The 448,240-nt window shown below is 66.2% G+C and carries 431 protein-coding genes, 5 tRNA genes, 1 other RNA gene, 2 pseudogenes and 1 riboswitch (2 of these 440 only partly in view); of the genes and pseudogenes, 271 read left to right on the top strand and 168 right to left on the bottom strand.

Annotation, left to right across the window (positions count from 1 at the left end):
- Both ABNQ39_RS07490 and ABNQ39_RS07485 read right to left on the bottom strand, forming a co-directional pair.
- Window positions 1–381 carry the start of a LysR family transcriptional regulator gene (locus ABNQ39_RS07490; protein WP_376959730.1) on the bottom strand. 525 nt of this gene lie to the left of the window's left edge, so the window shows 381 of its 906 coding nt (coding positions 1–381); it begins with the start codon at window positions 379–381; its stop codon lies beyond the left edge, outside the window.
- Window positions 382–428: 47 nt separating this feature from the next.
- Window positions 429–1,043: an NUDIX domain-containing protein gene (locus ABNQ39_RS07485; protein WP_376959729.1), complete on the bottom strand. Its 615-nt coding sequence runs from the start codon at window positions 1,041–1,043 to the stop codon at window positions 429–431.
- Window positions 1,044–1,437: 394 nt separating this feature from the next.
- On the opposite strand from ABNQ39_RS07485, the gene ABNQ39_RS07480 reads away from it, so the two are divergent.
- Complete coding sequence (locus tag ABNQ39_RS07480) at window positions 1,438–3,987, top strand: HWE histidine kinase domain-containing protein (protein WP_376959728.1); 2,550 nt, start codon at window positions 1,438–1,440, stop codon at window positions 3,985–3,987.
- Between the two features lie 13 nt (window positions 3,988–4,000).
- Here the strand turns inward: ABNQ39_RS07480 and ABNQ39_RS07475 are convergent, their stop codons facing one another.
- Genes ABNQ39_RS07475 through mltA form a run of 3 tightly spaced genes read right to left on the bottom strand, consistent with a single transcriptional unit; the run spans window position 4,001 to window position 6,504 of the window.
- Window positions 4,001–4,765: a TrmH family RNA methyltransferase gene (locus tag ABNQ39_RS07475; RefSeq protein ID WP_376959727.1), complete on the bottom strand. Its 765-nt coding sequence runs from the start codon at window positions 4,763–4,765 to the stop codon at window positions 4,001–4,003.
- A 57-nt stretch (window positions 4,766–4,822) separates the two neighbouring features.
- On the bottom strand, window positions 4,823–5,365 hold the full coding sequence (locus ABNQ39_RS07470; protein ID WP_376959726.1) for a GNAT family N-acetyltransferase: 543 nt from the start codon (window positions 5,363–5,365) through the stop codon (window positions 4,823–4,825).
- A complete protein-coding gene (gene mltA, locus ABNQ39_RS07465) occupies window positions 5,362–6,504 on the bottom strand; it encodes a murein transglycosylase A (protein WP_376959725.1) in 1,143 nt (380 codons plus the stop codon). The genes ABNQ39_RS07470 and mltA overlap by 4 nt, the downstream gene beginning before the upstream one ends.
- A 415-nt stretch (window positions 6,505–6,919) precedes the next feature.
- Here mltA and ABNQ39_RS07460 point away from each other — a divergent pair, with 415 nt between their 5' ends.
- The 4 genes from ABNQ39_RS07460 (at window position 6,920) to ABNQ39_RS07445 (ending at window position 11,739) form a co-directional block, all read left to right on the top strand.
- Entirely contained in the window at window positions 6,920–8,320 is a 1,401-nt protein-coding gene (locus tag ABNQ39_RS07460; protein ID WP_376959724.1) for an RsmB/NOP family class I SAM-dependent RNA methyltransferase, read from the top strand.
- A 129-nt stretch (window positions 8,321–8,449) separates the two neighbouring features.
- Window positions 8,450–9,958: a leucyl aminopeptidase gene (locus tag ABNQ39_RS07455; protein WP_376959723.1), complete on the top strand. Its 1,509-nt coding sequence runs from the start codon at window positions 8,450–8,452 to the stop codon at window positions 9,956–9,958.
- Window positions 9,959–9,978: 20 nt separating this feature from the next.
- Window positions 9,979–10,428, top strand: a complete 450-nt coding sequence (locus tag ABNQ39_RS07450; RefSeq protein ID WP_376959722.1) for a DNA polymerase III subunit chi — start codon at window positions 9,979–9,981, stop codon at window positions 10,426–10,428.
- Window positions 10,429–10,527: 99 nt separating this feature from the next.
- Window positions 10,528–11,739, top strand: a complete 1,212-nt coding sequence (locus tag ABNQ39_RS07445) for an ATP-binding response regulator (protein WP_376959721.1) — start codon at window positions 10,528–10,530, stop codon at window positions 11,737–11,739.
- A gap of 45 nt (window positions 11,740–11,784) precedes the next feature.
- On the opposite strand, the gene ABNQ39_RS07440 is transcribed toward ABNQ39_RS07445, so the two are convergent.
- Window positions 11,785–12,552, bottom strand: a complete 768-nt coding sequence (locus ABNQ39_RS07440; RefSeq protein WP_098739501.1) for a class II glutamine amidotransferase — start codon at window positions 12,550–12,552, stop codon at window positions 11,785–11,787.
- Window positions 12,553–12,700: 148 nt separating this feature from the next.
- Complete coding sequence (locus ABNQ39_RS07435; RefSeq protein WP_376959720.1) at window positions 12,701–13,765, bottom strand: DUF2125 domain-containing protein; 1,065 nt, start codon at window positions 13,763–13,765, stop codon at window positions 12,701–12,703.
- A gap of 120 nt (window positions 13,766–13,885) precedes the next feature.
- On the opposite strand from ABNQ39_RS07435, the gene ABNQ39_RS07430 reads away from it, so the two are divergent.
- Both ABNQ39_RS07430 and ABNQ39_RS07425 read left to right on the top strand, forming a co-directional pair.
- Complete coding sequence (locus ABNQ39_RS07430; RefSeq protein WP_376959719.1) at window positions 13,886–14,491, top strand: gamma-glutamylcyclotransferase; 606 nt, start codon at window positions 13,886–13,888, stop codon at window positions 14,489–14,491.
- Window positions 14,492–14,543: 52 nt separating this feature from the next.
- The gene (locus tag ABNQ39_RS07425) at window positions 14,544–16,556 is read left to right on the top strand and encodes a M1 family metallopeptidase (RefSeq protein ID WP_376959718.1); all 2,013 of its coding nucleotides are present in this window, start codon (window positions 14,544–14,546) and stop codon (window positions 16,554–16,556) included.
- 52 nt (window positions 16,557–16,608) lie between these two features.
- Here ABNQ39_RS07425 and ABNQ39_RS07420 read toward each other — a convergent pair whose 3' ends face one another.
- The 4 genes from ABNQ39_RS07420 to pdeM all read right to left on the bottom strand — a co-directional run bounded on the left by ABNQ39_RS07420 (window position 16,609) and on the right by pdeM (window position 20,819).
- Window positions 16,609–17,814, bottom strand: coding sequence for a CobW family GTP-binding protein (locus ABNQ39_RS07420; protein ID WP_376959717.1), 1,206 nt, complete (start codon window positions 17,812–17,814; stop codon window positions 16,609–16,611).
- Complete coding sequence (locus ABNQ39_RS07415) at window positions 17,784–18,254, bottom strand: Fur family transcriptional regulator (RefSeq protein WP_098739505.1); 471 nt, start codon at window positions 18,252–18,254, stop codon at window positions 17,784–17,786. The genes ABNQ39_RS07420 and ABNQ39_RS07415 overlap by 31 nt, the downstream gene beginning before the upstream one ends.
- Before the next feature lie 277 nt (window positions 18,255–18,531).
- Window positions 18,532–20,004 carry a cryptochrome/photolyase family protein gene (locus ABNQ39_RS07410; protein WP_376959716.1) on the bottom strand — a complete coding sequence of 491 codons (1,473 nt, stop codon included), beginning with the start codon at window positions 20,002–20,004 and terminating at the stop codon, window positions 18,532–18,534.
- A 77-nt stretch (window positions 20,005–20,081) separates the two neighbouring features.
- On the bottom strand, window positions 20,082–20,819 hold the full coding sequence (gene pdeM, locus ABNQ39_RS07405; protein WP_376959715.1) for a ligase-associated DNA damage response endonuclease PdeM: 738 nt from the start codon (window positions 20,817–20,819) through the stop codon (window positions 20,082–20,084).
- A 124-nt stretch (window positions 20,820–20,943) separates the two neighbouring features.
- On the opposite strand from pdeM, the gene ABNQ39_RS07400 reads away from it, so the two are divergent.
- Entirely contained in the window at window positions 20,944–21,327 is a 384-nt protein-coding gene (locus ABNQ39_RS07400; RefSeq protein WP_085089807.1) for a 2Fe-2S iron-sulfur cluster-binding protein, read from the top strand.
- 23 nt (window positions 21,328–21,350) lie between these two features.
- On the opposite strand, the gene ABNQ39_RS07395 is transcribed toward ABNQ39_RS07400, so the two are convergent.
- The 3 genes from ABNQ39_RS07395 to rpsU form a co-directional block, all read right to left on the bottom strand.
- Entirely contained in the window at window positions 21,351–23,867 is a 2,517-nt protein-coding gene (locus ABNQ39_RS07395; RefSeq protein WP_376959714.1) for a ligase-associated DNA damage response DEXH box helicase, read from the bottom strand.
- A gap of 55 nt (window positions 23,868–23,922) precedes the next feature.
- A complete protein-coding gene (gene panB, locus ABNQ39_RS07390) occupies window positions 23,923–24,756 on the bottom strand; it encodes a 3-methyl-2-oxobutanoate hydroxymethyltransferase (protein ID WP_376959713.1) in 834 nt (277 codons plus the stop codon).
- A 220-nt stretch (window positions 24,757–24,976) separates the two neighbouring features.
- On the bottom strand, window positions 24,977–25,180 hold the full coding sequence (rpsU, locus tag ABNQ39_RS07385; protein ID WP_012974546.1) for a 30S ribosomal protein S21: 204 nt from the start codon (window positions 25,178–25,180) through the stop codon (window positions 24,977–24,979).
- 216 nt (window positions 25,181–25,396) lie between these two features.
- Here rpsU and def point away from each other — a divergent pair, with 216 nt between their 5' ends.
- Together def and ABNQ39_RS07375 are read left to right on the top strand one after the other, a co-directional pair.
- Window positions 25,397–25,957, top strand: coding sequence for a peptide deformylase (gene def, locus ABNQ39_RS07380; protein ID WP_376959712.1), 561 nt, complete (start codon window positions 25,397–25,399; stop codon window positions 25,955–25,957).
- Between the two features lie 24 nt (window positions 25,958–25,981).
- Window positions 25,982–26,677 carry a COQ9 family protein gene (locus ABNQ39_RS07375; protein ID WP_376959711.1) on the top strand — a complete coding sequence of 232 codons (696 nt, stop codon included), beginning with the start codon at window positions 25,982–25,984 and terminating at the stop codon, window positions 26,675–26,677.
- 37 nt (window positions 26,678–26,714) lie between these two features.
- On the opposite strand, the gene ABNQ39_RS07370 is transcribed toward ABNQ39_RS07375, so the two are convergent.
- From ABNQ39_RS07370 to ssrA, 3 genes are all read right to left on the bottom strand, one after another.
- Window positions 26,715–27,077 carry a TfoX/Sxy family protein gene (locus ABNQ39_RS07370; protein WP_376959710.1) on the bottom strand — a complete coding sequence of 121 codons (363 nt, stop codon included), beginning with the start codon at window positions 27,075–27,077 and terminating at the stop codon, window positions 26,715–26,717.
- A 12-nt stretch (window positions 27,078–27,089) separates the two neighbouring features.
- Window positions 27,090–27,587 (bottom strand): SspB family protein, encoded by a 498-nt coding sequence (locus ABNQ39_RS07365; RefSeq protein WP_109050291.1) that lies wholly within the window; start codon window positions 27,585–27,587, stop codon window positions 27,090–27,092.
- Between the two features lie 77 nt (window positions 27,588–27,664).
- Window positions 27,665–28,025, bottom strand: a transfer-messenger RNA (tmRNA) gene (gene ssrA / locus ABNQ39_RS07360).
- A 134-nt stretch (window positions 28,026–28,159) separates the two neighbouring features.
- Here ssrA and thyX point away from each other — a divergent pair.
- Both thyX and ABNQ39_RS07350 read left to right on the top strand, forming a co-directional pair.
- A complete protein-coding gene (gene thyX / locus ABNQ39_RS07355) occupies window positions 28,160–29,101 on the top strand; it encodes an FAD-dependent thymidylate synthase (RefSeq protein WP_376959709.1) in 942 nt (313 codons plus the stop codon).
- A gap of 16 nt (window positions 29,102–29,117) precedes the next feature.
- A complete protein-coding gene (locus tag ABNQ39_RS07350) occupies window positions 29,118–29,552 on the top strand; it encodes a hypothetical protein (protein WP_376959708.1) in 435 nt (144 codons plus the stop codon).
- 23 nt (window positions 29,553–29,575) lie between these two features.
- Here the strand turns inward: ABNQ39_RS07350 and ruvX are convergent, their stop codons facing one another.
- Entirely contained in the window at window positions 29,576–30,115 is a 540-nt protein-coding gene (gene ruvX / locus ABNQ39_RS07345; RefSeq protein ID WP_376959707.1) for a Holliday junction resolvase RuvX, read from the bottom strand.
- Between the two features lie 76 nt (window positions 30,116–30,191).
- Here ruvX and ABNQ39_RS07340 point away from each other — a divergent pair, with 76 nt between their 5' ends.
- The 4 genes from ABNQ39_RS07340 to gatA all read left to right on the top strand — a co-directional run bounded on the left by ABNQ39_RS07340 (window position 30,192) and on the right by gatA (window position 33,030).
- The gene (locus ABNQ39_RS07340) at window positions 30,192–30,734 is read left to right on the top strand and encodes a GNAT family N-acetyltransferase (protein ID WP_376959706.1); all 543 of its coding nucleotides are present in this window, start codon (window positions 30,192–30,194) and stop codon (window positions 30,732–30,734) included.
- Window positions 30,735–30,855: 121 nt separating this feature from the next.
- Window positions 30,856–31,173, top strand: a complete 318-nt coding sequence (locus ABNQ39_RS07335) for a hypothetical protein (protein WP_376959705.1) — start codon at window positions 30,856–30,858, stop codon at window positions 31,171–31,173.
- Window positions 31,174–31,261: 88 nt separating this feature from the next.
- The gene (gene gatC / locus ABNQ39_RS07330; protein WP_042691134.1) at window positions 31,262–31,549 is read left to right on the top strand and encodes an Asp-tRNA(Asn)/Glu-tRNA(Gln) amidotransferase subunit GatC; all 288 of its coding nucleotides are present in this window, start codon (window positions 31,262–31,264) and stop codon (window positions 31,547–31,549) included.
- Entirely contained in the window at window positions 31,549–33,030 is a 1,482-nt protein-coding gene (gene gatA, locus ABNQ39_RS07325) for an Asp-tRNA(Asn)/Glu-tRNA(Gln) amidotransferase subunit GatA (protein ID WP_376959704.1), read from the top strand. Before gatC ends, gatA begins: the two co-directional genes overlap by 1 nt.
- Window positions 33,031–33,104: 74 nt before the next feature.
- Here gatA and ABNQ39_RS07320 read toward each other — a convergent pair whose 3' ends face one another.
- Entirely contained in the window at window positions 33,105–33,305 is a 201-nt protein-coding gene (locus ABNQ39_RS07320; RefSeq protein WP_376959703.1) for a hypothetical protein, read from the bottom strand.
- Between the two features lie 75 nt (window positions 33,306–33,380).
- Entirely contained in the window at window positions 33,381–33,575 is a 195-nt protein-coding gene (locus tag ABNQ39_RS07315) for a hypothetical protein (RefSeq protein ID WP_376959702.1), read from the bottom strand.
- A gap of 175 nt (window positions 33,576–33,750) precedes the next feature.
- Between ABNQ39_RS07315 and ABNQ39_RS07310 the strand changes: the two genes are divergently transcribed.
- Window positions 33,751–34,044: a hypothetical protein gene (locus ABNQ39_RS07310; protein WP_376959701.1), complete on the top strand. Its 294-nt coding sequence runs from the start codon at window positions 33,751–33,753 to the stop codon at window positions 34,042–34,044.
- A gap of 46 nt (window positions 34,045–34,090) precedes the next feature.
- On the opposite strand, the gene glnA is transcribed toward ABNQ39_RS07310, so the two are convergent.
- Together glnA and ABNQ39_RS07300 are read right to left on the bottom strand one after the other, a co-directional pair.
- Window positions 34,091–35,500: a type I glutamate--ammonia ligase gene (gene glnA / locus ABNQ39_RS07305; protein WP_376959700.1), complete on the bottom strand. Its 1,410-nt coding sequence runs from the start codon at window positions 35,498–35,500 to the stop codon at window positions 34,091–34,093.
- Between the two features lie 294 nt (window positions 35,501–35,794).
- A complete protein-coding gene (locus ABNQ39_RS07300) occupies window positions 35,795–36,133 on the bottom strand; it encodes a P-II family nitrogen regulator (RefSeq protein WP_012974531.1) in 339 nt (112 codons plus the stop codon).
- Window positions 36,134–36,501: 368 nt separating this feature from the next.
- Between ABNQ39_RS07300 and ABNQ39_RS07295 the strand changes: the two genes are divergently transcribed.
- The 11 genes from ABNQ39_RS07295 (at window position 36,502) to ABNQ39_RS07245 (ending at window position 49,470) form a co-directional block, all read left to right on the top strand.
- Window positions 36,502–36,577: transfer RNA gene (locus ABNQ39_RS07295), tRNA-His, on the top strand.
- 200 nt (window positions 36,578–36,777) lie between these two features.
- Entirely contained in the window at window positions 36,778–38,241 is a 1,464-nt protein-coding gene (locus tag ABNQ39_RS07290) for an NAD(P)H-hydrate dehydratase (RefSeq protein ID WP_376959699.1), read from the top strand.
- A 113-nt stretch (window positions 38,242–38,354) separates the two neighbouring features.
- The gene (locus ABNQ39_RS07285; RefSeq protein WP_376959698.1) at window positions 38,355–39,908 is read left to right on the top strand and encodes a malonyl-CoA decarboxylase; all 1,554 of its coding nucleotides are present in this window, start codon (window positions 38,355–38,357) and stop codon (window positions 39,906–39,908) included.
- Between the two features lie 137 nt (window positions 39,909–40,045).
- Window positions 40,046–40,130 (top strand) — tRNA-Leu (locus ABNQ39_RS07280).
- 91 nt (window positions 40,131–40,221) lie between these two features.
- Window positions 40,222–41,553: a trigger factor gene (tig, locus tag ABNQ39_RS07275; protein ID WP_376959697.1), complete on the top strand. Its 1,332-nt coding sequence runs from the start codon at window positions 40,222–40,224 to the stop codon at window positions 41,551–41,553.
- A 112-nt stretch (window positions 41,554–41,665) separates the two neighbouring features.
- Window positions 41,666–42,292 carry an ATP-dependent Clp endopeptidase proteolytic subunit ClpP gene (gene clpP, locus ABNQ39_RS07270; protein WP_098739527.1) on the top strand — a complete coding sequence of 209 codons (627 nt, stop codon included), beginning with the start codon at window positions 41,666–41,668 and terminating at the stop codon, window positions 42,290–42,292.
- A 286-nt stretch (window positions 42,293–42,578) separates the two neighbouring features.
- Window positions 42,579–43,841 (top strand): ATP-dependent Clp protease ATP-binding subunit ClpX, encoded by a 1,263-nt coding sequence (gene clpX, locus ABNQ39_RS07265; RefSeq protein ID WP_012974526.1) that lies wholly within the window; start codon window positions 42,579–42,581, stop codon window positions 43,839–43,841.
- A 330-nt stretch (window positions 43,842–44,171) separates the two neighbouring features.
- Entirely contained in the window at window positions 44,172–46,199 is a 2,028-nt protein-coding gene (locus ABNQ39_RS07260) for a methyl-accepting chemotaxis protein (RefSeq protein ID WP_376959696.1), read from the top strand.
- 206 nt (window positions 46,200–46,405) lie between these two features.
- Entirely contained in the window at window positions 46,406–48,820 is a 2,415-nt protein-coding gene (lon, locus tag ABNQ39_RS07255; RefSeq protein WP_098739529.1) for an endopeptidase La, read from the top strand.
- A 198-nt stretch (window positions 48,821–49,018) separates the two neighbouring features.
- Window positions 49,019–49,291, top strand: a complete 273-nt coding sequence (locus ABNQ39_RS07250) for an HU family DNA-binding protein (protein ID WP_012974523.1) — start codon at window positions 49,019–49,021, stop codon at window positions 49,289–49,291.
- Between the two features lie 104 nt (window positions 49,292–49,395).
- Window positions 49,396–49,470: transfer RNA gene (locus ABNQ39_RS07245), tRNA-Val, on the top strand.
- Between the two features lie 68 nt (window positions 49,471–49,538).
- Here the strand turns inward: ABNQ39_RS07245 and ABNQ39_RS07240 are convergent.
- Complete coding sequence (locus ABNQ39_RS07240) at window positions 49,539–50,009, bottom strand: hypothetical protein (RefSeq protein ID WP_376959695.1); 471 nt, start codon at window positions 50,007–50,009, stop codon at window positions 49,539–49,541.
- A 200-nt stretch (window positions 50,010–50,209) separates the two neighbouring features.
- Between ABNQ39_RS07240 and ABNQ39_RS07235 the strand changes: the two genes are divergently transcribed.
- From ABNQ39_RS07235 to ABNQ39_RS07065, 35 genes are all read left to right on the top strand, one after another.
- Entirely contained in the window at window positions 50,210–50,533 is a 324-nt protein-coding gene (locus ABNQ39_RS07235; protein ID WP_376959694.1) for a helix-turn-helix transcriptional regulator, read from the top strand.
- 78 nt (window positions 50,534–50,611) lie between these two features.
- Entirely contained in the window at window positions 50,612–50,860 is a 249-nt protein-coding gene (locus ABNQ39_RS07230) for an acyl carrier protein (protein ID WP_376959693.1), read from the top strand.
- 4 nt (window positions 50,861–50,864) lie between these two features.
- Window positions 50,865–51,104 carry a hypothetical protein gene (locus ABNQ39_RS07225; RefSeq protein ID WP_376959692.1) on the top strand — a complete coding sequence of 80 codons (240 nt, stop codon included), beginning with the start codon at window positions 50,865–50,867 and terminating at the stop codon, window positions 51,102–51,104.
- Window positions 51,105–51,460: 356 nt separating this feature from the next.
- On the top strand, window positions 51,461–51,694 hold the full coding sequence (locus tag ABNQ39_RS07220; RefSeq protein ID WP_376959691.1) for a hypothetical protein: 234 nt from the start codon (window positions 51,461–51,463) through the stop codon (window positions 51,692–51,694).
- On the top strand, window positions 51,691–52,302 hold the full coding sequence (locus ABNQ39_RS07215; protein ID WP_376959690.1) for a hypothetical protein: 612 nt from the start codon (window positions 51,691–51,693) through the stop codon (window positions 52,300–52,302). The genes ABNQ39_RS07220 and ABNQ39_RS07215 overlap by 4 nt, the downstream gene beginning before the upstream one ends.
- 7 nt (window positions 52,303–52,309) lie before the next feature.
- Complete coding sequence (locus ABNQ39_RS07210; RefSeq protein ID WP_376959689.1) at window positions 52,310–52,849, top strand: hypothetical protein; 540 nt, start codon at window positions 52,310–52,312, stop codon at window positions 52,847–52,849.
- Window positions 52,849–53,274: a hypothetical protein gene (locus ABNQ39_RS07205; RefSeq protein ID WP_376959688.1), complete on the top strand. Its 426-nt coding sequence runs from the start codon at window positions 52,849–52,851 to the stop codon at window positions 53,272–53,274. Before ABNQ39_RS07210 ends, ABNQ39_RS07205 begins: the two co-directional genes overlap by 1 nt.
- A 3-nt stretch (window positions 53,275–53,277) precedes the next feature.
- Window positions 53,278–55,125, top strand: coding sequence for a DNA polymerase III subunit beta (locus ABNQ39_RS07200; protein WP_376959687.1), 1,848 nt, complete (start codon window positions 53,278–53,280; stop codon window positions 55,123–55,125).
- 4 nt (window positions 55,126–55,129) lie between these two features.
- On the top strand, window positions 55,130–56,668 hold the full coding sequence (locus ABNQ39_RS07195) for a DNA cytosine methyltransferase (protein WP_376959686.1): 1,539 nt from the start codon (window positions 55,130–55,132) through the stop codon (window positions 56,666–56,668).
- On the top strand, window positions 56,668–56,937 hold the full coding sequence (locus tag ABNQ39_RS07190; protein WP_376959685.1) for a hypothetical protein: 270 nt from the start codon (window positions 56,668–56,670) through the stop codon (window positions 56,935–56,937). The genes ABNQ39_RS07195 and ABNQ39_RS07190 overlap by 1 nt, the downstream gene beginning before the upstream one ends.
- Window positions 56,934–58,358 (top strand): hypothetical protein, encoded by a 1,425-nt coding sequence (locus tag ABNQ39_RS07185; RefSeq protein ID WP_376959684.1) that lies wholly within the window; start codon window positions 56,934–56,936, stop codon window positions 58,356–58,358. The genes ABNQ39_RS07190 and ABNQ39_RS07185 overlap by 4 nt, the downstream gene beginning before the upstream one ends.
- 20 nt (window positions 58,359–58,378) lie before the next feature.
- A complete protein-coding gene (locus ABNQ39_RS07180) occupies window positions 58,379–59,080 on the top strand; it encodes a hypothetical protein (protein ID WP_376959683.1) in 702 nt (233 codons plus the stop codon).
- 1 nt (window position 59,081) lies between these two features.
- On the top strand, window positions 59,082–59,384 hold the full coding sequence (locus ABNQ39_RS07175) for a hypothetical protein (RefSeq protein ID WP_376959682.1): 303 nt from the start codon (window positions 59,082–59,084) through the stop codon (window positions 59,382–59,384).
- A complete protein-coding gene (locus ABNQ39_RS07170) occupies window positions 59,377–59,961 on the top strand; it encodes a DUF1643 domain-containing protein (protein WP_376959681.1) in 585 nt (194 codons plus the stop codon). Before ABNQ39_RS07175 ends, ABNQ39_RS07170 begins: the two co-directional genes overlap by 8 nt.
- Complete coding sequence (locus ABNQ39_RS07165; protein ID WP_376959680.1) at window positions 59,951–61,243, top strand: DNA-methyltransferase; 1,293 nt, start codon at window positions 59,951–59,953, stop codon at window positions 61,241–61,243. The genes ABNQ39_RS07170 and ABNQ39_RS07165 overlap by 11 nt, the downstream gene beginning before the upstream one ends.
- Entirely contained in the window at window positions 61,237–61,515 is a 279-nt protein-coding gene (locus tag ABNQ39_RS07160; RefSeq protein ID WP_376959679.1) for a hypothetical protein, read from the top strand. The genes ABNQ39_RS07165 and ABNQ39_RS07160 overlap by 7 nt, the downstream gene beginning before the upstream one ends.
- Before the next feature lie 11 nt (window positions 61,516–61,526).
- Window positions 61,527–62,534 carry a hypothetical protein gene (locus ABNQ39_RS07155; RefSeq protein WP_376959678.1) on the top strand — a complete coding sequence of 336 codons (1,008 nt, stop codon included), beginning with the start codon at window positions 61,527–61,529 and terminating at the stop codon, window positions 62,532–62,534.
- The gene (locus tag ABNQ39_RS07150; RefSeq protein WP_376959677.1) at window positions 62,527–63,057 is read left to right on the top strand and encodes a hypothetical protein; all 531 of its coding nucleotides are present in this window, start codon (window positions 62,527–62,529) and stop codon (window positions 63,055–63,057) included. Before ABNQ39_RS07155 ends, ABNQ39_RS07150 begins: the two co-directional genes overlap by 8 nt.
- 3 nt (window positions 63,058–63,060) lie before the next feature.
- Window positions 63,061–63,564 carry a hypothetical protein gene (locus ABNQ39_RS07145; RefSeq protein WP_376959676.1) on the top strand — a complete coding sequence of 168 codons (504 nt, stop codon included), beginning with the start codon at window positions 63,061–63,063 and terminating at the stop codon, window positions 63,562–63,564.
- On the top strand, window positions 63,561–63,842 hold the full coding sequence (locus ABNQ39_RS07140; RefSeq protein ID WP_376959675.1) for a DUF2312 domain-containing protein: 282 nt from the start codon (window positions 63,561–63,563) through the stop codon (window positions 63,840–63,842). Before ABNQ39_RS07145 ends, ABNQ39_RS07140 begins: the two co-directional genes overlap by 4 nt.
- On the top strand, window positions 63,842–64,132 hold the full coding sequence (locus ABNQ39_RS07135; RefSeq protein ID WP_376959674.1) for a helix-turn-helix domain-containing protein: 291 nt from the start codon (window positions 63,842–63,844) through the stop codon (window positions 64,130–64,132). Before ABNQ39_RS07140 ends, ABNQ39_RS07135 begins: the two co-directional genes overlap by 1 nt.
- Entirely contained in the window at window positions 64,132–65,442 is a 1,311-nt protein-coding gene (locus ABNQ39_RS07130) for a hypothetical protein (protein ID WP_376959673.1), read from the top strand. Before ABNQ39_RS07135 ends, ABNQ39_RS07130 begins: the two co-directional genes overlap by 1 nt.
- Entirely contained in the window at window positions 65,439–66,152 is a 714-nt protein-coding gene (locus ABNQ39_RS07125) for a hypothetical protein (protein WP_376959672.1), read from the top strand. Before ABNQ39_RS07130 ends, ABNQ39_RS07125 begins: the two co-directional genes overlap by 4 nt.
- Before the next feature lie 143 nt (window positions 66,153–66,295).
- Window positions 66,296–66,595, top strand: coding sequence for a hypothetical protein (locus tag ABNQ39_RS07120; RefSeq protein ID WP_376959671.1), 300 nt, complete (start codon window positions 66,296–66,298; stop codon window positions 66,593–66,595).
- 2 nt (window positions 66,596–66,597) lie between these two features.
- Window positions 66,598–66,783: a hypothetical protein gene (locus ABNQ39_RS07115; protein WP_376959670.1), complete on the top strand. Its 186-nt coding sequence runs from the start codon at window positions 66,598–66,600 to the stop codon at window positions 66,781–66,783.
- A 2-nt stretch (window positions 66,784–66,785) separates the two neighbouring features.
- Window positions 66,786–67,160: an HNH endonuclease gene (locus ABNQ39_RS07110; RefSeq protein WP_376959669.1), complete on the top strand. Its 375-nt coding sequence runs from the start codon at window positions 66,786–66,788 to the stop codon at window positions 67,158–67,160.
- A gap of 133 nt (window positions 67,161–67,293) precedes the next feature.
- Window positions 67,294–67,890, top strand: a complete 597-nt coding sequence (locus ABNQ39_RS07105) for a terminase (RefSeq protein WP_376959668.1) — start codon at window positions 67,294–67,296, stop codon at window positions 67,888–67,890.
- Complete coding sequence (locus ABNQ39_RS07100) at window positions 67,887–69,611, top strand: terminase large subunit (protein WP_376959667.1); 1,725 nt, start codon at window positions 67,887–67,889, stop codon at window positions 69,609–69,611. The genes ABNQ39_RS07105 and ABNQ39_RS07100 overlap by 4 nt, the downstream gene beginning before the upstream one ends.
- Before the next feature lie 9 nt (window positions 69,612–69,620).
- The gene (locus tag ABNQ39_RS07095; RefSeq protein ID WP_376959666.1) at window positions 69,621–71,036 is read left to right on the top strand and encodes a phage portal protein; all 1,416 of its coding nucleotides are present in this window, start codon (window positions 69,621–69,623) and stop codon (window positions 71,034–71,036) included.
- Between the two features lie 2 nt (window positions 71,037–71,038).
- A complete protein-coding gene (locus ABNQ39_RS07090; protein ID WP_376959665.1) occupies window positions 71,039–71,965 on the top strand; it encodes a head maturation protease, ClpP-related in 927 nt (308 codons plus the stop codon).
- Window positions 71,966–71,976: 11 nt separating this feature from the next.
- On the top strand, window positions 71,977–73,203 hold the full coding sequence (locus ABNQ39_RS07085) for a phage major capsid protein (protein ID WP_376959664.1): 1,227 nt from the start codon (window positions 71,977–71,979) through the stop codon (window positions 73,201–73,203).
- Window positions 73,204–73,283: 80 nt separating this feature from the next.
- The gene (locus ABNQ39_RS07080) at window positions 73,284–73,688 is read left to right on the top strand and encodes a hypothetical protein (protein WP_376959663.1); all 405 of its coding nucleotides are present in this window, start codon (window positions 73,284–73,286) and stop codon (window positions 73,686–73,688) included.
- A gap of 53 nt (window positions 73,689–73,741) precedes the next feature.
- Window positions 73,742–73,930, top strand: coding sequence for a hypothetical protein (locus tag ABNQ39_RS07075; RefSeq protein WP_376959662.1), 189 nt, complete (start codon window positions 73,742–73,744; stop codon window positions 73,928–73,930).
- Window positions 73,931–73,932: 2 nt separating this feature from the next.
- Window positions 73,933–74,172: a hypothetical protein gene (locus ABNQ39_RS07070; protein WP_376959661.1), complete on the top strand. Its 240-nt coding sequence runs from the start codon at window positions 73,933–73,935 to the stop codon at window positions 74,170–74,172.
- Window positions 74,109–74,768: a hypothetical protein gene (locus ABNQ39_RS07065; RefSeq protein WP_376959660.1), complete on the top strand. Its 660-nt coding sequence runs from the start codon at window positions 74,109–74,111 to the stop codon at window positions 74,766–74,768. The genes ABNQ39_RS07070 and ABNQ39_RS07065 overlap by 64 nt, the downstream gene beginning before the upstream one ends.
- Window positions 74,769–74,777: 9 nt before the next feature.
- Here the strand turns inward: ABNQ39_RS07065 and ABNQ39_RS07060 are convergent, their stop codons facing one another.
- Window positions 74,778–75,077, bottom strand: a complete 300-nt coding sequence (locus ABNQ39_RS07060; protein ID WP_376959659.1) for a hypothetical protein — start codon at window positions 75,075–75,077, stop codon at window positions 74,778–74,780.
- Between the two features lie 87 nt (window positions 75,078–75,164).
- Between ABNQ39_RS07060 and ABNQ39_RS07055 the strand changes: the two genes are divergently transcribed.
- The 8 genes from ABNQ39_RS07055 (at window position 75,165) to ABNQ39_RS07020 (ending at window position 79,787) form a co-directional block, all read left to right on the top strand.
- Window positions 75,165–75,482, top strand: a complete 318-nt coding sequence (locus ABNQ39_RS07055; RefSeq protein ID WP_376959658.1) for a hypothetical protein — start codon at window positions 75,165–75,167, stop codon at window positions 75,480–75,482.
- Window positions 75,483–75,486: 4 nt separating this feature from the next.
- On the top strand, window positions 75,487–75,942 hold the full coding sequence (locus ABNQ39_RS07050; RefSeq protein WP_376959657.1) for a hypothetical protein: 456 nt from the start codon (window positions 75,487–75,489) through the stop codon (window positions 75,940–75,942).
- A 5-nt stretch (window positions 75,943–75,947) separates the two neighbouring features.
- Window positions 75,948–76,178 carry a hypothetical protein gene (locus ABNQ39_RS07045; protein WP_376959656.1) on the top strand — a complete coding sequence of 77 codons (231 nt, stop codon included), beginning with the start codon at window positions 75,948–75,950 and terminating at the stop codon, window positions 76,176–76,178.
- An 87-nt stretch (window positions 76,179–76,265) separates the two neighbouring features.
- Complete coding sequence (locus ABNQ39_RS07040) at window positions 76,266–77,687, top strand: phage tail tube protein (protein ID WP_376959655.1); 1,422 nt, start codon at window positions 76,266–76,268, stop codon at window positions 77,685–77,687.
- 185 nt (window positions 77,688–77,872) lie between these two features.
- Window positions 77,873–78,088 (top strand): hypothetical protein, encoded by a 216-nt coding sequence (locus ABNQ39_RS07035; RefSeq protein ID WP_376959654.1) that lies wholly within the window; start codon window positions 77,873–77,875, stop codon window positions 78,086–78,088.
- On the top strand, window positions 78,081–78,416 hold the full coding sequence (locus tag ABNQ39_RS07030) for a hypothetical protein (protein WP_376959653.1): 336 nt from the start codon (window positions 78,081–78,083) through the stop codon (window positions 78,414–78,416). The genes ABNQ39_RS07035 and ABNQ39_RS07030 overlap by 8 nt, the downstream gene beginning before the upstream one ends.
- Window positions 78,413–79,366 carry a helix-turn-helix domain-containing protein gene (locus tag ABNQ39_RS07025; protein ID WP_376959652.1) on the top strand — a complete coding sequence of 318 codons (954 nt, stop codon included), beginning with the start codon at window positions 78,413–78,415 and terminating at the stop codon, window positions 79,364–79,366. Before ABNQ39_RS07030 ends, ABNQ39_RS07025 begins: the two co-directional genes overlap by 4 nt.
- A 67-nt stretch (window positions 79,367–79,433) precedes the next feature.
- Window positions 79,434–79,787: a hypothetical protein gene (locus ABNQ39_RS07020; RefSeq protein ID WP_376959651.1), complete on the top strand. Its 354-nt coding sequence runs from the start codon at window positions 79,434–79,436 to the stop codon at window positions 79,785–79,787.
- Here ABNQ39_RS07020 and ABNQ39_RS07015 read toward each other — a convergent pair.
- Window positions 79,784–80,404, bottom strand: coding sequence for a hypothetical protein (locus tag ABNQ39_RS07015; RefSeq protein WP_376959650.1), 621 nt, complete (start codon window positions 80,402–80,404; stop codon window positions 79,784–79,786). The genes ABNQ39_RS07020 and ABNQ39_RS07015 overlap by 4 nt on opposite strands.
- A 504-nt stretch (window positions 80,405–80,908) precedes the next feature.
- On the opposite strand from ABNQ39_RS07015, the gene ABNQ39_RS07010 reads away from it, so the two are divergent.
- The 10 genes from ABNQ39_RS07010 (at window position 80,909) to ABNQ39_RS06965 (ending at window position 89,594) form a co-directional block, all read left to right on the top strand.
- Window positions 80,909–81,358, top strand: a complete 450-nt coding sequence (locus ABNQ39_RS07010) for a hypothetical protein (protein ID WP_376959649.1) — start codon at window positions 80,909–80,911, stop codon at window positions 81,356–81,358.
- A 109-nt stretch (window positions 81,359–81,467) separates the two neighbouring features.
- Window positions 81,468–82,694, top strand: coding sequence for a phage portal protein (locus ABNQ39_RS07005; RefSeq protein ID WP_376959648.1), 1,227 nt, complete (start codon window positions 81,468–81,470; stop codon window positions 82,692–82,694).
- A complete protein-coding gene (locus tag ABNQ39_RS07000; RefSeq protein ID WP_376959647.1) occupies window positions 82,687–84,267 on the top strand; it encodes a phage major capsid protein in 1,581 nt (526 codons plus the stop codon). The genes ABNQ39_RS07005 and ABNQ39_RS07000 overlap by 8 nt, the downstream gene beginning before the upstream one ends.
- 13 nt (window positions 84,268–84,280) lie before the next feature.
- Window positions 84,281–84,706, top strand: a complete 426-nt coding sequence (locus ABNQ39_RS06995; protein ID WP_376959646.1) for a hypothetical protein — start codon at window positions 84,281–84,283, stop codon at window positions 84,704–84,706.
- A gap of 15 nt (window positions 84,707–84,721) precedes the next feature.
- The gene (locus ABNQ39_RS06990; protein WP_376959645.1) at window positions 84,722–85,042 is read left to right on the top strand and encodes an HNH endonuclease signature motif containing protein; all 321 of its coding nucleotides are present in this window, start codon (window positions 84,722–84,724) and stop codon (window positions 85,040–85,042) included.
- 112 nt (window positions 85,043–85,154) lie between these two features.
- Complete coding sequence (locus ABNQ39_RS06985) at window positions 85,155–85,556, top strand: phage terminase small subunit P27 family (RefSeq protein WP_376959644.1); 402 nt, start codon at window positions 85,155–85,157, stop codon at window positions 85,554–85,556.
- On the top strand, window positions 85,528–87,120 hold the full coding sequence (locus ABNQ39_RS06980) for a terminase large subunit (protein ID WP_376959643.1): 1,593 nt from the start codon (window positions 85,528–85,530) through the stop codon (window positions 87,118–87,120). Before ABNQ39_RS06985 ends, ABNQ39_RS06980 begins: the two co-directional genes overlap by 29 nt.
- Window positions 87,121–87,471: 351 nt before the next feature.
- Complete coding sequence (locus tag ABNQ39_RS06975) at window positions 87,472–88,539, top strand: hypothetical protein (protein WP_376959642.1); 1,068 nt, start codon at window positions 87,472–87,474, stop codon at window positions 88,537–88,539.
- Window positions 88,540–88,543: 4 nt separating this feature from the next.
- On the top strand, window positions 88,544–88,981 hold the full coding sequence (locus tag ABNQ39_RS06970; protein WP_376959641.1) for a hypothetical protein: 438 nt from the start codon (window positions 88,544–88,546) through the stop codon (window positions 88,979–88,981).
- Window positions 88,974–89,594 (top strand): hypothetical protein, encoded by a 621-nt coding sequence (locus ABNQ39_RS06965; protein WP_376959640.1) that lies wholly within the window; start codon window positions 88,974–88,976, stop codon window positions 89,592–89,594. Before ABNQ39_RS06970 ends, ABNQ39_RS06965 begins: the two co-directional genes overlap by 8 nt.
- 355 nt (window positions 89,595–89,949) lie before the next feature.
- Here the strand turns inward: ABNQ39_RS06965 and ABNQ39_RS06960 are convergent, their stop codons facing one another.
- Window positions 89,950–90,213, bottom strand: coding sequence for a hypothetical protein (locus ABNQ39_RS06960; RefSeq protein ID WP_376959639.1), 264 nt, complete (start codon window positions 90,211–90,213; stop codon window positions 89,950–89,952).
- 538 nt (window positions 90,214–90,751) lie between these two features.
- On the opposite strand from ABNQ39_RS06960, the gene ABNQ39_RS06955 reads away from it, so the two are divergent.
- The 6 genes from ABNQ39_RS06955 to ABNQ39_RS06930 all read left to right on the top strand — a co-directional run bounded on the left by ABNQ39_RS06955 (window position 90,752) and on the right by ABNQ39_RS06930 (window position 94,876).
- Window positions 90,752–91,033 carry a hypothetical protein gene (locus ABNQ39_RS06955; protein WP_376959638.1) on the top strand — a complete coding sequence of 94 codons (282 nt, stop codon included), beginning with the start codon at window positions 90,752–90,754 and terminating at the stop codon, window positions 91,031–91,033.
- On the top strand, window positions 91,026–91,439 hold the full coding sequence (locus ABNQ39_RS06950) for a hypothetical protein (RefSeq protein WP_376959637.1): 414 nt from the start codon (window positions 91,026–91,028) through the stop codon (window positions 91,437–91,439). Before ABNQ39_RS06955 ends, ABNQ39_RS06950 begins: the two co-directional genes overlap by 8 nt.
- Complete coding sequence (locus ABNQ39_RS06945) at window positions 91,436–92,542, top strand: hypothetical protein (protein WP_376959636.1); 1,107 nt, start codon at window positions 91,436–91,438, stop codon at window positions 92,540–92,542. The genes ABNQ39_RS06950 and ABNQ39_RS06945 overlap by 4 nt, the downstream gene beginning before the upstream one ends.
- Before the next feature lie 74 nt (window positions 92,543–92,616).
- Entirely contained in the window at window positions 92,617–93,777 is a 1,161-nt protein-coding gene (locus tag ABNQ39_RS06940) for a site-specific integrase (RefSeq protein ID WP_376959635.1), read from the top strand.
- Window positions 93,778–94,094: 317 nt separating this feature from the next.
- The gene (locus ABNQ39_RS06935) at window positions 94,095–94,499 is read left to right on the top strand and encodes a hypothetical protein (RefSeq protein ID WP_376959634.1); all 405 of its coding nucleotides are present in this window, start codon (window positions 94,095–94,097) and stop codon (window positions 94,497–94,499) included.
- A gap of 89 nt (window positions 94,500–94,588) precedes the next feature.
- On the top strand, window positions 94,589–94,876 hold the full coding sequence (locus ABNQ39_RS06930; protein WP_376959633.1) for a hypothetical protein: 288 nt from the start codon (window positions 94,589–94,591) through the stop codon (window positions 94,874–94,876).
- A gap of 34 nt (window positions 94,877–94,910) precedes the next feature.
- Here the strand turns inward: ABNQ39_RS06930 and ABNQ39_RS06925 are convergent, their stop codons facing one another.
- The gene (locus tag ABNQ39_RS06925; RefSeq protein WP_376959632.1) at window positions 94,911–95,387 is read right to left on the bottom strand and encodes a hypothetical protein; all 477 of its coding nucleotides are present in this window, start codon (window positions 95,385–95,387) and stop codon (window positions 94,911–94,913) included.
- A gap of 121 nt (window positions 95,388–95,508) precedes the next feature.
- Here ABNQ39_RS06925 and ABNQ39_RS06920 point away from each other — a divergent pair, with 121 nt between their 5' ends.
- The 8 genes from ABNQ39_RS06920 (at window position 95,509) to ABNQ39_RS06885 (ending at window position 111,429) form a co-directional block, all read left to right on the top strand.
- On the top strand, window positions 95,509–96,264 hold the full coding sequence (locus ABNQ39_RS06920) for a hypothetical protein (protein WP_376959631.1): 756 nt from the start codon (window positions 95,509–95,511) through the stop codon (window positions 96,262–96,264).
- A gap of 19 nt (window positions 96,265–96,283) precedes the next feature.
- Window positions 96,284–105,244, top strand: a complete 8,961-nt coding sequence (locus ABNQ39_RS06915; RefSeq protein ID WP_376959630.1) for a transglycosylase SLT domain-containing protein — start codon at window positions 96,284–96,286, stop codon at window positions 105,242–105,244.
- A gap of 11 nt (window positions 105,245–105,255) precedes the next feature.
- Complete coding sequence (locus ABNQ39_RS06910) at window positions 105,256–106,839, top strand: hypothetical protein (RefSeq protein WP_376959629.1); 1,584 nt, start codon at window positions 105,256–105,258, stop codon at window positions 106,837–106,839.
- Window positions 106,840–106,841: 2 nt separating this feature from the next.
- Window positions 106,842–107,804, top strand: coding sequence for a hypothetical protein (locus ABNQ39_RS06905; protein ID WP_376959628.1), 963 nt, complete (start codon window positions 106,842–106,844; stop codon window positions 107,802–107,804).
- Window positions 107,801–109,906, top strand: a complete 2,106-nt coding sequence (locus ABNQ39_RS06900) for a hypothetical protein (protein ID WP_376959627.1) — start codon at window positions 107,801–107,803, stop codon at window positions 109,904–109,906. Before ABNQ39_RS06905 ends, ABNQ39_RS06900 begins: the two co-directional genes overlap by 4 nt.
- Before the next feature lie 12 nt (window positions 109,907–109,918).
- Window positions 109,919–110,470, top strand: a complete 552-nt coding sequence (locus ABNQ39_RS06895) for a hypothetical protein (RefSeq protein WP_376959626.1) — start codon at window positions 109,919–109,921, stop codon at window positions 110,468–110,470.
- Between the two features lie 73 nt (window positions 110,471–110,543).
- Entirely contained in the window at window positions 110,544–110,708 is a 165-nt protein-coding gene (locus tag ABNQ39_RS06890; protein WP_376959625.1) for a hypothetical protein, read from the top strand.
- 52 nt (window positions 110,709–110,760) lie between these two features.
- On the top strand, window positions 110,761–111,429 hold the full coding sequence (locus ABNQ39_RS06885; protein ID WP_376959624.1) for a hypothetical protein: 669 nt from the start codon (window positions 110,761–110,763) through the stop codon (window positions 111,427–111,429).
- Between the two features lie 9 nt (window positions 111,430–111,438).
- On the opposite strand, the gene ABNQ39_RS06880 is transcribed toward ABNQ39_RS06885, so the two are convergent.
- Complete coding sequence (locus ABNQ39_RS06880; RefSeq protein WP_376959623.1) at window positions 111,439–111,681, bottom strand: hypothetical protein; 243 nt, start codon at window positions 111,679–111,681, stop codon at window positions 111,439–111,441.
- A gap of 113 nt (window positions 111,682–111,794) precedes the next feature.
- On the opposite strand from ABNQ39_RS06880, the gene ABNQ39_RS06875 reads away from it, so the two are divergent.
- Complete coding sequence (locus ABNQ39_RS06875) at window positions 111,795–112,202, top strand: 3TM-type holin (RefSeq protein ID WP_376959622.1); 408 nt, start codon at window positions 111,795–111,797, stop codon at window positions 112,200–112,202.
- A 126-nt stretch (window positions 112,203–112,328) separates the two neighbouring features.
- Here the strand turns inward: ABNQ39_RS06875 and ABNQ39_RS06870 are convergent, their stop codons facing one another.
- From ABNQ39_RS06870 to ABNQ39_RS06860, 3 genes are all read right to left on the bottom strand, one after another.
- Window positions 112,329–113,834 (bottom strand): hypothetical protein, encoded by a 1,506-nt coding sequence (locus ABNQ39_RS06870; protein ID WP_376959621.1) that lies wholly within the window; start codon window positions 113,832–113,834, stop codon window positions 112,329–112,331.
- Entirely contained in the window at window positions 113,831–114,574 is a 744-nt protein-coding gene (locus tag ABNQ39_RS06865) for a hypothetical protein (RefSeq protein WP_376959620.1), read from the bottom strand. The genes ABNQ39_RS06870 and ABNQ39_RS06865 overlap by 4 nt, the downstream gene beginning before the upstream one ends.
- A 71-nt stretch (window positions 114,575–114,645) precedes the next feature.
- Window positions 114,646–115,815, bottom strand: a complete 1,170-nt coding sequence (locus ABNQ39_RS06860; protein WP_376959619.1) for an SOS response-associated peptidase — start codon at window positions 115,813–115,815, stop codon at window positions 114,646–114,648.
- 152 nt (window positions 115,816–115,967) lie between these two features.
- On the opposite strand from ABNQ39_RS06860, the pseudogene ABNQ39_RS06855 reads away from it, so the two are divergent.
- A pseudogene (locus tag ABNQ39_RS06855) lies at window positions 115,968–116,123 on the top strand (ribbon-helix-helix domain-containing protein); the annotation flags it as partial.
- 54 nt (window positions 116,124–116,177) lie between these two features.
- On the opposite strand, the gene ABNQ39_RS06850 reads toward ABNQ39_RS06855, so the two are convergent.
- Window positions 116,178–117,071 (bottom strand): DMT family transporter, encoded by an 894-nt coding sequence (locus ABNQ39_RS06850; RefSeq protein ID WP_376959618.1) that lies wholly within the window; start codon window positions 117,069–117,071, stop codon window positions 116,178–116,180.
- Between the two features lie 479 nt (window positions 117,072–117,550).
- Between ABNQ39_RS06850 and ABNQ39_RS06845 the strand changes: the two genes are divergently transcribed.
- The 4 genes from ABNQ39_RS06845 (at window position 117,551) to ABNQ39_RS06830 (ending at window position 120,265) form a co-directional block, all read left to right on the top strand.
- Entirely contained in the window at window positions 117,551–118,630 is a 1,080-nt protein-coding gene (locus tag ABNQ39_RS06845) for a helix-turn-helix transcriptional regulator (protein ID WP_376959617.1), read from the top strand.
- Window positions 118,627–119,070, top strand: coding sequence for a hypothetical protein (locus ABNQ39_RS06840; RefSeq protein ID WP_376959616.1), 444 nt, complete (start codon window positions 118,627–118,629; stop codon window positions 119,068–119,070). Before ABNQ39_RS06845 ends, ABNQ39_RS06840 begins: the two co-directional genes overlap by 4 nt.
- Window positions 119,071–119,166: 96 nt before the next feature.
- Window positions 119,167–119,805: a response regulator transcription factor gene (locus ABNQ39_RS06835; protein ID WP_376959615.1), complete on the top strand. Its 639-nt coding sequence runs from the start codon at window positions 119,167–119,169 to the stop codon at window positions 119,803–119,805.
- 118 nt (window positions 119,806–119,923) lie between these two features.
- Window positions 119,924–120,265 (top strand): hypothetical protein, encoded by a 342-nt coding sequence (locus ABNQ39_RS06830; protein WP_376959614.1) that lies wholly within the window; start codon window positions 119,924–119,926, stop codon window positions 120,263–120,265.
- 60 nt (window positions 120,266–120,325) lie between these two features.
- Here the strand turns inward: ABNQ39_RS06830 and ABNQ39_RS06825 are convergent, their stop codons facing one another.
- From ABNQ39_RS06825 to ABNQ39_RS06815, 3 genes and pseudogenes are all read right to left on the bottom strand, one after another.
- Complete coding sequence (locus ABNQ39_RS06825; protein ID WP_376959613.1) at window positions 120,326–120,727, bottom strand: hypothetical protein; 402 nt, start codon at window positions 120,725–120,727, stop codon at window positions 120,326–120,328.
- Window positions 120,717–121,496, bottom strand: coding sequence for a hypothetical protein (locus ABNQ39_RS06820; RefSeq protein ID WP_376959612.1), 780 nt, complete (start codon window positions 121,494–121,496; stop codon window positions 120,717–120,719). Before ABNQ39_RS06820 ends, ABNQ39_RS06825 begins: the two co-directional genes overlap by 11 nt.
- Window positions 121,497–121,637: 141 nt before the next feature.
- Window positions 121,638–122,444, bottom strand: a pseudogene (locus ABNQ39_RS06815) (IS5 family transposase).
- Between the two features lie 410 nt (window positions 122,445–122,854).
- Between ABNQ39_RS06815 and ABNQ39_RS06810 the strand changes: the two are divergent.
- Complete coding sequence (locus tag ABNQ39_RS06810) at window positions 122,855–123,700, top strand: hypothetical protein (protein ID WP_376959611.1); 846 nt, start codon at window positions 122,855–122,857, stop codon at window positions 123,698–123,700.
- Window positions 123,701–123,818: 118 nt separating this feature from the next.
- On the opposite strand, the gene ABNQ39_RS06805 is transcribed toward ABNQ39_RS06810, so the two are convergent.
- Window positions 123,819–124,031, bottom strand: coding sequence for a helix-turn-helix domain-containing protein (locus ABNQ39_RS06805; protein WP_376959765.1), 213 nt, complete (start codon window positions 124,029–124,031; stop codon window positions 123,819–123,821).
- 173 nt (window positions 124,032–124,204) lie between these two features.
- On the opposite strand from ABNQ39_RS06805, the gene ABNQ39_RS06800 reads away from it, so the two are divergent.
- Together ABNQ39_RS06800 and ABNQ39_RS06795 are read left to right on the top strand one after the other, a co-directional pair.
- Complete coding sequence (locus ABNQ39_RS06800; protein ID WP_376959610.1) at window positions 124,205–125,269, top strand: BRO family protein; 1,065 nt, start codon at window positions 124,205–124,207, stop codon at window positions 125,267–125,269.
- Window positions 125,266–125,589, top strand: coding sequence for a hypothetical protein (locus ABNQ39_RS06795; protein WP_376959609.1), 324 nt, complete (start codon window positions 125,266–125,268; stop codon window positions 125,587–125,589). Before ABNQ39_RS06800 ends, ABNQ39_RS06795 begins: the two co-directional genes overlap by 4 nt.
- On the opposite strand, the gene ABNQ39_RS06790 is transcribed toward ABNQ39_RS06795, so the two are convergent.
- A complete protein-coding gene (locus tag ABNQ39_RS06790) occupies window positions 125,528–126,982 on the bottom strand; it encodes a tyrosine-type recombinase/integrase (RefSeq protein ID WP_376959608.1) in 1,455 nt (484 codons plus the stop codon). The two genes, ABNQ39_RS06795 and ABNQ39_RS06790, sit on opposite strands and share 62 nt — an antisense overlap.
- A gap of 189 nt (window positions 126,983–127,171) precedes the next feature.
- Window positions 127,172–128,074 carry a DMT family transporter gene (locus ABNQ39_RS06785; RefSeq protein ID WP_376959607.1) on the bottom strand — a complete coding sequence of 301 codons (903 nt, stop codon included), beginning with the start codon at window positions 128,072–128,074 and terminating at the stop codon, window positions 127,172–127,174.
- A 215-nt stretch (window positions 128,075–128,289) separates the two neighbouring features.
- On the opposite strand from ABNQ39_RS06785, the gene ABNQ39_RS06780 reads away from it, so the two are divergent.
- The 4 genes from ABNQ39_RS06780 to ABNQ39_RS06765 all read left to right on the top strand — a co-directional run bounded on the left by ABNQ39_RS06780 (window position 128,290) and on the right by ABNQ39_RS06765 (window position 130,732).
- Window positions 128,290–129,303 carry a helix-turn-helix transcriptional regulator gene (locus tag ABNQ39_RS06780; protein WP_376959606.1) on the top strand — a complete coding sequence of 338 codons (1,014 nt, stop codon included), beginning with the start codon at window positions 128,290–128,292 and terminating at the stop codon, window positions 129,301–129,303.
- Between the two features lie 10 nt (window positions 129,304–129,313).
- Window positions 129,314–129,784: a glycine-rich domain-containing protein gene (locus ABNQ39_RS06775; RefSeq protein WP_376959605.1), complete on the top strand. Its 471-nt coding sequence runs from the start codon at window positions 129,314–129,316 to the stop codon at window positions 129,782–129,784.
- Window positions 129,785–129,881: 97 nt separating this feature from the next.
- Window positions 129,882–130,412: a hypothetical protein gene (locus tag ABNQ39_RS06770; protein ID WP_376959604.1), complete on the top strand. Its 531-nt coding sequence runs from the start codon at window positions 129,882–129,884 to the stop codon at window positions 130,410–130,412.
- Window positions 130,412–130,732: a response regulator transcription factor gene (locus ABNQ39_RS06765; RefSeq protein WP_376959603.1), complete on the top strand. Its 321-nt coding sequence runs from the start codon at window positions 130,412–130,414 to the stop codon at window positions 130,730–130,732. The genes ABNQ39_RS06770 and ABNQ39_RS06765 overlap by 1 nt, the downstream gene beginning before the upstream one ends.
- A 43-nt stretch (window positions 130,733–130,775) precedes the next feature.
- Here the strand turns inward: ABNQ39_RS06765 and ABNQ39_RS06760 are convergent, their stop codons facing one another.
- Together ABNQ39_RS06760 and ABNQ39_RS06755 are read right to left on the bottom strand one after the other, a co-directional pair.
- Window positions 130,776–131,921, bottom strand: a complete 1,146-nt coding sequence (locus ABNQ39_RS06760; protein WP_376959602.1) for a hypothetical protein — start codon at window positions 131,919–131,921, stop codon at window positions 130,776–130,778.
- A 175-nt stretch (window positions 131,922–132,096) separates the two neighbouring features.
- Window positions 132,097–134,361 carry a DNA topoisomerase gene (locus ABNQ39_RS06755; protein ID WP_376959601.1) on the bottom strand — a complete coding sequence of 755 codons (2,265 nt, stop codon included), beginning with the start codon at window positions 134,359–134,361 and terminating at the stop codon, window positions 132,097–132,099.
- Window positions 134,362–134,379: 18 nt separating this feature from the next.
- On the opposite strand from ABNQ39_RS06755, the gene ABNQ39_RS06750 reads away from it, so the two are divergent.
- From ABNQ39_RS06750 to ABNQ39_RS06710, 9 genes are all read left to right on the top strand, one after another.
- Window positions 134,380–135,213, top strand: coding sequence for a trypsin-like serine peptidase (locus ABNQ39_RS06750; RefSeq protein WP_376959600.1), 834 nt, complete (start codon window positions 134,380–134,382; stop codon window positions 135,211–135,213).
- A 95-nt stretch (window positions 135,214–135,308) separates the two neighbouring features.
- Complete coding sequence (locus ABNQ39_RS06745) at window positions 135,309–135,656, top strand: RidA family protein (RefSeq protein ID WP_376959599.1); 348 nt, start codon at window positions 135,309–135,311, stop codon at window positions 135,654–135,656.
- 229 nt (window positions 135,657–135,885) lie between these two features.
- Complete coding sequence (gene fusA, locus ABNQ39_RS06740; protein ID WP_098739534.1) at window positions 135,886–138,027, top strand: elongation factor G; 2,142 nt, start codon at window positions 135,886–135,888, stop codon at window positions 138,025–138,027.
- A gap of 358 nt (window positions 138,028–138,385) precedes the next feature.
- Window positions 138,386–138,862 carry a tetratricopeptide repeat protein gene (locus ABNQ39_RS06735; protein ID WP_376959598.1) on the top strand — a complete coding sequence of 159 codons (477 nt, stop codon included), beginning with the start codon at window positions 138,386–138,388 and terminating at the stop codon, window positions 138,860–138,862.
- 251 nt (window positions 138,863–139,113) lie between these two features.
- Window positions 139,114–139,482 (top strand): 30S ribosomal protein S13, encoded by a 369-nt coding sequence (gene rpsM, locus ABNQ39_RS06730; protein WP_012974491.1) that lies wholly within the window; start codon window positions 139,114–139,116, stop codon window positions 139,480–139,482.
- A 15-nt stretch (window positions 139,483–139,497) separates the two neighbouring features.
- Window positions 139,498–139,896 (top strand): 30S ribosomal protein S11, encoded by a 399-nt coding sequence (rpsK, locus tag ABNQ39_RS06725; protein WP_012974490.1) that lies wholly within the window; start codon window positions 139,498–139,500, stop codon window positions 139,894–139,896.
- 135 nt (window positions 139,897–140,031) lie between these two features.
- Window positions 140,032–141,048 (top strand): DNA-directed RNA polymerase subunit alpha, encoded by a 1,017-nt coding sequence (locus ABNQ39_RS06720; protein WP_098739536.1) that lies wholly within the window; start codon window positions 140,032–140,034, stop codon window positions 141,046–141,048.
- A 161-nt stretch (window positions 141,049–141,209) separates the two neighbouring features.
- Window positions 141,210–141,638, top strand: coding sequence for a 50S ribosomal protein L17 (gene rplQ, locus ABNQ39_RS06715; protein WP_098739537.1), 429 nt, complete (start codon window positions 141,210–141,212; stop codon window positions 141,636–141,638).
- Between the two features lie 151 nt (window positions 141,639–141,789).
- Window positions 141,790–142,368, top strand: coding sequence for a YqaA family protein (locus ABNQ39_RS06710; protein WP_098739538.1), 579 nt, complete (start codon window positions 141,790–141,792; stop codon window positions 142,366–142,368).
- Window positions 142,369–142,396: 28 nt separating this feature from the next.
- Here the strand turns inward: ABNQ39_RS06710 and ABNQ39_RS06705 are convergent, their stop codons facing one another.
- Window positions 142,397–142,669 carry a hypothetical protein gene (locus ABNQ39_RS06705; protein WP_098739539.1) on the bottom strand — a complete coding sequence of 91 codons (273 nt, stop codon included), beginning with the start codon at window positions 142,667–142,669 and terminating at the stop codon, window positions 142,397–142,399.
- Between the two features lie 124 nt (window positions 142,670–142,793).
- Between ABNQ39_RS06705 and ABNQ39_RS06700 the strand changes: the two genes are divergently transcribed.
- Both ABNQ39_RS06700 and ABNQ39_RS06695 read left to right on the top strand, forming a co-directional pair.
- The gene (locus ABNQ39_RS06700; RefSeq protein WP_146255487.1) at window positions 142,794–143,159 is read left to right on the top strand and encodes a hypothetical protein; all 366 of its coding nucleotides are present in this window, start codon (window positions 142,794–142,796) and stop codon (window positions 143,157–143,159) included.
- A 10-nt stretch (window positions 143,160–143,169) separates the two neighbouring features.
- Window positions 143,170–144,489: a replication-associated recombination protein A gene (locus ABNQ39_RS06695; protein WP_376959597.1), complete on the top strand. Its 1,320-nt coding sequence runs from the start codon at window positions 143,170–143,172 to the stop codon at window positions 144,487–144,489.
- 86 nt (window positions 144,490–144,575) lie between these two features.
- Here the strand turns inward: ABNQ39_RS06695 and ABNQ39_RS06690 are convergent, their stop codons facing one another.
- Together ABNQ39_RS06690 and ABNQ39_RS06685 are read right to left on the bottom strand one after the other, a co-directional pair.
- Window positions 144,576–144,803, bottom strand: coding sequence for a hypothetical protein (locus tag ABNQ39_RS06690; protein WP_098739542.1), 228 nt, complete (start codon window positions 144,801–144,803; stop codon window positions 144,576–144,578).
- A gap of 163 nt (window positions 144,804–144,966) precedes the next feature.
- Window positions 144,967–145,824: a cell envelope integrity EipB family protein gene (locus ABNQ39_RS06685; protein WP_376959596.1), complete on the bottom strand. Its 858-nt coding sequence runs from the start codon at window positions 145,822–145,824 to the stop codon at window positions 144,967–144,969.
- Between the two features lie 108 nt (window positions 145,825–145,932).
- Between ABNQ39_RS06685 and ABNQ39_RS06680 the strand changes: the two genes are divergently transcribed.
- From ABNQ39_RS06680 to ABNQ39_RS06640, 9 genes are all read left to right on the top strand, one after another.
- Window positions 145,933–146,961, top strand: a complete 1,029-nt coding sequence (locus tag ABNQ39_RS06680; protein ID WP_376959595.1) for a 2-hydroxyacid dehydrogenase — start codon at window positions 145,933–145,935, stop codon at window positions 146,959–146,961.
- A 255-nt stretch (window positions 146,962–147,216) separates the two neighbouring features.
- Window positions 147,217–147,933, top strand: coding sequence for a GGDEF domain-containing protein (locus ABNQ39_RS06675; protein ID WP_376959594.1), 717 nt, complete (start codon window positions 147,217–147,219; stop codon window positions 147,931–147,933).
- 297 nt (window positions 147,934–148,230) lie between these two features.
- Complete coding sequence (locus ABNQ39_RS06670; protein ID WP_098739544.1) at window positions 148,231–148,638, top strand: response regulator; 408 nt, start codon at window positions 148,231–148,233, stop codon at window positions 148,636–148,638.
- A 41-nt stretch (window positions 148,639–148,679) separates the two neighbouring features.
- Window positions 148,680–150,074, top strand: a complete 1,395-nt coding sequence (locus ABNQ39_RS06665) for a PleD family two-component system response regulator (RefSeq protein WP_376959593.1) — start codon at window positions 148,680–148,682, stop codon at window positions 150,072–150,074.
- Between the two features lie 105 nt (window positions 150,075–150,179).
- The gene (locus ABNQ39_RS06660; RefSeq protein WP_376959592.1) at window positions 150,180–150,845 is read left to right on the top strand and encodes a phosphatase PAP2 family protein; all 666 of its coding nucleotides are present in this window, start codon (window positions 150,180–150,182) and stop codon (window positions 150,843–150,845) included.
- A 204-nt stretch (window positions 150,846–151,049) separates the two neighbouring features.
- Entirely contained in the window at window positions 151,050–154,550 is a 3,501-nt protein-coding gene (locus tag ABNQ39_RS06655; RefSeq protein WP_376959591.1) for a DEAD/DEAH box helicase, read from the top strand.
- A 234-nt stretch (window positions 154,551–154,784) separates the two neighbouring features.
- On the top strand, window positions 154,785–155,591 hold the full coding sequence (locus tag ABNQ39_RS06650) for an enoyl-CoA hydratase (protein WP_376959590.1): 807 nt from the start codon (window positions 154,785–154,787) through the stop codon (window positions 155,589–155,591).
- On the top strand, window positions 155,588–156,124 hold the full coding sequence (locus ABNQ39_RS06645) for a CoA-binding protein (protein ID WP_376959589.1): 537 nt from the start codon (window positions 155,588–155,590) through the stop codon (window positions 156,122–156,124). The genes ABNQ39_RS06650 and ABNQ39_RS06645 overlap by 4 nt, the downstream gene beginning before the upstream one ends.
- Before the next feature lie 21 nt (window positions 156,125–156,145).
- Window positions 156,146–157,441, top strand: a complete 1,296-nt coding sequence (locus ABNQ39_RS06640) for an O-acetylhomoserine aminocarboxypropyltransferase (protein WP_376959588.1) — start codon at window positions 156,146–156,148, stop codon at window positions 157,439–157,441.
- A 22-nt stretch (window positions 157,442–157,463) separates the two neighbouring features.
- Here ABNQ39_RS06640 and ABNQ39_RS06635 read toward each other — a convergent pair whose 3' ends face one another.
- The 6 genes from ABNQ39_RS06635 to ABNQ39_RS06610 all read right to left on the bottom strand — a co-directional run bounded on the left by ABNQ39_RS06635 (window position 157,464) and on the right by ABNQ39_RS06610 (window position 162,147).
- A complete protein-coding gene (locus tag ABNQ39_RS06635) occupies window positions 157,464–158,705 on the bottom strand; it encodes an MFS transporter (RefSeq protein WP_376959587.1) in 1,242 nt (413 codons plus the stop codon).
- A gap of 132 nt (window positions 158,706–158,837) precedes the next feature.
- A complete protein-coding gene (arfB, locus tag ABNQ39_RS06630; RefSeq protein WP_376959586.1) occupies window positions 158,838–159,257 on the bottom strand; it encodes an alternative ribosome rescue aminoacyl-tRNA hydrolase ArfB in 420 nt (139 codons plus the stop codon).
- Window positions 159,254–160,150 carry a 16S rRNA (adenine(1518)-N(6)/adenine(1519)-N(6))-dimethyltransferase RsmA gene (rsmA, locus tag ABNQ39_RS06625; RefSeq protein WP_376959585.1) on the bottom strand — a complete coding sequence of 299 codons (897 nt, stop codon included), beginning with the start codon at window positions 160,148–160,150 and terminating at the stop codon, window positions 159,254–159,256. Before rsmA ends, arfB begins: the two co-directional genes overlap by 4 nt.
- Before the next feature lie 69 nt (window positions 160,151–160,219).
- Window positions 160,220–160,528, bottom strand: coding sequence for an AzlD family protein (locus ABNQ39_RS06620; protein WP_376959584.1), 309 nt, complete (start codon window positions 160,526–160,528; stop codon window positions 160,220–160,222).
- Window positions 160,521–161,243, bottom strand: coding sequence for an AzlC family ABC transporter permease (locus ABNQ39_RS06615; protein ID WP_376959583.1), 723 nt, complete (start codon window positions 161,241–161,243; stop codon window positions 160,521–160,523). Before ABNQ39_RS06615 ends, ABNQ39_RS06620 begins: the two co-directional genes overlap by 8 nt.
- 22 nt (window positions 161,244–161,265) lie before the next feature.
- Complete coding sequence (locus tag ABNQ39_RS06610) at window positions 161,266–162,147, bottom strand: AraC family transcriptional regulator (protein ID WP_376959582.1); 882 nt, start codon at window positions 162,145–162,147, stop codon at window positions 161,266–161,268.
- 178 nt (window positions 162,148–162,325) lie between these two features.
- Between ABNQ39_RS06610 and ABNQ39_RS06605 the strand changes: the two genes are divergently transcribed.
- Complete coding sequence (locus ABNQ39_RS06605) at window positions 162,326–162,880, top strand: DUF4405 domain-containing protein (protein WP_376959581.1); 555 nt, start codon at window positions 162,326–162,328, stop codon at window positions 162,878–162,880.
- 64 nt (window positions 162,881–162,944) lie between these two features.
- On the opposite strand, the gene topA is transcribed toward ABNQ39_RS06605, so the two are convergent.
- Together topA and dprA are read right to left on the bottom strand one after the other, a co-directional pair.
- Window positions 162,945–165,749 (bottom strand): type I DNA topoisomerase, encoded by a 2,805-nt coding sequence (topA, locus tag ABNQ39_RS06600; RefSeq protein ID WP_376959580.1) that lies wholly within the window; start codon window positions 165,747–165,749, stop codon window positions 162,945–162,947.
- Between the two features lie 46 nt (window positions 165,750–165,795).
- On the bottom strand, window positions 165,796–166,932 hold the full coding sequence (gene dprA, locus ABNQ39_RS06595) for a DNA-processing protein DprA (protein ID WP_376959579.1): 1,137 nt from the start codon (window positions 166,930–166,932) through the stop codon (window positions 165,796–165,798).
- A gap of 383 nt (window positions 166,933–167,315) precedes the next feature.
- Between dprA and ABNQ39_RS06590 the strand changes: the two genes are divergently transcribed.
- Window positions 167,316–168,794, top strand: a complete 1,479-nt coding sequence (locus ABNQ39_RS06590; protein ID WP_376959578.1) for a methyl-accepting chemotaxis protein — start codon at window positions 167,316–167,318, stop codon at window positions 168,792–168,794.
- A 68-nt stretch (window positions 168,795–168,862) separates the two neighbouring features.
- Here ABNQ39_RS06590 and ABNQ39_RS06585 read toward each other — a convergent pair whose 3' ends face one another.
- Window positions 168,863–169,660 (bottom strand): oxepin-CoA hydrolase, alternative type, encoded by a 798-nt coding sequence (locus ABNQ39_RS06585; RefSeq protein ID WP_376959577.1) that lies wholly within the window; start codon window positions 169,658–169,660, stop codon window positions 168,863–168,865.
- 292 nt (window positions 169,661–169,952) lie between these two features.
- On the opposite strand from ABNQ39_RS06585, the gene ABNQ39_RS06580 reads away from it, so the two are divergent.
- Together ABNQ39_RS06580 and ABNQ39_RS06575 are read left to right on the top strand one after the other, a co-directional pair.
- Window positions 169,953–170,555 (top strand): rhomboid family intramembrane serine protease, encoded by a 603-nt coding sequence (locus tag ABNQ39_RS06580; protein ID WP_376959576.1) that lies wholly within the window; start codon window positions 169,953–169,955, stop codon window positions 170,553–170,555.
- Window positions 170,556–170,654: 99 nt separating this feature from the next.
- Window positions 170,655–171,542 carry an S-methyl-5'-thioadenosine phosphorylase gene (locus ABNQ39_RS06575; protein ID WP_376959575.1) on the top strand — a complete coding sequence of 296 codons (888 nt, stop codon included), beginning with the start codon at window positions 170,655–170,657 and terminating at the stop codon, window positions 171,540–171,542.
- Window positions 171,543–171,620: 78 nt separating this feature from the next.
- Here the strand turns inward: ABNQ39_RS06575 and ABNQ39_RS06570 are convergent, their stop codons facing one another.
- On the bottom strand, window positions 171,621–171,758 hold the full coding sequence (locus ABNQ39_RS06570; protein WP_376959574.1) for a hypothetical protein: 138 nt from the start codon (window positions 171,756–171,758) through the stop codon (window positions 171,621–171,623).
- A gap of 516 nt (window positions 171,759–172,274) precedes the next feature.
- Here ABNQ39_RS06570 and ABNQ39_RS06565 point away from each other — a divergent pair.
- On the top strand, window positions 172,275–173,363 hold the full coding sequence (locus tag ABNQ39_RS06565; RefSeq protein ID WP_376959573.1) for a TRAP transporter substrate-binding protein: 1,089 nt from the start codon (window positions 172,275–172,277) through the stop codon (window positions 173,361–173,363).
- A 72-nt stretch (window positions 173,364–173,435) separates the two neighbouring features.
- Here ABNQ39_RS06565 and ABNQ39_RS06560 read toward each other — a convergent pair whose 3' ends face one another.
- A complete protein-coding gene (locus tag ABNQ39_RS06560) occupies window positions 173,436–173,879 on the bottom strand; it encodes a MaoC family dehydratase (RefSeq protein ID WP_376959572.1) in 444 nt (147 codons plus the stop codon).
- Between the two features lie 121 nt (window positions 173,880–174,000).
- On the opposite strand from ABNQ39_RS06560, the gene ABNQ39_RS06555 reads away from it, so the two are divergent.
- Window positions 174,001–174,588 (top strand): TetR/AcrR family transcriptional regulator, encoded by a 588-nt coding sequence (locus ABNQ39_RS06555; protein ID WP_376959571.1) that lies wholly within the window; start codon window positions 174,001–174,003, stop codon window positions 174,586–174,588.
- Window positions 174,589–174,684: 96 nt separating this feature from the next.
- Here ABNQ39_RS06555 and ABNQ39_RS06550 read toward each other — a convergent pair whose 3' ends face one another.
- The 6 genes from ABNQ39_RS06550 to ABNQ39_RS06525 form a co-directional block, all read right to left on the bottom strand.
- Window positions 174,685–175,011, bottom strand: a complete 327-nt coding sequence (locus tag ABNQ39_RS06550) for a CtrA inhibitor SciP (protein ID WP_109096876.1) — start codon at window positions 175,009–175,011, stop codon at window positions 174,685–174,687.
- A 189-nt stretch (window positions 175,012–175,200) separates the two neighbouring features.
- Window positions 175,201–175,953 (bottom strand): flagellar hook assembly protein FlgD, encoded by a 753-nt coding sequence (locus tag ABNQ39_RS06545; protein ID WP_376959570.1) that lies wholly within the window; start codon window positions 175,951–175,953, stop codon window positions 175,201–175,203.
- Window positions 175,954–176,030: 77 nt separating this feature from the next.
- A complete protein-coding gene (locus ABNQ39_RS06540; protein ID WP_376959569.1) occupies window positions 176,031–177,935 on the bottom strand; it encodes a flagellar hook-length control protein FliK in 1,905 nt (634 codons plus the stop codon).
- Between the two features lie 271 nt (window positions 177,936–178,206).
- A complete protein-coding gene (locus ABNQ39_RS06535) occupies window positions 178,207–178,716 on the bottom strand; it encodes a flagellar basal-body protein (RefSeq protein ID WP_376959568.1) in 510 nt (169 codons plus the stop codon).
- Window positions 178,709–179,098, bottom strand: a complete 390-nt coding sequence (locus tag ABNQ39_RS06530) for a rod-binding protein (RefSeq protein WP_376959567.1) — start codon at window positions 179,096–179,098, stop codon at window positions 178,709–178,711. Before ABNQ39_RS06530 ends, ABNQ39_RS06535 begins: the two co-directional genes overlap by 8 nt.
- On the bottom strand, window positions 179,098–180,240 hold the full coding sequence (locus ABNQ39_RS06525; protein ID WP_376959566.1) for a flagellar basal body P-ring protein FlgI: 1,143 nt from the start codon (window positions 180,238–180,240) through the stop codon (window positions 179,098–179,100). Before ABNQ39_RS06525 ends, ABNQ39_RS06530 begins: the two co-directional genes overlap by 1 nt.
- 230 nt (window positions 180,241–180,470) lie before the next feature.
- Between ABNQ39_RS06525 and ABNQ39_RS06520 the strand changes: the two genes are divergently transcribed.
- The 3 genes from ABNQ39_RS06520 (at window position 180,471) to ABNQ39_RS06510 (ending at window position 182,065) form a co-directional block, all read left to right on the top strand.
- A complete protein-coding gene (locus ABNQ39_RS06520) occupies window positions 180,471–180,896 on the top strand; it encodes a flagellar assembly protein FliX (protein WP_376959565.1) in 426 nt (141 codons plus the stop codon).
- Window positions 180,897–181,169: 273 nt separating this feature from the next.
- A complete protein-coding gene (gene dksA / locus ABNQ39_RS06515; protein WP_012974451.1) occupies window positions 181,170–181,589 on the top strand; it encodes an RNA polymerase-binding protein DksA in 420 nt (139 codons plus the stop codon).
- Between the two features lie 257 nt (window positions 181,590–181,846).
- A complete protein-coding gene (locus tag ABNQ39_RS06510; protein WP_376959564.1) occupies window positions 181,847–182,065 on the top strand; it encodes a DUF6494 family protein in 219 nt (72 codons plus the stop codon).
- Here the strand turns inward: ABNQ39_RS06510 and ABNQ39_RS06505 are convergent.
- On the bottom strand, window positions 182,028–183,191 hold the full coding sequence (locus ABNQ39_RS06505; RefSeq protein ID WP_376959563.1) for an ATP-grasp domain-containing protein: 1,164 nt from the start codon (window positions 183,189–183,191) through the stop codon (window positions 182,028–182,030). The two genes, ABNQ39_RS06510 and ABNQ39_RS06505, sit on opposite strands and share 38 nt — an antisense overlap.
- Window positions 183,192–183,411: 220 nt before the next feature.
- On the opposite strand from ABNQ39_RS06505, the gene ABNQ39_RS06500 reads away from it, so the two are divergent.
- The 3 genes from ABNQ39_RS06500 to ABNQ39_RS06490 all read left to right on the top strand — a co-directional run bounded on the left by ABNQ39_RS06500 (window position 183,412) and on the right by ABNQ39_RS06490 (window position 184,254).
- Window positions 183,412–183,558 (top strand): DUF1289 domain-containing protein, encoded by a 147-nt coding sequence (locus ABNQ39_RS06500; protein ID WP_376959562.1) that lies wholly within the window; start codon window positions 183,412–183,414, stop codon window positions 183,556–183,558.
- Window positions 183,559–183,643: 85 nt separating this feature from the next.
- Window positions 183,644–183,808 (top strand): hypothetical protein, encoded by a 165-nt coding sequence (locus tag ABNQ39_RS06495; RefSeq protein WP_376959561.1) that lies wholly within the window; start codon window positions 183,644–183,646, stop codon window positions 183,806–183,808.
- A 254-nt stretch (window positions 183,809–184,062) separates the two neighbouring features.
- Window positions 184,063–184,254 (top strand): hypothetical protein, encoded by a 192-nt coding sequence (locus ABNQ39_RS06490; RefSeq protein ID WP_376959560.1) that lies wholly within the window; start codon window positions 184,063–184,065, stop codon window positions 184,252–184,254.
- A 256-nt stretch (window positions 184,255–184,510) separates the two neighbouring features.
- Here the strand turns inward: ABNQ39_RS06490 and ABNQ39_RS06485 are convergent, their stop codons facing one another.
- The 5 genes from ABNQ39_RS06485 to flgF all read right to left on the bottom strand — a co-directional run bounded on the left by ABNQ39_RS06485 (window position 184,511) and on the right by flgF (window position 189,007).
- Entirely contained in the window at window positions 184,511–185,449 is a 939-nt protein-coding gene (locus ABNQ39_RS06485; protein ID WP_376959559.1) for a hypothetical protein, read from the bottom strand.
- 394 nt (window positions 185,450–185,843) lie between these two features.
- Complete coding sequence (gene flgH, locus ABNQ39_RS06480; protein ID WP_376959558.1) at window positions 185,844–186,608, bottom strand: flagellar basal body L-ring protein FlgH; 765 nt, start codon at window positions 186,606–186,608, stop codon at window positions 185,844–185,846.
- A 13-nt stretch (window positions 186,609–186,621) separates the two neighbouring features.
- Entirely contained in the window at window positions 186,622–187,413 is a 792-nt protein-coding gene (gene flgA / locus ABNQ39_RS06475) for a flagellar basal body P-ring formation chaperone FlgA (RefSeq protein ID WP_376959557.1), read from the bottom strand.
- Between the two features lie 54 nt (window positions 187,414–187,467).
- Window positions 187,468–188,253 (bottom strand): flagellar basal-body rod protein FlgG, encoded by a 786-nt coding sequence (gene flgG, locus ABNQ39_RS06470; RefSeq protein ID WP_042700394.1) that lies wholly within the window; start codon window positions 188,251–188,253, stop codon window positions 187,468–187,470.
- A gap of 31 nt (window positions 188,254–188,284) precedes the next feature.
- A complete protein-coding gene (flgF, locus tag ABNQ39_RS06465; protein ID WP_098739578.1) occupies window positions 188,285–189,007 on the bottom strand; it encodes a flagellar basal-body rod protein FlgF in 723 nt (240 codons plus the stop codon).
- Window positions 189,008–189,546: 539 nt separating this feature from the next.
- On the opposite strand from flgF, the gene ABNQ39_RS06460 reads away from it, so the two are divergent.
- From ABNQ39_RS06460 to ABNQ39_RS06445, 4 genes are read left to right on the top strand one after another with little or no spacing between them, the layout of a single operon-like run.
- Window positions 189,547–190,101, top strand: a complete 555-nt coding sequence (locus tag ABNQ39_RS06460; RefSeq protein ID WP_098739579.1) for a flagellar basal body-associated FliL family protein — start codon at window positions 189,547–189,549, stop codon at window positions 190,099–190,101.
- A 28-nt stretch (window positions 190,102–190,129) separates the two neighbouring features.
- Complete coding sequence (gene fliM / locus ABNQ39_RS06455; RefSeq protein WP_085089732.1) at window positions 190,130–191,203, top strand: flagellar motor switch protein FliM; 1,074 nt, start codon at window positions 190,130–190,132, stop codon at window positions 191,201–191,203.
- Window positions 191,200–191,856, top strand: coding sequence for a DUF6468 domain-containing protein (locus tag ABNQ39_RS06450; RefSeq protein WP_376959556.1), 657 nt, complete (start codon window positions 191,200–191,202; stop codon window positions 191,854–191,856). The genes fliM and ABNQ39_RS06450 overlap by 4 nt, the downstream gene beginning before the upstream one ends.
- Window positions 191,853–192,836 carry a MotE family protein gene (locus tag ABNQ39_RS06445; RefSeq protein WP_376959555.1) on the top strand — a complete coding sequence of 328 codons (984 nt, stop codon included), beginning with the start codon at window positions 191,853–191,855 and terminating at the stop codon, window positions 192,834–192,836. The genes ABNQ39_RS06450 and ABNQ39_RS06445 overlap by 4 nt, the downstream gene beginning before the upstream one ends.
- Before the next feature lie 57 nt (window positions 192,837–192,893).
- On the opposite strand, the gene parC is transcribed toward ABNQ39_RS06445, so the two are convergent.
- Window positions 192,894–195,119, bottom strand: a complete 2,226-nt coding sequence (parC, locus tag ABNQ39_RS06440) for a DNA topoisomerase IV subunit A (protein ID WP_376959554.1) — start codon at window positions 195,117–195,119, stop codon at window positions 192,894–192,896.
- A 20-nt stretch (window positions 195,120–195,139) separates the two neighbouring features.
- Window positions 195,140–195,862, bottom strand: a complete 723-nt coding sequence (recO, locus tag ABNQ39_RS06435; RefSeq protein ID WP_376959553.1) for a DNA repair protein RecO — start codon at window positions 195,860–195,862, stop codon at window positions 195,140–195,142.
- Between the two features lie 193 nt (window positions 195,863–196,055).
- Between recO and ABNQ39_RS06430 the strand changes: the two genes are divergently transcribed.
- Complete coding sequence (locus ABNQ39_RS06430) at window positions 196,056–198,596, top strand: sensor domain-containing protein (protein WP_376959552.1); 2,541 nt, start codon at window positions 196,056–196,058, stop codon at window positions 198,594–198,596.
- Window positions 198,597–198,632: 36 nt separating this feature from the next.
- Window positions 198,633–199,016, top strand: coding sequence for a hypothetical protein (locus ABNQ39_RS06425; RefSeq protein WP_109096859.1), 384 nt, complete (start codon window positions 198,633–198,635; stop codon window positions 199,014–199,016).
- Between the two features lie 39 nt (window positions 199,017–199,055).
- Here the strand turns inward: ABNQ39_RS06425 and ABNQ39_RS06420 are convergent, their stop codons facing one another.
- The 3 genes from ABNQ39_RS06420 to ABNQ39_RS06410 are packed head-to-tail and all read right to left on the bottom strand — an operon-like array spanning window position 199,056 to window position 201,848.
- On the bottom strand, window positions 199,056–199,853 hold the full coding sequence (locus tag ABNQ39_RS06420) for an SGNH/GDSL hydrolase family protein (protein WP_376959551.1): 798 nt from the start codon (window positions 199,851–199,853) through the stop codon (window positions 199,056–199,058).
- Window positions 199,850–200,668: a hypothetical protein gene (locus ABNQ39_RS06415; protein WP_376959550.1), complete on the bottom strand. Its 819-nt coding sequence runs from the start codon at window positions 200,666–200,668 to the stop codon at window positions 199,850–199,852. The genes ABNQ39_RS06420 and ABNQ39_RS06415 overlap by 4 nt, the downstream gene beginning before the upstream one ends.
- A 7-nt stretch (window positions 200,669–200,675) precedes the next feature.
- Window positions 200,676–201,848 (bottom strand): OpgC family protein, encoded by a 1,173-nt coding sequence (locus tag ABNQ39_RS06410; protein ID WP_376959549.1) that lies wholly within the window; start codon window positions 201,846–201,848, stop codon window positions 200,676–200,678.
- 607 nt (window positions 201,849–202,455) lie between these two features.
- Here ABNQ39_RS06410 and ABNQ39_RS06405 point away from each other — a divergent pair.
- Window positions 202,456–203,553, top strand: a complete 1,098-nt coding sequence (locus ABNQ39_RS06405; protein ID WP_376959548.1) for a TRAP transporter substrate-binding protein — start codon at window positions 202,456–202,458, stop codon at window positions 203,551–203,553.
- Window positions 203,554–203,597: 44 nt separating this feature from the next.
- Here ABNQ39_RS06405 and ABNQ39_RS06400 read toward each other — a convergent pair whose 3' ends face one another.
- The 12 genes from ABNQ39_RS06400 to ABNQ39_RS06345 form a co-directional block, all read right to left on the bottom strand.
- Window positions 203,598–204,407 carry an MBL fold metallo-hydrolase gene (locus ABNQ39_RS06400; RefSeq protein ID WP_376959547.1) on the bottom strand — a complete coding sequence of 270 codons (810 nt, stop codon included), beginning with the start codon at window positions 204,405–204,407 and terminating at the stop codon, window positions 203,598–203,600.
- Complete coding sequence (locus ABNQ39_RS06395; protein ID WP_376959546.1) at window positions 204,404–205,198, bottom strand: TatD family hydrolase; 795 nt, start codon at window positions 205,196–205,198, stop codon at window positions 204,404–204,406. Before ABNQ39_RS06395 ends, ABNQ39_RS06400 begins: the two co-directional genes overlap by 4 nt.
- 24 nt (window positions 205,199–205,222) lie before the next feature.
- Window positions 205,223–206,758 (bottom strand): methionine--tRNA ligase, encoded by a 1,536-nt coding sequence (metG, locus tag ABNQ39_RS06390; RefSeq protein ID WP_376959545.1) that lies wholly within the window; start codon window positions 206,756–206,758, stop codon window positions 205,223–205,225.
- A 51-nt stretch (window positions 206,759–206,809) separates the two neighbouring features.
- Window positions 206,810–207,928, bottom strand: coding sequence for a DNA polymerase III subunit delta' (locus ABNQ39_RS06385; protein WP_376959544.1), 1,119 nt, complete (start codon window positions 207,926–207,928; stop codon window positions 206,810–206,812).
- The gene (gene tmk / locus ABNQ39_RS06380; protein WP_376959764.1) at window positions 207,925–208,596 is read right to left on the bottom strand and encodes a dTMP kinase; all 672 of its coding nucleotides are present in this window, start codon (window positions 208,594–208,596) and stop codon (window positions 207,925–207,927) included. The genes ABNQ39_RS06385 and tmk overlap by 4 nt, the downstream gene beginning before the upstream one ends.
- A gap of 11 nt (window positions 208,597–208,607) precedes the next feature.
- Complete coding sequence (locus tag ABNQ39_RS06375) at window positions 208,608–209,798, bottom strand: D-alanyl-D-alanine carboxypeptidase family protein (RefSeq protein WP_376959543.1); 1,191 nt, start codon at window positions 209,796–209,798, stop codon at window positions 208,608–208,610.
- An 87-nt stretch (window positions 209,799–209,885) separates the two neighbouring features.
- Window positions 209,886–210,869 (bottom strand): septal ring lytic transglycosylase RlpA family protein, encoded by a 984-nt coding sequence (locus tag ABNQ39_RS06370; RefSeq protein ID WP_376959542.1) that lies wholly within the window; start codon window positions 210,867–210,869, stop codon window positions 209,886–209,888.
- Between the two features lie 154 nt (window positions 210,870–211,023).
- Entirely contained in the window at window positions 211,024–211,830 is an 807-nt protein-coding gene (locus ABNQ39_RS06365; RefSeq protein ID WP_376959541.1) for a YdcF family protein, read from the bottom strand.
- A 70-nt stretch (window positions 211,831–211,900) separates the two neighbouring features.
- Window positions 211,901–212,293, bottom strand: coding sequence for a VOC family protein (locus ABNQ39_RS06360; RefSeq protein ID WP_376959540.1), 393 nt, complete (start codon window positions 212,291–212,293; stop codon window positions 211,901–211,903).
- A 43-nt stretch (window positions 212,294–212,336) separates the two neighbouring features.
- Window positions 212,337–212,924, bottom strand: a complete 588-nt coding sequence (locus tag ABNQ39_RS06355; RefSeq protein WP_376959539.1) for a class I SAM-dependent methyltransferase — start codon at window positions 212,922–212,924, stop codon at window positions 212,337–212,339.
- Between the two features lie 52 nt (window positions 212,925–212,976).
- Complete coding sequence (locus tag ABNQ39_RS06350) at window positions 212,977–213,711, bottom strand: exopolysaccharide biosynthesis protein (protein WP_376959538.1); 735 nt, start codon at window positions 213,709–213,711, stop codon at window positions 212,977–212,979.
- Window positions 213,708–215,603 carry an ABC-F family ATP-binding cassette domain-containing protein gene (locus ABNQ39_RS06345; RefSeq protein ID WP_376959537.1) on the bottom strand — a complete coding sequence of 632 codons (1,896 nt, stop codon included), beginning with the start codon at window positions 215,601–215,603 and terminating at the stop codon, window positions 213,708–213,710. The genes ABNQ39_RS06350 and ABNQ39_RS06345 overlap by 4 nt, the downstream gene beginning before the upstream one ends.
- A 280-nt stretch (window positions 215,604–215,883) precedes the next feature.
- Between ABNQ39_RS06345 and betB the strand changes: the two genes are divergently transcribed.
- From betB to ABNQ39_RS06320, 5 genes are all read left to right on the top strand, one after another.
- Entirely contained in the window at window positions 215,884–217,353 is a 1,470-nt protein-coding gene (gene betB / locus ABNQ39_RS06340; protein WP_376959536.1) for a betaine-aldehyde dehydrogenase, read from the top strand.
- Between the two features lie 45 nt (window positions 217,354–217,398).
- Window positions 217,399–219,174, top strand: a complete 1,776-nt coding sequence (gene betA, locus ABNQ39_RS06335; RefSeq protein ID WP_428846397.1) for a choline dehydrogenase — start codon at window positions 217,399–217,401, stop codon at window positions 219,172–219,174.
- A 46-nt stretch (window positions 219,175–219,220) separates the two neighbouring features.
- Entirely contained in the window at window positions 219,221–220,192 is a 972-nt protein-coding gene (locus ABNQ39_RS06330; RefSeq protein WP_376959535.1) for a choline ABC transporter substrate-binding protein, read from the top strand.
- Window positions 220,193–220,411: 219 nt separating this feature from the next.
- On the top strand, window positions 220,412–220,834 hold the full coding sequence (ndk, locus tag ABNQ39_RS06325) for a nucleoside-diphosphate kinase (RefSeq protein ID WP_012974418.1): 423 nt from the start codon (window positions 220,412–220,414) through the stop codon (window positions 220,832–220,834).
- Window positions 220,835–220,990: 156 nt separating this feature from the next.
- The gene (locus tag ABNQ39_RS06320; RefSeq protein WP_109048496.1) at window positions 220,991–221,503 is read left to right on the top strand and encodes a hypothetical protein; all 513 of its coding nucleotides are present in this window, start codon (window positions 220,991–220,993) and stop codon (window positions 221,501–221,503) included.
- Window positions 221,504–221,505: 2 nt separating this feature from the next.
- Here ABNQ39_RS06320 and ABNQ39_RS06315 read toward each other — a convergent pair whose 3' ends face one another.
- Window positions 221,506–221,847 carry a cupin domain-containing protein gene (locus ABNQ39_RS06315; protein ID WP_376959534.1) on the bottom strand — a complete coding sequence of 114 codons (342 nt, stop codon included), beginning with the start codon at window positions 221,845–221,847 and terminating at the stop codon, window positions 221,506–221,508.
- A gap of 232 nt (window positions 221,848–222,079) precedes the next feature.
- Here ABNQ39_RS06315 and ABNQ39_RS06310 point away from each other — a divergent pair, with 232 nt between their 5' ends.
- Window positions 222,080–224,659: a response regulator gene (locus tag ABNQ39_RS06310; RefSeq protein ID WP_376959533.1), complete on the top strand. Its 2,580-nt coding sequence runs from the start codon at window positions 222,080–222,082 to the stop codon at window positions 224,657–224,659.
- A gap of 8 nt (window positions 224,660–224,667) precedes the next feature.
- Window positions 224,668–226,554: a response regulator gene (locus ABNQ39_RS06305; protein WP_376959532.1), complete on the top strand. Its 1,887-nt coding sequence runs from the start codon at window positions 224,668–224,670 to the stop codon at window positions 226,552–226,554.
- A gap of 15 nt (window positions 226,555–226,569) precedes the next feature.
- Here ABNQ39_RS06305 and ABNQ39_RS06300 read toward each other — a convergent pair whose 3' ends face one another.
- Entirely contained in the window at window positions 226,570–226,977 is a 408-nt protein-coding gene (locus ABNQ39_RS06300) for an RcnB family protein (RefSeq protein ID WP_376959531.1), read from the bottom strand.
- Window positions 226,978–227,161: 184 nt separating this feature from the next.
- Between ABNQ39_RS06300 and ABNQ39_RS06295 the strand changes: the two genes are divergently transcribed.
- Complete coding sequence (locus ABNQ39_RS06295) at window positions 227,162–227,359, top strand: hypothetical protein (protein ID WP_376959530.1); 198 nt, start codon at window positions 227,162–227,164, stop codon at window positions 227,357–227,359.
- 60 nt (window positions 227,360–227,419) lie between these two features.
- Here the strand turns inward: ABNQ39_RS06295 and ABNQ39_RS06290 are convergent, their stop codons facing one another.
- Together ABNQ39_RS06290 and ABNQ39_RS06285 are read right to left on the bottom strand one after the other, a co-directional pair.
- Window positions 227,420–227,605 (bottom strand): hypothetical protein, encoded by a 186-nt coding sequence (locus ABNQ39_RS06290; RefSeq protein ID WP_146255415.1) that lies wholly within the window; start codon window positions 227,603–227,605, stop codon window positions 227,420–227,422.
- A 379-nt stretch (window positions 227,606–227,984) separates the two neighbouring features.
- Window positions 227,985–228,416: an ATP-binding protein gene (locus ABNQ39_RS06285; protein WP_376959529.1), complete on the bottom strand. Its 432-nt coding sequence runs from the start codon at window positions 228,414–228,416 to the stop codon at window positions 227,985–227,987.
- Between the two features lie 259 nt (window positions 228,417–228,675).
- Here ABNQ39_RS06285 and ABNQ39_RS06280 point away from each other — a divergent pair, with 259 nt between their 5' ends.
- From ABNQ39_RS06280 to ABNQ39_RS06245, 8 genes are all read left to right on the top strand, one after another.
- Entirely contained in the window at window positions 228,676–229,461 is a 786-nt protein-coding gene (locus ABNQ39_RS06280; protein WP_376959528.1) for a tetratricopeptide repeat protein, read from the top strand.
- Window positions 229,462–229,715: 254 nt separating this feature from the next.
- Complete coding sequence (locus ABNQ39_RS06275; protein WP_376959527.1) at window positions 229,716–230,756, top strand: ABC transporter substrate-binding protein; 1,041 nt, start codon at window positions 229,716–229,718, stop codon at window positions 230,754–230,756.
- Window positions 230,757–231,019: 263 nt separating this feature from the next.
- Window positions 231,020–231,358, top strand: a complete 339-nt coding sequence (locus tag ABNQ39_RS06270) for an STAS domain-containing protein (protein ID WP_376959526.1) — start codon at window positions 231,020–231,022, stop codon at window positions 231,356–231,358.
- Between the two features lie 71 nt (window positions 231,359–231,429).
- Window positions 231,430–231,831, top strand: a complete 402-nt coding sequence (locus ABNQ39_RS06265; protein WP_098739611.1) for a response regulator — start codon at window positions 231,430–231,432, stop codon at window positions 231,829–231,831.
- Window positions 231,832–232,097: 266 nt separating this feature from the next.
- Window positions 232,098–233,579: a BON domain-containing protein gene (locus ABNQ39_RS06260; protein ID WP_376959525.1), complete on the top strand. Its 1,482-nt coding sequence runs from the start codon at window positions 232,098–232,100 to the stop codon at window positions 233,577–233,579.
- A gap of 241 nt (window positions 233,580–233,820) precedes the next feature.
- On the top strand, window positions 233,821–234,429 hold the full coding sequence (locus ABNQ39_RS06255) for a TetR/AcrR family transcriptional regulator (protein WP_098739613.1): 609 nt from the start codon (window positions 233,821–233,823) through the stop codon (window positions 234,427–234,429).
- A gap of 42 nt (window positions 234,430–234,471) precedes the next feature.
- Window positions 234,472–235,785 carry an efflux RND transporter periplasmic adaptor subunit gene (locus ABNQ39_RS06250; RefSeq protein WP_376959524.1) on the top strand — a complete coding sequence of 438 codons (1,314 nt, stop codon included), beginning with the start codon at window positions 234,472–234,474 and terminating at the stop codon, window positions 235,783–235,785.
- Window positions 235,782–238,901, top strand: a complete 3,120-nt coding sequence (locus ABNQ39_RS06245) for an efflux RND transporter permease subunit (RefSeq protein WP_376959523.1) — start codon at window positions 235,782–235,784, stop codon at window positions 238,899–238,901. Before ABNQ39_RS06250 ends, ABNQ39_RS06245 begins: the two co-directional genes overlap by 4 nt.
- Window positions 238,902–238,956: 55 nt before the next feature.
- Here the strand turns inward: ABNQ39_RS06245 and ABNQ39_RS06240 are convergent, their stop codons facing one another.
- The gene (locus tag ABNQ39_RS06240; protein WP_376959522.1) at window positions 238,957–239,349 is read right to left on the bottom strand and encodes a hypothetical protein; all 393 of its coding nucleotides are present in this window, start codon (window positions 239,347–239,349) and stop codon (window positions 238,957–238,959) included.
- A gap of 405 nt (window positions 239,350–239,754) precedes the next feature.
- Between ABNQ39_RS06240 and ABNQ39_RS06235 the strand changes: the two genes are divergently transcribed.
- Both ABNQ39_RS06235 and ABNQ39_RS06230 read left to right on the top strand, forming a co-directional pair.
- Window positions 239,755–241,665 (top strand): PAS-domain containing protein, encoded by a 1,911-nt coding sequence (locus ABNQ39_RS06235; protein ID WP_376959521.1) that lies wholly within the window; start codon window positions 239,755–239,757, stop codon window positions 241,663–241,665.
- Window positions 241,666–242,014: 349 nt separating this feature from the next.
- Window positions 242,015–243,592 (top strand): sensor domain-containing diguanylate cyclase, encoded by a 1,578-nt coding sequence (locus ABNQ39_RS06230; protein ID WP_376959520.1) that lies wholly within the window; start codon window positions 242,015–242,017, stop codon window positions 243,590–243,592.
- Window positions 243,593–243,738: 146 nt separating this feature from the next.
- Here the strand turns inward: ABNQ39_RS06230 and ABNQ39_RS06225 are convergent, their stop codons facing one another.
- The 4 genes from ABNQ39_RS06225 to ABNQ39_RS06210 form a co-directional block, all read right to left on the bottom strand.
- Window positions 243,739–245,787 carry an ATP-binding protein gene (locus ABNQ39_RS06225; protein WP_376959519.1) on the bottom strand — a complete coding sequence of 683 codons (2,049 nt, stop codon included), beginning with the start codon at window positions 245,785–245,787 and terminating at the stop codon, window positions 243,739–243,741.
- 364 nt (window positions 245,788–246,151) lie between these two features.
- On the bottom strand, window positions 246,152–247,843 hold the full coding sequence (locus ABNQ39_RS06220) for a methyl-accepting chemotaxis protein (protein ID WP_376959518.1): 1,692 nt from the start codon (window positions 247,841–247,843) through the stop codon (window positions 246,152–246,154).
- Window positions 247,844–248,277: 434 nt separating this feature from the next.
- Window positions 248,278–251,781: an indolepyruvate ferredoxin oxidoreductase family protein gene (locus ABNQ39_RS06215; RefSeq protein ID WP_376959517.1), complete on the bottom strand. Its 3,504-nt coding sequence runs from the start codon at window positions 251,779–251,781 to the stop codon at window positions 248,278–248,280.
- A gap of 260 nt (window positions 251,782–252,041) precedes the next feature.
- Window positions 252,042–253,121: a response regulator gene (locus tag ABNQ39_RS06210; RefSeq protein ID WP_376959516.1), complete on the bottom strand. Its 1,080-nt coding sequence runs from the start codon at window positions 253,119–253,121 to the stop codon at window positions 252,042–252,044.
- 376 nt (window positions 253,122–253,497) lie between these two features.
- Between ABNQ39_RS06210 and ABNQ39_RS06205 the strand changes: the two genes are divergently transcribed.
- Window positions 253,498–254,052, top strand: a complete 555-nt coding sequence (locus tag ABNQ39_RS06205; protein ID WP_376959515.1) for a hypothetical protein — start codon at window positions 253,498–253,500, stop codon at window positions 254,050–254,052.
- Between the two features lie 30 nt (window positions 254,053–254,082).
- Here ABNQ39_RS06205 and ABNQ39_RS06200 read toward each other — a convergent pair whose 3' ends face one another.
- Window positions 254,083–255,357: a lytic murein transglycosylase gene (locus ABNQ39_RS06200; protein ID WP_376959514.1), complete on the bottom strand. Its 1,275-nt coding sequence runs from the start codon at window positions 255,355–255,357 to the stop codon at window positions 254,083–254,085.
- Between the two features lie 359 nt (window positions 255,358–255,716).
- On the opposite strand from ABNQ39_RS06200, the gene ABNQ39_RS06195 reads away from it, so the two are divergent.
- On the top strand, window positions 255,717–256,799 hold the full coding sequence (locus ABNQ39_RS06195; RefSeq protein WP_376959513.1) for a glycosyltransferase family protein: 1,083 nt from the start codon (window positions 255,717–255,719) through the stop codon (window positions 256,797–256,799).
- A 112-nt stretch (window positions 256,800–256,911) separates the two neighbouring features.
- Window positions 256,912–257,409 (top strand): GNAT family N-acetyltransferase, encoded by a 498-nt coding sequence (locus ABNQ39_RS06190; RefSeq protein WP_376959512.1) that lies wholly within the window; start codon window positions 256,912–256,914, stop codon window positions 257,407–257,409.
- A 10-nt stretch (window positions 257,410–257,419) separates the two neighbouring features.
- Here the strand turns inward: ABNQ39_RS06190 and ABNQ39_RS06185 are convergent, their stop codons facing one another.
- Window positions 257,420–257,635 (bottom strand): hypothetical protein, encoded by a 216-nt coding sequence (locus tag ABNQ39_RS06185; RefSeq protein WP_376959511.1) that lies wholly within the window; start codon window positions 257,633–257,635, stop codon window positions 257,420–257,422.
- 365 nt (window positions 257,636–258,000) lie between these two features.
- Complete coding sequence (locus tag ABNQ39_RS06180) at window positions 258,001–258,249, bottom strand: hypothetical protein (RefSeq protein WP_376959510.1); 249 nt, start codon at window positions 258,247–258,249, stop codon at window positions 258,001–258,003.
- Between the two features lie 283 nt (window positions 258,250–258,532).
- Here ABNQ39_RS06180 and fumC point away from each other — a divergent pair, with 283 nt between their 5' ends.
- The 4 genes from fumC (at window position 258,533) to ABNQ39_RS06160 (ending at window position 261,387) form a co-directional block, all read left to right on the top strand.
- Window positions 258,533–259,924 carry a class II fumarate hydratase gene (fumC, locus tag ABNQ39_RS06175; RefSeq protein ID WP_376959509.1) on the top strand — a complete coding sequence of 464 codons (1,392 nt, stop codon included), beginning with the start codon at window positions 258,533–258,535 and terminating at the stop codon, window positions 259,922–259,924.
- A gap of 88 nt (window positions 259,925–260,012) precedes the next feature.
- A complete protein-coding gene (locus ABNQ39_RS06170; protein WP_376959508.1) occupies window positions 260,013–260,219 on the top strand; it encodes a ribbon-helix-helix domain-containing protein in 207 nt (68 codons plus the stop codon).
- A gap of 53 nt (window positions 260,220–260,272) precedes the next feature.
- Window positions 260,273–261,034 (top strand): DUF599 domain-containing protein, encoded by a 762-nt coding sequence (locus tag ABNQ39_RS06165; protein WP_376959507.1) that lies wholly within the window; start codon window positions 260,273–260,275, stop codon window positions 261,032–261,034.
- Between the two features lie 137 nt (window positions 261,035–261,171).
- Window positions 261,172–261,387 (top strand): hypothetical protein, encoded by a 216-nt coding sequence (locus ABNQ39_RS06160; RefSeq protein ID WP_146255407.1) that lies wholly within the window; start codon window positions 261,172–261,174, stop codon window positions 261,385–261,387.
- Between the two features lie 32 nt (window positions 261,388–261,419).
- On the opposite strand, the gene ABNQ39_RS06155 is transcribed toward ABNQ39_RS06160, so the two are convergent.
- From ABNQ39_RS06155 to purE, 4 genes are all read right to left on the bottom strand, one after another.
- The gene (locus ABNQ39_RS06155; protein ID WP_376959762.1) at window positions 261,420–263,171 is read right to left on the bottom strand and encodes an EAL domain-containing protein; all 1,752 of its coding nucleotides are present in this window, start codon (window positions 263,169–263,171) and stop codon (window positions 261,420–261,422) included.
- Window positions 263,172–263,505: 334 nt separating this feature from the next.
- Window positions 263,506–264,693, bottom strand: a complete 1,188-nt coding sequence (locus tag ABNQ39_RS06150; RefSeq protein ID WP_376959506.1) for an acyltransferase family protein — start codon at window positions 264,691–264,693, stop codon at window positions 263,506–263,508.
- 551 nt (window positions 264,694–265,244) lie between these two features.
- Complete coding sequence (locus ABNQ39_RS06145) at window positions 265,245–266,369, bottom strand: 5-(carboxyamino)imidazole ribonucleotide synthase (RefSeq protein ID WP_376959505.1); 1,125 nt, start codon at window positions 266,367–266,369, stop codon at window positions 265,245–265,247.
- Window positions 266,370–266,415: 46 nt separating this feature from the next.
- Window positions 266,416–266,952: a 5-(carboxyamino)imidazole ribonucleotide mutase gene (gene purE, locus ABNQ39_RS06140; RefSeq protein WP_376959504.1), complete on the bottom strand. Its 537-nt coding sequence runs from the start codon at window positions 266,950–266,952 to the stop codon at window positions 266,416–266,418.
- A 215-nt stretch (window positions 266,953–267,167) separates the two neighbouring features.
- Between purE and ABNQ39_RS06135 the strand changes: the two genes are divergently transcribed.
- Entirely contained in the window at window positions 267,168–267,632 is a 465-nt protein-coding gene (locus ABNQ39_RS06135) for a group III truncated hemoglobin (protein ID WP_376959503.1), read from the top strand.
- Between the two features lie 126 nt (window positions 267,633–267,758).
- Here the strand turns inward: ABNQ39_RS06135 and ABNQ39_RS06130 are convergent, their stop codons facing one another.
- Window positions 267,759–267,959: a YdcH family protein gene (locus ABNQ39_RS06130; RefSeq protein ID WP_085089646.1), complete on the bottom strand. Its 201-nt coding sequence runs from the start codon at window positions 267,957–267,959 to the stop codon at window positions 267,759–267,761.
- 272 nt (window positions 267,960–268,231) lie between these two features.
- Here ABNQ39_RS06130 and ABNQ39_RS06125 point away from each other — a divergent pair, with 272 nt between their 5' ends.
- Together ABNQ39_RS06125 and ABNQ39_RS06120 are read left to right on the top strand one after the other, a co-directional pair.
- Window positions 268,232–269,326 carry an ATP-dependent 6-phosphofructokinase gene (locus ABNQ39_RS06125; RefSeq protein ID WP_098739637.1) on the top strand — a complete coding sequence of 365 codons (1,095 nt, stop codon included), beginning with the start codon at window positions 268,232–268,234 and terminating at the stop codon, window positions 269,324–269,326.
- A 20-nt stretch (window positions 269,327–269,346) separates the two neighbouring features.
- Window positions 269,347–269,805: a TIGR02444 family protein gene (locus ABNQ39_RS06120; RefSeq protein WP_376959502.1), complete on the top strand. Its 459-nt coding sequence runs from the start codon at window positions 269,347–269,349 to the stop codon at window positions 269,803–269,805.
- Window position 269,806: 1 nt separating this feature from the next.
- Here ABNQ39_RS06120 and ABNQ39_RS06115 read toward each other — a convergent pair whose 3' ends face one another.
- Window positions 269,807–270,223, bottom strand: a complete 417-nt coding sequence (locus ABNQ39_RS06115) for a hypothetical protein (protein ID WP_376959501.1) — start codon at window positions 270,221–270,223, stop codon at window positions 269,807–269,809.
- Between the two features lie 195 nt (window positions 270,224–270,418).
- Here ABNQ39_RS06115 and ABNQ39_RS06110 point away from each other — a divergent pair, with 195 nt between their 5' ends.
- A complete protein-coding gene (locus ABNQ39_RS06110) occupies window positions 270,419–272,194 on the top strand; it encodes a hypothetical protein (protein WP_376959500.1) in 1,776 nt (591 codons plus the stop codon).
- On the opposite strand, the gene ABNQ39_RS06105 is transcribed toward ABNQ39_RS06110, so the two are convergent.
- From ABNQ39_RS06105 to ABNQ39_RS06085, 5 genes are all read right to left on the bottom strand, one after another.
- On the bottom strand, window positions 272,170–272,430 hold the full coding sequence (locus ABNQ39_RS06105) for a hypothetical protein (protein ID WP_098739639.1): 261 nt from the start codon (window positions 272,428–272,430) through the stop codon (window positions 272,170–272,172). The two genes, ABNQ39_RS06110 and ABNQ39_RS06105, sit on opposite strands and share 25 nt — an antisense overlap.
- A gap of 131 nt (window positions 272,431–272,561) precedes the next feature.
- Window positions 272,562–273,242, bottom strand: coding sequence for a carbonic anhydrase (locus ABNQ39_RS06100; protein WP_376959499.1), 681 nt, complete (start codon window positions 273,240–273,242; stop codon window positions 272,562–272,564).
- A gap of 123 nt (window positions 273,243–273,365) precedes the next feature.
- The gene (locus ABNQ39_RS06095; protein WP_376959498.1) at window positions 273,366–273,959 is read right to left on the bottom strand and encodes a UbiX family flavin prenyltransferase; all 594 of its coding nucleotides are present in this window, start codon (window positions 273,957–273,959) and stop codon (window positions 273,366–273,368) included.
- Between the two features lie 64 nt (window positions 273,960–274,023).
- Window positions 274,024–274,638, bottom strand: a complete 615-nt coding sequence (locus ABNQ39_RS06090) for a DUF1013 domain-containing protein (RefSeq protein ID WP_109452530.1) — start codon at window positions 274,636–274,638, stop codon at window positions 274,024–274,026.
- 285 nt (window positions 274,639–274,923) lie between these two features.
- Window positions 274,924–275,940, bottom strand: coding sequence for an NAD(P)H-quinone oxidoreductase (locus ABNQ39_RS06085; RefSeq protein WP_376959497.1), 1,017 nt, complete (start codon window positions 275,938–275,940; stop codon window positions 274,924–274,926).
- Between the two features lie 120 nt (window positions 275,941–276,060).
- Here ABNQ39_RS06085 and ABNQ39_RS06080 point away from each other — a divergent pair, with 120 nt between their 5' ends.
- Entirely contained in the window at window positions 276,061–276,258 is a 198-nt protein-coding gene (locus ABNQ39_RS06080; protein WP_174471935.1) for a DUF1192 family protein, read from the top strand.
- A gap of 62 nt (window positions 276,259–276,320) precedes the next feature.
- Here ABNQ39_RS06080 and ABNQ39_RS06075 read toward each other — a convergent pair whose 3' ends face one another.
- Window positions 276,321–277,133, bottom strand: coding sequence for a DUF2189 domain-containing protein (locus ABNQ39_RS06075; protein ID WP_376959496.1), 813 nt, complete (start codon window positions 277,131–277,133; stop codon window positions 276,321–276,323).
- 177 nt (window positions 277,134–277,310) lie between these two features.
- Window positions 277,311–277,493 carry a DUF4169 family protein gene (locus ABNQ39_RS06070; protein WP_376959495.1) on the bottom strand — a complete coding sequence of 61 codons (183 nt, stop codon included), beginning with the start codon at window positions 277,491–277,493 and terminating at the stop codon, window positions 277,311–277,313.
- A gap of 276 nt (window positions 277,494–277,769) precedes the next feature.
- Between ABNQ39_RS06070 and ABNQ39_RS06065 the strand changes: the two genes are divergently transcribed.
- From ABNQ39_RS06065 to ABNQ39_RS06015, 11 genes are all read left to right on the top strand, one after another.
- On the top strand, window positions 277,770–281,048 hold the full coding sequence (locus tag ABNQ39_RS06065; RefSeq protein WP_376959494.1) for an AsmA family protein: 3,279 nt from the start codon (window positions 277,770–277,772) through the stop codon (window positions 281,046–281,048).
- A gap of 115 nt (window positions 281,049–281,163) precedes the next feature.
- Window positions 281,164–281,541 (top strand): accessory factor UbiK family protein, encoded by a 378-nt coding sequence (locus ABNQ39_RS06060; RefSeq protein ID WP_376959493.1) that lies wholly within the window; start codon window positions 281,164–281,166, stop codon window positions 281,539–281,541.
- Between the two features lie 224 nt (window positions 281,542–281,765).
- Window positions 281,766–282,269, top strand: a complete 504-nt coding sequence (locus ABNQ39_RS06055) for a YbjN domain-containing protein (RefSeq protein ID WP_109048371.1) — start codon at window positions 281,766–281,768, stop codon at window positions 282,267–282,269.
- 72 nt (window positions 282,270–282,341) lie between these two features.
- Window positions 282,342–283,166 (top strand): pyrroline-5-carboxylate reductase, encoded by an 825-nt coding sequence (gene proC, locus ABNQ39_RS06050; protein WP_376959492.1) that lies wholly within the window; start codon window positions 282,342–282,344, stop codon window positions 283,164–283,166.
- Between the two features lie 172 nt (window positions 283,167–283,338).
- Window positions 283,339–284,199 (top strand): hypothetical protein, encoded by an 861-nt coding sequence (locus tag ABNQ39_RS06045; protein ID WP_376959491.1) that lies wholly within the window; start codon window positions 283,339–283,341, stop codon window positions 284,197–284,199.
- A gap of 104 nt (window positions 284,200–284,303) precedes the next feature.
- A complete protein-coding gene (locus tag ABNQ39_RS06040) occupies window positions 284,304–284,990 on the top strand; it encodes a calcium-binding protein (RefSeq protein ID WP_376959490.1) in 687 nt (228 codons plus the stop codon).
- Window positions 284,991–285,023: 33 nt separating this feature from the next.
- Entirely contained in the window at window positions 285,024–285,506 is a 483-nt protein-coding gene (locus tag ABNQ39_RS06035) for a YbaK/EbsC family protein (protein WP_376959489.1), read from the top strand.
- Between the two features lie 78 nt (window positions 285,507–285,584).
- Entirely contained in the window at window positions 285,585–286,283 is a 699-nt protein-coding gene (locus ABNQ39_RS06030; RefSeq protein ID WP_376959488.1) for a TetR/AcrR family transcriptional regulator, read from the top strand.
- 173 nt (window positions 286,284–286,456) lie between these two features.
- Entirely contained in the window at window positions 286,457–286,891 is a 435-nt protein-coding gene (locus tag ABNQ39_RS06025; RefSeq protein ID WP_376959487.1) for a phasin family protein, read from the top strand.
- A gap of 185 nt (window positions 286,892–287,076) precedes the next feature.
- Window positions 287,077–287,412 carry a tRNA-binding protein gene (locus tag ABNQ39_RS06020; RefSeq protein WP_376959486.1) on the top strand — a complete coding sequence of 112 codons (336 nt, stop codon included), beginning with the start codon at window positions 287,077–287,079 and terminating at the stop codon, window positions 287,410–287,412.
- A gap of 263 nt (window positions 287,413–287,675) precedes the next feature.
- Window positions 287,676–289,622 (top strand): methyl-accepting chemotaxis protein, encoded by a 1,947-nt coding sequence (locus ABNQ39_RS06015; protein WP_376959485.1) that lies wholly within the window; start codon window positions 287,676–287,678, stop codon window positions 289,620–289,622.
- Between the two features lie 97 nt (window positions 289,623–289,719).
- Here the strand turns inward: ABNQ39_RS06015 and ABNQ39_RS06010 are convergent, their stop codons facing one another.
- Window positions 289,720–290,457 carry a response regulator transcription factor gene (locus ABNQ39_RS06010; protein ID WP_246193703.1) on the bottom strand — a complete coding sequence of 246 codons (738 nt, stop codon included), beginning with the start codon at window positions 290,455–290,457 and terminating at the stop codon, window positions 289,720–289,722.
- Between the two features lie 950 nt (window positions 290,458–291,407).
- Between ABNQ39_RS06010 and ABNQ39_RS06005 the strand changes: the two genes are divergently transcribed.
- The 6 genes from ABNQ39_RS06005 to ABNQ39_RS05980 all read left to right on the top strand — a co-directional run bounded on the left by ABNQ39_RS06005 (window position 291,408) and on the right by ABNQ39_RS05980 (window position 298,391).
- Window positions 291,408–292,049 carry a response regulator transcription factor gene (locus ABNQ39_RS06005; protein WP_376959484.1) on the top strand — a complete coding sequence of 214 codons (642 nt, stop codon included), beginning with the start codon at window positions 291,408–291,410 and terminating at the stop codon, window positions 292,047–292,049.
- Between the two features lie 309 nt (window positions 292,050–292,358).
- Window positions 292,359–293,003, top strand: a complete 645-nt coding sequence (locus ABNQ39_RS06000; protein WP_376959483.1) for a tetratricopeptide repeat protein — start codon at window positions 292,359–292,361, stop codon at window positions 293,001–293,003.
- An 8-nt stretch (window positions 293,004–293,011) separates the two neighbouring features.
- Window positions 293,012–294,379, top strand: coding sequence for an outer membrane protein assembly factor BamB family protein (locus ABNQ39_RS05995; protein WP_376959482.1), 1,368 nt, complete (start codon window positions 293,012–293,014; stop codon window positions 294,377–294,379).
- Between the two features lie 41 nt (window positions 294,380–294,420).
- The gene (gene der, locus ABNQ39_RS05990) at window positions 294,421–295,815 is read left to right on the top strand and encodes a ribosome biogenesis GTPase Der (RefSeq protein WP_376959481.1); all 1,395 of its coding nucleotides are present in this window, start codon (window positions 294,421–294,423) and stop codon (window positions 295,813–295,815) included.
- Window positions 295,816–296,284: 469 nt separating this feature from the next.
- Entirely contained in the window at window positions 296,285–297,307 is a 1,023-nt protein-coding gene (locus tag ABNQ39_RS05985; protein ID WP_376959480.1) for a Fe(3+) ABC transporter substrate-binding protein, read from the top strand.
- Between the two features lies 1 nt (window position 297,308).
- Entirely contained in the window at window positions 297,309–298,391 is a 1,083-nt protein-coding gene (locus ABNQ39_RS05980) for an ABC transporter ATP-binding protein (RefSeq protein ID WP_376959479.1), read from the top strand.
- 20 nt (window positions 298,392–298,411) lie between these two features.
- Here ABNQ39_RS05980 and ABNQ39_RS05975 read toward each other — a convergent pair whose 3' ends face one another.
- Window positions 298,412–300,199: an ABC transporter ATP-binding protein gene (locus ABNQ39_RS05975; RefSeq protein WP_376959478.1), complete on the bottom strand. Its 1,788-nt coding sequence runs from the start codon at window positions 300,197–300,199 to the stop codon at window positions 298,412–298,414.
- Between the two features lie 177 nt (window positions 300,200–300,376).
- Between ABNQ39_RS05975 and ABNQ39_RS05970 the strand changes: the two genes are divergently transcribed.
- Complete coding sequence (locus tag ABNQ39_RS05970; RefSeq protein WP_376959477.1) at window positions 300,377–301,402, top strand: patatin-like phospholipase family protein; 1,026 nt, start codon at window positions 300,377–300,379, stop codon at window positions 301,400–301,402.
- A 19-nt stretch (window positions 301,403–301,421) separates the two neighbouring features.
- Here the strand turns inward: ABNQ39_RS05970 and ABNQ39_RS05965 are convergent, their stop codons facing one another.
- Window positions 301,422–301,604 (bottom strand): hypothetical protein, encoded by a 183-nt coding sequence (locus ABNQ39_RS05965; RefSeq protein ID WP_376959476.1) that lies wholly within the window; start codon window positions 301,602–301,604, stop codon window positions 301,422–301,424.
- 170 nt (window positions 301,605–301,774) lie between these two features.
- Between ABNQ39_RS05965 and ABNQ39_RS05960 the strand changes: the two genes are divergently transcribed.
- Together ABNQ39_RS05960 and ABNQ39_RS05955 are read left to right on the top strand one after the other, a co-directional pair.
- A complete protein-coding gene (locus tag ABNQ39_RS05960; protein ID WP_376959475.1) occupies window positions 301,775–302,272 on the top strand; it encodes an RT0821/Lpp0805 family surface protein in 498 nt (165 codons plus the stop codon).
- 119 nt (window positions 302,273–302,391) lie between these two features.
- On the top strand, window positions 302,392–304,281 hold the full coding sequence (locus tag ABNQ39_RS05955) for a potassium/proton antiporter (protein ID WP_376959474.1): 1,890 nt from the start codon (window positions 302,392–302,394) through the stop codon (window positions 304,279–304,281).
- Between the two features lie 3 nt (window positions 304,282–304,284).
- Here the strand turns inward: ABNQ39_RS05955 and ABNQ39_RS05950 are convergent, their stop codons facing one another.
- Complete coding sequence (locus ABNQ39_RS05950; RefSeq protein WP_376959473.1) at window positions 304,285–305,958, bottom strand: ABC transporter permease; 1,674 nt, start codon at window positions 305,956–305,958, stop codon at window positions 304,285–304,287.
- 126 nt (window positions 305,959–306,084) lie between these two features.
- The gene (gene typA, locus ABNQ39_RS05945; protein ID WP_376959472.1) at window positions 306,085–307,911 is read right to left on the bottom strand and encodes a translational GTPase TypA; all 1,827 of its coding nucleotides are present in this window, start codon (window positions 307,909–307,911) and stop codon (window positions 306,085–306,087) included.
- Between the two features lie 193 nt (window positions 307,912–308,104).
- On the opposite strand from typA, the gene ABNQ39_RS05940 reads away from it, so the two are divergent.
- Together ABNQ39_RS05940 and ABNQ39_RS05935 are read left to right on the top strand one after the other, a co-directional pair.
- Window positions 308,105–310,156 (top strand): autotransporter assembly complex protein TamA, encoded by a 2,052-nt coding sequence (locus ABNQ39_RS05940; RefSeq protein ID WP_376959471.1) that lies wholly within the window; start codon window positions 308,105–308,107, stop codon window positions 310,154–310,156.
- Window positions 310,157–310,215: 59 nt separating this feature from the next.
- Window positions 310,216–314,580, top strand: a complete 4,365-nt coding sequence (locus tag ABNQ39_RS05935; protein WP_376959470.1) for a translocation/assembly module TamB domain-containing protein — start codon at window positions 310,216–310,218, stop codon at window positions 314,578–314,580.
- Window positions 314,581–314,595: 15 nt separating this feature from the next.
- Here the strand turns inward: ABNQ39_RS05935 and ABNQ39_RS05930 are convergent, their stop codons facing one another.
- From ABNQ39_RS05930 to ABNQ39_RS05915, 4 genes are all read right to left on the bottom strand, one after another.
- Window positions 314,596–315,477, bottom strand: coding sequence for a class I SAM-dependent methyltransferase (locus ABNQ39_RS05930; protein ID WP_376959469.1), 882 nt, complete (start codon window positions 315,475–315,477; stop codon window positions 314,596–314,598).
- The gene (locus ABNQ39_RS05925) at window positions 315,474–315,785 is read right to left on the bottom strand and encodes a hypothetical protein (RefSeq protein WP_376959468.1); all 312 of its coding nucleotides are present in this window, start codon (window positions 315,783–315,785) and stop codon (window positions 315,474–315,476) included. The genes ABNQ39_RS05930 and ABNQ39_RS05925 overlap by 4 nt, the downstream gene beginning before the upstream one ends.
- A gap of 129 nt (window positions 315,786–315,914) precedes the next feature.
- Window positions 315,915–316,250, bottom strand: a complete 336-nt coding sequence (locus ABNQ39_RS05920) for a hypothetical protein (protein ID WP_376959467.1) — start codon at window positions 316,248–316,250, stop codon at window positions 315,915–315,917.
- Window positions 316,251–316,451: 201 nt separating this feature from the next.
- Window positions 316,452–317,717 carry a lytic transglycosylase domain-containing protein gene (locus tag ABNQ39_RS05915; protein WP_376959466.1) on the bottom strand — a complete coding sequence of 422 codons (1,266 nt, stop codon included), beginning with the start codon at window positions 317,715–317,717 and terminating at the stop codon, window positions 316,452–316,454.
- A gap of 327 nt (window positions 317,718–318,044) precedes the next feature.
- On the opposite strand from ABNQ39_RS05915, the gene ABNQ39_RS05910 reads away from it, so the two are divergent.
- Window positions 318,045–318,860 carry an RNA polymerase sigma factor gene (locus ABNQ39_RS05910; RefSeq protein WP_376959465.1) on the top strand — a complete coding sequence of 272 codons (816 nt, stop codon included), beginning with the start codon at window positions 318,045–318,047 and terminating at the stop codon, window positions 318,858–318,860.
- A gap of 327 nt (window positions 318,861–319,187) precedes the next feature.
- Here ABNQ39_RS05910 and ABNQ39_RS05905 read toward each other — a convergent pair whose 3' ends face one another.
- A complete protein-coding gene (locus ABNQ39_RS05905) occupies window positions 319,188–319,352 on the bottom strand; it encodes a DUF1328 domain-containing protein (RefSeq protein ID WP_042689062.1) in 165 nt (54 codons plus the stop codon).
- 344 nt (window positions 319,353–319,696) lie between these two features.
- Between ABNQ39_RS05905 and ABNQ39_RS05900 the strand changes: the two genes are divergently transcribed.
- Window positions 319,697–320,128, top strand: a complete 432-nt coding sequence (locus ABNQ39_RS05900) for a hypothetical protein (RefSeq protein WP_376959464.1) — start codon at window positions 319,697–319,699, stop codon at window positions 320,126–320,128.
- Between the two features lie 62 nt (window positions 320,129–320,190).
- On the opposite strand, the gene ABNQ39_RS05895 is transcribed toward ABNQ39_RS05900, so the two are convergent.
- On the bottom strand, window positions 320,191–322,230 hold the full coding sequence (locus tag ABNQ39_RS05895) for a YjbH domain-containing protein (protein WP_376959463.1): 2,040 nt from the start codon (window positions 322,228–322,230) through the stop codon (window positions 320,191–320,193).
- A 120-nt stretch (window positions 322,231–322,350) separates the two neighbouring features.
- Complete coding sequence (locus tag ABNQ39_RS05890; RefSeq protein ID WP_376959462.1) at window positions 322,351–322,770, bottom strand: OsmC family protein; 420 nt, start codon at window positions 322,768–322,770, stop codon at window positions 322,351–322,353.
- 142 nt (window positions 322,771–322,912) lie between these two features.
- On the opposite strand from ABNQ39_RS05890, the gene ABNQ39_RS05885 reads away from it, so the two are divergent.
- Window positions 322,913–323,935 (top strand): cation diffusion facilitator family transporter, encoded by a 1,023-nt coding sequence (locus ABNQ39_RS05885; protein WP_428846396.1) that lies wholly within the window; start codon window positions 322,913–322,915, stop codon window positions 323,933–323,935.
- A gap of 4 nt (window positions 323,936–323,939) precedes the next feature.
- Here ABNQ39_RS05885 and ABNQ39_RS05880 read toward each other — a convergent pair whose 3' ends face one another.
- Together ABNQ39_RS05880 and metZ are read right to left on the bottom strand one after the other, a co-directional pair.
- Window positions 323,940–324,455, bottom strand: a complete 516-nt coding sequence (locus ABNQ39_RS05880; RefSeq protein ID WP_109048286.1) for a phasin family protein — start codon at window positions 324,453–324,455, stop codon at window positions 323,940–323,942.
- 84 nt (window positions 324,456–324,539) lie between these two features.
- Window positions 324,540–325,748, bottom strand: coding sequence for an O-succinylhomoserine sulfhydrylase (metZ, locus tag ABNQ39_RS05875; protein ID WP_376959461.1), 1,209 nt, complete (start codon window positions 325,746–325,748; stop codon window positions 324,540–324,542).
- 80 nt (window positions 325,749–325,828) lie between these two features.
- Window positions 325,829–325,908, bottom strand: a riboswitch (SAM riboswitch).
- A 175-nt stretch (window positions 325,909–326,083) separates the two neighbouring features.
- On the opposite strand from metZ, the gene ABNQ39_RS05870 reads away from it, so the two are divergent.
- Window positions 326,084–326,941: an AraC family transcriptional regulator gene (locus ABNQ39_RS05870; protein WP_376959460.1), complete on the top strand. Its 858-nt coding sequence runs from the start codon at window positions 326,084–326,086 to the stop codon at window positions 326,939–326,941.
- A gap of 62 nt (window positions 326,942–327,003) precedes the next feature.
- Here the strand turns inward: ABNQ39_RS05870 and murJ are convergent, their stop codons facing one another.
- Window positions 327,004–328,578, bottom strand: coding sequence for a murein biosynthesis integral membrane protein MurJ (gene murJ, locus ABNQ39_RS05865; protein ID WP_376959459.1), 1,575 nt, complete (start codon window positions 328,576–328,578; stop codon window positions 327,004–327,006).
- Between the two features lie 347 nt (window positions 328,579–328,925).
- Here murJ and ABNQ39_RS05860 point away from each other — a divergent pair, with 347 nt between their 5' ends.
- Window positions 328,926–331,367 carry a hybrid sensor histidine kinase/response regulator gene (locus ABNQ39_RS05860; protein ID WP_376959458.1) on the top strand — a complete coding sequence of 814 codons (2,442 nt, stop codon included), beginning with the start codon at window positions 328,926–328,928 and terminating at the stop codon, window positions 331,365–331,367.
- A 26-nt stretch (window positions 331,368–331,393) separates the two neighbouring features.
- Here ABNQ39_RS05860 and ABNQ39_RS05855 read toward each other — a convergent pair whose 3' ends face one another.
- From ABNQ39_RS05855 to ABNQ39_RS05825, 7 genes are all read right to left on the bottom strand, one after another.
- On the bottom strand, window positions 331,394–333,349 hold the full coding sequence (locus ABNQ39_RS05855) for a PAS domain-containing sensor histidine kinase (RefSeq protein WP_376959457.1): 1,956 nt from the start codon (window positions 333,347–333,349) through the stop codon (window positions 331,394–331,396).
- Between the two features lie 107 nt (window positions 333,350–333,456).
- Complete coding sequence (locus tag ABNQ39_RS05850) at window positions 333,457–334,347, bottom strand: VOC family protein (RefSeq protein WP_376959456.1); 891 nt, start codon at window positions 334,345–334,347, stop codon at window positions 333,457–333,459.
- Window positions 334,348–334,454: 107 nt separating this feature from the next.
- Window positions 334,455–335,393: an electron transfer flavoprotein subunit alpha/FixB family protein gene (locus ABNQ39_RS05845; protein ID WP_376959455.1), complete on the bottom strand. Its 939-nt coding sequence runs from the start codon at window positions 335,391–335,393 to the stop codon at window positions 334,455–334,457.
- 16 nt (window positions 335,394–335,409) lie between these two features.
- The gene (locus tag ABNQ39_RS05840; protein ID WP_376959454.1) at window positions 335,410–336,159 is read right to left on the bottom strand and encodes an electron transfer flavoprotein subunit beta/FixA family protein; all 750 of its coding nucleotides are present in this window, start codon (window positions 336,157–336,159) and stop codon (window positions 335,410–335,412) included.
- Between the two features lie 39 nt (window positions 336,160–336,198).
- Complete coding sequence (locus tag ABNQ39_RS05835; RefSeq protein ID WP_376959453.1) at window positions 336,199–336,729, bottom strand: thioesterase family protein; 531 nt, start codon at window positions 336,727–336,729, stop codon at window positions 336,199–336,201.
- 122 nt (window positions 336,730–336,851) lie between these two features.
- The gene (locus ABNQ39_RS05830) at window positions 336,852–337,244 is read right to left on the bottom strand and encodes a MerR family transcriptional regulator (RefSeq protein WP_376959452.1); all 393 of its coding nucleotides are present in this window, start codon (window positions 337,242–337,244) and stop codon (window positions 336,852–336,854) included.
- 114 nt (window positions 337,245–337,358) lie between these two features.
- Window positions 337,359–339,104, bottom strand: coding sequence for a long-chain-fatty-acid--CoA ligase (locus ABNQ39_RS05825; RefSeq protein WP_376959451.1), 1,746 nt, complete (start codon window positions 339,102–339,104; stop codon window positions 337,359–337,361).
- 170 nt (window positions 339,105–339,274) lie between these two features.
- Here ABNQ39_RS05825 and ABNQ39_RS05820 point away from each other — a divergent pair, with 170 nt between their 5' ends.
- The 3 genes from ABNQ39_RS05820 to ABNQ39_RS05810 are packed head-to-tail and all read left to right on the top strand — an operon-like array spanning window position 339,275 to window position 340,586.
- The gene (locus ABNQ39_RS05820) at window positions 339,275–339,577 is read left to right on the top strand and encodes an SCP2 sterol-binding domain-containing protein (RefSeq protein WP_376959450.1); all 303 of its coding nucleotides are present in this window, start codon (window positions 339,275–339,277) and stop codon (window positions 339,575–339,577) included.
- Between the two features lie 46 nt (window positions 339,578–339,623).
- Complete coding sequence (locus ABNQ39_RS05815; RefSeq protein ID WP_376959449.1) at window positions 339,624–340,280, top strand: DUF6134 family protein; 657 nt, start codon at window positions 339,624–339,626, stop codon at window positions 340,278–340,280.
- A gap of 21 nt (window positions 340,281–340,301) precedes the next feature.
- Window positions 340,302–340,586, top strand: a complete 285-nt coding sequence (locus ABNQ39_RS05810; RefSeq protein ID WP_098739682.1) for a DUF1488 domain-containing protein — start codon at window positions 340,302–340,304, stop codon at window positions 340,584–340,586.
- Window positions 340,587–340,608: 22 nt separating this feature from the next.
- Here the strand turns inward: ABNQ39_RS05810 and ABNQ39_RS05805 are convergent, their stop codons facing one another.
- Window positions 340,609–341,100 (bottom strand): flavin reductase family protein, encoded by a 492-nt coding sequence (locus ABNQ39_RS05805; protein WP_109445343.1) that lies wholly within the window; start codon window positions 341,098–341,100, stop codon window positions 340,609–340,611.
- A 350-nt stretch (window positions 341,101–341,450) separates the two neighbouring features.
- Between ABNQ39_RS05805 and ABNQ39_RS05800 the strand changes: the two genes are divergently transcribed.
- The 4 genes from ABNQ39_RS05800 to ABNQ39_RS05785 all read left to right on the top strand — a co-directional run bounded on the left by ABNQ39_RS05800 (window position 341,451) and on the right by ABNQ39_RS05785 (window position 346,052).
- Window positions 341,451–342,587 (top strand): flagellar motor protein MotB, encoded by a 1,137-nt coding sequence (locus ABNQ39_RS05800; RefSeq protein ID WP_109445342.1) that lies wholly within the window; start codon window positions 341,451–341,453, stop codon window positions 342,585–342,587.
- A gap of 288 nt (window positions 342,588–342,875) precedes the next feature.
- On the top strand, window positions 342,876–344,258 hold the full coding sequence (locus ABNQ39_RS05795; protein ID WP_428846399.1) for a circularly permuted type 2 ATP-grasp protein: 1,383 nt from the start codon (window positions 342,876–342,878) through the stop codon (window positions 344,256–344,258).
- Complete coding sequence (locus ABNQ39_RS05790) at window positions 344,255–345,232, top strand: alpha-E domain-containing protein (RefSeq protein ID WP_376959447.1); 978 nt, start codon at window positions 344,255–344,257, stop codon at window positions 345,230–345,232. The genes ABNQ39_RS05795 and ABNQ39_RS05790 overlap by 4 nt, the downstream gene beginning before the upstream one ends.
- 70 nt (window positions 345,233–345,302) lie before the next feature.
- Window positions 345,303–346,052 carry an arginyltransferase gene (locus tag ABNQ39_RS05785; RefSeq protein WP_376959446.1) on the top strand — a complete coding sequence of 250 codons (750 nt, stop codon included), beginning with the start codon at window positions 345,303–345,305 and terminating at the stop codon, window positions 346,050–346,052.
- 49 nt (window positions 346,053–346,101) lie between these two features.
- Here the strand turns inward: ABNQ39_RS05785 and ABNQ39_RS05780 are convergent, their stop codons facing one another.
- Entirely contained in the window at window positions 346,102–347,793 is a 1,692-nt protein-coding gene (locus tag ABNQ39_RS05780) for a methyl-accepting chemotaxis protein (RefSeq protein WP_376959760.1), read from the bottom strand.
- A 511-nt stretch (window positions 347,794–348,304) separates the two neighbouring features.
- On the opposite strand from ABNQ39_RS05780, the gene ABNQ39_RS05775 reads away from it, so the two are divergent.
- Both ABNQ39_RS05775 and ABNQ39_RS05770 read left to right on the top strand, forming a co-directional pair.
- Complete coding sequence (locus ABNQ39_RS05775) at window positions 348,305–348,844, top strand: TRAP transporter small permease subunit (protein ID WP_098739774.1); 540 nt, start codon at window positions 348,305–348,307, stop codon at window positions 348,842–348,844.
- Between the two features lie 18 nt (window positions 348,845–348,862).
- Window positions 348,863–350,374, top strand: coding sequence for a TRAP transporter large permease (locus ABNQ39_RS05770; protein ID WP_376959445.1), 1,512 nt, complete (start codon window positions 348,863–348,865; stop codon window positions 350,372–350,374).
- Window positions 350,375–350,476: 102 nt separating this feature from the next.
- Here ABNQ39_RS05770 and ABNQ39_RS05765 read toward each other — a convergent pair whose 3' ends face one another.
- From ABNQ39_RS05765 to metC, 4 genes are all read right to left on the bottom strand, one after another.
- Entirely contained in the window at window positions 350,477–350,962 is a 486-nt protein-coding gene (locus tag ABNQ39_RS05765; protein WP_376959444.1) for a PRC-barrel domain-containing protein, read from the bottom strand.
- Window positions 350,963–351,111: 149 nt separating this feature from the next.
- The gene (locus ABNQ39_RS05760) at window positions 351,112–351,795 is read right to left on the bottom strand and encodes a calcium-binding protein (RefSeq protein ID WP_376959443.1); all 684 of its coding nucleotides are present in this window, start codon (window positions 351,793–351,795) and stop codon (window positions 351,112–351,114) included.
- A 575-nt stretch (window positions 351,796–352,370) separates the two neighbouring features.
- A complete protein-coding gene (hisI, locus tag ABNQ39_RS05755; protein WP_376959442.1) occupies window positions 352,371–352,805 on the bottom strand; it encodes a phosphoribosyl-AMP cyclohydrolase in 435 nt (144 codons plus the stop codon).
- A 30-nt stretch (window positions 352,806–352,835) separates the two neighbouring features.
- Entirely contained in the window at window positions 352,836–354,014 is a 1,179-nt protein-coding gene (metC, locus tag ABNQ39_RS05750) for a cystathionine beta-lyase (RefSeq protein WP_376959441.1), read from the bottom strand.
- Between the two features lie 403 nt (window positions 354,015–354,417).
- On the opposite strand from metC, the gene ABNQ39_RS05745 reads away from it, so the two are divergent.
- The 5 genes from ABNQ39_RS05745 (at window position 354,418) to ABNQ39_RS05725 (ending at window position 360,090) form a co-directional block, all read left to right on the top strand.
- Complete coding sequence (locus ABNQ39_RS05745) at window positions 354,418–355,437, top strand: amino acid ABC transporter substrate-binding protein (protein WP_376959440.1); 1,020 nt, start codon at window positions 354,418–354,420, stop codon at window positions 355,435–355,437.
- 215 nt (window positions 355,438–355,652) lie between these two features.
- Window positions 355,653–356,852 carry an amino acid ABC transporter permease gene (locus ABNQ39_RS05740; protein ID WP_376959439.1) on the top strand — a complete coding sequence of 400 codons (1,200 nt, stop codon included), beginning with the start codon at window positions 355,653–355,655 and terminating at the stop codon, window positions 356,850–356,852.
- Between the two features lie 5 nt (window positions 356,853–356,857).
- Window positions 356,858–357,964, top strand: coding sequence for an amino acid ABC transporter permease (locus ABNQ39_RS05735; protein WP_098739766.1), 1,107 nt, complete (start codon window positions 356,858–356,860; stop codon window positions 357,962–357,964).
- Between the two features lie 92 nt (window positions 357,965–358,056).
- Window positions 358,057–358,842, top strand: coding sequence for an amino acid ABC transporter ATP-binding protein (locus ABNQ39_RS05730; RefSeq protein WP_098739765.1), 786 nt, complete (start codon window positions 358,057–358,059; stop codon window positions 358,840–358,842).
- A 162-nt stretch (window positions 358,843–359,004) separates the two neighbouring features.
- Entirely contained in the window at window positions 359,005–360,090 is a 1,086-nt protein-coding gene (locus ABNQ39_RS05725; RefSeq protein ID WP_376959438.1) for a pyridoxal phosphate-dependent aminotransferase, read from the top strand.
- Window positions 360,091–360,411: 321 nt separating this feature from the next.
- Here ABNQ39_RS05725 and ABNQ39_RS05720 read toward each other — a convergent pair whose 3' ends face one another.
- From ABNQ39_RS05720 to ABNQ39_RS05685, 8 genes are all read right to left on the bottom strand, one after another.
- Complete coding sequence (locus tag ABNQ39_RS05720; RefSeq protein ID WP_376959437.1) at window positions 360,412–360,654, bottom strand: hypothetical protein; 243 nt, start codon at window positions 360,652–360,654, stop codon at window positions 360,412–360,414.
- 146 nt (window positions 360,655–360,800) lie between these two features.
- On the bottom strand, window positions 360,801–361,418 hold the full coding sequence (locus tag ABNQ39_RS05715) for a GNAT family N-acetyltransferase (protein ID WP_376959436.1): 618 nt from the start codon (window positions 361,416–361,418) through the stop codon (window positions 360,801–360,803).
- Window positions 361,394–361,828 carry a GNAT family acetyltransferase gene (locus ABNQ39_RS05710; RefSeq protein WP_376959435.1) on the bottom strand — a complete coding sequence of 145 codons (435 nt, stop codon included), beginning with the start codon at window positions 361,826–361,828 and terminating at the stop codon, window positions 361,394–361,396. Before ABNQ39_RS05710 ends, ABNQ39_RS05715 begins: the two co-directional genes overlap by 25 nt.
- A complete protein-coding gene (locus ABNQ39_RS05705) occupies window positions 361,825–362,712 on the bottom strand; it encodes a sulfurtransferase (RefSeq protein WP_376959434.1) in 888 nt (295 codons plus the stop codon). Before ABNQ39_RS05705 ends, ABNQ39_RS05710 begins: the two co-directional genes overlap by 4 nt.
- Before the next feature lie 54 nt (window positions 362,713–362,766).
- A complete protein-coding gene (locus ABNQ39_RS05700) occupies window positions 362,767–363,474 on the bottom strand; it encodes an alanyl-tRNA editing protein (protein WP_376959433.1) in 708 nt (235 codons plus the stop codon).
- A gap of 17 nt (window positions 363,475–363,491) precedes the next feature.
- On the bottom strand, window positions 363,492–364,493 hold the full coding sequence (locus ABNQ39_RS05695) for a cysteine synthase A (protein WP_376959432.1): 1,002 nt from the start codon (window positions 364,491–364,493) through the stop codon (window positions 363,492–363,494).
- Window positions 364,494–364,644: 151 nt separating this feature from the next.
- On the bottom strand, window positions 364,645–365,256 hold the full coding sequence (locus ABNQ39_RS05690) for an NUDIX domain-containing protein (protein ID WP_376959431.1): 612 nt from the start codon (window positions 365,254–365,256) through the stop codon (window positions 364,645–364,647).
- 98 nt (window positions 365,257–365,354) lie between these two features.
- The gene (locus tag ABNQ39_RS05685) at window positions 365,355–366,383 is read right to left on the bottom strand and encodes a S1C family serine protease (protein WP_376959430.1); all 1,029 of its coding nucleotides are present in this window, start codon (window positions 366,381–366,383) and stop codon (window positions 365,355–365,357) included.
- A gap of 228 nt (window positions 366,384–366,611) precedes the next feature.
- Between ABNQ39_RS05685 and ABNQ39_RS05680 the strand changes: the two genes are divergently transcribed.
- Both ABNQ39_RS05680 and ABNQ39_RS05675 read left to right on the top strand, forming a co-directional pair.
- Window positions 366,612–366,791: a hypothetical protein gene (locus tag ABNQ39_RS05680; RefSeq protein ID WP_376959429.1), complete on the top strand. Its 180-nt coding sequence runs from the start codon at window positions 366,612–366,614 to the stop codon at window positions 366,789–366,791.
- Window positions 366,792–366,860: 69 nt separating this feature from the next.
- Window positions 366,861–367,103, top strand: coding sequence for a hypothetical protein (locus ABNQ39_RS05675; protein ID WP_109048993.1), 243 nt, complete (start codon window positions 366,861–366,863; stop codon window positions 367,101–367,103).
- Between the two features lie 55 nt (window positions 367,104–367,158).
- Here ABNQ39_RS05675 and ABNQ39_RS05670 read toward each other — a convergent pair whose 3' ends face one another.
- Together ABNQ39_RS05670 and ABNQ39_RS05665 are read right to left on the bottom strand one after the other, a co-directional pair.
- On the bottom strand, window positions 367,159–367,410 hold the full coding sequence (locus ABNQ39_RS05670) for a hypothetical protein (RefSeq protein WP_376959428.1): 252 nt from the start codon (window positions 367,408–367,410) through the stop codon (window positions 367,159–367,161).
- A gap of 264 nt (window positions 367,411–367,674) precedes the next feature.
- Window positions 367,675–367,750 (bottom strand) — tRNA-Asn (locus ABNQ39_RS05665).
- Between the two features lie 365 nt (window positions 367,751–368,115).
- Between ABNQ39_RS05665 and ABNQ39_RS05660 the strand changes: the two genes are divergently transcribed.
- From ABNQ39_RS05660 to ABNQ39_RS05635, 6 genes are all read left to right on the top strand, one after another.
- Window positions 368,116–369,279, top strand: coding sequence for a tyrosine-type recombinase/integrase (locus ABNQ39_RS05660; RefSeq protein ID WP_376959427.1), 1,164 nt, complete (start codon window positions 368,116–368,118; stop codon window positions 369,277–369,279).
- 292 nt (window positions 369,280–369,571) lie between these two features.
- Entirely contained in the window at window positions 369,572–370,525 is a 954-nt protein-coding gene (locus ABNQ39_RS05655) for a S1 family peptidase (protein ID WP_376959426.1), read from the top strand.
- 720 nt (window positions 370,526–371,245) lie between these two features.
- Complete coding sequence (locus tag ABNQ39_RS05650) at window positions 371,246–371,407, top strand: hypothetical protein (protein ID WP_376959425.1); 162 nt, start codon at window positions 371,246–371,248, stop codon at window positions 371,405–371,407.
- 110 nt (window positions 371,408–371,517) lie between these two features.
- Entirely contained in the window at window positions 371,518–371,916 is a 399-nt protein-coding gene (locus ABNQ39_RS05645; RefSeq protein WP_376959424.1) for a hypothetical protein, read from the top strand.
- 687 nt (window positions 371,917–372,603) lie between these two features.
- Complete coding sequence (locus ABNQ39_RS05640) at window positions 372,604–373,965, top strand: hypothetical protein (RefSeq protein ID WP_376959423.1); 1,362 nt, start codon at window positions 372,604–372,606, stop codon at window positions 373,963–373,965.
- Between the two features lie 545 nt (window positions 373,966–374,510).
- The gene (locus tag ABNQ39_RS05635) at window positions 374,511–374,888 is read left to right on the top strand and encodes a hypothetical protein (RefSeq protein ID WP_376959422.1); all 378 of its coding nucleotides are present in this window, start codon (window positions 374,511–374,513) and stop codon (window positions 374,886–374,888) included.
- A 60-nt stretch (window positions 374,889–374,948) separates the two neighbouring features.
- On the opposite strand, the gene ABNQ39_RS05630 is transcribed toward ABNQ39_RS05635, so the two are convergent.
- Entirely contained in the window at window positions 374,949–375,386 is a 438-nt protein-coding gene (locus ABNQ39_RS05630) for a hypothetical protein (RefSeq protein WP_376959421.1), read from the bottom strand.
- A gap of 264 nt (window positions 375,387–375,650) precedes the next feature.
- Between ABNQ39_RS05630 and ABNQ39_RS05625 the strand changes: the two genes are divergently transcribed.
- A complete protein-coding gene (locus ABNQ39_RS05625) occupies window positions 375,651–376,199 on the top strand; it encodes a recombinase family protein (RefSeq protein WP_376959420.1) in 549 nt (182 codons plus the stop codon).
- A gap of 322 nt (window positions 376,200–376,521) precedes the next feature.
- On the top strand, window positions 376,522–377,175 hold the full coding sequence (locus ABNQ39_RS05620; protein WP_376959419.1) for a hypothetical protein: 654 nt from the start codon (window positions 376,522–376,524) through the stop codon (window positions 377,173–377,175).
- Window positions 377,176–377,481: 306 nt separating this feature from the next.
- On the opposite strand, the gene ABNQ39_RS05615 is transcribed toward ABNQ39_RS05620, so the two are convergent.
- Window positions 377,482–377,555, bottom strand: a tRNA-Cys gene (locus tag ABNQ39_RS05615).
- Between the two features lie 87 nt (window positions 377,556–377,642).
- Between ABNQ39_RS05615 and ABNQ39_RS05610 the strand changes: the two genes are divergently transcribed.
- From ABNQ39_RS05610 to ABNQ39_RS05585, 6 genes are all read left to right on the top strand, one after another.
- Window positions 377,643–377,864, top strand: coding sequence for a hypothetical protein (locus ABNQ39_RS05610; protein WP_376959418.1), 222 nt, complete (start codon window positions 377,643–377,645; stop codon window positions 377,862–377,864).
- Window positions 377,861–378,517, top strand: coding sequence for a protein-L-isoaspartate O-methyltransferase family protein (locus ABNQ39_RS05605; protein WP_376959417.1), 657 nt, complete (start codon window positions 377,861–377,863; stop codon window positions 378,515–378,517). Before ABNQ39_RS05610 ends, ABNQ39_RS05605 begins: the two co-directional genes overlap by 4 nt.
- A 102-nt stretch (window positions 378,518–378,619) precedes the next feature.
- Window positions 378,620–378,946 carry a rhodanese-like domain-containing protein gene (locus ABNQ39_RS05600; RefSeq protein ID WP_098739752.1) on the top strand — a complete coding sequence of 109 codons (327 nt, stop codon included), beginning with the start codon at window positions 378,620–378,622 and terminating at the stop codon, window positions 378,944–378,946.
- A gap of 2 nt (window positions 378,947–378,948) precedes the next feature.
- Entirely contained in the window at window positions 378,949–380,352 is a 1,404-nt protein-coding gene (locus ABNQ39_RS05595) for a TolC family outer membrane protein (protein ID WP_098739751.1), read from the top strand.
- Between the two features lie 255 nt (window positions 380,353–380,607).
- The gene (locus tag ABNQ39_RS05590; RefSeq protein WP_376959416.1) at window positions 380,608–381,135 is read left to right on the top strand and encodes a DUF2497 domain-containing protein; all 528 of its coding nucleotides are present in this window, start codon (window positions 380,608–380,610) and stop codon (window positions 381,133–381,135) included.
- A 66-nt stretch (window positions 381,136–381,201) separates the two neighbouring features.
- Entirely contained in the window at window positions 381,202–383,850 is a 2,649-nt protein-coding gene (locus ABNQ39_RS05585) for a valine--tRNA ligase (RefSeq protein ID WP_376959415.1), read from the top strand.
- A 49-nt stretch (window positions 383,851–383,899) separates the two neighbouring features.
- Here the strand turns inward: ABNQ39_RS05585 and ABNQ39_RS05580 are convergent, their stop codons facing one another.
- From ABNQ39_RS05580 to purM, 3 genes are all read right to left on the bottom strand, one after another.
- Entirely contained in the window at window positions 383,900–384,043 is a 144-nt protein-coding gene (locus tag ABNQ39_RS05580) for an aa3-type cytochrome c oxidase subunit IV (protein WP_109051686.1), read from the bottom strand.
- A gap of 125 nt (window positions 384,044–384,168) precedes the next feature.
- Window positions 384,169–384,834, bottom strand: a complete 666-nt coding sequence (gene purN, locus ABNQ39_RS05575) for a phosphoribosylglycinamide formyltransferase (RefSeq protein ID WP_376959414.1) — start codon at window positions 384,832–384,834, stop codon at window positions 384,169–384,171.
- Window positions 384,835–384,855: 21 nt separating this feature from the next.
- A complete protein-coding gene (gene purM / locus ABNQ39_RS05570) occupies window positions 384,856–385,917 on the bottom strand; it encodes a phosphoribosylformylglycinamidine cyclo-ligase (RefSeq protein ID WP_376959413.1) in 1,062 nt (353 codons plus the stop codon).
- Window positions 385,918–386,014: 97 nt separating this feature from the next.
- On the opposite strand from purM, the gene ABNQ39_RS05565 reads away from it, so the two are divergent.
- From ABNQ39_RS05565 to ABNQ39_RS05535, 7 genes are all read left to right on the top strand, one after another.
- A complete protein-coding gene (locus ABNQ39_RS05565) occupies window positions 386,015–387,397 on the top strand; it encodes a DUF2066 domain-containing protein (RefSeq protein WP_376959412.1) in 1,383 nt (460 codons plus the stop codon).
- Window positions 387,394–387,954: a CDP-alcohol phosphatidyltransferase family protein gene (locus ABNQ39_RS05560; protein ID WP_376959411.1), complete on the top strand. Its 561-nt coding sequence runs from the start codon at window positions 387,394–387,396 to the stop codon at window positions 387,952–387,954. Before ABNQ39_RS05565 ends, ABNQ39_RS05560 begins: the two co-directional genes overlap by 4 nt.
- Complete coding sequence (locus tag ABNQ39_RS05555) at window positions 387,951–389,018, top strand: AI-2E family transporter (RefSeq protein WP_376959410.1); 1,068 nt, start codon at window positions 387,951–387,953, stop codon at window positions 389,016–389,018. The genes ABNQ39_RS05560 and ABNQ39_RS05555 overlap by 4 nt, the downstream gene beginning before the upstream one ends.
- 13 nt (window positions 389,019–389,031) lie before the next feature.
- Window positions 389,032–389,754, top strand: coding sequence for an HdaA/DnaA family protein (locus ABNQ39_RS05550; RefSeq protein ID WP_376959409.1), 723 nt, complete (start codon window positions 389,032–389,034; stop codon window positions 389,752–389,754).
- A 23-nt stretch (window positions 389,755–389,777) separates the two neighbouring features.
- On the top strand, window positions 389,778–390,557 hold the full coding sequence (locus tag ABNQ39_RS05545; protein WP_174474253.1) for an SDR family oxidoreductase: 780 nt from the start codon (window positions 389,778–389,780) through the stop codon (window positions 390,555–390,557).
- A gap of 223 nt (window positions 390,558–390,780) precedes the next feature.
- The gene (locus ABNQ39_RS05540; protein ID WP_376959408.1) at window positions 390,781–391,263 is read left to right on the top strand and encodes a MarR family winged helix-turn-helix transcriptional regulator; all 483 of its coding nucleotides are present in this window, start codon (window positions 390,781–390,783) and stop codon (window positions 391,261–391,263) included.
- Window positions 391,264–391,745: 482 nt separating this feature from the next.
- Complete coding sequence (locus ABNQ39_RS05535; RefSeq protein WP_376959407.1) at window positions 391,746–393,416, top strand: ATP-binding protein; 1,671 nt, start codon at window positions 391,746–391,748, stop codon at window positions 393,414–393,416.
- Window positions 393,417–393,524: 108 nt separating this feature from the next.
- Here the strand turns inward: ABNQ39_RS05535 and hutG are convergent, their stop codons facing one another.
- Complete coding sequence (gene hutG, locus ABNQ39_RS05530) at window positions 393,525–394,349, bottom strand: N-formylglutamate deformylase (protein WP_376959406.1); 825 nt, start codon at window positions 394,347–394,349, stop codon at window positions 393,525–393,527.
- A gap of 380 nt (window positions 394,350–394,729) precedes the next feature.
- Between hutG and ABNQ39_RS05525 the strand changes: the two genes are divergently transcribed.
- From ABNQ39_RS05525 to ABNQ39_RS05505, 5 genes are read left to right on the top strand one after another with little or no spacing between them, the layout of a single operon-like run.
- On the top strand, window positions 394,730–395,233 hold the full coding sequence (locus tag ABNQ39_RS05525) for a hypothetical protein (protein ID WP_376959405.1): 504 nt from the start codon (window positions 394,730–394,732) through the stop codon (window positions 395,231–395,233).
- Between the two features lie 31 nt (window positions 395,234–395,264).
- Window positions 395,265–396,482: a hypothetical protein gene (locus tag ABNQ39_RS05520; protein WP_376959404.1), complete on the top strand. Its 1,218-nt coding sequence runs from the start codon at window positions 395,265–395,267 to the stop codon at window positions 396,480–396,482.
- 43 nt (window positions 396,483–396,525) lie between these two features.
- On the top strand, window positions 396,526–397,782 hold the full coding sequence (locus ABNQ39_RS05515; RefSeq protein ID WP_376959403.1) for a glycosyltransferase family 4 protein: 1,257 nt from the start codon (window positions 396,526–396,528) through the stop codon (window positions 397,780–397,782).
- Window positions 397,775–398,779, top strand: coding sequence for a hypothetical protein (locus ABNQ39_RS05510; protein ID WP_376959402.1), 1,005 nt, complete (start codon window positions 397,775–397,777; stop codon window positions 398,777–398,779). The genes ABNQ39_RS05515 and ABNQ39_RS05510 overlap by 8 nt, the downstream gene beginning before the upstream one ends.
- A gap of 11 nt (window positions 398,780–398,790) precedes the next feature.
- A complete protein-coding gene (locus ABNQ39_RS05505) occupies window positions 398,791–399,840 on the top strand; it encodes a glycosyltransferase family 2 protein (protein ID WP_376959401.1) in 1,050 nt (349 codons plus the stop codon).
- On the opposite strand, the gene ABNQ39_RS05500 is transcribed toward ABNQ39_RS05505, so the two are convergent.
- The 3 genes from ABNQ39_RS05500 to ABNQ39_RS05490 all read right to left on the bottom strand — a co-directional run bounded on the left by ABNQ39_RS05500 (window position 399,750) and on the right by ABNQ39_RS05490 (window position 403,950).
- Entirely contained in the window at window positions 399,750–400,217 is a 468-nt protein-coding gene (locus tag ABNQ39_RS05500; protein ID WP_098739736.1) for a helix-turn-helix domain-containing protein, read from the bottom strand. The genes ABNQ39_RS05505 and ABNQ39_RS05500 overlap by 91 nt on opposite strands.
- Before the next feature lie 134 nt (window positions 400,218–400,351).
- On the bottom strand, window positions 400,352–401,146 hold the full coding sequence (locus ABNQ39_RS05495) for a colanic acid biosynthesis glycosyl transferase (protein ID WP_376959400.1): 795 nt from the start codon (window positions 401,144–401,146) through the stop codon (window positions 400,352–400,354).
- Complete coding sequence (locus tag ABNQ39_RS05490; RefSeq protein WP_376959399.1) at window positions 401,143–403,950, bottom strand: SLBB domain-containing protein; 2,808 nt, start codon at window positions 403,948–403,950, stop codon at window positions 401,143–401,145. The genes ABNQ39_RS05495 and ABNQ39_RS05490 overlap by 4 nt, the downstream gene beginning before the upstream one ends.
- Before the next feature lie 334 nt (window positions 403,951–404,284).
- Between ABNQ39_RS05490 and ABNQ39_RS05485 the strand changes: the two genes are divergently transcribed.
- Together ABNQ39_RS05485 and ABNQ39_RS05480 are read left to right on the top strand one after the other, a co-directional pair.
- Window positions 404,285–405,319 carry a histone deacetylase family protein gene (locus tag ABNQ39_RS05485; RefSeq protein ID WP_376959398.1) on the top strand — a complete coding sequence of 345 codons (1,035 nt, stop codon included), beginning with the start codon at window positions 404,285–404,287 and terminating at the stop codon, window positions 405,317–405,319.
- A gap of 90 nt (window positions 405,320–405,409) precedes the next feature.
- Window positions 405,410–406,006: a putative metalloprotease CJM1_0395 family protein gene (locus tag ABNQ39_RS05480; RefSeq protein WP_376959397.1), complete on the top strand. Its 597-nt coding sequence runs from the start codon at window positions 405,410–405,412 to the stop codon at window positions 406,004–406,006.
- 48 nt (window positions 406,007–406,054) lie between these two features.
- On the opposite strand, the gene aguB is transcribed toward ABNQ39_RS05480, so the two are convergent.
- Window positions 406,055–406,963 (bottom strand): N-carbamoylputrescine amidase, encoded by a 909-nt coding sequence (gene aguB / locus ABNQ39_RS05475; RefSeq protein WP_376959396.1) that lies wholly within the window; start codon window positions 406,961–406,963, stop codon window positions 406,055–406,057.
- 535 nt (window positions 406,964–407,498) lie between these two features.
- On the opposite strand from aguB, the gene ABNQ39_RS05470 reads away from it, so the two are divergent.
- Window positions 407,499–408,032 (top strand): MarR family winged helix-turn-helix transcriptional regulator, encoded by a 534-nt coding sequence (locus ABNQ39_RS05470; RefSeq protein ID WP_109051703.1) that lies wholly within the window; start codon window positions 407,499–407,501, stop codon window positions 408,030–408,032.
- Window positions 408,033–408,130: 98 nt separating this feature from the next.
- On the opposite strand, the gene ABNQ39_RS05465 is transcribed toward ABNQ39_RS05470, so the two are convergent.
- On the bottom strand, window positions 408,131–409,444 hold the full coding sequence (locus ABNQ39_RS05465) for a pentapeptide repeat-containing protein (protein ID WP_376959395.1): 1,314 nt from the start codon (window positions 409,442–409,444) through the stop codon (window positions 408,131–408,133).
- 188 nt (window positions 409,445–409,632) lie between these two features.
- Between ABNQ39_RS05465 and phoU the strand changes: the two genes are divergently transcribed.
- Entirely contained in the window at window positions 409,633–410,352 is a 720-nt protein-coding gene (phoU, locus tag ABNQ39_RS05460) for a phosphate signaling complex protein PhoU (protein ID WP_174474263.1), read from the top strand.
- A gap of 288 nt (window positions 410,353–410,640) precedes the next feature.
- Window positions 410,641–412,893: an anthranilate synthase gene (locus ABNQ39_RS05455; protein ID WP_376959394.1), complete on the top strand. Its 2,253-nt coding sequence runs from the start codon at window positions 410,641–410,643 to the stop codon at window positions 412,891–412,893.
- 53 nt (window positions 412,894–412,946) lie between these two features.
- Here the strand turns inward: ABNQ39_RS05455 and ABNQ39_RS05450 are convergent, their stop codons facing one another.
- Entirely contained in the window at window positions 412,947–413,195 is a 249-nt protein-coding gene (locus tag ABNQ39_RS05450) for a DUF2312 domain-containing protein (RefSeq protein ID WP_012973951.1), read from the bottom strand.
- A 384-nt stretch (window positions 413,196–413,579) separates the two neighbouring features.
- Between ABNQ39_RS05450 and ABNQ39_RS05445 the strand changes: the two genes are divergently transcribed.
- From ABNQ39_RS05445 to ABNQ39_RS05410, 8 genes are all read left to right on the top strand, one after another.
- Window positions 413,580–414,728, top strand: a complete 1,149-nt coding sequence (locus tag ABNQ39_RS05445; protein ID WP_376959393.1) for a Re/Si-specific NAD(P)(+) transhydrogenase subunit alpha — start codon at window positions 413,580–413,582, stop codon at window positions 414,726–414,728.
- Window positions 414,729–414,754: 26 nt separating this feature from the next.
- Window positions 414,755–415,174, top strand: a complete 420-nt coding sequence (locus tag ABNQ39_RS05440) for an NAD(P) transhydrogenase subunit alpha (RefSeq protein ID WP_376959392.1) — start codon at window positions 414,755–414,757, stop codon at window positions 415,172–415,174.
- A gap of 4 nt (window positions 415,175–415,178) precedes the next feature.
- The gene (locus ABNQ39_RS05435; RefSeq protein ID WP_376959391.1) at window positions 415,179–416,573 is read left to right on the top strand and encodes an NAD(P)(+) transhydrogenase (Re/Si-specific) subunit beta; all 1,395 of its coding nucleotides are present in this window, start codon (window positions 415,179–415,181) and stop codon (window positions 416,571–416,573) included.
- 99 nt (window positions 416,574–416,672) lie between these two features.
- Window positions 416,673–416,960: a DUF1330 domain-containing protein gene (locus tag ABNQ39_RS05430; protein WP_376959390.1), complete on the top strand. Its 288-nt coding sequence runs from the start codon at window positions 416,673–416,675 to the stop codon at window positions 416,958–416,960.
- A 157-nt stretch (window positions 416,961–417,117) separates the two neighbouring features.
- Window positions 417,118–417,246, top strand: a complete 129-nt coding sequence (locus tag ABNQ39_RS05425) for a hypothetical protein (protein ID WP_376959389.1) — start codon at window positions 417,118–417,120, stop codon at window positions 417,244–417,246.
- Window positions 417,247–417,429: 183 nt separating this feature from the next.
- Complete coding sequence (locus ABNQ39_RS05420; protein WP_376959388.1) at window positions 417,430–418,470, top strand: ABC transporter substrate-binding protein; 1,041 nt, start codon at window positions 417,430–417,432, stop codon at window positions 418,468–418,470.
- 30 nt (window positions 418,471–418,500) lie between these two features.
- The gene (locus ABNQ39_RS05415) at window positions 418,501–419,253 is read left to right on the top strand and encodes an ABC transporter permease (protein WP_098739726.1); all 753 of its coding nucleotides are present in this window, start codon (window positions 418,501–418,503) and stop codon (window positions 419,251–419,253) included.
- On the top strand, window positions 419,241–420,008 hold the full coding sequence (locus ABNQ39_RS05410; protein ID WP_376959387.1) for an ABC transporter ATP-binding protein: 768 nt from the start codon (window positions 419,241–419,243) through the stop codon (window positions 420,006–420,008). Before ABNQ39_RS05415 ends, ABNQ39_RS05410 begins: the two co-directional genes overlap by 13 nt.
- Window positions 420,009–420,020: 12 nt before the next feature.
- Here the strand turns inward: ABNQ39_RS05410 and ABNQ39_RS05405 are convergent, their stop codons facing one another.
- The 3 genes from ABNQ39_RS05405 to ABNQ39_RS05395 form a co-directional block, all read right to left on the bottom strand.
- Window positions 420,021–421,235 (bottom strand): threonine ammonia-lyase, encoded by a 1,215-nt coding sequence (locus ABNQ39_RS05405; protein ID WP_376959386.1) that lies wholly within the window; start codon window positions 421,233–421,235, stop codon window positions 420,021–420,023.
- A complete protein-coding gene (locus tag ABNQ39_RS05400) occupies window positions 421,232–424,036 on the bottom strand; it encodes a penicillin acylase family protein (RefSeq protein ID WP_376959385.1) in 2,805 nt (934 codons plus the stop codon). Before ABNQ39_RS05400 ends, ABNQ39_RS05405 begins: the two co-directional genes overlap by 4 nt.
- A gap of 166 nt (window positions 424,037–424,202) precedes the next feature.
- Window positions 424,203–426,530 (bottom strand): hybrid sensor histidine kinase/response regulator, encoded by a 2,328-nt coding sequence (locus ABNQ39_RS05395; protein ID WP_376959384.1) that lies wholly within the window; start codon window positions 426,528–426,530, stop codon window positions 424,203–424,205.
- A 199-nt stretch (window positions 426,531–426,729) separates the two neighbouring features.
- Between ABNQ39_RS05395 and ABNQ39_RS05390 the strand changes: the two genes are divergently transcribed.
- Window positions 426,730–427,323, top strand: a complete 594-nt coding sequence (locus tag ABNQ39_RS05390) for a hypothetical protein (RefSeq protein WP_376959383.1) — start codon at window positions 426,730–426,732, stop codon at window positions 427,321–427,323.
- A gap of 4 nt (window positions 427,324–427,327) precedes the next feature.
- Here ABNQ39_RS05390 and cbiB read toward each other — a convergent pair whose 3' ends face one another.
- The gene (cbiB, locus tag ABNQ39_RS05385; protein ID WP_376959382.1) at window positions 427,328–428,290 is read right to left on the bottom strand and encodes an adenosylcobinamide-phosphate synthase CbiB; all 963 of its coding nucleotides are present in this window, start codon (window positions 428,288–428,290) and stop codon (window positions 427,328–427,330) included.
- A gap of 65 nt (window positions 428,291–428,355) precedes the next feature.
- On the opposite strand from cbiB, the gene cobD reads away from it, so the two are divergent.
- The 4 genes from cobD (at window position 428,356) to ABNQ39_RS05365 (ending at window position 432,645) form a co-directional block, all read left to right on the top strand.
- A complete protein-coding gene (gene cobD, locus ABNQ39_RS05380; protein WP_376959381.1) occupies window positions 428,356–429,459 on the top strand; it encodes a threonine-phosphate decarboxylase CobD in 1,104 nt (367 codons plus the stop codon).
- A gap of 136 nt (window positions 429,460–429,595) precedes the next feature.
- On the top strand, window positions 429,596–431,038 hold the full coding sequence (locus ABNQ39_RS05375) for a sensor domain-containing diguanylate cyclase (protein WP_376959380.1): 1,443 nt from the start codon (window positions 429,596–429,598) through the stop codon (window positions 431,036–431,038).
- Between the two features lie 56 nt (window positions 431,039–431,094).
- Window positions 431,095–431,445 (top strand): STAS domain-containing protein, encoded by a 351-nt coding sequence (locus ABNQ39_RS05370; RefSeq protein WP_376959379.1) that lies wholly within the window; start codon window positions 431,095–431,097, stop codon window positions 431,443–431,445.
- A 3-nt stretch (window positions 431,446–431,448) separates the two neighbouring features.
- Complete coding sequence (locus ABNQ39_RS05365) at window positions 431,449–432,645, top strand: PP2C family protein-serine/threonine phosphatase (protein ID WP_376959378.1); 1,197 nt, start codon at window positions 431,449–431,451, stop codon at window positions 432,643–432,645.
- Here ABNQ39_RS05365 and ABNQ39_RS05360 read toward each other — a convergent pair.
- Together ABNQ39_RS05360 and ABNQ39_RS05355 are read right to left on the bottom strand one after the other, a co-directional pair.
- Window positions 432,608–433,528, bottom strand: coding sequence for a response regulator (locus tag ABNQ39_RS05360; RefSeq protein ID WP_376959377.1), 921 nt, complete (start codon window positions 433,526–433,528; stop codon window positions 432,608–432,610). The two genes, ABNQ39_RS05365 and ABNQ39_RS05360, sit on opposite strands and share 38 nt — an antisense overlap.
- Before the next feature lie 120 nt (window positions 433,529–433,648).
- Window positions 433,649–436,978 carry a response regulator gene (locus tag ABNQ39_RS05355; RefSeq protein ID WP_376959376.1) on the bottom strand — a complete coding sequence of 1,110 codons (3,330 nt, stop codon included), beginning with the start codon at window positions 436,976–436,978 and terminating at the stop codon, window positions 433,649–433,651.
- 489 nt (window positions 436,979–437,467) lie between these two features.
- Here ABNQ39_RS05355 and ABNQ39_RS05350 point away from each other — a divergent pair, with 489 nt between their 5' ends.
- The gene (locus tag ABNQ39_RS05350; RefSeq protein WP_376959375.1) at window positions 437,468–438,277 is read left to right on the top strand and encodes a substrate-binding periplasmic protein; all 810 of its coding nucleotides are present in this window, start codon (window positions 437,468–437,470) and stop codon (window positions 438,275–438,277) included.
- 94 nt (window positions 438,278–438,371) lie between these two features.
- Complete coding sequence (locus ABNQ39_RS05345; RefSeq protein WP_376959374.1) at window positions 438,372–438,998, top strand: glutathione S-transferase family protein; 627 nt, start codon at window positions 438,372–438,374, stop codon at window positions 438,996–438,998.
- Between the two features lie 61 nt (window positions 438,999–439,059).
- Here the strand turns inward: ABNQ39_RS05345 and ABNQ39_RS05340 are convergent, their stop codons facing one another.
- The 3 genes from ABNQ39_RS05340 to ABNQ39_RS05330 are packed head-to-tail and all read right to left on the bottom strand — an operon-like array spanning window position 439,060 to window position 440,947.
- Window positions 439,060–439,386 (bottom strand): DUF1244 domain-containing protein, encoded by a 327-nt coding sequence (locus tag ABNQ39_RS05340; RefSeq protein ID WP_376959373.1) that lies wholly within the window; start codon window positions 439,384–439,386, stop codon window positions 439,060–439,062.
- A 28-nt stretch (window positions 439,387–439,414) separates the two neighbouring features.
- Complete coding sequence (locus ABNQ39_RS05335) at window positions 439,415–440,656, bottom strand: DUF2478 domain-containing protein (protein ID WP_376959372.1); 1,242 nt, start codon at window positions 440,654–440,656, stop codon at window positions 439,415–439,417.
- Window positions 440,657–440,704: 48 nt separating this feature from the next.
- Window positions 440,705–440,947, bottom strand: a complete 243-nt coding sequence (locus ABNQ39_RS05330; RefSeq protein WP_376959371.1) for a sulfurtransferase TusA family protein — start codon at window positions 440,945–440,947, stop codon at window positions 440,705–440,707.
- A 206-nt stretch (window positions 440,948–441,153) separates the two neighbouring features.
- On the opposite strand from ABNQ39_RS05330, the gene ABNQ39_RS05325 reads away from it, so the two are divergent.
- Together ABNQ39_RS05325 and ABNQ39_RS05320 are read left to right on the top strand one after the other, a co-directional pair.
- The gene (locus tag ABNQ39_RS05325; protein WP_376959370.1) at window positions 441,154–442,194 is read left to right on the top strand and encodes an SDR family oxidoreductase; all 1,041 of its coding nucleotides are present in this window, start codon (window positions 441,154–441,156) and stop codon (window positions 442,192–442,194) included.
- 107 nt (window positions 442,195–442,301) lie between these two features.
- Complete coding sequence (locus tag ABNQ39_RS05320) at window positions 442,302–443,552, top strand: Hsp70 family protein (RefSeq protein ID WP_376959369.1); 1,251 nt, start codon at window positions 442,302–442,304, stop codon at window positions 443,550–443,552.
- Between the two features lie 39 nt (window positions 443,553–443,591).
- On the opposite strand, the gene apbC is transcribed toward ABNQ39_RS05320, so the two are convergent.
- Window positions 443,592–444,764 (bottom strand): iron-sulfur cluster carrier protein ApbC, encoded by a 1,173-nt coding sequence (apbC, locus tag ABNQ39_RS05315; RefSeq protein ID WP_376959368.1) that lies wholly within the window; start codon window positions 444,762–444,764, stop codon window positions 443,592–443,594.
- Window positions 444,765–444,937: 173 nt separating this feature from the next.
- Here apbC and hflK point away from each other — a divergent pair, with 173 nt between their 5' ends.
- The 3 genes from hflK to ABNQ39_RS05300 form a co-directional block, all read left to right on the top strand.
- The gene (gene hflK, locus ABNQ39_RS05310; RefSeq protein WP_376959367.1) at window positions 444,938–446,191 is read left to right on the top strand and encodes an FtsH protease activity modulator HflK; all 1,254 of its coding nucleotides are present in this window, start codon (window positions 444,938–444,940) and stop codon (window positions 446,189–446,191) included.
- Window positions 446,192–446,204: 13 nt separating this feature from the next.
- The gene (gene hflC / locus ABNQ39_RS05305) at window positions 446,205–447,134 is read left to right on the top strand and encodes a protease modulator HflC (protein ID WP_376959366.1); all 930 of its coding nucleotides are present in this window, start codon (window positions 446,205–446,207) and stop codon (window positions 447,132–447,134) included.
- Between the two features lie 200 nt (window positions 447,135–447,334).
- Window positions 447,335–448,240, top strand: partial view of a DegQ family serine endoprotease gene (locus ABNQ39_RS05300; RefSeq protein WP_376959365.1) — the 5' portion only. Its footprint extends 744 nt past the window's final position; 906 of the gene's 1,650 nt are visible here — the first part of the coding sequence; the start codon lies at window positions 447,335–447,337; its stop codon lies off the right edge, out of view.

The following is a 448,240-nucleotide window of genomic DNA, read 5'->3' as shown; positions in this document are numbered from 1 at the left end:
GCCGGTCTCCGCCAGCAGCTCGGCCAGATGCAGGGTGAGGAAGGCGGAGACGGAGGTCGTCGCCGTCACCCGCACCGGCTGTGCCGTCGCGGCCAGACGGTCGGCGTTGCGGGCGAAGGCCGCGGCGGCATCGCCCATCGCCGCGGCGCTGTCCAGCACGGAGCGGCCGAGCGCCGTCAACTCCAGCCGGTTGGGCAGCCGGTCGAACAGCGGACCGCCCAATGCGTCCTCCAGCCGTTTCAACCGGCGGCCCAGGGTCGGCGGGCTCAATCTCAGCCTCTGGGCCGCGCCGGTCAGGCTGCCGCACCGTGCCGTGGCCAGGAAGGCGCGGATGTCCTCCCAGTCGAGATCCCCGCTGCCCAGACCTCCGTCGTCGATCATCCAATCCCCGTCCGAATCGCCCGGTCCGGCGGGGCGGGCGGAGGCCATCACCGCGGCAGCAGGCCGTGAAGGGCGGCATACTGCAACAGCATGATGGTCTTGCCGTCCAGGATCGCCCCGCTGCCGACCATGGCAAGGGCATCGGCGAAGGTCAACTCGACCACCTCGATGTCCTCGCCCTCCTCGGCAAGCCCGCCCCCCTCGCTGCGGTCGGCGGCGCGGTATTCGGCGACGAAGAAGGCCAGCCGTTCCGTCACCGAGCCGGGGCTCATGAAGGCGTCGAACACCCGGCGCGGCGCCTGGACGATCACGCCCAGTTCTTCGGCGGCCTCGTCGCGGATCGCCTCCTCCGGGCTGCGGTCGTCGAGCAGGCCGGCGCAGACCTCCAGCAGCGGTTCCGCATGGCCGTTGACGTAAGCCGGGAAGCGGAACTGCCGGGTCAGCAGCACGGTGCCGCGGGTCGGATCGTAGAGCAGCAGGGCCGCCCCATTGCCACGGTCATACGTCTCCCGGCTTAGGGTCTGCCAGCTGCCGTCACTCCGCCGATAGTCGAAGGTGGTTTTCTTCAGCACATACCAGTCGTCGGACAGCAGCGTGACCTCGCGGATGCGGATGCGCTCGTCCGAGGCAATGGAATCGTCGGCAGGGAAAAGGATTGTCATGGCGCATCCCGATAATCATTGAACGACCGTTACCCTGCGTCATGAGCGGCTTGCGGGCAGCCCACCGAAGATGAAAGGGCGCCTTGCGGAAATTTGTGGCTGCCGCTGACCTTCGGCAACAATGCTTATTTTCAGTTGAAGAAAAGTTGCGACGAAGCGAAAGCGCTGCCGGTGTAGCCAAAGGCCGATAGTCATTATCATACGCAAGCACGTTCCAAATCTTATCCTATGTTAAGTTAACGGCCCTTAATTAGAACGTAGGAATAGCCATTTTGGAGCGTTGCGGCGTTCCAGACTCCTGCCTAAATTGTTGATGAATTCCCTTGGCTGCGCGTGACAAACGACGCCGGTCCAGCTTCCGCTAGAGGTCGCGTTTGTCTGAAGTCTTCGTTCGATGAGTGGCCCGGTTCCTACGGGGTCTGTCGACCTCACCGATTGCGACCGGGAGCCCATCCACCAGCTGGGCCTGATCCAACCGACCGGTTTCCTGATCGCCGTCACGGCCGATTGGATCGTCGTCCATGTCTCGGCCAACATCGGACGCTGGCTGGGGGTCGAACCCGACGATCTGCTCGGGCATCCGCTGGCCGCCTTCATTTCAGGCGAGGCGTTGCACACCATCCGCGGCCGGTTGCAGGTCGCCCACATCAACGGCAGCGTCGAGCGTGCCTTCAGCGTCCATCTGTCGGACATCGCCCCGGTCTGCGACGTGGCGGTCCATCTGTCCGGCTCCACCATCGTCATCGAGGCGGAGCCGAGCGAGGGCGAGGGGCCGCAGGATTCGGGGTCGCTGCTGCGCTCGATGATTGCGCGGGTCCAGAACACCCGCGGCTTCGACGCCTTCTGCCGCGAGGCAGCGCGCCAGATGCGGGCGCTGACCGGATTCGACCGGGTGATGGTCTACCGCTTCGCCGACGACGGGGCGGGGGAGGTGATCGCGGAATCGGCGGTGCACGGCATCGGCAGCTTCCTCGGCCAGCGCTATCCGGCTTCCGACATCCCGCAGCAGGCCCGGCGCCTGTATGAACGAAGCTGGCTGCGTTGCATTTCCGACGTGAATGCGCCGCCGGTGCCGATCGTGCCGACGGTCGATCCGATGGGCCAGCCGCTGGACTTGTCGCTCAGCCTGCTGCGCAGCGTCTCGCTGATCCATGTCGAGTATCTGCGCAATATGGGGGTGAACGCCTCGCTGTCGGTGTCGATCCTGCGGCATGGCAAGCTGTGGGGCCTGTTCGCCTGCCACCACCGCCATGCCCGCTCGCTCTCCTTCGAGCGCCGGACCACCGCCGAGCTGTTCGGCCAGATGGTCTCGCTGCTGCTGGAGGGGCGGGAGCGCGAGCAGGAAAGCCAGCAGGAGGCCCAGGCCCGCCGCGCCCATGTCCGCATCATGTCGATGCTGGCCGACAGCGAATCGCCGCTGGACAGTCTGGTCACCTTCGCGACGGAGCTGCGGGCTCTGATCGACTGCGACGGCTTCGCCTGCTGCATCGATGGCCAGCTGCATATGGAAGGCGAGACGCCGACGCGGGAGGAGACGCTTGGCGTCATGCGGTTCCTGCACCGGACGCCGCCAAGCAAGATTTATCTGACCGACCAGCTTGGGGCGGTGCATCCGCCGGCCCGCGATTTCACCGAGCGGGCCTGCGGCCTGCTGGCGATTCCGGTGTCGCGGATGCCGCGCGATTATCTGGTCTTCTTCCGCAAGGAGCTGGTCCGCACCGTCACCTGGGGCGGCGACCCGACCAAGCCGGCGCAGTACGGCCCTAATGGTCCGCGCCTGACCCCGCGCAAGAGCTTCGAAGCCTGGAAGGAGACGGTGCATGGCCGCTCCAAGCCCTGGACCGAGCTGGACGAGCGCAACGCCGAATCCCTGCGGGTGACCCTGCTGGAGGTGGTGCTGCGGCTGGCCGACGTCGCCGGCCGCACCCGCAAGGAGGCGACCGAACGGCAGGAGCTGCTGATCGCCGAATTGAACCACCGTGTCCGCAACATCCTCAGCCTCGTCCGCGCCCTGGTGCGGCAGAGCGAGTCCGGGGCGGAGACGGTGCAGCAGTTCGCCGCCATCGTCGCCGGCCGCATCGAGGCGCTGGCCCGCGCCCATGACCAGATCACCGCCGACAATTGGGGGCCTGCCTCGCTGCGGGCCCTAATCGTGGCGGAGATCGGCGCCTATCTGTCGGCCAGGAGCGAGCGGGTGCGGCTGAGCGGGCCGGAGGTGCTGCTGGCGCCGCAGGCCTTCTCCGTCTTCGCGCTGGTGGTGCATGAGCTGACCACCAATTCGGCCAAATACGGCGCGCTCAGCGACAGCAGCGGCTGGGTCGAGGCCGACTGGTCCATCGATGCGGGCGGGCGGCTGCTGATCGACTGGCAGGAGAATGGCGGCCCGCCGGTGCGGGCGCCGTCGCGCACCGGCTTCGGCACCACGGTGATCGAGCGCTCGGTTCCCCACGACCTGCAAGGCGAGGCGGAGGTGACCTATGCCCTGTCCGGCCTGCGCGCCCGCTTCATGATCCCGGCGCGGTTCGTCACCATCGCCGACAGCCTGCCCAGCGGGAACCGGCAAAGCCTTTCGGTGCCGGCGGCCGATTTCTCCATCGGCGGCCCGGTGCTGCTTCTGGAAGACAACATGATCATCGCCATGGCGACGGAGGACGTGCTGCTCAGCTTCAACGCCAGCCGCGTCAACACCGCCGCCGGCGTCCGCCACGCCCTGCGCCTGATCGACGAGGATCCGCCGGTGGTCGGCGTGCTGGACATCAATCTGGGCAACGAGACGTCGGTGGCGGTGGCCGAACGGCTGCGGGAGCTGGGCATCCCCTTCGTGTTCGCGACGGGCTATGGCGAAAGCGTCGCGGTGCCGGAGCGGTTCGCCGACGTCCCGGTGCTGAAGAAGCCCTACGGGTCGGATCAGGTGGTGCAGGTGCTGGCGTCGGTGATGGGGTAGGACGCCCGTCGCCTTACCCTTTGACCGCCGCATAGCGTGCGAACAGGGCCACGCTGACCGCCACGGTGGCGTTCAGCGATTCCACCGCACCCGTGGTCGGCACCGACAGCCGCGTTGCCGGGCAGTCGACCGGCACGCCTTGGCCTTCCTCGCCTAGGATCAGCCGCATGTCCGCCGGCCAGTCGAAACGGGTCAGATCCTCGCCGCCGCCGTCCAGGGCGTAGAGCGGCCCCGCCGCCTCGTTGACCGCCGTCCAGCGCGGTCCACGCAGCAGGGTCAGCGTGAACTGGGCGTTCGACGCCGCGCGCAGGCATTTGGGGTGGAAGGGATGCGCCGCCCCCTCCAACAGGACGATCCGCGACACGCCGAAGGCGGCGGCACTGCGCAGCAGGGCGCCGAGGTTGCTGGGATCTCCCAGCGCACACAGCAGTTCCAGCCCCTGCGGCGGCTGCGACAGGTCGATGGTCGGCATCTTCGGCACGGCGCCGACCAGCAGCGGAAAGCCGGTGCCCGACACGTCCAGCATCCGGAACAGCGCCGGGGCCAGCTGCACCGGCTCTACCCCCGGCGGCAGGCGCCAGCCGGCGATTTGCGCCGGGTCGGTGAACAGCACGCGCTCGAACCGCTCCTGATGCTGGCGCAGCGCCTCCGGAACGGTCTTCAGGCCGGCCAGCAGGAACTTGCCGTTCTTCTTCAGCCCACGGCTTTCCAGCGCCGATTCCCACAGCTTGAACTGCGGGTTCTGCGGGCTTTCGATCAGCAGGGGCGGACGGGTCATGGCGGCAGGCTTTCCGGCAGAGAGATGCCCCTGCCTAGCACAGCAGCGCCGCGGAAGTCAGGTGTTGAGGCGGCGGCCGAGGAACAGCAGGGGGCCGCGCTGGCAGGCGTCGGTGAAGCCGGCGCGCTGGTAGAACTCGACATTGCGGGCGAAGACGGCGGTGACCAGATGCACGCCGGGCAGGCCGTCCTCCCGGCAATCCTCGGCGAAGCGGTCGACCAGCCGCCGCCCCAGCCCATGCTCCCGCCAACCCGGCCGGACATTGACGTGGAAATGGGCGGGGTAGGCGGCGAAATGATCGGCGAAGACTTCGTATTTCGGGACGCACCGGGCCAGTTCGACCGAGCCGGCGCTGTCCTTGCAGCCGGTGAGGTAGCCGACGACCGGTCCGTCGGCCGCCACCGCCACCCAGATGTCCCGTGGTGCCTCGTCCACGAACCAGCCGGTCCAGGTGGCGAGGAAGGCGGCGCGCTCGGCAGCGGAGGCGAACTCCGTCCGGGTGGTGGAGGCGAAGAAGATCTCCTCCAATGCCGCCAGCGCCGCCCCACGGTCGGGCAGGGCGGTCAGCCGTTCCAGCCGGATGCGGTCCCCGGCGGTCATTTCCGTTGGGCGGTCTCGACCGACAGGGTGCGCGGCGCCAGCATGGTGTAGTGACCGCGCGCCTTCATCACGCCGGCCCCTTCCTCCGCCTGTGGGCCATGGCCCCAGAACAGGTCGCCGCGCACGGGGCCCTTGATGGCACCGCCGGTGTCCTGCGCCATCACCAGCCGGTTGATGGCACCGCCCGGCACCGGGGCGTCGCGCACCTCCAGCCACAGCGGGACGCCCAGCGGGATATGCTCGGCGTCCACCGCAAGGCTGCGGCCGGGGGTCAGCTCCATGTTGCGGGCGCCGCGGGCGCCGACCTCAGGCTTCACCTTGAAGAAGACGTAGGAGGGGTTGAGGTTCATCACCCGCTGGGCCTCGGCCGGATGGTCCTTCAGCCAGCGCCGGATCGTCTGCAAGGACATCTGTTCCGGCGTGGCGTCGCCGATGTCGATGATATGGCGGCCGATCGGGTAATAGCTGTGACCGTTCTGGCCGGCGTAATGGATGCCGACCACCGAGCCGTCGGCCATGATCGCCCGGCCGGAACCCTGGATTTCCAGGAAGAAGGCGTCGACCGGGTCGTCCACCCACATCAGCTCCAGGCCCTTGCCCTTCAAGGCGCCGTTTTCGATGCGGGCGCGGCTGGGCAGGCCGTTCCTGCCGCGGGGCGGCGTACGGTAAAGCGGAACGTTGTAGCGCTCGGTCCGGGTCCAGCTGCCGTGCAGTTCGATCTCATAATAGCCGGTGAAGAGGCCGTTCTCGCCGTTGCTGACGTCGCGCGGGGTGAAGAAGGTCTCGAAGAAGCGGCGGGCCGCCTCGCTGTCGCCGGGGGGCAGGTCGCGGGCGGCGGCGCAGATGGCGCGCCAGTCGTCGGTGGTGCCGGCGGCGCGCAGTTGCCCCAGCGACTTGCCCGGCGGCTGGTTCTTCACCCAGCCGCAGGTCCGCTGCACCGCCGGGACCGCCTGGGCGTGGTCGTCGTCGATCCAGCCGGCGAGATGGCGGAAATCGGGCGAGACCTGATCCCAGGTCGGGCGCTGGGCGGTCCGCCGCTGCCCGTCCACCGTCGGGGCGGTGCCGGCGCAGGCCGCCAGCGTCGCCAGCAGCCCGCCGATCAGCGCCATCCGCAGGCTATGGCCTGCGGCTTTCTTCACGTCACGCGCACACGCCACTCCAGCCGCAGCCGCCATCGCGCACTCCGCCACCAGCATCCGATATGTCCGTCGAAGACCCCCGACCGTTTTCCCGCCCTTGGCGGTCCGGTCACGGCAAGGTCACATCACCCGATTGTTTGTGCCGGTGGTTACCCCGAGTCGTCAATCCCCAACCTGCACTTTCGGATAGGTCGCGTCCGCTTGTCACGGGGGGTGGAGGTGGGGAGGCGAACCAAGGGGCGAGCGGGGCAGACGCGCGGCGGCAAGGCGTGACAGGAGGCGACAAACGCGGTATCGACAGCCCATACGCGAAGGACCGTTCGAAAACGCATCTCGCCCCCCGGATCATACGGGGGGGACGATGCGGGCGGCCGGTCCTGTTCGTCGCCGTGAGACTCCCGAGGGAAAAGACGCCATGACACCCGCCGCCCGCCTCCAGGCGGTCATCGATCTGCTGACCGAGATCGACGAGACCCCTCGCCCCGCCGACGCGGTGATGAGCGCCTATTTCCGCAACCGCCGCTACATCGGCTCGAAGGACCGCACCGCCGTCGCCCAGATGGCCTACGCGATCCTGCGCCGCCATGCCCGGCTCGGCTGGTGGATCGAGCGCGGCGGCTATGAGCGCGCCACTCCGCGCGCCCGCGTCCTGGCCTATCTGCTGCTGGAGGAGAACCGCAACGCCGGCGTGGTGCTGGAGATGTTCAGCGGCGGCAAGTTCGCCCCGGCCCGCCTGACCGACGACGAGCTGGCGATGGTCGGCAAGCTGGAAAGCCACACGATGGAGCATCCCGACATGCCGGAAACGGTGCGGGTGGAATGTCCGGACTGGGCGGAAGCGGCGATGCGCGCCTCGTTGGGCGACCGTTTCGGGGTCGAGATGGAGAAGCTGCTGGAGGCGGCTCCGCTCGACCTGCGCATCAACCCGCTGAAGGCCAACCAGCAGAGCGCGATCAAGGCGCTGGCCAAGGCGCAGATCACGGCGGAGACCACGCAATGGTCGCCGCTGGGCCTGCGGGTGAAGGGCCGTCCGCCGCTCGGCAGCGTCGACGCCTTCAAGGACGGTCTGGTCGAGATCCAGGACGAGGGCTCGCAGCTGGTCGCGCTGGCGGTGGCGCCGAAGCCCGGCCATCAGGTGGTGGATTTCTGCGCCGGTGCCGGCGGCAAGACGCTGGCCGTGGCGGCGCTGATGAAGAACAAGGGCCGTGTCGTCGCCTGCGACGTGCTGGACAAGCGGCTGAAGCGCGCCGCAGAGCGGTTCCGCCGCGCCGGCCTGCACAACATCGAGGCGCATCCGCTGACCAGCGAGCGCGATCCCTGGGTGAAGCGCCACAAGCGCAAGTTCGACCGCGTGCTGGTCGATGCGCCGTGCTCCGGCACCGGCACCTGGCGCCGCAACCCCGACGCCCGCTGGCGCCAGCTCGGTCCGGGGCTAGAGCAGCTGCTGCCGCTTCAGGCCAACATCCTCGACAGCGCGGCGCGCTTGGTGAAGCCGGGCGGGCGGCTGGTCTATGCGACCTGCTCCATGCTGCATGACGAGAACGAGGCGCAGGTCGAGGCCTTCCTGCAGACCCATCACGACTTCATCGTCAAGCCGGTCGCCGAGGTCTGGGCGGAGGAGGAGGCCGGCGCGCCGCCGCCGGTCGACGGTCCGTACCTGCGCCTGACGCCCGCCAAGCACGACACCGACGGCTTCTTTGCCGCCGTGCTGGAACGCCGCGCCGAGGAGACGGTGCCGGAGGAGAGCGTTTCCGACGTCGGCATCGAGCAGGGCGAGGTCGATCCCGTCGAGCTGGGCAAGGCGATCGATGCGTGAGCGAGGGGGAGGGGGCCTCTCCCTCTCCCCACCCTTGACAGCTGGGGTGGCGCGCTCCTTATCGGTGGGGTAGGCTTTCCGCCGTCGAGACCATCCGGGCGCGTTCGCCCAACCCCTCAAGAGGACCAGATGAAGTTCTCCTTCGCCAAGCTGTCCCTGCCGGCCTCCGGCGTGCTCGCCGTGACCGTCGCCGCCGACCGCAGCCTCGGCCCGATCGGGCGCGAGCTGGATCAGAAGACCGGCGGGGCGCTGGCCCGCGCCATGGCCGCCGCCCGCTTCAATGGCAAGAAGGACGAGACGCTGACGCTGCTCGCCCCGGCCGGGACCGAGCTTGACCGCATCCTGCTGGTCGGCATCGGCAAGGGCGCCGACCTGACCGATCTGGTTCTCCAGTCTGCCGGCGGCGCCATCGCCGTGCAGCTGGACAAGGCCGCCGACGAGGCGGCGCTGCTGGTCGAACTGCCGGAGGGGACCACCCTGTCGCCGGCATCCGCCGCGGCCGAGATCGCCTTCGGCGCGCAGCTGCGCTCCTACAAGTTCGACAAGTACCGCACCAACGACCGCAAGTCCGACAAGAAGGAGCCGAAGCCCAGCCTGCGCAAGCTCACGCTGCTGGTCGAGGACGACGGCGCGGCCAAGTCGGCCTTCAAGAAGCTGGACACGCTGGCCGACGCCATCCGCTTCACCCGCGATCTGGTGTCGGAGCCTGCCAACGTCATCTATCCGGAAAGCCTCGCCGAGAAGACGAAGGAGCTGGAGCAGTTCGGCGTCGAGGTCGAGATCCTCGACCAGAAGAAGCTGCGCAAGCTCGGAATGGGCGCCCTGCTGGGCGTCGCCCAGGGCAGCGCCTGCGAACCGCGCGTCGTCGTCATGCGCTGGAACGGCAACCCGGAGGCCGACGACAAGCGTCCGGTGGCCTTCATCGGCAAGGGCGTGACCTTCGACAGCGGCGGCATCTCGATCAAGGGTGCGGCCGGCATGGAAGACATGAAGTGGGACATGGGCGGCTCGGCCACCGTGATCGGCACCATGTACGCGCTGGCCGCCCGTAAGGCGAAGGTCAATGCCGTCGGCATCGTCGGGCTGGTGGAGAACATGCCGTCCGGCACCGCGCAGCGTCCGGGCGACATCGTCACCTCGGCGTCGGGCCAGACCATCGAGGTCATCAACACCGACGCCGAAGGCCGCCTGGTGCTGGCCGACTGCCTGTGGTACGCGCAGGACGCCTACAAGCCCAAGCTGATGGTCGACCTCGCCACCCTGACCGGCGCTATCATCGTGGCGCTGGGCCACGAGCATGCCGGCCTGTTCTGCAACAACGACGATCTCGCCATGAACCTGACGGCCGCCGGCCTGAAGGTGGGCCAGCCGGTGTGGCGCATGCCGATGGGCGACGCCTATGACAAGGAGATCGAGTCGCCGGCCGCCGACATGAAGAACACCGGCTCGGGCGGCGGCGCCGGCAGCATCGTCGGCGCGCAGTTCCTGAAGCGCTTCGTCAACGACACGCCTTGGGCGCACATCGACATCGCCGGCGTGGCCTGGGCGAAGAAGGACGGCGCCACGGTTCCGAAGGGGGCGTCCGCCTTCGGCGTGCGGCTGCTCGACCGCTTCGTGGCCGACTTCCACGAAGCCTGATCGCGTTGCGTGAAGGGGCCATGACCGAAGTCCGCTTCTACCACCTGCAACGGCGCACGATGGAACAGGCGCTGCCCAAGATCCTGGAGAAGGTTCTTGAGCGGAACTGGCGTGCCGTCGTGCTGGCCGGCTCGGCCGAGCGGGTGGACATGCTGAACCAGCATCTGTGGACCTACGATCCCGGCTCCTTCCTGCCGCACGGGGCTGCGCGCGACGGCTTCGCCGAGCGCCAGCCGGTGTGGCTGACCGACACCGACGAGAATCCGAACAGCGCCACCGTGCTGGTCACGGTGGATGGCTGCGTCAGCGACCGGATGGATGGCTACGACCTCGTCTGCGACCTGTTCGACGGCAACGACGAGGAGGCGGTGCTGGCCGCCCGCCAGCGCTGGAAGGCCTGCAAGACAGCCGGCCACAGCCTGACCTATTGGCAGCAGACCGACCGCGGCGGTTGGGAAAAGCGCGCCTGAGCGGCGGCCTTTGACGGTGTCCGTTCATTTCCATTGCATTCGATCCGTTCAGAGGCAAAATTGATTGCCTACGCGGACGGTTCAAAGGTGCATGCTCCAATGAACAGGAGCCAGATCGACCCGGCGCTCGCCCAGCAGGTCAAGGATGCAAGCATCCTGATCGTGGACGACAATCCGTCCAATGTAGAACTCCTGCGGGAAATCCTCAGCCATGACGGGTACAGCCGGGTCCGCGGCGAGACCGACCCGCGCAAGGTGCCCGAGCTCTGTGCGGCGGAACCGTTCGACCTGCTGCTGATCGACATCCGAATGCCGCATATGAGCGGCTTCGACCTGATGGAGCGGCTGAAGCCGGTCTTCGGCGACGATTACGTGCCGATCCTGGTGTTGACCGCCCAGACCGATCAGGAAACCCGGCGCAAGTCTCTGGAGCTGGGTGCCAACGATTTCCTGACCAAGCCCTTCATCGCCTGGGAACTGCTGCACCGTGTCCGCAACATGGTGGAGATCCGCAAGCTCTACCGCCGCGCCGCCGAGCAGAACCGCGAGCTTGAACACCGGGTTACGGAACGCACCGCCGAACTGTCCGACGCGTTGGAGGCGGCGCGCAAGGCAGACCGCGCCAAGCTAGACTTCCTGGCGGTGATGAGCCACGAGCTGCGCACCCCGCTGAACTCTATTATCGGCTTTGCCGACGTGCTGGCGGCCGAGGGGATGGGCAAGCTGGGCCATCCCGATTACCTGGAATATGTGAAGCTGATCGAGGAAAGCGGCCGGTCGCTGCTGACCATGGTCAACAACATCCTCGACTACACGCGCGGCTCCACCGGTTCCATCGAGATCCAGGAAAGCGACGTCAACATCCCGCAACTGCTGGCCGGCTGCGCCGACATGCTGGCGCCGAAGGCTGTGGGCAAGCAGCTGTCGCTGACCGTCCAGCCCTGTCCGTCCTTCCGCATGCGCATCGACCGCCGGCGGCTGCGCGAGATGGTGCTGAACCTGCTGGACAATGCGGTGAAGTTCACCCAGTCCGGCGGCCATGTCGCGGTGACGGTGGAGGATCGCGGCGAGTTCGTCGGGCTGACCGTGCGCGACGACGGGCCGGGCATCCCGACCGAACTGATGGGCCGCATCTTCAACCCCTTCACCCAGGCCGAACGCTCGCTGGTGCGCCAGCATGAGGGGGTCGGGCTGGGATTGCCCATCGTGCGGCGCTTTGCCGAACTGCATGGCGGCGGGGTGGAACTGGATAGCGTGTCGGGCCGCGGGACGGCGGTGACGATCCTGCTGCCGAAGGACCGGCTGCTGTAAGGGAAGGGGAGGGCGGCTGACGCTTCCCTTCCCGATCTCCCCGGCTCAATGAAAAGTGAACATCTCCGGGGCGGCGCCGACGCGCGCCACCAGCCCGCCGCTGGGCGGCACCGGACGCCACTGATCGCGCTGGGAATCGACCGGTTCCGACACCACGACCAAGCCATTCTCGCCGCGGCGCCAATAGAGGCTCGGCGGCTTGTCGTCGGAGGCCCAGCGCACTGCCCACACCCGGTCGCCGTCGGTCCAGGTGGCGGTGAAGCGCAGGGGAGCGGTGATGTCCAGCGCCCGCATCTCATCGCGGATGGCGTGCAGCACGCGCTGGAAGGCGCCGACCGAATCCCGCTCCAGCCCCTCGCCCAGCGCGGCGAGGAAGATCGCCTCGCTGTCGGTGGTGCCGGTGCGGGTGCTGTACAGCTCGTCCGGGATCATCGCCTCGACCCGGCGGCGCAGCCGCGGCCAGTCGCCAACCTGCCCGTTGTGCATGAACAGGAAGCGCCCGGCCTTGAAGGGGTGGCAGTTGGCCCGGCTGACCGCGGTGCCGGTAGCCGCCCGCACATGGGCGAAGAACAGGTGGGAGCGGACATGGCTGCAGATCGATTGCAGATTCTCGTCCGACCAGGCCGGGCGGATCTCGCAATAGCGGCCGGGCTCGGTCCGCTCGCTGTACCAGCCGACGCCGAAGCCGTCGCCGTTGGTCTCGGTCTTCGCCTCCGCGGCGTGCATCGACTGCTCGATCAGGGAATGACAGGGCGTGCAGACCAGCGTTTCCAGGAACACAGGCTCGCCGCAATAGGCAAGAAACCGACACATCGACCGACGCACCATGGCAGCCGCGACAAGGACTGCGTCAATTTGACCCGATGCGCCGTGTGAAACAAGATGCGCCGGTCACGGAACCGTCATGCGCTGCGGCGGGTGTTGCATTTCCGCCGTTCGGACAGGGTCTGCCCCGTTTTTGTCACCAGACGAGCTTGGGCAGGGCGGCGACACGCAGCGGTCCGACGAACAGGGACCGGTCCTGCACGGTGACCGGGGCGGTGACCACCGGTTCGCCGTTGGGGCCGGTCGGACGGGCCAGCATGGCCAGCACGGTCCTGGCGATGGCCGCTTCGTTCGGGCGCATCATCGGCTTGACCGCATCGAGAACCGCGGGGGCGCCACGGATTTCCGCGGTCAGCGCCGCCTGCGGCTGCAACTGGGCGTCCAGCGCCAGCGTGCCTGACAGCACCGCCCCCAGCGGCCCCCAGTCCAGCGCCAGCCGGTCGACCTCGACCGTGCCGCCGTCGCGGCTCCAGGCCGACAGGCTGGCCGGCTCCGGCCGCGGCGGGTTTCCCATGACGCGCAGGGTCAGCTCGGTCCGCTTCACCTCGCGGCCCAGGTTCGCCGGCATGCCGTCGGGCAGGGTCAGCCCGTCGGCGGTCAGAGTCAGAGTCAGGCCGGCGGTCCCGCGTTCGGCCGGCTGCTGCTCCGGCTGGGCGGCGCCGATGTCCAGCGCGGCGACCGGTACCGTCTGACCCGCGACCTGTGCGGTCAGGCCGGTGAAGCGCAGGGCGAGCCGTTCCAGCGTGCCCGACATCCGCATGGTCAGGTCGCCGTTTCCGCCGTTCGGGGCCAGGATGTCGACCGGCGGTTGGCCGGGCTGCACGACGGACAGGCGATGCTCGCCGGGAAAGGTCAGCGCGATGCGGGTGGGGTTCCAGGGTGCGGCCTCCGCCACCAGACGCGCGCCCTGCCATTCGGCGCCGCGCGTGGCCAGATGGGGCTTGTCCAGTTCCGCCCGCAGGGTGAGGGGGAAGCCGTGGACGGTCAGTCCGCCATGCTCCACCACCGCGCCGTTGGCGCGCTGGTCGGCGACCCAGCTCTCCAGCCCGTCGCGCACGGTGCGGGCCGCCTGCCACCACCACAGCGAATAGGCGACGGCCGGCAGCAGCACCATCATCAGGACGAGGATGGTCGCAATCCGGCGGCCGGTCAGCAGGCGGCGGGGAGTGGGAGAAAGGGCGTTGGGTTGCATCGGTGGCATGTCCGTTCCATCTCCGTACCGTTATAGCGACCCCGGAACCCGCATGCTAGGCTCGGGGGCTGCCGATTCGGTTCCGTTTTCCCCTGCGAATTTTCCAGCGATCTTCCTCAGCGATCCTCAATGGCCCCCGACTCACCGCTTCCGCATCCCGCCTGGACGCACGACATCGCCGTCGAACCCGGCGCCGACCTGTGGGTCTTCGGCTATGGCTCGCTGATGTGGAACCCCGGTTTCCCTTTTGTGGAGCGGCACGCGGCGACCTTGCCGGGATACCACCGCAGCTTCTGCGTCGCCTCCCACCGCTACCGTGGGACGCCGGAACGGCCGGGGCTGGTGCTGGGGCTGGACCGCGGCGGGTCCTGTCGCGGCATCGTCTTCCGGGTGATGGCGGCGGACGTGCCGGCCACGCTGGATTACCTGTGGGAGCGGGAGATGGACAACCGCGTCTATCTGCCGAGGATGCTGCGGGTGTGCCTGCGTGATGGCGGGGCTGCTGAAAGGGGGGAGTCCGTCAGCGCCTGCTGCTTCATCGTCGACCGCAGCCATCCGCAATATTGCCGCGGTCTGGACGAGGCGTCGGTCGTCTGCCGCATCGCCGACTGCTGCGGCCAGCGCGGCCCCAACATCGATTACCTCGCCAACACGGTCGAGCATTTGAAGGAGCTTGGCATCTGCGACGCCCGGCTGTCGAAGCTCTATGACCGGGTGCGTGGCGTTCCGGGGTGATCCGGCGGTCGTTCAGGGAGGCGGACGGCATCCTGGATGGCATCGACGCGGCGTGACGCCGCGCTGGCGCTCCGTTGTCGGGGCGACCATCTTCATGGGCATGACGATCCTGCGCATCCCGGCTCTGGCCTTGGCGGGAGCGGTGCTGTCCCTGGGCGTGGTCGCCCCGGCCGGCGCCGCACCGCTGCATCACGACATCGACCTGACGCTCGATCCCGCCGCCGGACGGATGGAGGCGGTGGACCGGCTGACCCTGCCGGCCGGGGCGCAGTCCCTGCGGCTGGACCCGGCGCTGACGGTGCAGGAGGTGCGGGCCGGCGACAGGCCTGTTCCGATGGACCGGCGCGGCGACCGTCTGCGGCTGGTGGTGCCGGAAGGGGCGGGGGCGGTGACCATCCGCTATGGCGGACGGCTGCCGGGATTCGCCGCCAGCACCGGTCTGGCGCTGGATGGCGAAGGTGCGTTCCTGCCAGGGCTAGGCGGCTGGCTGCCCGATCCGGCCTCCGCCGCCGACGAGCCGCCGAGCTGGCGCCTGTCGGTGCGGGTGCCGGCCCCCTATGTCGCGGTCGCCACCGGCCGGCTGGTGGAGGAGGGGAATGAGGCCGGCGGCTACCGTGCGGTGTTCGCGGAGGATCGCAGCGTCGAGGAACCCTCCGTTTTCGCCGGGGCCTGGACGGTGGAGGAACGGCCGGCCGGACCCTTGCGCCTGCGGCTCTACCGCCATCCGGAGCAGACCGGGCTGGCCGACGGCTATCTCGGCCTGTCGGAGGAGGCGATTACGGCGGGGGCCGCGCGCATCGGTGCCTATCCCTTCGACGGCTTCAGCATCGTCTCGGTTCCGCCGCCGGTCGGTCTGGGCTTTCCCGGCCTGACCGCCATCGGCCGGGCGGTGCTGCCGCTGCCCTTCATCCGCAGCCAGTCGCTGACCCACGAGATCATGCACAACTGGTGGGGCAACGGCGTTCGGGTGGGCGAGGGCGGCAATTGGCCCGGCAATTGGGCGGAAGGGCTGACCACCTACATGGCCGACTATGCGGCGGCCCAGGCGCGCGGCGGCGACGCGGCGCGGGCGATGCGGCTGGACTGGCTGCGCGACTATGCCGCCCTGCCGGCCGAGCGCGACCGGCCGCTGACCGATTTCCTGTCCAAGACGCACGATGCCTCGCAGATCGTCGGCTATGGCAAGGCGGCAATGCTGTTCCACATGCTGGAGGCGGAGATCGGCCGCGACGCCTTCGACGCCGGCATCCGGAATTTCTGGAGTGGCTTCGCCTTCCGCACTGCCGGCTGGTCCAACCTGCGCCGCTCCTTCGAGGCGGCGTCCGGCCGCGACCTCGGCGGGCTGTTCGGCCAATGGGTGGAGCGCCGGGGCGCGCCGATGCTGACCCTGGCCGATGTCCGCGCCGATGGGGAGGGCGTGCTGCTGACCCTGCGGCAGGAGGCCGACGCACCCTATGCCCTGGCGGTGCCAGTGCGGCTGGAGACGGCGGCCGGGGTGGAGGACCGCATCGTCCGCCTCGACGGCCGGCAGGCGACGCTTCGGCTGTCCGCCGGGGCGGCGGTGCGGGCGGTGTCGGTCGATCCCGATTTCGACCTGTTCCGCCGTCTGGCGCCGGGGGAGGCGCCGCCGATTCTGCGCGACGTCACCCTGCGGCCGGGTGCCGAGCGGGTGATCGCTGCGGATGGTGACGCGGCGGACGCGGCCCGGACTTTGGCCGGGCGTTTGATGGACGGTGCCGGGAAGGAGAACGGCGACAAGGCGGCGCCGGTGCTGCTGGTGGGAACCGACGCAGCGGTGGCACGGGAGTTGGCGCGGCGGGGGCTGTCCCCGGTTCCGGCGGAACTCGCTGGGCGTGGCAGTGCCAGGGTGTGGGTGTCGCGCGCGGCGGACGGCCGGACGGCGCTGGTGGTGTCGGGCGCCGATGCCGAGGCGCTGCGCGCGCTGCTCCGGCCGCTGCCGCATTACGGACGGCAAAGCTGGCTGGTGTTCGAAGGAGCGAAGGCGGTGGATCGCGGCGTATGGGCCGTCGGCGACAGCCCGCTGCGCCGGGTGGTGGACCGGTAAAGGAGAAAGCGAGCACCACACATGCGGCGGGTGTGGCACCCCGCCTCCGACCTTATCCCTCTTTCCCCTCGCCCCAGACCAGCCCATTGAACAGCGGCTCGATCACCGGCTGGCCGACGTCGCGGGTGATGAAGACCAGCTTGGTGCGGTGGTCGTCGCTGGGCCAATCCTCCAGCCGGACCGGCGGGTGGAACATGTGCTGGACGCCGTGGACGACCACGGGCAGTTCGCTTTCCTGGACGTTCAGCAGCCCCTTCACCCGCAGCAGGTTCTCGCCGGCCTGGGCGATCAGCGCCTCCATGAAGTCGACGAAGCCGTTCCAGGGAATCGGCCGGTCGATCACCATGCAGAAAGCGCGGATGTGGTCGTCATGGCGGTTGGCGTCGTGGTGGTGATGCTCATGGCCGCAGTCGGGACCGCAATGGTCGCCATGGTCGTGATCGTGGTGATGCTCGTGATCATGCCCGTGGTGGTCATGGTCGTGATGCCCGTGCTCATGATGCCCGTCCTCATGATGCTCACGCGCCTTGGCCTGTTCGTCGCGATAGGCCTCCTCGCGCAGCCAGCGGGCGACGTCGGGGCTCTTGGTCTCTGGATTGTAGAGGCCGGCGTCGAATAGCTTGGCCGGATCGATATCGCCATGGGCGGCGGGAATGACTGGGGCGGCCGGGTTGATGGCTGCGAGGCGCTGCATCAGGGCGACGGTCGCCGCCGGGGTGGCGACGTCGGTCTTGGTCAGCACGATGCGGTCGGCGACGGCGGCCTGCTTGACGCTTTCCGGCTGGCGGTCGAGCTGGAGCGAGCCGTGCGCCGCATCGACCGTGGCGATGACGCCGTCCAGGCGGAAGCGGGCGGCCAGCAACGGATCCGACATCAGGGTGTGGATGATCGGGGCCGGATCGGCGAGGCCGGTCGTTTCCACCACCACCCGGTCGAAATCGGGGATCTCGCCCTTCACCCGCTTCAGGAACAGGTCGCGCAGCGTGTCGACCAGATCGCCGCGGATGGTGCAGCACAGGCAGCCGCTGTCCATCAGCACCATGTTCTCCGACGCCTTGGCGACCAGCAGATGGTCGAGCCCGACCTCGCCGAACTCGTTGATGACGATGGCGGTGCGGGCCATGGCCGGGTTGCGCAGCAACGCCTGGAGCAGCGTGGTCTTGCCGCTGCCGAGGAAGCCGGTCAGCACCGAGACGGGAAGACGGGCGGGAGGGGCGGCGGGAGCGCTCAACGGGGATTCTCCTGACAGGATTTGCACAGGCCGCGCACCTCGACGGTGGGGCGCTGGACACGGAAGCCGCGCCCGGCCGCCGCGGCGTCGATGGCGGCGCCGACACCCGGATCGTCGATCTCGGCGGCGTCACCGCAGGCCTCGCACACCAGGAACTGCCCGGAATGGACATCCCCTGGTGCTGCACAGCCGACATAGGCGTTCAGCGATTCGATGCGGTGGACCAGCCCCTGTTCGACCAGGAACTCCAGCGCGCGGTAGACGGTCAGCGGCGCCGCCGCCTTGCCCTCCTGCTGGCTGAGATCCTCCAGGATCGCATAGGCGCCACGCGGGCGGTGGCTGGACCACACCAGCTCCAGCACGCGGCGGCGCAGCGCGGTCAGCCGTGCCCCCCGCTCCGCGCACAGCGCGTCGGCACGGGTCAGGGCATCGGCGATGCAGTGGGTGTGGTCGTGAAGCGCGGACATGGGTGTTACTTTATAACACTCTGTCGGCCGTTGCAACCCGGCCAAGGGAAAAGGCGGCCCCGGGGGAGGGACCGCCTTGCCGAGTGGCGATTGTTTTTCTTGGGGCCGTCTTTTTCAAGAGCCGGGACGTGGCACGACCGCGGGGCAGGGGTCGCCGTCCTTCTCGCTGGCCCATTTGGAACGGGCAGGGCGGCCGCACCGGGCCGCTGTTGTCACGATAGCGGGGCGGCATGACCGTTTGCGGGCTTGGCGGTGACGGTTCGATGAAGATTGCCCGTCAGTCGGCCGTCTCCGCCTTGCCCTTGCGCTCGTTGTAGAGAGCCAGCGCCCGGTCGCGGGCCACGGCATGGTCGAGGATCGGGCGCGGGTAATCGTCGCCCAGCTTGACTCCGGCCTGCCGCAGGACTTCGGTGGGTGCCGCCCAGGGCTGATGGATCCAGCGCGGCGGCAGCCGGTCCAGTTCGGGCACGTAGTGGCGGACGTAATCGCCCTGGGGGTCGAACTTCTCGCCCTGCAGGACGGGATTGAAGACGCGGAAGAAGGGTGAGGCGTCGGCGCCGCAGCCGGCCACCCACTGCCAGTTGCCGGCATTCTGGGCGAGATCGCCGTCGACCAGCGTGTCCCAGAACCAGCGCTCCCCCTCCTGCCAAGGCAGAAGCAGGTCCTTGATCAGGAAGGAGGCGACGATCATCCGCACCCGGTTGTGCATCCAGCCGGTTTCCCAAAGCTGGCGCATGCCGGCATCGACGATGGGATAGCCGGTGCGCCCGCGCTGCCAAGCCCGCAGGCCGGCCGCGTCCTGGCGCCAGGGGAAGTCGGCGAAGCGGCGGTCGAGCGGGCTGTCGGGAAGCTCCGGAGCATGGTGCAGCAGGTGATGCTGGAACTCGCGCCAGCCGATTTCGCGCAGGAAGACCTCGACTCCGGGCGCCAGTTCCGGCCGGGCGTCGGCGGCATGGCGGGCGGCGTGCCAGACCTGCCGCGGCCCGATCTCTCCGAAGGCCAGATAGGGCGACAGGGCGGACGTGCCGGGATGGTCCGGCCGGTCGCGCTCCGTCCCATAGACCCCGACCGGCCCGTCGAGGAAATCGGCGAGGCGCGAGCGTGCGGCCGTCTCCCCCGGCACCCAGCGCTTGCGCAGGCCCGCGGCCCAGTCGGGCTTGGTCGGCAGCAGGCCCCAGCTTTCGAGCGCGTCGCTGGCCGGGGCGGATTTCGGCGCCGTCAGCGCGGCGGGGGCGCGGGTCGGCAGCGGCGGGTCGAGTGTGGCCGACAGATGCCGCCAGAAGGGGGTGAAGACCTTGAACGGGCCGCCGCTCTTGTTCTTGATGGTCCAGGGCTCGGCCAGCAGGCCGGCATTGAAGCTGCGGGCATCGACACCGCGTGCCTTCAGCCGTTCCTTGATCGCCGCGTCGCGGGCGGTCTGGGCGGGGGCGTAGCGGCGGTTCCACAGCACGCACTCCGCCCCGGTTTCCGCGATCAGCGTTTCCAGCACCGCCCCCGGCTCGCCCCGGCGCAGCAGCAATGGCGAGCCATGGCGGGCGCAGCAGGTGGCGAGCCGCTCCAGGCTGCCATGCAGCCACCAGCGCTGCGCCCCGCCCAAGGGCCAGGGATCGCCGGTCTCCTCTTCCAGGATATAGAGCGGGATGACCGGTGCGCCGCGTTCGGCGGAGGCCTGGGCGGCGGCGGTCAGTGCCGGGTTGTCGGCAAGGCGCAGGTCGTTGCGGAACCAGACGATGATGGGAGAGGCGGACATGCACAGCGCTCGGTTGGATGTCTCCGGACCACCCGATATAGGCTGCGCTCACGCTTCGGCCAGAGCGTTCGGCAGAGTCAGCGTGCGCGGTCCGGCGACAAACGGGCGCAGGGGAAGCGGTAGACCCGGCCGCGTGCCGTCATCAGCACCTCGAACCCCTGTGCCAGCAGCCCGTCGAAAGCGGCGTCCAGCACATTCAGCCCGCCGGTGAAGCTGCCGAAGGCCGGCAGGATCAGTTTGGCCCCGTCATGGGCGAAGCAGCGCTCGCGCACCCGCCGCCCGGCGAGCGCCACCGCGGCGGCCGGATGCAGATGGCCCGACAGCTCGCCGACGGCCCCCGGTTCGGCCTCGTGCCGGAAGGTCAGCGGGCCGATGGACAGCTCTTCCACCACCCGGCCGCCGAAGCCCTGCGGCGGTTCGGGGTCGTGGTTGCCGGTGATCCACACCCAGTCGGCGACGGCGTCGGTCAGGGCGCGCAGCCGCCCGACATCCGCTGGGTCCATCCGCTCCGCGGCCCGGCGGTCGTGGAAGCTGTCGCCCAGGCACAGCACGCGCGCCGGCCGCTCGCGTGCGATCAGCCCGGCCAGACGGTCCAGCGTCGCCCGTGTGTCGTAAGGCGGCAGCATCCGTCCGCGCGCGGCGAAGGCTGACCCCTTCTCCAGATGCAGGTCGGCGACGGCGAGGATGCTCTCCGCCGGCCACAGCAGCGCGCCCGATGGATCGGCCAGCAGGTCGGCGCCGCGGAAGGTCAGTGCGGCGCGGCTGTCATCGCCATGACAGCCAGAGCCGTGAGCTTGGGAGGAAGCTGACAACATTCGTTTACCGACGATCATCGGAAGTGGCCAATATCCATGAAATCTTTATGGGCATGATGTTTGCAGCCGGATGGGCCGCCGCCGTGGAGGCATGGCGGATCACAACCATACCCGGAGGATACCCATGGCCACAGTGACGTTCACCGGCCTGAACATGCCCAAGGACATGACCGTCTACGCGGTCGCCGGCGATACCGGCACTCTGCTGGCGCTGGCGAAGAAGCACGACATCCCGATCCCGTTCCAGTGCCAGGACGGCGAGTGCGGATCCTGCCTCGTCAAGGTGACCTATCTGGACGGGAAGACCCCGATGGCCATCGATCTGACCGAAAAGGAGAAGGTCACCCTGTCCGTCAACGGCAAGCTGAACCGGGACCTGTTGGAAGCGGCGGAGAACGCCCACCGTCCGCCGCCCTACCGTCTGGCTTGCCAGTTCATCGTCCGTGACGAGACCATTCTGGTCGAGTTCAGCGGCGAACCGGGCGTGGAGCCGGAACTGCGCAAGTAACCTGCGATCGGCATGGGGCGGTGTCACAACGACAGCCGTCCCTGCTGGGAGCGTCCCTGCTGCGGGCGCCCCGTTTTCGTTTTCGCGGGCGGCGGCGGAGCCAGTTCCGGCATCGCCTCGGCCAGCAGTTCGGCCTCGGCGGCGGCGAGCAGTTCGTCGGTGGCGCTGCCGTCCACCCGCTCGCGGCCGATCTCCAGGATCACCGGCACCGCCAGCGGCGAGATGCGGTCAAGATCCTTGTGGGTGATGCGCCCGCGCACCCGCGCCAGGAAATCGGACAGGCGGCGGATGTCGGTCAGCCCGCCGGCCGCATCGGCCCGCGTCGCCCGCAGCAGCACATGGCCGGGGTCGTGCTTGCGCAGCACGTCATAGATCAGGTCGGAGGAGAAGGTGACCTGCCGTCCGGTCTTCTCCTGTCCCGGATGGCGGCGGTCGATCACCCCGGCGATCAGCGCCACATTGCGGAAGGTCCGCCGCAGCATCGACGATTCGTCCATCCAGGCTTCCAGATCGTCGCCCAGCATGTCCTGGTCGAACAGCGCGTCCATGTCCGTCGGCGAGCGCAGCGACCACACCGCCAGCACGTAATCGGTGGCGACGAAGCCGAGCGGCCCCAGACCAAAGCGCTCCATCCGCCGGGTCAGCAGCATGCCCAGCGTCTGATGGGCATTGCGTCCCTCGAAGGCGTAGGCGACGAGGAACCACTTGCCGGCCTTGGGGAAGGTTTCGACCAGCAGCCCGTCGCGGTTGGGCAGGACCGAGCGGTGGCGCTGAAGCCGCAGCCATTCCTGCACATCCTCCGGCAAGCCGTCCCACTGGCGCGGATCGGCCAGCATGGCGCGCACGCGCTCGGCCAGATGGGTGGACAGCGGCAGGCGCCCGCCGGCATAGGCGGGAACCTTCGGATCGCCGGTGCCGCCCTTGGCGACCTGCGCCTCCATCTCGCGCACGCCGAGGAATCTCAACAGCTGGCCGGCGAACAGGAAGGTGTCGCCGGGCGTCAGGCCCTGGATGAAATACTCCTCCACCTCGCCCAGCACCGGGCCGCGGTTCAGGCGGACGCGCAGCAGTGCCTCCTGGGTGATGGTGCCGACATTCATCCGGTACTGGCGCGCCACCGCCGGGCCGGCCACCGCCATCCGGCCGTCCTCGCGCAGCTTCAACCGCTGGAACCGGTCATAGGCGCCGAGCGCGTAGCCGCCGGTGGTGACGAAATCCAGCACATCGTCAAATTCGTCGCGCGTCATCGCGGCATAGGGAGCGGCGGAGACCACCTCCTCATACAGCTCGTCGGGCAGGAAGGGGGCGGCGCAGGCCATGCCGAGCAGATGCTGGGACAGCACGTCGAGCCCGCCCGGCCGCGGCGCCTCGCCGTCCAGCGTGTGGTCGTGCACCGCCTCCAGCGCGGCGCGGCACTCCAGCACCTCGAAGCGGTTGGCGGGGACCAGCAGGGCGCGGCTCGGCTCGTCCAGCCGATGGTTGGCGCGGCCAATGCGTTGGACCAGCCGGCTCGACCCCTTGGGCGCGCCGATCTGCACCACCAGATCGACCGCCGCCCAGTCGATGCCGAGATCGAGTGAGGAGGTCGCGACCACCGCCCGCAGCTCGCCGCGCGCCATGGCGCCCTCGACCTTGCGGCGCTGCTCCACCGCCAGCGAGCCGTGATGCAGCGCGATGGGCAAATTGTCGTCGTTGACCCGCCACAGCGCCTGGAACACCAGCTCGGCCTGGGCGCGGGTGTTGACGAACAGCAGGGTGGTGCGCTGGCGGCGGACACGCTCGTAGATTTCCTTCATGGCGTGCATCGCCATGTGGCCGGCCCACGGCACCCGTTCCTGCGAGGTCAGGATTTCGACCTCCGCCTGGGCGCCGCTGCGGCCCAGCACGAGGCGCACGTCGTCGGAGTCGCTTCCGTCATGCCGGCCGCGGCGCGACAGCCAGGCCAGCAGCCGCTCCGGTTCCGCCACCGTGGCGGACAGACCGACGCGGCGGGCGGCGGGGGCGAGCCGCGACAGCCGGGCCAGCCCGAGCGCCAGCAGGTCGCCGCGCTTGGTGCCGGCCAGGGCATGCAGTTCGTCAATGATGACGCAGCGGAGAGTGCGGAACAGCTTGTCGGCGTCGGTGTAGGACAGCAGCAGCGCCAGGCTTTCCGGCGTCGTCATCAGCATGTGCGGCGGATGGGTGCGCTGGCGGCGGCGCTTGGCCTCCGGCGTGTCGCCGGTGCGGTTCTCCGCCCGGATCGGCAGCCGCATCTCGGCGATCGGCTGTTCCAGATTGCGTTGGATGTCGACCGCCAGAGCCTTCAGCGGCGAGATATAGAGGGTATGCAGCCCCTCGCGCGGTCGTTCCGCCAGCTCGATCAGCGAGGGCAGGAAGCCGGCCAGCGTCTTGCCGCCGCCGGTCGGCGCGATTAGCAGCGCGCTTTCGCCCCGTTCGGCTGCCTCCACCATCGCGACCTGATGCGGGTGGGGTGCCCAGCCGCGCGACCGGAACCACGCGGCGACGTTGGGCGGGATCAAGGCAGGGGGGGATGCATCCATGGCGGCCGGACTGTACCGGAACGCCTGGAACGTAGAAAGAACGAAGTAGGGGTGGTTAGACCGCCGCCGCCTTCCTTATGCCGAAGCAATGCTCCGGTCCCGGGAAGGCGCGGGCCCGCACTTCGGCGGCGTAGGTCGCGGCGGCCTCGCTGACCGTCTCGCCGAGATTGGCGTAGCGCTTGACGAATTTCGGCTGGAAGGCGCCGAACAGCCCCAGCATGTCGTCGGTGACCAGGACCTGACCGTCGCAGGCCGGCGAGCCGCCGATGCCGATGGTGGGGGTCGCCACCTCCTCGGTGATACGGCGGGCCAGCGCCTCCATCGTGCCTTCGATCACCAGGGTGAAGGCGCCGGCCTCGGAAATGGCGCGGGCGTCGGCGACGATCCGCTCCGCCGCCTCGGCGTCGCGGCCGACAGCCTTGTAGCCGCCCAGTGTGTTCACGGATTGCGGCGTCAGCCCGACATGCCCCATCACCGGGATTCCGCGGGCGGTCAGGAAGGCGACCGTCTCGGCCATCTCGATGCCGCCTTCCAGCTTGACCGCCTGGGCGCCGGTCTCCGCCATCACGCGGGCAGAGGCGCGGAAAGCCGCCTCCTTGCTCTCCTGATAGCTGCCGAAGGGAAGGTCGACCACCACACAGGCACGTTCCGACGCGCGCACCACGGCGGCGCCGTGGGCGATCATCATGCCGAGCGTCACCGGAAGCGTGCTGTCCAGCCCATAGACCACCATGCCCAGCGAATCGCCGACCAGCAGGATGTCGACATGCGGGTCGAGCAGCCGGGCCACCGGTGCGGTGTAGGCAGTCAGGCAGACAATGGGCTCGCCCCCCTTGCGGGCGCGAAGCGCCGGGACCGAATGGCGGGCGGTGAGGTTGGAAGCGCTCATGATCGGGCCTTTCCAAGGCTGGATGCAGCGGGCCGAAGGGGGGCGGTCCAGCTCGCTGACCATTCAATACGCTTGGCCGACGCACAGTCGAACCAAGAAAATTGGCGCAGATACACCAAAACCGCCCTCGCGAGGTTCGCGGGACGGTCGGGTGCAAGACACAAGGGGTCTTGGGCGCGCATCACACGCGCCCTTCGCAGTCGCTAAGCGCGACCGACGATTAGTAGCCCTCGCGTTCCATCCGCTTACGGAGCAGCTTACGGGTGCGACGCACCGCTTCAGCCTTCTCACGCGCACGCTTCTCCGAGGGCTTCTCGTAGTTACGGCGGAGCTTCATTTCACGGAAAATGCCCTCGCGCTGCATCTTCTTCTTGAGCGCGCGGAGGGCCTGATCGACGTTGTTATCTCGGACCAGAACTTGCACGTTAACCGTCACCCTTCCAAGTGAAGCATGTTGCGCCAAGGCAACAAATAGGCATGCGCGGCGGGCGCACCCCTTGTGTGGGCGCAGTGTGTAGCACGCTCCACCGCCTTTGTGAAGGGGAGTCTTCGGTTCACCAGCCTAAGCCCGGCCATAAGCCCCGTTGGGAACCACAGGAAACGGTTGCCCCGGCCGTGTCCACACTCCAGATATAGAGACATGCCAGTGCTTCCAATCGCCCGGATGGGCAATCCCGTACTCCGCAAGATCGCGGAGCCCATCGCCGACCCGACCGATCCGGCAGTCGCCCGGCTGGCGGCCGACATGATCGCCACCATGCTGGACGCGCCCGGAGTCGGCCTTGCCGCTCCGCAGATCTCCGAGCCGCGCCGGATCGTCGTCTTCCGCGTCCCCGCCGACCGCGGCGAGGGGGAGGAGGTGGCCAACACCGTCCTGGTCAATCCGGTGATCGAACCGCTGACCGACGAAAAGGTTCTGGGCTGGGAAGGCTGCCTGTCGATTCCGGGCCTGCGCGGGCTGGTGCCGCGCTACAAGCACATCCGCTACCGCGGCTATGGCCTCGACGGCGCCCGGATCGAGCGGGAGGCTTCGGGTTTCCATGCCCGCGTGGTCCAGCACGAGGTCGACCACCTGGACGGCGTGCTCTATCTTGATCGCATGGACGATCTGCAGCTCCTGGTCTGCACCGAGGAGATGCATCACCTCAACGCCGCGCTGGCCGCGGCGACTCGTGACACCGACGCGCCGTCCCGGACCTGAGGGCCGGCGCAGGGAGAGTTGGCTATGAGCATCGACACGCTTCGCGACGAGATCCTGGTGGCGAGCCTGCCCAACGTCGTTTTCGACGGCTGGAGCCTGCAGTCCCTGCGCGACGGCACCCAGATGGCGGGGCATGAGCCGTCGGCGCTGCTGCGCGCCTTCCCCGGCGGCGTCACCGATGCGGTGGAGCATTTCGCCGACTGGGCCGACCGCCAGATGCTCGACCGGCTGGAGGCCCAGCCGCTGGCCGAGATGAAGGTGCGCGAGCGCATCTCGCTCGCCGTCCGCACCTATTTCGAGGTGCTGGAGCCGTACCGCGAAGCCAAGCGCCGACAGCTGTCCTATCTGGCCATGCCGCAGAATGTGGCGCTCGGTCTGCGGCTGCTCTACCGCACGGTCGATGCCATGTGGTTCGCCGCCGGCGACAGTTCGACCGACTACAACCACTACACCAAGCGGGCGTTGCTGGCGGCGGTGGTCAGCTCCTCCACCTTCTATTGGCTGGACGACAAGTCGGACGACCATGTCGAGACGCGCGCCTTCATCGACCGCCGTCTGGCCGATGTGATGGCGGTGGGCAAGGCGACCTCGTCGGTCGGCAAGCTCGGCTCGATGCTGAACCTCATCCCCAACCCGCTGCGGTTCGCCCGCCAGATGCGCCAGCGCACCACCGGCGCCCAGGCGAGCAACGCGACGGTCCATATGGCAGAGAATATCTGAGTAGCGTGCGCCCTCTCCCGAGGCGGGGGAGGGCGTTCTATGTCCGCTTGGCCTTTGCGGCCTTCTTCGCCGCGGCCCGCAGCGCCGCCTCGAACCCCGACCGGGCCCAGGGCAACAGTTCGTCGCGCTCATCGAACGCCGAATCGGGAGGCGGGTAGTAGGACAGGGTGGTGGGTTTGTCCGGCATCGGCCGGAAGGGCTCCAGGCCCAGCTCCGCGAAGGACGCACGGTTCACGTCATCCGCCTTGAAATAGAGAATTTCGTCGGCGATCAGCGCGAAGGTCAGCCCGTCGATGGACAGGCCGTAGCCGCCGAACATGCGGCGGACACGCACATCGCCCAGCGGCGCCAGCATCTCGCAGAGTGTCGCGACATACTCGCTGGGCGGCTGGGCGGGCATCTGTTCGGAAGGTTATTTCTTGCGGAAGGCGTCCAGGGCCACGACCTCGCCACGCTTCGGCTCTTCGGCCGGGGCGCTTTCCTCTGCCTTCTCCTCGGCACGCTCGGCGGCGGCACGGGGCGGCATGGTCGCGACCTCCGCCGATTCGGCGGCGGCCAGCGGCTGGAACTGGAGGGCGAAGTTCACCGATGGGTCGGCGAAGGTGGTGATGGCGGCGAATGGAATCACCAGCCGCTCATGCACGTTGTTGAAGCTCAGCGTGACCTCGAAATGATCGTCCGTCACGTCCAGCCCATAATATTGGAACTGGAGGACGATGGTCATCTCGTTCGGATACTGCGAGGACAGGTAATCCGGGATCTCGACACCGGGGAAGCCGGTGCGGAAGGTCAGGTAGAAATGGTGATTGCCCGGCAAGCCGCGCTCGGCAACCTCGGTCAGCGCGTCGCGGACAACGCCGCGCAACGCGGTCTCGACCATCCGGTCATAGCGGAGCTGCTCTTTCGGCATGCTTGGGCGGGTCCCTGGTAACGCGATCGGTCTTGCGTCCCGTCTTGGCCAAGGGCCGGCACGAAACGCTGGGAAGAGGTGTGGGCCTTCTGTTGCTAGGCGGCCCACGGCCCCACCCTTAGGCGCTAACCCTCGGGGATTAGGTTTAGGCTACCAGCCGCCGTTAGGCAGCGAGGCGAGCCTGAGCAACGTTGTCGTTGGCAACTATTGCAACGGCCCGATAACGGCGGAACCATGCCGAGCGAAAACCATGCCTTTACTACGCGTGTCGATCCTGTTTCGCCCCCAACGACCCCGGTCAACGAGTCCGGTGTATGGTTGGTGGAGGCGCCGGGTACCGCCCCCGGGTCCACAACGCTTATTCCACAAGGCGTTTATCGCCATAGTCGGCGAACCGACGTCGCGAATATAGGCACTCCCGCCCGGCAAGGGAAGGGCTTGTGTGACGTGATCGCCAAATGCGCAGGTATCGGTCACCTCCGCAGGGCTTCCGCCGCATGAGGACGGATTGTCCCGTTCCCGTGCCGCGCGCCGTCTGGTAAGACTGCCGGCTTCGTAACCCCGGAGTCACCATGCCGATCACGCCCGAGCAGCGCGACGAAATCGATCGCCTGCGCGCCGTCACCGCCACCACCCGCCGCGCCACCGTCCCGGCCCTGGAGGATATCCTCTATCAGCCGCTGGAGGTGCTGGACCACGGCTTCGTCCGCGTCATCGACTATATGGGCGACGATGCTGCGGTCGTGCAGGCGGCGCGCGTGTCCTATGGCAAGGGCACCAAGAAGGTCAGCGAGGATTCCGGCCTCATCAAGTATCTGATGCGCCACCGCCACTCGACCCCGTTCGAGATGTGCGAGATCAAGTTCCATGTGAAGCTGCCGATCTTCGTCGCCCGCCAGTGGATTCGCCACCGTACCGCGAACGTGAACGAATATTCGGCGCGCTATTCCATCCTCGACCGCGAATTCTACGTGCCGGCGCCGGAACAGCTGGGCGCCCAGGCCGTGGTCAACCGCCAGGGCCGCGGCGACGTGCTGGAGGGCGAGGAGGCCGCGAACGTCATGCGGCTGCTGCGCGAGGATTCCGAACGCGCCTACGGCCACTATGAAGAGATGCTGAACCACCGCGAGGACGGTTCGGTCATCGATCCCAATCGCCAGGGGCTGGCGCGCGAACTGGCGCGGATGAACCTGTCGCTGAACTACTACACTCAGTGGTACTGGAAGGTCGATCTCCACAACCTTCTGCATTTCCTGTCGCTGCGTGCCGATGCCCATGCCCAGTATGAGATCCGTGTCTATGCCGACGCGATGCTGGACGTGGTGAAGCGTTGGGTCCCGGCGGTCTTCGAGTCCTTCACCGAATACCGCATGGGCGGCGCCCACCTGTCGCGCACCGGCCTGGACGTGGTGAAGCGCCTGCTGGCCGGCGAGCCGGTGACCCAGGAAGCCAGCGGCCTGTCCAAGCGCGAGTGGCGCGAGCTGATGGACCAGCTCGGCCGCAGCGAGTCGTAAGAGGGGAACCAGGACGATGACGCCGGATCAGGCCGAAAGCATCTATCGCCAAGGCCTGATCGCCGCGCAGGCCGGCCGCTGGGCCGAGGCGCAGGAGGCGATTGCCCAAGCCATCACCGCCCGTCCCGGTGTCGCCGTCTGGTGGGCCACCTATGGGCTGGTGATGGAAAGCCAGGGCGATCTACCGGGTGCAGTGCAGGCCTTCGCCGGGGCGCTGAACCTCGACGGCGATCTTGCCATGGCGATGGACGGCCTGCTGGCGGCGGCGGAGACGCTGGCCGCTGCCGGCCACGCCGATCTGGCGGAGGGCTGTTACTGTCGCGCGCTGGCGCTGACCCCCGGCACGCCAGCCGCGCTCGTCAAGGCAAGTGCCCTGATGTTGGTGCAGGGGGTGGACCCGTCCAAGCTGCTGCGCCGTGCCGCACTGCTTCAGCCCGAACGCCCGACCTGACCGAACTGCCGCCGGGGCCGCTGTCAGTCGCGGTCGTCGTAATCCTCGTCCCGCTCGTCCTCGTCCGCTTCGGCGGCGAGGCGGCGCTGGTTGGCCAGCATGTCGAGCGCGCCCTGGAGGATGTAGGCGGCGGCCATCTTGTCGACCACCTCGTCCCGGCGCTTGCGGGTCATGTCGGCCTCGCCGATCATGAAGCGCTCGACGGCGGAGGTCGACAGCCGCTCGTCCCAGAAGGCGATCTCTGCGTCCCAGCCCAGCAGGTCGGAGCGCTCCAGCAGATTGTTGGCGAAGGCGCGCACCGACTCGGCGCGCGGCCCCTCCGTCCCGTCCATGTTCAACGGCAATCCAACCACCAGCCCGCCGATGCCGTAATCGCGGATGGTCTTGCCCAGTTCACGCGCATCCTGGGTGAACTTGGTGCGCTTCAGCGTGCCGATGGGGGATGCGACGATCAGTCCGGGATCGGCCACCGCCAGCCCGACGGTCTTGGTGCCGACGTCAAGGCCAAGCAATCGTTGGTTTTTGCCCAGCCGGGCCGCGAGTTCGGAGAGGGTGTGAATCATCGCCCGACCATAGGGCCGCAGCCTTGTCACCGCAAGATCGCTTGAGTTGATCCCAAAGATACTTACTCTTCTAAGTATGAGCAGTCCTCTCTCCCATGCCCTCCTGTCGCACCGGCCGCTCGCCGACGCCGACATCCCCACGATCTGCGGCTTTCCCCGCACGGCCGAGGAACTGTATTTCCTGTTCCCGCGGGCGGTCTGGCCGCTGACCCCGGATCAGGTTCGGGCGACGTTGGGCATCCGCCGCGACCCCACCGTCGTCACCCTGGCGGAGAATGGGCGGGAGCGTGTGGTCGGCTATGCCAACTACGCCACCTTCGAGGATGGCCGCACCGCCAGCATCGGCAATGTCAGTGTCGATCCGGCCCTGCGCCGACGCGGCATCGCCGAATATCTGGTGCGGACCATGATCGACCGCGCCTTCGACCATCACCGCCTGCCCGAACTGACGCTCTACTGCTTCAACACCAACACGCCGGCCCTGCTGCTCTATGCCAAGCTGGGCATGGCGCCCATCGCGCTGGAGACGCGGGTGACGCCCTGGGGCCAGCCGGTCGCGCTGTTCAAGCTGAGCGTGAACCATGCGAGCTGGTGTTCGGTCGCTCCCATCGCTGCCTGACCTTCCGAATATTTAATGATCGGGCCCGCTGGCGGGGCGGGGCACGAGGCGTATAGTCGGTCGCCTGTGGACGCGGTTGCCTCATCGGACGCGCGGCCCGAACCACCGACGGAGCGGACGGATGAGCAAATTGGGCGTGGATGCGAACCGGCGTGCGGTGCTGGCCGGACTTGTCGCCGGCGGTGCCGGGCTGTTTGCCGCCGGTGGGGCAAAGGCGATCACCGCGCAGTCCAGTTCGGATTACGGCGCCATGCTGGATGCCGCCTGCGGCGCCAGCGCCGACCACAAGCGCCAGATCGCCGCGGTGGAGACGACTCTGGGCGCTCTTCTCCCCGACGCGCGGGTGGTGGAGGCGTTGCAGCGCACCCAATGCCCGTCCTGCGGATGCCCGCTGGCGCTGGCCGCCGGGCTTGCGAAAGGCGATGCTGGCGCCTTCTGAGCGGTGGAATGGCCGCAATCGTTGCGGATGAAGCCGGCGGGTGCTAGCTTCGCGGCCGATTTCCAATGTTTTGGAAGAGAGTAGAGGCATGTCGCTCGACAAGGCCACGGTGGCCAAGATCGCGCATCTGGCCCGCATCAAGGTGCCGGACGAGGAACTGGAATCCCTGGCTGGGGAACTGAGCCAGATTCTGACCTTCGTGGAACAGCTCAACGAGGTCGACACGAAGGACGTGCCACCGATGACCAGCGTCGCCGCGCAGAAGCTGCGCCGCCGCAAGGACGAGGTCACCGACGGCGGCTACGCCGCGCAGGTCCTGTCGAACGGTCCGGAAACGGCCGAAGGCTTCTTTGTCGTGCCCAAGGTGGTCGAGTGATGACGGCGCTCACGCATCTGACGATGGCCGAGGCCCTGGACGGCCTCGCCAAGAAGGAGTTCACCGCGGTCGAACTGACCGAGGCGCATGTGCGCGCGGTCGAGGCCGTGCGCCCCTTCAACATCTTCATCACCGAGACCCCCGACGCCGCCCTCTCGATGGCGAAGGCCAGCGACGAGCGCCGCGCGCAGGGCACCGCCGGTCCGATGGACGGCCTGCCCATCGCGGTGAAGGATCTCTTCTGCACCCAGGGCGTCGCCACCACCGCCGGCAGCCACATCCTGGACGGCTTCAAGCCGGAATATGAGTCCACGGTGACCTCCCAGCTGTGGCGCGACGGCGCCGTCATGCTGGGCAAGGTGAACCTGGACGAGTTCGCCATGGGTTCGGCCACCATCACCGCCCACCAGGGCGAGACGGTCAGCCCGTGGAGCCCCGGCGCGCCGGGCGCTTGGGAGAAGAAGATCGTCGCCGGCGGCTCGTCGGGCGGGTCCGCCGCGGTGATCGCCGCGCGCGCCGCGCTGGGCGCCACCGGCACCGACACCGGCGGCTCTATCCGCCAGCCGGCCGGCTACACCGGCACCGTCGGCATCAAGCCGACCTACGGCCGCTGCTCGCGCTGGGGCATCGTCGCCTACGCCTCTTCGCTGGACCAGGCCGGGCCGATGACCCGCACGGTCGAAGATGCGGCGATCATGCTGCGCTCCATGTGCGGCTTCGACCCGAAGGACTCCACCTCGGTCGATATGCCGGTTCCGGACTTCCGCGCCGCCCTGACCGGCGACATCCGCGGCCTGCGCGTCGGCATTCCCAAGGAATACCGCGTCGAGGGCCTGTCGGCCGAGATCGCCGCGCTGTGGGAGCAGGGCATCGCCTGGCTGAAGGAGGCCGGTGCCGAGCCGGTCGAGGTCAGCCTGCCGCACACCAAATACGCGCTGGCCGCCTACTACATCATCGCGCCGGCCGAGGCGTCGTCCAACCTCGCGCGCTATGACGGCGTGCGCTACGGCCTGCGGGTCGAGGGCGGCAACCTCAAGGAGATGTACGAGAACACCCGTGGCGCCGGCTTCGGCAAGGAAGTACAGCGCCGCATCCTGATCGGCACCTATGTGTTGTCGGCCGGCTATTACGACGCCTACTACAACAAGGCCCGTCAGGTGCGCACGCGCATCAAGTGGGACTTCGACGAGGCGTTCAAGAGCTGCGACGTCATCCTGACGCCGACCGCTCCCAGCACTCCCTTCGCCATCGGCGAGAAGATGGACGATCCGGTGCAGATGTACCTGAACGACGTCTTCACCGTTCCGATCAACCTCGCCGGCCTGCCGGCGATGTCGGTCCCCGCCGGTCTCGGTGCCGACGGCCTGCCGCTCGGCCTCCAGCTGATCGGCCGCCCGTTCGACGAGGAGACGTTGCTGCGCGTCGGTCAGGTCGTCGAGAAGGCCGCCAACTTCACCGCGGTTCCGCCCTTCGTGGCGTGAGGCGGGTGCTTTGACAGCGAAAGGGCCGGCTCCCGCGAGCCGGCCCTTTTCGTTTGGAATGGGGCTGGCGGCCCTTACGCCCCGCCGATGCCCTGCACATAGGTCTCGCCGGTCTTCGGATCGATGTTCTCGCCCGTCCCCGGCGTGCCCGGCGGCGCTTCGTCCTTGTCGCTCATCGGTTCGACCGCAGGCGTCACCGGGATCGGCTTGCCCGCCGGACGGTCGCTCCCGGACCGGTCAGTCTGCGGCATATCGGACGTCTTCTCGTCGGCCATGGCGGCTTGCTCCCTTCGTTGGCTTGGTTCATCCCCACCAACAGGCCATCGGCAGCATCGTCACCCCCGGACCCCCTATTCCGCGGCCTCCAGCGCCACCCGCGCCAGCTCCAGCAGCGTCTTGTCCACCTCCTCCTCGTCATAGCCGGGGTTGTCGGCCAGGGAGTCGCGCAGGCGCATGGTGATGAGTTCGCCGGTGTGATGCTTTTCGTAAAGGCGGACGTCGCCCAGCGCCTTGGCAACGCGGCGCAGCTTATCGCGATCCATCATGCTCTCCCGTCTTGGTCACCCAACTTGATCACTGCTGTGGCAACAGCCAGGCCGGTGCATCATTCCCCGTCTTCACATTCGCCCATGCGCCGTACTGCGCTTGGATGGCGGAACAGGAGGGGGCTTTCCGGCGTCCCTGTAGATGTCGGCAATCATGGCGATTGGGGGCGTAAGCATGGATCCGGGACACGATCAACGGCGCGAACTGCTCACCCGCGTCCGCCATGTCGTGGAGCATTACGAGCGCTACAGCACCGCCGGCCCGGCCATCATGCGCGGTGTGCGCTATGACCTTGCGGTGCGGGCAACCGACCTGAACGGCGATGGCTGCCTCTTCCCCGCGTGTAGCTGCGCGAAGGCGGATTGCGCGGAGCGCAGGGGATGCGCGCCACCGGATGTCGGCGTCTGGATCGAGCAGGCCAAAAAAGAAAACCGCCCCCGGCGCGAACCGGGAGCGGCTTTCGAATGATGCGTGACCAATCGCGGCGCCCGTTGCCGGACACCGCGAGGCAACATCAGACCGAGTAGTACATTTTGTACTCGATCGGGTGCGGCATGGTCTCGAAGGCCATCATCTCTTCCGTGCGGAGGTCGATGTAGCCGTCGATCATGTCGGCCGAGAAGACATCGCCCTTGCGCAGGTACTCGTTGTCCTCGCGCAGCGCGGTGAGCGCCTCGCGCAGCGAGCCGCAAACCGTCGGAACCTTGGCCAGCTCGTCCGGCGGCAGGTCGTACAGGTTCTTGTCCATCGCGTCGCCGGGGTGGATCTTGTTCTGGATGCCGTCCAGGCCGGCCATCAGCATGGCGGCGAAGGCCAAGTACGGGTTGGCCGACGGATCCGGGAAGCGCACCTCGACGCGCTTGCCCTTCGGCGAAGCGACGTACGGGATGCGGCAGGAGGCCGAACGGTTGCGGGCCGAGTAGGCCAGCAGGACCGGGGCCTCATAGCCCGGGACCAGGCGCTTGTAGCTGTTGGTCGACGGGTTGGTGAAGGCGTTCAGCGACTTGGCGTGCTTGATGATGCCGCCGATGTAGTACAGAGCCAGCTCCGACAGGTCGGCATACTGGTTGCCGGCGAACAGCGGCTGGCCGTCCTTCCAGATCGACTGGTGGCAGTGCATGCCCGAACCGTTGTCGCCGAACACCGGCTTCGGCATGAAGGTGGCCGACTTGCCGTAGGCGTGGGCGACGTTGTGCACCACGTACTTGTAGTACTGCATGTTGTCGCCGGTGCGGACCAGCGTGTCGAACTTGATGCCCAGCTCGTGCTGGGCGGCGGCCACCTCGTGGTGGTGCTTCTCGACCGGAACGCCCATCTCGGCCAGGACGCTCAGCATCTCGGCGCGCAGGTCGTTGCAGCTGTCGACCGGAGCGACCGGGAAGTAGCCGCCCTTGGTGCCCGGGCGGTGGCCCAGGTTGCCGTCCTCATAGTCCTTGCCCGACGAGTAGGAACCCTCGTCCGAGGCGAACTCGTACGACACCTTGTTCATGTCGACGGAGTACTTCACGTCGTCGAACACGAAGAATTCGGCTTCCGGACCGAAGAAGACGGTGTCGCCGATGCCGGCCGAAGCGGTGTAGCGCTCGGCGGCCTTGGCGATGCCGCGCGGGCAGCGGTCATAGGCGCCGCCGCTGGCCGGATCATAGACGTCGCAGAGGATGTTCAGCGTCGGCTGGGCGGCGAACGGATCCATCACGGCCGTCGTCGGGTCCAGCTTAAGGATCATGTCCGACTCTTCGATGCCCTTCCAGCCGGCGATCGAGGAACCGTCGAACATGATGCCGTCTTCGAACACGTCCTCGTCGATGGTGGAGACGTGCTGAGCGGTGTGGTGCAGCTTGCCGCGCGGGTCGGTGAAGCGCAGGTCCACGTACTTGACGTCGTGTTCCTTGATCAGGTCGAAGACCTTGCTGATGTCGGACATGTCTCTTTTTCCACGCTTTAAGAGGGTTGGATCCCGCTGCGTCAAGCCGCTGTCGAAGCCCCTACGGGGCTTTGGCGGCGGAGGGCGGCGCTCGCGGCGGACGTTATCTCACGCCTTTCTTCCCCACACAACGCGCCAACCCAAAAAGTCGCACGTTCGCCATAGGCGGCCTTCGGCCGTTCGGCGAGGTCTGCGGCCGGGGCCGGCATGAGGGGGAGGGGAAATCGGCGCATGTTGGCGGATGCTGGTCGGAGGGAGGTCGGTCGGAACGGTCGAGACGAGGACGTCGCGCGATCAGATCGCGTCGGCGCCCTTCTCACCGGTGCGGATGCGGACAACTTCCTCCACGGGCGTGACGAAGATCTTGCCGTCGCCGATGCGGCCGGTATGCGCGGCCTGCTGGATCGCCTCGATCGCCCGTTCCACCAGGGAGTCTTCCATCACCACCTCGATCTTCACCTTCGGCAGGAAGTCCACGACGTATTCCGCGCCGCGGTAAAGCTCCGTGTGGCCCTTCTGGCGGCCGAAGCCCTTGGCTTCGGTGACGGTGATCCCCTTGATCCCGACTTCGTGAAGGGCTTCCTTCACCTCGTCGAGTTTGAACGGCTTGATGATGGCTTCGATCTTCTTCATGGGTCTCTCGTGTACGAGGTGCCAACGCCGGCAGGCACCGTCCACGGCACTGCCGACAGCGACGACGGTAAGCATGGAGCGTGCCACATTCGGCCGATCCGGTCCGGCGGCATCGACGCTGGTCATAAGACGGTCGGATGCCGTCCGATGGGGCAGGGTGCTGCCGAAGGATTCAGCGGAGTGAACAATATTTGTGCAACTGGCGCAAGCGCTCCGCGTCAACCGGGGCTCGAAGGCCCTGTCGGACGGGAGAAAGGGGTGCCGGTCCGCTCCGAAAGAAGTTTTTTCGCTTTTCGTGAAAAAGCCGCTTGACCGGCCAGCCGCGGTGGAGCATAACGCGGCTCCCGACGGCGGAAACGCTGACGGCGGCGGTGGTAGCTCAGTTGGTAGAGCTCTCGGTTGTGGTCCGAGCGGTCGTGGGTTCGAGTCCCATCCATCGCCCCATCTTCTTCTTCGCGTCTTGGAAAAATTCTGTTCTATAAACGTCCGCACGGCTTAACCGCCGTCGCGGGCGTTTTTCGCATGTCGGCATGGAATTTCCCGGGTGAAGACATCGCCTACGGGTAGAGCGGGCGTGCGTATCTTCGCCCGCCCAGGAAACGGCAAGGCAAGCCAGGGTTGGCCAGGGGTGGGGAGAGTGGGGGATGGATGAGCTTCTGTCCGTCGCGGAGATGTACCGGGCCGACCAGCTGACGATTGCCGCCGGAGTGCCCGGTCCGGCCCTGATGGAGGCCGCCGGCGCCGCCGTGGTCCGGGCGGTGTGCGAGCGCTGGGCGCCGCATCCGACCGCCGTGCTCTGCGGCCCCGGCAACAATGGCGGCGACGGCTTCGTCATCGCCCGGCTGCTGCTGGAGGCCGGCTGGCCGGTGCGGCTGGCGCTGCTCGGCACCCGCTCGGCCCTGACCGGCGATGCCGCGGTGGCGGCAGAGCGCTGGCCCGGCCCGATCGAGGCGGCCGATCCCTACATCCTGAAGGGCAACCCCCTCGTCATCGACGCGCTGTTCGGTGCCGGCCTGACCCGGCCGCTCGACGGCCTTGCCCGCGCCATCGTCGAGGCGATGGAGGGCCGCACCGTCGTCGCCGTCGATGTGCCGAGCGGCCTGCATGGCGACAGCGGGCGGGTGCTCGGTGCCGCACCGCAGGCGGCGCTGACCGTCACCTTCTTCCGCCGCAAGCCCGGCCATGTGTTGCTGCCCGGACGCACCCTGTGCGGCGAGGTGGTGGTCGCCGACATCGGCATTCCGGACCGGGTGCTGGACGGCATCGCACCGCAGACCGCGGTCAACGAGCCGTCGCTGTGGAGCCACCGCTTCCCCTGGCCGGCGCTGGACGGCCACAAATATGCGCGCGGCCATGCGGTGGTGCTGGGCGGAGCGCGGATGACGGGGGCGGCACGGCTGGCCTCGGTCGCCGCTCTCCGCGCCGGGGCTGGGCTGGTCACCATCGCCTGCCCGCCGGAGGCTTTTCCGGTCTATGCCGCCGGCTGCGCCAGCGTGATCGTCGATCCGCTGGAGGATGCCGGCGCCTTCGCCCGGCTGTTGCAGGATCCGCGCAGGAATGCGGTGCTGGTCGGGCCGGGTGCGGGGAGGGGCGCGCAGACCCGCGCCGCGGTGATGGCCGCGCTGGACGCCCGGCGCGCCTGCGTGCTGGATGCCGATGCGCTGACCAGCTTCGCCGAGTCGGCCGACGAGTTGCTCGACCGGCTCGACCAGCGCTGTGTCCTCACCCCGCATGAGGGGGAATTCGCCCGGCTGTTCGGCGATTCGGTGGGCATGGACGGCGACAAGCTGTCGCGGGTGCGCGCCGCCGCCGCGCGCTCCGGTGCTGTCGTCGTGTTGAAGGGCGCCGACACCGTGATCGCCGCCCCGGACGGCCGTGCCGTGGTCAACGTCAATGCGCCGCCCGATCTCGCCACCGCCGGGACCGGCGACGTGCTGGCCGGCATCGTGCTGGGGCTGCTGGCGCAGGGGATGGACGGGTTCGAGGCCGCCTGCACCGCGGTCTGGCTGCATGGCGAGGCCGGGCGCGCGCTCGGTCCCGGCCTGATTTCCGACGATCTGGCAGGCGCGCTGCCCGGCGTGCTGAAGGCGTTGAAAACGCAGGGATAAGTTCTGCCAAGGACAGGTTGGAGGCGGTCCGGAGACGACGTTGGCGGTACCCCTGACGGCGGCGTCCGCCGGCCCCCTTGCGGTAGAGCGCCGGCAGGGCCAGAGTCTGGGGTATGAGCGACGCACCCGACACCACCATCCTGGAGCCTGTGCCGCCATCCCAGGCCGCGCAGCCCAACTTCCTCGACCGCGCGCTGGACAACCTGCGCACCCGCTGGCGCGAGATCGCGGCCTCGGCCCGCGGCGCCGTCGGCGCACCGCCGCGCACCCATCTGCCCAAGGAGGACGCCGAGCGTCTGAAGGAGCAGATCGAGGCCTGCCTGGAATCGCGGGGCGGCGAGGTTTCCGCCCGTGCCCGCGCCGCCCAACTCGGCCGCACCTATCTGGCCCTCGATCCGCAGGGGCGGCGCAATTTCCTTCTAATGCTCGCGCGCGACTTCGACGTCGACCGCGACGCGGTGATGGAGGCGATGGCGACCTTCCAGGCGGCGGCCGACCCGGTGGCCCGCGGCCATGCCGAACGGGCCTTGCGCCGCGCGCTGGAACCGCCGCGCCTGCGGCTGCTGACCCAGTTCAACGCCCTGCCGGAAGGGGTGAAGTTCCTGGTCGACCTCCGCGCCGAGCTGATGGAGATGGCGCTTGGCGAACCGCTGTTGCAGGCGCTGGAAGACGATCTGAAGAACCTTCTGCGCGCCTGGTTCGACGTCGGCTTCCTGGAGATGCACCGCATCACCTGGGACAGCCCGGCCTCGCTGCTGGAAAAGCTGATCAAGTACGAGGCGGTCCACGAGATCAGCGGCTGGCAGGATCTGAAGGACCGGCTCGATTCGGACCGGCGCTGCTTCGCCTTCTTCCACCCGCGCATGCCGCACGAGCCGCTGATCTTCGTCGAGGTCGCCCTGGTGCAGGGCATGTCGGACAATGTGCAGGCGCTGCTCGACCCGACCGCCCCGGTCTGCGATCCGAAGAGCGCCGACAGCGCCATCTTCTATTCGATCTCCAACGCCCAGGTCGGGCTGGCCGGGATCAGCTTCGGCAATTTCCTGATCAAGCGGGTGGTCGACGGGCTGGCGACCGAGTTCCCCAACATCAAGTGCTACGCCACCCTGTCGCCCATTCCGGGATTCCGGCGCTGGTTCGACCGCGCCCTGGACCGCGACGGCGACGCCCTGCTGACCAACACGGAAGCCGAGCGCATTGCCGAGCGGCTGGCCGAGCTTGATCGGGCGGCCGATGCGGACGCCTCCACCGAAGGCGGTGTCGGGGCCGACGAATCGCCGCTGCTCGCCCGCGCGCTCGCCAGTCCCGGCTGGGCGGAGGACGAGGAGTTGCAGAAGCGCCTGCGCGGTCCGCTGATGCGGATGGGCGTGCATTACCTGACCACGGTGCAGGAGGCGAAGGGCCATGGCCGCGCCCGCGCGCTGGACCCGGTGGCGCATTTCCACCTGACCAACGGTGCACGAATGGAGCGGCTGAACTGGCTGGCCGACAGGTCGGCCAAAGGGCTGAAACAGTCGCTGGGGATGATGATCAACTACCGCTACCGGCTGGGCGAGATCGACGCCAACCACGAGGCCTACACCGGCGAGGGGCGCATCATCACATCGTCCGCCGTACGGTCGCTGGACAGGGCAGGGAGCAAGGCGGGGGGCAAGGCCGGCGGCTGACGCGAAAAGACCGGGCCTCACTCTCTCGGACGGGTCCAATTTGCCTGTTTGCTTCCGCCGCGCTGTGCTATAGACCGGACTTCGCCGGCGGTCCGGCGGGTGTTTGCGCACCCGTCGCGGCTGCCTTTGCCATGAACGCGGGCGTGGCGGAATTGGTAGACGCGCTGGATTTAGGTTCCAGTGACTTCGGTCGTATGGGTTCAAGTCCCTTCGCCCGCACCATGGCAACACCTTGGACCGCATGGACAACACGGATTCGGGCCGCCCGGACGGGCGCCGCCGGGCCGGACCAACGAGATAGGCTTTCGTTCCGATGAACATCACCGAGACCAGCACCGACGGCCTCAAGCGCGAATTTCAGGTCGTCATTTCCGCCAAGGACATCGAAGAGAAGGTGAACGGCAAGCTGGAAGAGCTGCGCCGTACGGTCCAGCTGCCGGGCTTCCGTCCGGGCAAGGTGCCGGTCACCGTGATCAAGCAGCGCTATTTCGGCGGCGTGCTGTCCGAGGTGCTGGAAGACGCCATCTCCGACAGCTCGCGCCAGGCGTTGAGCGAGCGCGGCCTGCGCGTCGCCCTGCAGCCGAAGATCGAGGTCGAGAAGTACGAGGACGGCGGCGACCTCACCTACAAGATGGCGGTCGAGCTGCTGCCGGACGTCGAGCCGGGTGAATTCACCGGCCTGGAGCTGGAGAAGCCGGTCGCCGAGGTGAGCGAAGAGGCGGTCAACGAGGCGGTCACCCGTCTGGCCTCCGCCCATTCGACCCAGGCCCCGGTCACCGAGGACCGCGCTGCCGAGACCGGCGACATTGCCGTGATCGACTTCGCCGGTACGGTCGACGGCGAGGCGCTGGAAGGCATGGACGGCAAGGACTACCCGCTGGAGCTGGGTGCCGGCCGCTTCGTTCCGGGCTTCGAGGAGCAACTGGTCGGCGTCAAGGCCGGCGAGCACCGCACCGTCAACGTCACCTTCCCGGAAGACTATCCGCACGAACGCCTGAAGGGTGCTGCGACCGTCTTCGAGGTCGACGTGAAGGAGCTGCGCAAGAACGTCCCGGCCGAAGTCAATGACGAACTCGCCAAGGAGTTCGGCATGGAGAGCCTGGAGAAGATGCGCGAAGCGATCCGCGACCGCATCAAGGGCGAGTATGACGGCCTGTCGCGCCTGCGCGTGAAGCGCCAGCTGCTCGACAAGCTGGCCGAGGCCCATTCCTTCGAGGTGCCGGCCGGCATGGTCGACATCGAGTTCGAGGGCATCTGGGCCCGCCTGCAGGAAGAGCTGAAGAACGGCACGGCCGGCGAGGACGCCAACAAGTCCGAGGACGAGCTGAAGGCCGAGTACCGCTCGATCGCCGAGCGCCGCGTCCGTCTGGGTCTGCTGCTGTCGGAAGTCGGCCGCCGCAACAACATCCAGGTCACCCAGGACGAGGTCAACCGCGCCCTGATCAACGAAGCCCGTCGCTTCCCCGGTCAGGAGCGTCAGGTGTTCGAGTTCTTCAAGCAGAACCAGCAGGCGCTCGAGAACCTCCGCGCCCCGATCTTCGAGGACAAGGTCGTCGACCACATCCTGGATCAGGCCAAGGTCACCGAGAAGACCGTCAGCGTCGAAGAGCTGACGAAGGACGAGGACGAGGCTGAGGCCGCCTAACTCCCCAAAAGGAGTGGGGGCGGACTACCATCCGCCCCCAAAGGTTCCTATATGTGGTTCCGTGCCGGCAACGATCACCGGTTCAGCCAACTGCGGGGGCAGGGAAGAACACATGTACGACTTCGAGCCGAAGATGAATGCTCTGGTCCCGATGGTCATCGAACAGACCAACCGGGGCGAGCGCGCGTACGACATCTATTCGCGCCTGCTGAAGGAGCGGATCATCTTCCTGATCGGCGGAGTGAACGACGCCGTCGCCAGCCTGATCTGCTCGCAGCTGCTGTTCCTTGAGTCGGAGAACCCGAACAAGGACATCGCGATCTACATCAATTCGCCGGGCGGCTACGTCTCGGCCGGCCTCGCCATCTACGACACCATGCAGTACATCCGTCCGCAGGTGTCGACGGTGTGCATGGGGCAGGCCGCCTCGATGGGCTCGCTTCTGCTGGCCGCCGGCGCGCCGGGCAAGCGTTTCTCGCTGCCCAACAGCCGCATCATGATCCACCAGCCGTCGGGCGGCGCCCAGGGTCAGGCCTCGGACATCGAAATCCAGGCCCAGGAAATCCTGAAGCTGCGCTCGCGTCTGAACGACATCTACGTCAAGCACACCGGGCAGGATCTCGACACCATCGAGACCGCCATGGAGCGCGACAAGTTCATGTCGCCGGAAGAGGCGAAGGCCTTCGGTCTGATCGACGAGGTGGTGGAGAAGCGCCCGGGCGTCGACCATCATTCGTGAGCAGCGGGTCCTCGGCCCTCCCAACAAAGGGTTGATCGGGTCGTGACGCTGTTGTTGAATGGCAGTGACACGATCCGGTCATCGACCGGTTCCGACAAGGAATCGGTCCCGAATGGGGAGAGTCTCGCAAGGGACCCGGCTATGCGGATCGTGATGCGTCGCCAAAACGGCGCATGACCTTGTCGCGGACGCCGTCCGCGATAACCTGAGTAGGACCGGCGTCGGGGGGCGCCGCGAACGGGCATGGCCCTAGGGGCCACGCCTCCCGCGAGATGACGGAGTACCGATGAGCAAGTCCAGCAGCGGCGATTCGAAGAATACGCTCTACTGCTCCTTCTGCGGCAAGAGCCAGCACGAGGTCCGCAAGCTGATTGCCGGTCCGACGGTGTTCATCTGCGATGAATGCGTCGAACTGTGCATGGACATCATTCGCGAGGAGAACAAGACGACCCTCGTGAAGTCCCGCGACGGAGTTCCGACTCCGCGCGACATTCATGCGGTGCTCGACGATTACGTCATCGGACAGTCCTACGCCAAGCGCGTGCTGTCGGTGGCGGTCCACAACCACTACAAGCGCCTCGCCCACGGGACGAAGCACAACGACGTCGAACTGGCGAAGTCGAACATCCTGCTGATCGGCCCGACCGGCTGCGGCAAGACGCTGCTGGCCCAGACCCTGGCCCGCATCATCGACGTTCCCTTCACCATGGCCGATGCGACGACGCTGACCGAAGCCGGTTACGTCGGCGAGGACGTCGAGAACATCATCCTCAAGCTGCTCCAGGCCGCCGACTACAATGTCGAGCGGGCGCAGCGCGGCATCGTCTACATCGACGAGGTCGACAAGATCAGCCGCAAGTCCGACAACCCGTCGATCACCCGTGACGTGTCGGGTGAGGGCGTGCAGCAGGCCCTGCTGAAGATCATGGAAGGCACCGTCGCCTCCGTGCCGCCGCAGGGCGGGCGCAAGCATCCGCAGCAGGAATTCCTGCAGGTCGACACCAGCAACATCCTGTTCATCTGCGGCGGCGCCTTCGCCGGTCTGGACAAGATCATCGCCCAGCGCGGCAAGGGCACCAGCATCGGCTTCGGCGCCGATGTGCGGTCGGCCGACGAGCGCGCCACAGGCGAGATCCTGCATGAGGTCGAGCCCGAGGATCTGCTGAAATTCGGCCTGATCCCCGAGTTCATCGGCCGTCTTCCGGTTCTGGCCACCCTGTCCGATCTGGACGAGGCGGCGCTGGTAGAGATCCTCAGCAAGCCGAAGAACGCCCTGGTCAAGCAGTACCAGCGCCTGTTCGAGATGGAGGACGTCCATCTGGAGTTCTCCGAGGACGCCATGCGCGCCATCGCCCACAAGGCGATTGCCCGCAAGACCGGCGCCCGCGGCCTGCGGTCGATCATGGAGGCCATCCTGCTCGACCCGATGTTCGACCTGCCGGGCCTGACCGGCATCGAGAGCATCCTGGTCAACAAGGAAGTGGTCGAAGGGCGTGCAAAGCCTCTCTACGTTCATGCGGAACGGCGCAGCGAAGCGCCGGGTGCATAACCGTCTGGGTTTTCCCGGTGCGGATATCAAAAAAGGGACGCTTCGGCGTCCCTTTTTCTTTTTCCGATTGCTGCCGCATATCCCAATAAAACCATTCTCTGCACTGAGCCCCCTTGATGTAAACCGCCGAAATAGCGAATCAATTCAACAAATTTAACGAATATAAAAAGATAAAGCCTTAATCTCGGTGCAGAGACATCGGGTAGGGTGGGTGAATTGCCTTCATTCCAGGCTTGGCATCTCCGCTATCCATTGTTTGCGTACAAATATTGCGGTGGGCGGGAAATGAAAATACGCAGTTTCCTTTACGTTTGCTTGGCGTGCGGCGGAGTGGTCGCGTCGGTCCCGGCCACTTGGCTTGCGGTGCAGGAAATCAACTCGGCCGGCCGGGCGTCAGCCGCCAGGGATGTGGTTGACGTCCTCGGCGCCGCCACCGCCGTTAACGAGGCGATGGCTCTCGAGCGCGGCGTCGTCAACCTGCCGCTGACGGCTGGGGCGGCGATCGACGACGCCGGCCGGGACTCGCTCAAGAAGGCACGCGCCCAGTCCGATGCTGTGCTCGCCCGCTACGTTGCCGCCGCCAAGGCGCTGGGCGACCCGAAGTCCGCCGACGAGACCGCCGCCCTGGGCAACAGTCTGGCGACCGTCCGCACCCAGGTCGACGGCTGGCTGGTGAAGGACCGGTCCGGCCGCCCGGCCGATGCCTCGGCGCAGTTCTTCGCCGGCATGGTCAAGGTCACGAGCCAGGTCGGGGTGACGATGAACCGCCTCGGTCATCGTTTGAACGATCTCGATGCGACCGTCGGCGACCGGGCGGATATCGCGGTTCGCGCGGCCCACTTGCGGGAGATGGCCGGCCAGCAGTCGGTCCTTTATTTGCGCGCACTCGGAACCGGCAAGCCGATGACCTCGGAAGCCGAAGCGGAGGCGATGACGCTGGAGGGGCGGATCGCGGCCAATTGGGAGTCGGTCGAGGACGATATCGTCACCGGCGAGATGGAGCCGGCCCTGCGCACGGCGTTGGAGACTGCCCGGAAAGGCTACATTCAGGGTTTCGGCAACTTCAAGACCCGCGTTCTGACCGCATCGCGGGCGGGCAGGCCCTATGATTTGGACGGTGCGGAATGGCGCCGCTCGGCCTCGCCCCTGCTGCAGGACCTCCTGGTGATCCGCGACGCGGGCTTCACCGTCGGGCGGGAACTGGCCGACGGCCATCATGCCTCGGCTCTGCGTCATCTGATGCTGGCTGCCGGAATCATCGTCGCTGGGCTTGGCGCATTGCTGGGTGTGGCGATTGCGATCACGCGCCGGGCCTCGCGCCCCATCGTCGAACTGGCCCGGATCGTCGGTGCGATAGCCGGCGGACGGCGTGACCTCGACGTCCTCCACCGGAACCGCTCCGATGAAATCGGCGAGATGGCCGCGGCAATCGACGTGCTGCAAACCAGCGCCCGCGAGGCCGACTCCGCCGAAACCCGCCGACGGACGGAACTGGAGCAGCGCGAGGAGAACCGGCGCGCCATGGAACGGGCGACGCAGGATTTCGTGGCGCAGCTCGAATCGGTGGTCGGACATCTGTCCGCCACGGCGGACTCCGTGCGCGGCAACTCCGAACGTTTGTCGTCCGCCGCAGAATGCGCCTCCTCCCTCTCGTCCTCCGTGGCATCCGCGTCGGAACTGGCCAACGGCAACATCCAGACGGTCGCGGCCGCCGCGGAGCAGCTGCAATCCTCCATCGGCGAAATCAGCCGCCGGATCGACGATGCGTCCCGGATCGCTCAGGACGCGGTGCGCGAGGCCGGCAGCACGGCCGGAATCGTCGCGACCTTGGCCGACCGTGCCGCCGACATCGGCTCGGTGGTCGATATGATCAGTTCCATCGCGTCCCAGACCAATCTCCTGGCGCTGAACGCCACCATCGAGGCCGCCCGTGCCGGCGAAGCGGGCAAGGGATTCGCCGTGGTCGCCAGCGAAGTGAAGAATCTGGCCGGTCAGACCGCGAAGGCCACCGACGACATCCAACTTCGCGTCGGAGAGATTCGTGACGTCAGCGGCAGTGCCGTGACCGCCATCGACGCCATCAGCCGCACCGTCGCCGCGATCAGCGAAGCGGCGTCGGCCGTCGCCGCCGCGGTGGAGCAGCAGAATGCCGCCACCCGCGAGATCGCCCGCAACATCCAGGCTGCCGCCCAGGGCACTGTGGAGGTGTCCGGCAGCATCGGACAGGTCGCTTCCACCGCCGAAAGCACGCGCGTCGCGTCCGGAGAGCTGCTGACCGCGTCGCGCGGCCTGTCGCATGAGGCCGGAACCCTGCGTACGACCGTCGATGGCTATGTGAACCGCCTCAAAACTGCCTGATCTGGCAAAAACGGGGAGGGAAGCGGCGGTTTCCTGCCAGGTTGCGGCTTGGAAACCGCCCTTGGGGGTTGTCAGCCCCTTGAAGGCCGCAGGGCCGTGTGCCACGTTAGTCGGGTGCCGTAGGCGATCCCCGCGCTCAACCCGAGGCGGGGGCTGTGTCAGGCCCAGTCCGGGCTGGCGGCGATCCATTCATTGAGGCCCTGCCCATGATCGAACTCTCCCGTGGTGCCCTCTACCCGGTCCTGCCGCTGCGCGACATCGTGGTTTTCCCCCACATGATCGTGCCGCTGTTCGTCGGGCGCGAGAAGTCCGTGCGCGCGTTGGAAGACGTGATGAAGGATGACAAGCAGATCCTGCTCGTCACCCAGAAGAACGCCGCGCAGGACGATCCGACTCCGGCCGACATCTACAGCGTCGGCACCGTCGGCACCGTGTTGCAGCTGCTCAAGCTGCCGGACGGGACCGTCAAGGTGCTGGTGGAAGGCGGCCAGCGGGCCGCCATCACCAAGTTCGCCGACAATGAGGAGTTCTTCCAGGCCCAGGCCGAGCTGGTCGAGGAAAAGACCGGCGAGAACCAGGAGCTGGAGGCGCTGAGCCGCGCCGTCGTCTCCCAGTTCGAGCAGTACATCAAGCTGAACAAGAAGATCCCGCCGGAAGTGCTGGTCTCGATCAACCAGATCGAGGAAGCCGGCAAGCTGGCCGACACCGTCGCGTCGCATCTGGCGCTGAAGATTCCGGAAAAGCAGCAGCTGCTGGAATGCGCCACCGTGTCGGAGCGTCTCGAGCGGGTCTATGCCTTCATGGAAGGCGAGATCGGCGTGCTGCAGGTCGAAAAGCGCATCCGCAACCGCGTCAAGCGGCAGATGGAGAAGACCCAGCGCGAGTATTATCTGAACGAGCAGCTGAAGGCGATTCAGAAGGAACTCGGCGAGACCGAGGACGGCCGCGACGAGTCGGCGGAGCTGGAAGAGAAGATCAACAAAACCCGCTTCTCCAAGGAAGCCCGCGAAAAGGCGCTTGCCGAGCTGAAGAAGCTGCGGTCGATGAGCCCGATGTCGGCAGAGGCCACCGTGGTCCGCAACTACCTGGATTGGATGCTGTCCATTCCGTGGAAGAAGCGCACCAAGGTGAAGCGCGACCTGAAGCTGGCCCAGAAGGTGCTGGACGACGATCATTACGGTCTGGAGAAGGTCAAGGAGCGCATCCTTGAGTACCTCGCCGTCCAGAACCGCATGAACAAGGTCAAGGGTCCCATCCTCTGCCTCGTCGGACCGCCCGGCGTCGGCAAGACCTCGCTCGGCAAGTCGATCGGCAAGGCCACCGGCCGCAACTTCGTCCGCATGTCGCTGGGCGGCGTCCGTGACGAGGCCGAGGTCCGAGGCCACCGCCGCACCTACATCGGCTCGATGCCCGGCAAGGTCATCCAGGGCATGAAGAAGGCCAAGTCCTCCAACCCGCTCTTCCTGCTGGACGAGATCGACAAGCTCGGCGCCGACTGGCGCGGCGACCCGTCGTCGGCCCTGCTGGAGGTGCTGGATCCGGAGCAGAACGGCACCTTCAACGACCATTACCTGGAGGTCGATTACGACCTGTCCGACGTAATGTTCGTCTGCACCGCCAACACGATGCGCATGCCGCAGCCGCTGCTGGACCGCATGGAGATCATCCGCGTCGCCGGTTACACCGAGGACGAGAAGGTCGAAATCTCTAAGCGCCACCTGATCGAGAAGCAGATCGAGGCGAACGGCCTGAAGAAGGGCGAGTTCACCATCTCCGACGATGCGCTGCGCGATCTGGTCCGCTACTACACGCGGGAAGCCGGTGTCCGTTCGCTGGAACGCGAGATCGCCAACCTCTGCCGCAAGGCGGTGAAGGAGATCCTGCTGAAGTCGGGCGGCAACGCCAAGGTCGCGGTCACCCGTCGCAACCTCGACAAGTATGCCGGCGTCCGCCGCTTCCATTACGGCGAGGCGGAGCTGGAGGATCTGGTGGGCGTCACCACCGGTCTGGCCTGGACCGAGGTCGGCGGCGAGCTGCTGTCGATCGAGGCCGTCGGCCTGCCCGGCAAGGGCCGCGTCACCACCACCGGCAAGCTGGGCGACGTGATGAAGGAATCGGTCCAGGCGGCCGAGAGCTACGTCAAGTCGCGCGCTATCGCCTTCGGCATCAAGCCGACGCTGTTCGAGAAGAAGGACATCCACGTTCACGTTCCCGAAGGCGCCACGCCGAAGGACGGCCCGTCGGCCGGTGTCGCCATGGCCACTTCCATCGTCTCGGTGCTGACCGGCATTCCGGTGCGCAAGGACGTGGCGATGACCGGCGAGATCACGCTGCGTGGCCGGGTGCTGCCGATCGGTGGCCTGAAGGAGAAGCTGCTGGCCGCCCTGCGCGGCGGTATCAAGCATGTGCTGATCCCGAAGGACAATGAGAAGGATCTTGCCGACATCCCGGACAACGTGAAGCGCGGGCTGGAGATCATGCCCGTCGGCACGGTGGACGAGGTGCTGCGCAACGCGCTCGTCCGTCCGCTGGAGCCCATCGAGTGGACCGAGCCGGAGGTCGATGCGGCCGCGGCGAAGGCCCAGGAGAAGGGTGCCGACGGCGACGCGCTGCGTCACTGATGTGGGACCGGCGGTCGCGATCCGATCGTGACCGCCACCCGTTGGCGTGACTTTTGGGACAAGAGCCGCTTTGCCGCCCGTCGGGAATTGACGGACGGCAAGCGCTGTGCTTATCCTTTGCTTCCAAAAAGTCGTGGACGAAAAGTCCTGGGGCGGCTTTTGTCTTTCAGTATTTGCTGAATTTCGAAGGGGGATTGCGTGAACAAGAACGATCTCGTGGCGCATGTTGCCGAAGCGTCCGGTTTGTCCAAGACCGACGCCACGAAGGCCGTCGATGCCGTGTTTGACAGCATTGCCGAATCCTTGAAGAACGGTGATGAGGTCCGTCTGGTCGGCTTCGGCACTTTCGCGGTCGCTGAGCGTCCCGCGACCGAAGGCCGCAATCCGCGCACCGGCGAGAAGATCGACATCCCGGCGTCCAAGCAGCCGAAGTTCAAGGCTGGCAAGACCCTGAAGGACGCCTTGAACTAAGCGCTTATCAGCGCTTGAAGTTTTTGGCCCGCTCAGGGCATAGTGCGGCCGGCCGGGCATCCACCCGGCCGGCTTGCCTTTGAGTGCGAAGGCTTGTCCAGTTCGGGCGATTAGCTCAGCGGTAGAGCGTCTCGTTTACACCGAGAATGTCGGGGGTTCGATCCCCTCATCGCCCACCAATCTTTTCAATGGCTTAGCGATAATTCCAAGGCCCCTTCGAGGGGCCTTTGCCGTATCTAGGTGACAACTAGGTGACAGCCGGTGCGGCCTTGCGCCACAGAGCCGCTGTCCGTTCTAAGACCTCCTGTCCGAATTCTACGCGAAACGCGACCTTTGTGGGGGTGGGGGCGGCGCCAAAGCGCTGTGCACCGTCCGGTGTGACCACACACACAGCAGGGTCCGATATTTCTATCTGGATGGCATTGGCTGTGCCGGAGGTCAGCGCGGTTGCAATCGCATCTCCAGCGCGGCGGGAATCTTCGTCTGAAAGATCATAATAGTACTGAGCGGATGCAACGGGTTTTAATCCCGGAACCTCCACGTAACATGCCAAAATCAGAAGTGCAAACTGCGCCTCTGATATGTGTTTCACATCCCGACCGGAACTAACGGGGAAAAGATCGAGCTGCTGGAACTTATACGATATTGCGCGTATTTGTTTCTCAGTTAAGTGAGATATTTCAGAGATAATGCTAATTGCCTGCGTAAGGGTGGCCATATCGTTTGCCAGTACTTGGTTGTTGCGAAACGTTGCCAAACAAAGATTAATCAGGAAATTTGGATTTGGCTATAAAAATCCAATTTCAAGCTTGACACCGTTTGGATTTGGATATGAGATTTCAAAACCAACTCATGTGATGCCAGACGACGATAGATGATCTGCGTGGATCATCCGTCATCGAAAGGCGAGGGGATGCAATGAGCCAAAACGAAAATTCAGAGCCCGCCCGTATTCTGCGTTATCCGGAAGTTTTCAAGCGCACCGGATACCATCGCACTTCTTTGTTCAAGATGGAGCGCGCTGGCAAATTCCCGAAGCGTATCCCTTTGGGACCGAAATCGGTGGGCTGGCTTGAGTCGGAAATTAATGCTTGGATCGCTGACCGGTTGAAAGCGCGTGACGCCGTTCCTGCCACGCCGGTCCAATCAGCTTCCTCCGTCAATGCCGCCAATCAGCCGGCACTGACCAAGCGCGGCCGGGGCCGTCCTCCGGTGAACCCGCCTCAACACCCGGCTTATTAAGCCTCACCTCTACCGTCACACAAATCGATCCCTATCCACGCGCCGTCTGATCTGGCGCGAACGCCAGAGGCTTGCCCAATGTCCACCTTGGAACGCACACAGAAGCTCCTCGCCGAAATCCTTGGCAACGGCATCGACCCCACGCCCATCGAGCCGCACGCCTATTTCGGCGACGATCTCGGGGCCGACAGCCTGGACGCTATCCAGATCCAGATCGCGGTCGAAGAAGAGTTCGGCGTCGAGATCGACGACGAGGAGTTCGGCCGCATCATTACCGTCGACGATCTGGTGAAGCGCATCGACAGCGCCGTGCCGGCGGAGGTCTGAAAAGATGGGCGACCACATCCTCCGCCCCATGGGCGCCGCAACCCTCAAGATCGCCACGGACACCCAGCCCGGCCGATTGACCGTCGCCGTCGAATGCGACGCCGGCCACTGCCATGGCATCGACAGCGTGACGGAGGATGTCGCCGGCACGCTCGCCCTCGAAGCCTCCAATCAGCATTTCAAGAACCCGGTCACCGCCTGGGTATGGGCGGCTGGGCGGATAGGTGACCTGACCCCAGCCTGACCAGTTTCGCGGCTCGCCCGCGTCCGAGGCCCGCACCCTCCATCCATCCGGGTGCGCGGCGTTTCCTCCCAGACTTATGGCCGGCAACCCGGCGGCTGCCGGCCACCTTTCCAGCCCCTTACCCATGCCTGGGTGGGGCCACAGGCCGTTGCGGACCCCCAGCGCAAACGGGGTAGCCCGCCGGCAAGCCGCCTACCCGATAGAGCGCGGCACCTCCACCTGAGACCGCCGTCATGGCTCTCCCCGCACGCAGAAAGCGCGATACTGCCGGCACCGCCCGGGAAAAGCGCGCTCGCTGCCCCTCCCATCTGAAGTTTGTTCGGTCGCATCAGTGCTCGGTCCCCGGCTGTAAGGGCGTGCCGATTGAGGCGGCGCATGTCCGCACCGGCACGGATGGCGGCGTCGGCATGAAGCCGTCTGACAAATGGTCCATCAGCCTGTGCAAGGACCATCACGCCGAACAGCACAACATCGGTGAACCGGCCTTCGAGCGGCGCCACGCCATCGACATGAAGGCTTTGGCCCGCGAGTTCGCCGCGGCTTCACCGGCCTGGAAGCGCCACCTCCAGAAGATGGAGGCGCAGCGGTGACCGACGCAGCGCCGGCCGGCCCCATCAACAGCAAGTCCGTCGGCTCCCGGCTGGGCATCTCCGCCGCCTCCAAGGTCATCACCCTGGATGGCGTCGAGATCGGCACCCTGACCCGCGCCTCCGACGAGGGACGCATGGTCTGGGTCGCCCACCTGACGGACGTCCAGGGACACCGCGGCGGCCTCCACCAGAACGGCTCCCTACAGGAGGTCATCAAGCTGGTCACCATCAAGGTGACGGACATCCTCCGCCGGTACACGCCGAACGCGGATTGGGGTCCCCTGTCGCTGGACGCATCGCCCGGCGAGATGAGGGAGATCGGCGAAGGGGCGCGCACCGTGCTGCGCTATCCCTTCGGCCCCCGCTACAGCAAGCGGGCCTGTTACGCGGGCCGCAAGGTGTTGGCTCTCGTCTTCGGCGCCGCCAAGCACGGCCGGACGGTCCACGAAGGCTCCCTGGTTTCGGTCCGCAAGATCACGCGCGCTGAAGCCCTGGCGGCGGATCGCCTCCTCGAATTTCGCCACCCCCGCGCAAAGCACTTCGCGGAGGTGGCCTTCACCCTCTCGACGCCCGCCACGGCGCCAACCCCTCCCACCGAAAACCCGTGAGGACCCGATGAACGCCCTCGCCACCAATCCGTCCGGCCTCCGGCAGGAGACCCAAGCCTCCATCATGGAGTGGAAGCTCGCGACCTTCGGCGTTTCCTCGCCGATCCGGCAGATGGCCCGCGCCACCGAGGAGCTGGGTGAACTGTTCCGCGCCGTCACCTCCGACTCGGCCCCGGAGAAGATCGTCATCGAGGCGGCGGACGTCGCGCTGATCTTGACGGACATCGGTGTCCTGCTCGGGACGGCCGACTGGCTGTTCGGCGCCCGCCGGCCCCACATCAACCGTCCGGTGCGGTTGGTGACCTACACGGTCACGCAGCTCGGACTGCTTGCCCACGAAGTGGAGATGATCTCCTCCGGAGACGCGGGCCGCAGTCAGTCTATGGCGCTGGCTTCGCTGCGCGCCGTCATCGGCGCCCTTCAGGAGCTGGTCGACTGCTACGGCCACGACCTCAAGCTGGCGATCAACGCCAAGATGGCGGTCAACCGGACCCGCAAGTGGAACCTGGACGGGACCGGCCACGGCTACCATCGGGGTGCCGTCTGATGGCGGGCGCATTCTTCCGGAAGGCCGCCGCGCGCTTTGCCGCCGCGGTCTCCACAATTCCCCCGGCCGAGGCTGCCCGAAACCGCCTGAAGGCCTGCCTCCATGCCGACGGCCGGACCAGCTATCCGGAGGTGGTGCAGTACCGGCTGAAGGACTTCGACCCGGTCAACCTCACCTACGAACCCACCGGCCCGCTGGTGAACCTGCCGCCCACGGCGGAGAGCCACCCAGACACCCACGCCGCCGATCTGGCCGGCCGGTCCGGGAAGGGCGCCCTCCCGGTGTCGCTCCCCTACATCGCCGTGGTCCACGACCTGCCGGCCTACGACGCGCTGAAGGCCCGCGGCCTGCTGGAGATCGGACATCGCATCCGCCTGGAAGACATCGGCGCCTCGGTCGACCGGCGTCCTGCACCGGGAGCATGAGCCATGCGCATCCCCGATACATGCATCAAGGACGCGGGCCGGTACGAGCAGATGCTATCCGCCGGCGGTCTCAATGCGAAAGGCGAGGTCGAGTTTCGTCGCGGTGGCAAACGGGTTCTGGATGAGGTCCGTCTTGTCGATCTGCCGCACGGCGCATTCGGGCGGCTCGTCCGAGACAAGATCGATCCCCTGTGGGGCGCTCGTGATGGCGATCCCGACGGCTATCAGCTCCTGCTGGAGCAGGTGACGGAGCTGCGGGAGCAGAGCGAATTCACTGAAGCCGAGGAACTGCTCGTCAATCGCTTCGACCCTCGCTCGGTGGCGAATTGCGTTGCGCGAGCCGTCTACGACAGGAACGCGGAGCAGTACCCGAACCAACCGCTCTGCGGGACGCTCGGCGACCTGAGCGAGATGGTCGAGAGCAACCCCGGCTTTGAAGACCTTGCTGACGAGGACGACGAGGACGACGAAGCGGGCACTCCGCCGGCAAGCGCCGCCGATCTCGCGGCCATCGTTGAGGCGGTGAGACAAGCCCCTCCTGCGCCTGAGCCCGCCACCCCGATCCGCCCGACCCAGGCGTCCCCCGCCCCGGCGCAGCCCGCTCCCACCACCCCCGTGCCGGCCGCCATCTCCCAGCCCAAGGGCAACGCCCCCATGCAGTTCACCGTCGATAAGGGGCCGCTCCTGGCCGCCCTGAAACGCGCCGTGTCAGTAGCCGGCAAGAAGACCACAATGCCGATCATCGAATGCGTCCTGCTCGATGTCGCCGGCTCCATCCTGACCCTGTCCGCCACCGACCTCGCTGTGGACATGCAGATCAAGGTCCCAGTCGCCATGGACGCACGGCCCGGCCGGCTGGCTGTTCCCGGCGCCGCCCTGGTCACGGCTATCGATGCGCTCCCGGATGGCTCCCAGGCCACCCTGGAGAAGACCGACGACGCCCGCCTGCGCATCATGGCCGGCCGCACCCGCTTCCACGTCCCGACCATGCACCCGGACGACTTTCCGGCCTTCGCCATGGTCGATGGCTCGGAAATTCGCGTCCAGGCACAGGAGCTTAAGCGGGCCATCGACCGGGTGGCGTTCGGCATCTCCACCGACGATGTCGCGCGCCCCCAACTGGCCGGCATGTTCCTCCACGCCCGTCCGGATGGCCTGCGGGTGGTGGGAGCCAATGGGCAAATCCTCTCCCGCTCGGACTTGGCGACCACCGCCCCGGCTACCGAGTTCGTCCAGGCATTCTCGGAACCCGGCCGGCCGCAAGGCGTGATGATCCCGCGTGATTCGGTTACGGCCCTCCGCCGGCTTCTGGATGCGGTCGACGGCGAAGCCGAGGTGACCACCACCATCGGCCGCAAGCGGGCCATCTTCGAGATGTTCCCGCTGCGCTTCGGCACCACCCTCTCCGCGGCGGAGTACATCGCCTACGAGGCGGTGCTGTCCCAGACCCTGGCAACGGCTAAGCGGAACTGGACCGTGCCGCGGGCCGGCCTGCTGGCTACCGTTCGCCGGGTGCGCGCCCTCGCGGGAGACAAGGGCCGCACCGTCGCCCTGACGGTCACCGGGGACGGGGTGCGTGCGGAGACGACCGTTCGCGAAAGCGCCACGGATGCCGTCGATATCCTTGAGGCTCCCACCGGCCTTTGCGATGCACCGATCGATATCGGATTCGCCGCCGGCCACTTGGCTGCCGCGCTCGATTCCCTGAACGCCGGCACCGTCACCTGCACCATGACGGACCACCTCCTGCCCACCTTCTGGCGGGCCGAACAGGAGGGGGACATTCTCGCGGCTGAACACCTCGTTGTGGTCATGCCGTTCCGCCTCGATCCCAAGAAGGCGGAGGCCTAATCCCATGGACCCGATCACCTACGGGACCGTGTGTTCCGGCATCGAGGCGCCGTCGGTCGCCTGGGAGGGTCTAGGTTGGCGCCCGACCTTCTTCAGCGAGATCGAGGCCTTCCCCCGGCAGGTCCTGTATCAGCGGCAAAAGGCGGTCGACGCCGCCCGGACCAACGCGGCGAAGCTGGGCGTCCCGCTCTGGGGCGACTTCACCGCCATGCGCATGCGCTTCTTCCGCCGCCTGGGCATCCGCCTTCCGGACGTCCTGTGTGGCGGCACCCCCTGCCAAGCCTTCAGCCTGGCAGGCCTGCGTCAGTCCCTGGACGACGCCCGCGGCAATCTGACCTTGGAATATGTGAGGCTCGCCAATGCCATCGACAACGAGCGCCGCCGTCTCGGACGGGGGGGTATCGTCATCGTCTGGGAGAACGTTCCCGGCGTCCTCTCCACCAGGGACAATGCGTTCGGCTGTTTCCTCGCGGGGCTTGTGGGCGCAGATGCCCCTCTCGTTCCGCCACGAGGACAACGCTGGACTGACGCGGGTCTGGTTGCTGGACCCCGTCGCGTTGCGGCGTGGCGCATCCTGGATTCCCAATATTTCGGCTTGGCCCAACGACGCCGCCGTGTGTTCGTTGTCGGCTGTCCTCTGGAGGGGCCCGATCCCGCGGAAATACTTCCTGAGCGCGACGGCGTGCGCCGGGATCATCCGCCGAGCCGCGAAACGGGGGCGCTCGCTACCCAAGCTCTTACAAGGAGCCTTGGAGCAGGCGGCGCGGACGACAATCGAGCCCAAGGTGGCTTCTATGTGCCCTTCGGACAGTCCGGAGAACGCGACGTCGGATCCTGCCTGACCAACCACCAGGGCCGGTACGACCTCGATACCGAGACCTTCATCGCGCACACCCTGCGGGGTGAAGGCTTCGACGCCAGCGAGGATGGCACCGGCCGTGGCACGCCCCTGGTGCCGATGCTGTCCACGACCCTCCGTGCCCGCCCGGGCGCCAAGGGCGTCGACAGCGACGCCACGGATACGCTGATCCCGACCGCTTACCGTACGGCCGGCGACGGAAGCGTCTACGAAGAGGGCGACGTGACCGCCCCGCTGACCACTGGGACCGACTCGTCAGCATCCATCGTGGCATTCGACACGACGCAGATCACCAGTGCTGCGAATTACAGCAACCCGAAGGTCGGCGACGCATGCCACCCCCTTGCCGCCGGAGCGCATGCCCCAGCGGTTGCCTTTCAGGCGAGCCAGTCTGGGATGCGGTTGGGTGGTGCAGTCCACCCGACGTTGGACAGCAACAACGGGAGCAGGCGCCACCACGGAGCGCTTACCGAGGCAGGCGTCCGCCGTCTGATGCCCGTCGAATGCGAGCGCCTTCAGGGCATTCCTGATGGCTACACCGCCATCGAGATCAAGGGCGAAGTCGTCGCCGACTCGCCCCGCTACAAGTCGCTGGGCAACACGATGTCCGGCCCTGTCGTGGAGTGGATCGGCCGGCGCATCGACCGCGCCATCCGCGCCCATCGGATGGGGAGTGCGGCTTGATGCGCTACACCCACCCCAATCCCCTCCGCAACGAGCCGGAGGCCCAGGAGCGCCGCGGCGCACAGGACCTCTCCGCCCTCGTTGCCCAGGCGCTGGCGAAGGGCGAGGCCTCCGTCAAGCCGGTGACCGGCCAGGACGTTCGGGAGAACGCCGAGCGCAACAGGAAGGCCCAGGCGAAGAAGCTCCGCCCTCGGTCGATCCGCGGCGCCGAGGTGCGTGCCGCCCAGCTCCGCGAAGCCGCCCGTCGGAAGGAGGCCGCCCAGTCATGACCGCCGCCCCGTCATATGCCGACGTCCTTGCCCGCAAGCTGGTCTCCGCCCCGATGAGGGGCTTGGACAGCATCCCGACTCTGTCCGCCCGGCACTTCCCCTATCAGCGCGACGTGCTGGAGTTCCTCCTCCAGGTCGGGTGTGGCGCGGGCTTCCTTGATACCGGCCTCGGAAAGACCGGCATCGAGCTGGATTGGTCCCGCGTCATTGCGGAGCACACCGGCAAACCCGCGCTGCTCTTCGCCCCGCTCGCCGTCGGTCCCCAGCACGTCGCCGAGGCGGCCAAGATGGGAATGGACGAGGTCCGAGTGGTCCGGTGTCAGGACGACGTCCGGCCGGGCATCAACATCGCCAACTACGAGCGCCTCCACCTCTTCCGACCTGAGGCCTTCGGCGCCCTGGCGTTGGACGAATCGTCGATCCTCAAGAGCTTCAGCGGCGTCACCACCCGCAAACTGATGGCCTTCGGGTCGGCCATCCCCTACCGGGCCTGCTTCTCCGCCACCCCGGCCCCGAACGACCACACCGAGCTGGGGCAGCACTGCCAGTTTCTGGGGGTGATGGACTCGGTGGAGATGCTGACCCGCTGGTTCATCAACGACCAGAAGCATATGGGCCGGTATCGGCTGAAGCGCTTTGCGGTTGAGGATTACTGGTCCTGGGTCGGCACCTGGGCGCGGTGCATCTCCAAGCCCTCAGATCTGGGATACAGCGACGCCGGTTTCGAGATGCCGGAGCTGCTGACCTTCAACCACACTGTCCGGGCCGACCTGACCCAGGGTGCCGGTGAAGACCGGGACGGCCAGCTTCAGCTTCTCCGCATGCCCGGCACCTCGGCGACCGAGTTGCACAAGGAGAAGCGCCACACGGTCGAAGCCCGAGCCCGGCTGATCGCGGACGTCGTCCTGGGCGAGCCGCATGAGCCGTGGGTGATCTGGTGCGACACCGATTACGAGGAGGAGGCTCTCACGGCCCTCATCCCCGGCGCGGTCGCCGTCCGAGGCTCCATGAAGCCGGATCTGAAGGAGGAGCGCCTCCTCCAGTTCGGGGCCGGACAAATCCTCCGCCTCGTCACCAAGCCCAGCATCGCCGGCTATGGCCTCAACTGGCAGCACTGCGCCCGCACTGCCTTCGTCGGCCGCAGCTACAGCTACGAGGACTATTACCAAGCCATCCGCCGTTTCTGGCGGTTCGGCCAAAAGCGCCCGGTCCATGTCCACACGGCCGAGGCTGATACCGAGTCCCATGCCGCTGCGGCAATCGCCCGCAAGGAAGCTGACCACATCGCCATGAAGCGCGAGATGGCCTCCGCCATGTCCCGCGTCGGCGAGCGCCGCGGCGTGAAGCTCAACTACGCCCCCACCATTCCGCCCGCCCTGCCGTCCTGGCTGGCCGGCTCCAACCCCGCCGCGGCGCGCTGAGCGCCAGGAGACCATCCCCTATGACCACCATCGACCTGACCAAGCTCGCCACCGATGCCGTCGCCAAGATCGCGGAGGGCGACGCCATCCAGAACGCCATCGAAGCCAACATCCGGAAGACGCTGGAGTCCGTGATCCGCGACGCGACCAGCGAATACAGCCCTTTCGGCAAGCAGCTGAAAGAGGTGGTCGCCTCCACCCTCAAGATCGACGCGGGCGGTCTGGGGCTGCCTGGCTACAACGCCGCCGTGTTGGCCGTGGTGAAGGCCAAGCTGGACAGCATCGTGGACGAGCAGCTGCGCGAGCAGATGTCCAAGCACTTGGACGCGCTGCTGGTGAATGCTCCGAAGGAAATCACCCTCACCAAGCTGGTGCGGGACTTCAAAGTTTGGCTGCGCAAGGAGCGGCTCCACACGGGCGACCGCTGCAACGCCAGTATCGAAAAAACCGAATATGGCTCCTATTGGGTCCATCTCGACCCGAAGAGCCGCCAGTCGACCTATTCCTGCCAGTTCACCATCGGCATCAGCGGTGATGGCGGCCGAGTCTTCAGCTTCTCGGACAGCGGCGTCGATATGCAGAAGGCCGTTCTGTCCAAGACGATCCGCGGCTTCCCGCGCGACGTTTTCCAGATGCTGGCCGCGGGCACGAAGATCGTCATCGACACCATGGACATCGACGACTCCATGGAGTCCTACGACGACGAAGAGGAGGGCATCTGAGATGGCCGCCTTCCTCGCTCAAGCCACCCAGCTTGCCTCTTTCCAGGCTCGCGTCGCCGTCATCGAATCCTTGTTCACCGCCGGCCGGATCGGCCCCGCCCAACGGCGGGAGCTGCTGATCCACGCCCGCGACCTGACCGAGATCCCCAAGCTGGCCTCCCTCATTCGGGAGAAGCCCCCCGGCTCCACCAAGCTGGCCCGCCTGACGGAAGAGGAGCACCGGGAGCATCGCCTCGCTGTCCGCCGGAAATGGCGGGAAAAGCGCGCGGCCGGCCAGGGCCAGGAGGGCGCCGTCCATGGCTAACCCCCACGCCATCACCGCATGGAACCCGGAGGACGCCGCGGCGATCTCCCCCAGCGGCCTCTATCGCTACTGGCTCCGCCGGGATTTGGGGATGCTCAACCTGGGCAACCCGCCCGTGGTCTTCTGCATGCTCAACCCGTCGACCGCCGATGCGACGGAAGACGATCCCACCATCCGCCGGTGCTGGGACTATGCCGACCGCTGGGGCGCGCCCTGGTTCGGCGTCGTCAACCTGTTCGCCTTCCGCTCCACGGATCCGGACGTCCTGTTCGATTACGCCGCCTGCCAGGACCCCATTGGACCCAGCAACCGGCCGGTGATCCATTACGTCGCTAAGGCGCTGGCTGCTGAGGGCGGCCGGATCGTGTGCGGTTGGGGCTCGACCGGCCAGAACAAGACCATCAGCCGCAAGTACATCTCTCAGGTTGTGGATGAGGTGGTCACGATCATCCGTGCCGCCGGGCTGGAGCCCCAAGCCCTCCGCCAGTCGGAGAAAACGAGCCAGCCCTGGCACCCCCTCTACCTGCCGGCAACCCTGGTTCCCCAGCCGTGGAAGGGAGCGCCCCATGCCCGCTGATCTGAAGCCCCGGCACCAGAAGGTGCTGGATACCTTGCCTGCCGGCGATCCAGCCGAGGTCGGCCTGAAGTCCGCCGAGATTGGCGCGCAACTTGGCCTGCGATCCGGGAATGTCGGCCGCGCCCTCTATGACCTCTTGGAAGTGGGCCTCGTGGTCTACGCCGGGACCGACGGGAATCGCCGCTACGCCAAGGCTCCCGCCGCTCCGGCGCTGGCCCCCACCACCGCCGAGCCCCAGGTTCGCGTCCCGGCCGCCCCTGAAATCCCTCCGCTTGTCCTCGATCAGGCCGCCGGCAACAGCTGGAGCCTCTACAACGCGGATTGCGTCTCCTTCGCCCGCAACCTGCCGGACAACAGCGTCGATCTGGCCGTCTACAGTCCGCCGTTCAGCAACCTCTACGTTTACTCCGAATCGGTCGCCGATCACGGCAACTGCGCCACCGACGCCGAGTTCTTCGACCATTACCGGCACCTCGTTCGCGAGAAGCGCCGCGTCCTCCGCCCCGGCCGGCTGACGGCGATCCACGTCAAGGATTTGGTCTACTACCAGAACAGCAGCGAGGACGGCTCCGCCGGTCTCCGCGCCTTCTCCGACGGCTGCACCAAGGTCCACCTGGAGGAGGGTTTTACCTTCCACTGCCGGATCACGATCTACCGCGACCCGGTGCTGGAGCGGGCCAAGACGAACGCCCACGGCCTGCTGTGGAAGACCTTCCAGGGCGACTCCAGCTTCTGCCGCGTCGGGATGCCCGAATACCTGATGGTCTACCGGAAATGGGCCAAGCCGGGGGAGGAGGATCTCGTCCGCCCGGTCACCCATCCGAAGGCTGTTGTCCCGCTCGCCCGCTGGCAGGATCTGGCCTCTCCGGTCTGGCGGACCAACGACATCGACCTGTGGCTGCCCTACGGCGATCCCCGTGTCTCCCCGCACTCCCAGGTCTGGAACCTTCAGGAGCCCGGCCGCGGTGATGGCGACCTGTCGTCCACCGATGTCCTCAACGTTGCGATCGCCAAGGACGACCGGGCCGAGCGGCACCTCTGCCCCATGCCCCTGAACATCACCAAGCGCGCCCTGGAGCTGTACACGAACAAGGGGGATGTCGTGTGGTCCCCCTACGCTGGCATCGGATCGGAGGGCGTCTCCGCCCTGTCCATGGGCCGCAAGTTCATCGGCACCGAGCTGAACCCGACCTACTTCCGGCAGGCCGCCAAGTTCCTGGCCGACGAGGAGAAGCTCAGCGCCTACGGGTCGCTGTTCGATCTGGTGGAGGCGTCATGGTGACCGCTCCCACCACCCCCGTGCCGGAAGACTTCCTGCCCATCCACACCGCCCCGCGCGACGGGACGCTGGTGAAGCTGGCCGCCTTCGACGCCAAGGGGCAACTGGACGCCTCTGTCGAGATGCGCTGGCAGGCTGACGCCAAGAACGCGCTGTTCCCCGGTATCACCGGCTTCTGGGTCACGCCCGACTTCCCCGGCCCGCACTCCTTCACCTGGAACGAATCTGATCCCGACGCCGCGCCCACGCACTGGCGCCCCGTCCGGACGAACTGAGGTATCCCGATATGACGAACACCCAACAGCCCCAGGCGCTGGCTCCCGCCTATCGCGTCGGCTTCATCATCCCGGAGGGCCTCCACCCCCGCACCGCCACCCTGGTCCGCGACTTCGCCGAGGCAATGGCGAAGAAGCTCCGCGCCTCCGAGGTCAAGCACGGCTGGACGGCCAACTGGATGCGCAAGGACTGGCAGGGCGAACTGGCGGCCGAGCTGCTCCGCCACGTCCACAAGGGCGATCCCATCGACGTGGCCGCCTATGCCGCCTTCGCGTGGTTCCATGGGTGGAGTGTCGCCCCCACCAGCCCGACCGCCCGCATCACTGAAGAGTTCTGCCAGGTCATCCGCGAGATGGTCGGCGTGGCGACCGGCGAAGATGCGGATCCGGAGTTCGACCATGAGGCGATGACGCTGGTGGACAGCTGGCAGCGCCGCCTGCGCGATGCCTGCGCTCCCTATGACCCGTATCGAGGCATCACCCTCAACGTGTCCGCCACTTCTGGCGGGCAGGTCGCAACCATCATCCCCTACACCGACGAGGACGGCAAACCGGACATGGCCGACTGGCGAATGATCGCCATCGGACGCCCCGGCGACACCCCGGACCACGTCCTTGACCGCATTCCGGCGAAGGCCGCCCCCATCCTGTGCGAGGCGATCAACGCCCGCCCTGCGCCCGCCTACGACCCCCTCCGCCGCATCGACTATCCCGAGGGTAGGTTCGGCCCGGCCATGCTGGACGGCGACGACGAGATGTCCGGCAAGGAGCTGAAGCTGATCGCCAAGAGCCACGGCTTCGACCTCCGCCTGAAGGTGGAGGAGTGGGACGACGAACTCCGCGACATGATCATCGACGACACCTTCGGCGCGGCCCTGGAGGCTGCGTGCCCGCCCCAGGTCGACAAGGACGGCTACCAGCTCGTCGGTGCCTGGGATGACGAGGAAGGCGAACTCGTGCTGGCCTACGTCCGCCCGCTGACGAAGGACGCCAAGCCGGAGGGCTCCGCCAATGGCTGAGACTGCGAAGCCTGCCGTCCCAGCCACTCTCGCCGAGCGGTTGAAGACCCTGACCGCACCAGATCGGGAGGTCGATGCGCTGATCCAAATCGCGGTCCACCCGGAGTTTGGAGCCCGCTACGACAAGCTGACCGGGCCTCAGCCGGAATACGTGCTGTTCTCCGACGTATGGCGGCGCAACCGGGCCGATCATCTCAACCACGCGAACAACGTCGCTGACTGGTGGCGTGTGCCTCTCTACACCAGCAGCATCGACGCCGCCATGGCGCTCATGCCGGTTGGGGTTGAACTCCTAGACCTGACCCTCTCTTACGACACGCTTGAGCAGCCATGCCACCCGGCGGTCGCCATCCGCTGGTACCCGCCGAACAAGAAAGGGGGCGACTGGTATGGACAGGTTTCCAGCGCCCCGACCATCCCGCTGACCATCTGCTTGGCCGCCCTCGAACTTCGCGCTGCCAGCCAGGAGGCTGCCGCCCAAGGCGCTGGCGCGGTCGGTCACACCCTGCCGAAGGAGGCATAGGGAATGAACCTCCGCATCCTGAAGAAGCTGTCCAAGCGTGCCGCCCCGCTGCTGGCCCACTTCGACATCGAACTGCACCGGCTGTTACTGGCTGAGAAGGGCGATAGCTACACAGGCCTCCTGATCAAGGACCGGACCTGTTGGGATCGCGGCCGATCCGTCCATGACGAGGTGGGGCTGCACGAGATCAAGCATCCCGCCCGAGACGGGAACGGATGGGTCTACATGCGCCCGCCATCTCACCCGCTCAAGGGCACTCCCATGGTTGGCCGGACGGTCGGCTACGAAGAACCCGAATGGGAGGAACGGACGGCCTTGGAAGAACTGATGGAGTGCATCCGCTGGTCCGACAAGCCGGCGACCATGACGGATGCCGAATGGGCACTGGCCCAGCGGATCACGGGCGTGACGCCGATCACCCAGGACGAGATCGACGGCATGCTGGACGATATGGACGACGAGACCTCGTGGGACTTCGGCCAGATGGACGAGGAGCTGTCGCTATGACTGGCATGGGACACAACTCCGGTGGCGCTGGCGCGGACGTCGGCGGCATCGCGGCGGATCGCCTGAAGTCCTTCGTCGAGCGCGTTGAGCGCCTGGAGGAGGAGAAAAAGGGCCTCCAGGAAGACATCAAGGAGGTCTACGCCGAGGCCAAGGGCACCGGCTTCGACACCAAGATCATCCGGCAGATCATTCGTCTGCGGAAGATGGACAAGGCCGACCGCCAGGAGCAGGAGGCGATCCTCGAACTCTACAAGGAAGCCCTGGGGATGGTGGACTGATGACCGCCAACCCTATGAGCGACTGGAGCCAACTGCGCAAAACGCTCTTCCGGCGCCGCGAAGCCATGGGGTTGCGGCAGTCGGACGTCGCTGACCGCGGAGGGTTTGGCCTGCGATCCCTGGAACGCTGGGAGGCCGGCAAGGCGGAGCCGCATGCCCTCAACCTGTTCCTGTGGTGCTCCGTCCTCGGCATTCGCCTCACCCCCGTTATGACCAACACCCCGGCGGCTGGGCTGCAAGAGCCCACACCGCCGGTCAGTGGGCGTGTTCTCGCGCCCGAGGAGGCCTGATGGCCCGCATCCGCTCGTGCTTTCCGGGGCAATGGACCGACGAGGACTTCGTCGAGTGCAGCCCCTTGGCCCGCCTGCTGGTGATCGGACTTCGCAATGAGGCTGATGACCAGGGCGTTTTCGAATGGAAGCCGCGCGCTCTGAAGATGCGCCTGCTGCCGGCCGACGACATCAATGTCAGCGGCCTGCTGGAGGAGTTGGCCGCCCATCGGCAGGTCATGCCCTACGAGGTCGACGGCAAGGCCTATGGCGCGATCCGCAACTTCGTGCTCTGGCAGCGCCCGAAGAAGCCCAAGGCGATCCACCCCGTTACCCCAGAGGTTCGGGAATGGGTCGGAATGAACAAGCGGTCAGCCCCGTCCGGTTACGGTCCGGTGGATGACCAAGGCGGAACCGGTGCGGAACCGGGCGGCGATGAAGATGGCGCGGCTTCGGAAGCAGTCCCGGACCAATCCGGAACCGACGCCGCGTCAACTGCGTCGAGTTCCGAACCGGTTCCCCACCAGTCCCCCACCGATACGGAACCGGTACGGATTTCGTCGTTCAGAGGTAGGAGGGAGGAGGTAGGAGGTAGGAGGGAGGAGGTAGGAGGTAGGAGGGAAGAGGATCTAGGTTCTGGAGTCGATGAATCATCGGCTGGCGGTAACGCGGGCGCGAGCGGAAGCGGTCCGACCGCCGCCACCATCGTTCAGAATTTCGGCTCTGAAGCCGTGGATGCCGTGTTCGTGCTGGTGGAGAGGGGCGTCGAGAACTGGTTCGACGTCACACGGCATGAGCGATCCCCCAGGGATGCCCGGATCATTCGCGACTGGTTGGCAGCGACCGAATCCGCTGGACTGACCGCTCCGGATGCCCTGGCGCTGATCGGCGAGGTGGTGAACTTCCAGCTCAAGCGGCTGTCCGAGAAGCCGCGTCAGTCGGCGCCGTTCTCGCTCGGCATGCTCCAGAAGGACATCGACCGCGCAATCGACAAAACCAGTCGCAAGCCGCCACAAATGGCGGATGGGCCGAAGGCGACCATCGAGGATCGCGCCCCCGCCCCCTACGACAAGCGGTTCACGATGGTGCAGTGGGCAAGCTGGATCAAGCCGTGCACCGTCACCGTGGCCGACCGCCGGGCTGTCATCGTGGCGCCCGCCGCCCTGACCGCAGACCGGCTCCGCCAGCATCACGACCACAACCTGCGGGAATGCCTTGGGGTCGATGAGATCGATTTCCAGATTGCGCCCCGCGTCAAACCCGGCAAAGGAGGCGGCGCTTCCGCTGCCATCATCCCCCATCCCGCGACTGTTGCGGAGGCCTCGAAATGAGCCGATCCAAGGCCACCAACGCCACCCTGCCGGGGCAGCGTAAGCGGGAGCGCAACGCTCCCCCCGATCCCGAAACCCTCGCCATTCGCGGCCAGCACAAGGCCATTGAGCACGCCGGCTCAGCCATCCTGCGCCCCTCCCATGATCGCAGTGTGGTCGATGCAGACGGCGGCGTGGGCAGCCCGTACCGCGTTGTGGACATCCTGCACGCCCTCGCCCGGAAGGAGGAAATCCAGGTGTGGCACGTCGAGGCCGGGGAACACTTCCAGACCAGCTTCGGCATAGCGCACCTCGATCCCCTCAAGGCTGCCGACTTGTCGCGCGGTGGGGGCGGCGCGCTTCGTGACCAGCCGGCCAAGGTCTATCGGGCGCGGGAGGATGTGGCCGCCGCGGTCCGAGCCCTCGGTGGGATGGGCAGCCCCGCCGCGAATGCGATCTGGGACATCCTGGGGCAGGGGCTGACGGTCAAGGAGCATGCCGAGCGGACCATCTTCGGTACCGGCCGCAGCCTTAATCCGACGGCGGCCAAAGGCATCCTGGTGGGTGCTTTGGGGGTGCTGGCATGGCACTACGGCTACGATCCGGAGAGTCGAAAGCACCGCATGGGGCGCGTCGGAGAGCGTCCCGAATTCAGCCTGACAGACGCGGATGTCTGGGGCGCGGTGGAGGCTCGGGCAGCAGCGAGCGGCAAGCCAACGACAGGCACTTGACCCCGGTTAAATTCTCAAGTACCACTTATGACACTCACAAAAAGTGTTTCTGCGCCCCGCCGGGTTAGCCCGCGCGGGGCGTTTTGTTTCCCCCGCCCGGCATTCCAGCCGCGGCGGGTTTCGTCATTTCGGGGATCGCCTCCATGGAAAACCTGCCCCTGCCGATCCCCGACGTTGGGGAAACGCTTACCCGCATCTCCGTCCTGTCCCCGGCTGCCCAGGTCGCCGCTGTCGTCGGCATCGCCTGCATCGCCATCGCCTGGATTTGGACGCGCCGCCCGGCGCAGGGACCGGGGATGGAGACCTTCCAGCTCGTTATCGGCGCGATGAACGAACAGGCCAAGGCCACGAACGCCCTGGCCGAACAGGTCGAGCGGGTGGTGGAGCAGAACTCCGTTATCATTGCTCGCCTGCCGGTCGGCGTGGTGGAGCGGGTGGGATAACCATGGACCGCAAGCCCCTCCCGCAGTCCATGGCTGACGTCGCGGACCTGATCGACTGCGTCGCCCAGCGTGAGGCGTACCGCCGCGCCACCGAGTTGATTGGGCCGGCCCTGGCGCGCGTCGACGGTCGCGTACAGGCTGGCGCAATGGACGGCGTTGCGACGAGCCTGCCGCCGGTGAGAGGGTGATCGTGACGAAGCTCGCATCTGCTGAGCCACGCGTGGGAAGTGGTCCGTCCCGCGTGTCGTCCGGGCCAAAGGTTGCCGATCCGGTCCTCCAATCCAGCGACTGGCGCAAGTTGGTCGCGTCGCTGATCACCAAGCGTGGGCGGCGGTGCGAGCGGTGCGGAAAGACCCACGAGAGTGATGGCTCGCCTGTTCGCCTGATCGGCGATCATGACATCGAGCGGCGTGATGGTGGTGCCGACCTCGACCCGTCGAACGTCAAGCTCCTCTGCAACCGGAAGGGCGGCAATGGCCGCCCGCATCCGGATGGCGAGATCGGCGGCTGCCACAATCGGAAGACGGCCGAGGCCAGAACCGACCGGCTTGGGCGCCGCCTCTGACCCCATCGAGAGGGGTGGAGGGGGGGTAAATCTCTGGGCCGGTCGAGGGGCTCCCTACCGGTTGGGGGTCATTCGGAGATTTTTCCTCCCAAATCAATTTGAGGTGCGCACTTTGCGGTGCGCATGACCGGCCATGGCAAAACGCGCTGACATCGACTGGACGGCAGTCGAAGCGGCTTTTCGGGCCGGAAAGCTGTCAAATCGCCAGATTGCGGAGCGTTTTGGAGCTTCGGAGGCCAACATCCGGAAACGGGCGAAGGCAGGAAACTGGGTGCGCAGTTCGCAGAAAAGTGCGCACCAAAGTGCGCACCAAGGTGCGCACTTGCCGGTCGGAGAAATCCTGCCGCCGATCAACCCTTCGGCCCGTCCGGCGCGGATGGGGGAGCCCCGCGATCACGTCGACCATATGCGTGAGATCGCCAGCCGGATGCTGGACGAGTTGGGGTCCATCACCTCGTATGTCGGCGAGTTGGAGCAGCTGATCGAGACCGAGACCGCCGACGATAAGGACGGCCGGCGCCGCGCCGCCATGCTGAAGGCCATCTCCCTGCCAGCCCGGTCCATGACGCTGAAGACCATCGGGCAGGCTTTGGCTGTTGCGAAGGAGGTCGCCGGCATCGGCGGCGGCAAGAAGGAAGAGGCCAAGGCCAAAGCCCAGGAGGCGGCTAAGCCCGGCAACAAGTACGCGCCCCCGCCGCCGCCGAAACTGGTTGTGGACAACGGCAAATGACCACGCCTCACTGGACGACCGCGTGCCCCGACTGGGAACAGCGCATCGTGGCGCGGGAGTCTCTGGTTCCCTGCTCGCCGCTGTTCTCGGCAGAGGCCGAGGCGGCATTGAAGATTTTCCGGGATCTGAGGCTTGTTGACGTTCCCGGCAGCCCGGCGATGGAGGTGGCCTGCCGGGAATGGGTGTTCGATTTCGTGGCCGCCATCTTCGGCGCCTACGATGCGAACACCGGCCGTCGGCTGATCAACGAGTTCCTGTTGTTGATCAGCAAGAAGAACAGCAAGTCGACCATCGCCGCCGGGATCATGGTCACGGCGCTGCTGCGCAACTGGCGGGACAACGCTGAGTTCATCATCATCGCGCCAACCATCAAGGTCGCGAAGAACTCCGCAGATCCGGCGATGAGCATGGTCACCGCCGATCCGGAGCTGTTCGACATCCTCAAGCCGGTCCCGCACCTCAAGACCATCGAGCACCGGACGACAGGGGCGACGCTGAAGATCCTGGCGGCCGACAGTGACGTCGTCACCGGCAACAAGGCCACCGGGGTGCTGATCGACGAGTTGCACCTCTTCGGGACCAAGGCGAATGCTGAGGCGATGCTGCGCGAGGCCCGTGGCGGCCTGACCAGTCGGCCAGAAGGCTTTGTCATCGCCCTGTCCACTCAGGGAGAGGAGCCGCCCGCCGGCGTCTTCAAACAGTGGCTGGACCGGTTTCGCGACATCCGGGATGGCAAGCTCCGGGCGCCGAAGTCGCTGGGGGTGCTCTACGAGTTCCCCAGAGCGATGCTGGAAGCCAAGGAGCACCTCCTGCCGGAGAATTTCTACGTCACCAACCCCAACATGGGGGCATCGGTCGATGAGGAGTTCCTGCTCGACGAGTACAGCAAGGCGCAGCAGTCCGGAGAGGGCTCCATAAGAGGGTTTCTGGCAAAACACCTCAACGTAGAAATCGGGCTGAACCTGCGGTCCAATCGTTGGGTCGGCGCCGATTTCTGGGAAAAGGCGACGGACGAAAAGCTGACGCTCGACGAGCTGATCCGCCGCTCGGAGGTCATCGTCGCCGGGATCGACGGCGGTGGCATGGACGACCTGCTGGGGTTGTGCGTCATAGGCCGGGAGATCGGCACCCGTCGCTGGCTGATGTGGACCCATGCTTGGTGTCACGAAAAGGTGCTGGAGAGCCGCAAGCAGATCGCCCAGTTGCTCCGCGACTTCGAGAATGATGGCGACGTGACGATCCTTCCCGACGACTGCCGCGACGACATCCAGCAGGTATGTGCTGTTCTGGAGCGCATCGCGGCGTCGGGCAAGCTGGGGGCGGAGCGATCCATCGGCGTTGATCGTGTCGGTTTACCCGACATCGTCGACGAGATGGAACGCATCGGCTTCACGGCAACGACCGACAAAGGGTTCGGTCAGATCGTGGCGGTTCGTCAGGGCTTCGAGCTGCAATCGGCCATCCTGGTGACGGAGCGGCGACTGTCCTTCGGTGATCTGGTCCACGCCAAGCAGCGGCTGATGAACTGGTGCGTGACGAACGCCAAAGTCGAGCCGCGCGGCAACGCGATCATGATCACGAAGCAGCAGGCCGGGGTGGCGAAAATCGACCCGCTGATGGCCGCTTTCGATGCGGTCTTCTGTATGTCGCTGAACCCAAAAGCAAAAAGCGGGCGCGCCGTGTGGGACACGGACGAGTTCGACGATGCGGACGAGGAATAGGGGTAGCGCATGGGCATGATGGACTGGATCACCGCGCACCTCCGCCCCCAGCCGAAGGCGGCGCCGGCCGAAGAGGTTTCCCAGCGGAACGCGGCGGCCTTCGCGGAAGAGTTCTGGAGCGACTTGGTCGGGGGTGGCCCGACGTCGGCCGGCGTCCATGTGAATTGGCAGACGGCGCTGGAGACCCCAACCTCGCTGCGCTGCGGCCTGTTGATCGCGGATGGCGTGTCCACAGTCCCCTGCAAGCTGATGCGGAAGGACCCCGTCACCGGCAATCGGGCGGAGGCGGTCGACCATCCCCTCTACGACCTGATGCAGTTCAAGCCTTGTAGTTGGATGAACACGCAGCAGTTCCGCGAGACACTGATGCTGCATGCCGCCTTCCAGGGCGGCGGCTTCGCCTTCATCAACAGGGTGGGCCGCGGTCGCATCCACGAGATGTTCTCCTTCGAGGCCGGCGAGGTGTCGGTCGAGAAGCGCTCCGATCCGTACGACCGCTCGCCGCTCTACCGGGTGAACGGCGAGGAGGTGCCGAACGACCGGATCCTGCACATCCGCGGGCCGAGTTGGGACGGGCGGAACGGCCTCAACATGGTGAAGCTGGCCCGCGAGGTGATCGGGTTGGCCGATGCTGCGCAGGACGCTCACGCCAAGCGGTTCGGCAACGGGGTTCAGACAACCGGAGTTTACAGCGTCACGGACGATCTGGACGATGCGAAGCACAAGCGGCTGACAAACTGGATCAAAGCCCATTACGCCGGCGGTAAGAACAGCGGCAAGCCGCTCGTTCTGGGCAATGGTGGCAAGTTCGTCCCGATGGGCATGACCGGCGCGGATGCGGAGCATCTGGCGACCCGGCTGTATCAAGACATGCTGATCTGTCGGCAGTGGGGTGTTCTGCCGATCATGGTCGGGATCGCCGACAAGACGGCGACCTACGCCTCGTCGGAACAGATGTTCCTGGCACACAACGTCCACACCGTCCGCCCCTGGCACCGCCGAGTCGGGACGACGCTGACGTGCGATCTGCTGACCCCCGAGGAGCGGCGGCAGGGCCTGTATTTCAAGTTCTTCGACACCGAGCTGCTGCGTGGCGCGGCGAAGGACCGGGCGGATTTCTACGCCAAGATGTTCGGGGTTGCCGGCCTGACCGCGAACCAGATCCTCGGGATGGAGGACATGGACGGGTTCAAGGGGGGCGACGCCCACTATGTGCCCAGCAACTACGCGCGGGTGCGCGACGACGGTTCGCTGGAGGCCGCCAGCAAGCCGGACGAAGGCGGCGCTGCGCCGCCACCGCCCGGTCCATCGCCCCGGCAGAACGCCGGCCGGGTCCTGTCCGGCGAGAATGAACGCCTGATCCGCGGCGCCTCCAACAACCTGAACACCGTCCTGGACAAGCTGGACGGCCAGCAAGAGGACTGACCATGCCGAAACCGCTGCTCGACACCGCCCTGCTGATGGCCGGGCGGGCGATGAACCGCGCGCCTGTGGCGCTGGGTCCGGGCCACGTCCGCGTGGCCGCCACCGAGGCCGACACCACGGCCGACGTCTACGTCTATGGAGACATCGGTGGCTGGTGGGACGGCATCCAGGCGGAGGAGTTCGCCAAGGAGATCGACGCCCTGTCGGTCGACACGATCAACGTCCGGCTGAACAGCCCCGGCGGCGTCGTCTTCGACGGGGTGGCGATCTATCAGGCGCTCGCCCGCCACAAGGCGAACATCGTGATCCACATCGATGGGATTGCGGCCAGCATAGCCTCCGTCATCGCCATGGCCGGCGACGAGATCCGCATCGCCGAAGGCGCCCACGTCATGATCCACAAGCCGTGGAGCTTCGCCATCGGCGACGCCGAGGTGATGCGCAAGGAAGCGGACATCCTGGATCAGCTGGAGTCCGGCATCGTCGACATCTATGCCGCGCGCACCGGCCAGGAGCGGAAGGCTCTGGTCGATTGGGTGGCGGCCGAGACGTGGTTCGGCGCCCAGGCCGCCAAGGATGCCGGGTTCGCCGATACGGTGGTGCCGGCCAAGGGCAAGAAGGACGCGAAGGCTGCGCACGCCCGGTCGGCGATGCTGCCCCTGTTCCAGCGCACCCCGAAAGACCTCATGCCGAACGCCGCCGAGGGCGGCCCGGCGATCCGTGAGTTCGAGCGCCTTCTCCGCGACGGAGAAGGCTTCTCGAATGCCCAGGCCAAGCGCGTTGCCGCGATGGCTCGGGCCTTCTCCGCCGGTCATCGCGACGATGACCAGCACCAGCCCCCGCCGGCCCCTCGCGATGAGGACGGACAGGCTGCCGCGGTCGCGGCGCTCACGCGTGCGGCCAACACCCTGCGAACCCTTTCTCACTGAGGATTGCCACCATGGCCGATAAGACTGTCGACAAGGTCATTGACGACCTGATGACCGCATGGAGCGAGTTCAAGAACACGAACGACGCCAACGAAAAGCGGCGCGACACCATTCTGGAAAGCAAACTGTCCGACCTGACCAAGGCGATGGACAATGCCGAGGGCCTCAACCAGAAGCTGACCCTGTCCGAGCAGACCGCCAAGGCGCAGCAGGAGCAGCTGGACCGCATCGAGGCGGCGATGAACCGTGCCAGCCTGGGCAGCCCCAAGGGCGACAAGGAGGCGGACGAGCATCGTGAGGCGTTCAACCGGGTGATGCGCACCCATGAGAACGAGCGCCGCCGCGAGGACATGGACCTGCTGAACAAGCGCCGCGCCGCCATCGTCAAGTCCGACGACACCAGCGCCGGCTATCTGCTGGCTCCGCCGGACATGCAGACCGACATCATGAAGGACGTGATCGAGCAGACGCCGCACCGCACGCTCGCCACCGTCCGCTCCATCGGCGTCGGCTCGTGGAAGCAGCCGCGCCGCACCGGCGGCGTGGGCGCCACCCGCGTGGGCGAAACGCAGAAGCGCGACAACACGGGCGATCCCGAGTACGGGATGATCGAGATCCTGGCCCCCGAGATGTTCGCGCGGGTCGAGGTGTCGCAGCAGATGCTGGAAGACAGCGATTACGACCTCCTCGCCGAGCTGCGCGAGGGCGCTGGTGAACAGTTTGCCGTGACCGAAGGGCGCGAGTTCATCATCGGCGCCGGGAAGCATCAGGCCGAGGGCTTCCTCGTCAACCCGGATGTCGGTGTCACCGTGTCGGGCAACGCGACCGCCCTCACCGGCGACGGCCTGATCGACCTGTACCACGACCTGAAGACGGCCTATGCCCGCAACGGCATCTGGACCCTGAACCGGCGCACGCTGGGCAAGGTCCGCAAGCTGAAGGATGGTGACGGCAATTACCTGTGGATGCCCGGCCTCGCCAACGGCATCCCCAACACCATTCTCGGCGCCAACTATGCCGAGTGCCCGGACATGCCCGACGTTGCGGCAGGCTCCTTCCCGGTTGCCTTCGGCGACTGGAAGCGCGGCTACATCGTCATCGACCGCATCGCCATCGGCTTCCAGGTCGACTACACGTCCGGGGCGGACAACGGCCTGGTCATTTTCCGCGGTCGCAAGCGCACCGGCGGCGGCGTCCGCCAGCCGGAAGCGATCCGCAAGCTGAAGATCGCCGCGTAACCGCCTCCAGCCTCACCGACACCGCGAGAAGGGCGCCCGCTGGGCGCCTTTCGCGCATCTGCATCTCGGAGACCATCGCCATGCGCGACCTTCACAACAACCTCGCTTTCGTGGTGGCGCTGAACACCGCCGCTATCACCTCCAACACCGCCACCATCGGCGCGATCATCGACACGCGAGGCTTCGACAGCCTGGAGTTCGCGATCAAGTCGGGCACCCTTACGGATGGCACCTATACCCCGGCGCTGACCGAGGGGGACGCGCCCGACCTGTCCGACGGCTCCCCCGTCGCTGCTGGCGATCTGCTGGGCACCGTGGCCGACGCCACCTTCGCCGCGACCGACGACAACAAGGTCAAGAAGCTCGGCTATCGCGGCAACAAGCGGTTCGTGCGGCTGTCGCTGGTCTCGGCCGGGGCCGCCACCGGCGGCACCATCGGCGCCGTCGCCGCCCTCGGCCATCCGCGCACCGTGCCGGTTGCCTGACACCAAGGGGCGGCATCAGCCGCCCCACCTCCCACCGAAGTGAGGGCACGAGCATGCACAAGGTTCTGAAGCCTTTTCCCTACTCCCACGACGGGATCAAGACCGAGCTGCTGGGGGAAGGGGCGCAGCGCGAAATCCACCCCGATCTGGTGGAGGGCCTGGAGAAGGCCGGGCTGATCGGCCCGCCCGACGCAAAGGGCGCGGCGAAGGGGGGCAAGCCGCCCGCCGGCAGCGAGGGCTGACCGTGGCGAACTCCAAAGCTCCCGGCGAGGGCTTGCCAAACCGGCTGGTGGCCTATGCGGTGCGCGAACTGCGCCGCATAGGCCACATCATGGACGAGCCGGCGGTGCGTGAGTGGCTCGCGTCGAAGCCGCCGGAGTTCGTCGCCAACGTGGCGTTGAACATGGAAGAGAGGAAGAAATGTCGATTGTCACCGTCGCGATCCCGGCTCCTGACCGCCGCCTGTGCTCCACAGCAGCCCTGAAGATCGAACTCGGCATCGGTGACGACGACACCCTGTTCGACGCATGGCTGGAGGCTGAGGTGCTGTCGGCCTCCGACCTCGTGGCCGCCGCCTGCGGGGTGCGGGGCGACGATGACGGCGACGTGCCGCCCACCTTCCGTGAAGAGGTAGCGATCATCACCTTCAGTTTCGATGAAGCCGGCGCCGCCGATGCGTTGTTCCTGCCGTGGCGCTGGCCCGCCCGGGTCACGGCGGTTTCGGTTGGGGGCGAGACTCTGGCCCCCTCCAGCTACCGCGCGATGGGCAGGGCCGGCCTGATCGAGCGGTTGAGCGCCGCCGGCTGCGTCGTCCCCTGGCGGCGAGCAGCAGCCGTTGTGACGATCTCGTCCGGTTGGGCCTTGGACAAGGTGCCCACCGAGCTACAGGACGCCGTGAAGCGGCTGGTGCGGCTGCGCTGGGAGTCCAAGGACCGGGAATTGGCGGTAAAGGCCGAAGAGACCGACGGCACCGGCCGCACCGAATATTGGGTCGGCGGCATGGGGGCCGGCGGCTCCGCGCTTCCTGCCGACGTGCTGGCGGCGCTCAAGGCCGGCGGCTTCGCCGACTGTATACGCTGACGGGCCGGTCTATTTATCGGAAGGGCCAAAAAACATAGTGAAGCCGCCCGGTTCTTGAGCGGCCCCCAATCGAAGCGCGACACCGTCAACGACCGTTTCAGGAACCAGCTTCGCCGCTTTGAACGCTTCCTCGGAACCGCGAATTTCCAGCTTGATCTGGTGACTTTGCGCAAACTGGACGAATTGGAACACCCGATAGTTCTGCTCGTCAGCAGTTCCATTGAGGACGACTGAGAGAGAAACCGGACCGTTCGTGTCCGCGACCAACTTCGGGACCGAGGTAATGGTGTCGGCGTGAACTGCAGGCATGCTTGACCTCCTTGGTTTCGATAGGCTGACGGTGCCGATTTTCCTTTTTGGAGTCGAGATGCAATGGCTCGTTCCCGCGAAGCTCGCATGATCGGTAAGCGCGGCGCCCTGGTGGTGCTGCGCCGCCCGCCCCCCACCTTCACCGAAGTGATCGTCATGGCGTTCTGGCGGGAAACCGGCAGCGACCCCCTGAATGGCGGCGCTGCTCAACGAACCTTCTCCGTCATCGTCGCCGCCGACGCCCTAGCGGAGACCTCCTTCCCAGCCGATGGGCCGCAGAAAGGCGATCAAGTCATCATCAAGCCCACCATCGCCAACGGGACCTGGACCGGCGGAGGCCAGACGCTGACGGTTTCCGAGCCGGGCGAGCGCCCTGGCGGGTGGTGGATGCAAGCGAAGGGCTGACCCCATGGCGACGATCCAAGCCTTTAACGCGATCCGCGCCTTCATCGAAGCCGGCTGGCCGGATGTCGCGCCGCAGGACTGCCCGCTGGAATGGGACAACGAGCCGATCAAGCTACCGCAGCCCTACGGCCCGGCTGTCCCTGGCGCTGACCCGCCGCCCAACGCCTGGGGGCGAGTGCTGATCGACGGCGATCTGTGGGAGCAGGCCGGCATCGGCACCGGCAGCCCGGACACCGATCGGTGGGAAGAGACCGGCTCGCTGATGCTGTTCGTCTTCGCCCCGGTGAACAGCGGCTCCCGGCTGAACCGCGAGCTGCTGACCGCCTTCGCGGAGATGTGCCGGGGCCAGGACATCGGCGGCATCGAGTTTCAGGACATCCGTTTCGACCCCATCGGCGCCAAGGACGACACCGGCAGCTGGTGGAGCATGCACATCGTCATCGACTGGAAGAGAGGATAGCTATCATGGCTGAGACCACCGCCACCCCGACCGTCGCCAAGTCCTTCACCACCTCCAGCCGCCGGTTCGCCGCCGGCCAGCTGGTCACGGAGGCCGACATCGACGGCCCGCTGACCTTCGCGGATTGGGTCCGCCTCGGCCACATCGCCATGCCCGCCGCGGAGCCGGACCCCAGCGCCGCGAAGAAGGGCGGTAAGGCGCCCGCTGGCGACGCGGCCGAGCCGCCCGCCGCCTGATCCACCGCCCTCCACCCCTGACGATCACCACGCCGCCGGCACCGCCCGAGCGGCTTTTTTCATGCCCGGCTGAAAGGAGCCGCCACCATGTCCAGTTCCAACCGTGTCCGCCTGACCGGTGTCGCCGAGACGACCTATGGCACCACCCCCACCACCCCGCGCATGCGCAAGCAGCGCGTCACGTCCATCGGCCTGTCGAACAAGGCGGTCTATGTCGACAGCGACGACATCCGCGACGACCGCATGAACTCCGACTCGGTGCTGGTCGGCCAGACCAACGACGGCCAGATCGGCATCGAATGGCATTACCCCGCGGACGGCTGCCTCCTGTCGAGCGAGATGGAGTCGGCCTTCGGCAGCCGCTGGAACAACACGCCCAGCCGCGACAATGACGGCACCGCCGGCAGTGTGATCCAGTCCGTCACCGCTTCGACTCAGGTGGTGGCGGTCGCCGCCGGGGCCGCCTTCGCGGCCGGCCATCTGGTCTACTTCAACGGGTTCGGCCTCGCCGCCAACCGCGGCAAGCTCGCCAAGGTCACGACCGGCAGCGCGACCGCCCCCGCCTTCGTCGGCGCCGGGTTGGTGGATGAAGCCAGCCCGGCCGCGGGCGCCCGCCTGAAGGTGGTGGGCTTCGAGGGGGCGGCCGACGACATCAAAGCTGTGGCCGACGGGCTGACCTCCGAGGCGGGTGGGCTGGACTTCACCACGCTTGGCCTGCGGGTCGGTCAGTGGGTGAAGCCCGGCGATATCACCGCCGGCAACCGCTTCGCCACCGCCGGCACCAACGGCTTCGCCCGCGTGGTCGGCATCGCCGCCCGCAAGCTGACCCTGGACAACCTGCCGGGCCAATGGGGCGCGGACACCGGTGCCGGGAAGTCGATCCGGGTGTTTTTCGGGGACGTGCTGCTCAACGGAGTGGAGCAGATCGGCCTGACCCTGGAGCGCGGCTTCATGGATCACACGCCGCCCTCCTACATCGCCCAGACCGGTATGCGGGTGAACACGCTGGAGTTCGGCGGGCAGGCCAAGGAGAAGGCCACCGGCTCGGTCTCCTTCACCGGGATGAAGGGGATCGTAAGCCCGACCAGCCTGGACGCTACGCCCGATGCCGAGCCGGACAGCAACCTCTATCCGGTGATGGCGTTCAGCGCCAACTGCGGCCGGATCGGTGAAGGCGGCGCGGCCCTCGGCAAGCCCAATTGGGCCAAGGGGGTGAAGTTCACCCTCAACAACAACCTGAGGACCATCGACGCGGCGGCCGACGGCGACAGCATCGCCATGGGTCCGGTCGATGTCGTGGACGGCTCCAGTGACGTTTCGGTCGATCTGGACACCCATTTCGGCAACACGGACCTGCTCGCCAAGGTGCTGGCCGGCACGCCCACCAGCCTCAACACCCGCCTTCAGAAGGGTACCCAGGCGATGGTCTGGGAGGCTCCGCGCCTGACCCCAAAGGAAGGCGACCCGAACGTCAGCGGCAAGAACACCGACGTGATGATTGCCGCATAGAGAAAAAACGGGGAAATAATCAATATTAACAGCTACTTAGGCCGCTTCGCGCGGCCTTTTTCATGGGCGCATCCCTGAAGACATGGGGGACGCCTAACGCCTTGAAAAGACACGGTTCGACACAGCGCGGCAGCTATGCCGTGACGCAACTCATGACGCAACAGTGACGCAAAGGAAACCGCATAATGCCCAATGAAACCGCCATCCCTCTGGACCCCGGCAGGCTGATCTATGGCCTGAAGGCCATCGGTAGCCGCATCGGCCTGACCGAGCGACAGGCGCGACACCTTCACGACAAGGGCGACCTGCCGACCCGGAAGAAGGGCAAGCGGGTGTGCGCTACCGAGGGGGCCTTGGTCGAATGGCTGCGCCAGCTTCAGGGGAGTGATTCCAATGACTGAAGTGACGATCACCGGCATTCGTGTTCTGCATCGCCCACGCGAAGTCGGGCACCGAGGTTCGAGCATCCTGGCCTATTTCGACTGCAACATGGGCGGGCTGACCTTGCTGGGCTGCACGCTGGTTCGCACCGGAAACCGCGGGCTGGTGGCGAACCCGCCGACGATCCCCGGCCCCGAGGCGCAGCGGCGCGCGGTGTTCATCACGGACAACGCCATGCGGCACCGGCTCATGGAAGCGGCGCGAGCGGCCTACAAGATGCTTGGCGGGCTGCATGCCGAATGGGAGCCGACCGCCGGCCGGGCCGACCAGGGGGAAGGCGATGAATGAGCATTTTTCTTATGTCAGCGGCATGGCGCGTGCGCCTCAAAAACGCGGCTGCCAAGGCCGTTCTCGTGAGGCTGTGTGACTTCGCCGACGATAACGGCGCGAACGTCTTTCCGGCAGTGCCCACGGTCGCGCGGGATTGCGACCTTGGCGAAAGAACCGTTCAGGAGGCGTTGCGTCGCCTGGAGGCGGGCGGCCTGTTGGTGATGGTCCGTGAAGCCGATTTCTCCCGGCGCCGTCCGCGTGAATATCGGATCGACGTCACCGTGCTTGGGCAGATGGCCGACCCTCACGACGAACGTCGGACAGGGTGCCGAACCGGTGCAGGAGCCGCACCGGTGCAGGACGCGCACCGGTGCGGGAGCCACACCGGCGCAGAAAGCGCACCGGTGCAGGAGCCGCACCCCACCGGTGCGGCAGCCGCACCCAACCCACCATTAGATCCACCAAGAGAGAAAACAGACTCTCCCGCGCCCTCTCCACCGAAGCGGACCCGCACCGCGCCCGACGACGAACCCGAGGGCTTCGCGGACTGGTACGCCGCCTATCCTCGCAAGCGCGATCCGGGGCAGGCCCGCAAGGCTTACCGCGCCGCCCTGCGGAAGACATCGCCCGCCGTGCTGCTGATGGCTGCCCGTGCCTATGCCGACGACTGCCGCCGTACCGGCCGCGACCCGAAGTTCATCAAGCACCCGACGACCTGGCTAAACGCCGAAGCATGGACCAACCCGCCCGAGCTGACGGAAGGAGGTTTCCACCATGACCAACACACCCGTTCCCCTGCACAAGAACCCCGCGGCGCTGCCGCAGTTGAGCAACTGCTCGCCCGCCTTGGCAAAGGTTCTGGAGACGCCCAACGTGGGGCGGATGACGGACAAGGGTTATGCCGTCCTGCCTGGGACTTGGACCTGTCCGCAACACCTGCCCCCGACGATCCGGCGGGAGGCGAATAGCCGGGCTTCTGCGCTGTCCGCGGCGCTGGCGTCGCAGCCGGCTGATTGGGTGCCGCTGGCGTGGGTGATGAAGCTGGCCGCCCTGACCGCCGGCAGCAAGAAGCTGTCGGAGATCGAGGCGCAGGCTCGCGCCTATGTGGAGATGCTGAACTATCCCGCCTTCGTCTACAGCCGCGACACGCTACGGGAGGCGGGAGGCCAGCGCTTCACGTTCTTCCCGGCGCTGGCCGAGCTGTGCGCCTTCTTCGATGAGAGGGTTGCGGCCATCCGGGAGGAAGAGCGTCGCTGCACCCTGATCACCAAGGCTGACGGGCGCACCCGCTCGGCGGACGAGTGGCATCCGCCGACTGAGGACGAGAAAGCCAGCGTGGCTCGACTGCTAAGCGAAGCGTTTGGGCCTGCGTGGCGTGGTGAGACTTAAGGGGAGGTGTTTGGGGGGCATAACTTTGCGGCTTTGGTTACCGCCCCCCAAAGATCCGGAACTGTCAATTCTAAATTAGCAAAGCGCACCGCCATAGCAGTTCCGATAAGCCAAATTACAAGCGCCAACACATGGAATAGAGTTCTGATAAAGAAGGAGCTTCTGTCTTGTGGATCAAAGTAATGCCTCTTCCAATTTCTCCTAATAAATCCTTTCTTGTATAAGACGGATAGGGATGCAATCGTGAAATTTACAATAACTCCCGAAAAATTTACCGTTATGAGAACTAAAAGTCCTAAAATATAGAAAGTAAAAAAAGAAACGATAGTATGCATCGCTCCCTTTGCCGAATACATGAATTTGCATTCAGACACGAACATATAGGGATAAACGCTAGCCATGAAGCCAGCGCATACAGCGAATGCTGAGCCATATAATTTTATTGAAAGACTGTACAGTCTGTCTCCAATATCGAACACAAAATCAGGAATGCTATCATGGGAATCCTGATTGCTTATCGACTTTATTTTCAGAATTTTTGCACGATTCAATCTTGATAGATTTTGGCGCCTTTTCCTATATTGTTCGCTATTTCTCTTAATATTCTTCGCCGTCATTTTTAGGGAACTTCCTATTCAATTGTAAATCTAGAGAATAATTCAATATCTATTTACCGTTATTCAGAATTCGCGATCCTCCTGCCTGACCTGCCCCAGCTATTCCCTTCAGTACCCCTAAAACGTAGGAGCTAACAATGTCGGACCGCAAAGCCCGAACGCCGACTCACGCCTCGACACCGGCAGCAGGAGCGCCGCCCGCGCGCCTGACCTGCCTGACCTGCCGGTTCTGGAAACATCCCGCGTGGAGCCTTGAGAGTGCCTTGGTTCCGGTGAAGATCGACTGCCGGCGCCACGCCCCGGCCGCTTGCTGGTCTGGACCCGATGGCGCGGGGGAAGGCGCCGCTTGGCCGCGTACCGGGGCTGACGACTGGTGCGGTGATGCTGAGCCGGTGGACGAGGCGCTGGAGGCTGAAAGGGCGGCGGCCCGTAAGCGGTTCGAGAACAGCCCCTTCGCGAACAACGGGGTGCAGAACCGACCCGGCCGGAAGGGGAGATAGGCGCATGGAGGCACTGACCCGATTGAAGCGGGTGGTGTCCGGAGAGGCGACGGCGGATGACCTGGGATGGTTGTCCGCCCGCCTGGGCGCTTACCTGACGAACCCCGAACGCGGCATGGAGCATGCGTTTCGCTTAAACCGATCCGCCGGAGAAATCCCATGGTGGCGGTTGGAGCGGCGCCAGCGGCGGGACGCCTTGATTTTGCGGCTGTGGAGGGAGCGGTTTCCAACTTCGACCGCTTGGGTAGCCGCCGAACAGATCCTTGCCGCTCAGCAGCGCTACGCCACCAGCACATGGCAGCACGATCTCTCACTCGCAGAGCCGCCCGACGATCCTACAGCCGCCCTACTGTGGGAGGCGATGCGATTGGAAGAAAAATTTCCGACCAGTCATCGCCGGATCTTCGAAATTCTGAACATCTCGAAAGCGACACCTTCCACTGAAATCAAATGACTATTTTCATTTCAGTAATTACGGGGCAATTTAGAGACACATCCACCTACTTCGGGCTTAATCGCCTTTCGAAGACCCGTCTCTCCTTCGCTGAACTGGTGAAAACGTGATGTTTCATTGGATCAAGAACAATCTCTTCACCGAGCGTAAGAGCGAAGACGGCTATGAGCTGCTGACCGGCGGCGCCCTGCCCACCGCCGCGGGTGTCTCCGTCTCGCCCGAGTCCGCCATGCGCTGTTCGGTCTCCTTCGCCTGCATCAAGGTGATCGCCGAGACCATCGAGCAACTGACGCCGCACCTGTACCGCCGGACGGGCGACGACCGGGAGCGCGCCACCGACCATCCCGTCTCCGCGCTGGTGACCAAGGCCGCGAACGACTGGACGCCGGCCAGCGAGTTCCGCCTAGTGCTCGGCACCCACTTCGCCACCCACGGCAACGCCTATGCCTTCGTGAACCGGGACGCCGCCGGTCGGGTGGTGGAGCTGATCCCGCTCGATCCCCGCGCCGTCTCCGTCCGGCAGGATCCGCGCACCATGGCGCCCGTCTACATGGTCGCCACCGGCAACACGGCACTGCCCGCCCGCGAGTATGACCGCTCCGAGATCCTGCACATCCGCGGTGTCGGGCTGGACGTCCACAAAGGCGCCTCGCCCGTCACGCTGGGCCGGGAGGCCATCGGCCTTGCCCTGACCCTGGAAAGCCACTGCGGCTCCCTGTTCGGCAATGGCGCCAAGCCGTCGGGCTTGCTGAAGGTCAAGGGCCGGCTGAACGAAGACCAGTTCCGCCGGGTCCGCGCCATGTTCTCCAGCTTCTATCAGGGCGTGACCGGCAAGCGGACCATGATCCTGAGCGAAGACATGGACTTCCAACAGGTCCAGTTGAACAGCGTCGATGCGCAGACCCTGGAGATGCGGCGCTTTCAGGTGGAGGAGGTGAGCCGCTTCTGGCGGGTGCCGCTGCATCTGGTCAACGAGATGGACCGTGCCACCCATGCCAACGCCGAGAGCATGGGGCAGCAGTTCCTGACCTTCTGCATGCTGCCGATCCTGCGCCTGTGGTGCGACGCCATGGCGATCACCCTCCTGACGCCTGCGGAGCGGGAAACCCACTACTTCGAGTTCCTGGTGGACGACATCGCCCGCGCCGACATCGCCGCCCGCTTCGAGGCGATGAGCAAGGCGATTTCCGCCGGCATCCTCAATCCGAACGAGGCCCGCGCCATGGAGAACCGCCCGCCCTATGCCGGCGGAGAGACCTTCATGCGGCCGGTCAACACCGCGCCCGCTCCGACAACCGGCAGCGCTGGCGGCACCACGGGGGCGACCGATGCTTGAAGTGAAGGTCTCCCCCGAGGGCGAGGTGATCGGCTACGCCAGCCTGTTCGGTGGCCCGGCCGATGCGGTCAACGACGTGGTGCAGCCGGGCGCCTATCGCGCCAGCCTCACCACCGGACTCCCGCTCATGCTCCGGGAGCACAAGGGCGCGCCCATCGGCCAGTGGATCGAAGCCGCGGAGGACGACATCGGCCTGAAGGTCCGCGGTGTCGTCACCGATCCGGCGACGCTGGCGGACCTGCGGGGCGGCCGGCTCGATGGGCTGTCCATCGGCTACGTCGCCACCAAGGCCCATCGCGACACGGCCGGCCGGCGGGTGCTGGTCGAAGTCAACTTGCAGGAAGTCAGCATCGTGCGCCGGCCCGCATCGAGCCGGGCGCGCGTGCTGAGTGTGAAGTCTACCCCGGCCGCAGGTACGGCCATCCCCAAGGAGAGCACTATGGAAGACGAGACCACCGCGCCCGATCTGGCCGCGCTGGAGACCAAGACGGCCGAGCTGGTGGCCGGGGTCGAAACCAAGATGACCGCTGCCATCACCGCGGCGCTGGCACCGATCACCGACCGGCTGGGCAAGGTGGAGACCACGCTGCGCCGGCCGGGCGCCGCTCCGGCTCCCGAGAAGAAGGGGGACGATGCGCCCGAGCGCAAGGCGTTCGAGACCTATCTGCGGGGCGGCACCGCCGGCATGGAGTTCACGGAAGTGAAGGCCCTGCGAACGGGCGACGATCCCAGCGCCGGCTACCTCGCCCCGGCCGAGTTCATCGCCGAGGTGGACAAGAACATCGTCCTGTGGTCGCCCGTACGCCAATTGGCGACGGTGCGCAACACGGCGCGCGGATCGGTGGAGCTGCCCAAGCGCATCGGCCGGCCCACCGCGACGTGGGTGGAGGAGTTGGAGGACCGGGAGGACACCGAGACCGGCAGCCGCTACGGCAAGTCGGCCTACGAGGTGAAGGAGCTGACCGCCTATGTGGACGTGTCCTTCTCCACCCTGGAGGACGCCGCGGTCGACATCTTCGGAGAACTGGCCGGCGATCTGGCCGAAGAGTTCGGGCAGGCCGAGGGCGAAGCCTTCGTCACCGGCAACGGCGTGAAGCGCCCGATGGGCTTCATGTCGGACAGCAGCATCCCGACCGTGGCGAGCGGCGACGCGGCGAAGATCACCGCCGACTCGCTGATCGACCTGTTCCATGCCCTGCCGTCGCCCTACCGGACGAATGCCGTGTGGGGGATGAACTCGACCACGCTCGGGGCGATCCGCAAGCTGAAGACGACGGGGGGCGAATACCTGCTGTCCATGTCGGGGCTGGCCGGCTCGCCCGTCACCACGATCCTGGGGCGGCCGGTGGTGGAGCTGCCCGATATGCCCGACGTAGCCGGCGACGCCGTGCCCCTGGTGTTCGGCGACTTCGCCCAAGGCTACCGGGTGTTCGACCGGGTGGGCTTCTTCCTGCTGCGCGACGACCTGACCCAGCGCACCAAGGGCAAGTGCCGCTTCCACGCCCGCAAGCGGGTGGCCGGCGGGGTCCGCAAGTCGGAAGCCCTGCGCAAGCTGCGCATCGCGGCGAACTGAGGGAGGAGCGACCATGCGCGACCTGCTGAACAACATCCATCCCGTCACCGTCATCCCGCCCGGCACGGCGCCGACCGACAACACCGCCGTCGTCTCGGCCATCGTGGATCGGCTGGGCTTCGGCTCCGTGACCTTCGTCATCCTCACCGGCACGCTGGCCGATGCGGACGCCACCTTCAGCGTGCGGATGGACCACGGCGACGCGGCCAACCTGTCCGATGCGGAGGAGGTGCCCGACGCGCTGCTGGTGGGCACCGAGGCCCTGGCCGGCTTCACCGCGGCCGACGACGGCAAGACCCGCAAGCTGGGCTATGTCGGCGGCAAGCGGTACCAGCGTCTCACCGTCACCCCGGCCAGCAACGCCAGTGCGGCGAACCTGGGGGCCGTGGCGATCCTGGGACACCCGGTCAACGCCCCCACCGCCAACCCGCCGGGCTGACGAGGCCGCTTCGGCATGCCGTACGCTCCCCCTCGTATCTGCAAATGCGGCGCCCTGGTCCCAGCCGGCCGGGCGTGCCCGCGTTGCTCGAAGGCTGCCGAGGCCGCCCGGCCCGACCGTCACCAGCGCGGCTATGACTCGGACTGGTACCGGCTGCGGCGCCGTCATCTGGAGACGCATCCCGGCTGCGTGGTCTGCGGATCGACCGAGGGCGTGGACGTGGACCACAAGCTCAGCATCCGGGAGCGGCCAGAGCTGCGGCTCGCCCCCTCGAACCTCCAGACCCTTTGCCGGCTGCATCACAACCGCAAGACCCACGGCAAAAGGCAGGGATAGCAAGGGGTTGGGGATAGGGGGTCTCCAATTTCCTACGCTGGGGCCGGGTACCGGTGGGGAGTCTCGCTCGCGAGAGAGACGAATTGAGCAAATCGGATAAGGGGATGGTGCGATGCGTGGACGGAAACCGGATCTGAAGGCAATCGACGGCGGGCTTGCCCGGCTGCCGCCCGCGCCGTCCTGGCTGCCGACCGAGGCCAAGGCGGAATGGCGCCGGGTGGTGCCCGGTCTCCGCGCCCGCAAGACCGTGACCCGCGAAGACCTGCCCATGCTGGAAGCCTACTGCTTGGCCGCCGGCACCGTGCGCCGCATGCAGGCGACCATTGCCACCGAGGGCGACACGATCAAGACGGGCAAGGGCGAGGTGCGGCGGCATCCCGCTTTCCAAACCATGTTCCAGGCCCTGACCGAAAGCCGCCGGCTGGCGGCCGAGCTGGGCTTGACCCCGGCCAGTCGCAACAAGGCCGCTCCCACGGAAAACGACGATGACGACCTTTCCGGCCTGGATCTCTGACGGCTCCGACATCCCCGACCCGCTGGGCTACGGGCAACGTGCCGTCGACTTCCTGCGCGTGCTGCGCCACCCGAAATCGACCCTGCCCAAGCGCGGTTTCCAGCTTCACGACTTCCAAGAGCGGCTTGTCCGCCGCATCTACGGCCCCCGTCACCCGGACGGCCGGCGGATCGTCCGCAACGTCGTCATGCTGCTGCCCCGCGGCGGGCGCAAGACCAGCCTGGGCGCCGGCCTGGGGCTGCTGCACACCATCGGCCCCGAGCGGGTGCCCGGCGGGTTGGCGCTGTTCGCTGCGTCGGATCGCGAACAGGCCCGCATCGGCTTTGAGGAGGCGGCCGGGATCTGCAGGGAAGACCCGCGCATCGGCGACAAGCTGCGCTTCATCGACTACCGGCACCGGATCGAGCATCCCAAGAGCGGGTGCCAGCTTCGCGCCATCTCCTGCGACGCCGCCCGCTCCCACGGCACCACTCCCACCTTCGCCCTGGTGGACGAACTGCACGCTTGGCCCAAGCGCGACCTGTGGGACGTGATCCGCACGGGCTTGGTGAAGGTGCCCGGCTCCCTGTGCGTCGTCATCAGCACGGCCGGGCGCGGCCAGCAGAACGTCGCCCACGACATCGTGGACTATGCCCGCCGAGTCGCCCGTGGCGAGATCGACGACCCCGGCACTCTGCCGGTGCTGTTCGAAACCGCGGCCGATGCGGATTGGCGGGATGAAAAGGTGTGGTACCGGGCCAACCCCGGCTTGGTCCACGGTTTCCCCGACATCGAAGGGCTGCGCCAGCTCGCCCGCGAGGCGGAGAACCGGCCGGCGGATCGGGAGGCGTTCCGGCAACTGCATCTGAATGTGTGGCTCGACCACTCGACCGATCCGTTCGTGGAGATGGCCGTCTATGACGCTGGCGCGGCGCCGCTCGACCTCGACGCCCTGGCAGGGGCGCCGTGCTGGCTCGGGGTGGACCTGTCCAGCAACTCGGATCTGACGGTGGTGGTGGCGTGCTGGCGGATTGGCACCGGCTATGCGGTGCTGCCGTACTTCTTCTGTCCGGGCGACAACCTGCGCGGCCGGCAGGACCGGGACGGGGTGCCCTATGTGCGCTGGGCCGATGACAGGCTGATCCAGCCGACGCCGGGCAACGTGGTGGACTTCCGCGCGGTGGAGGACTGCATCCGCGACCTGTGCGACCGCTTCAACGTGGTGTCGGTGGGGATCGACCCGCACCTTGCCCGCTCGACGCTGAACACGCTGACCGAGGACGGCTATCCGGCGGTGGAGGTGCGGCAGGGGTGGGTGACGATGGCGCCGGCGATCAAGGAGCTGGAGCGCGCCATCGTCGGGCGGCAGTTCCAGCACGGTGGGCATGAGGTGTTACGCTGGTGCTTCGACAACATCCAGGTGGAGACTGACCGCGCCGGCAACCGGCTGTTCAGCAAGGGCAAGGCGCGGGAGCGGATCGATGGTGCTGTGGCCTGCGCCATCGCCGTGTCGCTGGCGCAGCACGGCGAGGCTGGAGGCTCGATCTACGATCTGGACTTGCCGGACGATGAATTCTTTGTCTGAGCGAAGCCTTCGCACACCACTCTGTGCAGGACGACAAGGAGAGCGAGAAATTCAGCAGGGACCGGTCCACCGGCCTGATGGACGGAGCCACTGGTGCGGCTATGGCCCGGGGGCGCACTTTCAGCGGTGAAACCGGCCCCAGCGTGCACGAGGGCGAGGGCCGGCAGGAGGGGAAGAGAGTGGCATAGGGTGAGGCTGAAGCCGAGAACACAGCCGAAAATTCAATCCTTCCGATTTTCTTGCATCTCTCAAATGTCCTCGTCATTGTCGGATTGCATTGAAACCAGCTTCTAGCGATATCTGATGAATGCCTCTCATCCCGCCGCCTTAGACGCTTCCCAGGAAAGCCCTGTGGCTGTTGACCTCGAACGGCTCTTCCTTAGCATGATGGACAGAATGGATTGGCGCGTTGGCGGAAACGTGCTCAGGTATTCCGGACTTCGACCGAGTCACGGATGGCTAGGAACCATCGCGAAATTTCGGAATGCGGCACGCAAGCTTGCGATTGGACAAAAAGAAGGTAGGCGACTTTACTCGGTTTATAGGGAAAATCTTGCCTGCGGGGACCGGTATATAAGATTTTACGATGTATCCGAACAGCAGAGAAAAGCTCTTATTCAGTGGGCTTTAAATTTGAATATTGAAGCTAGCGTTTTTTCGCGAGCTTTCCCCTACATGCTCACTGAAGCGCAGCTTGGGTCCATCGAGCCCAACAAATCTTTAGTGTCTGCGGTTGAGGAGTACTCAACCGGATACGCAGTGTTTTTTGCAGCGAACAGAGTGCATCATGTTCGTGAACGAATCGACACTGACAAGATGACAGCAACGGTTTCAAAAGTATTTGAACAATATGACGAAGTTATTGGCGTAAAGGTAACTCGCAAGCAGGCTATGGACGTGGTTTGGCTGCCTAAAAGCCATGGCCCGATTGAGGTAAGAATAGACGTTCAAGCTTGCCCCATCGTGGAAACATCTATGTCAGCGCATGAGGATATAAGACAAATAGTGAACGCATCGTTTGGAGTGAATATACTGAAAACTCCTGTAAATCTATTTCCATCGATCAAAAAGCTATATGACTCTCCAAAAGAAGGGACCGTTGTAGAGATGGCATTCCTTACAGGGACTGCATCCATTAAGCATGAGACAATGCGAAAGACTGGCAAGTGTCTTCGTGAGGAAAAATTCCATGAAGCAGGTGTGGATGCACTTGAGGGAGACATTAGAGCGTACCTAATTAGCATTACATGGCCTCACCAATTTGGTAGCGACTACCACTCATTCCCCGAAGCAAATCTTCGAGGAACGTCCCGTCTTCTTGACGAGCTTGCGCCGAAGCTACATGATTTATCGATACGGCGAGCGTGGGGGCTGGCCGACTTTGACTTAGCCCGCAACAAAGTGCTGGCACACCTCTGAAGCCATGCAAACATTCGAAAAAATATCCTGGGAAATAGGCGAAGACCTTAGGCAGCGTCTAGGAGGCGCTGTCGAGGCCGAAATTTGCCAGAAGGCTATACTGTATCTATTGAAAACGCCGACCGAACGGTTAGAGATGCTATCCCTTAGTTCGTTGAACGACGCTCTTGATCGCCAGTATGAACGTGAGCAGCTTCTCAGAAGTTTGCAGATTTTGTCTGGATCTTGGCTAGATCTTCTGGAGGTGTTCTTCAAATACTATGACGAAGTCAGAGATGAAGAAATCGATGTGGAGCTTGAAAGCGTATCTGATGCCGAGGAGAGTGGGCAGTTTATTCATCCGGCTACTGGTATGCCTATAGACAATTATAGAAATAATCTTTTTATGTATTTTGGGGCCTCCAAAAAGCTCAGAGATATGAAGAGCCGTCTCCATGCTTGATAAGATTACTGTTAAGGAGTTCGCTGAATCAGCGTATTGCCCGGCGGGGCAAGCTGCTTACTTCAAATCAAAACTTTGTACGGATTACGCCGGCTTTGTTTCCGCTGTGCATCGTGCAATAGATAGCGCAGTGGCAAAGATGTGCGAAAATAGGAATTTTTTGCAAGATTTGAAGGAAAATCAATTAACATTACACATTACATCCGCTTTGACTCATATGGGTTTTGACGCAAAGCTAGATGCGAATAGCAACGGGCATTGCGATGTCTCAGTCAATGATCCGCGAGGTTACCAATGGCTAGGCGAAGCAAAAATTCATAAAAATGATTATGATTGGTTATATGATGGCTATCTTCAACTTACTACAAGATATGCAAGTGGTTCAAAAGATCAGGACAATGGTGGCTTGATCATATATTGCTATATGAGCAGGGCTGATTTGATGATGACACGTTGGCTGGATCATCTGACCAAAAAAGTATCTAGTATATCAGCGGCCGTGTGCCCGGTGAATAACCGTTGCTCAATCACGGAGGACATGATTTTGGCCTATGGTGTAAAATACAAAGTTCGGCACATCCCTGTTGCTCTGTTTCATGACCCTGTTGTTTAATATTAAATTAAAGAGCATGTTTGATCTTTGGCGACGCTGATTGTGCCGATCTCTGTGAAGCCTAGCCTTCACCATGGCACCTTTAATCTAGCGCCTGTGTTGGGAATATCCCAAGCTGACTATAGCCCGGTCTCCAGATTTGCCGCGGGCGGAATGCGGTTACCGCTGTGATGCTTGCTGACGCGGTCAACGATAGCGAATGTGGCGGCCCTGCGGGTTGATTATACAGGACCGGCACATTCGTTTGCATTGCTGAAAGGCTGGAAAGAAAGTCTTCGGTATACAACGCGGATTTTTACCATGTCGCATGTGCGATCAACCTCGTACCGCACCGAATACCGGCTGCGTGACGCGGTTAATCCTTTTCAACTGCGCTGATGAAATGGGGTGAGGTAACGTTGATGATCTCGCCCGTCGATGCAAGCTGAATCAAGGGGTGTTCGTATCTCGCGATGGTAGCGAATTGCACTGTTTCGCCACCATCGACAAGTGTCCTGATTTCATAGGCTTTCCCAACCTCGAACATAGCCACGCCTTCCTTCAAAAGTTCAGGACACATCCGTGAGTCCCTACTTAATGGGAGAGCCATCGCGGCGTCGCCAAACGCCGCGTTGCTCATATGCATGTTGTCGGTTGAAACAACGCCCCGTGGTGAGGCATTGTGGGAAGTGGAGCGTGGAAACTCCCGCAGCGGGGCCTTCGCAGGGCCTTGCGCTGCATCCGTGATAGGTGGATTCCGTCGCCAAACGGAAGCCGCTGAAAACTGACGTGCCCGCCGCCAAGCGGGCGCGACCGGCACTACTATGCCGGGAGTCCGTCCGCTATACAATAGCCGAAAGGCGAAGGCGGTCGGGCACGTTCTCACGGGCGTGTTTCCACCCTCCCGGCGCCAGTGCCGTTCGCTGGCCCCGGCCGTGGAAAGCCGGTTAAAACCGTGAGCAACAACATGTCCAAAACCGACTCGGTTCTGGTCGACGACGGCTCTTTGCCGCCGCTGACACCTGACCAATCTGCGCCTCTATCTAGCGCTGCGAATTTCCTCCGCTCCAAGCCGATCCATGGTTCCCCCGCACTGGCCGAGGCACTGGACGCTGTGTCCGCCTTCGGTCGACTCCCCGCCTATCGCCGTCTCCAGATCGCCCGCCGGGGGGTGAACCATGGGTAAGAAGCACGCCCCCGTGATGAAGCTACTCGAAGTCGCCGTGCCCGAGACTTCCGTGCCGCTCCTGCACCTCTCCGATGCGATCACCTCCGGAGCCTGCGCCGCAAACCTCCTGCTGCTTGTTTATGAAACCCGACTGGCTGCCATCATCGGCCCGGAAGATGATCTGACCGCACAAGTCGGATACCTGATCTACGCCTTGAGAGAGCACGCGGCGAAGGCTCGGGAAGCCTGCGACACCCTTGAGGGCATCAAGCTGGAGGTGCCCCATGCGTGACTATAGCTTCGCCCGCCAGCCGGCCAGCCCGCCAACCGAGCCGATCTTGCCCAACCGGCCTCATCCGGACTCGGAACTGCTGTTCGCGTGGGACAGCTACACCGCCGCCGCGACCGCCTTTGAAGTCGCGTCGGATGCGGATGGAAAGCTCTACGAAACAATCATGGATACGCTGGCCGACCGCATCGAGAGGATCAAGGCCCGGACCATGGACGGCGTGGAGGTTCAACTCCGCTATGTCTTCGCATGCCACATGGACACCAAGGACGCCTGGAACTCCGCCGTCCACGATGAGGACGTGTCGGAGGCGCTGGCCGCCAAGCTGGAGGGGGACTGCATCGGCCGGACGCTGTGGGCCATGATCCAAACTGCCCGGCAGGCAGGACGGGCGGGAGGTGCGGCATGAGCGCCCCGTTCGGATCAACCGTTATCCCTGCGCTGGGGATGACCTTCGCGGAAGGCGCTGCCAAGTTCCTCAACCTCTTTGGCGAACATGAGGCCGACTCCAAGGCCGTCCCCGAGAACTGGCCGGATCATCTGGTGACGGAGGCTTGCGACGTCCGGCTTGCCATGTTCTCCAATCCGCCACAAACGGCGGATGACGCGCTGGCCGTGCTGGAGCTTCTGGCGCACCCGGAACATGGACTGCCCAACGGGAGCTGGATCGAGGGGCAGGAGTCGGCCGTTGTCAACTTGCGCGACTTCATGGCGAAGCTGGGGGCAAAGGGCGTCAAGATTACAGACACCCCTCCGGGCACCCCCTCAACGACGTTCCTCCCTCAACCTCCTTACCCCCTCAACGGCGTTACCCCCTCAACGACGTTGAGGGGTTGGCAGGAAGCCGGCGCCCCCATCCTCTGGCGGGAACAGCCCGGAGCGCGGTCCCGCGCCTCCCGGTACACCGTCATGGACTGCACCATCGTCGGTCCCTTCTTCTTGGACGTGATCCTGCAGGACGAACCGGACACGCCCGAGGCCCCGTTCCTGTGGTCGCTCTGCCGGCTGCTGGGGAACGAGTTCATCATCCGGGGCGATGAGACGACGCTCGCCAAGGCCAAGGCTGCCGCAGAGGAAGCGGCAAGGGTGGCGATGGCCGCGGAGCCGTGTGAGGTGGCTCCGCCCGATCCAGGGACCGGCGCACCCGCCACAATCGGCGGAGCCGTCAAGGCGTTCGATGCCGGTCGCTGGGGAGCCTCCTTTGAAGCCTGGGCCGAGTACGCCAACGATGACCGGTTGGAGGCGGATCTTGCCATCCTCGCGGAGCGGTTCCGGCTGGCCCTGGCCGCCGCCGGCCCCATCACCAGCATGGACGATGCGCTGGCGCTGGCTGCCCTGCTGCACGAGGTGACGGAGGAAGCCTGCAACCCGGACTGTTGGCCGCTCTACGGTGCCCGCGCCTCCGTGGTGTTGGTAATCGCCGATGCGCTGGCCGAGCTGGCGCGGCGCGGCCTTCAGTCCGCCGGCATTGTCACCGGAATGCCCTCCTTACCGCCGACCGCAGCCAAGTAAGCGGCGGCTTTTGAAACCCACCTTCGCGGCGCTGGGCATCCGGCGCCGCACCCTTTCCCGATGGAGAACAGGCCATGGCAACTGTGCGCGAGCGTGAATGGACCCACAACGGCGCAACCAAGAGGGGGTGGGAGGTGCGCTATCTCGACCCCTCCACCGGGAAGCGCCCCAGCAAGACGTTTAAGCTGAAGAAGGACGCGGACGCTTTCCGCCGCAAGGTGGAGCGTGAGATAGAGGACGGTGTTCATGTTGCCCCGAAGGACAGCGCGACTGTTGAGGCCGTCTGCGACCTGTTCATGCGCGATGTGGAAATGCGCTGGCGCGACGGCAGAATTGGGCAAGGGCGTTTCCGAAACCTCCATGTCGCAATCAACCGGCACACCATTCCTTTTATCGGTCAGCACAAATTCAACGAAATCACATGGCAAATCGTTGATGATTGGTATCGAAAGTTAAGAGAGAATGGACTGTCGTCCGGAACGGCTCGACAACAACTCTTCACGCTTGGAATGCTTGAGGATTTCGCCATCAACTTGGGGGTGACGAAGCAAAAAATCATCAATGATTACCGAAAGAGCCTTAAAGGCGGGAGTGCCGTAAAGATCCGGACCTTCGAGATCGGCGACGTGGCTAAGCTCTTGGAGGCGCTGAAGGAGCGCCCGACGAGGCACCGGGAGAAGACCCACGCCATGCTTAACTGCGTCGTCAATCTCGCCTTGTTCTGCGGACTGCGATACGGCGAGATTATGGGCCTGACCGTCGAGAACGTGGACCTGAACAACGGCACCCTGAAAATCAGGCACAGCCTCACCAAGTGGGATGACTTGAAGCCGCCGAAGACGAAAGCCGGTATTCGGGACGTGCCCATGCCGGACCATCTGCGGGAGCTGATGCGGGCCTGGATGGCAACCTGGGTCAGCGAAGAGGAACGCGGCTTGGTGTTCCGCTCCGTCACCGGGGGGCCGATCACCGGGCCGAAGTTTCATCTGACCCACTGGCGCCCACTTCTGAAGCGCGCTGGCCTGGGCGATGATGAATCCGACCGACTGCATTTCCACGCTCTGAGGCATTTCGCGGCTAGCGTGCTGGTGGCGAACAACCTGCCCCTGCCGGATGTCGCCGCCATGCTGGGGCACAGCAAGTTCGACATGACGTTGCGTGTTTACGCTCACCCGCTGACCGGCATTGAGCAGCGGCGCACGGCGGTTCAGGGGATCGCCGACTCTCTGGTCTGAGGGAAATTCCAGACCTCCGTGACGCAAGGGTGACGCATCCCCTCCTAAGTCACTGAAATTCCGTAGCATGCAAAACCCCGACGTGATGCTGCCGGTGAAGCTGACCGGCTCGAAGGACAGCCTGACCGGTGCGCAGCTGATCGTGAACCGGTTCGAGTTCGTCCGCTGATCTGACGAGATCCCGCGACCAACGGGAAAGAGGCTGCCGGCCCTGCCGGCCGCATGACGGCACGCGCGGGCCGCGGGCGGGCGTTTGGTCGGCGCCAGCCCATCCATCGCACATTTCCGACCAACGACCAAATCAAGGACTTTCGACCATGGCAAACCTCGCCTCCCTGAAGCGCAGCTCCACCGCCCTCACCACCGGCGCCTGGAAGCGCCCCGATCCCGATCTCGATCTGCAGATCCTCACCCGCGGTTACACCGACGAGTATCAGGACGCCCAGGCGTCCAAGCAGCGCAAGGCGGCCAAGGGCTTCGGCGGCGATCCGGAGAAGCTGCCGGTGGCGCTGAAGCGCTCGATCAACATCGAGTGCCTGATCAAGCACTGCCTGATCGACGTCAAGATGAAGGACGACGACGGCGCCCCCGTCACCTTCGAGGAGTTCTGCGACACCATCCGCGATCCGGATTTCTCTGAACTCGCCACCGCGGCCTTCACCGCCGCCGGCATGGTCTCCGCCGACCGTGAGGCCGACGCCAAGGAAGCCGAGGGAAACTGACGGCGGCCCTCCGGGACCATCTCAACCGCAAGGCGGACAGCAACGACCTGCTGGCCGACCTTGCGGAGGATGACCCAGACGCGGCCGAGATGGTGGCTGCCCGCCTGGAGGACGAGGGCGAGGTGGTCGAACCGCTTCCGTGGTGCCGGTGGGCGTGGCGTGCCTGGCACGCGCTCTCCGACGACCGGCAGTGGCGCAGCGGCGGTATGGGGCCTTCGACCCCCTGCGGTATCCCGTGGTCAGTGGCCCGCGCCTATGCCGCCGACCACGGGCACGACCTCCGCCTCCTTCTCCGCCTGCTCCGCGCCATGGATGGCGTCTATGCCGAGTGGTGGGCGGAGAGGGTGAAGGAGGTTTCCGAGAAGAAAGAGCAGTAGAAGCAGGAACCTTAATCAAGTTTTCTGCTTCTATTCACAACCCCGATGAGTGAGGCTGAGATATTGGCAAATAGAGAACGCTGGTAAATAAACCAGGGGTTATACTTATTTGCACTAAGTTATTACTCGCTTCATCGCGCCATTTCTTGATTTTGTATTTCTGATTTACCTCAATCGGCTGCCCGTATTTTCCCATCAAGTCATCTTCGAGTTGATAGCTTTTCGATATATCTGATAAATTTAGAGAAATTCCGCCAAGCTTTTCGTCTCTGAACAGAAAAGTGCATGTAAATCTGTATGGACCGGTCTGGTATTCGGCAAGATAAAGCCCGGCCAATTGCAGAGACGCTATGCTGTGATCTTTAATTCCCTTTTGATCTAATTTGATTGCTTTTCCTCCGGAAGCGGAAAACACCGCATCAGGCGACATACCCCATTTCGTATATTGCCAATCCGCAAGTGCTGGGGTTGCCGACAGGATAAATGCAAACAGAACCACTAAAAGTCGCATAACCGTGCCTCCTAGTTGAAGAGTCCGACACTCGCTAATGGCGTGTCGCGAGTCCAGCTTCGAATTACCCCACTCTGGGTTTCTACCGATCTCGCTTTACCAATCTCGTGATGGATCTGTCATGGCGAAAGCGGCAGCCTTCAACGCCCGGCTTCGGGTCTTCGTGGATCGGGCGCTCTCTCCGGAGGCGCAGTCCCGCCGGCTGGCCGAGATCGCTATTGCCGAGCGGGACCGGCTCATCGCCGCCGGACGGGCCTCCCGGCGGTATAAGCTCTGGGTCGATGGGGTGGAGGGCGCTCCTGAGACGGCGGTGCGCCCGGCAGACGGCGGGCGGATCGTCTACCGGTTCAGCATCATGGGGGCGGTCTGCACCTTCGCCCTCAGCTTCCTCATCAACCGTTCGCCGCCCCGGTCCTCCGCTCCGCTGAACCCGGCTACGGGCAAGACGGCGCATTATCGGGATGGCTTCTATTTCGGCATCAAGGACAGCGCCTCCGCCTATGCGGGCAAGGGCGACTCGGCCGGCCGGTTCGTTCCTGCCGCACAGTTCAACCCGGCGGCGCTGTCCCCCACCATCACCGAAATCATCATCGGCAACGTGCTGCCGTATTCGCGCAAGGTCGACGTGCAGTTGATCGGCGGGCAGTCGCTGTCCTTCCCGGTGCCGCCCGGCCTGTTCGATGACGCGGTGAAGGCGATCCGCTCCCGCTTCGGCGACCTCGTCGAGGTCAAGCGGGTCTACACGATGGATTTCCCCAACCAGTACCGGCTGAAAACCCGGCAGGTCTGGACCACAGGCAAACGCAAGGGGCTCTCACGCGGGCGTCAGGGTGCGCGCGTGGAAAGCCCTGCCCTGATCATCCGCCCACGGCGCTGATACCCCCGAGGACCCGCCCATGACAGATCAAGTCGAGAGCCTCGACGTAGGCTTCCAGGATGGTGTGTCGACCAACGCCAAGAAGGCGACCGACGCCCTCACGGAACTGGGCAACGCCGCCGCTGCCACCGACGGCAAGGTCGAGCGCGCCGGCCGGGGCGCGAAGAAGGCAACCGACGAGGTCGCCGCCGGCGCAGCTGCCGCCGGGAAGGCCATCGACGCCTATGCCGAGAAGGTGGAGCGCGCCGACGAGCGGGTGAAGCGTCACGCCCAGACGGCCGATCAGCTCGCCAACAAGTTCGACCGCACCAAGCGGGAGGCGGCCGCCGTGGCGAAGGCCATAGCGCCCTACCAGCGGGCGCTGGACGACCTTGAGGCCAGCAGCGCGAGCGCGGCGCAGAAGGAGGAGCTTCGCGCCACCATCACGGCCAAGATGGAGGCTGCCACCGAGAAAGCCCGCGCCGCCGTGGCGCGCTATTTCAAGGATGTGGAGGCAGGCGCCGCTGCTGCGACCGCGGCGGCCGGCGGTATGTCGGCCGGCATGATCGCCGCCACCGCATCGGCCGGCAGTTGGGCCGGTGCGCTGGGCAAAGTCTACGAGACGGCCGGCAGCGCGACCGGCGGCTTGACCCAGGCTGCCCGCGCTCTGCGGGATCTGAACGGCGATTTCCAGTCCGGCCACGCCACCATGGCTGAATGGACCGCAGGGGCGAAGGGGCTGGAGGCCAGCCTGCGCGGGATCAGCGCGGCGCAGAAGGCGATCAACGACGCCACGGGCATTTCCCGCCAGACGGCGAACACGGCGACCATCGGCCCGACGCGCTACGCCACCACCGGCCGGGGGTCGAGCGGGACCGGCTCCATCACCTTCGGGGACGATGGCAGCGCCCAGCGGCTGGACGACATCGCCGCCGCCTTCGCCGAGGCGGACGCCAAGCTGGACGGTTACCGCGCCTCCCTCGGGCTGACCGATGTTGCCCAGCAGCGGTACGAGACCGGCCTCGCCGAGTTGCAGGCGACCATCCGCCGGGTTGGCCTGGACGAGGCCGAGGCAACCCGGCTTCTGACCGCCTATGCGGCTGCCCACGATCCGGCGATCAAAAAGGCTCAGGAGCTTGCCACCGCACAGGCGACCGCCGCGAAGGAGGCCGAGCAGGCCGAGCGCGCCGCCCTGGCGAAGATGTCGGCCGATTGGGACGCCGCCGTGCGGGAACGCGAAGCCGACGCGGCCATGATCATCGCGGCCGAGAAAGAGGTCGTCGCCGCCGTCAAAGCAGAGGAAACCGCTCTTCGTTCGCTGATCGGCACGCTGGACCGCACCTTTGGCGCCGACGAGAAGCTGGCCGCCGCGCAGCAGCAGCTCGACAAGGCCATGACCGACGGTGTCGGTGGCGTCAGGCTGTCAGCGCAGGAGCATGCCGCCCTGTCGGCGAAGCTGAAGGAGCAGCACGAACTCTCCACCCGCGCCACCAACAGCACGAAACTGGCCGCGCACGAGTCGCTGAACCTCGGCTACCAGCTTCAGGACTTCGTGGTTCAGGTGGGCAGCGGCCAAAGCGCCATCACGGCCATGCTCCAGCAGGCTCCGCAGGCCGTTGGCGCTGTCGGTGGCCTGTCGCGCGCCTGGGCGCTGCTGGTCTCCCCCGTCACCCTGGCGGCGCTGGGCATCACCGCGGTTGTGGGCGCCCTCGCCCTGGTCGGCGCGCGGGCAATCCAGATCAACAGCCAGATCCGCGATCTCACCGCCACGATGCGGGCCTATGGCACCGAGTCGCAGGCGACGGCCGGCTATCTGCGGGGAGTCGGCACGGCGCTTTACGAAGGCGGTGCCAGCCGGGACGAGTCCTTCGCCACCTCGAAGGTGCTGGCGTCCACCCGCGGCCTTTCCGCCGCCAGGGGGCGCGAACTGGCGCTCTTGGGCAGCGACATCACCGCTGGCATGGGTGGCTCGGTCGATGAGATGACCAAGCAGTTGGCCGCCATGGTGACGGACGGCTATCCGGCCATCATGAAGCTTCAGGAGGCCATCGGCTTCCTGAGCCCGGCGGAGGCGCAAGCCGTCCGCGTGATGGCGGAACATGGCCGGCAGGCCGAGGCGCTGGGCGTGGCGCTGGACGCCCTGCATCGCCGCTTCGACGGCATGCGCAAGGACGCCATGACCCCGGCTACCGAGGCGATGCACGAGCTGGGGGTGCAGTTCAACAGGATGGTGGATGCCGCCGCCACCTCCTCCCTGGTCATCAAGGTCGAGGTTGCGCTGTCCGAGACATTCAAGCTGCTGGCTGACTTCTTCGAAAAGCCGAGCAAGGACACCTTTGGTCGCTTGGCGGCCTCTGGCCTGTCGGCCATGAGCCTGACGCCGGGCAAGATCGTCTACGCCCCCCCGAAGCCGGAGGATGAGGCCGCCCTGCGGAAGCAGCTGGAGGAGGCCAAGGGTAAAGTCGCGGATCTACAGTCGCGCGGTTGGCTTGGCGGCCCGCACGGCGGCTATCGCGCCGACTTCCAGGGACCGCTGGAGGGCGCCCGCGCCGAGGTCGCGAGCCTGGAAAAGCGGATCGACGCGATCACCGGCAAGGCCAAAGCCGCCGCCGCGACCGCCGCGCCGGCCAAGGACCCGAACGGTGCCTCCGTCACCGGTGGCGCCGATGATGAGGCTGCCCGGAAAGCGCGGGACGCCAAGGCCACGGCATATGTGAAGGCGGAGGCCCATGAGGTGGACCGCCTCTCCGAGGCCCTGCGCGGGAACGCGGTTGACCGTGCCATGGCAACCGCAGCGATGCGGGCGCAGGACGAAGTGCGGGATAAGAACCTGGAAGGCACACCGAAGGAAAACCTCCTCCTGCTCCGCCAGCGGGAGGCGCGGCTCCAGCTGGAGGTCGCCGTCAACGACAACAACCGCGCCGCCGCCGCCGAGGTGGCTGGCGCCGATCTGGTGGCCCGCGCCTACGGCCAGTCCACCGCGGCGGTGCGCGAAGCCGAGATCCAGAGCAAGGCCATGGCAGAGGTGGCGCGCGGCACCATCGAGCCGTACGACGCCATCGTGACGCGGCTCCGGGCGCTGGACGATGCCCAGCGGAAGGTGCAGGCGGCCTCCTTCGACGCCACGCTGAAGCAGCAGACCGAGGACGCCAACCGGCTGGCTGCCGCCTGGGGACAGGGCGCCAACGCGGCGCGGGAGGCGGCGCTCGCCAACGAGGCCCTGGCCGAGGCCCGCAAGCGCGGGCTGGACCCGAGCAAGGACGCCGGCCAGATCCGGGACATCAGTGCCGGCATCCTGGCCCGCGACGACGCACAGCGCTCGCAGCAGTTCAGCCAGATGGCAGAGGAGCAGCGCCGGGCGGTCGAACTCGCCAACGCCAAATACGGCATGCTCGGCCAGAGCAACGCCGAACGCGCCAAGGCCGTGGCCGTGCTCCAGACCACGAACGAGTTGCGCGACAAGGGCGTCGACCTGACCGACGCCGGCACCCAAGCCTATATCCGGCAGGCGGGCGAGCTGGCGCGCGTCAACAGCCAGTTGCAGGACGCAGCCCAGCAGGCTTCCAACATCGCCCAGCCGATCACCACGGCGTTCGAGGATGTGGTGGTCGGCGCCAAGAAGGCCGGCGATGCCGGCAAGGCCCTGGCTGAAGATCTGAAGCGGGTCTTCATTCGCACGGTCATCACCAAGCCCGCCGAAACGTGGCTGACCGGCACGCTGACCAAGTTGATGTCCGGCGGCGTTACGACCGCGAACGACAATGTGCCCAAGCCCGCGAACGACCCGGGGCGGCTGGACCGCATCGTCGGCACCGTGAAAGGCGGTCTCGGCACCTCCGCAGACAACGCCATGTGGGTGCAGATGGCCGGGTCTGCCGCCGCGGTGGCCCTCGATCCCAAGGCGCTGATCGGTAGGCCCGCGCCTGTGGCGTCCGAGGGCGGCAAGGTCGCCAGCAGCATCGCCACTCTGTCCGCGACCAACGCCCAGCCTCTGCCTGTGGCGATCAAGGAGGGCGGCCAGATCACCGACTTGGTCAAGGCGCAGTCGCTGGTCCTGTCGGAAGCTCGGGCGCAGGGGGTGCCGGATGAGGTGGCGCTCGCTATCACCAAGATGGAAAGCGGCTTCCGGCAGTTCCGCCCTGACGGGAGCGTTCTGACCTCCAGTGCCGGCGCTATGGGCATGATGCAGTTGATGCCCGGAACGGCAAAGTGGCTGAACGTCGATGCGACCGATACTCAGGAGAATGTCCGGGGCGGCATGAAATTTCTGGCGATGCTCGGCCGACAATTCCATGGCGACTGGAATATGGCGGCGGCGGCTTACAATGCCGGACCGACAAGGGTGCAGCAGTACCTGACGCAGGGCCGCGCGCTGCCGGGTGAAACGGTCAAGTATGTCGAGACGTTCGGGAAGACCGTTAAGAGCGTCGGCGCCGATGTCGCGACCCTGGGCACCCGCACAGACACCGTGACCGCGGCGCAGGAGCGCGCTCTCCAGGCCCAACTCGACGCGGTGGAAGTCCAGCGCAGCGCCAACGACAACACCCAGACCCTGACCGCCACGCAGCAGTCTTGGGTGGATAGCGCGCTCGGGCTGACCAGCGTCACCAAGGACGCCACCTCCGTTATCGAGGTGAAGAGCCGGGCTGTCTCCCACATCGACGAAAACGCTATCTCCGCGGCCGACGGGCTGAAACAGGCGAGCGAAAGCGCGACCACGTTCACCACGGCGGTGGACGATGGAACGGACACCTTCCTCGGCGGCATCCAGAAGCTGCTCGGCGGTGCCGGCGATTGGATCAGCGGTCTCTTCGGCGGCGGTGCCAGCCAGCAGCAGAAGGTCATCAAGAACGCCGATGGATCCACGAGCTTTGCTCCGGCGGCGAAGGGGGCGGGCGGATCATGGCTGGACCAGCCGATTTTTGGGCAGAAGGCGGCGCCGTCCAAGGATTTTGTCGGTCCAATGCCGGCGGCGGAGGGCCTCTGGGGCTGGAACCCGTCCTACAGCCAGCTCGCCACAGGTGGCTTGGCGGTGGTTGGCGGCATTGCCGCCGCAGCACAGAAGAACGCGTCGACCGGACAGGTGATCGGCGGCGGCCTGACCGCTGCCGGCGGCGTGCTGTTGACCATGCAGAACAGCTACGCGAAGACGGCCGGTGCGGTCCTGTCGGTCGGCGGTGCTCTTCTCGCCGCGGTGTCCGGCGCGAAGGATCGGGGTGACAAATACAGCATCAGCCACATCACCCTGGGCGCCAATGGCCGCTATGCGCTCGGCGCCTCGGCCCAGGACAATGACGGCGACGCGACGAGATTTAACAGCGACGCAAACAAACTCGCGAAAGGCCTGAATGACATCATTGGCCGGCTGAACCTCACGCCAACCAACAAAGACAGCTACATCGACAGTAAGACGAAGAGCGCGGAGCAGGCCGCTCTCGAGCTGCTGAAGGGCATGCAGTCGGCGGTTCCGGCCGTTGCCTACGCCTTGGCCCACGAGACCTCCACCAGCCTGGAGGAGGCACTGGGGCACCTTGAGTTCGCCAATGGCTTCGACCGGCAGATCGCCGGCCTGCGGTCCAGCATAAGCGACCTGTTCACGCAGTTTCAGAGCGGTGTGGACGGGGCCAACACCTTCGCCAGGGGCTTGTTGGATGTGGTCGACAATGCGCAGACCGCCTTCGCGGTCAGCAAAGGCTCCAAGCTGCCGGGGTTCGCTCGCGGAACGCTGTCGGCGCCCGCCGGCTGGGCCGTCGTCGGCGAAGAAGGGCCGGAGGTTGTGCGGCTTTCCGGCGGCGAACGCATCTGGAACGCTCGCGAAAGCGGCCAGATGCTTGCCCAGATGGGGCAAGGCCGGGATGACACCCTGATCCACCTCCGTGGCGGCGACGAGCTGGCGGCGGTTCGTCGGGCGCTGGGCCATCCGGGCACCATCAACCCGGAGACCGGCCTGCTCGGGTTTGAATATGGCGGCGGCGATCACGGGTCGCCCGGTTCCGGCGGCTCTGCAGGAACCGGCGGCAGCTCGAGCGGCAACTCCTCCGGCGCCTCGGGCGGCACCTCCGGCGGTGCGGGGACGGCCAGCGAAGGGCCGTCGATCAGCCGGACGAGCAGCACGCCGATGTCTCCGGGCGACATGCAGTCGTACGGGGGCTACAGCTTCGGCTCGTTCAATGCGGATGATCGGTCGAGCACGATCGGTTTCGGCGGAGCCGCGAGCTATGCTTCTCCGACCTCCGAGCAGGTTGAGGCAACGGCTGCCGCTGTCGACAACGTGTACGGAACATCGCTGTCCGGATGGCTGCAAAATGCGGCGCTGAAATATGGGCTGAACATCAACAAGTCCATCGGCGTCGACCCAGAGACCGGGCTGAACAACACCCAACTGAGCATCAACGCTGCCGGTCTGGCCGGAGACATCGCAAGCTTGGCGACAGGCATTCCAGGCCTCGGCCTCGCGCTGGGAGCCCTGGCCGATCAGTTGGGCGTCGATCACATTTCCCTCGGATCAATCGACGCCAACGGCAAATTTTCCGGCGCCACGGGGACTGCGAGCGCCGCATCGGGCGCCATCGCACGAAATGGCGGAGACCCCGACCGCTACAGCTCCAATCTGGCCGCCGCCGAAACTCGGGCTGCCGCTGACCGGGATGCCGCAGCTGCGGCGCAGAAGGCCGCCGATGATGCGGCTGTGCAGAAGGCCGCTCAACGGGCGGCGCTCCAGACCCAATTCGATGCCGTCGGGCTGGCGCAGGACCGCGTCGACCAGTTGAACTCCATCGTCCAGTCCCTGGGCGACGGCACGTTCAGCCCAATCGGCAAGGACTTCGACGCACTGTCCGGCGACATGCAGAAGGCGGCCACCGCCTATGTCGCTGCCGGTCAGGCGGTGCCGGATGGCCTGTTCGGCGCGCTCAAGCAGATGGAGGCGCTCGGCGCCGTGCGGAAGCGGCTGCTGGACGAGGTGGCCGGCACTACCATCGAAAGCAGTCCCGAGCAGCAGAAGGTGGAGCAACTCAAAGGAAAGTGGTCGAACACAGCCACGGACCTCGTGAAGGCTTTCGCCTCTGTTGGCATCGTTGGCGATGAACTGGCTGCGAAACTCCAAGAGGGCTTCAACAACGGCCTGAAGAAGGAGCAAAAGTCCTACAGCGACGGCTTGGACACCGCCTATCGGAAGTCCAAGGGGGAGGAAGGATACGACTCGGCCGTCGGCCTGATTGACGCCTACAAGACGTCGGTGAAGGACGTGAACGCCCTGTGGCCGGAAGGTGCTGACAGGGCCTCGCAGATGGCGAAGGTCACGGGCACGCTGACCAACAACATGGGCGGGCTGGTCAAGAGCGGCTCGATCACTTCCACCAGCCTTCAGCAGATCATCGACACCTTCGCCAGCACACCGGAGGTAGTGAACGCAGCGCGGACAGCGCTCCAGGCGCTGAACGATGCAGCGGCGGAGGCGACACGGACATTCGACGCCGGGGTCAATGCCCGCATGTATGCCGCACTCGGAAACACCAGAGGGTCCGGGCTGATCACGCTGGATGAGCAGCAGCGGCAGGAGCTGCTGAAGGCGACAGAGGATGGTCGGGACACGAGCCAGTTGGTCCATGTTCAGGCGGCAGAACGCGGACAGAAGGCGTTCGAGCTGGCGCAGGCAGATGTCCTGTCCTGGTACGATCAGGAAATCACCGCCCGTCAGACCTTCATCTCCGACCTTCAGGATGGGGCGCTGAAGGTGTCGCAAGCGGCGGCTCAGTTCGCTGCCGCTCGCGATTCCCTGGCCATCAGCCAGGACGCACCGATCAGCCCGCAGGAGCGGCTGGCGGAGACCAAACGCCAGTGGGATGCGGCGCTTGCCACCGTACGATCGACAACCGCCAGCGACGCGGACAAGGACACCGCCCGGTCGAACCTGATCAGCTTGGGCCAGAGCCTGACCACCCTCGAAAAGGAGAACAGCGGCGGCACGGCCCGGTCGATCTACGACGAGGTGATGAGGGTGCTGGGCGAACTCGGCACCGTCGCACCCGACAGCGCGGCGGCGACGGCAGGCGCCCAACTGAAGACGTCGCAGGACCAGCTGAAGGAGTTGCAAAAGGCGCGAACCGAGGCGGCAGCGGTCGGGCAAAGGCAGCTCGGTTCGCTCGACACCCTGAAGGACACGATGGGGCAGAGCCTTGCCGTTTGGCAGGCGGCGCTGTCCCCGCTCCAGAGGCTGACCGGAACGACGCCCGGCACCTCTCAGCCGACCATGGTCAACACCTCTCGCTATGCCGCCTCCGCTGCGGTGCAGGCGCAATGGGACGGCCTGTCGGCCGGCGATCAGCTGGGTGTTGCCCGGCGCATTGGATGGCAAGGGGGCATTGACGAGTCCTTCAACATCTGGCTGGCGACCGCCTCTGGTAAAGCGGGCAGCTTCGAGTCTGAGGTCTCCACCGCCGACAAGCGGCGGAGGCTGCTGGCTTTCACGAATGCCGACATCGAGGCGGCTGTCGGTGGAATGCCGGACATCATGGCCGCGAGGGCGGCCGATCCGGCCTTCAACCTCGCTCAATGGTTCAAGGACTTCGGCATCGATGAGGTACTGGCGGGGACGCGGCACATCCCCGGCTTTGCCACTGGCACCCTGTCGACGCCGCCGGGCGCGGTGTGGGTTGGCGAGCGGGGGCCGGAGCTGCTGTGGCAGGGCGGCGGCGCGGCGGTCGCGTCGTCGGTCGACAGCATGCGGATCGTCGGCATGTACCAGACGGCGGCGAACGACCGCTACCCGGTCAACGTCACCCCGATCCAGCCCCCGGCCCGCCCGGAGTCGTCGGACAACCGGGAAGTCCTGGCGGTTCTGCGGGACATCGCCCGCCGGATCGAGCGGCTGGAGAAGGCAATCCACGATGCCGAGGGCGAAGCGCAGTTCCAGCGGAGCCGCATCGCCCAGGACGAACTCAAGCTGATGCGCCAGCAGCTGGACGAACTGCGCGACCAGCAGGCCAAGCGCGCCGCGTAACGGAGGTTTCCATGGACATCCATCTCTATGACCTCGTCGCCTATCACAGGGCGACGGGGCACCTTCACCGCTGGCCGCTCTGCGCCGGATCGGTGGCCTACCAGTCCCGGAGCGATGACGATCCGGCGTCCGTGACTTGGCTGCCGCTCGTGGGGCAGTGGCCGTCCGTTGCGGTCACGGCTGCCGGCGATGGAGCCAAGGCGCAGATCGACGACCTTCGGCTGATCAACGTCCGGCAGACCGACGACCTGCCGCATCTCGCCTCGGTCTTCAACATCACGACCAACACCTGGGAGCGGGTGCTGCTGGGCGTGCGGCCCCTCAACCCGCTCCTGACCGACTACATCATCCAATCGGTGACGGAACGGGTGGTCGCGGCTGGGGCGCCCCTCAGCACCGCGGTCACCGTCTGGCATGCCAAGGCCGGCAAGATCGCGCCTGATCGGACCGAGCTGAAGCTGCCGGTCTACGACAGGCAGTTGGACTTCGACACCCCGATCCAGAAGGACGACGCAAAATACGCCGGCACCGGCGGCTATGAGGGTCCGACGACCCTGAAGAACACGTTGAAGGAGCGCTGTTTCGGCCACTGCTTCATGGTGCAGCCGACCTATCTCGGGATCATCGACCAGGGCAGCGGCAACGGCGGGCTGCTGCATGTCTGGTCGGTCAACGGCGGCCAGCCCATCGAGGACGTGCCGCGCGGCTGGTCCGGCGGTGCCGCCGTCGCCAAGACGGCCGGCATCCCCGGCTCCAACCAGCTCCGCGTCGATGTTTCGACCGGCAGGATCCACACGGCTGTCCATTACGAGGACTTCCGAGTGGAGGTGAAGGGCGACAAGACGGGCGGCACTTGGCGCCGGTATATCGGCGAGGTGATCGCCTTCCTGGCCGTCCAGCACGGCGGCATCGTCACCGCGGCCGACGTCAGCGGCATGGACGCGACCCCGCGCACCGTCGGCCTGTACCTGCCGGCCGGCGACGGGCGCAGCCATCGCGACGCCTACGGCAAGCTGGTCGGGTCGGTGCCGAGGGGGAGGTGGTTCATCGACTTGGCCGACCGGCTGGTGGTGACGCGGCTGCCACGGGCCACGGCGGTCACGCCGACGCGGGCCTATAGCAAGGTCAGCGGGTCAACCGACGGCCTGAAGCCCACCGCCGGCAGCGATGTGGTGCCGACGAAGAAGGTCACGGTCCTCTTCGGCGAGAACCCGAACGCCAACACCACGGCGGTGGCCGATGCAACGGCGGCCGACGCGGCGCTCTGGACCCAGCAGTGGCGCGAGTCGGACAGCGCGACCGATCCGGTGATCGAGGCCGCTTATGGGGTCTCGGCCAAGACCGACCGCATCGAGACGGCACTGACCCTGAAGGCCGATGCCGACGCCGAGGCGCCGCTGTGGCTGGCCGAGAAGGCATGGCCGCCGCAGTCCTACAGCCTGAAGGTCCGGGACGGCGCGCCGGGCCTGTGGATCGGCGGCGGTGTGACCGTGGTGGACGATATCGCCGGCTTCGAGGATGGCGCCACGCTGGTCATCGCTGGCCGGACGAACAGGGACAGGGGCGGCGGCGCCACCCTCTACGGGGAGCGCTGATCATGGCCGGCGTGACCTATGCCTACCTCGCCGACCGGAACGAGGTGCAGAACGGCCCGCTCGATAACCCGGTCACCATCGACAGCCCGGCCGCATGGGGGCCCACCGCCCCGCTGGAGTCGATGCTGACGACGCCGGTTTCCGACCGGGCGGTGTGCCTGACCAAGGGCGATGTCGATTACGCGACCGGCGCACCGATCAACCCAGTGATCATCACCCTGACATGGCAGTACCCGATCTTTCTGACCGTCGCCTCGCTTCTCGACACCAACCTCCGCCAGGAAGCTTTTTGCCGGATGGAGGCGTTCGGCGACGCCGCGATGACGGAGCTGGTGGCGACGTCCGTGGTCGACGGGGTGGATGCCAACGTCGTCCCGCCGCTGACGGATCCGGAGACGATGCCGGCCGGCGCGCCCAACCAGATGCGCGGCGATCTCGATCCGCGGGACTTCGCCCTCCTGCCTACCAACCTGCATGTCGTGGTCCCGCAGGTGCCAGTGGTAGCGATCCGCTGGACCCTGTGGGGTGGCGCCTTCCGACCTGACGGCAGCGAGGACAGCGGCTATCGCATCGGCCTCGCCTGGGCTGGCGATGGCCTGATCTTCGCCCGACACGTCGGCAAGAGCGGCGAGGGCGTGAAGGACAACGACGAGTTGATCGCCGGCGCCGGTGGGTCGGCCTGGGTCGAGGAGGGCATCGCCAAGCGGTCGGTCGCCATCGGCCGCGAGGTGACCGACCGCACGCTCCGCGACGAGCTGTTCAAGATGGCGCTGCGCTCCGGGAAGCGGAAGCCGCTGCTCTACCTGCCCAGCATCGGCAACCCAGCCGACCCGGCCAGCACCGCCGATCCAGCCGCAAACTTCCTCTACGGCGGCCTGTACCGCCGATCCGCAGACCACAGCCAGAGCTATGTCAGCGCCCGCTACACCTCGACTTCAATCGAGTTGGAGGAGTTCAAGGAATGAGCCTATCCCAAACCGTGCTCGACGCAATCGACCGCCTGACACAGTACAATCTCGGCATTTACAACGCCGTCTCCAACAAATTTGGCCTATCTGGTGTCGGCGGCATGGCCGCCAACTGGAGCCGACACTCCAAAGACATCGCCACGGCCTGCGAGGCGGTCGGCACTCTGACCGATGCCTCCGCCGCCAGCCAGACCGCCGCCGCGGGGTCGGCAACCGCCGCGGCAGGTAGCGCCACGGCTGCCCACGCCTCCGAACTGGCCGCCGCGAGCAGTGCGTCCGTCTCCGCCGGCAGCGCCACGGCAGCCAGTGGCAGCGCGACCGCCGCCGCTGGGAGTGCTGCCGCCGCGGCTGGCAGCGCATCCGCAGCGGCCGGCAACGCCACCCTTTCCGGCCAGTATGCAGCGGCAGCCGGCGGGTCGATCCCGTCTGTCCGCATGACCTGGGACACCGCCACGGCCGACGCCGATCCCGGCAACGGCAATGTGCGCCTCAACAACGCCACGGCAACCGCGGCGACCGCGGCCTATGTCGACAACCTGGATGCTTCCGGTACGAGCATCACCACGGTGCTTGACCGGTGGACAGCCAGCACGAACACGGTCAAGGGCACGCTGCGGATCGGCCACCGCACCGATGCCACCAAATGGCTGGAGTATCAGGTCACCGGCACCGTGGTGGACGGGACCGGCTATCGCAAGATCACGCTGACCGGCGGCACCGGGCCGGGCGGCTTCGCTGCTGGCGATCCGGTAGCTATCGGCTTCAGCCGGGCCGGTGATGCGGGATCAAGCACTTTCGCGCCCGGCACTGCCGCCGCGCCAGGGTGGGCTGTGACAGGCGATCCGGATACGGGGATGGCCCAGGTCGGCGGCGCAAACACCGTCTCGCTGGTCGCTGGGGGCACCGAGAGCCTGCGGGCTGTGCTAATGGCAAGCGCCGCCAACTGCCTGACCGTTTCGGCAGCCGTGGCCGGCGACCATCCGTATCTGATCCCCATCGGAGCGGATGCCAACATCGGCATCAATCTCAAGACCAAGGGCACCGGCCCTGTTCTGTTTCGCGGCGGCGACCACTCTTTGCAGGCCGCAGTCAATCCGGTGGCTGGGGCGACCCGCTATCTCACCTTGAGCGGGAGCAACGGCGGTTCTCCTTCGATCAGCACCAGTGCCGGCGCACTGAACCTGACCTCTGCGACAGGTCAGGTGCTGATCAATGGCGCGGCTATTGGTAGCGGTGAAGATACGGCGACCTCTATTGCTGCGGCTGCCACCGTCGATATCGGCGGCACGACCGCCAAGGCGATCAAGGTCACTGCCGGCACCGGGCCGATTACCGGCTGGGGCACGGCGGCGGCCGGCGCGCATCGCGACATCACTTTTGCGACGGTCGTCACGCTGACCCACAACGCTACCAGTGCCATCCTGATCGGTGGCGGGGGCATCACGACGGTGGCCGGCGATACCTGCCGGATGGAAAGCCTCGGGTCTGGCAATTGGAAGATGCTCTCATACCAGCGGGCCAGTGGTTACCCGCTCGGCACCGCTACATCGCAATCGCTCAGTCCATCCGACAAGTCCAGCAACGCCACACTTAGCAATCTAAACACCACTGTCGTCACGGCTGACGGAAATATCGCGTCTGGACGTAGCGTTGCGGCAATGACGACTCCGGGCTATTGGGAGGTGATTGTCGGCACCATCGGCACCAACGTCGTGCCGGGCATCGCGTCTGCTGCAACCGCCTTGACCGATTACATTACAAACAGTTCGACCGGGTACGGCTACCTGCCCTCAGGCTTTAAGGCGAACAACGGCTCTGCAAACAGTTTCGGTGTCAGCTACACGACCGGCGACCGGCTGTGCCTTGCCTACAACCCAACCACCCGCAATTTCTGGATGGGCAAGGTTGTAGGAGGGGCTGCGGTGTGGGGTGGCAGCGGCGATCCCGCGGCCGGAACCAATCCGGCCTACACGACGCCGACAAGCACGCCGATGTTCCCAGCCTATTCCGTCGCCGGCAGCGGCTCGTCGCTGACCTTCGCCTTCGGTTCGGGTCAGCAGGTCGCAACCCCGCCCGCTGGCTTCGCTGCATTCGCTTAAGAGGAACTGACCATGGAAATTGAAACGCACGAATGCGTTCCGCAATTCGATGCCGCCACTCATCGGGCAATGCCGTCGGGTGCCTGGGAGCTGGAAACCTATACTGCGGCAGACGGCTCCTCCCGGCAGCGCTTGCGGCGAGATTGGGCGGTGGAGCCGATCCCGCCGGAGGAGATAGCCGCCGCGATCATTGCCGCCCGCGCCGCCGCAATCGCTGCCAACAACTCGGCCGCGGGCCGGGCTCGCGAAGCCTACCTGACCGCTGTGCCGGGTCAGGCGACCACCTACGCTGCCAAGCAGGCGGAAACGCTCCGCTGGATTGAGGCGGGACGCCCGGCCGATGCAACCGCCGCCGCCTATCCCTGGGCCAGTGACCGCGCCGACCTGCGCTCCGTCAGCGTGGCCGCGGTGCTTGCCGAATGGGAGGCCGTTACCGCCGCCTGGGAGGCGGCAGGTCGCCAGATCGAGCGGGAGCGCGAGCGCGTCAACGAGGCTATCGGGGCGGCTGGCACGCTGGAAGCGATCCTGGCAGCGCGGGACAGCGCCGCTTATCCGATACCCTGATCGCCGCGACAACACTCCAACCCCTGACCACCCCGGCCGCCGCGAGCGGCCTTTTTCATGCCTGGAGGTCCCTATGCCCGATGGCCCATCCCCGGCCGAGCAGCAGGTGCAGCAGGCGCTGGCCGACTGCGGTGGCGACAAAGACGCCGCCCTCCTGCTGCTCGCCCTCCTGCTGACCAAAGCCCGCGGCGGACTGTCCGCCGGGCTGCTGCGTCTGCCGCCGGCCGACCGGCGGTAGAAGCGTTACGGGCGCCCTGTAACGCATAATTCCCCCCAACCTGGAGAAGATCATGTCGAACACGCCCACCGGCGCGGCGATCCCGCGCGCCATCACCGTCACGCCGCTGACCCACCCCGAAGCGGTCGACCTGATCGTCTTCGCCGAGGTGACCAGTCGCCGCACCTATGAAGCCCGCTACGTCCACCCGACATGGCCGGGCGGAGACAGCGGCGTGACCATCGGCATCGGCTACGACCTTGCCCACCACGATCCCGACGACTTGGTGCTGGACTGGCCCACCATGCCGCCGGCCTCGCGCGCCCTGCTGGAGCGGGCGTGCGGCGTCTCCGGCCTGCCGGCCAAGGATGTGGCGGCCAAGCTGTCCAGCGTCGTCGTGCCCTGGGATGCGGCCTACGCCTGCTTCCGGGATCGGACTTTGCCGAAGTACGAGCGGATGACCGTCGATGCCTTCCCCGGCTCGGTCGACCTTCCGCCCCTGTGCTTTGGCGCCCTGGTCAGCCTCGTCTACAACCGAGGCGCCGGCATGGGCGAGCAGGGTAAGGCGTCCTGGGACAGCCGCCGGGAAATGCGGGCCATCCGGGACCTGATCGCCGCCGGCCGGCTGGCCGAGGTGCCGGCGCAGTTCCGGGCGATGAAGCGGCTCTGGCCGGGCGTGGGTGGGCTGCTGACCCGCCGCGATGCCGAGGCCGCCATGTGGGAGCGAGGGCTGGCCGCCTGACAGGCCACCTCAGTCGGACAGCAGCGCGGCCCGCGCATCCCGCCCGTCCTGGCTGAGTTTCCAGGCTCCGGGGCAGTGCCCCGGCGCGATAAGCCCAAGATCTTCCATCTCGATGAGCAGCCAGTCTGGCGGCCCGGCCGGGTCCGGTCCGTAGATTTCATCCTCGGCATCGGCCGTCAGCAGACAGAGGATCTGATCCCGCGACAAGGTCGCCTGCACATGGACGCGGGCGCTGTACTGCGGCTTGGGCATGCTGGCCTCCCTCGCGGTTCGTCACCAGCATGCTCTCGCTCCATCCACCTGACAATCCACCCGCCCGCGCCATCCCGGCCGCGGGCTTTTTCATGCCTGAAAGGAGGCATCTCATGGCCATTGCAATCCCTCTCATCACCGCCCTGACGCCCGTCATCGCCGACCTGATCGACAAGATCCCGGACCCAGACGCCAAGGCGAAGGCCACCGCTGCGGCGAACGCCCAGCTGGTCGCTATGCTCCAGGCCGGCGACGCCTCGCAGCTCCAGGTGAACACCGCGAAAGCTGCCAACCCCTCGCTGTTCGTCTCCGGCTGGCGGCCGGCAGTCGGCTGGGCCTGCGTCCTCGGCCTGCTGGTCCAGACCGTCGGCTATCCGCTGATGGGGTGGGCGCTGTCGATCTGGTCGCCGGGAACGCCAATGCCGCAGATCGACACCGATACCCTGATGGGGCTGCTGGTGCCGATGCTCGGGCTGGGGGCGTACCGCACCTTCGAGAAGGTGAAGGGGGTGGCGAAATAATCATAACCCTTAAGACTTAACGTATGCGCGATATCAGCCACAACACTTCAACAATAATAAAGGCCGCCCGAATAAGGCGGCCTTTTAAAAAATTATTATAGACCATTTAATTGTTGGAAAGATATCTTACATCCAAATGGCTTGTTGCATAACGTCTCGCATTCTCCGAATCGCCGCACGTCCAACCATGTCAATCTTTAGGAGGTCAGCATCAGAGGCTTCCGCCAAATGTTGTACCGTGACAATCCCGGCACCTTTTAAGCGGTAAATTTTATCCTCTGTTAGTCCATAAGGGTACGCCCTCGATTTTGCGAGGACATCAATACTTTTATTTAGAATTCCTAGGCTATCATCTCTGGAGAGCTCCGGGATAGTGATGGATGAAAACGTTGCCGCAGACTGGTGTATCTCTGCCAAGTCTGGTCTAGCTTCTATCCAGTCATTTATCATTTCGATTGTCAGACGTTTATTGGGAACTTTTTCGAGAATGCTGCAAAGATTAACGGCAAAAACAGGTCCGCGGCCGCCCGATTTCATGCCGCGAGACGCTTCTCTCTTTGCAATGAAGCCGAGATATTCGAGTATCTCGAATATTTTAGAGTATTGACTTGCATAGTGCCGGTGTATTGTCACTCTGTCTTGAGCAGTGGCTTTCACATTGCCCCGGAGGGGCTTGCAAAGATGGTCGATAATAGCTTCAAATATACTCATGGATGGAGTGATGAGTGGCTCATAAACGCCAAGCTTGGGCGCAACCTCCTCCATAAGGGGCCAGTAATAATCTTCAGCCATCGCAATTATACACGTATTGACCTCTGGTATGCTAATCCGGACCCTGTCGTCAAACCGATTGCATGCGAGGATAAAGGCTCGCATGTTTCCGACGACCGCACGACCAACAAGTTTAGCAAAAATCTCCGGCGTAAGGCGATCAGAGAATATATCACGATTGGCAAGATTGGGGTATCTAGCCTTTATTACTTCAATAAAGTAATTTCCATCGGCAAGCACATTAGATCTGCTGATATCGATCACTGTCGAGTCGTTGAACACATCAAATCTCACGCCAAATTTTGTAACACCCGGATAAATTGAAGCCTTACAAGATGTTGCGCTGCTTGAAAGCGTCCTGAATAGATCAAAAAATATCTCAAGGGGCTTTTCGCGTCCGATATGTGCGGCATCATCAAAGAGAATCACAATGCGCTTGCTTAAAGCTTGAGCAAGCTTTGCAAGGGAGATCTGGAGTGAGACTTCATTTTCGGCGATATCGAATTCTGCAGATAAGTTCTGCGCATTAAGTTCTGAGGCGATAGCTTTCGATAGCAGTGAGCAAAAATGTCCAATGTATTCATCACCATCAGATTGGAGAAGTGGTAGATAACGCAAGCTCATGTATATCGAAAACACTGTCCCGGCTGCTCTCATCCTACGATGAGATTCAATCAAAAGAGCGCTTTTGCCACTTCCGCGACCACCACGTAGTAGAACTGGACCATGAGCAGATAGTTTTCTGATGATAATTTCATCAGATTGCGAGAATGAATGGTAGCCGGCAAACTTCTCTGGCGGGCATTCTTCGGCCGCGAGGATCAGTCCAGCATCACTCTCTTCATAAAATGAATCGTTCATGCGAATGTTTCCCTAAATTCCGTATAGATCGCTAGTGCATCATCGCTACTTAAGGAGCGATAGGCGGTCGGGGCAAAGTGGGAGATAAACCCCATGTTCGAGACTTGGATGAAGCAGTCACGGATCGAATCCTTGAGTGTGACTTCATCCATTAAGGTTGAAGGAGCGAAAAAGTCCCAATGTACACCTTTTGACAATTTCGAATATAGACCAGAGCATTTTCCTTTGGTTTCTTTAATAAATTTATTTGGCTCTACCCGTTTTATTTCGTGTAAATCTGATATTCCTTTGCCGTCGAGAAATACTAGGGCGTTTTCCATCGCTGGCTTCCAGTATAGATGATCAACATACCCAGAAAAAAGAGCCCTACTTATTTTCGATATATCGTAATCTGAGTGCCAAAGCTCTCTGGTTGGGCTCTCATCTGTAAATACATCTCCAGTCCATTTGAATCCTGATTTTGCTGCCTTGGTGTAATCAAAACCGCCCTGCGTTTGAAATTCAGATAAGTAAGAAAGTCTGAATGGATCGTAGCGACCGACCAGCGCAGCACATGTATTCTCTAGAATAACTCTAGCGCAAAATGCACCAAAGCTCTGCGCATCGTCTGTAAACTCTCCATTTAGATAGACCATAGCTTTTTCTGAAAATCTATCAATAGATGAGCATAATTGATCCAATGTTGTACTGGCAACGCAAGGAGTTGCAATATTTCCACAAACCAGCTTACCTAAAACCACAATGAAAATCTCCTTTCGCTTATGTGAAGCTTACTTTGAATGTGGGTGTACACAACCTTCTATCGAAAACGTCATGCCGAATTGATGTGCGAGATCAAGTCTGCCCGGTCATTTCGCACATTGCCCACATCCCGGTGGACCGGCCATAGCCGCGTCTGGTCCGCCGGGTACGGGCGCATCAGCGCCACAAGATCGGCGGGACCCACTTCCTCCTCACCGAGCCATGCAGCCCAGGCGGCAGGAGGCAGGATCACCGGCATGCGGTCATGGACCTCGCTGGTGACCTCATTGGCCGTCGTGGTGATGATCGTGAAGGTATGGAGCCACTCGTCGGTCGCTGGGTCCTTCCAGCCTTCCCAGAGCCCAGCGAAGGCGTCCGGCTTCTCGTTGCTGGTGGTGCCGATGGCAAAAGGTTGCTTGGCCTTACCCTCGGTCTTCCACTCATAGAAATTGTCGAAAGGGATCAGGCACCGGCGCTTCTTGAATGCTGACCGGAAAGCTGGCTTGTCCGGCACCGACTCGGCGCGAGCGTTGATCATCCGGGCCGCACTGGCGGAGTCCTTGGACCAGACCGGCACCAGCCCCCAGCGGAGCAATGCGAGCGTGCGCTCCTTCGTCTCCGGATGGGTCCGGATCACAGGCAGCATCTGCAACGGCGCCGCGTTGTAGCGCGGGCCGAACTCGGGCAGTTGGCCGACCACACCGAACCGGGTGGCGATCTGGTCGGTCGGGCTGTGGATGGCAAATCGTCCGCACATGCGGCCAGGATGATCGTCCGGGTATGCCGCGTCAACCCGACCACCCGGCCTAACAACCGCCCACCCACGCCGCCGGCAGAACGGGCAGGGGAGCACGTCGCGCAGCTCGGCGAGCCGGACGTCTGGTCCCAGCCGCTGCATCGCGTCGATGACGTCCACCTCCCACCTTCGCCGGCAGGCGCCGCAGGTCGCCGAAAGCTGGCTCCGCACCGCCATCAGGTCGCCAACCCTGGCGCCAAAGCGCGACAGAGGAACGGACGATTTCCACGATGCCTCTCCGGAATGGGCGCAGCGGGCGCAGGCCATCTTATTGATGGCGTGCTTCAGGTAGGCATGTGCCCCCAGGCGCCCCATCAACTCCGCGCCGTCGATCTCCTGCTCATGGCTGCACCGGTGACACAGACGGACAGCTTCCACCGTCTGCTGGAGGAGGTCTCGGAGGCGGAGAGTGGGCAGCAGTAGGATGGGTGCGGGTGATGGCATTCGTTCTCCATACGTTCCTGTGTATGGAAAGCTGAGCTTCGCGGTTCGGTCAATCCGCCATTTGTGGCGGGTGCGACGGACAACCGCATCGAACTCCATCATTACGAGTGAAGAACTTCACAGATGCATCGCACAGATATGCCTACGACCGCATGAAACACATGCTAGGGGAAAAATCGATGCTCTGCCGAAACCTTGTCATCAATAACCGCCGCACCTCTATGCGCATGGAGGCGGAGTTTTGGATGGCCCTGGAGGACATGGCGCGGCAGCGTGGGGTGTCGGTCGCTGCCTTGGTATCTCAGGTCGATATGGACCGAGGCGAATCGCCGCTAACCCGAGTCATTCGGGTGATGTGCATTTCACACTTCCGCGAAACGCTTCACCGGCTGGCGGAGTCGGACGGCATTGCTGGCGGAAACCACCACGGCAGCCGCCACCAGCACGATCACCGCGCCGATCCCGGTCAGCATGTTCGGCACCTCGCCGAACAGCAGCCAGCCTAATCCGGCAGCGGCCGGCACAGCCAGGAAGTCCAGCGGCGCCAGGAAGCCGACGGTGGCCTTGCTGAAGGCCTTGGCCGCGGTGTACTGCGCCGCTACGCCGCACAGGCCCAGGACGGCCAGGATGGGCCAGTCAGCGGCGGGCGGCGTCACCCAATTCGGCAGGGCAGCGGGCAGGGTGCCCAGCACCGAGGCGGCTGAGTAGATCAGCACGATCATGCCGGGGGCATTGCCGGCCTCCGTCAGCCGGCGGACGGCTGTCTGGGAGCCGGCCGTGGCGACTGCCGCTACCATGGCCGCTACGACGCCCAGCACCTGCTCCGGCTCTTGCAGGGCGGGTACCAGGGGGATGGCCGCACCGATGAAGCCGATCACCACCGCCAGCCACACGACCGGACCGGACCCCTCGCCCAGCATCAGCCGGGCGGCGACCGGGAGCATCAGCGCGCGGGTGAGGAAGATGAGGAACACCAGAGCCAAGGGTGCCGCGCCCAGGGCATACATGAAGGCGTAGAGGGCCAGCACGCCCAAGCCACACCGCAGCACATAGCCGACTGGGTCCTTCGCCTTGCCCATATCGGCGACGAGCCGCCACGCTGCCACCAGCACCACGGCCCCGGCCGCTGCCCGGAAGAAAGCCAGTTCAGCAGTGGGCAGCTTGGAGCCAAGAAACTTCGCCGCAGCAGAGCTGGCGGAGAAGGTGATGGCTGAGGCGAGCGCCCAGAGGGCGGCTTGGGCGGGGGAGGGAAGCATTTCGCTCCGAGTCGGCAGGGTCTGGGGGATGCACAACCCCTACCAGTGTCGCGGCGGACCGACAACGGCGATTGTCGTCACAAATTTCCACTCTCGTTACAAGCGTGAAATTCGCCGCGCCCTCAAGTTGTATTCGTCTTTACTACCAGTATGGACGAACTAAAATAAGCTCAATGGTACACCTAAATTTTGCACTCACCCGCAGTTAAGAGGATGCGCCTTGGGAAAAACCGCGCTCTTAAAATATCGAAAGCAATCATGACATCAAGGCCGCTGCTTCAGATAAGACTGCCAATATCTTGTGATACCCGAAAAACAAGGCAGAAGAACAAAGCTTATGTATCTGATCATTCTTTCATGCATATCAGCGTATGTTTCCACGCGATACGCGCCTCATTTGGTTGATATGGAAATTTCCATATTCATGACGGAAATGTCCTGTTAGCGTACCAAGAAGTTCAACCTGTGGCGTTTGCTCTATGATGCTGCTTCCCGTGTTGCCTCCCTTGCCGCCTCACGCAATCGACCTGATCCAGTCGGCCGAAAGCGCTGGCGGGGCGGTTCTCGTGTTCGACCGGGAAGACCGGATCATCGGCGCGAACCAGGAACAGCGCCGTATCATGCCGTGCAACGCCTACAGCCCGGACGACACCTATGGCTCGCTATTCTGGAGTCTGCACCGAGCTGGATTGACAGGGAACAAAGGAGCAAAGGCCGATCCCGCGGCATGGCTTGCCAATACCATCGCCGCCCGTCATAGCAGCCCGAACTTGGACTTTGTGAACAGCTATCCGTGGGGTCGGATGCTCGTCTCGCATCTGCGTCTGGAAGATGGGACGAGCATTCAAGCGCGCCTTGACATGAAAGCGTCAGGCATCGACCGATACTTCGGTGACTATGATGCCGGCTTGGGCGTGATGTTGGCCGTGCGGGTACAGCGCGAAATGCGCGGCCTGCAATCGGCCCTGGACAATCTCGGTCTTGCCGTCGCGCTCGTGGACAGTGCCGGAACGCCCATCCATCAGAACGTCAGTTTCGGCGAGTTGTTGGAAGCGGCGGACGGGCTCACGCTGGCAAGCGATGGTTCTGTCATGGCGCTGGACGGTTGCGACGATCTCGTGTTGCGCCAGACCTTGGAGCATGTCGCCACAGGCGCTGTCCCGTCATGTCATGTGCCGTTGCGCCGTCCCGGCGGGTCGCCGCTGATTATGGCCGTGAGCGCCGGGACCCTACCGGGGACGGCGGTTCTCGCCGTGGCGCGCGATGGTGAGGACGACCGTGAGATCGCCGCGGTGCTGATGCGGGCATTCGACCTGTCGCCAGTCGAAGCCGAGGTCCTTGCCGCGCTCGGCGCTGGGCTGTCGGTCAAGGAGATCGCGCAGCGGCGGGGCGTTACCGAAGGAACAACGTACCTCCAGGTCAAAGCCGTCAAGGTGGCCTTGGAGCGCTTCGAATTTGCCGCAACGGATCTGGCTACGCTCGCCAGTCTCGTGACTCGGATTGCGGCAATCACTCGTGCACCGCGACCGCGTGCGCGCAACAACCGGAGGCTTTCATGAGCAAGGTTCTGAATTACGATTTCACCCGCTATCGCGACGCGATGGTGGAGCGCTTCGGCTTTTCGGAGACTGACCGAGACGCTGCATGGACTGACCTGACCATCATCCTCTGTGCCATGGAGGCCAATCCGACCAAGCCGTTTGCCTTGACCACGGCTGCCGACAATGCGCTGCACGGTCTTGTGCTGGACACGGCCGGTTTGATTCGTTTCAGCGAGACGGTCTTTGGCCCCGGCGCGGTGGCAGTCCATGACCCGTTCGCATACGGCACCCCGCAGTTCGACGAGGGCTGGGCGAACACCCGTGCCGCGTTCCGCGCCGCTGGCGCCCAGGAACCGCCCATCAACTACCGTGACGCCTCGAACACCCCGGTGGGACTCAGGCCGATGGCCTGCCTCGTTGAAGTTCGGCGTATGGAAGATATCCGGATTGCCGCCTGACCGTATCTAAAGGGCGCTCGCCTGCGCCAACAAGCGAGCGCCCGTCTAGGACGGTCACCCAGCCCAGACGATCACCCGTAGCCCTAGGAAGCAACGATGATCACCAAAGAGCATACCGCCGTATTGGGCGGTGGCAAGGACCCTTGCGCCTCAATTACCGAGACGTCCGGCCAGGAGCGGTGTTACGCCGCCGGGATCTCCGACAGCGTCCAAGCAGCTGCGTGCATAGCAAAACTCTCGCCGCGTGAAACGGAGGTATTGCATCGCATTGCCCGCAACCAATCGACCAAGGCGATTGCCGGAGATTTAGCCATCAGCCCTAAGACCGTTGAGTGCCACCGCGCCCAGGTTATGCGCAAGATGGGATGTCGGACACTGTTCGATCTGGGGCGGCTCTGGGGGCTTGCGTCGGCGGCATCGCCATCTCTCGAAGGCCCTGACCGCCCACAAGGCAGTATCGCGCTCCGGACTGCGTTCGCTACCGTTGACGCTTTCGGTCAGTCGTCGGATTCCAGCCACCTGCTTCAGATCGACCACCTGACGCCGCAGCAGCTCCGCGACCGCGCTCATGGCGACCGGGAGGACGCTCAGCGCGCCATTCTAAATGGCTCCGTTGCGGCGGCCGCCATGTTGTTCAATGACGCTGAGCGGTGCGAGCAGCGGGCGAAGGTGTTGGAGCGCGTGGCGGCTGTAACGCCTTTGCCGCGGCGGCCGACCAACTGTCCAGCAGCCTGATTCCCTGGCCGAAACGATGAGCGCCCAGCTGCTACGAACAGCTGGGCGCTTTGTCGGATCTGGAAACCGAAACAGAAACCTGATCGCGACGCGATCCACACGGAGCCTTGGAAAACTCATGAAGATCGACCGAGAGGATACCCCTCAAAGCGGCGATGGCAAGCGCACTCTTGCCGCCGACGTAGCGAAGTTCCAAAGCGAGTATGCATCCCTGCACGAACGCTACGTCGGATACCGATTCGATGCCGCATACCGACGCGAGATCGAGCGGCTCTATGCCGAGTTGGACATGGCGGTGCGGTCGGCTCCGGTCATCGCCTCGGCAGGGGAGGCCGCCAGCCTGATCGATCTGGAGATCATGCTGTTCCGGGAGTTCGAGGGGGAAGCCCCGGTAGGCATCCACGCAACCCGACGGGCCGGGCTGGAGGCGGTCGGCGCGTTCTTACGAGCGGCAGGATAGGGAAGAAGAGCCGGCGTTATCTGGAAGAAACAACGCCGGCCGTTTTCCTTTAAAACATGGTCAGCGAGCCAAGATGAGAATTATCATCGCTATGAATGTCAACACGGCTAGGCTTAGATAAAATGGGAAAACAGTTGTCGATTTCCAGCATGAGGTAATATGCGAAGCTTCCACTTTCGGGACTGATAATGAAAATGGCGTCCCATTAAAATTATTGTTCGCAACTTTATCGTACAGTGCTCTGTAGGCTCTTTCCTGCGCCAAGAAGTAGGAGTCGAGAAGCCAGAAAAGAAAAATGGGAATATAGGCAATGATTGAGATGTAAATATTTGTGTCTTTGGCCGCAAGAGCAAAAAGGGCGGCAACAATGGTGACCGACCATCCTTTGATCGAAAAAGAATTGGTGCCCATTCTTCCAATAATTGACTGAATAAATGTTAAATGAGCTATTTTAGCTTCCATGGATCGCTTCTTTCTTCAGGTCATACAGAATGTCGAGGTTGTGTGCTCCGAGGTACTTCGGAGATCCTTTCGCATTCAACCAGTTGCGAAGGTCCCCCTGATTTAAGCCAGTTAAGTGGTCCAGGTCGAGATCGTACATAAGTGCCAAAGTTGGCGACCCTTCTGTTATATGCCTTTTCTCCAAAGCGATAACTTCTCTAGGGTTGTGCTTACGTACTAACTTTGTCATTGAGATTTCAGAGTAAATCCAAGGAGAATGAGTTGATGGGTTGTTTATGCTGTCGTTTGCGTCAATTGAACGAGGAGTATTAAGGAAAATAATGCACTCGCTTTTGTCTATCATTTCTGAAAGTGCCGTCGAAAGCATCATATGAACATGGCTTGTGGAAAGGTTTCTTTTTTTATAAATAAAAGTCTCCGATGATGGGTTATAGCAATAGGTTCTATCTATCAAACCCAATAGTTTGTCTGCATGACCCCATACGCATGAATCAATAAACGATGTTAATTCGAAATTATGCTTAATCCAGCCGGCTAATCCTATGGCGAGGTCACGATCTGCACGTGAATGAGAAATAAAAACGTCGGCGTGATCGCATGGAAACCAGTTTGCCTTGATTTTGGTACCATCAAGTTTTCCATCGGTCCTAGAAAACGAGGAAATCGTTCGAGATATCCGATCATCAATGGCTTGAACATCATTTCTGATATGACTATCAGAGCTGCCAAAAGGATTGCCGTCTATCTTTAAATTAAACCCTCGGAACATTTATCACTCCAAACAATCTTAAAGGAGCTTTACGCTGTCGGGGATGTGGTCAAAACAGGAAACTCGGGCGCCGCATTCTACAATCTTAGACACAATGGTTGCAACCGCCTTCAGAGCGATCTCCCTAGGTCGCTTGAGCGCCTAACAGAACCATCTTTGGACGAATCGCCAGCAGATGAGACTGGCGGCTATTTTGTGGAAGGCGGTAAGATATCAGCGCGCCGCTCGTAGCGGACGACGATGCAACAGAAGCGGGCGAACCAAGCGAGCGTCCACTCGACCACCCATCAATGTCGGCCGAGGCGCTCGCTGCTCTCGATGCCGCGCCGGGCGATGCGCGGGATGATCCCCCGCCGGCGTAGCGCCTGCCGGCAGTGGGCGAAGCTGTAGCCCCTGTCGGCGTGCAACTCGGCTGGTCGGCGCCATGGCCGGCCCGCACATTGGCGGATCGACGGCACGGCATCGACCAACGCGTCCAGGAACTTGCTGCCGTGTCGGTTGGCCGGCGAGAACCTCGGGGCGAGGGGGATGCCGTTGGTATCGACGAGGATATGGCGCCTGGAGCGCAGCTTACCGCGATTCGTTGGGGGCGGGCCGGTCTCCTCGTCCCCTATTTTTTTGCTGGAACGCTGGCGCTGTCCACTGTCGCTCGATCTTGGTTGACGGCGTGGCATAGCCAAGCCGATTGAGCAGCACGGGATGCGGCCGCTTCCAGACGCCAGCTCGATACCCGTCGTGCAGCCGGCGCCATCAGGTCATGCCCGAACCGCACCCTATCTCCACCGGCAGCAGCTTCCAGGGAGTGCTCGAGCGCAACGCGAACAGAATACCGGTTAGCGCGGCGCGGTTGTCCAGCCGAGGCCGCCTGCCCTTCGGCTTGGGCGGCTCCGGTGCGGGCAACGGTTCAATCGGCGCCCAAAGGGCGTTGGATGCGAGAGGCGAAGCCATAACCCGCCCTTCAACAGCCCAAACGCCATTTTGGTAGTTACTCTAAGGACTGGGCCGGCTGGCGTGAGATGGCTCTCCTATCCGTCGGCCCTAACTGCAGGTCGAGCTTTCGATGTGTGGTGGCTAACGATATGATGGCAGAGTGCCATCTCTTGTTATCGAAGCGCTGTGTGCAGAGGGGCAAGCTAATCTCATCAGGGCAGAATTCATGCAAGCTACCACCTGGGACCTGTAAGCGCACACGTGAGGGAGATTTGAATTGCACCTGTATGGAGGTATGAAGGTTCTTTGTGGACTTCCAAAAGTTGTCCATTTGGCAGATCGCTATTCTAAACGGTAATTCCGATATAGATTGGCTTTTGTCACTCCGTTAGCATCAATGCTGAACCAATAACCTAATGGTTACGTCCATGCTAAAAAAATTGAAGGAAGAAGTTAAAAGCCCTCTCACTTTCAGCGGATGGCTCATTGGGCTTGCAGGACTTGCTTGGGGATTCTACTCATGGGCGGTCCCTAACCAATCTGCCGAGATTTCCTATCGTATTGAACAAGTTCAGATGCTAAATGCTGACAGCGGTGATCATAGTGCGAAGAATACTGGAGAAAATGGAAAACCTTTCCGTGTTTTAGGAAAAGATGGAGAAGAAATCACAAAAAATATATACGGTGCAAATATATCAGTATGGAATTCCGGTAATGTTGACCTAGGTCCTGAGAAAGTAAGAAGAACGTTGAGTATTGATGTCGGTGAGAGTGCAAAAATTATAAATGCGTCTTTGGACTATTCTACTGAAAACAACGTATCAGAGTTTTATATTGCAGGAGTCAGTAGAAATATCCCGATCAATTGGAGATTTTTTGATCCGAATTCAGGTTTTAGACTGAGGGTAATTTATTCCTCAGAAGAAAAATCAGAAATTAAGGTTGAGGGAAATATATTAGGTGCAAAAATAATTCATAAGGATGGACAAATTGTGGATGGAAATTCCACATTATCTATTATTGCGCAGGTTTCAAAATATTTGGCCTATGCAGTAAATTCCATATTTGTGTTCTTTTTAGTTTTGGGTTTATTAAGATTTTTGGTCACCAATAGGAAAAATTTGGCAAATGCGTCTTATCTGAAGGAATCACTATTTGGTTTCGTGGTGTTTTTGAATGACATTAAATACGTAGCGATTATATTCTCTATTGTTTTTATTTGTATGTACTACTTTGTAAAAAGTCAACAGCAGAATGTTTCTCCACCGTTTTGAATAATCAGGAGAGATTGTTATAATATATCTTGATGCTACCGAACTTTGGTTCCGTCATATTGCGAGATGTCGTAATGTCATCTTCGTAAAGGACATCATCCTCATCCGTTTTTGACAATTAATCGTCGACCGGTTCACGTAAGCGCACACCAGGGCCGCCGCCGTTCTGGGGGATGAACTCGACGCCAGCGGCCTCAAGGGCGGAGCGGATCGCATCAACCGTTCGCGGATACAGGCTCTCACCCCGCTCCAACCTAGCAATCGTGTCAGGCGACACCTTTGCAGCGGACGCTAAATCCCTGACACCCCAACCCAATGCGGCTCTTGCCATCCGACTCTGGACGGGAAACATCATAATCCTGTTACGAAGTTGTTGTCGGGATGTCTAACCGTCGTTATCGTAACGGAATACTGACCTTGTAACAAGGTTAGGACGGCCGAACCAAGAGCTGCGAACTCCTAGTCCGGCCTGACCATAACCCAAGCTTCGTGGGGCTGCGGATCATGGCTGATTCCGTAAATAGCACAGCTTTACCAAACGCCCCCAACAGCATTGTTCCCTTTATCTTCGAGAGCATAGAAGTCCGGTTGGCCGACAGGAACGGTGCTCCATGGTGGGTGCTCGCTGATGTCTGTCGCGTGCTGGAGATAGCCAATCCGTCGAATGTCGCGGCGCGCCTGGACGACGATGAGAAAGCTGACCTCCCTATTACGGAGGTTAGCTCCAATGGCGTCACGCAGAGCCGCACATTCACGATCATCAACGAGTCGGGTCTCTATAGCCTGATCCTGACCAGTCGCAAGCCAGCGGCGAAGCGGTTCAAGAAGTGGGTCACGTCGGAAGTCCTGCCGTCGATCCGCCGCACTGGAGCCTATGGCACCCCACCCCCGACCAAGACCTCCAGCTTCCCCGTCACCCGCGACACGACGATCATCCGCTTTCCCGAAGTCCACCGGCGCACCGGATATCACCGGACATGGCTGTTCCGACTCGAGAGGGAGGGCAAGTTCCCGAAGCGGGTGCAACTGGGCACCAAGTCGGTCGGCTGGATCGAGGAGGAGGTGATGGCCTGGATCGCCGGCCGGCAGGAGGGCAGGAGCGGGGAGGCGCTGCCCTGGCTCCTGGTTCCTCCCGGCGGGCAGGTGCCGGCGCAAGCGGCCCCGGCTCCAGCCCCTGAGCCGGTCCAGGCTCCGACGAAGCGCAAGCGGGGTCGGCCGCCACGGCAGCCGGCAGCCCCACCGCCACCCAGCCCGCGAGTCGAACGGCAGCCGGCCCCGGTGGACCGTCCGTCCCTGGCGGCCGATCTGCTGAACGGTCCGGACAAGATCGCCGCCTTCCTGGGCTTGACGGTTCAGCAGGTCCTCACGTTCGCGTCCCGCAGCCAGATCCCGGCCTTCTGGGTGGGCGCGCAGTTGCTGGCGCGCAAGAGCACGCTCACCCGCTGGGTGGCCGATGCCGAGGCCGCGGCGTTTCGGACAATGGCGGAGGTCGCCGAGCTCGAACGCCTCGCCGCCGGCACCGAGTCGCCGACCGCCCATCACCTCTCGCGCCAGGGGGACGCGCCATGACGACGAACACCGCCTTATCCGCCGCCATCGCGGACTTCCAACGCGCCTATGCCGAGCTGCACCGGCGCTATGTCGGCTACCGGTACGATGCCGCCTACCGCCGGGAGATCGAGCGGCTTCACGCCGAATTGGGCAGGGCCGTCCAGGCGGCTCCGCCGCTCACCTCGCTTCAGGATGCCGCCAGCCTGATCGGGCTGGAATGCATGCTGTTCGCGGAATATGAGGGCGAGTCGCCGGTCGGCATCCACGCCACCCGGCTTACAGCGCTGAAATCTGTGCGGGCGTTCCTTGAACGGCAGGCCGGAGGTGCGCCCGCCTGATCCTGAGGCGCGACGGCTTCCTCTCCTGGGCATCGTCCGGCTTGGGCTGGACGATGCCCATTACCCTCTTCCCCCAGTGCTCCAGGGCCTCGCGCTTTTCCTCCAGATATTCCCACTGGTCGTAGTGCCGCTGGGTGACGCCACGCGGCGCGTGGTTGAGGATGCGTTCCTTGATCGAGTCGGGGACCTGAAGCGCTGACAGGCCGGTGGTCACCGTGCGCCGCAGGTCATGGACCCGCCACTCCGGCAGCATCGGCGCGTCGGCCTGCTCCTGCGCCACGGCGATGGCTTGGTCCAAGCGCTCCTTCGCCTTGCCGAACCCGCTGACCGGCCGGACGCCGAGAGTGGTGAAGACGAAGGGGGAGGGCGGTTCTCCGGGACGGACGATCTGCCGCGGGATTGTCCGGAGGATGTCCAGCACCGGCCGCGACAGGGGCACGATGTGCGCCCGGTCCGCCTTGGTCTGCTCGGGCGATAGCGTCCACAGCCTGTCTCCGGTCAGGTCCAGATCGGCCCAGCGCATGGACGCCACCTCGCCCCGGCGCTGGCCGGTCAGCAGCAGTAGCTTGTACATCGGACCCCAGGGATAGCCTGCCTCGTCGGCGGCTCGCCAGAAGGCCTGGATATGCCGGCTGTCTAGGCGCACCGAGCGGATCCTGTTCGGAGCCGGCGCCTTCATGCGGTCGCACGGGCTGCGCATCGACTCGTCGTCCGACCGCTCCAGACGCCAGTTGAACAGCTTGCGCAGGATGTCGAACAGTCGATTCGCCGCTGCGCCCTTGCCATCGGCCATCAGGGCATCCAGCAGCGCCAGGACATCGCGCTTGCGGATATCGTCCGCGGGCCGGTTGCGCCAGGCGGGCAGGGCGTATTTTTCCAGAAACCAGCGGGTCTGGCCGGGCCGCTTCTGATGGAGTTCGGCGTGCTTGGACATGAACTCGCCCACCAGCTCGCTGAAGGTCTCGACGGGGGTGGCTGCTGCCTCCCTGGCCTCGGCGCGGGGGGCTGCTGGGTCCTGCCCATTGCCGAGCATGGCAATGGCCTCACCGGCTTTGGCGCGAGCCTCAGCCAGTGACAGCGCCGGATAGTGGCCCAGCACAAGCCGGCGGCGAACGTCGCTGCGGAAGCGATAGATGAGGAACCACGTCTTGCTGCGCGATCCGACTCGGAGGCCGAAGGCGGGCAGCGTCGCGTCGAACAGGTCGATCTGCATTCCTGGCGCTGGCACGCTGGCGTGCTCGACAACCTTGGCCGTCAGTTTGACCTTTGGCACCGGGCAACCCTCCACAGCCATGAATTCAGGTGACGAACTAGGTGACAGCGGCTTTGAACGCTCCTTCATCATAAGGAAACGGGAGGAAACATGGAAGGATGGAAAGGTGATGTGGATCAAATGATTAAGGCATCATTTGGAAACTACTGCGCCAGTATTGATTTTTGTTTACACCGAGAATGTCGGGGGTTCGATCCCCTCATCGCCCACCAATCTTTTCAATGACTTAGCTGTAATTCCAAAGCCCCTCGGAGGGGCTTTTGTCGTAATTGGGCAACACCGGGTGGATCGCCGCGAGGTGCACGAATGTCATGCTTTCGCGAACTGTTCAACCGGACGGCGGAGTCCTGTGGCTTTCGCGGGTACGATCATCACAATCAGGGCCGCCAGCAGGACGAAGATCCCGCCGACCCCCGCCAGCATGCCCGGTACCTCGCCGAATAGAAGCCAGCCCATTATGGCCCCGACCGGCACGCCAAGCAGATCCAGAGGTGCCAGGAGGCCGACGGGAGCCAGAGCGAAAGCGCGAGCGGCGAAGAGCTGCGCACCGGCGGCGCACAGCCCCAGCACGACAAGAACCGGCCAATCCGCGATAGGCGGCATCACCCATACCGGCAGAGCGACCGGCAGAGTGCCGATGACGGCGACCGCGCTGTAGATCAGGACGATCAGCGGCGCCGAGTTGGTGCGGGTGAGTCTGCGGACGGCTGTTTGCGATCCGGCGGAGGCCACGGCGGCGGCCACGGCGGCCAGAATCCCGATGCGCGATTCCGGGGCCTGCATCTCCGGCCAGGACGATAGGAGGACACCGGCGAAGCCCAGCACGACGGCGCTCCACACCAATGGTCCCGATCGTTCCCCCAGCATCCATCGGCCGGCGATGGGCATCATCAAGGTCCGGCTGATGTAGAGAACCATCGCCAATGCCAGCGGAAGGACGGTGACGGCATAGAGCAGGCCAAAGATTGCCACCACCCCCAACAGGCACCGTATGGCATGCCCCCGCAAATCCCGGGCTTTTTTGAGGTCGGCCAGAAGCCGCCATGTTCCGGCCACCATGACCGCGGCGACCAGAGACCGGATGGCCGTCATCTCTATCGCCGGCAACTTCGTTCCAAGCAATTTCGCCGCAGCACTCCCTGCACAGAATGCGACAACGGAGCCCACCGCCCAGGAAGCGGCGGCTATACTGCCATTCGTTGCGATTCGCATGCTTCAAGACCTCTTTTCACACCAAACGTGCATTTCCAGGTATGCAATTCTCTGTTGAGACATTGTGCTCCGCTTTCCGCCCGTTGCGCGAGAGCAACAGTTTTGGTGTGCAAGTCTCAAAAAACGCTATTCGATGGCAGAATTGCCATTTTGATGGTGCCACCCGTGAGTAGCGTTGGCAATGTGGATTTGCCACCCAAATACTCTGGAATCCCATGGCCACAACCGAGATCCCGACAGAGCTTTCCGACTTGATCAGAATCGCCGCCGATGTGCGGGGAGCGATCCTGATTTATGAACGGAACGTCGTCGTGTTCGCGAATTCAGAGGCTCGGGAGCTGCATCACCAGCACGACTGGTCCACAGTCATCACGTTCGACGATATTTTTCAAGTCGGTGTCGCGCGCGGCCGGATCGCCGAACCGGCCATCCTTGCCGACCCGGAAGCGCACCTCGCTTACGCAAAGATGGCGCGGGCGAGAGAGCTGAGTTTCCAATTTCGCCGCAACTACGATGGCGTTCCGTATGACCGGTATCACACCGGGCTGAACGCCGACTGGAACGCGCAGATCTGGGTGCCGGTTCGACGTTCCGTGTACGACGCCGACGATTCGTCCGTGCTCAGTCTGCAGGCGCTTTCGATGCGCAACCGGGCCCAGGCGACGATGGCGGCGTTGCTGGAGCGGATGGGGGTGGCTGCGGCGGTCGTAACCGCCGATGCCCGGCTCGTTGACAGCTCTTCGCTCATGGTGCGCCATCTGCGCATCGGCGGTGTGCTGGAGCGCGGCCTGGGGAATAAATTGACCTGCGGGGATGCGCAAAGTGCGGCGCGCCTGCATCAGGCCATCGCGGCGGTAGCGGGTGGCCGCAATGGTGAGGCCCTCGTTCCGGTCTGCGACGGTGCCGCCGTCCAACTCGTCGCGGTGATGCCGGCGCACGAGGGGCAGGCCATCGTCGTCATGCAGGACCTCGCCCGGCCGGAGCCCCTCCAGGAAATTCTGATTTCGGCTTTCGGTTTGACGAAGACTCAGGCCGAGGTCGCCGTGCGTGTCGCTGCTGGAGAAAGCGCCGAGGAGATCGCGGCGGCGCTTGATCGAAAGCTGGGCACGGTCCGTCGGCAAATCGCCACGTCGAAGGAAAAGATCGCCGTCGGAGGACAACAGGATATCGCTCGCGTCGTGACCCGGGCGGCAACACTATTCGGTGGCATTCCGCCATTGAATTCATAGAGGAAGCAATATGGCAAACCTTGAATATGTGAAGAACTATGATTTCTCGCGCGTGATTGCTCACATGGTCCGTGATGGTCTTTCGCAGGAAGAGGCGGCGCAGTCGGCCGACCATCTCCGGGCCTTCATGGTTCTGAATGCCATGCACCTCGACTCGCCTACCTGCTTGGTGGCCTGGGAAGGCATGGAACCGGCGTGGCACGCCTTCATCCTCGATACCCGCGCCTATGCATCGTTCTGCGAGCGGGCTTTCGGGCGCATGCTTCACCATTGGCCGGATGCCTATGGCACCGACGAGTTCCGCGCCGGCTGGTCGAAGACTGTCGAACTGGCCGCCAAGAATTTCGGAATCTTCCTGGATCGTGATCCGGAAGCCCGCGAAGCCAGCCGCGGCAAGCAGTGGAACATGGCTGCGCTCTGCAACCGTCCCTTGGAGCAGGGCGAAGACCCTGAGGATCCCATCATCCGACAGGTCGCCTGAGCGCGGCTGACGGGCGCCCGCTTGCGCCAACAAGCGGGCGCCCTCTCCGGGCCGGTCAGCCAGCCCAGACGATCAACCGAAGCCGTAGGAAGCAACGATGATCAACCGCCAGCATACCGCCGTAGGCGGCGGGTGCAAGAGCAAGAGTATGCCCGATGCGCAATTGCCGTATATCGATCACTTATCCATCGACCAGCTTCGACAACGAGCGGCGGATGATCGCGCGGACGCGCTGGCGTTGATCGGCGGCTCCTCGCCCGGAACCCTTTCCATGCTGTTGGAAGATGCCGAGCGATGCGAGGCGAGGGCGACCATGCTCGAGCAGCGGTGCAGCGACTCCATTCCCGGCGGCCTGGACGACCTGACGGTCGAAGTTGCCATCGTTCAGTTGATGCATGCGGCGCGTGGCCGCGTGGTCGGTGATCGCGCCGATCGCCCTGGAACTCCCATCACCGCGATAAAAGCCGACATCCTGCGCAACATGGATCGCGGCACCGCTTATGCCTTTGTCGCCCACTGTGCCGACTCCACACGACTCCGTCTGCAGTCCACCCCTCAGCCGACGCTGGAGGGTGCCTACGTCGCGGCTGTCCGCTGCCTGACATCCATGGCGGCGAGGCAATGCTGATGTCGTGCATCGAGCCTTCCGCGCGGCTGCGCACGCCGGTCGGCACGGCGTTGGAGGCGGATGTGGGGGCGTCGCAATCCCGCGGACGGGATATGATGGCGCGGCTTGGTCGGCTGACGGCGCGCGAGGTCGACGTGCTGGTGCGCCTCGTTGCCGGAAAGAGTTCCAAAGCCATCGCCTCCGATCTCGGCATCAGCTTCAAGACGGTGGAGTGCCATCGCGCCCGCGTCATGGAGAAGCTTGGATGTTCCGGTCTCTTCGAACTTGGGCGCGCGTGGGAGGCCGCTGTGTGGAGCAGCGGCCATAAAATCCCGCGATAAGGGTCGCGCTGCGAATGCGCCGGGTGGGCGCGCCTTGTTGCACTTACTGTTCGCCGCAGGAGTTCGGCTGGTCCTTCATGCCGACATAGCCTTGCCTGGCGTCGTAAAGGAACTGGTATTGCCGCAGGAAATGGCGGCCGGTGTTGATGAAGGGCGCCTTCTTGGGAGCAGGGGGTGGCGGTTCGGTGCTGGAGGGTATTACCTGCGCCGGTTCGTTCGGCGCTCCGGTACCGACGAGGAAGGCGTCGATGGCGATTGGATCGGCGGCGTTCGGAATGTTGACAGCCACCGAAGTTCCGGGAGCCAGCACCTTCACCGTCTTCGTCGGCTCGCTCAGATCGGTCTGCTCCACCGTATGGAATTGGATCGTCGGCGGCAGCGTCACGTAGCTTTGCGGGATGCCGGTGTCCACCAGGATGTTGGCCGATGTGCAGATCGGGCCGCTGGCGTCGCGGTTCACCCCCGGATTCACGGTGATGCAGCCCTGCGGCATCATCCAGTCGCCGGGATACTGCGCATAGGGGGCCAGCTTGGCGAAGCGGAAGCCTGACGTGTTGTCGGCGGTCAGTCCGACCTGTATGCCCTGCCGGCCGATGATATAGCCCGCGTTCAGCGTGCCGTCGGCGATGGGTTGACCGTTTACGCTGCGCAGATTCAACAGGACGTTCTTGTCCGGCGTGCCCTGCGGTTGGAAATCCGCCTCCTGGCCGAAGCCGACGCCCATGTACAGCACCGGCTTGGCCGGTGCCGGCAGACCGGGGCAGATCTGCTGGTCATGCTGGTAGCTGTCGCAGGTGCCGGCTTTCTCCACACCGAGAATGAAGACCTCGGAGGTCGCGACCTTGTTGTTGGCGCGGTCATACAGGGTCACCGTCGTCGGCACCCAGGTGCCGACCCACAGAACCTTGCTGCTCGACAGGAATTGGGTTCCAGGCTTGGCACCGGGCGCCGTCTTCAACGTCTCATAGTTCGGGATGTTGGTGGCCGACATGGCGACGCCGACCGATCCGGTGTCCATCGTCACCGTGTGGATGGCGCTGTCGCCGGCGATGCTGAAATTCAGCTTCGGCGGGTCGGTGAAGGACACCGGCTGGAAATTCGCAAAGGGAATGCATTGCGTCACGCCGGCGCTGCCGTAGCTCGGCAGGCCCTGGGCCAGAGCAGGGACTGCTGCAATCAGCGTCAGCACGGTGGCTGTGACAGGGCGCGAAGCCCTACGGTAAAATCTCATGGGGGGTGCTCAGAAATGATTGAGTCTCCCATGAAGGTTGCTCGAAATTGTGACGAAATCCAGCAACCAATATCGCCGAAAACGCGCGAATCCAGGCGGTAGAACAACCGTTGGCGGGGCCATTGAAGGTGGGTCAGCGGGCGTGCTGATCCAGGAAACTGCGGCATTGGTCGAAATCGCGCAGGCACGGGTCGGGCAGGGCGATGCCCTTGCGCTCGGCCAGACTGCGGGCGAAGGCGAGCATACGCTCGGTCGGCTCGCGCCGTCGCCGTGCGTCGGAGATGGGTGCATCGGCAACCGGAGTGTTTTCCGCAACGGCGGCAGCCGGCGGGGCAGTGCCATCGGCCTTTGCCTTGCGGGTGCGCCGCGGCTTCGGCGCCACAGCTTCCCCGTCGGTGGAAACCGTGGCTTTGCGCGTTCGCCGGCGCACCGGCTTGGCCGCGTCACCGGGAGCTGCTGGAGCGCTGCGGGCTGGCTTCCCCCTTGCGGCTGTGCCCCGGCGGGCGAATCGCGCCTTGGGGGCCGGCAGGCCGAGGTCGAGCGCGGTGCCGCGTTGTCCGACCAGCGCACCGATCAGCCGGTCGGCCTCGCTGGCAATGGCATCGATCACGCGGCGGAAATCGGCACGGCCGGTCACCACCTCGTCCAGCTTCATTTCCCACAGTGCGGTGGTGCCGGGATCGACCAGGGTCGGGGCGGCCGCGTGCAGGGTCTCGAACAGATGCAGGCCGGCCGGGGTCGGCACCAGCCATTTGCCGTCCGCTCCCAGCAGGTTCTGCTTGCGCAGGCCCTTGATAACCTCGGCGCGGGTGGCCGGGGTGCCGATTCCCTTGGCTTCCTTCAGCCGGTCGCGCAAGGCCGGGTCCTCGACGAACCTCCAGGCATTCTGCATGGCATCGACCAGCGTGCCTTCATTGTAGCGCGGCGGCGCCTGGGTGCGCTTGGCCTCCACCTTGGGATCGCTCAGGGTCGCCGGTTCGCCGTCGGTCAGTGGCGGCAGGGTCTGCTCGCTCTCATCCTCCGGCTTGCCATCGGAGTCAGCCGAGCCGAAGGCGGCCTTCCAGCCCAGCTTCAACGGGATGCGGCCGATGGCGCGGAAGGCGGCCGGCTTGGTCCCTCCGGGCATCGGCACCGGGACCGGCATGGTCACGCTGGTCAGGCGATACTCGTAATCCGGCATCACCGCCGCAAGGTACGACCGGCAGATCAGCGCGAACAGCCGTTTCTCGTCATCGCTCAGCCGGAAGAGCCGCGATTCCAGATCGTCCAGCACATTGACGTTGGGGATCACCGCATGGTGCGACACGCCTTCCAGCGCCTTGTCGCAGAAATGGCCGGACTTGCCCTTGCGGATCACCGGGCGCCGGACATCCATGTGGTTCTCCAGATGCGCGAAGCCGCGCAGCCGGGTCAGCGCTCCGACGATGGCTGGCGCATCGGCGATCTGGTTTTCCGACAGGTATCGCGCCTCGGCGCGCGGATAGGTGATGAGCTTCTTGCCTTCGCCGTCATACAGCTCCTGCGCCACCGCCAGCGTGCGGTCGGCGGTCCAGCCCCAGCGCTGGCCGCAGGTCTTCTGCAGCGACGGCAGGTCGTACAGCTTGGGCGGCGCCTGCCGCTTCTCCTCCACCGTCACGGTCAACGGGCCGCGGTGGTTATCGGCGGCGCGCGCGATGGCCTCGGCGGCGGCGCGGTCCTTGATGCGGTCCTTCGGCGCCGGGGCATGGCGCATCTGGAAGCTGCCCTCCGCCACGGTGGCGGTGGCCACCACCTCGAAGTAATCCTCCGGCTTGAAGTTGCGAATCTCCAGCTCGCGCAGGCAGACGATGGCCAGAGTCGGGGTCTTCACCCGGCCGATGCCGATGACGCCGCGGGTGCCGGGGGCCAGCAGGGTCTTGGTCGCCGTGCGGGTCAGCGACAGGTTGAAGATCTGGTCGGCCTGCTGGCGCGCCACAGCTGCCTCGTAGATCGGCCGCATGCTGTCGTTCGGCTTCAGCGCGGCGAAGGCGTCGCGCAGGGTTTTCGGATCCTGGGCCGTGAAAATCGCCCGTCGCACCTTGCCGCGATAGCCGACATGCTCCAGGATTTCCTGGCCGATCAGCTGGCCCTCGCGGTCGCAGTCGGTGGCGAGGATCACCTCGTCGCAGCCGCGCAGCGCGGCGGTGATCGCCTGCAGCTTCGCCGCCTTGTTGCCACCCTGGTCGGGCCGGGTCGGATAGAGACCGTCCGGTTTCAGCAGGGTCGGCGACCAGCGCTTCCAGGCGGGATCGACCTCGTCAGGCTCGGCAAGCCGCAGCAGATGGCCCTCCGCCGGCAGGATGCGGCCGTAGCGGTCGCCCAGGGCCGCGCGCAGGTCCTTCGCCTGGCTGGATTTCTCGGTGATGATCAACGTCGCCATGCGCCGGAGGATACGGGAATGAAGGAAACGGAGCAAGAACATGCGCGCGGCCGGCGTGACTTTCGGCACGGCGCCGTTGCCGCAGCCTTGGCCGGCCTGACAATGCTGGCCGGCGTGCCCGCAGCCCATGCCGAGCGGCCGTTGTTGCCCGGCGTTGGCCCCGGCGACCGCCGGGTGCCGGTCGATGCCGCCGCCGATCCCTGGCGCAGCGTGGTACGGGTGCAGACCAATCTGGCCGGACGCTGCACCGGCGCGCTGGTCGGCCGGCGCACGGTGGTGACCACCGGCCATTGCCTGTTCAACCCGCGCACCCGGCGCTTCCTCCAGGCGTCGTCGCTGCATGTCCTGTTCGGCTACGACCGTGGCGAGTTCACCCGTCATGTCACGGTGTCGCGGGTGGCGACCGACCCGGCTTACGACCCCGCGGCGGCGGCGCCCATGCTTGCCGGCGACTGGGCGGTACTGACCCTGGCGGAGCCGGCGCCGGACTCGGTGCAGCCGCTTCCCATCAGCGTGGCGCCGTTGCGGCCCGGCACGCCGCTGATGCTCGGCGGCTACAGCCAGGACCGGGCGCAGATCCTGATGGCCGACAGCGCCTGCCATCTGTTGGGGGAAAGCGGCGGTCTTCTTGTGCACGACTGCGACGCCACGCGCGGGACCAGCGGCGGGCCGCTGCTGGTGCGGACGGCGGGCGACAGCGCGCCTAAAGGCATCGGGGCGAATGGCGGGGGGTGGGCGGTCGCCGGAGTCGGTGTCGCTGCCGGAAACGCACCGGCCGTGCGCAATTTTGCGGTCCCGTCCGCACATTTCGCCGCACTTTTGGCGAAGGATACCGCTGCGGGTCAGCCCTGAGCGGCGGATGCGCATTTTTTTCTTCGCGCGCGGCCCCGAATGGCATAGACGTACCCGCATCTTTTTCAGCCCCTGGAACCCGGAGTCTTTCCGTCATGTCGATCCAGCGCTTCCACATCGGACCGCGCATGAGCCAGATGGTCGTCCACAAGGACACGGTCTATCTCGCCGGTCAGGTCGCCGACGAGCCGACGCCCGACGTCGAGCGTCAGACCATCCAGATCCTGGCCCAGATCGACGCCCTGCTGGCGGAAGCGGGCAGCGACAAGGGCAAGCTGCTGTCGGCCACCATCTATCTGGCCGACATCGCCAGCTTCGGCGCGATGAACAAGGCCTGGGACGCCTGGGTCGATCCGGCCAATCCGCCGGCCCGCGCCACGGTGGAAGCCAAGCTGGCCGCACCCCAGTATCTCGTTGAAATTCAGGTCACCGCTGCTAAATAAGGCGGCGGAAACGGGGCGACCCGGCAGCCTCGGTTGGGGTGTGCCGGCGTGGCCCGAACGCTGTGAGGGCCGCGCGCTTCAATATTCCGACAAATTGCTTGTCGGTTTACGGAATGTTAATGACGCCTTAACAGATCGCCCGTAAAACCCCGACCAACCTCTGCCGCCGAAGCGGACGACCCCTGACGGTCGCGCTTCGGTTGTCGCGTTACTGCAATGGAACCGCAACATGCCGCGCCAAACGCCACTGTCTGACATTCGGAACATCGGCATCATCGCCCACGTCGACGCGGGCAAGACGACGACCACCGAGCGTATTCTGTACTACACCGGTCGCAAGCACACGATCATCGACGTCCACGAGACGAAGGATCTGAAGACGTCGACGACGACCGACTACATGGAGCAGGAGCAGAAGCGCGGCATCACCATCCAGTCGGCCGCCGTTTCGACCTTCTGGCGCGAGAAGAAGATCAACGTCATCGACACCCCGGGCCACGTCGACTTCACCATTGAGGTGAATCGCTCGCTGCGCGTGCTCGACGGCGCGGTCGTGGTGTTCGACGGCGTCGCCGGCGTGGAGCCGCAGTCGGAGACCAACTGGCGTCTGGCCGACAACTACAACGTGCCGCGCATCTGCTACGTCAACAAGATGGATCGTTCGGGCGCGAACTTCCAGCGTTGCGTCAGCATGATCAAGGCCCGCCTGAACGCCCGCCCGGTCTGCATCCAGGTCCCGCTCGGCTCGGAAGACAACTTCCGCGGTATGGTCGATCTGGTCGAGATGAAGGCGTATGTCTGGTTCTCGGACGACAAGGACGCCAAGTGGGAGATCTGGGAGATCACCGACGATCTCGCCCAGAAGCTCAACCTGACCGTCAAGGAAGACCTGGACAACATCGCCAGCATCCCGGCGCTCCGCGCCGAGCTGGTCGACACCGCGCTCGAGCAGGACGACGCGGCGATGGAAGCCTATCTTGAGTCGGGTGAGGATCCGTCGCCGGACGTGCTGCGCGCCTGCCTGCGCAAGGGCACCATCACCAGCGCCTTCACGCCGGTGCTCTGCGGCTCGTCCTACAAGAACAAGGGCGTCTGCCAGGTTCTGGACGCGGTCGTCGATCTGCTGCCGGCCCCGACCGACGTCGAGGCGATCAAGACGGTGGACGAGGACGGCAACCCGAACGGCGAGCGTCTCAGCTCCGACGACGCGCCCTTCTCGGCGCTGGCCTTCAAGGTGCTGAACGACACCTACGGTTCGATGACCTTCGTCCGCGTCTATTCGGGCGTGCTGACCAAGGGCATGTCGATCCTGAACTCGACCCGGGGCAAGCGCGAGAAGATCGGCCGCATGGTCGAGATGTACGCGAAGGACGCCAACCCGATCGAGGAAGCCCGCGCCGGCGACATCATCGCGCTCGTCTCCCTGCAGGAGACCGAGACCGGTGACACGCTGTGCGACGCCTCCGCGCCGGTGATCCTGGAGCGCATGCGCTTCCCCGACCCCGTCATCAGCGTCTCGGTCGAGCCGAAGACCAAGGGTGAGCAGGAGAAGTTCTCCATCGCGCTCGGCAAGATGGTCCGCGCCGATCCGTCGCTCCGCCTGGAGACCGACCGTGAAACCGGCCAGACCATCCTGCGCGGCATGGGCGAGCTGCACCTGGAAGTGACGCTCGACCGCATGCGCACGGAGTTCGGCGTGGAAGGCAATATGGGCAAGCCCCAGGTCGCCTACCGCGAGACGATCACCAAGCCGGTCGAATACACCTATACCCACAAGAAACAGACCGGTGGTTCGGGCCAGTTCGCCGAGGTGAAGATCGTCTTCGCGCCGCGCGAGCGGGGCGAGGGCTTCGAGTTCCTCGACGAGACGGTCGGCGGCACGGTTCCGCGCGAATACGTTCCGTCGGTCAAGAAGGGCCTGGAGATGCAGAAGGAAGACGGCGTCCTCGCCGGCTACCCGACTGTCGACTTCAGCGCCCGCCTGGTGGACGGCAAGTACCACGACGTCGACTCGAACGCCCTGACGTTCGAAATCGCCGCCAAGGCCTGCTTCCGTGAGGCTCTGCCGAAGGCCGGTCCGATTCTGCTCGAGCCGGTCATGAAGGTCGAGATCGTCACCCCCGACGATTACCTGGGCGACGTCATCGGCGACGTGAACCGTCGTCGCGGCACCGTCCTGGGCCAGCTGGAGCGTGGTTCGAACATCGCCGTCGAGGCCAATGTCCCGCTGAACGAAATGTTCGGCTACATCGGCCAGCTGCGCGGCATGACCTCGGGCCGTGCGTCCTACACGATGGAGTTCAGCCATTACGAGCCGGTGCCGCGCAACGTCACCGACGAAATCGTGGCCGGCCGCAACAAGGCCGCCTGATCGCTTGGCTCCGAGTTTTCGGGGCCGGCAATCGGGAGACATCCGGTAAAGCAGACGGCCGGCGGAGCGATCCGCCGGCCGTTTGCCGTTTCAAGGGACGGCGCCGTTTCAAGGGACGGGGGATGGAAACAGGAGCATAAGGCGTCCGTTCCAGACCGGCCCACCGCCTGCACCGACGGCATAAGGGACATAGGTCGGCGGCCAATGACCAATTCATTATCGTTTTGCAACCAAAAAATAGTTGGCAGTTCGGCGAATCCGTGCCCAAATTTGGAGCATGACGATTCGACGCTTCTTTTCCTTGACTGTGCTTTTGACGCTGACCCTCGGGGTGCCGGCCGGGGCAGGGCAGGGGAACATGCGTCTGGACAGTCTTTTCCAGGCTTTGAACACCACCGCCGACGCGACATATGCCGAATCGGTGGAGGAGCATATCTGGGACTTCTGGCTCGATCATCCCGACCCGGTGATGGTGCGCGACATGCGCGCCGGGGTGAACAGCCTGAACGGCGACGACTACGATTCGGCCCTGCACGCCTTCGACGCCGTGGTCGCCCGCGACCCGTCCTATGCGGAAGGTTGGAACAAGCGCGCCGCCACCCATTACATGCTGGGCGACTATCGCGGCGCCATGTTGGATCTGCATCACGCGCTGTCGCTGGAGCCCCGCCACTTCGGGGCGCTGGTGGAGTTGGGGTTGGTCTATCTGGCGTTGGGCGACGAGAGGCCTGCTTTGCGCGCCTTCGATGCAGCGTTGAAGATCAATCCGCATCTGACGCGGGTTCGGGCGCAGGCCGATGCGATCCGCAATCGCCGGGCGGGAACCGATCTGTAGCGTTCAGGCCGGGTCTTTCGTTCGCTGTCCTGGCCTTGTTGCAGCCTGGCCCGGTCGTCGTTCGGGTGCCGCCGGTCATTCGGCCTTGACAAGTCCCAGGGTTTTCCTATAGTCGCACCCTCTCGCCGCCCTGCGTGGGTGGCGGGTAACATTGTGCGTTCCCGGTCCCGGTCTTGTGTCGGGCGGGATTTGCTCGGTGTGTAGGCGGCCCGACGGGCTGCCGTTGAGATATCGAGACTGAGGAGAGTAGCGTGGCGCGTATTGCTGGCGTCAACATCCCCGCGCAGAAGCGTGTGGAGATCGGGTTGACCTACATCCATGGCATCGGCCCCTTCAAGGCCAAGGAAATCTGCGCGAAGCTGGAAATCCCGGCCGAGCGTCGCGTCAACGAGCTGACGGACGACGAAGTCCTGAAGATCCGCGAGACCATCGACGCCGACTACCGCGTCGAGGGCGATCTTCGTCGTGAAGTCGCCATGAACATCAAGCGTCTGATGGACCTGGGCTGCTACCGTGGCCTGCGTCACCGCAAGGGCCTGCCGGTCCGCGGCCAGCGCACCCACACGAACGCCCGCACCCGCAAGGGTCCGGCCAAGCCGATCGCCGGCAAGAAGAAGTAAGAGGACGAACGCAAAATGGCCAAGCCCTCCGCCGCTTCTCAGCGCCTGCGTCGTCGCGAGCGCAAGAACATCACCGCCGGCGTCGCTCACGTGAACGCCTCGTTCAACAACACGATGATCACCATCACCGACGCGCAGGGCAACACCATTGCCTGGTCGTCGTCGGGCACCATGGGCTTCAAGGGTTCGCGCAAGTCGACGCCCTACGCCGCCCAGGTCGCTGCCGAGGACGCTGGCCGCAAGGCTCAGGAACACGGCATGAAGACCCTGGAAGTCGAAGTGAAGGGTCCGGGTTCGGGGCGTGAGTCCGCTCTCCGCGCCCTGCAGTCGATCGGCTTCCAGATCACGTCGATCCGCGACGTCACGCCGATCCCGCACAACGGCGTTCGCCCGCCGAAGAAGCGCCGCGTCTGATCTAGCTTTGTTTCCGCACCCGCGGGGACCAGCCATTCCGGGACAGGGGGCCGCAGCCATCGCGGTCCCCTCAGCATGGGAATGGCTCGGGCCCCGCGGGTTCGTGTTCACCCGATGGCATCTTGAGGTCGATCCGTGCTTCAGAAGAACTGGCAGGAACTGATTAAGCCGAGCAAGCTGGACATCCAGCCCGGTGACGACGCCGACCGCTTTGCGACCGTGGTCGCCGAGCCGCTGGAACGCGGCTTCGGTCTGACGCTGGGCAACGCGCTGCGCCGCATCCTGCTCTCCTCGCTGCAGGGTGCCGCCGTCACGTCGATCCACATCGACGGCGTGCTGCACGAGTTCTCGTCCATCCCCGGCGTCCGCGAGGACGTGACCGACATCGTCCTGAACATCAAGACGATGGGTCTGCGCATGGGCGGCGACGGCCCGAAGCGCATGCGTCTGCGCGCCGAAGGCCCGGGCGAGGTCAAGGCCGGCATGATCGAGACCGGTCCCGACATCCAGGTCATGGATCCGGAACTGATCATCTGCACGCTGGACAACGGCGCGCGGCTGAACATGGAACTGACGGTCGAGACCGGCAAGGGCTACGTCCCGGCCAGCCAGAACCGTCCGGAAGACGCGCCCATCGGCCTGATTCCGATCGACGCCCTGTTCTCCCCGGTCCGCAAGGTCTCCTACAAGGTCGACAATGCCCGCGTCGGGCAGGTCACCGACTATGACCGCCTGTCGATGACGGTGGAGACCAACGGTTCGGTCAAGCCGGACGACGCGGTGGCTCTCGCCGCCCGCATCCTGCAGGACCAGCTGCAGCTGTTCATCAACTTCGAGGAGCCGACGCACGCCGTCTCCGAGGAGAAGCACGAGGAGGTTCCATTCAACAAGAACCTGCTCCGCAAGGTGGACGAGCTGGAACTGTCGGTCCGTTCGGCCAACTGCCTCAAGAACGACAACATCGTCTACATCGGCGATCTGGTGCAGAAGACGGAGGCGGAAATGCTCCGCACCCCGAACTTCGGCCGCAAGTCGCTGAACGAGATCAAGGAAGTGCTGTCCCAGATGGGCCTGCACCTCGGTATGGAAATCCCGAACTGGCCGCCCGAGAACATCGAAGAGTTGGCCAAGCGTCTGGAAGAGCCGTACTAAGCATCTCAGCATTCTGCCGCGCCCCGTCCGCCTCCGGGCGGGAGGGGCGCATTCCCCAGGGCCACCACGGCCCGACCCGGCTGCCGTACCAGCATTACGACTGGGCGGCGGGGTTCACGATCGGCTCCCCGAGGGGGGCCATGCCATGAAGGAGGACCGCCATGCGTCACGGCGTTTCGGGACGTAAGTTCAGCAAGACCAGCAGCCACCGCAAGGCCATGTTCTCGAACATGGCGAACGCGGTGATCAAGCACGAGCAGATCACCACCACCCTGCCGAAGGCGAAGGACCTGCGTCCGATCGTCGACAAGCTGATCACGCTCGGCAAGAAGGGTGGCCTGGCCAACCGTCGTCTGGCTTTCGCCCAGCTGCGCGACAACGAGACGGTGACCAAGCTGTTCACCGTCCTGGCCGACCGCTACAAGGACCGTCAGGGTGGCTACAGCCGCGTCCTGAAGGCCGGCTTCCGCTACGGCGACGCCGCCGACATGGCGGTGTTCGAGCTGGTCGAGCGTGACGTTGCGGCCAAGGGTCAGAACTCCGGCCCGACGCAGGACGTCGCCGAGGCCGAAGGCGAGACCGCCGAGTAACATGACCGGCAATCGCGCCGGTCTCACGCCCTGTGCGGCATTGGGTCCCAGGGCCCCGTATCGCACAGGACGGGATCGCCGATATCGGTGATATATTAGGCCCTTCCTCCGGTTCGCCGGAGGAAGGGTTTTCTCATTTGTGGCCGGTCAAATGTTGCGTTCTCTTTACACACGCCTCCAGCGCCTGTCCGCCCGCGACGATGCCGTCTGGTGGATGTCGGCGATCTCCTTCGCCGAAAGCTCCTTCTTCCCATTGCCGCCGGACGTGATGCTGGTGCCGATGTGCCTGGAGAAGCCGAAGAGGCTGTGGTTCTACACCAACATCTGCGCCTTCGCGTCGCTGCTCGGCGGAATGCTGGGCTATGCGCTGGGATTCTATCTGTTCGAGAGCGTCGGGCGGATGATCATCGACTTCTACAATGCGCAGGAGTCGTTCCAGCATTTCCAGGAGATGTTCTCCGAGTTCGGCCCCTGGTTCCTGATCCTGAAGGGGGTGACGCCGATCCCCTACAAGCTGCTGACGATCACCGCCGGCTTCGCCCATCTCGACCTGACGGTCTTCATCCTCTGTTCCATCGTCGCGCGCTTTTCCCGCTTTTACATGATCGCCATTCTGCTGCACTTCTACGGCCCGCAGGTTCAGCACATCATTGAAAAGCGCCTGATGCTGGTGGCCACCGTCCTGCTGGTCGTGGTGGTCGGCGGCCTCCTCAGCTTCAAGTTCGTCTAACCGGGCCCTCTAGATCGGTCCAGGCCGATCAGTCCGGCATTCCCTGGTCCTGGCGGTCGCGCCGGGACGGGGGCAGGGCGTCGCGGTCGGCGCGGTCGCGGCGTACGATCAGCACGATGGCGACCGCCACGAACAGCCCGCCCAGCAGCGGCACGATCATCTCGCCCATGCCGATGTTGGGCAGCGCCAGCACGCGCGAGGCCAGCATGACGAGTCCGAGGACGAGCAGCGCAAGCAGCAGCCGCAAGGACCGGTGGCGCGCCGGGTTGCGTGTCGGTCTGCCGTCCGATTCCGGTGTCATTTCAGTCATTCCCTTCTTGCTACGGTTATCGGCATAGTGGGGACCGAATGGGGGATGGTCCAGAGGGGTGTGGCATTCCGTCATGCCAAAGGCCATTCCCACAACAAGAACAATAGGAGCCGTCGTGGCTATGTTCCGTCCGGTTCGTCTCGTTGCCCCGCTCGTGGCCGTGGCCCTGCTCGGTCTGTCGGCCTGCGCCGATCCGGCCTCGCGCCCCGCCGCCGGCCCGGCGCCCACCGTTACCGTGGTCCCGGGACCGTCCACCCCGCGCGCCGGCGCCGACGACCAGTCGCTGCGGATCGACGGGGGCACCGGTGCCGGCGCGTCCTGCCAGGCCCAGTGCGAGCGCAGCCACAATTCCTGCATGGACTCGGTCGCGGCCCGCAACCAGGGCGGCATCGACCGCACCGACTCGACTCCCTTCAGCCCGACCGACAATTGCAGCTACCAGCTGAAGCAGTGCTACCAGCGCTGCACCTCGGTGCGCTGAGGCGGCGGTCATGGCAAAGCGCGGCGAGTCGGGCGGGGATGCCGGGCTGTTCTCTGCGGCGGCTCCCCGTCCGCTCGCCGACCGGCTGCGCCCGCGCACGCTGGACGAGGTCGTCGGGCAGGACCATCTGCTTAAACCCGACGGCCCGCTGGGCCGCATGGTCGCGGCGCGGCGGCTGGCCTCTATGATCCTGTGGGGGCCGCCCGGCTGCGGCAAGACCACCATCGCCCGCCTGCTGGCCCACAGCACCGATCTGCATTTCGAACCGCTGTCGGCGGTGTTCTCCGGTGTTGCCGACCTGCGCAAGGTCTTCGACGCCGCGCGTGCCCGCCGGGTGGCGGGGCAGGGGACGCTGCTGTTCATCGACGAGATCCACCGCTTCAACCGGTCCCAGCAGGATGGCTTCCTGCCCTTCGTCGAGGACGGCACCGTCACGCTGGTCGGCGCCACCACCGAGAATCCGTCCTTCGAACTGAACGCCGCCTTGCTGTCGCGGGCGCAGGTGTTCGTGCTGAATCGGCTGGACGACACGGCGCTGGAAAAGCTGCTGTCGCGGGCCGAGGCGGAGATGGGCCGGCCGCTGCCGCTGGACGCCGATGCGCGTGCCGCGGTGAAGGCGATGGCCGATGGCGACGGCCGTTTCTGCCTGAACCTGTGCGAGGAGCTGTTCGCGCTGCCGGGCGAAACGACACTCGACACCAACGCGCTCGCCGCCACCATCCAGCGCCGCGCCCCGCTCTACGACAAGTCGCAGGAAGGGCACTACAACCTCATCAGCGCCCTGCACAAGTCGCTGCGCGGATCCGATACCGACGCTGCCCTCTATTGGTACAGCCGCATGCTGGACGGCGGCGAGGACCCGCGCTACATCGCGCGGCGTCTGACCCGATTCGCGGTGGAGGATATCGGGCTGGCCGACCCCAATGCCCTGACCCAGGCGGTTGCCGCGTGGGAGGCCTATGAACGGCTGGGCAGCCCGGAGGGCGAACTGGCCCTGGCACAGCTGGTCATCTATCTGGGGACGGCGCCGAAGTCGAACGCCGGCTATACCGCTTACAAGGCCTCTATGCGGACGGCGAAGGAGACCGGCTCGCTGATGCCGCCCAAGCATATCCTGAACGCGCCGACAAAGCTGATGAAGACAATCGGCTACGGCAAGGGATACGAATACGACCACGACGCGGCGGAGGGCTTCTCCGGCCAGAATTATTTCCCCGAGGGGATGGCGCGGCGCGAGTTCTACCAGCCGGTGGAGCGCGGTTTCGAACGCGATCTGCGCAAGCGGCTGGACTATTGGGCCAAGCTGCGCGAGCGGCGGGGAGAGGAATAAGCAAAGCGATTAGGCAAAGAGATTTCGCCCCGTCCTGCGCCGACGCGCGGGACAGGGCGAACGACTTGCCCGGAAACAAGAGGTTCTTACGCCGCCATCCCATCGGCCGGGGCCGAGGCGATCAGGCGGTAATGGCTGGTGTCGGCGAGGACCGAACAGCTCAGGGTCTTCGAGACGCCCTCGTCCTCGGTGCTGACGACGCGGGCGTGGGGGATGCCCAGCAGGTTGACCGTTGCCGTCACCCGCCAACCGCGGCCGCCGGCGCTGCCGACCGGTTGGAAAACCTGCCCGATCTGGACATGCTTCTTGCTCATGACGGAAAACCCTCGGACGGCCGGTCACCCATGGGGGAGCCGGCCTGTTGCGCAAAACTCAACCGACAGTTAAGCGCAGCAACATGTCGCGATCAACAGGGAAACCGTCGAACATCCCACAGGCCGGTAAACGCACGGTGAAATGTCACGGCCCGCCGGCGTATCAGCAGCCCGATTTCGGCAGAGCCTCGATCTTTTCCAGCACGGCGTTGACGGTGAAATCGCCATAGTCGATCTGCATGGACTCGGCGATGCCGTTTTCCAGCAGATGCAGGCTCATCTCATATTCCGGCTGGGCCGAATCGCTCTGCACCGGGAAGAAGGCCATGCGGACCGGCCAGGCCTTGCCCACCTTCAGCAGCGGATCCTTTGCCGAATCCTTCGGCGCGCCGGGCTTGCCGATGACGGTCGACACCTCGGTCGGGCCCTCCGCGTCGGACCCGTCGAAGATGGTGCGGGTGAAGAAGGGCTCCTTGCGTTCGGCATGATCCAGGATCGCCAGTGTGTGGGCGGTCGGGAACATGGTGCCGGCCGGCAACTCCATCTCCTGCGGATCGGGCTTGGTGAACTGGGCGCTGCCGGCGCCGCCTTCGCTCAGGTTCGCCTCGCCGCGCACCTCCTCGTCGACCTCGCCATTCACCAGCTTGCGGACGTTGAAGCGGTAGCGCAGGCCGTTCTTAGCCTCCCACGTCGTGTAGTTGGTGTTCATCGCCATGTCCTCGCCCTCGCTGTAGACGAAGCGCAGCTGGAAGCGCTGCTCCGTCGTCCAGCCGTCGCAGGCGTCGGCCCATTCGAACATCATGCGGCCACGGACGTCGCTGACCTTCGAGCCGTTGCGCGCCGACCCCAGCGACATGGCGTAGATTGCCCGGTGAGGCTGGATCTTGGCCGCCACCGCCGCCAGCGAGGTCGCGGCCGGCTGAGCCAGGGCAGGGGAGGCCGCGAGAAGCGCACCGGCGGAAACGGCGGCTGCGAAGACCGCACCAACGGTTGCCGGGAGGGCAGAGAGACGGTCGAGCAAGACGGGATCCACAGGTGATTGACGGCTCTTGGTGGAGTATGGGTGTTTTTGCCGCGGTCCGAAAGGCCCGCCACCCGAATGTCCTATCAATGGAAGGGAACCGCCGGAATGACAAGCCCTGCCGAGGTGCAGCCAGTGACGCAGTCGGACAGTCCCGCCGCCAACCCCTCTGCCCGGCCCGTGCTGCTGCTGACCCGCCGCCTTCCCGACGCGGTGGAGGCGCGGGCGTCGCGCGACTACCGGGCGGTGCTCAACCCGGAGGACCGCGCCTTCAGCGGACAGGAGATCGCCGCCCGCGCTGCTGAGGTCGGGGCCGATGCCGTGCTCTGCTGTGCCGGCGACCGGCTGGACGCCGCCGCCATCGCCGCCCTGCCGCAAAGCGTTCGGGTGCTGGCGACCTTCTCGGTCGGGACCGACCACATCGACCTGGAGGCGGCGCGCGCCCGCGGCCTGACCATCACCAACACGCCTGACGTGCTGACCGACGCCACTGCTGACATTGCCCTACTTCTGCTGCTGGGCGCGGCGCGGCGCGCCTCGGAGGGCGAGCGGATGATCCGGGCCAACGCCTGGACCGGCTGGACTCCGACCCAGCTGATGGGCACCCATGTCGGGGCCAAGCGGCTGGGCATCGTCGGCATGGGCCGCATCGGGCAGGCAGTGGCGGCCCGCGCCCGCGCCTTCGGCATGACCATCCATTACAGCAACCGCCGCCGCTTGGCCCCGGAGCTGGAACTGGGCGCCACCTATCACGCCGATCCCGAGGCGATGCTGCCGGTGTGCGATGTCCTGTCGCTTCATTTCCCGGCCACGGCGGAAACCCGACATTGGCTGAACGCCGACCGGATCGAGCGGCTCCCGCCCGGCGCCATCCTGATCAACACCGCGCGTGGCAGCGTCGTGGACGACGGCGCGGTGATCGACGCGCTGAAGCGGGGGCGTCTCGCGGCGGCTGGGCTCGACGTGTTCGAGAACGAGCCGAACCTGCATCCCGGCTATCGCGACCTGCCCAACGCCTTCCTGCTGCCGCATCTTGGCAGCGCCACGGTGGAGACGCGGAACGCCATGGGGTTCAAGGCGCTGGACAATGTCGACGCGGTGACGGCCGGCCGGCCGGCGCCGGACCGGGTGGTGTGATGGGCGGGTGGAGCCTTTTGCCGGCCGCCCTCCGCTGCCCACGCTTCCCGGCAGGGATTTCCTGCCCCGAACGATTGGAGTGGGCAGAAGATGCCGGTCTGGTGGGTAAGAGGCTCCACCCCTGCCGGATGATCCACCGGCGCAATCCGCCGGAAATGCATAAAATGCTTGGTATCTCCGGGGTGCTGCGGGTTGGCACGGGGGTTGCTTAGAGGAAGGCGAAGTGTTCCGACCTTCATCAGAGGAGCCGACCCCATGAACGCCATCGTCGCCGCCCTGGACCTGAAGCATCATGCCGCCGACCGTTTCGACGTGCCGGCAGGCTGGTCACCGGTCGCGCTGGCCTCGCGCGTCGGGCTTCTGCGGGGGACCGAGCGCCAGGCGCTGGACGAGACGATCGCGTTGCTTGCCGAAGCAAAGGATACGATCGCCGAGTTGCAGGAGCGTGTCGCCTACCTGGAAAGCCTGACGATGACGGACGAGCTGACCGGCCTCCTGAACCGGCGCGGCTTCTACAGCCACTTCCGGCGCGAACTGGCCTCGGCCCGGCGCAACGGCACCGCCGGCGGGCTGCTGGTCATGATCGACCTGGATGGCTTCAAGGCCATCAACGACACCCACGGCCATGTCGCCGGCGACGCCTATCTGCGGCAGGTGGCCCGGATGATCGTCGGCAATGTCCGGCAGGAGGATGTCGTCGCCCGGCTGGGCGGCGACGAGTTCGTCGTGCTGCTGACCAACACCGACACCGCCAACGGCCTCGCCCGCGCCCGCCAACTGGCCGCCATCGCCGACGCCACCCATGTGGAATGGGGTGGCCAGACCCTGCCGGTCCGCTTCTCCGTCGGCACCCAGCCCTATGGCGCCGAGGACAGCGAGGACGAGGTGATGCGCCGCGCCGACGCCATGATGTATGGCGCCAAGGGCGCCCGCCGCCGCGACGCCAAGCGCAAGGCGAAGCGGGCGGCCTGAGAAGGCCAGCCCTGCCCGCAGTTGCTGTTCAGGACAATCGAGACCGCCCGCGTCCGCCGCGGGTGGTTTTCCGTTTTCCGACAGGGCGATCGCAGTCCGATAAGGGATGCCGGCCAGCGGTTCGGTAACGACTATTTAACCGTCGCGACCTAATCAGAAAGGGGGTATACCGGATCTGCGGTCCCGCGACCGCGCCTTCGGCCTGCCGGGGGAAGCGCGTCCGCGGTGCGCAAGGTGCGGCATCGGACCGCGTGAACGGGACAGCGTGAACGCGGGGGTCACACCCAGGGAGGATGCATGCCAGCGGAGCCGTGCGGACCATTGGAGACCGGTGGTAAGCCGACCAAGACCGTCCTCATCGTCGAGGACAACGAGCTGAACATGAAGCTCTTTCATGACCTGCTCGAGGCGCACGGCTATGGCACGCTGCAGACCCGCGAAGGCATGGAGGCGATGCGTCTGGCGCGCCTGCACCGTCCCGACCTGATCCTGATGGACATCCAGCTGCCCGAAGTGTCGGGGCTGGAGGTCACCCGCTGGATCAAGGACGATCCGGAGTTGAAGAGCATCCCGGTCGTCGCCGTCACCGCCTTCGCCATGAAGGGCGACGAAGAGAAAATCCGCCAGGGCGGCTGCGAGGACTATGTTGCGAAGCCCATCTCGGTCGTGAAATTCCTTGAAACAGTCAAAAAGTTTCTCGGATAAGTCGCTTTCATCTGTGCCAATTCTGCAGGATTTCCCTTCCGATGTCCGCGCGTGTCCTAGTTGTCGATGACGTTCTGCCCAATGTGAAGCTGCTCGCGGCAAAGCTGACGCGCGAATACTTCAATGTGCTGACCGCCTTCAACGGACCCGACGCGCTGGAGATGGTGCGGAAGGAATCGCCCGACATCGTCCTGCTGGACGTCATGATGCCGGGCATGGACGGGTTCGAGGTCTGCGAGAAGATCCGTTCCGACCCCGCCACCATGCACATTCCGGTGGTGATGGTCACGGCGCTGTCCGACATCGCCGACCGCGTCCGCGGGCTGGAGGCGGGAGCCGACGATTTCCTGACCAAGCCGGTGAACGACATCGCGCTGTTCGCGCGCGTCCGCTCGCTGGTGCGGCTGAAGATGATGATGGACGAGTGGCGCCTGCGCGAAACCACGTCGGGCCAGTTCGGCGTCATCGAGCGCAGCGGCACCATGCTGAGCGAGTCCTTCGAGCGCGCCAGCGTGCTGGTGCTGGAGGATTCCGCGCTCGACCTCGAAAAGGTCACCGACACGCTGGAGCGCGACCACAACACGGTGACCTCTGCCGACACCTGCGCCAAGGCGCTGGAACGTGCGCTGGGCAGCCCGCTCGATCTGGTGGTGGTCAGCCTGACCCTGCTGAACGAGGACGGGCTGCGGCTCTGTTCGCAGCTGCGCTCGCATGAACGCACCCGGCAGGTGCCGATTCTGCTGATGGTCGATGACGGCGACCTGGGGCAGGTGGCGAAGGGGCTGGAACTCGGCGCCAACGATTACGTCATCAAGCCGGTCGACCGGAACGAACTGCTGGCCCGTGCCCGCACCCAGATCCGGCGCAAGCGCTATCAGGAACGGCTGCGCTCCAATTACGAGCAGAGCCTGTCGATGGCGCTGACCGACAGCCTGACCGGCGTCTTCAACCGCCGCTACGTCAACGCCCATCTGCCCCGGCTGCTGGAGCGCGCCATCGACAGCCACAAGCCGGTGTCGGTGCTGATGTTCGACATCGACCACTTCAAGGTGGTCAACGACACCTACGGCCACGCCATCGGCGACGAGGTGCTGCGCGAGGTCTCCGCCCGGGCCAGCCGCAACCTGCGCACCTTCGACCTCGTCGCCCGGCTGGGCGGCGAGGAATTCATCGTCATCCTGCCGGACACCGACGGCGAAGCGGCGCTGATCGTCGCCGAGCGCCTGCGCTCGCGCATCGCCGACTTCCCCTTCGCCGTCTCGGCCGACCGCGGCGAGATCAACGTGACGGTGTCGATCGGCATCTCCATCGGCGGCCGGCTGGGCGATACCGCCGAGGGTCTGGTCCGCCGTGCCGACGAGGCACTGTATGAGGCCAAGCGTTCGGGCCGCAACTGCGTGATCGCCGACGCCCGCGCCGACCAGTTGGAGGGTTGAGGGGCGGACCAGACGTCCGCACCTCTTTTTCGTCCCCTTGCTGTCCCTGCTGCGCCGCACCATGTGGCAAAGCCGTTCCTTTCCACCGGCATCATTGGGGATCAGATGCTCGCCACCGCCAGCGGCGCCATCACCCATCTGGGCAGCAGCAGCCTTCTCGTTCCACTGTCCGCCCTCTATGCGACCGCGCTGTGGCGGCACCACTCGGCGCCGCTGGCGCTGCGCTGGCTGCTGGCCCTGGCGCTCTGCCTTGGCGCGATGGTCGTGCTGAAGCTGATCGGGCATGGCTGCGGCCTGCCGGACTTTCCATTGTTCCCCTCGCTGTTCGCCGGCGACCGCTTCATCAGCCCCAGCGGCCATGCCGCCTTTTCCGCCGTCTTCTACGGGTCGGTGTCGGCGCTGGCCGCGCGCAATGCTGACTCGCGCTGGCTGCGCATCGGCTTGCCGCTGGCGGCGGTGGCGCTGGTGCTGGCCATCGGGGCCTCGCGCGTCGCCGTCTCGGCCCATTCCGGGGCGGAGGTGGTGGCCGGGCTGACCATCGGCGGGCTGTCGGCCCTGCTGTTCCTGTGGAGCAGCCGCAAGGACGGCGCCCCACGGCTGCGTCCCTCTCCCTGGCTGGCGGGTGCGATGGTGCTCGGGCTCGCCCTGCTGGTCCATGCCGGCGACCCGTCCTTCGTGGAGGGGACCATCCGCTGGGCCGCCCATCAGCTCGGCAGCGGGGCCGGCCTGTGCGAGCTGGCCGGCTGCGTCTTTCCCGGCAGCCGCGGATAAGTCACCAACCGGGGTGAAGCCGGCGGCGTCCTGTGTTATGACGGACGGCCGCGCACGGTCCCGCCAACACGGCGCCGTGCACGTCGATGCTTAAGCCAAAGGCTTGCGCTGCGCCGCGTAAGATCCTATACCGACGCCCCGTTTCCGTTCCGTTCCATTTCCGCACCCGATCCATCCAAACTGCCCTGGTCACCCCCGCACCGCATGTCGCTCTTCGATGCCTTGCCGCGTGGCCCTTCGTCGGGTGGCGCCGCCGTCCCCTTCGGTCAGGATGACCTGACGCGCGTCTTCGATGCCAAGACGCTGCAGCGCAGCCGCACGCTGATGATGACGGGTGCGGTGACGCTGGGTGCGCCCGGCAGCGACCGGATCGAGGCCGAGGTCAGCGATCTCGGCCGCCGGCTGTCGGTGACGGTCACCCCGGTGCAGGGCAAGCGCAGCGTGGTGCTCGACCGCACCTGTTCCTGTGGCCGCAACGCCTGCGCCCACATGGCGGCGGCGGCGATGCTGGCGCTGGAAAGCCGTCCGGAATGGCGCCGAGCCTCCCTGTTCGACGTTGCCGATGTGAAGGCGCCGCTCGTCCCGCCTCCTTCTCCGCCGCCGGTTCCGGTCGCATCCCCGCCGGCGGCCGCCGTACAGCCATCGGCGCCTCCTCCCGTGCCGCCGGCTGCTCCCAAACCGCCGCTCACCCTGGTCCGCCCGCCGGTTCCGCCGCCGGTCCGCAGCGTGGCGCCGCCCCCGCCACCACCTTCGGCCCCGAAACCGGAGCCGGAGCGCAGCCTGCGCTGGATTCTGGAGCCGGGGCAGGGCGATGTCGCCTGCTACATCCTGGCGGAGTTCGTGGCGGAGGGGGCGGCCGACAGCAGCCCCGCCACCCCGCGCGACGTGCTGGCCAAGGCGCCGCGCTCGCTGGACGGCGATGCCGACCGCGCCATCGCCCGGCTGCTCGGTAGCGGCGGCACCGAGCGCACCCCCGTCGCCAAGAGCCGGGGCGAAGTGGTGGACCGCCTGCTGCGCCGCCTGCTCTCCACCGGCCGCCTGCGCTGGCGCGACGGCACCCCGCTGGCCGAGGCGCCGGGCCGCACCGTCCGCACCTTCCGCGACCCGGCCACGCGCAAGCTGCGCCCGACCGGCCTGCCCGAACGCAGCGTGCTGGTGAAGGGCCAGTCCTATTGGTGCGTCGACAGCGCCACCGGCACCGTCTTCCCGGTCGATCTCCAGGTGGTGGAGGTGCCGAAGGCCAAGCCGGTCCCAGCCGCCCCGCCACCGCCGCCGGTGCCATCGAAGGCGACCCCGTCGCGCCTGTTCGGTCCGTCGCGCAGCGGTGCTCCGTCGATGCCGCGCATCGCCCCGCCGCCTTCCATCGCCACCCCCAGCTTCCGCGACAGCGGCATTCCCGGCGTGCGCAGCGGGGCGGCGGATGCCGCGGCCATCGTCGAGCGCTCCCCCCGCATCATCGCCCGCCTTGGCCGCGTGGTGACGCCGGCCGATGGGCTGGTCGACGTGCTGCGCCTGTCCTTCGACTATGGCGAACCTGGCAATGCGGTGGAGATCGAGCCCGACGACCAGCGCCAGTTCGCCCGCTACGAGGATGAGTTCAACGAGGTCACCTTCGTCCGCCGCGACAAGGCCGACGAGCAGGCGGCGCTGGACCGGCTGTCCGGCCTCGGCTTCGCCCAGGCGCGGATCGAGCCGCCCAAGGGTGCCTTGAACGCCCGCGGCTCGCGCGTCCACTGGCTGACCGGGCGGGACGTCGAGGAGCGTTGGCAGCATTTCCTGACCAACGAGGTCCCCGCCCTGACCAAGGCCGGCTGGATCATGGAGGTCGGCGCCGATTTCGGCACCAAGGTGATCGAGCCGGGCGCCGAGGTCGAGGTCGCCGTGCGCGATGCCGGCGACGGCTGGTTCGACCTGGATGTCGGTGTCGAGATCGACGGCGAGCGCCAGCCGCTGCTGCCGATCCTCGCCCGGCTGGTGGAGAAGGGCGGCCTGTCGACCACCCGGATCATCGACGGCCGCGCCCACATCGTTCTCGACGACGGCAACGTCCTGGCCTTGCCGGCCGAGCGGATCGAGCGACTGCTCAGCGTTCTGGAAGCGATGCTGGACAGCGGGCGCAGCAGCGGCGACCGGCTGAAGGTGCCGCTGGCCGAGGCCGACTCGCTGCTGGACATCGACGACCTGATCGCCCGGCGCGGCGACGAGACGGCGCAGATCGACGGCTATCTCCAGCGCCTGCGCGCCGACGAGATGCCGGGCGACATGACCCCGCCGCCGGGCTTCAAGGGCGAACTGCGCGACTACCAGCGCGGCGGCCTCGCCTGGATGCAGAGCCTGCGCGCCAACAACGTCGCCGGAATCCTGGCCGACGACATGGGGCTCGGCAAGACCGCCCAGACGCTGGCCCACATCGCCATGGAAGAGCATGAGGGCCGGCTGACCGAGCCCTGCCTGGTGGTGGTGCCGACCAGCCTCGTGCCGAACTGGGTGGCGGAATCGGAACGCTTCACCCCGCATCTGCGGGTGGTGGTTCTGCACGGCGTCGACCGCCACGGCAAGCTGTCGGAGATCGACCGCGCCCACATCGTCGTCACCACCTATGGCGTGGTGGCGCGCGACGTCGACCTGCTGAAACGCCTGACCTGGCACATGATCGTGCTGGACGAGGCGCAGGCGATCAAGAATCCCGACGGCAAGGCGACCCGCGCAGTGGCGGCGCTGCCGGCGCGGCACCGGCTCTGCCTGTCCGGCACGCCGGTGGAGAACAATCTGGGCGAGCTGTGGAGCCAGTTCGCCTTCCTGATGCCGGGCCTGCTGGGCGACCGCAAGGAGTTCGGCAAGCGCTACCGCGTGCCCATCGAGAAGCGCGGCGACAACACCCGCGCCAACCTGCTGATGCGTCGCATCCGCCCCTTCCTGCTCCGCCGCACCAAGGAGGCGGTGGCGAAGGAGCTGCCGCCGAAGACCGAGGTGGTGGTGCGCATCGACCTGGAACGCGACCAGCGCGACCTCTACGAGACCATCCGCCTGTCGGTGAACGAGACGGTGCGCGCGGCGCTGGCCGCCAGCGGCAAGGGGCTGGGCCAGAACGCCATCGCGGTGATCGACGCGCTGCTGAAGCTGCGACAGGTCTGCTGCGATCCGCGCCTGCTGAAATCCATCGCGGCGCTCGGCGGCAAGGCGCGGCCGAGCGCCAAGCTGCATGCCCTGACCGAGATGGTGAAGGAGATGGTGCCGGAGGGCCGGCGCATTCTGATCTTCTCGCAGTTCACCAGCATGCTCGACCTGATCAAGCTGGAGCTGGAGAAGGCCAGCATCCCCTACGTTGAGCTGACCGGCCGCACGCTGGACCGCGCCGAACCGGTGAACCGCTTCCAGAACCGCGAGATCCCGGTCTTCCTGATCAGCCTCAAGGCCGGTGGCCGCGGCCTGAACCTGACCGCCGCCGACACGGTGATCCACTACGATCCCTGGTGGAACCCGGCCGCCGAGGATCAGGCGACCGACCGCGCCTATCGCATCGGCCAGGACAAGCCAGTCTTCGTCTACAAGCTGATCGCTGCCAATACGGTGGAGGAGCGCATCCTCGACCTCCAGCGCCGCAAGGGCAGCCTGTCCGACGCCACCATCGAGGGCAAGGGGCTGGTCAGCGCGCTGGACGGCGGCGACATCGACTATCTGCTCGGCGACGGCGACGAGGAGTAGGGGGACGCTTGTTCGATGGAAAGGGCGGCGCCATCTTTTTGTGCAAATTCCCTATCAATTTAGAAGATTTTAGTGGCTGTCCCACAAAGGTAATTGTTGAAATCCTCTGCCGCATGTCGTCTCATCCTTCCTGCCTTGCAGGTTCCCCGTGTTGCCCGCAGGCCCGGCGCGGTAAGCTGCCCGCGGTGCGCAACCGAAATCCGGAAGCCGAAGTCGCACGGGAGGACAACAACCATGAGCGCCGCAGTCGCCACCCACGATCCCAATCAGCCGCTGGTCCTGCGCGAGGATCGCGACGGGATCGCCACGCTGACGCTGAACCGGCCGAAGGCGCGCAATGCGCTGTCGGTCGGGCTGATGGCGGCGTTGCAGGACGCGCTGGATGCCATCGACGAGGATCGCTCCGTGCGGGCCGTGGTGCTGGCCGGGGCCGGCGGGGCCTTCTGTGCCGGGCACGACCTGAAGGAGATGCGCGCCGCCCCGTCGCGTGAGCTGTACGAGGCGCTGTTCATCCAATGCTCGCGCCTGATGCTGACGATCAACCGCATCCGCCAGCCGGTGATCGCCAAGGTGCGTGGCGTGGCGACCGCCGCCGGCTGCCAGCTGGTGGCGACCTGCGATCTGGCCTATTGCGAGGAGGACGCGCGCTTCGCGACTCCGGGCGTGAACATCGGGCTGTTCTGCTCGACGCCGATGGTGGCGCTGACCCGTGCGGTCGGGCGCAAGGCGGCGATGGAGATGCTGCTGCTGGGCGACCTAATCGATGCCGAGGAAGCAGAGCGCATCGGCCTCGTCAACCGCGCGGTGCCGGCCGACCAGCTGGACGAGGTGGTGGACGGCGTCGCCGCCAAGATCGCGTCGAAGTCGCCGCTGACGCTTGCCACCGGCAAGGAGGCTTTCTATCGCCAGATCGATCTGGACGTGGAAGGCGCCTATGCCTACGCCGCCAAGGTGATGACCGAGAACATGATGGCGCAAGACGCCGCCGAGGGCATCGACGCCTTCCTCGGCAAGCGCACGCCGGTCTGGTGCGGGCAATGAGCGGCTCCGGGACGAGCGACCAGACGATCACCGAGCCGGCCGACTACACCGACGCCTTCCTGCGCGGCGTCCTGGAAAGCGCGAAGAGCATCGCCGTGGTCGGCGCCAGCGCCGATCCGGTGAAGGCCAGCTACTTCGTGATGAAGTACCTGCGCGACAAGGGCTACACCGTCATCCCGGTCAACCCGAAGATGGCAGGGCAGACCATCCTCGGCTTGGCCGTCTACGCCAGCCTGGGGGATTTGCCGGAGCCGCCGGACATGGTGGACATCTTCCGCAACTCCGCCGCCGCCGCCGGGGTGACGGACGAGGCGATTGCCGCCGGGGCCAAGGTGGTGTGGATGCAGCTTGGCGTCCGCAACGACGAGGCGGCGGCACGGGCCCGGGCTGCCGGCCTGACCGTGGTGATGGACCGCTGTCCGAAGATGGAAATCCAGCGACTTTACGGCGAGATCGGCCGGATCGGGGTCAATTCCAACGTGCTGGTGACGCGTCGCAGGGCACCGACGAAATCGTTCAAAAAACTGATCTGAAAAACTGGGGGAATCACACAGATGACTGAGCAGAAGAGCTTCGGCTTCGAGACCCGCGCCATCCATGCCGGTGCGGCACCCGATCCGGCGACCGGCGCCCGCCAAACGCCGATCTACCAGACCACCAGCTTCGTCTTCGAGAATGTCGACGATGCCGCCTCGCTGTTCAACCTTCAGAAGGTCGGCTTCATCTACTCCCGCCTGACCAACCCGACGGTGGCGGTGCTGGAAGAGCGTCTCGCCAATCTGGAAGGCGGTGCCGGCGCCACCGCGACCTCGTCGGGCCATGCCGCGCAGCTGCTGGCCCTGTTCCCGCTGATGGCGCCGGGCGACCACATCGTCGCCTCGAAGAAGCTCTATGGCGGCTCGCTGAACCAGCTCGGCATCAGCTTCCCGCGCGCCTTCGGCTGGCAGCCCAGCTTCGTCGACACCGACACTGTCGACAACGTCAAGGCGGCGCTGACCGAGAAGACCAAGGCGATCTTCGTCGAGAGCCTCGCCAACCCCGGCGGCGTCGTGACCGACATCGAGGCCATCGCCAGGATCGCCGACGAGGCCGGCATTCCGCTGATCGTCGATAACACGCTGGCGACGCCCTACCTGATCAACCCGATCCAGTGGGGTGCCACGCTGGTGGTGCATTCGACCACCAAGTTCCTGTCCGGCAACGGCACCTCGGTCGGTGGCGTGGTGGTGGACAGCGGCAAGTTCGACTGGAGCAAGTCCGGCAAGTTCCCGGCGCTGAGCGAGCCCGACCCCGGCTATCACGGCCTGCGTTTCCACGAAACCTTCGGCCATCTGGCCTTCACCATCCACGGCCATGCCGTTGGCCTGCGCGACCTGGGGCCGAGCCAAGCGCCGATGAACGCCTTCCTGACGCTGAACGGCATCGAGACCCTGCCGCTGCGCATGCAGCGCCACGCCGACAGCGCGCTGAAGGTGGCGACGTTCCTGGAAAGCCATCCGGCGGTCGGCTGGGTCAGCTATGCCGGGCTGGAGTCGTCGAAGTACAAGGATCTGGCGAAGAAGTACCTGCCGCGCGGCGCCGGCGCGGTGCTGACCTTCGGCGTCAAGGGCGGCTTCGAGGCCGGCGTGAAGGTGGTGGAGAGCGTGGAGCTGTTCAGCCACCTCGCCAACATTGGCGATGCCCGCTCGCTGATCATCCACCCGTCCTCGACCACCCACCGCCAGCTGTCGGCGGAAGCCCAGGCCTCGGCCGGCGCCGGCCCCGACGTGATCCGCCTGTCCATCGGGCTGGAGACGCCGGAGGACATCATCGCCGACCTCGATCAGGCGCTGAACAAGACGCTGGGCTAAGCTTCGGAAAACCGGCGGCGGGTCACTCCGCCGCCGGCAGCGGTTCCGCCACCGGTTCGGCCTTGCGGCGGTCGTCGGGCAGCAGCAGGGCGGCGGCGAAGGCCATGGCGGCAAGCGCCGACAGGGTCAGATAGAGCAGGGTGAAGTCGCCGGTGCGCTCATAGACCCAGGCGACCAGCTGCACCGCCAGCGGACCGGCGCCGAAGGACAGGATGTATTTGGCGCCATAGGCAAGCCCGCGATGCTTGTCCGGGGTGTAGCGGGCCAGCAGCATGTTCTCCGCTGGGATCTGCGTCTGCGAGGCGATGACCACGAAGGCGGCGGCGGCGACCAGCGGCAGTTCAGCCAGGACGGCCACCGCGGCCATCAACGGAATCTGGGCCAGCAAGCAAAGGACATAGACCCGCTTCAGCGAATGCCGGTCGGCCAGCACGCCGCCGATCATCTGCGGCAGGGCGGAGATCAGGTAGACCGCGGTCACCAGCCCGCCGACACCCAGCGTGCCGGTGCCGAGCCAGCCGCCCAGCCGGGCCTCGAACAGCTTGGGCAGCACCACCTGCATGGCGTTGAAGATCAGCCCGGCGCAGACCATGGTCAGCGACAGCACGAAGAAGGCGCGCACCACGTCGCCGCGCGACGGCTTGGGCTGCGGCTTCACGTCGGCATGGCGGTCCTGAACCACACCGGTCATCATCAGCAGCGCCAGCACGACGCCCAGCACGAGGCAGATCGCACCGGGAATAATGAAGGCCATGCGCCAGTTCAGCCACTGCGTCAGGCTGCCGGCGACCACCGCGGCGGTGGCGACGCCGAAGGTGCCGAACAGGCCGAGCCAGCCCATCGCCTTGCCGCGGTTCTCGGCATTCGCCATCATCCAGGCCATGCCGACGGGGTGGTAGATCGACGCCCCCAGCCCCAGCAGGGCCAGCGACCACATCAGCATCTCCGGCCCATCCGAGAATCCGGCCAGAACCGCTCCGCCGCCGGTCATCAGGTAGAAGACGGCGATCATGCCGGCCGAACTCCAGCGGTCGCCCAGCCAGCCGGCGAGCGGTGCCCCCAGCCCGATCATGAAGGCGCCCAAGGTCCACAGCCGGATCAGCTCGTCATAGGAGAGCTTCCATTCGGTCTCCAGCGCCAGCACGATGGTCAGGAACAGCGCCGACACGATGTGCATCAGCGAATGCCCGACCCAGGCGAAGCCGACGGACAGCCGGGCCGATGTCGGCGACGGCAGGGCGGCGCTGGCGGATGGGTGGCTCATCGAACGTCTCCGGCCCCGGATTTGTCGTCACGGGGGAATGTTTTGCAGGCAAGCGAAGGGCAAGGCTGGCACGGGATGGTTGAACCGTCCAATGCGCCCGTCTCATGGCGGGCATGCCTGGAAGGCTCCGGATCAGTCGTTCACGTTCCCGCGCATCTTCTTCACCTCCGACCGCTTGGCCTTGCCTTCAAGCCGACGTTCCTTGGACCCCTTGGTCGGCTTGGTCGGGCGGCGGGGCGGCGGGGGAGGGGCGGCGGCTTCGCGGATCAGGTCGATCAGCCGCTCGCGGGCGTCCTCGCGGTTGCGCATCTGCGAGCGGTGGCGGTCGGCCACCAGGATCAGCACGCCGTCCTGGGTCAGACGTGACCCGGCCAACCGTTCCAGCCGGTAGCGGACCGGATCGGGCAGGTTGGGGGAGTTGCGCACGTCGAAGCGCAGCTGGACCGCGGTCTCGGTCTTGTTGACGTGCTGTCCGCCGGGACCGGAGGCGCGGATGAACTCCTCCTGCAACTCGCTTTCGTCCAGGCTGATGCGGGGATTGACCCGGATCATGCCGGACTCTCAAGTGGGCTGCGGGCGCGGAAAGCGCGGGCCAGCGCGGCGAAGCCGGCGACGTCGATCTCCTCCGCCCGTGCGGTCGGGGCGATGCCGGTCTCCTCCAGCAGCGCCTCGGCACTGCCCAGAGACTTCAGGCTCTGGCGCAGCATCTTGCGGCGCTGGCCGAAGGCGGCGGCGGTGACCTGCTCCAGGGCGCGCCAGTCGGCCGGTTCCGGATTGGCCCGCGGGGTCAGGTGGACGACCGTCGATTCGACCTTGGGCGGCGGGGTGAAGGCGCGCGGCGGCAGGTTGAACAGCACGCGGGCGTCGGATCGCCATTGCGTGATGACCGACAGCCGGCCATAGGCCTTGCTGCCCGGCTTCGCCACCAGCCGGTCGGCGACCTCCTTCTGGAACATCAGCGTCAGGCTGACATAGGCCTCGATCCGCGCCAGCCAGCCGAGCAAAAGCGGTGTGGCGATATTGTAGGGCAGGTTGGCGACGATGGCGCGCGGAGCCGGCGCCAGCTCCTCCGGGTCGACCGTCAGGGCGTCGGCCTCGACGATGGACAGGCGGCCCTGCGAGGCCTCGATGACGTCGGCCAAGGCTTCGATGAAGCGGCGGTCGCGTTCGATGGCGATGACCTTCACCGCGTTGGTTGCCAGCAGCGCACGGGTCAGGCCGCCGGGACCGGGACCGACCTCGATGGCGGTGGTGCCGACCGGCAGGTTGGCCGAGCGCGCGATCCGTCCCGTCAGGTTCAGGTCGAGCAGGAAATTCTGCCCCAGCGACTTGCGCGCCTCCAGCCCGAAGCGCGCGATCACGTCGCGCAGCGGCGGCAGGGCGTGCGGGTCGAACGCAGCCGGAGTGGGGGCGGGAGCGGCGGGGGCGGAGATCGGGTCGGTCATCCCCGACTTATAAGGCATCCCCCGCGCGCTTCACCAGACGGCAGTTTGCAACAGGGGCCAATGCGGGGGTCAGATCAGGCGGCGCAGAGCCACCACGGCCACCACGCCGGCCACCACCGCGACCACCATCGGCACGCGCCGGGCGATCAGGCAGACGAAGGCGGCGGCCAGCGCGTCGGACGGGCGCGACAGCGCGGCCGGTGCCACCAGGGCCACCAGCACCGCGCCCGGCGTCGCCTCCAGCGCCGCATTCGCTGCCGAACCCAGCCGCACCCGCGCGATCAGCCACGGTCCGCCGATCCGCGTCATCCAAGTGACCAGCGCCCCGCCCAGCACGATGGCGAAGACGCTCCAGTCCAGATTCAGGGCCTCAGCCATTGCGAATCCTCCCTTGCCCCTTCGCTTGAAGGGCCGCGACCGCCCCGCCGGCCACGGCGCCGGCCAGGATGTGCCAGGTTCCGCCGGACGACAGCGCATGGACGGTCAGTGCGGCGGCGGCACTCGCCAGCCAGGGCGGCAGGGATCCGACTCCGCGCCAGAGCCCGGCCAGCAGGCAGAGGAAGACGGCGATGAAGGTGAAATCTAGTCCCCAGGCGGCGGGGTCGGCGATCAATGTGCCGGCCAGCGTCCCGGCCACCGTGCTGGACAGCCACGCCAGATAGAGCGTCGCCGCCACGCCGTACCAGTAGGCCAGCGACAGCTCCGGCCCACGGCGCAGGGCCAGCGCCCACTGCTCGTCGGTCATGAAGAACAGCGCCAGCCCCGCCCGTGCCCGGGACACGCCGCGGAAGCGCGGCTCCAGCGTCGCCCCCATCAGCAGGTGGCGCAGATTGACCAGCAGGATGGCGCCGACCACCGCCAGCCCGGCGCTGCCCTTGTCCAGAAGCTCGACCGCGACGAACTGTGAGCTGCCGGCGAAGACCAGGGCGCTCATCAATCCCATGTCCAGCGCCGACAGGCCCGCCTTGGCGGCGAGGCTGCCCAGCAGGAAGCCGAAGGGGATGGCGCCCGCCACGATGGGCAGGCTGTGGACGACTCCCGACGCGAATTCCTGCCGCGGGGATGCCGGTATGGCGAAGCTGCCCGTGCTCATTTCCGTGCTCATGGGTGGGAAGCTAGGCGGCTGCGGCGCGCCCGTCTTGGATGGGATTGCTGCCGCGGCGGTATTGGCCGGGAGAGACGCCGACCCGTCCCTTGAACACACGGTTGAAATGCGCCTGATCGCAGAAGCCGCAAGCCAACGCGACGTCGGCCAGCGGCAGGAGGCCCGCAAGCAGCCGCTTGGCCTGGGCGACCCGCCGGTCGGTCAGATAGCCGTGCGGGGTCGTGCCCACCGCCGCCCGGAAGACGCGCAGCAGATGGAAGCGGCTGAGCCCGGCCGCCTCCGCCAGATCGGCCAGTTCGACCGCGCTGTCGAGATGCGCGTCCAGATACTCACGCGCACGGCGGACCGCAGCCGGCTCCCGTCTCGCCTCGCGTGGCCGCGCCGTCAGGTCGCCATGGCGCAGTGCCAATGCTGTGAAGGCGCGCAGCGCATCGGTGTCGGTGCGCAGCGGTTCGCGGTATGGCCCCTCCAGCCCATGGTGCAGGCCGCGCAGGATCTGGAACAGCTCCGGGTCGTCCAGTTCCATGGCGGAGAAATGCGGTGCGGCGGGACGGCCCAGCGCATCGGCCATCGCCTGTTCGAACAGCGCCACCGACGGATAGAACATGCGGTAAGCATAGCCGTCCGCCGCCGGGCGGCCGTCATGCAGAACGTCCGGATCCAGCACCACCACCTGTCCGGCCCGCGCCACCCGTTCGGTGCCGCGGCAGCGGTAAAGCTCGGTCCCGGCGGTGATCACGCCGACCACATAGGTCTCGTGCGTGTGCGGGGCGTAGCTGTGGCGCTGGAAGCGGGCGTTCAGGCATTCCATGCCGTCGAAACGCGCCTCCCGCCACAGCCGGGCGAAGTCGCCGCGGGCTGGCGCCTGTGGTAGTGCCGATTGCTGGTCCATGCCGCAGTCTAACAGGCGGGCGCCCCGGTCGTCTTGGACAGGATTGCTGGCGGCAGCCTCATGCGGGTGGCGCGTTACACACTGTTACACAGCGTCAGCTTGGCCGATATCGTCCGGTTACAGTCGCGCGTGATCATGGCCGCCAACAAGAAACGACACCGGATCGAGAGCGACTGCCATGACCGTTTCCAACGTGACCAATTCCAAAAGCTCCGATGCCAATACAAGCATTTCCAGGACCATGACCCGCGACGTGGTGACGCCCGTCACCATCGTCACCTTCGTCGTGTCCACCGTGACTGGCGTCATGTTGCTTCTGCACTGGAACGCCGGGCTGGTGCGGTTTTCGCACGAATGGCTGAGCGTGGTGTTTTCCGCCATCGCACTCTGGCATCTGGCGAAGAACTGGCGGGCCTTCCTGGGCTATCTGAAGCGGCACGCCGCCCGTGCGGCCTTCGCCGCCAGCCTGATCGTCTCGGTGGTCTTCACCGGCATGACCGGCACCACCGGCGGCGGCGGTGCCAATCCGGGGGCAGTGTTCGGCGCCCTGTCCGGCGCCCGGCTGGAAGCCGCCGCTCCGGCGCTGGGGCTGGCGCCCGACAAGGCGGTGGAGGTGCTGAAGGCCGCGAACATCGACGCTGCACCGGGCGAGACGCTGACCGTGATCGGGGAGCGCGCCGGGAAGACCGGTGCGGCCATCGCCAGCATGCTGGCGGCGAAACGGCAACGCTGAGGGGCGCGGAAGTCCCCCTCTTCCCGATGGGAGGAGGGGGAAATTGCCGGGGTGGCGAAGGCGGTTACGACGCCTTCGCGGTCTTCTTCTTCGGCGCGTCGGCTTCGGCAGGCGCATCCTTCGCCGCCTTGGCCTTGGTCGCCTTCTTGGCGGCCGGCTTCTTGGCCGCAGCCTTCGCCGGGGCCTTCGCCTTGACGGGCTTCTCCGCCTCGGCACCGTCGGCCTTGGCCGGCTCGGCGTCCTTGGCCGCCTTGCCGCCCTTCTTGGCGGCATCCTTGGCAACCTTGGCGTCGATCAGTTCCAGCGCCTGTTCCAGCGTGACGCTGTCCGGCTCGGTCCCCTTCGGGATCGAGGCATAGACGCTGGCGTGCTTCACATAAGGTCCGAAGCGGCCCGACCCCATGGTGATCGGCTTGCCGGTCTTCGGGTGATCGCCCAGCGTCTTCGCCGGGGCCGACGCCTTCTTGGCGGCACCGGCCAGCAGGTCGACGGCGCGGTTGATGCCGATGGACAGCACGTCGTCGTCGGGCGTCAGCGACTTGTAGACGCTGCCATGCTTCAGGTAGGGACCGAAGCGGCCGATGCCGGCGCTGATCTCCTCGGCGGTTTCCGGATGGTTGCCGATGACGCGGGGCAGGGCCAGCAGCTTCAGTGCGGTGTCGAGATCGACGTCGGCCGCGGCCATGCCCTTGGGCAGGGAAACCCGCTTGGGCTTCGGCGCCTCGTCCTTCTTCTTTTTCTTCGCCTTCGGCTTCTTGCCGTCCGCCGCAGGCTCCTCCGCGGGCGGCTCCTCCACCGGAGGGGTGGCGGCAGCGGGCGCCGGGCCGAGCTGGATGTAGGCGCCGTAGGGGCCGCGGCGCACCGTCACCGGCAGGCCGGTCTCCGGATCGTTGCCCAGCTCGCGCGGGCCTTCCTGCGCCTCGCCGTTCTCGTCGTTGGCGACGGCCAGCGGCCGGGTGTAGCGGCATTCCGGATAGCGCGAGCAGCCGATGAAGGCGCCCATCTTGCCCAGCTTCAGCCCCAGCCGGCCTTCGCGGCAGACCGGGCAGACGCGCGGGTCATGGCCATCCTCGGTGGCGGCCGGGAAGAAATGGGCGCCCAGCTCGTTGTCGAGCGTGGTCAGCACCTGGGTGATCGTCAGGTCCTTGGTACCGTTCACCGCCACGTCGAAGGCGGTCCAGAAATCGCGCAGGACGGTCTTCCAGTCGATCTTGCCGTCGGAGATTTCGTCCAGCTGGTTCTCCAGCTCCGCCGTGAAGTTGTACTCCACATAGCGGTGGAAGAAGTTCTCCAGGAAGGCTGTGACCAGCCGGCCGCGGTCTTCGGGGATGAAGCGCCGCTTGTCCAGCCGCACGTAATTGCGGTCCTGCAACACCTGAAGGATCGAGGCGTAGGTGGATGGGCGGCCGATCCCCAACTCCTCCAGCTTCTTGACGAGGCTCGCTTCGGAATAGCGCGGCGGCGGCTGGGTAAAATGCTGTTCCGGGACGATGTCGCCGCGGGAAAGATCATCGCCCTGGTCCATGGCCGGCAGGCGGCGTTCCTGCTGGTCGTCCTCGGCCGCGTCATCGCGATCCTCCTGATAGACCTTCAGGAAGCCGTCGAACACGACGATGGAGCCGGTGGCGCGCAGCACCACGTCCTTGGACGGGCTGGCGATGTCGACCGCCACCTGATCCAGTACGGCGCTTTCCATCTGGCTGGCCAGCGTGCGCTTCCAGATCAGCTCATAGAGCCGCAGCTCGTCACTTCCCAGATAGCCGGCCACCGAGTCGGGGCGGCGGTGCAGGTCGGTCGGCCGGATGGCCTCGTGGGCCTCCTGGGCGTTCTTGGCGGCGGTCTTGTAGACGCGCGGCTGGGCCGGAACATAGCGCTCGCCATAGTGCGATCCGATCAGGCCGCGGGCGCCGTCGATGGCCTCCTGCGACAGGCTGACGCCGTCGGTTCGCATATAGGTGATGAGGCCGACCGTCTCGCCGCCGATGTCCACGCCCTCATACAGCTTCTGTGCCGTGCGCATGGTGCGGGTGGCGCCGAAGCCCAGCTTGCGCGAGGCCTCCTGCTGCAGGGTGGAGGTGGTGAAGGGCGGCGACGGGTTGCGGCGGCTCTGCTTGCGCTCCACCGTCGAGACCGCGAAGGCCTGCGGGCGGATCCGCGCCACCGCGGCCTCGGCGGCCTCGCGGTTGGGCAGGCCGAACTTGTCGAGGCGCTTGCCGTCCAGCTGGGTCAACGACGCGGTGAAGGAGGAACCGGCCGGCGTGGTGAAGCCCACCGCGATCGACCAGTATTCCTGCGGCTTGAAGACCTCGATCTCCGACTCGCGTTCGCAGATCAGGCGCAGCGCCACCGACTGCACGCGGCCGGCCGATTTGGAGCCCGGCAACTTGCGCCACAGCACCGGCGACAGGGTGAAGCCGACCAGATAGTCCAGGGCGCGGCGGGCCAGATAGGCGTCGACCAGCTCCTGCGACACGGCGCGCGGGTTGGCCATGGCGGTCTGGACGGCCGACTTGGTGATCTCGTTGAAGGTGACGCGCTGGACGTCGCGGTTGTCGGACAGATGCTTTTCGCGAAGGAGTTCGGACAGATGCCAGGCGATGGCCTCTCCCTCGCGATCCGGATCGGTTGCGAGGTAGATGCGGTCGGCCGACTTCACCGCCTTGGCGATCTCGTCGATGTGACGCTTGGAGCGGTCGCCCAGTTCCCATTCCATCGCGAAGTCTTCGTCCGGGCGCACCGAGCCGTCCCGGGCCGGCAGGTCGCGGACATGGCCGAAGCTGGCGATGACGGTATAGTCGTCGCCCAGATACTTGTTGATGGTCTTCGCCTTGGCCGGCGATTCGACGATGACGACGTTGCTGCCCGGCAAGAAACCAGCCCTTCGCGTATGCCCACTCAAACCAAGGCGGCGCCGATCAGGCGAGAGAGACCTGATGACCGGGAAGACGCTGGACTCGGCCGGCAAGCTCAAGTTCCAGAACCACGGTCAGCACCACCGGAGCGGACAATTGGCACCCGCGAACGAGTTCGTCAATGGTGACGGGCGAGGGACCGAGGTTTTCCAGCACCACGGCACGCGCCTTGGCAAGGTCGGATTCGTCGGGTTCCATCGCTCGGCCATGGGTGAGGGCGGGTGCGCTGAACAGGTCGGGCTGCCGTTCCGCCAGCGTCGGCGGGCGCAGGGTTTCGATGGCGCGCAGCACGTCGTCGGTGCGCTCCACCAGCGTGGCGCCCTGGCGCAGCAGGTTGTTGGTGCCATGGCAGCGGGGGTCCAGCGGGGAGCCCGGAACCGCCATCACCTCGCGCCCCTGCTCCAGCGCCATCCGCGCGGTGATCAGCGAACCGGAGCGCAAGGCCGCCTCCACCACCAGCACCCCCAGCGACAGGCCGGAGATCAGGCGGTTGCGGCGGGGGAAGTGGCGGGCCTGCGGCTGGGTGCCGATGGCGCTTTCCGCCACCACCACGCCCTGCGCCAGGATGTCGCGGTACAGCGCCTCATTCTCCGGCGGATAGACGACGTCGATGCCGCCGGCCAGCACCGCGGCGGTGCCGCTGGCCAGCGAACCGGCATGGGCGGCGGTGTCGATGCCGCGTGCCAGGCCGGAAACCACCAGCAGCCCGGCCGCCCCAAGGTCGCGCGCCAGCGATTCGGCGAATTTCTTGCCGTTCAGCGAGGCGTTCCGCGCTCCGACGATGGCGACCGCGCGCCGTTGCAGCAGATGGGCATGCCCCATGATCGAGATCACCGGCGGCGCATCGTCCACCGCGGCCAGCGGTTCCGGGTAATCCGGTTCGCAGGCGCAGAGCAGACGGGCACCGAAGCGGCGGTTGGCCTGCATCTCCCGCTCCGCCTCGGCCTTGGAGGCAATGCGCAGCGGCTTGGCCCGCCCGCCGCGCCGTGCCAGATCCGGCAGCATGTCGAGCGCCTTGGCGGCGCTGCCATACTGGTCCAACAGGCGGTGGAAGGTGATCGGCCCGACATTCTCCGTGCGGATGAGGCGGATCCAGTCGAGCCGTTCGGCATCGGTCAAAGGGCGGCGGGGTTGTGTCATGTCGGAAACATTTACAACCCGATGTCGGATCCTTCAACATGCATTCGTATTAAATCGCGATTGGCGTGATGTTTCTGCTCCTGGCTGGGTCGGCGCCGCTGCGGCTGTAGGAGGAGCCGCAGACGGCTTGGGCGACATGCTGCCGCGAAACAATTTTATCCGATGGCGGTAACAAAATTTCAGATGCGAGAAAAATTAAGATATTAGATTTGGTTTATCTTTGAGGCCGTCCCGCCATGTCTATGGCCATTGGTCTTTTATGGCAGTCAGATGCTTCATGAGCCATGAAAATTGTCACAACATGACAGATTTATCCTTATGGAGTTCTCTGCGATTATCGCTATCATTCGCTTACATAATAGAGTACTCACGCGGAGCGGTCGATGTTCGGACGGGGAAAGCACAATCTGGCGCTGAAGCGCAAGATGGCGGCGCTCGATGCGCTGCGCGCCAAGGTGATGGTGGCGGATGCCGATCTGACCATCGTCCATGTCAACCCCGCCGTGGTCGGGCTGCTGCGCGAGGCGGAGGGCGATCTGCGCAAGGAGTTGCCGCGCCTGGACGTCAGTCGTCTGGTCGGCAGCAACATCGACGTCTTCCACAAGAACCCCAGTCATCAGCGCACCATGCTGGCGGCGCTGACCAAGCCGCATAGCGCCACCATCAAGGTCGGTGGGCATCAGTTTGACCTGCTGGTCACGCCGCTGACCGAAGACGGCCAGCGCATCGGTTTCGTCGTCGAATGGGCTGACGCCAAGGATCGGCTGCAAAACCTCGACTATGCCGCCCAGATGACGGCGATCAACCGGTCGCAGGCGGTGATCGAGTTCACCACCGAGGGTGTCATCACCAGGGCCAACGACAATTTCTTGAAGGTGATGGGCTATCGCCTGGACGAGGTCGTCGGCAAGAACCACAGCATGTTCGTCGAGACCGCCTACCGCGACAGTGCGGATTATGCCCGTTTCTGGGAAACGTTGCGGCGGGGCGAATTCCAGGCGGCGCAGTACAAGCGGATCGCCAAATCCGGCAAGCCGGTGTGGATCGAGGGCGCCTACAACCCGATTCTCGACGAGACGGGGCGGGTCGTCAAAGTGGTCAAGTTCGCCGTCGACGTGACCGCCCAGGTCTCGTTGCTGAACAACCTGAAGATCCTGATCGACAAGAATTTCGGCGAGGTCGATCAGGCGCTCCGCATGTCGATGGGGGAGGCGGAGTCCGCCAACCACGCCGCCGGCTCCACCTCGGCCAGCGTCCAGGCGGTGGCCGCGAGCGCGGAGGAGCTGGTCGCCTCGATTGCCGAGATTTCCCAGAGCATGACCCGTGCCCGCGCGGCGACCGATGGCGCCTTCGACCGCACGGTGGCGGTGGCGGAAAGCACCGACCGGCTGGCGGCGGCGGCCCAGGCGATGAACGGCATCGTCGGGATGATCAACAGCATCGCCGGCCAGATCAACCTGCTGGCGCTGAACGCCACCATCGAAGCGGCCCGAGCCGGAGAGGCGGGGAAGGGCTTCGCCGTCGTCGCCTCGGAGGTGAAGAACCTCGCCAACCAGGCCGGCAAGGCGACCGAGCAGATCTCCGCCGAGATCGAAGGCATCCAGTCGACCTCGACCGAAGTCGCCAACGCGCTGAGCGCCATCCGCGAGGCCGTTGCGGTGGTGCGGGAGCATGTGACCGGCACGGCGTCGGCGGTGGAAGAGCAGAGCGCCGTCACGCAGGATATGTCGTCCAACATGCAGAGTGCGTCGGCCGCGGTGGAGACGGTGACCTCCAACGTCGCCGCCATCTCCACCGCGGTCAGTCAGGTGGCCGGTGCGGTCGAACGGACCAAGGAGGCAGCGCACGTTCTCGTGCGGTGACGCACGGGCGCAGCGACCGATACGAGGGCCGGGCGCCGCATCCCACGCCGCCCGGCTGTTCGCGTCCGTCAGCGCCTATGGAAGGTCGGCGGCCGCTTCTCGAAGAAGGCGGTGATTCCTTCCTTCGCCTCGCCATGGTGCAGGGCTTCGACGAACAGGTCGCTTTCGCGGGCAAGCTGGGTGGCGAAGCTGCCATAGGCCAACTCCATCAGCTTCTTGGCCCGGCCCATGGCGCCGCTCGGCCCTTCGGCGATGGTCCCGGCCCAGGCGATGGCCTCCGCCAGCGCCTGTCCGGGGGCGGTAACGCGGTTGACCACGCCGGCCGCATGCAGACGCGCGGCATCGACCGGGCCGCCGGTCAGCATCAGCTCGGCATAAAGCTGCGGCGGCAGCGCGCGGGCGAGGGAGGCGGAGGCGCCGCCGTCGGCGGTCAGCCCGACCTTGACATAGGCGGTCAGGAACTGCGCGTCCGCCGCCGCGACGATCAGGTCGCAGGCCAGCGCCAGCGAGAAGCCGGCGCCGGCGGCCGGCCCCTCCACCGCGGCGACGATCGGCTTGGGGCATTCGCGCATGGCGCGGACCCAGCCGTGAAAACGCTCGATGCCGTCCCGGTTCTCCGACCGCGACCGGCTGCCATGGTGATAGAGGTTGTTGAGATGCCCGCCAGAGCTGAAGGCGCCGCCGGCGCCGGTCAGCACGATGGCGCCGATGCCGGGGTCGTGCGTCGCCTCGTCCAGCGCATCGCGACCGTCGGCCATCATCTTCAAACCCAGCGCGTTGCGAGTGCCGGCGTCGCTCATGGTCAGCACCATGACGCGGCCCTGGCGCTCAACCGTCATGCTGCCGGTATCCTGACGTTCGTTCATGGTCGTTTCTTCCCCGGTTGTCGTTGTCCGGCAGACGGATCCTCGCCGGATGGTGGAATGACTGTGCCAGCCGGGGGGCGATGCTCCAATCCGTCCGACCGGTATAGGAGCGTCCCCGATGCGGCGGGAAACCGCTGTTTTTCCGAAATACCCCTTCCTACATTGGGGTGAGACCTATCGCCGCGCACAGCCGTGGTGGCGTGGGACTGCGGCACCTGATTGTGGGGGGCAGGGCATGGCGCTGGCGGTGGACCGGCATGGCCGGGGCGGCGGAGGGGGAGCGACCGTCGGCATGACCGTCCCGCCTTATGCCAACCGCACCGTGATCCTGGTCTGCGTGCTGGCCTTCGTCCTGCGGCTGCCGCCGGAATCCTTCGCCTTCGTCCCCGCCTATTTCTTCGGAACGGTCGAACTGGCCGGGCCGCTGCCCACCGGCGCGTTGTGGCGCGGGCTGTTCGGCCATGTGCTGGTCCATGGTGACCTCACGCACCTGCTGTCCAACATGGCGGTGCTGTGGCTGCTGGGCGATGTGGTGGAGCGGGAGGTCGGCCATCTCCGCTATCTGCTGCTGTTCCTTACCGGAACGGTCGCGGCGGCGCTGACGGAGGGGCTGCTGGCCGTCGACCGGATGGCGCCGCTGATCGGGGCGAGCGGGGCGATCTGCGCGCTGATGGGAGCCTTCCTGTGGCTGCGTCCGCGCGCCGGCCTGCTGTCGCGGCGCCTGCCGCGGCGGCTGGTGCAGGGGGCGATCCTGGTCTTCGCGCTGTTGAACGCGGCGATGATGCTTGTGCCGCTGAACGCCGAGTCCCCGCTGGCCGAGGTCGGCTGGGGCGCCCACGCCGGCGGCTTGGCCGCTGGGCTGCTTCTGGGCGCTGTGCTGATCCTGCCCAGGTGAAGCCGGGCGAACGGTGGGCTTTAGAAAGTGCCTTGAGCGGTTGCATTCGACGCCGGTCACCGAAATACTCGCGCGATCCTCAGCGGGAGACGGCGGTTCATGAGCGACGGCAAGAGTGGCGAGACTGTTCTGGGCGTGATCGGCGGCAGTGGCCTCTACGACATAGACGGGCTGGAGAACACCCGCTGGGTCAAGGTTACGACCCCCTTCGGCGAGCCGTCCGACGACCTGCTGACCGGCGAACTGGCGGGCCAGAAGCTGGTCTTCCTGCCGCGCCACGGCCGCGGCCACCGCATCCCACCGTCGGAGCTGAACTTCCGCGCCAACATCCACGCGCTGAAACAGCTGGGCGTGACCGAGATCCTGTCGGTGTCGGCGGTGGGCTCCTTGAAGGAGCATCTGCCGCCCGGCACCTTCGTGGTGATCGACCAGTTCATCGACCGCACCTTCGCCCGCGACAAGACCTTCTTCGGCAGCGGGCTGGTCGCCCATGTGGCGCTGGGCCATCCGGTCTGCGGGCGGCTGGGCGACCTGATCGAGGAGGCGCTGGCCGAACTGGACATTCCGCACCAGCGGCGCGGCACCTACATGGTGATGGAAGGGCCGCAATTCTCCACCGTCGCCGAATCGAATCTCTACCGCAGTTGGGGCTGTGACGTCATCGGCATGACCAACATGCCGGAGGCCAAGCTCGCCCGCGAGGCGGAGATGTGCTACGCGACCGTCGCCATGGTCACCGATTACGATTGCTGGCATGAGGGGCACGACCATGTCTCGGTCGATGCGGTGATCCGCGTGGTGGTCGCCAATGCCGGCAAGGCCCGCTCTCTGGTGGCGGCACTGGCGCCGAAGGTGGCGCGGCGCGAGGGGCTGTGCGCCCAGGGCTGCCACTCGGCGCTCGACAACGCCATCATGACGGCGCACAGCCACCGCGATCCGGCCATGCTGGAGAAGCTGTCGCTGATCGTGAAGCGCACGCTGGGCTGAGCCGTTGCCGGCGGGGTGAAAAGGCACTATTTTTGGGGTGGGCGTACCGGGGCCGTAATCCCCGATACGCCTGCCCGATCAGCGGTTCAGGTGCTCAAGCAGCAGCTTGACCACCTGCAAAAGCAGGATCAGGAGAGTGAGGATTTTGTCCATCCTCTTGCCCTCCGTCAGTGCGGCGCGGGCGGTGGCCGTTCCGCCGCCCCGACCGCGCGGCAAACATGCCAAGCATCCCGATCGGCTGGAAGTCGCAAGTTGCATGCAAGTGCATGTGTTCGCCCTTTTTAGTGGGCGACGACTGTTGGCGGAACCGTTGGCATCGTGAGGTCGCCACGGCCAAGCCCATGAACGAAAGTAGGGGTGGGTGCCGTTTCGCCCGTCGAATATATCATCGGTACATGTAACCATTCAGGCAACGGCAAGACGGTTCTGCGGTTGATCGATACGGCCGATTGATGCTCGCCAGAGCGGATACAGGGTTCCGGTGTCATCCCGCGATGCATTGCTTCGAGAAATCCCGGATAGAGCGATGGCCACTTGGCATCGCGTCAGTCGCGCGTGCGCACTGTATTTTTCATGCGACGAAATAAAACCGGAATGGAAGCTATGCAATTTAACGAATTGTCGCGCAGCCGTTGCGATTTCTAGGATTGTTCGGACACCATAGTGTCTTGTGTTCGGCAAATGGCGTCATCGTTCAATCGGCGCCATGGCCATAACGATGAGGAAACGTTCATGAAGCGTCGTTCCTTCCTGACCTCCGCCGGTGTCGGCGTCGCCGCCAGCACCCTGGCAGCCCCCGCCATTGCGCAGAGCCAGCCGGAGATCCATTGGCGTCTGGCGTCCAGCTTCCCCAAGAGCCTGGACACCATCTATGGCGCTGCCGACACCATTGCCGCTCGTGTCGCCGCCGCGACCGACGGGAAGTTCACCATCCGCCCCTTCGCCGCCGGTGAGATCGTTCCCGGCCTGCAGGTGCTGGACGCGGTGCAGAACGGCACGGTCGAGTGCGGCCACACCGCCAGCTATTATTATGTCGGCAAGGATCCGACCTTCACCTTCGACGCGACGGTGCCGTTCGGCCTGAACGCCCGCCAGCAGAATGCCTGGATCTACAATGGCGGCGGCATGGCCCTGCTGCGCGAGTTCTTCGACGGCTATGGCGTCATGAACTTCCCGGCCGGCAACACCGGCGTGCAGATGGGCGGCTGGTTCCGCAAGGAGATCAAGACCGTCGAGGATCTGAAGGGCCTGAAGTTCCGCATCGGCGGCTTCGCCGGGCAGGTTCTGGCCAAGCTGGGCACGGTGCCGCAGCAGATCGCTGGTGGCGACATCTATCCGTCGCTGGAAAAGGGCACCATCGACGCCGCCGAGTGGATCGGCCCCTATGACGATGAGAAGCTCGGCTTCAACAAGGTCGCCAAATACTACTACTATCCGGGCTGGTGGGAAGGCGGGCTGAACGTCTCGCTGCTGGTCAACAAGCAGCAGTGGGACCAGCTGCCCAAGCAGTACAAGGCCGTTCTGGAGGCTGCCTGCTTCGAGGCCAACCTGACCATGAACGCCAAGTACGACGCGGAAAACCCGGCGGCGCTGCGCCGTCTGGTCGCCGGCGGCGCCCAGTTGCGTCCCTTCCCGCGCGAAGTGATGGAAGCCTGCTACAAGGCCGCCACCGAGCTGTATGACGAGACCGCCAAGACCAACCCGAAGTTCGCCAAGATCTACGAGCCGTGGAAGAAGTTCCGCGACGACGAATATCTGTGGTTCCGGGTGGCGGAAAACTCCTTCGACAACTTCGCCTTCACCGCCGGCCTGAAGCGCTGACGGCATAGGCTGAGGTTTGCGGCCCCCGCATCCCGTCCCGGATGCGGGGGCTTTTTTCCAGGCCTGTTCCTGTCAGGCCGGCCGGCCGGGGGCCAGCAGGTTGGCGATCATGGTCTGCACCACCTCGTCATTCTGGTTGAAGGTGGTGGTCTTCACCCGCAGCACGCCCTGGTCGGGCCGCTTGGCGGAACGCCGGGCCTCCAGCACCTCCATTTCGATGCGCAGCACGTCGCCGGGACGGGTCGGGCGCGGCCAGCTTATCTGGTCGACCCCCATGCCGATATAGCCGCCGGCCAGCTCGGCGTTGCTGCCGACGATCATCCGCATCGTCATCCCGGCGGTGTGCCAGCCGCTGGCCGCCAGTCCGCGGAACAGCGTGTCCTTCGCCGTTTCGGCGTTGAGGTGGAACGGCTGCGGATCGAACTTTTCGGCATAAGCGACGATTTCCGCCGCATCGACCGTGACCGGCCCACCGGTGAAGCGGTCGCCCACCGTGACATCCTCGAAATAGCGCATCCCCCGGAACTCCATTCTTGATGATACAGACCTGTCTCTTCATTGCGATGGTAGAGACAGGTCTGTATCATTGTCAATGCCGGGCTTGGACCCGGCTGTTGTGAGCGGGTGGGGTTGGCGGATGGGTGGAGTCGAAGGCGAGAGGAAGCCGGCGCGCGAGCGGATTCTCGACACTGCAGCGGAGCTGTTCTACCGGGAGGGCATCCGCGCGGTCGGCATCGACACGATCATCGCCCGCTCCGGGGTTGCGAAGATGAGCCTCTACCGGAATTTCACGTCGAAGGACGATCTGGTCTGCGCCTATCTGGAACGCAGCATGGTTCAGCACGCCGCCTGGTGGGACCGGGTGACCGCCCGCCACCCTGGCGATTCGCGCGCCCAGATGAAGGCGATCTTTACAGCGCTCGGCCACTGGATCGACCATCCGAAATTCCAGGGCTGTCCCTTCACCACCGCCGCTGCCGAACTGCGCGATCCCGCCAACCCCGCACGGGTGCTGGCGCTGGCGCACAAGCGCATGGTCCGCGACCGCCTGCACGTGATGGCGGTCGCGGCGGGCGCCGACGATCCGGACCGGCTGTGCGGTCAGTTGCAGCTTCTGATGGAAGGCGCCTATGCCGCCGGCCGGGCGCTGGATCTGGGGCCGGGCAATGAGGCGGTGGCGAGCGCGGCTGCGTCCCTGATCGACGGGGCCTGCGGGGAGAAATAGTCACCCGGGACTCGGCGGCACATCAGAGCAGCACGTCAAACGCAAGAAAGCGCCGCAGGACGGTCCCGCGGCGCTTTCTCGAGTCGGTACGTTGCGTCAGTCGGCGCCGATGCGGTCGCGGACCGCCTGTCCGGGACGGTAGTCCTGCAATCGGGTGGCGCGCAGACCGCGCATGCCGTGGCTGTCGATCAGCCTCTGCCAGGACAGAAATTCCTCCACCGACAGGGTATAGCGGCGGCAGGCTTCCTCCAGGCTTATCAGGCCCGAACGGACACCGGCGACCACTTCCGCCTTGCGGCGCATCACCCAACGCTTTGTGTCGGGCGGGGGAAGGTCGTTTTCGGTCATGGGACGCCCCTCAGGACCAATGACCGATGCACCGGCTGCTGAGTCGTCGCCGATGTCGAATTCGATGAGTGCCATGCGCGGACGCTCCAACCCAAACTGTGGATTCCACGATTTCGGGGTACTGTATGCGCCGGCGCTTAACAAATGCCTAAACGAAAGGGTTAACTTTTTATCGGGTGGTAGTCGCACACCCGAACGGACAGGGCGGTCGCGGAGCCCTATCCGTCCAGGCTGGCAGCAGTCGGCTGATGCAACGAATCCGGGTCAGTAGACGGTGCTCAGCTTCGACAGGGGGACTTCGCTGGTGCCGATGTTCAGCACCGTCTCGCCGTCCTTGTTGTTGCCGATACCGGCGACTGTGCCGAAGGTGTAGGTGGTGGTCTTGATGGTGTCGTTCTTGTTCTCGGACACCGGCGCCACGTTCATGCGATAGGTGCCGGGCTGCACCGCGCGGCCGTTGTTGTCCTTGAAGTCCCAGCTGACGGCATGCTTGGTGCCCGCGGTGGTTTCGCCGGGCATCGAACGGATGATGTTGCCGTTGGAGTCCAGGATGTCGACGCGCACCGACTTGGCCGAGGTCGCCAGCTCGTAGCCCAGCGGCGCCTGGGTCATGCCCTGCGTGTACTGGAAATTGTCGCCCTCGAAGGCGACGGTCCGGCCGAGATAGGCGAGGTTGGTCGAAGCGGTGCCGGCCGACTGCAACTGCACCAGCTTGTCCAGGCGGCTGTTGGTGCCGATGTTCTGCTCGACGTTGGCGAAATCGACCAGCTGCTTGGTCATGTCGTTGGTGTCGAGCGGCTTCAGCGGATCCTGGTTCTTCATCTGCGTGGTCAGCATGGTGAGGAACGTCTGGAAATTGTCGCCCAGCCCCTTGGTGGCCGAGGCGGTCTTTTCGGCATCGGTCTGGGGCGTCTTGGAGGTTTCGGACGCCGTCTTCGACCCGGTGGAGAGACCACCCGAATAGGTGCCGTACTGGTTCAGGGTCGGGCTGGAGGTCGTGTTGGTGGTCGTGGTCATGGCGGTCGTCCTTTATGGCCCTGTCGGCCGAAATCTCTGATGCGACGGCGGGATGTGGCCGGGTCCGGCCGCCCCGCTCAGGCGCGGATGTCGACGCGCCCGTCGCCGAGCGTCGCGGTGTAGACGGCAGCGTCGGACCCGTCATCGTCGCCGCCACCGCCGAAGCCGCGGCCGCGCTTGCCCGATCCGGTCCCCTTGCCGTCGCCCCGGCCGTCGCCTGCGAAGGGATTGCCTTCGCCGCGCAGGCTGAAGTTCAGGCTGTTGGCGTCCGTCTGCAATCCAGCGTCTTGCAAGGCGCGTTCCAACCCGCGGCTGTCGCGTTGCAAAAGTTCGAGCGTCTGCGCCTTTTCCACCGCGACCATCGCATTGACCCGGCCATCGGCGCCGATGTCCAGCTTGATGTCGATCCGGCCAAGTTCGGCCGGATGCAGGTTGATGGTGAACTGGTCGACCTCGTCGGCGACGCTCTTCCTGATGTGGACGGCGATCTGGTCGTGTACGCCCATCGGCATGCCGGCCCCGCGCGACGGACGGAGGGTCGCGGTGGCGGCCTGCGGCTGGTCGAGGCCGGGAATGCCGGCATGAATCCCTTCCATCGCGGCGAGCGCCGGGTGGGTGTGCGGGCTGGCGGCAGACGCGCCGGTCCCGGCGGTTCCCTCGACGCCTCCGATGCTCTCCAGCGCCTTGGCAGCAGTGCCCGTCGCGGCTGCCGTGACCGCTTCCGCCACCGGCATGGCCGGCGCCGTGGGTGGGGTCGGCTGCTGCATCGCGGTCGGCGCCTGGGGCTGGGCATCGTTCCGGCTGCCGCCCTCGGTTCCGCCATGCTTGCCGGACTGCCTCGCATCGCCGGCCTTCGCCTTGGCGGCGGCCAGCAGATCGGCGAAGCGGTCGGGCAGGGCGGTATCGTCGGTCGGCAGGGCCTCGGCGTCGGGCTGTGCGCCGGACTCGGCCTGGGCCGCGTCCGCGGTCTGCGCGGCGTCGCCGCCGACGGCGGCAGTCTTGCCGCCGGCCTTCGCTGTGGCTTCCGCACCCGCCTGACCGGCCGCCGTGGCTTCGGTGGCGGCGGCCTGCGCCTGGGCAAGCTGGGCTGCGCGCTGGGCGGCGGGATCGACGGGCCCGGCCGCTCCGGTTGCAGCGGCGTCGCCACCGCCGGCCGCGTCACCGGTGCTGTCCGGCGCCTTCTTCTGTCCGGCCGGCATCAGGCCGGCAAGGATCAGGTCGCTCGCCTGCGGGATCGGTTGCTGCACCGTCGGCTGGACGACAGGCGGCAGCGGCTGGTCGGCGGGTTGGGCGGTAGCCTGTCCCTCGGCGGAATCATCCGACGTGTCCTCGCCGCCGGCGTCGGCTATGGTTTCGCCCTGTGCGGCGGCGTCAGCCGGGGCGGGAGCGTCGGTCGCGGCGGCGTCCTCGGCATCGGCGCTGCCGCCGGCCGTCGCCGCATCGGTCTTGTCCGCACCCGCTTTGGCGGCACTGGCCTTGTCGGCATTGGCCTTATCTGGGCCGCCCTTGGCCTTGTCGGTCCTGGACTGGTCCTTCGCCGGCTTCTCGACCTTGGCCGGAGGGTGGTCCTCCTGGCGGGCCTGAACCTTCGGATCGTCGCCCTTGCCTGCCTTCGGCTCGGCCGCACGCGTCGCGTCGGCGGCATCCTGCTGGCGCCGGGTTTCAGCGGTCCTGTCGCGGGTCAGATCGGGTTTCGGCTCCGTGCGCACCGGCTGCCGGCGCTGGGCCTCCGCGGCACGGGCGTCCCTGGCATCCTTTGCGGCATCCTTGGCGGCGTCCTTCGCCGCTTCCTTCGCCGCGTCTTTCGCGGAGTCGCGGGCTGCCGCGTCGGCCTGCTCGCGCTTGCGCGCCGCGGCATCGGTCAGCATGCGGTCCATCATCTTGGAGAACAGGTCGTTCTTCGTCCCGGTCCCCTGCGTCTGCTGGGACTGGCTGAGACCGTCGAACAAGGACCCGGCGATTTTGTTCGATTGGACTTCCATGGAAGGGCCTCTCAGGGACGGCGGAACGCACCGACGGCGATGCGCTGGAACCAATGCAACAGACGGGCCAACCGCGGCTCCTCATCATCGGGGCCGCGAGCGCGGGGTTGGACGGCAGTTCCCGCCGCATCGCACCGTCCTGACCGGCAAATTCCGCCGGGTGCGGGGCCTTTCTTGCCGCAGCCGCCGGGCACAAAAAGAAAGAGGCCGCCCCTGTGGAGAGAGGCGGCCGTCCGAAAAGCTCGGCAGTCACGGATGGAGGCAGATCGGATCAGAGCCGGGTGTTCAGCGCCGCCGAGGTGCGCGGCCCGCTGGGCGGTGCGGAATAGCCGCGGCCGCCACCCATGTGGGCGGCGTAGGCGGTGGTCGGCGCCTTCTGCTGGCGGGTGATGACGGTCACCACGGTGTCGACCATCATTTTCTGCGCCTCGCCACCGATGCGCAGGGCCTCGGCATTGTCGGCGGTGGCCGCATAGAGCCTGCCGGTCGCGTCCTTCAGCGCCGTCTTCAACTCCTGAGGCAGGGCGATCAACCCATCGCGGTCGACGCGCAGCATGCGGCTGATCTCCTCATAGACCAGCGTCATCGGCTGCTTGTCCTTGACGATCTGCGCCAGCTCCTTGGCCGGGCGGCGCGCGCGGACGGCGGTGGCCTCCCGTTCCAGCAGGGCGGTCAGGCGGCCCATCAGCTCGATCAGCGCGACCGCGCGCTCCTGAGCGTTCTTCGGCAGGTTGGCGGCCGGCTTGGGCTGCTGGGGGAAACGGACGTCGACCTTATCCATGGCTGGCCTCCTGGGCGCGAAGAAGCTCTCCGTAAACCTGATTGGCGATGCCGAAGCCGCCGCGCTGGGCGATCTGCTTGCCGAACTGTTCGATCAGCATCGGGCGGAACATCTCTTCCCCGCGCCCGCCGCCGAAGGTCTCGTCGGTGCCGATCCCCTCGAACATCGGACCCAGCATCTGCGAGACGAACTGGCTCTCGAACTCGTTGGCGGACTTGCGGATCTGGGCAAGCTTTGCCGGGTCGATCTTGGCCTCGAGGTCGGAAATCTTTGCCAGGGTGCGCACGCCGAACCCTGCGGCCTGGGCGCGCTCCACCAGCGACGAGGCGGGCGGGGCGCTGCGCGGGGCCGAAGCGGTGGAAAGGGCGGGGCTCATGGTCATCAGATCACCTCGATCTCGGCTTGCAGGGCTCCGGCGGCCTTGATCGACTGGAGAATGGCGATCATGTCCCGCGGTCCCACTCCAAGCGCATTCAAGGATTGTACCAACTCCTGCAAGGTCACCCCGGAATTCATCACGGCGAGGCGGTTGTTGGATTGCTCGTCGACCTGGATGTCGGTGCGCGGCACCACCGCGGTCTGGCCCTGGCTGAACGGGCCGGGCTGGCTGACCTGCGGGGTTTCGGTGATGCGGATGGTCAGGTTGCCCTGGGCGATGGCGACGGTGGAGATGCGGACATTCTCGCCCATCACGATCACCCCGGATTTCTCGTCCACCACCACGCGGGCGACCTGATCGGGGGTGATGCGCAGCTGCTCGATCTCCGTCACCAACCCCACCACGTCGCCGCGGCGCGAGTCCGGCACGTTGATGAGGACGGAGGCCGGATCGGTCGCCTGGGCGCGGTTGCCGCGCAGCTGGATGTTGATGGCGGTCGCCACCCGCTGGGCGGTGGTGAAGTCGGGGTTGCGCAGGGAGAGGCGCAGCACCGGCAGCTCGGCCAGCGAGAACTGGATCTCGCGCTCCACGATGGCGCCGGAGGAGATGCGGCCGGAGGTCGGCACGCCGCGGGTGACGCTGGCCCCCTGGCCCTGGGCGGTGAAGCCCGACACCGCGATGGGGCCTTGCGCCACGGCATAGACCTCGCCATCGGCGCCCATCATCGGGGTGACCAGCAGGGTGCCGCCCAGCAGGCTCTTGGAGTCGCCCATCGCCGACACCGTGACGTCGATGCGCGTACCTTGCGCCGCGTAGGCGCCCAGCGTCGCCGTCACCATCACCGCCGCCACGTTCTTGGTGCGCAGGTTGGTGCCGCGGGTGTTGACGCCCATCCGTTCCAGCATGCCGGTCAGGCTCTGCTCGGTGAAAGGCGAGTTGTTCAGGCTGTCGCCGGTGCCGTTCAGGCCCACCACCAGCCCGTAACCGATCAGCATGTTGTCGCGCACGCCCTCGACATCGACGATGTCCTTGATACGGGCGGACGCGGCCAGTGCCGGTGCGGCCGCAATGCCGAACGCCAGCAGGGCGGTCAGCACGGCCAGGACGGCACGGCGGCGCAGAAGGCGAAAGGCGGTGGGGATCATGACGCGGACACTCCTGAACTCGTGCCCGTCCCTATACAAACGCCGTGCCAGAGACCGTAAATGGCGGCTTTCGGTGCCTGTCCTGAAAAACGCCCGGACTATGGCGCCTTTCGGTCACAGCCGGCCGGCAATTTTTGCCCGATTGCGGCAAGCCTTGACCGGATGTTAAGGTTGATCCATCTATTGTGTGCGCGTTTACGAATCCTTTACTGCAAACGGTTGCACGGATCATGAAAGTCGAAGGCTCCGGAAACATACGCGGCGGTGGGTCTGTCCGCCGCACCGGCAAGGCCGAAGGCTCGTCCGGCGCGGCCTTCTCCAAGCAATTGGTGGGAGAGGCCGGCTCCGCCCACGGCGTCAGCGGCACCGCCACCGCCGCCGGTGTTTCGGGCGTTCTGGCCTTGCAGGAAGTCGATGTCACCGACGACGCCACCGCGCGTGCGTCCCGCGGCAAGATGCGGGCGGAGGAGATGCTGGACCGTCTGGAGGAAATCCAGCACGGGCTGCTGTCCGGCAGCCTGTCGGTGCAGAAGCTGACCGATCTGGCAAAGGTGGTGCAGACGCGCCGTGCCCAGGTCGACGATCCGGGACTGGCCGAAATCCTCGATGAGATCGATCTGCGTGCCCAGGTCGAACTGGCGAAGCTGACCTCCTGAACCGACCGGTCGCTTTTACCGTCGGTTCGAGCGTTGAGGCAGGCGCCCGTGCCGGTGCGGCAGGGTGCCGCCGATGAGAGCCCCATGCGGTGGCCGGATTCCCCCATGCATGGCCACCAGCCGGTGGCGGCGAATCTGCAACGCTGACAAATCTTTTTTATTCCAAGGGCTTGTTTGGTCGTTGCGGGGGCGAACCAATGGGTTGCGGTCGCGCCGTGGCGTGCCTATACTCCGCGCCGCCCGGATCACCCCTTTTTCGCTGGATGCTTTCGGATGACGTCGCCGCTTCTGCCTCAGAACTATTCCCCGTCGGAAGACGAGGAGTTCATGAACCCGATCATGCGGGAGTATTTCCGCCAGAAGCTGCTGCGCTGGCGCGCGGAACTGCTGGCGGAATCCACCGGCACGTTGAACAGCCTCCAGGAAGGCGGTATCCAGGAACCGGATATCGCCGACCGCGCCTCGGCCGAGACCGACCGTGCGCTGGAGCTGCGGACGCGTGACCGCGAACGCAAATTGATCTCCAAGATCGACGCTGCGCTGGAGCGTCTGGTCGACGGCAGCTACGGCTATTGCGAGGAGACGGGTGATCCCATCTCCGTTCGCCGGCTCGATGCCCGACCGATCGCGACGCTGAGCCTTGAAGCCCAGGAGCGTCACGAGCGGATGGAGCGGACCCAGCGCGACGACTGACGCCGCTCCGTTTTCCGGTCCCGCAGATCCGAACAGCACCGCTCACCAGGGGCAGGGCGGTGCGCTGCGTCGGCATTGCACGGGACAGATGGCACCGAATGGCTGGAAAGCGCCGGTCCCGACCGGCGCTTTCGTCGTTTCAAGGCCGTTGCCGCTGCCGCGCATCCGTTGGCGTCAGGGCCGACGATGGAACCAAGCCGTCCTCACGGGGTTCGGAACGTCATTCGAAACGACGGTTCCAAGCCGGGAGGGCAGCCATGGACAACGAGACCCTGAACCTCGACCTGCGTAAATTTCTGAAGCAGGTCGGCGTCACCTCGCAGCGGGAGATCGAGCTTGCGGTCGGCCGCGCGCTGGCCGAGGGCAAGCTGGACGGAGTGAAGTCCCTGTCGGCCCGCATGGTGCTGACGGTCGACGGCATCGATCTGACGCACGAAGTTACGGGTGAGCTGTCGCTTGAACAGCCGCCGGAGTGACGGTCCGGGCACCATGGAGCTGCGGGGTGACGGTCAGGATCGCGGCGGTCAGCCGCCGTTCGGTCCATGGCACATCGTGGTGGGTCGAGGTCAGGTAGGGACTGTTGGAGTCGCGGGCCCATTCGCTTGGGAACAGCGCGACCTGCCTGCCTGAGGTTCGGCCAAGGACCGCGTCATAGGGGTCGCCGGCCAGGGCGCAGGCCATCGCCCGGCACAGATCGCTGCCAGCCAGGTTGCCGAGATGGGTCGTCTGGGTCGGCCGGGCATTGAACTCCAGGAAAACCGGCGGGCCGCCATCGTCCGGCAGAATGGCGTCGATCCCGCCGAAGCCGGAATAGCCCGTCACTTCCACCATCCGACGGGCCATGTCGATCAGCCCAGGATGGGAGGTCAGTTCGATCACGGATGCCGGGCCGAAGGGGGCCGGCTCATGACGCAGGACCGTGTAAGCAAAGCCTTCCAGCATTTTCCCGCCCAGCGCGCAGAACGACACCGACGCTGCGCGTCCGCGCACGAATTCCTGGGCGACTGCCCGCCGGTCCGGGGTTTCCGCCGGCCGGCTTGCCGCCAGAGCCATTGCCTGTCCGGTGGAGGATGCGAAAACCACCCCGCGGCCGGCCGAACTGCCGTCGTATTTCAGCAGAAGCGGTTCGCCAAGCCCGGCCAGATCGGCCGCAACGGTGTGGTGCGGATCGACGTCGACCTGACGCGGTGTCCGGATGCCCGCCGCCGCGGCCAGTTCAACACAGCGAGACCGCTTCTCTTCCCAGGACGCGTCGCTGCACCAAGCCTGGACGAACCGCAGATTTCGGGCGTCGGCGCTGTCCGCCTTTACCTGTTCCTGCAACCGTCCCGCCAGGCCGAGCACACGGACGGCGGATTCCTCGCAGCCGATGACGATATCGGCCCGAAACTGTGCCGCTGCCCGTGCGGCGATCACGGTCAGGTCATCGGCGGCCAGTTCGGGAAAGAAACAATGCCGGCCGTCGATCTGGTCGCAGAACTCGAGCAGGGAGTTCTTCGGACAGATGACGAACACACGGAATCCTGCCGCCTTCAACGCGGCAGGCATTCTTGCAGTGCCGTAACGATACAGCGCACAGGACACCAGCAATGCCGTGGGCATACACACCTTCGCATGGGAGAAAACGGGACGATGGTTTAATGCCTAATTGTTTTGTCGGCAATCGACACTGCCGCCGATACCGTACATTGTCTCAGCAGGTCTGCCAGGGAGAGGGAGCCCCTAGTTTGGGAGCCTCTGCCTTCGAACCGGACCGCTTGAGGCAGGGCGGCCTTTCCGTTAGGGATGCTCCTGAGCGCCAATCCCGAAGGAAGCCAGTGCCATGAGCGACGATCCCGACTGCCTGGGCATGTGCGCCATCGACGGCGATGTCTGTACCGGTTGCGGTCGTACGCTGCACCAGATCAACGCCGCCCTGGAGCGCGCCGATGGCGATGGCGATGGCGAGTCCGGGTCTCCGGCTGGCTGAGGCGGCCGGGCTTTTATCGCGACGATCCTGCGCCCTCGCTGTTTTCCTCGTCATCGTCAGACGAAACCCATCGAGGAGCAGCATCATGGCCGACCAGCCGAACCAGCAACCGGCCGACGCCCCGCGCAGCGACCAACCGCAGAAGCCCGCCGATGCCGGCAATAAGGGGGATGGCAAGATCAGCAGCGAGACCGTGAAGGCGCAGGAAGAAGCCGCTAAGGATCGCGCCCGCGAAGGCGGCTACCAGTAAGGGCCGGCAGCAGACGGTAAAGCCGACCATAGCGCGGCCCGGTTCCCGATGAGGGGATCGGGCCGCTGCACTTTCCGCGTCAGGCGCGCCTCCGCAAATTCCCGCCCAAACGCGCCGGTGGCTTCCCGTCGTCGATGCCCCAAGCGCCAGCGGCATGCGTGCCGAGATCGTGAAGCACGCAACAGCGGATGGAGGCGGCGGCGCCTATGGTCATCCTCGACCTGCCGGTCATGGCCTGTTCGAGGAGATGAACGATGACGAGTGAACTGACCCGGTCCTGGACCATCCCCACTGCAACCGACCTGATCGACTGCGTTGCCCAGCGCGAGGCCTACCGTCGCGCCACCGAACTGATCGGCCCGGCTTTGGGACGCATCGGCGGCAACATGGCGGTGGGCATGATGGATGGCTTTACCGCGCTATCGCAGCAGCCGCTGGAAGGCTGAACCGACGTGTGGAACTGCCGTTGGCCAAGGCGGTCAGCGACGAAGCCACCATCAATTTCTGATCGGTCTATCTTTATTGGGGAACGACGCTTGGGTCGATCCAAATCCAAGGTCGAGGTCTCTTCAATCAGTTTGAAGCATGACTTCGATCGTCAGCCAGTGATTGCAGTGCTCATTGATCGCGCCCGCTGGCATCCGTGCCGACTGGCATGGCGGCGGTAAAGGATGGTCAAACTTTTGTCGCCAGAGTGAGCAATCAGCAGAATTCAAGGGGGCCCTTCACCAGGGTCGGGCTGTCTCGATAGATGATTGCCTGATTGCATCCCCCAAGCATTGCGCTGAAATATGCGAATGTCGATTCGCTGAAACGCATGATCAGGGATGTCTTTGACAGAGCCATCATGTCGACCAATGCATCTTGGACGCTAACAACCGAATAGGATGGATCGAGAGTGCGCGTCTGATGGGTCAGAACATTGCTTTCGCCAAGTCTTGCAATCACCTCGGATTTTGTCGCCGCACAGTTTGTGGATAAATAGAGATTTCCATTGAAACCTGTAAGCTCCCGGAGCTTTGGCAGCAAATCCATATATATGTCAACCGAAGGAAAGCTCCATAGAAACCGCTCTATTTCAATACCGTCTTCCGTCCAGGCATGCGGGAATGGACGCCGAATATGCAGCCCGATTCCGTTCTCGAGACGTTGAGCATAGGAATCGGCAAGGTCGCGCAAAATCGGCAATGGTCGGAAACTTGCGAACTCCCCTGAGAGCAGGGCAGCCATAAGTCTGCGATCATTGCTCAATTTATCAATATCATCTTCTACAAAAAAGAAGTGATGCGCTTGTAAAATAATATTTCCTTTAAGAAACAAAGAACGCGGCATGACCAATATGCCATCATAACGGAAAAAATTCAGATTGTTCCGGTCTATATATTCAGGAATGTAATCTCTTGTGTCCTGAGAATCGAGGATGGTCACCTTGTTCGATTGATTCATCCTCCAATATTCATCATATCCTATGATGTCGAAGTCCGTCTCGAAGAGATCGGACAGCAAGGCTTTGCAACTCTGATCCTTGTGCCAGATCACCTGTAGCCGATAGCCTGTCAACTTCGCGACGCGAACAGCAGAAACCAGCGCCATCAACCGATTGGCCAAGCCGTAAAATAGATTGACAGTCAGCGTGCTCATGATGCTCCACCTGCAAGGCGCGGCTTTCGACCCGCCGGCAAACCGCCGCTCCGTTATCCTGTTCCCGTTGCCACAATCCACAGCCGGACTGAGACGGTTCGGATAAAAGAGCGATCTTATCGAGGCGGTTGACCCAGATCCAAAGCATTTCGGCCTCCGCCCGCTGCGACGGGCGAAGGCGCTCCCATGGGGAACATGGCGGTCCATCGAGCCGGGGGCCATTGAGCCGGTCCGGCCCGGCAACATTGGCCCGGCACAACCCACCGGCCGGCAGCAATTTCCCATTCGGCGGCGGCGCATTCCAAAGATCGTAGCGGCCCCGGACGCACCCACGGCCACGGCGGGATGCCTCCCGCCATGGCCGCCGGTTCCGCCGACGTTACCCCGACAATCGTCAGAACGGCATGATGATGTCGTACAGCTGCTGGCCGTAGCGCGGCTGCTGGACGTCGGTGATCTGGCCGCGGCCACCGTAGGAGATGCGGGCTTCGGCGATCTTCTCGTAGCTGATGGTGTTCTGCGCGGTGATGTCCTCCGGACGGATGACGCCGTGGATTTGCAGATCGCGCAGCTCGTAGTTCACGCGGACTTCCTGGTGGCCCTGGATGACCAGATTGCCGTTGGGCAGGGTCTGGGTCACCAGCGCCGCTACCTTCAGTTCGATCTTCTCGTTGCGGTCGACCGAGCCCTTGCCATCGTTGTTGGTATCGCTCGACAGATCCACCAGGCTGGCGGCCGAGGCGCCGGCCGGCAGGACGCGGCTCAGCGTGCCGGCTTCCAGGCCGAACAGACTCGGCATGCCGGCCTTCTCTGTGTTGGCGCGCGACCGCTTGCTCTCGTTCGACAGCTTGGCCTGATCGGCGATGGAGATGTTGATGGTCAGGATGTCGCCGACCTTGGCCGCGCGCTGGTCCTTGAAGAAGGCCTTGGCACCGGTCCGCCACAGCGAGTTCGGATTGCGCTCCGTCGGCAGCGGGGTCGGCATCGGCAGGCTGACCGGCTGGTAGCCGGTCTTGGCCTGCGGGTCCTGGATGCCGCTCATCTCGGGGGCCTTGCCGATGTCGGCGATGCGCGAGGCGGCGCCGCAGGCGGTCAGCGAAGTGGCGGCGGTGGCGATCATCGCGAGGCGGATCAGACGGGCGGTCATGGTGGCGGACATTGGAGCTTTCTCCTCACTGCGCGATGATGCCGGGCTTTGCCACGGCGACGACGTTGGGGCCCGCGACCGTCGCTTCGACGATGCGGTTGGATTGGGTGTTCACGACGCGGATGACCTCGCCCTTGCCGCCGTCCTGCAGGGCCTTGCCCTGGGTCGTCAGCGTCATCGACTGGGTGGTCAGGGTGATGGTGACCATCGAGCCCTTGTCGACCATGCGCGGCGATTGCAGGTCGCGCAGGCGGACGGGCTGGTTGGTCGACACGCCGCGCTTGGGCGTCATGCCGATCAGCTGCGCGTCGGTGGCGGCGGTGTCGCTGGTGGTCTGGTCGGCGCGCACGTCCTGCCAGTCGATGTCGCCCGGGCCGATGACGTCGCCGGGAATGATCCGGCGCGACAGCACCGGGATCTGCACCACGCCGAAGGCGCGGCCCGACACCGGCAGGCGCACTTGGCTGCCGGTCACCACGATCTCGGCGGCGAAGCGGCCCTGGACCGGGCTGTAATAGAGGTTCTCCACCGCCAGCCCGCCGGCGCCCTGGGGGGCGCGCAGCTCCACCGCGCGGCTGTCCAGCTCCATCTGCAGCCGTCCGGCGGTGATGACCCGCGACAGCGCATCCGACAGAACCGCCTCCACATGCGGCATCCCGTACACCACGTCGGGCGCCAGACCCGAGCCGGACGAAGCCGTAGCCATGGCCGAGGCCGCAGCGGCCTGCCCGATGCCGAACCCCATGACCGGAACGGTCAGCAGGGCGGCGCCGAGGAGCAGGGCGGGCAGGCGGCGGTTGGCGAGGTGGCGGATCATGGCGGTGGTTCCCGATGTGAAGGCTGAAGCGAGGCGCCGGCGACGTCGGTGGCGTTACTTCATCTGGCTGGCCTGCTGCATCATCTCGTCGGTGGTCTTGATGACCTTCGAGTTCATCTCGTAGGCGCGCTGTGCGGTGATCAGGGTGGTGATCTCCTGCACGACGTTGACGTTGGAGGTCTCCAGCGCGCCCTGGGTGACGCGGCCGAAGCCGGGGGCGCCGGGGTTGCCGGTCACTGCCTGCCCGGACGCGCCGGACTCCATGAACAGGTTGTCGCCGGTGGCTTCCAGGCCGGCGGCGTTGGCGAAGGTGGCGAGCTGGATCTGGCCGACATTCTGGGTGGCGGTCTGGCCGTCCAGCTTGATCAGCACCTCGCCCGACGAGTTGATGGAGATGTCCACCGCGTTGGTCGGAACGGTGATGTTCGGCTGGATCGGATAGCCGTCGGCGGTGACGATCATGCCTTCCGGCGACAGCTTGAAGTTGCCGGCGCGGGTGTAGGCGGTGTCGCCGCTGGGCAGCGTCACCTGGAAGTAGCCCGACCCGTTGATCGCCACGTCCAGCTTGTTGTCGGTGATGTTCAGGTTGCCCTGTTCCAGCACGCGGGCCACCGCGGCGACGCGCACGCCGGCACCCACCTGCACGCCGGTCGGCACCACGGTGCCGGCATCCGACGAGGTCGAGCCGATGCGGCGGAAGTTCTGGTACAGCAGGTCTTGGAACTCGGCCCGCTGCTTCTTGTAGCCGGTGGTGGTCGAGTTGGCGATGTTGTTCGAGATCGTCTCGACGTTGAGCTGCTGGGCGATCATGCCGGTGGCGCCGATGGCGAGGCTGCGCATTCTGGTCTTCTCCTCTCGTCGTCGGTCTGGATCAGGCGGTGCGGCCCAGACGCTGAAGCATCGTGCGGATGCGCTCGTGTTCGTTGTCCATCATCTTCTGAGCGGACATGTACTGACGCTGGATGTCGATCATCTGCGTCATCTCGACCACGGGCTTCACGTTGGAACCCTCCAGCAAACCCTGTGCCACTTTCGTTTCGACCGGAGCCGGCTGCGGCTGCTCGTCGGTGACGTACAGGCCGTTGCCGACCTCGGTCATCAGCTGCTCGGTCTTGAAGGTGACGATGTTCAGCTTGGCGACCGGGCCCAGTTCGGTGGCGACGGTGCCATCGCCGCTGACCTTTACATCGCTGGTGCCGGCCGGAATGGTGATGGGCTGGCCGTTGTTGGACAGCACCGGCAGGCCGCCGGCATCCACCAGCTGGCGCTGGTCGTTCAGGCGGAAATTGCCGGCGCGGGTGTAGCGCGGGCCGCTGGCGGTATCGACGGTGAAGTAGCCCTGGCCGGTCAGCGCCAGATCCAGCGGGTTGCCGGTCTGCGTCATCGGGCCGTTGGACAGGTCGCGCACCACCGCGCGGTCCTGAACGAAGCTGACCTTCTCGTGCAGGCCGGGCTTTTCCAGATATTCGGTGAACAGCATCCGCTGGTTCTTGTAGCCGGTCGTGTTCATGTTCGCGATGTTGTTCGACGTCACGTCCAGCTGGCGTTGCAGCGCCATCTGGCGCGACAGGGCGACGTAGATCGAATTTTCCATCTTGCGGCCTCTTCACCTTGCGAACGGATCGAACGACAGCGTCCGACCGGCGAAAGGGGTATTGCAGGTGGCGTGCCAACTCCGCCGAAGCCTTGGATTCCGCGGAATGCGGGCAAGGGGCGGGCGGTCCCGCCGGGTGGGGCAGGGGATGCCGGGCAGAATCTGCCGGGGGGAGAGCGTTCCTTGCCGGGTATCACCGGGCAAAAGTCTCCCGTTCCCGCCGCACGAGGGGGTGCGGCGGGGCGTTGGCCGGCGGGCCACAATCCCCAGGGGCGATCCCAGGGGAGATGCGGTCGGCCGGCGGCGGAATCCGGGCGTGCCTGCGCTCCAATCGGACCGCGGACGCAGTGCGGGCACGGATCGCCGGTCAGTCCCAATCAAGAACCGTGCCGAAATGGTGACAGACGGGGGAAACCTGCCCGTCCGGGGCGGTCCATTCCCCACTCGAAAGGAGTTATTAACTATCCCAAAAGTAGCTTTGACCATGTCAGGCGGCGCATGCCTGAGCCGTTGCGTACCTCGAACGATCCCAGGATGTCATGGCTGCCGAAACCGATGCCGGTGAACTGACCGACGGCCTGCCCCGGAAGAAATTCAGCGGCAAGAAGCTGGTCCTGTTCGTCGTTCTTCCCCTGGTCCTGCTGATCGGCGCCGGTGCCGGCGTCTATTTCTCCGGCCTGCTCGACGGGTTGTTGGGGAAGGAGAAGCCGGCGGAGGAGGGGGAGCACGCCGCGGCGGCGGAAGGCGAGCATGGGGCCGAGGCCGGCAAGGGCGACGCCGCCCACGCCTCCCCGATCTTCTACGACCTGCCGGACATGCTGGTGAACCTGAACACCGGCAACAAGCGTCCGGCCTTCCTGAAGATCAAGATCTCCATCCAGCTGTCGAAGCCGGAGGATGTCGGGGCGGTGGAGCATGTGCTGCCGCGCATCATCGACAATTTCCAGGTCTACCTGCGCGAACTGCGCCTGGAGGACCTGCGCGGGTCGGCCGGCATGTACCGGCTGCGCCAGGAACTGCTTCTGCGCATCACCGCCGCCGCGTTCCCGGTGAAGGTGAAGGACGTGCTGTTCAAGGAAATGCTGGTCCAGTGAGGGCCCGGTCAGGTGGGGATAGGGGCCGATGAGCGACACCGGTGAACTGAGCGAAGAAGAACGGCTTGCCGCCGAATGGGCCGCATTGGCCGAGGACAGCGGCGATGTCGGCGACATGGGCGGCGGCGGGTCGACCCGCGTCCTGAACCAGGACGAGATCGACAGCCTGCTGGGCTTCGACCAGGGTGGCGCCGGCGACGGCGACAACTCCGGCATCATGGCGCTGGTCAACTCGGCGCTGGTCAACTACGAACGCCTGCCCATGCTGGAGGTGGTCTTCGACCGCCTCGTCCGCATGATGTCCACGAGCCTGCGCAATTTCACCTCCGACAACGTCGAGGTCAGCCTCGACCAGATTTCGTCGGTGCGTTTCGGCGATTACCTGAACTCCATCCCGCTGCCGGCGATGCTGTCGGTGTTCAAGGCGGAGGAGTGGGACAATTACGGCCTGATGGTCGTCGACTCCGCGCTGATCTACTCCATCGTCGACGTGCTGCTCGGCGGCCGGCGCGGGACGGCGGCGATGCGCATCGAAGGCCGTCCTTACACCACCATCGAACGCAACCTCGTGGAACGCATGGTCCATGTGGTGCTGTCCGATCTGTCCGCCGCCTTCGATCCGCTGTCGCCCGTCACCTTCCGTTTCGACCGGCTGGAGACCAACCCGCGCTTCGCCACCATCGCGCGTCCCGCCAACGCGGCGGTGCTGGTCAAGCTGCGCATCGACATGGAGGATCGCGGCGGCCGGCTGGAGCTGATGATCCCCTACGCGACGCTGGAGCCGGTGCGTGAGCTGCTGCTCCAGATGTTCATGGGCGAGAAGTTCGGCCGTGACTCGATCTGGGAAACCCATCTGGCCTCGGAACTGATGGTGACGGACGTCGATCTGTCCGCCGTGCTGGACGAGGTGACGATGACCCTGCACGACGTGCTGAACTGGCGCGTCGGCACCCGCATCCTGCTGAACGCCACCCCCGACGGCGCGATAGAACTGCGCTGCGGCGACGTGTCGATGTTCCAGGGGCGGATGGGGCGCAAGGGCGGGCACATCGCCGTCCGCCTGGAAAAGGAATTGCCCAAGCAGGAGGTCATGAGGTTATGAGTCCGCTGGTCTCCATCATCATCGACGTCGTGATGGTCGGCCTGCTGGCTGCCACCATCGCCTATGCGATCATCCTGAACCGGCAGATCATCGCGCTGCGCGAGAGCCGTGGCGAGATGGCCGAACTGATCCAGGGACTGAACGACGCGATGGGGCGGGCGGAGAGCGGCGTGCGCACGCTGAAGAAGGCGGCGAGCGACACCGGCGAGGATCTCCAGCGCACCGTCAACAAGGCGCAGACCCTGCGCGACGAACTGGAATTCATGATCGAGGCGGCCGACGCGCTGGCCAACCGGCTGGGCAACGTCGGCGAACGTGATGCCGGCCGCCGCGACAGCGGGCGCGATGGCGGCCGTTCCGTGGCGGTTGCCCCGACGCTGGCTGCGCGCAGCCCGGCGAAGGCGCCGCTGGTGGCGCCGCGCCCGGCCCTGCGCAGCCTGCCGGTCGAGGACGACCACGACCATGACGACCATGCGCCGCCGCCGGCCCGGCTGGACGTTGCGCCGCGCCGCGCCGCCGCCCGTGCCGAACCGCCGGCCGAGGCGCGCGACCCCATCACCCGTGACCCCATTACTCGTGACGGGGAAAGCCTGTCGCGGGCCGAACGCGAACTGCTTCAGGCAATCGAGAATGCCGGCAAGGGGCTTGGATGACCATGCGCACCAGTGACGGCAGGCCCGCTGCGGCGGGCAGTGAACCCAAGGTCGTGATCCGCCCGGCCGGCGCCGCCCCAACCGGCGTCCGTACCTCTCCCACGCTGGCCGCCCAGCAGGCCCAGCAGGCGCAACTGCCGGCCGTCCGCCCCGCGGCGGGAAAGGTGCCGGCGAAGAAGGGCAAGGCGAAGGCAAAGGCACGCAAGCCGGCTACGCCGCGGGTGCCCTTGACCCAGCGGCTGCGGGCGCGGATGCGCGGCGCCCGTTTCCGCCTGCTGCCGCTGACCATCTTCGTCGCGGTGCTGATGCTGGGCGTTCGGGTCGGCGATCTGTGGCGCCTTGCCACCCATGACGCTCGCCTGCCCGACTTCCCGGTCAGCCTCGCCCAGGGGCCGCAGGGCTCCACCCCGGCGACGCCGCCCGTGCAGATGGCAGCCGGTCAGGCTCCGACTGCGACCACCAAGCCGGCTGGCAAGGACGCTCCTCCGGCTCCCGGCGGCTCCAGCGGTCCGGCCAACGCTCCGGCGGCCAATGCGCCGCTGGCGCCTCTCGGTCCCATCGACAACCAGGAACTGCTCCAGCATTTCGCCGAACGCCGCGCCGAGATCGAGCGCCGCACCAAGGAGATGGAACAGCGCGAGGCCCTGCTGGCCGCCGCCGAGAAGCGGATCGACCAGAAGGTGGCGGAGATGGAGAAGACCCGCTCCGACATCCAGAAGCTGATGGCCCAGGGTGACGAGAAGCAGTCGGCCCAGCTGGAAAGCCTGGTGAAGATCTACGAGACGATGAAGCCGAAGGAAGCCGCCCGCATCTTCGAGGAACTCGACATGCCGGTGCTGCTGGGCGTCATCCAGAAGATGAAGGAACAGAAGACCGCGCCGATCCTGGCCGCCATGGATCCGGTGAAGGCCAAGGAGGTCACCTCGGCTCTGGTCGAACGCCGCGTGCCGCTGACGGCGACGGTCACGACGCCGAAGTAAAAACAACAAGCGCCCTCTCCTGGGATGGGAGAGGGCGCTTGTTGCCAAATACAATTCTTACAGGAAGCGGTTGTTCTTCGGGAAGCCGTTCGGCGGCATCTTGCCCTGGCCGGCGCGGTCGCCCATCCAGCCGGTCAGGTCGCTGACGGTGAAGTTCCGCTCGCCGTTCTTCCAGCTCAGGCCCTCGGCCAGCGTGAAGGTCTTCACGTCGGCGACGCTGGCGTCCTTGTACTTCTGAAGCTGGACTCCCTTGCCGCGGGTCATCACCGGCACCTGCTCCAACGGGAAGACCAGCATCTTGCGATTGTTGCCGATGATGGCGAGCGTGTCGCCGCTCACCGGCTGGCAGATGCGGGCGGACTTGCCGTCCTCCAAATTCAGGACCTGCTTGCCGGCGCGGGTCTGCGCCAGCACCTCCGCCTCCTCGACGCGGAAGCCGCGGCCGTCCTCCGACACCACCAGCAGGGTGCGGCCGGGCTGGTGACGGAACAGGTCGACGATGTCGACGTCGTTGCCGAGGTCGATCATCAGACGGACCGGCTCACCGAAGCCACGGCCGCGCGGCAGCTTGTCGACGCCGATGGTGAAGAATTTGCCGTTGCTGGCGAAGACCAGAAGCTTGTCGGTCGTCTCGCACCGCTCGATGAAGCCGCGCTCGTCGCCGTCCTTGTACTTCACATCCTCCGCCTCGGCGTCGGTCAGGTGGCCGCGCACCGTGCGGATCCAGCCCTTGGCCGAGCAGAGGACGGTCACAGGCTCACGCTCGACCAGCGCATCCAGCGGCACCTCGATCACCGTCGGCGCGTCGGCCACGTCGGTGCGCCGCTTGCCGAGTGCGCCGGCGCCGAACTTCTTCTTGATCTCGGCCACACCCTCGGCGATCCGCTTCCAGCGCAGGGTCTCGTCGCCCAGCAGCTCCAGCAGGCCGTTCTTCTCGGTGGTCAGCGCCTCGTGCTCGCGCCTGATCTCCATCTCCTCCAGCTTGCGCAGGTTGCGCAGGCGCATGTTGAGGATGGCATCGGCCTGCACGTCGGTCAGGGTGAAGGCGCGAATCAGTTCCTGTTTCGGCTCATCCTCCTCGCGGATGATGCGGATGACCTCGTCCAAGTTCAGGTACGCGGCAAGATAGCCGCCGAGAACCTCAAGGCGATGGTCGATCTGCTTCAGCCGGTGGGTGGAACGGCGGACCAGCACCTCGTGCCGGTGGTCGAGGAAGGCCTGGAGCACCTCGCGCAGGTTCATCACCCGCGGCACATGGTCGGCGCCCAGCACGTTCATGTTCATCGAGAAGCGGATTTCCAGGTCGGTGGCCTGGAACAGCGAGGCCATCAGCACCTCGGGATCCACGTTGCGGTTCTTCGGCACCAGGACGAGACGGACGTCCTCCGCCGATTCGTCGCGCACGTCGTCCAGCAGGATCAGTTTCTTGGCCAGCAGCAGCTCGGCGATCTTCTCGACCAGCCGGGCCTTCTGCACCTGATAGGGCATTTCGGTGACGACGATCTGCCAGGTGCCCTGGCCCAGCTTCTCCACCTCCCAGCGGGCGCGCAGGCGGAAGGCGCCGCGGCCGGTGCGGTAGGCCTCGATCACATTCTGCCGCGACTCGACCAGCAGGCCGCCGGTGGGGAAGTCCGGGCCGGGCATGAAGCCGACCAGCGTCTCGATGCTGGCGTCGCGGTGCTTGATCAGGTGGCGAAGTGCGTCGCAGATCTCGCCGACATTGTGCGGCGGGATGTTGGTAGCCATGCCGACGGCGATGCCGCTCGACCCATTGGCCAGCAGGTTGGGGAAGTTGGCGGGCAGGACCGCCGGCTCGTCGCCGTCGCCGTCATAGGTCGGGCGGAAATCGACGGCGTCCTCGTCGATGCCCTCCAGCAGGGCCTTGGCGACCTCGGTCAGGCGGGCTTCGGTGTACCGCATCGCCGCGGCGTTATCGCCGTCGATGTTGCCGAAATTGCCCTGGCCGTCGACAAGCGGATAGCGGACGGAGAAGTCCTGCGCCAGCCGCACCAGCGCGTCGTAGACGGAGGTGTCGCCGTGCGGATGGAACTTGCCGATCACGTCGCCGACGACGCGGGCCGACTTCTTGGGCGGCGTCGTCGGTTCCAGCCGGAGCTGGCTCATGGCGAACAGCAGCCGCCTGTGCACCGGCTTCAGCCCATCGCGCACGTCAGGCAGCGAGCGGGACATGATGGTGGACAGCGCGTAGCTGAGATACCGCTCGCCGAGCGCGTCGGCCAGCGGCTTTTCCAGGATTTCGGAGGCAGGGTTTTGCGGCTTCATGATGATGGGGTCTAGCAGTTTCAGGATGAGCGCGCTACCGCGTTCGCGTAACGTTCTCTCAAGCGTTCACGTGCGGGCGGCAGAGGCCCGTTCAGCACGTGGCGTTCCAGGAAATGCGCGGTCAGCCGCAACCCGTCGGCCACCGCCGCCGGCCCGCCGCCGCCGCGCCCGGCCAGGAAATCGGGCAGGGGAAGCAACCGGTCGCGGTAGGGCTCTCCCACCGACGCGGTCACCGCGCGGCCGGTGCGCGGACTGACATAGGCGAGATAGTCGTTGGCCCCCGACACCGCGCAACGGTCGAGGTCCAGGCCGAATCCGAGTTCCGCTAGCAGACCGATCTCCCACCGCACATAGGTCTCGGCCCAGGCCGGCCCGTCCAGCAGGCCGAACAGCGCGAGCAGCCCATCGAACAGGGTAGGGTGGGCTTCCCGCTCCGGCAGGGCCGCCTCCACCAGAGCGCAGGCACTGATCAGGGCGGCCAGCGCCTGTGCGTCGTCGAAGAAGTTGGCGGCAAAGCCCTTGACCGCCTCCAGCGTGAAATGGCCGAGATGCTCGGGCAGCCGGCCGCGCCAGCGGGCATGGACCAGGGTTCCCGGCTCCAGCGTGCCGCGCTGGCGCACCGAGCGTCCGCCCATCACCATGCCGGCATGGCGGCCGTGTTCGCGCGTCAGCACAGTCGCGACGGCGGACCCTTCCCCCTGGGGGCGGGAGGACAGAACGATTCCCTGATCGGACCAATCCATCGGTGCCGGTTTCGGAAGAGGTGGCGAGCTATCCTAATATAGGAAAAAATTTCGCAGAAGGAACCCTCAGCAACCGCGATAAAGGCGTGCTTGGAGCATTTATGGTTTCTTCACCAAAATGCCCATACCATCGGACCCTCAACGGTGGGAGGCCCCACCAATCGCTGACCGCCGACAGGTCCGACGAGGGGTCTTGAACACCAACATCGACCGATATCTGCTGGCGGAAAAGGCCGGAACCGAAGGCGTCTGGGATTGGGACCTGCGCAGCGACACGCTGTACCTCTCCCCCCGCTTCAAGGATTTCCTTGGGCTGCCGCCGGGCGATTCCAGCCGCGAATCCAACCGGCCGAACGACTGGCTTTCGCTGGTCCATCCGGAGGACGTCGACTGGCTGCATGCCTCGTTCGAGGCGCAGATGGTCGGGCTGTCCGTCCCCTTCCAGATCGAACACCGCGTCCGCCGCGCCGATGCGTCCGCTGCGGCGAAGCCGCACTGGCGCTGGCTGGTCTGCCGCGGCATGGCGGTGATGGACGATTCGGGCGAGCCGATCCGGCTGGTCGGGTCGGTCGCCGACATCACCGACCGCAAACATGCCGAACAGGAGCTGCGCCGCAGCGAGGAACGCTATGCGCTCGCCGCCGCGGCCAGCAACGACGGGCTCTACGACTGGGATCTGGTCACCGACCGCGTCTATTACTCGCCGCGCTGGGCCTCGCTTCTTGGGCTGTCGCCGGCGGACCTGACCGACGAGCCGCAGGAGTGGCTGGGCCGCATCCTTGCGGCCGACCGGGCCATCCTGACCAATGCCATGGCCTCCCTCGGCCGGGCGGAGCCCGAATCGGAGACAGGAGCGGAGGCGGCCTTCCAGGTCGAATACCGCATGCGCAACGCCGCCGGGGCGATCCGCTGGATGGCCTGCCGCGGCATCGCCGTTCTGGACGCCGCGGGCAAGCCGATCCGCCTCGTCGGCAGCCAGGCCGACGTGACCGACCGCAAGACCGCCGAGCAGCGCCTGCGCCAGAGCGAGGAGCGCTATGCCCTCGCCGCCGCCGGGGCCGCCGATGGGCTGTGGGACTGGCACATCGACAGCGGCGAGGTCTATTACTCGCCGCGCTGGAAGGCGATGCTCGGCTTCGAGGAGGCGGAAATCGCCGGCTTCGTCGACGAATGGTTCAACCGGGTCCTGCCGGGCGATCTCGACGGGCTGCGCACCGCGATAGGCCTGCATCTGGTCGGCGAGCGTCCGCACCTGCAACAGGAGTTCCGCATCCGCGGCAAGGGCGGGCAGGAGATGTGGATGCTGGTGCGCGGGCTGGCCGTCCGCAACGACAAGGGTTTTGCGGTCCGCATGGCCGGCTCGATGACCGACATCACGGCGCGCAAGAAGGCTGAACAGCAGATCCTGTTCAACGCCGTCCACGACAGCATGACCGGCCTGCCGAACCGCACTCTTCTGCTGGACCGCATCGGGCAGGCGCTCGACCGCAACCGCCGTGCCGGGTCCCGTCCCTTCGCCACCATCATCATCGACCTCGACCGTTTCAAGGCGATCAACGACGCGCTCGGCACCAGCGCTGGCGACCGCATGCTGCGCATCGTCGCCGAGCGGCTGGACGTCAGCCGCCGCGTCGGCGACACGCTGGCCCGGCTGTCCGCCGACGAATTCGCCGTGCTGGTGGACGAGATGGACGATGCCGGCGACGCGCTGGAGGCGGCGGAGCGGATGGCCCGTGCTATCTCCCGCCCGGTGACGTTGGCCGAGGGGCACGACGTGGTGCTGACCGCCTCCATCGGCGTGGCCTTGAGCCAGACCGGCTACGAGCGGGCGGAGGACATGCTGCGCGACGCCAGCCTCGCCATGTACCGCGCCAAGAGCGGCGGGCGGGCGCGTATCGACGTGTTCGACGCCAACCTGCGCCGGCAGGCGATGGCCGCGATGCGCATGGAGGCCGACCTGCGCGCCGCGCTGGAGCAGGGGCAGCTCTGTCTGCATTACCAGCCCATCGTCCTGCTGGAGACCGGCGCCATTGCCGGTTTCGAGGCGCTGATGCGCTGGAACCATCCAGAGCGCGGTCTGGTATCTCCGCTGGAGTTCATCCCGCTGGCCGAGGAGACCGGGCTGATCGCGCCGATGGGCCGTTGGGCGCTGGGACAGGCGGTGCGGCAATTGGCAACGTGGCAGGCGCGTTTTCCCAGGCCCGTGCCGCTATTCATGAGCGTCAATGTCTCCACCCGCCAGTTCCGTGACGACGACATCGTCGGCGCCGTGCGCGACCTGCTGGACGCAGTGCCGATCCCGCCGTCCAGCCTGAAGCTGGAACTGACCGAAAGCCTGCTTGTCCAGGATCCGGACGAATGCCGGATGCTGATGCAGAGCCTGCGCGACATGGACGTGCGGCTGTCGATCGACGATTTCGGCACCGGCTATTCGTCGCTGGCCTATCTGCACAAGCTGCCGGTGGATGTGCTGAAGATCGACCGCAGCTTCGTCCGTGCGGTCTCGACGGGGGAGGGCAACGCCGCCATCGTCCAGGTCATCGCCGGGCTTGCCACCATTTTGCGGCTGGATTGCGTGGCGGAAGGGGTGGAAACGGCGGATGAAGCGGTGTATCTGCGCGGTCTGTGCCAATACGCCCAAGGCTATCACTTCGCCCGTCCCGCCCTGCCGGAAGCGGTGGAGCGGCTGCTGGCCGCCGAGGACGAGCACATCGCCCTGCCAGCATCGGCGTAGAGCCGCTGCGAGCCGTCGTTATTTGGAGTTTCCGTGATGTCCGACCGCACCTGCGGTGAATGCACCCTGTGCTGCAAGCTGATGGGCGTGCCCGAGTTGAAGAAGCCCTCCGCCAAGTGGTGCGCGTCCTGCGACCAGGGCAAGGGCTGCTCGATCTACGAGGAGCGGCCGCAGTCCTGCCGGAACTTCCAGTGTTTCTGGCTGATGGACGAGAATTTTCCCGACGAGTTCCGCCCCGACCGCATCCACGCGCTGGCCGCTTTCAACGACGTGAAGGACAGCTGCGTCCTGCATGTCGATCCCGCCAAGCCGCGCGCCATGGGCAGCCCCGAGGTGCAGGCGCTGACCGATGCGCTGCTGAAGGTCTACTCGAAGGTGTTTTTCCTCTGCGGCAAGGAAAGCGCGATGATGCAGCGCTGAGGGGCCGGGGAGCGGGCGGAGGTCCGCCCCCCGCTTCTGTTACCGTTGAAGGCCGCTGTTGTGGACGTTCACCGCGTCCTCGATGCCGACCGCCAGCATGCGGGCGACGCAGTCGTATCCGGCGTCGTTCCCATGGACGCCGTCCGGCCCGATCAGGTCGGCCATGGTCATCCCGCGGGTTTCCACCAGAGACCGCATCACGTCGAAGCGGTGGAAGAGCCCGATGCGGTTGTCGGCGGCGATCCCGGCGATGCGGGTCAGCATCGGGGCGACGCCGGTCTTTTCCAGCATTTTCGGGGAATATTGCAGGTCCATCAGCACCACCTCGACCCCGGCGGCGCGCAGCCGCGCCACGCCCTGGCGGACCACTCGTTCGCTCAAGGACTGGTCGCCGTCGCGCAGCACCGTGTTCGCACCCACCTGCCAGATCACCAGATCGGGCTTGGCGGCCAGCGCGTCGGCTTCGATCCGCTTTTCGGTCTGGTCGTCGGTCTCGCCATTGATCCCGCGGTTGAGGACCACGATGTCGGCGTTGCGGAAGCGCTCGCTCAGATAATGGTCGAGCCGGGCCGGATAGGCCTTGTCCGGCGCACTCGCCCCCGCCCCGGCGGTGGAGGAGGAGCCGATGGCGACGATGCGGATCGGCGCGCCCGTCGCGATGCGCTGCGACAGTTGCGTCAGCGGGATCGACAGGGCGGACTCGCTCCGCGGAAGCTGGCAGTTGGTAGGCGCTGCGGACTCTGCCGCCGGGGCCGGAAGGGAAACGGCCAAGTTGGCGATGGTCAGAGTGGCGATCAGCGACAGCATGCGGACGGCGGACGGCAGGACAGACCTCAATTGCTCGCTCCGGTGCGCCGGCCGATCGACAGAGGGTCGATCATCGTCGCGACGCTTTGTGCCAGCAATTGTCCGATGCATTGGTGAACGAATTCATAAGAACGCCGTTTCGCCTCGTCCGATTCGTCGGCGAAATCGACCCGGCCGTCCTCCACCCAATGCCGCATGATGTCGTAGCGGGGGAAGTGGAAGACGTCGGAACTCTGGGACAGCCAGGACATGTAGGACACGTAGGGTGTGAAATCGATCAGCTGCGCGGTGTGCATGCTGTACTGCATGTCCATGATGACGATGTCGGCGCCGCGGCGCTGGACCTCGGCGATGCCGGATTGCAGCGCCGTGCCGAAACTCTCCAGATCCAGGCTGCGCATGGCGTCGACCGTGCCGGTCTGCCAGACGACCAGCGCCGGCCGCTGGTCCTCCACCGCCTGGGTCAGCGGGGCGACCATCGCAGGGGCCGCTTCGCCGGGCAGGCTAAGCACGGCGGTGCTGACCTCGCGGCCGGGAAGACGGCGCTTCAATTCGCTTTCAAGCCGGGCGGGATAGCCGACGATGCCGGGCTTGGGCGGGGATTTCGCGGAATGGACGACCAGCACCGACAGCGGCCGGCCGGCCGCCAGCTGGGCCGACACCCGCGGCAGACCGCTGCCGGGCGCCAGGACGGACTCCGGCACGGCACAGGCGGGATCGACGGAGGGGACAACGGGCTGGGCGGCCAGGAGGCGATCCGGCGAAGCGAACAGCGCGGCCGCCAGCAGGATTGCCGTGACGGTCAGCAATCGCCGCCCCCGCCCTTGCCCCTGCCGTCTCGCCATGCACCCCTCATGTGCCCATCTTCGTCGTGGCAGCAACCCGGTGGCGCCGCGCCCGCTCCGCCGACTGGTACCAGTTCAGGAAGCGCGCCATCAGCACCATCATGGCGATGCCCAGCACCGTAACAAGGAACTGGGCGGAAAGCGAGCCGCTGACATGGACCAGCACCGTCTGGCCGGTGAAGGACAGCAGCACGCCCAGGCAGAACACATGCAGCGACTGCCTGCCGCAGGCGAGCAGCGGGGCGGCCAGCGATCCCCGCAGCCAGGACGCCCCCGCCGGCACCAGCCACAGCACCAGATAGGCCAGCGCGAAGAAATGCAGCAGGCGCAGCGGGTCGAGGTCGGTCTTGCTGATGGGATAGAGGATCTCGGTCAGCCACACCGGGATCAGCGCGTGCAGCGGGGCGAATTTCCAGGACAGCGTCAGGAACAGGCTGGCCAGCAGGACCGCCCCGGCGGCGGCGGCCACCGGCCGGCGGAAGCGGGTCAGCGCCGTCCGAAGGTCTGGCTGGAATTGCAGAGACGCGCCCAGCACGAACAGGAACTGCCAGGTGAAGGGGTTGAAGTACCAGACACCGCCGTCCGGATAGGTCGGCAGGTTCCACCCCCACTGCCGCGCCGCCAGATAGAGCGCCGCCGATCCCGCCAGAACCCCCAGCGGCCGGCGGCGCAGGGCCGGCAGGAGAAGCGCCATACCCAGCAGAAGCACGATGTAGAGCGGCAGCACATCCAGGTTCGCCGGCCGGAATTTCAGCAGGATGGCCTGGGTCAGGGCGGTGACCGGGTCCTGGAAATAGCCGGCGATGCCCATCTCCTCCGCGAACAGCGGGCTGTCGAAGGCGCGGGCGGTGTAGGCGATCTGCGCGGTGTAGGCGAAGAACAGGATGATGTAGGTGGCGTACAGCGTCCAGCAGCGGTGCAGCACCTGTGTGGCCGCCATCGGCATTCCCTGCCGGTCCAGCGTCCGGCCATAGACCAGGGCGGCGGTGTAGCCGGAGATGAAGACGAAGATCTCGGTGGCGTCGCTCAGCCCGAAATTCCGCGGCGTGGCCCACGAGATCTGGTTGGCCGGAATGTGGTTCACGAAGATGAACCACAGGGCCAGACCGCGGAAGAAGTCCAGCCGCAGGTCGCGTGCCGCCGTCTCGTTCCCGCTCTCCGCCGCAGTGCCTTCCCTCATGGCCGCGCCTTTCATGGCCGTTCCACCTGCAAGTGTCTGCTCCACCCTCATCAACAATTCAGCAGGGCCCGGTTCCCGGGGCGCGCCTTGCAAAAGATGGGGGTGCATCCGCCGGAGTCGAGACATTAAGTGTCGAACGGGTCGGGAATGGGGTGGGCGGGCGTCGGGGCCGATGGTTGAATGGAACCCGCGGCTTCGCGCCGCAGCCTTAAACCTCTGAAATACAGACCTCAATTCCCGTTCGCACTTGATCCGGACCGTTTGCTTCCTGCATAATCCGGATAGCAAAAGAAAGCTGGGGCGGATCGGCCGGAAGGCCGGCGGCAAACCCGGATGGACGGGAGGAAACGCACACCAACGACGGGAAGCCGCGGGACTGGACGGGAGCGCCTTGCATCGGCGCCCGCCGGTTCCGCGGTTCCCGCGGTGCGCTGTCCGGGTCGGTCGAGCGTGCATCCCACTCATTCCCGCTTTCCCCGCTCACCCGGTTTTGTCCGGTCCTGTGAGGGACGGGGCCTTGACGGGTGCGGTCCGGCCGCCCCAGCGCGGGATGTCCGCCGGTCCGGCGACAAGAACGCATAACGAGAATGGACAAGGGAGCTTCTGCATGAAACGTCGTGCATTTCTGACCTCCGCCGGTGTGGGCGTCGCCGCCAGCACGCTTGCCGCCCCCGCCATCGCCCAGTCCGCGCCCGAGATCAAGTGGCGCTGCGCCTCCAGCTTCCCGAAGAGCCTCGACACCATCTATGGCGGTGCGGAGTTCGTGGCGAAGCGCGTGGCCGAGCTGACGGACGGCAAGTTCCAGATCCGCGTCTTCGCGGCTGGCGAAATCGTTCCGGCGCTCCAGGTTCTGGACGCGGTCAAGGACGGCACGATCGAGTGCGGCCACACCGTCTCCTACTATTACGTCGGCAAGGATCCGACTTTCGCCTTCGACGCGGCGATGCCGTTCGGCCTGAACGCCCGCCAGCAGAACGCCTGGATGACCCATGGCGGCGGCAAGGAGCTGATGGCGGAGTTCTTCGCCGGCCACAACCTCGTCGCCATCGGCGCCGGCAACACCGGCACCCAGATGGGCGGCTGGTTCCGCAAGGAAATCAAGACGGTCGAGGACCTGAAGGGTCTGAAGTTCCGCATCGGCGGCTATGCCGGCACCATCATGGCCAAGTTGGGCGTCGTGCCGCAGCAGATCGGCGGCGGCGACATCTATCCGGCGCTGGAAAAGGGCACCATCGACGGCGCCGAGTTCGTCGGCCCCTACGACGATGAGAAGCTCGGCTTCCAGAAGGTCGCCAAATACTACTACTATCCCGGCTGGTGGGAAGGCGGCCCGCAGGTCTCCATGCTGTTCGGCAAGGAGAAGTTCGAATCGCTGCCGCCGACCTACAAGGCAGCGCTTCAGGCGGCCTGCGCCGACGCCACGCTGGACATGCTGGGCAAGTACGACGTCCAGAACATGACCGCGCTGAAGCGTCTGGTCGCCGGCGGCACCCAACTGCGCCCGTTCCCGAACGAGGTGATGCAGGCCTGCTATCAGGCCGCCATCGAGGTCTACGAGGACGAGGCGGCGAAGAACGAGAAGTTCCGCAAGATCTACGAGGCGTGGAAGAAGTTCCGCGAGGAGGAGTATCTGTGGTTCCGCGTCGCCGAATACAGCTTCGACCGCTTCGTCTATGCGGCCCCGCCGCTTGAGAAGAAGAAGTAAGCTTCTCCTGGGAGGGGGCGGGTTTCCGCCCCCTCTCTCGACTCCTAAACCTCGATCACCAGCCCATCGTAAGCCGGCTCAACACCCTCCGGCAGAATCCGCCGCAGGCTGTCGTAGTCCATCGTGTTGTCCATGTGGGTCAGATAGGCGCGCCGCGGCTGCACCCGCTCGATCCACTCCAGCGTCAGCGCCAGATGCGCGTGCACCGGATGCGGCGGCTCGATCCGCCCGCAATCGACCATCCAGGTGTCCACGCCGGCCAATGCGTCGAAGGCCCGGTCGTCCAGCCGCACCACGTCGGTCGAATAGGCGAAGCTGCCGAACCGGTAGCCCACCGTCCGCATGTAGCCGTGGTCCTGCTCGAACGGCGTGATCTCCATCCCCCTGACGCTGAACGGCCCGTCGATCCGGTGGCTGTTCAACACCGGCCGGTAGAAGGGATAGCCCTCCGGCAGCGGATCGAAGCAGTAGGGGAAGCGGATCTCGATGTCGCGCAGATGCTCGTCCCAGCCATAGGCGTCGATCGGCGCATGCATGTGGCGGCAGATTTCGCGCAGCTCGTCGATGCCGTGGCAATGGTCGGCATGCTGGTGCGTCCACAGCACGGCGTCCAGCCGCGCGCAGCCACTGTCCAGCAACTGTTGCCGCAGGTCGGGAGAGGTGTCGACCAGCACCGACACGCCGTCCCGCTCGACCAGCACCGACGGGCGCATGCGCCGGTTCTTGCGATTGGCGGGGTCGCAACGGCCCCATTGGCCGCCGGGCACACCGGCGATCACCGGCACGCCGCGCGATCCGCCGCAGCCAAGGACGGTTACGCGCGCAGCACCGGGTGATGCGCCGGCTTCGCTCATGCAGCGGCCTTGTGCTGGGCGGCCTTGTCGAACAGGCGGAAGAAGTTGTCGGTGGTGACGCGGGCCAGTTCGTCGGCCGACACGCCCTTCACCTCTGCCACGCAGGCGGCGGTGTGAGCGACATAGGCCGGCTCGTTGCGCTTGCCGCGAAAGGGGATCGGCGCCAGATAGGGCGCGTCGGTTTCCACCAGGATGCGGTCGAGCGGCACGTCCTTCACGATGGCGCGCAGCTCTTCCGACTTCTTGAAGGTGACGATCCCTGACAGTGACAGGGTGAAGCCGTACTCCACCGCCTCCTCCGCCAGCGCCCGGCCGGAGCTGAAGCAGTGCAGCAGCCCCTTCACCGGCTGGCCGGCCGCTTCCTCCTTGACGATGCGCATGGTGTCGTCGTCGGCATCGCGGGTGTGGATGATCAGCGGCAGGCCGGTTTCCAGGCTGGCGCGGATATGCCGGCGGAAACACTCCTGCTGCTGGTCGCGCGGGCTCTTGTCATAGAAATAGTCGAGCCCGGTTTCGCCCAGCCCGATCACCTTGGGATGGCGCGACAGCTCGACCAGCCTGTCGACGGTGGTGATGGCGAACTCCTCCGCCGCCTGATGGGGATGGACCCCCACCGTGCAGAGGATGTCGTCATAGCGTTCCGCCACCGCCAGGATGCGGTCGAAGCGGCTGATGTAGGTGCAGATGGTGACCATCCGCCCGATGCCGGCCTGCCGGGCGCGGTCGACGACCGCGTCCAGCTCTTCGGCGAAATCGGGAAAGTCGAGATGGCAATGGCTGTCGACGAGCATCAGGGGAACTCAGGCCTTCGGTTCTCAGACGTAACGCGGGAAGACGCCCTGCGGCGTCGGCAGCGGCGTGCCGGCGGCCAGCGCGCCCGACGGACCCAGCGTGCCGAAGCCGCGCGCATCCGGACCCAGCGCCAGCAGGTCGAGGATCTTGGCGGAGGCGTCGGGCATCACCGGCTGGGTCAGGATCGCCAGATGGCGGATCGTCTCGGCCAGCACATAGAGCACGGTGGCCATGCGCGCCGGGTCGGTCTTCTTCAGCGCCCACGGCGCCTGTTCGTCGACATAGCGGTTGGCGTCGCCGACCACGGCCCAGATGGCGTCGAGTGCCTTGTGGAAGGCCTGCGCCCTGATCTCCGCGCGCACGATGTCCAGCATGCCGTAGGCCGAGCCGAGCAGGGCGTTGTCGGCTTGCGTGAATTCACCCGGCGTCGGCACGGCGGCGGCGCAGTTCTTGCCGATCATCGACAGGACGCGCTGCACCAGATTGCCGTAATCGTTGGCGAGGTTGCCGTTGATCCGGTTGACCATCTGCTTGTGCGAGAAGTCGCCGTCATTGCCGAACGGCACTTCGCGCAGCAGGAAATAGCGGGTCTGGTCGAGGCCGTAGGTGTTGACCAGCGAGTCCGGGGCGATGACGTTGCCCAGCGACTTCGACATCTTCTGGCCTTCGATGGTCCACCAGCCATGGGCGAAGACACGGCGGGGCGGCTGGAGACCGGCGGCCATCAGGAAGGCCGGCCAATAGACGGCGTGGAAGCGCAGGATGTCCTTGCCGACCATGTGCAGGTCGGCCGGCCAGTATTTGGCATAGTCGCCGGTGGTGTCGGGATAACCGACGGCGGTGATGTAGTTCGCCAGCGCGTCGAGCCAGACATACATGATGTGGGCGTCGTCGCCCGGCACCGGGATGCCCCACTTGAAGGTGGTGCGGCTGACCGACAAATCCTTCAGGCCCGACTTGACGAAGGACATCACCTCGTTGCGCTTGCCGGCCGGCGCGATGAAATCGGGGTTTTGCTCATAGAACTCGATCAGCCGGTCCTGCCAGGCCGAGAGCTTGAAGAAGTAGGACGGCTCCTCGACCCACTCGCACTCGGCGCCGGTCGGGGCGATCTTCTTGCCCTCGGCGTTGGTGGTCAGCTCGTCCTCGCCATAGAAGGCCTCGTCGCGGACCGAATACCAGCCGGCGTAGGAGCCGAGATAGATCTCGCCGCGATCCTTCAGCAGCGTCCACAGCGCCTGCACCGACTTGACGTGCCGCGGCTCGGTCGTGCGGATGAAGTCGTCGTTGGAATAGTTCATCAGAGACACGAGATCGCGGAAGTTCTGCGACACCCGGTCGGTGAATTCCTGCGGCGCGATGCCGGCCTTCTCCGCCGACTTCTCCACCTTCTGGCCGTGCTCGTCGGTGCCGGTCAGGAACTTCACGTCATAGCCGTCGAGGCGCATGAACCGGGCGAGGACGTCGCAGGCAAGCGTCGTGTAGGCGTGGCCGATGTGCGGCACGTCGTTCACGTAATAGATTGGCGTCGTCAGGTAGAAGGTCTTCGGCCCGGCCATTTGCGGCACTTTCTTTCAAGTCAGGTTCAACCGGCAGGTTCTGAACTAACCCTAGGCGGCTGCCGTTTCCAGCGCCGACAGGGCGTTCAGGACCACCTGCTTGCGGTCCAGGTTTGCGGATTCCGCGCGCGCGAAAAGACGCTGAACCTTTTCCCACACCTCCACCCAACGTTCAAGACCGCGGGCGTTGGCCAATCGGGTCATCAGGGCGGCCTCGCCCGGCACCACCTCCGCCGGCCAGGAGCCGCGGGCGAGGGAGCGGGCGAAGCGGGCCAGCCACCAGACCAGCAGTTCGGTCGCCGTCTCGAACATCCCGTCATCCTGTTTGCGGGTCAGCTTGTCGCCGAAGGCGTGCGCCGCGACGATGTCGATGCGCGGCAGGTCGGACAGCAGCCCGATCATCTCGCGGTAGAGCGCCAGCCCACCCGCGTCGGCAAGGTCGATGGCGCGGCCGACGCTGCCCTCCGACAGGCGGGCCAGCGCCGGGCGGTCGTCGGCGGCGATGTCGGGCCGGTGCTGGCCCAGCAGCTCGATCACCGTGTCTTCGGCCAGCGGCTTCAAAGTCAGCTTGCGGCAGCGCGAGCGGATGGTCGGCAGCATGCCGCCGGGATTGTCGCTGACCAGCAGCAGCAGAGCGCCGGGCGGCGGCTCCTCCAGGATTTTCAGGATGGCGTTCAGGCCGCTGAGATTCATGCGGTCGGCGCCGTCGATCACCGCGACGCGCCAGCCGCCTTCCGCCGAGGTGCGGCGCAGGAAGGGGCCGATCTTGCGCACGTCGTCGACGGCGATGTCGCGCTTCAGCCGGCCCTTCTTCTCGTCGCGCTGGCGTTCGACGGTCAGCATGTCGGCATGGCCGCCCGACGCCACCCGGCGGAACACCGGATGGTCGGGGCCTATGTGCAACGAGGTGACCGGAGCATTTCCGCCGAACAGGCTGTCGCCCGGCGGATCCTGGGCCAGGACGAACCGGGCGAAGCGGAAGGCCAGCGTCGCCTTGCCGATGCCGGGCGTGCCGCCGATCAGCCAGGCATGCGGCAGCCGGCCGGAGTTCCAGGCCTCCAGCAGCAGCCGCTCCGCCTCGTCATGCCCGACGAGGTCCGGGTTGCGCCGCGGGGCGAGTGCCTCTTCGGCGGCTGGGCCCGCCGGGGCCGGGGTGCGCGCCTTGCTCACGACGCCAACCCAAGGCGGGTGGCGACGGTGTCCCAGATGCGCGCCTGCACGGTATCGAGGCCGGCGTCGGCATCGACCACCGCACAGCGCTCCGGCTCCCGCCGGGCGATGTCGAGGAAGCCGTCGCGCAGCCGCTGGTGGAAGCCGATGTCCATCCGCTCATAGCGGTCCTCGCCGCCGTGGCGCGCCACGGCCCGGCGCAGCCCGGTTTCCACCTCGATGTCGAGGATCAGCGTCAGGTCGGGACGGAAGCCGCCGAGCGCCGCCGTCTGCAAGGTCTCGATCAGCTCGCGTCCCAGCCCCAGCCCATAGCCCTGATAGGCCATGGTGCTGTCGAAGAAGCGGTCGCACAGCACCCAGCTTCCGACATCCAGCGCCGGCCACACCATGCGCTCCAGATGGTCGCGGCGGGCGGCGGTGTGCAGCAGGGCCTCGGTGGTCGCGCTCCAGCGGCCGGTCTCGCCGGTCACCAGCAGGCCGCGGATCTCCTCCGCGCCGGGCGACCCGCCCGGCTCGCGCGTCGTCACAAGCTCGACGCCGCGGTCGCGCAGGGCGTCCCGCAAGCTGTCGGCCAGCCGGCGCAGTTGGGTCGACTTGCCGGCCCCTTCGCCGCCTTCCAGCGTGATGAAGCGGCCGCGCTTGGCGGAAGGAGCCGGGGCGGTCGGCATCGTCGTTACGGTCACAGGCTGTTGCCGAAGACGAGGTACTTGGCGGCGGCGAAGGCACGGCCGAACATGCCGGCCTTCGGCACGTCCTGGGCGGCCACCACCGGCACCTCCTTGCCCGGGAAGCCGGGGGCGGAGATCACCAGCTTGCCGACCGTATCGCCCTTCTTGATGGGGGCGGCGACCGGGGCATTGCTGACCAGCGACACCTTCATGCCGGGGCGGTCGGCGCGGGCCATCGTCACGCTCAGGTTCTGTGGCACGGCGACCGGCACCATGTCCTGCTCGCCCAGCCAGACCGGCACCTGCTCGATGGTCTCGCCGCCCTTGTAGAGTGTGTAGGAGGCGAATTCGCGGAAGCCCCACTCGATCAGCCGGGCCGATTCGTCGGCGCGCGCCTGCATGTTGGGCAGGCCGTTGACCACCAGCAGCAGCCGGCGCCCCTCACGCTCGCCCGATGCGGTCAGACCATAACCGCCGGCGTCGGTGTGTCCGGTCTTCAGTCCGTCGACATTCATGTTGCGGTAGAGCAGCGGGTTGCGGTTGCCCTGGGTGATGCCGTGATACTTGAACTCCCGGATCGAATCGTACTTGTAGAATTCGGGGAAGTCCTTGATCAGGCGTTCGGCCAGGATCGCCAGATCGCGGGCGGTCATATAGTGGTTGGGGTCGGGCCAGCCGGTGGCATTGGCGAAGTTGCTGCTTTTCAGCCCCAACTCCTTCGCGCGCTTGGTCGCCTGCTCGGCGAAGGACTGCTCCGACCCGGCCAGCCCCTCGGCCAGCACGATGCAGGCGTCGTTGCCGGACTGGACGATCATGCCCTTCAGCAGGTCGTCGACCTTGATGTTGTTGTGAAGCTCCACGAACATCTTGGAGCCCTGCATCCGCCAGGCCCGCTCGCTGACCGGCAGGGTGCTCTCCAGCGTCAGGCGGCCGCCTTTGATCGCCTCGAACACCATGTAGGCGGTCATGATCTTGCTCATCGACGAGGGCGCCATGCGCTCGTCGGCGTTCTTCTCGAACAGCACGGTGTCAGAGGTCAGATCGACCAGGATCGCCTGCTTGGCGATGGTGTCGAGGGTCGCGGCCTGGGCCGAGACCGTAGTGAAGCCGGCGCCAATCGTGGCCCCGGCCATCGCAATTCCGGCCGCGACAGCAACGGAACGGCCGAAAACGGCACACAGGCGGACGACAACAGCGTTCATGGCAACAATCCTCCAAGGGCACTCGGTACAGGCATAGGGTCGCTGGCGCTCATAAGGAGCGGCCGGGGGTGATGTCGGGTGGCCGGATCAATCCACCACGATTTTGGCCTCCGTAAGGCCGGCCTGGATGATCTGGGCCAACAGGGTATCCGCCCTGTCGACGCTGTCCAGCGGTCCGACGCGGACACGGTGCAGGGTCAGGCCGGCGGTTCGCGTCTGGCTGACGCTGGCGCGCTGGCCGATGGACGACAGGCGGGCGCGGGCCTTCGCCACATTCTCCTCGCTGCCGAAGGCGCCGACCTGCACATAGATCGCCTCATGCGCCTTCACCGGCAGCTGCGCCACCACCGGGGCCGGCACGAAGCGGCCCTCCGCCATGCTGCCGGCGACGGTGGCCGGCGGCGGGACGGGAGCGCCGACCACCGGCGCACGGGGAGTGCCGGCGGAGGGGGACAGGGAAGCGGCCTGCGCCGTCGCCGGTCCGGACGGACCGCTCACCTCGATCCGGCCGCGCGGAGCGGCCTTCGGCGGCGGGCCGTCGACCTCGGCCAGCAGCGGGGCGGGCGTGCCCTGGCGCGCGGCGGCGGCGATGGCCCGGCTTTCCTCCGCCAGGATCTGCACGCGCACCTTGGCGGTGCCGGGCCCGTCGAAGCCGAGCAGCTGGGCGCCGCGCCGCGACATGTCGATGATGCGGCCGTTGGCGTAGGGGCCGCGGTCGTTGACCCGAACGACGATGGACCGGCCGTTGTCGAGGTTGGTGACCCGCACAAGGCTCGGCATCGGCAGCGTCTTGTGCGCGGCGGTCAGCTCGTTCTGGTCGTAGATCTCGCCGTTGGCGGTGTTCTTCTCATGGAAGCCGGGGCCGTACCACGAGGCGATGCCGGTCTCGTCGTAGCTGAAATCTTCCTTGGGATAATACCAGACGCCGTTGATCTGATAGGGCTTTCCCACCTTGTAGATGCCGCTGGTCGGAAGGCCCGTGCCGGTGCCGGCGGGCTTCTGCGCGCAGGCGGCGAGCGCTGCCACGCCGACCAGCACGACGACCCTGCTCACCCCGCGCCAGCGACGCATCCGCCAATTTCCTTCTTTCCCCGACCCGGCCCGACCGCCAAGGCGGCGGCACTCTAGCGGAGTGGCATCGCTGCGCCAATGGCTCGAACGCGGCGGCGGTACGATGACACAGCCTGGCCATGAGCTGGATGTGGGCCGCAAGCGGACCGGACCGTCAGGGTTCGGGGAACAGGCTGTCGGTGCGGCCCATCAGCCAATAGGCGGTCAGCCCGATCCACTCGCGCACCGCGTCGTCGAGGATCACCAGATTCTGCCCGAACTCGAAGCGCAGCCAGGGCGTGGCGTCATGCTTGGTGCGGTAGTCGACGGGGTAGGGGGTCACCTCCCACCCGACGGCGCGGAAGATGCCGACCGAGCGCGGCATGTGCATGGCCGAGGTGACCAGGATCCAGCGTTCGCCCGGCGCCGGCTTGACCATCTCCTTGCTGAACACCGCATTTTCCCAGGTGTTGCGGGACTCAGCCTCATAGAGCACCCGGTCGGCGGGGATGCCGGCCTGGAGCAGGGCGGCGCGGGCGGTGACGTCCTCCTTCAGGTCCGGCGCCAGCAGCCGGCCCGATCCGCCGGTGAAGACGGCCTTGGCCTCCGGATGGCGGCGGACGAGGTCGGCGAAGCCCAGGATCCGCTCGGCCGCATCGTTCAGCGACGGGTCGCCGCGGTCGGCGGTGATCGGCGGGTTGAGGGCACCGCCCAGCATGATGATGCCGTCGATCCGCCCCTCGGGCACCAATCGCGGGAAACGGTTCTCCAGCGGCAGGGCGACCAGCGCACCGAGACCGGTGTACATCACCAGCAGAAGCAGCACCGCCGCCAGCGTGACCAGCCGCCGTCCGGCGCGCTGCCAGCGCCGCGTCCGCAGCAGCAGCGCGCCCAGCGCCACGGCCAGCACCAGGGCATTGCCGGGCGCGAAGACGCCCCACAGCAGCTTCGACAGGATGAAGGACATCGCCGGCAGGCTCATGATGGTGGACGGGAGGGCGGACCATAAGCGCGGCGGTCGGGGCGGGGCAACCGCGCCGGCTCCGGTGTGCTCAGCCGCCGACCGGCGTGCACAGCTCCACCAGCGTGCCGTCGGGGCAGCGGATGTAGGACACAATCTGTCCCCACGGCATGGCTTTCGGCGGTGCCAGTTCAGTGGCGCCGGCGGCCAGCGCCGTGGCGTGCGCCGCCTCAACGTCGCCGGTGACCAGCGCGATCTCGACGCCCAGCGGCTTCTCGCTGGCGCTGGCGAACACATAGCCGGCGGGGTGGTGCGACAGCGCCAGCTCCTGGCTGGCGAAAGACAGGGTGGTGGAACCGGTGTCCAGCTCGCCATAATCGCCCGTCTCGGCGAGGAAGCGCCGGCTCAGGCCGAACGCCGTCTCGAAGAAGGCCAGCGACGCCGCGACGTTGGGAACATAGAGGATCGTGTAGCCGAACTTCATGGAAGCTCTCTCTGGTTGTGAGTTGCCGGACGGCGTGACCCTATCACTCTCCAGCGCGGCGGTATCCCCATACCGACGCCGGCGGCAGATTTTGCAGGGTGAAGCCCAGCCGCTCTCCGGTCAGCCCCAGAGCCTCGCGGTTCAGCGGCGAATGCGGAATGAAGCTGTAGAGCAGGAAACGCCCGCCCGGCCGCAGGATGCGGAAGGTGGCGTCCAGCACCTCGCGCTGGAACTCCAGCGGGAAGGTGATCATCGGAATGCCGATCACCACGGTGCCGACCTTGCCGCACAGCGCCTCGCCCAGCAGTTCCGGCGCCTTGCGGCAGTCGTCGGCGATGACGGTGACGGCCGGGCAGCGGGCGCGCAGATGGCGGGCGAGGTCCGGATCGATCTCGAAGCTGTAGAGCCGGTCGGCCGGGATGCCGGCCTCCAGCATCGCCGCGGTGATCGGGCCGGTGCCGCCACCGAATTCCACCACCGCCTCGTCCGGCTTGCGGCGGATCTCGCGGGTGATGCGGCGGCGCAGCGCCTGGGAGGAGGGGGCGACCGACCCCATCGCCCAGGGATCGGCCAGCCAGCGGCGGAAGAACAGCCAGGATTCGGAGAGCGGGGCGGATGCCGTCTCGGTCATGTGGGCCTCCCTGGATCGGGCCGGCCCTCACCCGTCGGTCCGGGGGGCCGTCCTAATGCAGAGTTGCTGCCAGAAGTTGGTGACCTGCGTATGACAGGCTGCTCGCCACCAGAGTCAAAAACACCAGGGCTGCGGCGGTCAGCCCCAGCCCGATGCCGATGGCGCCGCCGTCGCGCTCGATCAGCCCCAGCGAGATCAGCACCAGCGCGAAGCCCGGCAGCCAGCCGGTCAGCGGCAGCGGCACGATGCAGGTCAGCGTCAGGATGAACAGCAGCAGCCCGAACCAGCGCTCCTCGTCGATGCGGGCGAGGCGGTGCAGCCGCGGCTTCAGCATCCGCTCGATCCACACCAGCCGCGGCATGGCGGCGTCGAGCGTCCGCGCCGCCAGGCGGGTGCCGATGGAACGGCGCAGCAGCCAGTCCGGCAGCCCGGCCCCGCGCCGTCCGAAGGCCATCTGCGCGGTGTAGAGCACGATGGGAAGGTCGAACAGGCAGGACACGCCAAGCGGCACCGGGGCGATGGTCGGCAGTGCCAGCGCCAGCAGGATGGTGCCGAGCGAGCGGTCGCCCAGCGCCCGGATCAGGTCGCCCAGCGTAACCCGTCCCGCCGGCAGATTGGCGCGAAAGCGGGCCAGCACGTCGGACGTCCGCTCCTCCTCCTCTCCATCGCAGACGGCGGGCAGGGCGATGGTGCCGTCATGTTCCATGTCCGCCCTTTCCATCTCCGCTTGGCCCATCTCCGCCTGACCGTTGGCGCCGGAGCCGTCGATGTGCCGGCGCGCGTTCAAACGCCGGCCTCCGCCGCTGCGCTCTCGTAGAGTTCGAGCGCCTCCAGCCAAGTCTCCTCGGCACTCGCCAACTTCTTCTCCACCGTGCCCAGCTCGATCTGCAGCTTGGTCAGCTTGTCGGAGGGGCCGGTGTAGAGCGCCGGGTCGGACATCTTCGCCTCGATCTTGCGCTTCTCCTCGCTCAGCTTGGTCACCAGCGCCTCGGCGTCGGTGGCCTTGCGCTTCAGCGGTGCGAGAGCGGTGCGCGCCTCGGCGGCGGCGCGGCGCTGGTCCTTCTTGTTGGGGCCGGCGTCGCGATCCGTGCCGCCCTTGGCGACGGCCCGCTCCGCCTTGGCGCGGTCGAGCAGATAGCGGCGGTAGTCGTCCAGATCGCCGTCATAGGCCTGGACCGTGCCGTCGGCGACCAGCAGCAGCCGGTCCACCGTCATCTCGATCAAATGGGGGTCGTGGCTGATGATGATGACGGCGCCGGGGAAGTCGTTGATCGCCTCGATCAGGGCTTCGCGGCTGTCGATGTCCAGATGGTTGGTCGGTTCGTCCAGCATCAGGATGTGCGGGACTTCCCGGCTCATCAGCGCCAGCAGAAGCCGCGCCTTCTCGCCGCCGGACAGGCTGGAGATCTTGGTCTCCGCCTTCACCTGGGGGAAACCGAAGCGGCCGAGATGGGCGCGCACCTTCTCCTCCAGCGCCAGCGGCATGATGCGCTGGGTCTGCTGGATCGGCGTCAGCGACAGGTCCAGTTCCTCGGCCTGATGCTGGGCGAAATAGCCGATGCGCAGCTTGGACGGGCGCCGCATCTCGCCGGCCATCGGTTGCAGCCGGTTGGCCAGCAGCTTGACCAGCGTCGACTTGCCGTTGCCGTTGGCGCCCAAGAGGCCGATGCGGTCCTCCATGTCGATGCGCAAATTGACCCGGCGCAGGATGACCTTGTCGCCATAGCCGATGCTGACCCCTTCCAGCGCGATCAGCGGCGGTGCCAGCTCGTCGGGCGGGGGGAAGTTGAAGACGACCTCGGGATCGTCCTCCATCAGCGTGATCGACTCCATCTTCTCCAGCAGCTTCAGGCGGCTCTGCGCCTGACGGGCCTTGCTGGCCTTGAAGCGGAAGCGGTCGACATAGGACATCATGTGCTTGCGCCGCGCCTCCTGCTTTGCGGCCATGGAGGCGATGCGTTCCTGGTTGGCGCGGCGCTGCGTCAGGAACTGGTCGTAATTGCCGCTGTAGGTGACGAGCTTGCCCTGGTCGATGTGGATCGTCGTGGTCGGCACCGCGTTCAACAACTCGCGGTCGTGGCTGACCAGCAGGATGGTGTGCGGGTAGTTCTTCAGATAACCCTCGAGCCAGATGGTGGCTTCGAGGTCGAGGTGGTTGGTCGGCTCGTCCAGCAGCAGTAGGTCGGGGCGGGAGAACAGCACGCCGGCCAGCGCCACGCGCATCCGCCAGCCGCCGGAGAAGTCGGAGCAGGGGCGTTGCTGCGCCTCGGCGTCGAAGCCCAGGCCGGACAGCACCTGCGCCGCGCGTGACGGGGCGGAATGTGCCTCGATGTCGGCGAGCCTTGCGTGGACCTCGCCGATGCGCATCGGGTCGGTTACCGTCTCGGCCTCAGCCAGCAGGGCGGTGCGTTCGGTGTCGGCGGCCAGCACGGCGTCGATCAGCGTGGTCGGGCCGCTGGGGGCCTCCTGCGCCACCATGCCCATCCGCATGCCGGCCGGCAGGGTGATGGCGCCGGCATCCGTTTGCAGCTGGCCCGAGATCAGCTTCAGCAGGGTCGATTTCCCGGTGCCGTTGCGCCCGACCAGCGCCACGCGATGCCCCTTGGGCACCACCGCCGTCGCATGGTCGAACAACACTCGGCCGCCGAAGCGGAAGGTCAGGTCATTGATGTGCAGCATAGCGCGGAGGATGTAGCACGCGGGGCCGCCGATTTGAAGCGGGGCAGGGCTGATGGCGCGCGAATGGCACGGCGTTGTCCCGCGCAGGGCGGCCCGTTCCGCCCTGCTTCGGTTCGGGACCGTCCATCGGGTTTGTTCGAACACGACCAATTCAAGGAACGGAATCGCCACCCGTTCTTTTTTAATTGAACGTTCAATCAATAAAAACCACGCTGACTCCGGCAATCGAATTGCTGCGATTCACTGCCATCCTCTGGACCTCGGATCAGGGAGACGCGACATGACGCGGTTCGGACGTCTGGCCCATTACATCCATGGTCGCCCCGTCGAGGACGAGGGGGCGGAACGTTTCGCCACCGTCGATCCGGCGACCGGGGAAACGCTGGCCGAGGTCGCGCAGGCGACGTCCGCGGAGATCGACCGCGCGGTGGACAGCGCCCGATCCGGACAGGCGGTGTGGGGCGCGATGACGGCGATGGAGCGGGCGCGGGTGCTGCGCCGGGCGGTATCCCTGCTGCGCGAGCGCAACGACGCGCTGGCGGAAATCGAAACGCTCGACACCGGCAAGCCGCTGAGCGAGACCCGCGCGGTCGACATCGTCACCGGTGCCGACGTGCTGGAATATTACGCCGGCCTCGCCCCGGCGCTGGAAGGGCGGCAGATCCCGCTGCGTCCAAGCTCCTTCGTCTACACCCGGCGCGAGCCTCTTGGTGTTGTGGCCGGGATCGGCGCCTGGAACTACCCGATCCAGATCGCGCTGTGGAAGTCGGCCCCGGCGCTGGCGGCCGGCAACGCCATAATCTTCAAGCCGAGCGAGGTGACGCCGCTGACCGCGCTGCATCTGGCGGCGATCTACAGCGAGGCCGGGCTGCCCGACGGCGTGTTCAATGTCGTCCAGGGCGACGGCCGGGTCGGTGCCCTGCTGGCGGCCCATCCCGGCATCGAGAAGCTGTCCTTCACCGGCGGTGTGGAGACCGGCAAGCGGGTGATGGCCGCAGCCGGCGGATCGACGCTGAAGGAGGTGACGATGGAGTTGGGCGGCAAGTCGCCGCTGATCGTCTTCGCCGATGCCGACATCGACCGCGCCGCCGACATCGCCATGATGGCGAACTTCTACAGCTCCGGTCAGGTCTGCACCAACGGCACCCGCGTCTTCGTCCAGCGCAACATTGCGGCAGCGTTCGAAGAGCGGCTGATGGTCCGGGTGCGCCGCATCCGCATGGGCGATCCGCTCGATCCCGACACCAATTTCGGCCCGCTCGCCAGCTTCCCCCACCGCGACAAGGTGCTGCGCTACATCGAGGCCGGCAAGGCGGAGGGGGCGCGGCTGCTGGCCGGCGGCGGGGTTCCGGAAGGCGCCGCTTTCGCCCGCGGCGCCTATGTGGCGCCGACCGTCTTCACCGACTGCCACGACGGCATGACCATCGTGCGCGAGGAGATTTTCGGTCCGGTCCTGTCGATCCTGACCTTCGACGAGGAGGAGGAGGTCGTCACGCGCGCCAACGCCACCAGCTACGGCCTCGCCGCCGGGCTGGTCACCAGCGATCTGGCCCGCGCCCACCGGGTGATCCACCGGCTGGAGGCCGGGATCTGCTGGATCAACGCCTGGGGCGAATCGCCGCCGGAGATGCCGGTCGGCGGCTACAAGCAGTCGGGCGTCGGCCGCGAGAACGGCGTCGAGACGCTCGACCATTACACCCGCCTCAAATCGGTCCAGGTCGAGTTGGGAGCCTACTCGTCGGTGTTCTGAGCCCGCTTTTCAGAGAAGGCCGCTTTTTTAAAGAAGGGGTGTTCGATGTCGAACCAACCGACCTCCGGGGCCGCTGCGCCGGAGAACGGCGCCGCTATGCCCGCCGCCACATCCTCCTTCGCCCCTGCGGTGCGCGAGTATGACTACATCGTCGTCGGCGCCGGGTCGGCGGGCAACGTGCTGGCCTGCCGCCTGACCGAGGATGCCGGCGTCAGCGTTCTGCTGCTGGAGGCCGGCGGACCCGACCACCGGCTGGACTACCGCACCCAGATGCCGGCGGCGCTGGCCTTCCCGCTGCAAGGCCGCCGCTACAACTGGGCCTATGAGACCGAACCCGAACCGCACATGGACAACCGCCGGATGGAGTGCGGGCGCGGCAAGGGGCTGGGCGGCTCGTCGCTGATCAACGGCATGTGCTACATCCGCGGCAACGCGCTGGACTATGACGGCTGGGCCGGGCTTCCGGGTCTGGAGGACTGGAGCTATCTCGACTGCCTGCCCTATTTCCGCAAGGCGGAGACGCGCGACATCGGCCCCGACGCCTACCATGGCGGCGACGGCCCGCTGTTCGTCACCACCGCCAAGCCGGGCGTCAACCCGCTGTACGAGGCGATGGTGGAGGCCGGGGCGCAGGCCGGCTATGGCCGTACCGACGACCTGAACGGCTACCGCCAGGAGGGCTTCGGCCCAATGGACCGCACGGTGACGGCGCAGGGGCGGCGGTGCAGCACGGCCCGCGGCTATCTCGACCGGGCGCGGGAGCGGCCGGGGCTGACCATCGTCACCCACGCGCTGACCGATCGCATCCTGTTCGACGGGCGCCGCGCCGTCGGTGTCGCCTATCTGCGCAACGGCACGCCGGTGACGGCGCGGGCGAGGCGGGAGGTGCTGCTGTGCGCCGGTGCCATCGCCTCGCCGGCGATCCTGCAACGGTCGGGGGTGGGGCCGTCGGCGCTGCTGCGCGAGCTGGGGATGGAGACGGTGATCGACCTGCCGGGCGTTGGCGGCGATCTCCAGGACCATCTGGAGATGTACATCCAGTATCACTGCCGCCAGCCGGTCTCGCTCTATCCGGCGCTGAAATGGTGGAACCAGCCGGCCATCGGCGCCGAATGGCTGTTTCTGGGCACCGGCATCGGCGCCAGCAACCAGTTCGAGGCCGGCGGCTTCATCCGCACCGGCGACGATGTGCCCTGGCCCAACATCCAGTATCACTTCCTGCCTGTCGCCATCAGCTACAACGGCACCAACGCGGTGGAGGCGCACGGCTTCCAGGCCCATGTCGGGTCGATGCGCTCGCCCAGCAAGGGGCGCGTTCATGCCCGCTCTCGCGATCCGGGGCAGGCGCCCAGCATCCTGTTCAACTACATGGCCGATCCGCAGGACTGGCGGGAGTTCCGCGCCGGTATCCGCATCACCCGCGACATCATGCGCCAGCGCGCCCTGGCGCCCTATCGCGGCGAGGAGATCAGCCCCGGCGCCGAGTGCGTCACCGACGCCGACCTCGACGCCTTCGTCCGCCATCACGCCGAGACCGCCTACCACCCCTGCGGCACCTGCCGGATGGGGACCGACGACGGCGCGGTGGTGGACGGCCAGGGCCGGGTGCATGGGCTGGAGTCCTTGCGCGTCATCGACGCCTCAATCATGCCGCGGATCATCACCGGCAACCTGAACGCGCCCACCATCATGATGGCGGAGAAGCTGGCCGATGCGGTGCGCGGCCGTCCGCCGCTGCCGCGCGCCGAAGTGCCCTATTACGTCGCCGAGGCCGCCATCCGACAGAAGGAGCCGGTGAAGGACCAGCGGCGGCGGGCCTGAAACACGCGTGCCTACAACGAAAACCACAAGCAAGGAGAACAGGGACATGGCCAAGACATTCGGTAAATTCTCCGCCGCCAGATTCTCCACCCTGGCCGTCGGCCTGATGCTGGCGGCAGGGACGGTACAGGCTGCGGATCCGGCCTCCTGCAAGTCGGTGCGGTTCGGCGACGTGGGATGGACCGACATCGCGGCGACGACGGCGCTCGCGTCCGTCACGCTCGACGCGCTGGGCTACAAGCCGACCACCAGCGTCTCGTCGGTGCCGGTCGTCTATCTCGGGCTGAAGACCAAGTCGCTGGACGTGTTCCTGGGCAACTGGATGCCCACCATGGAGACCTTCATCAAGCCGGTGCTGGAGGACGGCTCGGTCGAGGTGACGCGCGTCAATCTGGAGGGCGCCAAATACACGCTGGCCGTCCCGACCTACGCCGCCGAGGCCGGGCTGAAGAGCTTCAAGGATCTGGCGAAGTACAAGGACAAGCTGGACGGCAAGATTTATGGCATCGAGGCCGGCAACGACGGCAACCTGATCATCGACAAGATGCTGAAGGCCGACGCCTTCGGGTTGAAGGACTTCAAGATGGTCGAGTCCAGCGAGGCCGGCATGCTGGCCGAGGTGAAGCGGGCGGTGCGGGCCAAGAAGTGGATCGCCTTCCTCGGTTGGGCGCCGCATCCGATGAACAAGACGATGGACATCACCTATCTGTCCGATGGCGACGACTGGTTCGGCCCGAATTACGGCGGCGCCACCGTCAGCACCAACGTGCGCAAGGGCTATGCCGCCGAATGTCCGAACATCGGCAAGTTCCTGTCCAATCTGGTCTTCACCGTGGACATGGAAAACTCAGTGATGGACGGCATCATGAACGGCGGCCGCAAGCCGGAAGCGGTGGCGGCCGACTGGCTGAAGAAGAATCCCGCCATCCTGAAGACCTGGCTGTCCGGTGTCACCACGCTGGATGGCAAGGACGGCCTGGCCGCCGCCCAGGCCAAGCTGGGGGCCGCCAAATCCTGACCTGACGCCCGCTTTCCCAAAGCCTCCTCGACTTCGGCCGCGCTGGGATGCCAGCGCGGCCGTATTTTTGCGAAGATCGGGGAACCCGGCCCCAAACGAACGCCTTGCCGCACCGTGAAAGCGCCTCTATAAAGCCGCCCATCCGGCGCCCCGGTCATCCGGCGGCGCCTGCGAGTTTTTCAATCGGCGAAAAGCCCCATTCCCGCAGGAGTCACCACCATGGCCGTCGAACGGACCCTCTCGATCATCAAGCCCGATGCCACCCGCCGCAACCTGACCGGCAAGATCAACGCCAAGTTCGAAGACGGCGGCCTGCGCATCGTTGCCCAGAAGCGCGTCCAGCTGTCGAAGGCCCAGGCCGAGCAGTTCTACGGCGTGCACCGCGAGCGTCCGTTCTTCGGCGATCTGGTCTCCTTCATGATCTCCGGCCCGGTGGTCCTGCAGGTTCTGGAAGGCGAAAACGCCATCGCCCGCAACCGCGAGATCATGGGCGCCACCAACCCGGCCAACGCCGCCGAGGGCACCATCCGCAAGGAGTTCGCCGAGTCGATCGAGGCGAACTCGGTCCACGGTTCGGACGCCCCGGAGACCGCCGCCCAGGAGATCGCCTTCTTCTTCGCCGGCATCGAGCTGGTGGGCTGATCTTTCGGGTCTGACCTCCAGTCAGGCCCGGCGAAAGGGCCGCTCCCGTGAGGGGGCGGCCTTTTTTGCGTTTTGCATCAGGCTCTGGCAGTATCGGGAGCCGTGAACCTTTTGCCCCGCAGATGCCGGGGTCGATCCCGACAGGAGTTGCCCGCGATGGAATCCCAATCCGCAAAGCCGATCATCGCGGCGCTGCTGCAACCGCTGCCGGTGCTGACCCAGCCGCAGGCCCGCAACGACCTGTCCGACGAATCCGTGGTGCGGCTGCTGGTCCGCCAGTTCATCGACCTCAGCCTGGACGCCTTCAATCAGGTGCTCCAGGGCAACCTCGACCAGGACGAGGCGGTCGACGGCATCAACCGTCAGGCCATCGCGCTCAACTCCGTCTTCCTCGGCACCAGCGGCTTCGAGACCGTCATCACCCATCCCTGGAATTCGCCGGACCAGCTCGGCGCCTTCCTGAAGGATGTGGTGGCGCTGGAGTATCCGGAAGACGACTGCGTCCGCGCCATGCTGATCCATCTGGCGACCCAGCTGATGCACGCTCTGCGCCTGCCCGACGAGGAGCGCAACGAGGAGGTCGAGGCACTGACGCTCGACGCCGCCGACCTGCTGCTGGGCCGCGCTCCGGAAGACGACGACGAGATCGACATCGATATCGGCGTCTGACCTCATCCTGCCGGGGTCAGGTTCACCTCGATCAGCACGGTATCCTCGACGAAATCGGCGCTGTGCCAAGCGCCGGGGTCGAAACGGATGACCATGCCCGGCCGCAGATCCACCGGCCCCGCTTCGCAGGTCAGCAGGGCGCGGCCTTCCACGACGATGACGAACTGTTCGTGCGGGTGGTCGTGGCGTGGGGCGGCGGTGCCGGCCTTGATGACGATGTGCTTCAACGACGCGCCGGTGCCTGGAAGGCTGCGGCGCTCCACCCCTTCGGCGGTCTGGGCCGGCAGATTGCTCCACGTGATCACGTCTGCCTTCGGGGGGGCCTCGGGAGTCATGGGCGGCATGGCATGGTCCTTTCGAAACCGGCCGGCTTTGGAACGGCAACCGGTTTTTACGTGTTTCGCGGCCTCCCGGATCTCCTTCCCATCGCTCCTACCGCTTCTGGCTGTCGCCGCTGTGCGAAAGCTTAGCGACTAAACCTGCTGTTAACGCCTGACAGCCTAAGACGGGACGGTTCGGTGATGATGTCACTGGACAACAACTCTTCCGCCACCCTTTCGGACCGACGGAGGCCCCGTGGACGTTGCAGGCACCGACCGACCGCACCCCACCGGGGGTGCCGCCAGACCGGTGTCCGGTCCATCGGGTCTTTCCGCGTCCCTTCCAGGCCTTCTGGCCGGGCTGACCGGTATCGGCACCCTGGCGGCACTGTCTGCAAGCGGGCATGTCGGCTGGCCGGTCGCCGGTGCGCTGGTGGCCGCCGGCGCTCTGGCCCTGTGGAGCGCCCGGCGTGCCGGGGCCGCCGCCACCGCTCTGGCCCGTTCCGACGCCGCTCTGCGCCGGGCGACGGACGAGCTGGAAGGGCTGCGTGACCGCTCCCGCGACTTCGCCGCCGTGACGCCCGGCTGGTTCTGGGAAACCGGGTCGGACCACCGCTATCTCGCGCTGTCGGGCGGGCTCACCACGCTGCTCGGTTGCGATCCGCGGACGGTGTTCGGCGATTCCCTTCTCGACCTTGGGGTGCTGGTCGCCGACGAGACGACCTGGGCCGAATACCGTGCCGACATCGAGGCCGGCCGGGCCTTCCGCGACCTGGAGGTGAGCTTCGAGGGAGTGGACGGGCGCGACCTCGTGCTGCGGCTCAGCGCCGTGCCGGTGCGCGGCGCCGACGGGCGCTTCCGCGGCTATCGCGGCTGCGGCGTCGATGCCACCGCCGAGACGCTGGCGCTGGTGGAGGCGCGCTTCATGCAGGCGGTGGTGCATGACGCCATCGACAGCGTGTCGGAAGGATTCGTGCTGTTCAGCGCCGACGGCCGGCTGCTGATCTGCAACGAGCAGTACCGCCGCGCCTATCCCACCATCGCCGACATGCTGACCCCCGGCCGCAGCTTCGCCGAGATCCTGCGCGCCGCCGCCGAGCGCGGCGGGTACGAGGGGGAGGGCGACATCGGCGCCTGGGTGGAGCAGCGGCTGACCCGCCATCTCCAGCACTCCACCCCGGTCGACGGCCGGCTGTCCGACGGGCGCTGGTACCGCATCAGCGAGCATGCCACCGGCACCGGCGGCGTGGTGAAGATCCTGATGGACATCACCGAGCTGAAAACGCGGGAAGAGCAACTGGCCGGCCAGACCGCCCGGCTGGAACAGACCGTCGGTGCCCTGCGCGAAAGCGAATTGCGTTACCGCCAACTCGTCGAGCTGGCCCCCTACGGCATCGTCATCTGGGACCGCGCCGCCATCCGCTTCGCCAATGGGGCCGCCGCGGCGATCCTCGGCGTCGCCGCCGATGCGCTGGAAGGCCAACTGCTTGCCGGATTTCTGGCGGAGGGCGAGGCGCTGGCCGCGACGCTTGCCGCCGCCGCCGAGGGGGAGGAGCGCCGGCTGGAATGCGATGCCCTGCGCCCGACCGGCGAGCGCCGCCGGCTGGAGGTCGCGGCCAGTCAGGCCGTCTATGGCGGCGGGCCGGCGGTGCTGCTGGTGCTGAACGACATAACCGACCGCCGTCGGGTGGAGGGCGAGCTTCAGCGCGCCCAGAAGATGGAGGCGGTGGGCCGCATGGCCGGCGGCATCGCCCATGAATTCAACAACATGCTGACCGCCATCGGCGGCTTCGCCCGGCTGGCGGAGCGCAATCCGGCCGATCCCGACCGCGTGCTGACCTGCGTGCAGGAGATCGCCAAGGCGTCCGAACGGGCGGCGGCGCTGACCGCCCAGCTCTTGGACTTCTCCCACCGCCGGGTGACCGACGAGCGCGAGGTGGTCGCCGTCGCCCCGCTGGTGCGCGACCTGCGCGTCTTCCTGAAACCCCTGCTCAGCGCCGGCATCGACGTGGCGATCCTGGCCGATGACGAAAGCGCGCACGCGCTGGTCAACCCGGTGACTCTGAACCAGGCTCTGCTGAACCTCGCGCTGAACGGGCGCGACGCCATGCCTCATGGCGGCACCCTGACCATCGCCCTGGCGGTTGAGACGCCGGACGACGCCTTCTTCGCCCGTCACCGCGGCCTCAAGCCGGGCCGCTACGTCGCGATCCGCGTCAGCGACCAGGGGCCGGGCGTGCCGGCGGAGATCCGCGACCGGGTCTGGGAGCCCTTCTTCACCACCAAGGAACCGGGGAAAGGCACCGGGCTCGGCCTGTGGATGGTCTATGGCACGGCGCAGCAGTCGGGCGGCGCGGTCGAACTGGAGGGCGAGGAGGGGCAGGGTGCCACCTTCGCGCTCTATCTGCCCGCCGTCGAGCCGCCGGCATCGCCGGTTGGGCTCGACCCCTTGCAGGTCGCAGAGGGAGAGGGGGCGGTCATTCTGCTGGTCGATGACGAGGACTCGGTGCGCCGCTATCTCCGCCTCGTGCTGGAGGAGGCCGGCTGCACGGTGGTGGAGGCCTCTGACGGGCAGGAGGCGCTGATTCGCTATGACGAGGCCGGCGGCCTGTTCGATGCGGTGGTCAGCGACGTGTCGATGCCGAAGATGAACGGGCTGGAGCTTGCCCGCGCGTTGGAGAGCCGCAACCAGCTTCTGCCCATCCTGTTCCTGACCGGCTACGCCTCGCGCGAGACGGCGGCCGGACTGACGGCGCAGGAGGGGCGGCAGATCGTGATGAAGCCGGTGGCGCCCGAGCGGCTGCTCGGTGCGCTCCGCGACCTGCTGGCCCTGTGAGAGCGGAGATGGAGGAGTCCCACCACGACACCCCCGCCGCGGAACCGACGCTGGAAGAGGCGGACGGTTCCGCCCCCGCCGCCTGCCGCGAGCCTGCCGATTTCTACACGCCGGCCGGCCGGGACGGGGTCGGCCGCTTCTGCCGCCGCTTCCTCGACGAGAACGCGCTGACCGCGACGGAGCTGCTGCACCACCCGCGCCACCAGATCGGGCTGTCCAACACCGCCACCTTCGTCGCCATTCTGACCCAGGCCGAACGGGCGATGGACCGGAAGGGCGGCATGACGCCGCTGGTCAACGAGATCGCCCGACTGACGCGCGAGCGGCTGAAGGAACACCCGCCGCCCGATTTCCTATCCGCCGACTATCCCGGCACGGCGGCGGAACTGCTGTCCGCCGGCGGCTTCCTCGGCCGTTTCCTGCTCGACGCCGCCGTCACCCAGCACATCGCCGTCTGCCGGAACTTTGCCGAGAAGGCCGAGGCGCTGCTGAACCTCGCCGAGACCACCGAGCATCCCGACGCGCTGACGCCGGTGGAACGGCTGCTAGGGGAGATCCTGCTAAGCGACGCCGGCACCGCGTCCTGCGCGCGGGATGCCCCCTTCACCACCTTGATCGACCTGATCGTGACGCTGATCGCCACCGACCGGCCGATGGCGGATGATGCTCCATCGGTGTTCCGCCGGCTGGACGTGTTGATGCGCCGGGTGCCGATGCCGGGTTTGCGCGACGCGCTGGCCGCCGCCTTCCGCCGCGAGATGGCCAAGCCGGCCTGCTTTACCATCGCCAGCGCCGGCGACATGTTCGGCATCGAGGCGGTGCAGCGCGAGATTCTGGCGCTGAGCGACCTGTCCGCCCGCCTGCGCGACCGCGAGGGCGCCTATGTCGGCGGTGCGCGGACGGAAGCGGCTCTGCAACGCCGCACCGCCCTGCTGGTCAACGAGGACACGGTTCCGGAGATCACCCGTGGCCGCAACTTCGTGCAGAAGCTGCGCATCCTGTTCGTGCTCCAGAAGATGCCGCTGTCGCCCACCGCGGCCAAGGCGGTGGCCGATTACCTCAAGAGCTTCTTCGACAGCCGCGACTTTGCCGGCCGGCTGCTGGACTGCTGGAAGGACCGGAACGAGAAGCTGAAGGGGCTGGCGGAGGTTCAGCGCCTCGTGCTGTCCAGTGCCTTCCCCGACGAGGAGCGCGAATATCTCGGCGGCCAGCTCGACGACATCCAGAACGCCTTCCTGCGCACCCAGCGCGTACTGACTCCCCTGATCCAGGCCAAGGACGATCCGCCGGCCGACACCGTGCTCGACATCGTCCGGCTGGCGGGGGAGGGGGCCTTCTGCTCCGGCAAGAGCCGGTTGGCGGTGGCCCGCGTGCTCTACCGCCACTGCCACCGGCCGCGCTTCGTCCGCCATGTTCTGCTGAACGCGCCGGGGCCGAAGGAACGGCTGGCACGTGCCAACTGGCTCCGGCAGGCGTTGGGCATGGTCGGCGTGCCCTTCATCGACCTGTCCTCCCACCGCGTCTTGGTGGTGGATGACGAGGCCGGGCCGCGCGCCTTCGTCACCTCCGTCCTCCAGGAGCTGGGCATCGGTCACATCGTCACCGCCGCCGACGGCCAGGAGGCGCTGGAGCGCTTCCGGGCCGACGGTGCGGCCTATGACCTGATCGTCTGCGACTGGATGATGCCGCGGCTGAGCGGCCTCGACCTGCTGAAGCAGGTGCGCGAGACCCGCAGCGACCTGCCTTTCCTGATGGTCACGGCGCTGGCGACGCTGGATGCGGTGAAGAAGGCGCTGGCCCATCAGGTCAGCGGCTACATCGCCAAGCCCTTCACGCCCGACCAGTTGGAGGAGAAGATCTTCCTGGTCCTGGCGCAGAAGGGTTTTGGCGATTAGGGGTGGAAACTCCGGTCAACGGAACAGGCCGGGCATGATCTCCACGATGATGCCGGTGGTGGAAACGACCAGAACGGCGTCATGGTTGACGCGGACCCAGCGATGGCCCCGCGGCGGGCGGTGCAGGTGATAGGCGGCGGGGCGTGTGATTACATGACGGGGCGCGCGCCACTCCTGCGGCAGACGCTCGCCGGCCCGCCAGCCATACGCCTTCGGAGGACCGGGGCGGTGGTCCGGCTGACGGTCGGGGTGCTCGTACCGCGGGCCATGCTCGTAGCCGCGGGGCGGCTGCGGCTGCGGATACTGGTGGCCGGCCGGGCGGTCGTCCGGGCCGTGCTGCCATCCCTGGGCCATTGCGGGCGTCCCCGTTGCCGCGGTTGCGGCGAGGATAGCGGCGGCCACGGCGAGCAGGGTCTTTTTCATGCTGTCCATCCTATCGCGTCCGGCGCTCCCCGGTCTTGGCCGGGGGCGTCCATGGCGATCAGGATGGCTGCCCATCGTTGCCGGCCTGTGTCCGGCGGTCATGGATTTGGTAACAGAGTGTATCCGGGACGAATGTCGGCAGCCGCCTGTTGTGATGGAATCATCCGACGGAAGGAGCGATTCCATGGCAGACCAGAAACCCGACAGCGGCAAAATCCTGTCCAACGAGCCCGACCGCGACATCGCCGACCCGCTCGAGGCGGCCAGGGAGGTGTCCGACACCGGCAAGCCGATCACCCCCGACACCGAATCGGCCAAGCACATCGACCGTCCGGCGGAGAAGGGCAAGGCTGGGAAGGGCAAGGCCGGAAAAACGAGCTGAGGGAATGAGTCGGCGGAGCGGAGACGGTTCCCTCTCCCATCCAGGGAGAGGGGCCTTCCGTTACCGCAGCTCCAGCCCCGCCTGCTTGAAGGCGCGGGTGAGCGCGTCGACGATGGCCGGGTCGACTTCACCCGTGCCGTAATCGAGGTTCATCACGGCGTACCACGGAACGCCAGCCTTGTTCGCCAGCATCCGTGTCGACCAGCCAAGGCGCAGCCGTGCCTCTTGGCACTGCGTCCCTGTCATGATGCGTCGACTCCACACGTTAGCGTCCGCCTTCCATGCTCCTGCCCCGATCTGCATCGGCTTACCCGAACGGCCGGTCCCGGCCGCAACCTGGGGCTATCCACAATAGTGCAAGAATTTGACCCTCTTGTCATGTGTCGGTTTGTTGCAGAGCGAAACGCTCTGCTTTGTCGGATTGTCATGGACGGCAATCCGCCGGTATTTGATGAAAAGCCTGTAAGGTTCGCCGATCCATCTATATGACCCTGTCAATATTGGGGACTTGGCGTTCACGGGGTCGCCTGGATCGGAGTTCGAGACGGAGAAGGCTTCCATGAAGATTTTTTGAAGCGGGATTGTTCTGAGTCTGCCCTTCGCGGTTGCGCTCCACCGTCGACGGTCAGCCGATGCGCTTGGCGAGCAGGGTCAGGTTACGGCCGTCTTCGCGCCGGTGGCTGGCGCGGTCCATCATCTTGCCGACCAGAAAGATGCCCAGCCCACCAACCCGCCGGCTCTCCAGATCGCCGCCGAGGTCGGGCGACGGGGCCTCGGCGAAGGGGTCGAAGGCGTCACCATCGTCCTCCACCTCTACCCGCAGCTCCAGCCCATCGGTTTCCAGCCGCACCCGGATGCCATGCCCACCGGCACCGCCGCGGCCATGGGAGACGATGTTGGTGACGAGTTCGTCGAGGCAGAGCGTGAAGCGGAAGGCGAGGTCCGGCGGCAAATGATTGCGCGCGATGAAGTCCTCCACCGCGGCAGCAAGCCGGCCGAGTTCCGATAGCTCTCTGCGCAGGGTTATCTCCAGGCGGTGCGCCGCTTTTCCGTCCATCCGAGTCGGCCTCCCGGTCCCACTTTTCCCCCTATGCCTCCGGGTATCACGGGGCGCGAAGGGATGGTCATTCTTAACCGATGGCGTCGGCGTGACAATTCCTCGACCGCCGGCTGGGGAGGTTGAATGGGCGGCGGCAGGGGGACAGACTCGGGCGAAGGGGTTCGGCCACAACGCTGCGGCGACCGGAATAAAGCCGGTTCGCGCGGTGTTGGTGGAGCGGAACCCCGGGGGGACAATCGACGAAGGTGCCGGCGCCATGTCCATGCTTGCCACGCCCATGCTTGCCACGCCCACGCTCTGGACCCGGATGAAGGCCGAACTGGGCGACAGTGACGCGCAATACCGGCTGGCGGAGGCCGTGCGGACGGCCGACGTTGCCGCTTCCGTTTCCTGGTACCGCCGGGCCGCCCGCCAGGGCCATGTCCCGGCGCAGACCATGCTGGCCTTCCTGCTCGCCAACGGCATCGGCGTGCCGCCCGACCCGCGCCGGGCGGTATCCTGGTATCGCCGTGCCGCCGCCAAGGGCGATGTCGGCGCGCAGAACAATCTCGGCTACATGCACGAGCATGGCGCCGGCGTGCCCTGCGATCCGGCCAAGGCGGCGCTGTGGTACCGGCTTGCCGCGCTCCAGCACTCCGCCCCCGCCCAGGTCAACCTCGCCCTGCTGCTGCTTGATGGCCGCGGCGTCGACCGTGACGAGACCGAAGCGGTGCGCTGGCTGCGTGCAGCTGCCGAACAGGGGCACCCTGCCGCGCAATACCGTCTTGGCCTGTGCCTGCGCGAGGGAGTCGGTGCCGCCCGTGATCCGGCCGAAGCCGCCCTTTGGTTGCAGGCGGCAGCAGCGGCCGGCGACCGCGACGCGCTGGTGGCGCTGGCCGAGCTGCGGCAAACCGTCATCCCCGACCTGCGCCCGGACCTGTCCCAGGACTGGCCGGACGCCGCGGAGGATGAGGACGACGCGGCGCCATGGCGGCCGGAACAGCGCCGTATGCAGGAAATCCCCATGCAGAGCGCCCATGCCGGAGCACTGCCTCCCGGCTGAGGCCGCCCGGAAGGCCGCTGGCCCACTATATTAGGACAAGCTGGAAAACCGCTTGCAAGCTCCGGCGGAATCGCGGTTCATCTGACGGGTGGCACCCTGCGAAGGGACACCCGGCGGATGGCGATGGAGCTTTGGGCGGCCCGTGGCTGATGCATCGACGTTTCATGACGGCGGCGTGCCATGAGGCTGGGCCTTGAGGTTGGGCGGTTGCTTGGCCCGGCCGTCCCTGCGCTCCGGCAGCGGGAGGCGTGACCATGATGCGTTTCGAAGACGAATTTCATGGCGTCCGCCGCCGCTCTCTCCTGGGCCTTGCCGCTGGCGGTTTGATGCTGCCGGCCTTTCCCCTTGCGGCGGCGGTGCCGGACAGGACCTTTCGAATCACCATGGTTCTTGGCCGGGGCGAGAGCGACAACGAATACGGCTTCAAGGACTATCTGGCCCGCCACGGGCTGACGGTCGATTACACCATCCGCGACACCGGCGGCGATCACGCCCGGCTGCCGGCCATCGTGGAGGAGATCAAGGACACCCGCCCCGATCTGGTCTACAGCTTCGGCACGCCGCAGACCCGCGGCATCGTCGGTCCCTTCGACGATGCCGATCCGCGCCGCCATGTCACTGACATTCCGGTGGTCTTCACCTTCGTCGCCGCACCGGTGGACGCGAAGATCGTGCCCGACCTCGGCCGGCCGGGGCGCAACGTCACCGGCACCATCCACATCGCGCCCATCGCGGTGCAGTTGAACACCATTCTGGCTTACCGCCCGATCAGGCGGCTGGGCATCGTCTACAACCCGCAGGAACGCAATTCCGTCGTCACCATCGAGGGGCTGCGGGCGGAGATGGCATTGCGCGGGCTGGAGCTGGTGGAGGAGCCGGTGCCGCTGAACGACCGTGGCGAGCCGGTCGCCGCCGCCGTTCCCGATGCGCTGGCCCGGGTGGCGGCCCGCGGGGCGGAGGTGCTGTACATCGGCCCCGACACCTTCATCGCCTTCCACAACCGCTCCGTCGTCGCGGCGGAGGCGCTGCGCCTGCGGCTGCCGACCTTCTCGGTGACGGAACTGATCGTGCGCACCGACAAGGCGATGCTGGCGCTGGCCAGCAGTGCCTACGGCATCGGCCGCTTCACCGCCTTCAAAGCGGCGCAGATCCTGATCGACCGGACCGACCCGGCGGACATTCCGGTGGAAACGCTGAAGCGTTTCTCCGTCATCATCAACATGGCCACCGTGCGGGCTCTTGAATATTACCCACCCATCGGCCTGCTGAACTTTGCCGAAATCATCGAGTCGTGAGCGTCCGGCCTCTCGCAGCCCTGCCATACCCTGGATGGCGGTGTGGCGCGCGGGGTGGCCGCCGTCCGCCTGCTGGACCCGGAGGACTGCGACGTGCTCGCAGCTACCTTCCGCAGGACGGCGCCGATCGCCTATGGCGCGCTGGGCCTGACGATGGCGGAAAGGCGCGATGAGCGCGATTTTCGCCGCACTGCGAAGGCATCGTCGGCACTCCGCCGACATGCTATAACCGGAAGCCTGGAAGAATGTGGCGGGAGCCGGGTATGCACATTGCCGAGCGAACAGAGAATGGCATCACGGTGCTGCACCCGGTCGGACGCATCGACAGCGGCAGCACGGGCGAATTCGAACGCGTTCTGATGTCCGCCATCGGCGATGAGGGCACGCGGATCGTTGTCGATATGGCCCAGCTTGCCTACATCAGTTCGGCCGGGCTTCGGTCCCTGCTGGTCGCCGCCAAGGCGGCCCGGGCGAAGCGCGGTTCGATTGTCCTGTCCGCGATGGCGCCGAATATCCGCGAGATGTTCGATGTCAGCGGTTTTTCGTCCCTGTTCCAGATCCATGCCGACGCGGCTGCGGCCGTCGCGGCAGTGGGTGGGTGAGGGGCACGCGTAGACTTCCGCCGGCCGCGGCCGGCTTTTCGATAAGGCGGTTCCCAAAAGGAGCCGGGTGCATGATGGGAAGTGCCAATCGCCCCAACATCCTGGTCGTCGAGGATTCGCCGGCCGTGCGGCTGTCCGTCGCCGGATATCTAGAGGGGCGCGGTTTCGACGTGACGGAGGCGGAGAACGGACGGGCGGCGATCCGCGCCCTCGACCGCCGCAGTTTCGACCTGATCGTCACCGACGTGCTGATGCCGGAGGTGGACGGGATCGAACTGATCAAGGCCGCCCGCAGCACCCAGCCGGACGTGAAGATCCTTGCCATGTCCGGCGGCGCACCCAACATGCCGGCCGGATATCTGCTGAAAATGACACGAATGTTCAATGCGGATGAGATCATCTACAAACCGTTCCTCAACGAGGAGTTGGGGGCTGCGGTTGCCCGTCTGCTCGACCAGTCGCTGCCAAATTAAGCAGATTGAAGTGCCTGCCCAATAAAAGGGCGCAAAAGAAAACGGCTTCGGTGCATGAAGCGCCGAAGCCGTAAGTGATGCGTGGAACCAACCGCGGTCCCCTTCGCAAGCCCCGTGCCAGAACTCTCCGTTTTCCCTGGAACCGGCCGCTGAATTTCCGGAACGCCGTTTGACCGCCCCTGTTGATCGGGACAGACGGGCGTGGCGACGCCATCCGTGGCGCAGCCCGCCCATTCAAGAATCCTGAAAAGAGGGAGCCGACCACGATGGCGCAGTACGAGAATCGGTGGCGAGGCGAGGGCCGTGACTGGCGCGACGAGGACCGTGAACCCAACCGGCACCGCGATTGGGGCGAGGGACCGAGCCGCACCGGCGTCTATGGCCAGGGCTATGGTCAGGACCAAAGCCGGGACTGGAACCGGGCCCAGAGCGGGGACGACAGCCGCCAGCACGAGAGCATGTATCGCACCCAGGCCCACCGCCATCAGGACGAGCAGGGCCGTGACTATCGCGATACCGGCTATGGTGGGCGCGTCGGCAATGAATCGGGCGGTTACGGCCGCGATTCCCACTATGACGACAACCGGCGCGACACTTCCCGCGAGATGGAGCGGGTCTATGATCGCAACTTCGGCAGCGGGCGCGACATGAGCCGCGGCGGCTATGGTGCCGGCTATGGCGGCCGGTCGGGCTCCAGCGGCTATGGCGGTTATGCCGGTGCCGGCAATGCCGGAACCGAAGGCAACTACACCAGCCGTGATCTCGGCAGCGCCGCTTACCGTGACCGCGATTATGGCGTCCGCCCCTATGGCGAGCGGAATTACGGCGACCGCAGCTTTGAAAGCAGCGACCAACGCAACCGTGATTACGGGTCCCGCACTTACGGTCCCCAATCCAGCGGCTATGGTGGCGGTTACGAATCCGGCCGTGACCGTGGCGATTGGGACCGTGGCGACTGGAGCCGGCGCGATCTCGGCGGCAGTTCCTCCACCGGCCATGGCGCAGGCTATGGCAGCGACGACTACCGCAACCGTTCCTGGGGCGATGACCGCGGGGCCATGTACCGCAGCCAGGAAGGCCGCGGCTATGGCGAGAACCGCGGCCGGGGCGATCAGCGCGGCTTCTGGGAACAGGCCGGCGACGAGATCGCCTCCTGGTTTGGCGATGACGATGCGGAGCGCCGCCGTCACGAGGACCAGATGCGCGCCTCCCAGCATCGCGGCCGTGGCCCGCGCGGCTACAGCCGTTCCGACGAGCGTGTGCGCGAGGATGTCAGCGACCGGCTGACCGACGACGCCTACATCGACGCTTCTGACATCGAGGTGGCGGTCAGCGGCGGCGAGGTGACGCTGACCGGCATGGTCCCCGACCGCAACACCAAGCGCCGGGCCGAGGATGTCGCCGAGTCCGTTTCCGGTGTATCGCATGTGCAGAACAACCTGCGCGTCCGTGCGCAAACCGGAAGCCAGGGCGGTTCGGGCTGGGGCAGTTCCACCGGCGCCGGCGCCTCGGCGATGGCGAATGCGGGCACCGGCTCAACCCCCGGCGGCACCTCCTCGTCGATGAGCGGGACGACAGGCGGTTTCCAGGGGGCCGACACCACCGGCACTGGCACTGCAGCCGGCCTCGGTACCGGCACCAGCGGCGGCCCGGCCGGTGCATCGGCAGGCACCGGTTCGATGGCTGGCTCGACCACCGGCGTGACCGGCTCGACCGGCATCGGCCGCACCACCAACACGCGGACCTGACGTCCCGCGTTACCGCTTTAAATTGAATGGGCGCGAAGCCCGGCCTCTCAGGTAATTCCCCCCTGGGCAGGTCGGGCTTCGCGCCTTTTTACGTTCTCGGGGCCGTCAATCCGTCCGTTCCGGTCATGGAAAGGAAACAGTTCCCCCACATGACGGCGAATTCATTTTTATTGGAAACAGGTTCCTTGACACTCTAGGGATCTCGACTATCGTCAGTTTTTGAAACCCGTGAGTTCCATTCATGCCTCTTGATGCGGAAGAGATACCCGACTGGCGCGCTCGGCGGCGCGAGGTGATCCTCAACGCCGCGGCGGAGCTGTTCGCCGGCCGCGATTACGCCTCGGTCCAGGTGGAAGAGGTGGCGAAACGGGCCGGCGTGGGCAAGGCCACGCTCTATCGCTACTTCCCCTCCAAGGAAGAGCTGTATCTGGAATCGCTGGAACGCGCGCTGGGCGGGCTGGAGCACAAGCTGAACGCCGAACTGGCGCCGCAGCAGGTGCCGGCGTCCGTCCGGCTGTCCGCCATGGTCTCGGCCCTGGTCGACACCTTGAGCGAGCAGTTGCAGACGCTGAAGCTGCTGGGCGGCGACCAGTCCGATCTGGCGGACCGCACCCGCCGCATCCTGCGCCGCCGCAGCCAGCGCACCGCCACCGCGTTGCAGCAGGTGCTGGCCGACGGCATGGCGTCCGGCGAGTTCCGCAAGATCGACCTGGAGGTCGTGCCGCTGCTGATCATCGGCATGGTCCGCGGCGGCATCATGCAACTGGGCGAACGCCCGCGTGAGGCGCTGGAGCGCTCCGTCATCGACATTCTGATGTCCGGCATCACCAATCTGCCCCCCTTTATCTAAGCCTGTGCCGGCCCCTGGCTCCGGCGTTTGGAGTCCCATCGGATGAGACGGTTTTTCCTGGTCCTGCTGCTGGCCGCTGTGATCGGCGGTGGCGGGTACTATTGGTATGCGACCCACAATGCCGGGGCGGATGGCAAGACGGCGGCGGCGGACGGCCAGAAGCCGCAATCCAAAACGGCGGCGCCGGCCGGTGCCGGCCGGGCGGTTCCCGTGGTGACCCAGACGGTGGCGGTGCAGGCCGTGCCCGAACAGATTGTCACCATCGGCAGCGTCCAGCCCATCGCCGCCATCGCCATCAAGGCCCGCGTCGACAGCGCGGTGGAAACGGTCAACTTCATCGAAGGGCAGGAGGTGAAGACCGGCGACACGCTCTTCACCCTCGACAGCCGCTCGCTCGACGCCCAATTGCGTCAGGCCCAGGCCAATCTGGAGCGCGACCGCGCCAATCTGGAGAAGGCCAAGGGCGACGTGAAGCGCTATGCCGAGCTGGTGCGGACCAGCGCCATCTCCCGCACCACCTATGATGCCGCCGTCGCCACCGCCGATGCGCTGGAGGGCACGGTGAAGGCCGACCTCGCGGCAATCGAGGCGGCGAAGGTCTCGCTCAGCTTCACCCGCATCACCGCCCCGATGGACGGTCGCACCGGCACCGTCGCCGCCAAGGTCGGCACCATGGTCCGCGCCGCCGACACCAACCCGCTGGTCACCCTGACCCAGCTGCGCCCGATCAACGTCTCCTTCAACGTCCCGGAAAAGCATCTGCCGGCGATCCGCGCCGCGATGGCCAGCGGCTCGCTTTCCGTGACCGCCACCATCGCCGGCGGGCATGGCGAGAAGGCGGAGGGCAAGCTGTCCTTCGTAGACAGCCAGGTCGACCAGCAGACCGGTACCATTCTGGTCAAGGGCGAGTTTCCGAACGCCGACACCCGCCTGTGGCCGGGCCAGTTCGTCGACACCGTCCTGACCCTGCGCGTCGAGCAGAACGCCCTGACCATCGCCGACCTCGCCGTGCAGACCGGCCAGAAGGGGCGCTTCGTCTATGTCGTCAAGGCCGACGAGACGGTGGAGGTGCGGCCGGTCACCGTCGAGCGCAACCATGGCGGCCTCAGCGTCGTCGCCTCCGGCCTGAAGGCGGGCGAGCGGGTGGTCGTCGATGGCCAGTCGCGGCTGTTCCCCGGTGCCAAGATCACCGAGAAGGCCGGCGGCAAGCCCGCCGCCCCAGCTGGCTCCCCTGGCGGCGGCGAGACCGCCGAAGGCGGGCGCCAGCAGGGCTCCGCCACCCAGGACGCCGCCGCCCGCAGCACCGTTACCAACGGGCAGTCCGCTGAGGGCAAGAGCAGCGGGGGTGCCACGTGAACCTCTCCGAACTCTGCATCCGCCGTCCGGTGATGACCATTCTCCTGACGGCGGCCCTGGTGCTGAGCGGTCTGGCGGCCTACCGCCAGTTGCCCACCGCGGCGCTGCCGCGGGTGGATTTCCCGGTGGTCAGCGTCACCGCCACCCTGCCGGGCGCCTCGCCGGAGACGATGGCGGCGTCGGTCGCCAGCCCGCTGGAGCGTGAGTTCTCCACCATTGCCGGCATCGACACCATCACGTCTAACAGCACGCTCGGCAACACCAGCATCACCATCCAGTTCGTGCTGGAGCGCGATATCGACGCGGCGGCGGCCGACGTGCAGGCGGCCATCGCCCGCACACAGCGCCGTCTGCCGGCGGAGATGACGACCCCGCCCAGCTACCGCAAGGTCAACCCGGCCGACCAGCCGATCCTGTTCCTGTCGCTGAACTCGCCGACCCTGCCGCTGGCGCAGCTGAACGACATCGCCGAAACGCTGATCCAGCCGAAGGTCGCCACCCTGCCGGGCGTCGCCCAGGTGCAGATCTACGGCTCGCAGAAATACGCGGTGCGGGTACAGGTCAACCCCAACGCCCTGGCGCTGCGCGGCATCGGCATCGACGAGTTGCAGAAGGCGCTGGCCGCCGCCAACGCCAACACGCCGGTCGGCACCCTGACCGGCCAGCAGCAGCAGCTGGTCATCGCCGCCAACCCGCAGCTTCCCGACGCCGCCGCCTTCCGCCAGCTGATCGTCGCCTACCGCAACAGCGCCCCCGTCCGGCTGGGCGACGTTGCGCAGGTGCTGGACAGCGTCGAGAACGACCGCACTGCCAGCTGGCTGAACGGCACCCGCAGCATCATGCTGGCAGTCCAGCGCCAGCCCGACGCCAATACCGTCGACGTGGTCGACCGCGTGCGCGAGCTGGTCCCGGTGTTCCAGACGCAGCTTCCCGCCGCCGCCGCCATCCAGGTGGTCAACGACCGCTCCGAATCGATCCGGCAGGCGGTGGAGGACGTGCAGTTCACGCTGGGCCTGACCATCGTGCTGGTGGTCATGGTGATTTTCCTATTCCTGCGCCGGCTGTCGGCGACGCTAATCCCGGCGCTGGCCGTGCCGATTTCGCTGATCGCGACGGCCGGCGGCATGCATCTGCTGGGCTTCTCGGTCGACAACATCTCGCTGATGGCGCTGACGCTGGCGGTCGGCCTCGTGGTGGACGACGCCATCGTCATGATGGAGAACATCGTCCGCTACGTCGAAGAGGGGATGAAGCCGTTCGAGGCCGCCATCAAGGGCTCGCGCGAGATCGGCTTCACCATCCTGTCGATCACCCTGTCGCTGGTCGCGGTCTTCATCCCGATCCTGCTGATGGGCGGCGTGGTCGGGCGGCTGTTCCACGAGTTCGCCCTGGTCGTCACCATGTCCATCGGCGCATCGGCCTTCGTGTCGCTGACGCTGACGCCGATGATGTGCTCGCGCTTCCTCACCCATGCCCATGACCAGAAGGAAGGCTGGTTCGGCCGCATGCTGGAGGGCGGCTTCTCCGCGGTGCTGAACGGCTATGCCCGCACGCTGCGCTGGACCCTGCGCCACCGCCCGCTGATGGGGCTGGTGATGATCGGCACCGTCATCGGCACGGCGCTGCTCTATCAGGCGATCCCCAAGGGCTTCTTCCCGACCGAGGACATCGGCCAGATCCAGGTGACGACCGAGGCGCGTGCCGACATCGCCTTCCCGTCGATGGCGGAGCGGCAGCAGCAGGTCGCCGCCATCATCAAGGCCAACCCGGCGGTGGTCGACGTCATCTCCTCCGTCGGCGTCGGCGGCAGCACCGGCAACCAAGGCCGCATGTTCATCACCCTGAAGCCGCGCGACGAACGTCCGTCGGCGACCGAGGTGATCCAGCAGATCCGCCGGCAGGTCAACGGCATCCCCGGCATGGCGGTCTACATGCAGCCGGTGCAGAACCTGCGCATCGGCGGCCGCGCGTCGAAGAGCCTCTACCAGTACACCATCCAGGGCCTCGACCTCGACGAGCTTTACCAGTGGTCCGGCCGGCTGGAACAGACGCTGCGCGGCATCCCCATCCTGCAGGACGTGACCAGCGATCTTCAGCTCAACAACCCGCAGGCCTACGTTCACATCGACCGCGAGAAGGCGGCCACGCTCGGCCTCGGCGTCGATCAGGTGCGCTCGACCCTCTACAGCGCCTTCGGCCAGCGGCAGGTCTCGACCATCTACACCCCCAGCAACGACTATCAGGTGCTGATCGAACTGGAGCCGAAATACCAGGGCGACGACAGCTCGCTGTCGCGCATCTATGTCCGCTCCACCACCACCGGCAAGCTGGTGCCGCTCGACGCGTTCGCGCGGGTGGAGCGCACCGCCGGCCCGCTGGCGGTCAACCACCAGGGCCAGCTTCCCGCCGTCACCCTGTCCTTCAACCTGGCGCCGGGCGCCTCGCTGGGGCAGGCGGTCGACCTGATCCGCGCGTCGGAGCGCGAGATGGGCCTGCCGCCCACCATCACCACCGGCTTCGCCGGCACCGCCCAGGTGTTCCAAGATGCCCAGGCCGGTCAGGCGCTGCTGCTCTCCGCGGCGGTGCTGGTGATCTATATCGTGCTGGGCGTGCTGTACGAGAGCTTCATCCACCCGCTGACCATCCTGTCCGGCCTGCCGTCGGCGGCCATCGGCGCGCTGGCCACGCTGATGCTGTTCGACGTCGAACTCAGCGTCATCGCCATCATCGGCATCCTGATGCTGATCGGCATCGTGAAGAAGAACGCGATCATGATGATCGACTTCGCGGTGGACGCCCGGCGCAAGGGCATGTCGGCGCGCGACGCCATCGAGCAGGCCTGCCTGCTGCGCTTCCGCCCGATCATCATGACGACGATGGCGGCGATCATGGGCACCCTGCCCATCGCCATCGCCCATGGTGCGGCGGCGGAACTGCGCCAGCCGCTGGGTCTCGCCGTGGTCGGCGGCCTGTGCGTGTCGCAGGTGCTGACGCTCTACATCACGCCGTCGCTCTACCTCTACATGGAGGATTTCGGCCACTTCATCAGCAACCTGTTCCGCGGCCGGAAGGCGGACATCCCCCATGGCCCGATGCCGGCGGGTGGCGACGACTGAGGGGCGCGTGGATTTCCCTCTCCCGCCTTGGGAGAGGGGCGTTCACACCACGGCTTTAAACCGCGATCTGCGTGACCATCGGCGTGTTGACCCCGGCATCGGCGCGGCGGTAGGCGTCGATGGCTTCCGACCAGGGTTCGATGGTCAGGCCGCTGCCCATCGCCTCCTGATGGATGCTCTGGGCGACATAGCCGGCGTTGGGCAGGGCGTTCAGCGGCACCGGGCCGCCAATGACCGGGCCGGCATCCTCAGCCGCACCGCCGATGGTAAATCCACCGGACGAACCGGCAGCCGTCCGTGTGCGCGTCGCCGTCGACTCGCCATCGGCGCGGCCGCTGCTCTGCAGCGCGTCGCCGGTCGCCTCGGTGCCTTCCTTGCCGCGCTTGCGTTCCTCCTCGCCGGGAATGCGGCGGATCGGCTGGACCGCCGAGGCATCGCTCGCCAGCATCTGACGCAGCTTCGCAAGGCCCGAACTGGGCATCGCGCTGGTCGGTGCGGGAAGGGCGGCCAATCCGGACAAGGGGCGGTTACCTCACGGGAGCAGGAAACGCGGGGTGAACGGAATGCACGACGGCACAGTATCGCTCATCGGACGATCTTGCACAAACCTGTCGCCACCCGAAACAGGCTAGTGCGGCAAAGGTTCCGAAATACTTAAAATGTCCCGCAAATGTCATTCAGTTGCGACGCCGTGGCGCAGACGAAGGCTCGGCAGGATGGGGCGCGGCTGTTACAGTGAGACGTTCGATTGTGGACACGCGTAACGAAGGATGGCGCGCCGACCTTGCCAGCCCGGATCCCCGACCTCCCGACGAACCGATCCCTTGCGGCCGATGCTCCCGGACCGGAGCCCGTGAGCGGCGACGATCTTGCCGTGCTGGCGCTGGAACAGATGGACCAGGGCGTGATGCTGGTCGATGCCGACCTCAGGGTCCGCGTGATCAACCGCCGGCTCTACGAGATGTTCGACGTTCCGATGGGCTATCTGCCCGGCGACGACTATGCCCGCATGGTCCATTACCTCGCCCGGCGTGGCGAGTATGGTCCGGGCGACCCCGATGTCCTCGCGGCCGGTCATCTGGAACGGACGCGCCGGGCCGATCCTCCGCTTTATGAGCACCGCCGCCCCGATGGACGCGTGCTGGAGGTGCGGACCCGCCGCACCTCCGCCGGCGGATTCGTCCGCACCTACTCCGACGTGACCGAGCGTCGCCGGGCGGAAGACGACCTTGCGACGCAGCGCCACATGCTGCGCCTAACGCTGGAGAATATGGGGCAGGGCATCGTCCTGCTGGACCGCGACCTGCGTTACATCGCCTGGAACCGCCATGCGCTGGACATCCTCGGCGTGTCGGAGGAGGTGATGTGCGGCAAGCCGGCGCTGTCCGACATCGTGCGCCACCAGATCTCCACAGGCTTGGTCTCCATGCCGGCGGGAGCCCCCGATTTCGGCGACGATCTGGATGCCAAGACCAAGTATCTGATGGACCGCCTGGGCCGGCCGGAGAGGGAGTTCGTCTATGCCCGCCCCCAGGGCGACGGCCGCTTCATCGAGGTGCGGGTGGTGCCGCTGCCGGACGGCGGGCAGGTGCGCACCTTCACCGACATCACCGACCGTGTCATCGCCGACGAGGCGCTGCGCCAGAGCCGCGAGATCCTGACCGGGGTGATCGACGCCATCCCGGCGCTGATCGATGTGAAGGACCGTGACGGCACGGTGCGGCTGACCAACCGTTTCTACCGCGAGACCTACGGCCCCGCCGCCGCTCCGCCGCCCGGTCCCGCGACCGACCGTGCCACGGCGCTCGACCGGCTGGTGGTGGACAGCAGCCAGGGCGTTCCCTTCCACGAGGACCGTGCGCCCGACGGCGACGGTTCGATGCGCGACTGGCTGACCACCAAGATGCCACTGACCGACGAGGGGGGCGAGGTCACCCACATCGTTACGGTGGCGCTGGACATCACCGCGCGCAAGCGGGCGGAGGCCGAACTGCGCGATGCCCAGGCCAGCCTGATCCAGGCGGAGAAGCTCTCCTCGCTGGCCCAACTGGTCGCCGGCGTCGCGCATGAGGTGAACACCCCCATCGGCGTCACCCTGACCGCCATTTCCCATCTGGGCGAGGAGGTCGGCCGCATCCGCGCCCTGTTCGAGGAGAACCGCATCCGCCGCAGCGATTTCCAGGACTTCCTGGACGTCGCCTGGGAATCGACGCGGATGATCCTGTCGAACGTCGAGCGCGCCACCGGCCTGATCCAGAGCTTCAAGCAGGTCGCCTCCGATCAGGCGAGCGGCGAGCGCCGCCCCTTCGACCTCGCGGCCTATGTCGACGAGGTGCTGCTGAGCCTGCGCCCCCGCCTGCGCCGCACCCGGGTGACGGTGGACCTCGACATCCCCGCCGGCCTGATCGTCGACGGCTATCCCGGCTCCTTCGCGCAGGTGCTGTCCAACCTGATCATCAATGCCCTGGTCCATGCCTATGACGAGGGCGAGTCCGGCCGCATCCTGCTTTCCGCCCGCGAGCAGCCGGCCGGCTGGATCGAGATGCACTATGCCGACGACGGCAAGGGCATCCCCGCCTCCATCCGCCCCCGCATTTTCGAACCTTTCTTCACCACCAAGCGCGGCATGGGCGCCAGCGGGCTGGGCCTCAGCATCTGCGCCAACATCATGACCGGCACGATGCACGGCAGCATCGCGCTGGAGGATGACGGCGAGAAGGGCACGTGGTTCTTGTTGCGCTTTCCGGTGCGGTTCGACGGTTAGCAAAATCTGCGGCTTCGCCGATGCTCGATGCTACGGATGAGACCTGAGGCGGCATTGTTCCACTGCCTGTCAGACGCTTCAAATCGATCCCGATTTCACACGATCCGATCTGAAGGTGGCGATTCTCTTTTAACCCATGGTCGCGCGCATTTTAAATAATTTCAAAAAGAAGCTTTATTTCTATTAAGAGAAATCAAACGAAAATCCCAGTTTAGAAAAATTTTTCCAGAATGGAGATTAATTTTAAAGCGCTTTATATATCAAATCGGTGAATTCCCTTATTGATATGTTTTTGAGTATCTCAATATTTTAGATTTTTATTGGGCTGAGGTTTCGGAAAGGAAAAATCTTGCCGGTAAGAAAGAAAGCGCGTTTCCATTTGAGGGTATGGATTCCCACAATTGCGGTTGCCTTCGTTTTATCCACATTTTCCTTATGGATTCTTGTGCTTGATAATGTTGAGAATTACCGAAAACTCGATCAGCAAATGGTTGAGAGCGATGCTCGTATGATGTCGAAAGCGTACCATGAGTATATACTCAGAGTTGTCCAGAAAATAGATCAGACATCACAAATAATATTAAGCGAATATAGAGAGGGTCATGCTCCTCTCGATTCAATCGTGAAAAGCGCTTCTTCTATTATTATGCCGGACTATCTATTTCAGGTATCTGTGGTAGATAAGAGCGGATATCTGATATTTTCGAATTTGAATAAAATTAGCGAGCGGATAGATTTGTCTGACAGAGAGCATTTTCGTGTGCATCTGGAAGACAAGCGCGACTTCCTGTATATCAGCAAACCAGTTCTTGGGCGTGTGTCTCGCAAGTGGTCGATCCAATTCACACGCAAGATTTTCAACAATATAGGAGAGTTCGATGGTGTGATTGTTTTGTCTGTCGATCCTTCCCACCTCGCGAATTTTTCAAACAGCGTCCTGCTTGGAGAAAGGGACGCAATCGGTTTGTCGCGGGACGATGGAACGATCCTGTCCAGGGTGGTTGGGGGCACTTACCAGGAGCAGTACTTCGGCACCGTGATCGGTTCGCGCCCCTACATGAGCGCACTTGTCCCCGATGCCGGAGTGTACGAGTCCAAAAGTCCGGTTGATGGGGTTCAGCGTTTCGTAGGATACCAAAAGCTTCGCGATTATGGATTGGTCGCTGTCGCGCTTTTCGACAAGGAGGCAGCGTTCACCCGGTCGGATCAAGCTCTGTCGACCGCTTATTTGATCGCTGGCGTCGGGACATTCCTGCTGGCGCTTGCATCCCTTGCTTCAGCCTTGGCGATTCGCGCGGTTCTGCACGAATATGTAGTCGAGCAGACAATGAACGCCGAATTGCGGAACGCCCATGATGAATTGGCAGTTGCACACTCGTCCCTGAAAATGCGGGAGGAGGAACTGGTTGTCCTGTCGGAAACCGACCCGCTCTGTCGTATCGCCAATCGCCGCCGCTTCATGGCCGTTACCGAGGCCGAACTGATCCGGCATCGCCGTTACAGGAGAACTTTCAGTCTGCTGGTTCTCGACGTCGATCACTTCAAGGCAATCAACGACGCGCATGGCCACGGTGTCGGCGATGCGGTGCTCGTCGCCCTTGCCAATACGATCAAGACGCGTCTGCGGGAGACGGACACATTCGCTCGGATCGGGGGCGAGGAGTTTGCGGTCTTTCTGCCCGAAACCGACGTCAAAGGCGCCCTCGCCGTGGCGGAAGACATCCGGCAGACGGTATCGGAGACATGCATCGATGCAGGGAAAGGGCAGTCGGTCGACGTGACGGTCAGCATTGGAATCGCCTGCTCCCGGAGCGACTCTGCTTCGGTGAGCGATATCTTGAACAGTGCCGACCGTGCGCTTTACGCCGCCAAGCGTGGTGGTCGTAATCGTTCAATGGTTGAGGGAAACCGCACGCTTCCGGTTTGACGGTCCCATGTCCACAGTTTCATGTTCGCATGATCTGTTCATGCCCCGGACGGCTTTGATTTCATCCGGCCCAATCCAATGAGCGGATTTTCCAGAGGGCTCTCTCCCGGATCGCCGCCCGAAGAGGAGCGAGCCGGTCCGCCCCTCTAACCCGCGATCAGCTCCCTGATCCTTGCGGCCAGCACATCCATGGCGAAGGGCTTCGTCAGCACCGACATGCCCGGTTCGAGCTGGCCGTTGTTCAGCAGCGCGTTCTCGGCGAAGCCGGTGATGAACAGCGTCTTCAGCTTCGGACGGCGGACGCGGGCGAGATCGATCATCTGGCGGCCATTCATGCCGCCGGGCAGGCCGACGTCGGTCACCACCAGATCGATGCGCGCGTCGGATTGCAGAACCCGCAGGCCGGCGGCACCGTCCGCCGCCTCGATTGCCGCATAGCCCAGGTCGCTCAACAGGTCCATCACCATCAGGCGCAGGCTCGGCTCGTCGTCCACCACCAGAACGGTCTCGCCTTGCCGTGCCGGCAGGGTCGTGGCCGGCTCGTCGCGAATCTCCTCTTCCTCCGCCTCGCCGCGGTGGCGGGGCAGATACAGGCACACCATGGTGCCTTCGCCGACCTCCGAGTAGATCTTCACATGCCCGCCCGACTGCTTGGCGAAGCCATAGATCATCGACAGCCCCAGCCCGGTTCCCTGGCCGATGGGCTTGGTGGTGAAGAAGGGGTCGAAGGCCTTCTCGATCACGTCCGGCGTCATGCCGGTGCCGTTGTCCGACACGCACAGCGAGACATACTGGCCGGGATGCATGTCCTGCTGCCGTGCCCCTTCATGGTCGATCCAGCGGTTGCCGGTCTCAATGGTGATCCGACCGCCCTTCGGCATGGCGTCGCGCGCGTTGATGCAGAGGTTCAGCAGCGAGTTTTCCAGCTGCGAGGGATCGACCATCGTCGCCCACAGCCCGGACATGCCGACCATCTCCACCTGGATGCCCGGTCCCACCGTGCGCTGGACCAGCTCCAGCATGCCGCCGACCAGCCGGTTCATGTTGACCGCCTTCGGTGCCAAAGTCTGCTGGCGGGAGAAGGCGAGCAGCCGATGGGTCAGCGCCGCCGCACGCCGCACCGCGCCCTGGGCGGCGATGATGAACTTGTCCAGCTCGTTGACGCGGCCCTGGTCGACGCGGGCGGCGATACGTTCCAGGGCGCCCGAGATGCCGGCCAGCAGGTTGTTGAAGTCGTGCGCCAGCCCGCCGGTCAGTTGCCCGACCGCTTCCATCTTCTGCGACTGACGCAGTTGCTCCTCGGCGCGCATCAGCTCGGCGGTGCGCTCGGCGACGCGCTGTTCCAGCGTTTCGTTCAGCGCGCGCAATGCCGCCGCCGCCCGGTCGCGCTCGGCCTCCACCGCGCGGCGTTCCTGGACATCCATCAGCACGCCAGGGAATCTCAATGGCGTGCCGTCCGGACCGTGCTCGACCCGTCCGTTCGCCTCGATCCAGTAATAGTTCCCGTCCAACCGCTTCACCCGGTACTGGTGGGCATAGGCGCCGCCGCGGGCGATAACCTCCTGGATGGCAGCGAGCAGCCCCGGCTTGTCGTCCGGGTGCACGCTGGTGACCACCTGCTCCAGGCTGAGCCCGTCGCGGCCCAGCGAGGGGTCGAGACCGAAGGCTTCGGCGAACGGCTTGTCCACTGTGAAACGATTGGCGGGCAGGTCCCAATTCCAGGTGCCGATGATGGCGCCGGCCGCCAGGGCAAGCTGGACGCGCTGCACATTCTCCCGTGCCAGCGCCTCACTGACGCGCAAGGCCTCCTCCGCGCGGCGCCGCGCGGTGATGTCGCGGAACAGGACGGAGACCTGACGCAGGCTGGCCGGCTCCAGCCTCGCCGCCGACACCTCGATATAGCGCTCCACCAGCGCAAAATAGCGCTCGAATCGGATCGGTTCGCCGGTGCGCAGGACATTGCCGTACAGCTCGATCCAGCCATCCGCCTCGGCCGGCGCCAGATCGCGCACCGCCATGCCGACGATGTTGCGGATGCCGGTCTGCCGCTCGTACCCGTCGTTGGCCTCGACGTGGATGTAATCGGTAAGGGTGCCGTCGGCATCCTCGCTGAACTCGATGATGCAGAAGCCGTCGTCGAGAGCGTTAAACAGAGCGCGATACCGGTCTTCGCTCCGGTCCGACTCATCGGACATCAACCGCTGTTCCGCCACCCAACTCTCCCTCATCCGGCCGGACCCGCAAGCTCCCGTACCCTGTTCTATCGGCCGGCAGGCGCTCGAGAGCAACTCGACGTAATAAATATGCGAAAAGGATAATCCCCCGGCAGAGTATGTATTGGGACAGACGTCCCATGCAATGGCGCAGTCCTGGGGAAAGGCTGTGTAGGGATTTACAACCGTAGCGGCACGGAACGGTCGCTCCGACCGTTCCATTTACCGAAGCAAAAGGGCAGCCGAAGCTGCCCTTTTTTCAAGACAGGGTGTTGGCGTTTTTATTCGCCGCCGCCCATCGGCGGTGGAGGATGCGGGTCCCATTCTCCCGTCCTCCGCACTGTCCTTAAGCCGCGCGGATACCGGCCAGGAAGCGTTCGACCTCGAACTTCATCTGTTCGGACTGCCGCGACAGTTCCCCTGCGGCTCCCAGCACCTGGGTCGCCGCGCTGCCGGTCTGGGTGGCGCCCTGGCTGACTTCGGCAATGTTCACCGTCACCACCTCGGTTCCCCGCGCCGCCTCCTGGACGTTGCGGGCGATCTCGCCGGTGGCGGCTCCCTGTTCCTCGATGGCCGACGCGATGGAGGTGGCGATCTCGTTGATCGCGGTGATGGTGCCGCCGATCCCGGTGATAGCGTTCGCGGCTTCGCCGGTCGCCTGCTGCATCGCCTGGATCTGCCCGGCGATCTCCTCGGTGGCCTTGGCGGTCTGGGTGGCGAGGTTCTTCACCTCGCTGGCCACCACGGCGAAACCCTTGCCGGCCTCGCCGGCGCGGGCCGCCTCGATGGTGGCGTTCAGCGCCAGAAGGTTGGTCTGGCTGGCGATGTCGGTGATCAGCTTCACCACGTCGCCGATGCGCTGGGCCGCCTCGACCAGCCCCTGGACCTGCCGGTTGGTCGCTTCGGCTTCACCGACCGCCTGGGCGGCGATGGTGGTGGAGCGCGAGACCTGCGCGCTGATCTCCGAGATCGACGCCGTCAGTTCGTCGGTCGCCGACGCCACCGTCTGCACGTTGACCGAGGCCTGCTCCGCCGCCGCCGCCGTGCTGGCGGCCTGGCTGTTGGTCTGTTCGGCGGTGTGCGACATGCTCTGCGCGGTGGCGTCCAGTTCGGTGGCGGCGGCGCTGACGGTGCGCAGGATGCCCGACATGCTGCTGTCGAAGCCGGCGACCAGCCTCTCCACCGCGGCGGTGCGCCGCTCCTTGTCCAGCCGTTCCGCCTCCTCGGCCGCCGCCATGCGCGCACGGTCCAGCGCGTTCTGGCGGAAGATTTCGACCGCGCGGGCCATGCCGCCGATCTCGTCGCCGCGGTCCTTGCCCGCGACCTCGACCGACAGGTCGCCATCCGCGAGGCGGGACATCGTTCCGGTGATGCCGGTGATCGGCTTGACGATGCCGGAGCGCGACACGGCGACGCTGGCCGCCACCGCCATGCCGATGCCGCCGATGCCGACCACCAGCATCAGGGTGATCATGTGGGTGCTGAAGGCGTCGAGTTCGTCGTTCGCCTGCTGGATGCTGTCGATGTTCCGCTGTGCCGCCGCCTCCATGGACTTGCCCAGCGCGGTACGGCTGGTGCGGCTTTCCGGTGTGTCGCCATGTTTCTGCGCCGCTTCCGGAGAAACCTCGACGCCGAGCCGGGCGACTTCGTTGCGGATGGCGACGAACTCGTTGGCGGTGTCCATCATCTTCTGGAAGTCGGCCTTGCGGTCGGGCGTCAGCAGGCGCTCCCATTCCGTCATCCGCTTGCCGATCGACGCCGTCGACTCCCTGATCCCCTTGCTGAACAGCTGTGCGTCGTCCTTCGACTTGGAGGCATAGAGGCCACGGCTGTCCATCACCGTCTTGAAGATCAGGCTGTTGACCTGTTCGGCAAGCAGCGCCCGCTGCGAGCGGACCTGGATGTCGTCGACCCTGCCGCCGAAGGTCTGGATCGCGAGGAAGCCGATGGTGCCGATTACCGACGCGATCAACGTCATCAGGATGACGATGGCGGAGATTTTGCGGCTGATGCTGAAGCGGCTTAGCAAGGTACCCATGGTCCGGCTCATCTTTGGCAGGGGATATCCCGACCATCATACACCGGTATGCATATGAATCTATGAAGCCAAGTTACAGCGAATTCAGGCGACATTCGCTTTCCAGCACCGAATTCTGTCCGGAAAATCCGCAAATTTTGAATGGTCCTGCCGCATTTCGTCACCTTGGCAGAGCCGGCGGCGTCTTTGCTGTGAATCGGCAATGCCGATCATGGGCCGAACATTAGAAAATTCCGCGGCGTTCGCTATGAGACTTTTGCACGCACCACCCAAGCCAGTCGATGGCGAGACGATCTGGTAAGGCAATGATTTCGACTTGTCTGCAAGTCGCTCGTCCCAGTCTGGACCGCCGAGGACCCGAGGCGGCGAGCCCTTCCCGCCAGGGGCGGGAAGGGTGCCGTCAGCAATGACGCCTACCGATTGCCCGGCCAGCCTCACTCCGCCGCCAGCGGCTGTGGGGCGGCGACCGGGGCGCGGAAGTCGGCCAGCAGCTTGGCCTCCTTCGCCTTAGCCGCGGTGACGTTGCGCGCCTTCACCGGGCCGTAGCCGCGCATCTCCATCGGCAGCTTGGCGATCTCCACCGCCAGATCGAGCTTCTCGCGGGTCAGGCCGTTCAGCAGTTCGCCCACCACCGCTTCATAGTCGGCGATCAGCTGGCGTTCCTGGCGGCGCTCGGCGGTACGGCCGAACGGGTCGAGCCGGGTGCCGCGCAGGCGCTTGCCCTTGGCCAGCAGGCGCAGGACCGGCAGCATCCACGGGCCGAAGCTCTTCTTCTTCGGTTCGCCGCCATCCTCGGCGGTATCGCCCATCACCGGCGGGGCCATGTGGAAGGTCAGCTTCCAGTCGCCTTCGAACATGCGCTGGACATTCTCGACGAAGCCGCTGTCGGTGTAGAGGCGCGCCACCTCATACTCGTCCTTGTAGGCCATCAGCTTGAAGTGGGCACGGGCGACCGCCTCGGTCAGTGCGGTGGAGCCGGGCACCTTCTGTTGCTCCGTCCGGCGGGTCCAGTCGATCAGCGCGTGGAAACGGGCGGCATAGGCGGCGTCCTGGTAATCGACCAGGAAGCGGTGGCGGCGTTCGATCACCTCGTCCAGGCTGCCGGACTGGCGGCGCTGGTCGAGCAGCAGCGACTGCGCGGTCTGCGCCACCTCCTGGGGCTTCGCAGCGGCTTCCACCGCAGCCAGATCGACGGCGGCGCGCCGGCCCCACTGGAAGGCGTCGAGGTTCAGCTTCATCGACACGCCGTTCAGCTCGATGGCCTTGAGGATCGACTCCTCGCTCAGCGGGATCAGTCCCTTCTGCCACGCATAGCCCATCAGGAACGGGTTGGCGTAGAGGCTGTCGCCCAGCAGCGCGGTGGCGAGCTTGGTCGCGTCGAAGGCGTCGACATTGACCTCGCCGCCGCAGGCCTTGCGGATGTCGCCGACCAGATCGCGGACCGGGATCACCATGTCCGGCTTTTTGATGAAGTCGGCGGTGATGCTGTCATGGGTGTTGATGACGGCGCGGGTGCGGCCGGCGGTCATCTTCGAAAGGCCGTCGCCCGCCGCCGCGACGATCAGGTCGCAGCCCAGTACCGCGTCGGCCCCGCCGGCGGCGATGCGGACGGAGTGGATGTCCTCCGGCGTGTTGGCGATGCGGATGTGGCTGGTGACGGCGCCGCCCTTCTGCGCCAGCCCGGTCATGTCGAGCACGCCGACGCCCTTGCCCTCGATGTGGGCGGCCATGCCCAGCAGCGCGCCGATGGTAACGACGCCGGTGCCGCCGACGCCGGTGACATACAGGCTCCAGGTCTTATCGAAGGCAGGGACGACCGGGGCGGGCAGGGCGGTGGCGTCGGCCGACTTCGCCGCCGCCGGCTTCGGCTTGCGCAAGGACCCGCCTTCCACCGTCACGAAGCTGGGGCAGAAGCCCTTGGTGCAGGAATAGTCCTTGTTGCAGCTGGACTGGTCGATCTGACGCTTGCGGCCGAACTCGGTCTCCTGCGGGATCACCGACACGCAGGACGACTTGGCAGAGCAGTCGCCGCAGCCTTCGCAGACCAGTTCGTTGATGACGACGCGCTTGGCCGGATCGACCATCTTGCCGCGCTTGCGGCGGCGGCGCTTCTCGGTGGCGCAGGTCTGGTCATAGATCAGGATGCTGACGCCGGGGACCTCGCGCATCTCCTTCTGCACGCGGTCGAGGTCGTCGCGATGCTCGACGGTGGTGTATTGCGGCAGGCCGTTGCCGATGCCGTACTTCTCCGGCTCGTCGCTGACGACGGTGATGCGCTGCACGCCTTCCGCCCGCAGGACATGGGCGATGGACTGCACGGTCAGCGAGCCGTCGAAGGGCTGGCCGCCGGTCATGGCGACCGCGTCGTTGAACAGGATCTTGTAGGTGATGTTCACCTTGGCGGCGATGGCCTGCCGGATCGCCAGCACGCCGGAATGGAAATAGGTGCCGTCGCCCAGGTTGGCGAAGATGTGCTTCTCGTCGGTGAAGGCGGCCTGACCGACCCACGGCACGCCCTCGCCGCCCATCTGAGTGAAGGTGTCGGTCGAGCGGTCGAGCCACGTCGCCATGTAGTGGCAGCCGATGCCGCCCAGCGCCCGGCTTCCCTCCGGCACGACGGTGGAGGTGTTGTGCGGGCAGCCGGAGCAGAAGGTCGGCTTGCGCACCACGCGCGCCACATGGGCCTTCTGCTTCTCCTGCGCGTCGAGGAAGGCGATGCGGCGGGCGAGATTCTCGTTCTCGATGAAGCGCTGCAGGCGGCGGCCGATCACCACGGCGATCTGGGCCGGCGTCAGCTCTCCGGCGCTCGGCAGGATCCACTCGCCCTGCTCGTCGAACTTGCCGACCACCTTCGGGCGGACATCGGGGTTCCAGTTGTACAGCTGTTCCTTCAACTGGTTCTCGATGACCGCGCGCTTCTCCTCGACCACGACGATCTCTTCCAGACCCTCGGCGAAGTGGCGGACGCCGTCGCGCTCCAGCGGCCAGGGCATGCCGACCTTGTAGACGGTGATGCCCCAGTCGGCGGCCATCTCCTCGGTGATGCCAAGCTCGTCGAAGGCCTGACGGACGTCGAGATAGCTCTTGCCGGTGGTGACGATGCCGAAGCGCGGACGCGGGCTCTCCATCACCACCCGGTCCAGCTTGTTGGCACGCGCGAACGCCAGGGCGGCGTACAGCTTGTGCTTCATCAGCCGGTATTCCTGCTCCAGCGGCGGGTCGGGCCAACGGATGTTCAGGCCGCCCGGCGGCATCGGGAAATCGGCGGGGACGATGGGGGAGACGCGGTGCGGGTCGATATAGACCGACGCCGAGGTGTCCACCGTCTCGGCGATGGTCTTCATCGCGATCCAGCAGCCGGAAAAGCGGCTCATCTGCCAGCCGATCAGGCCGTAATCCAGGATCTCCTGCACCCCCGACGGGTTCAGCACCGGGATCATCGAGTGCATGTAGGCGTGTTCGGACTGGTGCGGGAAGGTGGAGGACTTGCAGTTGTGGTCGTCGCCGGTCAGCACCAGCACGCCGCCATGCTTCGAGGTGCCGGCGGCGTTGGCATGCTTGAACACGTCGCCCGACCGGTCGACGCCGGGACCCTTGCCGTACCACATGGCGAAGACGCCGTCATACTTGGCGCCCTTGAACATGCCGACCTGCTGGCTGCCCCAGACCGCGGTGGCGCCCAGCTCCTCGTTCACGCCGGGCTGGAACTGGATGTGGTTCTTTTCAAGGAACTTGCGGGCGTTCCACAGATTCTGGTCGAACCCGCCCAACGGCGAGCCGCGATAGCCGGAAATGAAGCAGCCGGTGTTCAGCCCGGCGGCGAGGTCGCGCTGGCGCTGCATCATCGGCAGGCGCACCAGCGCCTGGGTGCCGGTGAGGTAAACACGGCCCTGTTCGAGCGCGTACTTGTCTTCGAGAGACACTGTTGCGAGCGCCATTCTTCATTCCCTCCCATCGGTCGGCAGCCTGGCAAACTCCTGAACGGAGTGCTGGGGAACCGATTTGTTCGCTGGGCGAAAAGGTAATGAAGGCTGTCTTATATCGCAACGGCTGCGGCCGGCCTTCCTGCAAAAAGCAAGGAACGGCGCGGCAACTGCCGGTCTTCCGTAACGGAGCGTATGGAATGCCCTGATTTGCGGAAATTCCCTCTCCGTCCCTCTCTCGCCCGGAACCGTCTCCAGACGATATGGGGAGGGACTCAGCGCCCCGTCAGGGGGGATTTGCCCGGAGGGGTCGGGCCGCCGCCGTCCGGCCAATTGCCGAAATCGCTTTGGCCGCGGGCGGCCAGCGTGCGGACGCTGGCCCGCAGGGTGCGGATCAGGCACAGCGCCACCGCCATCGACTGGGCGCCGCCGTCCGATCCCGCCAGCCAGCGCAGGGCCGCGGCATGGGCCTGGAGCGCATCGACATAGCCTTCGATGTCCGGCTCCACCCAGGTGACGCAGGTGGACAGCGATGCGACGACCGAAGACGCGGCGGAATCGCCGGCGGTGGCGATCTGCACATCCGACAGGGCATGGCGCAGCCGGCTGCCGATCGGGTCGGGCCGCTCGATTGCCGCCTCCAGCTTGTCGAGCGCCAGCAGCAGCCGCATCCGCTTGGGATCGTCGCTGCGCATGGCGGCGGCACCGCGGTCTGGCGGCATGGCGAAGGCCGGAACCGCAGTCGGCGGCACTTGGGTCGGTGGCACCGGAGTCGGCGGTGTCGTGGGTGGCGTTGCCGGAGGGGGCAGATGTGCCATGCCGCTCGCCATCGGACGCGGCGTGGCCGGCCGGGGGGAGGGCAAGCTGGCGGTCGACGGGCTACCCTGACCGGCCGGGCTGGCGGCCGGGCGGGCGGTGTCGCGTCCCGGCTCGGCAGTTCCCGTCCGGGGGGAGCCGTCGCGACGGTTCAACACCGCGTCGATGCGGCGGGCCAGGGTGGCGGCCGGAACCGGCTTGGCGAGAACGGAATCGGCGCCGGCATCCCAGGCGCTGCGCACGGTGGCGAGGTCGGCGTTGGCGGTCAGCACGATGATCGGCATGCTGGGCCGAAGACTGCCCGGCGACTGGCGGATCCATTGGACCAGCTGCGCGCCGCCGACCGGCTCCATCACCCAGTCGGTCACCATCAGGTCGTAGACCTCGCGCCGCAGCGCGTCCTTGGCCTCCTGGCCGTTGCCGACGGCAGTGATCTGGCCGACGCCCCACAGCCCCAGCATGTCCTTCAACGCCCGCTGCAACAGCGGATTGTCGTCGACGATGAGGATCTTGATGGGGGAGGCGGGACGCTTCGTCATGGAGTGGTTCCGATGATGCGGCTGTGTCTGTCCCGATATCCGCCTCGACGGTCCGCTTTTCATGGAGGGGGACGGGTAAGCGCCCAATGAGACAGCCCATGTACCGTTGGGTGGGCCGGGTTATCCCCGCCGCCGTTCGAATGGGTAGCCCGCGCGGCCGGACACCTCTTTCGATACCGGACGGGTGAGATCGGCGCATATCAGAAAGCTCTGATGGTGATGGACGCACGCGTCCGCCGCCCCTATGATTTCCCGGTCAGGTTTCCAAATGGGGCGTGCGATGAGCGGTGGATGCGGTGGTGGATCCTGTGGCGGCGGTTCACGTGGCGGTGGATCATCCCGTCTTTCCGGCGGATCGGGTGATCTGAAGCACACCATGCGGATGGCGATGGTGGTGAACGGGCTGCTCGGCGCCCTGCTGCTCGCCAGCGCCAATGCGACGCAGGCGGTCACCCTGTGGGCTGCCGCCCTGCTGATGCTGAACCACGCCGCCGGCCATGCGGTGACGCTGGTCGGGCTGGGGCGCCGGCCGGATTGGCACGCGCGCCTGTCGATGCTGCACGGGGTAGCGTTGATGGTTGCAGCGGTGGCGCTGGTGGTGACGGCAGGGCGCAGCATCGCCGGCATGGCGATCCCCGACGTGCCGCTCGCCAGTCTGGCCCTGCTGCTGGCCATCGGCGTGACGGTGGCGACAGCGACCCTGCTGTTCGCCGGCCGGCGCGGCACCCTGAGCCTGCGGGCGATCTGGCTGTGTTCGCGCAAGGATGTCCTGCCGCTCGGCGCCGGCCTCGTCGGGCTGGCGGCAAGCTGGCTGCTGCTGGACGGAGCGCCGGATGCGCTGGTCGGCGCCGGGATCGCAGCGTTCCTGCTGCCGGCCGCCTGGGGCCTGCTGCGCGGCGGCATGGGAGGCGAGGGGGTGGCTGGGCGTTAGCCTCACCACACCCCGTCACTCCCCCTGTCCTCACGACCGCTGGCGCAGCCGCTCCAGCAGGGCCTTGGTGGCGAAGCCGTCCGGGATCTCCCCGACCGACGCCTGGAAGCGGCGCACCGCGTTGCGGGTGTTCGCCCCGACGATGCCGTCGGCGGCACCCGGCTCCAGCCCCAGCGACGCCAGACGCTGTTGCAGGTCGATGCGCTCGTCGCGGCTCAGCGCCTGTTCCTCGCGCGGCCAGGGTCCGCGGACGCCGGGCTTGCCGGTCATGCGGTCGGCCAGCATGGCGACGGCCAGCGAATAGCTGGTCGACGGGTTGTAGCGCATGATCGCACGGAAATTGTCGCGCACCAGGAAGGCGGGGCCGCGATGCCCGGCCAGCACCAGGATCGCCGCCGATCCCTCGCCGCCCAGATCGCTGCCGTCCACCGGACGGACGCCCAGCCGGCGCCAGTCCGACAGCGGCTTGGTGATGCTCAGCTCCGCCTGATCGTAGGGGAAGCCGTCGGGCAGCTGCACCTCCTGCCCCCAGGATTCTCCCTGCCGCCAGCCATTCGCCAGAACGAACTTGGCGGTGGAGGCCAGCACGTCGGGCATGCTGCCCCAGATGTCGCGATGGCCGTCGCCGTCCTCGTCCACCGCGTTGCGCAGGAAGACGGTCGGCATGAACTGGGTCTGGCCCATGGCACCGGCCCAGGAGCCGGTCATCCGCTCCGGCGCGATGTCGCCGGAATCGAGGATGCGCAGCGCGGCCAGCAGCTCCGACCGGAAATAGGCGGCGCGGCGGCCTTCGAAGGCCAGCGTCGTCAGCGCGTCGATGACCGAGAAGTTGCCGGTCGACTTGCCGAAGTCCGATTCCACCCCCCAGAAGGCGACCAGGATCTCTCCCGGAACGCCGGTGCGGCGGGTGATGCGGGAAAGCAACGCCGCATGCTCCTGCAACTTCTGACGGCCGTCCTGGACGCGCTTTTCATTCACGGCGCTGTCCAAATACTGCCACACTTGCCGGGTGAACTCGGGCTGGGAGCCATCCAGTTCGACGACGCGCTCGGACAGCTTCACCCGTTGGAAAGCGCGGTCGAAGGTCTGCGGACGGATGCCCTGGCCCAGCGCTTCGGCACGCAGCGCCGCCAGCCATTCGGGGAAGGAGGCGGGCTGCTGCGCCACGGGCTGGATGGCCGCCGTCGCGGTACCGGGTGCCGAGGCAGCGGTTGCGACCGGAGCGGTGGCTCCGGTGCTCTGGCAGCCGGCCATCAGCAGGGTGGCGAGAAGGAGGCGGGCGGGATGACGGAACGGAAGTCGCATGCGCTCGACCGTGATCGGAGGGGAAACCGGGCCGTGACCCTAAGGCCCCTGGCCGCAAGGCTCAACCGTCAAATGGGCAGCCCTGTCGGGGAAACGCCTATTGCGAGGGGTATACGCTTGCAGGGCCGCCGGACCGGTCCATATCAAATTTCAATGCAACGCTTTCGCAAATCCCGTCCGGCAAAGCCCTGTCCCCAGGCGCCGAACCCGGCCGGATTTGCCCAGCTTGACTTCGTCTTGGGCAGGGCTGCCGGGACGGGACCGGAAGCCGGAACACCACCTTCTCCAATCGCGTTGATCTGGGAGCGCTTCCATCGGGAAGCGGCTTCCCGCCGCGGAACGCCAAGGGTGCCGACGCCATGAAAATCGTGATCCTCGGCTTGAGTAACGGGGGCTTGACCAACGGGTACCGCCAGGATGGCGGGCACAGCATGCGCTGGCGCGCGTTGATCCATGGGCTGGCGATCCGCGGCCATCGCGTCGTCGCGGTCGAGCGGACCGGCCCCGGCTCGTCTGCCCCCTGGACCATTCCCGGCGGCGAGGTGCTGTCTTACGGCGCCTGGGACGAGGTGGCGGTGGCGGCCGCGGCCCAGGCGGACGATGCCGGCGTGGCGCTGGTGGTGGCGCAGGGGCCGGACGCCCGCGCCGCCGCCGACCTCGTCCGCCAATCCAGGACCCCGCGCCGCGTGCTCTACGATCCCGAGGCCGCGGTCAGCCTGACGGCGCTGGAGGCGGGAGAGGCGGTGGACCACCTGCCGGCCGACGGGCTGGCCGGCTTCGACATGGTGCTCGCCTCCTGCGGCGGGCCGGCGCTGGACCGCTACCGCGTCAAGGCGGGGGCGGAGTCGGTGGCCCCGCTCTATCCCTGGATCGTGCCGGAGGCCGACAAGCCCGGCGACTTCAAGCGGGAGTATCTGGCCGATCTCTGCTGCATTGTCGGCGGGCCGGACGGCATCCGCGAGGGGCTGGGCAGCTTTTTCATCGACCCGGCCCAGCGGCTGACCCGCCGGCGCTTCGCGCTGGTCGGCGCCGATCTGCCGGATGGCGTGCCGCGCGCCTCCAACATCCTGACCTTCCCCGACCTCGACCCGGCGCGTCATGCCGACGTGCTGGCCTCGGCCAGTCTCGCGCTGACGCTGGCGCGCGACGACGAGCGCCGGATCGGCTGGTGCCCGTCGCCCCGGCTGTTCCTGGCCGCCGCCTGCGGGGCCGCCATCGTCGCCGATCAGTGGGAGGGGCTGGACAGCTTCTTCGAGCCCGGCCGCGAGATCCTGGTCGCCGCCCAGACCGACGACGTGACCACGGCGATGATGCTGCCGCGCAACCACCTGACCGACCTCGGCCGCCGGGCGCGCAAGCGGGTGCTGGCCGAACACAGCGCCGAGCGCCGCGTGCAGGAGCTGCGCAGCATCCTGGACCTGAAGGGCGGCGGCGACGACTGACGACATCCGGTTTAACGGGGATGCGAAAGTGCGGGGAGCGGGCTATGGTCCGCTCCCCGTTTCGTTTTGCGCCCAATGCCATTTGGCAAATTATCTAAGGAGCCTTACGCCGATGCCGACCGTCACCATCCGCCCCGCCGTCGAGGAGGATTGCACGACCATCCTGCGCTTCGTCCGCGAACTGGCGGAGTTCGAGCGCGAGGCCGATGCGGTCAAGGCGACCGAGGAGGATTTCCGCCGCGACGGCTGGGGGCCGCAGCCGGTGTTCGAGGCGCTGATCGCCGAGTTGGACGATGCGCCGGTCGGCTTCGCGCTGACCTTCCGCAACTTCTCCACCTGGGAGGGGCGGCCCGGCCTCTATGTCGAGGATCTCTACGTCACGCCCGACGCCCGACGCTACGGCGTCGGCCGCAAGCTCCTGGCCGCGGTGGCGAAGCGCGCGGTGGAGCGCGGTTACCGCCGGGTGGATCTGAGCGTTCTGGATTGGAACCCGGCGCGTGACTTCTACGACCGGGTCGGCTTCCGCCAGATGAAGGAATGGCTTCCCTATCGCCTGACCGGGGAGGCCCTTTCCGACCTTGCGGCGGAAGTCGGTACCGGGGAAGAGTAAAAGGCGGAGATCAGACGGCGCGGTTCAGAGCAGACGCGCCGATGATCTCGGCGTAGTCGGAACGCTCGCTGCGCAGGTTCGACAGAAGATCGACCAGGCTGTCGCGGACGAAGGCATCGTCCTGTTCGACGATGGTGTCTTGCGTCAATCGAATGAATTGGTCGAGAAGCGCGATATGGGCCGCGGAGGAGGCGTTGATCTTCTTCGAGTTGACGGCGCCGATCATGTAAATCTCCCTAGGCCTGAGCGTTCCCGATGGCCTTATCAAGCCATCGGGCGAGTTAAAGACTTCCTAACGGGACTATGCGGCAGGTGGTATCTTCGGGGGTACTTCCGATCTATGGTCACGTTGTATAGGATCGCCCCGAAGAGTTACCTCAAAACGTCTATGAGGACCTTTGAAGTTCTGCTGCAATCGATCCCCGTCGGATGCCCCGGCGGGTAGCATGCATGATGACAACACGCACCGCTATGTCCGGTTGCTCAGACCGCCCGAGGGAATTGGGGGGAGGGACCACCAAAGGGTGCAGTCCCTCCCACCCGGTTGGACAGTCACAACCCCCTGAAAATGCTGACTCCCGGAAAAGTCGATCAGGCGGCGCGGCAGGCGGCGGTGCGGTCGCGGGCATCGGCGCGCTCCAGGGCGCGGGCGATCAGATCGTCGAAAACTCCGCCGATGGGCTCTTCCAGAACGGCGGTCCGGCCGGCAAGCATCGGGCCTTCCATCAGCAGGGAGCCTTCCTCGCCGGGGCCGAGAACCCGCCAGCCGCGGCTCTTCATCTCCGCAACGCGCGTCCGGGCAATGAAGGCGCGGACATGGTCGTATGCCAGATCGTCCATCCTGTTCCCCCAATCGCTGTCCCAATCACAGTCGATAGCCGCCGGCCTTGCAGCGGATCATTGAGCAAAGCGTACGGAAGAACCGCGAACGCAACAAGAACAAATTCGAGTGAATAGCGAGGATTTCCGCCGAGTCGCTCAAGCTCCCGCTTGGAGCGTGGCCCTGGCCTGCGCAGTCCAGGCCCTTGCCGTTCCGGGGTACACCGCAAAGATCAGGCGTGGCGGGGAAGTTTGCAACCCGTCCCACCCGTGACCAAAAGCGGCGATCAGGAAAGGTCCGACCATGAGCGGTGTCCGCACCGAAACCGACAGCTTCGGCCCCATAGACGTTCCGGCCGACCGTTACTGGGGCGCGCAGACCCAGCGCTCGCTTCAGAATTTCCGCATCGGCGGAGAGCGCATGCCGGTGCCGCTGGTGCGCGCGCTGGGCATCCAGAAGCGCGCCGCCGCCGCCGCCAACATGACGCTGGGCGTGCTCGATCCGAAACTCGGCGCCGCCATCATGGAGGCGGCGGACGAGGTGATCGACGGCCGGCTGGCCGATCACTTCCCGCTGGTGGTCTGGCAGACCGGCTCCGGCACCCAGACCAACATGAACGCCAACGAGGTGATCGCCAACCGCGCCATCGAGCGGCTGGGCGGCACCATGGGGTCGAAGACACCGATCCATCCCAACGACCATGTCAACATGGGGCAGTCGTCGAACGACAGCTTCCCCACCGCCATGCACATCGCGGCGGCCGACGAGATCGTGCACAGCCTGATCCCGGCGCTGGAGCATCTGCGCACGGCGCTCGACGCCAAGGCCGACGCCTTCCGGGACATCGTCAAGATCGGCCGCACCCATCTCCAGGACGCCACGCCGCTGACGCTGGGGCAGGAGTTCTCCGGCTATGCCGCCCAGGTCTCCTACGGGATCGGCCGGGTGAAGGGTGCGCTGCCGCAGCTCTACCGGCTGGCCCAAGGCGGCACGGCGGTCGGCACCGGCCTGAACGCCAAGCCGGGCTTCGCCGAAGCCTTCGCCGAGGAGGTGGCTGCCTTCACCGGCCTTCCCTTCGTCACCGCGGAGAACAAGTTCGAGGCGCTGGCGACCCATGATTCGCTGGTCGACGTGCACGGCCACCTGAACACGCTGGCGGTGTCGCTGATGAAGATCGCCAACGACATCCGCCTGCTCGGCTCCGGTCCACGCTCGGGCATTGGCGAGCTGTCGCTGCCAGAGAACGAGCCGGGATCCTCCATCATGCCGGGCAAGGTCAATCCGACCCAGTCGGAGGCAATGACGATGGTCTGCGCTCAGGTGATGGGCAACCACACCACCGTGACCGTCGCCGGCGCCACCGGCCATTTCGAACTGAACGTGTTCAAGCCGGTGATCGTTTTCAACGTCCTGCAATCGATCCGCCTGCTGGCCGACGCCGCGAACAGCTTCACCGACAATTGCGTGGTGGGAATCGAGGCCAACCGCGAGCGCATCGCCAAGCTGGTGTCGGACAGCCTGATGCTGGTGACGGCGTTGAACCCCCACATCGGCTATGACAATGCGGCGAAGATCGCCAAGAAAGCCCACAAGGAAGGGACAAGTCTAAAGGAGGCCGGGCGGGAACTCGGACTCCTGACGGATGAGCAATTCGATCAATGGGTTCGACCCGAACGGATGGTTGGTCCAGGCTAAGCTTGGGGTTAGGGTGGGGGTGAGTTATCCCGGCCGCACCGGCCTTCCTCTGACCACCCCCATCTCCCACTGCGATGCGTGCGTGACCATGAAGAAGCGTTCGGTCCTGATCGCCGGCCATCCCACCAGCGTCTCCCTCGAGGAAGAGTTCTGGGACGCCCTGAAATCGGTGGCGCTATCCCGCGGCCTGTCGGTCAATGCCCTGATCGAGGAGATCGACCAGACCCGGACCGGCAACCTGTCCAGCGCCATCCGCGTCCACGTGCTGAAGGCGGTGCAGGGGCGCGGGGAGTAGGGGGCCTCTCGGATACCCGCAGGTGGACACCCGCCCATTGCCGGCGTACACGGGTGCTTGGCCCCCCTCATTACCTTGCCAAGACCGCCGCCATGCCGCCAGACGTCACCACGCTCGACATCATCGCCTTCGTCTGGTTCATCGGTTCCTGGGTCGGCTTCACCGTCACCCAGGACCATCTGATGGCCGGGCGCAATGTGGTGAACCGGCATCTGCGGATCGTGCGCCGCCACTGGATCGAGCGGATGCTGGAGCGCGACAACCGGATCATGGACGCGCAGCTGTTCGGCCACACCATGCACAGCTGCACCTTCTTCGCCTCCACCAACATGCTGGTGCTGGCCGGGCTGATCGGTTCCTTCGGTGCAGCGGAGCGGGCGCAGCAGCTGATATCGGACCTGTCCTTCGCCGTCCCGACCTCGCACCAGATGTTCGAGATCAAGATGCTGCTGATGGTGGTGATCTTCACTTTCGGCTTCTTCAAGTTCACCTGGGCGCTGCGTCAGTACAATTACTGTTGTGCCCTGATCGGCTCTGCGCCGATGCCGCCGGTGCCGCCGCAGGACCGCCGGGAGATCGCCCAGACCATCAGCGAGGCGCTGACCCTGGCCATCGTCGCGCTGAACGGGGGCATCCGCGCCTATTACTTCGCACTGGCGGCCCTGGTCTGGATCATCGGCCCCATTCCGCTGATCGCGGCGTCCAGCGGCGTCGTTTTCGTTCTCACCCGCCGGCAGGCGTTTTCCGCCACCGAAAAGGTCATCCGCGTACAGACCCAATGGTTGGAGAGAAACGATTCAAGCAAAGCGAAATAATAAATAAAATCCCACACGTTTTCTTGCGCATGCGACCAAATATCCTCTACCTGACGGCGAGTTGCGGCGGCTAAGGTCCGTTCATCGAGGATCGCACGACAGCTTGTCGGCGCGGCGCAGAGAACAAGAGGGCGAAAATGAACGCCGATACTGCATTGACCATCATGGAAGCCCTTGACCAGGCGGAGGCTCTGCTGAACCGCGTTCACCTGCGCGACGGCTATGCCGGCCGTGACACGCTGGCCCGCAACCGGGAACTTCTGAACGCGGCCCGCAATCGGCTCGAACAGGTCCACAGCATCGAGGAAATGGGCGTGTTCGAGGGCTTCGGCCGGTCCCCGGCCCTGGCCTGAGACGGCACCGGCATTCCGGCGATCACGGCGCCTCAGCCCTTCAGCAGCACCTTGCCGCCGCTGCGAACCTTCGACCAGTCCTTGGCGAAATAGGCGAAGTCGCTCGACGGCCGGCTGAACAGGAAGCCCTGGGCAAAGGACACGCCCAAGCCGTTCAGCAGCTCGGCGTGCACCGTCTCCTCCACCTGCTCACCGATCAGTTCCAGTCCCAGCTGGCGGCAGACATCGACCATGCTGCGCAGCATCGCCATGTCGCGCGGGCTGTTCACGGCGCCGCGGACGAACTTGCCGTCGATCTTGGCATAGTCGGCCTGGATGCCATACAGCGACTGGAAGCTGGTGGACCCGGCACCGACATCGTCCAGGCAGATGCGGAAGCCGCTTTCGCGCAGCTTCTGCAACACCTCGTTCAGCTTGGCGATGTCGGTGACGACAACGGTTTCCGTCACTTCGATGAGCAGCTTCGAGGCCAGATCGCCGTAGGGGGCGACGACCGACTGGAACTGCTTGAAGAAGATCGGGCTCATCAGCGTCTTGGCCGACAGGTTGATCGCCACGTCGGGCAGCTTCGGTTCCTTGCGGAACTGCTGCAGCGTGTCCAGCACCGTGCGGGTCAGCAGCAGGTCGAAGTCGTAGATCAGCCCGACATCCTCAGCGAAGGTGATGAAGTCGGCCGGCGAGCTCATCCCCTCGACCCGGGTCAGTGCCTCCAGATGGTGGACGGCGCCGGTGCCGATGTCGACGATCGGCTGGTAAACGACGACGAAGTCGCGGTTGTCGATGGTGGCGCGCAGCTGCCCGATCCGCTCCACCGCCCCGGCCATCAGGCGGTTCGCGCCATCCTCCAGGCTGGAGATGGTGAACTCGCCGCCTTGCGCGGAGGCGAAGGCCTGCACGGTGTAGACCAGCGCGCGGGCGGCATCCGCGGCGTCCAGCCGGTCGTCGGCCATGTCCAGCGTCCAGGACCGGATGCCGCCGGGCAGGGCGCCGCCCGCCGCCTCGATGATCTGGGCGATGTGGCCCTGCACCTCGCGCCCGTCGATGTCGGCGGCATGGACGATGCCGTATCGGTCGCCGGTCAACTGCCCGGCGCTGTCGCCGTCGGCGGAGATGCCGCGCAGATAGGCGTCGATGCCCTCACGCACCTCCGCCGCCGCTCCCTCCGGCATCGAGTCCACCATTGCCTGCAACCCCTCGACCAGCAGCAGGGTCAGCCCCTGCTCCAGTCCCCGTTCGCGCGCGGCATGGATGCGCTCCTCCAGAATGCCGGCAAAACCGCACTGGTCGAGCAGTTCACCCTGGGCCGCCGTGACCGCCCCATTGCTGCCATTGCCACGGGCCGGAGCGGTCAGCAGCACGGTGAGAAACAGGGAACCGGGACAGGAGTCGAGCCGGCAGCCGCCGAGCAGTGCCGGGAACTGCTGGCCGTCGAAGGCCTGAAACATCACGCGCGATGGTTTGATCCGTGCCTTTTCGCGGATGCGGTCGAACAGGACATGGACGTATTTGCGGTCGCCGGGGGCCACCACCTCCATCAGGTTGCTGCCGACCAGCCCGCCGACATCGCCCTTGGTCAGCCGGCAGCGGGCACCGGCGGAAAACAGGATGTTGCCCTGGGGATCCGCTTCGATCAGCAGATCGGCGGCGGCGAAGGCAAAGCCGACGAAGCGGTCGCGGTCGCGGCTGGACTGTGGACGGCGATGACCGGCCGCGCCGGAGGCCGGGGCGACAGCCGGTCCGATCGGGGGAGGGGAGCGACCTGCGCTTTCCTGCGACAAGGGCATCATCATCCGGCTGTAAATTACATCAAAGTTTAGAGAGTTTCTTCCTGAATGCAGCAGAGGGTAACCAATATTGATAGGAGATAAAAGCCGCATCGATGGGAAATGACCTTCGCCTGACCTGAACGCAACAATTTGAGGCATCTATTTCGCAAATGCAAAATACCGGGAGTAACTTTGCCGGATGCTCATGGTTGCGATTAATAGCGTTACCGAGAAATTGATGAAATCGTTCCGGTATCGTAATAACTGTTGTCAATGGTGTCTGGCATGGCTAGGTGGCTCTATCGGGTCTTTGCCTCCGGAGCCGCCTCGCCATGCATCATGGCTAAGAAGGTCAGGTAACTTCCACCGCCGCTGGCCGAACCGCGGGCTTCCGCCGCTTCAACAGCAGTGCGTTGAAGCTGGATTGTCCGGGTATTTCCACGAAGCGGTAGGTCAGGCTGGCGATGGCGACCACCGTCCCCAGATAGGCGAGCGCCAGAAGGTCCATCATCCAGGTGGCACCGAAAAAGATCAGCCGGTCTTCGCCGCCGGCTGCTGGCCCGACGAACATCGGCTGGCCCGACAGCCTCTGCATCGCGACCGCCGCCTTCTCGTACAGCGCAATGACCAGCGCATGTACCATGTAGACGGAGTAGGAGCGGGCGCCCAGCCATTGGAAAGGCCGCATCGCCAGCAGCCTTGAAATCGTCCCGCCTTCGAAGGCGAACACCCAGACGACCAAACCGAAGAGCAGGGGCGAGGCATAGGACAGGGCGTTCCCGCGCGCCGATGCAACGAAAACGATCACCGCGGCAAGGCTGAGCCCCTCGCTCAGCCCGGCTATCGGCGACCCAGCTGTCGGCCGCCGCATCGACAGTCTGGACAGTCCGGCAGTGCGGGCCGCCTGGAACAGCCGATACGTCACATGGCCGGTGAAGAAGCCGTAGAGGCAGCGGAAATATCCAAAGTCGAAGCTGGTGTCTATGTATTGGTCGGACCATCCCATGACCACAAAGGCGCCGGCAGCCGACAGCGCAACCGCCGACGCCGTCACCAGCCATGTGCGGCGCGCCAGCAGGCAGAGCGCTGCGAAGCTGACGTAGGCGAGGAACTCGGCGCTGATCGACCAGCTCGGAATGTTCCAGGTCAACCCGTCCTCAATGCCCAGAGAGTGCACAAGGAACAGGTTGCTGAGAATGGAGGATGGCGCGAAGCGGCCGGTGAAGGCCGCCGTCTCGCCGCTGACCGCCAATGCCTTCACGATCTCAAGCGGAATGAAGGCGATCAGGGTGGTGGCATGCAGCGGCCAGACCCGGCCAAGGCGTCTCACCAGAAAATTTCTGCCGTCCGCCGTTGAGTTCAGACGGTGGATGTAGGCGTGGGTGATGACGAAGCCACTGAGAACGAAGAAGAAGTCTACAAACAAATAGCTGCCGCGAACGAACGGGGCGAGGTAGAAATATCCTAAGGCGTTAAAGTGGAATAATGCGACAAATAAGGCGCATAAACCGCGCCAGCCGTCGAGAACTGGAAAGCGCATTTCTCATCTCCAGATTGGCGTATTGTTTGTATCATCTCATGTCGGCTACCAATACTTAGGTTGAAAAGGATGGTAGTTGCTCCGATGCAGGGATTCTCGTAAGATTACCGTTGGGTGAAAGTATAGACAGTACCCGCAACCAAAAAGCGGAAATCGGGCTTATTCCGAATGTGATTCAGTGATTACCACCGATAGGTTGTGGAGATTGATTGCCTGCATCCTTTTGGCCGCGGTTTTGCCCCATTGCAGGGTCGCCGTACTGCCTTGAAGGACTTTATATCCATTTGGAGCTTTTTCATCGTTTGGTTGTCATCGAAGCGGTACGCTGTCTGCGCCTCCCGGTTGAGCTTTTCCGGCCTTGAGCGGGGTGACCACAACCGTCATTCTCCGGACGTCCCGTCGCGGCCGAGAAACCGGTGATGTCCATCCACCGGCGCAGCGCGTGCAGTGGCTGCACTTCGGTCGCGACGGAACCTGCTCCCGGCCAAAGAAAAAGGCCCCGCCGACCATAACGGTCGCGGGGCCCTTCGGCTTTTACCGTGGTGCCGGCGTCAGCGCCGCGGGAACAGCCGGTTGACGTGGCCCATCTTGCGGCCGGACCGGGCCTCCGCCTTGCCGTACAGGTGCAGGCGGGCGCCGGGTTCGGCCAACAGCTCCGGCCAGCTCAGCACGTCGTCGCCGATCAGGTTGGTCATTTCGGCATTCGCCACCCGCTCCACCGAGCCCAGCGGCAGGCCGCAGACCGCACGAACCAGCTGTTCGAACTGGCAGGTGGCGCAGGCGTCCATCGTCCAGTGGCCGGAATTGTGCGGGCGCGGCGCTATTTCGTTGACCAGCACGGCGCCGTCGGCTGTGACGAACATCTCCACCGCCAGCACGCCGACCAGATCCAGGGCCTCGGCGATGCGCCGCGCGATGCGGTCGGCCTCCGCCGCGGTTGCCGCCGACACCTTGTCCGGTGCGGCGGGCGCGATGGTGACGTCGAGGATGCCGTCCTTGTGCCGGTTCTCCACCGCCGGATAGGCGACCATCGCGCCGTCGGCGCCGCGGGCGACGATCACCGACACTTCGCAGGCGAAGGTGACGAAGCCTTCGACGATGCCCTCCACGCCGGGCTTGCCGCCGCCGATGCTGGCCCAGGCCGCCGCCGGATCGCTGCCGCTGTCCAGTCGGGCCTGGCCCTTGCCGTCATAGCCGAGCCGCGTCGATTTCAGGACGCAGCGCGGACCGACCTCGGCCACCGCGCGGGCGACCTCCTCGGCGCTGTTGGCAGGGCGCCAGGGGGCGGTGGCGATGCCCAGCGCGTTGACGAAGCTCTTTTCGGCGATGCGGTCCTGCGCCACCGACAGCACGTTCGGGCCGGGGTTCAGGTTGGCGAAGCGGCGCAGATGCTCGGCCGTGGCGACCGGCACATTCTCCCACTCCAGCGTCACCGCATCGACCGAGCGGGCGAAGCGCTCCAGCGCCTCCAGATCGTCCCAGTCCGCCACCGTCGCCGCGGCGCTGACCTGCGCCGCCGGGCTGTCGGCGGCGTCCGGGGCGTAGACATGGGTCTTGTAGCCCAGACGTGCCGCGGCCAGCGCCGTCATCCGGCCGAGCTGTCCGGCACCCAGCATGCCGATGGTTGAACCGGGGGCGAGGCGGGGCAGGGGAGTGCCGGATGGGGTGCCGGTCATGACGGTAGGGCTTTCAAGTTGTCCGGGCCAGTTATCGGGCCAGTTGTCAGGCAGGATCGTCGACGGGGGCTTCGGCGACCGCGGCGGTCTGGCGGGCGCGCCAGCCGTCCAGCGCGTCGGCCACCGCCGGGTCCATCAGGGCGATGACCGAGCCGGCCAGCAAGGCGGCATTGATGGCGCCGGCCTTGCCGATGGCCAGCGTGCCGACCGGCACGCCGCCCGGCATCTGCACGATGGACAGCAGGCTGTCCATGCCCTTCAGCGCGTGGCTTTCGACCGGCACGCCGAAGACCGGCAGCGGCGTCATCGACGCGGCCATGCCCGGCAGATGGGCGGCGCCGCCGGCCCCGGCGATCACCACCTTCAGCCCGCGCGCCTTGGCGGTGGTGGCGTACTCCACCAGCCGGTGCGGGGTGCGATGGGCGGAAACGATGCGGACCTCGTGCGGGACGCCCAGCGCCGCCAGCGTGTCGGCGGCGTGCTTCATCGTCGTCCAGTCGGACTGGCTGCCCATGATGATGCCGACCAGCGGCTGGGTGCCGGTAGCCGAAGCGGTGCTGTTGGGGGAGTGGTCGGCGGTCACGGCCTGGCGCTTTCCTCAAGGTCCGGAAAGCGGGGCATTATAGGAAGAGTCGGGCTTCTGTCCAGAGGCGGCGCCGTTCCTTGGCGTCGGCGTTCCGCGAATCCCACCCTGCGGCTGCGACATTCCGGCCCTTCCGACGGAACATGGTTCCACTTATGGTGCCGCCTTATATGGACTGGATAGACCTTGCTCAATTCACTCGGCGGACCCATCGCATGACCGACTCCGTTTCCGGCGAAGACCTCGGCGACACCCAGCGCAAGGAACACCGCGACATCCGCGCCGCCATGGCGGAGGAACGGATGGCCGCCGTCGGCATCGACGAGGTGTCGATCGAGACGCTGGTGCGGACCTTCTACGGCAAGATCATGACGGACGAGGAACTCGGTCCGATCTTCGGCCGCGCCATCACAGATTGGGAACCGCATCTGCGCAAGATGATCGATTTCTGGTCGTCCATCGCCCTGCTGACCCAGCGCTACGACGGGCGTCCGATGCCGGTCCACATCTCGTTGGGACTGGAGCCGCCGCATTTCGAACGCTGGCTCGGCCTGTTCCGTCAGACCGCCCACGAGGTCCTGCCGGCCGAAGGCGCCAACTTCCTGATCGGCAAGGCCGAGAACATCGCCCGCAGCTTCCAGATGGGAATTCAGTTCTTCACGGTGCCGAAGAAGGGGTGACGCGTCAGTTCCCAGCCGGCCCGTCATTCCCGCGAAGGCGGGAATCCGGCGTCTTGAAGCGCTTTTTCCGGAGCCATGATCCCCGCCTTCGCGGGGATGACGACCAAAAGCGCGTCGCGTGTTCCGTTAAGCGATGATGTCCGGCAGCAGCCGGCTCTCCAGGACCATGATCTGGTCCTTCAGCATCAGCTTGCGCTTCTTCAACCGCTGCATCTGCAACTGGTCATAAGGCGCGCGTTCGACCAGCCGGGCGATCACGTCGTCCAGGTCGCGGTGCTCGCTGCGCAAGCTCGCCAGCTTTTCCTTCAAAATCTCTTGCTCGTTCATCGCGCCCGTTAGGAATGGCCGTTGCCCCGGGTGGGACGGGGGTGCTCTTGCGGGTGACCCTTGGCTGGGCGGACTGGACTATACCAGATTTCCGGCGGCACGGCACCGCCAAACCGCCGGCTCGGCCCTTTGGCATGCCCGCCGTCGCGCCGGAGGGAATGCGGCCGGCGCGATGCCCCCTTTGCGGATGCGGGCAAAGATTGCGGGAAACTTCTGTTCCGGTAACATGGTGGTCCATTTCAACGAACAGGCGAACGGGACGGGAAACCTCAATGACTGCCCCTAATAAAGCCGGCAAGCGCATCGGCATCCTGACCAGCGGCGGCGATTGCGCCGGGTTGAACGCGGTCATCCGTGCGGTGGTCCACCGCGCCACCGGCTATGGCTGGCAGGTGCTGGGCATCAAGGAAGGCACCCAGGGCCTCCTACAGCGCCCGGTGCAGTACCAGACGCTCGATCTCGGCTCCGTCGACGGCCACATGATGCGCCAGGGCGGCACCATCCTGGGCACGACCAACCGCGGCGACCCCTTCGCCTATCCGATGCCGGACGGCACGCTGAAGGACCGTTCCGATGAGATCGTCGGCGGCTACCGCGAGCTTGGGCTGGACGCGCTGATCGGCATCGGCGGCGACGGCAGCTTCGCCATCCTGCACAAGCTGGCGCAAAAGGGCGGCTTCCCGATGGTGGGCGTGCCCAAGACCATCGACAACGACCTGGGCAAGACCGAGGTGTCGGTCGGCTACGACACCGCCGTCGCCGTGGCGGTGGAGGCGCTGGACCGCCTGCAACCGACAGCCGCCAGCCACCACCGCGTGATGGTGCTGGAGGTGATGGGCCGCGACGCCGGCCACATCGCGCTGGCGGCCGGCATCGCCGGCGGGGCCGACGTGATCCTGATCCCGGAGATTGCCTATTCCATCGAAAGCATCGCCGCCAAGATCCAGAGCGTGCGCGACTCCGGCCGCAACTTCGCCCTGGTCGTGGTGTCGGAGGCGGTGAAGACGCTGGAAGGGACCGGGGTCAAGAAGATCCTCCAGGGCGGCGAGAAGCGCTATGGCGGCATCGGCGACTATATCGGCGAGAAGATCGCCGACGCCACCGGGGCCGAAACCCGCGTCACCGTGCTGGGCCACGTCCAGCGCGGCAGCATGCCCAGCCCGCGCGACCGCCTGATCGCCTCGGCCTTCGGAGTCCATGCCGTCGACCTGATCGCCGAGGGCAAGTTCAACCGCATGGTCGCCTGGTCGAACCGCGGCGTCATCGACGTGCCGATCACCGAGGCGATCGAGCATTATTCCTGCGTCGAACTGGATGGCGCGCTGGTGAAGACGGCCCGTGGCCTGAACATCAGCTTCGGCGACTGATCCCTGTGGCGATGGGCGGAATGCCGGCGAATCCCTTCTGGGACTTTTCCCTGGCCGTCTACGGACGGCCGGGAGTGCCGGCCTGCTGCCTGTCGCTTCAGGACCGGCGCGGGGTCGACGTGAATGTGCTGCTGTTCGCCGCCTGGGCCGGCCTGGAATGCGGTATCCGCCTGTCGGCCGAGGAACTGGGCCGCATCGACGCGGCGGTCGCCGGCTGGCGGGAGGAGGTTGTGCGTCCGCTGCGCGCCCTGCGCCGCCGCGCCAAGGCGGAGGACGACGCCTTCTACCGCCGCATGAAGGCTGCGGAACTGGAGGCCGAGCGTGTCCAGCAGGACCGCCTGTTCGCCGCGGCGGGCTTTGCCCCGCAGCCAGGTGGCGACGTGGAGCTTGCCGTCGCCAACATGGCGCTGCTGGTGCCCGGCGGCGACCCGGCTTTGGAGGAACTGGCGGGAGTGTTGCCAAGCGGGCTGAGGAACTGACCTAGCGGTTCAGGATCAGCTCGTTCGGATCGCGCACCGTGTTGGACACCAGCACCGGCTTGCCGGCATAGAAGGCGCTGCACCGCTTGCCGCTGACCAGACGGGTCAGCGCCGCTTCCCATTCGCGCCCCTTCGGGCCGATGATGCGCAGCTTCAACTGGTCGATCAGCGGGAACACCTTGAACTGCTCGATCTCCAGCGGTTCGGCGCTGGTGGTGGTGAAGGCGTCCTGCTTCAGGGTCAGCGTCTTGCCGTTGATCTCCAGTGTCACGTCCTGGGACCATGGGCAGCCGTTCGGCTTGGCGCCCTCATTGGCCTGCGCGGCGGCGATCCCGAAAGCGAAGGTCAGGGCGGCGGCGAGAGTAAGCCGGCGGAGGCCGGAGTGGCAGAAGAGTGCCCGGATTGGGCGGGTGGTCATGATCCGCTCCTCGAAGAACGGCGCGGACAATAACGATGGGTCAGCGTCATGACAATCCAGGGAAAATCCCAATCCTGTGACCGTTTGCAACGATTTCAGGCATAGGCCCGGCTGGACCGGCCTGGTTCCGAAGAGGCATGATCACGTTCTCGGCAGCAAGCCCGTTACTCCCTCCATCACTTCACATGTGTGCCGATGGTTACTTTGTCGCAGGCTCTGCTGATCGCGCTGGACCACCATCAGGGGGGCCGGGTGGCGGAGGCGGAGGACATCTATCGCCGAATCCTCGGCGCCGACCCCGAATATGCCGATGCCATGCAGCTTCTGGGGGTACTCGCCGCCCAGACTGGACGGCAGGCGGCGGCGCACCGGTGGCTGCGCCTTGCCGTGGCGTTGCGTCCCGACGGGGCCGCCGGGCTGTCGAACCTCGCCGGGGTCGAGCAGTCGGCCGGCACCCTCGATGATGCCGTGCGGCACTATGGCCGGGCGCTGCGCCTGATGCCGGACCTCGCCGATGCCCATGCCAACCGCGCCGGTGCGTTGCGCCGGCTGGGGGAGGTGCTGGCCGCGTTGACGGCCGCCGGCCATGCGTTGGCCCTGGCGCCCGACCATGCCGACGCGCTGGCGAACCGGGCCGCCGCCCTGCTGTCCTGCGGCGATGCAAGGGCGGCCGAACGCTGTGCCCGCCGTTCGCTGAGCCTGAACGCCCGGTCTGCCGTTGCTTATGCAACGCTTGCCGCGGCACTGGCGGCCCAGCGCCGCTGGGCGGAAGCCGAGTCCGCCGCCCGTGAGTCGCTGGCTCTCGACCGCAATGCCGCTGAGCCGTGGGAGGTGTTGGGCGCCGTCCTGGCCAAGCTCGCCCGCTTTCCGGACTCGCTGGACGCCTTCGCCATGGCGGAGCGCCTGCGACCCGGCCCGTCGGTCCATGCGGCGCGGGGCATCGCCCTGGTCGCCATGGCCCGCCCGGCGGAAGCTGCCGTCGCGTTCGAGCGCGCGCTGGCCGACCGGCCGCAGGATGTCGGTCTGCACTGGAATCTCGGTTTCGCCCGGCTGATGGCCGGCGATTACCGGCGCGGCTGGCCCGAGTTCGACTGGCGCCGCCGCGACGCTCATGCCGATCCGCCCTGGCGACCTTTCCATCAGCCACCGTGGCAGGGCGAGCCGCTGAACGGTCGCACCATCCTGCTCTATGCCGAACAGGGGCTGGGCGACACGTTGCAGTTCCTGCGCTATGTCCCGCTGGTGGCGGCCCGCGGCGGCCGGGTGGTGCTGGAGGTGCAGCGGCCCCTGCTGCCGCTGATGGCCGGGCTGGAAGGGGCGGCGCAGGTCATTGCCCGTGGCGATCCGCTGCCGCCCTTCGATCTCGAAGCTCCGCTGATGAGCCTGCCACGCGCCTTCGCCACCGGCCTCGACAGTGTGCCCGCCGATATCCCCTATCTGAGCCCCAACCCGGTGCGGGTCGCCCACTGGCGGGAGCAGTTGGGGCCACGGGACGCGCTGCGTGTCGGCGTCGTCTGGGCCGGCAACCCGCGCTTCCCCGGCGACGAGGAGCGCTCGCCCAGGCTTGCCGGACTGCGCGGCCTGTTCGATGTGCCGGGCTGCCGGTTCTACGGGTTGCAGATGGGGCCGGGACGCGCCGGCCTCGCTGAGAGCGTCCTGCCGGACAGCTTCATCGATCTGGGGACCGCGATCTCGGACTTTGCCGACACGGCGGCGATCATGGCGAATCTGGATCTGGTGGTGTCATCCTGCACCGGTCCGGCTCATCTTGCTGGCGCGCTGGGCCTGCCGCTGTGGGTGGCGCTGCCCTTCTCGGCGGACTGGCGCTGGCTGACCGGCCGTGACGACAGCCCCTGGTATCCGACCGCTCGCCTGTTCCGGCAGCCGGCGCCCGGCGACTGGTCTGCGGTCGCTGGGCGCATGGCCGCGGAACTGGCGGCGCTGGCTCAGCGCTTCAGGCCGTTGCCGTAGCGGGAGCAGTCGTAGTCGTCGGTCCCGGCCTCGGCATGGCCACCATTGGAGGTGTTGTAGCGCGGGTCATCGCAGCGGCCGTTGCGGGCATAGGAATCGGAATTTCCCGACCCGAACAGCCCACCCCCGCCGCTGTTGCCGAACAACCCGCCGCCGCTGTTGCTGCTGGTCTGGTTGCAGGCGGCGAGCGCCAACGGTACGGCGGCGACGATCACGAAGCGGAGCGCGGTCTTCATGGCAGTCCCTTTCCCTTATGAGGGTTGCGAAGGAGAATTCTTCCTTCGCCCTCAACAGGGCAGGGGGCCGGCAAATCCCGTGCCGGCGCTCGGGTTAACGCTTCCTGGTCTGAAACGGCTCGCCGAGCCCCTCACTCGACCGGCTGGAACAGCCGGGTGACGGGGTGGATCGCCCACATCTCGCCCGACTCGATGTCGAACCACCAACCGTGGATGTTCAGCGTGCCGGCCTCCACCCCGTCGCGCACGAAGGGGAAGGTCATCAGGTTCTCGACCGACGCGCGGACCGCGGCGCGTTCGATCACCGCCGGGGTGTTCTGCAATTTCTCCGCATCGGCGCGCGCCTGTTCGGAGCCTTCCGGCCCGACATAGGGGTCGAGTGCCGAACCGGCGATGGACACCCAGGGGGAGACGAAATCGTCCTCCGCCTTCTGCCCGGCGCGAAGCCGGATCAGGCCCTGGATGCCGCCGCACTTGGCATGGCCCAGCACGATGATCTCCGACACCTTCAGCGCCTTGACCGCATATTCGATGGCGGCCGAGGTGCCGTGATAGGCGCCGTCGGGCTGGTAGGGCGGAACGAGGTTGGCGACGTTGCGCACGACGAACATCTCGCCGGGTTCCGCCATCGTCAGCAGCGCCGGGTCGACCCGGCTGTCGGAGCAGCCGATCAGAAGGACTTCCGGGTGCTGCCCTTCGGTCGCCAGTTGCCGCATGCTGTCGGGGCGCCGCTCGTAATAGCGGGCGCGGAATGCCTTGATGCCGGCCAGAAGCTGGCGGATGGGCTCGGACGGTTTGCTGCTGAAGGGCATGATGGGCTTTTCCCCTTTGGCGCCGGCCGGCGGCGGTGCCGGTTCCGCGTCGTGGTGCATCGACAGCGGTATACTGGCATTGCGCCCGCGCTCCAAGCCACCTGTTAAGGCGACCGCCGCGGGTCAGGTGTCTCCCTGACGTTCGCCCCAGCGCCGCAGGTTTCCCGCGTCCAGCCCGAACAGGTCCAGCACCCGGCCAACGGAATGGTCGACCAGATCGTCGATTCCCTGCGGCCTGGCATAAAAAGCCGGGACCGGCGGCGCGATCACGGCACCCATTTCGGCAAGCGCGGTCATGGTGCGCAGGTGACCCAGATGCAGCGGGGTCTCGCGTACCATCAGCACCAGCCGGCGCCGTTCCTTCAGCGCCACGTCCGCCGCCCGCGTCAAGAGGGTGGAGGTGACGCCGCTGGCGATCTCGCTCATCGTCCGGACGGAGCAGGGGGCGACCACCATGCCCAGCGTGCGGAAGCTGCCGCTGGACACGGCCGCGCCGATGTCGGCGGCGGCATAGCTGACATCGGCCAGCGCCCGCAGCTCCGCCACCTTCATGGCGGTTTCATGCGCCAGCGTGACCTCGGCCGACCGGCTGACCACCAGATGCGATTCGACGCCGATCCGCCGCAGCGTCTCCAGCATGCGGATGCCGTAGATCACTCCCGACGCGCCGCTGATGCCGACCACGAGCCGGGGCGGAGGGATGGTAGGATCGGTCATGGCCGGATTCTAAGCTCTCATCAGGCGGTATTCCCCCTCCCGCTCGGGGAGAGGGACATCCCCCTCAGTGCGCGTCTTCCTGTTCGGAATAGCGGTCGTCCTCGCGGCCTTCGCCGTAGAAGTCCTCGGCGGCGTCCTCCGGGGCACGCGGCACGCCGCCGCGGCGGATCGCCAGCGCCAGCGCCTCTTCCAGCTCGCGCTGGGAGCAGAGGCCCAGCATCACCGGGCCGCGCGGCTTGATGTTGGCGACGTTCCAGTGGGTGCGGTCGCGCACCGCGGCGATGGTCGGCTTCGTGGTGCCGATCAGGCGGCAGACCTGGGCGTCCGACAGCTCCGGATGGTGCTTCAGCAGCCAGGCGATGGCGTCGGGCTTGTCGCCGCGTTTGGTGATCGGGGTATAGCGCGGACCCTTGGAGCGGGAGGCGACCTGCGGCAGGTCGGCGACCAGAAGCTTCAGGCGCAGATCCTGATTCTTCTCGCAGCGCTCGATCTCCTGCTTGGTCAGCTGGCCGTTGGCGATGGGGTCCAGCCCCACCATGCCGACCGCGACCTCGCCGTCGGCGATGGCCTGGACTTCCAGCGAATGCATGCCGCAGAAAGCGGCGATCTGCTCGAAGGACAAGGACGTGTTCTCGACCAGCCAGACGGCTGTCGCTTTCGGCATCAAGGGCAGAGCCATCATCCCTCCTGACAAACTTCTTTACCGGCCGCACCCGCTGGCGGGTGATGCGGCCGGTCGTTCAAACTGGTTATGCGGCGCGGGTACGGCTTCGCGACCCGGCCTCGTGACTCCGGGGGCGGCCGCCCCATTCTCGTCACCACGATATAGGGCGAATACCGGTCCGCGTAAGCATGCTTACGCAGGCGCACCGGGAAATCCCGGCCGCCCGCTCGCCTCTGCTAACCTGTCTTGGCAGCGGATGGCAAGCCCGACGGCGCCGCAGCGGCGAAGAAAAGCGCAAAATCAGGCGGCGTCCGGTCCCACCGTCAGCACGATCTTGCCGATATGCGCGCTGCTTTCCATCAGCCGGTGCGCCTCGTCCGCCTGTTCCAGCGGGAAGGTGGCGTGGATCTGCGGCTTGATGCCGCCGGTCTCCAGCAGCGGCCAGACATGCTCGCGCAAGGCCGCGGCGATGCGGCCCTTCTCCGCCACCGGCCGGGCGCGCAAGGTCGATCCGGTCAGGGTCAGCCGCTTGGTCATCACCGGCGCCATGTTCAGCGACACCTTCGCCCCCTGCAGGAAGGCGATGGAGACGTGGCGGCCGTCCACCGCCATGATGTCGATGTCGCGGGCGATGTAGTCGCCGCCGACCATGTCCAGCACCACATCGACGCCGCGACCGCCGGTCGCCTCGCGGATGACCGCGACGAAATCCTCGGTCCTGTAGTTGATGGCACGGTCGGCCCCCAGCTCCTCGCAGGCGCGGCACTTGTCGTCGCTGCCGGCGGTGGTGAACACCGTCGCGCCGAAGGCCTTGGCCAGCTGGATGGCGGTGGTGCCGATGCCGCTCGATCCGCCATGGATCAGCAGGGTCTCGCCGCGCTTCAGGGCGCCGCGCTCGAACACGTTGGTCCAGACGGTGAAGAAGGTTTCCGGCACTGCCGCCGCCTCGACCATCGACAGCGGGCCCGGCACGGGCAGGGCCTGCACCGCCGGCACCACGCAATATTCGGCATAGCCGCCGCCGGCCACCAGCGCGCAGACCCTGTCGCCGCTGGCCCAGCTCTCCACGCCTTCGCCGATGGCGATCACCGTGCCGGACAACTCCAGCCCCGGCAGGTCGGATGCGCCCGGCGGCGGGTCGTAGCGGCCCTGGCGTTGCAGCGTGTCGGGGCGGTTCACGCCGGCGGCGGCGACCTCCACCAGGATTTCGCCGGGACCCGGCACCGGGGCGGGGCGGCGGGCGGGGCGCAGAACCTCCGGCCCGCCGGGCTGGGTGATCTCGACGCAGCGCATGCTGTCGGGCAAGCTTAGACCCATGGAGATCGTCCCTTCGGTTTTTGTCTGTTTGGCAATGTCAGGCCCGAAAGGTAGATTTGCCCAACCGGTCTGACAAGCCGGGCAACGGGCTGAAAACACGGCAGGGGGAGGGACCCGATCATGGCCATCGACGAGCGTTTCGAGGATCTGGAGCCGCGCAAGGCCAAGCCGGCGCCCAAAGACCTGACCGTGATGGGCGTGGCCGAGATCGAGGCCTACATCGCCACGCTGGAAGCGGAAATCACCCGCGCCCGCGCTGCCATCGCCGCCAAGCAGGCGCAGAAATCGGCGGCCGAGGCCTTCTTCAAGAAGGGGTGAAAAAAGCCCCTCTCCCGCTGGGGAGAGGGGCTTCGTCTGCGTGCGGAGTGGGTTGCCCTACGTCACCGCCCGATGCCGACCAGATCGCGGTAGCAATGCCAGGAGGCATGCCCGACGACCGGCAGGGCGATGGCCAGCCCGAGGAAGCCGGTGACCATACCGGCGCTCATGAACAGGGCGATCAGGAAGCCCCAGGCGATCATCGGCTTGATGTTGGCACGCACCACCGCGATGCTGGTCGCCATGGCGGTGAAGACGTCGGTCTCGCGGTCCAGCAGCATCGGCACCGACACCACGGCGATGGAGAACACCGCCGTCGCGATGATCCCGCCGAACACCGTCCCCGTCAGCAGGAAGGGAATGGTCTCCGCCGAGAAGAAGATACGGTCGACCAGTTGGTCCAGCGCCGGCGTCTCGCCGGAGAAGAACAGGGCGAAGATCAGGAAGGCGACGCGGATCCAGGCCAGCAGCGCCAGCATCAGCACCATGCCGATCCCGGCGATCTGCACCCCGTTGCGGCGATAGGCGGCGATCACCTTTGCCAGCGTCGGCCGTTCCCCCAGCTCCAGCAGGCGGCTGGTCTCATAGAGCCCGACGGCGAACAGCGGCCCGACCAGCATGAAGCCCGCCGCCATCGGCAGCAGCAGATATTCCATGTCCAGCGTCGCCAGACCGACCACCAGCATGAAGCTGGAGATCACCGCCAGCGCACCGTAGGCGAAGCTGATGCCGGGGGCGGCCATCATGTCCTGCCAGGCCGACGCCAGCCAGACCCAGGGCCGGTCCATCTCGACCGAGCGGATCGCCGGCAGCCAGCTGGGGGTTTGCCTCTGAGGCGTCTGCACCGAACCGCGAAACGACGTCATGTCGACCATGATGACGGCCCTCCCCAACAGCCAAGGAAAGCGCCCGCCGGCGCCCATGACCGGCACTGTCACACAACCGTCCCGATAGTCGCAATAGGGAACTATCGGCATACCCAATAGTAACAAAAAAGCAGAGGATATTCCCACTGCGCAGCTTGGTCTTTGCCTTGCTTTCGGCTTATGAGGTCAATCCTCCCCGTCCAGCTTATGCCCGTCCAAAGTCTGAGTGCGCCGCTCGGCGTCCTTGCGGTCGCGCTCCTTCTCTGCCTTGGTGCGGCCGAATCGGGCCCGATTCGCCTCCGCTTCCCTGGCGCGCTCTGCCTTGTCGCGGGTCTTGCGGAAACGGTTGAGGTTGACCACGTCGCCCATGGCACGGTCTCCGGTGGCTGTTTTCAGGGGGTTCGGCGCCGCACGGCCGATTCCGGCGCGCGGCGGGACGAAAAAACTTTGCGAAAAATCCAGGCGGATCCCGACTTGGCCGTGGGATTGCCCAAATTGCTTGTTTCTTCTGCGGGCGCTAGCTTACCGAAGGATGGCGCGCACCGGAAGCGGACGGTGCGGTGGGTGGGGGAACTGGTCTTTGTATAGACGTGGCAAAGGGGCGCGGCCGACGACAGGGCCGGTCGCAGGGAAGGCGGAAACCCGGTGAAGAAGATCCTGATCGCTGCACTGGCCGGACTGGCGGTTACGGCCGGTCTGCTGCTGGCGGCGCCGAGCCTCATCGACTGGAACGCCTACAAGGGCATCATTGCCGAGCGGGTGTCGCAGGCGACCGGCCGGCAGGTGGAGTTGCGGGGCGACGTCGGCTTCACCCTGCTGCCGTCTCCGGCGCTGACGGTGCGCGACGCCCGGCTCGCCAACGCCGCCGGCGCCGCCGAACCCGACATGGTGCGTCTGAAGAAGCTCGACGCCCGGGTGGCGCTCGGCCCGCTGCTGGGCGGCCGCGTCCAGGTCGAAAGCATCGCGCTGGTCGAACCCACCTTCGTGGTCGAGGTGCTGAAGGACGGCCGCATCAACTGGGACCTGTCCACCGCCGGCACCCGCGGCGGCGACGGGTTGGGGGCGGCCGAGGGGCTGGTTTCCGCCGTCAGCTTCGATCAGGTGCTGATCGACAATGGCACGATCATTTACCGCGACGACCGCAACGGCCGGACCGAGACGGTGGCGGGCCTCAGCGCCCGCATCGCCGCCGGCAGCCTGAACGGCCCCTTCCAGATCCAGGGCGATTTCCGCCTGCGCGGCCTGTCCCTGCATGGCGAGGCAACCGCCGGCCGCTTCACCGAAGGGGCGGCGGTGCCGGTGCGCGCCACCCTGTCGATGCCGCACACCGACGCCACCCTGCGCTTCGCCGGCATCCTGACCGGCGGCGGCAACAGCGGGGGCAATGGCGGAGGCGGGTCGAAGGTCCAGGGCGATCTGCGCGCCGAGGGCAGCGACTTCGCCAAGCTGATCGACTCCCCGAAATCCTCCTGGGCTCCGGCTGCGCTGGCCCAGCCCTTCAGCCTGCGCTCGACGGTGGAGGCGGGGACCAGCCTCGCCACCTTCTCCGGGCTGGAGGTGCAACTGGGCGACACGCGCGCCACCGGCAACGCCACGCTCCGCGCCGGCGATCCCGCCAAGCGCGAGGAGCCGCGCACCGAACTGACCCTCGCCGTCAACCGTCTCGACCTCGATGCCTGGCTGGCCCAGGGCGCGCGCAGCGGTGGCAACACCGCGTCCGCTCCACCCGCCGCGTCCGGCACCGCGGATGCTTCCGGCGGCGGCAAGGCGCAGTCCCTGTCCGTCGTGCTGCCGGCCGGGGTGGAGGCCAAGCTGGATGTCGCCATCGACGCCATCGCCTACAACCGCGGCGTGTTGCGGCAAGGCCGGATCGAGGCCAGCCTCTCCGGCGGCCGGCTGAACATCGACCGGATCAGCGCGCTGCTGCCCGGCGGCTCCGACTTCGTCGCGGCGGGGGAGGTGACGACGCCGGGCGGCCAGCCGACGCTGGACGTGCGGATGGAGGCGAACGCCGACAACCTGCGCGCCCTGATGGACTGGGCGAAGCTCGACCTGCACGGCGTCCCGGCCGACCGGCTGCGCCGCGCCTCGCTGTCGGGTCGTCTCCAGGGCCATGCCGACCGTTTCGAGCTGTCGGGCCTCGATTTCCGCTTCGACAGCAGCCGCCTCAGCGGTGCCATCGCCTATGTCGACCGTGGCCGTCCCGCCTTCGGCGCCCGGCTGGAACTCGACCGCCTCAATCTGGACGGCTACCTGTCGCCCGATCCCGCAACCGCCCAGGCGCCCTCCCAGGGCTCTTCCCAGGCCGCTACGCAGCCGGCCAACCGCGCCGTCGGTCCGCGCAACGGGACCGCCAACGGCTCCACCGGGTCCGCCCAGACGCCGCAGCGCATGCTCGGCCTTGCCGACGCCAACCTCGATCTGCGGGTCGGGCAACTGACGGTGGGTGGGCTGCCGGTGCAGGGGCTGCGCCTCGACGCCACGGTCGCCTCCGGCGCGCTGACGGTGCGCGAGGCCAAGGTGGACGACATCGCCGGCCTCCAGGCCCGCATCGACGGTCAGGTCGCCAGCCTGATTCCGCTGCGCGGCGTCAACCTCGCCCTGACGGCCGATGCCAAGTCGCTGGGCGGCCTGCCCAGTGCCGTGTCCTGGCCGCGCGGCCTGCCGGTGCCGGAACGGCTGGGCGCCGTCAGCGCCAAGGCGCGGCTGGCCGGCGACGGCGAGCGGCTGGCGGTGGAGGCCTCGGCCGGCATGCTCGGCGGCACGCTGGAGGCCGGCGGCGTTCTGCTCGGGCTGGACCGCACACCCAGCGCCGACCTCAAGTTGCGCCTCACCCATCCGGAGATGGGGCGGATCGCCGCTCTGTTCACCGACACCGGCCTGGCCCGTGCCTATGGCCCGCTCGATCTCTATGGCGAGCTGTCGGGTTCGGCGGCGTCTCCCACCCTGAACAACCTCCAGGGGCTGGTCGCCGGCGTGCCCCTGCGCGGCAAGCTGGTGCTGGACCGCAAGGCTGAACGCCCCACCTTCCAAGCCGACATCCAGACCGGCGACCTCGACCTCGACCGGCTGCGCAACGCTCCGCTGGTCGGCGACGGTGCCGGTCGTCCCGCTGGCACCGCTGCCGATCCCACCGCAACGCCAGCCGACCCGCTGTCCGACCTCGCCTGGATGCAGTCGCTGGACGGCCGCCTCGGCCTGACTTCCACCTCCCTGACGGTGGGTGGGCAGCGCATCGCCCAACCCGCGTTGCGGGCGACCTTGTCCAAGGGCGTCGCGACGCTGGAGCAGCTGGACGGCGAATGGCAGGGCGGCCAGATCGGCCTCAGCGGCCGTCTCGCCACCGTGGCCGGGCAGGCGCCGAAGCTCGACGCCGATCTCACCGTCATCAAGGCCGACACCGGCAACGCGCTGTCCGGCCTCACCGGGCTCGGCCTCAGCGGCAGCACCGTCGATCTCGACGTGACCTTGTCGGGCAGCGGCCATGGCGACGCGCTGCTGCGCAGTCTGACCGGCCGCGGCCGAGCGGTGGCGTCGGGCGGCGTGCTGCGCGGCGTCGACCTTGCGGCATTGCGCAGCCGCCTTGCCGGGGTGGAGCGCACGCAGGAGGTGCTGACTGCGGTCGCCGGCGCGCTCCAGGGCGGGGAGACGAAGCTCGACCGGCTCGACGCCCGCTTTGCCATCGACAATGGGGTGATCCGCACCGAGGACGCCCGCCTCACCACCGCGCCGGCCGACGGCACGCTGGCCGGCACCGTCTCGCTGGCCGAGGAGCAGGTGGATCTGGGTTTGACCCTGAAGGTGAAGACGGACGGCGACCTGCCGCCGCTGACCCTGCGCATGACCGGCCCCTGGGCCGCCCCGACCCAGACCCTGGATCTGAAAGCTCTGCGCGACCGCTTCAACGCGGCGCCCGCGAAATGACGGCCGGCCCGAGTAATGCCCCAGCGAAATTGACGGCCTGCCCACACGGCCAAGGGCGTTGAAGTCGCCGCGCGCGGCGTCCATAATGAACGAACGGTAACCGGAAGTCAGAGCGATGCAGGTGGACAACAGGATTTTGGACGATCTCGCCCGTGTGGCGGGTGGCGCTCTCGGCGCCTTTTCGTCCTTGCGCGAAGAGGCCGAAGGCCAGCTCCGCGCCCAGCTCGAACGTGTTCTGTCGCGGATGGACGTGGTCAGCCGCGAGGAATACGAGGCTGTCCGCGCCATGGCCGCCAAGGCCCGCGAGGAGCAGGAGGCGATGGCCGAGCGGCTGGCCGCCCTTGAGGCGACCGTCGCATCGCTGAGCGCCGCGAAGGCGCCGCTGCCGGTCCCGGTCGAGGCCGCCGGTGTCCCCGCCGTGGTCGAGACCGATCCGGTGGGCGCCAAGCCCGAAGAGGGCAAGCCCGGCAGCAAGGCGGCCCCTGCCGCCTGAGCGTCGGCGCCGCCGCCCCACACCCGACGCCCCCTCCCGTCGTCCCTGTCCGCGCCCGCGTCCCGCGGCCGGACGGGTGTGCGCCGGCGCCAGTCTCGACCTCGATTGAGCTCGTTTTTTTCATCATCTTGGGGTATTGGCCCGGACCGCGCGCTGTCACCGGCGCGTCTCTTCGGTCCGGGTGAACGGTACCGCCCATAGCGCCTTCACAGGAGGACGCGGACATGTCGGCAGTCGCCGTCGAAACCACCACTTCCGCCCACAATCCGCTCGACGTGGTCGAGGAGATCGTCACTGCCAACGAATGGCCCTTCGACCGTGCCACCGAGGACGAACTGGTCGTCGAAATCGGCGGGCGCTGGTGCGATTACCGGCTCTATTTCGTCTGGCAGCCGGACGTTGCCGCGATGCAGTTCTCCTGCCAGTTCGACATGAAGGTCCAGGCCGCCCGCCGCACCGCCGTCGCCGAACTTCTGGCCGAGGTGAACGGCCGCATGTGGCTGGGCCACTTCGACGTCTGCTCGGAAGAACATACGCCGATGTTCCGCCAGACCATGTTGCTGCGCGGGGCGCGCGGTGCGGCGGTGGAGCAGCTTGAGGATCTGGTTGAGATCGCCCTGTCGGAATGCGAGCGCTTCTATCCTGCTTTCCAGTTCGTGATCTGGGGTGGGAAGTCGGCGTCCGAGGCGGTGTCCGCCGCCATTCTCGACACCATGGGCGAAGCGTAACAGGACAAGAAGCGTAACAGGACAAAGTGCCTGGGCGGGAAAGCCCTGGCGAACCGGAGAGGGGCAGGGTTCATGACGGCGGAATCGGGTGCGTCGCTGCTGTTGGTCGGCTGCGGGAAGATGGGCGGGGCGATGCTGGACGGCTGGCTCGCCGCCGGGACCGCGTCGCGCGTCGTGGTGGTCGACCGCGCCGGCCTGCCGCAATCGGTGGCGGGCGACTCCCGTGTCACCCTGGCATCCGGCGCTGACGCCTTGCCGGACGGCTTTGTTCCCGACGTGGTCGTCCTGGCGGTGAAGCCGCAGGTGATGGAGGAGGCGCTGCCGTCCTACCGTGCCCTGGTCGGCCCCGACACCGTCTTCCTGTCTATCGCTGCCGGCAAGACCATTGCCTATTTCGAACGTCTGCTGGGGGAGGGGACGGTTGTCGTCCGCTCGATGCCCAACACGCCGGCCGCCATCGGCCGGGGCATGACCGTCGCCGTCGCCAATTCGCGTGTCAGCACCACCCAGCGCGACCTGTCCGACCGCCTGCTGCGCGCCGTCGGCGACGTCGCCTGGGTGGAGGACGAAGGGCTGCTGGATCCCGTCACCGCGGTGTCGGGCAGCGGCCCGGCCTATGTCTTCTTCCTGGTGGAGGCGATGGCGAAGGCCGGCGAGGCCGCCGGATTGCCCGCCGATCTGGCGATGCGGCTTGCCCGCGCCACCGTGTCGGGCGCCGGTGCGCTGCTCGACGCCTCGCCTCAGCAGGAGGCCGCCGATCTGCGCAAGGCGGTGACCAGCCCGAACGGCACCACCCAGGCCGCGCTCGAGGTGCTGATGGCAACGGGGGGCTTGCAGCCGGTGATGACCTCCGCCATCGCCGCCGCCACCCGGCGGTCGCGCGAACTGGCGGGTTGACTGGATAAGTCGAGGCTGCGAAAGATTTTGCACCTTTGAAGAGAATTTTTATTTGCCGGAGGCGATGAAACGATGCATCCTGAACACGCTTTAGGGGCATTCAGGGCTGGGGGCTGAGGCGTCAGGTTGCGGGGGGCCGGACCGGATGGCTCACTCCGCGAAGGAGCGCGTCATGAAGGTGACATCAGATCCGGCGATGGCGGGAAACATCCGGCCGTCAAGCACAGTTCAGGCAAATCCTCAAAAACCCGTCGTGGCGCCGGCGAATGCCGGGCCTGCAGGTGGATCCTCGGGGGTGGTCGTCGATCTCAGATCCGCCATCCAGAATCTCAAGCCGGGAATGTCCTATTCTCTCGGCGAGGGGTATACCCCTTCGGATATCTCCATGCCCGGCAACGACAAGATAAGAAATGTCGGCGTCGCGAACTTCATGAACGCTTTTTCTGACTGGTCCAACAAGTTGTCGGACTATTGGGGAAAGGTGTCGGACTTCACCAAGAAGGCGCTCAACACGTCGGACGACGAGGTGGCCGTTCTTGGCGGGGCCGCCAACGATATCATTCGTAAGTCGCTGGCGGCGGTCGGGGTGGTGCGTCCCGACATGTCGGCGATTTTGAAAGAGGGCGGCGCCGAGGATCCGTACGACCCGTCGTCACTGGCCAATGCGAGACTTGGCGAGGTCTCCGTGAGCCGGCAGGATGATGGAAGCGGTTTCTCCACCCTGTTGTCATCGGTCAGCTTCGATCGCACGGCCAATATTCCGGATAACCAGATGAGCATTGTCGATCTCGATTCCGGCGATGCATCGGCCAATGGCTTGCTTGCCTCCATTTTGTCGGGATCCTTGAGTTCGGCGTTTTCGTCGCCCGACCAGTCCGGAAAGGCGGGGATGCATCGGTATGCCGTTACCAACGGCAAAACCGGAGCCGATGCGGTTGTCGGGGCGGTTCTTTTCACCCGCGGCAACGACGACGCCGACGTTCAAAAGGCCGCCGGCCTCTACACGGCGCTCAAGTCCCTTCAGCACAGCTAGATCCACACATCCCTTGCGGGATGTGATCCCATCGCCCGCAATATGCGGGTCGATAGACGCCGGCCCATGGCCAATTTTAATTAAATCTAGAAAATGAGAGCGAAATGCCTACTTATAATGGAAACCAGGACTCGCAAACCTTTGGGCCATTCACTGTTGCCGTTACGGTCAACGCCGGTGGGGGAGACGATATTGTTTTCGGATCTCCATACAATGACGTTCTTAATGGCGAAGACGGCAATGACAGCATGAAAGGGGGGCAGGGGAACGATACGCTTACGGGAGGAGAAGGCAACGACCTTCTGTTCGGTGAAGACCAGGACGACCTCCTCATCGGACATGAGGGGGCCGATACGCTCATTGGCGGAAACAACAACGATACGCTTTATGGCGGACTCGGAAACGATCTTCTCATCGGTGATCAGCCCACGGAATCCGGCATAGACTGGCTGATCGGAAATCAGGGCGATGACACCTTGATCGGCGGTAATTACAGCGACAACTATGTGTATGATTTCAGTCAGAACGACGGGTTCGACACTATTTTTGATTTTTCAGGATCCGATGACACTCTTTACCTGAATGGAATAAACATTTCCGATGTCAGGTTTTCACACGGTTCCGGTGCCTATTCGAACGACCTGATCATTTATTCCTCGAGCGACTATCAAGCGGACGGTATCCTTAGTGGAGCAGTTACCGTTGCCAACTTCTACGGAGCGGCAAATGGAGATCCCCAGGGGGTTGTCGAATATCTCGGCGTCGGCGGCAGCCTGTACCGCATCGGTTGATCCGTCGCGTCAGTGCGGCAAGGGGTGGCACTGGTGACGGCGCTCAGCCCGTCCGCCGCCCGCGTCCAGGCCCTGCTCGACGGCATCGGCCTCGGCCATCGCGTGGTCGAGCATGAAGGCAGCACCCGAACGTCGGAGGATGCCGCCAACGCCGTCGGCTGCGATGTGGCGCAGATCGCCAAATCGCTGATTTTCCGTACGAAGGAGACCGACCGCCCGGTTCTGGTCGTCGCCAGCGGCGCCAACCGGGTGGACGAGAAAGCGGTCGGCCGGCTGATCGGCGAGAAGATCGAGCGGGCCGATCCGGAGTTCGTCCGCGAATCGACCGGTTTCGCCATCGGTGGCGTTCCGCCCATCGGTCATGCCGTGCCGCCGTTGGTGCTGATCGACGACGATCTGCTGCGGCTGGAAACCATCTGGGCCGCCGCCGGCACGCCCAATGCCGTTTTCCGCCTGACCCCCGCCGATCTGGTCAGCATGACCGGCGGCCGGGTGGAAACTGTCCGCAAGGCATGATTGACCGGTTGGGCGGGTGACGTTCGCCCGGCAACGCACCACCTTATAAGGCAATCCCTGTCGCCTGGAGGTGGTGCCATGTCCGACATGTCGTCCGACAAGCCTGAAGACAACAGCTTCCGCTCCGATCCAACAGCCGATCTGGCGGACTCCGATTCGCTCGACCGCTCTGTTGCGGCGGCGGCAATGGGGTTGGCGGCCGAGAAAGGTTGGCGGCGCGTCGGCCTGCTGGAGATTGCGCATACCGCCGGCATCCCGCTGTCCCGCTTCCATCATCGCTATCCTGGGCGCGCCGATGTGCTGGCGGCGGTATCGCGCGTCGCCGATGCCACCGTTTTGGCCGGCGATGCTCCCGTCGATCCGACCGAATCGGCACGCGACCGCCTGTTCGACGTGATGATGCGCCGCTTCGATGCGCTGCGTCCCTACCGTGAGGGCTTGCGGTCGGTCGTGCGCGACCTGCCGGCCGATCCAGTGGCGGCGCTTGCCTTCACCTGCACCTTCGGCCGCTCCATGGCCTGGATGCTGCGTGCGGCGGGGATCGATCCCGACCAGCGCGGCGGGGCGGCACTCGTGGCCGGTCTCGGCACCGTCCATGCCCGCGTCATGCGGGTGTTCCTCGATGACGACACCGCCGACCTGTCGCGCACCATGGCGGCGCTGGACAATGCCCTGCGCGGGGCGGAACGCTGGGGCGCGACCTTCTGCCGCTGGACCCGGCGGCCTGGGCCGCTCGGTAAGCAACCGGGAACAGAATCCATGGCATCAGGCATTTAGCGACGGAGCAGCGTGCCGGGGCAGGGGGTTTTTCCCGCCAAGGTTATGCTGCGGCGCAAAAAAGCGGATTGACTAACTTTTCGGCACTCTGCATAGTCGGCCTCTGTAATGTTGCGACGCAACATGCCCGTATTCAGATGCGGGCAGCAAACACCGATGCTGGGATGAGAAACATGGCCAAGATCAGCGGTAACCCCTTCCTCGAATTCGATCCGTCCAAGCTGATGGGTGACCTGAAGGTTCCGGGTGTGGACGTCGAGTCCATCATCGCCAGCCAGCGTCGCAACATCGAGGCGGTTACCGCCGCCAACCAGCTCGCCTTCGAAGGCTTCCAGGCCATCGTCCGCCGTCAGGCCGAGGTGCTGCGCACCGTTGCCGAGGACGTGAACCGCGCCGTCGGCGAACTGACGGCTGCCGGTACCCCGGAAGAGAAGGCCGCCAAGCAGGCCGATCTGGTCAAGTCCGCCTTCGAGAAGTCGCTGTCGAACATCCGCGAGCTGAGCGAGATGATTGCCAAGTCGAACACCGAAGCCGCCGAGATCCTGACCAAGCGCGTCTCGGACAGCCTGGACGAGGTCAAGGCCGCCATCGCCAAGGCGAAGTCCTGATCCTTTTCGGTCAGTCGGATTTCTACGAAGAGGGGTCGCCATCGGCGGCCCCTTTTTCGTTTGCGGTGTCTGTCTCGGTCGGCCCCCCGTTCTGGTTTGATTGAGGCCGCGTGCGCTTGTCCATTCCGATGTCGACCCTGGCGCGCTACCCTGGCGCGGATCGCCAGAACCGCATCGGACCCGTCATGACCATCAGCTACGACGAATTCGCCAAGGTCGATATCCGCGTCGGCACCGTCCGCGCCGTCGAGGCCTTTCCCGAGGCGCGCAAGCCGGCCTACAAGTTGACCATCGATTTCGGCGGCGAAATCGGCACCAAGCGCAGTTCGGCCCAGATCACCAGCCACTATCAAGCCGATGCCCTGGTCGGCCGGCAGGTGCTGGCGGTGGTGAACTTCCCGCCCAAGCGCATCGGCCCCTTCACCAGCGAAGTTCTATGCCTTGGCCTGCCCGATGCCGAGGGTGCAGTGGTGCTGGTCGGTCCGGATCGGGCGGTGCCTGACGGTGCCCAGCTGTTTTGAGGCGGTTCCGGCAAGTCTTCGTAAAAGAATCGAACACGCCTCATGTTCTGAAATATCACTTCAGGGTTGAAATGATGCAGACGTAGTAAGGCGACAAGTTGCCGCAGGGGTAATGTGTATTTTAAATGAATGCAGTCTAAACGGGATGGCATAGTACGGAGCGACTAAGACTTCGCATCTGCAACATGTTTTCCTGGTGGATGGCACCCATGGACGCCCTGCGCTCCTTCGTCGGACGGCTTTCGATTTCCACGAAAGTCACCGTGTTGAATCTTGTCGGCATGCTGGTCCTCAGCACTGCGATCCTGTTCGCCATCGGACAGGTGATCGTCCGCGATCTGGAACGGCAGGCGATTGAAATGCAGCGTCTCAGCATGGACATCGCCTGGTCGTCGTTGCAGGAGCGCGGTGGCCGATTCTCCGTCGCCGACGGGAAGCTGCTGCTCGACGGTGTCGTGATGAACGACAACAATCTGGTGGTCGACAAGATCAAGCGCATCACCGGCGGCACCGCCACCCTGTTCCTGGGCGACCGCCGGATTGCCACCAACGTCACCGCTGCCGACGGCAGCCGTGCCGTCGGCACGACGCTGGCGCAGGGGCCGGCCTACGATTCGGTGCTGCGCCGGGGCGCGCCTTTCCGCGGCATGGTCGAGATCCTGGGCGAGCCCTACTATGCCGCCTATGACCCGATCAAGGATGCATCCGGCAACCCGGTCGGCATCCTTTATGTCGGCATCAAGAAGGCGGAGGTGTTCAAGACCTTCGACGACAGCATGCGCTTCGCCACCATGCTGGTGGTGCTGTGCGCCGTCGTGCTGGCGGTTCCGGGCTATCTGGTGTCGCGTCGGCTGCTGCGCCCGCTGGGCCAGCTCAGCCATGTGATGACCGCCCTGTCGTCGGGCGACCTGACCGCCACGGTGGCGGGCGCCGAGCGTCTGGACGAGATCGGTGCCATGTCGCGCTCCGTCCTCGTCTTCCGGGACGGCATGGCGGAGGCCGAACGCCTGCGTGCCGAACAGGAGCGCCAGCGCGTCGAGGGGGAGGCGCAGAAGCGCAGGGCTCTGCAATCGATGGCCGACACGGTGGAACTGGAAAGCCGCCATGCGGTGGAGCGGGTCGCCGCCCGCACCCAGGAGATGGACGGCAATGCCGGCGCCATGGCGAAATCGGCCGGGCTGGTCGGTGCCAACGCCCAGAACGTCGCCGCCGCGGCAGCCCAGGCGCTCAGCAACGCCCAGGCGGTGTCGTCCGCCGCGGAGCAGCTTTCCGCCTCCATCGAAGAGATCGGCACCCAGGTCGGCCATGCCGCCGGCGTCACCCGCGCCGCCGTCGCCGCTAGTGACCGGACCGAGGCCACCATCGAGTCGCTGTCCTCGGCCGTCGGCCGCATCGGCGATGTGGCGGAACTGATCCAGGGCATTGCCGCCCAGACCAACCTGCTGGCGCTGAACGCCACCATCGAAGCGGCGCGGGCCGGGGAGGCGGGTAAGGGCTTCGCCGTCGTGGCGGGAGAGGTGAAGAACCTTGCCAACCAGACCTCGCGGTCGACCGAGGAGATCTCGCGCCTGATCGCCGAAATCCAGTCGGTCACCGCCCGCAGCGTGGAGGAGGTGCGCGACATCAGCCGCACCATCGGCGAAATCGACGCCATTTCCGGTACGGTCGCCGCCGCGGTGGAGCAGCAGGCGTCTGCGACCCAGGAGATTTCGCGCAACGTCGCCCAGACCGCCGGTGCCGCGACCGACGTGTCGACCCGCATTGACGAGGTGTCGCGCGAGGCCAAGGTGACGGAAGAGAGGGCCGATGTGCTGCGCGCAGGCGCATCGGAAGTGACCCACAGCATCGACGAGCTGATGCATGTGCTGGTCCGCGCCGTGCGCACGGCGACCGAGGATGTCGACCGCCGCAGCCTGCCGCGCTACCGCGTCGAGGCGCCCTGCACGGTGGAGAGGCCGGAGGGCCGTCTGACCGTCCGGCTGCTGGACATCTCCCGCCACGGCGCGGCGCTTGCCGACGCCGACGCGGTCGGCGACCGCGGCACCCTGCTGTTCGACAGCCTGGGCGTGGCTTTGCCCTTCGAAGCTTTCAACCGGGAGGAGGGGGTGGTGCGCATCCGCTTCCGGCTGTTTGAGATCGACCGGCAGGCCTTCGATGCCCGCTTCGACCGATTCGAAGAGGCGATGGCCGGACGCCGCCTGACGGCCTGATCCCGGATGCCCGGATGAGTCCCGGCCGGGGAGCGATGACGGACCGCGCGGATCCCTGACGGTCCCGGCGCGGTTCCGATCTCAGTTCCGGGGTCCGTCAGACACCGGCTCGGCGGACGGCGGCGTGGACGTGCGGCGGAGTCATGCCGGTCCGCGCCTGCTCGAGGGCGCTTTGCTGGCGAGCGGCGAAGACGCCTGCTTCCGTCCGGTTGCGGAAATGCAGCTTGGACAGCACGCTGCGCACCATCGACTTGATGACCGCTTCCGACAGGTCCAGCGCGTTGGCGATGGTCCGGTTGTTCATGCCCTCGCCCAGCAGGCGCAGCGTCTCGAACTCCGGATCGGACAGGCGCGGCAGCAGCGTCAGCCGGATCTCGTCCACGCCGAGGCGCGACAGGAACTGCTTGGGCATCAGGCAATGGCCTTCCAGCCCGAGGTCGAGCAGCTCGTTGATGCGGTCGACGTTCAGATCCTCGAACACCCAGGCGTCGGCGAAGGCCAGGATATGGGCGGCGTCCAGCAGCTCGCGGGAAGACAGCACGACGACGATCCGCGAGCGGCGCGACAGCCGCAGATAGACCATCGGTTCATTTTCGCGCAATGCGGTGAACTGCTGCAACCCGATCAGGATCGCATCGGGGGTCAGTGCGCTCTGGGTCAGCTCCCCGATGTCGTGCAGGACCGTGACGCGATGGCGGCCGCCCCGGTCGAGCTGCTGGACCACGTTCTCGGTCAACGCGTTGTTGTCGAGGATCAGGCAGACATGCATGGGAGTCACCGCGTTGCGGGTCTGGTGAGATGCTTTCTCATGGGCGTACTCATGGTGTGTGTGCATGGGTCAGCTCTGTCTGGAGGAGGCATCCACGGCCGGCCCGGCTCAGGGCATTGCCGCCTGCGTCTAAGGGTTGAGGAGGAACCGGCCGGTTGGCCCAGGCACGTCATGGATTGGGTCACGTCGTTGGGGAATATTGTGGGATGAAAGTATTTGGGTGCGGACCGCAGACTCCCTCCTTGTCGGGGTTCGGGAAGTCCTGTTCGCACCGCGTGATTTAGAAATGATTGGTGCTCTTCGTAAATCAGGCGATGGATGATCAGCCAAGATCGCTTCCCGTCTCCTTGTTGGTCGCCTCAGGTTTCGAAACGGTAACACCTATGGAATGATGTGTGCTGGCCGGGTCACACGGGAATGCGCGTTGGTACAGGCATCCTTCAGGACTATCCTTTCGGTTTCGCAATGGCTTTTCCCTCCTCTATTGCGTGTTCGAATCGGGATTAGCCACATCCCTGCCACACGAACGCCGCAAAGATGGCAAGGTTCCAGAAAAATTCCCGTCGATAATGGAGACAGCGGGTCTCTGTTTGAATGAACCCATCCGGATCGAATGAATCCAATGGATGCGTGCGATAACTCTATTCGTGGACGCAATAGAATCTATGACCTTAGGCAGAGCCGTTTCTTGCCGGTCGCATGACGAACGGTGCCTCGAAGGGGGGTGGCGGCTTCGAATGACCTATGGCCCTTGTCGGGATGCAGAGCCCCTTCCGATCGTGGTATCAGATACTCAACACAGAGAAGAACAGCCCCACAACGGCAGACAGCCTTCCGGCCGATGCCCAAATGGGGCCGCAGCACAAATCGGCCACCAAGCCGTGCAAGCGGCATGAAATCGGTGACCCGGGTGCCGCGGGGGCGCACCGGGCGAGATTGACAACAAGCCCTGACGGGCGGTCGTCCGCGAAGCGGACGGCACCGGCAAGGGCCGGCGAGCGAGGATGACGGGGACCATGAAGATTCTGATCGGGGACGACCATCTGCTGTTCCGCGAAGGCCTGCGGCGTCTGCTGGAGCAACTGCAGGGCGAGGCCAGCTTCGTGGAGGCCGGCACCTTCGACGAGGTTCTGGAGCAGTGCCGCACCAGCGGCACCTTCGACATCATCCTGATGGATCTGCATATGCCGAACTGGCCGGGCTTCGACGGCCTGCGCGAGATCCAGGCTCTGCAGCAGGGTGTGCCGGTGGTTGTGATCTCCGCGTCGGAAGCGCTGGGCGACATCCGCGGCGCGCTCGACCATGGCGCGACCGGCTACATCCCGAAGTCGAGCAGCGTGAAGGTGATGATGGGCGCCCTGAACCTCGTGTTCTCGGGCGGCATCTACCTGCCGCCGGGCGCCCTGACCGCCAGCATGGACGCTGCCCCGCGCCGCCGGACCGTCGACATGTCCGACCGCAACGCCGGCTACGGCCTGACCCAGCGCCAGCGCGAAGTGCTGGAATGCCTGCGTCTCGGCAAGTCGAACAAGCAGATCGCCTATGAGCTGGGCCTGTCGGAAGGCACGGTGAAGATCCACGTCACCGCCATCTTCAAGTCGCTGGGCGTCAAGAACCGCACCCAGGCCGTCATCGCCGCCGCCGCCATGTCGGCGTAAGCCGCAAAGATTGGGTCGGGGTGAGCCGCGAAGGTTCTCGACTGGAATCGACCGATTCGAGGCACGTCCGGGTCGTGGACTGGGCTGCGGGGGCATCGCCTCCGCGGCCCATTTTCTTTCGCCTGCGACCTCATCCCCAGCCCGCGAAACAGCCTGCCTCTTGACCGGGCGGGTTGCCCGATGCTATCCGCCCCTCTTGATCTTGTGGAATCATCCGTCCGAATTGCCGGCCGGCTGGGTTCCGCCTGACCCGCGCCGCCATCCGGGCCGTGCGCGAAGCCGCCACCGCAAGGACGCCACCGCAGCGCCATGAGCGATATTTTCCGCGAAGTCGACGAGGATCTGCGCCGGGACCGCGCGGAGCACCTGTTCAAGAAGTATGGCGGCGCCATGATCGCCGCGGCCGTCCTGGTCGTCGCCGGCACTGGCGGCTACAGCTTCTGGCGCCATTGGCAGGCGCAGAAGAAGCAGGAGCAGACCGCCGCCCTCGTCACCGCCATCTCGCAGAGCGGCCAGGGGCCGGAGAAGGGTATCGACGCGCTTGCCGCGTTCGCCGGCTCCGCCGATCCCAGCCTCGCCGCCATCGCCCAGTTCAACGCCGCGGCGCTGATGATCCGCCAGGGCAAGGGCGCCGACGCCGCGACCGTCTATGACGGCATCGCCGGCAACGCTTCGGTGCCTGCGCAGTACCGCGATCTCGCCACCCTGATGGGGGTGATGCAGCGTGCCGACAGCGGCGACCCGGCGCAGCTGACCGCGAAGCTGCAGCCGCTGACCGCCGACACCAGCCCCTGGCGCTTCTCGGCGCGCGAGCTGACGGCGATGCTCGCCGCCCGTGCCGGCGACGCCGAGAAGGCGCGCACGCTCTACAAGCAACTGGCGGATGACCAGCAGGCCCCGTCGGGCGTGCGCGGCCGCGCCGCCGATCTCGCCTCCCTCTACGGCAAGGGCTGACCGGGGCCATGAAGACCAAGACCGAGAAGACCGCAATGGCCGGTTCGATCCGCCGCGCCGCGCTGCTGTCGGCATCGCTGCTGACCCTCCTGCTCGCCGGCTGCGACACCATCGACAGCTGGATGGGCAAGACCCCCGATCCGCCCCTGCCGGGCAAGCGGGTCGCAGTGCTCCAGCGCGAGCGCAAGGTGGAGCCGGACGCCCAGCTCGCCGCCACCGCCGTCACCGTGCCGCCGCCGGTCGCCAACGCGGCCTGGGCGCAGCCGGGCGGCACGCCGGACCATGTGCTGGGCAACCTCGCCCTGTCGGCCAACCCGTCCGACGCTTGGCGCGCCGACATCGGCGCCGGGTCTAGCAGCTCGCGCGCGTTGCTCGGCACGCCGGTGATCGCCGACGGCCGCATCTTCGCGATGGACGCCGATTCGCACGTCACCGCACTGAACGAGCGCAGCGGCCAGTCGCAGTGGCGGTTCGATACCCGTCCGGAGAACGAGCGCGGCGGCGCCACCGGCGGCGGCGTCGCCTATGCCGACGGCCGCGTCTACGCCGCCACCGGCTTCGCCGAGGTGCTGGCGTTCGACGCCGGCAGCGGCAAGGTGCTGTGGCGCAAGCGCATCGCCGGCCCGGTCCGCGGCGCCCCGACGGTTGCTGGCGGCCGTGTGCTGGTCATCACGCTGGACAACCAGACCATCGCGCTGTCCACCGACGACGGTGCGGTGCAGTGGTCGCAGCAGGGCATCCTGGAGACCGCCGGCCTGCTCGGCGCCGCCAGCCCGGCCGCGACCGGCACGCTGGTCGTCTCCCCCTATTCCTCGGGCGAGCTGTTCGGCCTGCGTCCGGAAAACGGCCGTGTTGCCTGGCAGGACAGCCTCGCCAACATCCGCCGCAGCGGTGCGCTGAGCAATCTGGCCGACATCCGCGGCCTGCCGGTGGTCGACCGCGGCGCCGTCTATGCCATCGGCCATTCCGGCCGCATGGTCGCCATCGACGAGCGCATCGGCGCCCGCATCTGGGAAACGGAGATCGGCGGCGTCCAGACCCCCTGGCTGGCCGGCGATTACCTGTTCACCGTCACCAACGATCAGGAAGTGGTCGCGGTGGCCCGCCAGAATGGCAAGGTCCGTTGGGTGGCGCCGCTCGCCCGCTTCACGGATCCGGAGGACAGGTCCGGCCCGATCGTCTGGTCCGGTCCGGTGATGGCGGGCAGCCGCCTGTGGGTCACCGGCTCCAACGGCCAGCTGCTCGGCCTGTCGCCGTCCGACGGCAAGGTCGAGGTGACCCGTTCGCTGCCCACCGGTTCCTACTTGTCTCCGGTCGTTGCCAACAACACTCTCTATGTGCTGTGCGACAACGGAACGCTCGTCGCGTTCCGCTGATCGCGGATTTCCTCCGTCTGTTGTGAAAGGCCTTTGGCCCCATGTCGTTCACCGTGGTCCTCGTCGGTCGGCCGAATGTCGGCAAATCGACCCTCTTCAACCGTCTGGCCGGCAAGAAGCTGGCCCTGGTGGACGATACGCCGGGCGTCACCCGTGACTGGCGCTCGGCCCCGGCCCATGTCGGCGGCCTGTCCTTCACGGTGGTCGATACCGCCGGTCTGGAGGATGTGACCGACGACAGCCTGGAGGCGCGCATGCGCCGCCAGACCGAGCAAGCCCTGGCCCGTGCCGACGTCGCGCTGTTCATCATCGACGCCCGTGCCGGCATCACGCCGCTGGACCGCCATTTCGCCAAGCTGCTGCGCCGGAGCAAGACCCCGGTGCTGCTGGTCGCCAACAAGACCGAGGGCAAGGCCAGCCAGCCCGGCATGTTCGAATCCTACGAGCTGGGCCTGGGCGATCCGATCCCGCTGTCCGCCGAGCATGGCGAGGGCATGGCCGATCTGGTCGAGGCCCTGCTGCCCTACGCTCCGCCCGAGGAGTCCGACAAGGCCGAGGATGTCGACGACGGCTTCGATCCCTCCATTCCCATCGGCGACCAGCCGGAGCCGGAAGAGGACCGCAGCAAGCCGATCCAGATCGCCATCGTCGGCCGTCCGAACGTCGGCAAATCGACGCTGCTGAACAGCCTGCTGGGCGAGGAGCGCGTGCTGACCGGACCCGAGGCCGGCATGACCCGCGACGCCATCGCCGTCGACTGGGAGTGGCGCGACCGCCGCTTCAAGCTGGTGGACACCGCCGGCATGCGCCGCCGCGCCCGCGTCGACGAGAAGGTTGAAAAGCTGGCGGTCGCCGACAGCCTGCGCGTCATCCGCATGGCGAATGTCGTGGTGCTGGTGGTCGATGCCGCCGCCATCCTCGACAAGCAGGACCTGACCATCGCCCGGCTGGTGATCTCCGAGGGTCGCGCCCTGGTGATCGCCGTCAACAAGTGGGATGCGGTCGAGGACCGCGCCATGGCGCTGCGTCAGGTCGAGGACAAGCTTGAGGCCGCGCTCGGCTACATCAAGGGCGTGAAGGTCGTCACCATCTCGGCGCTGAAGGGCCACAAGCTCGACACGCTGCTGGACGGCGTGCTGGAGACCTACACGGTCTGGAACCGCCGCATCCCGACCGCCCAGCTGAACCGCTGGATCGAAGGCGTTCTGGACCACCATCCGCCGCCCCTGGTGGAGGGCCGCCGGGTGAAGATCCGTTACGTCACCCAGGTGAAAACCCGTCCGCCGACCTTCGCGCTCTTCGTCAACAAGCCGCTGGATCTGCCGGAAAGCTACCAGCGTTACCTGACGACGCATCTGCGCGAGAGCTTCGACATGCCCGGCGTGCCGGTGCGCCTGCTTCTACGCAAGGGCAAGAATCCGTACGCGGACGATTGATCCCGATGTCCTCTCTCCTCCAATCGGAAGAGGGCTGCGACGAGCACCTGTAATATTGTGGAGCGCGATCTGAAACGATCACGCTCCACACAACGTTTTGTGATGCCCTTCGTTTGCCTGTCGGGCGGCTTGCCATATTGTCGATAACAGCGTCGCCCGCCGATTGGGCAGGCGCTGGTATCCGCCCAGTCCCGGCTTCCCAGAGGCGATTGTCCGCCGGCCTGCTCCTGAAATTTGGACGCCGCTGCCTCAATCACCCGATCCAACCCCTTCATTGCGGTCGCCAGGATCGTCCGGGCCGCGCCATCGATCATCGCGGCGACCGATTTGAGAACGGCCGTCTGTGACGGGGGGCCGCGTCGCGCCGTGCGATTGCCTTCCCCAGGATAAATCCCGTCTCGACAGCGAAGCCTGCAACTGATATCCATTCTCATGAAATTGAGAGCCATTCGCAGTCCGGGAGTGATGGATGTTCATCGATAAGATCGCTGGGATCGCTTTTGCCGTCGGTTCCTTGACCGCCTTTTCCGTCCAGGCGCAGGAAGTCAATGTCTACAATTCCCGGCATTACAACACCGACCGCGCGATCTATGAAACCTTCACGAAGTCGACCGGAATCAAGGTCAACATTATTGAAGGCAATCATGATGAACTTATCCAGCGCATGAAGTCGGAAGGCGCCAGCAGCCCGGCGGATCTGTTCATCACCGTCGATGCCGGCCGTCTGGCCGCTGCCGCCAAGGAAGGTCTGCTCGCCTCCGTCACCTCGCCGCAGCTCGATGCGATCAAGGTTCCGGCCAACCTGCGCGATCCGAACGGCGCCTGGTGGGGCCTGTCCAGCCGCGCCCGCATCGTCGTCTATGCCCGTGACCGGGTGAAGCCAGAGCAGATCAAGGATTACGAGGATCTCGCCAAGCCGGAGTGGAAGCATCGCGTGCTGACCCGCAGCGGCACCCATCCCTACAGCCTGGCCCTGACCGCCTCGATGATCGAAGCGCTGGGCGAGGAGAAGACGGAGGAGTGGGTCAAGGGCCTCGTCGCCAACCTCGCCCGTCCACCGCAGGGCGGCGACACCGACCAGATCAAGGCGGTCGCGGTGGGTGAGGGCGATCTGGCCATTGCCAACACCTATTATGTCGGCAAAATGATCACCTCGGCCAAGCAGGAGGACCGTGAGGTCGCGTCCAAGATCGGCGTGATCTTCCCCAACCAGGGCAACCGCGGCACCCATGTGAACCTCAGCGGCGCCGGCGTGGTGAAGACCTCCAAGAACCAGGAGAACGCCCGCAAGCTGCTGGAATATCTGCTGAGCCCGGAGGCGCAGCGCCAGTTCGCCGACGGCAACATGGAATATCCGGTCAACCCGGCGGTCCAGCCGCATCCGGAACTGGTGAAGCTCGGCAGCTTCAAGGCGGCCGAGGTGAACGCGGCCTCTTTCGCCGCCCACACGCCGCAGGCGCTGCGCATCATGGACCGTGCCGGTTGGAAGTAAGATGACAGAAGCCCTTTCTCCGTCCGCCCTTTCCCCGTCGGTCGTCCTCTCCGGCATCACCCACCGCTACGGTCGCGCCGACAGCGGCGTGACGGCGGTCGACGGCGTCTCGCTATCGGTCGCCCCGCGCGAGGTGGTGTGCATCGTCGGCCCGTCCGGTTGCGGCAAGTCGACCTTGCTGCGCCTGATCAGCGGACTTGAGGCGGTTCAGAAGGGCGAGATCGCGGTGGACGGGCAGGTGCTCGCCACCGCGGGCCGGTCGCTGCCGCCGGAAAAGCGGCCGGTCGGCATGATGTTCCAGGACTTCGCGCTGTTCCCGCACCTGACGGTGGCGGGCAACATCGCCTTCGGTCAGACCGACCGTCCGCGCGCCGAACGGAAGCGCCGGGTGGAGGAGTTGCTGGAGACGATGGCGCTGACCCGCTATGCCGACGCCTATCCGCACACCTTGTCGGGCGGCCAGCAGCAGCGGGTGGCACTGGCCCGCGCCATGGCGCGCGACCCCAAGGTCCTGCTGCTGGACGAGCCGTTCTCCGCGCTGGACGAGCAGCTTCGCCGGTCGGTGCGGGAGGAGGTGGTGCGGATCATCCGGGCCAGCGGCATCGCCACCGTCGTCGTCACCCACGACCCGGAAGAGGCGATGGAGATGGGCAACCGTGTGGTGGTGATGGAGGCCGGGCGCATCGTCCAGGCCGACACGCCGGTGACCCTTTATCAACGCCCGGCCAACAGCTTCGTCGCCCGCCTGTTCGGCGAGGTGAACCGTTTCGAAGCGACGGTGCGCGACGGGCAGATCGTCACGCCGCTCGGCCGGATCATGGCCCCCGGCTTGCCCGGCGGAACGAAGGTCGAGGTTGCCTGCCGGGTCGAGGATCTCGAACTGCTACCGCCGGGCACCCGGCCCGATGCCGTTCCGGTGCGGGTGCGCCACTCCAGCTTCCTTGGGCCGGCAACGCGGGTGTGCCTGGATTTGGCCGGGTCGGAGGTCCATGCGCGCCTGCCCGGCCATGTGGACGTGCGTGCCGGCGAAGAGCTGTCCGCCGCGATGGCGGCCGAACGCGCGATGGTGTTCCCGGCAGAGTGAGCGGGAGTGGGCGGGAGGCCTCAGGCCCCCGCCCGCACCTCGTCCTCGCCGAATTGCAGCCGGCACAGCCGGGCATAGGCCCCGTCGGCCGCCAGAAGCGCCTCGTGCGGGCCCTGTTCGATGATGCGCCCGCCTTCCATCACCACGATCCGGTCGGCATTGCGCACCGTCGCCAGACGATGGGCGATCACCAGCGTGGTGCGACCCTCCGTCAGCCGTTCCAGGGCAGCCTGCACCAGCCGTTCCGATTCGCTGTCCAGCGCGCTGGTCGCCTCGTCCAGCAGCAGGATCGGCGCGTCTTTCAGGAAGGCGCGGGCCAGCGCCAGACGCTGGCGCTCGCCGCCCGACAGCTTGACGCCGCGGTCGCCGATCACCGTGTCGTAGCCCTCGGGCAGCTTCGACACGAAGTCGTGCGCGGCGGCTGCCTTGGCGGCGGCGATCACGTCGTCCATCCCGGCATCGAGCCGGCCGAAGCAGATGTTCGCCCGCACAGTGTCGTTGAACAGCACGGTGTCCTGGCTGACGATGGACACGGCTCCGCGCAGGCTGCGCAGGGTCGCGCCGCGGACATCCTGGCCGTCGATCAGCACCTCGCCCTCCGTCACGTCGTAGAGGCGGGGGATCAGGTTGAAGACCGTCGATTTGCCGGCGCCGCTGCGCCCGACCAGCGCCACCGTGCTGCCGGCCGGCACGTCGAGGTCGATGCCCTTCAGCGTGTCGGCCCCGGCCTCGTAGGAGAAGCGGACGCCGCGCAGCGCGACGGCACCCGTCGAGACGGCAAGCGGCTTGGCGCCCGGCTGCTCGACGATGGTCGGCTGCTGGTCCAGCAGTTCGAAGATGCGCTGGGCGGCGGCAAGCCCTTCCTGCAAGGCGGCGTTCAGCGTGCCGATGGCGCGCACCGGCTGGGCCGCCATCAGCAGCGCGCCGACGAAGCCGGAGAAGGCGCCGACCGAGCCTTCGCCCATCGTCATGCGATAGCCGGCGAAGGCGATCACGCCGGCAACCGCGACGCCGCCCAGCACCTCCATCATCGGGTCGATGCGCGAGCGGGCGCGCACCGCCTTCATCGTCAGCAGGTAGTTCTCGTGGAAGGCGCGGCCGGCGCGGGCGCGCTCATAATCTTCAAGATTGTAGGTCTTGACCATGCGCGCGCCCGACAGGCTTTCGGTCAGCAGCGAGGTCATGTCGCCCATCTGCGCCTGGGTGTCGCGGGAGACGCGGCGCAGACGCTTGCCGATCCGCACGATGGGAACGGCGGCGATGGGATAGATGATGAAGACGATCAGCGACAGCAGCCAGTCGAGATAGAACATCGATCCGACCAGCGCGATCACCGTCAGGATGTCGCGCACCAGCCCCGTCAGCGTCCGGGTCAGCGCGTTGCGGATCAGATCGACGTCGTTGATGAAGCGCGAGGTCAGCGACCCGGTGGGCGTCGCATGCAACTGCGCCATGTCGGCAGTTTGCAGGTGCGTGAACATCGCCAGCCGGACGTCGGCGATGATGCGCTGGACGATGTCGCTGGTCACCACCGTCTGGGAATAGAGCGACACGCCCTTGATGATCGTCACCGCGACGATGGCGAGCGGGATCGCCAGCAGCATGCCGCGGTCCTGGGCGGAGAACATGGCATAGGACCGGTCGATCAGCAGCGGATAGGCGCCGGTGGTCGCCGCCACCACCGCCATCAGCACGAAGCACAGCAGCAGCTTTCCGCGATAGGGACGCACCCATTCGCGCCACATCCGGGCCGCTAGCCGTTCGGTCGCCGCATCCAGGCGCAGGGGCTTGCCGCTCTTGTTCGTCACGGTCGCATCCGATCATCTTGTCCGATGGGGATGGCTTAGCCCATGGGCTTCGGCTTTGTCCACCGGTCGACGTGGAGCCGCCGGTGCTGGTTACAGGCTTCCTTTACCGATTCCGTACGAGGATGCTGACGATTGGGGCGGCGAACATCGGTGCCGCCGGGCGAGGGGGGAAGGCCAATGCCGAACGGAACCAGCCTGAATGGCGGCATCAATGGCGTTAACGCTGGTGGCGGGAGCGCGCGGCGTCCGCGCATCGGTCTTGCGCTGGGCGGTGGCGTGGCGCGCGGCTGGGCGCATATCGGGGTGCTGCGGGCGCTGAAGCGCTATGGCATCGAGGCAGACATCGTCTGCGGCTCCTCGGTCGGGGCGCTGGTCGGTGGCGTCCATCTCGCGGGAAAGCTCGACACGCTGGAAGAGTGGGTGCGCACGCTGACGCGGATGAAGATCGTCGGCTATCTGGATCTGCGGTTGCGCCAGGGTGGTGGACTGATCAGCGGCGACCGGCTGCTGGCTGAACTGCGCCTGCATCTGGGAGACGTGCGAATCGAGGAACTGCCATGCCCCTATGCCGCCGTCACCACCGATCTGGTGACCGGCCACGAGGTGTGGCTGCAACGCGGCGAGCTGGTCGACGCCATGCGGGCGTCCTTTTCGCTGCCGGGGGTGTTTCCGCCGGCGTCTATCGACGGACGCTGGATGATCGACGGCGCGCTGGTCAACCCGGTGCCGGTGTCGGCCTGCCGGGCGCTGGGCGCGCAGATGGTGATCGCCGTCAATCTGGCCGGCGATATCCTGGGCAAGGCGCGCAAGCCCGGGTCGAGCGTGCCGACCGCCGCCGGTTTCGACCTGTTGCGGCTGGTCGAGGACGAGGCGCCGGGCCACCGCCCACCGCGCGGCATCGGCGCCCTGACACGCCGGATCTTCCGGCGCGACTATGAGGGGCCGAGCCTGTTCGGCGTGATGGTCTCGTCGCTCAGCATCGTCACCGACCGCATAACCCGCTCACGGCTGGCCGGCGATCCGCCGGACGTGCACATCGTGCCGCGGCTGGGTCACATCGGGCTGACCGAATTCGACCGGGCCGACGATTGCATCCGTGAGGGCGAGCTGGCGGTGGAGCGCGTCCTGCCGGAACTGCACGACGCGCTCGCCGTCTTTGCCACCGGTCCGCGCGAATCGACACGCGCACCGGTGCGGGACTGAGGCCTTTGGGCGGCCGGTCTCAGTGATCGATGGCGGTGCCCAGCGCCGCACCACCCAGACCGCCGATCACGGCGCCGCGGGTACCGTCCACGGCGTATCCGCCGGCCGCACCGGCCGCACCGCCGACCACGCCGCCAGTCGAGCAGGCGGTGACGGAAAGGACCGCGAACACCGCACCGATCAGACGCAAACGGGACATCATACTACCCTCCACGTGTTGACTGTTCGGTCTCTAAACACGCGAAAACGCATTTTGCTTCCATCGTCCCCTGATCTTTTGGTCCTGCTTCTTTGGGGGAACTTCTTCTCTCCATAAGCGTTGACCGGACTTTAACCGTGAAACGTTGATACGGGGGAATCACCATGCGAACCATGACCAACAGATTGCGCGTCACGGCCATCGCCGCGGTCGCGGCTCTGTCGCTCGGCGCCTGCCAGACCGGAAACGGCAGCGGTGGCGGCATCGGCGGCATGAACACGTCGGAGACTGTCGGTACGCTGGGCGGCGCCGTCGCCGGTGGCCTGCTCGGCTCGCGCTTCGGCGGCGGCGCGGGCAAGCTGGCGACGACGGCCATCGGCACGCTGGTCGGCGCCTATGCCGGACAGCAACTCGCCCGGCACTTCAGTCCCGCCGACCAGAACCGCGCGTCGGACGCGGAGGAGCGCGCGGTCGCCAACAACCAGACAATCACCTGGAACAACCCGCAGTCCGGCAACAGCGGCACCATCCAGCCGGTGAGGACTTATCAGGGCACTGACGGCCAGACCTGCCGCGACTACAATCACACGGTCGTGATCGACGGCAGGACCGAGGTCGCGCGCGGCACCGCCTGCCGTCAGGCTGACGGAAGCTGGAAGCTGGTATCGTAAGCGTACAGCCTATCCGAATGACCGCCTCCGGGTCCTACTCCTTGCGGATGTGGGGAGTTGCCGTCAAAATCAAGGAGTTCCGCCGGATGGCGGCCCGATAAGAACGGCGTGCGGGGCTTATGGAGGCGGTCAGCTACATCATCCTCATCGGATCGACACTGCTGATCGTCAGCGTGCTGACCAGCTACCTCGCTTTGCGGGTCGGCGCCCCGCTGCTGCTGATCTTCCTCGGCATCGGCCTGCTGGCCGGCGAGGACGGGATCGGCCACATTTCCTTCAACGATGCCGGCTCCGCCTTCCTGATCGGATCGATGGCGCTGGCGGTGATCCTGTTCGAAAGCGGCTTCGACACCAAGCTCGCCAGCTACAAGGCCGCTGCCTGGCCGGCGATGACGCTGGCGACGTTCGGGGTGGCGGTGACCACCGGCGTGGTGGGCATCGCCGCCCATTACCTGATGGGGCTGGCCTGGGGGGAGGCGCTGCTGGTCGGGGCGGCGTGCAGCTCCACTGATGCGGCGGCGGTCTTCTTCCTGCTGCGCGTCGGCGGCATCACGCTCCGCGACCGCGTCCGCTCCACCCTGGAAATCGAATCGGGCAGCAACGACCCGGTCGCCATCATGGTGACCATCCTGCTGGTGGAGGCGGCGACCCACGGTCTGGCGTCCCCCATCGCCATTGTCGGCGAGCTGGTGCTGGCCTTTTCGCTGGGCGGGGTGATGGGGCTGGCCGGCGGCTGGCTGCTGGTGACCTTCATCAACAAGGCGAATTTCGAAGCCGGGCTGAATCCGGTGGTGACGCTGACCTTCGCCCTGTTCATCTTCGCGGTCACCAACGTCATGGGCGGCAGCGGCTATCTCGCCGTCTATGCCGCCGGGCTCTATGCCGGCAACGTCAAGCTGCGCGGTGCGCTTGAACTGCGGCGTTTCCATGCCGGCCTGACCTGGCTCAGCCAGATCGTCATGTTCGTGATGCTGGGGCTGCTCGCCACGCCGCGGGAATTCGCCGGGATGATCCTGCCGGCGCTGGGTGTGGCCTTCGTCCTGATCGCCATCGCCCGTCCTGCCGCGGTGTGGATGTGCCTGCTGCCCTTCCGCTTCTCGGTCCGGGAGACCAGCTTCATCGCCTGGGTGGGTTTGCGCGGGGCGGTGTCGCTCCTGCTGGCGCTGGTGCCGGTACTGGGCGGGCTGGAGAATGGACAGCTGATCTTCAACACCGCCTTCATCGTCGTGGTGGTGTCGCTTCTGGTGCAGGGCTCGACCATCGGTACGATGGCGCGGGCGCTGGAACTGATCGTGCCGCCGCGCCGCGGCCCGGTGGAGCGCGTGGAGCTGGAGCTTCCCGGCAATGCCGACCAGGAACTGGTCGCCTACACCGTCCATGCCAAGAGCCCGGCCGCCAGGGGACAGCGCATGCCGCGCTGGGCCAGGCCGTCGCTGGTCATCCGGTCGGGTGCGGTGGTGCCGCTGCACAAGGCGAAGCCGTTGCAGCCCGGCGACCATGTCTATCTGTTCACGCCGCAGCACCGGCTGCCCCTGATCGACAGACTCTATGGCGGCAGCCGGGCGCTCGACCAGAACGACCGGGAGTTCTACGGCGATCTGGTGCTGAGTCCCGATGCGACGGTGGAGCAGATCGCCGAGATGTACGGGCTGCCGCTGTCGATGTCGAACGCCCGGCTGACGCTGAGCGATCTGCTGCGCAACGAGTTCGGCGGCTCCTGCGAGCTGGGCGACCGGGTGCGCATGGGCGGTGTCGAGCTGATCGTGCGCGATATGGAGGACAACATCATCACCTCCGTCGGACTGGCGCTGGAGCCGGCCCGCGTGACCAGCCGGCGCCGGCCGCTCTATCAGCGCCTCATCGATATCGGCGGGCGGCTGGGCGGCTGGTGGAACGAGCAGTCCTTCCGCCGCTGGAAGGAACGCGAAAAGCAGCGGGCGTGCCGGGCGGGCGTGCCGACGGCGGAGCCCCGGCACGACGAGCGGGTGGAAAGCCGCAATGAGGTCTGATGGTCAGTCGCGGTGCCCCGGCCGCGACGCCGCGATGGTGCGGCTGAGATAGATGACCGGAGCGAGGCCGACCAGAACGATCACCAGGGCGGGCAGGGCGGCGTCGTCCAGCCGCTCGGTGGAGGCCATGCGGAAGGCTTCGATCGCCAGCGTGTCGAAATTGAAGGGCCGCAGGATCATCGTCGCCGGCAGCTCCTTCGTGATGTCGACGAAGACCAGCATGGCGGCGCTCAGCAGGCTGGGGCGCAGCAGCGGTAGATGGACCCGGCGCAGCACCTGCAACGGCGTGTGGCCGAGCGAGCGTGCCGCCCCTTCCAGATTTGGGCCGATCTTGGCGAAGCCCGACTCCAGCGGCCCATAGGCGACGACGAAGAAGCGGATCAAATAGCCATAGAGGATGCCGGCGATGGTGGTGCCGAGGATCGCGCCCATCGGCCAGCCGGTCCAGTCGCGCGTCAGCCCGACGGTGATGAGGATGCCGACGGCGATTACCGTGCCCGGCGTGGCATAGCCGAGCGAGGCGAGCCGTGCAGCGCCGGTGGCGAAACCGCTTCGGTCATGGCGCACGCCGTGGATCACCATCAGCGCCACAGCGACGACCAGAACCGCGCCGCTGGCGCCCAGGATGAAGGTGTTCACCGTCAGGTCGGTGAAGCGGGCCAGCGTCAACTCGGTGCCGCCGCGCAGGATCATGCGGATCAGAACGGCACCCGGCAGCAGGAAGCCGAACAGCACCGGCGTCATGCAGACGATCCAGGCAACCATTGTGCCGCGGGCCGACAGGCGCGGGGCAGGCAGGGCGCGGTAGCGGCCGGTGGTCTGGTGGAAGCGCATCTTTCCGCGCGACAGCCGCTCCAGCCCGACCAGCGCCAGCACCACCAGCAGCAACACGGCGGCAAGCTGTGCCGCCGCCGCCGGATCGCCCAGGGCGAACCAAGTGCGGTAGATGCCGACGGTGAAGGTGTCGATGCCGAAATAGCGGACCGCCCCGAAGTCGGCCAGCGTTTCCATCAGCGCATAGCCGACGCCGGCCACCAGCGCTGGACGGGCGAGCGGCAGTGCCACGCGGCGGAAGGCGCCGAAGGCGGAGCATCCCAGCGTGCGGCTGGCCTCCAGCACGCAGACCGACTGTTCGAGGAAGGCGGCGCGGGTCAGCACATAGACGTAGGGGTACAGCACCGACGACAGCACCAGCCCGGCGCCCCAGGCGGTGTGGATGTCCGGGAACCAATAGTCGCCGCGCCGCCAGCCGAAACTGGCGCGCAGGAAGGACTGCAACGGTCCGGCAAATTGCAGGAAGTCGGTGTAGGTGTAGGCCAGCACGTACGCGGGCATGGCCAGCGGCAGCAGAAGCAGCCATTGCAGCACGCCGCGACCGCGGAAGTCGTGCATGGTGACGGTCCAGGCGCAGGCGACGCCGGTCACCAGCGTGACGACTCCGACGATGCCCAGCAGGATCACCGTGTTGAGGATGTAGCCGGGAAGCACCGTCCGCGCCATGTGCCCCCACAGATCGGTGGAGATTCCGGCGGACTGGACGAAGACGGCAAGGATCGGCAGGGCAATCAGCAGCGCGAGGATCAGGGCGAACAGCCCGGTCGCGCCGATTCGTGCCCACAGCTGGCGGGGAGAGAAGGACGGGGAGCCGGGGGACTTCGCGTCGGTCGCCATCGCCATGCGGAAACATCCTCGCATCGGTTCAAAAATCAGGGGGCAAAAAGAAGGCGGCGCCTGCTCCCTGTCAGGGGGGCACGCGCCGCCGGTACTCTACCCTATATGCGAACCGTTATCAGCTGGCCGTTATCAGCTGGCTTCTGCGGCACGCGAGTGGCGCTTGCGCTCGTTCGGATCGAGGTAGCGCTTGCGCAGGCGGATCGACTTCGGCGTCACTTCCACCAGCTCGTCGTCGGAGATGTAGGACAGCGCCTTTTCCAGGGTCATCTGGATCGGCGGGGTCAGGCGGACAGCCTCGTCCTTGCTGGTGGTGCGGATGTTGGTCAGCTGCTTGCCCTTGATGACATTGACCTCGAGGTCGTTGCCGCGGGTGTGCTCGCCGATGATCATGCCCTGATAGACCGGCACGCCCGGATCGATCAGCATCGGGCCGCGATCTTCCAGGTTCCACAGGGCGTAAGCCACCGCGGTGCCGTCGCTGTTGGAGATCAGGACGCCGGTGCGCCGCGCCGCGATGGCGCCCTTGAACGGCGCGTAGCCGTGGAACAGGCGGTTCATGATGCCGGTGCCGCGGGTGTCGGTCAGGAACTCGCCCTGATAGCCGATCAGGCCGCGCGACGGCGCATGGAAGACGATGCGGGTCTTGTTGCCGCCGGACGGACGCATCTCGATCAGGTCGGCCTTGCGCTCCGACATCTTCTGAACGACGGTGCCCGAAAACTCCTCGTCGACGTCGACGACGACTTCCTCGATCGGCTCCAGGCGCTGGCCGTTCAGCGGATCGGTCTTGAACAGCACGCGCGGACGGCTGATCGCCAGCTCGTAGCCCTCGCGGCGCATCGTCTCGATCAGGATGCCCAGCTGCAGTTCGCCGCGGCCGGCCACCTCGAAGGCGTCGCCGCCCTCGGTGTCGGAGATGCGCAGCGCCACGTTGCCTTCGGCTTCGCGGAACAGGCGGTCGCGGATCATGCGGCTGGTGACCTTGTCACCCTCGCGGCCGGCCAGCGGGCTGTCGTTGACCGAGAAGGTCATCGCCAGGGTCGGCGGGTCGATCGGCTGGGCGTGCAGAGCCTCGGCGACTTCCGGCGCGCAGATGGTATCGGCCACAGTGGTGTTGGTCATGCCGGCCAGCGCGACGATGTCGCCGGCATGCGCCTCGTCCACCGGAACGCGCTCCAGGCCGCGGAAGGCCAGCACCTTGCTGATGCGGGCGTTCTCGATCAGCTTGCCGTCGCGGCTCATCGACTTGACGGCCATGTTGACCTTGACCGAACCGGTCAGGATGCGGCCGGTCAGGATGCGGCCCAGGTACGGGTTCGCTTCCAGCGTGGTCGCCAGCATGCTGAAGGGCAGGTCTTCCTCGACCTTCGGGGCCGGGACATGGTCGCGGATCAACTCGAACAGCGGGGTCAGCGTCTCGCGGGCGCCGTTCTCCAGGTCCGTGGTCGCCCAGCCGTTGCGGCCCGAGGCGAACAGGGTCGGGAAGTCCAGCTGCTCGTTCGAGGCGTCGAGCGAGGCGAACAGGTCGAACACCTCGTCATGCACCTCGTGCGGACGGCCGTCGGGACGGTCCACCTTGTTGATGACGACGATGGGGCGCAGGCCGAGCTTCAGGGCCTTGCCCAGCACGAACTTGGTCTGCGGCAGCGGGCCTTCGGCCGCGTCGCAGAGCAGGACGACGCCGTCGACCATGGAGAGGATGCGCTCCACCTCGCCGCCGAAATCGGCGTGGCCCGGGGTGTCGACGATGTTGATGCGCAGGTCGTTCCACAGAACGGACGTGCACTTGGCCAGGATGGTGATGCCGCGCTCGCGCTCCAGGTCGTTGGAGTCCATGGCGCGTTCGGCGACCTGCTGGTTCTCGCGGAACGAGCCGGCCTGCTTGAGGAGCTGGTCGACCAGCGTGGTCTTGCCGTGGTCGACGTGGGCGATGATAGCGACGTTACGGAGATTCATGGAGCCTTCGGTCTCGCAAGGGCACCCCCGACACGCAGCAGCGTCATGCCACAAACAACAAAAAGGCCCGCCGAACGGAGTCGGTGGGCGATGTCGGGGAAACTGTTGCGGCGCAATATATGGATCCCGGGCAAAAACGCAAGCGCCGTGCCCTTTGGTCTAGGGCGAATTTCCGGGATGGAGCCATGCGTCAATGGGCCCTACATTGGGGACGATGATCCGCTTCGCTTCCGCTTCCCGCCGCCGCGCCGCCGTTGCAACCAGGATTGCAGCCGCTCCGCTCAAGGCTCCGATCGCCGTACCGATGGTCGCCGCCCTGCTGATGCTGGGGCCGGCCGACGCCGGCTATGCCCAGGATTCGCCGCCCGACAGCATCCCCGGCGCCGTGCCCGCGGCGCCGTCGGAGGGTGCTCCGCCGGACGCCGCGCCACCGGACGAGGAGGTCAGGCCGGCCGGTATCACCTATGAGGTCGAGATCACCGGCGTCGAGGACGAGGGGCTGCGCGGCACGCTGCGCGACGCCTCGACCCTGGTCGAGCTGAAGGACGATCACCCGCCCTCGCTGATCGGGCTGGAGCGGCGGGCCGACAGCGACCGCGACCGTTTGCAGACGGCGCTGCGCTCCGCCGGCTATTACGACGCGAAGCTGGACATCCGCATCGACGACCCGGCGGCGGCCGGCACCCTGCCCGCGGGCGGGCAGGCTCCCCCGGTCAAGGTGACGGTCACGGTGACGCCGGGGCCGCTCTATCACATCAAGACGGTGACGGTGCGCGGCGTCACCAACTCCACTGGCAGCTCTATCCTGCCGAAGGAGGTCGCGACCGACGATCTCGGCCTCGTCGCCGGTGCCCCCGCAATCGCGCAGAAGGTGCTGGACGCCGAATCGGAACTGGTCGGCCGGCTGAGCAAGCGCGGCTACGCCTTCGCCAAGGTGCCCGACCGCGAGGTGGTGGTCGATCATTCCGACCGCACGATGGATGTCACCTACAGCGTCGATCCCGGCCCGCTGACCCGCTATGGCGCCACCCGCATCGAAGGGTTGGAGCAGGTCGACGAGGATCTGGTGCGCGGGCGCCTCGCCTGGAAGGAGGGGCAGGTCTACGACCCGGGCGCCACCGACCGGGCGCGTCAAGACATCGCTGCTCTCCAGGTCTTCGACACCGTCCGCGTGCGGATGGCGGACGAGCCGGGGCCGGACGGCGTGACTCCGGTCATCGTCTCGGTCGGCGAGCGCAAGCGCCGCTTCATCGGCGGCGGCGTCACCTATTCCACCCAGGACGGAGTGGGCGCCAACGCCTATTGGGGCCACCGCAACCTGTTCGGCGGAGCGGAGCAGCTCCGTGTCGGCGTCGATGTCGGACGCGTCGCCGGATCGTCGGGCGGTACGTCGAGCAAAGGCAACGACCTGCCGGACCTGCGCTTCAGCGTCAATTTCCGCAAGCCCGACTTCCTGGCGGTGAAGCAGTCGCTGCTGGTCAATTTCGCCGTGGTGAACGACCAGCCGCCGGCCTACAGCCGCGTCGCGTCCGAACTGACGGTGAAGCTGGAGCGGCCTTTGACCGACCAGCTGACCGTCAGCTATGGCGTGACCGGCGAGCGTGGGCGGGTGCGGACGGAGGACACCACCTATCAGACCTCCTTCATCGGCGTGCCGCTGGGGGCGGCCTGGAACGGCACCGACAATCTGCTGAACCCGACCTCCGGCCAGCGGGCATCGTTGCAGGTAACGCCCTGGTTCCCGGTGGGCGGCGACACCAAGTCGCCCTTTACCTCAATATTGTTGAACGGCTCCACCTATTACGACCTCGGCAAGGACGGGCGCTATGTCGCCGCGGGCCGGATCGGGCTGGGCAGCATCCTCGGCACGTCGCTGAGCGACATTCCGCCGGATCACCGCTTCTATGCCGGCGGAGGCGGGTCGGTGCGCGGCTACGGTTTCCAGAAGGCGGGGCCGCGCGACCGCTACGACGATCCGGTCGGCGGGCGGTCACTGTTCGAAATCGGGGCGGAGCTGCGCATCAAGGTGACGGAGAGCATCGGCGTGGTGCCCTTCGTCGATGCCGGCACCGTCTATGACAAGGCCTATCCCGACTTCAGCGAGCCGTTGCGCGTCGGCGCCGGGTTGGGGCTGCGCTATTACACCGACTTCGGCCCGCTGCGCGTCGATGTCGGCGTTCCGCTCAATCCCGCCAGCGGCGATTCGCGCTGGCAGCTGTATCTCAGCCTGGGACAGGCGTTCTGATGGCGCATTTTCGTCCCAATCCTTTGGGACGATGACCGTTTATTGCGGTTGAGACAAAGATGGTGCTGGTGAAAGGGCATGGTGTGACGGCGGTTCGCTTATTCCTGGTCGGTCTGACGATCCTTGCCGGCCTGCTGGCCGGTCCGCAGCCCGCTCGGGCCTTCTCGCTGTTCCCTGGCGATACCGCCCGCGACTGGCTGGTCGAAAAGATCGAGGGTGCCGTCGAATCGCCGGACATGCACCTGAAGCTGGGCGCCATCGAAGGCAGCATCCCCACCGACTTCACCATTGCGACCGTCACGCTGGCCGACAGCCAGGGCGTCTGGCTGACCATCGACCGGCTGCATGTGGTGATGTCGCCGTCCGCTTTGTTCCTGCGCAGCGCCAGGATCGATGCGCTGGAAGCGGGATCGGTCATGGTGACCCGCGCGCCGGTCAGCACTCAGTCGGCCGCCCCCTCCGATCCCAACGCTCCGCTGCTGCCCAGCCTGCCGGTCGATATCGATCTGAAGAAGCTGGTGGTCGAGCGGCTTGAGCTGGCGCCGGCATTGTTGGGCGAACCGGCGGTGCTGCGCATTGCCGGCGCATTGGCGCTGGAGCACAGCGGCGGGGCGCTGAACACCAACCTGTCGGTGGCGCGCATTGACGACAAGCCGGGCAAGGCCGATCTGGTCGCCGTCTTCGACCCCGGCAAGAACACGCTGAACCTGTCGGTCGATGCGTCCGAACCCGCGGGCGGCGTCATGGCCCGTGCGCTGTCGATTCCCGGCCTTCCGCCGGTCGAACTGACGCTGAAGGGCGACGGCACTCTGGACGACTGGACCGGCAAGCTGACCGCCATGGCCGGCGAGGCGGCATCGCCCACCGGCACGCTGAACGCCGACGCGACCATCAAAAAGGGGCCGGAGGGCCATGCGCTGACGCTGGCGGCCGGCGGTAACTTCGCGCCGCTGATCGCCGGGCTGGCCGGCGAAACGGTGGTGCCGCTGATCGGCCCCAGCCCGACCCTGAACGCGACCGTCCTGCGGGCGCCGTCGGGGGCCATCAGCCTGCGCCCGCTGGCGCTGACCGTCGCCGCGGCGAACGCGACGGTGAACGGCGATGTCGCCGCCGATTACAAGAGCCTGACCCTGCGCTGGACCTTGCAGGCCGGACCGGACTCCACCCTGCACCCGCTGGTGCCGCTGTCCTGGCGCGAGGGTGTGGTGGAAGGCTCCGCCGAAGGGGCGCTGAACGCACTGAACGTCGCGGTGAACGCCACCTTGCGCGACCTTGCCGCCGACGATCCGGCGCTGTCCCGCCTGACCGGACCGGAGACGACTCTCGCCGCCAAGGCACAGATTGACACCGGCAGCGGCCGGATCGGCTTGGAGACGCTGGCGCTGACCGCCGCCGCGGCGCGGGCCGAGGCGAAGGGCACCGTCGGCGGCTGGGGCCAGACGGTCGACCTGAAGCTGAGCGCGAACGCCGACGACCTCGCGCCGCTGTCGGGCCTTGCCGGCCGGCCGCTGGCCGGTGCCGTGGCGCTGGCAGGGCCGGTGAAGCGCGGTGCCGATGGCACGCTGACCGCCGACCTGACCGGCAGCCTCGACCGGCTGTCCACCGGCACGCCTGCCGATGCGGTTCTGGGCGACAAGGCGACGCTGAAGCTGGCCGCCAGGATGGAGCCGGACGGCGCCATGCGCTTGACCGACCTGACGGTCGATGGCCGCAACGGCAAGCTGACCGGCAACGCGGCGCTGGCCGACAAAAAGGTCGATGCCCGCACCATCCTGACCGTCGCGAAGCTTGAGCCGCTGGGCGGCGCGCTCGGCACACCGATGGAAGGGGCGGCGACGCTTGAGGCGACCGCCCGCGGCCCGCTCGACGCCATCGAGGCGCAGGCGACGCTGAATGCCCGCGACCTCGTGGTGCAGGGCCGCCGGCTGGGCGCCACGGAGGTCAAGGCGACTGCCGCCGGACTGCCGGCGACGCCGAACGGCACGGTTTCGGCGCGGACCAACCTGGACAAGACGCCGCTGTCGGTCGACGGACGCTATGCGCTGCGGGAGCAGACGCTGCGGCTGGATGGACTGACCATCGCCAATGGGAACAACCGCATCACCGGGCAGGCGCAGGTGGCGCTCGACACGCTGCTCGCCACCGGGCGGCTGGAGGGCAAGCTGCCCAACCTGAACGGCCTGTCGGCGTTGGCGGGGATGCCGCTGGGCGGCGGGGCGAGCTTCACCCTGGCGCTTGACGGCAAGGGCGGCAAGCAGGCGGCCAACCTGACCGCCGACGCCAGCGACCTGCGGGTCGAGGGGCAAGGGGAGGGGGGAGGCGGACCGCTGCTCACCGCCCGCCGGCTGACGGCCAAGGCCGATGTGGCCGATGCGCTCGGCACTCCCAGCGGCAAGGCGCGGGTGGAGATGACCGACGGCAACGCCGCCGGCACCGAGCTGCGCAGCGTCACGGCCTCGGTCGATGGGTCGCTGGCGAAGGCCGACTTCCAGGCCAATGCCGCCGGAGCGGGCGCTCAGCCGGTCGCGCTGGACCTTGCTGGCAATTTGACGCGGGAGGGGCCGGTGACGCGCATCCGGCTCGACCGCCTGCAGGCGCGCTATGCCGGGGAGGATCTGCGGACCACCGCCCCGGCGACCATCCTGCTGGCCGACCGCCGGTATGAGGTGAAGGAGCTGCGGCTGTCGTCGGGCAATGCCCGGCTGGCCGCCGACCTCGGCCTGAACGGTGACCGGCTGAGCGGCGAGCTGACCATCGACCGCCTGCCGCTGGCATTGGCGAAGCTGGCCAGCCCGACGCTGGCGCTGGACGGTGTGGCCAATGCCCGGGCGTCGCTGGGCGGCACGCTGCGCAACCCGCGTGCCGATGCCACGCTGCGCGTCAGCGGCTTGAAGGCGCAGCAGACGACCCAGGCCGGTCTGCCGGGCATCGACGCGACGCTGGACGCGCAATGGCGTGACCGCCGGCTGTCGTTGAACAGCCGGATCGCCATGCCGAAGAATGCCGGCACGCTGACCGCCAGCGCCGCGCTTCCGCTGGTGATGAACCCCGACAGCTATGCCGTCAGCGTGCCTCCCAATGGGGCGCTCGAGGCGACGGTGAACGGCACGGTGGATCTGTCGCTGGCGAACGACCTGCTCGCCGCCTCCGGCGACCGGGCGCGCGGATCGCTGCGGCTCGACGTTCGGGCCGGCGGAACGGTGGGCAAGCCGTCGCTCGGTGGGTCGGTGGTGCTGGCGAACGGGCGCTACGAGAACCGGGCGTCGGGTGCGGTGATCACCAACATCGAGGCGCGGCTGGTCGGCGACGGCGACGTCTTCACCATCCAGAGCTTCCGCGGTCGGACGCGCAACGGCGGTGCGATCGGCGCCAGCGGCGTCATCCGTCCGGGCGCTCCCGCCGACCGCCAGTTGGACATCGCGCTTCAGGCCGACAACGCCCGGCTGGTGGAGATCGATCTGGTGACGGCGGAAATCGGGGCGAACCTGACCCTGACCGGCGGTTTCGCCAACGCCCGGCTGGCCGGGCCGGTGGACATCCGCCGCGCCGAGATTCAGGTGCCCGACCGCATGCCGGCAAACGTCGTCGATCTGAAGGTGACGGAGGTCGGCAAGGGCCGCCGCGCCCGTGGAACGACCCAGGTATCGACCGCCGGCGGCACCCGCCGTGTGCCCCAGCCGGCCGAAACCCCGCCGGCGGCGACACCCTTCGTCCTGGCGCTGGACATGACGGTGAACGCGCCGAACCAGATGTTCGTCCGCGGCCGTGGGCTGGATGCCGAGCTTGCCGGCAATTTGCGCGTCAAGGGAACGGCTGCGGCGCCGGAGGTGACCGGCCGCTTCAACATCCTGAAAGGCAGCCTGAACCTGCTGGCCAAGAATTTCGAGTTCAAGCGCGGCATCTTCGACTTCGATGGCACCCAGCCCATCGACCCGCGGCTCGATTTGCTGGCTGAGGCCACCGCCAACGGCATCACCGCCGACGTGGTGGTCAGCGGCACCGCCCGCCAGCCGAAGATTGAGCTGACCTCGCCCCAGGGACTGCCGCAGGATGAGGTGCTGGCCGGCGTGCTGTTCGGCAAGTCGGTGGGCGACCTGAGCGCGGCGGAGGCGGTGCAGCTTGCCCAGTCCGCGGCGGCGCTGGCGGGAGTCGGCGGGGGAGGTGGCGGCATTCTGGACAAGGTGCGCCGCGGCCTGGGCGTCGACCGGCTGGACTTCACCCAGGGCGAGAACGGTAAGGGCGGGGCGGTGCAGGCTGGCCGCTATGTCAGCGACCGCGTCTATGTCGGTGTCGAGCAGGGAATCGGCGCCAACCAGAGCCGGGCGAAGGTCGAGGTCGACATTACCAAAAACCTCAAGGGCACGGCATCCGTCGGCGCCAATTCCGAGACGAAGTTCGGCGTGGTGTACGAGAAGGATTACTGATGGAATGGGGTGGCGCTAACCCGCCACCCCGACCACGATCCGCGCATGCGACGGCACCGGCACGATGCCGTCCACCGCCCTAGCGTCGAACCGTCGGGCGATGTCGGCCTCCAGCGCCTTTCGCTGTTCCGCGGTCAATCCACCGAGCCGGTGGCCGAAGCTCATGTCGAGGGCGGCATGCCAGAAGGGCTGGCCGGCCGGCGCCTTGCGGACCGGGGTCAGGTCGGTTTCCGATGTCTCGGCGAAGCCGGCGGTGCGCATCAGGTCGGACAGCAGCCCCGGTGCCGCGAAGCGGAACAGCGGATCCAGGCTGCCATCCTCGCCGAGATGGTCGGCCACCGCGTCGCCGATCTCCGCGAATAGGCCGTTCCCGGCGCGCGGCCCCCACACCATGAAGGCGGCCTTGCCACCAGGACGCAGGACACGCCGCACCTCGCGCAGGGCGGTTTCCACCGTCGGCACGAACATGATGCCGAAGCGGCAGGTCACCCCGTCGAACGCGGCGTCGGGAAAGGGCAGGGCGGTCATGTCGGCGGCGGTGAAGGCGGGGGCCGGCCCCTCCACGCTCCGGGCGCGGCGGACGGCGCCGGCCATCATGCCGGGGACCAGATCGCTTCCGACCACCAGCCCGTTCCGGCCGGCCCGGCGCGCGGCGCTCAAGGCGGGCTCCCCCGCACCCGATGCAAGGTCGAGCAGGCGGTGACCCTCGACCAGCCCCGCCGCGTCGAGCAGCGGGCGGTTCAGCTTGTCGGCCAGATCGGCCATCGGATCGGCCCAGCGGTCCCAGGCGTCGGCGCTGGCGGTCCAGCGGTCACGCTCGCGGCCGGCATTAGGCATAGCACCATCGGGCGTGGCGGCATCCGCAGGTGCGGCGTCGGGACGGGTGGTTGCGGTCAATGGAGAAGCCTCGCCGTGCCGGCCACGCGCTGGACCGTGTCGGCATCGCTCAGCCGCTCACCCAGGGCCGACAGTTCGTCGGACAGCTTGCGGTTGGCGTCGGTCAATTGTTGGATGCGGGTCTGCGCCGCCTGCTGCTGCTGGGACAGCGTCGCCACCGTCTCCGTCAGCTTGCGGATTTGCTGGGACTGGCGGGATGCCGCCTCGTTCTGGCTGCGCCTGATCGATCCGACGGCCACCAGCACGACAAGGCTGATGGTCACGCCGGCCGCGATGGTGACGATGCTGATCCCGGTGAACCAGTCCATGGGCGCGAAGCTTCCGCCCATTTCACCCGATGGTCAAGCAGCCTGACAATCCATGAACGCAACGGACCCGGCACCGAGCTGGGTGCCGGGTCCACGCTGTCGGAAAAACAACCTGGAAGGCTGCCGCGGTTAGCCGACGGAGCCGGTGACCGGACGTTCCGCCTTCATGCGCAGTTCCTTCAGGTGGTCGCCGAAGGCGCGCAGGACCGGCATGATCCGCTGGGTCTGGTCGGTGGTGACGTGGGCATCCGTCTTCAGCACGATGGTAGGCGCCTCGGCCATCAGGCGCTTGGCGCGCATCGGGCCGACCTTGTCGTCGAGGAACATGGCCATGCCCATCAGGATGCCCAGCGTAACGTCGTCCGGAGCCTTGGGCAGGGCCAGGACTTCATGAAGCTCGTTCAGCAGCGTGTAGGCGACGATGGAGGTGCGTTCGATGGTGTCGACGTCGGCGGCCATGGGCATCGGGCAGGTCCTCGGGAAACGTTCGGATGAAACGTTGCGGGTGAGACACTGGCGGGTGACGCGGGAAGGCGTCCCGAAAGGCGCCAACGCTTGCGAAATCCGTCGTTCCCCGAGGGTAATCGTCAGTTTATAACCAAAGTGTTAACCAAGCGCCGCCCGAGTCGCTCGAGTCGCATTTTTCCGAGTCGCAATCTCCCGTTCTCATCGTTTTCCGCTGCTGCGCGCCTTGGTCGAAAGCGACAGTTCGGCCACTTCCTCTCGCGCGCTGCTGACGAGGCCGGCCGACTGCACGATGTCGCGGTTGAACGGATGATAGGTCTGTGCGTAGATCCCGCGGATCTTGGTCACGTAATCCTGCGTCTCGCGGTAGGGCGGAATGCCCTTGTATTGCAGCACGGCGCCCTCGCCGGCGTTGTAGCCGGCCAGCGCATAGGCGACGTTGCCGTTGAAGTAGGCCAGCAGCCAGCGCAGATACTTCATGCCGCCGCGCATATTCTGTTCCGCATTGAACGGGTCGGATACGCCGAAGCGCTCCGCCGTCTCCGGGATCAGCTGCATCAGCCCCTGGGCGTTCTTGTTCGAGACGACATCGACGCGATAGCCGGATTCCACCGCGATGACGGCGAGCACCAGATCGGGATCGAGGCCGTAGGTCGGCGCCATCTTCTGAACCATCGCGCGGATTTCCGCCGGCGGCTTGCGGATGATGCCCCAGCGCAGGTTGGGCGGCTCGCAACGGTCCGGCGTCTTCACCGTACCCCCGGCGCTGCCGACCAGACGCTCCGCCTGCTCGTTGCCCAAGGCTGCGGCCTTGCGCAGCCAGGCACGGCCGAGGTCGGCATCCTTGGACACGCCACCCAGGCCGGCCATGTGCATCCGCCCGGCCATCAGCGCGGCGTCGGAGTAATCCTGGCGGGCAGCCCGGCAATAGAGGGATAAGGCCAGCCGCGGATCGGCCTTCACCCCGTCGGCGCGTTCATAATGCTGTGCCAGTTCATACTGGGCGCGGGCGCTGCCTTTGTTGGCCAACGCCTCAAGCGCGGCGACGGTTTTCTCTGCAATGCCGGCGCTGGCCGGTGCCGAGGCCAGCAGGCAAGGCAGGAGCGCCGCCGCTGCGAACGCCGACAGGCGCATGCCGCGGGTCCGCCGCCTGGCATTGCCTTGCGAGGTTGATGGAGCGCCAAACGCGGACGGTGTACCGCAAAGGTTCGTGTGGTCTTCCACCGGACCCCCCTGTATGATTTTCTTCGAGCTTTTGGAGACCATCAAAAGGTCGGAAGCAGAGTTTTCAGGGAGGACGCCACTGCACCCAACTGGCCGGGTGCCAGGCATGGCGGCATAAGCCAAAACGGAAGGCTGGCTGCTGGGAAATACATCACCGTAAGAGGTTGATGCGCCGCCGCCAATAAAAAATACATAGGCCGATCGACTGGTGTCGGTCGGTCTTTTTCTTTTCGCGTTGGTCATGCGTCCTCCAATCGAGTTGGAGAAATAACGAACGACCATGTTTTAAGCCAATGCCCGAACGGTGATTGGTGTGGAATAGCAGGGGTACTCTAGGGGTTAATTGTCTCCATTGTATGACCCACTAGCCTTTTTCCCAACTGGCAGCTCCTTTGTGCGCTCATTAAGTACGGATCGGGCCAGATAATCGGCTGCGAATTCGACGGCCCCGGACGACGGAGACTCTCCATTGTCCGGGGCCGTCGCGCCGGAGGCCCCGGCAAAGCAATCCGCACCAAGACGCGGAGAGCCGCCGTGGCGAACGGCATTGAAGGAGGCATCGTTTCACCGATGGCGAACCACGTCGCGACCACCTTGAGCCACCGACAGCGCGTCCCGGTCGAGCCGGTGCCCTTCGGCGCCGAGGCCGTTGGCCGGACCCGTTCGGACCGCCTGCCGACGTATCTTGACCAAGACACCGCCGATGCCGGGATGGAGACCCATTTGACTGCCCATGCGGAGGCCAAGATGGCCGAAGCCAGCACCGAAATCGACGAAGCCCCGGCCGATGTCGATACCGATGCCGATCTTGCCGACGGCGCGGACACGGTTGTCCAGGCCGCTGCGGAGGACGACTTCCGCCCCGACCCCAACGCACCGCCCGACCCGGCGGTGATCCGTCAGATCGAAGAGGAAATCCCACGCCTGCGCCGCTTCGCCCGTGCGATGGTGCGCGATGCCACCCTGGCCGACGATCTGGTGCAGGAATGTCTTGAACGCGCCCTGTCGCGCCTGCATCTGTGGCGTCCCGGCACCAACCTGCGGGCTTGGCTGTTCACCATTCTGCGCAATCTGCACATCAACGGTGTGCGCCGCCGCCAGCCGGTCGTCGACATCGACGCCGAGGCGCAGGCCGCCATCGGTGCCGCTCCCGGATCGCAGTTTGTACGGATGGAACTGCGGGACCTGCGCCGGGCGCTGGCCCTGCTGCCGAACGAGCAGCGCGAAGTGGTTCTGCTGATCGGGCTGGAAGGAATTTCCTACAACGAGGCGGCCGACATCCTGGGAATTTCCATCGGCACGGTGAAGTCGCGCCTGTCGCGTGGCCGCCGCGCCCTCCGCCTGCTGATGGAGGGGGAAAGCCCGTCGGACGACGCAGACGCCTGATCGTCCAACGCCTGATCGTGGCGGGCGCGTGTTCGCCGAGTGCCGAAAAGTGCTGATTTCCGCGGGGCGTCCGGTAACCGGGCGCCCCGTTTCCATGTCTGCGGCCTTCTGTCCGTCGCTTTTGGCCGCAGACAAAAAAGAATGGCGGCGCCCGTACGGACGCCGCCGGAGGCGGGGAAGATTGAGACGCTGTCAGGGCTACCGGTGCCGACGGCATCTCTGGAGGAGAGAGAGTCTTGCAGCCTCAGGAGACACTGCGTTCAACCGGCCGGCCCGAAGGAGGTTCCGTCCCGCAGGAACCTTAGGCCGGCCGGTTTGGCAGCTTGGCTAGCGTCGCCGGACCAGACCCATGATCAGGCTGATGGCGAACAGGACCAGGAACAGGAAGAACAGGATCTGCGCGATGCCGGAACTGGCCGACGCAATTCCACCGAACCCGAGTGCGCCGGCGATCAGCGCGATGACGAAGAAAACGAGAGCCCAATAGAGCATCATACCCTCCCTCGCTTGGCCGAATAGTCACCAAGGACTGCCGGCGTCACGCATGAGACAAGTCGTGGCCGCATCCGCCGTCCCGTCGTCTCCATCTCCTGGCCTCTGCTTGGGCATGCAAGTCGGGGCGGGGAGACGGTAAGCACAGCCGGTGCGGCGGCATTCGAAGATCAGAACAACGCCGTGGGCGCGATGTTCCCTGTTCCTGATCGGCCGGAGTATCGGAGCGCCGCAGGGCTGGTGCGGACTGGCATTTATGCAACAATGGGGCTGTCTGCGCGTTTCCGCTTGTTATGAGGTCCGGCATCCGCCGGCCATGGGGGACGACAACGAGCGAGGACAAGATGAAGACCGGATTGATCCTGGCGGCGATGGCCGCCTCAGTCGCGATGGTTCCGGCGGCGATGGCGCAGCAGACCTATTCGCAAGGCTACTCCACCTATTCCAGTCAGAACTATTCCGGCAGCACCGGCAGCGATCTGTCGGGCATGACCGGCTCCGCTGGAGGATCCTCCTCCGATCTCGCCGGGCGCCGTGGCCGGGGACAGAAGCCGATCGAGCTGCAACAGACGACGCTGCTCAACCAGCTCAGCGCCGCCGGCTATGTCTCGGTGCGCGACTTCCGCAAGGAAGGCGACCGCTATGTCGCCAACGCCATGACCCCGCAGGGGCAGTGGACGACGGTGGTGCTCGACCCGCGCAACTCCTCAACGACGCCGGCCAGGGCGCCGGCCACCGCTCCCGTCGTCACGCCGGGCAGCAAGCCGATCCGTTGATTTAGAGTTTGGTTTTCCGTGTGATTCACGCTTCAAGCGGTTCCGCTTGAACCGATCACACTCTAATTGAGCAGCCGCGACCATGTGCCGGTGAGGCGTCCGACGCCTCCCGGCACACGGAGATCGTAGAGCGGCAGCGGCTGTTGCAGACGCTGTCCGGCATCGCGGCCCAGCGTGCGCACCGCCGTCTCCACCGTGCCGCCGACCGGCAGCCAGCCCGATGCGGCGATAGGCACCACAAGCGCCAGTCCCCAGTCCATCCTTCCGCCGAACCGGCTTTGCGCCCCGTCCGGCCCTTCGGTCCAGGTGGCATGGGCGGTCAGCCCGATGCCGCCGTCGAAGCGGCGCATCACCTCCACTGTGCCGCCCCAGTCGCCGCCAAGATAGCGGCCGAGCCGAAGCGCGGTCGTGGTGTCGGCCCCCGGCGATTCCCAATAGACGCTGGCATGGCCGGTGCCGCGGGCATCGGTGCGGTCGAAGCCGAACAGGCTGTCCGGCCGCCGCTTCCACACATGGTTGAGGTCGAGGCCCAGCGCCCAGCGTGCGGCGAGCGGCTGCACCAGCACCTCGGCACCGATGCCGCCATACATCTCCTCCAGATGGCCGGCGGACAGCCGGGTGGTCAGCCCATCCGCCGGACGGGCGAGCCATGCCCCATAGGCATGGTCGAGTGACATCTGGCGGTCGGCGTAGCGCGGCAGATCGCTGCGCACGGGCTGTGCCGCCGGCAGGGCATTGGTGTCCAGCAGCTCCAGATCGCTCGGCGCGTTGATGCGCAGTCCGCCGCCCAGCACCAGCCCGCGCATCGGCTCCGCCCGCAGCATCACATCCGTGTGGGTGCGCTGGGCCAATGGGGTTCCCAACTCCGCCAGATCGAAGGTGGCGACGAGCCGGGTTGAGAGATCGAGGGAGGGGCGCCAGTCGGGCGGCGGTTCGGCCGCCGGGGCGAGTTGCGTGGTTTGCCAGACCTCCTCGGCGCTGCCGCGATGGTTCGCGGCCCGTTCCAGGTCGCGGCGGAGCAGGGTCACGGCCGCAGCATCGAGACCTGCGGCGCCGGTGACGATGCGGAGCCGCTCGACCCCGGGCGGAGCGAGGTCGGCGAGCAGGCGGGCGGCATCGCCGACCTCGCGTGCCACCGGCATCCGCCCGCTCCCGGCCGGGTCGAGCCACAGGGTCGCCAGTTCCCCCTCGATCCGCACCGAGCGGACGGGCAGGCCCCGGCTGCGGGCCACCAGGGCAATGGCATCGGCGGACAAGGCCGATCCGGCCGAGGGGCGCGGGCCGATGGTCGGGGGAGGGCGGTCGGGTTTGTCGGCATCCACCGCCGGATCGAAGCGGACCGAGAGCCGCAGCATCAAGCGGCGTCCCTGCTCATAGGCTGCGCCCAGATCGGCCCAGGAGGTGGGGCGCCAGGACAGGCCAAGACTGTAGCGGCTGCCGGGATCGAAGCCCGGCTCATCCTGTCGCTGGGCGCGGAAGCGGTCGCCGGAGGATTCCAGCTTCAGGCTCAGACCGTCGACCGGCAGGTGCCACTCTGCGCCGCCGAACAGCGCCACCCGTTCGCCGCTGAACCATGCCTTAGGGCCGCGGGTGGTCGGCCAAGCGGAAGGGTCGCGGTCGCGGCGGAACCGGCCGCCCAGGAAACGCAGCGGGTTGCGCAGTTGGCCGGCTTCTCCCAGCGTTCCCCACCCCATGCCCAGCGTCAGGTCGATATCCCACCAGCGGCGCGACAAGGCGATGTATTCGCCGGCGAAGCGGCCTTTGCCCGGCAGGTCCAGCCCCGAGCCGGTGACGTCGCGTCCGCCGACCACGATTGCCGGCCCATGCTCATCCTCAGGCCGCAGGCGGAGCTTCAGGTCGAGACCGGGTTCGGTGAGCCCGTAATAGCCGGGATAGGCGCTGTTGCGCCCGGTGACCTCCAGCCAGGGCAGCGGCTGGGCCGAGATCGTGTAATGGCGGTGCAGATCGCCGAGCGCGGTCAACCCGCCGCTCATCGACCCGTCGGGCGCCATCCGGGCGTTCGGCATCTGCAACAGCCCGATCCCGCCCCAGTCGGACAGGCTGACCCTTGCCTCTCCGGCGACCGCGAGGGAGGTGAGCATCGAAAGAAGGGAAGCGATAATGAGGGAGCGCACGCGATGATCGCGAAGGTTCGGGGCAGATATCCGATCCTTCGCGAGTCATGCGTATGGATGCAACTGAAAAGCTATGGAGCTGCCCTGTTACGGCGCCTCGACCACTTCGAAGTCGTGGGTGATGGTCGCGGTCTGGCCCAGCATGATGGAGGCCGAGCAGTATTTTTCCGCCGACAGGGCGATGGCGCGCTCGACCTTCGCCGGGTCGAGATTGCGGCCGGTCACGGTGAAGTGGACATGGATCTTGGTGAAGACCTTCGGGTCGGTGTCCGCCCGCTCCGCCTCGATGGCGGCGACGCAGTCGGTGATCTGCTGGCGGCCCTTTTCCAGGATCATCACCACGTCGAAGCAGGTGCAGCCGCCCATGCCGATCAGCAGCATTTCCATCGGCCGGATGCCGGCGTTGCGGCCACCGGCTTCCACGGCGCCATCCATCACCACGGCATGGCCGCTGCCGGATTCGCCGACGAACATCTTGCCGTCCACCCAGGTGACGCGCGCCTTCATGACCATTTCCTTCGTTCACTGGTGATCGTGAGTGACCGCGCGAAGCTAGGCGCCGCGACGGATCGGCGCAAGAGGCGCGCTGCGCCATCCAATGTCGGGCTTGTCCAAAGGCCCTTGAGCGCCCAGACTCCGGTGCGCTGCGATGCACAATCCGACAACGGGACCCACCATCATGCCGCACGGCCATTCCCACGGCGGTTCCACCCACCTCGACGAAGATCATGCCGGGCATGACCATTCCGATCACGGCCATTCCGAACACGGCCATGCCGGCCACCAACACCACCACGGGCCGGTGCGCTACGACCGCTCCTTTGCGCTGGGGGCGCTGCTGAACATCGGCTTCGTGGTGGTGGAGGCGGTCTATGGGCTGATCGCCAACTCCACCGCCCTGATCGCCGACGCCGGGCACAATCTCAGCGACGTGATGGGGTTGCTGCTGGCCTGGGGAGCGGTGTGGCTCGGGCGGCGGATTCCGCAGGGACGCTATACTTATGGCTTCGGCAACGCCTCGATCCTGGCGTCGCTGCTGAATGCCATGATCCTGCTGATCGCTGTCGGCGCCATCTTGCTGGAGGCGGTCAACCGCCTTGCCGATCCGGAACCGGTCGGGGAAACGACGGTGATGGTGGTTGCGGCGGTCGGCATCCTCATCAATGGCTGGACCGCCTGGCTGTTCATGGGCGGGCAGAAGCACGACATCAACCTGCGCGGCGCCTATCTGCACATGGCGGCCGACGCGGCGGTATCGCTGGGCGTGGTGGTGGCGGCGCTGGTAATCCGCTTCACCGGCTGGCTGTGGCTGGATCCGGTGACCAGCATCCTCATCGCCCTGGTCATCGTCGCCGGCACCTGGGGATTGCTGCGCGATTCGGTGCGCTTGGCGATGGGCGCGGTGCCGGACGGCGTCGACCGGGTGGGAGTTGAACGGTATCTGGCCGGAATGCCCGGTGTCACCGCCGTGCATGACCTGCACATATGGCCGATCAGCACGACCGAAACCGCCCTGACCGCCCATCTCGTCCGTCCCGGCATGGGGCAGGACGATGCGCTGCTGCTGGAAATCTCGACGGTGCTGAAGGACCGCTTCGGCATCGGCCACGTCACCATCCAGGTGGAGCATGACGGCGCCTGCTGCCGCCTTGCTCCCGCGGACGTGGTTTGATCGGTCAGGCCTGTTCGCGCGCCAGGCGGCGGGCGTTGGCGCGCACCTTGCGGTAGGCGGGGTTCATGCCGGCGGCGGCGAGGGAGGCCGTCGCCTCGATCAGGCGCAGGTTGGCATGGATGCCGGCATCGACGACATCCGCCAGCAACCGCTGCTGGACATCGATGATCTCGACCGGGTTCTTGCAGCTGGCGAGGCCGCCGATGGTGGTGGCGGCTGCCTGGGTCTGCTTGGTGATCATGGTGATCCAGGCCTGCCCGAACTCGCCGATGCCGGTGGCGACGGCGTGGAAGGCCTCCACCGCTGCTTCCACCTTCTCCGCACCCATGCGGATGAATTCCGGATTGGCGAAGTCGATGGGGTTCGACAGCGCCGCGGTCATCATCGCGGTGCGATAGCCGATGGTCTGCGCCGCAGCGACGCCCATTTCACCACCGCGAAGGCCGGTCTTGGTGATCTGGCCCGCCACTGCCATCAGCCTGTCGGTGGGGTGGCCGTTGCCGGCATTCTCTCGTGACATGGGCGTCGCCTCTCTGAAGAAATCGTTGCCGGAACCTGACTGCAGGGTCAACGCTGCACTGCAACATAAGTTCCGGCACGATCTTTACGCCTCGGCGAGCGCGCGGTCGAGATCTTCCATGATGTCCTGGGGATCCTCTAGACCAACGGACAGGCGCAGGAGGCCGGGTTCGATCCGGGCGGCGGCCTTCTCCTCGTCCGTCAGCTTGCAATGGGTGGTGGTGGCGGGGTGGGTGACCAGGCTCTTCGAATCGCCCAGATTGTTGGAGATCATCACCATGCGCAGGCCGTTCAGCATGTTGAACGCCTCGGTCTTGCCGCCCTTGAGGAAGACCGACAGCATGTTGCCGCCACCGGTCATCTGCTTGCGCACCAGATCGTACTGCGGATGGCTGGGCAGCAGCGGGTATAGCACCTGGGCCACCTTCGGATGGCTTTCCAGGAACTCCGCGACCTGGAGCCCGGCCGCCGACTGGGCCTGCACGCGCAGTTCCAGCGTCTCCATCCCCTTCAGCAGCAGCCAGGAATTGAACGGGGAGATGGTCGGGCCGGTGTTGCGCAGGAAGGGATGGATGACCTCGGAGGCGTATTTCTTGTCCTTGGCGAGGATGACGCCGCCCAGGCAGCGGCCCTGGCCGTCGATGTGCTTGGTCGCCGAATAGATGATGACATCGGCGCCGAAGTCGAACGGACGCTGGAGCACCGGCGTGGCGAAGGCATTGTCGACCACGACCACCGCGCCCGCCTTGTGGGCGAGATCGCAGACGGCCCGGAGATCGACGACCTCGAGCCCGGGGTTGGACGGGGTTTCCAGGAAGACCGCCTTGGCCGGCTTGGACAGCGCCTCTTCCCACTCGGCCAGGTTGGTGCCGTCGACGAACACCGTTTCGATGCCGTAGCGGCTACACAGCTCCTTCAGGATCCAGTAGCAGGAGATGAAGAGCGCCCGCGGCGCCACCACCCGGTCGCCGGTGCGCAGGCCGCTCATCAGCGCGCCATGCACCGCGGCCATGCCGCTGGCGGTGGCATAGGCCCATTCCGCCCCCTCATATTCGGCCAGCCGATCCTCGAACATCGCCGAGGTCGGGTTGCGGAAGCGGGAATAGACGTGGCGCGCGCCGTCGTTGGCAAAGGCGTTCTCCGCCTCTTCCGCCGAGCCGTAGACGAAGCCGGAGGTCTGGTACAGAGCCTCGCAGGTTTCGTCGAACTGCGAGCGGCGGATGCCGCCATGGACCAGCTTGGAGCGGGGGCGTAGCCCCGCGACGTTCGGATTGCGATGATCGGTGCGCGACATTCCGCGACTCTCCCCTGATGATCGCCGGTGGGGCAAGGCCGGCCGCAAACAAAAAACGCCCCGACCGATCGGGTCGAGGCGCGGACGCGGCTCGGACCTTTTTAGCGGGTTGTTTTACGTGGCCCGCAAGCCGGTCGACCAAATCACCACGTGGATCCGCTTGTACGACTGCCTATGACCGCCGTCAAGAGGGGTAGCGCCGCAATCTTTTCTCCGTAATCCAGGCGCCCCGCCGATCCGAAACCGCAGCCGATATTCAGCAAGATGTGCCAGGACGGCCGCCGAACCGCCGGCTTATGGTCTCTCCCATCAACCGTGTGGAGGCCAGACAGACGATGAGCAGGCGGGAATACGATGAAAGGTTTTCCAGGCTGTTCGACTATATCGACCAGAATCTGGAAGGAGACCTGTCGCTCGACAGACTGAGCGATGTCGCCTGTCTCTCGAAGTTCCATTTTCACCGTCTCTTCTCGGCTCATTTTGACATCAGCGTCGGGAAATACATCCAGCTTGCGCGGTTGAAGCGGGCGTCGTTCCGGCTGGCCTTCTATCCGGCCGACAAGGTCATCGATATTGCCCTGGATGCCGGCTTCGAGACACCGGAGTCCTTCTCCCGCGCCTTCAGGAAGACGTTCGGCCAGACCCCGTCCGAGTTCAGGAAAACTCCGGAATGGCGGCAGTGGCACGACCGCTATCGTCACATCAAAAAGAAAAGGATCAGGACCATGGATGTTTCAATCGTCGACTTCGCGCCTGTGCAGGTGGCGGCCTACTGTCATCGGGGACCGATCGAAGACGTGAATGACTCGGTTCGCATCTTCATCGACTGGCGCAAGACCAGCGGTCTATCGCCGCGCGACCGGTGCCGGACCTTCGGCGTCGCGTTCGACAACCCCGAAACCACCGAGCCGGCCGACTTTCGGTTCGACATCTGCGGAGAGATCGATGGCGAGGTGCCCGAAAACCCGCAAGGGATCGTAAAGAAACTCATCCCCGGTGGACGGTGCGCCGTCGTCAGGCACCGGGGTTCGCATGAGCAGATCGGCGAGGTGGTGAGGTTTCTGTATGGCCGATGGCTGCCGGAAAGCGGCGAAGAGCTTCGCGATTTCCCGGTTTATTTCCATTATCTGAACTTCATCGGGGAAACGGCGGAACAAGATCTTCTGACCGACGTTTATCTGCCCTTAAAGTAATCCGAGAAAATCCAAGCCGATCAGCAGGCCTCGGAGGTGGCGCCGCTTCCGATGGTCGTGATTCAGCCGATCTGCTCTTTGCCGGGTTGCGCCGATTTCGACAGCATTCCCTTGACGTCTCCCAATCTGGCCCCGCCCAGCAGCGTCGCCAGCGCGCCGAAAGCCGTGGCGCCACCAGCGACGAGCAAGGCCAGCGCCAGGAACCGCACTGCGGTGGAGGGTGCGTCCAGCCAGGGCGTCAGCACATGCCCGCCAGCCAGAAGTGCAGCTCCCATGCCGGCCGCAGCCGCCGCGATCCGGGGGGCGCGGCGCTTCAGGCGCTCATCCAGATCGAACAGGCCGCGCTTGCGCATCGCCGCCACCAGCAGCGCGACATCCAGCCAGGCCGTCAGCCCGGTGGACAGCGCAATGCCGACATGACCCAGCCAGGGCATCAGCAGCAGCGCCAGCAGGGCGGTCGCCACCGTCACGATGACGGCGACGCGCACCGGGGTCACCGTGTCGTGGCGGGCGAAGAAGGCGGCGTTCAGCGACTTCACGATCACATAGGCCGGGATGCCGATGGCGTAGGCGGCGAGCGCCATCGCGGTGGCGTGCGCCTCCTCCGGACCGAAGGCGCCACGCTGGAACAGGACGGCGACGATGGGCGTCCCCGCCACGCCGAGCGCGACCGCGGCCGGCAGGCCGAGCAGCAGGCTGAACTCCAGCGCGCGGCTCAGGTAATGGCGGACCATCCGCTCGTCCCCGGCGGCGACATGGCGGGCCAGCACCGGCAGAAGGGCGGTGCCAATGGCGATGCCGATGACGCCCAGCGGCATCTGGTTCAGCCGGTCGGCATAATAGAGGAAGGACACCGCGCCCGACGGCAGCAGCGAAGCAAGCACGATGTTCAGGAACAGGTTGATCTGCATGACCCCGGCACCGATGGCGCCCGGTCCGATCAGCCGGAACAGCCGCCGCATCCCCTCTGTCATCCGCGGTGGGCGCAGTGTCAGCACCACTCCCGCCTTGGCGCAGGCCCAGGCCATCCAGGAGACCTGAACTACCCCCGACAGGGTCACCGCCGCCGCCATGGCGGTACCGGGTTCCAGACCCAGCCGCGGGGCGATCAGCAGGGCGGCGACCAGCGTCAGGTTGAAGGCGATGGGCGCCGCGGCGAACGGGCCGAAACGGTCGAGCGCGTTCAGCACGCCGCCCAGCAGCGCCACCAGCGAGATCAGCGCCAGATAGGGAAAGGTCAGCCGCGCCATATCCACCGCCAGGGCGAACTTGGCCGGTTCGTCGACGAAGCCGGGGGCGAGGCCGTGCATGAGCAAGGGCATGGCGACGATGGCTGCCAGCGTGAAGGGCAGCAGCATCGCCAGCAGCATCGCCAGCGCCTCCTCCGCGAAACGGATGGCGGCGCTGCGTCCGCGGGTCTGAAGCTCGGCGGCGAACAGCGGGACGAAGGCGACGCCGAAAGCACCCTCCGCGAACAGCCGGCGGAACAGGTTGGGCAGCTTCAGCGCGACGAAGAAGGCGTCGGCGACCGGTCCGGCGCCCAGCACCGCCGCGGTCAAAATGTCGCGTGCGAAGCCGGCCAGCCGGCTCAGCAGGGTCAGTCCGCCGACGGTGGCGATGGCGCGTGCGAAGCTCATCGCGGCGGTATAGCCGGCTGCGGCAGCGCAGCAAAGCCGGCTTTTCGGCGCGGTCGATGCCGCCGCCCTCCCTTCGCTCCTGCGGTCCCGTGCGCCGGAGGGTGTCTTGGAACGCCGTGGACGAAAGGAATGGGCGGGCGGTCTGCATGGGTGGAGCAACTGTCCGCCGGTGCCACCTTGCCGGTTACGGCGTTGCGTCGGCATCTGCGTTGCGGCATGCTTGCGTCCGCCTGCCGCGGGCGTCCGCTTTCCTGGCGATGGACACGGCCGGCGGACGATCCACTGCGTTCGGGGTATACGTGAAGCGGGCGCTCTGGCTTTTTTCCGGTTTCGGCGGGCGCTTGGTCTTGCCCGCCCTGGCGGTCGCGCTGGCCATCGCCGCCTTGTGGTGGATTCTGCTCGACCGCCTCCATCGGGAAGAGAGTCTGCTCGACCTGACCGCCCATGAGAAGACCGCCGTCGTCGCCCGCCTGGTGGAGGAGCATGCGGTTTCCACCTTCCGCCGCGTCGACGACCTGCTGCTGGACCTGATCGCCAACACCGAGCGCAACCGTGCCATGCGCCTGGATTCCCGGCGGGCCTTCGAAGAAGGTCTGGTGGTGGGGGTTCGCGTCTATGACGCTTCGGGCCTGCTGACCATGGGCGGGGGGCGGGCCACCTTCCAGGGTGCCGTCACCGACCGCGACGAGTTCCGCATTGCCCGCGACGCCGCACCGCGCGGGCTGGTGATCGGCATGCCCTATGCGTCGTCCGAAACGCAGGATCTGCTGATCCCGGTTTCGCGCCGGCTGGAGAATGCCGACGGCACCTTCGCCGGGATCGCGGTCGCCGATATTCCGGTCGAATCCTTCGCCCGCTATTACCGCGTGCTCGGTTTGCCGGCCGATGGGGCGGCGACGCTGCTGCGGACCGACGGGGTCATCATCGCCCGCAACGCAGGGGCCAACAGCGTTACGGGGCGGGGAACCACCAACAACGAACTGTGGCAGGCGATCAGGCAGCATCCCGTCGGCCATATCCGCATGGTCAGTCCGGTCGACGGGGTGGAGCGGATCACCGCCTTCCGGTCGGCACCCGACTATCCGGTGGTCGCCATCGTCGGCGAATCGGTGGAGACGGTGTTCGGTCCCTGGCGCGACAATGCCCGCCTCTACATCGGCTGGGCGGTCGCCACCACGGTGGTGATCCTGCTGTTTGTCATCGCCTTCATCGTCGAGCTGCAATGGCGCCGGCATACCGACCGGGCGCTGCGGGTGCGCAACAGGGCGCTGGCCTGGAGCAACGACGGCATCATGATCGCCGACGCCACCCAGCCGGGCATGCCCATCGTCTATGTCAATCCGGCGCTCGAACAGCTGCTGGGTGCGCCGATTTCCGCCCTGATGGGCAGCGGCGCCCTCACTGCGCTGGAGCGGGCGACCAAGGACCGTGCGGCCTTGCAGCCCCTGCGCGACGCCATCGTCGTCGGACGCGATGCGCGCGTGGAACTGACCCGCTCCGACCCCGACGAGGAGGGGGCGGACCCGAAAGGGTCGCGCTGCCTGGAACTGAGTGCGTCGCCGGTCCGCGATCACGACAACCGGCTGGTCAGCCTGATCGCCACCGTCCGCGACATCTCCGAGCACAAGCGTGCCCAGGCGGCGCTGACCGACGCGAGGCGGGAGGCGGACCGGGCGAATGTCGCCAAGTCCAAGTTCTTGGCCGCCGCCAGCCACGATTTACGCCAGCCGGTACAGTCGCTGATGCTGCTGATGGAGGTGCTGTCGAGCCGTGTCAGCGACCCCATGACCCGCAATGTCCTGGGCACGATGGAGCGGGCGCTCGGCGCCTTGAAGATGCTGCTCGACGGGTTGCTGGACGTCTCCCGGCTGGAAGCGGGCGCGGTGGTGCCGGAGGTCGAGGTCTTTGCGCTGGCGGAGGTGATGGACCGCGTCGCCGCCAACAGCCGGCCGGTCGCCGTCCAGAAGGGGCTGCTCCTGCACATCGTGCCGAGCAGCGTTCATGTGCGCAGCGACCCGATGCTGCTCTGCCGCATCCTGCAGAATCTGGTGGAAAACGCCCTGCGCTACACCGACAAGGGCCGCATCCTGATCGGCTGCCGCCGCCGCGGCCACACGCTGCGCATCGAGGTGTGGGACACCGGCATCGGCATTCCCGCCGACCAGCAGGAGGACATCTTCCAGGAGTTCGTGCAGGTCGGCAACGCCAGCCGCAACCGCGACCAGGGGCTGGGGCTCGGGCTGGCGGTGGTGCGGCGGCTGTCGGTCATGCTGGGCCATCGGGTGACGGTGCGGTCGACACCCGGCGAAGGATCGGTCTTCGCGGTCGAGCTTCCCGTTGCCGATCCTCCGGCGGGGAAACCGGCGCCGGCTCCGTGCTCTCCTCGTCCGGCCTTCGCCACGACGGTACTGGTGATCGAGGACGACATGATCGTCCGTGAAGGGCTGCGGGCCATGCTGGCCGAGTGGGGCTATGGCGTCATGGCCGCCGAATCCTGCGCCGAGGCCCTGGACCTCGCCAATCGCGGGCCGGCGCCCGACCTGATCGTCGCTGATTACCGCCTGCGCGACGGCCGCACCGGAACGGAGGCGATCCGCGAGGTGCGGCTGGCCTTGGGCCGCATCCTGCCGGGCATCCTCGTCACCGGCGACACCGCCCCCGCCCGCGCGCAGGAGGCGGAGGCCGGCAATTTCCGCGTGATGCACAAGCCGGTGATCGCCGCCGACCTGCGCCGCGCGGTGGCCGAGGCGCTGGAACCGCTGCGGCACGAACGCCAGACCGTTGCCTGACCTGCGGCGGGTCGGTGCCCCGGGGATCAGCCGAGGTCCGGTGCCTGCCGCGGCACCCGCAGGGTGAAGACGGCGCCGTGGCCGGGGGTGTTGCGGACGCTCAACTGGCCGCCGAGCGTCTGTGTCGCCAGATTGTAGGCGATGTGAAGCCCCAGCCCGACGCAGCCGGCATGACGTGCGGTGGTGAAGAAGGGGTCGAAGATCCGGGGCAGGTCGGCTTCCAGGATCCCCTGGCCGTCGTCGCTGTGAACCACCTCGATCCAGTCGTCGCCGTCGGCATGGATGTCGATGGTGATCCGGCCGCTCTGCTCCGGCCGGAAGGCATGCGTCAGTGAATTGCGCACCAGATGGGTCAGCACGCGGGCGAAGGCGCCGGGGAAGCTTTCCAGTTGGAGCGCCTCCGGACAGGCCAGTTCCACGCGGTGGCCGGAGGAGCCGATCTGGGTGTGCAGGCTCAGCAGCACGTCCTCGGTGTATTCGCGCAGGTAGAATGTGCGGCGCTCGTCGCCGGTCTGGTCGGCTGCCACCTGCTTGAACATGTGGACCAGCGCGGCGATGCGTTCGGTGTTGCCGACCAGCAGTTGCCCGGCCTCCTGCGCCACCTCCAGGAAACCGGCCAGGGCCGAGCGGGTCAGGGCGTTGGCGGCGAACTGGCGCTTCACGTCCTCCGCCCGGCTCAGCAGGTGGGAGGCGGTGGTCAGCGCCACGCCGACCGGCCCGTTCACCTCGTGCGCCACGCCGGCGACGAGCTGGCCGAGGGATGCCATCTTCTCGGTCTGGACCAGACTGTCCTGAGCGGCCTGCAACTCGCGATAGGCCTGCTCCACCCGGTCCTTGGCGGCGCGCAGGGCGTCGGCCGCCCGCGCCCGCTCGGTGGTGTCGAGCATGACGCCGAACAGGTGGGTCAGGCGCCCGTCCAGATCGAAGCGCGGCGCGCAGGAGGAGGAGACGTAGCGGACCTCCCCTGCCGGATCGATCACCCGGTATTCGACATAGACGCGGCGGGAGTTGCCGATCACGCTTTCCAGCATGTTGCCGAAGGACATGCGGTCATCGGGGTGCAGGATGCCCAGCAGATTGTCGAAGGTCGGCTCGAACCGGTCCGGATCCTGGCCGTAGATGCCGAAGGCCTCGCGGTTCCACACCAGCGTGCCGCTGTGGATGCCGTACTCCCAATAGCCGAGATGGCCGGTGCGGTAGGCTTCCTCCAGCCGCTGCTTGGCGGCCTCGAGCTGGGCCGCGGCCTCCGCCCGCTCGGTGCTGTCCATCAGCACGCCGAAGACGTGAGTCAGCCGCTGCTGCGCATCCAGCCGCGGCGCGCAGGAGGCGGAGACGTAGCGGACGCGGCCGTCACGGTCGTGGACGCGGTATTCGACATAGACGCGCTGGGGATTGCCGACCACGCTTTCCAGCATGTTGCCGAAGCGTGGTCGGTCGTCGGGGTGCAGGATGCCCAGCAGGCCGTCGAACCCTCCGGCGAAGCGGTCGCGCTCATGGCCCAGCACCGCCAGCCCGGCGTCGCTCAGCACCAGTTCGCCGGACTGGATGCCGTATTCCCAGTAGCCGAGCTTGGCGGTGTGATAGGCCTCTTCGAGATTCTCGGTCGCCAGTTCCAGCCCGCGGGCGGTGCGGCGCTGTTCGGTGACGTCCTCCACCGTCGCGATCCAAGGCGGACCGCCGACGCGGACCAGCAGGTCGCGGGGCTCGCCGCCGGCTGACTGGACGCTGACGTCCCGCTCGTCGCCGGGGACGACGTCGGAAAGGTCGGCGGTGAAGGCATCGGTGTTGCCGTAGCGGTCGAGAAAGCGGCGATTGCCGCGCAGCCGCCCGTCGGGCTCGCGGAGCAGGGCGGCGACGGGCAGGGCATCGAAAAGCGTGGGTACGGAGGATGATGCGGAGGATGGGGCGGGCGCTGCCGGTACGGAACCGGTCTCCTGCCCCGGAGCCCCCGTCACGTCCATCGCCTGACCCGCTGTCGTCATGTGCATCTCCACAGTCCGCGCCCGATCCACGGGCGCAACTGTCGGCGGACACTACACAAGCAATTCAGCGGGACCTATGCCCAATTCGGCGCAAATCGTCGCGAATTTCAGGGTATCAGGCTGTCGAGGTCGAAGCCCTGGGCGAAGGCGATCATGGCGCCGCAGGCGCTGCCCGATCCGACCCGCATCACGCCCTCTCCGACCACGGTCGGGAACTTGCTTTTCTGCAATGCCTGCTGGGCCTTCACCGGATCGGCGACGCGCACGACGAAACCGGCGAAGAAGGGCAGGGTGGTCGTGGCGAAGGCTGGATCGGCGGTCCAGGCCCAATGCAGGCGGTCGGGCGTGGCCACCAGAACGGGCACCTGACCATCACCGGATCCGGCGGGCACCACCATGCGGGCGGAGCCGCGGACGGTGACGGTGCCGCCCAGCAGTGTGGCATAGGTCGTGGCGACTGCATCGGGATCGGCGGCGGCGATCACCAGTGCCTCCAGCCCGGTGGCGCTGTTGGCATGCTCCAGTTGGTCGGGACGCCAGACCAGATCGGGTGTGTGGTGCTGGCACAGGAAGACGCGGCCGGCCGGGGTGGCCGCCGGGTCGATCTGGGTGATGGTGAAGGTCGCGTCGCGGCTGCCGCCCGGCAACTCCACCGGCCGGCCGAAATCGACGGGCTCCGACACCGGGAAGCCGGCGGCGGTCAGCGGCCCGACAGCGGCGCGGGCGTCCGGCGTCTTCAGCGCAATGGCGGCGATGCCCTCGCGCTGACGCAGGAAGGCGGCGTAATGGGCGTTGACCGGCCGCTGCTCCTCGATGCCCAGCAACTCAAGATAGGTGCCGGTCGGGAACAGGATGGTGTGGTTGGCGGATTTCAGCTGGGTGTGGTGACCGCGCGGCGTCACGGTGAAGCCAAGCCGGGCGTAGGCGTCGCGCGCCGCGTCCAGGTCACGGGTCGCAATGACCAGATGGTCCAGTCCGGTGATGCCGTCGATGCTCATGGCGTCCTGCCGCTGTCGGGTTTCTGTGCCGCCAGCGATAGAACAGCCGGCTCGCCGCGGCAAGCGTGAAGCGGCCGGGCTTCCGTGCGGAAGGCCCGGCCCTTCGGTCACAGCGCCTGCTGCAACTCGGGCACGGCCTTGAAGAGGTCCGCGACGAGGCCGTAATCGGCGACCTGGAAGATGGGCGCTTCCTCATCCTTGTTGATCGCGACGATGACCTTGCTGTCCTTCATGCCGGCCAGATGCTGGATCGCACCCGAGATGCCGACGGCGATGTACAGCTCCGGCGCCACGATCTTGCCGGTTTGCCCGACCTGATAATCGTTCGGCACGAACCCTGCGTCCACGGCGGCGCGGCTGGCGCCTACGGCGGCGCCCAGCTTGTCGGCCAGCGCCTCCAGCAGCGGGAAGTTCTCGCCCGACTGCATGCCGCGCCCGCCCGACACCACCACGCGGGCGGCAGTCAGCTCCGGACGCTCCGACTTGGTCAGCTCGGCTGAGACGAAGCTCGACAGCCCGGCCGCACCGGCGCCCTCGACCTGCTCGACGGCGGCCGAACCGCCTTCGGATGCTGCGGTCTCGAAGGCGGTGGTGCGGACGGTGATCACCTTCACCGCATCGGCCGACTGCACGGTGGCAATCGCGTTGCCGGCGTAGATCGGCCGCTCGAACGTATCGGCGGAGACCACGGCGGTGATGTCGGAGATGGCGGCGACGTCCAGCAATGCTGCGACGCGCGGCAGGAGGTTCTTGCCGGCCGAGGTGGCGCCGGCCAGCACATGGCCGTAGCCGCCGCCCGTGACGGTGGACACCACCAGCGGGGCGACGTCTTCCGGCAGTTGATGCTCGTAAGCGGCATCGTCGGCCAGCAGAACCTTGGCGACCCCAGCCACCTTGGATGCTGCCTCGGCGGCGGCCTGCGCACCCTTGCCGGCGACCAGGATATGGACATCGCCACCAATCTTGGCGGCGGCGGTGACGGCATTCAGGGTGGCGGGCTTCAGCGAGGCGCCGTCATGGTCGGCGATGACGAGAATGTTGGCCATGGTCAGTTCATTCCCCTCAGATCACGCGGGCTTCGGTCTTGAGCTTGTCGACCAGCGTGGCGACGTCCGGCACCTTGATGCCGGCCTGACGCTTCGGCGGCTCCGTCACCTTCACCGTCTTCAGGCGCGGCGTGACGTCGACGCCGAGGCTGTCCGGCGTGATGGTCTCCAGCGGCTTCTTCTTCGCCTTCATGATGTTGGGCAGCGAGGCATAGCGCGGCTCGTTCAGGCGCAGGTCGGCGGTGACCACCGCCGGCAGCTTGAGGTTCACCGTCTCCAGCCCGCCGTCGATCTCGCGGGTCACCGCGACCGTGCCGTCACCGGCGGCGATCTTCGAGGCGAAGGTGCCCTGGCCCCAGCCGAGCAGCGCCGCCAGCATCTGGCCGGTCTGGTTGCAGTCGTCGTCGATGGCCTGCTTGCCGAGGATGACGAGGCCGGGGGCCTCCTTCCCGACCAGCGCCTTGAGGACCTTGGCGACGGCCAGCGGTTCGGTCGTCACGTCGGTCTGCACCAGGATGGCGCGGTCGGCGCCCATGGCAAGCGCCGTGCGCAGCGTCTCCTGGGCCTGGGTCGGGCCGACGGACACCACCACGATCTCGGTCGCCTTGCCGGCTTCCTTGAGGCGCACGGCTTCTTCGACGGCGATCTCGTCGAAGGGGTTCATGCTCATCTTCACGTTGGCGGTCTCGACGCCGCTGCCATCCGCCTTGACGCGGATCTTCACGTTGTAGTCGACGACCCGCTTTACGGGCACCAGCACCTTCATGATGACGTGTCTCCTCTCGGATGGTGTTCTTGTTAAGGCTCAGGCAACAGCGGACAGGGCCTGTCCACGCAAGGCCGCGACCGCATCGGGGATCGGTGGGGAGGCCGCCGTGGTGCCTAGCGCTGCCAGCACCTCGGCCGGGGCGACCACGCCGGTCGCACCGACGAATGCACCCTGGACGACGGCCAGCGCCGCCAGCTCGCCGCGTGTTTCCATGCGGTGTTCGATAAAGATGTATTTGTCGTCCCAGCACAGAACCCGGCTGACCAGGGTGAAGCGCTGGAACGGCCGCAGCGAGCGGCGGTAGCGGATGGTCGCTCCGCCCAGCACCGGCTGCCAGCGGTTGCGCAGGATCGTCGGACCCAGACCGACCCGGATCATCAGGTCGGTGCGCCCCAGATCCATCACGCTGAAATAGCGCGCGTTGGTCATGTGCAGGTTGATGTCCAGGTCAGTCGGCCAAACCCGGAAGCGCAGCGCCGACGGATCCAGCAGCCCGGCGCGGCGGCCCCGCCATGCGGCGACGATGGCGGCGACGACAACCGTCAACAGACGGAAGATCAGGTTCATGCCCCATCCCCCGTCCCGCCCCTCAATCCGAGGGCATCGCACACCGCCCGCAGCCATTGCTGTCCCATCATGCTCCGATCCCCCTCATAGGGCCGACCGGAGCGCCGGGGGCGTCCGACCGGTCAGCTGTCCTTCGCGGTGGACTTCTGCTCCGCCAAGGTGTTGTTGACCTGCTCTTCGATGTCGCGCAGTTCCTGTACGGTGGCTTCCAGATCTTCGCGCTGCTGGGCGAGGTCCTTCAGCCGCTTCTGCACGCGCTTCAACAGGTTCCTCTGCTGCTCGACCCCGCCATTCACGTTGTAGAGGTCGAGATATTCGCGGATTTCCGCCAGCGAGAAGCCCAGGCGCTTGCCCCGCAGGATCAGCTTCAGCCTGGCGCGGTCGCGCTTCGTATAGACCCGGTTGTTGCCGACGCGGTTGGGCGCCAGCAGTCCCTTGACCTCGTAGAAACGCAGGGCCCGCGGAGTGATGCCCAGTTCCTCCGCAAGCTGGTTGACCGTGTAGAGCTGTTCCATCCCTGGGAAGACCTTTTGTTCGTGTTCGGCACAATGCGCCTCCCGTTTGGTAGCACAGCTGCCGTCGCGTGATAAGGCTTCCCTTTACGTCCGGGTGAGGGCGATGACTTCGGGTCATCCGCCGTTCGATAGAGCCTGCTGGGCCTCGGCAATCAGTTCCTTCTTCGACAGCTTGCCGACGGCGGTCTTCGGCAGTTCCTCGCGGAACTCGATGGCCGTCGGCATCTCGATGCGGGAGATCTTGTCGCGCAGGAAGTCGCGCAGCGCCTCCACCGTCATGCTGGCGCCCGGTTTCAACTGCACGAAGGCCTTCGGCGTCTGGCCGCGGTAATCGTCGGGCAGACCGATGACGCAGGCGGCAACCACGTCCGGGTGCTGGTAGATCGCTTCCTCGATCATGCGCGGATAGACGTTGTAGCCGCTGCAGATGATCAGGTCCTTCAGCCGGTCGAGCAGGAAGACGTAGCCGTCTTCATCCATCGTCCCGACATCACCGGTCAGCAGGAAGCCATCGATCACGGTGCGGTCGCTTTCCTCGGCCCGGCCCCAATAGCCAGCCATCACGTTGGGCCCGGCAATCGCCACCTGACCTTTCTCGCCGATGCCGAGCTTGCGGGTCGGGTCCTCGAGGTCGCGGATCTCGATGGAGATACCGGGCAGCGGCAGGCCGATCGACCCTTCCTTGTTGACGCCGCTCAGCGGGTTGGCGGCGCAGACGGGCGAGGCTTCAGACAGGCCATAGCCTTCGATCAGCACGCAGCCGGTCGCCGTCTCGAACTGGCGCTTCAGTTCCATCGGCAGCGGCGCGCCGCCGGAGATGCAGTAGCGGATCGAGGTCATCGGGTAGCGGGCGACCTGCGGGTGGCCCAGCAGCGCCTTGTACATGGTGGGCACGCCGGGGACGAGCGTCGGCTTGCGCTTGGCGATGGTCTTCAGCACCTGCTCGGTCTCGAAGCGCGGCAGCATGATCAGTTCCGCGCCGCAGGCCAGCCCCATGTTCAGCACCACCGTCATGGCGAAGACATGGAAGAAGGGCAGCACGGCGAGCATGCGCTCCTGGCCCAGCGCCACGGTGGGGAACCAGGCCTGCACCTGCCGGGCGTTGGACAGCAGGTTATGGTGGGTCAGCATCGCGCCCTTCGGCACGCCGGTGGTGCCGCCGGTGTATTGCAGCACCGCCACGTCGCGCAGCCCGTCGATGCGCACCGGGCGCAGCGTTCCGTCATTGGTCAGCAGGCTGCTGAAATCGATATGGCGGTCGTCGCGCGGCACGGCGGCAAGCTCGCCGCGCTTCAGCACGCTGAACAGCGCCTTCTTCACCGCCGGCAGGATGGTCGCCATGCGGCAGACGACGATGCGCTTCATCGGCGTGCGCGCCAGCATCGCGGCAACGCGCGGGTAAATCTGCTTCAGGTCCAGCGTCACCATGATCTCGGTCTGCGAGTCGGTGATCTGGTGCTCCAGTTCCCGCTCGACATAGAGCGGGTTGTAATTGACGACGGTCCCGCCGGCCTTCAGCACCGCGAAATAGGAGATGACGTAGGTCGGGCAGTTCGGCAGGCACAGGCCCACCCGCACCCCCGGCCCGACACCCAGATCCTGGAAACCGCGGGCGGCGCGGTTCACCAGATCCAGAACCTCGGCATAGCTGTAGCGGCGGCCCAGGAAGTCCAGGCAGGGACGGTCGGCATAGCGCGCGGCCGCCTCCTCGAACAGCATGTGCAGCGGAATCGGCGTGAACTGCTGGTCCCAGGCGATCCCGTTCGGATAGTGCGTCAGCCAGGGATGGGCGGCATCGTCGGTGGCAACGGTTACGGCGGCGGTGGGCGGGTTGGCGCTCTGCGCAAGCGGCTCGGGCATGTTTCGCTCCCCTTGGCGGTGGCGCGTTCCGGATCACCTGGCAGCCTGCACCGAAAGGCGGCAACCGGGGCGGCGGGCGTCTGAAACGCTTTCGTTATGACGTTGACGTAAACGTAATGCGCGCCTACTGTCAAGACCAGTCCTACGAACAATCCTGAGGGCACGCTTTCATGGTCGACGACATTCTGCAGGAACTGCGCAGCCGCAGCGGCGATCTGCGCTCACTCAACGCCTCGGTCCGTTTCCTGCTGGGCAAGGAGGGCGAGGTGATCCGGGTCGATGGCCGTGCCAGCCCGATCAGCATCAGCCTTGAGGATGCCGAGTCCGACTGCACCATCCGCATCTCGCCGGAGAACCTGCAGAAGCTGATCAACGGTAAGCTGAACCCGATGCTGGCCTTCACCATGGGCAAGCTGAAGGTCGAGGGGTCGATGGGCGTCGCGATGAAGCTGGCGCAGCTGCTGGACGACTGAGCGGCCGCAAGAGCCGCCAGACAGACCAACCCAGGAGGAAATGCACATGACGATGACGCGCAACGCCTGCGCCACCCTGTCGGCTGCCCTGATGGCGGCCACCCTGCTGACCGGCCTGCCGGGCTCCGCCCGCGCACAAGGCGCTGCACGCACGCTGAATTACCAAATCCTGATGGGCGAGGACCCCATCGGCAGCGAGCAGGTGAAGATCGAACCGCAGGGCGACCGCACCAAGGTCACCGTCACCGCCACCACGCGGGTGAAGGTGCTGTTCATCAACTTCCGCTACGACCACAAGCGGGAGGAGATGTGGAAGGGCGGGGTGCTCGAATCGATGACCGCCACCACCGACGATGACGGCACGCCGCACAAGATCGAGATGGCGCGCGATGCCGGCGCCTACCGCCTGACGGTGGACGGCAAGGCCCAGCAGGCTCCGGCCGGCGTCCTGCCGCTGACCCTGTGGACGCCGGACGTGCTGAAACACAGGGAGTTGCTGTCGGTGATCGATGCGGCGCCCTACAAGGTGGCGGCGCGCAAGGTCGGGGCGGAGACGGTGGAAGCCGGCGGCAAGGCGCTGGAGGCCGCCCATCACCGCATCGAGGGCGATGTGGAACGCGATCTTTGGTATGCGGCGGACGGCACGCTGCTGAAGACGCGCTTCAAACGCAGCGGCTATGATATCACCTATGTCCTGAAGTGATTCACGCCGATCGAGGACCCGATGCCCATCTTCCTGTTTCCCGACGATCCCATCTGGAACGAGGAGGCCGACGCCGTGGAGTTCGCGGTGCAGGTCGGGGAATATCAGGGCCGGGTCCTCGTCACCCGCCGCACCTTGCAGGGCATCGTCGGCCACACGCCCAAGCCGGACGAGGCGGTTCAGCAGGTCTGCATGAACCGCCCGCTGTTCGAACGGGCGGCCGAGCAGCGCATCATGGCCCGCGCGCTCGACCCCGATGCCAATATCCACCTGACCGGCCGCGACCTGCACCGCGCGGCGGGGTAGGCGCGGCCGGCTGAATCGAGCCTCAGCCCAGGCGGGCGTAGCGGCCGCGGAAATACAGCAGCGGGTCGCCGCTGTCGCGCGAGGTCAGCTTGCGGACGCGGCCCAGCACGATGACATGGTCGCCGCCGTCCAGCAGATGCTCGCGGTCGCACTCCAGCGTGGCGAGGCAGCCTGTCAGCAGGCGGACGCCGCCGCGGCCGGTGGTCGTCTCCAGGCCGGTCCAACGCTCCTGCAGGTCGCGGCGGGAGAAGCGGTTGGACAGCTCCTCCTGATCGGCGGCCAGTATGTTCACCGCGAAGTGCGGAGCGAGCTTGAAGGCCTCGAAGGACATCGCGGCACGGCCCAGGCAGAACTGCACCAGCGGCGGGTCGAGCGACACGGACGAGAAGGAATTCACCGTGACCCCCAGCGGCAGCCCGTCGGGCGCGATGGTCGTGATGACGGCGATCCCGGTCGCGAAGCAGCCGAGGGCGGAACGGAACGCAAGGGGATCGATCGGCTGGTCGGTGATCATGACGTCCTGTCGTGTGGGCCTGGATGGGGCAGGGTGAAGAGGCGGCGCAGCGTGGGCAGGAGGGCCGGCGTGGGTCACACGCCCTCCGGTGGCGGTGAAGGTGACACACAAGGTAGGAAATACCGGGAATTAATCCAGCACGCCACCCGGTGCAAGCCGCATCTCCACCCCATCGCCGTTGCATCGCCACCCGGTCTCCGGCCCCGACAACGTCGTTAAACGGATCTTAATGAAACCCGGTCAGGGTTCTGCCGCAGTGGTCGGCCGCTGCTTTCACCGCGGCGCCGCGCCCAGAAATCGCATACGGGAAATCGGCCTTCGGGCTGTGAACCATTCGCCACGGCCAGGGCATGAGCGGGAATTCCGGCGGCGACGAGCGGCCGATCATCATCAAGAAGAAGAAGGGCGGGCACGGCGGCCACCATGGTGGCGCGTGGAAGGTGGCCTATGCCGACTTCGTTACCGCGATGATGGCCTTCTTCCTGCTGCTGTGGCTGCTGAACGTCACCACCTCGGACCAGCGCAAGGGCATCGCCGACTATTTCTCGCCGGTCTCGGTCAGCCGCGAACAGTCCGGCTCCGGCGGCATGCTGGGCGGCAAGACCATCACCGTGCCGGGCGCGCAGGTCTCCCCCAGTTCGCCGATGTCGGCGGACGTGCCGGTGTCCGGGCCTCCTGGCTATTCGGCGCAGCAGACCGAGGATGCCGACGACCCGACCGAATCGACCTCCGGCCCCGGCCAGGGCACCGGTCCCGGAAAGTCGGCCAGCGGCGCCGCCCCCGACGCCGATGTCGCCGACCAGAAGCCGAACGAAACCCGCGCCGAGTTCCAGAAGCGGATGGAGGAGATGGCCAAGCAGCTGGGCATCCCCGGCCAGAAGCCCGGCGAGAAGCTGTCCGACTTCGGAGAGCGGGTGAAGGAGGCGATGGACAGCCTCCAGGGTGCTGCCAAGGAGGCCCGCCAGTTCCAGCAGGCCGCCACCGAGATCCGGCAGGCCATCCAGTCGGTGCCGGAGCTGGAGCCTCTGGCGCAGAACCTGATGATCGACCAGACCCCGGAGGGGCTGCGCATCCAGATCGTCGATCAGGACCGCGTGTCGATGTTCCCCGGCGGTTCCGGCCAGATGTACCCGCAGACCCGCCAGCTGGTGCAGCAGGTGGCGAAGGCGCTGTCCAAGCTGCCCAACAAGCTGTCGATCAGCGGCCACACCGACAGCTCACCGTTCCCCGCCGGCTCCGGCCGCGACAACTGGGATCTGTCGACCGAGCGGGCCAACGCCACCCGCCGCGCCCTGCTGGCCGGCGGCATCGACCCGACGCGAATCCAGGACGTCGTCGGCAAGGCCGACCGCGACCCGCTTGTCGCCGATCAGCCCAACAGCCCGCGCAACCGCCGCATCACCATGGTCCTGCTGCGCGAGACCCAGGCGGCGCCTTCGGCCGGCGGCCAGTCCGGTGGTGGTGGCGCCCCCACCAAAGCACGATAAGACTTCCGCGCCGCCGGTACTTTGGCGCTAATTTCCGGAAGCACCCGCGTCCGAATTCTTGCTTTGTCACTGCGTCGCACAACGGGGCGCGCGTTTGCCCTGTTCAAAGCGCGCGGCGATGCGTCATACTTCCTGCACAATGCGACATGGCCGGGGCGATGCCGCCCGGCCCGCGATGATCGGTCAGATACAAGCGCGGGGGAGTCTGTGAGCGTACCCGAGGGCAAACCGTCCGACCTATTGTCATCCTACAATCCTGGCCTGTACTTCGATGAGCTGTTCGGAGCCATGGATTTGCCGGCCGAACACACGGCGCTCATCCGCCAAAGGCTGGCCGCACTCGATTTCGATGAACTGCGCCGCCGCGCGCAGGATGCGGAGCGGGAGCTTTACAATCTCGGCATCACCTTCATCGTCTATTCCGACAAGGACGCCGTCGACCGCATCCTGCCGTTCGACGTCATCCCGCGGGTGATCTCCGCACCGGAATGGAAGCATCTGGAGGCGGGCGTCAAGCAGCGGGTCACCGCGCTGAACCTGTTCCTGCACGATATCTATCACGACCAGAAGATCCTGAAGGACGGGGTGATCCCCCGGGATCTGGTCGAAGGGAACCATAATTTCCGCCCGCAGATGATCGGGCTGGACGTTCCCTTCAACACCTACATCCACATCATGGGCACCGATCTGGTGCGCGACCGCCAGGGCACATTCCGCGTGCTGGAGGACAACGGCCGCGTTCCGTCCGGCGTCTCCTATGTCGTGGAAAACCGCCACATGATGCAGCGGGTCTTCCCCGATCTGATGCAGGACATCGGCATCCGGCCGGTGGACAATTACGGCCACAAACTGCTGGACGCCATGGTGGAGATCGCGCCGGTCGACGATCCGCAGGTGGTCCTGCTGTCGCCGGGCACCTACAACTCCGCCTATTTCGAGCACATCTTCCTGGCGCGCGAGATGGGCGTGCCGCTGGTCGAGGGCCGCGACCTCGTGGTCGACAACGACCGCGTCTTCATGAAGACGACCAACGGCCTGGCTCCGGTCCATTCGATCTACCGCAGGCTGGACGACGCCTTCCTCGATCCCAAGGCCTTCAATCCCGACAGCCTGCTGGGCGTGCCCGGCATCCTGGAGGCCTACCGCAAGGGCAACGTCGCGCTGGCGAACGCCATCGGCACCGGCGTCGCCGACGACAAGGCGGTCTACTGCTACGTTCCGCGGATGATTAAATACTATCTGGACCAGGACCCGATCATCCCCAACGTCGACACCCGCATCTGCCGCGAGCCGGACGCCCTGCAATACACGCTCGACAATCTGGCCGATCTGGTGGTGAAGCCGGTGGGCGAGGCCGGCGGCTACGGCATCACCATCGGCCCGCGCGCCAGCAAGGCGGAGCTGGAGGATTGCCGGGCCAAGCTGCTGGCCGATCCGTCCAACTACATCAGCCAGCCGGTCGTCGACCTGTCGGTCTGCCCGACCGTCTGCGACGACGCCATCGAACCGCGCCACGTCGATCTTCGCCCCTTCGCCATCACCGGCAAGAGCAGCTGGGTTCTGCCCGGCGGCCTGTCGCGCGTGGCGCTGAAGAAAGGCACGCTGATCGTCAATTCGTCCCAGGGCGGCGGCTCGAAGGACACCTGGGTTCTGGAAGGTGGTGCGGCATGAACCTGCTGTCCCGTTACGCCGAGTGCATTTTCTGGATGGCCCGCTACATGGAGCGGGCCGAGAATCTCGCTCGCATCCTCGACGTGCACGAGACCTTCGCGCGCGACACCCGCGGGGCGACCAACTGGTTCTCCATCGTCCAGCTGAACGCCGACGAGAAGGACTTCTTCAGCCGTCACGACCGTCCGACGGCGGAGGCGGTGGTCCATTATTACATGTTCGACAGCCAGAACCATAATTCGCTGCTGTCGATGATGCGGATGGCGCGGGAGAACGCGCGGACCCTGCGCCCCTGGATCTCGACGGAGATGTGGACGCAGATCAACGTGTTCCACAACAAGTTGCTGGAGATGTCGGTCAAGGACGTGGCGGCCCAGAACCTGTCCAAGGTCTGCACCTGGATCAAGGAAGAGTGCCAGACCCACACCGGCATCACCGAGGGCACCTTCTACCGCGACCAGGGCTGGTACTTCTACCAGATGGGCAAATACATCGAGCGGGCGGACCAGACCACCCGCCTGCTCGACATCAAGTACCACACGCTGCTGCCGTCGCCGGTGGAGGTCGGTTCCACCCTGGATGTCAGCCAGTGGACGACGGTCCTGCGCTCTACCGCCGGCTATCACGCCTTCCGCCGGGTCTATCCCCGCGGCATGTCGCCGGCCACCGTCGCCGGCTTCATGCTGTTCAACGAGGGCTTCCCGCGCTCGGTGGTGATGTGCGTGCGGCAGATCGACGGCGTGCTGACGCGGATGCGCTCGCGCTACGATCTGCGTGGCGGATCGGCGGCGATGGAGCGGGTGGACGAACTGCTGGGCGCTCTGCTGTCCCGTCCGATCGATGCGGTGCTGCGCGACGGGCTGCACGAGTATCTCGACTGGATACAGCTGCAGCTGAGCGTCATCACCACGGAGATCGCGCAAGCCTTCTTCGGCGTCCAGCCTCCTCTGGCAGTTCAGAGCCAGTCGCAGTAAGCTCGGGTCCGGCGGAGGAGGTTCGTGCTCCTCCGCCTCCTCGTCACTGTCGTGGTGGTTGTCGCTCAGAATGTCGGTCATCCAGCCGCCGCAGCGTCCATTGCAGCAATTCTTCCGGTCGGGGCCGATGCCCTGCCCCTATCTGCCCGGACGTGTGGAGCGCAAGCTGTTCACCCGCCTGATCGGTCCCTATGCGACCGAGGTGAACTCCACCCTGTCGCGGGCAGGCTTCCGCCGCAGCCACGACATCGTCTATCGCCCGGTCTGCCCCAACTGCCAGGCCTGTGTGCCGGTGCGCGTGCCGATCGCGGATTTCGTCCCGACACGGTCGCAGCGCCGGGTGCTGAAGCTGAACGACGGGGTGACGCTGAGCGAGCGGCCGGCCTACGCCACATCGGAGCAGTACCGGCTGTTCTCGCTGTACCAGAATTCCCGCCATGGCGACTCGGACATGGCCCGCATGGCGATGGGCGATTTCGCCGCCATGGTCGACGAGGGCAGGGCGGACACCAACCTGCTGGAGGCGCGCGACGAGCGTGGACAGCTGGTGGGCTGCATGCTGACCGACCGGCTGTCGGACGGATATTCGGCGGTCTACAGCTTTTACGACGCGGCGCAGGATCGCCGCAGCCTGGGCACCTTCCTGATCCTGGGCCTGATCGAACGGGCGCGGCTGGCTGGCATGCCGTATGTCTATCTGGGCTATTGGATCGCCCACAGCCGCAAGATGGCCTACAAGGCGAAGTTCCACCCGCTGGAATGCCTGGGCGAGGACGGCTGGCGCCGAGCCGACATCGTGCCCGACGGCGACGCGGAGTAAGGGCATCGCCGCCGTCCGTTCCGGCGGCGACGCCCGTTGATGCCTTTTGTCAGGCGGCCTTGATGTCGCTCAGGAACTTCTCGACGTCGCGGCGCATCAGTTCAGCCTGCCGGGACAGGTCGCCGGCGGCGCTCAGCACCTGACCGGCGGCATTGCCGGCCTCGCCCGCCGCCTGCGTCACCTGAACGATGCTGCCCGTCACTTCCTGCGTCCCGGCCGCGGCCTGCTGGACGTTGCGGGAGATCTCGTTGGTCGCGGCACCCTGCTCCTCGATGGCGGCGGCGATGGCGGTGGTGATGTCGTTGATGCTGCCGATGGTCCCGCCGATGCCGGTGATCGCCGTCACCACGCCCTGCGTCGTCTGCTGGATGGCGCCGATCTGGCTGGCGATCTCCTCCGTCGCCTTTGCGGTCTGGCCGGCAAGGCTCTTCACCTCGCTGGCGACCACGGCGAAGCCCTTGCCGGTCTCACCGGCGCGTGCCGCCTCGATGGTGGCGTTCAGCGCCAGCAGGTTGGTCTGGCTGGCGATGTCGGTGATCAGCCCGACCACCTCGCCAATCTTCTGCGCGGCTTCGGCGAGGCTGCGGACCGCGTCGCTGGTCTGGCTGGCCTCGCTTACCGCCTTGCCGGCGATGTCGGCGGAGCGGGCGATTTGGGTGCCGATCTCGCGGATCGAACTGGCCATCTCTTCGGTGGCGGTGGCGACGGTCTGGACGTTGGCGCTGGTCTGTTCGGCGGCCGACGCCACGACGGTTGCCTGGGTGCTGGTCTGCTGGGCCATCGCCGACATGCTGTGCGCGGTGGCGTCCAACTCCGACGCGGCCGCTGCCACGGTGCGCAGGGCGGCAGTCGACGAATTCTCGAAACCGGTGAGCAACCGCTCGATGGCTTGGGCACGACGCGTCTTGGCCTGCTGCTCGGCGGCTTCGACGGCGGCGAGGCGGTCGGCCTCGATCATGTTGTCCTTGAACACCTGGACCGCACGGGCCATGGCGCCCAGTTCGTCGCCACGGTCGATCCCGTCGATGGAAACCGTCATGTCACGGTCGGCAAGGCGCCCCATCATCGACGTGATCGCCTGAATCGGCTGGATCACCGTGCGGACGATCATCCAGGCCACGCCCACGCAGATGGCAACGACCAGCACCAGGATAGCGGTGACCCACAGCTTGCTGGTTTGGTAGACCTGTTCACCGCGGTCGGCCGCACGTTTGCCTTCGGCGGCGTTGAAGTCCATCAGAGACTGGAGAAGATCTTTGGAGGTTCGGAACTCATCCCGCGACGAACCGCGATATATGGCGCCGGCGCCGTCATTGTCGTTCTTGCGCGACAGCGGCAGAAGCTGCTCCCGGCTGATTTTCATGTAGGTTTGATAGCTCGTGACGAATTTCCGGTAGGTCTCGGTTTCCCAGCCCGGGGTCAAAAGCTTTTGGTAATCCATCCGCCGCTGTTCGATCCTGTCGGCGACTTCCAGAAGTGCTTTGTCCTCGCTCCCAATATCTTCATCGGTGGATGCGATCAGATGAGCGCCTTCCAATGTGCGATAGTAGTCGAAGGTGGTGTAAAGTCTGGAAATTGCCGAGACCGAGGGCAACCAGTTGTCGCGTACATCAGCGGCTTCTTCGTTGATTGTCGAGAGCTTGGTCAAGGAAAAGACGCCGAGACCAGCCGTGCATAGCAGAAGGGTTAGGATCGCAAGAAGCGTCCGTGACTTGACTGAGAGGTTCGAAATCCATGCCATGGCTGGTGCTCCTGATCTGAGGTTTCTCTCGACCTGCATTTCATCCGAGTAAGGGGGCTGGTTCGCCCGATTCCTCATCCCTTACGGAGGTGAGGCGTGTGCGCTCACCTTCTCCGCAAATCGAGCAAAAGGCGCGCCATAAGGCGTGGCTATGCCTGTAGATCGAATATTGTTTGAATCCAATATTCTATCTGCTTTCTCTCGATCACGGATCGCGTCTCGGATTATCGCGATTTGGCAATATGCGGATTGCATTTTGCAAAATGCCTACGGTTTCCGTGCCTTGAACCCGGTCCGGCCTCAACAGGGAAGACAGGGATCTACGGGATTCTACGTAGCTCCAACGTAGCCCTTGCCGCTGGAAGGCGGGAAAGGAATAGTCCCTTCAAATCCTATCTTTTGGTATACCCTCCGAACGAGAGAGGGTTGCGATCTGCCGTGCCTATGCGGCTGCAACAAAAGCAAAAGGGGACGGCGAAGGCCGCGCCCCCGCAACAGGGAGGTTTCTCCTTTGAGAGGTCTGCTCAGACTAAGCGGGCTGATCGATGCCATGAACGAAGGCATCGGCAAGCTCGCCTACTGGCTCGTGCTGGTCGCCGTCATCGTCAGCTCGGCCAATGCGGTCATCCGCTATGGATTGAACACCAGTTCCAACGCTTGGCTGGAACTCCAATGGTATTTGTTCTCTGCGGTTTTCCTGCTCTGCGCCGGCTATACTTTCCTGCGCAACGAACATATCCGCATCGACATCGTGCTGGGCCGTTTCTCGAGGCGATTCCAGGCTTGGGTCGACATCTTCGGCATCCTGGTCTTCATGTTCCCGATGACGATCCTCATCATGGTGCTGTCCTGGCCGATGTTCATGGACAGTTTCCTGACCAATGAAATGTCGAGCGACGCCGGCGGTCTGATCCGCTGGCCCGCGAAGCTTCTGGTCCCGGTCGGCTTCTTCCTGCTCACCGCACAGGGTGTGTCGGAACTGATCAAGCGCATCGCCTTCCTCACCGGCCATCGTGACGAGCCGGGCGAGAAGATGCACAGCCATTCCTAAGGACCCGGAGCCCCCCAGATGGTAGAGTTCATATCCGCCAATATGGCGCCGGTGATGTTCGGCGCCCTGGTGCTTTTCCTGTTGATGGGATTTCCGGTCGCCTTCGCCCTGGCGGCCAACGGCCTGGTGTTCGGCCTGATCGGCATCGAGCTGGGGCTGCTGACTCCGGCGCTGATGCAGGCGCTGCCGGAACGTGTGTTCGGCATCATGCGTAACGACACGCTGCTGGCGATTCCCTTCTTCACCTTCATGGGCCTGATTCTGGAGCGGTCCGGCATGGCCGAGGATCTGCTCGACACCATCGGGCAGCTGTTCGGTCCGATCCGCGGCGGTCTGGCCTATGCGGTGATCTTCGTCGGCGCGCTGCTGGCGGCGACCACCGGCGTGGTCGCGGCCTCGGTCATCTCCATGGGCCTGATCTCGCTGCCGATCATGCTGCGCTACGGCTATGACCGCCGGATCGCGTCGGGCGTCATCGCGGCGTCGGGCACGCTGGCCCAGATCATTCCGCCGTCGCTGGTGCTGATCGTGCTGGCCGACCAGCTCGGCCGGTCGGTCGGCGACATGTATGCCGGCGCCCTGATCCCCGGTCTGGTGCTGACCGGCCTCTATACCGGCTATATCCTGCTCACCAGCATCGTCAAGCCGGATATGGTTCCGGCCCTGCCGCCGGAAGCCCGCACGCTGCGCGGGGCCCAGCTTCTGCTGCGGGTCATCACTTCGCTGGTTCCGCCGCTGGTGCTGATCTTCCTGGTGCTGGGCACCATCTTCATCGGTATCGCCACCCCGACGGAGGGCGGCGCCATGGGGGCCGCCGGCGCCATCCTGCTGGCGCTCGCCAAGCGTCAGCTCAGCTGGAACCTGATGCGTCAGGCGATGGATTCGACCGCCAAGCTGTCGTCCTTCGTGGTGTTCATCCTGATCGGCTCGACCGTGTTCGGCCTGGTATTCCGCGCCGTCAACGGCGACCTGTGGGTGGAGCATCTGCTGATCGGCCTGCCGGGCGGCGAGCTGGGCTTCCTGATCGTCTGCAACATCCTGGTCTTCGTCCTGGCCTTCTTCCTCGATTTCTTCGAGCTGGCCTTCATCATCGTCCCCCTGCTGGGGCCGGTGGCGGACAAGCTGGGCATCGACCTGATCTGGTTCGGCGTACTGCTGGGCGTCAACATGCAGACCAGCTTCATGCACCCGCCCTTCGGCTTCGCGCTGTTCTTCCTGCGGTCGGTGGCGCCGAAGATGGACTATATCGACAAGGTCACCGGCAGGAAGATCGGGAAGATCACCACCGGCCAGATCTATTGGGGCGCGGTGCCCTTCGTGATCATCCAGATCATCATGGTCGGTCTCGTCATCGGCTTCCCGCAGCTGGTCGATGCCGGCCGCGACAAGGGACCGGTGATCAACCTGAACGACGTGAAGATCGAGATTCCGGCTTTCGACAATCAGGATGTGGCTCCGCCCTTCGGCGCTCCGGGCCAGTCGGAGCAGAGCCCGGCGGACGACATCATGAAGCAGCTTCAGGGCAAGTGATGAGAAGCGTCGCTAAACCCAGACAGTAAAATCTGGGCAGCAAAAGGGGGGCCGGTTCGTCCGGCCCCCTTTCTTATTTGTGCGTTTCCGGTTGGGAAAGGGTCAGCGCGTCGGGGTCGTTGCCCCGGCCCAGTTGGTCGGGGCGGTGCCGGCGGGCAGAACCACCCCGCTGTTGCCGAGCGACACCATGCGGTCGCTTCCCGCGGTGGGCGGCAGCGCGGCGAACTGTTCCGCCGTCATGCCGGTGAGGATCACCGCCTGACGGTTGCGGGCATAGCGCAGGTTGTCGCTGGCGACCGTCACCTTATGCTCGTTCGGGAACCGGGGGGCACCGACGGTGATGATCGCCTGCTCGACCCGGTTGGTCGGCCCGATCACGAGGTCGGTGACGTTGCCGAGGATGCGGCGGCCGTCCGGCGTCTGCACGGTCAGCCCGACCAGTTCCACCGGAGGCTGGGTTGCGACCTCTGCCGACGGGACGCCGCCCATGTCGGAACTGGCGCAGGCACCCAACGCCAGAACCGGCAGGAGAGCCAGGGCCGGCAGGGTGGGGAGGAGCGTGCGCAGGGAAAGGCGGCGGTGGTCCATCGTTCTTGGCCTTTTTGCTGACGGCGCGGAAATGTCCGCCACTACAACAGCACGGGCGTGGCCGGAGGTCCCCCGCGCCGACGGGGTGACCCCATCGCCCACGGGAGACCTCCTTCCGGACAGGGGCCGGACAGGGGGAGCCGGACAGGTCAGGTGAAGATGAAATCGTGGCCGGCGGTCAGCCCGACCTGATCGACGGTCAGCGACGAGCCGTCGGCGAAGGTGAATGTCGACTGGAAGCCGCTTGAGGTCAGCGACATCTGGCCCGCGGTGTAGCCATGGAATTCGATCTGGTCGATCCCCCGCTCGAAGTAGCTGATGGTGTCGTGGCCGAAGCCGCCGGTCGCCTGTTCCATCAGGAAACGGTCGACCTGCCCGTCGGTGTAGCTGACCATCGTGTCGTCGCCGGTGCCCGGCCGGAACAGGTCGGCACCGCCGTCGCGATAGCTGTCATACAGCGTGTCGTTGCCGGCGCCGCCGATCATGGTGTCGTCGCCGCGCATCCCCTTTAGGATGTCGTCGCCGGTGCCGCCGTCCAGCCAGTCGTTGCCGTCGCCGCCGAACAGCTGGTCGTTGCCGGCATCGCCCCACATCGAATCGTTGCCGGCCTCGTTGCCGCCATAGGGGTCGCCGAGCCAGTCGTTGCCGTCGCCGCCATGCAGCTGGTCGTTGCCCAGACCGCCGATCAGCGAGTCATTTCCCCGTTCGCCATACAGCTGGTCGTTTCCGCCGGCGCCGTTGATGCGGTCGTCGCCATCCAAGCCGTCGAGACGGTCATCAAAGGCGGTGCCGGTCATGGCGTCGTTGTTCGAAGTCCCCCAAAACTGGCGCATGGCGTCTCTCCATCAGTGCCGTTAACGTGCTGTTAACGATTAACCAGATGTTAACCATGGGTCCCGGGCGGTCGAAAAGCGATAAAGGGGCAATACAAAGGGGGGCGGATGAGATGACACAGATAATTGAAACTTGATCGAATTAAAGAAATGAACTGTTTCTTTATTCGTTGTTTTTGTGGCCGAAAGCAGCATCTTTCTGTGACCTAATAAAGACTTTCTCTCCCATATGGGCAGGTTTTCAGCTGCGGAACGGCACAGGCTCGGCTGACAAAGGCGATGCGCGGGCAGGCGAGGCGGTAGGCCACCGGCCAAACGGGCTGCCGGAGCGGATCGTCCGAAAGAGGGTCCGCGGCGCAAACGCGCCGGGCGCTGTCCGAAGTTGCAGATGCAGCCCTCGGGGCAAAAAATAACCGGGCGTCCAAAGGAGCGCCCGGTGCAGTCATATACAGGGAGGGTTAGAGACAAGAAGGTGTGTATACCCTTCGGCAGGGGTGACGCTTTGATGTGGATCAACAAACGCACCCGCTGTGGCGAATCGGCTCCCTTCCCAGCCCTTCTTCAAAACGGGTCTCTCAGCCGTGGCTGTGCGAATGGCCGCCATAGAGGATGGACGGATCGGTTTCGACCGCCTGGATCGTCTCCAGCTTGCCGTCGCGCCAGGCACGATAGAAGCAGCTGCGCCGGCCGGTGTGGCAGGCGACGCCGTCCTGCTCGACGACCAGCAGCAGGGTGTCGCCGTCGCAATCCACCCGGAAATCCTTCAGCCGCTGCACCTGTCCGGAGGTCTCGCCCTTGCGCCACAGCCCGCCGCGCGACCGCGACCAGTAGCAGACGCGGCCGGTGGACAGGGTCTCGACCACCGCATCGCGGTTCATCCAGGCCATCATCAGGATTTCGCCGCTGCCCTCGGCCTGGGCGATGGCGGGCACCAGCCCATCGGCGGTGAAGCGGATCGCGGCCAGCACCTCTTCAAAGGGGCCGGGCTCGGTCGACGGTGTTTCCGTCATGGCAAATCACTCCTCAACTGTCCGCCGCACTCAAAGGGCGGCGGCCATCCGCCGGAAGCCGGCCTCAAGATCGCGGATCAGGTCGTCGGGGCTCTCAAGCCCGGCGTGCAGGCGCAGAACCTGACCCGGATCGGTCCAGCGGGTGGCGGAGCGCACCGCCGCCGGCCGCGTCGGCAGGATCAGGCTTTCGAAGCCGCCCCAGCTGTAGCCCATGCCGAACAGCTCCATCCCGTCCAGCATCGCCGCCAGCGCCTTGCGTGGTACCTGGTTGACGATCACCGAGAACAGGCCGCTGGAGCCGGTGAAGTCGCGCTTCCACAACTCGTGGCCGGGGAAGTCGGGGCGGGCGGGGTGCAGGACCCGCGTCACCTCTGGCCGGGCGGCCAGCCAGTCGGCGAGCGCCAGCGCGCTCTCCTGGTGCTGGCGCATGCGCACTGACAGGGTGCGAAGGCCGCGCAGGCCAAGATAGAGATCGTCCGGCCCGCCGCAGACGCCGAAACGGGTGGCGGTCTTCTTGACCGCGGTCCAGCTTTCCTCGTCGCGGCAGGTGATGACGCCCAGCATCGCATCGGCATGGCCGACCATGTATTTGGTCGCGGCATGGATCGACAGATCGACGCCGTGGTCGAAGGGGCGGAAGAACAGCGGGGTCGCCCAGGTGTTGTCGATCATCACCGTGGCGCCGACCGTCTTGGCGGCGGCGGCGATGGCCGGAACGTCCTGCACCTCGAAGGTTAGGGAGCCCGGCGATTCGAGGAAGACCACGCTGGTGTTGGGACGCAGCAGGGCGGAAATGCCTGAGCCGATGCAGGGATCATAGAACTCCACCTCCACGCCATAGGGGATCAGCGTCTCCTTGGCGAAACGGCGGGTCGGGCCATAGGCGCTGTCGGTGATCAGCACATGGTCGCCGGCCTTGGTGAAGGCGGACAGCGCAACGGCGACGGCGGCGAGGCCGGAGCCGGTGTTCACCGATTTGTAGCCACCTTCCAGTTCTGCCGCCGCCTCTTCGAAGGCGAAGGTGGTGGGCGTGCCCATGCGACCGTAATTCACGCTGGTCAGCATGTTGCGGTCGCTTTCCTCCAGCGCGTCCAAGGTCGGGAACAGCACGGTCGAGCAATGATAGACCGGCGGGTTGACGATGCCGTGGTTGTTCCGCGGGTCGCGGCCGGCATGCACGAGAATCGTGTCCTTGGTGACGTCCTTCATCGACTGTCCGTTTGGCTGGAGCGGCAATCCGGCCCGTCCGAGTCCGCCCTAGCCGGGAGAACCCCGGGGCAGGCGGTGCGGGCGCGGCCGAACATTGTGTCACCCCGGACGCCCTGCCGCCATCGCGGATTGCGCGCAACGGTCGTCAGCGGATGGGATGTTCTGGTAACACCACCAATGCACAGAGGATTCGACAAGCCGGATCAAGTTGATACACTCTTGTCCCACGCGCATGGCTGCGTCGCGATCCTCACAGGACGGGTTCAATGGGGATCGGTCCGCCGGATTGTCAGGCGGATCGGTCCGGCAGGGTCGTTCCGGTTGGATTATGGAGCCGGCGTGACCAAGCGCGTCATCAGACCGCTCAAAGCGAAGAACGCAAGAACAGGGTGGAGTTCATAATATGAAGTCAGGGTTCCTGGCCGCCGCCGCAGCGGCCGTGGTCGTTTCCGCCAGCGCCGTTGCCGGTGCTGCCACGCTGGACACCGTCAAGCAGCGCGGCTTCGTGCAATGCGGCGTGAACGCCGGCCTTCCGGGCTTCGGCAACCCCGACAGCGCCGGCAACTGGACCGGCCTGGATGTCGATTACTGCCGTGCCGTCGCTGTCGCCATCTTCGGCGATGCCAACAAGGTCAAGTTCACCCCGCTGTCCGCCCAGCAGCGCTTCCCCGCCATCCAGTCGGGCGAAGTCGACCTGCTGTCGCGCAACACCACCGCCACGCTGACCCGTGACACCTCGGTCGGCCTGAACTTCGCCCCCGTCACCTATTACGACGGCCAGGGCTTCATGGTTCCGAAGAAGCTGGGCGTCAAGAGCGCCAAGGAACTGAACGGCGCCACCGTCTGCGTCCAGTCCGGCACCACGACCGAACTGAACCTCGCGGACTATTTCCGCGCCAACAACATGACCTACAACCCGGTCGTCATCGAGTCGAACGACGAGGTGAACGCCGCCTACTTCGCCGGCCGCTGCGACGTGCTGACGACCGACGTGTCCGGTCTGGCCGGCACCCGCGCCGGTGTCGCCCCGGTTCCGGACGACCACGTCATCCTGCCGGAAGTCATCTCCAAGGAGCCGCTGGCCCCGGCCGTGCGCCATGGCGACGACCAGTGGTTCGACATCGTGAAGTGGACCGTCTTCGCCACCATCCAGGCGGAAGAGTTCGGCATCACCTCCAAGAATGCCGACGAGTTCACCAACTCGAAGAACCCGGACATCCAGCGCTTCCTCGGCACCTCGCCGGGCATGGGCAAGGCCCTGGGCCTGGATGAGAAGTGGGCCTACAATGTCGTGAAGAAGGTCGGCAACTATGCCGAGATCTTCGACCGCAACGTCGGCCCGGGCACCCCGCTGAAGCTGGAGCGCGGCCTGAACGCGCTGTGGACCAAGGGCGGCCTGATGTACGCGCAGCCGTTCCGGTAAGGCACGTCACCGTCCGAAGGCCGCCCGCAGCCCGTTGCCGGGGGCGGCCTTCCGGTTCTTTTGGGAGCGGTCGCGAAGGGCGCCAGCGAAGCGCCTGCGCAGGGGGCCGCATTTGGGAGACATGTCGCATTCCCTACGGTGTGGGAAATGCCCGGAAGAACGTCCGGGACCGCGTGGGCACCGTATGGGGCGCGATGGTTGGGGGAGAGTAGTCCGTGGCGACCGAGACCCGGACCACCCAAGGCGCTCCGCCGCCGGGTGGCATATCGTTTTCCCTCAGCGACCCGACGTTCCGCGCCATCGTCTACCAGATCCTGGTGGTCGGCGCGGTCGTCCTGGTCGGCTGGTTCCTGATTTCAAACACGCTCGACAACCTCGCGCGTCGCTCGATCGCGACCGGGTACCATTTCCTGGAGCGTGAAGCGGCCTTCGGCATCGGCGAGTCGCTGATCGACTATTCGCCGAAGGATACCTATGGCCGGGCCTTCCTGGTCGGCGTGCTGAACACGCTGAAGGTGTCGATCATCGGCGTCATCCTGGCGACGATCATCGGTACGATCATCGGCGTCGCCCGCCTGTCCAGCAACTGGCTGATCGCCAAGCTGGCCTCGACCTATGTCGAGATCATCCGCAACATCCCGCCGCTGTTGCAGCTGTTCTTCTGGTACGCGCTGGTGTCCGACGGCCTGCCGCCGGTGCGCCAGGCGCTGAACCCGATCCCGGGCGTCTTCCTGTCGCAGCGCGGCCTGCGCGTGCCGACGCCGGCCCCCGATCCGGTCTGGGCCAACATGGGCATCGCGCTGCTGGTCGGCATCGTCGCCGCCTGGGGCGTGTCGCGCTGGGCCAGGGCACGGCAGGCGCGCACCGGGCAGCCGTTCCCGGCGGGCTGGGCCGGTCTCGGCCTGATCGTCGGTCTGCCGGTCCTGACCTGGCTTGCCGGCGGCGCACCGCTCGCGATGGACGTGCCGAAGCTGGCCGGCTTCAACTTCACCGGCGGCGCCTCCATCTCTCCGGAATTCTTCGCCATCCTGACCGGCCTGACGCTCTACACCGCGGCCTTCATCGCCGAGGTGGTGCGCAGCGGCATCAAGGCGGTCAACTGGGGCCAGACCGAGGCGGCCCGTGCCCTCGGCCTGCCGGGTAGCCCGACGCTCCGTCTGGTGATCCTGCCCCAGGCGCTGCGGGTTATCGTGCCGCCGCTGACCAGCCAGTATCTGAACCTGACGAAGAACAGCTCGCTGGCGCTGGCCATCGGCTATCCCGATCTGGTGTCCATCGCCAACACGACGCTGAACCAGACCGGTCAGGCGATCGAAGGCGTGACGATGATCATGGGCACCTATCTGGTCATCAGCCTCAGCATCTCGATCTTCATGAACTGGTACAACAAGCGCATCGCGCTGGTGGAGCGGTAACGGCCATGACCGACAACGTGCAAAGCGTCGGCCTGCCGGACGAACGTCCGCCGGCCAACACCGTCGGCCCGATTGCGTGGCTGCGCAACAACCTGTTCAACAGCTGGTACAACGCCATCCTGACCATTCTGGTCCTGGGGCTGCTGGCGTCGGCAATTCCGCCCTTCATGAACTGGCTGCTGTTCCGCGCCCACGGCTTCGACGCCACCTCAACCGTCTGCCGTCAGGATGCCGGCGGCGCCTGCTGGGGCTTCATCAGCGAAAAGCTGCGCTTCATCATGTTCGGCATGTTCCCGTGGGAACAGCAGTGGCGGCCGCTGGTGACCATCGCCGTCTTCATCGCCCTGCTGGTCGCCAGCTGCGACCGCCGCTTCTGGAAGCCGTGGTTCGGGCTGGTTTGGGCCGCCGGGCTGGCGCTGGTGGCGGTCCTGATGTGGGGTGGCGTCTTCGGCCTGACCTATGTCGAGAACACGCTGTGGGGCGGTCTGCCGCTGACCATCATCCTGTCGGTGATCGGTCTGGCCGTGGCTTTCCCGGTGTCGATCCTGCTGGCGCTGGGCCGGCGGTCGAACATGCCGGCGGTCAAGGTGCTGTGCGTCACCTACATCGAGCTGATCCGTGGCGTGCCGCTGATCAGCCTGCTGTTCATGGCGTCGGTGATGCTGCCGCTGTTCCTGCCGAACGGCGTGTCCATCGACAAGCTGCTGCGCGCGCAGATCGCCTTCATCATGTTCGCCGCCGCCTACATGGCGGAAGCGATCCGCGGCGGCCTGCAGGCGATTCCGAAGGGCCAGTATGAGGCGGCGGACGGGCTGGGGCTCGGCTATTGGCAGAAGATGCGCAAGATCATCCTGCCGCAGGCGCTGGCCGTCGCCATCCCGCCGCTGGTGAACACCTTCATCAGCTTCTTCAAGGACACCTCGCTGGTCATCATTATCGGTCTGTACGATCTGCTCGGCACGGCGAAGGCCGCGCTGTCCGATCCGTCCTGGCGCGGTTTCTACCGCGAGGCCTATCTGTTCATCGGCGTGATCTACTGGATCTTCTGCTTCAGCATGTCGAAGTACAGCCAGAAGCTCGAGCGCGATCTCAATCGCGGTCATCGTCGATAGATCGGATCGCGCAAAATCGAAATCGATTTGAAGCGTGAATCTGATCGTAAGAAGTGAAGATAGTATCGCCGTCAAGGGAGACACGAAAACCCATGTCCCAGGCCATGTCCCAGGCAGCCAAGCCGAAGCACGCCCTCAGCGGCGAGGAAATCATCCGCTGCACGGGCGTCAACAAGTGGTACGGCGAGTTCCACGTCCTGAAGAACATCAACCTCAGCGTCCAGAAGGGCGAGCGCATCGTCGTCTGCGGCCCGTCCGGGTCGGGCAAGTCGACGATGATCCGCTGCCTGAACCGGCTTGAGGAGCATCAGAAGGGCACGATCGTCATCGACGGGATCGAGCTGACCAACAACCTCAAGAACATCGAGCTGGTCCGCCGCGAAGTCGGCATGGTGTTCCAGCATTTCAACCTGTTCCCGCATCTGACCGTGCTGGAGAACTGCACGCTGGCGCCCATCTGGGTCCGCAAGATGCCGAAGGCGGAAGCGGAAGAGCGGGCGATGAGCTACCTGAAGCGGGTGCGCATCGCCGAGCAGGCCAAGAAGTATCCTGGCCAGCTGTCGGGCGGCCAGCAACAGCGCGTCGCCATCGCACGGTCGTTGTGCATGAGCCCGAAGGTGATGCTGTTCGACGAGCCGACCTCCGCGCTTGACCCCGAAATGGTCAAGGAGGTGCTGGACGTCATGATCGGTCTGGCTGAGGACGGCATGACCATGCTGTGCGTGACGCACGAGATGGGCTTCGCCAAGTCGGTCGCCGACCGTGTGATCTTCATGGATCGCGGCGAGATCGTGGAACAGGACACGCCGGACGCGTTCTTCTCCAATCCGAAATCGGACCGCACACGCCTCTTCCTCAGCCAAATTCTAAACCACTGAGACGGTCGGCAGGCCGGCGGTTCCGTTCGGCCTGCCATCTGGAAACAAAACACCTCGACTTAGGGTGCGCGGCGCAATGTCCTGTGGCGTCGCGCACCGGTTTGCGGTTCAATCGGTCGCCTGACGTGCTGTTCGACCGATCCGTTACCGGAGACCGAGGTTATGGACCTGCTCAGCCCCCGTCCCAGCGTTGGCCAGATCAAGCCGTACCGTCCCGCTCGCCCCCCACGCGACGGCCGCCGGTGGATCGACCTCTCGCTGACCCACAATCCGCTCGGCCCAAGCCCGCTGGCGCTGGACGCCTATTGCGAGGCGGCGACCCGCATCCACTGCTATCCCGACTGGGACCAGGAACCGCTGCGCCACGCCATCGCGCGCCGCCACGCCATCGATGCCGACCACATCGTCTGCAGCGCCGGGTCGGAGGAACTGATCCATCTGGTCGCACAGGCCTTCGCCGGGCCCGGTGACGAGGTGCTGTGCCACGAGCGTGGCTATCGCGGCTTCCTCAAGGCCATCCGCGCCGCCGGCGCCACCGCGGTCATCGCGGCGGAACGCGACATGGTGGTGGATGTCGAGGCGCTGATCGACCGCGCCAGCGAGCGCACCAGAATCTGCTTCCTCGCCAACCCCAACAACCCGACCGGCACCTACATCCCGGCCGACGCGGTGCAGCGGCTGCGCGCCGGGCTGCCGCCACACACGCTGCTGGTCCTGGATTCGGCCTATGCCGATTACTGCCGCCTGCCGGACTACAGCGACGGGACGGAGATCGTCGAGAATTCCGACAACGTCATGCTGATCCGCACCTTCTCCAAGATGCATGGCTTGGCCGGCTTGCGGGTCGGCTGGGGCTATGGTCCGGCGACGGTGATAGAGGCGGTGAACGCCATCCGCGGCACCTTCAACGTCTCGCTTCCCGCCCAGTTGACCGCGGCCGCCGCGCTGACCGACGCTGAGCATGAGGAGGCGACCTTCGCCCACAATGCGCAATGGCTGCCCTGGCTGTCCCGCGAACTGGAGCGGGTGGGGCTGCGCGTCTATCCCAGCGTCTGCAACTTCGTGCTGGCCCGCGTGCCGACCGACCCCTCGCTGGGCACCCAGGCGGTCATCGACCATCTCGCTCACCGCGGCATCCTGGTGAAGGCGGTGACAGAATATGGTCTGTCGGACTGCCTGCGCATCACCGTCGGCCGCGAGGAGGAGAACAAGGCGCTGGTGGTGGCGTTGGCGGAGATCCTCGGCTGAGAACAGCAGCGGGACAATACGTGTGGCTTACCGGGAATTTGAGGATTCTTGATCCAGATCAACGAACGACCTATGCGTTTCGACATAAGGTCCGTCTCGTCTCTAAACCTCCCTGTATCACTGAGCCGGAGCATCCGCATGGATGGCTCCGGCTTTTTCTTTTCCGCCCGGAAGTTTCAGCAAAGGTCGGGGAAAGTGCCCGTCGGTTGACATGCATCAACGCAGGAAGGATTGGTCGGGCGTAGACCTATGGCTGTCTCTAACCCTCCCTGTTTCACAGGAGGCTCCGGTTCCGGTGCCTCCTGTTTTTTTGTCCGGATCTCAGGAGGGCGGACGCGAGCGGTTCCAGCGCATGACCAGCCCGATCACAGACAGCGGCACCACCACGACCGCACCGATCAGGATGTAGGGCAGGGCCCAGCTCCCGGCTTCAATGACCAGTGCCGCGATGTCCTGCACCGTCTGCCAGCTGTTCGTCAGGATGCTGGCCGGATCGATGCGCAGGAACGACAGCACGAAGCCGACGATGAAGCACAACACCAGCGTCCGAATGATCCAACCCATCAAGGCCCCACCTCACGCTCGTCATGGCGGAGCTTCCGCCTGTCTGAAGGAACGCGCCGGTCCGCAACGGGGTTCCGGCGTTCCGCGGTAGATGGGGCGGGGTGGTCGGGGTGGTCAAGGGGGAAGGTGGGCCGCTTCCCCCAGCCTCACCCCGCCAGCGGAATGTGATCCCCCGAGCTGCGCGGCAGCACACCGTCCAGCCGCGGGTCGCGAACCTCGCGGGCGACATGGCGGGTGGGGACGAAACCCATGCTTTGATAAAGCGGCAGGGCCTTCGGATGGTCGAAGGTGCAGGTGTTGACGACCAGCTTCGATGCACCACCGTCCCACGCCTTGCGGATGATGGTGTCGAGCAGCCAGGGACCCAGCTTGTGGCCGATGAAATCGGGGATCAGGCCGAAATAGGCGAGGTCGGTTTCCTGTGTCCGCCGGTCCAGCTCGCCGTAACCGGCGGGTGTGCCATCGACATACAGCACCCACACCTCAACCCGCGGGTCGAGGATCGAACGCTCCAGCTCCTTGCGCGGCATGCGGCGGCGTTCGTGCCACAGCCAGGGCTCTCCTACCGTGTCGTAGAGATAGCGGTAGAAGGACCAGCTCGGCGGATTGGACCGCACCAGCGTGAGGTTGCCGGCCGGTTGGGGCACCGGCGCATGGGCCGGCGGCACTGTCATCTCCAGATAGGTGACGATCACCGGCAGATGACCCGGCCGGCTGGCGGCAGGCACGGCGGGGCGGGTCAGGGAGAAGGGTTGGTCAGCCATTTCTGCATCATCGTAACGGGCGATTTGGCATAGCCCAACCTCTCATAGAAGGCCAGCACCCGTTGGTTGGTCTCGCGGACGAGCAGCTGGACCTTGGGCATGCCGGCCGCAGCCAGCCAACCCTCCGCCTCCGCCACCATCCGGCGACCGAGGCCCCGGCCTTGCAAGGCCGGATCGACGGCGACGTAATAGATCCAGCCGCGATGCCCGTCCTGCCCGACCATGGCGGTGGCGACGATCCGCCCGTCCTCGATGGCAGCCAGCACCGTCGAGCTGCTCTTCGACAGTGCCAGCGCGAAATCGGCCGCCGGATCGTTCCATGGCACCACGAGCCCGCAGGCCGTCCACAACGCGACGACGGCGTCGCAGTCCTCCGCTGCGCAGGACCTGACGGTGACGGACTCGCTCATGGTTGCCGAGGGCCCGTCTCCAGCGGCAGATCCTCCCGCAGGCCCCATTCGGCCCAGGAACCGTCATAGATCGCCACGTCCGGCTTGCCGGCGGTGGCGAGGCCCAGCGCGATGACGCAGGCGGTGATGCCGCTGCCACAGGAGGCGACCACCGGACGGTCGAGGTCCAGCCCCGCCGCGCGCGCCTTCTGAACGATGATGTCCGGCGGCAGCAGGGTTTTGCTGTCGGCGTCGATCAGGTCGGTGTGGGGCAGGTTGAAGCTGCCGGGAATGCGGCCGCTGCGCCGGCCGGGCCAGGGTTCGGCCACCGCACCTTCGAATCGTGGCTGGGCGCGGGCGTCGGTGATTTGATCGTCCTGTCCCTCGATGTTGGCGAGCACCTGATCGGCGCTGCGGATCAAGTCCGGCCGCTTGTGTGCCGTGAAGACCGCCGGCTGAACCGGAGCGGCCTCACCCGATTCGGTCGGACGGCCTTCCGCCAGCCATTTCGGCAGGCCGCCGTCCAGAACCGCCACCCGGTCGAAACCGAACAGGCGGAACAGCCACCAGACACGTGCCGCAGCGGTTGCCATGCCGGCGCTGTCATAGACGACGACGGTGTCGCCGTCGCCGATGCCCAGCGCGCCGATCTTCGCGGCGAAGCTCTCCTCGTCCGGGACCATATGGGGCAGGGGGGCGGTGTTCGGTGCCGCCACCTCGTCGACGTCGCACAGGCGCGCACCAGGGATGTGCGACGCCGCGAACTCCGCCCGGATGTCGCGCTTCAGGGCCGGCATGTGCCAGGACCCGTCGAGGATTTTCAGCCCCGTCCGGCCGAGATTGCGGGCCAGCCAGTCGGTGGAGACGACGGGACCGGTCAGCGCTTCAACAATGCTGTCGCTCATGCTGCGCATCCTTGAAGATGAGGGGCTGTCGGGCAACGGATCGGCGAAACGGCTTCAATCCTTCAGCGCGATGACGACGCGCCGGTTCTGCTTGCCCTTGTTTTCGATCTTCGTCACCTCGATTCCGCCGATCTCGCCGGTGCGGGCGACATGGGTGCCGCCGCAGGGCTGCAAATCAACCCCCTCCACATCCAGCAGGCGCACCCGGCCGCTGCCGGTCGGCGGCTTGACCGACATGGTGCGCACCAGTTCCGGCTGCGTCGCCATCTCATCGTCGGTGATCCAGCGGGTGCCGACGGGAGTGTCGGCGGCGATCAGCCGGTTCACCGCCTCGGTGATGGCGTCCTTGTCCAGCGATTCGGCTGGGACGTTGAAATCCAGCCGGCTCTTGTCCGCGCCGATCTGCCCGCCGGTGACCGAGCCCGGCACCACCGCGCACAGCAAATGCAGCGCGGTGTGCATGCGCATATGGCGATGGCGGCGGCCCCAATCGATCTCCGCCTCCACCGCGGTGCCGGGGCTGGGAAGTTCCTGCCCGTCTTCCGGCACATGGATGACGTCGTCGGGGCCGCCCTCGCCCTTCACCGTGTCCTTGATGCGGACTTCGAAGCCGTCGAAGCGCAGCACACCGGTATCGCCCGGCTGGCCGCCGCCGGTCGGATAGAAGACGGTGCGGTCGAGCCGGATGCCACGCTCGTCCACCGTCGTAACGGTGGCGACGCAGTTGCGGGCGTAGGCGTCCTCACGGAAAAGCGCGTCCATATCCCCCTCGAAGAGAGTCAGGCCAGCCAGTCTGGCACAGGAAGATTCTTCTCACGGAGGAAGTCAGGATTGAAGAGCTTCGATTGGTAACGCTGACCCCCATCGCACAGGATGGTCACCACCGTGTGGCCGGGGCCGAGGTCGCGCGCCACCCGCATGGCGGCGGCGATGTTGATGCCCGACGAGCCGCCCAGCACAAGGCCCTGGGTCTTGATCAGGTCGAAGACAATCGGCAGCGCCTCTTCATCGGGGATCTGCACGGCGTCGTCGATCGGTGCGTCTTCCAGATTGGCGGTGATTCGGCCCTGGCCGATGCCTTCGGTGATCGAACTGCCTTCCGACTTCAGCTCACCGCTGGTGTAGTAGCTGAACAGGGCGGCGCCCATCGGGTCGGCCAGCGTGATGCGGATGTTCGGGTTCCGCTCCTTCAGGGCCAGCGCGATGCCGGCCAGCGTGCCGCCGCTTCCCACCGCACAGGTAAAGGCGTCGAGTTTGCCACCCGTCTGCTCCCAGATTTCCGGCCCGGTGGTGGTGCGGTGGCCGTCGCGGTTGGCGGTGTTGTCGAACTGGTTGGCCCAGACGACGCCGTTCGGTTCGGTCTTCGCCAGCTCCTCGGCCAGACGGCCGGAATAGCGGACGTAATTGTCGGGGTTGGAATAGGGGACTGCCGGGACCAGCCGCAGATCGGCGCCGATCAGGCGCAGCATGTCCTTCTTTTCCTGGCTCTGCGTTTCGGGCATCACGATGACGGTGCGATAGCCGAGCGCATTGCCGACCAGCGCCAGCCCGATGCCGGTGTTGCCCGCCGTGCCCTCGACGATGGTGCCGCCGGGGCGCAGCAGCCCGCGCTCTTCCGCATCGCGGACGATGGCGAGAGCGGCACGGTCTTTCACCGACCCGCCGGGGTTCAGGAACTCCGCCTTGCCCAGGATCTCGCAGCCCGTCGCCTTCGATGGCCCTTCCAGGCGAATCAGCGGCGTGTTGCCGATGGCGCCGATGAAGCCGTTGCGGATGTCCAAGGCGGGTACTCCCAAAGTCAGGTGTGGATTGCTGCCGATACTATCAGCGCGCAGGGCGGCGGTTTCAAGGCGGGGAGTGTGGAATGCTGCATTGAACGAGAATTGCGCGTGAAATATACGGTGGAACCTGGGAGCCGAGACTCCCCGCGCCTTACCCCTGACCCAGCCAGCGCTTGCGCAGGGACTCACGGTGACGGGCCAGCCAGCCGATGGCGATGATGGCGACGGAGTTGCGCAGGCGGTTCTCGTCCATCATGCCGATCGCCTCGTCGGCCGGCAGGGCCATGATGCGGATGTCCTCATGTTCCTCCTCCAGGCCGCCGGTCGCGGCGAGGTTGCGGCTGTCGACCCGGCCGCAGAAGACGGTGACGACCTCGGTGAAGGCGCCTGGGCTGACGTAATAATCGCAGATCTGCTCAATCTCCTGGATGGCGCAGCCGGCCTCTTCCATCGATTCGCGGCGCGCAACCTCTTCCGGGCTCTCGCCTTCGCCGACCATGCCGGCGACGATCTCGGTCATCCAGGCCGGGCCGCCGGCCGCGGCGGAGCCGACGCGGAACTGCTCGATCATCACCACGGTGTCGAGATCGGGATCGTAGAGCAGGACGCCCACCGCGGCCCCGCGGTCGCACACCTCGCGCGGGGGCAGCACGTCGGTCCAGGTGCCGTCGAACTTCTTATGGCGCAGGCGGTAGACGTCGATGGTCAGAAAGCCCTTGTAGGGGGTCTTCTTGTCGAGAATCTCGATATCGGGATGGTTCATGATCGGCGCGGGTCCATGGATGGCTGTTTCCAACAAGGTGCTATGCCGGCGCGCCGTCCACAAGCGCCCGGGAAGGCAACCGGCCATCGGGGCAGGCATCACAGCGTCGGGTTCAGCCTGAGGAACCGCACGCGGTCGGCCGAGGTCACCGGAACCGGGGTCAGGGTGGAGCCGCGCATCACCTCGAGCGGAACGACGATGCCGGCCGGTCCCAGCCCCCAGAGCTTGCGGTAGAAATCCGCCAGTCCATTGAAGCGCTGGCCGCCGACGCCGACGATCCAATCGCCGGGGCGCAGGCCGGCCGACTCGGCTGGGCTGCGTGGCGATACCTTTTCCACCAGCAGCCGCCCCATCTCATCGCGCAGGGTGACGCCCAGCCAGGGACGGGCGGGTTCCTGCCGTCGCCCGTAAGCCAGAAGGTCGGCCAGAATCGGCTCGAGCGCCGAAACGGGGACGAACATGTTGCCGGGCAGGCTGCGCCCCTCCACCGCCTCCGCCACCAGCAGCGATCCGATGCCGACCAGCCGGCCCTCGCGGTTGACCAGAGCGGCGCCGTTGAAGGCGCGGATCGGCGGGAAGGTGAACAGCGCCTCGTCCAGCAGATATTCCCAATAGCCGGCGAACTCCCGCTTGCCGACCACCTTCACGGCGGTGGCTCCGCGATTGCCGCCGCCGCTCAGCGCCAGCAGGGTATCGCCCTCCTTCACGGCGCCTGGACCGGCCAGCCGCAGCCAGGGGGCTGAAAACCCCATCTCCGCCCGCAGCAGCCCGAAGCCGCTGACGGGGTCGTAGGCCACCATGTTGGCGGGATAGCTGCGTCCGTCGGCGGCGATGACCTGAATCTGCGACGCCTCCATCACCGTATAGCCGATGGTCAGGATCAGGCCGGACCCATCGATGACGACCCCGCTGCCCTCGCGGTCGGTGCCCAGGGTGCGGGCGCTCTGGCTGTCCGCCGGCACGGTCGCGGTGATGCCGACGACGGAACGGACGACGCGCTCCGGGTCGAGCTGCGCGGACTCCGCCGCTTTGGCCGGGGCAACGCCGGGGACGGCCATTTGCAGGCCGATCAGGAAAAGGATGGTGGCCGCCAGACGCGGCATGACCGGTGTTGAGACGACCCGCATGACGCCGCACTCCCGCGCAAGGCAGGGCCAAAGGGCACCCCCGGCACCGCGCGGCCCTGTCCGTCGCGACTCGGGTGATACAAGCATGACATTGCGTTCGAGTCGCGGCTCATCAAGCCGTCATCGCGCGGTCATCCACCACAAGCGCGACCATGGTGATCGAAACATACCGCCGTTGGCCGCTGTTGTCTTGTCCGGGTCCCGCAATCAACGGGGAAAGGAGACAGCATGCCCATCGAAAGCGAACAGGAGCTGGAACAGGCCGTCCAGGAGTACCAGCGCCTGAGCGACGCACCGGAGGAGTCTGAGGAGGGACGCCGCCGCAGTGTTCTGGACGCGGACATCAAGTCGTACTACGCCAGATGCGCAGACACGATGCGGCCTGCCAAGCCGCCCTCCACCGGCTGACGGAGGGGGAAGCGGGTCCGCGTGGCCGACCGACGTGAAGCCGGCCATCATGAAGGAGAGCGGTCCGCGATGAAGCGACTCGACACCTGCTACACCTGCCGCTTCTGGGAAGGGCAGGGGCTCCGCCAGCGCGGGCCGAAGGGAACCTGTCGGCGTTATCCGCCGGTGGTGACCCCGCGAAGCCCGGAAGGCGACTTTCCGATCACCCTGTCCACCGACTGGTGCGGGGAATGGAAGCGGGTGGCGGTCGCCGCGGTGGGCGGCGACCCATCGGATTCCGACGACAGCATCTATGACGATCTAGTGGAGTAGGGGACGATCTGGTGGAGTAGGGCGCCTCACCGACCGGTGCCTTCCTCCCGACCGGTCAGCGCGGGTTGGGCGGGATCACCAGAACCGGGGTGTTCTCGTAGGCCTGCGGATTGCGGTCGGCGGCCGGTCCGGCCCAATCGGCACTGAAAGCCAGCAGGGCGACCAACACGGCCGCCAGGAACAACAGGAGTGCCGTGACGCAGTCTATCGTCCGGACCGGACGCTCGTCGGATTCGGACGAGCGGCTACCGGTGCTGCCGACCGGCGGGGCGGTGCGGAAATGTTCGGATTGGAATGGCAGAAGCACGGCGGTCCTCCATCGGCTGGAGACGCCCGGCCCAAGGCTCGGCCCGGATTGTTATCCAAGTCTAACCCCGTGCAGACATGCGCGGCATTTCGCTTCCGGCAAGGCAGGATCGTCTTTTGGGACTAGTTCATGCCGTGATGGGCCACCGTCAGTCCTAGCCCAACTGCTTTAAACCGAATTCGGTTACTTAAGCGCCACAGTCAAGCGGCAAGAGCGCAGAAAGACAAAAAGGCCGGATGCGCTTGGCATCCGGCCTTTTCGATCTGGCTCCCGGTGCTGGACTCGAACCAGCGACAAGCGGATTAACAGTCCGCTGCTCTACCAACTGAGCTAACCGGGATCGGTGACTGACCTTTCGGCCGCCGCCGTTGTTGGCGTGGCGGGTGTATAGCCGAACCATTCGGACCTGCCAAGCCAATTCCGACAGAAAAACGAATTTTCTTTCGACGGCGGGCGAAGCGGTGGGGAAGGGCATTCTGTGAATGAAAACAAGGCTAAAACGCAAAAAACCCCGCTGGGGGCGGGGCTGCGTTCGGTCTTGCCGATCATCATCTATACTGCTGTCAGGTATGGAGGCACGGGCGGGAATCGAACCCACGTACACGGATTTGCAGTCCGCTGCAATAGCCTTCTGAAAAACTTTTTGAAATCAATGGTCTAGGCCACCCATTGCCCCTCGCTCCATGGGAGCAAGATGGGAGCAAAATGGCTTACGTCGAGAAACGGGGGCACAGCCTGAGGGTGGTTGTGAGGGTCCGGGGCAAGGTCGAGGCCCAACGGACTTTCCCCCTGGAAGCCGTCGAGGAAGCCCGGAAGTGGGGCGAGGAACAGGAAGCCGCCCTTGGGGTCGTGGGGAGGGGCAGGGGACGCAAGCGTGAGTCTTTGGCGCCTCGTAGGACGCTTCAGGATGCGCCCGAACCGAAACCGGCAGCAGACCTACCGGCCAGCACCACAAGCTATCCCCTGACGCTCAGGGAGGCCCTTACCCGCTATCTCTCCGAAGAGAGTCCGAAGAAGAAGGGCCACGAACAGGAAAAGGGGCGGATCGGCTCTTGGCTCGCCCTTCCCCTGGCCGATAAGCGCATGGTGGATATAACAACGGTGGAGCTTGTGGAATGGCGACAGGCGGAAGAACAGCGGAAGGGCTGTAGAGGGCTTCCGATTTCCCCATCAACAATCCGTAATAAGCTGGCAGTCCTGTCCGCTATCTACCAACACGCCCGTAGCGAATGGGCAATGCCCGATCTTCAGAACCCCGTCCGTGGTGTGAAACTCCCGAAGAACCGGAAGGGCAGGGATGTTCGCTTGACGCCCGCCCAGAGAGAGGAACTGTGGAAGGAGCTTCGGAACCCAATCCGCAAGCCATATCTGTACTACATTGCCCGCCTTGCCTCACTAACTGCCATGCGGCAGGGGGAACTATGGCGGATTGCACGTTGGGAATGCTGGGATAAGGCGAATGTTATTCACCTGACCGATACCAAGAACGGCGATAGCCGGGATGTTCCGCTTTCCATGGAGGCGGTGAGGGTTCTGCGGGAATGGTGGATTGAGCAAGGCAGGCCAACAGTCGGCCCCCTGTTCCCCGACGTGATGCGCCCTGGCACGGTGGTTCGCTCTTACCAAAAGGTAATCCGGGCGATCCGTAAGAGAAACCCGACCTTCCCCCACATTACCTTTCACGACCTTCGGCACATAGCGGCTACCGATATGAGCAAGAAGCTATCCAATGTCTTGGAGTTGTCGGCGGTTACGGGGCATAGAAGCGTTCAGGTTCTAAAGAGATACTACAACCAGATGCTAAGGACTTGGCGTCTAAGTTGGGATGAAGAGAGTAGGGGGCTTCCGCCCCCTTCTTGCTTCCTTTGAATTTTCTCATCATTTCATTTTAGATAGAATTAACTGTTCGTCAGTCTTTCCGGACACAAGATCTGATAGGGGTATAAAGGTAGAGCGGTGCGGTACTTTTGGTGCCGTCGTGCCTGTCTACGCAGGCATAACACAGGCTTGGCACCCCCACCTGCCACCCAACCCCAGACGCTAAGATTTTCTATGATTGCAGCTACCACATGGGCGGTCAAAGTGACATTGTATGAATTTTGTGAGGTTTGCTAAAAGCTTGTACGATAAAATCCAATGGACAAATTTTGGAGGCAGAGAAATGGAACAGACCTCTCTCAAATTTGCTACGCAAATAGATTTCAAGTCAAGCGAGTTCGTGGATTTGGATAACCATATATCCCAAACAGGTGTTCTTCCTCTTGTTCATATAAAGAATGGAATTATAAGGCCGCTTGGTAGCTGTTTCTCTATTACGAGTGATGGGCTATACATGACTGCTCGTCATGTAATCGAGGAGGGATTTCAGCTTATTGGAAATGAGAGATATGTAGAATTAGATGAAAAAGAACAAGGTGTTTTCGGTGCTCTATTCATATCAAGCAGAAACCACCCGGAAAATCCAGATCATATTCTTGGGGGAGTGCTTGAGGCGTCACATGTCTTTTTTGGTGCTAACTTAGATATTGCACTAATAAAACTCTCGCTTCCGGTGCACGTTGAGACTGGAGAGATGCTCAGTCCCCCTGTGCATCAACTACGCCTTAGCTTCCCCGGCATTGGAGAGCCATTCTTCAGTCTTGGCTATCGAGCTATGGACTGGAGTAAGGGTGTGGAAACGAATTCCTATATCGCTGATCATCGATATTCTGCGACCAGAGGGCAAGTTGAAGAACTCCATGCTGGAGGCAGAGATAAATCAATGTTGCCCTTCCCTTGCTTTCGCACATCGGCTCGTCTCGATGGGGGTATGAGCGGGGGGCCGATTATTGATAACTTTGGCCGTGTCTTTGGTGTTGTTTGTTCGTCGTTTGGTACTTCCGATGATACTGATCAGCACATATCTTACGGGTCGCTAATTGGCCCAGCTATGGCTATGACGCTCGACGTAACTGATGTGCAAGGCGGTCCGGTCCGAAAAGCGTTCTTGTGGGAACTTGTCGATGGCGGCGCAATTGCCGCTGACAAGCGGGGCTTTGATGTTGAGCGTTCAGGAGAGAACATTAAGATTTCTATCGGACAAGCACTGACAGTAAGCGCAAAAATTGAAAATTAGTATTGCGATTATCCGCTAGCAGCCTGCACCAGATAGAATAGTTGTCCTTCATACATGAAAATTTGTCTTTCACTCACGTCAGGTAGTTGATCGACGTTAATCATAAGGATGACGCATGTGACACGGTGTGGATTGAGTACCCGCGGGATACCCGCAGACAACTCGTGGTGCCGCACTGTGCCGCACTTTCCCAACTTGGGGCTATTCCGTGCCGTATGAAAAAGGCGCAGGAGGTTCGGGCAACTCTGTATGAGTTTCAGGGTCGGAGCAACTTTGCGTATCTTTCAAGATACTGCTAGAAGCCAAGCGAGCGGGGGAGGCCCTGATTGCGGCGAAAAAGCAATGCCCCCACGGCACGTTCAAGGATTGGGTAGCCGCCAACTGCCGATGCAGTTACCCGAACGCCCACCGATACATGCAGGTAGCTAAGAAGGCGATAAATCTCCCACGGGAGACTTTTGAAGCCATGGCTGAAGTTTCTATCAGGGAGTTCCTTGGACGCACTGAGACGCCCCAGGAACCCACCCCGGCGGATCCGGCCCCCGCGCCCTCCTTCACCCGCGAAGACGCTGAATACGCCCTGAAGATCCATGCCCGCGTTGAGCGGGGACAGGACGGTGAAAGGGACATAGCCGCGACAAAGCTTGCGAAGGTGGCCGAGGGGTTCGCACCTAATTCACCCATCCTGAGAGAGGCCATTCACGATAAGGAATCCCCAGCATGACCACGACCGACAGCAACACCCTTCCGGTTCTTGAAGCTGGGCAGGACGCCTACAAGCGCATTCAGGAAAGCGGGCGAATGCTCCGCGACGACTGGCGGACGGTAGGTGTGGCCCTGTTGGTCGGGCTGAGTGCCTGTCCCCGAAGACGGGGAAGCTGAACGCTAGGAAGTTCGGGGAATGGTGCGTTGCGAACGGCTTTGGAGACATTCCGAGTGCAACCCGATCAAATGCCCTGTGGCTGGCCGAGGAATGGGAAACGGTTTGGCGTGTGCTTTGTGGTGACCACAAGGCAGCCCACCCCGACAACATCCGGGCTGCCTTCCGCAAGGCAACGAAGATCAGCGGGGAAACCGCCGCGAAGGCTATGAAGCTGTTCCGCCGGTCCGATGATGAAGCCTCTTCGGATGCTGAAGTTGCAGCGGCACTGAAGGCCCTCGACCGTATGGCCGAAGCGGCTTGCATGGATCGGGCGACCTTCGTTGACGTGTGTTCCGAGCTTGAAGAGAAAAAAGAGGAAGAGAAGGCGAAGACGCCCAAGGCCGCTAACCCTGAGTTCCGGGAAAGTCTTGCAGCCTCTATGCAGGAACAGCTTGAAGCCCTTCAGCGTCAAGTTGAAGCCCTAACGTCACTCTTGACCAAGCACGGGATTTCTGTCCCGGCTGTTTAATTTCCATTTAGTGGGAGGGCCTTCGGGCTCTCCCTTTTTATTTCTTTGAGTGGTTCGACAGATTTACAATAATCTTTCTGCGCATCCATGGTGCGCAAATCATTCTTCGTTTACACCAAATGGTAATGCGGCCATAGCGCCTCCTAGGACTCCTTACAGGTGCTTCTAAGTTTCCTGCATCCACCCTGCTGCCAACATCCACACTGCATCCACGGGGCTTCTGAAGGCCCTTCCTGTTGCTCCGAGCCGACGTTGGGCAATCGGTGCCGATGATGACGTTGGAGTACCGGCAGAGCGGAGGGGGCGTATTGGACGAAGCGGGTTAATTCACCCACCTGATTTTGGGTGCTAGATTGTGGTGATTTATCGTTCAATATCAATGACTTAGAGGGAAAAATGGGTCTTATTCACCCACCCTGAGGAGGAGCGATCTTGCGAAGCCCATTAAGACAGGGGCGGACGCAACGGCGGACCTACTCCGAACACCAATTATCGAACAATTCACCCACCCTGAGAGAGAATGGTAAGGACTAAGGGAAGCCATGCGGAGTTAGTTAGTAAGGTGACTCTTGTTAGATGGTCAGACTCTACCCCAGTCCGTACCGCTTCAATGTTTTTGAATTTGTTCGATATTTGGTGGTGGTTTGAAGCCACGCCATACAGAGCGTAGCGTAAAGGATATACTCTATGGGATTTTCAGCGATTGCAGCGGCTACCGTTGCGTCGGCGGGTATCGGGGCAATGTCAGCAAGTTCTTCTGCTAAAGCCCAGGCTAAGGCGGCGGAAAAGGGGCAAACCACTACAACCGTTCCATGGGCTGAGCAACAGCCGTATCTTACAGATGCATGGCAGAAGGCTCAGGCGAATTTCGCCAGTGCCCAGAACACCCCCTATTACCAAGGCAACCTCTATACGGGACTGAATGACGTTCAGAAAGCCGGCTTGAGCGGGATTACCAATTGGGCGGGTACGAACGGCGGTATGCTGGCCGGCAAGACCACGAACGCCAGTGTTGACGCCCTCACCCGCGGCGGCTTCTTCGCAGACAATGCCGTAAATGGTGCCGCGGGAAGTTGGGGGGCGGGTGTTCCTGGGGATCAGTCGAGCGCTATGGCAGCTTTTGGCACCGGGGCGCTTGGCAACTCGGGCGCCCTGAACAGCGCAATCATGGGCACCATTGCGAACGCCCAGAACGATCCGACCAAGGTGAACATCGCCGCGGCGGGGCAGTATGCCGACAACCCCTATCTTCAGAGTCAGATTGACGCCGCTTCGGCAGACGTCACCGATCAACTTGGGACGGGCCTTGTTGGCCTGAACAACCAAGCGAGTGCGGGCGGGAACCTCAATTCCAGCCGGGCGGGTGCCGCTGAAGCTGAAATGCGGGGGCAGGCTGCCCGAACCATCGGCAATATGTCCGCGACCATGCGCAGCAATGCCTACCAGTCGGGGCTACAGCTTGCCGAAGGTGCCCGACAGGCGAACGCACAGACGAACCTTGGCGCCCTCTCTGCCGGCCTGAACTTCACCGGACAGGGGCTAAATGCCCTGAACGGGGCACAGGATGCGCGGAACGCCGAGATTGGGAACCGCATCACGTCCAATGGACAGCTTGCGGGGCAGACGGGCCTTGGTTTCCAGGGTGCGGACCTGTCCAACAATATCGGACTGAATAACGCGGGAGCGGTGCTGAGTGCGGGCGGTGTTTACCAGTCCGACGCAAACAATCAGAACCAAGCCGATTTCCAGCGTTGGCAGGGGCAGGACACCCGTTCCACCGATCTTCTGAAGCGATACTATGAGATTGTCGGTTCTAATGGTTGGGGCGGTACGAAAACAGAGACAGGCGCCTATGCCGGTCAAGGCGCGGGTGCCTCTGCCCTTCAGGGGGCTATCGGTGGCGGGTTCACCGGCCTTGGTATGCTCGGCACCGGAATGAACCTCTACAACACCTATTTCAAGACCCCGGCAGCCCCCAGCTACACCGGGGGCGGGATGGTCGGAAACAACGCCTTGGGCGGAACCGGGATGCTCGGCGGTGGTGTCTAACTGAACAGAGGTGGGGAGGCTGCGGCTTTGGCCCGTGGGAGACTCAGGACGCCTCAGGGATGCAGTCTGCCCTTTTCCGGCTACCTGCCTATAGGCGGAAGCTTGGCGGCACCCCTGACTCTTCCACGGCCCTTCCTGTAGGTCTTCTCAATCCACCCCCTCTGCTAGACGCACCCATTCGGCCCGCTGTTCGGGGGTCATGATTTCCCAGGCGATGACGGTTGCCTTGATCGACTGAGGGACACCAGACGCCCACGCCCCGCGGATGCCTTGGGACACACCGCTCTTGGACAGCTTCAGCAGGGACCGAAGCGTTTCCTGAGATAGGCCCGCTTGCTTGGCGCGGACTTGCCATTCTGAGTTCTCCATCCGTTGACCCTCTCACGGTGAAAAGTTTAAGTCACGCAAATTTCACCCTTGTAGCGCAGGTTTCAGTGACTTAAACCTTCTCCTAACGAAGCCGCTTCACATCACCCAAGTCGCCCGAACCGCGGAAGGAAATCCCCTTCCCGCGAACACCCTAACCTTGCCGAAAGGAACCCGCCGTGACCAAGCGTACCGATGCCATAGCGAAAATGCTGAACCGCCGTACCGACCTTGGGAAGGCCCGTGCGATCATGGGTCTTGCTGGTGTCTGCGGTACGGCTTTCCAACTGAATGAACTTCTCTGCACCCCCTCCTTGGTCTACGGCCCTGTTGGCATGACCCGCGGAGACGAAGCCCAAGTCCGCGAACTGGTGCGGTCGCTGATAGCGGGCTTTGGTGCCGTCGATACCGATTGCACCGATAGCGCCGTGAGTATGGCCGCCAATGCCCTGAACAACCGTGACGCGCCCATAACTCCCAAGGCCGCGGAGTTCCTTCGGGCCGAGTTCCTTCGGATTGCCCATGTGGCGGAAGGGTTGGCGAAGGGCCTGAAGTAGGCGACCAAGCCCGCAGGCTAACACCCCTTATTTCCCACGTTTGTCCATTCTATCGCATCCCTACGGCCGGCCTGCGCCTTCCTGTTGATCGGGATCGGTGTAGCGCCGGCCGTATGCGTTCAGTTTATCAGGTGTCCCGCCTGAAGCGCGTTCTAGAGCCGTTTCAAGCCTGTCGAGGCGCAGCATCGTATCTAATTGGTGGCGGCGAATTTCACTTAGTAAGTCAATTATACGTGCTGTATCAATATCCCCCATCTGTCCCGCCCTATCGACACTGTGAAAGGATGGTATATTTCTTGGAACCGGGGCCGCTTCTGTCTTTCTTCTGAACGGCTTGGCGATGCACCGAACGGCGAACTTTATGAGCCAAACCGTCATAATGAGTATGCCGATAGCCAGCCCACCGATGATTACTTTTCCAATGGCTTCCTTCAAATCAATCATTTTTCCACCAGAAGATAATTTCAACCAAAGAGACGCTTGCGCCTCTTCACCCATACACGGCTTGGTTGGCTATCTGGAAGGGGTAAGCGTGTCCGCTTGATGGTATCCCTGGTGTCGGCAACTGCCTTACAGCGGGGGCGATAGCGGTCCCAACACCCGCTACCCCCTGTGGGGCCGTCTTGTTCAGGTATACCTAAACGAGGCGTTTCAGCAAGACACCCAAGCCTAGGCTTTCTGCGTCTCATTTGGGTTGACTGGTGCTGCAAGACAGTGCATCAAGGCAGGGTCTAGAACCAAACGAGACAGGAATAGGGTGTCATGGCGGTTTACGGTTATGCACGGGTCAGCACTACCGATCAGAACCTCACCGTACAGGAAGAGGCGCTTCGGGCTGCCGGCTGTGACGTGATCCGTACTGAGAAGGTCAGCGGCACCACCCGGAACGGACGGGCCGAACTGGAAACCCTCCTACAGTTCCTTCGCCCCGGTGACACGTTGATGGTCACGCGGGTTGACCGCCTTGCCCGCTCTATCGCTGACCTACAGGACATTGTGCGGGAATTGGAAGCTAAGGGCGTGGCGCTGAAGGCAACCGAACAGCCTATCGACACAGGCACCGCGGCCGGTAAAGCCTTTCTCGGTATGCTTGGCGTGTTCGCAGAGTTTGAGACGAACATCCGAAAGGAGCGGCAGTTAGAGGGGATTGCGAAGGCCAAGGCGGAAGGCGTCTACAAGGGCCGTAAGCCGTCCATCAATACCGCCGAGCTAATGGCCCTGAAGGCGGAAGGGCTAGGGGCAACGGAGATTGCCAAGCGGCTCGGGATCGGCCGTGCCAGCGTCTACCGCATCCTTGGGGCCGATGCCTGAACCGTGGGGCAGGGCAGGGCGGTAGGAGTCCCAAGGGACCGGAAGACACTCCCGGCCCTCCCCCGGCCCCTTGAAAACCATGGTTCGTAGATTGGGGCTAAACCGCTGTTGTTTTGTTGTTGTTCCGACCTTCACCGGCAGTGGACCGCCCCAGATTTTCCAATGGGACTCCCCGGCACCCCCACCCCTTTCGATCTTCGGTTTCCGCAGAGGGGGCGGCATTTCGACAATCGGCCCCCACCGGGGTAGGCGCGGCGCCCTGCTAACTGCCACCGAACAATGCACCCACCCTGAGGATAACAATCACTCAGGATTAACGACCATGAACACCAAAGTTTGTCGGGATTGCGGTAAGGAATTTCCGCTCAGAGATTACTATTTTCGCCCGTCGAATGGCCGCTACGATGCAAAATGTAAAGACTGCCACAAGATAAAACGCAAGATGTGGCTTATTTCCTCTACGTCCAAGCCTGCCAATGAGAATACACCGTTTCGTCAGCGCATCTCCAAAATGCCAATGGCGGGGAATACATACGGCAAGGTTACAGTTCTTGCAGAAGCCGGGTCGGACACCCACGGGAACCGCCTTGTTCAAGCGCGGTGTGAGTGCGGGACCGTTGCAGTCAGACATGCGGCGGCCCTTCGTAGGCCCGGCTATAGGTGTCTTAGCCCTTGCGCAGAGAAGATTGAAGGACAGTCAGAGCATCCGCTGTATAAAACATACACGATGATGATCCAGCGATGCGGAAACCCTAAAAGTACCGGGTGGGAATATTACGGAGGCCGCGGGATCAAGGTCTGCGAACGTTGGCGCAATTCCTTCCTGGCATTTGTGGAGGATATGGGCGAGCGGCCAGAAGGCTACACGCTTGACCGTATCAACAATGATGGGGACTATACCCCTGAGAACTGCCGTTGGGCCAGCAAGGTCACACAATCACGAAACCGCCGCCCCCGTTCTGCAAAGCGAGCCTAAGCCGAACTAGCGCTGACGACTGCCGTGTAGCTGATTTCAGATGGCAGGTAGGGTAGTTGCTCCCATTTTGCTCCCATGAACCTAAAGCGTATCAGCAATGCGGCTACGGCAAAGCTGGACTACTTTACCGCGATAAGGCAGAAATGCGAGTTCGTCGGGCAACGGATCAGCTGTGGGAGCAAACGCCCACAGCAGGCCGAAGCCTTGGGTGCAATTGGGAGCAAGATGGGAGCAAATTGGGTGCCCTGCGCCAACTAGGCTTCAGGGCTAAAGGCTGAAAACCCTAAGGTTTCCAGAGGGTTAGGATGGAGGCACGGGCGGGAATCGAACCCACGTACACGGATTTGCAGTCCGCTGCATCACCACTCTGCCACCGCGCCATCCTGACCGGCACCGGCGCGCCGTTTCCGGTGCGCCCTCGGTGTGGAGCGGTGGTATAGCGGCCTGGAACGGAGCGGTCAAGGCGAATGGTGACGATTTTTGAACATCGTCGATCCAGCCGGCATGACCGCTTCTTGCCGACGTCTCCGCCTGCCGTTTTCCCGGCCTTCGGCAAAGCCCGCGCGCATATCGCTCGTGACATTGTGTTCGCCAAGCCTTTGCGGCTATATACGGCCATGGCAGGAAGCCGTTCGCTGTTCGGCTTGGTGCCGGTGTCGTCACAACACATCAATAAGCGACCGCCATGACCGATTTCGCCGCCGCACGCTATTTCATGGTCGAGGGACAGATCCGCCCCAACAAGGTGACGGATCAACGTCTCGTCGATGTCCTGTCGGAGCTTCCGCGCGAAGCCTTCGTTCCTTCGTCGGCGCGCGGCGTCGCTTATGTCGACGACGATCTCCCCATCGGCAAGGGCCGCTTCCTGCTGGAGCCGATGGTCTTCGCCCGTATGCTGCAGGCCGCTGCCGTGCAGGAGACCGACCGCGTGCTCGACGTCGGTGCCGCCGGCGGTTACTCCACCGCGGTGCTGGGGCGGCTCGCCTCGTCGGTCGTCGGCCTGGATTGCGACGAAGAGCTGACCGCCGCCGCGGCCGCGGCGCTGGCCGGGCAGGGGATCGCCAACGCCAGGACCGTCACCGGTCCGCTGGCGGAGGGGTACGCCCAAAACGCCCCTTACGATGTGATCGTCGTCGAAGGTACCGTTCCGGAGGTGCCGGCGTCGCTGACCGGCCAGCTGGCGGAAGGCGGGCGTCTGCTTGCCATCGTCCAGGGCAAGGGCAGCGTCGGCGAGGTCCGGCTGTTCCAGCGCACCGCCGGCGTGGTGTCCAGCCGCATCCTGTTCGAGGCCCAGCCGCACGCGCTGCCGGGCTTCGAAAAGAAGGCCTCCTTCGTGTTCTGACCGGATTCGCCGGTTGGACTGGTCTTGAACTGAACCGTGCAGTTTACCTCTGCGCGGTTCTGCGCTACCGTCGCCGTCGCCCTTGCACGAAAGTGAGCAACCATGGCCGCACCGTTTGAGATCGAGGTGGAAGAACTGGACCGCCGCCGCAAGGCCGGCGACGAACCGGTCGTCCTCGACGTGCGCGAACCGTGGGAGTTTGCGCTGTGCGCCATCGACGGCAGCCTGCACATCCCGATGAACGGGCTTCCCGGTCGGGTGGAGGAGCTGCCGAAGGACCGCGATGTCGTCGTCGTGTGTCACCACGGTGGCCGCAGCGCGCAGGTCACCATGTGGCTGCGTTCCAAGGGCTTCGACCGTGCCATCAACCTGGATGGCGGTGTCGATGCCTGGGCGCGCCGAATCGACCCGAACATGAAGGTCTACTGAACATGACCGTGCGAAGCCGTTTTGCGCGCCGCTGGCTGCTGGCGACGGCCCTGACCCTGACCGCTACGATGGGCACAGCAGTGACCGGCGGTGGTACGGCCCAGGCCCAGTCCCTCGAGCAGGCCCTCGCCCAGGCCTATGCCAACAACCCGACGATCGGTGCCCAGCGCGCCCGCCTGCGTGCCGTCGACGAAGGCGTGCCCCAGGCGCTGTCCGGCTACCGTCCGACCGCCCGCGTGACCGCCGGCATCTCCCGCTCGACAAGCGAGAGCAAGTTCGACGGCGGTTCGACCGGCTCGGAAGCCAACGCCAAGAGCGTCGGCGTCACCGCCACCCAGCCGATCTACGACGCCACCGTCGCCCCGGCAGTCCGCCGCGCCGAGCGGCTGGTCGAGGCGCAGCGCGCCACCCTGATCGCCTCGGAACAGTCTGTCCTGCTGGCCGCCGCCCAGGCCTATCTGGACATCGTTCAGAACCAGGCCATCCTGCAGCTGCAGACCAACAACGAGCAGGTGCTGCGCCGTCAGCTGGACGCCGCCCGCGACCGCTTCCGCGTCGGCGAATACACCCGCACCGACGTCAGCCAGTCCGAGTCGCGCCTGTCGGCCGCCATCGCCTCCAAGATCTCGGCCGAAGGCACGCTGCGCGCCTCCCGCGCCACCTACGAGCGTCTGGTCGGTGCCGCTCCCGGCGAGCTGAAGGCGCCGAAACCGGCCTTCCGCCTGCCGAAGAACCTGGACGAGCTGGTCGAACTGGCCCGCGCCAACAACCCGAACGTCCTGTCCGCCTCCTACACCGAGGCGGCGCAGCGCGAGGCGGTGGACCAGCAGTACGGCCGCCTGCTGCCGTCGGTGAACCTCTCGGCCAGCGGCACCCGCACCTACGATCCGGGCCGTTCGTCCGGCATCGATCTGAACCGCTCCGACAGTGCGCAGGTCACCGCTCAGGTGACCATCCCGCTCTATCAGGCCGGTCAGCCGGAAGCCCTGGTCCGCGAGGCCAAGCAGACTGCCAACCAAGCCCGCCTGCAGATCGAGGAATCCCGCCGTCAGGTGACTGAATCGGCGGTCAGCGCCTGGCAGGCCCTGCAAACGGCCCGCGCCAGCATCGAGTCCTACTCGGCGCAGATCAAGGCGGCGCAGATCGCCTTGGAAGGCGTCCGTCAGGAGGCGCAGGTCGGTTCGCGCACCGTGCTCGACGTGCTGAACCAGGAACAGGAACTGCTGAACGCCCGCGTCTTCCTCGTCCGTGCCCAGCACGACGAAATGGTCGCGGCCTTCAATGTACTGGCGTCCAGCGGACAGTTGACGGCGGACAGGCTGAACCTGCCGGTCCAGAAATACGACCCGACCGCGAATTACGACAAGACGCGGGGCAAGTGGTTCGGAACTTCGGTGACCGAATGAACGAAGCGGCCCGCGAAAGCGGGCCGTTTTTGTATTGTGGCTTTTTTGCCAGCCCTGCCCTAGGTTTGGGGCAGGTTGACGTCTCGGGTTGCCAAGATGAGCGATAAGGGCCAGCAAGAACCTTCGATGGAGGAAATCCTCGCCTCCATCCGGCGGATCATTTCCGAGGACGGCGAGCCTGCCAAATCGGAAACACAGGCGCCTTCGCCGCCTCCACCTCCGCCGCCCCCTCCGCCGCCGCCCCCGCCACCCCCGATGGTGGAGGACGACGACGACGTTCTGGAACTGACCCAGATGGTGGAGGATGAACCGGACGAGCGGCCCGACTTCGGCCAGCCCGATCCCGACCCCTGGCCGGAGGAGCCGGCCTTTCCGGAGCCGTCGCCTCCTCCTCCGCCGCGCTGGGACGAGCCGGAACCCGAGCCGATGCCGCCGCCGCGTCCCGCCGCCCGGCGGCCGATGCCGGCCTTCGACGATTTCGAGGATGACGAGCCGCCGCCCCCGCCGCGTCCGCGCCGCCGCGCGGTCGATCCGGATGCCGGGCTGATCTCCCGCCGGACGGCGGAGGATGCCTCGCACCACCTGACCCATCTGGCGCGCGAGCTGGGCGACGACCTGTCCATCGGCCCGATGCCCATCGGCATCCGCACGGTGGAAGAGGTCGTGCGCGAGCTGCTGAAGCCGCTGTTGAAGGAATGGCTGGACGAGAATCTGCCAACGGTGGTCGAGCGGCTGGTCCAGCAGGAGATCGACCGCATGATCCGGCGGTCGCAGAAGTTCTGACCCTGTCTTTCCGAGACCCGCCTTTTTGATCCTTGGTTGAGACGTTTCTAGCGAAAGTTCGTGGTGATGTTGGAAAAGACGTACCGGCCCGCCGAGGTCGAGGAGAAGCACTACCGCCTGTGGGAAGAGTCGGGCGCATTTGCCGCCCAGCCGCAGGGGAACGGCAAGCCCTACACCATCATGATGCCGCCGCCGAACGTCACCGGCAGCCTGCACATGGGCCATGCGCTGACCTTCACCATCCAGGACGTGCTGACCCGCTACAACCGCATGCGCGGCCGCGACGCCCTGTGGCAGCCCGGAACCGACCATGCCGGCATCGCCACCCAGATGGTGGTGGAGCGCAATCTGGCGAAGGACGGCAAGACCCGCCACGATTTCGGCCGCGACGCCTTCATCGACAAGGTGTGGGAATGGAAGGCCGAATCGGGCGGCACCATCACCCGCCAGCTGCGCCGCCTGGGCGCCTCCCCCGACTGGCCGCGCGAACGCTTCACCATGGACGAGGGGCTGAGCCGCGCCGTCCGCAAGGTGTTCGTTGAACTGCACCGTCAGGGCCTGATCTACAAGGACAAGCGGCTGGTCAACTGGGACCCGAAGCTGCACACCGCGATCTCCGACCTCGAGGTCGAGCAGAAGGAGATCAAGGGCAACCTCTGGCACTTCCGCTACCCCATCGACGGGGAAGAGGGGCGCTTCATCGTGGTCGCCACCACCCGTCCGGAAACCATGCTGGGCGACACCGGCGTGGCGGTGCATCCGGAGGATGAGCGCTACAAGGACCTGATCGGCAAGATGGTCCGCCTGCCGCTGGTCGGCCGCCTGATCCCCATCGTCGGCGACGAATATGCCGATCCGGAGACCGGGTCGGGTGCGGTGAAGATCACGCCGGCCCACGACTTCAACGACTTCGAGGTCGGGAAGCGCTGCGGGCTTGAGCAGATCAACATCATGGATCGCGACGCCCGGCTGAACGACAACGTTCCCGAAGCCTACCGCGGGCTGGACCGTTACGAGGCGCGCAAGCGGATCGTCGCCGAGCTGGAGGCGCTCGAGCTTCTGGAGAAGATCGAGCCGCACACCCACATGGTTCCGCACGGCGATCGCTCCGGCGTTGCCATCGAGCCGTGGCTGACCGACCAGTGGTATGTCGATGCCGCGACCCTGGCGAAGCCCGCCATCGAGGCGGTGGAGACCGGCAAGACGGTGTTCGTGCCCAAGCAGTGGGAGAACACCTATTTCGAATGGATGCGCAACATCCAGCCCTGGTGCATCAGCCGCCAGATCTGGTGGGGCCATCAGATCCCGGCCTGGTACGGTCCGGACGGCACCTTCTTCGTCGAGGAGACTGAGGAGGAGGCGCACGCCGCCGCGAAGGTGCATTACGGCAGCGATGTGGAACTGACGCGCGATGCCGACGTGCTCGACACGTGGTTCTCGTCGGCGCTGTGGCCCTTCTCGACGCTCGGCTGGCCGGACCAGACGCCGGAACTGGACCGCTACTATCCGACCGACGTGCTGGTGACCGGCTTCGACATCATCTTCTTCTGGGTCGCCCGGATGATGATGATGGGCCTGCACTTCATGAAGGACGTGCCCTTCCGCACCGTCTACATCCACGCCCTTGTTCGCGACGAGAAGGGCCAGAAGATGTCGAAGTCGAAGGGCAACGTCATCGATCCGCTGGAGATCATCGACCAGTACGGCACCGATGCGCTGCGCTTCACCCTGTCGGCGATGGCCGCGCAGGGTCGCGACATCAAGCTGGCGGTGAACCGGGTCGAGGGGTACCGCAACTTCGCCACCAAGCTGTGGAACGCCGCCCGCTACTGCCAGATGAACGGCTGCGATCCGGTCGCCGGCTACAAGCCGGTCGGCCTGACCCAGACGGTCAACCGCTGGATCGTCGGCGCGCTGGCAGATGCGGCGAAGAAGGTCGCCGAGTCCATCGACGCCTACAAGTTCAACGAGGCCGCCGGTGCCGCCTACCAGTTCACCTGGGGCACCTTCTGCGACTGGTACATGGAGTTCACCAAGCCGATCCTTGCCGGTACCGACGAGGCGGCGAAGGCGGAAACGCGGGCGACCACCGCCTGGGTGCTCGACCAGATCCTGCACATCCTGCATCCGCTGATGCCCTTCATCACCGAAGAGCTGTGGGAGCAGTTGTCGCCGGCCCGCGCCAACCGGCTGATCTCGGCTGAATGGCCGGAGTTCGCCGCCGACAGCGTCGATCCGGATTCGCGCGACGAGATGGATTGGGTCGTGCGTCTGATCAGCTCGGTCCGCTCCATGCGGTCGGAGATGAACGTCCCGCCGGCGGCGCAGATCGAGCTGAAGCTGAAGGATGCGAACGCGGTGAGCCTGAAGCGGCTGGACACCCACCGCGACCTGATCCTGCGCATGGCGCGCCTGTCCAGCGTCGAGCCGCTCCAGGGCGATGTGCCGAAGAGCAGCGTCCAGGCGGTGCTGGACGAGACGACGCTGGTCCTGCCGCTGGAAGGCATCGTCGATCTCGACAAGGAGAAGGCGCGCCTGTCCAAGGAGATCGACAAGCTGGCCGGTGAGATCAAGAAGATCGACGCCAAGCTGTCGAACGAGCAGTTCGTCGCCAAGGCTCCGGAAGAGGTGATCGAGGAGCAGCGCGACCGCCGCGAGGCCGCCGATCAGGCCCGCGACAAGCTGCAGAAGGCGCTGGAGATGCTGGCCGGGTGAGGTGTGGGGGAGGGGGCTTGGTTGCCCATGCCCCCTCCCCACCCGTCCGCTACAGCGTGAAGATCGCCAGCAGCACCAGCACCGCGATGACCCCGGCGATGCTGAGCTTCATGAATTTGGTGAAGGCGATCCAGGTCGCCTGATGTGAGCGGACGGTCTCCGCACTGACCGGGTTGGGACTCACGGCCGCCATATCGATCAACCCTCCAACAGTTTCTTTTGCCCGCAAATTTTGACGCGGACGCACAGAAACGCAACAGATTCCGAGTGGAACCGTCAACCATGCCGGAAGGGTGGTGATCGGAAGGGACGGGGCCCTTAGAGTGACGGGCTCAGCGGCGGGTTCACCAGGGCCGCGAGGTCCGGAACCGGACCGTCGATCCGGACCAGATCGCCATCGATTCGGGCACGGCCTTCGGCGATCAGGCGGACGGCATGCGGATAGAGCCTGTGTTCCGACAAAAGGACGCGGTCGGCCAAGCTGTGGGCGTCGTCGTTGGGCAGGACCGGAACCGCGGCCTGGGCGATGATCGGACCCTCGTCCATTTCAGGACGCACATAATGCACTGTGCAGCCATGGAAGCGGACGCCGGCGGCCAGCGCACGCTCATGGGTGTCCAGCCCCTTGAAAGAGGGCAGCAGGGACGGGTGAATGTTGATGAGCGCGTTGTGCCATTGTCCGACGAACCAGGGCGACAGGAGGCGCATGAAGCCGGCAAGGCATACCAGCTCGACACCGGCCTCGCGCAGAGCGGCATCCATCGCCGCCTCGAAGGCCGGCTTGTCGCCGGGATAGCCGCGGTGGTCGACCACCGCGGTGGCGATCCCAGCGCCTGACGCACGCTCAAGGCCGAAGGCATCGGCCTTGTTGGACAGCACCAGTGCGATCTCGGCCGGGAAACCCGGCGCGGCGCAGGCGTCGATCAACGCCTGCAGATTGCTGCCGCGCCCCGAGATCAGGACGCCGAGCTTCAACTTGCTCATCAACGAATCCTTAGGCGTCCCTTACGCGGTCCAGGCCGCGTCCATGCCAGTGACGGTCACGCGGGCGTCGCCGTCCTTCAGGGCGGTGACGGTGCCGACGGTGAAGACCGTCTCGCCGCCCTCGCGCAGAATGCCGATGGCCTCGGCCGCCTTGTCGGCCGGAACCACGACGACCATGCCGAGGCCGACATTGAAGGTGCGCGCCATCTCGTACGGAGCGATGCCGCCGGTCTTCATCAGCCAGGAGAAGACGGGGGGCAGGGTCCAGGTCGAGGCATCGAGAGCGACGCCCAGCCCGTCCGGCAGGACGCGCGGAATGTTCTCGATCAGGCCGCCGCCGGTGATGTGGGCCATGGCACGGACCGTGCCGGCGCGCACCGCCTTCAGCGTGCTCTTCACATAGATGCGGGTCGGAGTCAGCAGGGCTTCGCCCAGCGTCTTCGACGCGTCCCACGGGCAGGCGGAGTCGTAGTCGAGGCCCGACTTTTCGACCAGCTTGCGCACCAGCGAGTAGCCGTTGGAATGCACGCCGGTGGAGGCGAGGCCGAGGACCACGTCGCCCGCCTGGACGGCGGAACCGGTCAGGGCGTGCTGGCGTTCCACCGCACCGACGGAGAAGCCGGCGAGGTCGTAATCGCCCTCGGAATACATGCCCGGCATCTCGGCGGTCTCACCGCCGACCAGCGCGCAGCCGGCCTGACGGCAGCCTTCGGCGATGCCGGCGACGATGTCGCGGCCGGCGGCCACGTCGAGCTTGCCGGTGGCATAGTAATCCAGGAACAGCAGCGGCTCGGCGCCCTGCACCACCAGATCGTTGACGCACATGGCGACGAGATCGATGCCGACGGTGTCGTGGCGGTTGGCGAGAATCGCCACCTTCAGCTTGGTGCCGACGCCGTCGGTGGTCGCGACCAGAAGCGGATCCTGGTAGCCGGCGGCGCGCAGATCGAACAGCGCGCCAAAACCGCCCAGGCCCGCGTCGGAGCCTGAACGCGCGGTGGAGCGGGCAAGCGGCTTGATCGCTTCGACAAGCGCGTTGCCCGCATCGATGTCCACACCGGCCTGCTTGTAGGCGTCGGACATGTTATAGGACTGGGTGCTGATGGTATCCTCGCTTGGGCTGAGCTATATACCGGGCCTTGGGCTCGGGCCGAACATACTCGAATCGGAAGGCTTTGCAATGCTCCACCGCCGCCGCGCGCCGCTCCTCGCCGGTCTTGCTGCCATGTCCACCGCTCTGGTCGTGACGATGACCGGGCCGGCCGGGGCGCAGACCGGTTCCCCGCCGCCGGCCGCCGTCTCCGCCGCCACCTCCGCTGCCGCCGCCCCGTCCGCTGCAGACCCCTTCGCGGTGTCCGGCGTCCGGGTCGACATCAACGGCAGCAATCCGACCACCGTGCGCGATCAGGCGATCCGCGAGGCGCAGGCCAAGGCCTGGGTGGAGCTGTACCGCCGGCTCGTTCCCGGCGGCGGCAACCCTCCGCGCCTGTCCGACGGCGAGATCGCCAAGCTGGTCCAGGGCTTCGAGATCGACGAGGAGAAGGTGTCGGCAAGCCGCTATGTCGGCGCCATCACCGTGCGGTTCCGGCCCAATGCGGTGCGCGACGCCCTCGGTCAGAGCGGCGGTGCCGCCCAGTATGTGGAGCCGCCGTCGCGGCCCTTCGTCATCCTGCCGGTGACGCTGACCGACGGGCGTACCATCCTGTGGCAGGACCGCACCCCCTGGCGTGCGGCCTGGGAGGCGCGGCAGCCCGCCGCCTCTCTGGTGCCGCTGGTGGTGCCGGACGGCGAACTGTCCGATGCCCAGGCGATCAGCGGCGAGGATGCCGTCGCCGGCAATGCCGACGCGCTCGCCCGCATCGCCCAGGCTTACAAGGCCGGCGGGGTGGTCGTCGCCCGCACCGATCTTCCGGCCAACGGCCCCGATCCGGCCCGCGGCCTGACGGTCGACGTCACCCGTTACGGGCTCGACGGCACGCGCGAGAACCAGACGGTGCAGGTGAAGGGCGGCGGCACCGCCGACGAGCTGCTGAACCGTGCCGTCGCGTCGGTCGGCACCCAGGTGGACGATTCGTGGAAGCGCGAGCACACCACCGCCACCGGGCCGGAGCAGAACACCCTCGTCCGTGTGCCGCTGACGGCGGTGAACGACTGGGTGGAAACGCGCAAGCGGCTGTCCGCCGTCAATGCGGTGACCCGCAACACGCTGATGTCGATCACCCGCAGCGAGGCGCTGATCACCCTGACCTATCGCGGTGCGCCCGAACAGCTGGCCCAGGCGCTCGCCCGCCAGGATCTGAGCTTCGCGCATGCCGCACCTCCCGTCGCCGCCCCTGTTGCCGCCGGTTACCCCGCGCTGCCGGCTCCGTCGGCTGACTGGCAACTGACGCTGCTGCCGCGCGGGTCGGGTACCGCGTCGGCCGGTGCCGTTCCGTCCTCCGCCGCGCCGATGGCCTCGCCGACCTCTCTGGCGCCCTCGGCGCCGATGGATGCGGGTGCCGTGGGCACGATGGGCGCCCCGCCGCGCAACCTGGGAACGCTGCCGGCGAAGAGCGCACCGTGAGCGTACCCAACATCATCACGTTCCTGCGCATCGTGGCGGTTCCGGCCGCGATGTACATGATCCTCACCGGCAGAATGGAGTGGGCCTTCGCCCTCTTCGTCGCCGCCGGCCTGTCCGATGCGCTGGACGGCGCCATCGCCCGCATGTTCCGCGCGCGTACGGTGCTGGGCGGCTATCTCGATCCGCTGGCCGACAAGGCGCTGATCGTCGGGGTGTACATCGCCCTGGCCTGGGTCGGCACCATCCCGTTGTGGCTGGCGATGATGGTGGTGTTCCGCGACATCATGATCATCGGCGGCGTCATCCTGCTGTTCACGCTGAAGGAGACGCTGGCGATGCAGCCGCTCTACATCAGCAAGGTGAACACGGTGGTGCAGATCGCGCTGGCCGCCGCCGTGCTGGCGCCGCCGGCACTGGGGCTGCCGGACATCCACCTGAACGGCTGGGAACTGGTCGATGTGCTGGTGTACGTCTGCACGGTGACGACGGTGCTGTCCGGTGTGCTGTACGCCCGGCGCGGCGCCCTGCTGTTCAATCGGCTCGGCGGCGTTCCGTGACGCCGGCCAAGCAGCTCCGCTTCTGGCTGATTGGCCTGGGGCTGTTCGTTCTGGCGCTGTGGCTGCTGGCGGACATGCTTTTGCCCTTCGTGGTCGGGCTGGCCATCGCCTATCTGCTCGACCCCGCGGTCGACCGGCTGGAGGCGGCGCGGCTGCCGCGCTGGTTCGGCACCACGCTGGTGCTGCTGGGCTTCGTGCTGGTCATGGTGCTGATGGCGCTGCTTCTGCTGCCGCTGGTGCAGGGGCAGGTCTCCCACCTGCTGGAGGTGCTGCCGAACTATGCGACCCTGGCGAAGGAGCGGCTGATCCCGGCGCTGAACCGCTTCATCCACCGCCTGCCGGCCGACGATGTCGAGCGGCTGCGCGCCGCCGCCGGCAATTATGCCGGAGAGGTGGCGGGGCTGGTCGGCCGCGTCGTCACACGCATCCTGTCGGGCGGGCTGGCGCTGTTCGACATCGTCACCCTGATGTTCATCACCCCCGTCGTCGCCTTCTATATGATGCGCGACTGGGATCTGATGGTGGGGAAGGTCGATTCGTGGCTGCCGCGCCAGCATGCCGAGACGGTGCGCGAGCAGGCGCGGGAGGTGAACGTCACCCTGTCCGGTTTCGTGCGCGGGCAGGCGACGGTCTGCGTCGTGCTGGGCGTCTTCTATGCACTGGCGCTGTCGGCGGCGGGGCTGGATTTCGGGCTGGTGATCGGCCTGATGGCCGGGCTCCTGTCCTTCATCCCCTATGTCGGCACTCTGTTCGGCTTCGTCGCCAGCACCGGCCTTGCCCTGCTGCAGTTCGACGAGTTCTGGCGCGTCGCCATCGTCATCGGCATCTTCCTGTTCGGACAGGCGGTGGAAGGCAATGTCCTGACGCCGAAGCTGGTGGGCGACAAGGTCGGGCTGCATGCGGTGTGGGTGATGTTCGCCCTGCTGGCCGGCGGCAGCCTGTTCGGATTCGTCGGCGTGCTGCTGGCGGTTCCGGTGGCTGCGGTGATCGGCGTGTTGACCCGCTTCGCCTTGCGACAGTATCTCTCGAGCCCGTACTACCGCGGCATCGACGCGGAACGCTGATGGGTGTGTCCGCATGAGCTTGCCGGCGCAGATACCGCTCGATCTCGGGCACCGGACGGCGATGGGCTGCGAGGATTTCCTCGTCGCACCCAGCAACGCCGATGCCGTGGCGTGGCTGGACCGCTGGCCGTCCTGGCCCGCCCCGGCGCTGACGCTGTACGGACCCGCCGGCTGCGGCAAGACCCACCTGTCCCAGGTCTGGCGCGCCCGCAGCCATGCCCTGGTGACCCGCGGCGATGCCCTCGAGTCGGCAACGGTGCCGTCCCTGCTGGCCCCCGCCAATGCGGTGGTCGTCGAGGATGCCGACATGGTTGCCGGCAGGCCGGAGCGGGAACAGGCGCTGTTCCATCTCTACAACCTCGCCCGCGAACAGCAGGGCCATCTTCTGCTGCTGTCGCGCAAGGCGCCGTCGCACTGGCGGACGAAACTTCCCGACCTGCGGTCGCGCATCAAGGGCGCGCCGGCGGTCGAGGTCCGGCCGCCCGACGACGCGCTGCTCGCCGCGGTTCTGGTCAAGCTGTTCGCCGACCGCCAGTTGCGGCCGGGGATGGAGGTCATCACCTATCTTCTGGCGCGGATGGAGCGGTCGCTCGATTTCGCCCGCCGTCTGGTGGCGGCGCTGGACCATGCGTCGCTGGCGGCCCATCGTGGCGTGACCGTGCCGTTGGCCCGGGAAGTCCTTTCGGAACTGCAACGGACGGAACCGCAACGATCCGGTTCCAAAACGACCCTCTGATACCGACAAGGGAAGAGACGACCATGGATTTGGGTATCGCCGGCCGCCGCGCCATCGTCTGCGCCGCCAGCAAGGGGCTGGGCCGCGCCTGCGCCTTCGCGCTGGCCCGTGAGGGCGTCCATGTCACCCTGACCGCCCGCAACGCCGATGCGCTGGAGGCGACCGCCGAGGAGATCCGCAAGGCGACCGGCGTCACCGTCACCACCGCCGCCGGAGACATCTCGACGGAGGAGGGGCGGGCGGCGGCGCTGGCCGCCTGCCCGGAGCCGGACATCCTGATCAACAACGCGGGCGGTCCGCCGCCGGGCGACTTCCACGACTGGGACCGCGAGGATTGGATCCGCGCGCTGGACGCCAACATGCTGACGCCGATCTTCCTGATCAAGGCGACGGTGGACGGCATGATGTCCCGGGGGTTCGGCCGGATCGTCAACATCACCTCGGCCGCCGTGAAGGCGCCGATCCCGATTCTGGGCCTGTCCAACGGTGCCCGCACCGGTCTGACCGGCTTCGTCGCCGGTTTGTCGCGCCAGACGGTGAAGCACAACGTCACCATCAACAACCTGCTGCCCGGCCCCTTCGAGACCGACCGCCTGCGCAAGACGATGGAAGGCGGTGCCAAGGCCGGTGGACGCAGCATCGACGAAGAGATGGAGCTGCGCCGCAAGTCGAATCCCTCCGGCCGATTCGGCGATCCGGAGGAATTCGGGGCTGCCTGTGCCTTCCTTTGTGCCGCAAGCTCGGGTTTCATGACTGGGCAGAACATCCTTTTGGATGGCGGAGCCTTTCCCGGCACGATGTAACCTGCGGTACCAGGGCACGGTTGACCGCCGCGTCTCAAGTTTGTCTCTCCAATTCGCAATAAAATCCGCCCATCGTCACAGGTCATTAAGAAACGGCAACGGGAAGGGGCGCTCCAGCATCGGCTTGGGCACCGCTTCCCCGGTCCGCCGGTCGGCAAAACGCGGCAGTGCCGCGGCGACCGGACAACGGCTTTTGCGAGCCACTGGCACAGGAACGATGAGCATGCAGCAGAGTGTGGCGGCCCCCGCGGTCTACACCGACCTTGGCCGCGTCATGGAAAGCATCACCCGGCGCTTCCTTGACGTGCTTCGGATGGAACTGGCCCGCATCGGCGTGACCGACCTCAGCCCGACACAGGCGCTGATGCTGCTGCACATAGGCACCGAGGAGCTGTCTGTCCGCGATCTGCTGGAGCGCGGCTATTATCTGGGCTCCAACGCGTCCTACAATCTGAAGCATCTGGTGGAGGCGGGCTATGTCGACCGCAGCCCGTCCCAGCGCGACCGGCGGGCAGCCCGGCTCAAGCTGTCCGCCCAGGGGCTGGCCGCCTGCGAAGCGCTGAAGAAGCTGGAAGCGACGCGCGCCGACACCTTTCTGCGCACCGACAGCGACGGTGCCGACTTCGAAACCACCTATCGCACGCTGCGCCGGCTGGAGCGCGCTTGGACCGACCTGATCCGCTACGACGACGCCGATCCGGCCTGACAGAGTCCTGCATTCGATACGTAACTTTCTACCTCCTGTCCGTTCGATCTGTGTCCAGAATGGAACACCCGAGTCCGTAACAGGAACATAGACGGAACTGACCGATTGATGTTCCTTGTCCGTTCTGATAGCTCTATCAGAACAAGACACGAACGATGGAGGTTGGCATGTCGGTTCTGGCTTTCCTGCGTGAATGCATGACCCTCGCCTTTTTCCTGGCGGTGCTCTACGGCTGGGCCACGGTCGGGCCGATTCTGATCGGCTGAGGATGGCCGGGATGCGCCCGAGGGTTTCGGGGGCGCATCCCTTCGAAAGAGGTCCCCAAAGGGGGAATGCCGCGTCGGTATTATATCCGAAATCCCAGCCCACCCCGGCCGGCGCAGCGCTTACATCGGGAACACGCGGACCCGTCCCTGGCCCATTCGAGAAGCCGAAAGGGGGCCGGTTCCGCGAACGCCGACAACGCGTGGGGATTGGGACGGATGCGGAATTTCTTTCGAAAGCGTCGTTCGGCCGCTGTGGCCGACGAGCGCATGCCGGCTGCCGGTGGCGGCCTTGGTAATCCGGGCATCACCGGTGGCGGCCTTGGTTCGAACCCGCTGACCGGCGGGCCGGGCATGGGTGGACCGGGCATGGGCGGTCCCGGCGTCGCGGGGCCTGGAATGGGCAATGCCGGTGCCGGTGGCCTTTCCAATGGACCGGGATTCGCCCGGCCCGGTGGGGCTCACCTGCGTCCGGTGGACAGCAACATGGGCGGCGGCATCGGTGGCCGTGCCGGCTTCGAAGCGATGCGCGGTCCGGCCGCGCCGCGGCTGCCCGATATCATCGACAACGAGGCCACCGGCGACCGCCGCGGCCATATGTTCCCGCAGCCGGGCGGCCAGGATGCCGAGGGCGAACACGACCTGCCGCGCTTCACCATGTCGGTCAACGGCGGCTATCGTGGCGGCATGGGTGCCAATGCGCCGGCCATGCTGAAGGGCCTGACGCCGGAACTGAACGGCCTGCTGCGCGAAGCTTTCACGCCGACCCGGCCGAAGCAGCAACTGAACGGCCTGTTCATCGGCCGCAACGACACGCTGCGCCGCATCATCTCGGCCATCGAGGAGGAGCGGGCGCACGTCATCCTTTATGGCGACCGCGGCCGCGGAAAGACCTCCGTCGCCAACGCGATCGAGAAGATCGCCGGGCAGGCGGGCTATCTGTCGCTGAAGCTGACCTGCAGCGGCGAACTGAGTTTCGAGGACATCTTCAGGCACTTCCTGAAGAAGATTCCGTCGACCTATTACCGTTCCGCGCTCGACAATCCGTTCGCGGCGCGGCGCAACTTCGCCAGCCTGAATGAGCTGCTGCCGGACGGCACCTTCAGCGTCACCGAGCTGAACGAGGTTCTGTCGGGCATCCACGCCACCCATGTGCTGCTGATCCTTGACGAGTACGACCGCGTCCAGGACGAGGATTTCCGCAACAAGCTGGCGGAGCTGTTCAAGAACCTGACCGACAGCTCGATCCCGGTCACCCTGCTGGTGGTTGGCGTCGCCGAGAATCTCGACCAGCTGCTGGGCAAGCACCCGTCGATCCAGCGCTCGCTGGTTCCGGTTCATCTGCCGCTGATGACCGATCAGGAAATCGGCCGGCTGATCCAGGCCGGTGCGCAGAATGCCGGCATCGAGTTCGCTCCCGACGTGGTGCGGCGGATCGCGGAGTTCGTGCGTGGCCTGCCCTATTACGCCCAGCTTCTCGGCCTGCATGCGGCGCGCAGCGCCGTCAGCCGCGGAAGCAAGCTGGTGGAGCGGCCGGATCTGGCCTATGCCGTCGCCCGCTGCCTGCAGGAAGCCGAGCGCGGCATCGTCGAGAGCTACGCCCGTGCGCTGGCCGCCGACCGCCGGGCCGAGCTGGAGGACGCGCTGCTGGCTACGGCGCTGTGTCCGGCCGATGCCTATGGCGTGTTCGATCCCAACGATCTGGCTGGTGACAGCGGAGAACTGCCGAGCGCCTCGACGCTAGACCTGCTGAAGCGTCTGACGCGGGAGGACCATGGCGGCGTCCTAGCCCCGGTGGTCGAGCCGGGACTTGAGCGCTACCGCTTCCGCAACCAGATGATGCGCCAATATGTCCTGATGCGTCAGGCCAGCGAGCGCGGCCAGATCTGATCCATCCCCGATCAGGCCGTCCTTCGGCCCTTCCCCGGCGACGGGGGAGGGCCACTCTTTCATGGTGGACCCTTTTGCACGACGGGTCTTTTGGCAGGCGGTGAGGCGTTACAGGAACGCCGCCCGCCGCTGGCCGCTGGCCTTCTGCCACGCCCATTCGACCACGACGCTCAGCAGCCGCTCCAGCGACGGCTTCACCTCTGCCGCCAGCGCCGGGCGGAAGTGATAGGGGGTGTCCTCGTCCATGTAGGTAGACTGGGTCAGCTCCAGCTGGATAGCGTGGATGTTCTCTTCCGGCTGGCCATAGCTGCGGATGATGTAACCGCCGCGCAGGCGGCCGTTCAGCGCGGCTGAATAGCGCTCCGATGCCGAAAGTACGTTCATCAGCCGGACGACCAGCGGCTGGGCGGCGCTGCTGCCATCGCCGGTGCCCAGGTTGAAGTCGGGCAGGGTGCCGTCGAAGAAGCGCGGAACCGTGCTGCGCACCGAATGGGCGTCGAATAGGATCGCCACCCCGTAGCGGTCGCGCAAGGCGCGCAGCTCGCTGCGCATCTGCTCATGATACGGACGCCAATAGGCGCCGACCCGCCGCTCGATCTCCGCACGGCTGGGCTCCAGTCCCGGTCGATAGATCGGGGCGCGGTCGAACGTCGTCAGGGGGCAGATTTCGGTGGGGTCTTGCCCCGGCTGCGGCACGATGCCGTCGGGATCGCGGTTGAGGTCCACCACATAACGCGAGCACAGCGCCGTCAGGAAACCGATTCCGAGTGCGGGGGAGAAGTGGTACAACCGGTCCAGATGGCGGTCGACGTCGGGCTGCGCCAGTCCCTCCGGCGTCATCGTTGCGGCGATGTCCGGCGGAATCATGGTCCCGACATGCGGAATGCTGAGCAGGACCGGGGTTTCGCCCGGCTGGAAGCGGAAGGTTTCCATGGCTCGTCTCGTCATCGGAACGGCTTGCGCCGCACTGTGTGCAGTGCGGCAGGGGCAGCGGTGGGACTATGACGGGCGGTGCCGCACCCCGTCAAACAGATTGCGTTTTTTTGAAAGGATGGGGATGCCGGGTTGGTGGAAACCTGTCCTTACGCGTTCCATTTCCTGCTGCGCCCGGCAGAATTGCCGGTTGACCTTGAACTGCGCTTGCCGGAGACTTTCGCGCAATCGGCGACCGCCCAACAGAAGGCGTCGCCCCGCACCGGACAAAGCTGTTCCTCGGATAGTTCCCAGGCGACCGGACAAAAGACTTCGACAACACACGGCGCCCCGATTTCGCAGCCCCGGTGACGAAGCAACGCAGCAGGGGAGAAGCGACCATGACCACCGCCACCCGTCTTGGCACGGCCATGCCCGGCCGGCGCCAGATTCTGTTGCCGCTTGCGCTCGCCCCCGTCGCCGGTTGGGCCGTTTGGGCCGCCGGAGCGCCGGAGGCGCCGAGCCATCCCGCCGGACCCTTCCATCTGCCGCTGGACGAGTCCACGGCGATCTGGCGCGACCTCGGCGCCGTGCGGATGGGCGGTCTGACCGGCGATCCGCAATTTCCGGTGAAGGTGTCGGCGTTGGATGGCCGGCCGGTCACCGTGCGCGGCTTCATGGTGCCGCTGACCGACGGCGCCAGCCACAACCGCTTCATCCTGTCGGCCAATCCGATGGGCTGTCCCGCCTGCGAAAGCCCAGGGCCGGCGACCATGATGCATGTCCACACATCCATCGCCCTGCCGGCGACGCGGGAACCGCTGACCCTGACCGGAACCTTGTGGTTGCGCCCGCAGGAAGGTCTGTTCTACCGCCTGGACCGCGCCGAGCAGCGCTGGGCCTGAGCCACGCGGCCGATTTCCGCGAGCGGCGGCCATGACGGTGGCCGCCGCCCGGATGGGCGCGCTGTCGATGGCGGCGGCCCTGCTTCTCTATGGTGGCCTCAGCGTGCCGGCGCCCCCGGCCCTGCGAGGGGTGGAACTGTCCATTGGCCTTCTGATCCTGCTGTCGATCGGCTGGAAATGGCCGCTGGCGGTGGCGAGCGGCCATGCGCTGCGGATACCCCCCAGCACTGGATGGATGCCGGTGGCGATTGCGGCATTCGCCTGGCTGTTCTGGGTGTCGTTGCTGCGCGGGGCGGTGCTGGGGTGGGACGCGGTCGATATCCTGCGCGACGTCGTTCCTCTCCTGTACCTGTTCCTTCCCGTGCTTCTGGTGCCGGTGCTGCGCGCCGCAGGGCGAACCGCCGTGCGGGCGTTGGCCGGTGGGCTTGGCATTGCCGGCCTGCTGCTGGCCTTGCGCTGGTGGCGGCAGGCGGAGTGGGGGTTCGGCGCCATCGGACAGCGGGCGATGGCCGACGGTGGCGCTTATTTGCTCAATGCGCCTGCGGTGCTGTTCGCTGCCGTGGTCCTGCCGGCAACGGCCTTGTCGCTGGTCGGCATCGGCGGCCGGTTCCGCTGGTGGCTCGCCGCGATCCCCTGCGCCGTCGGTGGAGCTCTCTGCCTTGCCGCGCTGGCCGGAGCGGTCCACCGCACCGCGCTGGGGTTGGCGCTGCTGTCGCTGGCGGTGATCGCCCTGTGGTGGGCACGGCGGCAGGCGTGGCTGGCCTTGCCTCTGCTGATCGGTCTGGGGCTGGCGGTTGCCGTCGGTGGGGATGCGCTGGTCGGAGCGTGGCAGCAGGCGGCGGAGAAGACGCGGCTGACCGGGATCAATGCCCGGTGGGAAGAGGCGGCGGCGGTGATCGAGCATGCCGTCGCCTCTCCCTGGGCACTGCTGTTCGGTGACGGCTGGGGCGCACGGATCGCCAATCCGGCGGTGGGCGGCTGGCGGGTCAGCTATACCCACACGCTGGCGAGCTACAGCCTGCTGAAGACCGGACTGTGCGGCATGGTGGCGCTGGTGGCCTACCTCGGCGCGCTGGTCAGACCCTGGTGCGGGTTGCTGGCGGCCGATCCGCCGCTGGCCCTGGCGGTGGTGCCGCCGCTGGCGATGGCGCTCTGCCTCCACACCAGCTTTAAGTATCTCGACACCGGCATCATCCTATCTCTGATGCTTTTGGCGGCCGAGTGCAGGAAGGGGTTGTCTGATCCTTAGAGGATCTTCATACTTTCGCGTGTAATTCACGCTTCGGTGCGCCGTGCCGCTCGACCTACCGTCCATCATTTTCATCAACCGGGTGTTCCCGCCCGACCGCGGGGCGACCGGCCGTTGCCTGTCGGATTTGTCCAGGCGAATCGCGGCCGCCGGCTGGCGGGTGACGGTGGTGGCGGATGGCGAGCAGCTCAGCGATGAGGCGCCGAACCGCGCTGTTCCGGATGGGGTCACGCTCATCCGTACCGGCCGCAAGGTTGCGGAGGGTGAGCGGCCCGACACGCGCGCCTATCTCGACTCGCTTTGCCGACTGACGGCTCGGGCCCTGCGCCTGCCACGCCATGACCTCGTCGTGACGATGACCGATCCGCCGATGCTGGCGCTGGCCGGTCCGGTTTTGGCTGCGCGCCATGGTGCGGCATCGCTGCACTGGTGCCAGGATCTTTACCCGGACCTTCTGCCGGTGCTGGGCGTGCGGATGCCGGACCTGCTCCTCCGCGTCGCCGGGCGTGGCATGGCGCGGGCATTGCGGCGGCAGGATGGGGTGATCGCCATCGGGCGCTGCATGCGCGAACGCATCGTCGCGTCCGGCGTGGCGGCGGACCGGGTGACCCTGCTGCCGAACTGGCCCGATCCGGCGATCCGCCCCCTGGAGAAGGCCGGCAACGGCGTCCGCCGCTCGCTGGGGTTGACGGAGGGCGACGGCCGCTTCCTGGTGGCCTATTCCGGAACGCTGGGGCTTGCCCATCCGATGGACGGCGTTCTGGAGGCGGCGGCCCGGCTGCAGCACAGCGATCCATCCGTGATTGTCCTGCTGGTCGGCGAGGGCAGGGGCTTCGCTGCATTGGAAGACGCTGCACGCCGCCGAGGGTTGCGCAACCTGCGCCGGCTTCCCTGGCAGCCTGCCGACCGGCTGGCGGAGTGCCTGTCCGCTGCCGACCTGCATCTGGTGGCGATGGACCCGGCGGCGGAGGGGCTTCTGGTGCCGAGCAAGCTGGCCGGGGTGCAGGCGGCCGGCCGGCCCTGCCTGTTCCTGGGACCGGCCGGAAGCGAGGTGGCGGCCCAGATGGACGGATGCGGCATGGTGATCGACCCGTTCGACGGGGCCGCCATCGCCGAAGCCGTGCGCGCCTATGCCGCCGGCCCTGACCGCTGCGCCGCTGAGGGAGAGCGTGCTGCCAGAAAGGCCGAAGACTGGACGGCCGACCGTGCCGCCGCAGCCTTCGTCGGGTTGGCCGAACGTCTGGTCGAGGCACGCCGTGCCGCTCGGACCCTGTTGGGGAGGCCGTTGCCCCATGCCTGACGGCGTCATCGCCCCGCGTCACCCCCAGCCTCAACCGCATGCCATGACGCTGGCTCTGCCGATGGCCGGAGGGGGGGAGGGCGACCTGCGCAGTTTCGTCCGCACCCTGCGGACCGGCTGGCGCTGGTTGCTTGGCGGCTGGTTGGGCGGTCTGGCGCTGGCGGTGGCGGCTCTGTGGCTGGTGACGCCGGCCTATACTGCGGCAATGGTGATCGGGCCGACGGCCCGGGTCGGCTCCGCCGCGATGGGGGCACGGGTGCCGACGCTCAACGGCCGCGACTCCGCCGGTGTTGCCGAGCCGGGGGCGGGTGATGAATCGCTGTCCGACTTCGCCCGCTATCTTGAACTGTTCGGTTCGGGGCCGGTGGCCGACCGTCTGGCTGCGGACCCCAACATCCTGCGCGCCCTCTTTTCCGAACGCTGGGATGCGGAGGTGGAGCGTTGGCGTCCGCCGCCCGGATTGTTTCCAGCGGTGAAGCGGGCTTTGCTGGCGTCGGTCGGGCGCGAGGATTGGGTTGAGCCGGACGGCGACCGCGTGGCGCGCGCCCTGCGTGATCGGCTGGTTGTCGACATGCTGCGGTCGGGGCCGATGCGGCGGATCACCTTCCGCCATGCCGACCGGGCGATTGCAGTGGAACTGCTCGGGCGGATCGCCGCGGCCACCGACGCCCATCTGCGGGCGGAGGCGGCCCGGCGCAGTGCCGCCCAGATCGCCCACATCAAGCTTCGTCTCGGTGCCGTCACTGTGGCGGAACACCGGCAGGCGCTGAGCGACCTGCTGCTGGATCAAGAGCGGGTGGCGATGATGATCGGCGTCGATCTGCCCTTTGCCGCCGACATGATCCAGCCGCCGGCCGCCGCCACCCTGCCGGACTGGCCGAACCCGGCCGTGGTGATTCCGCTGGCCGGGCTGGTCGGGCTTGTCGCCGCCGGATTCGCCCTATCCGTGTCCCATGCCCTGCGGGAACGGACGACGGAGGTGGGGACGGCGCCATGAGGATGTCCAACATGCCTGCGCCCGCCATGACCGCCATTCCGGTCTCCGTGGTGGTGATGACGCGCAACGAGGCGGCCAACCTGCCGCGTTGCCTGGCGCCGCTCGCCCGATTCGCCGAGTGCTTCGTGGTCGACAGCGGCAGCGATGACGGTACGCCGAACATCGCACGGTCACACGGCGCCCGCCTGATCCCCTTCCGCTGGAATGGCCGCTACCCCAAGAAGAAACAGTGGTGCCTGGATACTCTGCCATTCGCCCATGACTGGGTTCTGTTCGTCGATGCCGACGAGCGGCTGACAGCGGAACTGGTTGAGGAGATCGCCCGGCTGATGGCGGCTGGCCCTGCCTGCGCGGCTTACTGGATCGACGGCAGGCCGGTCATCCGCGGCCGGCGACTGCGTTTCGGCTGCTGGAATCGCAAGCTCGCTCTGCTGGACCGTCGGCGCGCGCTCTTTCCCGATCAGCCCGACCTGGATATCGCCGCGATGTGGGAGGTGGAGGGGCACTACCAGCCGCAGGTGGCCGGTACGATCGGCCGGCTTCGCCACCCGATGGACCATGAGGATGCCAAGCCGCTCTCGGCCTGGTTCGACCGTCACAACCGCTATTCCGATTGGGAGGCGGCGATTCGTGCCGACGGTCGGATGGAGCGGCTGATAACGGGTGAACCGGATGGCGGCTCCAGCGCCTTTCCCAGCCTCCGCGTCCTCCTTGGCCGGCGCATGCAGAAGCGGCTTTTCCAGCGCTTGCCGGGCCGGCCGCTCTTGGCATTTCTGCATGCCTATGTGCTGCGCCTTGGCGCCCTCGATGGCGCAGCCGGGCTCGACCACGCGCTGGCACGCGCGTTCTACTATTGGCAGGTCGGGCTCAAGATGCGGTCGGCAGCAATAGGACCGGGAGCGTTCGACCGTTTCCCGGCCATCCGCGCCGCCTCCGAGTCTGTCCGGACCGACCGTCCGGCCGGCGACCCTTATTCTTCGAGCAGCGCGATCCGGTCGCCGCCCAGCGCCTTGAGCAGGTCGAAGGTCCGCTTGCGCACACCCGGATCCTCGATCCGGTAATAGGCGCGCACCAGTTCCAGCGTCTCGCGGCGAGCCATCGATTCGAACTCGTCCGTCTCGCTCATCGCCTCGGACGGGACTTCGGCGGCAATCTGGTCGGGCGACGGCATGTCGTCGAAGAAGTAGCTGACCGGCACACCGAGAACCTGGGAGAGATTGTAAAGGCGGCTGGCGCTGATGCGGTTCGACCCACGCTCGTATTTCTGGAGCTGCTGGAAGGTGATCCCAACCGCTTCGCCCAGCTTCTCCTGGCTCAGGCCAAGCAGGGTCCGGCGAAGCCGCAGGCGGGCTCCGACATGGATGTCGATGGGGTTGGGACCTTCGCCGCGGCGCGACAGGGTGTGGGCGGGGGCGAGTTTGGTTTTGGTCGCGCTCATAAGTCGTACCTCGAAAGGAAAGCCAGAGGGAAGGCGCCGCGAGAATGCTTAGTTCAGAAAGTAAATTCTATGCAACCATTTGTGCGTATCAACGGTCCGTTTGGGTGGAAGGGGGAGGAAGAGAGCGAAAGACATTAAATTTCAGGGCATCGGAAACGTAATTTCGCGTATAGAGCGGGAAGGTAATGACGTAATGCCAGTGCGACTCGTTGAGCCATTGCGATCATTGCCGCGTGTGCGGTGCCATGGCCGAAATGCCGTTGTCGAATCGCTGTCTGCTCATGCCGGCCAGCGGTTGCGTCGCGCTGCGACAGGCCTCCGGCCGCGAACAGACAGACCGGCCAGTGCAGCCGCTCGGCTCGTCCGCGCTTCAGCACCGACAAGGTGAAGTCATAGTCGGCCGCGATCCGGTACCCGGAGTCGAAGCGCAGCCCTGCCAACGCGGTCACAGAATAAATCATCGCCTGATGGTGGGTGAACATGCCCAGCGATGCCCAGCGGTGGGAGCGGGCACGCTTCAGCAGGATACGTCCGTCACCCAGCCGTTCCAGCGCATCGCCATAGAGAAGGGCGCAGTCGGGATGCCGGGCAATCGCTTGCAAAAGCCGCTTGCCGCTGTCCGACCCAGCCAGCCGGTCGCCGGCATTCAGGAATAGCACATGGCTGCAGCCCAGCCGGCCCGCGGCGGCGAGCGCATCGTTCATCGCATCGTACAGTCCCGAGTCGCGGGCTGAGCGCCACCACAGCGGGACATTGGCATGGCCCATCAGCCATTCCGCCGTTCCGTCGGTGGAGGCGCCGTCGGCGACCAGCCAGACGATACCGGCACCGAGCTGCCCGCGCAGGCTGTCATAGGTGTCGACCAATCCGGCGCAGTCGTCGCGGACCACGGTCAGGACGCCGAGTCGGAGCGGGGCGGGCGCCGTCATCGTGTGATCACCGAAATCGACGCTGCCGTAATCGCCAGCTGGCTCAGGATGTTGCCGATGGCCTTGGTGGCGTCCAGCCCGTCGAAGGGACGGGGGTCGCGCGGCACCACCAGAATCGATCCGGGCGGGATAACGTCCACCCGATGGTTCCACGAGGACAGCGCCAGTGGCCGAGCCCGGCCGTCCGGCAGGACCAGGAAACTGCGGCCGGTGTCGGCATCGCGGGTCGGACCGCCCGCCTCGTTCAGGTAATCCTCAGCACCCTTGCCGCTGACGAACTGCGCCGCGGTCGGATGCAGAACCTCGCCCGACACTGCCACGGTCAGCGGTCGCTTCGGGATCACGATCCGGTCATCGGGCTCCAGAAGCGGGTCGAGAGCCGGCCGGCTGCGCAGGACAGCCGGGTCCGCTTCCACCACCACGCGGCCGAGCGGCTCGGCCGCGCGGAGTTGGGCGGCGAGCTGGCGGGCCAGCGCGACATTCTCCGCCTTCACCGGTTCGCCCTTCTCCACCTCCAGAGCCAGCGTGCGCTCCAACTCGCGCGCTTGCAGCTGGAACTGCTCCCTCTCGCGGCGGCGTTCGCTCTCGCGGGTCAGCACGGCTCCTGCCGGATAGGCGTCGTCGATCAGGCCGCCGGCCCGCGCGATCAGGGAGGACAGCGTCTCGCCGCGGCCGATGTCGTAGCGGCCGGGACGGCGCACCGCCCCTTCGATGGCGACCGCGCGCGCCTCCAGCGCCTGCGGGCGCGGGTTGATCCGCAGCGCATCGCCGGGGCCGATTCTGCGGGCGCCGTCGCGGGTCAGGTCGATGGCGCTGCGTGTGCCGTTGGCGGCGGTCAGTTCCGCCACCGTGGGGTCGGCGTCGGTGGACAGCCCACCTGCCGCAGCGACCAGGGCCGCCAGCGGCGTTAGGTCGGCGACCGGATAGCCGCCGGGATCGCGCACGGCGCCGCGCAGTTGGACGGTTCGCTCCCCAATCACCGTGACGATGGCCGGATCGAGCAGGGCCGCCAGCATCGGCGGTTCGGACTCGTCGTCCGCCTTGCTGTCCACCTTCGATTCGGCGGGCTTCACCAGGCCGCGGATGTCGTCGGTGGCGAACAGGTGAATGCGGTCTCCGTCGCTCAGGGCGCGGTCGGCACGTCCGGCAGCCACCTCCTGCGGGGAAAACGGCAGATAGGCGCGGGTCAACGTCCGCCGGTCATAGCGTTCGACGATGCCAAGCAGCGGATACACGTCGCGTTTCAGCGCCTTGCCCTCCGCCAGCGCCTGGCGCAGCGTGGCCCCTACCGGCAACCGGCGGGTGCCGGGCCGGCGGACATGGCCGATCAGCTCATATTGAGACGCTTCCGATTCGACGATGGTCTCGCGCGCGCCGGCGCTCTCCGCTCCATCGGCCACGGGATAGAAACCGGGCCGCGGCGCACCGGTCAGCCGCAGAACCGAGTGGCGCAGGGCCAGCGGCAGCAAATCCGGCACCGTCGAGAACAGGGGCGGGCAGGGAGTGCGGGAACCGGTCAGAGTGGCGGCGGCGTGCGCCTGCGGGCCGGTGGCGAGGGGACCGGCCGGCTCCGCCGCCAGGATGCGGGCCAGCGCGACCAGACCGGGGCAGGCATTCTGCGGCGGCTGGCGTTCGCCGCGCAGCAGGGCCAGCACCGCCTCCGACGTCAGGAAATCGACGTCCGCAGTCCCCAGGACATAGAGCGTGTCGCCGTCCGAAAGCTGCCGGCGGTCGCGTCCATTCAGAACGGCCGACAGGTCGACCGGCCGCAGGCTGCGCGCTGCCGTGGCAGGGGCGGTGCTTTCCAGGGCGGCGAAGGGAAAATAGGCCGATGGGCGCAGGTCCGCACGGGAAATCAGTCCGGACAAGGATTTAGCCCGGGTCAGCGCGCGTGGGCCGGGACGCAGCACATGTCCGTCGAGCCGGACCTCGCCGCGGCGGTCTTCCCGTTCCGGCGCGATCAGCAGCAGGTCGCCGTCACCGAACTGCTTGGCGTCGGGGTCGGCGATCTCCTCCGCCGTTTCCTCGCCCGACGGCCCGATGCCGAATCGCACAAGCCGGCCGCGACCGGGCCGCAGCGCGCCACCGGCGAGGTCGCGCATCTCCGACGCCGACAAGCGGCCGCCATCCGGCGGCAGTTCGTAGATGCCCGGCCGCTTCACCGGTCCGGCAATCGCGACGGTGGCGCCGAGCGGCGGGACGAACAGACGGTCACCGTCACGCAACGGCATATCCGCGTTGCCGGTGGCACCGGCGATTTGCAGGGCATAGAGGTCGACCATGACCGCACCGCCGGGCCGCATCAGCCTGACCGCCCGCAGGCTGCCGCCACGATCCACACCACCGGCGGCCGACAGCGCATCGAGCACGGTGGCGAAAGCGCTGATCTCCTGCCGGCCGGGGCGGCGGACGGCGCCGGTGACCAGCACGCCGATTCGCCGCACCTCCGCCAGCGAGGCGAAGGCATCGGTGCTGGGCCAGGTGGCGGCGACGGTGGCGGCCAGGTCGCGTCGCAGGGCGTCCAGCGTCAGGCCGGCAGCCGTCAACGGCCGCAGATCGTCCACCACCAGTTGGCCGTTTCGGTCGACGGTGAAGCGTTTGCTGAAGGATTTCTGGCCGCGCAGGGTGACCAGAACGGTATCGCCGGTGTTCAGGACATAGTCGCCCTGGATGGCGCCGGGCGCGGCCTCGGCCGCCGAAACCGCATCGGCGGTCAAGGCGAACAGGTCATAGCCGAACTGGCGCAACGGCTCTCCCGCACGGGTGGAGAAGGCCGTCTCCAGGGGGGAGTCCGTCGATGCCAACTGAGGCCGCGGCAATGGTGGATCGCCCCGCGCAGGCCCGGCGGCCGACACGGCGCACGCCCACAGAATCAACGCCGCCCCGGGCGCAATTCGGGCGAATATCCTGCACGCAGCAGCCAACATGGATGTCCAACAACCCCAGCAATCACCCGCACAGCGCGAGTGATCGATATCGAACACTATCGCGTGCAATAGGCCGAAAGGCAATGGCCTGCGTCCGGGGCGCCATGCAAAAGGGTGGCATCCGCGGACGGTGGGGCGGCGCTATGATGAGGCGGCCTTCCGCCGGTCCGACTCTTTCCGGGACGGCGAACCAGTCAAGGAAGCCAACGGCGTGATCGTCATCCACAGCGAAGAACACCGGCTGCAGGCCGGCCGGTCCGAACTCAACGACGGCCAACTCGTTCCCTGCTACGAGAAGCCCGCGCGTGCCGACATCGTCCGGGCGCGGATCGAGGCGGTCGGGCTGGGGCCGGTCGTGGAGCCCACCCGTCACGGCATGGCCCCGCTGCAACGGGTGCACGACGCCGGCTATCTCGGCTTTCTCCAGGCCGCCTGGGACGACTGGGTGGCGGAGCATGGCGCCGACATCGACGCGCTGCCGCTGAACTGGGTGGCGCCGGGAATGTCGCGGCGGCGGGTGCCCCGGTCCATCGATGGACGGCTCGGCTTCTACTCCTTCGATGCGGGGACGCCGATCACCGCGGGCACTTGGCGGGCCGCGACATCCGCAGCCGACAGCGCACTGACCGGTGCCGACCGTCTGCGGGCCGGCGACCGCAGCGCTTTTGCGCTGTGCCGTCCGCCGGGCCATCATGCCGGCCACGCCTTCTACGGCGGCTACTGCTTCCTGAACAACGCGGCCATCGCGGCGCAATCCCTGCGCGACGGTGGGGCTGCGCGCGTGGCGGTGCTGGACGTTGATTATCACCATGGCAACGGCACCCAGGAGATCTTCTGGGAGCGTGGCGACGTGCTGTTCGTGTCGATCCATGCCGATCCGGCCGACGAATTCCCCTATTTCTGCGGTCATGCCGATGAGACCGGAGCGGGGGCCGGGGACGGAGCGAACCTGAACCTGACGCTGCCCTGGGGGACCGACTGGAGCGCCTACGCCCAGGCGCTGGCCGTCGCGGCGGCACGCATCCGCGAGTTCGGCGCCGACGCGCTGGTGCTGTCGCTGGGTGCCGACACCTATGGCGGCGACCCGATTTCCCGTTTCCGCCTGTTGTCCGAGGATTTCCTGCGCATGGGCGCCGCCATCGCCGGAATAGGCCTGCCGACCCTGTTCGTGCTGGAAGGCGGCTATGCTGTCGACGATCTGGGCGTGAATGTCGCCAATGTCCTGACCGGCTTCGAGCAGGTCTGAGGCGGAGGGACGGGCGCAGGGATACGCCATATCGTTGCCGGTGCGGACGAATCGTCCTAAATTGATGGGAAGTTCGGCATCTGAGTGAGGATGCGGGCGGTGGCTGCCGACCTTCCCATTTCCAGCCCGTCGATCGGAACCTATTTCACCCCGCGCAGCGTGCCGCTGCGGCGGGACGGGAAGGACGCATCCGGTGCTCAGGATTCCGGCGCTCAGGATGGCAAGAGCGGCTCCGCCGACAGCGTTACCCTGTCCGACGCAGCCCGGCAGCAGGTCCAGAAACTCAAGCAGGCCGACACCAGCGTCCGCCAGCATGAGGCGGCGCATCAGGCGGCCGGCGGTGCCCATGCCGGCGGCGCCTCCTTCACCTTCACCCGCGGTCCGGACGGCAAGAACTACGCCACCGCCGGCGAGGTGCCGATCGATGCCAGCGCCGAATCGGAACCGGCGGCCACAGTCGCCAAGATGGAGCAGGTCAAGGCCGCGGCGCTCGCCCCGGCCGATCCCTCGCCTCAGGACTTGCGAGTCGCCGCACAGGCCGATGCGGCGAAGCTGCAAGCCCAATCCGAACAGCGCCGGCAGGGTGGCGATACGGCGTCCGCCCGCGCTGCCGCCGCCTATGGTGCGGCACAGTCGCTCGGCACTGCGGGACGCAATTCTGGATCGGGGAAGGGGCTGACGGTCTGACGCCGCGGCGCAGCGCCTGTCGCCAGCGTCAGCTCCCCTCCTTACCGGTCAGCGACGCGGGGTGGTTTCGCCGTCCAGCGTCAGCAGGGCGCCATACAGCTCCGGCCGCCGGTCGCGGAAGACGCCCCAGGAGGCGCGCTGCGCCGCGATGCGGTCGAGATCGAAGCTGGCGGTCAGGACCGTCCGGCTCTCGCGGTCGGCCTGCGCGACGATCTCCCCCTGCGGGCCGGCGATAAAGGACGAGCCATAGAAGGTCAGCGCGCAGCCTTCTCCCTGCTCAACCCCGACTCGGTTGGAGGCCACCAGCGGCATGAGGTTGGCGCCGGCATGGCCCTGCATCACCCTGGTCCAATGGCCCTGGCTGTCGATTGAGGAGTCCTGCGGTTCCGATCCGATGGCGGTGGGATAGAGCAGGATCTCCGCCCCTTTCAGCGCCATGACGCGCGCCGTCTCCGGGAACCATTGGTCCCAGCAGATGGCGCAGCCCACCGTGGCGTAGCGGGTCTTGAACACCTGGATGCCGCTGTCGCCGGGGCTGAAATAGAACTTTTCCTGATAGCCGGGGCCGTCGGGAATGTGGGACTTGCGGTAGATGCCCAGCAGGCTGCCGTCCGCATCGACCATGGCCATCGAGTTGTAATAGGCGTTGCGGGCCTTCTCGAAGAAGCTGACGGGGATGACCACCGACAGCTCCCGCGCAAGGGCCTGCATCCGTTCGATCACCGGGTGACCCTCGGCCGGCGCAGCCAGTTCGAACAACGACTGCTTCTGGTCCTTGCAGAAATAGGGGGTCTCGAACAGCTCCTGCGGCAGGATGATCTGCGCGCCCTTGGCGGCAGCCTCGCGAATCAGCGATTCGACGCCATCGACGTTGGCGGCACGGTCCCAGCTGCAGGCCATCTGGGTGGCGGCGACAGTGACGGTACGGGACGAAAGGACGGTTGGCGAAGCGGTCATCGCGGGCTCACGGCTCCTATGAAGGGCGGTTCGAGGCTTATGTGACCAAAGGTCGCGGCAGTTGCAAATGGTCGGAAGGGAATTCTCAACAATTTAGCGAAATATTCATTTAACGTTCTGGCGCTGTACGAATTGCCAAATAAAACCGATCCAATCGGCAATCATCATATCGATCATCATATGCGGATATGGTGTCTGCCGACGGTGCCAAAAAGATGGATGTGACACAAGTCGGCCATGCGAAGAGTCGGTGGATGGGTTCTGCTTAAGCTGCCGGCAATTTGGATGACCAAAGCCGGCATATCATTGCATGCCGGTGACAGATGGCTGCGCAATTGATTTGCGCTTTGCACACAACACGTTATGATTGGATGACGCAGCCATGCCCACTCGTGTCAAGGTGGTATTACCAGACAGGCATGGACCCGGTGGATGCAATGCGGCGGCGTCGCCTCGACAGGCGGCTGTCCGTCCATCGCAGCCGACGGGCTGGGGTGGCTGTGGGCACGGGAACGACGGCAGAGAGATTGTCGGTATGGAGGCGTCTGTCAAGGGGTGGGAGCCGGAACGCCCTGGCGAGTCGGAAGACGCGGCCGGTTCGGCCGACGGTGCTTTATCGTTCGTCGTCCGGGACGTGAATCGCGCCTTCGCCCGCGCCCTCCAGACACGCATCGCGCGGTCGGGGGTTAGCATGGGGCAATGGTTCTTCCTGCGTGCCTTGTGGGAAGAGGACGGATTGACCCAGCGGGAGCTCAGTCACCGCGTGGGCATGATGGAGCCGACCACGGTCACCGCCGTCAACGTGATGGAGAGCCAGGGGCTGGTCCAGCGCGTGCGCAACAGCCACGACCGTCGCAAGATGAACGTCTTCCTGACCGACAAGGGCCGGGCCTTGCGTCAGACGATGATGCCCAGCGCGTCGGAGATCGCCCAGATCGCCATCGACGGCATTGCGCCGGAAGATCTGGACCTGACGCTGGAGGTGCTGCGCCGTGTCGGCGCCAACCTCAACGCCGCCTGTGCGGCGGCCCGCGACGGCGAAGACGGGGGCGGGCGGGACGAGAGGTAGCGCGGGCGGTTTCGGTCCGCTGCTCCTGCCGTCCCATTTCAGTCGATCTCGGAAGATTTGCCCGGAGCGGCCGTCCGTCCGATCAGCCACCTTTCGGATCAATCGTCGTCCGGGTCCGGCGGCGGCGGCAGGCTGGCGCCGGTCAGGTTGGCGCCGGTGAATTTCGCGTCGCGGATGTTGGCGTCGCTGAGGATCGCGCCGGTCAGGTTGGCGTTGCTGAAATCGCAGTCTGACAGGTTGGCGCCGCGCAGGTTGGTGCGGACGCAGGAACTTCCGGTCAGCCTTCCGCCGGTCAGATTCGCTGCCCACAGGCGACCGGTTGGCTGACCGTCCGGTCCCTTTATATCGACCCAGCCGACTCCCGCCCCGTCCAGCCGGATTCCGGTCATATTGGCACCGCGCAGATTGGCGCCGTCCAGAATCGCCCCGCTGAAATCGGCGCCGTCCAGCACCGCTTCGGAGATGTCGCACATGATCAGCAGCGCCTCGCGCATCTTGGCGCCGCTGAGATTGGCCCGCTTCAGATTGGCACCCGACAAATTGACCCCGGACAGGTCGATGTGGCTGAGGTCGGCGCCGGTCAGGTCGGCCCTTGCACCCATCGCCCCGTTGGTGTTGATCCAGGTGTAATGGCTGTGCAGCGCCTGCTGGATCTGGACCGAGAAATTGTCGGCCGACCGCGCCAGATTGGCGCCGGTGGTGTCGGCCCCGGCCAGATCGGCGCCCTCCAGCTTCGCCCCCTGAAGGTCGGCGTTGCGCAGGTTGGCTCCGGCCAGCATGGCGCCGGTCAGGTTGGCGTCGCGCAGCACCGCTCCCTGCAAGTTCACGCCGGACAGGTTGCTGCCGCGCAGGTCGGCGCGGGCGAGATTGCAGCTTTTCATGCTGGCGCGCATCAGCGTGGCGCCGGTCAGCAGCGCGCCCTCGCAGTCGGCACCGTTCATCGACACGTCGGTCAGGTCGGCGCCCGACAGGTTGGCGTTGTTCAGCGACGCATCGTCGAAATCCGTGCCCGACAGGTCGGAGCGGACGAAATCGAGCCCCTTGCCATTCTTGCCGCCATGCCCGCCATACAGCAGGGCGCCGCCGCGCAGGTCGGCCTCCTTGAGGATCGCACGCTTCAGCTTGGCGCCACGCATGTGGGCGCCACGCAGGTCGGCGCGATAGAGGTTGCAGCCCGACAGGTCGGCCTTCGTCAGGTGCGCGGCAAACAGGTCGGCGGTGCTGAGATTGGCGTTCGACAGGTCGCAATGGGACAGGTTGGCGCCGGACAGCTTGCCCTGGGCCAGATTGACCCCGGACAGGTTCGACCCTTCCATGTTCGCCATGGTCAGGTTGGCGCGCGAACCGCCCGACTTGTTCTTCAGCCAGCGCTCGTGCTTTTCCAGCACGGCAACCAACTCGTGCGGTGTCATCGATCCTGTCCGGTCTGCATGGTTGCGTGGTCCATCGATAGACCAGTGTTCCGAAATAATCTATGCCAAAGGTTAATGCCGCATCCAGTACCGCGCCGCCTTGGCGTGGACGGGGTCAGGCCCCATCTGCGGGGCGTCGGGCGCCGAAACGCCGGTCGCAGCCAAGTGAGAACAAGGAGTTGGGGATCATGTCGGGTGGACACACGCTTGCGGCTTTCGACACCGAACTGGCGGCGCTGCGCACCGCCATCGACCGCATGGGCGAGCTGGTGGAGCGGCAGGTCGGGCTGGCGCTCGATTCGCTGGCCGGCCCCGATGCCGACATCGCCGGCGAGGTGCTGAAGGGCGACGCCGAGATCGACCGGCTGGAGGCGGAGGTGGAGGCGATGACCGTCCGCCTGCTGGCCCTGCGCCAGCCGATGGCGAAGGATCTGCGCGAAATCGTCGCCGCGTTGAAGATCGCCTCCAACCTGGAGCGCATGGGCGATTTCGCCGGATCGGTCGCCAAGCGCGCGGTCACGCTGTCGACCCTGCCGGTGGCTCCGCCGGTCGCCTCGCTGGTCCGCATGGGGCGGATGGTGCAGGCGATGATCGGCGACATGCGCCGCGCCTATACCGAACAGAATCCGGAGCTTGCAACCTCCGTCCGCGACCGCGACGGGGAGGTGGACGCCGCCTACACCGCGCTGTTCCGCGAATTCCTGACCTACATGATGGAGACGCCGGCGCAGATCACCGGCTGCACCCACCTGCTGTTCGCCGCCAAGTCCATCGAGCGCATCGGCGACCATGCCACCAATGTGGCGGAGAACATCAGCTTCCTGGTCAAGGGCCGTCTGCCGTCGGACGAGCGCCGCAAGGAGGACCTCAGCAGTTACGCCGTCGCCCCGCCGCAGGACCGGGCGTGACAAGAACGCTTGAAGGGAGCACTTGACAGGCAGCCCCGCCCTGTGTTGCGGTTGCGGTCATGAACATCTCCTCGCCCCTCCTGTCGCAGCATTGGTGGTGGCCCGTCTCCAACGGGCCGGCCTGGCGACGCGCGTGAGCGTGGATTGAGAACAAAAGGCCGCCCGGTGCATCCGGAGCGGCCTTTTTCCTGACCCGTCACAGCGGGTCACCCAGCGGAAGAACGGACAGGCAGGCGGAAGCACCGGGCGGCGTCACCGAAAAGACGCCCGAACCGGAGCACTGCCGTCATGATCCCGTCCCATCTGTTCCTTGCCGATCCTGCCTTTCTCGATCCGTTCGCGGCCACGACCGGCGGTGGCCTCGGTCTGCACCGCACAGCCGAGCCGGTTGCACCGGCCGAGGCGGTCGATGCGCTGGTCACCGCGCTCGACGAGCGGCGCGGGCTGCTGCTGTCCGGCGGGGTTGAGGCGCCCGGCCGCTACCGGCGTCAGGCGCTGGGCTTCGTCGATCCGCCGCTGTCGGTGACCGCCCGCGGCCGCACCGTGCGCATCGATGCGCTGAACCCGCGCGGCCGGCTGCTGCTGCCCGCTGTGGCCGGGGCGTTGGACGGCCATGAGGCGCTTGTCGGGCTGGAGGTCACCGCCGGCCGGGTCACCGCCCTGGTGCGCCGTCCGGCCGGGGTCTTCGCCGAGGAGGAGCGCAGCCGCCAGCCCTCCGTTTTCAGCGTGCTGCGGGCGTTGATGGCGCTGTTCGCCTGCCCGGACGAGTCGTTCCTGGGGCTCTATGGCGCCTTCGGCTACGATCTCGCCTTCCAGTTCGAGCCGATCCGCCGCCGGCTGGTGCGGCCGGACGACCAGCGCGACCTTGTGCTGTATCTGCCCGACCGGCTGCTGGTGGTCGACCATGCCGCCGGGGTGGCGCGCCGCTTCGCCTACGAATTCGTGGTGGACGGAGTCTCGACCGAGGGCATCGCCGGTGGCGGGCGGGTCCACGGCTATCGTTCCGACACCAACGCCGCCGCGGAGTGCGACCATGCCCCCGGCGAATACCAGCAGGTCGTGCGGGCAGCGAAGGAGGCCTTCAACCGCGGCGATCTGTTCGAGGTCGTCCCCGGCCAGACCTTCGCCGAGCCCTGCGCGGACAGCCCCGCCACGATCTTCCGCCGTCTGCGCACCGCCAACCCCGCCCCCTACGAGGCGCTGATCAATCTTGGCGATGGCGAGTTCCTGGTCGCCGCCAGCCCGGAAATGTATGTGCGCGTCGGCCAGGGGCGGGTGGAAACCTGCCCTATCTCCGGCACCGTGGCGCGCGGTAGCAATGCGCTGACCGACGCGACGCAGATCCTGACGCTGCTGAACTCGGCCAAGGATGCGGCGGAACTGACCATGTGCACGGACGTCGACCGCAACGACAAGGCGCGAGTGTGCGAACCCGGTTCCGTCCGCGTGATCGGCCGGCGGATGATCGAGCTGTATTCCCGACTGATCCACACCGTCGATCATGTGGAAGGGCGGCTGCGCCACGGCTTCGACGCGCTCGATGCCTTCCTGACTCACACTTGGGCGGTGACGGTGACCGGCGCGCCCAAGCGCTGGGCCATGCAGTTCCTGGAGGATACCGAACATTCGCCGCGCCGCTGGTACGGGGGGGCGTTCGGACGCATCGGCTTCGACGGTGGGATGGACACCGGACTGACCCTGCGCACCATCCGCATGAAGGACGGGGTGGCCTTCGTCCGCGCCGGCGCCACCCTGCTGTCCGACAGCGATCCGGATGCCGAGGACGCCGAGTGCCGGCTGAAGGCATCGGCCTTCCTCGACGCGGTGCGCGGTGCCGGCCCGCGGTTGTCGGTGGTTGAGAGCGGCGCCCGGCGGAGCGGGCAAGGGAGTGGGGAGGGCAAGCGGGTGCTGCTGGTCGATCATGACGACAGCTTCGTCCACACGCTGGCCGACTATTTCCGCCAGACCGGCGCCAGCGTCACGACCCTGCGCCACACCCACGCGCGTGCCGCCCTGCGCAACGACCCGCCAGACCTGCTGGTGCTCTCGCCGGGACCGGGGCGGCCGGCCGATTTCGATGTCGGCGGCAGCGTGCAGGCGGCGCTCGATCTCGGCGTGCCGGTGTTCGGCGTCTGCCTGGGCTTGCAGGGCATGGCCGAGCATTTCGGTGCGACGCTGGACCGCCTGCCGGAGCCGATGCATGGCAAGGCGTCAAGCCTGCGTCACCAGGGGAGCGGGCTTTTCGATGGGCTGCCGCAGGGGATGCGGGCCGGCCGGTATCATTCGCTGGTGGCGCGGCGCGACAGCCTGCCGCCGGACCTGCGGGTGACGGCGGAGACGGAGGACGGGACGGTGATGGCGATCGAGCACCGGTCGCTGGCGCTGGCCGCCGTGCAGTTCCATCCCGAATCGATCCTGACGCTGGACAGGGCCGCTGGCGGCGGGGCCAATGGAGGGGCTGGGCTGGCGCTGGTTGCCAACGTCATGGAGACGCTGGCCGGGCGTGCCGCCGAGGTGCCGAAATGCGAAGCGGCGGCCTGAAGGGGCCGCCGCGTCAGCAAATCCTGTAAGCTCGGGAGAGTGACGGAAACCCGTCACTCCACCATGCCCAGCGCTTCCTTGTAGAGTTCCAGGATGGCTTCCTGCTCCTGGCGGTCGGCCTTGTCCATCTTCCGCAGGCGGATGATCTGCCGGATGATCTTGGTGTCGAAACCGGTGCCCTTCGCCTCGGCGTAGACTTCCTTGATGTCTTCCTGCAGACCGCGCTTTTCCTCTTCGAGACGCTCGATGCGCTCGACAAAGGACTTCAGGCGATCCGCCGCGATGCCGCCGACGTCGGACATGGCAAAACCTCAAACGATGGGGGTGTTCTGAACGGGGCGGGACAATATCGGTGGGCGGGGGGAATGGCAAGCCGGCGATGCGCCGCGCCGGCGCACGGCAGAGGCACGGCTGCGTCATCGCGTCGCGGCAATTCCTTCGTACAAGCGGAAGCGTCGCCGGAATTTGAACAGCCCGTGGCTGATTTGTCTGTTCGTATGAAACAATCGTACGATAGGCCTACGAAGCCATTCCCTTTGTTGCGGCGCACCCAATAGGCTGGTATTACCATCGGTGGGTTCGGCTTCACAAAGTCACATGGATCCGGCATGTATGCGCGTCGTCTGTGCCGATAACCCATGGGGGATGCCGGGATCGGCGTATTTGAGGCAGGGGAGTTTTATCTAATGAAAGTCGCCATTCCAAAGGAGCGACGTGCGGGCGAACTTCGCGTGGCCGCCTCACCGGAAACGGTGAAGAAACTGAAAGGGTTGGGACTGGACGTGGTGGTGGAGAGCGGGGCCGGTCTCGGCTCCAGCATCACCGACGCGGCCTATGAGGCGGCGGGGGCCGCCATCGCCGCCGATCAGGCTTCGGCGCTGGCCGATGCCGACATCGTCCTGAAGGTGCAGCGTCCGCTGATCGCCGGCGAAGGGGAAGTCGACGAGCTGTCGCTGATCCGCAAGGGCGCACTGCTGTTCGCCATCCTCAATCCCTACAACAGCCGCGACCATGTGAAGGCCTACGCCGATGCCGGCGTGAACGCCTTCGCCATGGAGTTCATGCCGCGCATCACCCGCGCCCAGGTCATGGACGTGCTGTCCTCCCAGGCCAACCTCGCCGGCTACAAGGCCGTCGTCGATGCCGCCAGCGAGTATGGCCGCGCCTTCCCGATGATGATGACCGCCGCCGGCACCGTGCCGCCGGCCCGTGCCTTCATCATGGGCGTCGGCGTCGCCGGCCTCCAGGCCATCGCCACCGCCAAGCGCCTCGGCGCCATCGTCTCGGCCACCGACGTGCGCCCGGCAGTGAAGGAGCAGGTGCAGTCGCTGGGCGGCAGCTTCGTCGCCGTCGAGAACGACGAGTTCAGGCAGGCTGAGACCGCTGGCGGCTACGCCAAGGAGATGTCCGACGACTACAAGCGCCAGCAGGCAGCCCTGGTCGCCGAGCACATCAAGAAGCAGGACCTCGTCATCACCACCGCGCTGATCCCCGGCCGCAAGGCGCCGATCCTGGTGACGGCGGAGCATGTGGCGTCGATGAAGCCGGGCTCGGTGATCGTCGATCTGGCGGTGGAGCAGGGCGGCAACGTCGAGGGCGCCAAGCTGGGCGAGGTGGTGACCACGGCCAACGGCGTGAAGATCGTCGGCCATGCCAACTACGCCAGCCGCATCGCCGAGAGCGCCTCGCTCTTGTATGCCAAGAACCTGCTGGCGCTGCTGACGTCGCTGCACGGCAAGGAGACGGGCGTCGTCGTCAATTGGGACGACGAGATCGTCAAGGCCATCGCGCTGACCCGCGACGGCGCCGTCGTTCACCCCGCCTTCGCCGGCTGACCGGGCGCCCGAGGAGACTTACCGCAATGGATCAGATCCAACTGTCCGCCCGTATTGCCGAGCTTAAGGCGAACCTTGCGGCGCTCGGCCAGCAGGCCGACCAGCTGGCCGCCCAGGTCGCGCACGCGGCCCAGCCTGCCGCGGAGGCCGCCGGCGGTCATGGCAGCTTCTTCGTCACTGGCCTGACGGTGCTCGTTCTGGCCTGCTTCGTCGGCTACTACGTCGTCTGGCGCGTCACCCCGGCCCTGCATTCGCCGCTGATGGCCGTCACCAACGCCGTGTCGTCGGTCATCATCGTCGGCGCGCTGGTCGCCGCCGGCCCGGCCGGCTTCGGCTTCTCCAAGGTCTTGGGATTCCTCGCCGTCATCCTGGCGTCCGTCAACATCTTCGGCGGCTTCCTCGTGACCCAGCGCATGCTCTCCATGTTCAAGAAGAAGGGCAAGTAAGACCATGGAAACCTTGTCCGCCCTTCTCTACCTCGTCGCCTCCATCTGCTTCATCATGGCGCTGCGCGGGCTGTCCAGCCCGGAGACCTCGCGCCAGGGCAACATCTACGGCATGGTCGGCATGACCATCGCCATCCTGACCACGCTGGCCTCGCCCATCGTCCAGTCCTATTGGATGATCGTGCTCGGCATCGCCATTGGCGGCGCCATCGGCTACGTCGTCGCCAAGAAGATCGAGATGACGGCGCTGCCGCAGCTGGTCGCCGCCTTCCACTCGCTGGTCGGCCTCGCCGCCGTCTTCGTCGCGCTCGCCGCCTTCTACTCGCCGGAGGCCTACGGCATCGGCCTGCGCGGCGCCATCGCCAAGGGCTCGCTGATCGAGATGGCGCTCGGCACCGCGGTCGGCGCGATCACCTTCACCGGCTCCATCGTTGCCTTCGCCAAGCTCCAGGGGCTGGTCACCGGCAAGCCGCTGGTCTTCCCGATGCAGCATCCGCTGAATGCGGCGCTCGGCGTGCTGACCGTCATCCTGATCATCTGGCTGGTGCAGTCGAACGCCGATGTCGCGATGTGGCTGATTGTCATCGTGGCGCTGGCGTTGGGCTTCCTGCTGATCCTGCCGATCGGCGGCGCCGACATGCCGGTCGTCATCTCGATGCTGAACAGCTACTCGGGCTGGGCGGCCTGCGGCATCGGCTTCACGCTGCAGAACAACCTGCTGATCATCACCGGTGCGCTGGTGGGCTCCTCGGGCGCGATCCTGTCCTATATCATGTGCAAGGGCATGAACCGCTCGATCTTCAACGTCATCCTCGGCGGCTTCGGCGGCGAGAGCGCCGCGGCCGGCGGTCCCGCCAAGGGTCCGCAGGGTTCGGTCAAGGCCGGCTCGGCCGAGGATGCCGCCTACATTATGAAGAACGCCCAGTCGGTCATCATCGTCCCCGGCTACGGCATGGCGGTGGCCCAGGCCCAGCACGCCCTGCGTGAGATGGCCGATGTGCTGAAGCATGAAGGCGTGGACGTGAAGTACGCCATCCACCCGGTGGCGGGCCGCATGCCCGGTCACATGAATGTGCTGCTGGCCGAGGCCAATGTGCCCTACGACGAGGTGTTCGAGCTGGAGGACATCAACCGCGACTTCGGCACGGCGGATGTGGCCTTCGTCATCGGCGCCAACGACGTGACCAACCCGGCGGCCAAGACCGATCCGACCTCGCCCATCTACGGCATGCCGATCCTCGACGTTGAGAAGGCCAAGACGGTGTTCTTCATCAAGCGCGGCATGGCCGCCGGTTACGCTGGCGTCGAGAACGAGCTGTTCTTCCGCCCCAACACGATGATGCTGTTCGGTGACGCCAAGAAGGTCACCGAAGAGGTCGTCAAGGCGATGGAAGCCTGACCGCTGCACCAAGCGGTTGACCGAACCGGGCGCGGGAGGCGAGGCTTCCCGCGCCCGGTTCTTTTGGGCTCAAAGACCATAAAATAGGATGTGGAACTGATGACCGCCTACATCATCGCCGACGTGCGCGTGACCGATCCGGTCGCCTATGAGATCTACAAGTCGCTGACCCCCGACGCGATTGCCAAAAATGGCGGACGCTTCCTCAGCCGTGGCGGCGAGACGGCGGTGCTGGAAGGCGGCTGGCAGCCCAACCGCATCGTCATCCTCGAATTCCCGGACGTGGCGGCTGCCAAGGCCTTCTACGACAGCCCGGAATACCGCAAGGCCCGCGAGGCCCGGCGCGACGCCGCCGATTTCAAGATGATCGTGGTCGAGGGCCTCTGACGTCCCGGCTGTTACCATCACGGGAAGCCGTTACCAAGCGTTACACAGGACCGTCCGCGGGACACATCGCCGCAACACGGCACCGCTAACGCTTACCGTCACCGAAAGCCAGCGGTCTTCCTGCCGCCGGCTCCCTCACAGTGACGGAAACCCGACCATGGATGACGACGATCTCTCCGATCCGCTCGATTCGCACATCACGTTCTGGACTCGCATCGCCATGGCGATCCTGATGGTCGGAGTCTCGCTCTGCGGCGTGTCGCTCTACCTGCTGACCGAGACCTGAAGCCGAACCGCCAGCGCCGCGCCGAACCCACATTTTCCGCGGTTCCAGGCGGTTTCGGCCCAAGGATAACACGGATATTACGTGTTAAATCGCCAATTCCCTTTTCCTGTTATGTGAAAATCTCTCTTCCCCATTCGGGCAACCGTGCTAAATAGCGTCGGAACCTTAGCCGAGGACGATCCGATGCTCCGCTTGACCCGTCGCTCCACCCTTGCCGCCCTGGTCGCCCTCGCGTCGGCTGCCGCGTCGACCGCTGCCGTCATGCCGGGCACCGCGCACGCTGCCGACCCGGTAAAGCTGGAAATCGGCTATATCCCGATTCTGGCGGCATCCCCGCTGTTCATCATCGATGGGCAGGGCTGGGCCAAGGATGCCGGGATCGCGCTTAAGCTGACCCGTTTCGAATCCGGCCCGCACGCCATCCAGGCGATGGCCGCCGGCCAGATCGACCTGCTCTACGCCGGTGTCGCTCCCGTGCTGGTCGCCCGCACCAAGGGTGCCGACATCTCGGTCATCGCCAATTCGGCGGTGGAGGAGATGGTGGTCGCCGCCCGCGGTCCCTTCGCCAAGGCGGTGGGCACCACCCCGACCGCGGAGTCCTTCAAGAAATTCGTCGCCGACACCGGTCGCAAGCCGAAGATCGGCACCCAGCCGCCGGGCTCGGTCCCCGATACCGTGCTGAAGCACTGGCTGTTCAAGGTGGTGAAGGTCGATCCGGCCGATGTCGAACTGGTGCCGATGGGCATCGAGAAGACTCAGCAGGCCCTGCTGGCCGGCGCGCTCGACGCCGCCACCATCCGCGAGCCGACGGTGACCGTCACCCAGCAGATGGACCCGAACGTCGTGCTGCTCGCCACCGGCGCCCAGATGTTCCCGGACCAGCCCGGCACCGTGGTTTCCGCCCGCGCCGAGGTGTTGAAGAAGAACCCCGACGCCATCAAGGCGCTGGTCAAGGCCCACATCCGCGCGGTCGAGCTGATTGCCAAGGACCCGGCCGGTTCCGCCAAGATCGTGAACAACTATCTCGGCAAGGGCCTGATGGAGCCGGCGACTCTGGAAGCCGCCTTCAAGGGGCCGGGGTCGAAGTTCGTCGCCGATCCGCACAAGGTCGTCCCCGCGGTCGAGCAGATGATGGCCTACACCAAGGAGATCGGCTCGGCGTCCGAGACGGTTCCGGTGGCCGAGGCCTTCGACTTCAGCTTCTACGACGCCGCGGTCAAGTAAGCCGACCGGGCCAGGGACATCGAAAAGCCGATGAAGACCTACAACAAGATCGCCCTGTCGGCGCTGGGCGTCATCGTCTTTCTGCTGGCGTGGGAAGCGGTGGCGCGCAGCGGCGTCGTGCCGGCCCGGCTGCTGCCGTCGCCGAGCGCGGTGCCCGCCGCTTTCCTGTCCGAGTTCAAGAGCGGCACTTGGCAGGCGATGGTGCTGGCCAGCCTGTCGCACTATCTGGTCGGGCTGTCGCTGGGCACCTTCCTCGGCGTGTCATTCGGCACGGCCGCCGCCCTGTGGGGCAAGTGGGACGCCTTCCAGGCCTGGGTCGTGCGCATGCTGCGCCCGATCCCGGCCATCGCCTGGATCCCCTTCGCCATCATCTGGTTCGGCGTCAGCGAGGGGGCGGCGTCCTTCCTGATCGCGCTGACGGTGTTCTGGATCAATTACTACGCCAGCTACGCCGCGGTGCGCGGGGTGGACAAGGACCTGATCGAGCTTGGCTATGCCTTCGGCCAGGGCGGACTGATCCCGCGCCTGTTCAAGATCATTCTGCCGGGTGCCTTGCCGGGCATCCTGTCGGGTCTGCGCGCCGGGCTGGGACAAGGCTGGATGACCGTGGTCGCGGCGGAGCTGTTCGGCATCTCCGGCCTCGGCATGCGGATGATGGAGGCGTCGGGCCTGCTGGCGACCCACATCGTCGTGCTTTACATGGTCACCATCGCGCTGCTCTACGGCGTGTCGGATTTCCTGTTCATGCAAGTCCAGTCGCGGGTGCTCTCATGGCAGCGGTGACCCTCTCCAAGACCGCAACCGCCTCGGTCATCGACCTTGTGGACGTGTCCATCGGCTACGGCAATGACGCGCCGCCGGTTCTGGTCGATGTCAACCTGTCGGTCGAGCGCGGCAGTTTCGTCGCCATCGTCGGCCCGTCCGGTGTCGGCAAGTCGACCCTGCTGCGCGTCGCCGCCGGGTTGCACACCGCGCGCAGCGGCGGCGTCACCATCCATCAGGACCAGCGCCCCGGCCATCGCCCGGTCGGGCTGGTGTTCCAGGACTCCCGCCTGCTGCCCTGGCGCCGGGTGATCCGCAATGTGGAGTTCGGGTTGGAAGGCCTTCCGGTCAGCCGCGACGAGCGGCGCCACCGGGCGGAAGCCGCGCTGAAGCTCGTGCGGCTCGATGGCTATGCCCGTCGCTGGCCCTACGAGCTGTCGGGCGGCCAGCGCCAGCGCATCGGCATCGCCCGCGCCATGGCGGTCGACCCGGACATCCTGTTGATGGACGAGCCCTTCGGCGCGCTCGACGCCATCACCCGCCACAATCTGCAGGACGAGCTTCGCCGCATCCACCAGGAAACCGGCAAGACGGTTCTGTTCGTCACCCACGATCTGGAAGAAGCGGTGCATCTGGCCGACCGCATCATCGTGCTGGGCGGCACCCCGGCCCGCGTGGTGCGCGACGTGCGCAACAGTGCCGGCCGGGATGGGGCGGTGTTCCGCGATCAGGTGGAGCAGTTGCGCTCCGAGATCGCGGACAACTACAGCATCTGACGGGGGTGGGGGTTACCCGACCTCCATCATCAGGCTGGTCGGGTAGCCGGCATCCTTCATCCTGGCGATCAGCGCATCGACATGCGTCTGGTTGCGGGTTTCCAGCACCACATCCACTTCCGCCATCTTGACCGGCACGTTGTGGAACAGGCGCTGGTGGTGGACCTCGACGATGTTGGCACCGGCCTCGCCCAGCAGGCGGGTGACGCGGGCGAGCGCGCCGGGCGCGTCGGTGATGCCGATGCGCAGGCGGACGATGCGGCCCTCATAGACCAGCCCCCGCATCAGCACCTGCGCCATGATGCGGGAATCGATGTTGCCGCCCGACAGCACGATGCCGACATTGCGGCCGCGGTAGCGCTGCGGATCCTCCAGAACCGCGGCCAGCGCCGCTGCCCCGGCCCCCTCGGCGACCAGCTTCTGCACAGTGGCGAGGCGGTAGACCGCTTCCTCCAGCCGGGCCTCTCCCACCTCCACCACGTCGTCGACCAGGGCGCGGATGATCGGCAGGGTCAGGGCGCCGGGCGCCTTCACCGCGATGCCTTCCGCCACCGTGGCGCCGCCGCAGGTGATCGGCTGGCCGGCCAGCGCCTGACGCACCGCCGGATAGAGGCTGCACTGCACCCCGACGATCTCCAGATCCGGACGCAGCGCCTTGGCGGCCGTCGCCATGCCGGAGATCAGCCCGCCGCCGCCGATGGGGACCACCAGCACGTCGAGGTCCGGCACGTCCTCCAGCAGTTCCAGCGCCGCGGTGCCCTGGCCGGCGGCGACCAGCGGGTCGTCATAGGGATGGACGAAGGTCAGCCCGTCGCGCGACGCCAGCTCATGGGCGAAGGCGGCAGCCTCGCTCAGCGTCTCGCCATGCAGTTCGACGGTGGCGCCCAGATTCTCGGTCCGCTCCACCTTGGTGAAGGGGGTGAAGGCCGGCATCACGATGGTCGAGCGGATGCCCAACCGCGTGGCATGGCAGGCCACCGCCTGGGCGTGGTTGCCGGCGGACATGGCGATGACGCCGGCGCGGCGCTCCGCCTCGCCCAGCGACAGCAGCTTGTTCAGCGCGCCGCGCTCCTTGAAGGAGCTGGTGGCATGCTGGTTCTCCAGCTTCACGTGCATCCGGCAGTCCGCCATGTCCCCCAGGCGGGGAGCCGGAACCGTGGGCGTTCGGTGCAGGTGTCCCGCGATGCGCGCCGCCGCGGCGCGCACGTCCTCCAGCGTTATGGTCATTTCGTGTTTGTCCCGGTGTTGCGTGGTGTGAGTGTCAGCACCTCCGCCCCTGCCGAGACCAGCGTGCCACGGTCGCCGGCCATACGCAACGAACCGCCATCGCGCCACAGGGGGACGAGATCGCCCCAATGGCGGGACCAGATGTTGCCGGACTGGCCGGTGGCGATCACGAACCGGGAATTGTCGAGGTCGGCCAGATCATAGACCGCGCGGAACCCGGCGCCCTGGACGTGGCGGAACGGGTTGCCGGGGTCGCGGATGGTGGTCGATCCGCGGTTGACGGTGAAGAAATCGCCGTCGGTCTCCACCGACAGGTCGGCCTTGCCGCCGATCAGCGGCACGCGGCTCAGCATGCGGTGGACCAGCGCGACGGTGTGGTCGTCGCCCCAGCGCCAGCTCTTCATGCTGGACCCATGACGTTCGGCCAGCGCCTTGACCGCCGTTTCCAGCGAGCGTCCGATGATGTCGGCGCAGCTTTCCTTCTGCGGCGTGGTGATGTCGTCGCACCACTCCGGCCGGTTGTTCAGAACGTTGCGCAACGCCTCCGGCCGCAAATCCCAGTAGGAGGCGAAGTCGGCGCCCAGCTCGTCGGCGAAGACGGCGCGGACCAGTTCCCGCAGCCACATGTCGAAGATCAGCGGCTCGGGCCGGTTGCGGTCGATCCGGCCATCCCAGCCGCGCAGCAGGGCCGCGGCGTCGCTGGCCAAGCCCGGCGGCGTCGGGTATTTCAGCAGGTCCGGCAGGAAGTCGCGGGCGGGCAGGGAGACGATGTCCATCTGCTGGCGCGCCACATCCTCGACCGAATGGCGCCCGCTGCCCAGCATCTCGACGATGCGCTTGGCGCGTGAGGGATCCGGCCATTCGGTGGCGAGGCGATAGGGATAGTCGCGCCCGACCACCGCGTTGTTGGCGTTGACGAACTGCCCGGTCGGCGGATTCACCGCCTGCGGCAGGGCGTAATAAGGCAGGAAGCCGCTCCAGTCATACTCGCCGGTCCAGCCGGGAACCGGCACACGGCCATCGCCCTTGCGGCGGATCGGCACCCGGCCGGGGGTGATGAAGCCGACCTCTCCGCTCACATCGGCATAGACGACGTTCTGCTGCGGGGCGACATGCAGGCGCAGCGCATCGCGCGCGCCCTCCGCCGATCCGGCATGGTTCAAGCGGTAGAGAGCCTCCGCGCTGGTGTCGTCGTCGGCAAGGCCGGGGAAGGACAGCGCCAGCACCGGACCGGGCGCCTTGCCGTCGATGGACGGAGCATCCAGATCGGAGATGACGGGGCCATGCCGCGTGGTTCGGACGGTCAGCGTCTGCGACGCCTCGCCGGCGATGCCGATGGTCTCGGCACGCGTTTCGAAGGTCTGGCTGCCGTCGGGGGTCAGGTAGCGCGTGGGATCCTGCGGGTCGGGTTTTTCGACGAACAGGTCCTGGGTGTCACTGTGGGTGGTGGTGAAGCCCCAGGCGACCTTGCCGTTGTGGCCGAGGATGGTCAGCGGCACGCCCGGCACGGTGGCGCCGGTGACGGTGAAGTCCGGCGTGACGATGCGGGCAAGATACCAGAGGATCGGCGCTTCCAGCCCCAGATGCGGATCGTTGGCGAGGATCGGCTTGCCGGTCGTGGTGCGGGCGCCGGTCAGGACCCATTCGTTCGACGCGGTGTCGAAGCCCATCTGCGGCAGGGCCGCCAGGGTGCGGCGCACCGTTTCCCGCAAATCCATACCGCGCAGGTCGCTCGCCAGCGTGGTGGGAGTGCCGGGAACGTCCGGCGGGAACAGGTCGTCGACCTGTTGCGGCGACAGCCGCTCCAGAATGCGGGAGCGGAACAGCTCGTCGCGGTAGTTGGCCGACAGTTGCAGCGCCATCAGCTTGGCCCAGACCAGACTGTCGGCGACGGTCCAGGGCTCCGGCGTGTGGCGCAGGAGCTGGAATTCGACCGGCAGCGCCTCCGACCGGGTGGCGAGATAGGCGTTCACGCCCTCGGCATAGGCTTCGAAGGCGGTGCGGGCGTCGGGCGACAGGGTGGTGGCCATTGCCTCCGCCGCGCGGCGGACGCCCAGCGTGCGCATGAGCCGGTCGGTGCGGAGCGCGAAGTCGCCATATTTGGTACCGATCAGTTCGGCCAGCCGGCCGGCCCCGGCCCGGCGCATCGTCTCCATCTGCCACAGGCGGTCCTGGGCGTGGGCGTAGCCGAGTGCCCGGTAGGCATCACGTTCCGTCGCGGCGAAGATATGGACCACACCCTGCTTGTCCCGCACGACCTCGGCCGGCGCGCCGTTGCCGGGGATGGCGACCGTGCCGCTGGTCTGCGGCTGTTGAGCCCGCATCCACACATAGGTGCCGAGCAGAGCCGCCGGCGGCAGCAGCACAAGCACGCCGGCGACGGCCGCGACCTTGCCCCAGCGTCCCCGTGGCATGCGCAGGCGTGGGAGCCGGGAGGTGCGAGGGGGCGGCACCGGTTGCGGCTGCACACCGTAGGGCGGCGCCGGCTGCTGCTGGGGATAGGGCTGGCCGGGCGGCGGAGCACCCATGGGATGGGCCGCGGGGGGGTAGGTTCCCGGCGGGTAAGCGCCGGGCGGATAGACCGGCTGTTGCGGCGCCTGCGGGTAAGGGGCGCCTGGATAGGGCGCGCCCGGATACTGGACCGGCTGCTGAGTCTGGTGGGGCGGCGGCGGATAGCCGTCATAGGGTGGAGCGGCAGGCGGGGCAACGGGCGGGGCCGGGCGGGACAGCGCACGCGCCAGGGCGGCGCGGAGTTGGAAAGCGCAGGTCTCGCCGGCGCGGATCAGGGAACGGCGCAGCATCACGGTCCGTGGGAGAGAAGGGGGCGGCGACGGGCGGGGGCCGCCGGGAGGCTCGGTCGGGCGGCGGATGCTAGTCTTCCGGCCGCCGGCCCGTCCAGGGTTGCTTCGGTGGAGTCGGGCGCTTTTTCGCGACCCTGCCGCCGATTCGGGTGGAAGATCTGCCGCCTTATGCGGCGGTGGTCAGGATCTCGCGCAGCATCGGGGCGGAGACGGGCTTGTGGATCAGCCGGTGGCCGCTGCGCTGGACCTCGGCGATGCGGGCGGGGTCGGTGTCGCCGGTCAGCACCACGGCGGGAACGCGCACGCCGCAGACGCCGTAGATGTCGCGGATCGCCTCCACCCCCGTCCGTCCTTCGCGCAGGCGATAGTCGGCGACGATCATAGCCGGCTGCCGGCCGAGATTCAGCAGCGAGGCGATGGCCTCGTCGGCGGACACCGCGGCAACCACCTCGTATCCCCATTCCTCCAGCATCGCCCGCATGCTCAGCAGGATGATGGTGTCGTCGTCGACGACCACGATCAGCCCCTTGGCGTCCGGCAATTCGGCGGGGACGCGCACCGGCTTCGGGATCGGGCGCGGAACGGCCGTCGGCACATCGAGGAAGAAGCCGCTGCCGCGTCCCGGCGCGGATTGCACCGTCACCCCATGCTCCAGCAGCCCGGCCAGCCGCCGCACGATGGCGAGCCCCAGCCCAAGTCCCTTGCGGCGGTCGCGCTCGGGATTGGCGAGCTGGGTGAACTCCTGGAAGATGTCCTGGGTCTTGTCGGCGGGGATGCCGATGCCCTGGTCCAGCACCGCCAGCCGCAACGCCCCGCCACGGTGCCGGCAGCCGACCAGGATGTCGCCGCGTTCGGTGTAGCGGATGGCGTTCTCGATCAGGTTGCGCAGGATGCGTTCCAGCAGGGCGGGATCGCTGCGGGTCCAGGCGGATGTCGGGACATGGCGCAGCGTCAGGCCCGACTCGGCGGCGCGGATGCGGTATTCCTCCGCCAGCCGCTCCAGCAGGGGGCCGAGCGCGAAATCGGTGACGCTGGGCTTCACCACCCCGGCATCGAGGCGGGAAACATCCAGCAGGCTGTCCAGCATCACCCGCAGCCCGTTCAGTGAATCGGTCATGCTGGCCAGCAGGGGAGCGGCCGGGTGATCCTCCAGCTTGTCCGACAGGGCATGGGCGAAGAAGAACAGCGATTGCAGCGGCTGGCGCAGGTCGTGGCTGGCGGCGGCCAGGAACTTGGTCTTGGCGCGGTCGGCGCGCTGGGCATCGTCGCGGGCCTGCAAGGCCTCGACCCTCGCCGCCTCCGCCTCGTCGCGGGCGCGCAGGATCGCTTCCTCCGACGCCCTGCGGGCGGTGATGTCACGCATGATTCCGGTGTACATGCGCCGCTTGCCGACCTTCCATTCGCCCACCGACAGGTCGAGCGGGAAGGTGGAACCGTCCTTGCGCAGCCCGTCCACCTCGCGGCCGATCCCGACGATCCGCCGCTCGCCGGTCCGGCGGTAGCGGTCGAGATACCCGTCATGGGCGCTGCGGTAGGGCTCCGGCATCAGCATGCTGATGTTGCGCCCGATGACTTCGTCGGCCCGGTAGCCGAAGGTCTTTTCCGCCGCGTGGTTGAAGGACTCCACGATGCCCTGGTCGTCGATCAGGACGATGGGGTCCACCGCAGTGTCGACGATGGCACGGTAGCGCGCTTCCTGCTCCGCCGACCGCTCCGCCTGCTGCCGGCGGTCGAGCAGTGACGACAGCATCGCCAGCGACAGCAGAAGCAGCGTCCCCATCCCGGTCATGATCGCCAGCAGGGACGAGGAGAGCGCTATGCCCTGGCCGGAGTGGGAGGCGGCATGGGGAAGAACGGTGCGGCTGGCGTCCGCGCCTCCGATGGCGGCGGCGCTCAACTCCGTTATCGGCTCCATCCCGGCGGCGGCCATGCCGGTGTAGTGCATCGTCACCACCCCCAGCCCCAGCAGAACGGCGCCGGCGGCGCGTTGCAGCGGGCGGCTTGTGCGGAAGGCCAGCCACAAGGCCGCGGTCGAGGCGGCGATGGCGACGATCACCGAAACAGCGACCAGAACCACGTCATAGGACAGATCCATGTCCATGCGCATGCCCGCCATTCCCACATAATGCATGCTGACGATGCCGAGCCCGGTGAGGGTGCCCGCAATCGGCAATTTAAAATAGTTGTTGTTGCGGTCGCGCGCTACCGCAAACAGGCCGGCCCCCGAAACGCCGACGGCCAGCACGAAGGACAGCGCGGTCAGCCCGGCGTCATAGCCGATGGGCATGTCGCTGCGGTAGGCGAGCATGCCGATGAAATGCATCGACCAGATTCCGGCACCGAGCGCCAGCGCTGCACCGGCCAATCGCCGTTTGTCGCCCGGACCGCTTCCGGTCGTGTTCCGAAGGCCCGACGCGAGGGATTGGCCTGCCGTGCCGCCGCGGGAGTGATGGGCGAGGTCCAGCGCCACATAACCGCCGAACACGGCGATCACATAGGATAATGCGACGAGGAGGGGGTCGTAATGGCCGGGCACGGTCGCTATGGCTGTTGTGTGGGGTCGTTCGGGGAGGGGGCGGACTCGATTGTGCGTTTGGAGAAACAATTTGGGTGAAGGTGCCAGCCCCTTCCCACGAACGAAAGGCTCGCCTTCGTGGTAGAAGGGACCTAAGACCTCCGGCGGAATATTTCCAATGAACAGCACTCCTCCTCCCGGGGCCCCTCCCGAGGCACAGAACCGTCCCGCCTCCCCAGAACCGCCGTCGCCGCCACGCCGGCTGCTGTCCCGTCTGCTGCGGCCGGTCGCGACACTGTTCGCGGTCGCGTATTTCCTGCTGGACGCATTGGCCTATTGGGTGGTGCGGCCGGTCGCCCGCCGGATCGCGCAGCTGCCGCTGTTCGCGCGATTCGGGCAATGGGTGGCGGGGCTGGGACCTTATCCGTCTCTGGTCCTCGTGCTGGTGCCTTTGGCCCTGCTGGAGCCGGCGAAGCCGGTCGGCGCCTGGCTGTTCGCGACAGGCCGCCCGATGGCCGGCGCCGCCGTGATCATCGGGGCGGAACTGGTCAAGATCACCCTGGTGGAGCGGCTGTTCCACATTGCCAAGCCGAAGCTGCTGACCATCGGCTGGTTCGCCTGGGGCTATGTGCGGGTGACGGCCTGGCTCGCCTGGCTGAAGGAAACCGCTCCCGTCCGCACCGCGCGCAGGCTGCTGATCGCGGTCCGTCAGGTCGCGCGCCGGGTTGGCCGCCGCCTGTCCTCGATGGTGCGGCGGGCGGGGCGGGGGTGACCGGTCACCCCAGCACGGCCAGCACCAGCGCCCCGGCGATCAGCAGCACGCAGGCGCGGCGGTAGAGCGCCAGCGCCCGGCCGATGTCGTCCGGCGTGGCCGCGGTCCGTCCCGCGCCGAGCCAGACATCCTCGATTCGGGTGTTTCCATAGACCCGCGGCCCACCCAGCCGCAGGTCGAGCGCACCAGCCATCGCCGCCTCCGGCCAGCCGGAGTTGGGGGAGCGGTGGCGGTGGGCGTCCTGCCTGACCGATGCCCAGGCCTGCCGCGCATCCGCCCCTCGCGTCATCCAGGCGGCACCAACCAGTAGAATGGCGGTCAGGCGCGATCCCGGCAGGTTGACCAGATCGTCCAGCCGTGCCGCTGCCCAGCCGAAGGCTTCGTGACGCGGGGTGCGATGGCCGATCATACTGTCCGCCGTATTGATCGCCTTGTAGAGCGCCAGGCCCGGCAACCCGCCGGCCAGCAGCCAGAAGGCCGGCGCCACCACCCCGTCGGAAAAATTCTCGGCAAGGCTCTCGATGGCGGCACGGGCGACGGCGGGCTCGTCCAGCGTGGCCGGGTTGCGGCCGACGATCATCGATACCGCCTTGCGCGCGCCCTCCAGCCCGGCGGTGCGGAAGCCCTTGGCGACCGCCGCCACATGGTCGTGCAGGCTGCGCTGGGCCAGCAGGGTGGACGCCAGCGCCGCCTCGACCAGCCAGCCGAAGGGCAGGAGCCAGCAGGCCCAGGCCACCGCCACCGCTACTCCGCCCACCGTCAGCAGAAGCACCAGCACGGCCAGGACGCCGAACGCCTTGCGGCGGTCGAAACCATCGGTCTCACGGTTGAGTGCGCCGTCCAACTGCGCGATAAGCGCTCCGATCCAGACGACCGGGTGACGGATGCGGGCGTAGAGTGGATCGGGATAGCCGACCGCCGCCTCTATGATCAGCGCGGTGGCGAGCAGGAAGGGATGCAGCGGCACGGCAGGGACGTTCCAGGATTGGGGCGGCCCGCTGGCCGCGCGACGGGAAAATGAGGAGCGCGATCATGGCCGAAGACAGCCCGGCGACCAAGCCGCACATGGCGGACCCGCAGATTGCGGATCCGCGGGGGCAGGGGGCCGCGACCGGTGGCGTTCTTCTGCACGGCGGCGACCTGGACGGTGCCCGCGCCGCCTTTCCCGGTGCGCCGCTGCCGTGGGTCGACCTGTCCACCGGCATCAACCCTTGGCCCTATCCGCTGCCGCTGGTGCCGCAGGACGCCTGGACCCGGCTGCCCGGCCGGGGCGAGGAGGCAGGGCTGCGTGCGGCGGCGGCCGATTGCTATGGTGTGCCATCGGCGGAGCTGGTTGCCGCAGCCTCCGGTTCGCAAGCGCTGATCCAGCTGTTGCCGCGGCTGCGTGCACCGGGCAGCGTGGCCGTGCTGGGGCCGACCTATGCCGAGCACGCCCGCTGCTGGGCGCTGGCCGGCCACGACGTCCGGATGGCGGCGGACGCGGCGGAGGCCGACGTGCTGGTCGTCGTCAACCCCAACAACCCCGATGGCCGGCGCTGGCCTGTCGCCCGGCTGCTGGAGCTCGCCGCAGCGCAGGCCGCGCGCGGCGGCTGGCTGGTGGTGGACGAGGCCTTCGCCGATATGCGGCCGGACGACAGCGCCGCCACGCAGGCCGGCCGTCCGGGGCTGGTCATCCTGCGCTCCTTCGGCAAGTTCTTCGGGCTGGCGGGGCTGCGCCTGGGCATAGCGCTCGCTCCGGCCGATCTGGCGGCGGCATTGCGCGAGTCCATCGGGCCCTGGGCGGTGTCCGGACCGGGACTGAGCATCGCCACGGCGGCCTTCAGCGACCGCAGCTGGATCGCTGCCACGCGCAACCGCCTGACGGGTGCCGCGGTGGAGTTGGACAGGCTGCTGGCGGGAGCCGGGTTGCGGGTGGTCGGCGGGACGGAGCTGTTCCGTCTTGTCGAGGACGATCGGGCACCGGCGCTCTATCGGGCACTGGGCGAAGCCGGGATCCTGGTCCGCCGGTTCGAACACCGACCGGATTGGCTGCGATTCGGACTGCCGGGAGACGATGCGGCATGGCGTCGTCTTGATGACGCGCTGGTTCGGAAACAGGTTTGGGCGATGCAACCTTGTAAAATGTCCGCATCTTGAACAATCGCCGAAAATTTTATACACTCAACCGTTCTTAGAAGTCCGGCCCTTCCAGTTCGACCTTGTCGGAAACCACCGGCGCTGCGAGGAATTAAAAGTCAATGAGACACTCTCGGCCATGCCGGTTCCGGGTTGCATGGCAATGATCGCAGGCCGTGATGCGCATGACGGACGCGATGCCGCGTTGTCGATCCTCGACCGCCTTCCGGTCGGGGTTTGCGTCGTCGCGGCTTCGGGGATCATTCATCATGCGAATCCGGCGCTCCATGCGCTGCTGGCCTGCGAACCGGGTGGTTTGCCGGGACGCAGCCTGTGCGAGTTCGGGCTGGACACCTGCGATGGCGCCGGTCCGGCGCGGGCTCACCGGGCGTTGCGGAACGACGGCACCGTCTGCCGGGTGACGGTGGTGGAGGCGCCCTGGATCTCGCTTCCGTCCGGCGCAAAGGCCGAAGGAGGGGCGGAAAGCCTGCGGCTGGTGACGGTGACGGATGTCGATGCGGCGTATCGGCAGGCCATGCTTGCGGACGAGGATGCGTCGCAGGCCGGGAGTCCGGCTGCCGGCACGCTGCCGGACTATGGCGGCAATGTCCGGTACGAGGCGCCGGTCCTTGTGGCGGAGGGGGCGACCCGCTTCCCGGTCAAGGGGGCTTTCCGTGACGAGTCGGGCATTGCCGGTGTCACCCGGGATTTGGTTGACCTGCATCCGAACGAAGAGCGGCTTGAAGCCATCCTCGAACAGAGCCCCATTGGCGTTTCGGTGTCCCGCCGCGACGACGGCTGCATCATTTTCGTCAACACCCGCTTCGCCGAACTGATCGGCCTGCCGCGCGAGAAGCTGATCGGCAGCCGCGCCCGTGATTACTACCTCGACAGCCACCAGCGCCTGCGCGTGCTGGAGCGGCTGCGCGGCGGCGGCGGTGTCACCAACATGGAGGTTCAGTTCAGGCGGGCCGACGGGTCGCCCTTCTGGACCCTGTTCACGGTCAATCAGGCGGTGATCCAGGGCACCGCGGTCAATCTGGCCTGGATTTACGACTACACCGAACGCCGCAGCATGGAAGAGGCTCTGCGCGACATGGCGTCGCGCGATCCGCTGACCGGCATTTTCAACCGGCGTTCCTTCATGGACATGGCCCGCGCCCAGTTGGCCCGCGCCCATCGCTTCCATGAGCCGCTGTCGGTCTTCGTCCTCGATGTCGACCATTTCAAGCGCATCAACGACAGCTTCGGCCATGCCACCGGCGACGATGCGCTGCGCATGGTGGCGGCCGGCTGCCAGGCCATCCTGCGGGAATACGACATCCTCGGCCGGCTGGGTGGGGAGGAGTTCGTGGTGGTCCTGCCCGGTGCGACCGCCGACGAAAGCCGCGTGGTGGCCGAACGGGTGCGCCGCCATCTCGCCCGCATGCCCATCGAGGCGCCGGACGGCACCTTCCGCCTGACGGTCAGCATCGGCATCGCCGGGCTGGAGGGCGCAACCGACACGTTGGAACGGGCGATCCATCGCGCCGACCTCGCGCTTTATCGCGCCAAGCATCTCGGCCGCAACCTTGTGGCGGTGTTCGAGCCTGGAATGTAGCCTTCTGGCTGGTTCCTGTTCTGCGCTATGCTATCCTTGATCGTGGAGACGTCTCGGTGGCCGGGCCGTCGGGTTGGTGGCTGGCGACGTGGGACGGGGCGATGGACTACACGGTGCATGACAGTGGCACCCTGCGCGAACTGGAGATGCGCGGGCAGATCACCTTCGAAGCCGACACCGATTTCCGGGCGATCCTTTCGGGATGGGAGACGGCTGGCATCGCGGATTGCGTCCTCAACCTGTCTGCCGTCGATTACATGGATTCCGCGGGGCTGGGGCTTCTGGTGATGGCGAACAACGCTGCCAGACAGGCCGGCATCACCTTCCGCCTGAAGCATCCGCGCGGTCAGGTCCGCGACCTGATCGAGATTTCCGAGTTCCACACCATCATTACCTGCGAGTTCTGAGCGGTGAGCGGCGGTCCGCCGGTCGTCATCGGTCATCCTTGCCCATCCGCCGCCGGGCCGCTGCGCGATGTCCTGGGCCGGCTGGGGGTTCGACGCCTCACGGTGGTGGATGGCGACGGGCTGGTGCAGGCGGTTGCCGATGCCGCGGCCGAGCCCCCTCAGCTTCTCCTTCTGCATGCCGGGCTGCCCGGCTTCGGTCCGAATCTCCTGATGGGACTGCGGGAGATGGCGCAACTGCGCGACGTGCCCATCCTCGTCCTTGGCCGCTTTGCCAGCGGCTCCCGCCGGGCGGAGCTGATGCGGGCAGGGGCAACCGACCTGCTGGCGCGTCCGCTGACCCTGGCGGAACTGTCCGCCCGCCTGTCGGTGTATCTGGAGAGGCGCCGCCTCGACCGCTCCCTTCAGGAGGTTATCCGCAGCCTGCACAGCTACCATCACGGCGCCATGCAGCGGATGGCGCTGGCGCGGCAGATGCAGTTGGGACTGCTGCCGGATGCCGTTGCCTGCCGGTCGTTGGAAGGGCGCTATGGCATCGCGATGGACAGCCACTTCGAATCGAGTTCGGAGTTGGGCGGCGATCTGTGGGGCGCGCGTCCGCTCGATGACCGGCGCTTCGCCCTGTTCCTGTGCGACTTCACCGGCCACGGGGTGGCGGCGGCGCTGAACACCTTCCGGCTGCACGCGCTGCTGGCCCGCACCGACCTGCCGGCCGACGATCCGGCCGAGACGCTGCGCACGCTGAATGGTCTGCTGTTCGGGCTTTTGCCGGAGGCGCAGTTCGCCGCGATGATCTATGCCGTGGTCGACGTCGGTGCCGACCGGCTGGTCTACGCCACCGCCGGCGCGCCGAAGCCGCTGGTCCGCCACAGGGACGGCGGGTTGGAGGTGGGGCCGAGTTGCGGCTTGCCCTTGGGCTTGGCGGGCGAGGCGCGATACCGCAACCACTGCCTGGATTTCCCGCCCGGCTCGACCCTGCTGCTGTTCAGCGACGCGCTGTACGAGGCGCGCGGCTGGGACGGCGAAATGTTCGGCTATGGCGGCGTGACCGACCTGGTGCGGGGGCTCGGCGACGATGAACTGGAAAGGCCGCTGGGCCGTATGCTCGACCGCTATTTTGCGACCGTGCCCCGGCTGCTGGCCGACGATCTGACAGTGCTGTGGATCAGCCGGGGCGTCCGTCCGCAATCCGGTCCAGATTGACGATGCCGACCACGCGGTTGCCGTTGCCGACAAAGGTGAGCTGGTCGAAACCGACCATGCGGGCCAGCGCGATGCCGCGGCCGTGGGTGGCATCCGACTGCGAGGCATCGACCGACAGGTAGCGGTTGAAATCGAAGCCCGACCCCATGTCGGTGATGGTGAAAATGACGCGGTTGTCGGTGCGCTCGACATGCAAGGTGGCGTATTTTTCGCGATGTTCGGCCGAGGCCAGCCGCGCCTCGATCTCGCGCGCCAGCATGCCGCTGGCTTTCAGCCGCCCCTTCGCCTCGAAGCCGATGCCGAGGTTGCCGTGCTCCACCGCGTTCACCAGTATCTCCGACAGGCCGAAGGTCAGGCTGTGAGCGGTGGCGGCGACCGAGGACAACGTAATGGCCAGATTTTGCGCCTCCTGCGGGGTGCGGAAGCGGAAGCGCCCGTCGCGCAGCAGACCGATGGCGTCGGAGCGTGACCGCAGGTCGCCTTGCAGGCTCCTCAGCCTTCCGGTCGTCTCCTCCGCCGCACGGACGACGGAGCGCAACAGGGCGCCGTCATAGGGCTTGATCAGGTAATAAAAGACGCCGGCACGGATCGCCGCGGCGATTTCGGAACTGCTGTCGGAGATGGTCTGGACGATGACGGGGATGTCGGCCAGATGCGGCTCGCGCTTCATCCGCTCGTACAGTTCCAGCCCGTCGCCATCTGACAGCCGGCGGTCGAGCAGTACGACATGGATCGTCGATCCGCTGGCCGACAGGATCTCCCAGGCCTGCGCCTTCGTCTTCGCCTCCAGCGTTCGATAGCCGATGCGGGACAGATAGCCGGCGACGATGGCGCGGGTCATTTCCTCGTCATCGACGACCAGAGCGGTGACGGCATCGGCCATGGTCGGCGTGTACTCCAGCGGTTCGGGGCGCGATTGGGGAATTCCATGGCATTTTACCGAAACCGCCGCAATCGCACAATCACCGGCGGCACTGCGTCGCAGCATTGCCAGTTGTGGACATCAATCGGCAGTCGCCACAAACGCCACAGCTGCTTTCCGTGCCGCCGACAGTTCGTCGGCGACGCGTTCGCCGGCGGTGGCGGTCAGTGCGTCGAGGTCGCCACGGCGGGCGGCTTCGACCAGATAGTGAGCGGTCTCCGCCATCCGGTCGAAGCCGACATTTGCGGCCGAGCCCTTTAGAATGTGCGCTTCCCGCTCGATGCCGGTGCGGTCGCCGCGTGCAATGGCCGCGCGCAGCAGATCGAGATGCCGCGGGCTGTCGCCGAAGAAGGTTTCGAGAAGCAGGGCGAAGCCATCCTTGCCCAAAGCATCGCGCAGCTCTTCGATCTTCTCGGTGTTGACGGTGGCGGGTCCGGGGTCCGCCTTCGGCGGCGATGCGGCTTGGCCGGCGCCGTCGCTCTTGTCGTCCTCTGCCGGAGGGATGAAGCGGGCGATGGTGTCCAGCAGCTTGCGGGCATTGATGGGCTTGGACAGATAGTCGTCCATGCCTGCCTCCAGACAGATGGCGGCATCGCCCTGCATGGCATTGGCGGTCAGCGCCACGACGGGAATCCGGGCCACCGCTCCGGACAGCCGGCGGATCCGCCGCGTCGCCGCCAGCCCATCCATCACCGGCATCTGGACGTCCATCAGGACGAGATCGTAGGGCCGGGCGGTCACGGCCTCCACCGCCTCCTCGCCGTTGGACACCGCCTCCGCGCTGACACCGGCCCGGCGCAGCAGGGCCAGCGTCAGCTGCTGGTTGACCGGATTGTCTTCCGCCACCAATACGCGGACGCGCGGCGTCGGCTGACCATTGGGGGCCGGATCGTTCTTTGCGGCGGTCGGCGGCGCCGCTGCCGGGCTGTCGATCGGACGCGGAATGACGTTACCGGCGGCCGGCGGCTCCGCCAGCGACAGCGCAGGCCGTTCCAGCAGGCGCGCGAGGCATTGGCACAGGGTGCTGAAACGGATTGGCTTGGGCAGGTGGGTGTCCACCGGCGCCTGCTCCTGCTCCTGCCCCTCCAGCCTTTGCGAGGAGGCGAGCGCCAGCCGGATGCCGGCCAGTTCCGGGATGGCGCGGATACGCCGGGCCACCTCCGGTCCGGTGAGGCCGGGCATGCGGTGATCGAGGATCGCAGCGTCGAAGGGCGTGCCGAGACGAACGGCGGCGACCAACCGGTCGAGCGCCTGCTCTCCGCTCTCCGCCGTCTCGACGATGATGCCGAAGCCGTCGATCTGCCGGGTCAGCAGATCGCGGTTGACGGCGATGTCATCGACCAGCAGAAGCCGCCGCCCGGCCCAGTTGCCGGTGGGAGCCGGCGGATGGGCGCTGCCGACACCGCGCTTAAGCGGGACGGACACCCAGAAGACGCTTCCCGTCCCCGGCTCACTGTCCACGCCGATCCGGCCGCCCATCAGCTCGGCCAACCTCTTGCAGATCGCCAGCCCCAGACCGGTGCCGCCATGGCGCCGGGCGGGGGACGAATCGACCTGGGTGAACATGGCGAACAGGCGCGGCCTCTCCTCCTCCGGGATGCCGATGCCGGTGTCGCGCACCTCGAACCGGACGTGGACGCCGTCTTCCGCCTTGCCGGCATCGGGACCGTCCGCTTCCTGCCGCTCGTCGGGCTCCTCGCTCAACAGGATGGTGACGCTGCCGGAATCGGTGAACTTCACGGCGTTGCCGGCAAGGTTCAGCAGGATCTGCCGCAGCCGCCCGGCATCGCCCAGCAGGGGGCCGCGCAGCCCTGGCGGCACGAAGCTGGCAAGGTCCAGTCCCTTGGCCGCGGCGCGCGGCGCCAGAATCTCGGCGACGCTCTCGACCATCGGCACCAGTTCGAACTCTCCAACCTCTAAATCCAGCCGGCCGGCGTCGATCTTCGAGAAGTCGAGGATGTCATTGATGATGACCAGCAGCGATTCGGCGGAATCGCGGATCGTCTCGGCATAGGTGCGCTGTTCGGCTTCCATCGGCGTGTCGAGCAGCAGCCCGGCCATGCCGATCACCCCGTTCATCGGGGTGCGGATCTCGTGACTCATCGTCGCGAGGAATTCCATCTTGATGCGCTGGCCGTCCTCCGCCCGCTCCTTGGCGTCGCGCAACGTATGCTCCAGCCGCTTCTCCTCGGTCAGGTCGCGCAGGATGGCGGCGTAAAGCGGGCCGGCGGCGGTCTTCACCAAGGCCATGGAATAGGCCAACGGGAAGCCTTCCGTCCGATCCCCGGAATCGTCGGCCGCCACCCGCAGCGCCATGGTCTCGCCGCGGGTGGCGAGGTCCATGACGCGGCGGCCGCGCGCGATCTCTTCCAGCGCGCGGGAGACATCGGCCCGCCTGTCGGTCGGCAGAAGATCCACCACCGGCCGGCCGACAAGCTCGCCCGGTGCGCAGCGGAAGATGGCATGGGCGGCCGGGTTGGCCGTCTCGATCACGCCGTCCGGCCGCGCGGTAACGATACCCTCCGCCGCGGTATCGACGATGGCGGACAGGCGGGCGTTGGTCTCTTCCAGCTCCTTGCCCTGCTCGCGCTGTGCCGCAAGGGAGCGGGCCAGCAGCAGCCCGAACAGGCCGAGCAGCAGAATCATGCCGCCGGACAGCAGCGACGCCATCCGCAGATTGTCGCGCCAGGGGGCCAGAACCGTGTCGGTGCGCACGCTGACCGTCAGGATCAGCGGCCAGACCGGGGTGGTCCGGTAGGCGACGATTCGCGTTCCCGGGCCGGCGCCGACATCGGTTCCGGAATGACGGAACACGCCATATTCCGCCTGCGGCAGGTAATGGCGGAACAGCGGGGTTGCGGCGAAGGATTTGGCGATCTCGTCCCCGGTCTGCGGCTGGACGGTCAGCAGCGTGCCGTCATAGCGGTACAGCGCGATCCGGTCGCCCATTCCCGCGCCGGTACCACCCTGCACCGCCCGGTACAGGCCCTGGAAGTAATCCGGATTGACGGTGGCGACGACGACAGCCTGCAGCGTGCCGTCGGCCTCGCGCAGGGCGCGGCTCATCGGCAGCAGCCAGCGGCCCGACCGTTCGCCTGCCGGGGTGCGGTCGATCAGGCTGCGTCCCGGGCGCGGATCGCCGATGACCAGCCCGTTGCCCTGGGCAGCCGCTTGCAGGTGGAACACGTCCAATTCGGTCAGATAGGTGGCGGCAGGATAAGCCCCCTCGGTGGTGGCGACGATCCGGCCGGTGCGGTCGAGTAGGGTCAGCCCGCGCAGGTGGGGCGACCGGCGCAACCGGTCCGTCAGCATGGCCGTCAGGTCGGGACCGGGGGCGCCGTCCTCCCCCGTCCAGTTGGCGTCCGACAGCGCATCGACGATGGAGGACAGGGTCACGTCGACCGATTGCACCGTGCGGGTGGTCGAGACCTCCAGCGCCGCCGCAAGGCTGGCGAGGCTGGCCTCGGCCGAGTCGAGGGCCGCCTGACGTGCGGTGATCAGCTGCTGGCCCTGGTTGATCAGCAGGGCGAAAACCGCAAGAAGGGCGAAGGCGATGACGCCGCCCCGCTTTTCGAAGAGACCCTTCAGATCCGCTTTGACTGGGGACGGGGACAGGACGTTCGTTCCGGACGGTCAGATGTGGTGGAGCGACCAAGCTGCAGGTTGCATGGGTCCGAAGCCGTCCGTCATCTGCGGTCCGCGACCGGATCGCAGTCGGATCAATGCGCTGGGCCCAAGCCTTGGTCGAAGTTTGCGCCTGGAACAATAGCAGCTACACACACCCGACGCCAAGCATCCGCTGCCGTCGCGAACCGGTCGATGATAAGATACCATCAGGATTTCGCGGCCTTGCTTCCAGACCGCAAAGAACAGCGATGGTTGGTTAACGAAAGGTGTGACATGGCGACGCGCGGCCTTCGGGCAGTCAGCTTCTCAATTCTGTCGCTTCTGTCGGTCGGAATCGTGGCGCCGACCATGGCGGCGGACGGGAGACTTCAGAAAATTGCAGAACAAAAGCAACTTCGTGTCTGTTCTTGGCCCGATTACTATGCGATCTCGTTCCGGAATCCACGCACCGGCGCGCTGGAGGGGCTGGACGCGGAACTGGCGCAGGAATTCGCCAAGGATCTGGGCGTTCGCCTGACGGTGGTGGAAAGCAGCTTTCCCCGCTTCATCGAGGATTTGCTGGCCGACCGCTGCGACATCGGCATGTTCGCCATCGGCGCCACCCCGGCACGGGCACAGCAAGTCGCCTTCAGCCAGCCCTATCTGCGCAGCGGCATCTATGCGGTGACCACCCAGACCAACGGCGGCATCCAGCGGTGGGAGGATCTCGACCGCACCGGCAATGTCGTGGCGGTGCAGAAGGACACCTACATGGACGGCTACGCCCGCTCCGCCATGAAGGCTGCGCGCATCGTCGCGGTGACCCGCCCGCAGGAACGGGAGGAGGAGGTGCAGTCCGGCCGTGCCGATGCCTTCCTGACCGATTATCCCTATGGACAGCGCATGCTGGCCTTCCATCCCTGGGCGCGGTTGATCGTGCCGGACGTGCCGGTGCAGCCGACCCCCTACGCCTATGCGGTGGCGCCGGGCGATGCAGCCTGGCTGGACCGGGTCAACGCCTTTGTTGCCGCGATCAAGGCGGATGGTCGGCTGGAGAGCATCGCCGCCCGCTACAAGCTCACCCCGATCGTGGCGCGGGACTGAGTCGCGTTGCACGAATGCGGCGGCGGGATAAATCCGGTCTAGGATGGGTGAAGAGGGCCATCCATCAACCCATCCATCAGCGGGGACTATGTCGATGATTCTGATCGGACAGTATGATTCGCCCTTCGTGCGCCGCGTTGCCATCGCTCTGCGCCTCTACGGCATGGCGTACGAACATCGGCCCTGGTCGGTCTTTTCCGACGCGGCGGAGGTCGCGCGCTTCAACCCGCTGAAACGGGTGCCGACGCTGGTGCTGGCGGATGGCGAGGTGCTGATCGAAAGCGGCGCCATCCTCGACCATCTGGACGAGGTCGCCGGACCGGACCGCGCGCTGATCGCCCGCCAGGGGCCGGAGCGCCGACGGTCGCTGAAACTCTCAGCGCTGGCGACGGGATTGGCCGAAAAGGCGGTCAGCCTTGTCTATGAACGCGTCCTGCACAAGGAACGGTCCGATCTGTGGATGGAGCGCTGCACCGGCCAGATCGGTGCCGTCCTCGACGTGCTGGAGGCCGACCGCGCCGCCGCCGCCGGTCCCTGGTGGTTCGGCGACCGCATCGGCCATGCCGACATCGCCGCCGGCTGCGCCCTGCGCTTCGTCGGCGAAGCCCACCCGGCCGTGTTCGACCGCTCCCGCTGGCCGGTGCTCGCCGCCCACTCCGACGCCTGCGAGGCGATGGCGGAGTTCAAGGCGGTGGTGCAGCCCTTTTCGGTGAACGCCTGAGGCGTTGCCCCCTTCTCCGTGCATCGGCGCGGGAAGGGGGCTTGGTGAAGGTATGGGGGGCTTACTTGTGGCCGCTGATCTCGGCGTGCAGCGGCTTGGTGTCCTCGAACGCCTTCTGTTGTTCGGGCGTGGCTTCCTTCTGGTGCTTCTGCTTCCATTCGGAATAGGGCATGCCGTAGACGGCGATGCGGGCATCCTCGTCGGACAGTTGGACACCGCGTTCCTTGGCCGCCGCCGCGTACCATTTCGACAGGCAGTTGCGGCAGAAGCCGGCGAGGTTCATCAGGTCGATGTTCTGCACGTCGGTGCGCTTGCGCAGATGTTCGACCAGACCGCGGAAGGCGGCGGCTTCCAGTTCGATGCGGGTCTGGTGGTCCAGATCGGCCATGGGGTCTCAACTCCTCCGGTATTCTTGTTCAGTTAAGGTTGGGTGGCCGGTGCAGCGTGACCATCCGGCCATAGGGATGAAAATCGCGCGAACCGCCGCCGCCGGCGATGGTACGCACCACCGCCTCGCGGTCGATGGCGACGAAACCGGCCAGCGACTGGACGCCGTAATCGAACAGGCGCGGGGTCAGCGGCGTTCCGGGGCCGACCATCGCCACCTCCGCTCCCGCCGAAACCCGCAGCAGGCGGGGCAGGGTGCGGTTGGCGAAGGCCGACGCCGTGATGGCCACCGCATCGGCGCCCGGCAGCAGCCAGTCGCAGGCGGCCTCGGGGTATTCGCCGTCCTGCGGGGTCATGTCGATCACCTTGGCTCGGGGCAGGCGGCGGGCAAGCTGCGGGAAGCCGCCGATCACCACGACCCGGCCCTCGACCGAGGCGAACAGGTCCAGCCCGTTGCCGGGGACGCCGGTCACATCAGGCCGGTTGTAATGCGCGTTCAGGGCGGCGACGCCGACGGCGATCTCCAGCGGATCCCAGGACTGCGCGGCCATGGCAGCAAGGTCGCGCAGGCCCCGGCCGGTCCAGCGCTGCGCAGTGTCCTCTGCTGCGCCCTCTGCCGCCGGCGCCTGCCTTGCGGCGACGCCGAGGCCATCGGCGGTTTCCACCAGCACCCATTTGTCACCGGTGACGACGCGGCGGACGTCGGCATCGGCGACGCCCTGCACCAGATCCTGGTACATCCGCTGCGGCCCCCACCAGCGCCACAGCGCGTCGGCCACCGGGGAGAGCAGGTCGCAGAAGCCGCCGGTCGCGGTCTGCCATTCGTTGAGATAGCGGCTGCCGACGCTGGTCAGCACGGGGACGCCTTCGGCGATGGCGGCCAGCAACTCGTCCGACAGGCCGTCGCCGTGCGATTCCAGCCCGGCGAACTTGTTGACCACCAGCAGGTCGACGCCCGAGGCGACGGCGTTGCGGATCGCCTGGCTGGCCTCCGCCACGCCGGTCGGATCGACGCGGCAGGACTGCGATTCCCGCCCCAGCTTCTGGGTGATGTCATAGGCGTGGCCGGTGGCGACGTCGACCAACTCCATCCGCTCGGCGCAGTCGTCGCCCGGCCCGTGGTTGCGCTGGACCAGCCCGCCGACACGGAAGCCGCGCCGCTTCAACTCCGCCGAAAAGCCGTCCAGCAGCGTGTCGACGCCATAGGAGCCGGGCCCATGGATGACGGCGCCGGGACGCAGGGGCGGCAGAATGGCGGGGGGAAGCGGCATCTGGGCAGGGACCTTTCGCGGAACGGCGGACGGGCGGCGATGGACGCCTCAGCCGCCGCGGCGGATGCGGTAGATGAAGACCGTCTTGTGGATTTCGTCGGGCTGGGTTTCGTGCGACAGCAGCGCATTGTCGGTCGTGTTGCAGAAATGCTTGAAGTCGATGACGGAGGCCGGATCGGTCGCATAGACCACCAACTCCTCCCCGGTCTCCATCCCGTTCAGCAGGGCGCGGGTGCGCAGGATGGGCAACGGGCAATGCAGCCCCTTCACGTCAAGCTCTCTCGCCGGCACCGCGCCCGCTCCACACTGGTTGAAGACGAAATCCTTAACAAGGACGTGTGACTGTAGCCGGTTCGTCTCCGCATCTCCAGACCGGCGGCGGGAAGGCCGCATGCGCCGCGGTCGACCCTCGTCCGAAATTTTCCGGCCCCTGCGCTGTTGTACGGCGCAATCGCAAGGAACTTGCCCCGAGAAACTTTGACGAAAGGACTGCGGTCATGGCGAAGCGGCCGGGCAGCGATATGAGCGACAAGGTGGTTGTCATCACGGGCGCCTCCAGCGGCATCGGCCGGGCGACCGCGTTGGAGTTCGCCAGCCAGGGGGCGGCGGTGATCCTGGCCGCCCGGCGGATGGCGGCCCTGCATGAGGTGGCGGAGGAGTGCATCGAGGCCGGCGGCCGGGCCATGGTGGTTCCGACCGACGTGACCGACCAGCGCGCGATGCAGGCTTTGGCAGACCGTGCCATCCAGGCCTTCGGCGGCATCGACGTCTGGGTGAACAATGCCGGCGTCATCGCCTTTGGCCGCTTCGAGGATATCCCCGACGAGGTATTCGAGCAGGTGGTGCGCACCGACTTCTTCGGCATGGTCCATGGCTGCCGCGCCGTGCTGCCCCATTTCCTCGACCGCGGGGAGGGCATCGTCATCAACACCGCGTCGATGGTGTCCAACATCGGCCAGCGCTATGCCACCCCCTACACAGCGGCGAAATTCGCCGTGCGCGGCTTCACCGAATCCCTGCGGCAGGAACTGGTGGACGAGCCCGACATCCATGTCTGCATGGTCATGCCGGCCTCCATCGACACCCCGCTGTGGCAGCATGCCGCCAACTACACCGGCCGGGCAATCAAGCCGCTGAACCCGATCCACCCGCCGGAGGAGGTCGCCGCAGCCATCCTGTCGCTGGCGGCCAATCCCCAGCGCGAGCTGTTCGTCGGTGCCGAGGGGCGTCTCGCCGCCGTCGGCAACGCCATGGCGCCGCAGATGACCGAGCGAGCGCTCGCTCACACCATCGAGCGCGACATGTTCCAGAACCGCTCGGCCCCCGACACCTCGGGCGGCGTGCTGACGGCCATGCCGGAATATCAGGGCGCCAGCGGCGGCTGGATGGAACGGCAGCCGGAGCACGGCCGGGGTAGGGGCCGGGGTAGGGAGGAGGGGCGGGGGCGTGCCTTTTCCTGGACCAACCTGACCCTGTTCCTGCTGCCGGTGGTGCTGGCCAGCCGTCCTTTGGCGGGCAGGGCGATGCGCCAGATGTGACGATCGATCGGCAGGGCGCTTGATCCGGCGGTCCGGAGCCGTTATACGCTCGCCCCTTTTCCGGTGCGGCGGCTGGCCGCACCGGTCATCCGGGCAGGAGGCGGGACATGACGGCGTGCGGGCTCGATTTCGGCACCTCGAACACGACGCTGGGCGTACAGGATGCGGACGGCTTCCGCCTGCTGGCGCTGGACGGCACGCGGACGACCCTGCCGACCGCGGTGTTCTTCGACTTCGAACATGACCGCACCACCATCGGCCAGGCCGCCATCGACGGCTATGTGTCGGGGGTGGAAGGGCGGCTGATGCGCTCGATCAAGTCGATGCTCGGCACCGACCTGATCGATGCCGACACGGCGCTCCGCAAGGGCCGCATCAGCTTCCGCGCGGTGATCGGCACCTTCCTCGATCTGGTGAAGAAGCGGGCGGAGGATGCGCTGGGCGGCGAGTTGGGCGACGTCGTGGTCGGCCGCCCGGTCCATTTCGTCGACGGCGACCCGGCCGGCGATGCAGCGGCGGAAGAGGCGCTGGGCCGGATCGCGCAGGCTGCCGGCTTCCGCAACGTCTCCTTCCAGTTCGAGCCCATCGCCGCCGCCCTCGATTACGAACAGCAGGTGGCGGGCGAGGAACTGGCGCTGATCGCCGACATCGGCGGCGGTACGTCGGACTTTTCCGTCGTCCGCATCGGGCCGGAGCGGCGCGGCAAGGCCGACCGGGCCGGCGACATCCTGGCCAACGACGGCATCCGCGTCGGCGGCACCGATTTCGACCGCGACCTCAGCCTCGCCACTGCCATGCCGGAGCTTGGGCTGGGCAGCGCCATGAAGCGTGCCGGGCTTCTGGCGCCGAAGAGCATCTATTTCGATCTGGCCACCTGGTCGAAGATCAACTTCCTCTACACCGCCAAGGCGATGGCCGAGCTGGAGCGCCTGCAACGCGATTCCGCCGAGCCGGAAAAGATCGGGCGCCTGATCGGCGTGGTCGAACATCGCCAGGGCCATGCGCTGGCGATGGCGGTGGAGCGCACCAAGATCGCCCTGTCCGACCATGAGGCGACGCAACTGGCGCTGGATTGGGGCGACGGGGAGCTTGCCCTGGCGGTGGACCGTCCGGCGCTGAACCGCGCCACCGGCTCGCTGGCGGCGCGCATCGGCACGCGCATCCGCGACTGCCTGTCCGACGCAGGCGTGACCGCCGACCGCATTGACGCGGTGTTCCTGACCGGCGGCTCCACCCTGCTACCCCAGGTCCGCGTGGCGATCCTGGCCGAGGCGCCGGGCGCGCGGGTGGTGGAAGGCAACATCTTCGGCTCCGTCGGCCTGGGGCTGACGGTGGAGGCGTTGCGGCGCTACGGATGAACGGGACGGGGTGGGAGGCGACCTCCCACCCCTGACCGGTCACTGCACGACGATGCGCGGTGCCGCACGGCCGCCGGTGCCGCCGCCAATCTTCTCCCACAGGCGCGTCGCGATCCGGCGATAGGCCTGGGCATGCTCGGAGTCAGGCTGCGACACCACGATGGGCTGGCCCTGGTCGGAGGTCTCGCGGATCGACAGGTGAAGCGGGATCTCGCCGAGGAACTCCATGCCCAGATCGTCGGCTTCCTTGCGGGCGCCGCCGTGGCTGAAGATGTCGGTGCGGTGGCCGCAGTTGGGGCAGCAGAAATAGCTCATGTTCTCGATGATGCCCAGCACGGGCACATCGACGCGGCGGAACATGTTCAGCCCCTTGCGGGCGTCAAGCAGGGCGATGTCCTGCGGGGTGGAGACGATCACCGCACCCGCCAGCGGAACCTGCTGGGCCATGGTCAGCTGGGCGTCGCCCGTGCCCGGCGGCATGTCCACCACCAGCACGTCGAGGGTGCCCCAGTTCACGTCGCGCAGCATCTGCTGCAACGCGCTCATCACCATCGGTCCGCGCCAGATCATCGGCGTGTCCTCGGCCACCAGGAAGCCCATCGACATCACCTTGATGCCGAAATTCTCCATCGGCTCCAGGCGCTTGCCGTCGGGGCTGTTCGGCCGGCCGGCGATGCCCATCATGCGCGGCATCGACGGGCCGTAGATGTCGGCATCGAGCAGACCGACCTTCAACCCATTCGCCGCCAGCGCCAGCGCCAGATTGGCCGAGGTGGTCGATTTGCCGACGCCGCCCTTGCCGGACGCCACCGCGACGATGGCCTTCACGCCGGGAACCAGCGGCTTCTGCGGGTCGCCCTGCGGCGCTCCCTGCGGTGCCCCTCCATGGGAATGGCCATGGGAGTGGCCGTGCTGCCCACCATGCGAATGCGTGTGGCTCTGTGCCGCACCCTGCGGTGCCGCGCGGTGGGCGGTGAGCACGGCGGTGACCGACAGGACGCCGGGCAGGGCATCGACCGCCTTCTCGGCGGCGTGGCGCAGGGGCTCGGCCTGCGCGCCGCGCTTGGGGTCCACTTCGATGGAAAAAGCGACATGCCCGTCGCGCACCACGAGGCCCGACAACATGCCCAAACTGACGATGTCGCCGCCCCGGTCCGGGTCGATGACGGTCTTCAGCGCCTGCATGACTTGAGCTTCGCTGATCTGCGCCATGGTTGAAAACTCCGCTGTCTTCCCGATATTGGCGGATATCCGTTGGTGGAATCCTTGCCGAAGGGTATGGGGGACTATAGGACCGACGGACGAGATCGGTAAAGGGATGCGCGGGGCTTAAGCCATTGCGCTTCCACATGATGGGACGAATCGCAGAAGGGGGACAGAGTCGGATGCCGTGGAACAATCAAGGTGGGGGCGGAGGTGGCGGCCCCTGGGGTCCCCCGCCGGGCAACAATGGCCCGGGCAACCCGTGGGGCCGTCCCCAGGGCGGAGGAAATGGCGGCGGTGGCGGTGGCCCGCAGCCTCCCGACCTTGAGGATCTTCTGCGGCGCAGCCAGGACCGCCTGCGGCGTGCCATGCCCGGCGGCTTCGGCAGCGGCCGCGGCGTAGCGCTGGTTGCCGGCGTGCTCGGCCTGATCTGGCTCGCCAGCGGCATCTACCGCGTCGAGGCGGACGAGCAGGGCGTCGTCATGCGCTTCGGCGAGTGGACCCGCACCGAACAGCCCGGCCTGCGCTACCGCCTGCCGTCGCCGATCGAGACGGTGCTGCTGCCCAAGGTGACGCGCGTCAACCGCATTGAGGTCGGTTACCGGTCCTCCGTCGGCGGCGGCCGCAACGACCGCGACGTGCCGGACGAGTCGCTGATGCTGACCGGCGACGAGAACATCGTCGACATCGACTTCACGGTGTTCTGGGTCATCAAGGACGCCGGCAACTTCCTGTTCAAGATCCGCGAGCCGGAAGTGACGGTGAAGAAGGCCGCCGAGAGCGCCATGCGCGAGGTCATCGGCCGCACCGACCTGCAGCCCGCTTTGACCGAAGCACGCCAGCAGATCGAAACCTCGACCCGCCAGCTTCTCCAGACCATGCTGGACGAGTATCAGGCTGGCATCGAGATCACCCAGGTCCAGTTGCAGAAGGCCGACCCGCCGCAGCCGGTCATCGACGCGTTCAACGACGTGCAGCGTGCCCGCGCCGACCGCGAACGCGCCCGCAACGAGGCGGAAGCCTACCGCAACGACATCATCCCGCGCGCCCGCGGCGAGGCGGAGCGGCTGGTGCAGGAGGCCTCGGCCTATCGCGAGCAGGTGGTCAGCCTGGCGCAGGGCGACGCCGACCGCTTCCGCAAGGTTTACGAGGCCTATGCGCTGAGCAAGGACGTCACGTCCAAGCGCATGTACCTGGAGACCATGGAGGAGATCTTCCGCGGCCGGAACAAGATCATCGTCGAGGGTTCGGCGCAGAACGTCGTGCCTTATCTGCCGCTGAACCAGCTGGCCCCGAACGCCACACCGGCCCCGCAGCAGCAGGCGCCGCGCCAGGCCCCGTCCAACCAGGGCGGCAACCAGGGGGGCGCGCGGTCCGGCACGCAGACGCAGCCGCTGTCAGCCCTGCCCCAAAACCCGTCAATGTCCGGCCAGTGAGGAGGATCGCATCATGAAACGCACCCTCGCCATCGCCGGTATCGCCATCGTCGCTCTCGGCGTCGTCGCGTCGTCCGCCCTGTTCACCGTCAACGAGGCCCAGCAGGCGCTCGTCCTGCAGTTCGGCGAGCCGCGCCGGGTGATCCAGGATCCGGGCCTGAAGGTGAAGATCCCCTTCATCCAGGAGGTCCGGCTGCTCGACCGCCGCGTCCTCGACCTCGACCCGCCGGTGGAGCAGGTCATCCTGGCCGACCAGAAGCGCCTGGATGTCGATGCCTTCGCCCGCTACCGCATCCACGACCCGCTGCGCTTCTACCAGACCGCCGGGACCGAGGCGGTGGCCGAAACCCGCCTGAACTCCATCGTCAACTCGGCCCTGCGCCGCGTGCTCGGCAACGTCACGGTGCTGGCCGTGCTGTCGGACGAACGCGCCCGCATCATGACCGACATCAAGGGGCAGGTGAACGACGAGGCCAAGCGCTTCGGCATCGAGATCGTCGACGTCCGCATCCGCCGCGCCGACCTGCCGGAGGAGACCAGCCAGTCGATCTTCGCCCGCATGCGGTCCGAGCGTGAACGCGAAGCGTCCGAGGCCCGTGCCCAGGGCCAGGAGCAGTCGCAGCAGATCAAGTCGCGCGCCGAACGCGAGCGCACGGTCATCATCGCCGAGGCCCAGCGCGACGCGCAGATCCTGCGCGGCGAAGGCGACAACAGCGCGTTGAAGCTGATTGCCGAGGCGACCTCGCAGGACCCCGCCTTCTACGGCTTCTACCGGTCGCTCGAAGCCTATCGGAAGTCGCTGAACGGCAACGACACCACCATGGTGCTGTCGCCGACCGGCGAGTTCTTCCGTTACTTCAACGGCGCCGGCCCGCAGGTCGGCGGTGGTGCCCCAGCACCCGCACCGGCCCCGGCCCCCGCGCCGGCCGCTCCGGCGCAGTAACGCCGCGCGTCAGGTTCGAAACGGCTTGCGGCCGGATCGGGGTTTCCCCCGGTCCGGCCGCAGTGCTGTCGGGCCGGACGAGCCATTGGACCGGCGGTCCGCAGCAAGAGTTCAAAAGAAAACTCCGACCTTAAGTTTTCCACTGGTGCCGACTGGACCGGCACGCCATCTTGCGGCCATACTCTTGGCCCAACACATATATGGCCCAGAACTGGGCGGCCGCTCCCGTCCATGGAATCGGCCGGACGTCTGGTAGGGAGAGCACGTTGATTCGCATACCCAACTTCGAACCCGCCACGCGCGGCGCCGTGGCCGAGGCCCGGCCTCGCAAGGCGGGCGTCCGGCCGCTCGTCGCCGCGATCGTCTGGGGCATGACGTCGGTCATGGCCGGCGGCGCCGTGATGGGCGGCATTGCTGCCGCTCCGGCCCAGGCGCAGGCGGCAACGCCGAACCGCAATGCGCCCGGCAGCTTCGCCGATCTGGCGGAAAAGCTGCTGCCGGCGGTCGTCAACATCTCCACCAGCCAGAACGCGCCGCCGCGTCAGCAGGGCCAGCGGCCGGAGATCCCGCAGTTCCCGCCGGGCTCGCCCTTCGAGGATTTCTTCAAGGACTTCTTCGACCGCCAGCAGCAGCAGGACCAGCCGCAGCGCAAGGCGACGTCGCTCGGTTCCGGCTTCATCATCGACGCCAAGAACGGCTATGTGGTCACCAACAACCACGTCGTTCAGGACGCCGACGAGATCACCGTCATCCTGCAGGATGATACCAACATCAAGGCGGAACTGGTCGGCAAGGACAGCAAGACCGATCTCGCCCTGCTGAAGATCAAGACCAGCCATCCGCTGGTCGCGGTTCCCTTCGGCGACAGCGACGCCATGCGCGTCGGCGACTGGGTGCTGGCCATCGGCAACCCGTTCGGCCTCGGCGGGTCGGTCACCGCCGGCATCATCTCGGCGCGCCAGCGCAACATCGACGCCGGTCCGTACGACGATTTCCTCCAGACCGACGCCTCGATCAACCGCGGTAATTCCGGCGGCCCGATGTTCAACCTGAACGGCGAGGTCATCGGCATCAACACCGCCATCTTCTCGCCGTCGGGCGGGTCG

Source organism: Azospirillum sp. A26 (assembly GCF_042604635.1).
Lineage (GTDB): Bacteria > Pseudomonadota > Alphaproteobacteria > Azospirillales > Azospirillaceae > Azospirillum > Azospirillum palustre.
This window is presented reverse-complemented; position numbering and strand designations above follow the sequence as displayed.

Excerpts from the sequence above, each read along its gene's own strand:
- ABNQ39_RS07485 (WP_376959729.1), bottom strand. The coding sequence starts at position 1,043 with ATGACAATCCTTTTCCCTGCCGACGATTCCATTGCCTCGGACGAGCGC.
- ABNQ39_RS07480 (WP_376959728.1), top strand. The coding sequence starts at position 1,438 with ATGAGTGGCCCGGTTCCTACGGGGTCTGTCGACCTCACCGATTGCGAC.
- ABNQ39_RS07475 (WP_376959727.1), bottom strand. The coding sequence starts at position 4,765 with ATGACCCGTCCGCCCCTGCTGATCGAAAGCCCGCAGAACCCGCAGTTC.
- ABNQ39_RS07470 (WP_376959726.1), bottom strand. The coding sequence starts at position 5,365 with ATGACCGCCGGGGACCGCATCCGGCTGGAACGGCTGACCGCCCTGCCC.
- ABNQ39_RS07460 (WP_376959724.1), top strand. The coding sequence starts at position 6,920 with ATGACACCCGCCGCCCGCCTCCAGGCGGTCATCGATCTGCTGACCGAG.
- ABNQ39_RS07455 (WP_376959723.1), top strand. The coding sequence starts at position 8,450 with ATGAAGTTCTCCTTCGCCAAGCTGTCCCTGCCGGCCTCCGGCGTGCTC.
- ABNQ39_RS07450 (WP_376959722.1), top strand. The coding sequence starts at position 9,979 with ATGACCGAAGTCCGCTTCTACCACCTGCAACGGCGCACGATGGAACAG.
- ABNQ39_RS07445 (WP_376959721.1), top strand. The coding sequence starts at position 10,528 with ATGAACAGGAGCCAGATCGACCCGGCGCTCGCCCAGCAGGTCAAGGAT.
- ABNQ39_RS07440 (WP_098739501.1), bottom strand. The coding sequence starts at position 12,552 with ATGTGTCGGTTTCTTGCCTATTGCGGCGAGCCTGTGTTCCTGGAAACG.
- ABNQ39_RS07435 (WP_376959720.1), bottom strand. The coding sequence starts at position 13,765 with ATGCCACCGATGCAACCCAACGCCCTTTCTCCCACTCCCCGCCGCCTG.
- ABNQ39_RS07430 (WP_376959719.1), top strand. The coding sequence starts at position 13,886 with ATGGCCCCCGACTCACCGCTTCCGCATCCCGCCTGGACGCACGACATC.
- ABNQ39_RS07415 (WP_098739505.1), bottom strand. The coding sequence starts at position 18,254 with ATGTCCGCGCTTCACGACCACACCCACTGCATCGCCGATGCCCTGACC.
- ABNQ39_RS07410 (WP_376959716.1), bottom strand. The coding sequence starts at position 20,004 with ATGTCCGCCTCTCCCATCATCGTCTGGTTCCGCAACGACCTGCGCCTT.
- pdeM (WP_376959715.1), bottom strand. The coding sequence starts at position 20,819 with ATGTTGTCAGCTTCCTCCCAAGCTCACGGCTCTGGCTGTCATGGCGAT.
- ABNQ39_RS07400 (WP_085089807.1), top strand. The coding sequence starts at position 20,944 with ATGGCCACAGTGACGTTCACCGGCCTGAACATGCCCAAGGACATGACC.
- ABNQ39_RS07395 (WP_376959714.1), bottom strand. The coding sequence starts at position 23,867 with ATGGATGCATCCCCCCCTGCCTTGATCCCGCCCAACGTCGCCGCGTGG.
- panB (WP_376959713.1), bottom strand. The coding sequence starts at position 24,756 with ATGAGCGCTTCCAACCTCACCGCCCGCCATTCGGTCCCGGCGCTTCGC.
- def (WP_376959712.1), top strand. The coding sequence starts at position 25,397 with ATGCCAGTGCTTCCAATCGCCCGGATGGGCAATCCCGTACTCCGCAAG.
- ABNQ39_RS07375 (WP_376959711.1), top strand. The coding sequence starts at position 25,982 with ATGAGCATCGACACGCTTCGCGACGAGATCCTGGTGGCGAGCCTGCCC.
- ABNQ39_RS07370 (WP_376959710.1), bottom strand. The coding sequence starts at position 27,077 with ATGCCCGCCCAGCCGCCCAGCGAGTATGTCGCGACACTCTGCGAGATG.
- ABNQ39_RS07365 (WP_109050291.1), bottom strand. The coding sequence starts at position 27,587 with ATGCCGAAAGAGCAGCTCCGCTATGACCGGATGGTCGAGACCGCGTTG.
- thyX (WP_376959709.1), top strand. The coding sequence starts at position 28,160 with ATGCCGATCACGCCCGAGCAGCGCGACGAAATCGATCGCCTGCGCGCC.
- ABNQ39_RS07350 (WP_376959708.1), top strand. The coding sequence starts at position 29,118 with ATGACGCCGGATCAGGCCGAAAGCATCTATCGCCAAGGCCTGATCGCC.
- ruvX (WP_376959707.1), bottom strand. The coding sequence starts at position 30,115 with ATGATTCACACCCTCTCCGAACTCGCGGCCCGGCTGGGCAAAAACCAA.
- ABNQ39_RS07340 (WP_376959706.1), top strand. The coding sequence starts at position 30,192 with ATGAGCAGTCCTCTCTCCCATGCCCTCCTGTCGCACCGGCCGCTCGCC.
- ABNQ39_RS07335 (WP_376959705.1), top strand. The coding sequence starts at position 30,856 with ATGAGCAAATTGGGCGTGGATGCGAACCGGCGTGCGGTGCTGGCCGGA.
- gatC (WP_042691134.1), top strand. The coding sequence starts at position 31,262 with ATGTCGCTCGACAAGGCCACGGTGGCCAAGATCGCGCATCTGGCCCGC.
- gatA (WP_376959704.1), top strand. The coding sequence starts at position 31,549 with ATGACGGCGCTCACGCATCTGACGATGGCCGAGGCCCTGGACGGCCTC.
- ABNQ39_RS07320 (WP_376959703.1), bottom strand. The coding sequence starts at position 33,305 with ATGGCCGACGAGAAGACGTCCGATATGCCGCAGACTGACCGGTCCGGG.
- ABNQ39_RS07315 (WP_376959702.1), bottom strand. The coding sequence starts at position 33,575 with ATGATGGATCGCGATAAGCTGCGCCGCGTTGCCAAGGCGCTGGGCGAC.
- ABNQ39_RS07310 (WP_376959701.1), top strand. The coding sequence starts at position 33,751 with ATGGATCCGGGACACGATCAACGGCGCGAACTGCTCACCCGCGTCCGC.
- glnA (WP_376959700.1), bottom strand. The coding sequence starts at position 35,500 with ATGTCCGACATCAGCAAGGTCTTCGACCTGATCAAGGAACACGACGTC.
- ABNQ39_RS07300 (WP_012974531.1), bottom strand. The coding sequence starts at position 36,133 with ATGAAGAAGATCGAAGCCATCATCAAGCCGTTCAAACTCGACGAGGTG.
- ABNQ39_RS07290 (WP_376959699.1), top strand. The coding sequence starts at position 36,778 with ATGGATGAGCTTCTGTCCGTCGCGGAGATGTACCGGGCCGACCAGCTG.
- ABNQ39_RS07285 (WP_376959698.1), top strand. The coding sequence starts at position 38,355 with ATGAGCGACGCACCCGACACCACCATCCTGGAGCCTGTGCCGCCATCC.
- tig (WP_376959697.1), top strand. The coding sequence starts at position 40,222 with ATGAACATCACCGAGACCAGCACCGACGGCCTCAAGCGCGAATTTCAG.
- clpP (WP_098739527.1), top strand. The coding sequence starts at position 41,666 with ATGTACGACTTCGAGCCGAAGATGAATGCTCTGGTCCCGATGGTCATC.
- clpX (WP_012974526.1), top strand. The coding sequence starts at position 42,579 with ATGAGCAAGTCCAGCAGCGGCGATTCGAAGAATACGCTCTACTGCTCC.
- lon (WP_098739529.1), top strand. The coding sequence starts at position 46,406 with ATGATCGAACTCTCCCGTGGTGCCCTCTACCCGGTCCTGCCGCTGCGC.
- ABNQ39_RS07240 (WP_376959695.1), bottom strand. The coding sequence starts at position 50,009 with ATGGCCACCCTTACGCAGGCAATTAGCATTATCTCTGAAATATCTCAC.
- ABNQ39_RS07235 (WP_376959694.1), top strand. The coding sequence starts at position 50,210 with ATGAGCCAAAACGAAAATTCAGAGCCCGCCCGTATTCTGCGTTATCCG.
- ABNQ39_RS07230 (WP_376959693.1), top strand. The coding sequence starts at position 50,612 with ATGTCCACCTTGGAACGCACACAGAAGCTCCTCGCCGAAATCCTTGGC.
- ABNQ39_RS07225 (WP_376959692.1), top strand. The coding sequence starts at position 50,865 with ATGGGCGACCACATCCTCCGCCCCATGGGCGCCGCAACCCTCAAGATC.
- ABNQ39_RS07210 (WP_376959689.1), top strand. The coding sequence starts at position 52,310 with ATGAACGCCCTCGCCACCAATCCGTCCGGCCTCCGGCAGGAGACCCAA.
- ABNQ39_RS07205 (WP_376959688.1), top strand. The coding sequence starts at position 52,849 with ATGGCGGGCGCATTCTTCCGGAAGGCCGCCGCGCGCTTTGCCGCCGCG.
- ABNQ39_RS07200 (WP_376959687.1), top strand. The coding sequence starts at position 53,278 with ATGCGCATCCCCGATACATGCATCAAGGACGCGGGCCGGTACGAGCAG.
- ABNQ39_RS07195 (WP_376959686.1), top strand. The coding sequence starts at position 55,130 with ATGGACCCGATCACCTACGGGACCGTGTGTTCCGGCATCGAGGCGCCG.
- ABNQ39_RS07190 (WP_376959685.1), top strand. The coding sequence starts at position 56,668 with ATGCGCTACACCCACCCCAATCCCCTCCGCAACGAGCCGGAGGCCCAG.
- ABNQ39_RS07185 (WP_376959684.1), top strand. The coding sequence starts at position 56,934 with ATGACCGCCGCCCCGTCATATGCCGACGTCCTTGCCCGCAAGCTGGTC.
- ABNQ39_RS07180 (WP_376959683.1), top strand. The coding sequence starts at position 58,379 with ATGACCACCATCGACCTGACCAAGCTCGCCACCGATGCCGTCGCCAAG.
- ABNQ39_RS07175 (WP_376959682.1), top strand. The coding sequence starts at position 59,082 with ATGGCCGCCTTCCTCGCTCAAGCCACCCAGCTTGCCTCTTTCCAGGCT.
- ABNQ39_RS07170 (WP_376959681.1), top strand. The coding sequence starts at position 59,377 with ATGGCTAACCCCCACGCCATCACCGCATGGAACCCGGAGGACGCCGCG.
- ABNQ39_RS07165 (WP_376959680.1), top strand. The coding sequence starts at position 59,951 with ATGCCCGCTGATCTGAAGCCCCGGCACCAGAAGGTGCTGGATACCTTG.
- ABNQ39_RS07160 (WP_376959679.1), top strand. The coding sequence starts at position 61,237 with ATGGTGACCGCTCCCACCACCCCCGTGCCGGAAGACTTCCTGCCCATC.
- ABNQ39_RS07155 (WP_376959678.1), top strand. The coding sequence starts at position 61,527 with ATGACGAACACCCAACAGCCCCAGGCGCTGGCTCCCGCCTATCGCGTC.
- ABNQ39_RS07150 (WP_376959677.1), top strand. The coding sequence starts at position 62,527 with ATGGCTGAGACTGCGAAGCCTGCCGTCCCAGCCACTCTCGCCGAGCGG.
- ABNQ39_RS07145 (WP_376959676.1), top strand. The coding sequence starts at position 63,061 with ATGAACCTCCGCATCCTGAAGAAGCTGTCCAAGCGTGCCGCCCCGCTG.
- ABNQ39_RS07140 (WP_376959675.1), top strand. The coding sequence starts at position 63,561 with ATGACTGGCATGGGACACAACTCCGGTGGCGCTGGCGCGGACGTCGGC.
- ABNQ39_RS07135 (WP_376959674.1), top strand. The coding sequence starts at position 63,842 with ATGACCGCCAACCCTATGAGCGACTGGAGCCAACTGCGCAAAACGCTC.
- ABNQ39_RS07130 (WP_376959673.1), top strand. The coding sequence starts at position 64,132 with ATGGCCCGCATCCGCTCGTGCTTTCCGGGGCAATGGACCGACGAGGAC.
- ABNQ39_RS07125 (WP_376959672.1), top strand. The coding sequence starts at position 65,439 with ATGAGCCGATCCAAGGCCACCAACGCCACCCTGCCGGGGCAGCGTAAG.
- ABNQ39_RS07120 (WP_376959671.1), top strand. The coding sequence starts at position 66,296 with ATGGAAAACCTGCCCCTGCCGATCCCCGACGTTGGGGAAACGCTTACC.
- ABNQ39_RS07115 (WP_376959670.1), top strand. The coding sequence starts at position 66,598 with ATGGACCGCAAGCCCCTCCCGCAGTCCATGGCTGACGTCGCGGACCTG.
- ABNQ39_RS07105 (WP_376959668.1), top strand. The coding sequence starts at position 67,294 with ATGGCAAAACGCGCTGACATCGACTGGACGGCAGTCGAAGCGGCTTTT.
- ABNQ39_RS07100 (WP_376959667.1), top strand. The coding sequence starts at position 67,887 with ATGACCACGCCTCACTGGACGACCGCGTGCCCCGACTGGGAACAGCGC.
- ABNQ39_RS07095 (WP_376959666.1), top strand. The coding sequence starts at position 69,621 with ATGGGCATGATGGACTGGATCACCGCGCACCTCCGCCCCCAGCCGAAG.
- ABNQ39_RS07090 (WP_376959665.1), top strand. The coding sequence starts at position 71,039 with ATGCCGAAACCGCTGCTCGACACCGCCCTGCTGATGGCCGGGCGGGCG.
- ABNQ39_RS07085 (WP_376959664.1), top strand. The coding sequence starts at position 71,977 with ATGGCCGATAAGACTGTCGACAAGGTCATTGACGACCTGATGACCGCA.
- ABNQ39_RS07080 (WP_376959663.1), top strand. The coding sequence starts at position 73,284 with ATGCGCGACCTTCACAACAACCTCGCTTTCGTGGTGGCGCTGAACACC.
- ABNQ39_RS07075 (WP_376959662.1), top strand. The coding sequence starts at position 73,742 with ATGCACAAGGTTCTGAAGCCTTTTCCCTACTCCCACGACGGGATCAAG.
- ABNQ39_RS07065 (WP_376959660.1), top strand. The coding sequence starts at position 74,109 with ATGTCGATTGTCACCGTCGCGATCCCGGCTCCTGACCGCCGCCTGTGC.
- ABNQ39_RS07060 (WP_376959659.1), bottom strand. The coding sequence starts at position 75,077 with ATGCCTGCAGTTCACGCCGACACCATTACCTCGGTCCCGAAGTTGGTC.
- ABNQ39_RS07055 (WP_376959658.1), top strand. The coding sequence starts at position 75,165 with ATGATCGGTAAGCGCGGCGCCCTGGTGGTGCTGCGCCGCCCGCCCCCC.
- ABNQ39_RS07050 (WP_376959657.1), top strand. The coding sequence starts at position 75,487 with ATGGCGACGATCCAAGCCTTTAACGCGATCCGCGCCTTCATCGAAGCC.
- ABNQ39_RS07045 (WP_376959656.1), top strand. The coding sequence starts at position 75,948 with ATGGCTGAGACCACCGCCACCCCGACCGTCGCCAAGTCCTTCACCACC.
- ABNQ39_RS07040 (WP_376959655.1), top strand. The coding sequence starts at position 76,266 with ATGTCCAGTTCCAACCGTGTCCGCCTGACCGGTGTCGCCGAGACGACC.
- ABNQ39_RS07035 (WP_376959654.1), top strand. The coding sequence starts at position 77,873 with ATGCCCAATGAAACCGCCATCCCTCTGGACCCCGGCAGGCTGATCTAT.
- ABNQ39_RS07030 (WP_376959653.1), top strand. The coding sequence starts at position 78,081 with ATGACTGAAGTGACGATCACCGGCATTCGTGTTCTGCATCGCCCACGC.
- ABNQ39_RS07025 (WP_376959652.1), top strand. The coding sequence starts at position 78,413 with ATGAGCATTTTTCTTATGTCAGCGGCATGGCGCGTGCGCCTCAAAAAC.
- ABNQ39_RS07020 (WP_376959651.1), top strand. The coding sequence starts at position 79,434 with ATGAAGCTGGCCGCCCTGACCGCCGGCAGCAAGAAGCTGTCGGAGATC.
- ABNQ39_RS07015 (WP_376959650.1), bottom strand. The coding sequence starts at position 80,404 with ATGACGGCGAAGAATATTAAGAGAAATAGCGAACAATATAGGAAAAGG.
- ABNQ39_RS07010 (WP_376959649.1), top strand. The coding sequence starts at position 80,909 with ATGGAGGCACTGACCCGATTGAAGCGGGTGGTGTCCGGAGAGGCGACG.
- ABNQ39_RS07005 (WP_376959648.1), top strand. The coding sequence starts at position 81,468 with ATGTTTCATTGGATCAAGAACAATCTCTTCACCGAGCGTAAGAGCGAA.
- ABNQ39_RS07000 (WP_376959647.1), top strand. The coding sequence starts at position 82,687 with ATGCTTGAAGTGAAGGTCTCCCCCGAGGGCGAGGTGATCGGCTACGCC.
- ABNQ39_RS06995 (WP_376959646.1), top strand. The coding sequence starts at position 84,281 with ATGCGCGACCTGCTGAACAACATCCATCCCGTCACCGTCATCCCGCCC.
- ABNQ39_RS06990 (WP_376959645.1), top strand. The coding sequence starts at position 84,722 with ATGCCGTACGCTCCCCCTCGTATCTGCAAATGCGGCGCCCTGGTCCCA.
- ABNQ39_RS06985 (WP_376959644.1), top strand. The coding sequence starts at position 85,155 with ATGCGTGGACGGAAACCGGATCTGAAGGCAATCGACGGCGGGCTTGCC.
- ABNQ39_RS06980 (WP_376959643.1), top strand. The coding sequence starts at position 85,528 with ATGACGACCTTTCCGGCCTGGATCTCTGACGGCTCCGACATCCCCGAC.
- ABNQ39_RS06970 (WP_376959641.1), top strand. The coding sequence starts at position 88,544 with ATGCAAACATTCGAAAAAATATCCTGGGAAATAGGCGAAGACCTTAGG.
- ABNQ39_RS06965 (WP_376959640.1), top strand. The coding sequence starts at position 88,974 with ATGCTTGATAAGATTACTGTTAAGGAGTTCGCTGAATCAGCGTATTGC.
- ABNQ39_RS06960 (WP_376959639.1), bottom strand. The coding sequence starts at position 90,213 with ATGAGCAACGCGGCGTTTGGCGACGCCGCGATGGCTCTCCCATTAAGT.
- ABNQ39_RS06955 (WP_376959638.1), top strand. The coding sequence starts at position 90,752 with ATGGGTAAGAAGCACGCCCCCGTGATGAAGCTACTCGAAGTCGCCGTG.
- ABNQ39_RS06950 (WP_376959637.1), top strand. The coding sequence starts at position 91,026 with ATGCGTGACTATAGCTTCGCCCGCCAGCCGGCCAGCCCGCCAACCGAG.
- ABNQ39_RS06945 (WP_376959636.1), top strand. The coding sequence starts at position 91,436 with ATGAGCGCCCCGTTCGGATCAACCGTTATCCCTGCGCTGGGGATGACC.
- ABNQ39_RS06940 (WP_376959635.1), top strand. The coding sequence starts at position 92,617 with ATGGCAACTGTGCGCGAGCGTGAATGGACCCACAACGGCGCAACCAAG.
- ABNQ39_RS06935 (WP_376959634.1), top strand. The coding sequence starts at position 94,095 with ATGGCAAACCTCGCCTCCCTGAAGCGCAGCTCCACCGCCCTCACCACC.
- ABNQ39_RS06930 (WP_376959633.1), top strand. The coding sequence starts at position 94,589 with ATGGTGGCTGCCCGCCTGGAGGACGAGGGCGAGGTGGTCGAACCGCTT.
- ABNQ39_RS06925 (WP_376959632.1), bottom strand. The coding sequence starts at position 95,387 with ATGCGACTTTTAGTGGTTCTGTTTGCATTTATCCTGTCGGCAACCCCA.
- ABNQ39_RS06920 (WP_376959631.1), top strand. The coding sequence starts at position 95,509 with ATGGCGAAAGCGGCAGCCTTCAACGCCCGGCTTCGGGTCTTCGTGGAT.
- ABNQ39_RS06915 (WP_376959630.1), top strand. The coding sequence starts at position 96,284 with ATGACAGATCAAGTCGAGAGCCTCGACGTAGGCTTCCAGGATGGTGTG.
- ABNQ39_RS06910 (WP_376959629.1), top strand. The coding sequence starts at position 105,256 with ATGGACATCCATCTCTATGACCTCGTCGCCTATCACAGGGCGACGGGG.
- ABNQ39_RS06905 (WP_376959628.1), top strand. The coding sequence starts at position 106,842 with ATGGCCGGCGTGACCTATGCCTACCTCGCCGACCGGAACGAGGTGCAG.
- ABNQ39_RS06900 (WP_376959627.1), top strand. The coding sequence starts at position 107,801 with ATGAGCCTATCCCAAACCGTGCTCGACGCAATCGACCGCCTGACACAG.
- ABNQ39_RS06895 (WP_376959626.1), top strand. The coding sequence starts at position 109,919 with ATGGAAATTGAAACGCACGAATGCGTTCCGCAATTCGATGCCGCCACT.
- ABNQ39_RS06890 (WP_376959625.1), top strand. The coding sequence starts at position 110,544 with ATGCCCGATGGCCCATCCCCGGCCGAGCAGCAGGTGCAGCAGGCGCTG.
- ABNQ39_RS06885 (WP_376959624.1), top strand. The coding sequence starts at position 110,761 with ATGTCGAACACGCCCACCGGCGCGGCGATCCCGCGCGCCATCACCGTC.
- ABNQ39_RS06880 (WP_376959623.1), bottom strand. The coding sequence starts at position 111,681 with ATGCCCAAGCCGCAGTACAGCGCCCGCGTCCATGTGCAGGCGACCTTG.
- ABNQ39_RS06875 (WP_376959622.1), top strand. The coding sequence starts at position 111,795 with ATGGCCATTGCAATCCCTCTCATCACCGCCCTGACGCCCGTCATCGCC.
- ABNQ39_RS06870 (WP_376959621.1), bottom strand. The coding sequence starts at position 113,834 with ATGAACGATTCATTTTATGAAGAGAGTGATGCTGGACTGATCCTCGCG.
- ABNQ39_RS06860 (WP_376959619.1), bottom strand. The coding sequence starts at position 115,815 with ATGCCATCACCCGCACCCATCCTACTGCTGCCCACTCTCCGCCTCCGA.
- ABNQ39_RS06850 (WP_376959618.1), bottom strand. The coding sequence starts at position 117,071 with ATGCTTCCCTCCCCCGCCCAAGCCGCCCTCTGGGCGCTCGCCTCAGCC.
- ABNQ39_RS06845 (WP_376959617.1), top strand. The coding sequence starts at position 117,551 with ATGATGCTGCTTCCCGTGTTGCCTCCCTTGCCGCCTCACGCAATCGAC.
- ABNQ39_RS06840 (WP_376959616.1), top strand. The coding sequence starts at position 118,627 with ATGAGCAAGGTTCTGAATTACGATTTCACCCGCTATCGCGACGCGATG.
- ABNQ39_RS06835 (WP_376959615.1), top strand. The coding sequence starts at position 119,167 with ATGATCACCAAAGAGCATACCGCCGTATTGGGCGGTGGCAAGGACCCT.
- ABNQ39_RS06830 (WP_376959614.1), top strand. The coding sequence starts at position 119,924 with ATGAAGATCGACCGAGAGGATACCCCTCAAAGCGGCGATGGCAAGCGC.
- ABNQ39_RS06825 (WP_376959613.1), bottom strand. The coding sequence starts at position 120,727 with ATGGAAGCTAAAATAGCTCATTTAACATTTATTCAGTCAATTATTGGA.
- ABNQ39_RS06820 (WP_376959612.1), bottom strand. The coding sequence starts at position 121,496 with ATGTTCCGAGGGTTTAATTTAAAGATAGACGGCAATCCTTTTGGCAGC.
- ABNQ39_RS06810 (WP_376959611.1), top strand. The coding sequence starts at position 122,855 with ATGCTAAAAAAATTGAAGGAAGAAGTTAAAAGCCCTCTCACTTTCAGC.
- ABNQ39_RS06805 (WP_376959765.1), bottom strand. The coding sequence starts at position 124,031 with ATGGCAAGAGCCGCATTGGGTTGGGGTGTCAGGGATTTAGCGTCCGCT.
- ABNQ39_RS06800 (WP_376959610.1), top strand. The coding sequence starts at position 124,205 with ATGGCTGATTCCGTAAATAGCACAGCTTTACCAAACGCCCCCAACAGC.
- ABNQ39_RS06795 (WP_376959609.1), top strand. The coding sequence starts at position 125,266 with ATGACGACGAACACCGCCTTATCCGCCGCCATCGCGGACTTCCAACGC.
- ABNQ39_RS06785 (WP_376959607.1), bottom strand. The coding sequence starts at position 128,074 with ATGCGAATCGCAACGAATGGCAGTATAGCCGCCGCTTCCTGGGCGGTG.
- ABNQ39_RS06780 (WP_376959606.1), top strand. The coding sequence starts at position 128,290 with ATGGCCACAACCGAGATCCCGACAGAGCTTTCCGACTTGATCAGAATC.
- ABNQ39_RS06775 (WP_376959605.1), top strand. The coding sequence starts at position 129,314 with ATGGCAAACCTTGAATATGTGAAGAACTATGATTTCTCGCGCGTGATT.
- ABNQ39_RS06770 (WP_376959604.1), top strand. The coding sequence starts at position 129,882 with ATGATCAACCGCCAGCATACCGCCGTAGGCGGCGGGTGCAAGAGCAAG.
- ABNQ39_RS06765 (WP_376959603.1), top strand. The coding sequence starts at position 130,412 with ATGTCGTGCATCGAGCCTTCCGCGCGGCTGCGCACGCCGGTCGGCACG.
- ABNQ39_RS06755 (WP_376959601.1), bottom strand. The coding sequence starts at position 134,361 with ATGGCGACGTTGATCATCACCGAGAAATCCAGCCAGGCGAAGGACCTG.
- ABNQ39_RS06750 (WP_376959600.1), top strand. The coding sequence starts at position 134,380 with ATGAAGGAAACGGAGCAAGAACATGCGCGCGGCCGGCGTGACTTTCGG.
- ABNQ39_RS06745 (WP_376959599.1), top strand. The coding sequence starts at position 135,309 with ATGTCGATCCAGCGCTTCCACATCGGACCGCGCATGAGCCAGATGGTC.
- fusA (WP_098739534.1), top strand. The coding sequence starts at position 135,886 with ATGCCGCGCCAAACGCCACTGTCTGACATTCGGAACATCGGCATCATC.
- ABNQ39_RS06735 (WP_376959598.1), top strand. The coding sequence starts at position 138,386 with ATGCGTCTGGACAGTCTTTTCCAGGCTTTGAACACCACCGCCGACGCG.
- rpsK (WP_012974490.1), top strand. The coding sequence starts at position 139,498 with ATGGCCAAGCCCTCCGCCGCTTCTCAGCGCCTGCGTCGTCGCGAGCGC.
- rplQ (WP_098739537.1), top strand. The coding sequence starts at position 141,210 with ATGCGTCACGGCGTTTCGGGACGTAAGTTCAGCAAGACCAGCAGCCAC.
- ABNQ39_RS06710 (WP_098739538.1), top strand. The coding sequence starts at position 141,790 with ATGTTGCGTTCTCTTTACACACGCCTCCAGCGCCTGTCCGCCCGCGAC.
- ABNQ39_RS06705 (WP_098739539.1), bottom strand. The coding sequence starts at position 142,669 with ATGACACCGGAATCGGACGGCAGACCGACACGCAACCCGGCGCGCCAC.
- ABNQ39_RS06695 (WP_376959597.1), top strand. The coding sequence starts at position 143,170 with ATGGCAAAGCGCGGCGAGTCGGGCGGGGATGCCGGGCTGTTCTCTGCG.
- ABNQ39_RS06690 (WP_098739542.1), bottom strand. The coding sequence starts at position 144,803 with ATGAGCAAGAAGCATGTCCAGATCGGGCAGGTTTTCCAACCGGTCGGC.
- ABNQ39_RS06680 (WP_376959595.1), top strand. The coding sequence starts at position 145,933 with ATGACAAGCCCTGCCGAGGTGCAGCCAGTGACGCAGTCGGACAGTCCC.
- ABNQ39_RS06675 (WP_376959594.1), top strand. The coding sequence starts at position 147,217 with ATGAACGCCATCGTCGCCGCCCTGGACCTGAAGCATCATGCCGCCGAC.
- ABNQ39_RS06670 (WP_098739544.1), top strand. The coding sequence starts at position 148,231 with ATGCCAGCGGAGCCGTGCGGACCATTGGAGACCGGTGGTAAGCCGACC.
- ABNQ39_RS06665 (WP_376959593.1), top strand. The coding sequence starts at position 148,680 with ATGTCCGCGCGTGTCCTAGTTGTCGATGACGTTCTGCCCAATGTGAAG.
- ABNQ39_RS06660 (WP_376959592.1), top strand. The coding sequence starts at position 150,180 with ATGCTCGCCACCGCCAGCGGCGCCATCACCCATCTGGGCAGCAGCAGC.
- ABNQ39_RS06655 (WP_376959591.1), top strand. The coding sequence starts at position 151,050 with ATGTCGCTCTTCGATGCCTTGCCGCGTGGCCCTTCGTCGGGTGGCGCC.
- ABNQ39_RS06650 (WP_376959590.1), top strand. The coding sequence starts at position 154,785 with ATGAGCGCCGCAGTCGCCACCCACGATCCCAATCAGCCGCTGGTCCTG.
- ABNQ39_RS06645 (WP_376959589.1), top strand. The coding sequence starts at position 155,588 with ATGAGCGGCTCCGGGACGAGCGACCAGACGATCACCGAGCCGGCCGAC.
- ABNQ39_RS06640 (WP_376959588.1), top strand. The coding sequence starts at position 156,146 with ATGACTGAGCAGAAGAGCTTCGGCTTCGAGACCCGCGCCATCCATGCC.
- ABNQ39_RS06635 (WP_376959587.1), bottom strand. The coding sequence starts at position 158,705 with ATGAGCCACCCATCCGCCAGCGCCGCCCTGCCGTCGCCGACATCGGCC.
- arfB (WP_376959586.1), bottom strand. The coding sequence starts at position 159,257 with ATGATCCGGGTCAATCCCCGCATCAGCCTGGACGAAAGCGAGTTGCAG.
- rsmA (WP_376959585.1), bottom strand. The coding sequence starts at position 160,150 with ATGACCGACCCGATCTCCGCCCCCGCCGCTCCCGCCCCCACTCCGGCT.
- ABNQ39_RS06620 (WP_376959584.1), bottom strand. The coding sequence starts at position 160,528 with ATGGCTGAGGCCCTGAATCTGGACTGGAGCGTCTTCGCCATCGTGCTG.
- ABNQ39_RS06615 (WP_376959583.1), bottom strand. The coding sequence starts at position 161,243 with ATGAGCACGGGCAGCTTCGCCATACCGGCATCCCCGCGGCAGGAATTC.
- ABNQ39_RS06610 (WP_376959582.1), bottom strand. The coding sequence starts at position 162,147 with ATGGACCAGCAATCGGCACTACCACAGGCGCCAGCCCGCGGCGACTTC.
- ABNQ39_RS06605 (WP_376959581.1), top strand. The coding sequence starts at position 162,326 with ATGACCGTTTCCAACGTGACCAATTCCAAAAGCTCCGATGCCAATACA.
- dprA (WP_376959579.1), bottom strand. The coding sequence starts at position 166,932 with ATGACACAACCCCGCCGCCCTTTGACCGATGCCGAACGGCTCGACTGG.
- ABNQ39_RS06590 (WP_376959578.1), top strand. The coding sequence starts at position 167,316 with ATGTTCGGACGGGGAAAGCACAATCTGGCGCTGAAGCGCAAGATGGCG.
- ABNQ39_RS06585 (WP_376959577.1), bottom strand. The coding sequence starts at position 169,660 with ATGAACGAACGTCAGGATACCGGCAGCATGACGGTTGAGCGCCAGGGC.
- ABNQ39_RS06580 (WP_376959576.1), top strand. The coding sequence starts at position 169,953 with ATGACCGTCCCGCCTTATGCCAACCGCACCGTGATCCTGGTCTGCGTG.
- ABNQ39_RS06575 (WP_376959575.1), top strand. The coding sequence starts at position 170,655 with ATGAGCGACGGCAAGAGTGGCGAGACTGTTCTGGGCGTGATCGGCGGC.
- ABNQ39_RS06565 (WP_376959573.1), top strand. The coding sequence starts at position 172,275 with ATGAAGCGTCGTTCCTTCCTGACCTCCGCCGGTGTCGGCGTCGCCGCC.
- ABNQ39_RS06560 (WP_376959572.1), bottom strand. The coding sequence starts at position 173,879 with ATGCGCTATTTCGAGGATGTCACGGTGGGCGACCGCTTCACCGGTGGG.
- ABNQ39_RS06555 (WP_376959571.1), top strand. The coding sequence starts at position 174,001 with ATGGGTGGAGTCGAAGGCGAGAGGAAGCCGGCGCGCGAGCGGATTCTC.
- ABNQ39_RS06550 (WP_109096876.1), bottom strand. The coding sequence starts at position 175,011 with ATGGCACTCATCGAATTCGACATCGGCGACGACTCAGCAGCCGGTGCA.
- ABNQ39_RS06545 (WP_376959570.1), bottom strand. The coding sequence starts at position 175,953 with ATGACCACGACCACCAACACGACCTCCAGCCCGACCCTGAACCAGTAC.
- ABNQ39_RS06540 (WP_376959569.1), bottom strand. The coding sequence starts at position 177,935 with ATGGAAGTCCAATCGAACAAAATCGCCGGGTCCTTGTTCGACGGTCTC.
- ABNQ39_RS06535 (WP_376959568.1), bottom strand. The coding sequence starts at position 178,716 with ATGGATAAGGTCGACGTCCGTTTCCCCCAGCAGCCCAAGCCGGCCGCC.
- ABNQ39_RS06530 (WP_376959567.1), bottom strand. The coding sequence starts at position 179,098 with ATGACCATGAGCCCCGCCCTTTCCACCGCTTCGGCCCCGCGCAGCGCC.
- ABNQ39_RS06525 (WP_376959566.1), bottom strand. The coding sequence starts at position 180,240 with ATGATCCCCACCGCCTTTCGCCTTCTGCGCCGCCGTGCCGTCCTGGCC.
- ABNQ39_RS06520 (WP_376959565.1), top strand. The coding sequence starts at position 180,471 with ATGAAAGTCGAAGGCTCCGGAAACATACGCGGCGGTGGGTCTGTCCGC.
- dksA (WP_012974451.1), top strand. The coding sequence starts at position 181,170 with ATGACGTCGCCGCTTCTGCCTCAGAACTATTCCCCGTCGGAAGACGAG.
- ABNQ39_RS06510 (WP_376959564.1), top strand. The coding sequence starts at position 181,847 with ATGGACAACGAGACCCTGAACCTCGACCTGCGTAAATTTCTGAAGCAG.
- ABNQ39_RS06505 (WP_376959563.1), bottom strand. The coding sequence starts at position 183,191 with ATGCCCACGGCATTGCTGGTGTCCTGTGCGCTGTATCGTTACGGCACT.
- ABNQ39_RS06500 (WP_376959562.1), top strand. The coding sequence starts at position 183,412 with ATGAGCGACGATCCCGACTGCCTGGGCATGTGCGCCATCGACGGCGAT.
- ABNQ39_RS06495 (WP_376959561.1), top strand. The coding sequence starts at position 183,644 with ATGGCCGACCAGCCGAACCAGCAACCGGCCGACGCCCCGCGCAGCGAC.
- ABNQ39_RS06490 (WP_376959560.1), top strand. The coding sequence starts at position 184,063 with ATGACGAGTGAACTGACCCGGTCCTGGACCATCCCCACTGCAACCGAC.
- ABNQ39_RS06485 (WP_376959559.1), bottom strand. The coding sequence starts at position 185,449 with ATGAGCACGCTGACTGTCAATCTATTTTACGGCTTGGCCAATCGGTTG.
- flgH (WP_376959558.1), bottom strand. The coding sequence starts at position 186,608 with ATGTCCGCCACCATGACCGCCCGTCTGATCCGCCTCGCGATGATCGCC.
- flgA (WP_376959557.1), bottom strand. The coding sequence starts at position 187,413 with ATGATCCGCCACCTCGCCAACCGCCGCCTGCCCGCCCTGCTCCTCGGC.
- flgG (WP_042700394.1), bottom strand. The coding sequence starts at position 188,253 with ATGCGCAGCCTCGCCATCGGCGCCACCGGCATGATCGCCCAGCAGCTC.
- flgF (WP_098739578.1), bottom strand. The coding sequence starts at position 189,007 with ATGGAAAATTCGATCTACGTCGCCCTGTCGCGCCAGATGGCGCTGCAA.
- ABNQ39_RS06460 (WP_098739579.1), top strand. The coding sequence starts at position 189,547 with ATGGCTGCCGAAACCGATGCCGGTGAACTGACCGACGGCCTGCCCCGG.
- fliM (WP_085089732.1), top strand. The coding sequence starts at position 190,130 with ATGAGCGACACCGGTGAACTGAGCGAAGAAGAACGGCTTGCCGCCGAA.
- ABNQ39_RS06450 (WP_376959556.1), top strand. The coding sequence starts at position 191,200 with ATGAGTCCGCTGGTCTCCATCATCATCGACGTCGTGATGGTCGGCCTG.
- ABNQ39_RS06445 (WP_376959555.1), top strand. The coding sequence starts at position 191,853 with ATGACCATGCGCACCAGTGACGGCAGGCCCGCTGCGGCGGGCAGTGAA.
- parC (WP_376959554.1), bottom strand. The coding sequence starts at position 195,119 with ATGAAGCCGCAAAACCCTGCCTCCGAAATCCTGGAAAAGCCGCTGGCC.
- recO (WP_376959553.1), bottom strand. The coding sequence starts at position 195,862 with ATGGATTGGTCCGATCAGGGAATCGTTCTGTCCTCCCGCCCCCAGGGG.
- ABNQ39_RS06425 (WP_109096859.1), top strand. The coding sequence starts at position 198,633 with ATGTCCGACCGCACCTGCGGTGAATGCACCCTGTGCTGCAAGCTGATG.
- ABNQ39_RS06415 (WP_376959550.1), bottom strand. The coding sequence starts at position 200,668 with ATGGCGAGACGGCAGGGGCAAGGGCGGGGGCGGCGATTGCTGACCGTC.
- ABNQ39_RS06410 (WP_376959549.1), bottom strand. The coding sequence starts at position 201,848 with ATGAGGGAAGGCACTGCGGCGGAGAGCGGGAACGAGACGGCGGCACGC.
- ABNQ39_RS06405 (WP_376959548.1), top strand. The coding sequence starts at position 202,456 with ATGAAACGTCGTGCATTTCTGACCTCCGCCGGTGTGGGCGTCGCCGCC.
- ABNQ39_RS06400 (WP_376959547.1), bottom strand. The coding sequence starts at position 204,407 with ATGAGCGAAGCCGGCGCATCACCCGGTGCTGCGCGCGTAACCGTCCTT.
- ABNQ39_RS06395 (WP_376959546.1), bottom strand. The coding sequence starts at position 205,198 with ATGCTCGTCGACAGCCATTGCCATCTCGACTTTCCCGATTTCGCCGAA.
- metG (WP_376959545.1), bottom strand. The coding sequence starts at position 206,758 with ATGGCCGGGCCGAAGACCTTCTACCTGACGACGCCAATCTATTACGTG.
- tmk (WP_376959764.1), bottom strand. The coding sequence starts at position 208,596 with ATGCCGACCGCCCCGGCTCCTTCCGCCAAGCGCGGCCGCTTCATCACG.
- ABNQ39_RS06375 (WP_376959543.1), bottom strand. The coding sequence starts at position 209,798 with ATGAACGCTGTTGTCGTCCGCCTGTGTGCCGTTTTCGGCCGTTCCGTT.
- ABNQ39_RS06370 (WP_376959542.1), bottom strand. The coding sequence starts at position 210,869 with ATGCGTCGCTGGCGCGGGGTGAGCAGGGTCGTCGTGCTGGTCGGCGTG.
- ABNQ39_RS06365 (WP_376959541.1), bottom strand. The coding sequence starts at position 211,830 with ATGAGCCTGCCGGCGATGTCCTTCATCCTGTCGAAGCTGCTGTGGGGC.
- ABNQ39_RS06360 (WP_376959540.1), bottom strand. The coding sequence starts at position 212,293 with ATGAAGTTCGGCTACACGATCCTCTATGTTCCCAACGTCGCGGCGTCG.
- ABNQ39_RS06355 (WP_376959539.1), bottom strand. The coding sequence starts at position 212,924 with ATGACCGAGACGGCATCCGCCCCGCTCTCCGAATCCTGGCTGTTCTTC.
- ABNQ39_RS06345 (WP_376959537.1), bottom strand. The coding sequence starts at position 215,603 with ATGCTGCACATCAATGACCTGACCTTCCGCTTCGGCGGCCGAGTGTTG.
- betB (WP_376959536.1), top strand. The coding sequence starts at position 215,884 with ATGACGCGGTTCGGACGTCTGGCCCATTACATCCATGGTCGCCCCGTC.
- betA (WP_428846397.1), top strand. The coding sequence starts at position 217,399 with ATGTCGAACCAACCGACCTCCGGGGCCGCTGCGCCGGAGAACGGCGCC.
- ABNQ39_RS06330 (WP_376959535.1), top strand. The coding sequence starts at position 219,221 with ATGGCCAAGACATTCGGTAAATTCTCCGCCGCCAGATTCTCCACCCTG.
- ndk (WP_012974418.1), top strand. The coding sequence starts at position 220,412 with ATGGCCGTCGAACGGACCCTCTCGATCATCAAGCCCGATGCCACCCGC.
- ABNQ39_RS06320 (WP_109048496.1), top strand. The coding sequence starts at position 220,991 with ATGGAATCCCAATCCGCAAAGCCGATCATCGCGGCGCTGCTGCAACCG.
- ABNQ39_RS06315 (WP_376959534.1), bottom strand. The coding sequence starts at position 221,847 with ATGCCGCCCATGACTCCCGAGGCCCCCCCGAAGGCAGACGTGATCACG.
- ABNQ39_RS06305 (WP_376959532.1), top strand. The coding sequence starts at position 224,668 with ATGGAGGAGTCCCACCACGACACCCCCGCCGCGGAACCGACGCTGGAA.
- ABNQ39_RS06300 (WP_376959531.1), bottom strand. The coding sequence starts at position 226,977 with ATGAAAAAGACCCTGCTCGCCGTGGCCGCCGCTATCCTCGCCGCAACC.
- ABNQ39_RS06295 (WP_376959530.1), top strand. The coding sequence starts at position 227,162 with ATGGCAGACCAGAAACCCGACAGCGGCAAAATCCTGTCCAACGAGCCC.
- ABNQ39_RS06290 (WP_146255415.1), bottom strand. The coding sequence starts at position 227,605 with ATGACAGGGACGCAGTGCCAAGAGGCACGGCTGCGCCTTGGCTGGTCG.
- ABNQ39_RS06285 (WP_376959529.1), bottom strand. The coding sequence starts at position 228,416 with ATGGACGGAAAAGCGGCGCACCGCCTGGAGATAACCCTGCGCAGAGAG.
- ABNQ39_RS06280 (WP_376959528.1), top strand. The coding sequence starts at position 228,676 with ATGTCCATGCTTGCCACGCCCATGCTTGCCACGCCCACGCTCTGGACC.
- ABNQ39_RS06275 (WP_376959527.1), top strand. The coding sequence starts at position 229,716 with ATGATGCGTTTCGAAGACGAATTTCATGGCGTCCGCCGCCGCTCTCTC.
- ABNQ39_RS06270 (WP_376959526.1), top strand. The coding sequence starts at position 231,020 with ATGCACATTGCCGAGCGAACAGAGAATGGCATCACGGTGCTGCACCCG.
- ABNQ39_RS06265 (WP_098739611.1), top strand. The coding sequence starts at position 231,430 with ATGATGGGAAGTGCCAATCGCCCCAACATCCTGGTCGTCGAGGATTCG.
- ABNQ39_RS06260 (WP_376959525.1), top strand. The coding sequence starts at position 232,098 with ATGGCGCAGTACGAGAATCGGTGGCGAGGCGAGGGCCGTGACTGGCGC.
- ABNQ39_RS06255 (WP_098739613.1), top strand. The coding sequence starts at position 233,821 with ATGCCTCTTGATGCGGAAGAGATACCCGACTGGCGCGCTCGGCGGCGC.
- ABNQ39_RS06250 (WP_376959524.1), top strand. The coding sequence starts at position 234,472 with ATGAGACGGTTTTTCCTGGTCCTGCTGCTGGCCGCTGTGATCGGCGGT.
- ABNQ39_RS06240 (WP_376959522.1), bottom strand. The coding sequence starts at position 239,349 with ATGCTGGCGAGCGATGCCTCGGCGGTCCAGCCGATCCGCCGCATTCCC.
- ABNQ39_RS06225 (WP_376959519.1), bottom strand. The coding sequence starts at position 245,787 with ATGTCCGATGAGTCGGACCGGAGCGAAGACCGGTATCGCGCTCTGTTT.
- ABNQ39_RS06220 (WP_376959518.1), bottom strand. The coding sequence starts at position 247,843 with ATGGGTACCTTGCTAAGCCGCTTCAGCATCAGCCGCAAAATCTCCGCC.
- ABNQ39_RS06215 (WP_376959517.1), bottom strand. The coding sequence starts at position 251,781 with ATGGCGCTCGCAACAGTGTCTCTCGAAGACAAGTACGCGCTCGAACAG.
- ABNQ39_RS06210 (WP_376959516.1), bottom strand. The coding sequence starts at position 253,121 with ATGACGAAGCGTCCCGCCTCCCCCATCAAGATCCTCATCGTCGACGAC.
- ABNQ39_RS06205 (WP_376959515.1), top strand. The coding sequence starts at position 253,498 with ATGCGGATGGCGATGGTGGTGAACGGGCTGCTCGGCGCCCTGCTGCTC.
- ABNQ39_RS06200 (WP_376959514.1), bottom strand. The coding sequence starts at position 255,357 with ATGCGACTTCCGTTCCGTCATCCCGCCCGCCTCCTTCTCGCCACCCTG.
- ABNQ39_RS06195 (WP_376959513.1), top strand. The coding sequence starts at position 255,717 with ATGAAAATCGTGATCCTCGGCTTGAGTAACGGGGGCTTGACCAACGGG.
- ABNQ39_RS06190 (WP_376959512.1), top strand. The coding sequence starts at position 256,912 with ATGCCGACCGTCACCATCCGCCCCGCCGTCGAGGAGGATTGCACGACC.
- ABNQ39_RS06185 (WP_376959511.1), bottom strand. The coding sequence starts at position 257,635 with ATGATCGGCGCCGTCAACTCGAAGAAGATCAACGCCTCCTCCGCGGCC.
- ABNQ39_RS06180 (WP_376959510.1), bottom strand. The coding sequence starts at position 258,249 with ATGGACGATCTGGCATACGACCATGTCCGCGCCTTCATTGCCCGGACG.
- fumC (WP_376959509.1), top strand. The coding sequence starts at position 258,533 with ATGAGCGGTGTCCGCACCGAAACCGACAGCTTCGGCCCCATAGACGTT.
- ABNQ39_RS06170 (WP_376959508.1), top strand. The coding sequence starts at position 260,013 with ATGAAGAAGCGTTCGGTCCTGATCGCCGGCCATCCCACCAGCGTCTCC.
- ABNQ39_RS06160 (WP_146255407.1), top strand. The coding sequence starts at position 261,172 with ATGAACGCCGATACTGCATTGACCATCATGGAAGCCCTTGACCAGGCG.
- ABNQ39_RS06155 (WP_376959762.1), bottom strand. The coding sequence starts at position 263,171 with ATGCCCTTGTCGCAGGAAAGCGCAGGTCGCTCCCCTCCCCCGATCGGA.
- ABNQ39_RS06150 (WP_376959506.1), bottom strand. The coding sequence starts at position 264,693 with ATGCGCTTTCCAGTTCTCGACGGCTGGCGCGGTTTATGCGCCTTATTT.
- ABNQ39_RS06145 (WP_376959505.1), bottom strand. The coding sequence starts at position 266,369 with ATGACCGGCACCCCATCCGGCACTCCCCTGCCCCGCCTCGCCCCCGGT.
- ABNQ39_RS06135 (WP_376959503.1), top strand. The coding sequence starts at position 267,168 with ATGACCGACTCCGTTTCCGGCGAAGACCTCGGCGACACCCAGCGCAAG.
- ABNQ39_RS06130 (WP_085089646.1), bottom strand. The coding sequence starts at position 267,959 with ATGAACGAGCAAGAGATTTTGAAGGAAAAGCTGGCGAGCTTGCGCAGC.
- ABNQ39_RS06125 (WP_098739637.1), top strand. The coding sequence starts at position 268,232 with ATGACTGCCCCTAATAAAGCCGGCAAGCGCATCGGCATCCTGACCAGC.
- ABNQ39_RS06120 (WP_376959502.1), top strand. The coding sequence starts at position 269,347 with ATGCCGGCGAATCCCTTCTGGGACTTTTCCCTGGCCGTCTACGGACGG.
- ABNQ39_RS06115 (WP_376959501.1), bottom strand. The coding sequence starts at position 270,223 with ATGACCACCCGCCCAATCCGGGCACTCTTCTGCCACTCCGGCCTCCGC.
- ABNQ39_RS06110 (WP_376959500.1), top strand. The coding sequence starts at position 270,419 with ATGGTTACTTTGTCGCAGGCTCTGCTGATCGCGCTGGACCACCATCAG.
- ABNQ39_RS06105 (WP_098739639.1), bottom strand. The coding sequence starts at position 272,430 with ATGAAGACCGCGCTCCGCTTCGTGATCGTCGCCGCCGTACCGTTGGCG.
- ABNQ39_RS06100 (WP_376959499.1), bottom strand. The coding sequence starts at position 273,242 with ATGCCCTTCAGCAGCAAACCGTCCGAGCCCATCCGCCAGCTTCTGGCC.
- ABNQ39_RS06095 (WP_376959498.1), bottom strand. The coding sequence starts at position 273,959 with ATGACCGATCCTACCATCCCTCCGCCCCGGCTCGTGGTCGGCATCAGC.
- ABNQ39_RS06090 (WP_109452530.1), bottom strand. The coding sequence starts at position 274,638 with ATGGCTCTGCCCTTGATGCCGAAAGCGACAGCCGTCTGGCTGGTCGAG.
- ABNQ39_RS06085 (WP_376959497.1), bottom strand. The coding sequence starts at position 275,940 with ATGGGTCTAAGCTTGCCCGACAGCATGCGCTGCGTCGAGATCACCCAG.
- ABNQ39_RS06080 (WP_174471935.1), top strand. The coding sequence starts at position 276,061 with ATGGCCATCGACGAGCGTTTCGAGGATCTGGAGCCGCGCAAGGCCAAG.
- ABNQ39_RS06075 (WP_376959496.1), bottom strand. The coding sequence starts at position 277,133 with ATGGTCGACATGACGTCGTTTCGCGGTTCGGTGCAGACGCCTCAGAGG.
- ABNQ39_RS06070 (WP_376959495.1), bottom strand. The coding sequence starts at position 277,493 with ATGGGCGACGTGGTCAACCTCAACCGTTTCCGCAAGACCCGCGACAAG.
- ABNQ39_RS06060 (WP_376959493.1), top strand. The coding sequence starts at position 281,164 with ATGCAGGTGGACAACAGGATTTTGGACGATCTCGCCCGTGTGGCGGGT.
- ABNQ39_RS06055 (WP_109048371.1), top strand. The coding sequence starts at position 281,766 with ATGTCGGCAGTCGCCGTCGAAACCACCACTTCCGCCCACAATCCGCTC.
- proC (WP_376959492.1), top strand. The coding sequence starts at position 282,342 with ATGACGGCGGAATCGGGTGCGTCGCTGCTGTTGGTCGGCTGCGGGAAG.
- ABNQ39_RS06045 (WP_376959491.1), top strand. The coding sequence starts at position 283,339 with ATGAAGGTGACATCAGATCCGGCGATGGCGGGAAACATCCGGCCGTCA.
- ABNQ39_RS06040 (WP_376959490.1), top strand. The coding sequence starts at position 284,304 with ATGCCTACTTATAATGGAAACCAGGACTCGCAAACCTTTGGGCCATTC.
- ABNQ39_RS06030 (WP_376959488.1), top strand. The coding sequence starts at position 285,585 with ATGTCCGACATGTCGTCCGACAAGCCTGAAGACAACAGCTTCCGCTCC.
- ABNQ39_RS06025 (WP_376959487.1), top strand. The coding sequence starts at position 286,457 with ATGGCCAAGATCAGCGGTAACCCCTTCCTCGAATTCGATCCGTCCAAG.
- ABNQ39_RS06020 (WP_376959486.1), top strand. The coding sequence starts at position 287,077 with ATGACCATCAGCTACGACGAATTCGCCAAGGTCGATATCCGCGTCGGC.
- ABNQ39_RS06010 (WP_246193703.1), bottom strand. The coding sequence starts at position 290,457 with ATGCACACACACCATGAGTACGCCCATGAGAAAGCATCTCACCAGACC.
- ABNQ39_RS06005 (WP_376959484.1), top strand. The coding sequence starts at position 291,408 with ATGAAGATTCTGATCGGGGACGACCATCTGCTGTTCCGCGAAGGCCTG.
- ABNQ39_RS06000 (WP_376959483.1), top strand. The coding sequence starts at position 292,359 with ATGAGCGATATTTTCCGCGAAGTCGACGAGGATCTGCGCCGGGACCGC.
- ABNQ39_RS05995 (WP_376959482.1), top strand. The coding sequence starts at position 293,012 with ATGAAGACCAAGACCGAGAAGACCGCAATGGCCGGTTCGATCCGCCGC.
- der (WP_376959481.1), top strand. The coding sequence starts at position 294,421 with ATGTCGTTCACCGTGGTCCTCGTCGGTCGGCCGAATGTCGGCAAATCG.
- ABNQ39_RS05985 (WP_376959480.1), top strand. The coding sequence starts at position 296,285 with ATGTTCATCGATAAGATCGCTGGGATCGCTTTTGCCGTCGGTTCCTTG.
- ABNQ39_RS05980 (WP_376959479.1), top strand. The coding sequence starts at position 297,309 with ATGACAGAAGCCCTTTCTCCGTCCGCCCTTTCCCCGTCGGTCGTCCTC.
- ABNQ39_RS05970 (WP_376959477.1), top strand. The coding sequence starts at position 300,377 with ATGCCGAACGGAACCAGCCTGAATGGCGGCATCAATGGCGTTAACGCT.
- ABNQ39_RS05965 (WP_376959476.1), bottom strand. The coding sequence starts at position 301,604 with ATGATGTCCCGTTTGCGTCTGATCGGTGCGGTGTTCGCGGTCCTTTCC.
- ABNQ39_RS05960 (WP_376959475.1), top strand. The coding sequence starts at position 301,775 with ATGACCAACAGATTGCGCGTCACGGCCATCGCCGCGGTCGCGGCTCTG.
- ABNQ39_RS05955 (WP_376959474.1), top strand. The coding sequence starts at position 302,392 with ATGGAGGCGGTCAGCTACATCATCCTCATCGGATCGACACTGCTGATC.
- ABNQ39_RS05950 (WP_376959473.1), bottom strand. The coding sequence starts at position 305,958 with ATGGCGATGGCGACCGACGCGAAGTCCCCCGGCTCCCCGTCCTTCTCT.
- typA (WP_376959472.1), bottom strand. The coding sequence starts at position 307,911 with ATGAATCTCCGTAACGTCGCTATCATCGCCCACGTCGACCACGGCAAG.
- ABNQ39_RS05940 (WP_376959471.1), top strand. The coding sequence starts at position 308,105 with ATGGGCCCTACATTGGGGACGATGATCCGCTTCGCTTCCGCTTCCCGC.
- ABNQ39_RS05935 (WP_376959470.1), top strand. The coding sequence starts at position 310,216 with ATGGTGCTGGTGAAAGGGCATGGTGTGACGGCGGTTCGCTTATTCCTG.
- ABNQ39_RS05925 (WP_376959468.1), bottom strand. The coding sequence starts at position 315,785 with ATGGACTGGTTCACCGGGATCAGCATCGTCACCATCGCGGCCGGCGTG.
- ABNQ39_RS05920 (WP_376959467.1), bottom strand. The coding sequence starts at position 316,250 with ATGCCCATGGCCGCCGACGTCGACACCATCGAACGCACCTCCATCGTC.
- ABNQ39_RS05915 (WP_376959466.1), bottom strand. The coding sequence starts at position 317,717 with ATGACCAACGCGAAAAGAAAAAGACCGACCGACACCAGTCGATCGGCC.
- ABNQ39_RS05910 (WP_376959465.1), top strand. The coding sequence starts at position 318,045 with ATGGCGAACCACGTCGCGACCACCTTGAGCCACCGACAGCGCGTCCCG.
- ABNQ39_RS05905 (WP_042689062.1), bottom strand. The coding sequence starts at position 319,352 with ATGCTCTATTGGGCTCTCGTTTTCTTCGTCATCGCGCTGATCGCCGGC.
- ABNQ39_RS05900 (WP_376959464.1), top strand. The coding sequence starts at position 319,697 with ATGAAGACCGGATTGATCCTGGCGGCGATGGCCGCCTCAGTCGCGATG.
- ABNQ39_RS05895 (WP_376959463.1), bottom strand. The coding sequence starts at position 322,230 with ATGCTCACCTCCCTCGCGGTCGCCGGAGAGGCAAGGGTCAGCCTGTCC.
- ABNQ39_RS05890 (WP_376959462.1), bottom strand. The coding sequence starts at position 322,770 with ATGAAGGCGCGCGTCACCTGGGTGGACGGCAAGATGTTCGTCGGCGAA.
- ABNQ39_RS05885 (WP_428846396.1), top strand. The coding sequence starts at position 322,913 with ATGCACAATCCGACAACGGGACCCACCATCATGCCGCACGGCCATTCC.
- ABNQ39_RS05880 (WP_109048286.1), bottom strand. The coding sequence starts at position 324,455 with ATGTCACGAGAGAATGCCGGCAACGGCCACCCCACCGACAGGCTGATG.
- metZ (WP_376959461.1), bottom strand. The coding sequence starts at position 325,748 with ATGTCGCGCACCGATCATCGCAATCCGAACGTCGCGGGGCTACGCCCC.
- ABNQ39_RS05870 (WP_376959460.1), top strand. The coding sequence starts at position 326,084 with ATGAGCAGGCGGGAATACGATGAAAGGTTTTCCAGGCTGTTCGACTAT.
- murJ (WP_376959459.1), bottom strand. The coding sequence starts at position 328,578 with ATGAGCTTCGCACGCGCCATCGCCACCGTCGGCGGACTGACCCTGCTG.
- ABNQ39_RS05855 (WP_376959457.1), bottom strand. The coding sequence starts at position 333,349 with ATGACGACAGCGGGTCAGGCGATGGACGTGACGGGGGCTCCGGGGCAG.
- ABNQ39_RS05850 (WP_376959456.1), bottom strand. The coding sequence starts at position 334,347 with ATGAGCATCGACGGCATCACCGGACTGGACCATCTGGTCATTGCGACC.
- ABNQ39_RS05845 (WP_376959455.1), bottom strand. The coding sequence starts at position 335,393 with ATGGCCAACATTCTCGTCATCGCCGACCATGACGGCGCCTCGCTGAAG.
- ABNQ39_RS05840 (WP_376959454.1), bottom strand. The coding sequence starts at position 336,159 with ATGAAGGTGCTGGTGCCCGTAAAGCGGGTCGTCGACTACAACGTGAAG.
- ABNQ39_RS05835 (WP_376959453.1), bottom strand. The coding sequence starts at position 336,729 with ATGAACCTGATCTTCCGTCTGTTGACGGTTGTCGTCGCCGCCATCGTC.
- ABNQ39_RS05830 (WP_376959452.1), bottom strand. The coding sequence starts at position 337,244 with ATGGAACAGCTCTACACGGTCAACCAGCTTGCGGAGGAACTGGGCATC.
- ABNQ39_RS05825 (WP_376959451.1), bottom strand. The coding sequence starts at position 339,104 with ATGCCCGAGCCGCTTGCGCAGAGCGCCAACCCGCCCACCGCCGCCGTA.
- ABNQ39_RS05820 (WP_376959450.1), top strand. The coding sequence starts at position 339,275 with ATGGTCGACGACATTCTGCAGGAACTGCGCAGCCGCAGCGGCGATCTG.
- ABNQ39_RS05815 (WP_376959449.1), top strand. The coding sequence starts at position 339,624 with ATGACGATGACGCGCAACGCCTGCGCCACCCTGTCGGCTGCCCTGATG.
- ABNQ39_RS05810 (WP_098739682.1), top strand. The coding sequence starts at position 340,302 with ATGCCCATCTTCCTGTTTCCCGACGATCCCATCTGGAACGAGGAGGCC.
- ABNQ39_RS05805 (WP_109445343.1), bottom strand. The coding sequence starts at position 341,100 with ATGATCACCGACCAGCCGATCGATCCCCTTGCGTTCCGTTCCGCCCTC.
- ABNQ39_RS05800 (WP_109445342.1), top strand. The coding sequence starts at position 341,451 with ATGAGCGGGAATTCCGGCGGCGACGAGCGGCCGATCATCATCAAGAAG.
- ABNQ39_RS05795 (WP_428846399.1), top strand. The coding sequence starts at position 342,876 with ATGGATTTGCCGGCCGAACACACGGCGCTCATCCGCCAAAGGCTGGCC.
- ABNQ39_RS05790 (WP_376959447.1), top strand. The coding sequence starts at position 344,255 with ATGAACCTGCTGTCCCGTTACGCCGAGTGCATTTTCTGGATGGCCCGC.
- ABNQ39_RS05785 (WP_376959446.1), top strand. The coding sequence starts at position 345,303 with ATGTCGGTCATCCAGCCGCCGCAGCGTCCATTGCAGCAATTCTTCCGG.
- ABNQ39_RS05780 (WP_376959760.1), bottom strand. The coding sequence starts at position 347,793 with ATGGCATGGATTTCGAACCTCTCAGTCAAGTCACGGACGCTTCTTGCG.
- ABNQ39_RS05770 (WP_376959445.1), top strand. The coding sequence starts at position 348,863 with ATGGTAGAGTTCATATCCGCCAATATGGCGCCGGTGATGTTCGGCGCC.
- ABNQ39_RS05765 (WP_376959444.1), bottom strand. The coding sequence starts at position 350,962 with ATGGACCACCGCCGCCTTTCCCTGCGCACGCTCCTCCCCACCCTGCCG.
- ABNQ39_RS05760 (WP_376959443.1), bottom strand. The coding sequence starts at position 351,795 with ATGCGCCAGTTTTGGGGGACTTCGAACAACGACGCCATGACCGGCACC.
- hisI (WP_376959442.1), bottom strand. The coding sequence starts at position 352,805 with ATGACGGAAACACCGTCGACCGAGCCCGGCCCCTTTGAAGAGGTGCTG.
- metC (WP_376959441.1), bottom strand. The coding sequence starts at position 354,014 with ATGAAGGACGTCACCAAGGACACGATTCTCGTGCATGCCGGCCGCGAC.
- ABNQ39_RS05745 (WP_376959440.1), top strand. The coding sequence starts at position 354,418 with ATGAAGTCAGGGTTCCTGGCCGCCGCCGCAGCGGCCGTGGTCGTTTCC.
- ABNQ39_RS05735 (WP_098739766.1), top strand. The coding sequence starts at position 356,858 with ATGACCGACAACGTGCAAAGCGTCGGCCTGCCGGACGAACGTCCGCCG.
- ABNQ39_RS05730 (WP_098739765.1), top strand. The coding sequence starts at position 358,057 with ATGTCCCAGGCCATGTCCCAGGCAGCCAAGCCGAAGCACGCCCTCAGC.
- ABNQ39_RS05725 (WP_376959438.1), top strand. The coding sequence starts at position 359,005 with ATGGACCTGCTCAGCCCCCGTCCCAGCGTTGGCCAGATCAAGCCGTAC.
- ABNQ39_RS05720 (WP_376959437.1), bottom strand. The coding sequence starts at position 360,654 with ATGGGTTGGATCATTCGGACGCTGGTGTTGTGCTTCATCGTCGGCTTC.
- ABNQ39_RS05715 (WP_376959436.1), bottom strand. The coding sequence starts at position 361,418 with ATGGCTGACCAACCCTTCTCCCTGACCCGCCCCGCCGTGCCTGCCGCC.
- ABNQ39_RS05710 (WP_376959435.1), bottom strand. The coding sequence starts at position 361,828 with ATGAGCGAGTCCGTCACCGTCAGGTCCTGCGCAGCGGAGGACTGCGAC.
- ABNQ39_RS05705 (WP_376959434.1), bottom strand. The coding sequence starts at position 362,712 with ATGAGCGACAGCATTGTTGAAGCGCTGACCGGTCCCGTCGTCTCCACC.
- ABNQ39_RS05700 (WP_376959433.1), bottom strand. The coding sequence starts at position 363,474 with ATGGACGCGCTTTTCCGTGAGGACGCCTACGCCCGCAACTGCGTCGCC.
- ABNQ39_RS05690 (WP_376959431.1), bottom strand. The coding sequence starts at position 365,256 with ATGAACCATCCCGATATCGAGATTCTCGACAAGAAGACCCCCTACAAG.
- ABNQ39_RS05685 (WP_376959430.1), bottom strand. The coding sequence starts at position 366,383 with ATGCGGGTCGTCTCAACACCGGTCATGCCGCGTCTGGCGGCCACCATC.
- ABNQ39_RS05680 (WP_376959429.1), top strand. The coding sequence starts at position 366,612 with ATGCCCATCGAAAGCGAACAGGAGCTGGAACAGGCCGTCCAGGAGTAC.
- ABNQ39_RS05675 (WP_109048993.1), top strand. The coding sequence starts at position 366,861 with ATGAAGCGACTCGACACCTGCTACACCTGCCGCTTCTGGGAAGGGCAG.
- ABNQ39_RS05660 (WP_376959427.1), top strand. The coding sequence starts at position 368,116 with ATGGCTTACGTCGAGAAACGGGGGCACAGCCTGAGGGTGGTTGTGAGG.
- ABNQ39_RS05655 (WP_376959426.1), top strand. The coding sequence starts at position 369,572 with ATGGAACAGACCTCTCTCAAATTTGCTACGCAAATAGATTTCAAGTCA.
- ABNQ39_RS05650 (WP_376959425.1), top strand. The coding sequence starts at position 371,246 with ATGACCACGACCGACAGCAACACCCTTCCGGTTCTTGAAGCTGGGCAG.
- ABNQ39_RS05640 (WP_376959423.1), top strand. The coding sequence starts at position 372,604 with ATGGGATTTTCAGCGATTGCAGCGGCTACCGTTGCGTCGGCGGGTATC.
- ABNQ39_RS05630 (WP_376959421.1), bottom strand. The coding sequence starts at position 375,386 with ATGGGTGAAGAGGCGCAAGCGTCTCTTTGGTTGAAATTATCTTCTGGT.
- ABNQ39_RS05625 (WP_376959420.1), top strand. The coding sequence starts at position 375,651 with ATGGCGGTTTACGGTTATGCACGGGTCAGCACTACCGATCAGAACCTC.
- ABNQ39_RS05620 (WP_376959419.1), top strand. The coding sequence starts at position 376,522 with ATGAACACCAAAGTTTGTCGGGATTGCGGTAAGGAATTTCCGCTCAGA.
- ABNQ39_RS05610 (WP_376959418.1), top strand. The coding sequence starts at position 377,643 with ATGGTGACGATTTTTGAACATCGTCGATCCAGCCGGCATGACCGCTTC.
- ABNQ39_RS05605 (WP_376959417.1), top strand. The coding sequence starts at position 377,861 with ATGACCGATTTCGCCGCCGCACGCTATTTCATGGTCGAGGGACAGATC.
- ABNQ39_RS05600 (WP_098739752.1), top strand. The coding sequence starts at position 378,620 with ATGGCCGCACCGTTTGAGATCGAGGTGGAAGAACTGGACCGCCGCCGC.
- ABNQ39_RS05595 (WP_098739751.1), top strand. The coding sequence starts at position 378,949 with ATGACCGTGCGAAGCCGTTTTGCGCGCCGCTGGCTGCTGGCGACGGCC.
- ABNQ39_RS05590 (WP_376959416.1), top strand. The coding sequence starts at position 380,608 with ATGGTGGAGGACGACGACGACGTTCTGGAACTGACCCAGATGGTGGAG.
- ABNQ39_RS05585 (WP_376959415.1), top strand. The coding sequence starts at position 381,202 with ATGTTGGAAAAGACGTACCGGCCCGCCGAGGTCGAGGAGAAGCACTAC.
- ABNQ39_RS05580 (WP_109051686.1), bottom strand. The coding sequence starts at position 384,043 with ATGGCGGCCGTGAGTCCCAACCCGGTCAGTGCGGAGACCGTCCGCTCA.
- purN (WP_376959414.1), bottom strand. The coding sequence starts at position 384,834 with ATGAGCAAGTTGAAGCTCGGCGTCCTGATCTCGGGGCGCGGCAGCAAT.
- purM (WP_376959413.1), bottom strand. The coding sequence starts at position 385,917 with ATGTCCGACGCCTACAAGCAGGCCGGTGTGGACATCGATGCGGGCAAC.
- ABNQ39_RS05565 (WP_376959412.1), top strand. The coding sequence starts at position 386,015 with ATGCTCCACCGCCGCCGCGCGCCGCTCCTCGCCGGTCTTGCTGCCATG.
- ABNQ39_RS05550 (WP_376959409.1), top strand. The coding sequence starts at position 389,032 with ATGAGCTTGCCGGCGCAGATACCGCTCGATCTCGGGCACCGGACGGCG.
- ABNQ39_RS05545 (WP_174474253.1), top strand. The coding sequence starts at position 389,778 with ATGGATTTGGGTATCGCCGGCCGCCGCGCCATCGTCTGCGCCGCCAGC.
- ABNQ39_RS05540 (WP_376959408.1), top strand. The coding sequence starts at position 390,781 with ATGCAGCAGAGTGTGGCGGCCCCCGCGGTCTACACCGACCTTGGCCGC.
- ABNQ39_RS05535 (WP_376959407.1), top strand. The coding sequence starts at position 391,746 with ATGCGGAATTTCTTTCGAAAGCGTCGTTCGGCCGCTGTGGCCGACGAG.
- hutG (WP_376959406.1), bottom strand. The coding sequence starts at position 394,349 with ATGGAAACCTTCCGCTTCCAGCCGGGCGAAACCCCGGTCCTGCTCAGC.
- ABNQ39_RS05525 (WP_376959405.1), top strand. The coding sequence starts at position 394,730 with ATGACCACCGCCACCCGTCTTGGCACGGCCATGCCCGGCCGGCGCCAG.
- ABNQ39_RS05520 (WP_376959404.1), top strand. The coding sequence starts at position 395,265 with ATGACGGTGGCCGCCGCCCGGATGGGCGCGCTGTCGATGGCGGCGGCC.
- ABNQ39_RS05510 (WP_376959402.1), top strand. The coding sequence starts at position 397,775 with ATGCCTGACGGCGTCATCGCCCCGCGTCACCCCCAGCCTCAACCGCAT.
- ABNQ39_RS05505 (WP_376959401.1), top strand. The coding sequence starts at position 398,791 with ATGCCTGCGCCCGCCATGACCGCCATTCCGGTCTCCGTGGTGGTGATG.
- ABNQ39_RS05500 (WP_098739736.1), bottom strand. The coding sequence starts at position 400,217 with ATGAGCGCGACCAAAACCAAACTCGCCCCCGCCCACACCCTGTCGCGC.
- ABNQ39_RS05495 (WP_376959400.1), bottom strand. The coding sequence starts at position 401,146 with ATGACGGCGCCCGCCCCGCTCCGACTCGGCGTCCTGACCGTGGTCCGC.
- ABNQ39_RS05480 (WP_376959397.1), top strand. The coding sequence starts at position 405,410 with ATGCGGGCGGTGGCTGCCGACCTTCCCATTTCCAGCCCGTCGATCGGA.
- aguB (WP_376959396.1), bottom strand. The coding sequence starts at position 406,963 with ATGACCGCTTCGCCAACCGTCCTTTCGTCCCGTACCGTCACTGTCGCC.
- ABNQ39_RS05470 (WP_109051703.1), top strand. The coding sequence starts at position 407,499 with ATGGAGGCGTCTGTCAAGGGGTGGGAGCCGGAACGCCCTGGCGAGTCG.
- ABNQ39_RS05465 (WP_376959395.1), bottom strand. The coding sequence starts at position 409,444 with ATGACACCGCACGAGTTGGTTGCCGTGCTGGAAAAGCACGAGCGCTGG.
- phoU (WP_174474263.1), top strand. The coding sequence starts at position 409,633 with ATGTCGGGTGGACACACGCTTGCGGCTTTCGACACCGAACTGGCGGCG.
- ABNQ39_RS05455 (WP_376959394.1), top strand. The coding sequence starts at position 410,641 with ATGATCCCGTCCCATCTGTTCCTTGCCGATCCTGCCTTTCTCGATCCG.
- ABNQ39_RS05450 (WP_012973951.1), bottom strand. The coding sequence starts at position 413,195 with ATGTCCGACGTCGGCGGCATCGCGGCGGATCGCCTGAAGTCCTTTGTC.
- ABNQ39_RS05445 (WP_376959393.1), top strand. The coding sequence starts at position 413,580 with ATGAAAGTCGCCATTCCAAAGGAGCGACGTGCGGGCGAACTTCGCGTG.
- ABNQ39_RS05440 (WP_376959392.1), top strand. The coding sequence starts at position 414,755 with ATGGATCAGATCCAACTGTCCGCCCGTATTGCCGAGCTTAAGGCGAAC.
- ABNQ39_RS05435 (WP_376959391.1), top strand. The coding sequence starts at position 415,179 with ATGGAAACCTTGTCCGCCCTTCTCTACCTCGTCGCCTCCATCTGCTTC.
- ABNQ39_RS05430 (WP_376959390.1), top strand. The coding sequence starts at position 416,673 with ATGACCGCCTACATCATCGCCGACGTGCGCGTGACCGATCCGGTCGCC.
- ABNQ39_RS05425 (WP_376959389.1), top strand. The coding sequence starts at position 417,118 with ATGGATGACGACGATCTCTCCGATCCGCTCGATTCGCACATCACGTTC.
- ABNQ39_RS05420 (WP_376959388.1), top strand. The coding sequence starts at position 417,430 with ATGCTCCGCTTGACCCGTCGCTCCACCCTTGCCGCCCTGGTCGCCCTC.
- ABNQ39_RS05415 (WP_098739726.1), top strand. The coding sequence starts at position 418,501 with ATGAAGACCTACAACAAGATCGCCCTGTCGGCGCTGGGCGTCATCGTC.
- ABNQ39_RS05410 (WP_376959387.1), top strand. The coding sequence starts at position 419,241 with ATGGCAGCGGTGACCCTCTCCAAGACCGCAACCGCCTCGGTCATCGAC.
- ABNQ39_RS05405 (WP_376959386.1), bottom strand. The coding sequence starts at position 421,235 with ATGACCATAACGCTGGAGGACGTGCGCGCCGCGGCGGCGCGCATCGCG.
- ABNQ39_RS05400 (WP_376959385.1), bottom strand. The coding sequence starts at position 424,036 with ATGCTGCGCCGTTCCCTGATCCGCGCCGGCGAGACCTGCGCTTTCCAA.
- ABNQ39_RS05390 (WP_376959383.1), top strand. The coding sequence starts at position 426,730 with ATGAACAGCACTCCTCCTCCCGGGGCCCCTCCCGAGGCACAGAACCGT.
- cobD (WP_376959381.1), top strand. The coding sequence starts at position 428,356 with ATGGCCGAAGACAGCCCGGCGACCAAGCCGCACATGGCGGACCCGCAG.
- ABNQ39_RS05375 (WP_376959380.1), top strand. The coding sequence starts at position 429,596 with ATGGCAATGATCGCAGGCCGTGATGCGCATGACGGACGCGATGCCGCG.
- ABNQ39_RS05360 (WP_376959377.1), bottom strand. The coding sequence starts at position 433,528 with ATGGCCGATGCCGTCACCGCTCTGGTCGTCGATGACGAGGAAATGACC.
- ABNQ39_RS05350 (WP_376959375.1), top strand. The coding sequence starts at position 437,468 with ATGGCGACGCGCGGCCTTCGGGCAGTCAGCTTCTCAATTCTGTCGCTT.
- ABNQ39_RS05345 (WP_376959374.1), top strand. The coding sequence starts at position 438,372 with ATGATTCTGATCGGACAGTATGATTCGCCCTTCGTGCGCCGCGTTGCC.
- ABNQ39_RS05340 (WP_376959373.1), bottom strand. The coding sequence starts at position 439,386 with ATGGCCGATCTGGACCACCAGACCCGCATCGAACTGGAAGCCGCCGCC.
- ABNQ39_RS05335 (WP_376959372.1), bottom strand. The coding sequence starts at position 440,656 with ATGCCGCTTCCCCCCGCCATTCTGCCGCCCCTGCGTCCCGGCGCCGTC.
- ABNQ39_RS05325 (WP_376959370.1), top strand. The coding sequence starts at position 441,154 with ATGGCGAAGCGGCCGGGCAGCGATATGAGCGACAAGGTGGTTGTCATC.
- ABNQ39_RS05320 (WP_376959369.1), top strand. The coding sequence starts at position 442,302 with ATGACGGCGTGCGGGCTCGATTTCGGCACCTCGAACACGACGCTGGGC.
- apbC (WP_376959368.1), bottom strand. The coding sequence starts at position 444,764 with ATGGCGCAGATCAGCGAAGCTCAAGTCATGCAGGCGCTGAAGACCGTC.
- hflK (WP_376959367.1), top strand. The coding sequence starts at position 444,938 with ATGCCGTGGAACAATCAAGGTGGGGGCGGAGGTGGCGGCCCCTGGGGT.
- hflC (WP_376959366.1), top strand. The coding sequence starts at position 446,205 with ATGAAACGCACCCTCGCCATCGCCGGTATCGCCATCGTCGCTCTCGGC.